Origin of the sequence: Vibrio sp. HDW18, assembly GCF_011306175.1 — a bacterium.
GTDB lineage: Bacteria > Pseudomonadota > Gammaproteobacteria > Enterobacterales > Vibrionaceae > Vibrio > Vibrio chanodichtyis.
This window is the reverse complement of record NZ_CP049913.1, coordinates 115,343-576,715: the sequence shown is the minus strand read 5'-3', so window position 1 is coordinate 576,715 and position 461,373 is coordinate 115,343. Positions and strand designations below refer to the sequence as shown.

The window sequence follows — 461,373 nt, the reverse complement described above, 5'->3', positions numbered from 1 at the left end:
TGGCGAAACGGCTGCTGAAAACGCCTTATGTCTCATTGCCGAATATTTTGGCCGGTGAAGCGTTGGTCAAAGAGCTGCTGCAAGAGAATTGCACGGTCGACAATCTTTACCATGAAGTGAGCCGTTTGCTCGACAATGATAATCAAGCCTTGATGAACAAATTTACCGAAATGCATCAATGGATCCGTAAAGATGCCGATCAACAAGCTGCGCAAGCCGTACTGCGTTTGATTGAGCAACAAAATTAATAAGATTGAGAAACCAACATGGCCAAGCAACCAAGCATTGAACTGACTCCATTTCAGATCCCCACCGGCTATACCTTGATTGCTGGGGTAGACGAAGTTGGGCGTGGCCCTTTAGTCGGGGATGTGGTCACTGCTGCGGTGATCCTCGATCCCAATCAGCCGATCATCGGTTTGAATGATTCGAAAAAACTCAGCGAAAAAAAACGTTTAGCGCTATTTCCTGAGATTCAGCAAAAAGCCTTAGCTTGGTCAATTGGTCGCTGTTCGCCGCAAGAGATTGATCAACTCAACATCCTGCAAGCGACGCTGGTTGCAATGCAGCGTGCGGTGGCAGGGTTGGCGCTGCAGCCGGATTTAGTGTTGGTGGATGGTAATAAAGTGCCACAACTGCCGATGGATGCTCAAGCGGTGGTCAAAGGTGATTTGCGTGTAGCACAAATCAGTGCTGCTTCGATTTTAGCCAAAGTGATCCGCGATCAAGAGATGCAAGCGCTGGATGAGCAATATCCGCAATTTGGCTTTGCTCAGCACAAAGGCTACCCGACGGCTGCACATTTAGCCGCGATTGAGCAGCATGGCGTAATTGCCCAACACCGTACAAGCTTTGGTCCGGTAAAACGAGCCCTTAGCCGACAATAAGCAACTGAAAGCCAACGCAGATTAACGTATCCCCTTGCTAATTGAAGCTGCAGCGGTGTTGGCTACGTTGGTTCACCCCAATCACATAGTTTATCTATGCTCATGGGGATTCACACTCTTGCCGCCTACCTGCAACTCCAAGTAGTTTTGGTATAGAATAGGGCGCAATTGCGTTGCCTAAGATTTGGATACTCCTTGCATGTCAGACCCAAAATTCATCCACTTACGTACCCACAGTGATTTTTCGATGGTGGATGGTTTGTCCAAAGTTTCGCCGTTGGTGAAAAAAGTTGCCGCCATGGGCATGCCCGCCATGGCATTGACCGACTTCACCAACCTATGCGGTTTAGTAAAATTTTACAGTACCGCCCATAACTGCGGGGTTAAGCCGATCATCGGCGCGGACTTCATGCTGCAATCGCAAGAGTTTGGTGACGAGCTGACCAAGCTGACCCTGCTCGCCAAAGATAATCTCGGTTATAAAAACCTCACTTTATTGATTTCTAAAGCCTATCTACGAGGCCATGTCCAGCATCAACCGGTGTTGGATAAAGCGTGGTTGGTGGAACACGCCGCAGGGCTGATCGTACTCTCTGGGGGGAAAAGTGGTGAGCTAGGGCGCGCGTTACTCAAAGGCAATCAACAGCAAGTGGCACAGTGCGTAGAGTTTTATCAGACTCACTTTGCCGATCATTTCTACCTCGAACTGATCCGTACCGGGCGTGCCGATGAAGAGAGCTACCTACATTTTGCGTTAGAAGTGGCTGAACAGTATCAGTTGCCGGTGGTTGCAACCAATGAAGTGGTGTTTATCAGCGAAGAGTCGTTTGAAGCGCACGAAATTCGTGTTGCGATCCATGATGGCTACACGCTGGAAGATCCACGTCGTCCGAAAAATTACAGCCCGAAACAGTATTTGCGCAGTGAAGCGGAGATGTGTGAGCTGTTTGCCGATCTTCCTGCCGCGCTGCAAAACAGTGTCGAGATTGCTAAGCGTTGTAACGTAACTGTCCGCTTAGGCGAATATTTCCTGCCCAATTTTCCAACCGATGGCATGGCGATTGAAAATTTCTTAGTGATGAAATCTCGCCAAGGGTTGGAAGAGCGGCTCGAATTTCTGTTCCCGGATCCACAAGTGCGTGCCCAGCGTCGCCCAGAGTATGATGAGCGATTACAAATTGAGCTGGATGTGATCAACCAGATGGGCTTTCCTGGCTACTTTTTGATCGTAATGGAGTTTATCCAGTGGTCAAAAGATAATGATATACCAGTGGGGCCGGGGCGGGGCTCGGGCGCAGGTTCATTGGTGGCGTATGCGCTGAAAATTACCGATCTTGACCCATTGGAATACGATCTGCTGTTCGAACGTTTCTTGAACCCAGAGCGGGTATCGATGCCCGACTTTGACGTCGATTTCTGTATGGATAAGCGTGACCAAGTGATTGATCACGTTGCCGAAATGTATGGTCGTGATGCGGTATCACAAATCATTACTTTCGGTACTATGGCTGCCAAAGCGGTGATCCGTGATGTGGGACGCGTACTCGGTCATCCGTTTGGCTTTGTCGATCGGATTTCCAAATTAGTCCCGCCCGATCCGGGCATGACGCTGGAAAAAGCCTTTATCGCCGAGCCCGCGTTGCAAGAGCTGTATGACGCGGATGAAGAAGTTAAAGAGCTGATCGATAAATGTCGCATTCTGGAAGGCTGTACCCGTAACGCCGGCAAGCACGCAGGCGGAGTGGTGATTTCGCCCACTGCGATCACCGATTTTGCGCCGATTTACTGCGATGCGGAGGGCAACTTCCCAGTCACTCAGTTTGATAAAAACGATGTTGAAACTGCAGGATTAGTCAAATTTGACTTTCTAGGCTTACGCACCCTGACCATTATTGATTGGGCGCTAGGCTTGATTAACCCACGCTTGCAAAAAACCGGTGCGGCACCAATCCGGATTGAAGCGATCCCACTCGACGATGCGCGTTCGTTCCGCAATCTGCAAGATGCTAAAACCACCGCGGTATTTCAGCTTGAATCACGCGGCATGAAAGAGCTGATCAAGCGGCTACAGCCGGACTGTTTTGAAGATATTATCGCTCTAGTGGCGCTGTTTCGTCCGGGGCCGCTGCAATCGGGGATGGTGGATAACTTTATCGACCGTAAACATGGCCGTGAAGCAATCTCGTATCCTGATGAAAAATGGCAACATGAGTCGCTCAAAGAGATCTTAGAGCCAACCTACGGCATTATTTTGTATCAAGAACAAGTGATGCAGATTGCGCAGGTTCTCTCTGGTTACACTTTGGGTGGAGCAGATATGCTGCGCCGTGCGATGGGTAAGAAAAAGCCAGAAGAGATGGCCAAGCAGCGGGCGGTATTCCAAGATGGTGCCGAACAAAACGGTGTCGATGGCGAACTGGCAATGAAGATCTTCGATCTGGTGGAGAAATTCGCCGGATATGGATTTAACAAATCGCACTCGGCCGCTTATGCTTTAGTTTCTTACCAAACCTTATGGTTAAAGACTCACTACCCAGCAGAATTCATGGCGGCGGTAATGACCGCCGATATGGACAACACCGAAAAAGTGGTCGGTTTGGTCGATGAGTGCAAAAACATGGGCTTAACCGTATTGCCCCCCGATATTAACTCTGGTTTGTATCGTTTTAACGTCGATGATAATGGGGCGATTGTGTATGGTATCGGCGCGATTAAAGGGGTGGGTGAAGGTCCGATTGAAGCGATCCTCGCTGCGCGTCAACAACAGGGTTATTTTAAAGATTTATTTGATTTCTGCGCGCGGATTGATCTGAAAAAGGTCAACAAGCGGGTGATTGAAAAATTGATTCTGGCTGGCGCGTTAGATAAATTAGGCCCGCACCGTGCGGCGATGATGGCATCCGTGGATGATGCGGTACGCGCAGCCAGCCAACATCACCAAGCCGAAGCATTTGGACAAGCGGATATGTTTGGCGTGCTGACCGATGCGCCAGAAGAGGTTGAGCAAAAATATACCCAAGCACCCGAATGGCCAGAAAAAGTGCGCTTAGAAGGCGAACGGGAAACGCTTGGTCTGTATCTGACTGGGCATCCGGTGGATGAGTATCTCAAAGAGCTGAGCCAATACACCAGTTGTCGTTTGAACGAAGCGGCACCGACTCGCCGCGATCAGTCATTAACCGTAGCCGGTTTAGTCATAGCCGCGCGGGTGATGACCACCAAACGTGGCACGCGGATCGGTTTACTGACTTTAGATGATCGTTCTGGGCGTATGGAAGTGATGCTGTACTCTGAAGCGTTGGATCGGTATGCAGATTGGTTAGAAAAAGATAAAATTCTGGTTGTTAGTGGACAGGTCAGCTTTGATGACTTCAATGGCGGGCTTAAAATGTCGGCGCGTGAACTGATGGACTTGGGTGGTGCACGTGAAAAATTTGCCCGTGGTTTATCGATTTCGATTTTACAGTCGCAGATTGATCCACTCTTTTTTGAGCGTTTTAGTCAGATACTGGAACCTCACCGCGCCGGAACTGTACCGGTCAATGTATACTACCAGCGCCCAGATGCACGAGCGCGCCTAACCTTAGGCACAGAGTGGCGAGTCACGCCCAGCGATACATTGTTAGACGAATTAAAGCAGCTACTTGGTCAGGATCAGGTAGAACTCGAATTTAACTAAAATTCAGCCGGTGCCCACTAAAGGAGGCCTGGCTGAGTCAGAAAGGATCGATAGATGAGCCTCAATTTTCTTGATTTTGAAAAACCGATAGTCGAACTGGAAACGAAAATTCAGGCGCTGCGTGATGTGTCTCGTCACAGTACGAGCCCATCGGTGGATCTCGACAAAGAACTCGAACAGCTTGAGAAAAAAAGCCTTGAGCTGAAAAAGAAAATTTTCAGTGATTTAGGGGCTTGGCAAGTGGCGCAATTAGCGCGTCATCCACAGCGTCCTTACACGCTGGATTACCTTAACCATATTTTCACTGAATTTGATGAGCTGGCTGGTGATCGTGCTTTCGCTGATGATAAAGCGATTGTCGGTGGCATTGCGCGACTGGATGGTCGTGCGGTGATGGTGATTGGTCACCAGAAAGGTCGTGAAACCCGTGAAAAAGTGCGTCGCAACTTTGGCATGCCAAAACCAGAAGGTTACCGCAAAGCACTGCGTTTAATGCAGATGGCTGAGCGTTTCAATATGCCGATCATTACCTTCATCGACACGGCGGGTGCATACCCAGGGGTGGGCGCGGAAGAGCGCGGTCAATCGGAAGCGATTGCGAGAAACCTCAAGGTGATGTCTGGTCTTAAAGTGCCGGTGATTTGTAACGTGGTTGGTGAAGGTGGCTCTGGTGGCGCATTAGCGATTGGGGTTGGTGACTATGTGAATATGCTGCAATATTCGACCTATTCCGTTATTTCCCCCGAAGGTTGTGCCTCAATCTTATGGCGTGATTCTGATAAAGCCCCGCAAGCTGCCGAAGCGATGGGCTTGATTGCGCCACGCCTGAAAGAGCTGGAATTGATTGATGAAATTATTGCTGAACCACTGGGTGGCGCGCATCGTAACCATGTACAGACGGCACAAAATGTTAAAGCGACTTTGCTGCGTCAGTTAGCCGATCTCGATCAGCTGAATCCGCAAAACTTGCTTGAGCGCCGTTATCAGCGTTTGATGAATTACGGTTACTGTTGATGGCCGAGCCGTTAAGGCATCGCGTCTATAAACACAAGGGTTGGCGAGTGCCAGCCCTTTGGTTTTTCTAGGCTCAAGCGATACACTTGCGCCACGGTTTTGAATTCGGTGTAGCTTATGAGCGATCTCTATCTTCATTTTGTACAGCAAATGGCCCGCTATCCCTTTCGCCAATTGGTGCTGGCATTGAGTGGTGGGGTCGATTCTCGCGTGTTACTGGCACTGTTGGCCCGCGGGCGGGATGAATTTGGCTGGCAAGTGGCCGCCGTGCATGTGCATCATGGTCTGAGCCCACATGCCGATCAATGGGCGAAAAACTGCCAAGTGTGGGCGCGTGAAGTGGCTGTGGAATGCCAAGTTGAATATGTGCAACTGGCGATTAATCGCGGTGATAGCATTGAACAGATGGCGCGTGAAGCGCGTTATCAAGCATTGACTCCGTATATCGATAATGACACGTTGCTGTTGCTTGGTCAGCATGCCGATGATCAACTGGAAACTGTTTTGCTGGCCCTAAAACGTGGCAGTGGTCCGAAAGGGTTAGCGGCGATGGCTGCTTATGCGCCCTTTGGATTGGGACATCTAGCACGTCCATTATTGATGGTGAGCCGTGAGCAGATTGAAGCGTACGCCGTGCAGCACTCATTGAGCTGGGTGACGGATGAAAGTAACTTTGATACTCGCTATGAGCGTAATTTTTTGCGCCATCAGGTAGCGCCGCTGCTGAGTCAGCGCTGGCCAGCGATCCGCCAAGCGGTGCAGCGCAGCGCCGAACTGTGCGCCGAGCAAGAGTCACTACTGCAAGAGCTGCTGCAGGAAAGGTTACACCAAGCGCTGGCGGCAGATGGTTCACTGGCGATTGCCGATTTGCTCAACTGCAGCCCCGCCATGCGCCGTCAACTGCTCCGCGCTTGGTTTGCTGATCAGCAATTGCCGATGCCAAGCCGGCAACATACTGAACGACTGTGGCATGAGGTTGCGTTGGCCCGCCAAGATGCCAATCCTCAATTAAAGCTTGATCATATCGAAGTGCGCCGTTTTCAGCAGCGCTTGTATGTGGTGCAACCTAGGCTTGATGTGACGGCTTGGCGCAGTGCCATCGTCGCCGATCAAGCGCTGAAGTTGCCACATGATTTAGGTTGGCTTACCTTGCAAAAAAATTCTACGGGTTATCTCAAATGGCCAGCAGAGGCGAGTCAACTGTGGGTCAGTTTTGATCCACAGGGCTTGCAAGCTTGTCCGGTGGGGCGAGTGGGTTCGCGTAAACTGAAAAAGCTCTATCAGGAATATGGGGTGCCGAGTTGGTTGCGGCGTCAAATCCCGATCTTGATGTATCAACAGCAAGTAGTTTGTGTCGCGGGCTTATTTGTCGATCGGGCGTGGAGTGGGCAAGAGGGTGAATTGATTTGGTCTAAGTCTTGAATTTGGATCTTTGAATCTATCGCGGTGATCGAAGGGCCATCGCATAAGAGGCGATGCGAAAGTCAGACCATGCAGAGCATTGCAACACAAGCTAACCAGTATGGGCTTTTTATTGATTGTTGAGAATAGCTGACAGATAATGCCGAGCAGTGACAGTCGTTTAAGGGATGAACATGAAAAAAATTGAAGCCATTATTAAGCCATTTAAACTCGATGATGTGCGCGAGGCATTGGCCGAAGTTGGCATTACCGGAATGACCGTGTCTGAAGTCAAAGGATTTGGCCGTCAAAAAGGGCACACTGAGTTGTATCGTGGTGCAGAGTATATGGTGGATTTTCTGCCCAAGGTTAAGCTTGAGATCGTGGTGACGGATGATGTCGCGGATCGCTGCGTAGATACCATTATTGAAACCGCGCAAACCGGTAAAATTGGTGACGGCAAAATTTTCATCACTAGTGTTGAGCGGGTGGTACGTATTCGTACTGGTGAAGAAGATGAGGATGCGATCTAACCTTTCATCACCAGTTGATCAGATTGATAATAAGGAGCTGCGGCTCCTTATTCTATTTTTCAGCTCCTGCCATTTGGAAAATCAGCTAAGTTTTGAACATAAGTTCAGCTTTTAAAATCGGTTGATTGGAAAATAAATGCTGTGGCGATGGACAGTGTATTCTTGAATACCGGCTGTATTTTGAGGGCAAGATTTGAGTAAGCAATGCTACACGCGAGTATCGCTAGGGCTGTCACTGTTAGTGGTAGCAGGTGTGCTGGCTTTTTATCACCTATTCACCATTCCTAACCAGCCAGAATTACTGGTGATCCAGCGCGATCAGATCAGCGAGTCGCTGCACTGTTATCAAGATGTTCAGCAACACAGCCTAGATCAACAAGGGCAGCTCAATCTTTTAGTTTGGAATATCTATAAGCAAAATCGCCCTGATTGGTCAACTGAGCTCAGCGCGCTGAGTGTTGATCGGCAACTGCTTTTGTTACAAGAAGCCAATCTTAGCCCTGCATTCGAACAGTGGATCCGCCAACATGATTGGGCTGGTACCCAAACGCGAGCATTTACCGTGTTTGGCGAAGCGGCTGGAGTGATCAATTTAGCCCAAGTTATGCCGAGCCTTGCGTGTGCTTATACCCAGCAAGAACCTTGGTTACGGCTCCCGAAATCGGCGATTTATGCGCGTTATCCGCTCAGTAACCAGCAGCAGTTAGCGGTGGTGAATTTACATGCGGTGAACTTCAGTTATGGCACGAAGGAATATCAGCAGCAGCTTGGCACGCTGCTGAAGCTGCTTGAAGCTTGGAGTGGGCCAATGATTGTGGCGGGGGATTTTAACAGTTGGAGTGAAGCTCGCATGGCACTATTGGATGCTAAATTAGCGGCGCTTGGGTTACAAGCTGTCGCTTTTACGCCAGATCATCGCAGCCAATTTATTAATGGCTTGGCGTTGGATCATATTTTTTATCGTGGCTTGGTGCTTGAAAACGCACAAGCGCCCAAATCGGGCGCTTCTGATCATAATCCACTGCTGGTCAGCTTTCGTTTAGTTGATCCACCGAGCGACTAGGCACTGATTTTCGTGACATCAACATACAGTTTGAGTTGTTGGCCCGGGCGGAGATATTTTTGGTTGTTTAAGCCATTCCATTTAACAATATCGGCGGTTTTGACTTTGAATTTATTGGCAATGCTGCTCAACGAATCACCAGAGCGCACTTTATAGTTTACGGTGCGCATCACGCCAGTCGGTTTGGTATCCTTCCAAATCACCAATTTTTGTCCGCTACGCAGCGCATCCTTCGGTGCCATACCATTCCACTTGGCGAGCGATTGATAAGAGACATTGTATCGTTTGGCAATCGCCCACAGGCTTTCACCAGTATTGACGGTATGCGTAACTTGATATTGGCCACGTGGAGCGGCTTGAGTTTTTGCCAGCCGATTATTGACACTCAGCGCGTAAGCCTTCTCATCTTTGACTGAGGTTGGCACCAGTAAATGATCACCAATCCGAATTTGTGGGCTGGTAATTTGGTTGGCGGTTTTAATCACTTTGGTGGTGGTGTGGTATTTATTGGCAATGCTGCTGAGTGTGTCGCCCGCTTTTACCTGATAGCGCACCACCTTGATGCCCTTGCCACGGTTCTCTTCGATCGCTTGATGAAAGCGCTCAACGTTTTCAATCGGGATCAGTAATTGATGTGGCCCATTAGGAGCAGTGGCCCATTGATTATAGGCCGGGTTAAAGCTTTGCAGCTCTTTGACGGTCAGCCCGGCATATTGCGCGGCAATCGCCAGATCCAATTGCTCTTTCGGATCCACCAAACTCAACACTGGACGGTTTGCGATGGGTGGAATCGAAAGACCATAGCGCTCTTGATTGGCAATTACATCGGCTAATGCGAGCAGTTTTGGCACATAACTGCTGGTTTCTTTTGGTAAATTAAGTGAGAAAAAATCGATGGATTTTCCCGCTTGTTGATTGGTTTTGATCGCACGCGCCACACGCCCTTCACCACTGTTATAAGCGGCAATCGCATGCTGCCAATCGCCCTTAAAATGTTGATTGAGAACAGTCAAGTAATCGAGCGCTGCATCAGTAGCCGCTGCTACATCTCGTCTTCCGTCATACCAGAAATTTTGGGTCAGTCCATAGCGCTTGCCAGTGGCAGGCACAAACTGCCACAATCCTGCGGCACTGCCATGTGAATAGGCAAATGGGTCAAATGAGCTTTCGACAATCGGCAACAGAGCCAATTCCATCGGTAGACCACGCTGCTCGACTTTTTCGGTGATCAGATACAAAAATGGCTCGGCACGACTGGCAATGGCCTGCAAGTGACGGGGATTTTTAATAAACCATTCGCGGTAAGTATCGACACTCGGATCTTTTGGTATGCCCAGAGTTAACTGCATGGCAATACGTTGCCACACATCAGATTGTTGTTGTGGTGATAGCGTCACTTCTTCAACCACACTTTCCGTCACTTCAACCGAGAGTGAGGGATCGTGTGCTGGACGTACTTTTTTCACCTTGACCGCTGGCGCCGCTGGGTTTACCGCTTGCGCATCGGATGTGGTGGTATCCACTGGTTGGGGGGTTTGACAGCCGACCAGCAGCAATGCCAATACCCAACTGAATTTAACTCGCATGTAACACAGCCCTTATTATTCATGGCTGCTGATGATACTTGCCAGCCGCTAGGGGTGACAAGCGTAAACGTTAAAATTCATTCTTCCATTCACGCAATGCGCTAAAGATTGCGAGCGGATCGGTGCTGGCGGCTCGGTTGGCAACTGCGCGCATGACACTGGGCTGCTCGGTGCGCAAGAATGGGTTGATCAACTTTTCGCGGGCTAAGGTGGTGGGAAGTGTCGGTTGGTTATCGGCGCGTAATTGACTGACTTCCTGATGATAAATACGCAAGTTTTGGTTATCTGGCTCTACGGCGAGAGCAAATGCCAGATTAGAAGCTGTGTATTCATGTGCGCTATACACTTGGGTTTGTTCGGGTAGCGCGAGCAGGCGGTTGAGCGAGGTAAACATCTGTTGCATGGTGCCTTCAAAGACCCGGCCACAGCCAGCGGAAAATAGTACATCACCACAAAATAGGTGCTCCTGACCAAGATAACCAAGCTGGCTAAGATAACCAAGGTGACCTAAGGTATGCCCGGGCAAGCCAATCACCGTAAAGGGGTGATCCAATAGCTCAATTTGATCGCCATCTTGCACTGGATGAGTTAAGCCCGCGATCGACTCCTGCTTTGGACCGATGACAAGCGTATTGGGGAATTGCTGCACCAACTGGCTGATCCCCCCCATATGATCATGATGATGATGGGTAATTAAGATCGCTTTTAGGTGTAATTGATGTTGGCTCAGATAGGCGATGACGGGCGCTGCGTCTCCCGGATCAACCACAATGCAGTCGCGTTGGTTATTTTGCAGCAGCCAGATGTAATTGTCGTTAAATGCGGGTATGCTTTTGATCTGTAACATGAGTTGTCTCCGGTTACCTTGATGAGGCGGTGAGCAATGAAACCAGCACGCAGTGATAAAGCGCTTGAAACTCCACACTCATGGTCGCAACTAAAAAATGGCGATTGGGTCAGCGAGTCGATCCAGACCCGTTTAGATGAATGGTGCCCTAAATTGTTTGGCTACCATATGTTAAAGCTCGGCGGTCTGAGTTGTGAGCTTGCCAGTTGTACCTGCAATATTCAACATCAAGTCCATCTCGATGTGAACAATCCACTGCATACCGTGATCGCCGATTGCTACCAATTGCCTTTTTTAGAAAAGAGTATTGATGTGGCGATTTTGGCCCATCAACTCGATTACAGCCATGATCCGCACGGTTTATTACGTGAGGTTGATCGGGTGTTGATTGACGATGGTTATATGATTATCACCGGTTTTAATCCGATCAGTTGGGTTGGTCTGGCGAGTTTAATGCCTTGGCGTAAAAATAATTTACCGTGGAGTGGGCGGATGTTCACCCCTAATCGGATCAAAGATTGGTTGAGCGTGCTCAACTACCAAGTGGTAGCGTGTGAGCAATATGCTTTGTTGCCGATTCACAAATATCGTCCATTGTCGACTTGGTTAGAAAATGGTCTAGTTGGTGAGTCTAGCGTCGCACTTGGCAGTCTCTATTTTATCGTGGCCCGCAAACGAACCTGCCTGCTCAAACCGCTGCGATCTCAATGGCGCTTGAAGCGTCGCTTGACTCCGCTTGGAGTCAATTACCGAGTCGACAGCAAATCGCAACAATGAGTCGTGACTCACTTTCATTGGTACGTTTTTAATTCAGTCAGTATGCCGCGTTATTTGGCTTCTGGTTGATAGCCGGTATCGTCGTCAGTGGGATTTTCGGCCGCTTGGCGAGCAAGCTCATCACACATTTCATTTTCGCGATGTCCCGCATGGCCTTTGACCCAGCGCCACTCAACTTGATGGCGTGATGTTTCACGATCAAGCGCTTGCCATAGGTCGGCATTTTTAACCGGCTTTTTATCCGCGGTTTTCCAGCCGCGCAGTTTCCAATTGTGGATCCATTGCGTAATGCCTTGGCGAACATATTGACTATCTGTAGTGAGAATCACGCGGCAGGGTTCTCTAAGCGCTTGCAATGCCATGATCGCAGCCAGCATTTCCATCCGATTGTTGGTGGTGAGGCGATAACCGCCTGCCAGTGTTTTTTCGATTTGCTTATAGCGCATAACGACGCCGTAGCCACCAGGCCCCGGATTGCCAAGGCAGGAGCCATCAGTGAAAATTTCCACCTGTTTGTTCATGATTTGATACTATTGGGTCACGCAAAGAATTGGCATAGTCTGACATAGATATCCTCATGAATACCAGCAACAATGCAGAATACCAACGCATCGTAGTCCTCGATACCGAAACCACCGGTATGAACCGCGAAGGCGGCCCCCATTATGAAGGGCATCGCATCATCGAAATTGGTGCAGTTGAAATCATCAACCGTAAATTGACCGGGCGGCATTTTCATGTCTATTTAAAACCGGATCGTGAGATCCAACTGGAAGCGATTGAAATTCACGGTATTACCGATGAATTTTTGCGTGATAAGCCACAGTACAAAGAGGTTCATGCCGAGTTTCTAGCCTTTATCAATGGCGCGGAGCTGGTGGCGCATAACGCACCGTTTGACGTTGGCTTTATGGATTATGAATTTGCCAAACTCGGTCCAACGACGGGCAAAACTAGCGATTTTTGTAAAGTGACCGATACCTTGGCGATGGCCAAGCGAATTTTTCCCGGTAAACGCAATAACTTAGATATTCTGTGTGAACGCTACGGGATCGATAATTCGCACCGAACGTTGCACGGCGCTTTGCTCGATGCGGAGATTTTGGCTGACGTTTATCTATTGATGACCGGTGGGCAAACCTCATTGCAATTTTCATCAGCCACGCAAAATAGTGGCGATCTGAGCGCAGAATCACTAACCCGAGCTCGTGCAGCACAAAAAGCATTAAAGGTTTTGTATGCCAGCGCCGATGAATTACAAGCACATCAAGATCGTTTAGATCTGGTGGCCCAAAGTGGCACTTGCCTGTGGCGTAATTAGGAGTGGTTATGTTGAGGATTCTCGCGTTAATAGTGGGATGTTGGATCAGTTTCAGTGGTTTTGCTAACCAGTCGTCGAGTCTGTCGCTGCTTGATAACCGATTTCGCGTCGATCCGAGTATTTCGCAAATCACTTTCGTGATTTACCGCGAAAATAATTCACAACCTGTGGTGTTAGTGCGCCCCGATGGGCGCAAATATTATCAGTGGCGTAATCCAGACTATGTTCGCTGGTATCAAGAGCCATCGATGGACATCATTTCGATTGATGATCCGATGCCAGGACCTTGGCAAGCGATTGGTAAAGTGACACCTAAAAACCACATCAAACTGATCTCAGATCTGCAGTTGACCAGTGATGTCTTACCCAGTCGCGTGTTTCAAGGAGAGGAGCTAAAATTCACGGCTCGCTTAACCTCAAATGGGCAACCGCTATTGTTGCGGGATTTTTTAGATCGAGTACATCTTAAAGTCACCTTTACTAAATATATTGATAATGAAGAGTCATTGGCGAAAGAGGCGCGGCCGATCCCAGTTGTGATTGGCGAATTTGCCGATGATGGCCAGTTGCTGGATGAAAAACCCGGTGATGGCGTATTTACGGTTGGGTTAGCTATGGCGGTGGAGCCGGGTAAATATCGGGTGCGTATTACCTCAGGTAATGGTGTGTTCCTGCGCGCTCAAGAGCAACAAGTATTGGTCTATCCCAATCCTATATTGACTACCTTTATTCAATCACGGGTCAGCGGCACGCCGCATCAAGTGATGCTCACCGGAGAGCAAGGTATGATTGAGCCCGGCTCATTATTAGCGCATATTGTTCATCGTCATCCTTACCAAGACGACTATCTGGTACAGGCTCAAGCGGAGAAAAGTGCCCTGACCACCAAGGTGACGATTCCTTATCAAGGGGAATTGGGTCATTATGCTTGGCATGGCAAAGTTTGGGCCACTGAGCTGGCTGCGCAGCGTGAACTCTATTTTCCGATCGCCGATCAGACTTACAGTGTGGTGGATGAGTTAAATCTTGCTGAAGTTCGCCGGATCCAGCAACAGGAAGAGGCGCTGCGTCTACAGCAGGAACAAGAGCTGCGCATGCTGCAAATGCGTGAAGCACAGCGCAGCCGTACCATCATCTACATTATACTCGGAAATCTTGTGGTGTTGATGTTAGCCCTAACCGGTTGGTTTGTACTGCGCAAAATCAAACGCGAGAAAGTACAGCAGCCACCGATGCAATTGAATATGCCCAATAAAAACAGCAAGTGATGCTACCCATCGAGTTATCAGTGGGGCTGATCGGGTATCCCCTTTCTACTTGAAGCTACAGCGGTGTTGGCTAGGTTCGCTCACCCTAATCACAACAGGGAGAGGCTATCTCCCTGTTGTTGTTTCAGCCGCTAAATGTCAACTGATCCATGACGGATTGTCGGCTCGTGGTCAATCTTACCGTTTGATGCTCGACAGCTTGGCTGGTTTGGGTAAACTCATGTCAATTGAATAGCAGGACTGATTGTGCTCGGTTCGGATCAGCCTGAATCACCCAAAATGAAAATCATCATAAGAGAGATGCGTTATGTACCAGGATTTAATTCGTAATGAACTGAATGAAGCTGCTGAGGTTTTACAACAATTTTTAAGCGATGATCATAACATTGCGCAAATTGCCGCCGCGGCGAAACTGATTGCGGATTCGTTTAAGCAAGGTGGTAAAGTGCTGTCTTGTGGTAATGGTGGATCCCATTGTGATGCCATGCATTTTGCGGAAGAGTTGACTGGTCGCTATCGTGAAAATCGCCCTGGTTATCCTGGGATCGCGATTTCAGATCCAAGCCACATCTCTTGTGTGAGTAACGATTTTGGATACGATTTTGTTTTTTCTCGCTATGTTGAAGCGGTTGGTAGCAAAGGCGATGTGCTGTTTGGTCTGTCGACATCAGGCAATTCAGGCAATATTCTCAAAGCGATTGAAGCTGCGCAAGCCAAAGGGATGAAAACCATTGCTCTGACTGGTAAAGATGGTGGCAAGATGGCTGGCGTGGCAGATATTGAGATCCGTGTCCCCCATTTTGGTTATGCTGACCGTATTCAAGAAGTGCATATTAAGATCATTCACATCATCATTCAGTTGATTGAAAAAGAGATGGCATAAGGCTGACCCGTGCCCAGCCATCATCGCTGGGTGCTTGGTTAAAGAAAGGATCAATTCTCATCAGGAGTGGTTTAAACCATGTGTGAATTGCTCGGCATGAGCGCGAATGTACCCACCGATATCTGTTTTAGTTTTAAAGGCTTAGTGCAGCGTGGTGGAAAAACTGGCCCACATCGTGATGGCTGGGGTATCACTTTTTATGAAGGCAAAGGTTGTCGCACCTTTAAAGATCCGCAACCGAGCTGCCAATCCAAAATTGCCGAGTTAGTTTTGCAGTATCCGATCAAAAGTTGTGCGGTGATCAGCCACATTCGTCAGGCCAACCGTGGGGGAGTGAGTCTTGAAAATACTCATCCATTTACCCGTGAGTTATGGGGACAATACTGGACATTTGCCCATAATGGCCAACTGACGGGTTATCAAAGCTTGGTCACTGGACGTCATCGACCGGTCGGTGAAACGGACAGCGAACTGGCGTTTTGTTGGTTGTTGAATCAAATGGAGCAGCGTTATCCCGAAGGTCCACAAGATTGGCCTGAAATGCTGCGCTATGTGGCGCAGTGTTGTGATGAGCTTAAAGCACTTGGTGTCTTTAATATGCTGCTGTCTAACGGCGAATATGTGATGGCGTATTGTACCAACCATTTGTACTGGATCACGCGCCGCGCGCCATTTGGCCGCGCGGCACTGCTTGATGAAGATGTCGAGATTAATTTCCAAGAAGAAACCACGCCGAATGATGTGGTGTCAGTGATCGCCACTCAACCGCTAACTGGTAATGAAACTTGGCAGCCTATGAAGCCGGGACAATTCGCATTTTTCCATTTTGGAGAACGGATTGAAGATAATGCACATTGGTTGATGGATGTGGATGTTGCGCCGGGGCGACCGGGATATCAGACTTCAAAGCAACCACTCGATTAAGCGATAGCACTTCCTATCGGCAACGCCAAGTTGTTTTGAGATGTCATTTGGAAAATAAGGCTATAAAAACAAAGGGTTGAATGATTTCAACCCTTTTCGATTTGAGATTATTCGGCCGCGTAGCCATGCATGCCAAGCATTTCACCATCGAGATAGGCTTTGCCTTGTTGCATGGTTAAGCGTCCTTCGACAAACCATTTCACGACGAGAGGGTAGATGCGGTGCTCTTGATCTTGCACCCGAGCCGTCAGCTCTTCGACACTATCTTGCTCGAAAATCGGCACTTTGGCTTGCAAAATCACTGGGCCACCATCGAGCTGCTCAGTCACAAAATGCACACTGGTTCCATGCTCTTCATCACCGGCATGAATCGCGCGTTGATAAGTATTCAAACCGGGATATTTAGGCAAAAGTGAAGGATGAATATTGATCATTCGGCCTTGGTAGTGGCGAACAAATTCTCCACTTAGGATGCGCATATAACCTGCCAACACCACTAAATCAGGCGCAAACAGGTCGATTTGCGACATCAATGCGTCATCAAAGGCATCGCGGGTTGGATAAGCTTGAGGAGCAATAAAACAGGTGGCAGCGCCAGCCTGTTTGGCGCGTTCTAAACCGTAAGCTGTTGCTTTATTGGAAAACACAGCCGTTACTTTGCCACCTTGAATACTGGTTTCACAAGCATCCATGATCGCCTGTAGATTGGTTCCGTTTCCCGAAATTAAAACAACAATGCTTTTCATGATTAGTTGATCTCTACCTGTGCTTGATCTCCATGCGCGGCTGCGATTTCACCGATCACCCAAGCGTTTTCGCCTTCGGCTTGCAGCAGAGCGACGGCCGCTTGTGCTTGTGCTTTGGGCAGTGCAATGATGAGGCCAACCCCACAGTTGAAAGTGCGGTACATTTCATGGGTGGTGACATTACCTTTTTGTTGTAGCCATTGGAAAATTACTGGCCATTCCCAGCTGTTACCATCGATCACCGCTTTGGTGCCTTCCGGCAGCACGCGAGGAATATTTTCCCAGAAGCCGCCACCAGTAATGTGTGAGATGGCGTGAATGTCATGTTCGGCGATCAGTTTTAGGCCTGATTTGATATAAATCTTAGTAGGTGCAAGTAAGTGCTCACCAATGGTTTTGCCTGCCAACAGCTCATTCTTATCGGCTTTAGAGACTTCTAAAATCTTACGTACTAAGGAGTAACCATTAGAGTGTGGGCCGCTTGAGCCAACCGCGATCAGTGCATCACCGATTTGTACTTTGCTGCCATCGATGATCGCTTCTTTTTCCACCACGCCGACGCAAAAGCCAGCCACATCGTAATCTTCGCCTTCGTACATGCCCGGCATTTCTGCGGTTTCGCCACCAATCAGTGCACAACCCGCTTGTAAACAGCCATCGGCAATCCCAGTAATCACTTCTGCGGCAGTATCGACATCCAGTTTGCCGGTCGCATAATAATCGAGGAAGAACAGGGGCTCTGCGCCTTGTACGATCAAGTCATTGACACACATGGCGACCAGATCGACACCGATGGTGTCATGTTTTTTCATATCCAGTGCGAGACGCAATTTGGTGCCTACGCCGTCTGTACCAGAGACTAAAACAGGATGTTTATATTTGGTTGGTAGCTCACACAGTGCGCCAAAACCGCCTAGGCCACCCATAACTTCAGGGCGACGGGTACGCTTCACTGCACCTTTAATTCGTTCAACGAGTGCATTACCTGCATCAATATCGACACCTGCATCTTTATAGCTGAGAGATGGATTATTACCGTTCACGGGGAAGTTCCTCGGTCTAGTTGGATATGAAAACGGCGCTATTCTACAGGGCTTAAAACAAAAAGGAAAACGTTTGCGTAAGGTTTTTATCCGGTTTTAGCATCGAAAAAAATCCATAAATCAGTGTATAATCCGCAGGTTTAAATTAATGAAGCCGGAGTTGGACATGAAAATTGTTGAAGTTAAGCACCCTCTTGTAAAACACAAACTTGGCCTGATGCGTGAAGGCGACATTAGCACTAAGCGTTTTCGCGAGCTGGCGACCGAGGTTGGCAGCCTGCTGACTTATGAAGCAACGTCTGACTTTGAAACTGAAAAAGTGACGATCGAGGGCTGGAATGGTCCAGTTGAAGTGGATCAAATCAAAGGCAAGAAAGTCACTGTGGTGCCGATTTTGCGTGCGGGTCTTGGCATGATGGATGGTGTTTTAGAGCACATTCCTAGCGCGCGGATCAGCGTAGTTGGGATCTATCGTGATGAAGAGACTCTTGAGCCGGTTCCTTACTTTAATAAACTGGCTTCGAACATTGAAGAGCGTATTGCACTGGTGGTTGACCCTATGCTGGCTACCGGTGGTTCGATGATTGCCACCATTGATCTACTAAAAGAGAAAGGTTGTCAGCAGATCAAAGTGCTGGTGCTGGTCGCGGCACCAGAAGGGATTGCTGCATTAGAAAAAGCTCACCCGGATGTTGAACTGTATACCGCAGCGATTGATGAAAAGCTCAATGATAAGGGTTATATCGTTCCGGGACTCGGTGACGCAGGCGATAAGATTTTTGGCACCAAGTAATCCTATCAACGGGTTGAGTTAACAATGCTCCACTGAATCTTGGATTAGTCTCGAATATAAACCAAGGGAAGCCATGGCTTCCCTTGGTTGTGTTCGTGGTACATGACGAGTTATTTGGACTTTCTTAGGCTCAAAGTACCCCCAGTACGTGGTGTGGGTTTGGTTGGGTTGGAACTGTTACCGCTGGCATGCGTTGTCGTTGCGCGCTCTGGACGGTGCTGCGCTTTTTTCGAGTTTGGCGCATGGCGAAATTGTTGGGCATTGTTACCGTGATAGGTTTTTGGATTGCGGCGTGCTTTCGATTCACGATTTGCATCTCGACTATCAAACAGTTTGGCATCGGTGGCGCGTTTAATTACGTCACCATTTGAGGCGACTTGAGATGCTTCTTCAGTACCACTTGAGCCTTCACACATCGCCAGAATTTCGCTCACTTCCGTTTCGGTTAAATAGCGCCATTTTCCGTTCGGGATCCCATCTAAGGTGATGTTCATGATCCGTACCCGCCGTAGTTTAAACACCTCATAGCCTAATGCTTCACACATACGGCGAATTTGGCGGTTAAGCCCTTGGGTCAGCACGATCCGAAACGAATAAGGCGTTTCTTGGGTGACTTTACACGGCAGGGTAATAGTATCGAGGATGTTGACGCCCGCCGACATCTGCTGGATAAATTCAGCGGTGATCATCTTATCTACGCGCACCACATACTCTTTCTCGTGGTGATTGCCGGCGCGTAGAATTTTATTGACGATATCGCCATCATTGGTTAGGAAAATTAATCCATCAGAAGGCTTATCCAAGCGGCCAATTGGGAAAATACGTTTACGGTGGCCAATGAAATCGACAATATTACCGGCAATATCACGCTCGGTAGTACAAGTGATCCCGGTTGGTTTATTTAGTGCGATATAGATCGGACGCTCTTTGGCTCGTAGCGGTTTGCCATCAATACAGATCTCATCTTGCTCAGTGACTTTACTGCCCACTTGTGGGGGGAAGCCATTTAGCGTCACTCGGCCTTGTTCAATCAGTTTGTCTGCTTCTCGGCGTGAGCAGTAGCCCGTTTCACTAATGAATTTGTTCAGGCGTTTTTCGGTGGGTTGCGACATACAATTTCCTCACGTTTCACAACGGATGGTGGTGCAGCATCTGCTGCACAAAATCCGCGCATTCTAGCAGCTTTAGTCGTGTAGCCAAGACGTTTCTGCTTAAGTTTAGTGTGTTATTGATGGTGGGGGATTTTTCGGTGTTCAGTACCAGCTTGTAGCTAAATGGTGGTCTGTAAGATGATTGTCCAATCCTTTGCTATTATTATGGGCTGAAAATTAAGTCTCAACCCACTAGCTTGCACTGTAGTGCTGAACTTTTGAGCAAACGCGCTGACTTGCACAGAAAGTATCACCATAAGGGTTGCGCTTCTAATCATAACGAGTAATATACCCAACGTTCCGGTGAATAGCGCAGCTTGGTAGCGCATCTGGTTTGGGACCAGAGGGTCGGGGGTTCGAATCCCTCTTCACCGACCATATTTAAGGCCTCAGCATTTATGCTGGGGCCTTTTTGCTTTTTATTTTCCTGTATCCTGCCTGTTACCTCGAATGGTCCGTTCCTTCATCGGCCAACCACCGCTATGCATTAGAGCTATCCCATTAGATCTGTTGAGTTGGTTATTTTGCTAGTGGCAATTTTCATTTAGCGATTGTTGCTTGGCCGATACGCTCATCTGTCTAGTTATCATCACTCGTTGACGAGTAAATTAATGGTATATCACTATACCGAATTGTGGTTCTCGCTGTGGTTGTGGAGCGAATGATGGTATTTGCATCGTGGAATCGCCATTCTTGTGTTGCGACAAAAACGTCATTTTTGCTCTAAATTAACGTTTTTGACGGAGTGCGAATGATGATGATGATCACGTTTTACTGATTTGTTCGAGCGATTTCACGCATTGTTTGGATCGCTAGGTGTGATTTGGCTCACTATTTTGCATGGGGATGAGATTTTAAAGTGTGATCTAGGTTAAGTAAAACTCGTCAAAAATGAAGTTCCGTTTTTGACGATGTTTGTATGTTATTGACAATATTGATTTTTATTTTGATGTCAATTTGTAAAGTTTGAACAAGATCACTGGCGTAAAGGATTAATTTTGCGCTTAGAAAAAAGTGCCGCTAAATATGCCTGAATTTAAGGTAAAGCCATTGGCTGATGTCGTTTTGAGATTGGGTGCAGGCAGAGCACTCATCATCATTCACTAATTTAGGGTAACTATTATGTTGAACAAGAGTCTTATCTCTCTCGCAGTACTCGCCTCATTAAGTGGCTGTGCGCTAACTACCTCTTCACCACAAGATGTGGTCAATGCTCTGGCCAACAATCTCGATGTTCGTTATCAGGTGATTGACAATCATGGCGCGGATAATGGCCTTGCTTGTCAAACTCTGGAAGCGGAGTGGGCCTCTTGTAACCAAGTTAATATGACTTTGGTCAATCGCGGTGAAGCAGTTAACTCAAAAGATTGGGCGATTTATTTCCACAGCATTCGTCTTATCCTCGATGTGGGCAACGATCAGTTCAAAATTACTCGTGTCACCGGCGACCTGCACAAACTGGAGCCGACCGAAAAATTTGCTGGCTTTGCTGCTGGTGAAACAGTGACGTTACCGCTGATTGGCGAATACTGGACACTGTTTGATACCGACTTTATGCCAGGTGCTTTTGTGACCGCACCTGATGCTGAACCAAAAGTGATTGCTTCGCTGAATACTGAAGATGTGGCGAGCTTTGTCTCTGGGCTTGAGGGCGAAAATCTTAAGCGTACGCCAAGTGATAACAACGTGTTTGCTCAAGCGGTATCTCGCTTTGAAAAGAACAGTGATGTAGCGATGCAAGATGTTGCGAGCGCGCTGATCCCAACTCCACTACAAGTAAAAACCCAATCCGGATCAGTATCGATTGCCAAAGGGATTGCGCTGCCAAGCCAAGCGTTTGATGCCGAGCAAACTAAGGCGCTCAATGCACGTGCGGAGCTGCTGGGTGTCAACCTAAAAGGGGTGTTACCGACTCAAATCGCGATCAGCCCGAAAACATTCAAAGGTGATCTGGCCAAGTCTGGTGCTTACCGTTTAGCCATTACCGACAAGCAAATTAAAGTCACCGCCTTTGACCAAGCTGGCGCGTTTTATGCCATGCAATCACTGCTTGGTTTAGTCGATATGGCCAATGCGAGCCAACTGCCTAAAGTTGAAATTGTCGATGCGCCACGCTTTGCTTATCGTGGTGTGATGGTCGACGTGGCACGTAACTTTCACTCTAAACAAGCGATTCTTGCGACCTTAGAGCAGATGGCCGCGTACAAAATGAACAAGCTGCATTTGCACTTGACCGATGATGAAGGCTGGCGTCTTGAAATCCCTGGCTTGCCAGAGTTAACTGATATTGGTGCGCAGCGCTGTTTCGACCTGAGCGAAACCGAATGTGTACTGCCACAGCTAGGTTCTGGTCCAACAAGCGATAACTTTGGTTCTGGCTATTTCACCAAGCAAGATTATGTGGAGATCCTACAGTACGCTAAAGCGCGCCATATTGAAGTGATCCCAGAAATTGATATGCCAGCCCACGCTCGCGCTGCATTAGTCTCGATGGAGGCTCGCTACCAACGTTTGATGCAACAAGGCGATGAAGCGGCAGCCAATGAGTTCCGCCTGCTTGATCCGCAAGATACTTCGAATGTCACCACTGTACAGTTTTACGATCGCATGAGCTTTATCAACCCATGTTTGGATTCGTCAAAACGCTTTGTTGATAAAGTGATCACAGAAGTCGCGGCGATGCACCAAGAAGCGGGTATGCCATTGACTACTTGGCACTTCGGTGGCGATGAAGCGAAAAACATCAAACTCGGTGCTGGTTTCCAAGATGTGAATAGCCAAGAGCCAGTCAGTTGGAAAGGTAACTTGGATCTGAGCAAGCAAGATAAGCCATTTGCCCGCTCACCACAGTGTCAAAACTTGATTGCTAATGGCACGGTAAGCGATTTTGGTCACTTACCAAGCTACTTTGGTGAGCAAGTGTCTAAGTTGGTGGCCGAGAAAGGGATTCCTAACTTCCAAGCTTGGCAAGATGGCTTGAAGTACAGCGAGGGTGAACAAGCGTTCGCAACGGAAACGACCCGCGTTAACTTCTGGGATGTCTTGTACTGGGGCGGCTCTGCCTCTGCGTATGAGTGGGCAGAGAAAGGTTACGATGTGATCATCTCTAACCCAGATTATGTCTACATGGATATGCCTTATGAAGTGGATCCGAAAGAGCGCGGTTACTACTGGGCAACTCGTGCAACTGATACACGTAAGATGTTTGGTTTTGCACCAGAAAACTTACCACAAAACGCAGAGACTTCATTGGATCGTGATGGCAATGGTTTCAGCGGCAAAGGCGAAGTGAAAGGTAAGCCTTTCTACGGCTTGTCAGCTCAGCTTTGGTCAGAGACGGTACGTACCGATGAGCAATATGAGTACATGGTGTTCCCACGTGTTCTTGCTGCCGCTGAGCGTGCATGGCACCGTGCTGAGTGGGAAAACAGCTATAAAGTAGGGGTTGAATACTCACAACAGACCCAACGTGTCAACCATAAAGCACTTAATGCGGATTGGAACCGTTTTGCTAACGTGATCGGTCAACGTGAGCTGGCTAAACTTGAGAAAGCAGGCATTGATTACCGCCTCCCTGTTCCGGGTGCGAAGATCGAGAACGGTCATTTGGCCATGAACGTTCAGTTCCCTGGTGTCGCGCTGCAATACTCATTGGATGGTCAAACTTGGTTGAATTATGACGCACAACAAGCGCCAGCCGTAGCGGGAGAAGTTTGGATCCGCTCGGTATCGGCAACCGGTGAGCGTACCAGCCGAGTGACTTCGCTGAAATAAGCTCAGCGAGATCGACATTTCACTTAATGGATAATCAAAGCCTCCGCATGCGGAGGCTTTGTTTTATCGTCCAATCAAACCCTATTCTCAGCGTTGATTAATTACCTTGGTGGAAGCGGTACTCAAATACTTGGCCGTGTTCATTAAAAGCGTAAACCGTATAGCTGTCTTTCTTATCACCGTATTCCATGCCCGGTGAGCCCATCGGCATACCCGGTACCGCGAGCCCTTTGGCATTTTTCGGTGGGTTAGCCAAAAAGTCTTGAATATCTTGCGCCGGAATATGGCCTTCAAATACATAGCCACCGATTTCCGCAGTGTGGCAAGAAGCCAACTTAGGGGCTAAGCCAAGTTGTTGTTTGATGCCATCCATATCTTCATGGATAACTTCTTTTACGCTAAAGCCATGTTGCTGCATGTGTTTCGTCCACTCGCTACAGCAGCCACAGTAAGCGGATTTATGGTTGATGACCTCGACAGCCAGCGCTTGCCCTGCAATGGTGGTAAGCAGTACAAAGGTCAATAGTGATCGTTTCATGGGTTTCCTCATTGAGAGTGTTGATCGAAAGAGATGCGGCACCAGCGTAGGCGATTGGCATTACTGACCACGGTGATCGAGGAGAGCGCCATTGCTGCACCGGCAATCACCGGGCTCAGCAAAAATCCAAAAGTCGGGTACAGTACACCTGCCGCAATCGGAATGCCAAGCGTGTTATAAATAAAAGCACCAAATAGGTTCTGTTTCATGTTGCGCACCGTCGCTTGTGATAGCTCGATCGCACTGACCACGCTGGTGGGTGCTGAGTTGAGCAGGGTGATTTGTGCACTTTCAATCGCGACATCACTGCCGCTGCCCATCGCCATCCCAATATCCGCTTGAGCGAGTGCTGGCGCATCGTTAATGCCATCACCAATCATTGCAACTTGACGACCCTGCTGCTGCAACGCTTGAATATGCCGCGCTTTTTGGTCGGGCAGCACTTGCGCAATGACTTGAGTGATGCCGAGTTGCTGCGCGATAGCGTTGGCGACCGAGGCATGATCGCCAGTCAACATCACGGTATGGATCCCAAGTTGATTGAGCTTTTGTACCGCAAGGGCTGAGCTCGGTTTAATTGGATCGGCAATCGCCAATACTCCCTGCAATTGCCCCGCATACGCGATGGCAACCGGAGTCCAAGCTTGGGTGGCAAACTGGTGTAAATATAGTTTAGCTACCGATAAATCAATGCGTTGCTCTTGCATCAAGGCTAAAGAGCCGATGAAAACGCTGTGCTGCTGGTAGATGGCGGATAGACCACGTCCACGTCGGTTGGTAAATTCCGTGATCTCAAGCGGATCAATCCCACGCTGCTTGGCATACTCACACATCGCTTTGGCAAGAGGGTGCTCCGATTGCTGCTCAAGTGCATAGAGTAAGCCAAGCAACTGCGCTTCATCCCCTTGCAGCACATGCAGTGCTTGCACGGTTGGTTTGCCTAAGGTGAGCGTGCCGGTTTTATCAAATACTACGCAATTGATGTGACTGGCGGTTTGCAGCACATTGGCATCGCGGATTAAAATCCCCATTTCAGCCGCTTTGCCGATGCCAACGGTAATCGACAGTGGCGTGGCTAAACCTAAAGCGCACGGGCAAGCGATGATCAGTACCGTGGTGGCGACCACCAGCATGTAACTGGCTTTGGGATCGGGACCATACCAGTACCATAGCGCAGCAGACAGCAGTGCGATACACACCACCACGGGAACAAACACCGCGGAAATTTGATCGGCCAAGCGAGCAATCGCGGGTTTGCTGCTTTGTGCCTGGCGCACCATTTGAATAATCCGCGCGAGCATGGTTTGTGAGCCAATTCCGGTGGCGTGAATTACTAAGCTGCCATCTTGATTGAGCGTTCCCGCCGCGACTTGCGCGCCGATTTCTTTGAGCACCGGGATCGGCTCGCCGGTTAGCATCGATTCATCTAGATAAGAGTGGCCAGAGTAGACAACACCATCAACCGGGATTTGCTCTCCCGGTTTGATACGCAGTGCCATACCTAACTGAATATCCGCGACGGTAATTAACTGATCGCCTTGCTCGGTTACTTGTGTAGCGTGCTGAGGTTGTAAATTAAGCAAAGCTTGCAACGAGCGGTTAGTGCGGCTTTTGGCTTTGGTTTCAATGTAATGGCCCAGTGAAATTAAACCAATGATCATGGCCGTCGCTTCAAAGTACACATGCCGTGCTGCTTCAGGAAAAGCATGCGGCCAAATCACCACCAGTATGGAGTAAAACCACGCTGCACCGGTACCTAGTGCGACTAAAGTATCCATAGTGGCTCGGCGGTGAGTGAGCGCTCGCCATGCATTGACAAAGAAGTGACGTCCAGCCGTGACTAATAGAGCGAAACAGAGCATACCTATTACGCCCCAAAGCCACTGATCATGGCTGTTGCGGATCATCATATTACCGCCCAAGATGCCCCACAACATTAAAGGTGCACCCAGCGCCATACCGAGTAAGGAACTCTGTTGATGCTGTTTTTGTAACGCGTCGAGTTGCGCTTGCTGCTTGGCTTGTTGCTGTGTGGGATCATCTAAGATCTCTGCTTGGTAGCCAGCACTTTGAATGGCGTTAAGCAGTGATTGTGGATCGGCGAAACTGGCTTTAATCAAGGCGCTTTGCTCGGCTAGGTTGACTTGTGCATTCTGTACCCCTTAATCGAGAGCAGCGCTTTTTCCACCGATGCGACACAACTGGCGCAGGTCATGCCTTTAATAACAAGAGAGAACGTTTGGCTGGATGCCTCGGTTTGTTGTGTGTTCGAGGCGTTCTCAACGTCAGGCGTGTCAGTTTTCTTCTCATCAATCGAGGTTGCTGGTGCTAGTGTTGATTCTTGTTCTGCTGCTATAGCCAGATAACCCACTTCGGCCACCAGCGCTGTTAGCTGTTCTGCGGTTAAGGTAGTGACCAGATCAAGCTGATCTTTACTGATTTGTAGCTTGGCAATGTCTGGTCGTGCGCCGAGGTGCGTGGTGAGTTTATTGACGCAGCGCGCGCAGTTTAAGCCCTGTAGGCGATAAGTTTGCTCGCTGCCGGCTTGATAACCCAGAGCTTCAATGTGAGTGAGCATTTCACTTAAGCTGGCATCAGTATGCAGCTCAATCGAGGTTGGGCTCAGCGCGGTGATCTCGATAGTGAGATGCTGATCGAGGTGGCGCTGCAGTTTTTGTGCACAGCTCATGCAATGCAGGCCACGCAGTGGTAAAGCAAAGTGGTTCATAATCGCTCCTCCTAGCGGAATGTCATCAAGCATAAACCTTGCCCTTAAGGTAAGGTCAAGCCTTACTTACCACACTTATATTGCTCAGTATGAATTTGCAAAAAATCGTGCGTAGCATCGTGTCAGCTCGGATGTTAGAATACCGCCCAAAATTTCGCAGGCTGAGCACTCAGCAAAAGAATCTCATAAAGGTAATTGAAATGACGGTTAAAACTCGTTTTGCGCCTAGTCCAACTGGGTATCTGCACGTAGGTGGTGCGCGTACAGCACTCTATTCTTGGTTGTATGCAAAAAGCCAAGGCGGTGAATTTGTGCTACGTATTGAAGATACGGACTTAGAGCGTTCAACTCAGGCGGCGGTAGATGCCATCATTGAAGGCATGACATGGTTAGGCTTGGAATGGGATGAAGGCCCATACTACCAAACCAAACGTTTTGACCGTTACAATCAAGTGATCGATCAACTATTGGCGGAAGACAAAGCCTATCAATGCTATGCCTCAAAAGAGCTGCTGGATGAAATTCGCGCCGAGCAAGAAGCCAATAAAGAGATGCCGCGTTACGATGCGAACCATCCCAAAATCAAAGCGGTCAATGCGGCGGCTAAGCAAGGCGATCCTTGTTGTATCCGTTTCCGTAACCCGAAAGAGGGGAGCGTAGTTTTTGATGACCAAATCCGTGGCCGGATCGAAATCCGTAATGACCAACTCGATGATCTGATCATTCGTCGTACTGATGGCACGCCAACCTATAACTTCTGTGTTGTAGTAGATGATGTCGATATGGGGATCAGTCATGTAATTCGTGGTGAAGACCACATCAACAACACGCCGCGCCAAATCAACATTTACAAAGCCATGGGCGCTACCATCCCAACCTTTGCCCATTGTGCAATGATCTTGGGTGATGATGGTGCCAAATTGTCTAAGCGTCATGGCGCGGTTTCTGTCATGCAATATCGTGATGACGGCTACCTGCCTGAAGCGCTGCTGAACTACTTAGTGCGTTTAGGTTGGGGACATGGCGACCAAGAGATTTTCTCGCGCGAGGAAATGATCAAGCTGTTTAGCTTGGGAGCTATTTCAAAATCAGCGTCAGCGTTTAACACTGATAAACTGCTGTGGTTGAATAATCACTACATCAAGACGTCAGAGCCGGAGTATGTGGCGAAACACCTTGAGTGGCATTTTGATCATCAAGGCATTAACAAGACTACTGGGCCAGCATTGGCTGAGGTGGTTAAGTTAATGGGTGAGCGTTGCAATACCCTAGTCGAACTGGCCCAGCAATCGCGTTACTTCTACCAAGATTTTACTGAGTTTGATGCCGATGCAGCGAAGAAACATTTGCGTGGTGTCGCGAAAGAGCCATTGATGCTGGCACTGAGTAAGATTGAAGCGCTAACAGAGTGGAATACCGAAGTGTTGCACCAAGTCATTGCACAAGTGTGTGAAGAGCTTGAGATCGGCATGGGCAAAATCGGTATGCCACTGCGTGTGGCCGTGACGGGCGGCGGTCAATCACCATCGGTAGATGCTGTGATGCACCTAATCGGTCAATCGCGGGTGATTAGTCGCATTAAAATGGCATTAGCCTATATTGAAAATCGCGAAGCAAACGCACAATAGCCATTCATTATCTTTTTAAACCTAAAGCCGCAGCATAAACTGCGGCTTTTTTGCATATCATCATTTCGATTTAGCGTTATACACTAAAGTTAATTTACGGTGCTTTTCTTTTTTAAAAAGATAGCAAAAGCTTGACAAGTTATTAACTTAATCGCCTTTTGCTTTTTGTTTTATCCACTATAGTTATTTTAACAAAAAGGTTGGCTCTCAACAGAATTAAGCTTTTTGAATGGTCGTAGTGCGATGAATCGTGAGCGACGATAAGCATAAAGATAAAAGGGAATACTATGAAAAAGCTAGCGGCAATTATTTCAGCGACGTTATTTCTGGCCTCTTCTGCAGCAGTAGCAGAAGTGTACATTGGAGGTAAAGTCGGTAAATCTTGGTTAGACGATGCCTGTTTGACTGGGCAGCCTTGCGATGATACAGGTAAAGTCTTTGGTGCTCTTTTAGGTTACCAAGCGAATCCATGGTTATCGATTGAAGCGGGCTATGATTATTTAGGTAAATTCACTGCAGCAGGATTGAATGATGATAAGGTTACCGCGATAACATTAGCCCCTAAATTGAGTATTCCTCTTGCTGGCGGATTTGCTTTGTACGGCAAAGTTGGGGGTGCTTTTGTGGATTATGGTAACAAAGACGATTACTCCTACCTTGGTGCTGCTGGTGTCGAATTTAATGCCAACAATAATGTCAGTTTTCGATTTGAATACCAAAATATTACAGACATCAACAATGACCTAGTACGTGCCAGTATGTCTAATGGCACGGTCGGTGTGGTGTATAAATTTGGTGGCAGTGAACAGCCTGCTCCGGTGGTTGAGGCGCGTCCGGCCGAACCAGCTCCTGTGGAAAAAGTTGCGGTGACCAAAACCTTTACTTTCCAACGCCTTGATAGTAGCAGTACCTTTGCTAGCGATAGCGCCGAGTTAAAACCGGATGTGATGCCAAAACTGGATAAAGTGGTTGGTTATCTCAACGAGTACCCACAGGCAAAAGTAGAAGTTGTTGGGCATACTGACTCCACGGCTTCAGAGGCTTATAACCAAAAACTCTCTGAGCGTCGCGCACAATCGGTTGCTAAGGCATTAGAAACCAAAGGTATTGCAGAGTCTCGGATTACCGCAAAAGGTGAAGGTGAGCTAAAACCGATCGCGACTAACAAAACCGCTGAAGGTCGTCAGCAAAACCGTCGGGTTGAGTTGGTGATCCCTGAGTTTGAATATCAAGTGACCGAATAACGTTTCACTTCATCACTGATGTTGAATCAACAAAGGCCCGATTGGGCCTTTGTTTTTCTGGCTAGGCTAGCTTCAGTTTGGCTAACCTTTGTAAGGTAACCTGTTTATTTAAGGTCAATACTGTTTAAGCGGCCCATAAACACTAACAGTTCTAAGCAGTCTTGGTGTGCTGCCAGTAGTGCTTTTTTGGTTTTGGCATAAGCGGCGAGTTTGCCGTGCTTGTTGATGGAACACACGACGCTGCGAAAAACGCATCTATCTTGGTTGTCATACTCACGCCACGCTGCAATATAGCAGGTATCTCTCGCCTTTGGATCTTCAAGAGTGGGTCTGGGCTTATAGATAATTTTGGGCTCTAAGCTATGGGGTAAGCGCGTCATTAAATAAGGATCTTTGAGGATTTGCCGCCAAAACTTGCCCCACATTGCTAAGCCGAGTTGATTACGCAGCACAATGGCTTTTTTCAGCCCTTTTTGTTCACCCAGCCGTATAAAACCGACCGAACGATGTAACACCGTGTCGTCCGGTGTATGAATATGAATTTTATAGGCAGTGTTGGCTCTGGAAATGAAACGATGACCCGTATTGGTCGATAAGTTACTTTTCGGCATGATCAATCAATATCAATAAAACTATTGATAGTAATAATAGAATCTTTTCGCTAGCACGAGAAGAAATGTGCAGCAGGAATGACCAAAGCTTGACATCCAAGCTTGTTTGTTCGGCTGCATTGCAAAGCTTGGTTACTAGGTTTAGCTATCCAGTAAAAAGTCCAGTCAGTTATGATTATCACTGGATGAGCTCGGTCGGATTAATTTGCGTGCGGCGGGTGATTAAGCATGAAGTGCCAGTTCGACACTTCATCAAATCGCTTATCGCTGTTTATGCATCACATCGCCAATTTGAATGCTGTAAGCAAGTTCAGGCTGATCAATAGTCACTTCCGCTTCATGTTCATAGACGCGAGAGACGGTTAAGCTAATCTCACTTTGAGTCACTTTATTACGCGGTAATCCTTGCTGATCAATAAAGGCACCAGTATGCCACAGGCTAAGTTTATCTCCGGTCTTGACCCCGTGGATCCGTCCGAGATCAATAGTGGCAGTGCTACCAAACTTAGCAATAATTTGCGGTAAGGTTATTTTGCAGGAAATTTCAGATTCCAGATCAAGCATGATATTGCGGCTAACACGCAGCATCATTTCACCATAGGTCGATGCCCAGAAGCGCGCACTGCGCGTATCAATTTGGCTGGTTTTAGGAAATGGCCAACGCGCCACCTCACGGTAAGTACGGCTCATCACTTCATTACCGGTTTTGCCATCAAATACACTCAGTTGCATGGCAAACTGGCGATTGATGATGTCATCTTGCAAGGTTTTCTGCTCGATGGTGGCGGTTAAATCATTGATCACTCCACCAATAATGTATTGTGCACCGGCATCTTGAGCGATCATCTTGATCCGATCTGGCGCCTTAGGGTCAATATCGTATTGGGTGGTGCCAACTGAAACAAAACTGCGAGACTCTTGTTCTAAGCGGCGATTGATCACTTGAGCAAAATCATCGCCGACTTGATAAATTTGTCCCATTACCGCTTGTTGGGGTGAGGCGAGATCAATATTGCCGATTAGCATGGTTTTTTTGTATTGCTCAATATGGCAAGCGTTTGCCGATGGGTAAATATCAATTCGAGCACGGACATACATCACGTTTTTGATGGTTTTACGCTCTTCTATCTGGATATAGCGCACTTCATGATTAGAGAATAAATACTCTTTACGTTCTGATTCTAAAAGCGGCATTAAATTGCTGATACTGCCAATATCTGCCCCGGCAAAATTTACCGCCTTATACAGTGCATCTTCTAATGCGTGTAAACGCGCCACCTCTTTGGAAGAGACGATGGCGGCAGAGCCTGTCACCTCATACCATGCAGCATAGGCAGGTTGTAGATAAAGGCTTAGCCAAAGCATTGAAATTATGCATAAAATATTTTTTTTCATCGTAACTTCCCAAGTGGGTATAAATTTTGCTTTTCAAATCCTAACTGATGTAGGCATTGCTGTTCTGAATAATACCGATTGAGAAAAGCAAGGAGCGTTCCAGTTTAATCGAGTGAGAGGCTGAAATGCGCGCCATAGTATATCTGGAGATGAATAAAATGAAAAAATGGCTTTCCTTAGTACCGGTAGTTTTATTAACTTCGTGTGCCTATGCCCCAGTTTATAACGGCAAAGAGCCATACAATGGTTCACAGTTCATGTTGATGGAGAGTCCACGCCATACCTTGGATTTCTTTGTTGAGAGCTTGACCGAAGATTTGATGCTCTCCAATACCAGCATCACTGCTCGTACCCCGATTGCCGTGACTTCATTTGTCGATTTACAAAATATGGATACCACCAACTGGTTGGGTAATTCGGTTTCTGAAGGGTTTATTCATCAATTTCAGCGACGTGGATTTAAAGTGGTTGATTTTAAAACCACCGGTTCGATCCAAGTGACCCAGCAAGGTGATTTTGCCTTTAGCCGCGATTGGAAAGATCTGTCCCAAGAGCAAGAAGTGCAATATGTGCTCACCGGAACCATGCTCCGACAAGAAGGTGGGGTAATGGTTAATGCTCGTGTAGTTGGGATGCAATCGCGAATTGTGGTGGCAACAGCGCAAGGCTTTTTGCCGGCAGATCGGATTGGGCGAGACTTAGATACTCTCAATAGTATTCGCACTCAAGATGGTGTGTTGATCCGCTCTGATCCCACCATTACTCAACCTTATACGGTTATTCTGCGTCCATAGGAGCTGAGCAATGAAATCGAGTCTATTTCTGCTGATCGCAGTGGTGATGATGGTGGGATGCCAACCGTTGCAAACCATGCGTCCTGACGATTGGTTAAGTGCGGTTGGCTATGCCAGCATTAGTGAGCAAAAAGGTCGCAATGATGAAGAGAAACAAGTGCGAGCGATGCGTGCTTCAAAAATCGATGCATACCGTGAACTGGCCGAACAAGTATATGGTATGCGAGTCAGTGGCCGTGCTGAGTTACAAGATCAGCGGCTCGGTACTGAATTGACTGCTGGGGCGGTGGATGGGGTGATCCGTGGGGCGGAAGTGATCCGCAGCTATAAAGTCGGTGACAGCTATGTCACTGAACTGCGTCTCGACATCCGTAAGATGGATAAGATGCGCAATTATGGTGAAGTTCAACAGGTTCCAGAAAAGCGTCAAATGACCTTGTTTTAAACGGTATTCTTGCGTCAATCCCATCAAAAAAGCGGCAATGATTGCCGCTTTTGCTTTATCTGTTCTCTTGACTTACCACGCTGGATTGACCACTTTGTGGCGAGGGATATTAGGCTTTGATATTGGTGCCTAATGTTGAAATCGTGTGGGTTTTACCGGTAGCACTATAAGTCATTCCGATTTTGCCATGGCTTTGCTGCATCATATTATTCAACTTATTAAAGCTCAGCTGCGCGCGAGCCAAAGCATCACCATTAATTTGGTTCGCTTGTTGGCAATCAAGAATAATACGGCGGATTTCACTGACCAAGTCGCTGAGATAAACATCTTCAATCAGGCTCACGACATGTGGATGCTTAGCAATGCGTTGGTCAGTTTGTTGTAATTGATTGATCAAGGTGAGTTTGTGTTTCGCGATCGATTCGATATCAGCAGAAATTCGACGGGTAATCGCAATCTTTTCCGTTTCGAGCACCGCTACTAATTGCTGGGCATTTTTCAGTTGAAACTCGATTAAGTCTTTTAATACCGCCATTACCAGATTGCCTGTGGGTTACATCATCGATCATATCGTGGATCAGAAAAACGTTTATTAAAGCGTAAGGCTAAACTTTTAGGCTTAAAAATGATGCCATTTTTTAAAAAGCCATCAAATGGTTTTAAAAACTGCCGAGCTCTTTTTCAAATTTGATCATGTTATCTGCCAGTTTATCGGGATCCACTACATAGGAACCATTGGCGATCGCTTCTTTGATGGCGGCAACTTTAGCGCTATCAAAACTGGGTCTGGATGCCATCTCATGGTGCATTTCACCAATCGCTTTGCTTTGTAAGCTAAGCGATACCGCATCTTGCCCACTGACCGATGAGCGCAAGGTTGCACCGGATTGTGATGACGAGCTGCTGGCATCTGAAGAGCGCAGATGGGTACGGTTGGTCGTATTTAACGACTGTCCTGCACGAATGTTATCAATACCTGCCATAGATGAGCCTTTTCCATAAACTTTAATATGTACCATTAGTATCGACCACTGCGGTCAGAACTTTAGCGTTTTTTCACTCAATCAGCGCTTCATGATATGGTGCTGGTTGGTTAACGGATGTGATCCATCAAAATACCACGCTAACTTCGCCCACTGCGCTGACTTGTGCATCGATTATACGGTTAGATTTGTCATTTTTCACTTTTATCTGTTCGCCGACCACCCCATCTGCTAGCGCCGTGCCTTTAGTTGTGATCGACATACCAGATTTTCCTGCTCGAATCACAACGCTTTCATTACGACACACAATACAAACATCATTTTGTTCAATCACATCGCCGAGGCGAATATTTTTTTTAATTTTTGCACCAATCACGTTTTCTGGATTGGAAAAACCTTGCCGCCGGAAACGCAGCAGATCTACCATACTGACAGTGACATCGGAGGCGGCAATCATTTGTCCGCGTGTCAGTGGAGTGGCGGCGATGACCAGTGGAATGGTCATAGTTAAACGGACGGGCACATAAATGCGCCAATTATCGCTTTTGCATTCAACCAATACGGTGATATTGGCGGCGGATCCCTTGCTTGAAGAGGCATGGGTCGCGAGTGGTTCAGCACAATCGGTTGCGAATAAGCGATCGTCTAAATTGGCCGCATTAACCACTAATTCACCGTTAGAGGGCATATCAATGGTGTTCAACACGTGATTTTCCGCCGCTTGCCTGATGGCTAACAGTTGTTCAATGGTTGCAGAATTGGCCGCTAGACTAAAGAAAAACAGTATCAAGCCGATACCACTATAAAATATTTTATAGAAAGCTCTACACTGAGTTATGACATGCGAATGGATACCGATCTTTAGCAGCATTTTGTTTCTCTAGATTCTTCATAGCTTGTAGTAGACTATCACTTTTTTTGGGTAAAAGTTTAAGATGGAGATGAGCTCATGACGGGGATTCTGGATTCTGTGAATCAGCGTACACAACTGGTCGGGCAAAACCGATTGGAACTATTAACTTTCCGTCTGAACGGTCGTCAGCGCTACGGTATTAACGTTTTCAAAGTAAAAGAAGTCTTGCAATGCCCTCGATTGACCGTGATGCCTAATTTGCACCGTTTAGTGAAAGGGGTGGCGCATATCCGTGGTCAAACGGTTTCGGTGATTGATCTGAGTTTAGCGATCGGTGGTCGTCCAACGGTCGATGTGGCGAAAAGTTTTGTGGTGATTGCCGAATTTAACCGTACCATCCAAGCCTTCTTGGTTAGCTCGGTTGAGCGTATTATCAATATGCGGTGGGAAGCGATTTTGCCCCCGCCAGATGGTTCAGGTAAAGGTAACTATCTTACCGCGGTCACTAATATCGATAATGAGCTGGTGGAAATTATTGATGTAGAAAAGATCTTGGCGGAAATCGCGCCGGTTAATGAAGTGATGACCCAAGATATTGGCCAAGAAATCGCTGAAGTGGAACAAGAAAAGCCGATTGTACGCCGGATCTTGATTGCTGATGATTCTAGCGTGGCACGTAAGCAAGTTCAGCGCGCGATAGAATCGATCGGCTTTGAAGTGATTTCAACCAAAGATGGTAAAGATGCTTACGAAAAACTGTTGGAAATGAGCAGTAATGGTCCGATCCTCAGTCAAATCTCGTTGGTCATTTCAGATATTGAAATGCCGGAAATGGATGGCTATACCTTAACCGCTGAAATTCGTCGTCATAACGAGCTGAAAGATCTCTATGTCATTTTGCACTCTTCATTGAGTGGGGTGTTCAACCAAGCTATGGTTGAGAGAGTCGGGGCTAATGCATTTATTGCGAAATTTAATCCTGATGAGCTTGGTAATGCAGTGAAAGCTGCGCTAGTTAAATAATAAAAGAGAAATGAATGACCGCCATAACGATTAGCGACCAAGAGTATCGCGACTTTTGCCGATTTTTAGAATCTCAGTGCGGGATCGTGCTGGGTGATAGTAAGCAATATTTGGTACGAAGTCGTCTTAGTCCACTGGTCACCAAATTCAAGTTAGCTTCATTGTCTGATTTGCTGCGCGATGTGGTGAGTGGACGCAACCGCGACCTGCGAGTCGCGGCGGTCGATGCGATGACCACCAACGAGACCTTATGGTTTCGAGATGGCTACCCATTTACGGTATTAGCCGATAAATTGCTGCCGGAAATGGCGGCCAATAAACGACCGATCAAAATCTGGTCGGCAGCCAGTTCATCTGGCCAAGAGCCGTATTCGATGGCGATGACCATTTTGGAAGTGCAGCAAAAACGGCCGGGCTTGCTACCGAGCGTATCGATTACCGCTACCGATATTTCGACCAATATGCTGGATATGTGCCGCGCGGGTATTTATGACAATTTAGCGCTAGGGCGTGGTTTATCACCTGAGCGGCGGCGAGTCTTTTTCGAAGATACCAACGATGGCCGTATGAAGGTCAAAGATAACGTAAAACGATTGGTGAGTTTCCGATCGCAAAATTTAATGGAAAGTTATGCACTGTTGGGTAAATTTGACATTATTTTTTGCCGTAACGTACTGATTTATTTCTCGCCAGAGATGAAGTCAAAAGTACTCAATCAGATGGCGGCGAGCTTAAATCCTGGCGGTTATTTGCTACTGGGCGCTTCGGAGTCTCTGACTGGTTTAACGGATAAATTTGAGATGGTGCGTTGTAACCCCGGAATTATCTACAAACTCAAATAATCAATCGTTAATCGCTCATTTGGCCCAGCATGCGCTGGGCTTTTTTGTACTTAAAGCCAAGCGATGAGTACGATGATCAGCAATGTGACTTGGCATTCACGGCTCGCGACTGAATGGTTCTCGCTGAGTTTGGCCTAGAGTTTGCTTGCTCATCGGAAATTATGTGGTTGGTCGGTAACCACTGATGGGCATTGCTGAGCGGTTTTACGTGAGTGCTTTAAAGTTGGTACGCTAATTGCAAATAATCTGATTCATAACGGTCAGTTCTTATCGAAGAGGCAATATGGCTATTTCTTTTGGCAATGCTCTAGGCATTCACCAGCATACGGTGGGCGTGCGTGAGCGCAATTCGGAGCTAATGGCCACCAATATTGCGCAGGCCAATACGCCGGGCTTTAAAGCTAAGGGAATGGATTTCAAAAAAGCGTTGCAGGCGGCAAGCTCGGGGGCAAGTATCAACCTTAGCCGTACCGATGGTCGGCATATTCCTGCCTCTTCGACAATGAGTGGGGAAATTCTTTACCGTTTACCGACACAACCTGATACCGGTGATGGCAATACGGTCGATGTCGATCTAGAGCGTAATTTATTTATGCAAAACCAAATTCGTCATCAAGCATCATTGGATTTTCTTGGTAATAAATTCAAGAATTTAACCAAATCGATTAAGGGGGAGTAGTGAGATGAGCTTATTTAGCGTGTTTAACGTCACAGGATCTGCGATGAGTGCCGAAGCGGTACGTCTCAATACTACCTCTAGCAACCTGGCCAATGCCGATAGTATTAGCAGTTCTGCCAAACAGACGTATAAAGCTCGCCATGCGGTATTTGGTGCCGAGCTAAGTAAAGCGGGTTTTAAGCGTGATCCTAACGTGCCGGTTAAGGTGCTGGGGATCATCGAGAGTGGTAAACCGCTGGTGGCTGAATTCAATCCTGAGCATCCGTTAGCCAATGATGAAGGGTATATCTACAAGCCTAACGTCAATGTCATGGAGGAGATGGCGAACATGATTTCAGCGTCGCGCTCTTATCAAACTAACGTGCAGGTGGCCGATGCCAGTAAACAAATGCTGCTGCGTACGCTGCAGATGGGTCAATAAGGGTAAGGAGTTAACGTATGGCCGGAATCAATAATGTTGGTCAAAGCGGCTTGTCCTATATTGATCAGCTAAAAGCTCTACAAGAGCAGAAAAAATCTGATGAAACGACTGGGCAGAAAGCCCTCAAGCAAGAAGATTTTCTTTCTCTGCTAACCAAGCAGTTAGCTCAGCAAGATCCGTTTAAACCGGTTGGCAATGATCAAATGATTGCTCAAATGGCTTCGTTTGCCACGGTAGATGGGATTGGCAAGATGAACACTCAGTTTGAGAGTCTCAACTCGTCACTGACCTCTAACCAAGCGTTGCAAGCGTCATCACTGGTTGGGCGTGATGTGCTGGTGCCCGGTGCGGCAGGCATGAAAAGTGCTGAGGGTGGCATGGCGGCAATGGTTAAGCTGCCGCAATCTCTCGATAACTTGTTCATCCGAATTGAGAATGAAGCGGGTCAATTGGTACGCACCTTTGATGTCGGAGCCAAATCAGCTGGTGATAACCGGGTTGAATGGGATGGCAAAGATCAGAGCGGTAATCCATTGCCAAGCGGCAAATATAAAGTTAAAGCGTCGGGTTTGCTGGATGGAGCGAGTAAAGAGTTTGGTGTCTCCACCTATGCGAACGTTAACAGCGTGTTATTAGGTAAAGGCGATGGCAACGTTCTACTCAACCTCGCCGGTTTTGATGGCCCAGTTCGACTGGCTGAAGTCCTCGAAGTAGGCAAAGCGTGATAGCGCTAGCTAGATAGGAGAATTACTTATGTCATATATCTCTCTTAGTGGTTTATCCGCCGCGCAGATGGATCTAAATACCACCAGTAATAACATCGCCAACGCCAACACCTTTGGTTTTAAAGAGTCGCGTGCCGAATTTGGTGATGTCTATTCCACCTCGCTGTTTACCAATGCCAAGACGACCCCTGGACAAGGTGTGCAAGCATCCAAAGTGGCACAACAGTTTCACGAAGGCTCGAGTATTTACACCAATAATCCAATGGATTTGCGTATCTCTGGGACCGGTTTTTTTGCGGTCGCGAAAGATCGTCTAGTGCCACAGCAAAATGAATTGACCCGTAATGGCGCATTTCACCTAGACAAAAACAGTTACATGGTTACCGCCAATGATCAGTTTTTGCTCGGTTATGAAGTGAATCCAGATACTGGTGATGTGCTCTCTTATGAGACGAAACCGATCAATATTCCGCCTCAGTTTGGTAAACCCAAACAGACATCGAATATCGAATTAGGGGCTAACTTACCGGCTAACGGTGATCTTAAAGATCCCACCCTGTTTGACCCCACCGATCCAGAAACCTATAACCGGACCACTTCATCGACGATTTATGATTCAATGGGGCAACCCTATAAGCTGACCACTTATTACTTGAAAGATATGAATCAAGCTAATACGTGGCAAACGTACTACACGGTGACCGATAAAAGCGGTGAAAAACCGATTAATATCGTCGGTGGTGATGCGACAAGCCCTAGTGGCCATGTTGGGCACACCATGCGTTTTAACAATGATGGTACGTTGGCGAGCTTAAATAATGGTCAGCCGATTGTGAGTGAACCTCTAGGCAGTGGTGAAAATCCTGTTGACTTAAATGGTGCCGATCCAACGCAAGCCTTGTCGTTTAAATTGGATACCGCAACGCAATTTGCCGCGCCCTTTGAGTTGACTAAATTTGATCAAGATGGCGCAACGACGGGCTTTCTGACTAAGATTGATTTTGACGAAAATGGTAGCGTACTGGCCACCTACTCAAATGGTGTGAATACCACTTTAGGCCGTGTCGCCTTGGTGCGGGTGGCCAATGAGCAGGGACTGGACAAAAAAGGTGGCACCCAGTGGGATGCGACGCAGTTCTCTGGTGCTAAAATTTGGGGTGAATCTAACAAAGGTTCGTTTGGATCGATCAGTAATGGCTCATTAGAGCAGTCCAACATTGATATGACTCAAGAGCTGGTTGATTTGATTTCTGCCCAGCGTAACTTCCAAGCCAACTCACGCGCATTGGAAGTACATAACGGGCTACAGCAAAATATCCTACAGATCCGCTAATCGTTTCCAACCCCATTTTGCCGCGGCAAAGTGGGGTTGCCTCTTTGCCCTTATCGGGCGGCAATCGCCGCGATTGCACTGCTCCAAACCGCTATCTTACTGATCTATAAATTATAAATAATTGGCATGTTACTTGCTTTTGTATGCTCTAACTTACGATTTGGGAGCAGATTATGGACCGCGCATTGTTTTTAGCCATGAGTGGCGCAAAGCAAAATATGCAGGCGATGCAGTTACGAGCCAACAACCTTGCTAACGTTAGCACCACCGGTTTTCGTGCCGATTTAGCACAAGCTCGCTCAATGCAAGCTTACGGTGATGGGCTCCCAACTCGTGTATTCAGTATGACAGAGCGCCCTGGGCATAACTTTGCCCAAGGCAGTGTGATCACCACTGGGCGTGATTTAGATGTGACCATTCAAGGGCAAGGCTGGATTTCAGTGCTGGATAAAACCGGTAAAGAAGGGCTGACTCGCAACGGTAATTTGCGCATCGATGAAACCGGGTTATTGCTCAATGGCAATGGACATCCGGTATTAGGCGAAACAGGTGCCCCGATCTCATTACCCGTACCGCTCAACAAAGTGCAAATCGGTGGTGATGGTACGATTTCAGTCCGTCCACAAGGTGCGCCAGCAGAAGCAATGGAAGTGGTGGATCGGATCAAACTGGTGCGCATCAATGATCAATCACTGTTTAAAGATATCAATGGCTTGTTTCGTGCTACCGATCCCAATACTCAATTTGAAGCCGATGCCAGCGTGAAAATTCTGACCGGTGCGCTCGAAGGTAGCAATGTCAATGCGATTGGTGAAATGACCAGCCTGATCGATTTGCAGCGTCAGTTTGAAATGCAGGTCAAGATGATGAGCACCGCAGAAGAGATGGATAAATCTTCTGATTCACTGCTTCGTACCAGCTAATTTAAGTTAGGAGCCAAAGTATGCAACCTGCACTGTGGGTCAGTAAGACCGGCTTAGATGCCCAACAAACCAATATTGCCACGATCTCCAATAACCTCGCCAACGCCTCGACCGTAGGCTTTAAAAAAGGGCGTGCGGTATTTGAAGATCTGTTTTACCAAAACATTAACCAGCCAGGCGCACAATCTTCGCAAAACACTCGTTTGCCGAGTGGTTTGATGCTTGGGGCGGGTTCTAAGGTGGTGGCAACCCAAAAGGTGCACACCCATGGTAATGCGCAAACCACATCCAATAGTTTGGACATGATGATTGAGGGCGATGGCTTTTTCCAAATCCTGATGCCCGATGGCAACATTGCTTATAGCCGCAATGGTCAGTTCACACTGGATGATGAAGGCGCGATCGTCACCTCCGGTGCCGGTTATCGTTTACAACCGGAAATCGTCATCCCAGAAGAGGCGATTTCGATCACCATTGGTAACGATGGTGAAGTTTCGGTCCGCGTACGTGGGCAGCAAGATAACCAAGTGCTTGGCCAAATTACCACGGTGGATTTTATTAACCCCGGTGGCTTAGAGCCGATTGGACAAAACCTTTATTTACCAACCGGAGCCAGTGGTGAGCCACAAGAAGGCGTGCCGGGATTAGATGGTTTGGGCGATATTCGTCAATCAATGTTGGAAACCTCCAATGTCAACGTTACCGAAGAGTTGGTCAACATGATTGAAGCGCAGCGAGTGTACGAGATGAACTCAAAAGTGATCTCAGCCGTCGATAAGATGATGAGTTTTGTTAACCAACAACTGTAATAGCTGATTGAAAGGGGCCCGCGATGAAACGTCTACTCGCTGTAAGCTTATTGATTTTGCTTTCTGGCTGCAGCTTAATTCAAGCGCCGATTGAGTCGTCTGAAACCATTCAAGGCACCACTACGGTGGATGCGGTGGAAGGCGATAAATCCGAAAGCAGCTCAGGCTTGACCGATGCACTGCGTAACCGCACCGATCCTGTGGCGGGCGATCCAGCATGGGCACCGATTTATCCCAAAGCGAAACCGGAGCACTATGCAGCCGAAACCGGATCTTTGTTTAATTTAGCCCGATCCAACAGTTTGTACGATGATTCAAAACCGCGCGGGATTGGCGATATTATTACCGTCAATTTGAATGAAAGTACCAAAGCGGCGAAAAGTGCTGATGCAGATCTGAAAAAGAAAAATGATGCCTCAATGGATCCACTTGCCGTCGGCGGCAGAGATTTAACCATTGGTGATTACAATTTTTCTTATGCGCTGAAAAATGATAATAAATTTTCAGGTAGTGCAGCGGCCAATCAAAGTAACAGCATGTCGGGTTCGATTACCGTTGAAGTGATTGAAGTGCTTGCTAACGGTAACCTAGTGATCCGTGGTGAAAAATGGCTCACGTTGAACACTGGCGATGAATATATCCGCTTAAGTGGCACTATTCGTCCGGACGATATTGAATTTGATAATACGATTGCTTCTAACCGAATTTCTAACGCGCGGATCCAATATTCGGGGACCGGAACCAATCAAGATATGCAAGAACCTGGATTCTTGGCACGATTTTTTAATGTGTCTTTATAAGTCGCGCCGCTGGACGAGTTTTTTGACAGCATAATGCACGGTGAGGCCTTTGGGCCTCATTGTTGTTTTTAAGAGTAAGGTTATCCGCCATGAAAAAATATACGATTTTATTGATGTTGCTGCTGGCTACCAGCGTACAAGCGGCACGGATCAAGGATGTCGCACAGGTTGCCGGGGTACGTAACAACCAACTGGTCGGATACGGCTTGGTCACCGGTTTGCCGGGTACGGGAGAGTCAACACCCTTTACTGATCAAAGCTTTAACGCGATGCTGCAAAATTTCGGCATTCAATTGCCACCCGGCACTAAGCCGAAAACCAAAAATGTTGCCGCGGTGATTGTGACGGCCGATTTACCCGCTTTTTCCAAACAAGGGCAAACCATTGATATCACTGTATCCTCGATTGGCTCTGCCAAGAGTTTACGCGGCGGCACCTTGATGCAAACCTTCCTTAAAGGTTTGGATGGGCAAGTATACGCCGTGGCGCAAGGTAATTTAGTGGTCAGTGGTTTTAGTGCCTCAGGTGCAGATGGTTCAAAAATCGTTGGTAATAATCCAACCGTGGGCATGATTTCCAGTGGTGCGATTGTCGAGCGTGAAATCCCTAATCCATTTGGCCGCGGAGATTACATCACCTTTAACCTGTTTGAGTCCGATTTCACAACGGCGCAGCGGTTAGCGGATGCCGTGAATCAATTTTTGGGGCCACAGATGGCTTCAGCGGTGGATGCCGCTTCGATCAAAGTGCGCGCGCCGCGCGATTTGAGCCAACGGGTGGCGTTTCTCTCCGCGATTGAGAACTTGGAATTTAATCCCGCTGAGAGCGCGGCGAAAATTATCGTTAACTCACGCACGGGCACCATAGTGGTTGGGCAAAATGTGCGCCTTAAATCGGCTGCGGTGACTCACGGTGGCATGACAGTGGCGATTAAAGAGAATCTTAATGTGAGTCAGCCCAATGCGTTGGCGGGTGGACAGACGGTAGTGGTGCCGAACACTGAAATCGAAGTCTCGGAGAGACAAGGTAAAATGTTTAAGCTTGAGCCGGGACTGACACTGGATGATTTAGTCCGAGCCGTCAATGAAGTCGGCGCAGCCCCTTCCGATTTAATGGCGATTTTACAAGCGTTAAAACAAGCCGGTGCGATTGAAGGTCAGTTGATCATTATTTAAGGATCCCATCATGATTAATAATTCCACTGATATTGGCTTTATTCACGATATCGCGAGTCTGGATAAATTGCGCCAACAGGCGGTGAATGGCGATCAAGCTGCTGAGCAATCGGCGTTAACGGCGGCGGCTCGCCAGTTTGAATCCATTTTCACTTCGATGATGCTGAAATCAATGCGTGAAGCGAATAGCGATTTTAAATCGGATCTGTTCGGTAGCCAGAATGAAGATTTGTATCAGCAAATGCTTGATGAGCAGATGGCAAGTGAGCTGAGTTCATCTGGCTCACTGGGCTTGGCTGATATGATTGTCGCTCAGCTCTCGGCAGGGCAAAGCGCGAGCGCTCAACGCGGTGAAGATGGCTTTCAGCAAGCCATGCGTCGTGTGGATCACGCCCGGCAAACCGCCAGTGCCACGCGTGATGAACTGCAGGTGGCGCAGGTTGATCGATTGGATAAAACGCAAGCTGTCGAATTAAGCCCAAGCGATACTCGCCAGTTATTTGTGACTAAACTGAAACCTTATGCCGATAAAGCGGCTCGGGTGCTTGGGGTCGATTCTTCGCTACTAATTGCGCAAGCGGCATTAGAAACCGGCTGGGGGCAAAAGATGGTCAAAAATGCCCGCGGTAATAGCAATAATCTGTTTAACATCAAGGCCGATCGTAGTTGGCAAGGTGATAAAGTCGCTACGCAAACCTTGGAATATCACAACCAGATCCCAGTGATGGAGAAAGCGGCTTTTCGCTCTTATTCCAGTTTGGATGCCAGCTTTAATGACTACGTGCGTTTTCTGGAAAGTAACCCACGTTACAGCCAAGCGCTGGCTCATGGCGGCAATAATGAGCGTTTTATTCACGGTATTCATCGTGCAGGCTATGCGACCGATCCTCAATACGCCGATAAAGTACTGCGTGTTAAAGCTCAAATCGATGATATGGATTTGCTATAACTCGCCGCTCGGAACGGTTTCGGCGGTGCTGCTTTATTATCCTTCCCTCCTCAATCACCACCAGTGGTGGTGATTGTTCCCCTGCTTTAAATCATTGCCATGCTGTGCTGATACCCCTCGCTTATTTAGCGTTGATTTTAAACATAAGCCACTATTTTTATTAGATTAAATCTCACATCATCAAGCTGGCATACATATTGCTAACACTGTTTAGATTCAGTGATTTTTACTGATTAATATCGGTTTTCGGGGGCAGTATGGCGTCTGATCTTCTGAATGTGGGTACGCAAAGCGTACTGACCGCTCAGAGACAACTCAATACCACAGGTCATAACATTTCTAATGTTAATACAGAGGGTTACAGCCGTCAGTCTGTACTCCAAGGGACCAATATGCCCCGCCAATATGGCGGTGAGACTTATGGTATGGGCGTACATGTGGAAAATGTTCGCCGCTCATGGGATCAGTTTGCCGTTAAAGAGCTGAACATGGCCTCGACCAACCATGCCTTCAAAAGCGATACCCAGCAAAATTTAGATATGTTGTCGAATTTGTTGTCATCGGTGGCATCGAAAAAAATTCCTGAAAACCTCAATGAATGGTTTGATTCGGTAAAAAGCTTGGCCGATTCCCCGAATGATTTGGGCAGCCGTAAAGTAGTATTGGAAAAAGCGCGGCTGATTTCGCAAAACCTGAATGACTTTCATGAAACGGTTCGTCAGCAAAAAGACATCACCAACAAAGGATTAGAAGTGGGCGTTGAGCGGATCAACCAGCTTGCTCTCGAAATTCGTGATTTACAGCGTTTGATGATGCGTGTCCCCGGTCCACATAACGATCTGATGGATAAGCATGAAAAAATGGTCGCCGAGTTGTCGCAATACACCAAAGTGACCGTGACGCCAAGAAAACAGGGTGAAGGTTTTAATATTCATATCGGCAATGGGCATACCCTAGTTTCTGGTACTGAAGCGAGCCAACTGAAAGTCATTGATGGTTTTCCCGACACTCAACAGCATCGTTTAGCCATGGTGGAAGGGCAGGCGCTCAAACCGATTTCAGCGCATGATATCGGCGGCAAAATGGAAGCCATTTTGGAGATGCGTGATGAGCACATTCCTTATCTGATGGACGAAATCGGTCGATTAGCACTCTCATTTTCCTATGAAGTGAACAGCTTACAAGCTCAAGGCCTGGATTTGCGCGGCAACATTGGTGAGCCTCTATTTAGTGGAGTTAACTCAGAGATCAGTGCCCGAGCTCGGGTGGTGACCAGCAGTGATTCGCGTGCCGATATGGCGGTGTTTATCGAGGATGTTAGCCAACTGAAAGGCGGCGAATACTCAATGCAGTATAACGGTAGCGACTTTGTCGTGACCTTGCCTTCGGGTGAACAAACGGTATTGCCGCTGGTAAAAGACAGCCTATATCTTGATGGCTTACGGGTTGAAGTGCGTAATCCACCACAAATTGGCGAGCGAATTTTAGTGCGTCCAACCCGCGATGGCGCGGCGGCCATTCGCTTAGCGACCGAAGATGCGACAAAAATTGCCGCTCAAAGCTTTGCAGCGTCGACCACTTTTGCCCACGGCAAAGCAAAGTTTACTATTCTGCAGAGCGGTGAGATGCGCGAATTTGAGGTAATTGTTTCACCGACCGGTGATCAGTTTGCGGTGACCGACACCAAAGGCAATCTTTTACTGCAACCACAACCTTATCCACCGACTGAGCCGGTAACGCTGCTGGGTACTACCTTTGAGTTGACCGCAGGCGCTTTGCCCAATGATAAATTCACTGGCAACCTAGTTCCATCGGAAGGTGATAACGGCAACTTGCGCAAAATGTACAATATTCAAACCGCGAAGCGGATGAATGATCACGAATCGACCATTATCGATCTGTACCATAACCTCAATACGGATGTGGGGCTAAAATTGGCCACTATGACCCGTTTAACCGATGTGGCAAATTTAGAAAAAGAGGCGGCACAATCGCGTATCGCTTCTATTTCCGGGGTTAATCTTGATGAAGAAGCGGCCAATATGATGAAGTTTCAGCAAGCCTATATGGCGTCATCGCGCATCATTCAAGCTTCCAATGATACCTTTAACACCATTTTGGCATTGCGATAGGGGGCTAGGTACATGTTGAATCGGATCTCTAGCTTTCACAACTATCAAGCGGTTCAGAACGATATTCGTCGTCAGGAATCGAAAGTTTTCAATAATCAGGCGCAATTGGCCTCGGGCAAAAAGTTGCTATCGGCCAGTGATAGTCCACTGGCGACCCATTACATCCAAAATGTGGGTCAGCAAGAAGAGCAATTACGTCAGTATCTAGATGCTATCGTGCTAGTGCGTAACCGCTTAGAGCATCAAGAGGTGATTATCTCCAATACCGAAGAGTTTTCCGACTCGGCTAAACGCAGCGTGATGGAGATGATCAATGGTTCATTATCACCTGAAGATCGTGTGGCACGCGCGCGAGTGTTACAGGAAATGGCCAATAATTTTCTAAACTTAGCCAATGTACAGGATGAATCGGGTAACTATATTTTTGCCGGAACCAAACCGAAAAATCAGCCCTTTTTCCGTGATAATCAAGGTAACGTCAGTTACACCGGTGATGATTATCAGCGCAAAATGAAGATCTCCAATAGCTTGGAAATTCCGTTTAACAATCCAGGCAGCCACGTATTTATGGAGATCCCCAATCCCTTTGGCAGCTATCAACCCAACTATGCTTTGCAAGAGGGATCTGAGCTGTTGTTAGAGCGTGCGATTAACCGTGATCCTGCTGACAGCTCAGTGTACCAAGTTACTTTCGTCGAGATGGCGCAAGGTCAACACGGTTATCAATTAGAGCGTGATGGCAGCGTGGTGCAAGCGGGTGAATTTGATCCGCAACACGGTATTCAGTTTGAAGATCTCCATATTCAGTTTAAAGGGCAGATCACCAAAGGCGACAGCATTGCGCTGAATCCGCGCAGCACTTTTAGCGTATTTGATACGTTTCGTGATGCAATCCGTTATGCCAAGGGTTCGGTTTCGGATGCCTCCAATACTGCTCAACTGCATCAAGTGGTTGAAGAGTTTCATACTGCGTTTATTCATCTGAATAAAACCAGAACCGATCTTGGCGCTCGACTCAGTACGCTGGATATTCAGGCTGAGCAACATGAAGATTTTAAAATTAGCCTCGCTAAATCGAAAAGCGCATTTGAAGATTTAGATTATGCCCATGCCGTGATTGACTTTAATCAGAATTCACGAGCGTTGGAGGCATCGCAAAAAGCATTTGGTAAAACTAAAGATCTCACCTTGTTTAACTATATCTAACACCGTTTAACGGTCGCTAACCTTCAATGCCTTATGTGCTTTAGCCATATGAGCGAAGTGAGTGAAGTTAAAGCAGTGCAGTAAAAAACAGTGAAGTGAAAAAGTGGCGCGAAAACGGCTTTGTCATCAGCCTGATGAAAAGTTGGTTGGGCCAATCAAAGCGGCAAGTGAGCGGCAAAAAGTGTTGCCAGAAGAATAAGTGGCTGATTTAAGGTGGTTATCTTAACTAGAGCTAATGGTTAACCAATTGAAATTTAAGTATTTTTGTCTAGGGTTTTGATTGGTTAAAAAGTTGGCACACTAATTGAATAAGATATAGCAGTTGTTGTAACCGGTTTTTAAATCCGCCGTTAGGCAGATTTGGCAAGTTATTTACGGTCAGTGCTTCCAAGAGAGACCCAAGCTGACCGCTTCGCAAATGAGCTTGCGAACTCGATAGGAGAGCAAACTATGACCATTAACGTAAATACCAACGTGTCGGCAATGACCGCACAACGTTACCTGACGAAAGCGACTGGCGATCTCAATACCTCCATGGAACGTCTATCATCCGGTAATCGTATTAACAGTGCCAAAGATGACGCGGCAGGCTTGCAGATTTCAAACCGTTTAACGGCGCAATCTCGTGGCTTGGATGTGGCAATGCGTAACGCCAACGATGGTATTTCGATTGCTCAAACCGCAGAAGGTGCGATGAATGAATCGACCAGTATTTTGCAACGTATTCGTGACTTAGCATTGCAGTCAGCCAATGGCACCAACTCGCCTTCTGAGCGTCAAGCGCTCAATGAGGAGTCGACTGCACTGCAGGATGAGTTAAACCGTATCGCTGAAACGACCTCATTCGGTGGTCGTAAATTGCTGAATGGCTCGTTTGGCGAGGCTTCTTTCCAAATCGGCTCTAGCTCAGGTGAAGCGATCATTATGGGACTGAGCAGTGTACGTGCGGATGATTTCCGCATGGGCGGCCAGACCTTTATCGCCGATCAAGCTAAAACCAAAGAGTGGGGTGTGCCGACCGATCTTTTCGATCTCAAGTTTGAGTTTACGAAGAAAGATGGTGAGGTCGTGGCGTTGGATATCATCGCCAAAGAGGGCGATGACATTGAAGAATTGGCGACTTATATCAATGGCCAAACAGATTTGATCAAAGCCTCGGTTGATCAAGATGGCAAATTACAACTTTTTGTGGCCGAGCCCAATATTGAAGGTGATTTGACGATTTCTGGTGGTTTAGCCACTGAACTCGGTCTTAATGGTGGCCCTGGTACTAATGTTACCGTGCAAAATATTGATATTACTACCGTCGGTGGTTCACAAAATGCGGTGGGCATTATCGATGCAGCGCTGAAATATGTCGATTCACAGCGTGCGGATCTCGGTGCCAAGCAGAACCGACTCAGTCACAGTATCAGTAACTTATCCAATATTCAGGAGAATGTGGAAGCTTCGAAAAGTCGGATTAAAGATACCGATTTTGCTAAGGAGACCACGCAACTGACTAAATCTCAAATTCTGCAACAGGCGGGAACCTCGATTCTGGCCCAAGCAAAACAGTTGCCAAACTCTGCCATCTCGTTATTGCAGTAGTTTTGAGGACCTTCATTAATCAGCTCAGACGTGGGTATATAATGAAGGGACTTTGGCAAGGCATGGTTATGCGACGTTAGCTGAGCTCTCTCACTTACTGCTCAATTCACGTAACATAATTATGTCCCCTTAATGGTTAGCCTAGATGTGTTCATTTCTCTTGATCTCCACATTGGCGATGGCGACCAGCAAATAGCCCCCGTTCTCTCAAAGGAAAGGGGCTTTTTCTTTTCGGTTTTTCACGCTTTACCCATCACTGATCTTACTCTGTCCCTTGATTTTCCTTACCTTCGGCCATTTGGTGTAAAACTTGAGCTTTTTTGGATGAGATCTATCCAATTTGAGGCTTACCTCTCAGATTGAATGAATATCAACTGATTTACGCTCAAAATTTATCTTTTTACTAAAGGATTGATTTCACTAGTCGCTAATAGAAGTAACTTTGAGAGAACTGCTTGGTTTACCGAGACGTCGGAAACCGTTTGGGAGTTCCGCTATGCCGGAAAATCAACAGGAGATATTACTATGGCTGTGAATGTAAACACCAATGTGTCAGCGATGACAGCTCAACGCTACTTGAGCAGTGCAACTAACGCACAACAGGCGTCAATGGAACGTCTATCATCAGGATACAAAATTAACAGCGCCAAAGATGATGCTGCAGGGATGCAGATCTCTAACCGTTTGAATGTACAAAGTCGAGGCTTAGATGTTGCGGTACGTAACGCCAACGATGGTATTTCGATGGCGCAAACTGCAGAAGGGGCGATGAATGAGACCACCAATATTCTGCAACGTATGCGTGATCTCTCTTTGCAATCAGCCAATGGTTCGAACTCAAAATCAGAGCGTGTGGCGATTCAAGAAGAAGTGACAGCTTTGAATGATGAGCTGAACCGGATTGCGGAAACCACCTCTTTTGGTGGTAATAAACTGCTCAATGGCTCTTTTGCTACCAAATCTTTCCAAATAGGTGCCGATAGCGGCGAAGCGGTAATGCTCAATATCAAAGATATGCGCAGCGATAACACCTTGATGGGTGGTAAAGCTTATGAAGCAGCCAATGGCAAAGATAAAAGCTGGGGCGTTGAAGAGGGTAAAAATGATCTTGCCATCACTCTGACCGATAAGCGCGAAGGTGAGAAGACCATCACTATCACCGCTAAACAAGGCGATGATATTGAAGAGCTGGCGACGTATATTAACGGTCAAACCGATATGATCAAAGCATCGGTGGATGAAGCGGGCAAATTACAATTATTCACTGATAACAACAAAATTGACGGTGAGGCCACCTTTGGCGGTGCCCTTGCGACGGAATTAGAGATTGGTACTGCGAAAGATATGACCGTCAATACGCTCGATGTGACCACAGTCGGTGGTGCGCAAGAGAGTGTCGCGGTGGTCGATGCGGCGTTGAAATACGTGGATAGCCACCGTGCGGAATTGGGTGCTTTCCAAAACCGTTTCGGACATGCGATCAATAACTTAGACAACATTAACGAAAATGTGAATGCTTCTAAGAGCCGGATCAAAGATACCGATTTTGCCAAAGAGACGACAGCACTGACGAAATCACAAATTCTTTCTCAAGCATCCAGTTCAGTACTGGCTCAAGCGAAGCAAGCACCAAACTCAGCACTAGCACTGTTAGGCTAATTTGAGTGGTGGCAACCTTGATAGCAAAAAACCCAGCATTGGCTGGGTTTTTTATTAGCATAATCTTTGCGATCTATTTTTTGTTCTATCTTTTTACTCTTTACTTCGATCGATGCTAAGCCAATAAGCTGCAGCCAAGAGGGCTAGCAAAGAGGGAGCTACTTAAAACACGATTGATCAAGTGCTATCAACCTCAAGACGCAAGCTCTAAATAATATAAAGTGCAGATAAAACAAAACCTAGCCGAAGCTAGGTTTTGTTTATATGGTGCGGAAGAAGAGACTTGAACTCTTACACCTTGCGGCGCCAGAACCTAAATCTGGTGCGTCTACCAATTTCGCCACTTCCGCAAATTTTTAGTGATAATCCGATTGCTCGTATTATCGAAATAATGGCAGGTCTACCTGGATTCGAACCAGGGAATGGCGGCATCAAAAGCCGCTGCCTTACCGCTTGGCGATAGACCTGCAGAGTTGAATACATTTGGTGCGGAAGGAGGGACTTGAACCCTCACGTCCTAGGGACACTAACACCTGAAGCTAGCGCGTCTACCAATTCCGCCACCACCGCGTTAAATGCATCAAATTTTAAATGGTGGCTACGACGGGATTTGAACCTGTGACCCCATCATTATGAGTGATGTGCTCTAACCAGCTGAGCTACGTAGCCACTCTTAATCTTTTCAGATTGTTATATGGTGCGGAAGAAGAGACTTGAACTCTTACACCTTGCGGCGCCAGAACCTAAATCTGGTGCGTCTACCAATTTCGCCACTTCCGCAAATTTTAGTGATAATCCGATTGCTCGTATTATCGAAATAATGGCAGGTCTACCTGGATTCGAACCAGGGAATGGCGGCATCAAAAGCCGCTGCCTTACCGCTTGGCGATAGACCTGCAGTGATGATTCACATCATCGTAATATGGTGCGGAAGAAGAGACTTGAACTCTTACACCTTGCGGCGCCAGAACCTAAATCTGGTGCGTCTACCAATTTCGCCACTTCCGCAAATTTTTAGTGATAATCCGATTGCTCGTATTATCGAAATAATGGCAGGTCTACCTGGATTCGAACCAGGGAATGGCGGCATCAAAAGCCGCTGCCTTACCGCTTGGCGATAGACCTGCAGAGTTGAATACATTTGGTGCGGAAGGAGGGACTTGAACCCTCACGTCCTAGGGACACTAACACCTGAAGCTAGCGCGTCTACCAATTCCGCCACCACCGCGTTAAATGCATCAAATTTTAAATGGTGGCTACGACGGGATTTGAACCTGTGACCCCATCATTATGAGTGATGTGCTCTAACCAGCTGAGCTACGTAGCCATCTTTTCGAGCGAAAGACTATAATACAATCCCGCTCTGACTTCCAATGGTTTTTACCAACTTGAAAGTTAAATAAAAATGGCAGGTCTACCTGGATTCGAACCAGGGGATGGCGGCATCAAAAGCCGCTGCCTTACCGCTTGGCGATAGACCTGCAGTGATGATTAATATCATCAAATATGGTGCGGAAGAAGAGACTTGAACTCTTACACCTTGCGGCGCCAGAACCTAAATCTGGTGCGTCTACCAATTTCGCCACTTCCGCAAACTTGTTCCAACTTGATGCCTTTGGTGCGGAAGGAGGGACTTGAACCCTCACGTCCTAAGGACACTAACACCTGAAGCTAGCGCGTCTACCAATTCCGCCACCACCGCGTGTTCAAAGCATCAAATTGTCAAAATTTGGTGGCTACGACGGGATTTGAACCTGTGACCCCATCATTATGAGTGATGTGCTCTAACCAGCTGAGCTACGTAGCCTAATTTTCTCTCGCTGAGAAGGTTTTGCCTTATCGCTGAGAACGGAGCGCATTATGCGGATCTGACCTCGGAGCGTCAACAGTTTTTTTGAATAAATTCTTTGAAATTAACCGTTCGAGTTTTTTTTAAACAAAGAGGCGTGTTTATGATCAAAAACCATCAGCAAAACAACCAATTCATTACGCTGGATAGATCACAAAGATCATTTTTTATAGCGTATAAACAGCAAAAGCCAACACTTAGGTTGGCTTTTGCTTGAGCATTGCGTGAAATTTAAACGTTGAAGCGGAAGTGGATTACATCGCCATCTTTGACAATGTACTCTTTACCTTCCAAACGCCATTTCCCAGCCTCTTTGGCACCCGACTCACCGCTAAATTGGATGTAGTCATCATAACCAATCACTTCGGCGCGGATAAAGCCACGTTCAAAATCGGTGTGAATTTTACCTGCCGCTTGCGGTGCTGTTGCGCCAATAGGGATGGTCCATGCGCGTACTTCTTTCACACCCGCGGTGAAGTAGGTTTGCAGATTCAGTAAATCATAACCAGAGCGGATCACGCGGTTTAAGCCCGGCTCTTCAATGCCAAGATCGGCCAAAAACTCATCGCGTTCTTCTTCTTCCAGCTCAGACAGCTCTGCTTCGATAGCCGCGCACACCGCCACCACAGAAGAACCTTCTTGGGTGGCAAACTCGACCACGGCATCTAAGTAAGGGTTATTCTCAAAGCCATCTTCATTGACGTTAGCAATGTACATGGTCGGTTTGAGAGTGAGCAGATTGAGGTAACCGATCGCTTGCAGCTCCTCTTTGCTCAGAGCCACTGAGCGAGCCGATTCGCCCTCGCTGAGAACCGGTTGCAGTTTTTCTAGTACGGTGAGTTCAAATTTGGCTTCTTTGTCGCCACCTTTAGCGCGTTTCGCTTGACGTAAAATCGCACGATCACAGCTATCTAAGTCGGCTAAGGCCAGTTCAAGATTGATCACGGCAATGTCTTCCAGTGGCGATACTTTACCAGCCACATGGATGATATTTTCGTTTTCAAAGCAGCGCACTACGTGACCAATCGCATCGGTTTCGCGGATGTTTGCTAAGAATTTGTTGCCTAAGCCTTCCCCTTTTGATGCGCCCGCAACCAGACCTGCGATGTCAACAAACTCCATGGTTGTTGGCAAAATGCGTTCTGGTTTAACGATTGTGGCTAATGCATCTAGGCGAAGATCTGGCACCGGAACTACGCCGGTGTTTGGTTCGATAGTACAAAACGGAAAGTTGGCTGCTTCGATGCCCGCTTTGGTCAGCGCATTAAAAAGAGTTGATTTACCTACGTTTGGCAAACCGACGATGCCACATTTAAAACCCATGACTGTAACCTTATTCAGCTTTGAAAGTGTGTAAACGATTTTGTGCTTTGGTGATGCCATCCTTCAATAGGATTTCGAGGCAGCGAACCGATTCATCGACTGCCGCTTCAAGGCACTCCTGCTCTTTGGCGGGGGCTTTGCCTAACACATAACCTGCTACTTTATCTTTGTGTCCCGGATGACCAATGCCAAGCCGCAGACGATAGAATTCTTTGTTGTTGCCTAATTTGCTTATGGTGTCTTTGAGACCGTTATGGCCGCCATGTCCACCACCTTGCTTAAATTTAGCCACTCCTGGTGGCAAATCGAGCTCATCGTGGGCAACCATGATCTCTTCTGGTTTAATTTGATAAAAATTGGCCAGTGCCGCAATCGCTTTACCGGAGAGATTCATAAAGGTAGTTGGAATTAATACTCGTAATTCTTGCCCATTAATCAACATTCGCCCGGTCAGGCCAAAAAATTTCGCTTCATGCTTTAGGGGGACGTGATGAGCACGAGTGAGTTGTTCAACAACCCAAGCCCCCGCATTATGACGCGTTTTCGCGTATTCCGGCCCAGGATTGGCTAGTCCGACAAGCAGTTTGATTGGTTGACTCAAGGCTAAGATCTCTTCGGAAACTCAAAAGCGCAGTATGATAGCACACATCTTATTCAAGGTGCGAGTGAGCGTCTGTGGCAATAAAAAAGCGCTTCATCATCGATGAAACGCTTTCAGAGATTCAATCAATCGAATCTAGACTATCAACGACCAGGCTTACCGAGCGTGGCTTAGCTAAACATTGCCGAGATAGACTCTTCGTTGCTGATGCGACGGATCGCTTCAGCCAGCATGCTTGATAGAGTCAATTGCGTAACTTTACCGGTCGCAGCCATCTCTTTCGAGAGGGTGATAGAGTCGGTGACAATCACTTGATCCAACACTGAGTTTTTGATGTTTTTCGCAGCGTTACCAGAGAATACGGCGTGAGTTGCGTAAGCAAATACGCGTTTGGCACCACGCTCTTTCAGCGCTTCAGCGGCTTTACACAGTGTGCCGCCGGTGTCGATCATATCATCGACAATCACACAGTCACGGCCTTCAACATCACCGATCAGGTTCATCACTTCAGAAACGTTGGCACGTGGACGACGTTTATCAACAATCGCGATATCGATATCACCCAACGCTTTGGCAGTTGCACGCGCACGCACGACACCACCTAAATCCGGTGAGACCACCACTGGATCTTCTAGATTACGTGCTTTCATATCTTCTAGCAGCACAGGTGTTCCGAAGATGTTATCAACCGGAACATCGAAGAAACCTTGGATCTGTTCAGCGTGAAGGTCAATGGTCAGCACGCGGTCAACACCAACGTTAGACAGGAAATCCGCCACGACTTTAGCGGTGATAGGCACACGCGCCGAGCGCACTCGACGGTCTTGGCGAGCATAACCAAAGTAAGGAATAACTGCCGTAATACGGCCTGCAGAAGCACGGCGCATTGCGTCAATCATAACCACCAGTTCCATTAGGTTGTCATTGGTTGGGGCACAGGTGGATTGAATGATAAATACATCGCTACCACGAACATTTTCATTGATTTGTACTGCCACTTCACCATCAGAGAAGCGGGAAACAGTAGCATCACCAAGCGAAATGTACAGACGATCTGCAATACGTTGGGCTAGTTCGGGTATAGCGTTACCAGCAAATAGCTTCATATCAGGCACGGTGGAAACCTCAGGGTTGCGTCCAGTTTTTAGTAAGGTCGGATTTTGGCTGATTGGTAATCAGCCAACGTCTTTATCAGCGGTGAAACATTGCGCCCTTGGGCGACAAACGCTAAGACGTGGTCAGATAATTGAGCGAAGACGGCCTGCGCATCTTTCCTGCTCGAAAACTCAGCAAAAACGCAAGATCCCGTCCCAGTCAATCTTGACGGCGCATATTGTAGCAGCCATGAAAGTTGCTGATCAACCTCGGGGTACAGTGATCGGACAATTTTTTCGCAATCGTTTTCGTAAGGGGTGGCAAGAAGGCTTGCCAGATCACGCTTTGGGGTATTTCTCGTCAGCTGTGGATGGCTAAAAATATCTTTGGTCGCGATGCTGACCGGCGGGCGTACCACTAAATACCATTGCTCTGTTGGTGTAGCCGGGGTTAATTGTTCGCCCACGCCTTCGGCAAAAGCGGCAAATCCACGGGTAAAGACTGGCACATCCGCGCCTAAGGTTAAACCGATCTCGGCCAGTTGTTGGTCGCTAAGTCCGGTTTGCCACAGGTAGTTAAGCGCAACTAAAGTGGTCGCCGCGTTGGAAGATCCGCCACCGATCCCACCGCCCATGGGTAACACTTTATGCAGTTTAATCTCTGCGCCGTAAGCGGATTGGCTATAATCTTTGAGCGCGATTGCCGCTTGATAAATCAGATTATCTTGTAACGCGACGTCGGCGAGAGCCGGAGAGAGGGTGATATTCCCACTGCGGTTGGCGGTAATGGTCAGCTCATCACCGTAATCGAGAAACTGAAACAAGGTTTGCAGATCGTGGTAGCCATTAGCACGGCGACCGGTGATATACAGAAACAGATTAAGTTTAGCCGGCGAAGGCCACACAGTGGTACCGTGGATCATGGGTGCAGTGTCCATTGTGAAATTGCGAGTTGAATCGAAGTGTGGTTTTGCTGGAGTTTGAGCCTATCAGGCAGTAGCAACTGCTGATTTTGCCATTCAATCGTCTGATAACGTTGATATTCGACTTGCCATTGTGCCGTGGCGGTAAACTTACTCAACTGGGCAAGGGTGTTATGTGAATTAAGCTGATAAGCGCTGGCTTGGGTTGGCAAACCTAACAGCCAATCTTCAAGTTGTGCCACTGGAATCTCTAATCCGGTTAAACGGAGGATCAGGCTTTGCGCATCCTGATCGCGGTAGGTTTGATCATCATAGGTATCGACTTGTGCGCCTTGCTCATCAACGTGTAAATTCAGCACGGTTTGACCAAGGAAATTGGTTAAACGTAGTGAGAGTCGCTGTGGAGTTTTTTGCCATTGAAAATTGAATGACTGGCGCTGTTCTGGGGTGATATAACCGAGTTTTCCGGTCAGTTGATAGGCTTGAATTTGCTGTAATGCTAATTGGTGGGTCTGCCATTCAACATTGACGGGCTGCGATGGGGAAGTGGCACAACCGGCCAAAACCAGCAGACTGACCCATCCAAGAATCATATGGCGTATGAGAGAATGCATAGGGCGTTTTTTATCCAAAAAGACAATGAAAACGCGCTCACTATAGCACTGTTCTCGCTAACTGCGGAAAACAAATCCGGTCTGCCCTTTCAATCAAAGAGGGCATCAAGTAAAATTCGCTGTCTAAACCTTCACCCTATCTCGGAACACGCTATAGATGTCTTTGCTTGCCATTGGAATCAATCACAATACGGCGTCGGTAGAATTGCGAGAAAAAGTGGCATTCGGGCCAGAAAAACTCTGTTTGGCGCTGCAGCAGCTCGCCAGCTATTCCTACGTAACCGGAGCGGTGATCCTCTCGACCTGTAATCGTACTGAAATTTATTGTGATGTGCGGGCGGCAGGCAAACAGAAAGTGATTGAGTGGTTATCTCACTTTCACCAAATCAGTTTGGATGAGTTTAAACCGAGTCTGTATATCCATGAAGAACAAGCGGCAATTCGCCATTTGATGCGCGTGGCGTGTGGGCTGGATTCATTGGTGCTCGGTGAGCCGCAAATATTAGGCCAAGTGAAGCAAGCCTATGCGCAAGCCAGAGAGGAACATGCGGTGAGCCCGGCCATCGAAAAGCTGTTCCAAAAAACCTTTTCCGTGGCAAAAAGGGTACGTACAGAAACCGAAATTGGTGGCAGTGCGGTATCGGTAGCTTACGCCGCATGTACCTTGGCAAAACACATTTTTGAATCGCTGGCACAGGCTACTGTATTGTTGGTTGGTGCGGGCGAAACCATTGAGTTGGTAGCCAAACACTTGGCGAGTCACCATTGCCAACGGATGATCGTCGCCAACCGTACTCGTGAGCGAGCGATGAGTTTCGCTCAGCAGTTTGACGCTCAAGTCATCGCACTCAATGAGATCCCAGCTTATCTTGCGCAAGCCGATATTGTGATCAGTTCCACCGCAAGCCCATTGCCGATTATTGGTAAAGGTATGGTGGAAAGTGCGCTCAAAGCGCGCCGCTATCAGCCAATGCTATTGGTGGATATCGCCGTACCGCGTGATATTGAACCGCAGGTTGGTCAGCTTAATGATGCTTATCTCTATTCAGTCGATGATCTGCAATCGATTGTCGAGAGCAACATCGAGCAACGCAAGGTGGAAGCCATTGCTGCCGAGGCGATGGTGAGTCAAGAAAGCGCGACCTTTATGAGTTGGATGCGCTCATTACAGGCGGTAGATAGTATCCGAGATTACCGTCAGCAGGCTAATCAAGCGCGTGAAGAGCTGGTGAGTAAAAGCCTACAAGTGCTGGCGGCGGGAGGCGATCCCGAAAAATTGCTTATAGAATTAAGCAACAAACTGACCAACAAACTAATTCACACCCCGACCCGTGCCTTACAACTGGCAGCGGAGCAAGGGGAACCGGCTAAATTGGCCGTGATCAGACAAAGTTTAGGTCTTGACGATCTAAATTAAATCTCAACTTAGAGTTTAAAGAAGCAATTATGAAAGCGTCGATTTTAAGCAAGCTGGAATCCCTTGTTGAACGCTACGAAGAGGTGCAACACCTCCTCGGCGATCCAGCAGTTATTGGTGATCAAAATAAATTCCGTGCTCTTTCCAAAGAGTATTCACAACTGGAAGAGATCACCCAGTGTTTCCAAGCTTACCAACAAGCGAAAGATGACTTGCTGGCGGCCGAAGAGATGGCACAGGAAGATGACGCCGAAATGCGTGAAATGGCGCAAGAGGAAATCAAAGCGGCTAAAGCGGCCATTGAACGCCTCACCGATGAGCTGCAAATTTTGCTGTTGCCGAAAGATCCAAACGATGATCGCAACTGTTTCTTGGAAATCCGCGCTGGGGCAGGTGGTGATGAAGCGGGTATTTTTGCTGGCGATCTGTTCCGCATGTACAGCCGTTTTGCTGAGAAAAAAGGCTGGCGTATCGAAGTGATGTCATCCAGTGAAGCTGAGCACGGTGGTTATAAAGAGATGATTGCCAAGGTCAATGGTGATGGTGCGTACGGTACGCTGAAGTTTGAATCTGGCGGTCATCGTGTGCAACGGGTACCGGCCACCGAAGCGCAAGGGCGTATCCACACTTCGGCTTGTACGGTAGCGATCATGCCAGAAATTCCTGAAGCGGAAATTCCAGAAATCAAAGCCAGCGATCTGAAAATCGATACTTTCCGCTCCTCGGGTGCGGGTGGTCAGCACGTTAACACCACCGATTCGGCGATCCGTATCACTCACTTACCGACCGGTATTGTGGTTGAGTGTCAGGATGAGCGTTCGCAGCATAAGAACAAAGCTAAAGCGATGTCAGTGTTGGCGGCGCGGATTGCCCAAGCGGAAGAGTCTAAACGTGCGGCGCAAATTTCAGATACGCGACGTAACCTGCTCGGCTCTGGTGATCGCAGTGACCGGATCCGCACCTATAACTACCCACAAGGCCGGGTTTCCGATCACCGGATTAACTTGACCGTGTATCGCTTAACCGAAGTGATGGAAGGCGATCTGCAATCACTGATTGAACCGGTGATCCATGAACATCAAGCCGATCAGCTCGCGGCACTGGCGGATCAAAACTAATCCATGTCAGTCACGATTGAAGCGGCATTAAAAGCGGCCAGCGAGCAACTGCAACACAGCGGCAGTGATTCGCCAGCGCTTGATGCCGCGGTGTTACTTTGCCATGTATTGGCTAAGCCGCGCTCTTATTTGCTGACTTGGCCAGATAAACTGTTGGATCAAGCAACGCTGGCCGCTTGGCAAAATCTGCTCGTGCGCCGGATAGCAGGCGAGCCGGTGGCTTATATTCTTGGTGAGCGCGAGTTTTGGTCGCTGCCACTCAAAGTCTCTCCCGCCACGCTGATCCCACGTCCTGATACTGAACGCTTGGTCGAATTAGCGCTGGAGAAAGCGGCGTTAATTGATGGAGAACTGCTTGATTTAGGCACAGGAACTGGCGCGATTGCGCTGGCCTTGGCATCAGAATTGCCAACGCGGCGAGTCACGGGCATCGATTTACGTCCGGAAGCGGCGGAGTTAGCTCAGGAGAACGCGATTCGTTTGGCGCTCGACAATACGCAGTTTTTACAAGGTAGTTGGTTTAGTCCGCTAGTTTATGGTACGAAGTTTGCTTTAATTATTTCCAACCCGCCCTATATTGACCCACACGATCCACATTTAGATCAGGGCGATGTCCGGTTTGAGCCGAAAAGCGCGTTAGTCGCGGCTGAAAATGGTTTGGCGGATATTCGTTATATCAGTGCCCATGCACCTGATTTTTTACTCGATGGTGGCTGGTTGCTGTTTGAGCATGGCTATGATCAAGGGGCGGCAGTGCGCACTATGTTGCATCAGTTAGGTTATCAAAGCATTACCACTGAGCAAGATTATGCGGGTAATGATCGAGTGACACTCGGGCAATTCATCACGGGATGTGCATCATGTACGAAGGATTAAAACATTTTCATCTATTGACGATTGGCGTGAGCGCCATGCTGTTATCGATTCGCTATGTGTTGATGATGATCGACTCAGTGCATCTTGAGCGTAAGTTTTTCAAATTTTTTCCCCATATCAACGACACGTTATTGCTGTTATCGGGGATTGCTCTGGTCATGATCACCGGCTTTATTCCTTTTACCGATGCTGCGCCGTGGATGACTGAGAAATTCACCTGTGTATTGGCTTATATCGCGTTAGGCTTCTTTGCGCTTAAGCTCGGTCGCAACAAACTGCTGCGCAGTTTTGCCTTTTTTGGCGCATTAGGTTGGTTGGCGATGGCTGGTAAAATTGCGATCGCCAAAGCTCCTCTTCTGTTTAGTTAAGGTCAGGGCAGGCTCATGCAGAACTGGAGTGATGAAGATTTTGATGCGCTGGAATTAGTTGAGGGTGCATTGGTACTTAATCAAGCGATTAATCCTGATACCCAAGTTGCATGGGCGCAGGGCGAGTTAACTCGCTTATTAAAGGAAGCGCAATTAGCGCTGAGCGATGAGCATGATCCGCAAGCGCGTTTTACACGCTTTCTACACCTGTTTTACCATCAGTGGGGTTTTAGCGGTGATAGTGAAGCGTATTTTGATTCACGTAATGCTTTTATCGATCAGGTTCTAAAGCGCCGTAAAGGGATTCCTGTCAGTCTTGGCGCATTGCTACTCTATATCGGGCGTAAACTCGGTTTTCCATTGCACAGTATTAACTTCCCGACCCAATTTCTGTTGGCGCTGGATTGGCCGGGAGAAGCGCCGATCTATCTCAATCCATTTAATGGTGAACGGGTCAGTCAACATACTTTGCAAGCTTGGCTGGTTGGCCAGCAAGGTCCGTTAGCCAAGCTCAATCCATCCCATCTACCACGAGTGGATAACCCGAGCATTATTGGCCGCTGGTTGGCGCTGATCAAAAGTGCTTTACTGCGCGAAGAACACTATACTCTGGCGTTAAGATGCACCAATTTGGCGCTTACTTTTGTGCCCGATGACCCTTATGAAATCCGTGATCGTGGTTTTATCTATCAACAGTTAGCTTGTCACCAAATTGCGATGGCGGATTACCAATATTTTATTGAACATTGCCCGCACGATCCGGCGAGTGAACTGTTAAAAAAACAAGTCAATTTGCTCAGTCACGGCAGACCAGTGACGCTGCATTAACCTAATAAGAGAGATTAAGATGGAACACAAAATTGTCCATGTCGGTGATATTCCGGTAGCGAATAATCTGCCATTTACCCTATTTGCGGGCATGAACGTGTTGGAATCGCGTGATTTGGCGATGCAAATTTGTGAATACTACGTGAAAGTGACTGAAAAACTGGGCATTCCTTACGTGTTCAAAGCCTCATTTGATAAAGCCAACCGCAGTTCAGTGCACTCATATCGTGGTCCGGGTCTTGAGCAAGGCATGAAAATTTTCCAAGAGTTGAAGCAAACTTTTGGGGTGAAAATCATTACCGATGTGCATACCGCAGAGCAAGCTCAACCCGTTTCCGAAGTGGTGGATGTGATCCAATTGCCGGCATTTCTGGCGCGTCAGACCGATCTGGTGGAAGCAATGGCTAAAACCGGTGCTGTGATCAATGTTAAAAAACCACAATTTATGAGCCCAGGTCAAGTCGGCAACATCGTTGAGAAGTTTGCCGAATGTGGCAATGACAAGGTGATTTTGTGTGAACGTGGTTCTTGCCATGGTTATGATAATTTAGTCGTGGATATGCTTGGGTTTGGCGTGATGAAACAAGCATCTAACGGAAGCCCGATTATTTTCGATGTCACTCACTCACTGCAAATGCGTGATCCTTCAGGAGCGGCATCCGGTGGTCGTCGTCAGCAAACTGTTGAACTCGCCAAAGCGGGTTTAGCAACGGGCATTGCTGGTCTGTTTATTGAAGCGCATCCGAACCCAGACCAAGCGAGATGTGATGGTCCATCAGCGCTGCCACTGGATAAACTTGAACCGTTCTTAGCGCAAATGAAGGCGCTGGATGATCTGATCAAAAGCTTCGCGAACATCGATATCCGCTAAGCGGAGATTTTTCGCTCTAGCATCGATTTAAGCCCACCGACAGGTGGCCTTTTTCATTGTGGTGTTCGTCGATCGTGTTTTGTCCGATGGTAGTCTGAGCCGATTGCAGGCCGCTATTGGTGGTTTTAAGTGATCTGAGCGACATAAATATGCAATTAAGCTGTCGCATTACTTATGTTATTTTAGACTCAAGCGAGTTTTAATCGTGTGATCCGCCGCGTGTAGGATGTTAGCTCGCGGCGATACGATTGCTCATCTGCACTTTTTAGCCGTGGTTTTTTCCGATCAAAGGTATGACAATGCAATTAAAGCCTATTCTAAAATCTTTACTCGGTGTCGCGATCGCCGCTTCTTTGGCCGGGTGTGTCACTCAGCCAACACATCAGTGGCAAGCCGACCAAACTTACCGATTGACCATTTTACACACCAACGATCATCATGGCCGTTTTTGGCAGAATCAATATGGTGAATATGGCATGGCCGCTCGCAAAACACTGATTGATCAGCTAAGAGCGGAGATTGAAGCGCAGGGTGGTAGTGTGTTGCTGCTCTCGGGGGGCGACATCAACACTGGCGTACCAGAGTCTGATCTGCAAGATGCCGAGCCCGATTTTAAAGGCATGAGTAAAATTGGTTACGATGCAATGGCGCTTGGGAATCATGAGTTTGATAACCCACTCGAAGTGCTGTTTAAGCAGCAACAGTGGGCCAATTTCCCGATGCTGTCAGCCAATATTTATGACCAAGCCACCGGCAAGCGCCTATTTGAACCGTACCATATCTTTGATAAGCAAGGGATCAAGATTGCTGTTATCGGGCTGACCACGGAAGATACGGCAAAAATTGGCAACCCTGAATTTATCACAGGTATCGATTTTCGCGATCCCAAACCAGAAGCCAAGCAAGTGATCGCTGAGCTGAAGAAAAAAGAGAAGCCGGATCTGATCATTGCGGTTACCCACATGGGGCACTACCAAAATGGTGAGCATGGAGTGAATGCGCCGGGTGATGTGGCTTTAGCACGTTATCTGCCTGCAGGTGAGCTCGATATGATTGTTGGTGGTCACTCACAAGAACCGGTGTGTATGGAAGGGCCGAATCTGATCACCAAGAACTTTAAACCGGGCGATCAATGTAAGCCGGATTTCCAAAATGGCACTTACATCGTACAAGCTTACGAATGGGGCAAATTCGTGGGCCGTGCCGATTATGAGTTCCGTAATGGTGAGCTGAATATGGTCAGCTATGATCTGATCCCTGTGAACTTAAAAAATAAAGTTGATGTTAATGGTCAAACACAGCACGTATTTGCCACTACGGAAATTCAGCAAGATGTGGAGCTATTGGAATTTCTGCGCCCTTATCAGGAAAAAGGCCAACAGCAACTGGGGGTAAAAATTGCCGATAGCAATGGTAAGTTGGAGGGTGATCGACATGTTGTGCGCTTTCAGCAAACTAATTTAGGGCGGATGATTGCACTTGCCCATATGCAGCGTGCCAAAGCGGATTTTGGCATTATGAACTCGGGTGGTGTGCGTGATTCGATCCCCGCTGGTGATATCACTTATAAAGATGTGTTGAAAGTGCAGCCGTTTGGCAACATCGTGAGCTACGTGGATATGAATGGTCAGGAAGTGCTGGATTATCTGAACGTGGTGGCGACTAAGCCGGTTGATTCGGGAGCCTATGCTCAGTTTGCTGGAATTGCGCTGACAGTGGCCAACGGTAAAGTCACTGATGTGCAAATCGCGGGTAAACCGCTGCAGTTGGATCAGACTTATCGTTTCACGCTACCCAGTTTTAATGCGGCAGGCGGTGATGGTTATCCAAAAATTTCCGATCATCCCGGGTATGTGAATACTGGATTTGTCGATGCGGAAGTCTTGAAAGATTTCCTTGAAGCCCAGAGTCCGATTGACATCAAACGTTTCGCTCCAGCCGGTGAAATTGTTTATCGTTAATAAGATTTGACTGTATGGGTTGAATTGCGTTTAGTGACAGGCGGTGTAAAACACCGCTTTTTTGTTTTCCATTTCAATATGGAAGCGAGCTTTATCTGCCCAACCAGTAGGGTGAGTCAATGAGGATACGCGATTTATGACGCCTGCGATTAATCTTGCCAAGAAAAATAAAATCTCTCATACCATTCATCAATACCAACATGATCCGAACCACACCAGTTATGGCTTAGAGGCCGCGCAGGCGCTTGGTCAAGATCCTAAACAAGTGTTTAAAACCTTACTGTTTTGCCTTAATGGTGAAGAGAAAAATCTCGCGGTGGCGATCATTCCGGTTGATTTAAAACTGAATTTAAAATTAGCCGCCAAAGCGGCACACGCCAAAAAAGCAGAGATGGCCAAGCCGGATATTGCAGAGAAAACCACTGGTTATGTGGTGGGTGGGATCAGCCCACTTGGTCAAAAAAAATTATTGCCAACGTTTATTCACCAGAGCGCAGCATGCCAAGCGACCATTTGTGTCAGTGCCGGTAAACGCGGCTTAGAAATTGAGTTATCTCCCCAAGATTTGGCACGTTTAACGCGCGGTCAGTTTGCCGAATTGTGCCAAGCGGATATTTAGCCGTGCTAAATAAAAACGGCCTTGATCAAGGCCGTTGCTTTACTATCGCGAGATGAATGATGCTGCGAGATTATAATGTCGTTGGGAGATTAATCTCGCGCTTGTTGTTCCATTTGCGCATTGTCCACGACGTGGTTTTCACCTAAGTCTTTTGGCAGAATGAGGTTGAGCGCAATTGCAACGATGCCGCACAAGCTCACCCCTTGTAGGCTGAAATCACTGACACCAAATGCCATGCCGCCGATACCAAACACTAAGGTTACCGCGACAATCACTAAATTGCGTGATTTGTGCAGATCTACCTGATTTTTGATCAGCGTATTCAAACCTACCGTGGCAATCGAACCAAACAGCAAGATCATAATACCGCCCATCACCGGCACTGGAATGGTTTGCAGTAATGCGCCGAGTTTACCCACCAGAGCGAGGATAATAGCGGTGATGGCTGCCCAAGTCATGATCGCCGGATTAAATGCGCGGGTTAGCATAACGGCACCGGTCACTTCACTGTAGGTGGTGTTTGGTGGCGCGCCAAGCATAGTCGCGGCCATGGTCGCTACTCCATCACCAGCAATTGTGCGGTGTAAGCCTGGTTTTTTTAGATAATCTTTGTTGGTCACGTTAGAAATGGCCAACATATCGCCCACATGCTCAACCGCAGGAGCAATCGCGACTGGGATCATAAATAGAATGGCGTTGATGTTAAATTCAGGAAAGGTAAAGTTTGGCAACGCCAGCCAAGCCGCTTGTTCGACCGCTGTAAAATCAACCACGCCCATCACCAGTGACAACGCATAGCCGCTAATAATGCCAGCCAAGATTGGCACCAGCTTGAAAAAGCCCTTGGCGAACACGCTAAAGACAACCGTGACTAGCAGCGAGAGACACGAGATCCACAATGCTGCTTGTGGGTCGATGAGTTGCAGAGCGCCATCTCCCGTTTTACCAAGCGCCATATTGACCGCTGCCGGCGCCAGCCCTAAACCAATCACCATTATGACAGGGCCAACCACCACTGGTGGTAGCAGTTTATGGATGATGGCAACGCCACGTAATTTGATGACACAACCGAGGAAGATATACACCGCACCAGCTGCCATCAAGCCACCCATGGTTGCTGGGATCCCCCAAGTTTGGATACCGAACATGATTGGGGCAATAAAAGCAAATGAGGAGGCGAGGAAGATAGGAACTGAGCGGCGGGTAATGAATTGAAAAAGCAGTGTTCCGAAACCGGCACCGAATAGTGCGACATTGGGATCTAATCCCGTCAGCAATGGAACCAGAACCAACGCTCCAAATGCAACAAACAGCATTTGCGCGCCTTGGATGGCATTTTTCATCGTATTTTCCCTGATGCAAATAAAAATTCGCGAGAGTTTACCATTTCTGCAATCGATTGCGAGGCAGTGAGATCAAAAAATGCCAGAATTATTGGTTGCTATTGGATAATGACCTAGATCGCGTCGCACCAATTCAAATACGGAACGCTAGTCTGTCTGCCTTGCTGAACGAGGGATAGTTGCTTATCATCGTCATTCAGTAAACAGAATGTAGGTATAGTATGCGCTATTTAGTTGTGTTGATGCTGGGATTGCTGACCTTTCCCGCCCTCGCACTCACTCAAGTCAACTTGTATCAAACCGAAGTAGTGCTGGATCTGCAACAAAGCGATGCTGATGCTGCCGCACGTGTCCGTGCCATGCAAGAGGTGATTGTACGTGCGACCGGTAGTCAAGCGGCTCTGACCAATGAGGCGGTACAAAAAGCACTGCGCCAAAGCAATCAGTACATTACCCAGTTCAGCACTCTGCAGCAGGGCTCACAGCCTGTGATGCGGTTACAATTCAGTGCACCACATATTCGTGCCTTGCTCACCCAAGCGCAGTTGCCTTTTTGGCCCGAAAATCGCAGTAACTTGTTAGTTTGGCTGGTTGAAGAGGCAAACTATGATCGCACGATTGCTTGGGAGCACTCTGATACTCAATGGCTAAACCAGATCAAAGCACGCGCGCGGGCGCGTGGCTTACCTTTGACCGTTCCGGTCGGTGATTTTGATGATGTGACCGGGGTACAAGTGGCGGATTTGTGGGGCGGTTTTGTCAATCCAATCAGTGTCGCCAGTCAGCGCTATCCAACCGATGCAGTATTGGTCATACGTGCCCAAGGTGCGGATTTACGTTGGAGTTTGTTTGATCAATCAGCCAGTTCGATGCTGCAGCAACCGACCGCCCCTTTGACTGGTCAAACATCCGGCGCGCAAGCTGCCAGTGATATGATTGATCAAATCAGTGATTACTACGCGCGTAAAAGTGCTGTCGTAGTGAGCAGTGAATCTTCTCAGTTTGTGCTTGCGCAGTTTAGCCCGCTCAATAGTGGGGCGGATTTCTTTACGGTCGAGAATAAACTTAAGCGGTTAAGTTCGGTCGCGTCATTAGAGATTTTGAATATTCAGGGCGCTCAAGTGACGTTTAAAGTGCATTTGCTGACCAGTGCACAAGAGTTCAGCAATGAAGTGCTCAGAATGGGGCAAGCGGTATTGCTCGATACATCAGCTGCCGATTTCTCCTCTCCATCACCCGCTGAGTATAGCGCTGGTGAGATTGCTGTCGAGGCGCCGAGCAATCAAGCAGATTCGCTGCCCGTGCAGCCTGAGCTGCCATCATCTCAAGCGGTGACGCTGTATTTTACTTGGCAAGGCTAAGTCATTTAGCGATATGTGATGGATAAAATAGCGCCCAATTAAGGCGCTATTTTTATGTGCTAATTTGATCTCATTTTGGCGGATGACGATGGCTAAGCGCCGCGTTTTGGGTTGCCCATAGGTAAAAAGATCATCGTTGGTCAAAAGGGGCGTTTTTTGCGTTTTTAAATGGAGCCCGCCCACGTTGCTTATTGCTGAGTATTTACAGAATTTCCAGCACTTGCTCGGGTGGACGACCAAGACGTGCCTGACCACGACATACCACAATTGGCCGTTCGAGGAGTTTTGGGTGCTGCGCCAATGCGGTAAACAGTGCGTCATCACTTAGTTGGTGATCACCTAACTGGAGCTCGTGATACAAATCGTCTTTGCAGCGCATCATGCCACGGACTTCACTCAAGCCTAGCTGCTGGTAGAGTTGCTTGAGTTCTGGTATTGAAGGCGCCTGCTGTAAATAGTCAATCACTTGTGGGGCGATCCCTTGCTGAGTTAATAGCGCTAAAGTTTCGCGACTTTTCGAGCATTTCGGATTGTGGTAAATCACGACTGACATTCTTTCTCCTTAACGGATTTTATTATTGGAGTGATAAAAAGCGTTCACGCTGCACCATCAACTGATCTATTCGTGCATCATAACGGGCTTGAGCTAAGCTGCCGAGTTCAACCAGTTGACTGGCCTGAGTGTAAAACTGAATGGCTTTGTTCCAGTTGGCTTGCAGTGCCATGATTTCGGCGCGTGCGGCAAGCTCTTCCGCACTATTGCCTAAGCGGTTATTGGCCTCTGACAGGAGTTGCCATCCATTAAGATCATTGGGGTGGTCGTGACTATAGCGCTGCAAGATGCGAATGGCATCGGCAAACTTATCCTGTTTGAGCAGTACATTGGCATAGTTTATGGTCAAAACTGGGTTGTTGGGTGTTTGTTTGAGCGCAGTTTCTAATCGACTTTGCGCTTTGGCCGCTTGTTGAGTATCAAGATACAAATCGCTGATCGCATCGAGGTAAAAAGGGTTGTCAGGCTGCTGGCTGACCAATTGGCTAAGCAGCGGCTCCGCTTGATCGAATTGTTTTAAATCGAGATACACTAAAGCCTTACCATATTGAATGGCTGGCTGCAGGTTTGGGTTGATTTTTTTCTCATTACGAGCAAACCAATCTAAAGCGGCATCGGCATCAATTCCGGCATAACGGGCGATGATCCGCGCACGCGCTAACTGATAGTCGAGATCCGGAGTCCAACGAAGTGGTGGATATTGCCGTGCACGTTCCCGACTATCGGTGATGCGATCTTCGGGTAGTGGGTGAGTGAGCAGCATTGGCGGTGGTTTACTGGCATAACGGTATTCATCGGCGAGACGGCCAAAGAATTGCGGCATTGCATTAGCATCGAATCCCGCTTTGGCTAGGGTCGCAATACCAAATCGATCCGCTTCTTTTTCATTATTGCGCGTGTAGTTAATCTGGCCTTGAATGCTGCCGGCCATGGTGGCATTGATGGCGGCAATGCCAACTTCTGGGGCGGCAATCGCTAATAGTAACGAGCCTGCCAGTGCGGCAATGGTTGCGGGAGAGCGGCGTGCTTGTTCTTCCATACTGCGCGCCAAATGACGTTGTGTTACGTGAGCGATTTCGTGCGCCATTACCGAGGCGAGTTCACTTTCACTCTGGGCATGTAAAAACAGCCCTGAATGCAGCGCGACATATCCGCCAAAGAAGGCAAAGGCGTTGATATTGCGATCGCGGATCATAAAAAATGTAAATGGCGTTTTCACATCATTGGCATTGGCGACCAAACGGTGGCCTAAATTATCGATGTATTGATTAAGTACCGGATCATTAATCACCGGCTGGCTATTACGCAGCATGCGCATATAGGCATCACCATAAATCAGCTCTTGATCTATGGTTAAGGTTGCTCCGGCGACAGTGCCGATATCCGGCAATTCGATGCTTTCTGTTTGAGCCAAGGTAAAGCATGAATGAGCGGCAATGCACAAGCATAATAGGGTGCGGGTCGGGAACAATTTCATGATAGCGGTGCATACTCCGAATGTATTTGCCAGTAAGACATAATGGATGCCAATTGGTTGCGAGATCCGGCGCTAGTGCCGTGAATTTCCTGTTAAAATCTGTTAGCTATCAACGGCAATAGATGTAACCCTGAACGAAAGCCGATACAATGTGTCACCTATATTAAGGATTAAGCGCCAGAATGGAACCGATTCTTGTCGATTTGCGTCAGCAACGTTGCCCGATAGCTTTGTTGCTAGCCAAGCGAGCCACCGCGGCACTCTTGCCCAATCAATCATTAACTATTTTGATTGCCGATCCCGCCTCATTACACGATATTGAACAATATATGGCTCAGTTGCCTGTTCACTGCCAGCGTACCCCACATCGCGAGTATGATTCGCTGATGGTTAGCCAGGAGAGTTGCTCGAATGTTTGAAATGATCAGTCGTTGGTATAAACGACGTTTCTCTGATCCACACGCGGCCAGTTTAGTTGCGATTTTGCTGTTTGGCTTTATTACCATCTATTTTTTCGGACATTTGATTGCCCCTTTGTTGGTGGCGATTGTGCTGGCTTATTTGTTGGAGTGGCCGGTCCATCAACTGCATCGCTTACGTATTCCGCGCACGCTGGCGGTGATTTTGGTGATCACCGTGTTTACTGGCTTGATGATTCTGGCGCTGTTTGGTTTAGCACCGACGATTTGGAAGCAGGTCGGCAACTTAATTAATGATGTACCGAATATGTACAACGGTACTCAGCAGTTCATCACCAGTTTACCCGAACGCTTTCCTGAATTGGCTCATTTGGAAATTATTGAGCCGGTGATCAGTAATGCGAAAAATAAAGTGCTCGGCATGGGTGAGAGTGTGTTGAAAGGCTCACTGGCCTCGTTGATCAGTTTAGCTACGCTAGCAGTTTATTTGATTTTGGTGCCTTTACTGGTGTTTTTCTTGCTCAAAGATAAACAACAAATGTTGCATATGGCGAGCGGTATTTTGCCGCGTAATCGCAAGCTGGCGACCAAAGTATGGGAGGAGATGAACCAACAAATCTCTAACTATATTCGCGGTAAGGTGCTGGAAATCGTGATCGTCGGTACGGTCAGTTATATCACTTTCGCGATATTAGATTTACGCTACGCCGTGCTGCTGGCGGTCGCGGTTGGACTTTCGGTATTAATTCCTTATATCGGTGCGGCGGCGGTAACGGTACCGGTGGCGATTGTGGCTTTGTTTCAATGGGGACTGACGCCACCTTTTTATACTCTGCTGATTGCTTACAGCATCATCCAAGTGTTGGATGGCAACGTATTAGTACCAGTGCTCTTTTCCGAAGCCGTTAATCTGCACCCAGTAGCAATTATTGTGGCGGTGTTAGTGTTTGGTGGATTATGGGGCTTTTGGGGGGTGTTTTTTGCTATTCCATTAGCCACTCTGGTCAAAGCGGTATGGAAAGCGTTACCCAGTGTTGATGATGATCACGAACTTAACTCGTAACGGAAGCACTAAAGCCAAATTATGCGTTGTTAAGCCTCACTTATGTGAGGCTTTTTGCATCCGATGTGATCGCAGCTAGTGGCAAGAAAAAGTTAAAGTTATACTGGTAAGTGACGATATAGCATATACGTTTTATTTTTTGTTGTTACCTAGGTTCGCTACATACGGAGTTGGTATGAAATTTAGCTATAAAATTGTTGCAGCGTCCTCGTTGTTGTTGTTGATTGTGCTCTCTTTGCTCTCTTTTCAACAACAGATTACAGTGCGCAGTCAGGTGGAGTCTTTCGTTAACACCAGTTTAATCGAGCTGGTGAATGGCGTGAAAAACACCATTGAAGCCGATATGAACAGCAAAAAAACCTTAGCACAGACCACCAGCGAAGTGGTCGCTCTCGATGTGGATAACCGTGAATATGTGCGTCAAGTGTTAGAGACCCCAAAACTTAAACAGAGCTATATTACTGTTGGAGTGGGGTATGACAACGATGGGGCGATAGTTGAAAATGATGATGCGTGGGAAGTGGAAACGGATTATGAGCCACGCACGCGGCCATGGTATATCGATGCCAAGCAGCAGCGCAAACTGGTGGTGACCGAGCCGTACGTGGATGCCACAACGCGACAAACCATTATCTCAATCGGGGCGCCATTGTTTGATCAACGCCAGTTCAAAGGGGCGATCTTCTTTGATGTGGAATTAACTGAGCTGGCGAATTTAGTCAATTCGGTGAATCTGTTTGATGCGGGCTATCTGTTTATTGTTACCCCAAATGGTACCACCATTGCTCACCCACAAGCCGATTTTAATGGTCAGTCGCTCAATCGTTATCTACCTGGCGTTAAAATTCAAGCAGGCACTCAGACGATCAAGCATGATGGCAAAACATACCTAGTGAGTTTTACACTGGTGCCGGAAGAGAACTGGTATATCGGTGCCGTAATTGATGAATCGATAGCGTTTTCTGCACTAACTGAACTGCGTAATAGCTCGATCATTTACACGGTAATTGGTGTGCTATTGAGTGTGTTGGGGCTTGGAATGTTGATCAAAATCTTGATGAAGCCGCTTGGTGTGTTAAACACCGCTATTCAGGATGTGGCCTCTGGTCACGCTGATTTAACCCATCGTCTAGATACCGATACCGATCAAGAGTTTGCTCAACTGGCCAGTGGTTTCAATACCTTTACCGAAAACTTGCAGGGGCAGATTCAGCAACTCAAAGCGCTTGGGGTTGAAATTATGCACGGTACCGAACAAACCGTGGCGGGTGCTCAGGAGTCGGCCCATGCGGTAACTCAACAGTTGCAAGAATTAGAGCAGTTAGCCACTGCCATGCATGAGATGGTGGTGACTGCTACTGAAGTGGCCAATAATGCACAAGGTGCTGCCACTGCGGCTAATGAAGCAGATCAAGCTTCGCTAGAGGGCAGTCAAGTGGTAGGCGAGACTACTCGTTCAATTGATACCTTGTCCGCACGGATTGAACAAGCCGTGGAAGAAGTTAAAGGGCTGGAAGTCGCGACGAGCAATATCGAAACCATTTTAAAAGTGATTAACGATATCGCCGATCAAACTAACTTATTGGCGCTCAATGCGGCAATTGAAGCGGCGCGTGCCGGAGAGTCTGGGCGTGGTTTTGCGGTGGTGGCCGATGAAGTTCGTACCCTGGCGCAGCGTACCCAGCAATCGACCACTGAAATTCGACATATGATTGAGCAGTTACAATCAGGTGCCAATGCCGTTTCCGTGGCGATGAATGAAAGTAAATACACTGCTGATGATGCAGTGCAGAAAGCGCAACATGCTAACCAGTCATTGCAAAATATTCGTAGTGCGATTCAGCGTATCAGCGATATGAATATGCAAATCGCCTCGGCGGCAGAAGAGCAAAGTCTGGTAGCGGAAGAGATCGATAGTAATACTGTGAAAATTAAAGATTTATCGACCAAAGTTGCGGATGCGGCGGCGGCTTCAAGTATTGCGATGGAAGTTCAGACCGAAAATGTGCGTGAGCAAGACCGTTTACTGAATAAGTTTATTGTCTAGTTTCGACCACAACGGTGTATTTTGCATAGTATAAGGCCAGTCATTGACTGGCCTTAAATATATCCAAGCTGTGCTAAGTGAATCAGGCACTGAAGATTAGGCTTGATTGAGATAATCGAGTACCACTTGATGGTGATTGGTGGTTTTGAATTTATCAAACACTTGTTCAATCAGGCCTTGCTGGTCGATCAAAAAACTGACGCGATGTAATCCATCAAATAATTTGCCCATGAATTTTTTCTCACCCCACACGCCAAACTGCTCAGCCACGTGATGATCTTGATCAGATAAGAGTGTGAAGTTGAGTTGATCGCGTTCGATAAATTTTGCCAGCCGTGGTACCGGGTCGATACTGATACCGAGTACCACCACGTGATGAGCTTGTAGTTCGGCTTGAATATCACGTAAGCCTTGGGCTTGTACGGTACAGCCAGGTGTCATCGCTCTTGGGTAAAAATACAGCAACACTTTTTTTCCGGCAAAATCAGTCAATGAGACGGGTTGACCATGTTGATCGGGTAAACAAAACATCGGAGCTGGGGTACCAATCGTGAGCATATTCATAGTTATTCCTTTGATTACTGACTGTTTTTTATAAAGTTGAGCGAGCCTTGCACGTTGAGTTTGCGGCACAGGTCCGCAAATTCTTCTTGCAGTTGCATCAGATTGCAGCCTGAGTCGACGCGAGCGCTGAGCGCGATATGGAACTGATCTTGCTGTCTACCCAGCTTGGTTTTGTTGATGGTTTGCGCGCTGAGCGATGCCATACCAATTTGGCGCTGGGCAAAAAATTGCGTGAATTGCTCCGTGAGGCCCAACCGGTCATCCGATTCCACATACACTTCCACAGTATAAGCATGATTTTGCTGATCATGCGGAGAAGTGCGTTTGGTCATTGTGATCAAATCGTGTTGCTGACCAAGCACCGGCAGTGTGGTTTCGACTCGCGTAATCGTGCTTGGCGCTCCAGAGATTAACATCAATAGGGTAAATTCTTTACCAAATAGAGCGATACGACTGTCGATGATATTACAACCGGCTTGGGTAACCAGCCGAACCACTTCATTACAAATACCGGGGCGGTCGGTGCCGACAGCGGTGATCACAAGATGCTGAGTCATATTGTCACTGTTGAGATGATTTTCTCGGCATGTTAACACAGTTAAACCAGAGAAAAAGCGTGATCCAATCGGTTTTTCTGCGTGCTTAAGCGAGAAATTATCGCACTTGGCGGCTCAGATAAACGGGCCACCAAACAGGCCATCACTGTCATAGCGTGGCTTTATTGGGGGCATCTTAGCAATATTGATCGACATGATGATTTAAGCCCATTTCTCCGCTTGTATTTTTTTAGCCCCATGCATTACCATGCAGAGAGGATAAGATTAGGGAGATAGACATGTTTTCAGGAAGTATCGTTGCGTTAATAACGCCATTCACTCCGGGCGGTGAGGTTGATTATCTCAGCCTGAAAAAACTGGTTGATTTTCATGTTGCGGCAGGAACTGATGCAATTGTTTCTGTTGGCACCACGGGTGAATCGGCCACGTTGACCGTTGAAGAGCACGTCAAGGTGGTAGCAAAAACGGTCGAGTTTGCTGAAGGTCGTCTGCCTATCATTGCTGGCACAGGTGCTAACGCGACGCATGAAGCGGTGACCTTCAGCCGCTTGCTGAATAATACGGGGATCGCCGGTTATTTGAGTGTCACGCCCTATTACAATAAGCCGACTCAGCAAGGTTTATTTTTGCACTATAACGCGATTGCCCAAGAAACGGATATTCCTGTAATTTTGTACAATGTGCCCGGACGTACTGCTGTTGACATGCAGCCTGAAACCGTGGCTCGTTTATCTGAAATCAAAAATATAGTGGCACTGAAAGATGCCACCGGTGATTTGACTCGAGTAGCGAAACATCGTGCCATGTGCAAAGAGGGCTTTGTGTTGCTCAGTGGTGATGATGCGACGGGTCTTGAGTTTGTCAAATTGGGTGGCCAAGGTGTCATTTCGGTGACCAATAATATCGCGGCCGCCGATATGGCCAATATGCTGCATTTGGCTTTGGCTGGAAAGTTTGCTGAAGCGGAAGTCATCAACCAACGTTTGATGACGCTGCATAAAAATTTGTTTATCGAATCGAGCCCGATCCCTGTGAAATGGGCCGCGCATAAGATGGGATTGATTGCAAATGGTGATCTGCGTCTTCCTTTGACCGAATTGTCTGAACCTGCTCGCCCAATCATTGCCCAAGCACTGTCTGAAGCCTGTCTTTATTAAAATGCTATCGATTACTATGCCGGGGGAGTGATTACCCCGGTCATTTTTAGGAGTTTCAATGAAGTTTTCTCACCAGCTAGTTGTTGGTTCACTGGCTGTTTTGGTATTAACTGCCTGCTCCAACAGCGCAACCCAGCGTCGCCAAGCCAAAAACGATTTCGACTACCTCGAAACCACGCAATTGAAGCCTTGGGTATTACCGCAAGGTGCCACGCCACAGTTTTATCCCAATTATGACCTTCCTGAAGGGGAATTCCACGGTGGTGTCGGCCATGTGGTGGATATTCGTCCTCCTCAGCAGGTATTAGAATTGATCCCCGGTGCGCGAGCCGAGCGTCAAAATGGCGAAGTAACCTTATGGATGCTGCGTAAAGAGGAAGCGCAAAAAGTGTGGGATACCGCACTGGGTATGATTGCACAACGCGAGATTCCGTTGCGTCAGCAAACCCCGACTCAGCTTGAAACCGATTGGGTTGAATGGGTGGCTGAAGATGAAGATGTGACGATTGGTAGCCGCTATTTAATCTCAATGCGAGAAGCGAACAACCGTTATGGCTTTAACATTTCGCTGATTGATTGGCGTGAAAATGGTCAGGAACAAACGGTAACTACCACCAATAAAGAGCGCTACAACGCCTTTATGACCAATTTGGTGACCACCCGCTATGATGCCGATGTCCGAGCGGAAGCTGCGCGCCGAGCTCAACAGTTGGTCAAACAAATTCCTATCACGATGGGAGCTGATCGCAGTGGTCTACCGGTGATTATCGCACGTACTTCGTATGATGTACTGTGGCCACGATTACCGAATTTATTGCCTAAAATGGGCTTTACCATTGAAGAGCGAAATCAGTCACAAGGTACTGTTAAAGCTAAATATACTCCTCCAGGTGACGCATTTTGGCAACAAATTGGTGTACCGCCGATGGAACTCAAATCGGGCATTTATACGTTGTTAGTGGGTGATTTAGGTAACCGTACTTCGATTAACGTGACCGATGCGAGCGGTAAACCGGTCAATGAAGCGCTACTTAAAGATATGGTGCCGGTGCTGGCCGCGGTGGTCGATCATCAGTAGCCTACCTAATGTGATGACACCAGATTCAGATCGATAATATTAAGGGATGCATTGGCATCCCTTTGTGGTGTTATCCCCTTGCTACTTGAAGCTGCTGCAGTGTTGGCTACGTTCCTTCACCTCAATCACATCGTTTGCTTATGCTCATCGGGATTCATTCACGGCCGTTTACCTGCAATTCCAAGTTGTTTGGGTATAGGTGATGGCGTTTTATGATTTATCTTGTGGCTTTGGTGATTGGTCGGCCTGCTTGGACTTTGCATCCGCCGTTTGAGCAGGGTGGCTAGCAGCGCTATCAACCGCGCGCTTTGCGGCGGCGGGCGGATAGCGCTGCTGATCGATCTCATTCAGGCGATCGAGTTGGCTTTTCTTATCCATCTGCCCCCATTTCATATTGGCGGTATATTTGAGCGCGGCAATATTGCCGATCATCACCGCGATCACAATCAGCGAAATTACCCAAGGGTTAAACAGTATCTCCATGTTATACCTCACAAATATTAGTGATAAAGCGCAGGTAAATCTCTGGCAGCATGGCATGAATGGTGGTTTTACCTTCAATCTCTGCGCTGGTAAGTTGGGCTTGCAATAATGGCTCACTGAATTCGCTTAAGCATTGCTGAGCTGTGGCGTGATGGCTGATATGCCATGGCTCAAAACCCACACCTTGCCCATCTTGGTAGGGGAAGAAAAAGCCAAATTGGCTGAGGTGGCTGGTTAACCATTGCCAAAATTGGCTTTGATGACCAGTTAAATATTCCCATGGTTCAAGTAACAAACGAGTATTGCTCGGCAGGGCATCTTGGTCATACACATCAAAGTCGGTACCCCAATGGTGACGGCTAGCCCCCGGTAGAGCTGACCAGCGCAATATGGCGAGCACTTTGTCCGCTTCACTGATCGCACTCGCATTCAATGGCTGGCTTTGTTGATCTAAGATCGGTCTTTGACCAGTCATTTTTTGATCCCAAATCGACAGTTGTTGTTCAAATGAGCGAAAGCCACTGGCGATACACAGATTAAAGCCAGCTTGCGCCGCCGCTTGCTTGAGCGCCAACAAATCGGCGCTCACTTGTGAATGAACAAGAAAGGCTTTTTGTCCTATCATCACCGAGACTAAATGGCTATCGGTTTGTCCGGTCAATTGCTCTGGTGTCATAGTCAGTCCAAAAGCAGGGTTAAGATTTTTTGGTACATATCGGTCAGTTTTTCTAGATCGGCGACTCGCACACATTCGTTCACTTTGTGAATGGTAGCATTGACAGGACCGAGTTCGACCACTTGAGCGCCCATTTGGGCGATAAAGCGTCCATCAGAGGTCCCCCGGTAGTCAGTAAAGCCGGCGTTTGATGATTCACCTGTTCAACGGCGGACACCACTGCAGCCAGCAGTTCGCCGGTTTCAGTGAGAAAAGGTTGGCCACTGAGCGTCCAGTTAAGATCGTAATCCAAACCATGCTGATCGAGAATGTGCTGGACACGGTGTTGGATATCATGATCGGTCAGCTCGGTACTGAATCGGAAGTTAAACTGCACTGAAAATTCACCCGGGATCACATTGGAAGCCCCAGTACCTGCATGCAAATTGGGGATTTGAAAGCTGGTCGGGGGAAAATAGCGATTTCCCGAATCCCACTCGGTAGCCGCCAATTCTGCCAGTGCGGGTAGCGCATGATGGATCGGGTTATTGGCCAGATGTGGATAAGCAACATGGCCTTGTGTCCCTTTGACTTTCAAATCGCCAGTGATGGAGCCGCGGCGCCCATTTTTGACCACATCACCGACTTGTTCGGTACTGGATGGCTCGCCGACGATACACATATCAATCCATTCATTGCGTGCCTGCAGCGTTTCTACTACTCGCACGGTACCGTTGATGAAAGGGCCTTCCTCATCCGAGGTGATCAAAAAGCCGATAGAGCCTTGGTGATCGGGGTGCTCCGCAATAAAGCGTTCAACCGCAACAATCATACACGCCAGTGAGCCTTTCATATCGGCTGCGCCACGGCCATACAACATGCCATCGATCACCGTTGGCACAAAAGGTGGGGTGTGCCACTGTTCAATTGGACCTGCTGGTACGACATCGGTATGCCCCGCGAAGACAAATAATGGCGCTTGTGTCCCGCGGCGTGCCCAAAAATTGGTGGTATCAGCAAACACCATGCTTTCAATCGTAAATCCAAGCGCGCTTAAACGCTCAATCATCACGGCTTGGCATCCAGCATCGACAGGGGTGATGGATTGGCGGCTGATAAGGTCTGTGGCTAAAGCCAGTACAGGGCTATCGGTCATCCTTGAAATTCCTTGTATTAACCAAAAAGTGCGCGGTACTGCGCATCGCTAAAACCAAGATGATATTGATCTTGATAGTGTAAAATCGGACGTTTGATCATCGCCGGTAACTCGACTAACAGGTTGATGACATTGTCGGCATCTAAGCTGGCTTTTTGTGCATCACTGAGTTGGCGAAAAGTGGTGCCGCGTTTATTGAGCACCTGCTGCCAGCCCAGTCGCTGACAAAACTCAGTGACTAACTGGCGGTCAATCCCTTGTTTACGATAGTCATGGAATTGGTAGGCAATTCCTTGTTGTTCTAGCCAGTTACGTGCTTTTTTTATCGTGTCACAGTTAGTAATCCCATACAGCGTGGTCGTCATGTTGATCCTTAGATGAGTGCTGATTGAAGTGCTGAATCGCTGGCTTAGTCAAGCTTAGCTTGCTGGCCACCTTGATTATTGTTGATTCAATCCTAACAGGAAGGGGCTACAGAGACAAAAGTGTGAGGGGAATATTTCACGCTTGAAAAAATAACGGGCTTAGCAAATCGATTGGCAAGTTATTGATCAAACGCAACACATGGCATGCTAAAACGGAAATAATGAGTACAGCATACTTTAGGAGGTATCAATGGAACTGAGTCCTGTCTTTGCAAGACGCTTATATTTAGCGCTGTTAGTGGAAAGTATTGAGCGCCCTAACGTCCCCAAACTGATAGAAAAAACCGGTTGGCCGCGGCGTACTATTCAAGATGTGATCAAAGCGATGCCTGGGATAGGGATTGAATTGAACTTTGTGCAAGATGGTCGTCGGCATAACGACGGCTATTATCAACTTTCTGACTGGGGCCCTTTTGATAGTCAATGGGTCACTCAACGTAAGCAAGCGATTGCCACTAGTTTAGGATTTTGTGCTTAAGTCAGCATGGTTGGCTTGTTTTCTGTTTTTGCCCATCGATCGCCGCGAGGCCGTGGCGCATCAGTAATCCAATTTAAGCCGCTTGATTAAGCGGCTTAAATTTACCGGACTACAGCTCACCAGCGATCGGTTGGCAGCGGTAGAGGCTACCGAGCATGGTGACTGAGGTTTGAAAATAATTGGAATAATCTATGGTGATGGTGTCACCACCATGGGCAAGGGCTTGGTTTTTCAACTGATTGACCGCCCCTTGGATCAGAACATGATTGGGATAAATCCAAGCGTTAAACCAAAATCCCTCGCTACCCGTTGCATCGCCTAGCCATTGGCATTGACTGGCATCAAACCCCGCATCAGTACGGATCTGAATTTGCTCTGCGCCATCAGACAGTGTATGCATCGGTGAACTGCATCCCAGCAGTAGGCTGCTGGCCACGCCCAGCATAACAACACGTATCATTGAAATACTCCTTGCAAAATAGAAATGCCAAAAAAAATCAACCAACTGAAGGCGAGCAGTGTCCATGCTAAGCGCGCATTGTTAAACCAATGATTCTGTGCAGGAGGTAAAGGCAATTCGCTCATCAAGGATGAGGTTTGTGTGGTATTGATGTGGCTGGTTTTGGCATTCAGTGCTTTTTTACGCGCCTTATCGGCTTGGCGCTGCTTCTCTTTGTGCTGCTTTTTATACAGTGCAATTCCTTTTTCGATCCCCTGCGCAATAAGCTTCGTTTGCTCTTTGGTTTGACCCGGGCGCTGAGTCGCTTTGCTGATTTTCAGCGCTTCTTGTTGGGTTTGTGGTGAGGGAAGCGGGCTGTGGTTTTTCATGATTAACTCAAATTAAAAAGCATGGGCTTAAGACTAGCACGTGCTAGCTCAGTAAAAAATGACGCGTTAGCACAATTAGCAGTGGTCATTTTAATCTATTGCGCTAGAGTGGCAAACTTGTGTTGAATCACTAGAGATTACTGTGCGTTATTCGATAGAACAGTATGATAGTCAAGGTTTTTTAAAAGCCCCATTGTGGTTATGGTTAGGATGGCTGTGGCTAAATCGAGCTTGGGTTATCTTAGTGATGGCCGGGGTTAGTCGTGAGCATGGTTCACGCTTACTAGAGCGGGTTTATTCTGACCACGCATTGTTGTACATCGGGCTGGCGATGAGCTCACCGGTGTTGGGTTTGATGTGGTTAATCACCCTGCGTCATGTGCAGCGGCCACGAATTAATCAAATCATCGCCCAAGGCCGCTTGATCACTTTATTGGTCGTCGTCGGCCAATTTGTGCAAGCCGCTTGGCAGGTTTATTTACAGCAAGGCGCTTTCCATTGGGCTAATGCCCTGACTTTATTGCTGCTACTGTGGTTTGGCATCTATTTGCTACGCAGCCGCCAGGTCGCAGATAGCTTAGCCATTTCGAAATTGGATAAGGTGTGATCGCCGTCAACGCCTTGATGTTACATTGGATTACACTGCGCAATACCAAAAAAAGAAGGACTCATTATGTTTAAGTCACAGACCGCAATTTTGCCTGAAGCTGGCCCATTTGCGTTGTATACCCTGATCAAAGTTCGGCAAAATGTTGCTCAGGTTTTATCGGCGCTACAGGCGTTGCCACAGTTAGTGGCCGAGATCAATCAGCAACAACCGGGCGCTGAATTGGCCATATCGATTGCGTTTAGCCAATCGTTCTGGCAGCACTTTGAGCTCGCGCCACCGCCAGAATTGATCACTTTTCCTGAATTGGGCACAGGCGAAATACATGCGCCAAGTAGCGAGGTTGATGTACTGATCCACTGCCACTCAACCCGTCACGATTTATTGTTCTTCGCGCTACGCAAAGGGATCAGCGAAATCGCTGAGCATATTGAAATCATTGATGAAACCTACGGTTTTCGCTATTTAGATGCGCGAGACATGACGGGCTTTATCGATGGCACCGAAAATCCACAAGCCGAGCAACGTGCACAAGTTGCGTTGGTGGCTGAGGGAGAATTTGCTGGCGGCAGTTATGTGCTAGTACAACGTTTTGTGCATAATTTGCCGGCGTGGAACCGACTTAACTTAGCGGCACAGGAAAAAGTGATTGGTCGAACTAAGGCCGATTCGGTCGAGCTTGAGCAGGTTCCTGCCGCTTCGCATGTCGGCCGTGTCGATATTAAACAGCAAGGCAAAGGGCTCAAAATTGTTCGCCACAGTTTGCCTTATGGCAGCGTCAGTGGTGAGCATGGCTTACTGTTTATGGCTTATTGTCATACGTTGCATAATTTGCACACCATGCTGGAAAGTATGTATGGTGTTACCGATGGCAAAACCGACCAACTACTGCGTTTCACCAAAGCCGTGACCGGTGCGTATTTGTTTGCTCCCTCGTCAGCTATGCTGCAAGCGCTGACCTTAAAGCAGTCGTAAATTAGGCGACATCGCTTAGCGAATTGGTTAAAGCCGAGCCCTGTGCTCGGTTTTTTTTATTAAAGAACCCGCGCCCTTGCCCGATAACTTCATTGGTAAGTGATGAAATCCATTCTAGCTAAGAGGCTGGGGATCGGTGGCGTAATTTACGGTTAGCAAGCCCTTCGTCCACCGGATAAAAATCTTGAGTCATAAAATGCGTTTTTTGTGCATTTTATGTGTTTGATGAGCGACTTATCGCCAAACAGACTTTTTTCTAAAAAAATTGAAAAATTTTACTAAAGGATTCAAAAATCACGCCGTTATAAAAGGTAACTTTAAGAGAACTACTTTGGTTTTCCGAGACGTCGGAAACCGGATCCATCGGAAAATCAATTGGAGAAATCACCATGGCAGTAAATGTAAATACCAACGTCTCAGCAATGACCGCTCAACGTTATTTGAACAGTGCAACGAGCGCACAACAAACATCGATGGAGCGTCTATCTTCAGGCTTTAAAATCAACAGTGCTAAAGATGATGCGGCTGGTCTGCAAATCTCTAACCGTTTGAATGTTCAAAGTCGCGGTCTAGATGTGGCGGTACGTAACGCCAATGATGGTATTTCCATTGCGCAAACAGCAGAAGGTGCGATGAATGAAACCACCAATATTCTGCAACGTATGCGTGATTTGTCACTGCAATCAGCCAATGGTTCAAACTCAAAGTCTGAGCGTGTGGCGATTCAAGAAGAGATCACAGCACTAAACGATGAACTGAATCGTGTCGCTGAAACCACCTCATTTGGTGGTAATAAACTGCTTAATGGTACTTTCTCAACCAAATCGTTCCAAATTGGTGCGGATAATGGCGAAGCTGTGATGCTGACCCTGAAAGACATGCGTAGCGATAATACTTCAATGGGTGGTACTGGCTACGTTGCAACGGCAGAAAAAGACAAAAATTGGAAAGTTGAAGCGGGTGCTAACGATATCACTTTCACACTAAAAGATGTCGATGGTAATGATCAAGCCATCACCATCAATGCTAAAGAGGGTGATGACATTGAAGAAGTGGCAACTTACATCAATGGTCAAACTGACTTAGTAAAAGCATCAGTTAACGAAAATGGTCAATTGCAGATCTTTGCTGGCAACAATAAAGTGAGCGGTGATGTGGCTTTCTCTGGTGGTTTAGCTACTGAGCTGAATATGCAAGCGGGTACTGCTGAAACCGTTGATACCATTGATGTGACCACCGTTGGTGGTGCACAACAGTCAGTGGCAATTATTGACTCGGCACTGAAGTATGTTGATAGCCACCGTGCAGAGCTTGGTGCATTCCAAAACCGTTTCAGTCATGCGATCAGCAACTTGGATAACATTAACGAAAACGTTAATGCATCGAAGAGCCGTATCAAAGACACTGATTTTGCGAAAGAGACCACAGCGCTAACCAAATCACAAATTCTGTCACAAGCGTCAAGCTCAATCTTGGCCCAGGCCAAACAAGCACCAAATGCGGCACTGAGCCTGCTGGGTTAATTCCCCCTCTAAATCACAAAATCCAGCTGCGGCTGGATTTTTTTTGCATTAAATTTCATTAACTCAGATCTGATTTCACAAAAAAGCTGGTTATTTTATTTTTTCTGAAAAAAGCCGAAGATTTTTCTAAAGGATACGAATTTCTCGCCGTTACAAGAGACGAGAGAAATGGGGTAAACCGACGTGAGGTGAGAGACACCGAGGTTTACCAACTTATTCGCCTAAGGAGATCAATATGGCAATTAATGTGAACACCAACGTGTCAGCGATGACCGCGCAGCGCTATTTAAATGGTGCGGTTGATGGTATGCAAAAATCAATGGAGCGTTTGTCGTCTGGCTACCAAATTAACAGTGCCCGCGACGATGCTGCCGGCCTGCAAATTTCTAACCGTTTGACATCGCAAAGTCGTGGCTTGGATATGGCGGTGAAAAACGCCAACGATGGTATTTCTATCGCCCAAACTGCGGAAGGGGCGATGAACGAAACCACCAATATCTTGCAACGGATGCGCGATCTGGCGCTGCAATCATCCAATGGTTCCAACTCTTCTTCGGAACGCACCGCGATTCAGGAAGAGGTGTCGGCGTTGAATGATGAATTAAATCGAATTGCTGAAACCACTTCGTTCGGTGGCAATCGACTGCTGAACGGTTCATTTGGCAGCAAATCATTCCAAATCGGTGCTGATTCCGGTGAGGCGGTGATGCTGAGCATGGGCAATATGCGTTCAGATACCGAAGCGATGGGTGGCAAAAGCTATGTGGCGCAAGAGGGTAAAGCGGCCGATTGGCGAGTTGATGCAGCAACCGATTTAACCTTGAGCTACACCGATAAGCAAGGTGAAGCACGTGAGGTGACCATTAATGCCAAACAAGGTGATGACTTAGAAGAGCTGGCAACTTATATCAATGGCCAATCTGATGATGTAAAAGCGTCAGTCGGTGAAGGTGGTAAGTTACAGCTGTTTGCTTCATCACAAAAAGTGGCGGGTGAAGTGACGATTGGCGGCGGACTTGGCGCAGAAATTGATTTTGCGGCTGGCCGTGATGTCACAGTGGCTAAGATCAACGTTTCCACCGTGGCTGGTTCGCAAGAAGCGGTAGCCGTATTGGATGGTGCGTTGAAGGCGGTGGATAGCCAACGTGCTTCATTAGGGGCATTCCAAAATCGTTTTAGTCATGCAATTAGCAACTTAGAGAACGTTAACGAGAATGTTAACGCCTCGCGTAGCCGGATCCGTGATACCGATTATGCCCGTGAAACCACGGCGATGACCAAATCACAAATCTTGCAACAAGCCAGTATGTCAGTGCTGGCACAAGCTAAACAGTCGCCATCTGCTGCTCTAAGTTTACTTGGGTAAACCCGTTAAAGGGCTCAAGCGAGTCAGTCACGGGCGATGAACCGTGACTGATAAGGTAGAAAGGAGAGTGCTATGGAAATACCATCCTACACATCGACCATTCAGCCTTACGCTTTGCAAAGTGGCACTAAAATTGCTTCAGAAATCGATAATGCAACTCGTGTTTCGTTTTCAGGGGAGAATAACCGTTCGGTTTCGCGTACAGATAAACCATCTGAACATTTTTCTGAGCAGGTCAAGGCAAAACAGCAAGCATCGGTTGAAGCAAGGCAGCAAGCAAAGCAGCGCCAGCGTCTCGATGAGGAGCAACTTGCCAAAGTAGTGGATCAAATGAATGATTTTGTGAAATCCATTAATAAAAGCCTGTCTTTCAGATTGGATCAAGAGTCCGGACGCGAGGTGGTTACCATCTACGAAGCTTCGACGGGTGATATCATTCGTCAAATCCCTGAAGAAGAGATGTTGGAAGTATTGCGTCGCCTCGCCCGTGAGCAAGATCATCGATCTGGCTTATTGATGGCGAAGGTGTAACACGGTTTTGAGGTGATTGAATGAGTTTAGGCCCGATGGGGATGAATACTGGCTTTGACATCAATGGTGTCGTCAGCAAAATTGTGAATGCGGAGCGGGTACCTAAACAGCAACGCATTGATAATGAGCGGGCGAACATTGATACCAGTATTAGTGCCTATGGTCGACTCAGAGAGTCGCTGGATACGATGAAAAATCTGATGACCCAATTTCGTCAGGAGAAAGCTTTTGCGGCACGCAAAGTGGATACCAGTGATGAAAAAGTCATCTCCGCGACCGCCACCACGGAAGCGATTGCTGGAAACTATTCCGTCGATGTGCTGCAGCTTGCTCAAAGCCATAAAATTGCTTCTGAAGTCTTAGACAAAGACGCAAAGTTTGGTCCGGGCAAGCTGCATCTTTCATTGGGGCGCAGGAATTTTACTTTTGATGTGCCGGCCAATGCCAAATTGGTGGATATTGTGCGTGGCATTAATGGTGAAAAATCCAATCCAGGGGTGCGAGCCTCCATCATTAATGATGTGCAAGGGCCGCGGCTGATTGTTGCCTCCCACCTTTCCGGTAAAGATCACCGAGTGCAGATGTCAGCGGAAGCTGAACTTGGTAATCCACTCAAACAACTCGAATACAAATCGCTCGAACAGCGGGTGCTTGATCTTGAACAGGCCCGAGCTCAAGCGCAGCAATTGATCACACCATTGACTCCTGAACAGCAAAAAATCGCAGCTACAGTGGCCGAAAAAATCGGCGCGGCGGCGCGTTTAGTGGATCAAGAAGTGGCGCAAGAAATTCGCTCGGCGGCACAAACTGCCCAAAATAGTGCCGCAAACGATGTGACCAATCCGGCCGAACTGACTGATAGCGCACTGAAAACAGTGGCGAGTGCGGCCAGTGAGGCAAAAAAATATCTTAGACCAGAAGAGCGAATTCCGGGCTGGAGCGAAACCGCTTCAGGAACTTTGCTCGACTCTTATTGGGAGCCCGAAGCGGAGTTGGATGCGAGTGGACAACAAAAAGCCGCCAATATACCCGGTTGGAGTAATACCGCTTCAGGAACCTTGCTGGATTCTTACCTGACACCGCAAGAGGCGCAGCAAAAACTCGATCAAAAATTAGCCAAGCAACAGGCGCAAATGGAAGCGGCACTGAGCAGTGGCAAAATGAGCCCAGAAGAGGCCAAAGCGCAAGCTCGCAGTCAACTGAGTGCCCAAGAGCGTGACTATATTGAACAAGTTGAGCAAGCACAAACCGCACTTGTTGCCGCGCAAGCCGCCTTTGATGGCTATGGTGGCATGCTTGAGGTGCAAGCGGCACAAGACTCGATGGTGGTGCTCGATGGCATCGCGACGTTATCGAGCAATAACAATATTATTGAAAATGCCATTGAAGGGGTGAACCTAACCCTCAAAGGTAAGACCGATCCCAATCAAGCTCCGCCTGCGATTGGGATTGAATACGATCGCGATCGGGTACGCAACGATATTGAACAGTTTGTCGCGGCCTATAACCAGTTTTTTCAAATCAGCAAAGCATTATCTGGTGTCGATCCACAAACGGGACAAGCCGGTCCATTGGCCGGAGATAGTATTGTGCGCAGCGCCGATTCGCGCTTAAAAAACGTATTCTCATCCAGCATTGAGCAGGCCCCTGAACACCTAAAATCGCTGACTGAATTTGGTATTACCACCACTCGGCAAGGTGGGCTAGAAATCAACTATACGATGCTGGATCGGCAACTGAATAATAACTTCAACACGCTGGGGGATTTTTTTGGTGGCAATCAAGGCTTTGCCAAACGCGTTGAAGATGCGATTGCCAGCATGACTGGCGTTACAGGCTCAATCCGCACACGTGAAAGAAGTTTGACCGAACAAACTTACCGATTAGGCGATAACCAGCGCTCGTTGGATCGCCACATGGATAGCTTAGAGAAACGCACCCATGCCAAATTTAGCGCCATGCAAGATGCTACCAGCAAAATGCAGTCACAGTTGGCTGGCATGATGGGGGCATTAGGTGGCTAAACCATGGCAACGCGAGGTACTGATCCCGCGAGGAAGTGATTAAGATGCAAACACAACTGCAACGTTTAAGTGATCTTGATCAACAAATTACCACTCTGCTGGCTGAAGATGAGATTGATGCTGAAGATATTTTGCTACTGGTCGATAACAGAGAACAACTGTTGCACAGCTTGTTAAGCGATTTAGCCGAGCACCCTGAATGGGCGCAATCAGATTTGTGGCGTCAAGCGATTGATAACACCCAACAACTTGTTGAACGGATGCAGTCAAAAACGGTGGCAATCGGCCAAGTGCTGTATCATTATCGGCGCGGCAAGAAATCGGTTCAGCAATACAAAAAGTTTTTATAAGAGGAAGACTATGCGTGGTTCTTTACAGGCGTACAAAAAAGTATCAGTGGATAGCCAACTCAGTGCGGCCTCTCCGCATAAAATTGTCCAGATGTTGATGGCCGGAGCGATTGAGCGCCTGATCCAAGGTAAAGCGGCCATGCAGCAAGGCAACATTCCGGTCAAAGGTGAACGTTTAGGTAAAGCGCTCGATATTATCATCAGTTTGCGCAGTTGTTTGTCGATGGAAGATGGTGGGGATATTGCCAAAAACCTCGATCAACTGTATGACTTTATGGTTAACCAAATTACTCAAGCCAATCATAAAAATGATCCACAGTTATTAGATGATGTGATTGAGATTATCCGCGAAATAAAATCGGCGTGGGATCAAATTCCAGCTGAATTTCATAATTTAACGGCAGCCGATGTGGGCATCTGATTTCTATTACAGAAACTTTTAACACACATCACACCAAGCAAATGCTTGGTTGCCTTATTTGCTGATTTAAATAGAATAGAAGCCACTAACTAGCCAAGTGGCTTTTTTTGTTGCTAAAGTTCACCAATTGTTCATCGTTTGTTCAGTATTTATAACAAAAATCAATCACCTGAAAATGATGACAAAAAGTGTAACCACAACTTTTTATCATAAAGGCAAATAATCTCACCTATGCAGAGTGTAGCGAAACTACTTGTAATTGAGGACGATGCCAAGATCCGGCTAATCCTCAGTGTTATTTTAGAGTTTGTAGGAGAGCAGTGTGAGATCATTGAGTCTACGCAAATTGATCAAGTCAATTGGTCAACTGTGTGGGCCGGATGTATTTTAGGCTCTTTGCGTGAACAAACGCTGTCTGAAGCATTAATTCACTCTTTGAGTAAAGCCAACCATATTCCACTACTGCTGGCCAACAAACAGCCTTATTCATTAGATGAATTTCCCCATTATGTGGGTGAATTAGAGTTTCCGCTCAATTACCCACAGTTAAGTGAAGCGCTGCGTCACTGTAAAGAATTTCTCGGGCGCAAAGGTGTGCAAGTCTTGGCCTGCGCACGTAACAACACACTATTTCGTAGCCTAGTGGGCCAAAGTAGTGGTATTCAAGATGTTCGTCACCTGATTGAACAAGTTTCAAGCACCGAAGCGAATGTGATGATTTTGGGCGACTCTGGCACCGGTAAAGAGGTGGTCGCGCGTAATATTCATTATCACTCAGGACGCCGTAATGGTCCTTTTGTGCCGATCAATTGTGGAGCGATCCCTGCTGATTTGCTAGAAAGTGAGCTATTTGGTCACGAGAAAGGCGCCTTTACGGGGGCGATTACCGCTCGCAAAGGTCGTTTTGAACTGGCCGAAGGTGGCACGCTGTTTTTGGATGAAATCGGCGATATGCCAATGAGCATGCAAGTCAAGTTGCTGCGCGTGTTGCAAGAGCGCTGCTTTGAACGTGTCGGTGGTAATAGCACGATTAAAGCTAATGTGCGAGTGATTGCCGCTACTCACCGCAATTTGGAAGCCATGATCGAAGATCAGAAATTTCGCGAAGATCTCTACTACCGTCTCAACGTGTTCCCAATTGAAATGCCGGCATTGCGCGATCGGATTGATGATATTCCCTTGCTGCTGCAAGAGTTAATGGCGCGTATGGAAGCGGAAGGTGCACAGCCGATCTGCTTTACACCAAGAGCGATTCATTCACTGATGGAACACGATTGGCCGGGTAATGTGCGTGAATTAGCCAACCTAGTTGAGCGAATGATGATCCTGTATCCCAACAGTTTAGTGGATGTTAACCATCTACCGACCAAATATCGTTACAGTGATATTCCGCAATTTCAGCCTGAGTCAAACCGCTTTAGTTCGGTGGAAGAGCAAGAGCGCGATGCGTTATGTGACCTGTTTGCGGAAGATTTCAATTTTGATCCGGCATACGAATTCACGGCAGAGCTTGATCTGCCCCAAGCGCTACCACCGGAAGGGGTTAACCTTAAAGAGCTGCTTGCCGATCTAGAAGTCAACCTGATCAACCAAGCGCTTGAAGTGCAAGGTGGCGTCGTCGCCAGAGCGGCCGATCTGTTGGGGATGCGTCGCACGACTTTGGTGGAAAAAATGCGCAAATATAATATGCAGCGCTAAAAAGCATATTGTTAATCTGTTTTTAATTTTAACATGTTGATTATTAAGCTTAATGGCTTGGCGTGGCTCTTGCTTGTCAAGCCATTATTGTCTTTAGAGGATGGAGAGTGAATGATGAGCCCAATGCTAGAGCAGCACTCCCATTTGGACTCGCTGGAAGATCAAGTTGAGCGCTATAAACAAGTGCTCGATGTGATGCCTGCTGGGGTGATTTTGCTTGATACTCAAGGTATCGTGCGCGAGGCCAACCCTGAAGCGCAGCGTTTGCTGGACATCTCACTGGTGGGCGAAAAATGGTACAGCGTGATCCAAGTTGCGTTTGCGCCGCGCGAAGATGATGGCCATGAAATCTCGTTACGTAATGGACGCAAGGTGCGCTTGGCGATTTCAGCCTCGGCGACTGGCCAGCTTATTTTGATCACTGACCTCACAGAAACCCGCTTATTACAGTCGCGGATCAGTGATTTACAACGCCTATCTTCACTGGGACATATGGTCGCATCATTGGCTCATCAAGTGCGCACGCCATTGTCGAGTGCCTTGTTGTATGCAGCTAATCTTGCTGCGCCAAATCTTGCTCCTGCAACTCGCGAGCGTTTCCAAAGTAAACTGGTCGATAGATTGCACGATCTCGAAAAGCAAGTGAATGATATGCTGCTGTTTGCGAAAGGCGGTGATAATAAAGTGGTTGCGCCTTTTTCGATTGGTGATCTGGCTGCAGAATTTATGCCGATGATCGAAAGCGCCTTGAAAAATAGCCACATCGATTATGGTCAAGAAGTGGAAGGTGAAGACATTACCCTGCTTGGAAATGCCAACGCTTTAGCCTCCGCACTGAGTAATTTAGTGCTGAATGCGCTACAAATGGCAGGTAAAAACGCACAAATTGATGTGTTTTTTCGGCCAGTGCAGGGCGAATTGAAGATTTCAGTACAAGATAATGGCCCAGGAGTGCCTGAAGCATTACAGCGCAAAATTATGGAACCCTTTTTCACCACTCGCTCACAAGGGACAGGCCTTGGCTTAGCGGTCGTGCAAATGGTATGCCGTGCCCATGGTGGGCGATTAGAACTGATCTCTAAAGAGGGAGAAGGAGCGTGTTTTACCATGTGCATCCCTCTTGAGCGTCAACCAATGGATAGCTCAAATTCAGTGACTGGAGAGTGAAGATGGCTCAAAGCAAAGTCTTAATCGTAGAAGATGATGAAGGTCTACGCGAAGCATTGATCGATACCTTAGCTTTAGCCGGATACGAGTGGCTAGAAGCAGATTGTGCAGAAGAGGCGCTGCTTAAACTCAAAGCAAACAGCGTCGATATAGTGGTGTCTGATGTGCAAATGGCTGGTATGGGCGGGCTGGCACTATTACGTAGCATTAAACAGCATTGGCCGAATTTACCCGTGTTGTTAATGACCGCTTACGCCAATATTCAAGATGCGGTTGCAGCGATGAAAGATGGCGCGATTGACTACATGGCCAAACCGTTTGCCCCAGAAGTGCTGCTTAATATGGTCAGCCGCTACGCGCCAGTCAAATCCGATGATAATGGTGATGCGGTGGTGGCTGATCCGCAAAGCCTAAAATTGTTGGCATTAGCGGATAAAGTGGCAAAAACCGATGCGAACGTGATGATTTTAGGGCCGAGTGGTTCGGGTAAAGAGGTAATGTCGCGTTATATTCACAACGCTTCGCCGCGCAGAGAGGGACCATTTGTGGCGATCAACTGCGCAGCCATTCCTGAAAATATGCTTGAAGCAACGCTGTTTGGCTATGAAAAAGGCGCTTTTACCGGTGCGGTGCAAGCTTGTCCAGGCAAGTTTGAGCAGGCGCAAGGCGGAACCATTTTGCTCGATGAGATCAGTGAAATGGATTTGAACCTACAAGCCAAGCTACTGCGCGTACTGCAAGAGCGTGAAGTGGAACGCTTAGGCAGCCGTAAAAGCATTAAGCTTGATGTACGCGTTCTCGCCACCAGTAATCGTGACCTTAAACAGTATGTGCAAGCACAGTGTTTTCGAGAGGATTTATACTATCGCCTTAATGTGTTTCCAATCACTTGGCCGGCCTTGCAGCAACGGAAGGGTGACATTGAACCACTGGCGAACCATTTAGTGGAACGCCACTGTAAAAAGTTAGGATTGCCCGTGCCCAGTATCGCTCCTGCGGCGCTGAATAAACTCCTTAATTACCCGTGGCCAGGTAATGTTCGTGAACTGGATAACGTCGTGCAGCGCGCACTGATTTTAAGTGAGAATGGTCACATTGGTAGTGAGCACATTCTACTCGAAGGGGTGGACTGGCATGATGCGAGCAGTCTGCAACAAGCGGTCGCTGGTGAAGCGATGCCAGCACCTGAGATTAAACTGCTAGCCGAGCCGCAGCGCGATCAAGCTTTGGCCTCGGAAACCCATCAGCCAAGCTCTTTAGCCACGGCAAGCCCTTCCACGGCAAGTACCTCTGCTGCTGGTTCGCTGACTTCCAGTGCCGGTTTAGGCGGTGAGCTGCGCGATCAAGAGTTTGCCATTATCCTTGATACCTTGGCCGAATGTCAGGGGCGCCGTAAGGAGATGGCGGAAAAGCTGGGCATTAGCCCACGCACTTTGCGCTACAAACTGGCGAAGATGCGTGATGCTGGGATTGATATTCCAGGCTAAGGGCATGGCATATAAATTGCTGGTGAGAGTGAGCGATACGATTTTTGAGTCAAACAATTGACATCAGAGGTAGCAATGAGACTTGATGGATTAAACAGTGAAATGCGCGCGATGATGTTTGAGGCGACCAATACTCAACCCAGCGCAACTGGTCAGAAAATTGGCGCAGACTTTGGCGCGATGCTGACTAACGCGATCAACAACGTTAATGGCCTACAGCAAACCTCTAGCGATTTGCAGATGCGCTTTGATCGTGGTGACGAAGGGATTTCACTTTCTGATGTGATGATCGCGCGTAACAAGTCGAGTGTGGCTTTCGAAGCCACCATTCAAGTACGTAACAAATTGGTTGATGCGTATAAAGAACTGATGAACATGCCAGTATAATTTGGGTAGCAGACTGTGGCCGATGATAAACAAACTACCGATATCGCATTGACCACCAGTGGTGATCAAGCTTTATTGGCCAGTTCAGAGCTTGCGCTCGATACACAAAATCCAGACCTTAACGAAAAAAGCAGCAAACTGGACTTTACTGTTGGCGATCTGGATTTATTGCGCCAAGTGGTATTGGTGCTGTCTATTTCGATCTGCGTTGCGCTGATTGTGATGCTGTTCTTCTGGGTGCGTGAGCCAGAAATGCGCCCACTGGGGGCTTACGAGACCGAAGAACTGATCCCGGTGCTTGATTATCTCGACCAGCAGAAACAACAATACAAACTCGATGGCAACACCATTTCGGTGCCAGCGAGTGATTACAACAGCCTTAAGCTGGCGATGCTGCGTGCTGGGTTAAATCAACAGCGTCAAGCGGGTGATGAAATCTTGATGCAGGATATGGGCTTTGGGGTTTCGCAGCGCTTAGAGCAAGAGCGTTTAAAACTGAGCCGTGAGCGGCAATTGGCTAAAGCCATTGAAGAGATGCGTCAAATCAATAAAGCGCGCGTATTACTTGCCCTGCCAAAACAGAGTGTGTTTGTACGCCATAATCAAGAAGCGTCAGCCTCAGTTTTTCTCACCTTGCGCACTGGCACCAACCTCAAACAGCAGGAAGTGGATGCGGTGGTTGATATGGTGGCGAGTGCGGTACCAGGCATGAGACCGAGCCGTGTTACGGTGACCGATCAACATGGTCGTTTGCTCAGTTCAGGTTCGCAAGATCCCGTATCGGCGGCGCGCCGTAAAGAGCAAGAGTTAGAACAGCAGCAAGAAGAGACGCTGCGTGGCAAAATCGACTCCGTCTTGATCCCGATCCTTGGCTTGGGCAATTACACCGCTCAAGTGGATATTAAACTGGATTTCACCGCTGTAGAGCAGACCCGTAAAGTGTTTGACCCCAATACACCAGCGACTCGCAGTGAATACACACTAGAAGATTACAATAATGGCAGCGTGATTGCCGGGGTGCCAGGTGCGTTGAGTAACCAGCCGCCCGCAGATGCTTCAATCCCACAAGATGTAGCACAGATGAAAGATGGTTCGGTGCTTGGTCAAGGTTCGGTGCATAAAGAAGCGACCCGTAACTATGAGTTGGATACTACCATTAGTCATGAGCGTAAACAGTCGGGCGTGGTTAATCGGCAGACCATCGCAGTGGCGGTAAAAAGTCGCTCAAGTATCAATCCGGAAACAGGGGAAGTGACTTATACCCCGTTGAGTGAAGCTGATCTTCATTCCATTCGTCAGATTTTAATCGGTACGGTGGGTTTTAGTGAAAGTCGTGGCGACTTGTTGAATGTCCTGAGCATGCCGTTTGCCGAGCCAGAAATCGAGCAAATCGCCGATATTCCAATTTGGGAACACCCGAACTTCAATGACTGGATCCGTTGGTTAGCCAGCGCATTAGTGATCATCATTGTGGTGCTGGTATTGGTGCGCCCAGCGATGAAGAAACTCATCAACCCGACCGCGGATTCCGATGACGCCATGTATGGCCCAGATGGTATGCCGATTGGGATGGATGGTGAAACCAGTTTAATCGGTAGTGAAATTGAGAATGGTGAACTGTTTGAATTTGGTTCAGGCATTGATTTACCGAATCTTCACAAAGATGAGGACGTACTGAAAGCGGTACGTGCATTGGTGGCAAATGAGCCGGAGCTTGCGGCTCAAGTAGTGAAGAACTGGATGCAAAATGGCTAAAGATAATCCAAATGGTGGTGAAGTTATCGAATCCACGATTGATATCAGTGAAATTCCCGGCGAAGAGAAAGCGGCAATTTTGTTGTTAAGCCTAAACGAAGCGGATGCGGCTGGCATTATTCGTCACCTTGAACCCAAACAGGTACAGCGGGTGGGGAGTGCGATGGCGCGCGCTAAAGATTTAAGCCAAAGCAAAGTTTCAGCGGTGCACCGTGCCTTTTTAGAAGATATTCAGAAATACACCAATATTGGGATGGGCAGTGAAGACTTCCTACGCAATGCGTTGGTAGCGGCACTCGGAGCGGATAAAGCCAATAACTTAGTCGATCAAATCTTACTCGGCACCGGCTCGAAAGGTTTGGATTCACTCAAATGGATGGATCCACGCCAAGTGGCGAGCATTATTGTTAATGAACACCCACAGATCCAAACCATTGTTTTATCCTACCTTGACCCAGATCAATCGGCAGAAATTTTGGCCCAGTTCTCTGAGCGTGACCGACTGGATCTGTTGATGCGGATTGCCAACTTGGAAGAGGTGCAACCTTCGGCACTGGCTGAGTTGAATGAAATCATGGAGAAACAGTTTGCAGGTCAAGCGGGGGCACAAGCGGCCAAAATTGGCGGCTTGAAAGCGGCGGCAGAGATCATGAACTATCTCGATAATAATATCGAAAGTGTGTTAATGGATCAGATGCGTGACCAAGATGAAGATTTGGCAACCCAGATCCAAGACTTGATGTTTGTATTCGAAAACTTGGTTGAAGTCGACGATCAAGGGATTCAAAAATTGCTGCGTGATGTACCGCAGGATGTACTGCAAAAAGCGCTCAAAGGTGCTGATGATGCCTTGCGTGACAAAATCTTTAAGAACATGTCGAAACGTGCCGCTGAGTTGATGAAAGATGATCTTGAAGCGATGCCGCCGATTAAAGTCTCGGATGTCGAAACCGCGCAAAAAGAGATTTTGGCAATTGCACGCCGTATGGCTGATAACGGTGAATTGATTCTGGGCGGTGGTGCCGACGAATTCTTGTAATCAATCCTGGCCTGAGTCGGCCTTGATTGAGCGATAAGTTTTGAATGAGTTTGCATGAGCTTGCACAGGTTGCATAATTGAGGACCACAATGTCTGGTGAAAGAAAGCGTGGGTTTATTCGCCCAGGTATCGACGATAATGCGGTCACCGCGCAAAAATGGGGACTACCGGATTACGGCTCCGCCACTGAACCCGCGGCCAAACCGACCGCTTTTAATTACGATCCCGGCTGGATGCCTGATTTTTCCGCTACAGAGCCGGAAGTCGAGCTGGAATTAACTGCGCAAGAAATCGAGCAAATTCGCTTAGCTGCCCAGCAAGAAGGGTTTGCACAAGGGCAAGCAGAAGGCTATCAACAAGGTTTTGAGCAAGGTAAAACAGAAGGCTGGCAAGCGGGACATGACGAAGGGCAGCCACAAGGCTACCAACTCGGTATGGAAGAAGGGCAAGCGCAGATCCAACAACATGTGCAAACCTTTATCGATCTGGCCAATCAATTTGCTCAGCCACTGGATTTGCTCAATGCGCAAGTGGAAAAGCAGTTGGTGAATATGGTGTTAGCACTGGTCAAAGAAGTAGTGCATGTTGAAGTGCAGACTAATCCGCAAGTGATCTTAGATACACTGAAAGCCTCGGTTGAAGCCTTACCGATCGCAGGCCATGCCATTACCCTTAAACTCAATCCGGAAGATGTTGAGATCATTCGCCAAGCCTATGGTGAGCAGGAGATTGCCACTCGCCACTGGACACTACTGAGTGAGCCCGCGTTAAGTCGTGGCGATGTACAAATTGATGCTGGAGAATCGAGCGTGAGCTATCGGCTGGAAGAGCGGATCCGCAGCGTATTGCAAAGTTTTTGTGGCATCAATCGCCACCACCCGGGAGAGTAAGCGATGTTGGCGTTAGCCGAGCGTCTTGCCCAATACAAGGTGACAGGTCATACCACCCGACCAATGGCTTCTGGCAAGTTGGTGCGCGTTGTGGGGCTGACTCTGGAGGCGACAGGCTGCAAAGCCCCAGTTGGCAGCTTGTGCAAAGTCGAAACCATGAATGGAGAGGTCGAAGCAGAAGTGGTCGGCTTTTCTGGCAACAACCTGTTTTTGATGCCCAGCGAACAAATCATTGGGGTACTGCCGGGAGCCAAAGTTACGCCCATCACCGCCGAATCAGGATTGCCGGTTGGTATGGAACTGCTGGGTCGAGTGATTGATGGCGTCGGTAATCCTCTTGATGGACTCGGTCCTATCTACACCGATCAGCGCGCTTCATTGAATGGCGTGCCGCTTAATCCGCTGGCACGTAAACCGATCAGTGAACCGTTAGATGTGGGGATTAAAGCGGTCAATGGACTCTTAACGGTAGGTAAAGGCCAGCGAATTGGTCTATTTGCCGGTTCAGGGGTCGGTAAATCGGTCACGCTCGGTATGATGACGCGTGGCACGACTGCACAAGTGGTAGTGGTTGGACTGATCGGTGAGCGGGGACGCGAAGTTAAAGAGTTTATCGAAGAGATCCTCGGTGTCGATGGTCGTCAGCGTTCCGTTGTGGTGGCTGCGCCTGCCGATGCTTCACCCTTGATGCGTTTAAAAGGCTGCCAAACAGCGTTAACCATTGCTGAATATTTTCGTGATCAAGGCTTAGATGTTTTGTTGCTGATGGATTCGTTAACCCGCTTTGCCCAAGCACAGCGTGAAATTGCTCTCTCGGTTGGTGAGCCGCCAGCTACCAAAGGTTATCCCCCCTCGGTATTTGCTAAACTTCCTGCTTTGGTGGAGCGGGCGGGTAATGGTGGCCCCCAACAAGGTTCGATCACCGCCTTTTTTACCGTGTTAACCGAAGGTGATGATTTGCAAGATCCGATTGCCGATGCTTCGCGAGCGATTCTGGATGGTCACATCGTATTATCACGAGAAATGGCCGATGCGGGCCATTATCCGGCGATTGATGTGGAAAAATCGGTCAGCCGAGTGATGCCACAGATCACTACCGATGAACATATGTTGATGTCTAAGGCGGTGAGGCAGATCCTTTCGGTATGCCGTAAGAATCAAGATTTAGTCTCGATTGGTGCCTATAAACCCGGCACTGATAAAGCGATTGATGCGGCCTTCACACTCAAACCTAAACTCGATCAATACCTGCAACAGGCAATGAAAGAAACGGTACCCTATGAGATGTGCGTTAATATGCTACGCCATGTATTGAGCAGCTAAAGGGCAGGGTTAAATGGATAACGCATTAGATTTTCTGCTCGAACAGATCCAGGAACAAGAAGATCAAGCGGTGCTGGCACTGAGTAAAGCGCGCAGCGAGCTGGAGAGCTATTACCAGCAACTTCGGCAAATAGAGCAGTATCGCTTGGAATATTGTCAGCAGTTGGTGGCACGTGGTCAATCTGGGCTAACCGCCAGTCAATATGGTCACTTAAATCGCTTTCTCACTCAGCTTGATGAAACGCTGGCCAAACAAAGAAGTGCTGAACAGCACTTTCGGCTACAGGTTGAAAATAGTCAACAACACTGGATGAGCCTGCGTCAAAAGCGCAAATCTTACCAATGGTTGATTGAGAAAAAACAAGTAGAACGTCAGCAATTACAAGCCAAACGCGAGCAAAATCAGATGGATGAATTTTCCACGCTGATATTTAATCGGCGTCGTCTCTCCTTATAGGTCGTCTCTCCTTACTCTTTGCTGGCTCGGCTTACCAAGGTTCGCTGCTATCGTGATTCAGTGTTTTTGGTTTATCTGGCGTGTTTTTTGCTTGTTTTTTTGTAACCACGACCGATAGGTCAATCATGAGCGATGAGTTGATAGCCTGGGATTGCACGGATGGCCAGCTTGGCCAATACCTAAACTCATATCCCACTGTGCGAGTAGCGAATATGAATGTAAACCTCACCCCATCGTCTGAAGCGAATAAAGCCAGCTCTGTAGCGAAAAGCACCGCAACTGGTGTCGAGGCGCAAGATAACCAATCTAGCACAGGTTTTTTTGCCCAGTTACATAGTTTAATTTTTGGTGCTAAAGCGGCAGATCGAGATGACACAGAGCAAACTGCAGCCAGCGCGCAACAACTGGCCAATCGGGTTTCAGCAACCGACCACCCGGCTGTTGATGAACGGGGCGAAGATGCCGAACAAACGGTAGGCGAGCTATCGTCGACGACAGACGACCTCGCTTTGCTCGATAGCGAGGTGTTTGTCGATCCGGCTTTTGATAGCCAAGCCGCGCCCGATAGCGATGAGCGACGTGCATTAACCTCCGATGCGTTAGAACGAAAAGCGGCACAAGCGATCAGCGAGGGGGATCAGTTGCTTGGTCGCTTGCAACAAGCCAATCAAACGTTGAATACTCAGCATGGCAAAGGCTTGCCGACGACTGAGATGGCAGAGATTGAGTCCAATAATAGGATTTCATTGTTTGAAGCAGAAGAAGCAGAAGGGGCGCTAGACTCTTTTGCTTCGTTGCTAGCGCCATCGGCGATAGTGGGAACGGAACAAGCTCAACCCTCAGTTGCGCGTATGGTGGCGGATGGAGCAAACGAATCGGATTCTGGCTTAGTCAGTGCTGAGTTTGCGCCAGCAGTAAATGCGCTGTCCGCTCCCTCTGAGGCCAGTGAGTTAGGTCTGGCTGCAATTCCTTGGCGAGCGGCTGTACTTGAGGATCCTGCTCACAGCAAAGGATTTACTGTGGATCGGCTGGCTCCGCAATCGACAGGACAATCGGCTACCGCCGCCGTTAGTAGTGGTTTATCGCCGCATCTTGCCAATGATGCTATCGACATGTTGAGTGTGGCGACTCCCACGGCCTCTTCGCGGCTAAGTGCTCAGGCAAGCTTGAATCCAGAATCATTAATGGCCGACTCAGCACTGCTCACCAGTTTCGCTGGCCGCGGGGTGACTGAGCCTATGCGCTCAATCACCGCTGAGTCTGGGCAAGAGGGGCTGGCTGAACAAATCGCCGCCGCAGGCTTGACTGGACCAACCGCCACTTTGCCGCGCGCTGAGCCAAACATAGTCGCGAACCCTGCTAGCGCATTGCATTTGCATAAAGATCTGGCCGCAGAACAGATGGCAGAGCGGGTGCAAATGATGCTATCGAAGAATTTGAAAAATATCGATATTCGTCTTGATCCACCAGAAATGGGCCGCTTGCAGATCCGACTCAATATGCAAGGGGATGGTGCGAATGTTCACTTTACGGTAGCCAATTCCCAAGCGCGAGATCTGTTAGAGCAAACCTTGCCAAGGCTGCGCGAAATGCTGGCTCAGCAAGGCGTGCAATTAGGTGAAAGCTCGGTAAAGCAGCAAAGTACAGGACAGCAACAAAATTGGCAGCAAAGCACAGAATTTGCGCAAACCAGCAGCCATGAACCATGGCATAGCGAAGAAAAGCTTGATACCGACATCAAACTTGATTTGAATGTGGCAACAAAGCGTGATGGAATCAGTTATTACGCTTAAACTTATACAAAATTAACCACATACAGAGGTCATTATGGCAGAACAAGATCTGGCAACCACCGCTTCGAAGGGCAAGAGTAAACTGCTGCTGATTATTGCTGGCGTGGTATTGCTGCTCGGTGTTGCTGGCGCGGCGTTTTTTATGCTGGGTTCAGAAGATAAAACCACGGCAGGAGATTCGCAAAGCGGGCAATCGGCTGCCAACCAAATCGCACCAGTCGCTTATGTTAATATTGCGCAACCCTTTGTGTTTAATGTCACCGGTGATAGTCGTGATCGCATGGTGCAGATTAAGGTGCAATTGATGGTGCGTGGTGGTGAAAACGAGAATTTAGCCCGTTACCACTCTCCCCTGATTGAAAGCTCTTTGTTGGCGACCTTTGCTTCGGCAACGGTTGAGCAGTTGCGTACACCTAATGGCCGAATTGAACTGCGTGATAAAGCGACGGAAGACATTAAAGCGGCACTCAATATGGCCGTCGGCAAGCCAGTGATTGAAAAAGTGCTGTTTACCGACTTCGTAATGCAATAGGTGATATGTGACTGATTTATTAAGCCAAGACGAGATTGATGCACTACTGCACGGTGTGGATAGTGTTGATGAGGAAGAAGAGGAGTTACCCCAATCGGGCTCCAGTGCGACCAGCTTCGATTTTTCTTCCCAAGATCGTATCGTTCGTGGGCGAATGCCAACGCTGGAGCTTATCAATGAACGTTTTGCACGCCACTTACGCATCAGTCTGTTTAATATGTTGCGAAAAACGGCCGAGGTATCAATTAACGGCGTACAAATGATGAAATTTGGTGAATACCAAAATACTTTGTACGTTCCAACCAGTTTGAACATGGTGCGTTTTCGTCCATTAAAAGGCACAGCCTTAGTCACCATGGAAGCCCGCTTAGTTTTCATTCTGGTGGAAAACTTCTTTGGTGGTGATGGTCGCTACCATGCGCGTATTGAAGGGCGTGAATTTACCCCAACAGAACGCCGCGTGATCCAGTTACTGCTCAAAATCGTGTTTGCTGACTATAAAGAAGCGTGGTCGCCGGTGATGGGGGTCGAGTTCGAATACCTCGATTCTGAAGTGAACCCGAGTATGGCGAATATTGTCAGCCCGACCGAAGTGATCGTGGTGAGTTCATTCCACGTTGAAGTGGATGGTGGCGGTGGTGATTTCCACATGGTGATGCCTTACTCGATGGTAGAACCGATCCGCGAACTGCTCGATGCGGGTGTGCAGTCGGATAAGATGGAAACTGACGTGCGTTGGAGCACGGCGCTGCGTGAAGAGATCATGGATGTGCCGGTCAATTTTCGCGTCAATTTGCTCGAAATGGATATTGCCCTGCGCGATTTGATGGAACTGCAAGTAGGGGATGTGATCCCGGTTAAAATGCCAGAGCATGCAGTGATGTTTGTCGAAGAGCTGCCGACCTACCGTGTTAAAATGGGCCGTTCCGGTGAAAAAATGGCGGTACAAGTGTCCGAGAAAATCAAACGGCCAGATGTGGTGAAAACCGATCTGGCATTTTTAGGTAAAGATATTATGGCCGAGTTTGAAAACGCAGAACAAGATGGGTTCGAGTAAGTCACTCCCCGTTATTCGTTTGCGTTAACTTGGTAATTTGCAGAATAGTGCTGTCGTTCAGCACATCATGATCAGAACAATAGGTAGTTGAAGATGGGAAAAAGTGAAGATGAAAGACTCGCCGAAGAGTGGGCTGCGGCACTAGGGGAAGATCCGAATGCGCCGGATATTGATATCGATGAAATATTGGCCGCACCATTGGAAGAGCTAAAAAACACTGCGCCTGCATTTTCTGAGGATGAGCGGCGTAAACTGGATACCATCATGGATATTCCAGTTACCATTTCAATGGAAGTTGGCCGTTCTAAAATCAGTATTCGTAATTTATTGCAGCTTAACCAAGGCTCGGTGGTGGAGTTGGATCGGATTGCCGGTGAATCACTGGATGTGATGGTAAATGGTACCCTGATTGCGCATGGTGAAGTGGTCGTGGTCAACGACAAATTTGGGATCCGTTTAACTGACGTGATCAGCCAAACTGAACGTATCAAGAAACTGAGATAACCGATGCGAAAATGGGCAACTCTGCTGGTTATCCCGACCCCAGCTCTGGCGGCACCTAGCAGCCAACTCGATTTAGCGACCACTTTGGGGTCGCTGTTGTTGGTGATTGGGCTGATCTTATTTTTGGCTTGGTTGCTAAAACGGATGCGAGTTCCGGTGTTTGGCCAATCCAATGGTTTAAGTGTGGTTAAACAGTTACCGGTTGGGACCAAAGAGCGGGTAATGATTATTCAAGCCGGGGAGCAACAGTATTTAATTGGCGTGACCAGCCAATCGATCCAATTGCTCGCCCAACTTGAGCAGCCATTGCCGCAAGAGGCTCAGCTCAGCAGTCCATTTTCCAACCAATTGATGCAGTTACTAAAAAAACATGAAACAGACGCAAAAAGTTAATTTCACCACTTGGTTGATCGCTGGCTTATCGACTTGGCTGCTGTCGAGTTTACTCGGGTTTACTGCGCTGGCTTTTGCCGAAGAGCCGCTGGCCACCAGCATACCATCAACTGCTGCTGGCGCTTCATCAGTCACGGTCACCGCACTGGAAAGAGAGCAAGCGAACGCCAGAACCATGGCATTAGGCAGTCGCAGTGGTGGCGGTGGGATCCCCGCTTTTACTATGACCAGCAATCCTGATGGTAGTGAAGATTACTCGATCAACCTGCAAATTTTAGCGCTGATGACCATGCTCGGCTTCTTGCCGGCGATGGTCATTTTAATGACCTCATTTACGCGGATTGTGGTGGTGATGTCGATTCTGCGTCAAGCGATGGGTTTACAACAGACCCCCTCCAATCAAGTGATTATTGGTATTGCGCTGTTTTTAACTTTCTTTATTATGGCCCCGGTGTTTAATCAAATTAATCAACAAGCGGTGCAGCCCTATCTGGATGAGCAGATCTCTGCTCGCCAAGCCTTTGATGTCGCCCAGCAACCACTGAAAGCCTTTATGCTCAAACAGACTCGGGTGAATGATTTGGAAACCTTTGTTGCCATGTCGGGATCACAAGTGAGCGAGCCGGAGCAAGTTTCGATGGCGGTACTCATTCCAGCCTTTATCACCTCAGAGCTGAAAACCGCGTTTCAAATCGGCTTTATGCTGTTTTTACCGTTTTTAATCATCGATTTGGTGGTGGCTTCTGTGTTGATGGCGATGGGTATGATGATGCTGTCGCCGATGATTGTCTCACTACCGTTTAAATTGATGTTATTCGTGTTGGTGGATGGTTGGAATCTGATATTATCGACCTTAGCCAGCAGCTTTGCCTTGTGATGGAAACGACAATATGACCCCTGAGATATTTGTCGAACTGTTTCGCGAAGCACTATGGATGGTGCTGGTTATGGTGTGTGCCATCATCATACCGAGCTTGATGATTGGCCTCGTGGTGGCCATTTTTCAAGCAGCGACTTCGATTAACGAGCAGACGCTGAGCTTTTTACCGCGTCTGATCATCACGCTATTAGCCTTGATGTTCTTTGGGCATTGGATGACCCAAATGCTGATGGATTTTTTCTACAGCATGGTTGAGCGCCTGCCGCAGATTCTGTACTAGGAGCGCTTATGGAGTACCCAGCCAGTGTCGTGCTCGATTTCATTGCCAACTATTTTTGGCCCTATACTCGTATTGCTGCCATGTTGATGGTGATGTCGGTGACTGGTGCGCGCTTTGTTCCTGCCCGTGTGCGCCTCTATCTTGGCTTAGCTTTGACGCTGGCGGTGATGCCCGCCATTCCTGCCGTCCCTGCCGATATCGCGTTGCTGTCGCTGCGCGGTTTTATGATCACCTTTGAACAGGTGGTGATTGGCATGGCGATGGGCATGGTGACTCAATTTTTAGTGCAATCTTTTGTGATGCTTGGTCAAATCTTGGGGATGCAATCGAGCCTTGGTTTTGCCTCGATGGTCGATCCTGCCAACGGTCAAAATACGCCGGTGCTGGGGCAGATGTTTATGCTGCTCACCACCTTATTTTTTCTCGTCACTGATGGTCATTTAAAAATGATCCAATTAGTGGTGTTTAGCTTTAAAAGCTTACCGATTGGCAGTGGCTCATTGACCGCGGTTGATTATCGCGAGTTGGCACTGTGGCTCGGCATCATGTTTAAAGCGGCATTGGCCATGTCACTTTCTGGCATCATTGCCTTGCTCACCGTTAACCTTTCCTTTGGTGTGATGACCCGTGCCGCACCGCAGTTGAACATTTTTTCGCTTGGTTTTTCATTTGCATTGCTGGTCGGCTTATTGCTGTGTTGGTACATCCTCAATGGTTTGTACACCCATTACGAAATTTATTGGCAAGAGGCGGAAGAGCAGATCTGTCGCCTGATCCGCTTGAGCTGCTAGGGGGCTGATATGGCAGAATCGGATGGACAAGAAAGGACAGAAGCAGCCACCCCCCGAAGGTTGCAGCAGGCCAAGGAAAAAGGCCAAGTTGCACGATCAAAAGAGTTGGCTTCCGTCTCAGTATTAGTGATTGGCGCGTTATCACTAATGTGGTTTGGTGAAACGCTGGCTCATGGACTGATGGCTGCGATGCAGCGTCTGTTTGCCTTGAGTCGTGAGGAAATTTTTGATGTAGGCAAACTGTTCGATATCGTCGCTGGTGTTTTTCTCGGTTTATTGTGGCCACTGCTGCTGATTTTGATCACCTTGTTTGTTGCCGCTTTACTTGGTGCGGCAGGGGTCGGCGGGGTTAGCTTTTCCGCAGAAGCTGCGATGCCCAAACTGTCGAAAGTCAATCCGCTCAGTGGGTTGAAGCGAATGTTTGGTTTAAAAAGTTGGGTCGAGCTGATCAAATCAATCCTCAAAGTGCTGCTGGTGGCGGGGATGGCCTTTTATCTGATTGAGTCATCCAGAACCGATCTGTTTCAACTCAGTTTTGATGTTTATCCGCAAAACATTTTTCACGCGCTAGATATTTTACTTAACTTTATTTTGCTGATCAGTTGCTCACTGTTGGTGGTGGTGGCGATTGATATTCCTTTTCAGATTTGGCAGCACAGCGAACAATTGAAAATGACCAAGCAAGAAGTGAAAGATGAGTACAAAGATACTGAAGGTAAACCGGAAGTGAAAGGGCGGATCCGTATGCTGCAACGTGAAGCTGCGCAGCGGCGTATGATGGCAGCCTTGCCACAGGCCGACGTGATCATCACCAACCCAGATCACTTTTCGGTGGCGTTACGCTATAAGCAAAATACTGACAAAGCCCCAGTAGTGATTGCCAAAGGGGTGGATCATATGGCGCTGAAAATTCGTGAAATTGCCCGAGAATACGATATTACCATTGTACCTGCGCCCCCTTTGGCGCGAGCGCTGTATCACACCACAGAGCTAGAGCAGCAGATCCCCGATGGTTTATTCGTGGCAGTGGCGCAAGTATTAGCTTTTGTGTTCCAGTTAAAACAGTACCGCCGTAAAGGGGGACAACGACCCAAACTCAACCCTGATAGCATGCCGATCCCAACCGATATGCGTTATTAAAACCAGCACAGTGTGGAGCAAACTCGGATTAGCTTGGATTATTTTTCGGGAATCGAGAGCAGCACTAACAACGCACCGCCACCACCAAATTCGAGTGGAGCTTGGTGGAATGCTAACACTTCTGGGTGTTGGGCCAACCATAGTGGCACATTTTGCTTTAAGATGTGTTTGCCAATCCCATGTTGCACACAGGCACAATGCACGTTGTTTTTTAAGCAGTAGCTGATCATCGCGCCTAATTCGCGTTTGGCTTCTTGCTGGGTCATGCCGTGCATATCCAAAAACACATCTGGCACGTACACTCCACGGCGCAACCTTTTCACTTCATATTTCGAAACATCACTGCGCGCATAGCGTGTAGGTCCTTCATCACTCAAATGTGGCATAAATTGATCGGAGAAATAGAAATCGTTGTCGCAAGCTTCCCGTTCGCTACGCTGGATTTCTTTTTGCTTGGGATTTCTGTTTGGGGCGTGGAATATGGTATCCTGACGCAACTTTTTTACGCCCTGTACTTCGTCACGAAACAGTGAGAAATCGTCGTCAACATTCTCGTTATCGCGAGCATTGTGGGCTATGTTCTGCTGGTGTTTATTCATTGGTGGGACGTATTTTGGTTACTGTAAATTGATGACGCAGTATTGTAGCGCTTTTTGGAGGCAATTTTGGATAAGATTTTCGTTGAGGAGGCGGTTGCAGAACTGCATACCTTGCAAGACATGATTCGTTGGACGGTGAGTCGTTTTAACGCCGCTAACCTATTTTATGGTCAAGGCACAGATAACGCTTGGGATGAAGCGGTACAACTGATTTTGCCAACGCTCTATCTACCGATTGATGTGCCTCCGCATGTTTTGAATTCTCGCCTAACCAATAGTGAGCGTTTACGTGTGGTTGAGCGGGTGATCCGCCGGATTAATGAACGTACACCTGTCGCCTATCTGACCAATAAAGCTTGGTTCTGTGGGCTGGAGTTTTTCGTTGATCAACGCGTACTGGTGCCGCGCTCGCCGATCGGTGAGTTGATCCAAAACCGCTTTGAACCTTGGTTGAGCGAAGAGCCAACCCGGATTATGGATTTGTGTACCGGTAGTGGTTGTATTGCGATTGCCTGTGCCAACGCATTTCCTGACGCAGAAGTGGATGCGATTGATATTTCACTGGATGCGCTGCAAGTTGCCGAGCAAAACATTCAAGATCATGGTTTAGAGCAGCAAGTTTTCCCGATCCGTTCTGATCTCTTCCGTGACTTACCGGTCGAGCCGTATGATCTGATCGTGACCAATCCTCCTTATGTCGATCAGGAAGATATGGATAGCCTGCCTAACGAATTTCGTCATGAGCCAGAATTGGGTCTTGCAGCAGGTAGCGATGGCTTGAAGCTGGCACGTCGGATCTTGGCCAATGCACCAGCCTATTTAAAAGAGAATGGAATTTTAGTGTGCGAAGTGGGTAACTCTATGGTGCATATGATGGAGCAGTATCCCCATATCCCATTTACTTGGCTAGAGTTTGAAAATGGTGGCCACGGGGTGTTCTTGTTAACTCGTGAACAACTGATTGACTGTGCCGCGGATTTTGCACTGTATAAAGATTAAGCATCAATATTCAGTCTACATATCGATAAGCTCCTCTTAGCGCCGACTGAACTGTCGGCGTTTTTATTGGCTGCCAGTCGTGGCGAGGGGGACTTGAGAGCCAAGTGGGGGTGACAGAACCGGGTGCAATCTGATGATGTTTAACACTTTACATCATTGAGCATAAACGCCACTATGAAGCCACTAACCATCGTTAATCAGTGAAAGTCAATTTTACTGAACATTGAGGAAATCATGGCAGGAAACAGTATCGGACAACATTTCCGAGTCACCACCTTCGGAGAAAGTCACGGTATCGCACTGGGATGTATTGTGGATGGCTGCCCACCAGGGCTCGCTCTCTGCGAAGCGGATTTACAAGTCGATCTCGATCGTCGTCGCCCGGGTACATCACGTTATACCACTCAGCGTCGCGAACCGGATCAAGTCAAAATTCTTTCTGGCGTATTTGCCGGCCATACCACTGGCACATCAATTGGACTGTTGATCGAAAATACTGACCAACGGTCGCAAGATTATTCAGAGATTAAAGATAAGTTTCGCCCCGGACATGCGGATTACACCTACCAGCAAAAATATGGTGCGCGAGATTATCGCGGTGGTGGCCGTTCATCGGCACGAGAAACCGCAATGCGTGTCGCAGCCGGCGCGATTGCCAAAAAATATCTGCAGCAAGAGTTCGGTATTCAAGTGCGGGCTTATTTGTCACAGATGGGTGATATTGCGATAGATAAAGTCGATTGGGACCAGATTGAACACAACGATTTTTTCTGCCCAGATGCTGATAAAGTCGCGGCATTTGATGCACTGATCCGTGATCTGAAAAAACAGGGCGATTCGATTGGTGCCAAAGTTCAAGTGGTGGCGACAGGGGTTCCGGTTGGATTAGGCGAACCCGTATTTGATCGCTTGGATGCGGATATTGCCCATGCACTGATGAGCATTAATGCGGTGAAAGGGGTGGAAATCGGTGATGGTTTTGCTGTGGTGCAGCAAAAAGGTAGCCAACATCGTGATCCGCTGACCCCGCAAGGATTTCGCTCTAACCATGCCGGCGGCATTTTAGGTGGCATTTCCAGTGGGCAAGATATTGTGGCGAGCATCGCACTTAAACCGACCTCCAGTATTACCATTCCGGGCGAGACGATTGATCTGTACGGAGCCGCAACCGAGCTTATTACTAAAGGGCGTCATGATCCTTGTGTGGGGATCCGTGCCGTGCCGATTGCTGAAGCGATGTTAGCGATTGTGTTGATGGATCATCTGCTGCGTCATCGTGGTCAGAATCAAGGGGTGGTGACCACCACTCCAAAAATCTAGCTTTATTTTTAGAGCTTAGCCGCTGATAGCACAACGCCCTCGATGGAGGGCGTTGTTATTTTTGTAATCCGCGACTAGTGAAGCGAGTTTTCCGCTTCCAAATGGAATGAGGGGAGACGCCATTTAAAGCGTACTGCGGCCATGCGTAATGTGTAGCCGACCACCAGAGTGGCGATGGTACTCGGCACATCACTTACTCCCAATTCTAGCAAGGTGAGATAGAGTCCAGAGGCGATTAAGGCAATTGAAGCATACAGCTCTTCATGCAATACCAGCGGTGGTTGGCGGCAAATCAAATCGCGCAATAGCCCGCCAAATACACCGGTGACCACCGCCGAAACGAGGCAGATACCAGGATGTAGCCCCATTTCCATCGCGACTTGAGTACCGATGATCGAAAACACGATTAAGCCTAACGCATCGAGGCGAATGAATAAGCCTTTTAGCTTGATCACCCATCGATAGATCCCTGTGGTGAGTATGCCCGCCACGCAAGTGATCGCCAGATATTCAGGATGTTTAACCCAACCTAATGGGTAGTGACCCAGCAGAATATCGCGCACCGTACCACCACCAATAGCGGTCGCACTCGCGACTAATATCACGCCAAACCAGTCCATTTTACGCCGCCCCGCACTGAGTGCGCCGGTCATGGCTTCTGCCGTAATTCCAATCACATACAAAACACTAAGTAGCATGCGCCTTACCTTATTTCGTGTCAGGGTCTCAGATTAATGCTTACCAACCTGCTGGATAAATTGACTCGTTCACCGCCATTGCAAGCTGTTTTGAGATAGAAAAATTAAGGCAAAATTTTAGAGAATCGCTAAGCAAATAAATAATGATTTTTTATAAGGTTGAAACTGTTTGGATTAGAAAAAATAATGCTAAAAATTAAGGTCTGCTGAGCGTTTTTTTGGCAGTCGAGCGAGGATCTTGCTTAACACTTTACCCGCCAATAAAAAATCGCCAGAATGCACAGCGTCATCCATTGCGACCCTGTGCTATGAATCATAACTATCAAGACTTAATTGAGATTTTCAACCAGACTTTTTTCGAGTCTTACCAGACCCAATTAGAGTTGGGTGGCGATGAGCCGATCTACCTGCCTGCGGATCAGCAGGTGAATTATCACCGGATCATTTTTGCGCGAGGCTTTTACGCTTCGGCACTGCATGAAATTGCCCATTGGTGTGTGGCTGGCCCTGAGCGGCGTTTATTGGAAGATTTTGGCTACTGGTATGAACCTGATGGGCGCAGTGCGCAAGTTCAGGCAGAATTTGAACGAGTAGAAATTCGTCCGCAAGCGTATGAATGGATTTTGGCACAGAGTGCTGGTTTTCCGTTTACCGTGAGTTGTGACAACCTCAATGGTGATTTTGAACCGGATCGTTTGGTATTTATGAGCAAAGTTCACACTCAAGTGCTCAATATTCTTGAACAAGGTTTACCACTACGCGTCAAAATGCTGGCTGAGGCATTGCAAGCTTTTTACCGCACTCCCGTTTTACAGGCTGAGCAGTTTATTATTCGATAACTGCTTGGTTTAAAATGCTATTGTGTAACGGATTAATTAACCCCCGTTATACACCATTAGCCTAATAATGAGACATCATGATTATTGAATTTGAAGAAAAACTGCTGGCTCTGATTGATGCACAAGTTGCTCATGCATCGAATGATGAACTGTTTGCGGGTGGCTATTTGCGTGGACACATATCACTGTCCGCGGCGCAGTGTGAAGAAGAGGGCGTCGAGGATCTGGATGTATTCCAACGGCAAATTGAACAGAGTATTGCCGCCGCTCGCTCGGAGCTTAGCCCGCTCGATCGGGTTATAGTGACTGAGCTTTGGCAGCAGCTTGCTCGCCAAGTATTCGCCAATCAATATCCTCTTCCTACTTGAAGTTGCAGCGGTGTTGGCGAGGTTCGCTCACCCCCAATCACATAGTTTGCTTGGTTCTGACTTAAGGTTGTTCAACTTTTTTGAACAACTAAGTGAAAAAATTGAGATTGCTGGCTATAGGTTTGCAGACTACTCTTTATTCAACACGGATCAGGGGATACCTCAATGAAAATTATCGCTTTTGGTGCAAGCAGCAGTTCTACTTCGATTAACCAAGCGCTGGCTACTTTTGCCGCCGCTCTGGTTGATGGCGCACAAGTACAAGTGTTGAATATCAATGATTACGCTGTACCTATGTTTAGTGAAGATTTGGAAAAGGAACTGGGTCATGCGGCAGGCGCGCAAGCCTTTTTAGATGATTTGGCACAAGCGGATGCCTATGTTATCTCATTTGCTGAGCACAATGGCCATCATCCTGCCGCCTATAAAAACCTGTTTGATTGGGCGACCCGTATTAATCGTGCGATGTTTGCTGACAAGCCGGCGGTTTACTTAGCCACCTCACCAGGTCCTGGTGGTGCAAAATCGGTGCTTGCCGCGGCAACCGCTGCTGCCCCTTTCTTCGGTGGTAATGTGAAAGCTTCCGTTTCTGTGCCTAGCTTTTATGACAATTTCGATGTTGAGCAAGGGGTGGTCACCAATCCTGCGATAGTTGCTGAGCTGAAAGCGGCGGTCGCCAAGCTCTCCGCCTAAAAAATGGCCTATTAACGCTAAAATGAATAAAGCCTCGCAGTGCGAGGCTTGTTTGATCGACTTTTGATTGTTTGACTCTTGGATACACTCTTCCTACTTGAAGCTGCAGCGGGTTGGCGACGTTCGTTCTCCCCAATCACATAGTTTGTCTATGCTCATGGGGAATCACTCACTTGCCGCCTACCTGTAACTCCAAGTTGTTTGGGTATAGCTCGATTAAGCTTTCTGAGTCAGTGCTTTTCCTTTACGCAGTTTACGCACCCACATCCGACATGGGTGTAACTGTTCTAACAGATCAACGCTTAGTGGCAGAGGATCGCCACATATTTGTGAGGCGAGCAGCTCTGCCATCAGCGGTGCGCTACTTAAACCGCGTGAGCCAAGTCCAGCAAAAGCATAAAGCTGCGGATAGAGTGCAATCGGCTGCGCTTCTGGTTGCTGTGCTAACTCTCGGTATTGCTCGGTAATTTTTGCCAGTTCACCGATATTGCCAACCAAAGGCAGATGATCGCGACTCACACAGCGCACGCCTTGGCGTGATTGATTACCGCGAACATCCACTTCCAATGGCCAAGTTTGCTCAGGTAAGCAGTGGATCAGTTTTTGCGCATTTTCCTGCTGTGCTTGCGCATCAAACGTTAGCGTTAGGTTTTGCCGATCATAACTTGCGCCAATGCAGTGCTGACCATTTTGCTGACTGACTGGCGTCATATAGCCATCATAACAGAGCACACTGCTGATTTTGCTGAGCGTATTGGTGGTTGGAATATGGCTCACTTGGCCTTTGACTTTGCCGAGTGGTAAGTCGGCGGTTTGTGCCACACAGTCAAATTGATGACCACTGGCAATCACGACAGATTGATGTTGCATCACTTTATCGCCACTGTGCAGTTGCCATTGCTGTGTTTCAGGCAGCCAAGTTAGAGCATCAATCGGAGTGTGATAATAGACTCTGAGCTTACCGGCTTGTACTAACGTATTGAGTAGCCCTTGGGTGAGTTCAGCCGGACAGAGCCAGCCGCCAAGCGGATAATGTACACTGGCTTGATCCACTGGCACGCCGACTTGTTGATTGGTTTGCTCGGCGGATAAACCATGAACTAATGGTTCTGGGAAATCCCCTTTAAGCATACTGGTGAGTTTTTCGGTGGTTTTTTGATCCCACATTAATTGGGTCACCCCGCACCAAGCATGGTCAAAGCTTATCTGCTCTGCTGCTTGCTCAATAAATTGACGGGCAAACAGGAATGCGGGAGCAAATACGCGTGATACCGGGCTGTGATCGCCACTGAGCAGTGGATAGACTGCGCCTTGTCGGTTACCTGATGCGCCTTGCGCAGGTTTTTCATCGGCACAGTAAAGAGTGACGGCAATACCACGTCTGGCTAGGGTAGTTGCTAAGGTCGCACTGGCGATACCGCCGCCAATGATCGCCACTTCTTGTAGACCTTGCGTGGCGGTAAATCGAAATTCTGGCGCGATATTGGTGTATGGCAATTTCTCGTTCAGACGGCCGGCAAGCATTTCCCGCTTGGTGCCAAAACCTTTGACCTTTTGCATGGCAAAACCCGCTTCGATTAAGCCTCGGCGGACAAATCCGGCTGCCGTAAAGGTGGCGCAGCTACAGCCATTTTTCGCCAGTTTCGCCATACCTTCAAACAGGCTTTGATTCCACATTTCTGGGTTTTTGCTTGGCGCAAAACCGTCGAGGAACCATGCATCAACCAAACCTTGTTCTTGGATTGCCACTTTCGGCAGGCAGTCTTTAATATCGCCAAACCACAGATCGAGCGTGATCAGTCCATCGTCCAACACAATCCGCTGACACTCTGGAATGGCTAATGGGTAGTGCTGATGCAGCTTTTGTGCGAATGGTGCCAGCTCAGGCCATGCTTGATGGGCTTGGATTAAATCGTTTTTACTCAGCGGGTATTTTTCAAAACTAATAAAATGCAGTTGTTTGAGCTTAGCGCTGGGATTGCTGTGCCGAAATGCGACAAAAGCTTGCCAAACCGCCAGAAAATTCAGCCCAGTACCAAAACCAGTTTCCGCAATCACAAAGCGAGTTTGGTCATCATGGTGCCATCTTTGTGGTAGATGATTCTGCTCAAGGAACACATAACGTGTCTCGGCTAACCCATTGACGTTAGAGAAATAGACATCGTCAAATTGATCGGAGACTGGGGTTCCGGCTTCGTTCCAGCCAAGCTGGGCGTGAGAAATGGATGACATAGTGAACAAATTTTATTAAATCAAGCTGAATATGGGCTGAGATTGTACGAATTAATGGGAAAGCTGACCACTTCTGTTATTCTTCTTCGCTATTATCTAGCCAAATTTATACAATAGGAATGTTACATGAAACGAGTCGTCATCACCGGTATGGGTATTATTTCGAGTATCGGTAACAACGTCGAAGAAGTTTTAGCCTCACTAAAAGCTGGTAAGTCAGGCATTACTGCCTCTGAACAGTTTAAAGAGCATGGCTTGCGTTCACAGGTATGGGGTGATTTAAAAATTAACCCACAAGAGCATATTGATCGTAAGCAAATGCGTTTTATGGGTGATGCGGCTGCGTATGCATATCTATCTCTTGAGCAAGCGATTGCGGATGCGGGTCTGACTGCTGAGCAAGTTTCCAATGATCGTACCGGTATTGTTGCTGGCTCTGGTGGCGCATCGTCTGAAAACCAAATGATCGCGGTGGATACGCAGCGTGAAAAAGGCGTTAAGCGTGTTGGACCTTACATGGTGCCTCGTACCATGTCTTCTACCGTTTCTGCATGTTTGGCAACGCCATTTAAAATTCGCGGTGTGAACTATTCCATCAGTTCTGCTTGTGCCACTTCTGCTCACTGTATTGGTCATGCGGTTGAACTGATCCAACTGGGTAAGCAAGACATCGTATTTGCCGGTGGCGGTGAAGAGCTGTACTGGTCACAAACTATGATGTTTGATGCGATGGGCGCGCTGTCGACCAAATACAACGAAACCCCAGAAAAAGCCTCGCGGACTTACGATGCGGATCGCGATGGTTTTGTGATCTCTGGTGGCGGCGGTATGGTGGTCGTGGAAGAATTGGAACACGCGTTGGCACGTGGTGCCACCATCTACGGTGAAATCGTTGGTTATGGCGCGACATCAGATGGCTACGATATGGTGGCTCCATCGGGTGAAGGTGCGGTGCGTTGTATGAAAATGGCAATGCAAGATGTTGATAAAATTGACTATATCAACACTCACGGCACCTCTACCCCAGTGGGTGATGTGAAAGAGCTCGGCGCCATCCAACAAGTGTTTGCTGGTAACAGTCCTGCTATTTCAGCCACCAAAGCGATGACTGGTCACGCACTGGGTGCGGCAGGGGTACATGAAGCAATTTACTCTACCTTGATGTTACACCACAGTTTTATTGCGCCAAGCATCAACATTGACACCTTGGATGAAGCGGCACACGGTCTCGATATTGTGACGGAAATGCGTGAGCAAGCGCTGACCACTGTGATGTCGAATAGCTTTGGTTTTGGTGGCACGAATGCAACCTTGGTGATCAAAAAGTACCAAGGCTAAGTGCCCCAATCCAACCTAGTTTCCAGAACAGATTAGTTTCACTAATCGCAACAGACGCAGACTTTGTTCCATGGAAAGCGGAACAAAATCCTTAGGTTCTGGATGTTTACCCGGTGGCTTAGGCCTCCGGGTATTTTTATTCTCGACAGCCTCCACGCTTTTCTGCACAATGCCCGCAACTTTGATTGCCGTAAATTCCGACGATGAAAATTCTAATTGATGAGAACATGCCTTACGCTGAAGCACTGTTTAGTCAGCTTGGTGACGTGATTTTAAAACCGGGTCGTAGCTTAACGGCCGATGATTTGATTGATGTCGATGCCTTAATGATTCGCTCGGTTACTAAGGTGAATCAGGCGCTGCTAGCCAAAGCCAATCGCTTGAAGTTTGTTGGCAGTGCGACGGCGGGGATGGATCATGTTGACCAAGCGTTACTGGCCGAACGTGGTATTTTCTTTACCGCGGCCCCTGGCTGTAACAAGGTTGGGGTGGCGGAATATGTGTTTAGCGTACTGATGGTGCTGGCACAGCAGCAAGGTTTTTCTATTTTTGATAAAACGGTTGGCATTGTGGGAGCCGGGCAAGTGGGCAGTTATTTAGCGCACTGCTTGTCTGCAATTGGGATCAAGGTCCTGCTCAATGATCCCCCGAAACAAGCACAAGGCGATCCGCGCAGCTTTACTGAGCTGGATGCTCTACTCGAACAAGCGGATGTGATCACTTTACACACGCCAATTACACGCGAAGGTGAATGGCCGACCCTGCATTTGATTAATGAGCCGATCTTACAAAACTTACGCAGTGATCAAATTTTGATTAATGCAGCCCGGGGCCCAGTGGTCGATAACGCAGCGCTTAAAGCGCGTTTGCAGCAAGGTGATGGTTTTACTGCGGTGTTAGATGTGTTTGAATTTGAACCGCAAGTGGATATGGAATTGCTGCCCCTGTTGGCATTTGCTACCCCGCATATTGCCGGCTATGGTCTGGAAGGTAAGGCGCGTGGTACCACCATGATTTTCAACAGCTATTGTACGTTTCTTGGTCGAAAACTGCATGCGGATCCAGCCAGTTTATTGCCTCGCGCTCCTGTGCCTAAGGTCTATCTCGATCGTGCATGGAATGAAGTAACGCTGCATACGCTGACCCAAATTATTTATGATGTGCGCCAAGATGACGCACTGTTTCGCCGCGAGATCCATCAACCCGGAGCGTTTGACTTAATCCGCAAACACTATTGGGATCGACGTGAATACAGCGCGGTGACATTAACCGGAGGTGCTGAGTGTGATTTGGCTCCTTTGGCTAAACTCGGTTTTCAAGTAGAGGTATGTGATGAGCCAACAATTTAATGTTGCCATTTTTGGCGCAACGGGCGCCGTAGGCGAAACCATGTTGCAAGTGTTGCAGGAACGTGAGTTTCCTGTCGCGGAACTTTTCTTGCTGGCCAGTGAGCGCAGTGAAGGTAAAACCTATCGCTTTAACGGTAAGACAGTGCAAGTGCAAAATGTCGAAACCTTTGATTGGTCACAAGTGCATATCGCGCTATTTTCGGCCGGTGGTGATCTATCGGCACATTGGGCTCCGATTGCGGCTGAAGCGGGCGTGGTGGTGATCGATAACACCTCACATTTCCGGTATGACTATGATATTCCTCTTGTGGTACCGGAAGTGAATCCACAAGCGATTGCTGAGTTTCGTAACCGCAATATTATTGCCAACCCGAACTGCTCCACCATTCAGATGTTAGTCGCGCTAAAGCCGATTTACGATGCGGTTGGCATTGAGCGGATTAACGTGACCACTTATCAATCGGTTTCTGGTGCAGGTAAAGCGGGGATTGATGAGCTGGCGGGACAAACGGCCAAGCTACTCAATGGTTATCCTGCAGAAACCAATGCCTTTAGCCAACAGATCGCATTCAACTGTATTCCACAAATCGATCAATTTATGGATAACGGTTACACCAAAGAAGAGATGAAGATGGTATGGGAAACCCAGAAAATCTTCAATGATCCGTCGATCATGGTTAACCCAACTTGTGTACGAGTACCGGTGTTTTACGGCCATGCGGAAGCGGTACATGTCGAGACTGGCTCGCCGATTGATGCAGAGCAAGTACTCGATCTGCTTGAACAAACCGCTGGGATTGAAGTGTTCCGTGGCGCCGATTTCCCAACCCAAGTGCGTGATGCGGGCGGAAGAGATGATGTTTTGGTTGGCCGAGTGCGTAATGATATCAGCCATCATAGCGGAATTAACTTGTGGGTAGTGGCCGATAACGTACGTAAAGGTGCTGCCACCAATGCAGTGCAAATTGCTGAGCTGTTAGTGCGCGATTATTTGTAAACGACCTTGATGAGCACTCATTTATAACAAAACCCACCGGCTGGTGGGTTTTGCTTTATCTGGCTCTCGCTATCTAAACTAGGCTTGGTGTAGCGATTTATTTCGCTGGGCGATGGGCGTTAGGGTTGTCTTTGCAGTTGCCTTGACTACCGCACTTACCGTACAGATACAGGCTGTGGTTGGTCAATTGCACATTGTATTTTGCCGCGATCTCTTTTTGGCGCTGTTCAATCACATCATCCGAAAACTCGATCACCTCACCGCAGTCCAGACACACTAAGTGGTCGTGGTGATGTTGAGATGAGAGTTCAAACACCGACTTACCACCTTCGAAGTGGTGGCGGGTTACAATGCCGGCATCATCAAATTGGTTCAGAACTCGGTACACGGTGGCAAGACCAATCTCTTCGCCAAGATCAATCAACTTTTTGTACAGTTCTTCAGCACTAATATGTTGGCATTCTGGTTGTTGTAAAACTTCTAAAATTTTAAGCCGTGGAAGGGTAATTTTAAGACCCGCATTCTTTAGCGCTTGATTGTTGTCTGACATATACTTTCCTGTTGATGTTCTGCCGTGATAAATCGCTGCTACATGAGGTTAATCGTTGTCAAATCCACGTCAACTGTCGTATCGGTCAATATTTCTCACTGGCTATTTAGCTGCATCTCAATTCGTTGGGGATAACAGAAATTGATGTTGAACTGCATTATAGGTGAGTCGCAGTGAACAATAAACCACGAACTTCAAGCGGTTAATTGGAAGCCTGCACCTTCGTGTCAACACATTGCAACAGAATACGGATTTCACGGTTTGCTGTTTCTCCAGTATGGGGGCAATGGTTATCCACATTATTTCGCAATAGTGAGTGATAACGGTGCTTGCTTTAGCTGCAGTCTAGGCTACTCAAGGTATGAAGAAAATACTCTTGAGACGTTATCTCGCGAATAGTGTGAAGTCGCTACGGAACTGTAGAGCACTTTTAGTGGCTTTGGTGGTGAGAGATTGGATGGTTTAGGTGTAGAGTTTGGATTAATAAAAACATCCCCTGGCAAAAGCAGGGGATGTTAGGTCTATGCTGCCATCCAACTTAGTCTTCCAGTTCAGCCAAGCACATCTCTTGATAAACTTGGTTTACCCATTGGGTGACACGTTGTTCGGTGAGTTCTGGTTGGCGATCTTCATCGATACACAGGCCAATAAAGTGGCTTTCATCGGCGAGAGCTTTAGAGGCTTCGAATTCATAACCTTCGATTGGCCAGTGACCGACGATGGTTGCGCCTTTGGCTTGCACGATATCACGTACACTTCCCATCGCATCGCAGAAATACTCTGCGTAATCTTCTTGGTCGCCACAACCAAAAATTGCAACAAGTTTGGTTGAAAAATCAATGGCTTCTAACTCAGGAAAAAAATCATCCCAGTCACACTGAGCTTCACCGTAATACCAAGTCGGAATGCCTAATAACAGCAAGTCGAAGTTGTTAATATCTTCTTTGCTGCTTTTAGCAATATCTTGTATGTGAACCAGTTTTTTACCGAGTTGTTTTTGAATCATCTTTGCAATCGCTTCGGTGTTGCCGGTGTCGCTGCCAAAGAAGATACCTACACTTGCCATAGAATCATTACCTTTAGATTGTTAAAGAGTCGAGAGGCTTGGTTGAGCTTAACCTAGTCCACCGCCTTCCCAAGTCAATTGAATTATGCCTTTGGCGACAAAGCCTGCGCACCCTAAAAAGAGCACTAACCATACGATACGACGTCCTAATAAGGGAACATTGGCTTGTTTCAACACATCTTTAATCGCCATTCCGATCAGGAAAAACAGCGAAGCAAACAACAGATCGAGTCCAATCGCCTCTAATGTGTTGATATCGTCGTAAAGCATGCACATTCCTTGATGCCAAATTACTTGCGCGCACTATACCACTGTTAGCCGACAAAGTTAATCGGCGTAGTGTTTCTCAATTCACTTCGTCGCGGCGTGCGGTCAATCGATAAATTTGCGGATCGTGCGCAGTACCTCGTTTGGTTTTTCTGCGTGTAACCAGTGACCGGTATTGGAGATCACATGCGCTTTGGCTTGGTTAAACTGCGCTTGTACTATCGGTTGGTGTTGCGCAGTCAGGTAATCAGAATCTGCCCCTTTAATAAATAAAGTTGGAATAGGACAAGGGGCGATCATCTGCCAGCCTAAAATGTCGGCATAGTTCTTTTTTAACGCCGCGACATTGAAGCGCCAAGTCATCACATTGTGTTCTGCTTGCAAAGATTTGCCAAGAAACTGTCGAACGTCCTCTTGCTCAATGTGCTGGGTAAGCAGTGACATCACTTCACTGCGCGAAGTAGGTTTTTGTGCCAACACTGCCTCCAGCGCAGCGAACACCTGATCGTGACGGTGCTGGTGGTAGGCGACCGGTGACATATCCAATACCACCAGTTGTCGAATTTTTTGCCGAGCAAGCTCGGCGAGTTTCATTGCGACTTTACCGCCCATTGAGTGGCCAATCACAGTCACTGCCGTGAGGTCGAGATGCTCAAGCAATTGGTTCACATCGTGTGCCATCAATGGATAATTATGGGCATCACTATGGAACGATTGTCCATGGTTACGCAGATCCAGACTCAGGACTTGATGATCTCGTTTGAGATCACGAGCCAGTAAGCCAAGATTATCCATGCTGCCAAATAGGCCGTGGATCAAAACAACGGTATTACCGCTGCCTTCAAGTTTGTAATTAAGAAGTGCTGACATTTTATCTTATTAGTGATTGGTTTAACGTAGAGTCTCAGTCAAGATCTCGCTATAATCCGCAAAAGTTTAAACATAGAGATTGTGAAAAGCGAATGAAAACAATTGAGGTTGATGAGGATCTATACCGTTACATTGCCAGTCAAACGATGCATATTGGTGAAAGTGCTTCCGATATTTTGCGTCGTCTACTCAATGCTGACCGTGGTGAGTGGGTTGTTACACCGCCGGCAGAACCGAAAGGATTAGTGGTGAGCAAAGATGCTGCGTTAGAGACCAAAATTGATAGCGTAAAAGCGATGCGTTCGCTACTGATTTCCGATGAGTTTGCTAGACTGAAAAATGCGATCGATCGCTTTATGTTAGTTTTGTCGACCCTATACCGCATCGACGCTATTAGCTTTTCTGCCGCGACGATGGTTAAAGGTCGTAAGCGAGTTTATTTCGCGGATAATCAACAGACATTATTGGCGAGTGGCCAAACGACTAAGCCTAAGTCGATTCCTAACACGCCATTTTGGGTGATCACTAACAACAACACCAGCCGTAAGCAACAAATGGTAGAGCAGGTGATGGTGCGGATGGGGTTCCCAAGTGACATTATTGAGAAAGTGACTCATTCGATTTAATTTTTGCTAATCACAGCCAAAAATTCTGATTTAAGCCTCATAATGCGTAGCGCTATGCCGTTATATTATGGGGTTTTATTTTAGACAAAATTTAAACAAAGGATGTCACTATGGCGATGCACCCTCGTGCTGGACAAAAGGCGCGACAAGAGGATCTGCACAATATCCCTGCGCTAGTTGCAAATTATTACTTACTCCAGCCAGAAGCTGGCAATCTGGCGCATAAAGTCGAATTTGGTACCTCGGGGCACCGTGGTACGTCAGATAAAACTACGTTTAATGAACAGCATATTTTAGCGATTGCCCAAGCGGTAGCCGATGTGCGCCGTGCACAAGGGGTGACCGGGCCGATCTTTATTGGTAAAGACACGCATGCGTTGTCAGAGCCTGCGTTTAGTAGTGTCTTGGAGGTGCTGATTGCCAATGGTATCGAAGTCATCGTGCAGCAACATAACGGCTACACCCCGACACCGGGGATTTCCCATGCGATCTTAACTTACAATCGTAAGCATACTGCGCAAGCCGACGGTATTGTGATCACGCCATCGCACAATCCACCACAAGATGGCGGCATTAAATATAACCCACCCCATGGCGGCCCTGCGGAAGGTGAATTAACTCAAGCGATTGAAGATGGTGCCAACGCTTATATCAGCGCCAATCTTAGTGGGGTCAAACGTATGCCGTTGGCTTTGGCATTACAATCGCCACTGTTTAAGCAAGTCGATTTGGTTAAACCATATGTTGATGATCTGGTCAATGTGATTGATATGGCGGCGATTCAACAGGCCAAGCTAAAAATCGGGGTTGATCCTCTTGGTGGCAGTGGTATCGATTATTGGCGTCAAATTGCGCAAGCCTATCAGTTGGATATTACTTTGGTCAGCGAAGCGATCGACCCAAGTTTCCAATTTATGTCACTGGATAAAGATGGGGCAATCCGTATGGACTGCTCTTCGCCTTATGCGATGGCGGGCTTATTGGCGTTGAAAGATGAGTACGATTTAGCGTTTGGTAATGATCCAGACTACGATCGCCACGGTATCGTTACGCCTAAAGGCTTGATGAATCCCAACCATTTCTTAGCGGTGTGCATTGATTATTTGTATCGTCACCGTCAAGGATGGGCAGAGCATGTCGCGGTTGGTAAAACATTAGTTTCCAGTGCCATGATTGATAAAGTGGTGGCCGATCTTGGTCGTGAATTGTGTGAAGTGCCGGTTGGCTTCAAATGGTTTGTTGATGGCTTGTACTCTGGGCGTTTTGGCTTTGGTGGTGAAGAAAGTGCGGGAGCTTCTTTCCTACGTCAAGATGGTACACCTTGGTCGACCGATAAAGATGGCATCTTGTTATGCCTATTAGCGGCAGAAATCACGGCGATTACCGGCAAAAATCCACAGCAATATTACGATGAGCTGGCGGCTAAACATGGTGAATCTCACTACAGCCGTTTGCAAGCGGTGGCCAATGGGCCGCAGAAGAATGTACTGAAAAAACTCTCACCGGAGAAGGTGGCAGCGCAAACATTAGCTGGTGATCCAATCACCGCTCGTTTGACGCATGCACCGGGCAACGGCGCAGCGATTGGCGGTTTGAAAGTGACCTCCGATTATGGCTGGTTTGCTGCCCGCCCTTCCGGTACCGAAGATATTTACAAGATTTATTGTGAGAGCTTTAAAGGGCCAGAGCACTTACAGCAAATCGAATCTGAAGCGCAGCAGATTGTGAACCAAGTGTTTAAAGACGCCGGTTTATAACCGAACTGTGAGGATGAAAATAAGGGGCGCTGACATCGCCCCTTTGTCTTTTATATCGCTTAATAATTTGTATGATACAGCAAGCCTAAACGTGGATGGCCTTGAGATATTCCACTCTGCTGCTCAATGGATTACAAGATGAACAATTTACAGCTAGAAGCTTTGCTAAATGAGACATTGTCACCACAGTTAATCAAAGATTACTGTCCTAACGGTTTGCAAATTGAAGGTAAAACTCAGGTGCAACGGATTGTTACCGGAGTGACGGCCAGCTTGGCTTTAATCGAGGCGGCGATCGAGCACAATGCCGATGCGTTGTTAGTCCACCACGGTTATTTTTGGAAAAGTGAGCCGGAGGCTATCCGCGGTATGAAAGGTCGCCGCATCCGTACCCTGATCCAAAATGAGCTCAACTTATATGCATACCATCTGCCTTTAGATATCCATCCACAACTGGGCAATAATGCACAATTAGCCCAGCGCTTAGGAATTTGTGTTGAAGGTGGTTTGGAAGGGCATCCGCAATCGGTGGCGATGTTTGGTCGCTTAGCTTCACCATTGACTGCACAACAATTTGCACAGCGAATTGAACAAACCCTTAATCGAGCACCGTTGCACATTGCTCCTGAGCAAGCGGATAAGTTGATTGAAACGATCGGTTGGTGTACCGGTGGTGGACAAGATTACATTGAGTTGGCGGCCAGTCGTGGCCTCGATGCGTTTATCTCCGGAGAGATCTCGGAGCGTACCACTTATGCGGCACGTGAACAGTCGATTCACTATTTTTCAGCGGGCCATCATGCGACTGAACGTTACGGAATTAAAGCGTTAGGGGAATGGTTGGCACAACATCACGGACTCGATGTTACCTTTATTGATATTGATAATCCGGTGTAGTGCTCAGCATGCTCACCGCCTTAGGTGGTGATTTAAGGGTGGCCATATCAACTAGAGCGAGATGACCTCGCTCTAGTTGTATATCAGTGGCGTGATGGATCACCGATTAGGATCACGAATGGCGTTCATGCAATGGTAGGAAATCACGTAATTGTTGACCAGTGTACAACTGACGTGGACGACCGATGCGGTTGTCTGGATCGCTGTGCATCTCATTCCAGTGCGCAATCCAACCTATGGTTCGTGACATAGCAAAGATCACGGTAAACATTGAGATAGGAATACCGATCGCTTTAAGAATAATACCAGAGTAAAAATCGACATTCGGGTAGAGTTTTTTGTCGATAAAATAGCTGTCAGACAGGGCAATACGCTCCAATTCCAAGGCGACATCCAGTAGCGGATCTTGAATATTCAACTCTTTGAGCACTTCGTGGCACGCTTCGCGCATGACCGTTGCGCGTGGGTCATAGTTTTTATAGACCCGATGACCAAAGCCCATCAAACGGAAAGGATCATCTTTATCTTTCGCACGTCGGACATACTCCGGAATTTTATCGACTGAGCCGATCTCTTCCAGCATACGTAAACATGCCTCATTCGCGCCACCGTGAGCAGGCCCCCACAGAGAAGCAATCCCTGCAGCGATACAGGCAAATGGGTTCGCTCCCGATGACCCGGCCAAACGTACAGTAGAGGTGGAGGCATTTTGCTCATGGTCGGCGTGCAAAGTAAAAATCTTATCCATGGCACGTGCGACGATGGGGTTAACTTCATACTCCTCACAAGGAGTCGCAAACATCATATGTAAAAAGTTTTCTGCGTAACTCAAGTCATTACGTGGATAGATAAACGGCTGACCGACTGAATATTTGTAACACATTGCGGCCAAGGTTGGCATTTTTGACAGCAGACGATAAGCCGCGATTTCTCGATGGGTATCGTTGTTGTTATCGAGTGAATCGTGATAAAACGCCGCTAACGCACCAACTACACCACACATTACCGCCATTGGGTGTGCATCACGGCGGAAGCCGTGGAAAAAGCTGGCGATCTGTTCGTGTACCATAGTGTGGCGAGTTACGATTTTTTTGAATTCTTCATATTGCTTGCGATTTGGCGCCTCACCGTACAGAAGGATGTAGCACACTTCTAAGTAGTCCGCGTTATTGGCGAGCTGATCGATCGGGTAACCACGATGCAATAAAATACCTTTATTGCCATCGATGTAGGTAATTTGAGACTCACAAGATGCAGTGGCAAGAAAGCCTGGGTCAAAAGTAAAGTAGCCGTTGGCGCCTAAGGTGCGAACGTCGATGACTTGTGGGCCAAGAGAACCATCCATTATCGGCAATTCGATTGGCGCTTTACCTTCAATGTGCAGGGTCGCTTTCTGATCCGCCATAACCATCTCCTTTGTTTGTTATTTAATCCGTCCAGGATCTTTGTGTGTGATTCTTGTACGTCTGATCTCAGGCAAAGTCAATGCTTGTCCTCTGATGTGTGCAGTCACTTTGATTTTTTACCGTGCTAAAGTTAAAAATATGTTCCATGCGGCAGAACTTGTTAAATCAACTGTACTAAAATGTTGCAGTCTGGGTTTGGCGAATAAATTTACTGTTAGGCCTATAAATTCAAGGGAATAGAGATATGTTATGCTGATATTTCAGCCTTGAATGAAATAGTTAAATGGCCGTTACCTTGATAATTTACTGGTTGATGTGTTGTTTAAATGTTAATCAGCGTGTTGTTATACCCAAACAACTTGGAGTTGCAGGTAGGCGGAAAGTGAGTGAGTCCCCATGAGCATAGACAAACTATGTGATTGGGGTGAACGAACGTAGCTAACACCGCTGCAGCTTCAAGTATGAAGGGTATATTTGAGATTGACAGACCAAGCTTGATTATCGACATAACACAGTTTTACGATCGCTCTATCGAATATTAAGCCATTTATAGATGGCTGGGTGGCAAGCTTTTAAAACAGAGCAACGTTTATCGGATCTTGATGATACATTTAGCGTTTTTCGTTGCCACGGTATTATGAATTGTGTCAGTGTTTGCCTTAAAGGTTTGAATCCAACCCAAGCGATGAGAGATATTCAGTTTCAATCCATCCATCGTGCGGCTTAAATTGAAGATTGCAGGCGTTAGCGTCTGCTTTGTGTAGCTCGGCGCAGACCGTAGCAAACGTGAAAACAACTGATTAAGGGAAAAAAATGCACAATAGCGTGATGAAGGCATGGCTCGAGTCTTCACATTTGGCTGGCGCTAATGCAACTTATGTAGAGGATCTCTACGAATTGTATCTCAGTGATCCCGATCTGGTGAGTAATGAGTGGAAACGTGTGTTTGAGGAGTTGCCTGTGCACTCCAGCAATGTGGTGGAACAACCACACTCACGGGTTCGTGACTACTTCCGACGGCTCGCGCAAGAGAGCAAGCATTACAGTGCCCAAGTGAGTGATCCTGAAGTCGATGCAAAACAAGTTAAAGTTTTACAGCTCATCAATGCATACCGCTTTCGCGGCCATGAAGCCGCGCAATTGGATCCGCTCGGTTTATGGCAGCGTCCTGACATCGCAGAACTGAATCCACTATTTCATTCTTTAACCCAAGAAGATTTACAAGCCACTTTTAATGTCGGCTCTTTTGCTATCGGCCAGGAGACCATGCAACTGCAAGAGATCCACCAATCGTTGCAAAACATCTATTGTGGTGCGATGGGGGCAGAGTATATGCATATCACCGATACGGAGCAGAAGCGTTGGATCCAGCAACGTTTGGAGCCAGTGGTTGGTCGTCCAGCATTTACCCAGCAAGAAAAGCAAACTTTCCTTGAAGAGCTCACCGCCGCGGAAGGCCTTGAGCGCTATCTTGGTGCGAAGTTTCCAGGTGCCAAACGTTTCTCTTTAGAAGGGGGGGACGCTTTAGTGCCAATGACCAAAGAGCTGATCCGCCAGGCAGGTGCAAGTGGCATGCGAGAAGTGGTGATTGGCATGGCACACCGTGGTCGTTTGAACATGCTGGTGAACGTGCTGGGTAAAAAACCACAAGATCTGTTTGATGAATTTGCAGGCAAGCATGCCGAAGGATGGGGGACTGGGGATGTCAAATACCATCAGGGTTTCTCGGCAGATTTTGCGACGCCAGGTGGCGATGTTCATTTAGTTTTAGCGTTTAACCCGTCCCACCTAGAAATTGTGAATCCAGTGGTGATGGGTTCGGTACGCGCCCGGCAAGATCGCTTAGGTGACCAAGATGGCAGTAAAGTCTTGCCGATCACCATTCATGGTGACTCGGCGATTGCAGGGCAAGGCGTGGTGGCCGAAACCTTCAATATGTCACAAGCGCGTGGTTTCTATGTCGGCGGTACGGTGCGGATTGTGATCAACAATCAAGTCGGTTTTACCACTTCTAATCCACGCGATACGCGCTCAACGATGTACTGTACCGATATTGCCAAAATGGTTCAGGCTCCCATTTTTCACGTAAATTCAGACGATCCGGAAGCGGTCGCTTTCGTCACTCGCTTAGCCTTGGATTATCGCAATCAATTTAAGCGCGATGTGGTCATCGATCTGGTGTGTTATCGTCGTCATGGTCATAACGAAGCGGATGAGCCGAATGCCACGCAGCCGCTGATGTACCAAAAAATCAAAAAACATCCGACCCCGCGTAAATTGTATGCTGATGTGTTGACTGAGCGTGGTGAGTGCTCGCTCGAAACCGCTACGCAACTGGTCAATGAATACCGTGATGCGTTAGATCGCGGTGAGGTGGTGGTCAAAGAGTGGCGACCCATGGCGATGCATTCGGTGGATTGGTCGCCATACCTTGGCCATGATTGGACAACCCCATGGCAGAACGCATTTGCGATGACACGATTGCAAGATCTCGGTCGCCGAGTGTGCCAATATCCAGACAGCCATGTTCTGCATAGCCGAGTTGAAAAAATCTATCAAGACCGCTTAGCGATGATGGCTGGCGAAAAAATGTTGGATTGGGGAATGGCGGAAACCCTAGCTTACGCGACGTTACTCGACGAAGGAAAACGCATCCGCATTTCTGGGCAAGATTCCGGTCGTGGAACCTTTTTTCATCGTCATGCCGTGCTGCACAACCAAAATGATGCCAGTACTTATATTCCATTGACGCAAATCCATGCTGGCCAAGGTCCGTTTGAAGTGTACGACTCTGTGCTATCCGAAGAAGCAGTATTGGCATTTGAGTATGGTTATGCAACGGCGGAACCCAGTGGTTTAACCGTATGGGAAGCCCAGTTTGGTGACTTTGCCAATGGGGCGCAGGTGGTGATCGATCAGTTCATTTCGTCAGGTGAGCAAAAATGGGGACGTTTATGCGGCCTAACCATGTTGTTACCACATGGCTATGAAGGGCAAGGCCCTGAACACTCTTCAGCACGTTTAGAGCGCTATTTGCAATTATGTGCTGAGCAAAACATGCAGGTGGTGGTGCCATCGACCCCCGCGCAGGTATACCACATGCTGCGCCGCCAAGTTGTGCGCCCAATGCGTCGGCCACTGGTGGTGATGTCGCCTAAGTCTTTGCTGCGTCATCCATTATGTGTGTCGAGTGTACAAGAGCTAACCGATGGCACGTTCCAGCCAGCCATTGCTGAAATCGACCATTTAGAGGCGACGCAAGTCAAGCGGGTAGTATTTTGCTCTGGTAAGGTTTACTACGACTTACTTGAGCAACGCCGAACCAATCAGCAGCAAAATGTCGCGTTAGTGCGTATTGAGCAGCTCTATCCTTTCCCACTGGACGATGTACAAGCGGCGATTGCCGATTACCCGAATGTATTGGATTACGTCTGGTGTCAGGAAGAGCCTCAAAACCAAGGGGCTTGGTACAGTAGCCAACACAATTTCCGCGCAGCAATCCCCGCAGGTGCCGAGCTGAAATACGCCGGTCGTCCTGCTTCAGCATCGACTGCGGTTGGCTATATGTCACTGCATATGAAACAACAAAAAGCGTTGCTTGAAGACGCGCTAAACTTAGCCTAAGAACGAGAAGTATAAGGAAGAGACGATTATGACCATTGAAATTCTGGTTCCAGATTTGCCTGAATCCGTCGCAGATGCCACGGTGGCGACTTGGCATAAACAGCCGGGCGATTTCGTTGCGCGTGACGAAGTGATTGTGGATATTGAAACGGACAAAGTGGTACTGGAAGTCCCGGCTCCTGAGGCTGGAGTGTTGGAGGTAATTCTAGAGCCAGAAGGGGCGACAGTATTATCAAAACAGCTATTGGCCCGCTTAAAGCTGAGTGCGATTGCCGGTGAGCCTACTCAAGATTCGCCAGATGCGACCCAACCGTCACCCGATAAACGCCATAAAGCAACGCTGAGTGAGGAAAGTAGTAATGCGCTCAGTCCAACCGCCCGCCGTTTGTTAGCTGAGCATAATTTACTCGCTGATCAAGTTAAAGGCTCTGGAGTCGGTGGTCGTATTACCCGGGAAGATATTCAGGCCCATTTGGCAGCGACGTCGGCACCCGTTGCGATAGTGGCACCTGCTACCATGGTTGTGGCAGAGTCTAGCACTGGCCGTACCGAGAAGCGCGTCCCAATGACCCGGCTGCGTAAGCGGATTGCCGAGCGTTTGTTAGAAGCGAAAAATAGCACCGCGATGCTCACGACGTTTAACGAAGTCAACATGAAGCCGATCATGGAGATGCGCCAGCAATATCAAGATGTGTTTGAAAAGCGCCATGGGATCCGGCTCGGTTTTATGTCGTTCTTTGTGAAAGCGGTAACTGAAGCGCTCAAGCGCTATCCTGAGGTGAATGCATCTCTGGATGGTGAAGATATTGTCTATCACAACTATTTTGATGTCAGTATTGCCGTATCGACACCGCGTGGCCTTGTTACCCCAGTGCTGAAAGATTGCGATAGCTTGAGCTTGGCGCAAATTGAAAAAGGTATCAAAGGGTTATCTGAAAAAGGCCGCGATGGTAAGTTAACAGTTGAAGAGCTGACGGGCGGTAACTTTACCATCACTAATGGTGGTGTGTTTGGTTCGCTGATGTCGACACCCATTATCAACCCACCGCAGGCTGCGATTTTAGGTATGCACAAAATCCAAGATCGCGTGATGGTGGTGGATGGTAAAATGGAAATCTTACCGATGATGTATCTCGCTCTGTCTTACGATCACCGCTTAATTGATGGTCGTGAATCGGTGGGTTTCTTGGTAACGATTAAAGCACTGCTCGAAGATCCTGCTCGTCTGTTGCTGGACGTTTAAGTGGCGTGAATGTCAGTGGTTGAGTGAGATTTTGGTCAGGCATGTATCATGTCTGACCTGATATCGGCTTAATGTTGACCGCTTGCTCAAATGGCTTAGCCACCGTACAGTTCAGTCACCGTGAACGCTATGGAAGATAATCAATAAATGGAACAACACAATGAATTTGCATGAGTATCAAGCTAAACAGCTGTTTGCAGAATTCGGTTTACCGGTACCGGAAGGCTACGCTTGTGATACGCCACAAGAAGCGTTTGAAGCCGCCGGACGCATTAGCAGCGTTAAGAAAGTCGTAAAATGTCAAGTTCACGCCGGTGGACGTGGTAAAGCGGGTGGCGTGGAATTACATGACAGTAAAGAAGGGGTAAAAGCGTTTGCGCAGAAGTGGTTAGGTCATCATTTAGTCACTTATCAAACCGATGCTCAAGGTCAGCCAGTGTCGAAAATTTTGGTGGAAGAAGCCTCTAACATTGCTAAAGAACTCTATTTAGGGGCGGTGGTGGATCGCTCAACACGTCGCATTGTTTTTATGGCTTCGACCGAAGGTGGCGTGGAGATTGAGAAAGTCGCACAGCACACACCAGAGCTTATTTATAAGATGGCGATCGATCCATTGGTTGGCCCACAAGCTTATCAAGGGCGCGAGTTGGCGTTTAAGCTCGGTCTGCAAGGCGATCAAATCAAACAGTTTGTGAAAATTTTCATCGGTCTGGGTGAGATGTTTATGCACTACGATCTCGCGCTGCTGGAAATTAACCCATTGGTTATTACCCAAGAAGGCAATTTGTTGTGCCTAGATGGCAAGATCAATATCGACTCAAATGCGATGTTTCGCCAGCCTAAACTGCGTCAGATGCATGATGCTTCTCAAGAAGATGTGCGTGAAGCCCATGCCGCGAAATGGGAGCTCAATTATGTCGCTCTGGATGGCAATGTTGGCTGTATGGTGAATGGTGCAGGACTGGCGATGGGCACGATGGATATTGTCAATTTGCACGGTGGTAAACCTGCGAATTTCCTTGATGTGGGTGGTGGTGCGACCAAAGAGCGAGTCGCCGAAGCGTTTAAAATTATTTTGTCTGATACCCATGTCAAAGCGGTACTGGTGAATATTTTTGGTGGCATTGTGCGCTGCGATATGATTGCCGAGGGCATTATTGGTGCGGTTAAACAAGTTGGCGTCAGTGTGCCAGTAGTGGTGCGTCTTGAAGGCACTAACGCAGAGCTTGGTCGTCAGCGATTGGCGGCCTCTGGTTTAGATATTATTGCTGCGGAATCACTGACTGATGCAGCGCAAAAAGTGGTTGCTGCTGCGGAGGGAAAATAATGTCGATTCTTATCAATAAAGACACCAAAGTGATTTGTCAGGGCTTTACCGGAGGGCAAGGCACTTTCCATTCAGAGCAGGCACTGGCTTACGGCACACAAATGGTGGGCGGCGTTTCACCCAGTAAAGGCGGGACGACTCACTTAGGCTTACCGGTATTTAACACGGTGCGCGAAGCGGTTGAACAGACGGGGGCAACCGCCAGCGTCATTTATGTTCCTGCGCCATTTTGTAAAGATGCGATCTTAGAGGCTATCGATGCCGGCATTAGCCTGATTGTCACGATTACCGAAGGTATTCCAACACTGGATATGCTAGAGGTCAAAGTGAAACTAGAGCAGACCGGAGTGCGGATGATCGGCCCTAACTGCCCTGGAGTGATCACTCCTGATGAATGCAAGATTGGTATTATGCCCGGTCATATTCATCATAAGGGGAAAGTGGGCATTGTCTCTCGCTCTGGCACCTTGACCTATGAAGCGGTCAAACAAACCACCGATGAAGGTTTTGGACAATCGAGCTGTGTCGGAATTGGTGGTGATCCGATCCCAGGATCGAATTTCATTGATATTCTGCAGCTGTTTGAAGATGACCCCGAAACGGAAGCGATTGTGATGATTGGAGAAATTGGTGGCACCGCTGAAGAAGAAGCGGCGGCATTTATCAAAACCAACGTTACTAAACCAGTCGTCTCTTACATTGCAGGGGTGACCGCTCCTGCGGGTAAGCGGATGGGACACGCTGGTGCGATCATCTCTGGCGGTAAAGGTACTGCGAAAGAGAAATTTGCTGCGTTGGAATCTGCGGGTGTGAAGACAGTAAAAAGTCTGGCCGACATTGGCAAAGCGCTGCGTGAAGTGACCGGCTGGTGATGCTGCTGGTTATGATGATTGGTTAGTTAGTCTCACCGAGTAACCATTCGCCCCGATCTCAGATCGGGGCGAATGATTTAAGCTGTCAGTTGATTAAGTTACCAGTTAATTAAATTGCTAGCGGATTAAGCGACTCGCTTAAATTGAGTCAAGACGAATAACCCAGCGGCACACACCACCACCGAAGGACCCGCTGGCGTATCAAAATGCCAAGATAGGGCGAGCCCACCCACTACGCTCACCATGCCAAGTAAGATGGCCCAACCCGCCATCGCTTCAGGGCTACGCGATAGGCGACGTGCAGTAGCGGCAGGAATAATCAGCAGCGACCCCATGATCAACGCCCCAACAAACTTCATACCCACGGCAATCACCAAACCGATCAATAGCATTAGGATCAGGCGCATTAAATCGGTATTGATTCCTTCGACAAAGGCGAGTTCTTCATTGACACTGGTTGAGAGTAGAGGGTGCCAAAGTAGGTAAACAATTAGGCTAACGATAGCAACACCGAGCCAGATAAAGGTTAGATCGGATGTGGAGATGGCCAACAAATCACCAAACAGATAGCTCATTAAATCGATACGGACATGATCTAGGAAACTCACCGCAATCATACCGAGCGACAAAGCACTGTGCGCCATAATGCCCAATAATGTATCGGTGGCAATTATAGTCTGTTTTTGCATCGCGACTAAAAGGGTCGCCATGCCCAAACAGCACACTAATAAAGCCAGATACAAATTAATCTCAAGTAAAAAACCTAATGCGAGGCCGAGTAATGAGGCATGAGCAAGGGTATCGCCAAAATAGGCCATTTTGCGCCAGACGACAAATGAGCCGAGTGGGCCTGCAATGATCGCAATCCCAAGTCCAGCAAGCAGAGAAGGTAATAGAAGTTCAATCATGAGTATGGTGACCGTGTGAATGATTGCAGCAAGCGCTGGCTTTACCTTGCACTGGTTGACCAGCAAGATCGTGATGGTGGTGCTCGTGATGGTGTTGGTAAAACGCCAGCGTTTCACGGCTGCGATGACCAAACATTGCCAAATAACTGGGATGTTGGGCGATGTTTTCTGGTGAGCCAGAGCAGCAAATATGATGCTGTAAGCAAATGACTTCATCAGTTTTCGCCATCACTAAGTGTAAATCATGGGAAACCATTAATACCGCACAGCCAAAACGATTACGTAACGTATGGATAAGATCGTATAAATCGATTTGTCCTTGAACATCCACCCCTTGAGCTGGCTCATCTAATACCAATAAATCCGGTTGTTGTAACAGTGCTCTGGCCAGTAATATACGCTGCGTTTCACCACCGGACAGCTTATGCATATCATGCTGTTGTAGATGTTCTCCACCAACTAAACTTAGTGCTGCAGTTAATTGTTGGTGGGTAAAGCGCCCAGCGAGGCGTAAGAAACGCTCGACGCTGAGTGGCAGAGTATCATTGAGTTTCAGTTTTTGTGGTACGTAGCCGATACGAATTCCAGCTTGGCGAATCATTTTGCCTGAGCTGATCTCTTGTAACCCCAAAATGACTTTGACCAGCGTCGACTTACCCGCGCCATTGGGGCCAATGAGGGTCGTGATTTTACCTTTAGTCAGAGTCAGTTGGATCTGATCCAGTACGCGTCGCTGCTCAAAATTGACGCAAATTTGCTGCAATTCAATCAAATTAGCCATTAATAGAACTCATTTGCAAAATGGTTATGTTATAAAGTAACATTATGCCTCAGCAAAAGCCACTAACGGGAGTGCGATGACCATGTTACCGAGATTTATTGTTTTGACGGCGATTGTCTTATTCACGAAATCGGCCAGTGCCATTGAGGTGCTAACCAGCATTAAGCCGATACAGATGATCACTTATGAGTTGATGCTCGGCACTGGCACCCCGGATGTATTGTTGCCTGCGGGGGCATCGCCGCATGATTATGCGCTCCGTCCTTCAGATGTAAAGCGGATTCAGCAAGCCGATCTGGTGATTTGGTTTGGTCAAGACCTTGAACCGTTCATGAGTAAGTTGTTAGTCAATCACCCATCGGTATTGACATTAAGTCAAGTACCTAACTTAGCTTTGCGTGAGTATGGGGCTCAAGATCACCATGATCACGCAGGGCATCAGCATGGCAGTCATGATCCACATTTTTGGCTAGGTATTCAGCCGGTTGCGCAGGTAGCCAGTGCGATAAGCGCGCAATTGATCGCGCTGGATGCGACTAATCAATCAAAGTATCAAGCGAATTTGGAGCGTTTTTTAGCTAGTTTAAGTGAGCGTGAGCAGGCCATTCGTGAGCAGCTAACACCAGTGATGAGTGTACCTTATTATGTGTTCCATGATGCTTATGGATATTTTGAGCAACATTTTACCCTTAATCAGCTCGGGCATTTTACGGTGAATCCAGAGCGTAAACCTGGTGCGAAAACCTTAATCGCAATCAAGCAGACTCTGAATGCCCAGTTAGCCAAATGTGTGTTTGCTGAGCCGCAGTTTGAACCTGCAATTATTGAAACAGTAGTCAGGGGTACCCCAGCAAAAATTGGCGTGTTAGACCCATTGGGCAGTTCGGTGCAATTAAAAGCGGGTAGCTATTTTGTGTTCCTTAATCAATTGGCGGATAGCTATTACCAATGTTTAGCTCAGCCCTGAGCTAATCATGAGAGGAGAAATTATATAAATGCGGCTTAAGCCGCATTTTTTGATCCAAGCATGAAAAATGATACATTGCCCCGCCTTTCACACTGCATCTCGCTTAACGATTAGTTAGAATGCCTGAAAATTTGTACGCCTAATGGTATTCCACTCACGGATACAAATTCTAACTGCTTGCTGACAGGGGATCGCGTGTTTCGCACATTTTTATACAGCTGCTGGCTGAGTCTTATTATTCCGTCACTAGGAGTGGCCAACAATAACCCGATGTCGGTTTTCTACCCTTTATCTATGCAGGAAAAAGGGACTGTGATAGTGGCGAAAAATCTGTATCTCGGCGACGACGGCGGAATATGGATCCATGATGTCCATGGCAAGGTGATGTTTTTTGATGGACAGAATATTTTGCCAGCGCGTGGTTCGGTATTACCCGAAGCCTCAAAGCATATTATTTATGCCAAGCGCGCGTTGTGGACCTTTGAGCAACATCAACTGTTTCGCACCTATCCGGGAGGAGAGAAAGAGCTCATCTTAACCCTGCCCCCAGGTACTCAAATTAATCAGATCGGCGTGTCAAATGGCATGATTTGGTTGAATGATAGCGCGAACTTTTATAGTTATGATATTGATAATGCAAGGCTTGATACTTTTTCTTTGCACCAGCTTTATTCGTTGAACAGCGCCAGCCAAGTAGTGATTAATGATGCGCAGTTTTTCGCCTCAAAATGGGCTTTGGCGACCAATGTCGGTGTTTATTTGTCGATGCCACAAGGCTTTAGCCATATCACGGACTCTGGTAAATCGGCGATCCAAAAGCTCTATTTTTCTGAACGGCGGCGCGAGCTATTGGTTGGTTCTGCGCATGGCGCATCGATCATCGATATTGAGCACTCGCGCTTATTGTCCAAACCAATCGGTGCTGCGGAAGTGTTGTCAATCGCTGAAACTGACACTGAGTATTGGATTGGTACTGAAAATGGTCTGTATCTTTACAGACTAGATAGCGGAAAAGTCACTCAACCTGAAACATATCGCAACGATGATTATGCACTATTGGGTAAGAAAATTTACTCAATGGTTAATGATTTACAAGGTGGTATGTGGATCGCGACTGACAAAGGTATGTTTTATTATTCATTATTGGCTCAGCAGTTGACTCGATATCCTGCGCAAAGCTTATCCCGTGATGGTAGTCGGGTCCAAATCAGTAAAATTAAGTCGTTCAACATGCAGGGAGATTATTTAGCGATAACCCAACAAGGCCTATATCGATTTAATTTTACTGGCGAATTTCGTAAAAACTTGATTTATCCCGGTCAAGTCAATGATTTCGTTATTGCTGGAGATGACGTCTGGATTGCTACTGAGCAAGGGCTGGTGAGCTACAATCTTGCACAGCGCCAGATCAACGCTCCGCCATTGCCGATGTCATTGCTGCACAATTCGGTTAAACTGCTCACCGTCGATGGTGATGGCCGGCTTTGGGGAGCCAGCCATGAGCAGCTTTGGTCTTATTTGCCGAGCGAACAAACCGAGACCAATTATGGGATGGAGTGGATGGTGAAAGGATTATCACCCGCGAAGATCACCGTACTTGCCGCCGTTGAACAAGGCATAGTGATTGGTACCGAACATGGTGCTTACACTTTGTTTGATAAACAGATCCGCTTTGATTTCTCCAGTCATCGCTATGGTGAAATAGTACAAGTTGTTGAAGATAAGACTGGTCATATTTGGCTGGTCGGGGCTTATGGTGTATTTCAGTGGCAGAACCATCAACCGCCCGCAATTGCAGTGGAGTTAGTTGAAGAGAATATTCAGCCGCGCTGTATTGCTCAGTCAGCACAGGGGATGTGGCTCATTTCATCGCAGGGGATCAGTCTCTATCAGCACCAAGGTCAACTCAGTAAACACTTTGCTGCGCCTTATGGCTTGATCAGCAATGAGTTTATATTAGGTGCTTGTGCGGTCGGTGAAGTGTTGGATAGCTCCTCTCTTATCATGGGATCGCAATTTGGTGTGGTGCAAGCTAATACCCAAGCACTGGCGGTCTCTAATTTGCCCAATATTCAGATCATGTTTAGTCAAGTGAGTGTGAACCACCAGCCGAAACTATTGGGTTATCAGCCGGATGGTCTGTTGCAAATTGCCTATGATGATGCGATTAGTTTTCAGTTTGGGGCCTTGTCATCGTTACGTAATCCATTGTTGGAATATAAGCTCAATGATGAGCGAGAATGGCAGCGGTTTGACTGGGCGCAGCTCAATTTTGATCGATTACTGCCCGGCGAATATCGTTTAAAAGTGCGTAGCGCAAATCCAACCCACCAAGATCAAACCCCAGCTATATTCGATTTTGAGGTTCTCCCTCCTTGGTATCTAAGCCCTGCCGCTATTATTGGTTATGTGATGCTATTGGGTGGTGGTTTGTCTTTAATGCTAAGTTGGCGAACTCGAGTGATTGTTGAGGCGAATCGACAGCTAAAAAACCAAGTCGAGCTTAAAACCAGTCAATTGCATCATCAAACTAAAATTGTACAGAGCAGTAATCAGCAATTACGTAAGTTACTGCAAGTACATCACAATTTGTTTGGCAAAGTATTTGAGAGTATTGATCCCGCATTACGCCATCTTTCCTCTTATGCCAAAGTGCGTGGGTGGAATGAGTTCGAGTTGCCGTTTAATAAAGTTAAACAAGAATTAACCCAATTGCATTTCATGCATCGAGGCGAAACCCCAGAGAGTCAACGCCACGATTTAAATTTATTGATGGAATCGGCCTTAAAAAGTTGGCAGGAAGAATACAACAAAGCAGAAATCCAGTTGGTGTACCGTGGTGAAGTCTGTCTTATCGAAATTCGCCAATTTAACCTCGATATACTGTTTAATGTCGTGTTCACCGATGCGATTCGACGGCTTGCTAAACAGCAACAGTTATCTATCCAACTTGAGCAGAGAGATTCACAAGGCGTGCTGATTTTTTCAGATCACGGATCAGCGATTGATAACTTCAGTGCCATTCCCATCTCATTCAACGGTGCGTGTACTTATTCGGTGCAAGAGTTAGTACAGCATAGTGGTGGGGAATTACGGATTTTACGCCTCAACGATTGTAATGTTCTCGAGTTGGCGTGGCCGTTGGCAGCATCGCCTATAACTCGGTCATTTAAGGTGCAAGCGTTATCTATCGCTGATCACATTGTGCTTGATGATGGGGAAAAAAAGTGGCTGCGTAAAGTCAATCAGCTGATCGAGCACAATTATAATGATTCGGATTTTACCACCTCTAGAGCGGCACAATTACTGTTTGTTTCCGAGCGTAGTTTGCAGCGCCGCTTTAAAGCGGCAACCGGTAAAACATTTAAAGAATCGCTCAATCAAATGCGTTTAGAGAAGGCGTGCCAGAGTTTGTTGTGTGGTGCCAGAATTGCTCAAGTTGCCTTTGATTGTGGATTTAATGACCCTTCTTATTTTAGTCAGCGTTTTAAGCACCATTTTGGCTTATCACCGAGCCAATTTATCGAGGATCAAGAGGGTAGATAATGGTAATGCGGTGAGCCTATACCAAAACAACTTGGAGTTGCAGGTAGGCGGCAAGTGAGTGAGTCCCCATGAGCATAGACAAACTATGTGATTGGGGTGAACGAACGTCGCCAACACCGCTGCAGCTTCAAGTAGGAAGGGTATAGTTGATATAGCGTAGTAGGGGAGATTGAGTGCTGAAAAAAATCGTGGTATAGCCGGGGGGACTATACCACGGGTGCCAACGACACCTTCGCTTGCTGCCGGAGTAATATGGCACAGCCATATCACCTCTGGAATTCTTGTTGCTAGGAGGGATATCCTTTCAACCCGCTCACTATAATTCCAGTAACTTATTTTTCTTATAAAATTTACGCCAGCTTGATATAGAAAAACGACAGAAAATAGCATCAAGGTTTAACTTATTGATTATTGAGAATTAATTATTTGGTTTGGTTTGGTTTGGTTTGGTTTGGTTTGGTTTGGTTTGGTTTGGTTTGGTTTGGTTTGGTTTGGGTCGTTTTAGATTTCGCTAGGAATGTGGTTAAGTCTCTTTTTAACGTTTTTGACGGAGTTGTTTTGACGAAAATAACGCTGGTGATTAATTAGGCAAACATTGTTTTCACGCAAAAAAATCATCTATTCACTGTGTTAATCTTTCTGATATTAATGCTAATGTTTCTTATTAATACTTCCTTTTAAAGGTTGCGATCATGAAATTATCACAGATGAAAGCGGGCGAGCGTGGTGTGATTCTCGCATTAGAAGGGCTTTCTGACTCGGTCAGAAAGAAGCTCATGGTGATGGGCGTGCTGCCTAATACGCCAGTGATCCTGATCCGACGTGCTCCGATGGGCGACCCGTTGCAAGTAGAAGTGCGCGGTGTGTCGATTGCTTTGCGTGAAAATATTGCGGCGCAGATCCAAGTGGAGCCAATTCAATGAACTATCAGATACTCACGGTCGGTAACCCGAACAGCGGTAAAACTACACTCTTTAATGGGTTAACCGGGGCTAAACAGCAGGTTGGTAACTGGAGTGGCGTGACGGTTGAGAAAAAAACAGGCAGTTTTTCTCATGCAGGGGATGAGTTTTCATTAACCGATTTACCCGGCATTTACGCTTTAGATAGTGGTAATGATAGCAACAGTATTGATGAGTCGATCGCTTCGCGCGCGGTACTTACCCATCCTGCAGATGTGATTATCAATGTGGTCGATGCTACTTGTCTTGAGCGCAGCCTATATATGACGCTGCAGCTGCGTGAATTGCAGCGTCCAATGATCGTCGTACTCAATAAAATGGATGCGCTGAAACGTGAGCGAGTGCATCTTGATTTAAAACAGTTGGAAGCTTTCTTGGGTTGTCCTGTCGTGGCGCTTTCGGCAAATAGTCAGCCGCAGGTGCGTCGTTTTAAAGAGAAACTGCATAAGCTAGTAGTGCAAGGGATTGCGCTCAAGCCGCTGGAACTCAATTATGGTGATCAATTTGAGCCATTGATTGGTCAATTAGCCGATCAGTTTCATGAGCAGACCGTATCTGCCCGCGCCTTGGCCATTCGAGCGCTTGAAAATGACCTGTTAGTGATCAATCAATTGCCTCCGGCGGCTCGCCACCAAGTGCAGCAACTGCAACATCAATGCTCAGTGGATATTGATTTGCTGGTGGCAAACACTCGTTATACTTATTTGCATGAACTTTGTATTTATGCACGCCGCAGCGAAGGTAAGCTCAGCCATCGATTCACTGAAAAAGCCGATCGAGTGATCCTCAATAAATGGATTGGTATCCCATTCTTTTTTGCCGTGATGTACCTGATGTTTATGTTTGCGATCAATATTGGTAGCGCCTTTATTGACTTTTTCGACATCGGCGTTGGGGCATTATTGGTCGATGGTGGACACTACTTGCTGGATGAACATCTGCCAGTTTGGTTGGTGACCTTGATTGCGGATGGGGTCGGTGGTGGGATCCAGACCGTGGCTACATTTATCCCTGTGATTGCCTGCTTATACTTATTCTTAGCGGTGTTAGAAAGCTCGGGTTATATGTCGCGTGCAGCTTTTGTGCTGGATAAAGTGATGCAGAAAATTGGTCTGCCTGGCAAAGCTTTTGTGCCACTGGTGCTCGGTTTTGGCTGTAACGTGCCATCGATTATGGCCACACGAACGCTGGATCAAGAGCGTGAACGTAAGCTAGCGGCCTCGATGGCACCCTTTATGTCTTGTGGTGCGCGTCTACCGGTTTATGCGTTGTTTGCGGCGGCATTTTTCCCACAAAGTGGCCAAAATGTGGTGTTTGCTCTGTATTTATTAGGGATTGTGGCGGCAGTTTTGACCGGCTTGGTGCTGAAAAAGACTCTATATCCAGGGGCAAGTGAAAGCTTAATCATGGAGATGCCAGATTATGAAATTCCGACCCTACAAAACGTCGTGATCAAAACCTGGCAGAAGCTGAAACGTTTTGTATTGGGTGCAGGCAAAACCATCGTGGTGGTGGTCACTATCTTGAGTTTCTTAAACTCGGTGGGCACCGATGGTTCATTTGGTAATGAAGATACAGATAAATCTGTATTGTCTAAAGTAGCCCATGTAGTGACACCGGTATTTTCTCCGATGGGCATCACACAGGAAAACTGGCCAGCAACCGTTGGCATTATTACCGGTATTTTTGCTAAAGAAGCGGTAGTGGGAACTTTAAATAGCTTGTACACCACAAACGCCGATGATGAAGATGTGGAATATGATCTGCGAGCCAGTTTGCAGGAAGCGCTAATGTCGATCCCTGACAATCTTGCCGCCTTGAGCTTTAGTGATCCGCTTGGAATTGAGGTCGGTGATTTAACCGATAGCGATGCGGTGGCTGAAGAGCAAGAAGTGGATGCCTCTATCTTTGGCAACTTACACACTTATTTTGCGAATGGGCATGTAGCATTTGCTTATCTGATTTTTATCCTACTGTATACCCCTTGTGTAGCGGCGATGGGGGCTTATGTGCGCGAGTTTGGTGCTGCCTATGCACGTTTTATTGCGCTCTGGACGATGGGCCTCGCGTATGGTTCAGCGGTGTTGTACTACCAAATTACCCATATTATCCAGCACCCTTGGTACAGCTTAGCTTGGATTGGTGGGATCATGGTATTTGCAGCTATCACCTATTGGGGATTAAAGCAAAGCGGACGTAAGCAAAAAATGGTTGAGGTACCCGCTGCGTGATTTTGAACGAGCTTAAAGCGGCGATTGAGCAGCAGCACGGCATCACTCGTCAACAATTAGCCCAGCGCTTTGCGCTGAGTGAAGATGGTGTTGAGGCGATGCTCGCGGTCTGGATTAAGAAAGGAGTGTTCTCTCGCCAGCAATACACCAACGCGCAAGATGCGGTGGTGCGGGTGCATTATGTACTGAATCGTCGCTGTGATCTCGCAGTGAGCGTGACCATGTAGTCATAGTCCGTACTTACACGTTAACCAAAAGCCGCGTAATGCGGCTTTTTTATGCTCGAAAGGATTTATGTTCGAAAGGGTTTATGCTCGAAAAGGAGTGACTTAAATCGATTTTATGTTGGCTTAAAGAGTGAATGTGAACTCAGGGTTGTGCGGAGTGTATTTAGCAGATCTTGCTGCTCAGAGGGTGAGCGTAACTGGCCTGAGGTTCTGCCCCACACAGGGCCCGGCCACGCAATATCGCTAGTAAAGCGCGCGATATGGTGAATGTGTAGCTGCGGCACCATATTGCCCAGCGCACCTAAGTTCAGTTTGTCAGGATTGAATAGGTGTTCTAGCGTTTGGCTGACGATTTGTGATTCAAGCAAAAATTGCTGCTGCTCTTGCATTGGTAAATGATGCAATTCGCGCAGATTGGCACGCTGTGGGACTAAAATAATCCAAGGCACCGCAGCATCTTTATGTAATAGGGCGATGCAGAGCGGAAAGTAGCCGATCACATCGGTATCTTTTTGCAGTTGTGAATGCAGTTCAAAGTGCAGCATGTGATGCCTCTTAAGCACAATAAGTGGTGATGTTTTATTAACCCAGTCAGTCATAAAATAAAGGTTGGCGAAGTGCCAACCTTTATTATGCAAGATGATTACATTCTTTCTAGCGTCTCAATTCCCAGTAACGCAAGACCTTGTTTGATGGTTTTTGCGGTCAGTGCAGCGAGTTGCAAGCGGCTCTGTTTCACGCTCTCTTGCTCTGCCACTAAAATTGGGCAAGCTTCGTAGAAGCTAGAGAATAGGCCCGCTAACTCAAACAGATAGCTACACATCAGGTGTGGTTGACCTTCACGAGCGACCGCTTGGACCGCTTCTTCAAACTGCAGCAGTTTGGCAGCTAGGGTCTTCTCTTTTTCTTCAGTAATTTGAATATGACCAGTCAACTGGTTCATCTCAATTCCCGCTTTGGCAAAAATCGAGGCGACGCGAGTATAGGCATATTGCATATAAGGCGCAGTATTGCCCTCAAAGGCCAACATGTTATCCCAATCAAATACATAATCGGTGGTGCGGTGTTTGGACAGATCCGCGTATTTGACCGCAGCCATCGCTACTGTGTTGGCGATGTTGGCTTTTTCTTCGGCAGACAGAGTTGGATTTTTTGACTCAATTAATGTGCTAGCACGCTCTTGAGCTTCATCCAGCAAATCCGCTAAACGCACCGTTCCGCCCGCACGAGTTTTAAATGGGCGACCATCTTTACCGAGCATCATGCCAAAAGCATGGTGTTCTAAGCTCACTTGCTCAGGAATATAACCTGCTTTGCGCACAATGGTCCAAGCCTGCATCAAATGTTGATGTTGGCGTGAGTCAATGAAGTACAGTACGCGATCCGCACCAAGAGTCTCATAGCGGTATTTAGCACACGCAATATCAGTGGTGGTGTAGAGGAAGCCACCATCGCGTTTTTGGATGATCACGCCCATGGCTTCGCCGTCTTTATTCTTGAACTCATCCAAGAACACCACTTGTGCACCATCATCTTCAACCGCTAAGCCTTTGGCTTGCAGGTCGCTGACAATCTGCGCCAGCATGTCATTGTACATGCTCTCACCCATTACATTATCACGGGTCAGCGATACATTAAGACGATCATAGTTACGCTGGTTTTGGATCATGGTGACATCGACCAATTTTTTCCACATCGCGAGGCAGAAGGGATCGCCGCCTTGCAGTTTTACCACATAGCTACGTGCCGTTTCGGCAAACTGCGGATCTTCATCATACAACTGTTTTGATTCACGGTAGAACGCTTCCAGATCGGCCAGTTCCATTGACACTTCGCCAGAGGCTTGTTGTACCCGCTCAAGGTTAGCGATCAGCATGCCAAATTGTGTGCCCCAGTCTCCTATGTGGTTAGCGCGGATCACATTATGGCCCAAGAATTCCAACGTGCGCACCACTGCATCACCAATAATGGTGGAACGCAAATGGCCGACATGCATCTCTTTGGCAACGTTAGGCGCTGAGTAATCGGCAACGATGGTTTGGGGGGCATCTTGGGCGACACCTAGGCGTTCATCGGCGAGTGCCGCTTCGGCTTGAGCGGCCAAAAAGGTTTCGCTCAGGAAAATATTGATAAAACCCGGACCTGCGATTTCAGTTTTGCTGGCGATACCGTCAAGATTCAGAACATCCAACACTTTTTGTGCAAACTCTCGAGGATTGCAGCCTAGTTGTTTCGCGGCACCCATGATGCCATTGGCTTGGTAGTCACCAAATTGGGCTTTAGCCGATTGACGAACGAGTGCTGGAGTGCCAGCGGGTGCGCCTGCGGCTTCAATAGCCTGAGAAACTCTCTGATTGATCAGTGCTTGGATATTCACACGTTTGCCCTTCAATTCAAGGAAATAGAGATGGAATGCCGTCATGTGGAGAGTGAGGCATATCACAATAATATGGTTTAATTGGTCGTTATGATAACAATATTCAGCCTGAGCACCTAGGGTGATGCATAGGAAATTTTCACCTTTTGCTGTCAATCTTGCTAGTATCGCGCGCAAACTGGCATTTTAAGGGGAACCAATGCAACCACAACTTTGTGAGACAGGGCTGGCTCCAGAGCAACTGCTCGAAAAACTGGGCTTATTTATGGCTAAAATTGAGCAATTGCTTGATCTTTTAGGCTTAGATCTGCGTGAACATCAGCTAGACCATATTGCACTGCGAATTAATGATCCAGCATTGGCACAAGCGGCGCATCTGGCCTGGTTAGACTATGGTCAACAAATCTCGTGTGCGCAGATTAACGGTCGGCCGATCATCGTGATTCGCTTTTATCAACCGCTGTCGATTAGCCACTGGCAGATTGAGTGTTTAGAATTGCCTTATCCTGGGTTAGGAAAAACCTATCCAGTGCAAAGTTGGGAGCATGTTGAGTTTGTGATCCCTGCGTCATCTTCAAGCGCGGCAGAGTTTTGTATTGAGCTGCAGCAGCGATATCCCGTGTTGGCAGTAAAATGGGATTTTCTCCGTGAGCTGGGAATTCAAGTTAAATTATCCAGTCCGCAGGGGGAGGGGGAGCGCTTAGCCAATCCTACGCTGGCTTTTCAATGGCAAGGGGTGTGCGTTAAGCTCCACCCCCACGCGTTAGCGACGATTGTCGCTAGTGAAGCTGCCGATCAAGCTAACCCACATCATAAGCTTTAGTGCGCTGTTGGAATTGCTCAACTGAGGTGATGGCTTGACCCAGTTGCCAAGTAGACTGCGCATGATGCGCTTGGCCTTGGCTGTGCATGATCAAGCGGTGCGCTGTGCGGGGTTTCAATTGATTGACCACAAAGCGGATCATATCGGCGCGACTGAGTGTTTTTAGTTCCTGCAACACTTGCTCTCGTTGATCAAAGCTCAGATCTTGATTGCCAATCGCGACCCAGAGCCGTTGGGCTCGCACTCTTAGTGTTGGATCGGGGGCGGCAATTTGGTTCCATAAGCCCCGTTTACTGCTATGCCATTGATATTCGTTTAACTCAAGTAACACCAGGTACAGCGCATTTAAAAACTCATCAATCGCACGGATTAATTCACTCGGCGGGGCGGAAGGTGACTGCACATACATAATTAAGCCCGGATGGCGATTTAACGGCATATTACCGGTACCGACCATATAACCTAATTGCTGTTTGGTGCGAATTTCATCAAAAAATGCGGCTGACATTAAATGATTGGCTAACGAATATAAGGCAATATTACGTGGACTCACCTCGGTTGATTGGTAATAAACCACAATCGCAGAATCATCTTGTTGGCAATCAACTTCGCGCTGAAAGGTTCCATGCTTGCCAAGCATTACCAGCGGGCGCAGTGCGATTTGGTAAGTTTGACCTTGCACACGCAGTGCCTGTTTAAGCATGCTGGCCATTTGATGTGCTTGATCGGCAGGCCAGTCACCATAGACCAACATTTCAATATGCAGTTGTGCCAAAATCGCCTCGACAAAACCGGCCAGCTCTTCGACATGCACCGTTTTAATCGCGGCCAGTAAGTCAGCATACGGCGGATTATTCGGTTGCAGCAGTCCGCTTAGCGCATTAAATAGCTGTGATATCGGTTTGTCATGCGCCGCATTACGCCAGTGACGGGTCAACTGCTGTTTGATGGTATTAAAGCGTTGGGGCTGAAAATCACGCTCAGCAAATTTATTGAGGATCAGCGCCATCAGTTGTGGCAATTTTTGACTAAAACCAGACAGCGTCAAGGTTACCCCACCCTGATGAGCGTACAGGTTATAGCTCATGCCGGCGATTTCGGCTTGATAGGTTTGTTTGGCTAAAGTGTCTAAAAACATCTCAACACATAAGCGGGTCATGGCAATATTGCGACAACTGGCCACCGCATGTGGGCTATCAATCGCGATGTAAATAACCCCTTTCGGAACTCTAAATTCGGTATCTTGTTGGTGCCAAAGTTTAAAGCCCGGCAAATCTTGCAGCACTTGGGGGTACGCAGTGATTTGTTTGATGTCTGCTGGATTAAGCTCATCGCAGATGAACGGGTTTGGTTCGGGCAATTTGAGTGGCAAATCTAAGGGGGTGCGGAAACGACGCAATTGTTCGGTACTGAATGGTGTGACCGAATAAGGGGTGAAGTACCACTGAGCAATCTGATCATAATGGCTTCCTTTGGCAATTAAGGTAGCGCGCAGATTTTCTGGGCTGAGATGGCTTAAAATCTCTTCCAACTGTGCTTGCTCAAAACCCATCATCATATAGTCGCCATAAATGGTATCTTGCGCCGCATAATGCTGCATGTTGATCACTAAATGGCTGGCCATATCCAGTGGTCGCTGAGTTTCTTGGAAGCGAAAGGCTGACTCTAGCACCGCACGTTTTTCTTGATAACGCCAAGCTTGTAGCCCTTGGCTGGCAATTAAATCCAGCGTTTGGAATACGCTTTGGATGATCTCATCCACATGCTCTAATCCTTGTGGGGTGAGCAAGCAACTGATCGCGAACTCGCGGTAGTCACGGCCACTGATCCCACCACCCGCAGAGAGGCTAGTGATCCAACCTTGCTCTTTGAGCGCTTGCAGCAGGCTGCCTTGACTTTCATCTCCGATCAAATGGGCTAAGTAAGAGAGCGGCTTGTTATGATAGTCATTTGCTGTGCTCGGCAGCACAAAGGCTAAGATTAGCTTACGCAGTTCTTTGATTGGTTCAACCTGAATCAAAATGCCGATGTGTTCTCGTTCAACAAAAGGTGGCAATGGCTTAAGCTTGCGCGGTGGGCTTGGAATGTGGGCAAAATAGTTTTCTGCCCACAGTGTCAACTGCTCAATGCTTTGTGGACCAGTTAAAACCAGCGTCATTAATTTGGCCGAATAGTGATTTTGATAGAAATCCAGCAGTTCATCACGAATGGAACTTTGATCACCATCACTAAGGGTTTGCGCGTTGCCGACCGAAAATTGGCTGAACGGATGACGCGGATTTATGGTTTCTTTTTGTACTTGATACAGGCGACGTGATTCATCTTTCAGTTTGAGTTTGTATTCTGAATCGACCGCTTGTCGCTCTTTATCTAACGCTTCAGGATTAAACAGTGGTGCGATAAAAAATTGGCTGAAACGGTCGAGGGCTTTCGTAAAAATATTGGGTGCAATATCAAAGAAAAAACAGGTGTGTTCAGTACCCGTCCAAGCATTATTCGAACCGCCATGTTGAGTAATGAAATGTTGAAATTCACCTACTTTCGGGTATTTTTCGGTACCCAAAAACAGCATGTGTTCGAGATAGTGTGCTAAGCCTTGCCGTTCGATTGGATCATCAAAATGACCAACATTGACCGCCAGAGCCGCGGCACATTTGCTGGCATTTGGACTGTGGATCAGCAGTGTACGTAACCCATTGTTTAAGGTGATATAACGGTACTGATTGGTATCATTAGGGCTGATATGCACAGTATTTCTCCGGATTGATAGCGGCAATGGCAAATCATGTCGATATCTTGAGGATGGTAGCAGTCAGTTTAGTCGGTCGTGGAGCTTTTTTATAGACTGTTAACGAAGTCGAGGTCTTTAGCTTGACTGCTGTTATAATCACAAAAATTGAGCAGCCATAGACTGCATAGCTTAGGTAGTGTACATGAAGATTTATATTATGCGTCATGGTGAGGCGCAGCAGTTTGCGGCCAGTGATGCACAGCGATCATTAACCGAACGTGGGTGTGATGAGTCCGCTGCCGTGGCTGGCGCCAGTGTTAGTCAACAGGGCGTGAGTGGTTTTGATCTGGTGTTGGTGAGCCCTTACCTGCGAGCACGACAAACGTGGCAAGTACTGGCGGAGCATTTTTCGGCAGCAAAAGTGCAAACCTGTGATGAGATCACCCCTTATGGACAGTCAGATCGGGTATTCGATTACTTAGCTGCCTTGATTGATATCGAACAGTTGCAGTCAGTGCTATTGGTTTCGCATTTGCCTCTAGTTGGCTATTTGGTGGCTGAATTGGTCGATGAGATGATCCCCCCCATGTTTCCAACCTCGGGGATGATGTGTATTGATTATGATCCGCTGACCCAGACCGGGCAGGTGTTATGGAATATTTATCCTTAATCTGCGCCAATCACACCCGGTGTGATTGAGTGAAAAAGAGCGTCTTAGTTGGCGCTTTTTAATGTCCTGTTTTTAACGATCTGTTTTCAAACAATTAATGGTGATATTTGGGTTGTCATAAAATTGACGTATATTATGGACTGAAAATTGCATTCAGTAGTACCATTCATACGGTGCGCCAATAATAATCTTCCGTTTAACCTTTCAGTGACAGCCAGACATTTATGAAATTTACTCTGCCATTTGCGGACAAATTACCTGCTATTCCACAGCGCAGCATACCCGCGATCGGTGCTCCGGTTATGGTGCTGGCGGCATTGGCGATGGTTGTGCTGCCTATCCCAGCCTTTCTGCTGGATTTATTCTTTACCTTCAACATTGCTCTCTCACTCATCGTGCTGTTGGTTACGGTCTATACTCGACGTCCACTGGATTTTGCTGCATTTCCGACGGTTTTGCTGATCGCGACACTACTGCGCTTGGCGCTCAACGTCGCCTCGACACGAGTGGTGTTACTGTATGGTCATGAAGGGCCTGGCGCGGCGGGTAATGTGATTGAGGCCTTTGGTAATGTGGTGATCGGTGGTAACTACGCAGTTGGTTTAGTGGTGTTTTTGATCCTGATGATCATCAACTTTATGGTGGTGACCAAAGGTGCAGGACGAATTTCAGAAGTAAGCGCTCGCTTTACCTTAGATGCATTGCCCGGTAAGCAGATGGCGATTGATGCTGACTTAAACGCAGGGTTAATTGATCAGGAGCAAGCGCGCCTGCGACGTTTCGAAGTGACCAAGGAGGCCGATTTTTATGGCTCAATGGATGGTGCGTCAAAATTTGTTAAAGGTGATGCGATTGCCGGTATTTTGATCTTGTTTCTTAATATTATCGGTGGTCTTAGTATTGGCATGATCCAGTATGGTCTTAGTTTCAAAGAAGCGATTGAAATCTACACCTTACTCACGATTGGTGATGGCCTCGTAGCACAAATTCCATCACTGCTGTTGTCAATTGGCGCGGCAATGATGGTTACTCGTCAAAATACTGATGAAGATATGGGCCAACAGCTCATTTTTCAGTTATTTGATAATCCGAAAGCGTTAACTATTACTGCAGGTATTCTGGGAGTGATGGGGATTGTCCCTGGCATGCCACATTTTGCTTTCTTATTGTTAGCACTCTTAGCCGGTGGCGTAGCATATTGGTTACAGCGCAAGCAGAAAACCAAAACAGAAGATAAGCACCTGCCAGCCAAGAGTCATCTCGATGCGCCAACCCAACGTGAACTCTCTTGGGATGATGTGCAGCCCGTTGATGTGATCGGCTTGGAAGTGGGTTATCGGCTGATCCCATTGGTCGATAAAGATCAAGGTGGCGAGTTATTGGAACGTGTTAAAGGGGTACGCAAAAAACTGTCGCAAGATTTTGGTTTTTTGATCCCATCGGTACATATTCGTGACAACTTAGAATTGACGCCCAATAGTTACCGCATCACCTTAATGGGCGTTGCGGTGGGAGAGGCCGAAATCCGCCCCGACCAAGAGCTGGCGATTAACCCCGGTCAGGTGTATGGCATGATCGATGGTGAGGCCACCCGTGACCCTGCGTTTGGTTTGGATGCGGTGTGGATCCGCGAAGAGCAGCGTGAGCACGCGCAAGCGCTGGGTTATACCGTCGTCGATTCATCAACGGTACTTGCCACTCATCTTAGCCAACTGCTGACCAATAACGCGGCGCAGTTAATTGGCTACGAAGAAGTACAAAATCTGCTGGAAATGCTTTCTCGCTCAGCGCCTAAATTGGTGGAAAATTTTGTGCCGGATCAGCTGTCGCTCGGAGTGGTGGTCAAAGTGCTGCAAAATCTGCTGCATGAGGCGATCCCCATTCGTGATATTCGAACGATTATCCAAACACTTTCTGAATACGCCAGTAAGAGTCAAGAACCTGACATTTTGACCGCGGCAGTGCGTATCGCGCTAAAACGGTTGATTGTCCAAGAAATCAATGGGGTAGAGCTTGAATTGCCCGTGATAACCCTAGTTCCAGAGCTGGAACAAATTTTGCATCAGACTATGCAAGCTTCAGGTGGGGAATCGGCGGGCATTGAGCCTGGATTAGCTGAACGACTGCAAATGGCGCTTAGCCATGCAACTCAAGAGCAGGAGTTGAAAGGAGAGCCTGCAGTATTGCTGACCTCTGGTGTGTTGCGTTCAACACTGGCGAAATTTGTGAAAAATACCATTCCAAATCTTCGCGTACTCTCTTATCAAGAGATCCCCGATGAGAAACAAATTCGAATTGTGCAGGCTGTGGGAAATTAATCGTCGGCACATTGTTTAAAGACGGAAATCTGCTTTGAAAATAAAACGATTTTTTGCCAAAGATATGAAAACCGCGCTGCTGCAGATCAAAGAAGAGCTGGGCGTGGATGCGGTGATCATGTCCAATAAAAAAGTCGCAGGTGGCGTCGAAATTGTGGCGGCCGTTGATGGTGATACCGCGCCTGCGCCTGCTCAACTTTACAGCTCGCAGCCTCGACCTGCGTATAACCAAGTTTCACCCTCGATCGCGGCGACAAAAAATCGAGAATTAGCCGATGATCGGGTCAGTCTACAGTCGAGCGCCGATAATGGTCGTTCGATGACGCGCCGTTTTGCCAATATGCTTAAGCAATACAGTCACGGTGCCAGCGATGAGCCAGCGCACCGTGCCGAAAATGAAGATTCACTTTCAGCTTTGCTCAAACGTCAGTCAGACAATCGTGCACCGCAGGCTAGACGTTTAACCGATCGCCAACGTCCAGAGTCGGCGCTCAGTCAATTATTGCAAGATGATACTAGTACTCGCCATAAGCCACGTCTCGATCCGACACGTTATGATCGCAATACAGCTCCGGAGCCGAGCGTAGCCGCCAGTGAACTAGAGTCGATGCGTGAAGAGATGAACTCGATTCGTCGCCTGCTTGAGCATCAAGTTTCCGGATTAATGTGGCAAGAAGTAGAGCGCCGTGAACCGCTACGCGCGATGTTAATCAAGCGCTTAGAGCGGATGGGAGTTTCGCTGGAAATGGCGGATCAACTAGCGTGTTATATTCCAGAAGATACCCCGCCGCCCAAAGCGTGGAAGGCGTTACTGGGTTTGGTCTCTGATCAAATTCCAGTTGTTAAACATGACATTCTCAAACGTGGTGGTGTGGTGGCTCTGCTTGGTCCGACAGGGGTGGGGAAAACCACCACCGTCGCCAAATTAGCGGCACGCGCTGCGATGGAATTTGGCTCAGACAATGTCGCATTGGTCACCACCGATACCTATCGGATTGGTGCTCATGAACAATTGTCGATTTATGGCCGAATTATGGGTTGTCCGGTAAGAGTTGCTAAAGATTCCAACGAGTTAGCCGATATTATTTATCAACTACGTAATCGACAGTTAATTTTGGTCGATACGGCAGGGATGGGACAGCGTGATGTTCGCTTATCCGAGCAGCTTGATACCTTAATGCAAGAAAGCGGAGAAATTATTCATAGCTACCTTGTGTTACCTGCGACAGCACAGCGTAAAGTGCTGCAAGAAACCATAGAGCATTTCAGAAGGATACCACTTTCTGGGTGCATTATGACCAAACTCGATGAGTGCCTCAGTTTAGGGGAATTTGTCAGTGTCGTTGTACAAAATGCGTTGCCCGTTGCGTATATCGCAAATGGACAACGAGTGCCCGAAGATATTGTAATCGCACAACCCAAATACATGGTCGTAAAGGCAAACGAATTGCTAGAGAAGTCGACTGAAGATGAACCTCATTACTGGACCAGTGATGCAGAGAGATTCTAGGTGGCGGACAGGTATGACAAATAAAATGATATATGACCAAGCAAGCGGCCTACGCCGTTTAACACAACCCTCGGTGACGAAAGTGATTGCCGTCACCGGTGGTAAAGGTGGTGTAGGAAAATCGAATGTCACCCTAGGCATGGCTATTTGCATGGCCAAACAAGGTAAAAAAGTGATGGTGCTCGACGCCGACTTAGGCTTAGCCAATATTGACGTCATGCTCGGGATCCGACCTAAACGTAACTTAGGCCATGTTCTTGCCGGTGAATGTGAACTTAAAGATGCGATCGTTGATGGTCCGCATGGTATTCGCATCATCCCTGCGACATCGGGTACTCAATCGATGACTGAATTGTCCCATGCGCAGCATGTTGGATTAATCCGTGCTTTTGGTTCGCTAGAAGATGAGATGGATATCCTGCTGATTGATACTGCGGCTGGCATTTCGGATATGGTGGTGAGCTTTTCGCGTGCCGCACAAGATGTGGTGGTGGTGGTGTGTGATGAACCGACGTCCATCACCGATGCTTATGCACTGATCAAACTGCTCAGTAAAGAGCATCAAGTACAACGGTTTAAAATCGTCGCCAACATGGTGAGAAGCTATCGAGAAGGCCGAGAATTGTTCGCTAAGTTAACCTTAGTCACAGAACGGTTTTTAAATGTGAGCTTAGAACTTGTCGCCTGCATCCCTCTCGACGACAATGTGCGGCAAGCGGTTAAACGGCAAAAGATCGTAGTGGATGCGTATCCTCGTTCGCCTGCGGCGCTGGCGATAAGCTCATTGGCAAGCAAAGCGTTAACTTGGCCGATACCTCGTACCCCAAGTGGACACTTAGAGTTTTTCGTAGAACGCTTACTTAATCGGCCTGACATTATTGTAGGGGAGCCTTTTGGTGAATAAAGCGCTTACATACGATCAATACGGAAATCTAAATAGTCAGCAGCTATTTATTGAGAAGTATTCGGTATTGGTTAAGCGTATCGCCCATCATTTAATTGGTCGTTTACCTCCGAGTGTGCTGATTGAAGACCTGATCCAAGCAGGAATGGTTGGCTTACTTGAGGCACAAAAGAATTATGATGGAAGCAAAGGTGCCAGTTTTGAAACCTATGCTGGAATTCGGATCCGTGGGGCGATGCTCGACGATATCCGACGTGGTGACTGGGTTCCGCGATCGGTACATAAAAACAATCGGGAAATCAGTCAAGCGATAGCGGTGCTCGAAGGAGAGCTTAATCGTGATCCAACCGATGCCGAAGTGGCCAAATTTTTAGAGATGTCGCTAGAGCAGTATCACAGCGCACTGATGGACATTAATTGTTCACGGATTGTTGGGATAGAAGATCTCGGTATTTCGGATGATGCCATTTCACCGTTTGAAGAGGGAGATGAAAATTCTCCATTTCAGGGCGTTGCTGAACAATCTTTCCGCAAAGCACTGGTTGAATCAATAAAATCACTACCAGAGCGTGAAGCGTTAGTGCTTTCGCTCTATTATGATGAAGAACTAAATTTAAAAGAAATTGGTGAGGTACTTGGGGTTAGTGAATCTCGCGTTAGCCAAATACTCAGCCAAGCAATACAGCGACTAAGAACCAAGTTAAGTTCTTGGACTCGGAATGATTAAATATCACTGATTTCAAACTCAGTGGAGGCAATTTTGAATAAAAACATGAAGATCCTTATTGTTGATGACTTTTCAACAATGCGCCGAATCGTTAAAAACCTACTTCGAGATCTAGGATTCAACAATACGCAGGAAGCGGATGATGGCTTAACTGCATTGCCAATGCTCAAGAAAGGTGACTTTGACTTTGTCGTGACTGACTGGAATATGCCAGGAATGCAAGGTATTGATCTACTTAGAAACATTCGTGCTGACGAACAATTAAAGCACCTGCCTGTACTGATGATCACCGCAGAAGCGAAACGCGAGCAAATCATTGAAGCCGCTCAAGCTGGAGTCAATGGTTACATTGTAAAACCATTCACCGCAGCCACGCTGAAAGAGAAGCTAGAGAAAATTTTTGAGCGTTTATAAGGCGTTTACAGTAGCAAACAACGCTCTACCGACAGGCGTACAAGGCTGATTCAGGATGATTGCATTAGAACAGGCTAAACAACTCGTGCAACTTTTAGAACAGGGCCAGCAAGACGAAGCGAATCGCTTGCTGACCTATGTTTATGAGTCTGCAAGCAATCCTATGTTCAACGAGATAGGGATGTTGACACGGGATTTACATGAATCGTTGAAAAATTTTCATATTGATGAACGCTTCAATCAAATCGCGACCGATGAAATTCCGGACGCGCGGGAAAGATTGCACTACGTGATGCAGAAAACGGAAGTGGCAGCCAATAAAACGATGGATGCGGTAGATCGGTGTATGCCGATTGCTGATCAGTTACATGAAAGTTTGTTGCAGATCCGCCCGGAATGGAATCGTTTGATGAAGGGACAAATTGAACTGGTCAGTTTTAAATCCCTGTGCCATCGAATTGATGACATGTTGTCACAAGTTGAAGGTGACAGTAGCCAGTTACGTGGAGAATTGACGGAAATTTTGCTGGCGCAAGATTTTCAGGATTTAACCGGACAGATCATCAAGCGCGTGATCAACTTAGTTAATGAAGTTGAAAGCCGTTTGATTGAGATCTTAATGGTATTTGGCGCCACACAACAAGAAGAGCCAGCCGATAAGCCGACCATAGCATCAACCGCCGTAGAGGGACCAATCATGAATCCTCATGAAAGAATTGATGCTGTCTCATCGCAAGACGAAGTTGACGATTTGTTATCGAGTCTTGGATTTTAGGGGTACCTATGAGCTACGAATTAGACGAAGACATTCTGCAGGACTTTCTGGTGGAAGCCGGCGAAATTTTGGAGTTGCTTTCCGAGCAACTGGTTGAACTGGAAAATAATCCTGAAGATCGCGATCTATTGAATGCCATATTCCGTGGTTTTCATACCGTAAAAGGTGGGGCTGGTTTCTTAGCATTATCCGAGCTGGTGGAGACCTGCCACGGTGCTGAAAACGTGTTTGACATCCTACGTAATGGTCAGCGACACGTTTCTCCAAGTTTGATGGATACCATGCTCAAAGCGTTGGATACGGTCAATGAGCAGTTCCGTGCGGTACAAGATGGTGAATCGCTGCAAAGCGCGGATCCAGCGTTGCTGGATGAACTGCACCGTTTAAGCAAACCAGCAAGCGATGATGAAACCGAATCACATGACGTGGAACTCGCGGCAGAGCCGGTAGTCGAGGCTGTTGCTAAGGTCGTTGTCGAGACTGAAGCAATCATTGAGGCACCCGTGTCGAATAATGACAGCGCGGTTCATCAGGGCTCGATCGACGATATTACCGATGATGAGTTTGAAAAGCTGTTAGATGAGCTACACGGTAAAGGTAAAGCACCGGGAACGGAGCAAAATAACGCTGCAGTGCCGACTTCATCAGCCCCCCATGCTGATATCGGTGGCGATATCACCGATGACGAGTTCGAAAAATTACTGGATCAGTTGCATGGCGTGGGTAAAGGTCCATCGATTGAATCCTTGGCTTCATCACCAGCCAGCGTCTCTAACCATACTGAAAAACCTGCTGCGGCAGCGAAAATCAGCACAAGTGGCGATGATTTAATGAGTGATGATGAGTTTGAGCGACTGCTCGATGAGCTGCATGGTTCCGGTAAAGGACCGTCAGTCGAAGAGCTCGATATGGCGACGCGTTCAGTGGCGGAATCTGCCCACTCATCGACAGCTCAAACCTTGGTTAGTCAAGCTATAGATAAACCTAGTCCAGTTGTCGCGGCTCCTGTGGCTAAACCGATGACCGTGCAAAAACCTGCCGCAAAAGCACCCGTTGCTGCGCTAAAAGAGGCGGATGAGTCTCGTGAAGTTGCAGCAACCGGTGGGGCGAAAAAAGCCCAAGCTGAATCGACCGTTCGGGTTGACACCTCAACCCTCGATACCATTATGAATATGGTGGGTGAGTTAGTATTGGTGCGTAACCGTCTGCTGAGTCTTGGCCTGAACAGCAATGATGAAGAGATGTCAAAAGCGGTGGCCAACCTCGATGTTGTGACGGCTGATTTACAAGGCGCGGTAATGAAAACCCGCATGCAGCCAATCAAAAAAGTGTTTGGGCGTTTCCCTCGCGTGGTACGTGATTTAGCTCGTAGCCTAAATAAAGACATTGATCTTGAGCTGCGTGGCGAAGATACCGATTTAGATAAAAATCTGGTTGAAGCGCTGGCTGATCCGCTCATTCACTTGGTGCGCAACTCGGTCGATCACGGTATTGAAATGCCAGATGAGCGTGCCAAAAATGGCAAAGCGCGTACGGGTAAAGTGATCCTTTCTGCTTCTCAGGAAGGCGATCATATCGAACTGGCTATCGTGGATGATGGCGCGGGAATGGATCCGGATAAACTGCGTGCTATCGCGGTAAAACGAAGCGTGATGGATGAAGATGCAGCAGCGCGTTTAACCGATAAAGAGTGCTTCAATCTGATCTTTATGCCGGGCTTCTCAAGCAAGGAAAAAATCTCCGATATTTCAGGCCGTGGGGTTGGCATGGACGTGGTGAAAACCGCGATCAATACCCTGAATGGCTCGATCGATATTGATTCTAGCATTGGTAAAGGCACCAAAATTACCATCAAAGTGCCATTGACACTCGCCATCTTGCCGACCTTGATGGTTGGTGTCGCCGGCCATCCATTTGCCTTGCCTCTGGCGAGTGTTAATGAAATTTTCCATTTAGATCTGCGCCGGACCAACGTTGTTGATGGTCAACTGACCATCATTGTGCGTGAAAAATCAATTCCGCTGTTCTATTTGCAAAACTGGCTTGCACCGAAACAAGGTAAAGCACAACTGCGTCAAGGTCATGGCCATGTGGTGATTGTCCAAATTGGTAGCCAGCGGATTGGTCTAGTGGTTGATACCTTAATCGGTCAAGAAGAAGTGGTGATCAAACCGCTTGATAAGCTGTTACAGGGGACTCCAGGTATGTCTGGAGCCACCATCACCAGTGATGGCCATATCGCGCTGATTTTGGATGTGCCGGATCTGCTTAAGCAGTATGCGGCGGCCTCTCGGATCTGATTAGCAGTATAACGATAAGGATAAACATGGCGATTAAAGTATTAGTGGTTGATGATTCGAGCTTTTTCCGTCGACGGGTGAGTGAAATCATCAACGCTGAATCGCGTTTAGAAGTCATTGATGTTGCTGTAAATGGCAAAGAAGCGGTCGAAAAGGCCGCTCGACTCAAGCCTGATGTGATCACGATGGATATTGAAATGCCGGTGATGGATGGTATTTCTGCGGTCCGTGAAATTATGGCCAGCAATCCTGTACCGATTTTGATGTTCTCTTCTCTGACCCATGATGGCGCTAAAGCAACATTAGATGCGTTAGATGCCGGAGCGTTAGATTTTTTACCCAAAAAATTTGAAGATATTGCACGCAACCGTGATGAAGCGGTCACGCTACTTCAACAGCGCGTGCTCTCGATCGCCTCGAAAAAAATCTTTTTACGTCGTCCGACGATCACTCGGCCAGCGTCATCTAGTTCGCTGAGCGCTCCGTTAGCACAAGAGCGCGCGGTATCGAGCATGGCGCTAAACAGCCGTAGTGTACCCGCTGCCGCGACCACACGTTTTAAAGCTTCCGGTAAAAAATATCAGCTCACTGCGATTGGCACCTCAACCGGTGGCCCGGTGGCGTTACAGAAAATTTTGACCAAATTACCGGCCAATTATCCACACCCGATTGTGCTGATCCAACATATGCCTGCTACGTTTACCGCAGCGTTTGCTAGCCGTCTTAACTCGTTGTGTAAGATTGAAGTCAAAGAAGCTGAAGACGGTGATATTCTGCGCCCTGGTGTTGCTTATTTGGCTCCTGGTGGCAAGCAAATGATGTTGGATGGACGTTTAGGTAATGCGCGGCTGCGCATTATTGACGGTGGTGACCGCATGAATTACAAACCTTGTGTGGATGTCACCTTTGGCTCTGCCGCTAAAATCTTTGCCGACAAAGTATTATCTATGGTGTTGACTGGCATGGGAGCAGATGGCCGTGAAGGTGCACGCATGTTGAAAGAGGCTGGTGCAACGATTTGGGCACAAGATGAAGAGAGCTGTGTGGTGTATGGTATGCCACAAGCGGTGGCTAAGGCTGGCATCTCATCTGAAGATCTGCCACTGGATAGAATCGCAGAGCGCATGTTGGTAGAAGTCGGGCTCGCATAAGGAATCGCCATGATCGTTTGGAGTGTCGCAAACCAAAAAGGTGGGGTTGGAAAAACCACCACCACGATTACTCTGGCTGGCTTATTAAGCCAGCAGGGTAAGCGTGTTTTGCTGGTGGATACTGACCCGCATGCTTCGCTGACCACCTATTTGGGCTATGACTCAGATGGGGTGTCGGCGAGCTTATTCGACCTGTTTCAGTTAGCGGAATACAATGAAGCGACGGTGCGGCCTTTAATCTTAAAGACCGATATTCAAGGGATTGACCTTATCCCGGCACATATGTCATTGGCCACTCTCGATCGGGTGATGGGCAATCGTAGTGGTATGGGGCTGATCCTAAAGCGTGCTTTGTTGGCGCTGCGCCATGCGTACGATTATGTGCTGATCGATTGTCCACCGATCCTTGGTGTGATGATGGTCAATGCATTGGCCGCCAGTGATCGGATTTTGATCCCAGTACAGACCGAATTTCTGGCCATGAAAGGCTTAGAGCGCATGGTGCGTACGCTGGCGATTATGCAAAAATCGCGCAGCCGTGAATTTAAAGTCACTATCGTTCCCACCATGTACGATAAGCGGACTCGAGCGTCGCTACACACATTAAATCAGTTGAAAAAGGATTATCCAGCTCAAGTCTGGACCTCTGCCGTACCTATTGATACTAAGTTTCGCGATGCCAGTTTACAGCGTCTGCCGGCCTCTCATTTTGCGGAAAGCAGTCGCGGTGTATTCGCCTATAAGCAGCTACTGCTGTTTTTAGAGAGGCTCGCTATCGATGAGTAATACCTTGATCTCAAGCGAACAAGCGCTGAATGATTACTTCAGCGCATTATTGGATGAAGAGACAGCCGATAGTGAGTTAACTCAAATTGTACCACCTGCTGATTTGGTACCGGCTCCTGTCGTCCAGCCTGTGTTCAATCCTCGCTATTTGGACGCCGAGTTGGAAGAACTCGAACTGCCCAACTTAGATGATGTACAGCGCTTGCTAAGCCAGTTGGAAACGAGTAACCCTATTGCAGACTTGGATCTTGAACCGATTTTTGCTGAGAATACCGCCAAAATTGTGCGAGTGGAGCCTAAGCTCGAATCAGCCGCAGTGCAGGAAGAGATCCAAGAATGGGAGATTGAAAATAGTGAGCCAGAGATCACGTTTACTGAAACTTTGGCGCTGGCGGAGAGTGAAGTAGAACCAGCGATCTCTTTGGTGGAAGAAGTGGAAGTGGTGGCTGAGCCGGTGAGCGTGGCCGCCGTAGAACCAGAAACTCAAGCGGGCTCGGCTCAACTCGGAAGCTGGAACAACACCATCCGTACCAGCGATTTTCAAGTGCTCTATTTTGATGTGAATGGTGTCATGTTTGCGGTACCACTAGAGGAATTAGGCGGAATTCATCGTATGGCAAGCCTGAATCACTTAATTGGTCGCCCCGCTTGGTATTTGGGGTTGCAAACCAATCGTGATACCCAGCTTGATGTGGTGGATACTGCGAAGTGGGTCATGGCTGAGAAGCTGCATGATGATAGTTACAAACAAGCTTATCAGTATATTGTGATGTTAGGTGAGAGTGCGTGGGGATTGGCCAGCACTCAGCTGATGGGTACCGAATTACTCAGTAGTGACAAAGTACGCTGGCGTGAACAGGTGGGTAAACGACCTTGGCTAGCGGGTATGGTTAAACAAAAAATGTGCGCTTTAATCCATGTGCAAGCATTGATCGCGATGCTCAATGCTGGGCTCGATGTAAAAGCACTGGAAAATTAATGTACTGGAAAACTAATATATTGAGAGTCGGCAACGACTTAGAGAGGGAAAAGTATGTCTCAGGCGAATGAAGTGAAACTCAGAAAAGACAAGTCGAACGATGAAGTACTTCAATGGGTAACGTTCCAATTGGAAGAAGAAACCTACGGCATTAACGTAATGCAGGTTCGTGAAGTGTTGCGCTATACAGAAATTGCGCCAGTACCAGGAGCGCCTGATTATGTATTAGGTATTATCAACTTACGTGGCAATGTTGTGACCGTGATTGATACCCGCTCACGCTTTGGTTTGATGCAAGGTGAAATCACCGACAACACGCGGATCATTGTGATTGAGTCTGAACGCCAAGTGATTGGTATTTTGGTTGATAGCGTGGCCGAAGTGGTTTACTTGCGTTCATCTGAAATTGATTCAACCCCAAGTGTGGGCACTGATGAAAGCTCCAAATTCATTCAAGGGGTGAGCAACCGTGATGGTAAGTTGTTGATCTTGGTCGATCTGAATAAGTTTCTCAGCGATGAAGAATGGGACGACATGGCTCACCTATAATGGCTGACTTAACGTGGTTAACACCTTCTGCCTTGGCAGGGGGTGTGGTAGCAATCTTGCTTGGCATCATTTTGATTGGATGGCGCTTCAAGTTTGCTTTGCGTCGGCAAAGCGAATTTTTTCGTCAGCAGATCCGCCATCTGGATAAAGAGTTGCAAAAGTCCAACCGACAGTTACTGGAAGTTCGTTCGGCCATGGTCGGTTTAGGCCAAAAAGTCAGTGAGCAACAAGATGTGATCCGCCATTTAAATGATCGGTTACTGGAGCAAGAAAATACCGACGCAGACGCGCGTCTGTATACCCGAGCCAGTAAAATGGTGCAGTTGGGTGCCGATCTCAATGAACTGATCCAAGAGTGTGAACTGCCCAAAGCCGAAGCTGAGCTGATGATGTCGCTGCAAAATAAGCTGGCGGGTAAAGAGGCGATCCCGCCTTTAGCGAGTCATCCGGAAGGTCGTACCCATAAGGTGAGATCTTAAATGCCGTTTGGTGAGTGATTGCAACGAGTGTCGATGGTTGAAGGAAGCGCAAGCTTCCTTTTTTGTTGCTGAGTAGTATGAAATAAAAGCATACCGATAAATGATTAGTCAGCTAACTACAAAGGGTTACTTGTCGACAAGATCTGCGAAGTTTTAATAGTTTCTTACGTAGTTTCGTGATGGACAAGCCGCTTAGCGGCTTTAGTCTGCCTCTTGCTGTGCTAATATAATCGCCCCCTAATACTGTGTGTGGATAAGCATGTTACAAGTTAAAAATCTTACCGCGATCCGTGATGAGCGGACTTTATTTGAAGCACTCAGTTTTGAGATTGGAGCGGGTGAATTAGTCCAAATTGAAGGGCGTAATGGCACCGGTAAAACTACATTATTGCGCATTATTGCCGGCCTTGCGGAGTGCGAGTCTGGTGATATTCTCTGGCAGCAGCGCCGGATCCAAGCCGATCGTGAAAGCTATCATCAAGATTTGTTGTTTTTAGGCCATCAAACGGGCATCAAGCGTGAACTCACTGCATTAGAAAATTTGCGTTTTTACTTAGCGGTACATCAGCAAAGTTGTGAGCAATCAGCTATTTTTGAAGCATTGGCTAAAGTGGGTATGGCGGGGCGAGAAGATGTGCCAGTGGCACAACTTTCCGCAGGCCAACAGCGTCGAGTGGCACTGGCGAGATTGTGGTTAAGCCAAAAAACATTGTGGATTCTCGATGAGCCATTGACTGCGATTGATAAACAGGGCGTTAAAGTCCTCGAAGCGCTATTTTTAGCTCATGCTGAGCAAGGAGGGATTGTGATCCTAACCACCCATCAGGATATGTTTGCCGACAATCCTAAACTGCGTAAAATTCGCCTTGGTGGTGAACGGTTATGATGGCGGCTTTTACTCAGTTTATCCGTCGTGAATTGCTGATTGCCTTGCGCCGTCAAGCCGATGTGTTTAACCCGCTGTGGTTTTTTATCATAGTGATCACACTGTTTCCGTTAAGTGTTGGCCCTGAGCCTGCGTTATTGGCGCGCATTGCACCTGGTATCGTCTGGGTGGCGGCATTATTAGCCGCCTTACTTTCGTTAGAGCGGCTGTTTCGTGATGATTTTCAAGATGGCGCTTTAGAGCAGGCAATGCTGACTCCGCTACCGCTCGCGATAGTGGTACTGGCTAAGGTGGTGGCACACTGGTTATTGACCGGATTACCGCTGATTTTGCTCAGTCCATTACTGGCAATTTTACTCGCGTTTGATAGCGCAACTTGGTTAGCCGTAGTGTTAACGCTGTTACTCGGGACTCCAACCTTAAGTTTTATTGGCGCGATTGGCGTGGCGTTAACCGTAGGCTTGCCCAAAGGTGGTGTGCTATTGAGTCTGCTGGTGCTGCCACTATTTATTCCCGTGCTGATCTTTGCGACGTCAGCCATCGATGCGGCCAACCTCGGTATGGCATATAACGGGCAACTGGCCATTTTAGGCGCGATGTTGGCCGGGTCGATGACACTGACCCCGTTGGCGATCAGTGCGGCACTGCGCGTGAGTGTGCAGTAATTCGCTCGAACTTACGCAGCCTGCGTGAGATTTAAATTCATAATTTATATATATCAAAGAATTGCAATCAAAATTAAAGTGAGATCAACATGTGGAAATGGCTTCATCCCTATGCCAAACCAGACGTCGCTTATCAACTGTGTGGTAAGTTGCTGCCTTGGTTTGCCAGCCTAGGATTTGTGTTGCTCGCGCTAGGGACAGTGCTTGGCTTAGCTTATGCGCCCGCTGATTATCAGCAAGGTGAGAGTTTTCGGATCATCTATATCCATGTACCTGCCGCAATCTGGTCGATGGGGGTATATATGTCGATGGCCATTGCTGCCTTTATCGGCATTGTTTGGCAGATCCGCCTGGCGGATATGGCCGCTTTAGCGATGGCGCCGATCGGTGCGCTATATACCTTTATTGCCCTGATCACTGGGGCGATTTGGGGCAAACCGATGTGGGGCGCTTGGTGGGTATGGGATGCTCGCTTAACCTCGGAACTGGTATTGTTGTTCCTCTATTTAGGTGTGATTGCGCTTTATCATGCATTTGATGATCAAAAGACCGCGGCCAAAGCCGCCGGTATCTTGGCGATCGTTGGGGTGATTAACTTGCCGATTATCCATTTCTCGGTCGAGTGGTGGAATACCTTACATCAAGGAGCCACCATCACTAAATTGGCGAAACCTTCGATTGCACCGCAGATGTTATGGCCATTGCTGGCGTGTATCTTCGGTTTTGGTCTGTTTTTTGCGGCGTTAACCATGATCCGTCTGCGCAATGAAATTGTGAGTCGGGAAAGTCACCGACCTTGGGTTAGTGAGTTGGCCAATCAATCTCTACGAGGCAAGCAGTAATGCATTTTCAATCTTTCAGCGATTTTTTAGCGATGGGTGGGTATGCCAGCTATGTCTGGAGCGCATTTGGTTTGACCTATCTATCAATGGCGGTGTTGTGGGTGGCCAGCGTTAGACGCAAGCAGCAGTTACTGGCTGAAGTGCGCAATAAACTTGAGCGGCAAGCGCGTATCGATGCCGCAAAACAGAGTGAGAACACACTATGAACCCAAGACGTAAAAAGCGGCTCGCTGTGGTGTTAGCCATCTTGTTTGGTTTAAGTACCACCGTGGGATTAATTATTTATGCGCTGAACCAGAATATGGATCTGTTCTATACCCCAACCGAGCTAGTGTATGGCAAAGAAGGGAAAAAGCCCGCAATTGGTCAACGGCTGCGTATTGGCGGCATGGTGGTTGAAGGTTCTGTCAAGCGCGATGCAAGTTCGTTACAAGTGAGTTTTGATCTGCACGATGTAGGGCCAAGTATCACGGTGACCTATGATGGCATTTTACCGGATTTATTCCGCGAAGGTCAGGGCATTGTTGCACAAGGGATCTTAGTTGAGCCGATGCGGATTGAGGCGTTCGAAGTGCTGGCCAAGCATGATGAAAACTACATGCCACCAGAAGTTGCAGAAGCGATGCAAAAAACTCATGCACCGTTACAGTACACGGAACAACAACAAGGAAGCGCTCAATGATTGCGGAAATTGGCCATTTTGCACTTATCCTGGCATTAGCATTAGCGGTTTTACTAAGCGGATTACCGCTACTGGGTGCTTCACGCAATAACACAATACTGATTAACACTGCACGCCCTTTGTCCTGGGGTATGTTCTGTATGTTATTGGTTTCTTTTGTGATTTTGCTATGGGCATTCTATAGCAATGATTTTACCGTGCAGTATGTAGCCAGTAATTCCAATAGCGAATTGCCTTGGTACTACCGGTTAACCGCGGTATGGGGTGCCCATGAAGGCTCGCTATTGCTTTGGGTGTTAATCCAAGCGGGCTGGACGGTGGCGGTGGCCAGTTTTAGCCGTGGTATGCCACAAGAGTCGGTAGCCCGAGTGCTAGCGGTGATGGGGATGATCACGGTTGGATTTTTGCTGTTTATCATTGTTACCTCAAATCCTTTCTTACGCACTTTGCCTTATTTTCCCATTGATGGGCGTGATTTAAACCCATTATTGCAAGATCCTGGTTTAATCATTCACCCTCCGATGCTGTATATGGGCTACGTCGGTTTTTCGGTCGCTTTTTCATTTGCGATTGCCTCGCTAATGACCGGTCGGCTTGATACTGCTTGGGCGCGTTGGTCGCGGCCTTGGACAATTGCCGCCTGGCTGTTTTTAACATTAGGCATCGTATTGGGTTCTTGGTGGGCTTACTACGAACTCGGTTGGGGCGGCTGGTGGTTCTGGGATCCGGTTGAAAACGCATCATTTATGCCTTGGTTGGCCGGTACCGCGTTAATGCATTCGCTCGCGGTTACGGAAAAACGTGGCACATTTAAGGCGTGGACGGTATTACTGGCGATTTCTGCTTTCTCATTGAGTTTGCTCGGCACTTTTTTAGTGCGCTCCGGTATTTTGGTCTCGGTTCATGCGTTTGCCTCCGATCCGGCGCGCGGTATGTTTATTCTTGGCTTTTTGATCGCCGTGATTGGTGGTTCATTACTGCTATTCGCGATCAAGGGGGCCGCGGTGCGAGTGCGGGGTAACTTCGACCTCGTGTCGCGTGAAAATGGCCTACTGGTGAATAACATATTGCTAATGACTGGGTTGGCCGTGGTATTGATTGGTACTCTACTGCCTTTGGTGCATAAACAGCTTGGCCTTGGCTCGGTCTCGATCGGTGCCCCTTTCTTTAACATGCTATTTGCCTGGTTAATGATCCCATTTGCGTTTTTTATGGGCATTGGTCCGCTGATCCGCTGGAAGCGAGATCAATTCTCAAGCTTAGTCAAACCTATGCTGCTCAGTGCATCTGCGGCATTGATGCTGTCAGGGCTGATGATGTGGCTTAATGCAACCTCCTTTAGCTTGATGGCCTATCTTGGCTGGGTGATGGCGTGGTGGATTTTATTGCTGCATGGCTATGAACTGTATACACGAGCTACCCACCGTCATCGTTTTATCCAAGGGATCGGTAAGTTGCCGCGTAGCCATTGGGCGATGCTGTTCGGACATGCTGGATTGGCCGTCTCGATTATCGGTATTGCGATGGTACAAAATTACAGTATTGAGCGTGATGTGCGTTTAGCGCCAGGCGAGAATTTCGTGCTTAACCAGTATGACTTTTATTTCCAAGCGGTGCGCGATAACGATGGCCCGAACTACGACGGCTATATTGCGGAGTTTGAAATCACTCGCCAAGGGGAGTACATCAATACCTTACATGCGGAAAAACGTTTCTACCGTACCGCTAAATCAATGATGACCGAAGCGGCGATCGACCGCGCTATCACGCGTGATCTCTATATTGCACTAGGTGAGCGTTTAGATGACAACCGTTCTTGGGCGGTACGGATTTATTATAAACCGTACGTTCGTTGGGTTTGGGCGGGCGGTTTGTTGATGGCGCTGGCTGGAATATTGGCAATTAGTGACAAACGCTACCGTTTTAGAAAGCACCTATCGTCGGAGGTTTAAGTGAATAAAAAAATTTTATTTATCCCACTCATCGCATTTTTATTACTGGCCGGAGTGTTTGCGACTCAGTTAGTCAGAAATTCCGATGGCGATGATCCGACCAAGTTGGAATCGGTGCTAGTTGGAAAAAGTGTGCCGGAATTTCGGCTTGAAGATTTAGCTGCACCGGGTAAGTTATATGATCAATCGATCTTTACCGGTGAGCCGCTACTGTTAAACGTATGGGCGACCTGGTGCCCGACTTGCTATGCCGAGCATCAATACCTCAACCAACTTGCAGAGCAAGGGGTGAAAATTATTGGTCTTAACTATAAAGATCAACGCGGTAAAGCGACGCAATGGCTGAATCAATTAGGCAATCCTTATCTGATCAGCTTGTTTGATGGCAATGGTATGCTGGGGTTGGATCTGGGGGTGTATGGCGCGCCAGAGACTTTCTTGATTGATGCTCAGGGGGGGATCCGTTATCGCCATGTTGGTGATGTCAATGCGCGTAATTGGCAAACCACCTTAGCTCCTCTTTATGCTCAGTTACTGGCGGAGGCGAAACAATGAAGCAGTGGTGGGTTGCGGCTTGTGTCGCCATGCTGGTATCGCTTTCTGCTCTAGCGACCATCGAAGTGTATGATTTTGATACCCCTGAGCAAGAAAAACAGTTTCAGGATTTAGGTGCTACTCTGCGTTGCCCTAAATGTCAAAACAACACGATTGCCGATTCGAATGCGGAGCTGGCGCAAGATCTGCGGCAAAAAGTCTATGAGATGACTAAAGAGGGTAAATCGAAAGCAGAAATCGTCGATTACATGATCGCGCGTTACGGGAATTTTGTAACTTATAATCCGCCGCTGACCATCGGCACGGCGATCCTTTGGTTAGGACCGATTGCCGTCTTAGTGATCGGTTTTGCGGTGATTGTGCTGCGTAGTCGTCGTAAAAAGCAGGATTCACTCAATGCCAGCGACTGGAGTGCAGAGCAAGAAGCACGTTTACAGGATCTGCTCACTGAAAAGCATGAGGGAGAGAAATAATCATGTGGCTGTTTTGGATTTCTACCCTATTGCTAATCGCGATTGCGGTGGCGTTTATCGTCATCCCGTTGATGCAACCCCGAGTGAATAATGATCAACTGCTGCGTGATCAACTCAATAAAGCTTTTTATAAAGACCGCTTGCAAGAGCTTGAACAAGAAACGGCAGAAGGGATTGTGTTAGATCAGCAAGAGCTGATTGCCGATTTAAAGCAAACCCTGTTAGATGATATCCCGCTGCAGCAAAAGCACCTGCCAGAAAACCAAGTGGCAGTTTGGCGAGTGATTGTGCCTGCAGTTTTGGTGGTGATCGGATTAAGCTCTGCCTTATACGCACAGTTTGGTCATTATCAGCAAGTACAAGCTTGGCAACAGGTTACGGCACAACTGCCACAGTTATCGAAAAAGTTAATGGTTCCTCAAGTTGAGCTCAGCGACCAAGAGATGAATGATCTGACTTTGGCGTTACGCACTCGCTTGCATTCTCAAGCCGATGATGTGACGGGGTGGCTGTTGTTAGGGCGCATAGGCTTGGCCAATCGTGACTTGAACAGCGCTATTGGCGCAATGAAAAAAGCCTTCGCACTGGATAGTGATAATCCAGAAGTGCAATTTGGTTATGCGCAAGCGCTGATGTTGTCTAATGACGCAGTGGATCAGCAAGCGGCCAAATCGATATTGCTGAAGCTGGCTCAACATGGCTATCCGGATTTGCGCGTCTACTCTTTATTGGCGTTCGATGCTTTTGAAAATAGTGATTTTGCAACCGCGATAAAATATTGGAGCTTCATGCAACAAGTGATTGAGCCCGACGATGCACGTTATGAGATGCTGACGCGCAGTATTGACAGTGCGCGACAACGGATGGGACAAGACTTGGCGGCCGAGGGTCAATCGGTGAAAGTCACGATTAAGCTGGGTGCCCAGACTGAGGTTGAACCGACTGCGGTGCTAATGGTATCGATCCATGCTCCAGGTTCGCCAATTCCGGTGGCAGCAGCGCGTTATCCACTTGGCGAATTCCCAAGAACCGTAGTCTTGGATGATAATAACAGTATGCTTGAAGGGGCAAAATTATCCAGCCTCGAATCTTTTGTGGTACATGCCCGCCTTGACCGTGATGGTAATGTGACCACCAAAACGGGTGACTGGTATGCTGAAAGCCAAATAACCCAGCCCGGACAGCCGGTTGAGGTTATACTTGATAAGCAGTATCCATAACATTACCTGCTGAATAATAGTATCAATAAGACCGATGACCACATCGGTCTTAGTACATGGAATAACATATGCTTAGCCGTTTATCTTGGATTGTTTTGGTAACCTCATTATTGGTTGGGTGTAGTAGTGCACCGGATGAGGAGCCGTCGTCCCTTCAGGTGAATGACCCTTTAGAAGGTTTTAACCGACAAATGTGGACGATTAACTACGATTACCTCGATCCGTACATTGTACGCCCGGTATCGCTGTTTTATGTTGGTTATGTGCCTAAACCAGTACGTACTGGGGTTGGCAACTTTCTCTCTAACTTGGATGAGCCAGCGAGTGTCGTCAATAACCTGCTGATGGGTAATGGTTCAAAAGCCGCCGATCACTTTAACCGATTTTGGATTAATACCAGTTTGGGTTTACTGGGCATTATTGATATTGCTTCTGAAGCTGGGATCAGAAAAAGCAATGGCAAAGAGTTCAGCGATGTCGTTGGTCACTACGGGGTTGGCAATGGTCCTTACTTCATGTTGCCAGGTTATGGGCCTTATACGCTACGTCAAGTCGGTGATCTGGTCGATGGGCTTTATTTCCCTCTGGTTTACCTCAATACTTGGGCTGGGATTGGTAAATGGACATTGGAAGGCATGGAGACACGAGCGGCGTTGGTGGCGCAAGAGCCTTTACTGCACAACTCGCCAGATCCTTATAGCTTAACTCGCGATGCTTTTATCCAACGTCGTAATGCTGATGCGGAGATTCAAGTGGATGATTATGATGCGCAACAAGAAGAATACTTGGATGAGTATTTGAGCGAAGGATTATAATCATTGACCGCTTAGCTGTGGCTAAGCGGACATCACTCGACCACTAAAATACTCATTAGCAACGATATATTCAGTATTTCGGATCAATTCTTCGCGCATTTCCGACCAGTGTACCCGTTCATCATTCGCGCAGGGGACTTGGGGCACAACGCCAGCCACCCGAATATTGAACGGAGTCAGCTCTTTAGCCCAGCATTGAGTAAATCCGGACACCATCGAATTAGCACTTTCAATTCCCAACCGATCTTGTGGTGCGTTATAGCACACCACATTCACGATCACCCCTTTCGTATCGTGCTGACGCATTCTGAGTGAGCAAGTATGGCTAAAATTAAACAATGAAGAAGCAATGGTCGCTAATTGCTGAATAAATTGAGCTGCCGGTTTTTCATCGACCAAAGAGGGCAGGGGGGCAGAGGGTAAATTATTAATCAATACATCTGGCACGCGATCGAATTTTTGCTCGGTAATATCAAGTAGATGCTCAATGCTTTCTGGTGAAAAATCGCATAGATGAAAATAAGCAACTTGATCTGAGATTGCACAGCAACACTGATAAGTTTTGACTAAACCAGACAGATTGAGATCGCATAACATCACCCGCGCTCCAAGCCGCACAAAATGGATAGCTAAGGTGCTACCTAGCACTGAACTGGCAGAAGTGATCAAGATTACTGCACTTTTTATATCCATGTGTGCCACCTTTCCGTATTTTTGTGCGCTTTGTTAGCGAGGGTTTCTGTAAAAGAGTGTGGTTATGATAGTTGATGAAATGTGAATGCAATGTGAATGAGCTCGAATGATCTTGGATTATCCAAATCGAAACTCAATAGTTTGCATTCATTCACAAAAATGATTGCAGAATGTGGTTGTTTGCAGTGCGGATAATTTCATATGTGCGCGGATCAGAGGGCAACTCGTAATTGATCTTGACGGTAGGCGGTCGCAAGACGCTGATAAAAATCTTTAGCCAAGAGTGAAATCGGGGTTTTATCCGCCAGATGACGTCGTTCGTGCCCAGAGAGATTCAAATACACCTCTTCCGGTAAGCCTTGAGTATCTTGTGGGCGATAGGTTAATGCTTCTGGAGCCAAATAATGGCTTAGCTTGGCACTTGCCATGCCCCCTTGATGGAACTGTGCTGCTTGGTTGGCTGAAATTTGATACGAACTGTGATCATTCGCCAGCGGTTGAGGAGGCGCGAGTTCAAAACGTTGCCGTAGTAGCTGCTCAGTGGTTGGAGTCTGATCGATCTTATCTACCGGGGTGTTATCGCGGACATCATTCGAAAATAGTGCCAGCAGTAGAGAGAAGTCGGCACGACGTCCTTGCGTAACGGCTTGGCTAATACCTTGGCCGAAATGCAATTCACTGATGATTGCAGCTTTGTCTAACGTGTGGACTTGCATGACACTCTCCCGTTGATGTTCATTTAACGGCACTTGAACGAAAAACTTGAGCGAGAGAGATAAAAAAGCCTGCAAAATTGCAGGCTTATGGCGTTTTATTAAGCGGACGATGCTTATTTGGCGAGGTTTTGAGCAACGAAATCCCAGTTAACCAATGCCCAGAAGCCGTTGATGTACTCAGGGCGCACGTTACGGTAGTCGATATAGTATGCATGTTCCCACAGATCAACGGTCAGTAGCGGTGTCACCCCTTCTTCTGTCAGCGGTGTCGCTGCATTAGAAGTGTTGCTGATCGCTAATGTACCATCGGCTTTTTTCACTAGCCAAGTCCAAGACGAACCAAAATTGTTGATCGCAGAATCAGTGAATTTTGCTTTGAACTCAGCAAAAGATCCGAATGCTGCATTGATGGCTTCAGCAACTGCGCCAGTTGGCTCACCACCGCCGTTTGGTGACAGACAGTGCCAGTAGAAAGTGTGGTTCCAAATCTGAGCGGCATTATTGAAAACACCACCGGTCGAGGTCTTGATGATCTCTTCTAATGATTTATTTTCAAATTGAGTGCCAGGGATCAAGCCATTCAGTTTTACCACATAAGTGTTGTGGTGCTTACCGTGGTGGAAGTCCAGTGTTTCTGCTGAGATGTGTGGCTCTAGTGCGTCTTTCGCATAAGGAAGAGCAGGTAATTCAAATGCCATTGCGGATTCTCCATTGAGTGTAAAGAGAGACTTCTCTTTATGTCATTGCTTCCAGTGTATTATTTTATTCGTCACTATGACTGACTTGCCAATTAGTTTAGCAAGTTTTTACTTTATTAAAACCCCGAGTGCAGAAAAAGATCATCAAGGTCCATCAATCCCAAGCATCACCTTTCCCAGTAAACTAAGTTTAGCGCTTAACCGTGTTAATAATAGGGTTTTTATTCTCCATTATTGCTTTAGAATACGGCCATATTTGATGACATCCATTAATGAGGAAGCGATGGAAACTATTGATAAAATCAAACAGCAAATCGCCGAAAATTCGATTTTGCTTTATATGAAAGGCTCACCTAAATTGCCAAGTTGTGGTTTTTCTTCACAAGCGGCACAAGCACTGATGGCGTGTGGTGAAAAATTTGCTTATGTAGATATTCTGCAAAATCCAGATATTCGTGCGGAATTGCCAGTCTATGCACAGTGGCCTACTTTTCCACAATTGTGGATTGAAGGCGAGTTGATCGGCGGTTGCGACATCGTGCTGGAAATGTTCCAGAAGGGTGAGCTGCAAACACTGGTTAAAGAGGCGGCAGCCCGTGCCGCTAATCAAGAATAACACTGTATAAAATTACAGTTTCACTTGCATTTATAAGGCCACATTGAGTAATGTGGCCTTAATTTTATCTGATCAATGACCACCATGAGTCGACTCTTTATTGCTGAAAAACCAAGCTTAGCGCGAGCAATTGCCGATGCTCTGCCTAAACCACACCAAAAACAGCCGGGCAGTATTCGCTGCGCGAATGGTGATGTTGTGACGTGGTGTATTGGCCATCTGCTTGAGCAAGTTGAACCGGATGCTTATGCTGAACGCTATAAAAAATGGCACATGGCCGATTTGCCGATTATTCCACAGCAGTGGCAATTAAGGCCTAGGAAATCCGCGGCTCAGCAGCTTAGCGTCGTACGCAAACTGCTTAAAGATGCGACGCAAATTATTCATGCAGGCGATCCAGACCGCGAAGGGCAGCTGTTAGTTGATGAAGTGTTGGATTACTGCAAAGTGTCTCAGCATAAAAAAGCCCAGGTACAGCGCTTATTGATCAGTGATTTAAACCTTGCTGCCGTAAAACGTGCTCTACAGGATTTACGCAGTAATCGTGAATTTATTCCGCTTTCGGTTTCTGCCTTAGCCCGCTCACGCGCCGATTGGCTATATGGCATGAATATGTCGCGTGCTTATACTTTGCTTGGGCAAAAAGCGGGCTATCAAGGGGTGCTTTCTGTTGGTCGGGTGCAAACACCGGTGCTGGGTTTAGTGGTGAGGCGTGATCAAGAGATCGAAAATTTTATCGCTCATGATTATTTCACTCTCGATGCGCTCATTCCTTATCAAAATGGTGCGGATCAGTTTGATATCCGTGCTCGTTGGCAACCGAGTGACGCTTGTTTGCCGTGGCAGGATGAGCAAGGTCGAGTGATCAACCGTAAGCTGGTTGAGAATGTCGCCAATCGCATCGCACATCAACCTGCCAGCGTAACCGGATCAGAGCAACAGCAAACCAAGCAAGCGGCTCCACTGCCTTATTCACTTTCGACGCTGCAAATTGATGCAGCCAAGCGTTATCACATGAGTGCGCAGCAAGTGTTGGATATTTGTCAGGCCCTGTATGAGAAACATAAATTAATCACCTATCCACGCTCTGATTGCCGTTATTTGCCTGATGAACATTGGGCCCAAGCTGCAGAGGTCGTGGCGGCGATCGCCAATAATGCCCAAGAGCTGACAACGGCTGTACAGCAGGCTGATTTATCGTTGCGTTCTAAAGCATGGAATGACCGTAAGGTCGATGCTCACCATGCGATTATCCCCACCCCAAAACAGGCCGCGCTGAATCGGTTGTCTAGCTATGAGTTGAAAGTGTATCAGCTGATTGCTCGCCAATATTTAATGCAGTTTTATCCAGCCGCCGTGTACGCAGAGGCAAAGTTAGTGTTTAACATCGCTGGTGGCATTTTTATCGCCAAAGGGCGTCAACTGCTCAGTGCGGGCTGGAAAGCATTAACCGGTTGTCAAGATGAGCAAGTCGAGGGCGTAGATAAAGTGCCACCTCTACCTATCGGGACTGTACTGCAGTGTCGAGAGGCGGAGATCAAACAAAAGCAAACGGAGCCGCCTCGTCATTTTACTGAAGCAACGCTGTTGCAAGCGATGACTGGGATTGCTCGTTTTGTCGCGGATCAAGATTTGAAGAAAATTCTCCGTGAAACCGATGGTTTAGGCACGGAAGCAACCCGTGCTGGTATTCTCGATACCTTATTTAAGCGTGGCTTATTACTGCGTGATAGTAAGTTGATTAAAAGCTCTCCCGCTGGTCGGGGCTTGATTGATGCATTACCCAGCGAAGCCACTTACCCAGATATGACGGCGCATTGGGAGCATCAACTGCAAGCTATCGCAGAGAAAGGCCAAGCTTACCAACCCTTTATGCAGACCTTACAGCAACGCCTTGAACAATTGATCGAGCAAGTTAAAACTGCGCCAATACCTACGGCATTACAATCTTTACCCGCGGTCAGTAAGCCTGCTTTTAAACGCACACGGCGTGCTTCGAAGAATCAACGTCAAGATAGAAAACGTAATTGATTGGATTGGCAACCGCCAGGGATGAAGTAGGGGCATATTCTGTTGCGAAGAAGGGAAGTGTTGCGAAGAAGTGAAGTTGACGCGAGCATCGTCGATGCTAGAAGGATGCTGAAATAACCACATATGTGTCACCTATTTGTATTAGGTGATATTTGATCGTCTTAAAACGAGAAAAACCCTTGATAAATCAAGGGCTTGAATTTGGCGGAGAGATAGGGATTTGAACCCTAGGATAGCTATTAACCATCGCCGGTTTTCAAGACCGGTGCTTTCAACCACTCAGCCATCTCTCCTTTTGTGCGGGCATAATATCGAGCTGATACTCACTTGTAAAGCCCCCAATAAACCGTTTGCTGTAATTATGTACACTTGGCTGCGATTTTTATCACTAAACGTTATTTTGTACATTGATTAAAACGGAAAAGGGGAGTTTCTAAGAAACTCCCCTTTAGGTGTATGGTCGGACTGAGAGGATTTGAACCTCCGACCCCCGACACCCCATGACGGTGCGCTACCAAGCTGCGCTACAGTCCGATGCGCGTAATCTAATAACTTTTGTGTAAGGCGTCAAGCCTAGCTTGGCTTAAAATAATGAATTTAATTGTCTTTTGCGTAAAAACGCTGCAACTCGGTCAAACCTTGCATTAATACCGGTAGGGTTGGTGTTGTCTGTTTCAGGCGCTGATATTCATTATCATAGACTTTAAAATTGCCAAACTTATCAATCACGGTGGTGTTTTGATTGGTGATTAAAGCCAACTCTCGGGCATCACCCGCCAGGATCCATTTGCGCTTACTTTCATTAAATAGATTTTTACCACTACTGTAATCTATCGGATTGGATGAAACCCCAAGCAGATCTTGCATTAGAGTAACCGAGAAGTCGAGATGGCTAGAGCGGTGTGCATAGATACCAGCAATTCTGCCTGGCCAGTGAATCACCATTGGTACTTGCAGTTGATAGCGACTGTAATTGCTGTCCGAACCCCAAGTATTGGTTTTGGTCTCGTTAAATTCGGTACCGTGGTTAGAGGTCAGCACAATCACGGTGCTATCGGCTAAGCCAAGCGTATTGAGCTGCTCAAGTAACTGATTAAACACTTGGTCTGCTTGGGTCACGGAGCGGTTATAGCTGGCGCGTAAGCGCTGTTCGGTGGAACCCTGTGAGGGCGCATCGGTGAGATCGGAAAGTTCTTCAAGCGTGGTCAATTCGAGATAGCTAAACCAAGGTTTTTTCTGAACGGAAGGTAGCCATTCTGCCCACATGTTTACCACTTGTTGATCGAAGGTATGCTGATTATCTACTGCGATTTTGGTCCGCTTTAATGTTCGAAATAGCGTTTCTTGATATAGAGGATCGGCAAAATCATTGCCACTAAATAACCCAAATTGATAATCATTTTTTCTCATGATATCAATAAATAGCGGTGCACTACCTTGCACACGAACACTGCTTGCGTAGGTGCTAGGTAAGCCATAGAACAAGCCAAAGACCCCAAACATATCGTTGCTGGAACTGTAGTGGTTGGCAAAGTTGAGGTTTTGGTTGGCAAACTGATAAGCGGTTGGCATCAGATCTGGGGTTAAGGCATCTGCGCGTAGATTGTTAATGCTCACGATCAGCACGTTGAGGTTATTGGCGCGACGATTAAACTCTAACGGCTCCAATGGATAAGCCAGTACATCGATCTCGCTACTCTGCTCCGCCAGTCGCTTACTGTACTCTTCTTTATCAAGTAAGCCGTGTTTTTCCATAAACGATTTGGCCGTCATCGGATAGGAGAGTGGGAAGTTAGCCCGTTGGCTGGTCACCGGTGCATATAGATAGGCATCGGACCAGACATAAATTAGATGGCTAGCAATAAAACTCACAAAAAACACCCCAGCGATTGGGCGTCCTATGCGCTTGTGCGATAGTTTGCGCTGCTTGCGCCATACCCATTCAGAGAGGCCAAGTTCAAGTAAAAAGATCAGTGGTAAAACCACAAACAGATGTTGTAAATCGGCACTGACACTGCTGGTTTCATCGCTAAATAGCAACTCCCAAACCACAGGATTTAGATGCAGGTTAATGATCTGATACGCTTGAGTGTCAATCAATAGTACCGTCAGGCCAAGTGTTGAGAAGCAAACGGCGAGAAAACGAAATAAGCTGCGTGATGGAATGATAAAGGTAAGAGGAAAAAGCACTAGCAGGTAGAGTGCGAAAACCAGAAAACCAAAATGGCCAATCCACGACAGGGTCAAATAGAGTTGCCCAAGCAGGGTTTCTGGCCAAGGTGATTGGGAAAGGTATCGCGTACCAATTAAGATAGCGGCAATGATATTAAAGAAGGCAAACCAATGCCCCCAACCAACCAAACGAGAAACTCGATCACCGTATGTATTTTCGCTGTCTACCATGTGCTTTTTCTATTAATAGGTTAAATGGGTCATTTAGCTTTGCAAAGACGAGATTAATGCTTGTGCGAATTTTTCTGCAATTATTTTACGCTGCCCAGCGGCTACATTTTGATTGAGTATATTGGTGGCAACATTACCCACCACCATTAAGGTGAGCTCTGGCGATGCATGGTGTTTATCGAGTACCGCAGCAATTTCAGTCAGAATGGTTTCAACGTGTTGGTCACTGTATTTCGATGTAATAGGCATATTGACTCTGATGATGATAGTAAAAGCGGCTTATGATACCCTACTATGCCTGACAACTGAAACCACAACGATGATTATTTCACTATGAGCCTATTCCTTTCTAACGTGATTTTGCACCAACTGCGTAAAAATGATAACGATGAATTAGAGGTCAATTATCGCGCTGAATCTTTGCCTAATGACGCGTCCACCGAAAATTTGGTGGCGGAGTTACATCGTATTTTTAATGCCAAAGCAGGTAAAGGTTTTGGTTGCTTTAAATCAGACAGTGAGTTTCAGCTTTGGTTGCAAGATATGCGTCGTGGCAGCTTACCCTTTTACCCTTTTTCACAGCAAAGCGCGCAGCGTCTGAAAAATGAGCTAGCCAAATACCCTTTCGCTGATGAAGGCATTTTGGTCATGGCGGAATATCAATCTTTGGCCACCGATTATCTGTTTATTGGTTTGCTACCGCTTAATCAAAGTTTGAAAGTCACCGAGGGACTAGAGATTAGCGCGACCGACTATCTGGATATCAATAAAATGGATATTGTGGCGCGGATTGATCTCTCTAGCTATGAGACTGACCAAGAGTCCAAGCGTTACCTGAGCTACATTAAAGGCCGAGTTGGGCGCAAAGTGGCCGATTTTTTCCTCGATTTTCTACAAGCCGATATTGGTTTGGATACTAAGCAGCAAAACCAAGTATTGATGCAAGCGGTAGAAGATTTCTGTACGGATGCCAAGTTCGAAAAAGAGGAAACGATCAGTTATAAGAAGCAGGTATACGAATACTGTAACGATCAAATCAAAGCTGGTGATGAGGTTAAGGTGCAAGAACTTTCTGGTGAGTTGCCAGCCAGTCATGAAGGGATCAATTTTTTCGATTTTACCCGTGAGCAAGGCTATCAATTAGAAGAGAGTTTCCCCGCGGATCGCTCAACCGTGCGTAAACTCACCAAATATGTTGGTGCAGGTGGTGGCTTAAATCTCAGCTTTGATAGTGTGTTACTTGGCGAGCGGGTGTTCTACGATCCAGAAACCGATACTTTGAGCATCAAAGGGACCCCACCCAATCTGCGTGACCAACTGACGCGTCTACGCTAATCGGATATTTTCGGTGGCAAGCATGCCGTGCTAGCCCCGCAATTCGATCGACTGATATCGATAGTCGAATAGGTAAAAAAAGAGCGCTTGCAAAGCGCTCTTTTTTGTCATCCGTAAGGGTGATGCTTGTTTTGCAGCAAGGTCTCGTTACGCCGCCGTGGTCACTGTTTCAGGCGCATCAGTCGGTGACTGGTCCGCAGATGCTGTCGGCTCACATTTATCCACAAACCATCCGCAGTAAGAGGTCACGATCGTAACGATAATGCATACAAAGCTTAGCCACATAAATGGCGCGTAGGAGAGGGTAGCCACTCCCAAAATACTCGCCATATAGATACCATTATCACTCCAAGGCACCATCCCTGAAGTTAACGTGCCGCCGAACTCCGCATTACGAGAGAGGTTTTTGCGTTGGTAGCCAAGCCGATCATAGTTTTTGGCACAAATTTTAGGGGTCAGGATCAGCGAAACATACATTGCAGAACCGAATACGTTACCCATAAACGCAGTGCCAATCGTGCTGGTGGCCAATGAGCCGGCACTGGTTACGCGACGTTCAAACAGTTTCGCGATGGTTTCAAGTACACCTACTTTATCTAACAGACCGCCAAAACCGAGACCGAAGACAATCACCGCTACCGAGCCGAGCATGGATGACATGCCACCACGGTTGAGGATCGCATCAATAAAGCTTACGCCAGATTCGATATGGTAGGGAGCCCATGCGGTATTAAACGCCGCTAGGAAATCGACATCTTGGATCATCACCGCCCAAACAATACCGAGTAGTGAACCAAAACTGATCACTGGGAAAGAAGGCATGCGCATCGCAAGCAAACTTAGCACGATCAGTACGGGTACAAACGAATAAGGGGTGATGTAGAACTGTTGTTCCATCGCGACAATCACGCTCTCAACTTGAGACATATCAACATTGCCAGCGTAGTGGAAACCAAACAGCGTAAACAAAATACCTGTAATGATATAGCTGATCAGCGCAATCGGCAGCATGCCTTTGATGTGTTCCATCACTTCAACATTCGACATCGATGAAGCCAATATCACTGAATCGGAGAGTGGTGACATCTTATCGCCAAAGTAACAGCCAGACAGAACTGCACCTGCGGTAATTGGTGCTGGAATGCCAAGACCTTGACCGATCCCCATCATAGCGATACCTGCAGTACCGGCGGCGCCCCATGAGGTGCCGGTGGCCAGAGCAGTTAACGAGCAAATCACCATGGTCGCCAGTAAAAAAATCGAAGGGTGGATCGCTTGTAGGCCGTAATAAATAATGGTGGGTACAATGCCACCCGCAATCCAAGTACCGACTAGGGCACCGACCGCCAGTAGGATCAGGACTGCACCTAAACCATTGCCAATACCATTTAAGGCGGCGGCCTCTAATTCTTTATATTTATGACCTAAGCGGATGCCTAAGGTCATGACAATAAACCAGCCGATGTACAGCGCAAGCTGGATAGGTAAATCTAACTGCGCAGTAAATGAAAACGCGAGCAACAAAAATAAGCCAAGCGCAATGATCACTTGGGTTAAGCTTGGTAGGCGTTGTGGGGCTTGTAACATAGTAAGAGCCTCTTATCCAATCGTTAGTAAGGAGTCAGGGTGTCCTTATTGAGTCGGCGGGCACTTTACCGTAGTTAAAATAATATATCGACATTAAAGCTTCTTGTTGTGATTTATATCGTCCAGATGGTTAATTTGTGGTGTTTGCTGTTGTTATTTTGCGCCATTAATGAAAGTAAATGTTTTGTAGAGTGGTTTTATTGTGTAACAGTGAGTTATTTTTTTGTGAAAATTGACGTTAATGCTCTAATTTGACCAAAAATGCTTCTTTTAAGGCATCGAGTATCGAAAGTGCGATAAGTAGCAAGGACGGAGAGGAAAAAGTTCACTGATTTACTAAGAAACGCTTGAGATTTAAGACTGAACCACTTATAGATGGAGCCAGTAATTTGACATTCGATCTACACGGAGAGTATAGGAAATGAGAGTAGGTTTAGTAGGTTGGCGTGGCATGGTCGGCTCAGTTTTGATGCAACGCATGGTAGAAGAGCGCGATTTTGATCTGATTGAGCCCGTTTTTTTCAGCACATCGCAAATTGGTATCTCTGCACCAAATTTTGGTAAAGACGCAGGAATGCTACAAGATGCGTTTGATATTGAAAGTCTCAAGCAGCTTGATGCGATCATTACTTGCCAAGGTGGCAGCTATACCGAAAAAGTGTATCCAGCCTTGCGTCAAGCCGGTTGGAAAGGTTATTGGATTGATGCCGCTTCTACGTTGCGTATGGATAAAGAAGCAATCATTACCTTAGATCCGGTTAACCTAAAACAGATTTTGCATGGTATTGACCACGGCACCAAAACCTTTGTTGGTGGTAACTGTACCGTGAGCTTGATGCTAATGGCATTAGGTGGCTTATATGAACGCGGCTTAGTCGAGTGGATGAGTGCGATGACTTATCAAGCCGCTTCCGGTGCCGGTGCGCAAAATATGCGTGAATTAATTTCGCAGATGGGCGTGATTAATGATGCGGTTAGCTCTGAGCTCGCTAATCCGGCTAGCTCGATTTTGGATATTGATCAAAAAGTGGCCGATACTATGCGTTCGAGCGCTTTCCCGACCGATAATTTTGATGCGCCTTTGGCCGGATCGCTGATCCCTTGGATTGATGTTAAACGTGACAATGGCCAGAGCAAAGAAGAGTGGAAAGCGGGAGTTGAAGCCAACAAAATTCTTGGTTTACAACACGCTCCTGTACCGATTGACGGCACTTGCGTGCGCATTGGGGCGATGCGTTGCCATTCTCAGGCATTGACGATCAAACTCAAACAGAATGTTCCACTGGATGAAATTGAAGAGATGATTGCTACGCATAACGATTGGGTGAAAGTCATCGCCAATGAGCGTGATATCACCGCTCATGAGCTGACGCCAGCCAAAGTTACCGGTACGCTCTCTGTGCCGGTTGGTCGTTTACGTAAAATGAGCATGGGCGATGATTTCCTCAATGCTTTCACAGTGGGTGACCAATTACTGTGGGGCGCTGCTGAGCCACTGCGCCGTACGTTACGTATTATTTTGGCTGAAAAGGCGGCTTAACGGCGTGCCATATTTATCGCTGAAGACTAAAAAGCGCCGTTAGGCGCTTTTTTTATGACATTCTTTTTTCACGGAGGATTTGGCGCGAGGTAAGGATGGATCGGTTTATAATGCCAAGCCTGGGAATAAGTTACGTAATCCATTGGCGATAAACTCAACCCCCAGCGCACCTAGGATTAGGCCCATGATCCGGGTAATGACGTTGATCCCAGTCTGGCCAAGTAGTCTGACAATATAAGGAGCGGAGCGAAACAGTAACCAAGAGCAAAAACTAAACGCGACAATAGTCAAAATAATGCCGACCGTATCCAGCATGGTGGGATAGCGAGACCCATATACGATGGTTGAGCTGATCGCGCCTGGGCCAGCCATCAGCGGCATGGCAAGTGGTACCACCGCAATTTGCTCGCGGCTGATGTATTCCGATTTCTCTTGCTTATTTTGTTTATCTTCCCCGAGCTTACCGCTCATCATCGAAAAAGCGATGCTCATCAGCAGTAATCCACCCGCGATTCGGAAAGAATCAAGGGAAATACTAAAAAGATCCAACAGCATCTGGCCGGCGAGTAACGCAATGGTCAGGATAATCGCGACCGCAATATTGGCCGTGGCGGCGGTTTTATTTTTCTCTTCCAACGTCATATGACTGGTGAGAGAAACGAAAACGGGCATGATGCCAACCGGGTTTACCGCAGCAACTAAGCCAAGGAAAAATTGAAGAAAAATGGCAATTTCAAAGCTTTGCATGATGAAGTCTCTTAACCATCAAAGGGACGCTAAAGAAGCGTAGGTAATGTAAGTCAAAGATAGCAAAAGAACGAATGAAAAAAATTGGGTCTCCATCGCTTATTGGGTGAGAAAAACTAATTCATCATCGGCGATATTCCCTTCCTACTTGAAGAAGTCGCGGTGTTGGCTACGTTCATTCACCCCAATCACATAATTTTCCTATGCCCATGGGGACTCACTCAATTACCGCCTACCTGCAACACCAAGTTGTTTGGGTATATACAAGGCAGGCGACTTTAGTGTGCAATTTATGGTGCGAATGACTGTTGCGATACATTATCAGTTACAGATTTTTTGTAAAAAATCACTCGAGATCTGGTGGTTGTAGGCATAATCTCTATACTCTGACTAGCACGTCATCTCCCTCCAGGAGCCGGTGTTGGCGTATAAAAATGAAACTTTTTTACAGGATATGTAGTTTTTTTAGCGTATTCAATTTCAAGTGATATTTTTTGAGCAGATGATGATTTTGGCTTAACTTTATTTAATTCAATGTGTTGTGCTTGGTTTGTACGGGTGGCTACCCCTTGTGAGGTAATTAATTTTTCATAACTGATCTGAGTCAATTTTTTTCACAGTCTGAAATATTATACTCAGACGTGAAAGCAATTTACTAAGTTGGTTGTTCAGCTAACCCTTTGACATTAGCTGAAAACGCGCCATACAGACTTACTAAAGAGTTTTTAACATTTTTTTATTTTAGGAGATTCATTATGCCTGTTACTAATCTGGCTGAACTTGATGCTCTGGTTGCTCGCGTTAAAGCGGCACAAGCAGAATTTGCTACTTTCTCACAAGAACAAGTAGACAAAATTTTCCGCGCAGCATCATTGGCAGCAAACCAAGCGCGTATCCCGCTAGCACAAATGGCGGTAGAAGAATCGGGCATGGGTATTGTTGAAGATAAAGTAATCAAAAACCACTTTGCTTCTGAGTTTATCTACAACAAATACAAAGATGAAAAAACCTGTGGCATCTTAGAAGAAGATGACAACCTTGGTACCATGACCATCGCTGAGCCAGTAGGCATCATCTGTGGTATTGTTCCAACCACTAATCCAACTTCAACCGCAATCTTCAAATCACTGATTTCTCTGAAGACTCGTAACGGTATCATCTTCTCTCCACACCCACGTGCAAAAAATTCAACCAACGCAGCAGCGAAACTGGTTCTGGATGCAGCAATCGCAGCGGGTGCACCGAAAGATATCATCGGCTGGATCGATCAACCATCAGTTGAGTTATCTAACGCGCTAATGAAGCATGATGGCATTGCACTGATCCTTGCGACCGGTGGTCCAGGCATGGTGAAAGCAGCATACTCTTCTGGTAAACCAGCGATCGGTGTAGGTGCGGGTAACGTTCCTGTGGTTATCGATGAAACTGCAGATATCAAACGTGCGGTTGCCTCTATTCTGATGTCAAAAACTTTCGATAACGGTGTAGTGTGTGCTTCTGAGCAAGCGGCTATCGTTGTGAGCGAAGTGTACGAAGAAGTGAAAGAGCGTTTCGCAACACATAAAGCTCATGTATTAAGCAAAGCTGACGCTGACAAAGTGCGTAAAGTTCTGCTGATCGATGGTGCTCTGAACGCGAAAATCGTTGGTCAACCAGCAGCAGCTATCGCTGAAATGGCTGGCGTGAAAGTACCTGCTGATACTAAAGTACTGGTTGGTGAAGGTCTGGGTAAAGTCTCTTATGACGATGAATTCGCTCATGAAAAACTGTCTCCAACTCTAGGTCTATTCCGTGCTGACAACTTCGAAGACGCTGTTGCTCAAGCGGTAACTATGGTTGAAATCGGCGGTATCGGTCACACTTCAGGCCTGTACACAGATCAAGATGTAAACGCAGATCGTATTCGTTACTTCGGTGACAAACTGAAAACTGCCCGTATCCTGATCAACATCCCAACCACTCACGGTGGTATCGGTGACCTGTACAACTTCAACGTTGCACCGTCTCTGACTCTGGGGTGTGGTTCTTGGGGTGGTAACTCAATTTCTGAGAACGTAGGTCCTAAGCACCTAATCAACAAGAAAACTGTTGCGAAGCGAGCTGAAAACATGTTGTGGCACAAACTACCTAAGTCTATCTACTTCCGTCGTGGCAGCCTTCCAATCGCACTAAGCGATCTAGAAGGTAAAAAACGCGCATTCCTAGTAACAGACCGTTTCCTATTCAACAACGGTTATGCTGATGATGTGGTTGCCCTGCTGAAAGCGCAAGGTATGGAAGTGCAAACATTCTTCGAAGTAGAAGCGGATCCAACTCTATCTGTAGTAGAGAAAGGCGCTGCAGCTATGCAAAGCTTCCAACCAGATGTGATCCTAGCTCTAGGTGGTGGTTCACCAATGGATGCTGCGAAGATCATGTGGGTAATGTACGAGCACCCAGAAACGCATTTCGCAGAGCTAGCAATGCGCTTTATGGATATCCGTAAACGTATCTACAAGTTCCCGAAAATGGGTCAAAAAGCAGAATTGGTATGTATCACTACCACTTCAGGTACTGGTTCAGAAGTGACGCCATTTGCGGTTGTTACTGACGACAAAACTGGTGCTAAGTACCCACTGGCAGACTACGAACTGACTCCTCAAATGGCGATCGTAGATGCGAACCTAGTGATGAATATGCCTAAGTCGCTGACCGCTTTCGGTGGTTACGATGCAGTAACTCACGCGCTAGAAGCTTACGTATCTGTTCTTGCGAACGAATACTCAGATGGTCAGGCTCTGCAAGCACTTAAGATGCTGAAAGAATACCTACCTTCTAGCTACGCAAACGGCGCGAAAGATCCAATCGCTCGTGAAAAAGTACACAACGCAGCAACCATTGCAGGTATCGCATTTGCGAACGCGTTCCTAGGTGTATGTCACTCTATGGCGCACAAGATCGGTGCTGAGTTCCACTTACCACACGGTCTAGCTAACGCGCTATTGATTGCTAACGTGGTACGTTACAACGCGAACGACAACCCAACTAAACAAACTGCGTTCTCTCAATACGACCGCCCACAAGCTCGTCGTCGTTATGCAGAAGTGGCTGACCATTTAGGTCTGAGCCAAGCGGGCGACCGTACTGCACAGAAAATTGAGCGTCTGCTAGCTTGGTTGGATGAGCTGAAAGCAAACTTGGATATTCCAATGTCTATCCAAGCCGCTGGTGTAAACGAAGCTGATTTCCTTGCGAAAGTTGATGGATTAGCGGTTGAAGCGTTTGATGACCAATGTACTGGTGCAAACCCACGTTACCCACTGATCACTGAACTGAAAGAAGTTCTGTTGGCTTCTTTCTACGGTAAACCTTTCGTTGAAGGTCAAACTTTCGAAGGTACCACCGTTATCGTAAAGAAAGCGGATCAAGAAGCAGCGAAAGTAGCGCCAAAAGCAAAAAAATAATGTGATTGGTTTTCGCTAGCACGAAGCAAATCAACCCATATCAAACCCTCCTGATGGAGGGTTTTTTTATGGCGATTGATTGGCGTTAATCGACAAACAGCATACTGAGATAAGATGTTCAATTATACCAATCTGGAAAATTAACTGGTTAGCTCTATCCACCTTCTCGAACACATCTGTCTGACTCTGGCCGAGCATTCCAAAAAACTATTCCAAGCCCGACATGCTTTGGAGACAATGTCTTCGTAATCCGTAAAAGACTGGTTGGCTAGATAGATAGTGTTGTCTTAACCAACTCCATACTTGTTCTATTGGATTCAACTCAGGGGAATAGGGCGGGAGTTTGATGACACTGAGGTTCTGAAATTCATTGGCAATATCTTCTGTGTGCCAGCTTGCACCATCCATAATGACCACTGCGTGACGACCTTTTTCGGTCACCGCGGAGATCTGCCTAAGATGCTCAACCATAAGGTCCTTGTTAACCCAAGGAACGACCATCGCCTCGCCAATGCCTCTAGCGGGACAGACAGAACCAAACAGATACGCATATTCAAATTGTTGTTGCTTCACGGCTCAGAGACTTTATTTGTAGTGGTAAAAGTCGTTTGCCACCTACCTGCATCTTCAAGTTGTTTGGGTATATTTCATCGCACATCACTCTAACCCTCACTTGATGGTTTTAGTCAATCTCAAATACCACAGCATGGTGTGCGTAAATTACGGGGCTAAGATGCAAATATAAAAAATGCACATAAAAAAAGGGCTGCGAATGCAGCCCTTGTGGTCGGTGTTGGACAATTAGCTCAGTGGCTTTGTCATTGCGGCGCTTGCTTGACTACGCGCGGCTTGACTACCAGCACCACGTGCGGAATAGCGCTCAGCACGGAGTGGTGCTGGGTTAACCTGCACTTCACGGAGCTCATTTGAGCCGGATGCTTTAGTCATCGGTGACGAAGCGCTTGGCTGTTCAATCACGGCTTTCGCACTACGCGGTTGGTGGCTGGCCTTAGCAACTTTCACAACTTTTAATGGCTCAGTCGGCTGTTCGGTTACTGCTGCAGCTTCAACCACGGTTGGTGCCACCGCAGCAGGTGCCGCATCAATCGTAGCTGAAGATGAAACTTCGACCGCGATTGGTGTAGCCACTACGTCTTGCTCGCGAGTTGACACAACCGTTTCAGCTACTGTTTCAACGACAGGTTCTGCGATCACTACTGGCTGTTGTGCGATAGGGGTAGCGGATACCACCGGTTCGCGGCGTAGGATCACTTTACCCATACTCATTTCAGGGCAAGCAAAACCACCAAGAGTTGGTGCTGTTGCTACGGCTATATTTTGATCGACAATCACCGGATCCATTTGCTCTGCGGGTTGTTCAGTTACAGTTACAACATCATGGCGAGATTGTGGACGTGGCGCTAAATCATAACGCGGCATCACTTTACCCATCGCCATTTCTGGTGATGCAACACCACCTTTGCGCAGACGGAATGGGTTAGGGCGACGATCACGACCACGGCGACGGCGTTGACCACTTGCACGCAAGTGGCGTGGTGAGCGGCGATTGCGACGTTGTTTTTGATCATCTTGATTTGGGTCAGTAACGTCTTCTACTGCTGGCAGAGTATGCGATTCTGCAGCTTCAAGCGACTCACTAGTGCTCATTGCTGACAAAGGATCCAGCTCTTCATTCGCCACTTGATCTTTAACGCGGATCTGTTTTGGCAGTTTGCGACGCTGACGACGCTCTTTAACTACCGCTACTTTTTCTTCTTTTGGCTCTGCAACTTTGACTTCTTGCTGCGCTTCCGCGGCCAGTTGACGACCTTGCTCAAGCAGTTTAGCGCTCTTGCTGTCATCGCGTTTGTTACGGCGATCTTGTCGCTCTGCACGTTCGGTTTCTACGCGCTCATTACGCTCTGACTTTGGTTTGCGATCTTGTGGCTTGCGATTATGGTTGGTCGCCTCTTTCTCATTGCGCTCGCTGTTTTCCTCATTGGTGCGACGACGGTTTCTATCGCGAGGGTTACGACGACGGTCATTGTTACGCTCGTTGCGTTCACGGCGCGGTTTATCTTGCTGATTGTTGGTTGCCGCAGGTGTTGCTGCCGTTTCCACTGCTGGCGCTGCCGAGAACAGGTTCGCTAATGCGGTAAACAAACGGCTGAACAAGCCTGGCTGAGTCGGCGCTGCCGTTTTCGCAGGTTGTGGTTCAGCTTTGGCTTTTGGTGCTGGAGCGGGTATAGCTTCGTCAGGTGCTGCGAAGCCTTTTAGTACCGGCTCTTCAATGCGTTTTGGCTTAAGTTCGACATCTGGTGTCTCTTTGCCTTCAGCTTCTTTCATCGCTTCAAGCTTTTTCGGGATCAAGTAAGACAGGATGTCTTGCTCTTCACCGTCACGCACGCGGATCACGTCAAAGTGCGGGGTTTCCATTTCTGAATTCGGCACGATAGTGATACGGACATCTTGATTTTTCTCAATATGATTCACTGAGCGACGTTTTTCGTTCAACAAATAAGAAGCAATCGAGACCGGCACCACGGCAAGAACCTGCGAGGTATTGTCTTTCAGGGCTTCTTCTTCAATCAAACGCAGTACTGACAGTGCTAATGATTCATTATCACGAATCACACCGGTACCAGTACAACGAGGACAGATGTGGTGGCTAGCTTCGGCCAAAGATGGGCTTAGTCGCTGACGAGACATCTCCAATAAACCAAAGCGAGAAATACGGCCGATTTGTACACGAGCACGATCAACACGAACTGCTTCACGCAGACGGTTTTCAACTTCACGCTGATGGCGAACTGGAGTCATATCAATGAAATCGATTACCACCAGACCACCGAGGTCACGCAGTCGTAATTGACGTGCAATCTCTTCTGCGGCTTCCAAGTTGGTATTGAGCGCGGTCTCTTCAATATCGCCGCCTTTGGTCGCGCGAGCGGAGTTGATATCAATCGAGGTCAATGCTTCGGTTGGATCGATGACAATAGAGCCACCAGAAGGCAGACGAACTTCACGTTGGAACGCCGATTCAATCTGGCTTTCGATTTGGAAATGGCTAAACAGTGGCACTTCGCCTTCGTATTTTTTGACACGATTGACAAAGTCAGGGCGCACCAAGCGAATATGCTCAAGAGCACGTTCGTAGATGCTGGTGCTGTCGATCAGAATTTCACCGATATCACGGCGCAAGTAATCACGGATTGCACGTACAATCACGTTGCTTTCTTGATGGATCAGGAATGGCGCTGGGTTGGAATCAGAAGCCTGTTTAATCGCACTCCAGTGTTTAAGCAGTACGTTTAAGTCCCACTCCAGCTCTTCTGCACTTTTACCAACACCGGCGGTACGAACAATAAGGCCCATACCTTGTGGTAATTCCAGTGAACTGAGTGCCGATTTTAACTCGGTACGCTCATCACCTTCAATGCGACGAGAAATACCGCCCGCACGAGGGTTATTCGGCATCAGTACCAGATAGCTACCCGCCAGCGAAATAAAGGTGGTCAGAGCCGCGCCTTTACTACCGCGCTCCTCTTTTTCGATCTGTACGATCACTTCTTGGCCTTCGTTCAAAACATCTTTGATGTTAGGACGACCTTGGTAGCTATAACCGCTAGGGAAGTATTCACGCGCAATTTCTTTAAGAGGGAGGAAACCGTGTCGTTCAGCACCGTAGTCAACAAATGCAGCTTCAAGACTGGGTTCAATACGGGTAATGCGGCCTTTGTAGATATTGGCTTTTTTCGATTCGTGTCCTGGGCTTTCAATATCCAGATCGAACAGACGTTGGCCATCAACCAACGCGACACGCAACTCTTCTTTTTGAGTTGCGTTAATTAACATTCTCTTCATTTAAAAATCTCATGTTCTTATATAGTTTTGATTCTTGTTTTTGTTGCTGTGTTTCGTTTTCACGGTGCCAGATCCCATGGCTTTTTCGATACAGCCTCCCGGCTGGAGGGGATGCTCTAGGGCACATCAGTATTCACAAGCTAGCAATAGCCTGTAAACCGCAATAAAGGCGGAAAGTACTCAACATGAAAGGCGACGAGTAGAGCAACAAAAAGTCTCAAATTCGGTGTCTTACGCCATGTGCTGCACTCAATTTTTCAACTCACTACTCACTAACTTGCTAGAAATTGAACAGTAAATAACAAAATGCTACCAGTTCAGCTCTTGCAGCTGTGAACTATAGCAGTGACAGCTAAAGTCAGCAATCAGCTTTCCAAGCTAGTGTGAATTATTTGCGGGAGATTAAAAAAGAGTAGGGAATAACCTATTGTTCAATGCTGGAAATAAGCGTGAAAAATGACTTATCACTATCTCTACCAGTAATTTAACGCGTAATATTTGTGCCAATTTATTGAAATGGTGCTGCCATCGCGTGAAGATCTAATGAAAATAGTTTTTTGTTGCTAAGAAAATGTGATTTTAGCGTGATTCCAGATAGAATAACGCCATGAATGAAATTAGAACTCAAGTCCAGCTCATCGATATTGATGAAGATATGGCAGGTCAGCGCATTGATAATTTTTTGCGCAACCAATTAAAAAGCATCCCTAAAAGCGTAGTTTATCGCATTCTGCGTAAGGGTGAGGTGCGCGTGAATAAAAAGCGCGTTAAAGCGGAATACAAACTGGCTGCCGGCGATGTGGTGCGCGTGCCACCTGTCACGCTAGAAGTCAAAGAGAATCAGCCCACAGCACCGAATACCAAACTCAATAAAGTGGCAGAGTTAGAACACTGCATCGTTTATGAAGATGGACATTTGTTGATCCTCAATAAACCTTCGGGGACCGCGGTACACGGTGGCAGCGGTTTGCATTTTGGTGCGATTGAAGCATTACGTGCTTTACGTCCGCAAGCGCGTTTTCTTGAGCTGGTACACCGGATTGACCGTGACACTTCGGGAATTTTGCTAGTGGCCAAAAAGCGTTCTGCACTGCGTCATTTGCAAGCTCAGTTTCGCGAAAAAACGGTGCAGAAATACTACTATGCGCTAGTGATGGGGCGCTGGGATCCGGAGTGTCGGATCGTAAATGCGCCGTTACTAAAAAATGAAGTCAACAGTATCGTGCGTGTCAATCCAAACGGTAAACCTTCGGAAACGCGATTTCGCATTGTTGAGCAGTTTAGTGAAGCAACCTTAGTGCAAGCGAGTCCCGTAACTGGGCGCACGCACCAAATCCGTGTCCATACCCAATATATGGGGCATCCAATTGCGTGGGATGATCGCTATGGCGATCGCCGTTTTGATGCTTACACGGCCAAGTTTGGGATTGAACGGCTGTTCTTGCATGCGGCAAACATTCAGTTTGTCCATCCAGCCAGCGAGAAGAAGCTAGATATTCACGCGCCATTAACGGCAAACCTTGAGCAAGCGCTAAACCAACTGCGCCAAGCTCAATCATCGCAAGAGCTGTAAGGAATAACCGTAACTCATAAATTGATCCGCGGTATTCACGTGGACTCACAGGGCGATTTATCGCGCTGTGAGTCATCTACGGTTTAAATCACATTAACCCCTTCTTGTTCAAGCAGATTAATCAATTTAATCAGCGGCAGACCAATCAGCGAATTGGGGTCATCACCTTCTAATCGCTCAAACAGGGCAATGCCTAGACCTTCACTCTTAAAACTGCCAGCACACTCCAGTGGTCGCTCGACCGCCACATAGTTGCGGATCATTGATTCAGACAAGGTTCGAAAATGGACCGTAAACGTATCGTAAACCACCTGAATTTGCTGGGTTTGGTTATTAAAAAGGGCGACTCCAGTATAAAAGGTGATCGCTTTGCCACTTTGTCGTGACAGTTGCTCCACCGCCTTTTCCATGGTTAAGGGTTTGCCGATGATTTGACCGTCAATCACGCACACCTGATCGGAGCCAATCACTAAACTCGGTTCAGGCAAAAAACAGCTGCGTGCTTTGTGTTCGGCTAAACGCATCACCAATTGGATTGGGCTTTCACCGATTAAAGGTGTTTCATCGCAATCGGGTTTCGCACTCACGAAAGGTAGCTTGAGTTTGGTCAGAATTTGTTGGCGAAATGGTGAGGTGGAAGCTAAAACTAGTTGGTAATTTTGCATGGAGTCTACAAGGCGTTGATATGATTGAACTATAAGGATAGTACATACTCACGTCAATAGCCTTAGTGACTTCTGTAGTGACTTCTTTTGGTGACTTCCTGATTAACGCAATGTTATAACGTAACACAAAAAGAGAGGCATAAAGACACCCTATATGGGGGTAATCTCTACGCTTAATCAATTAGATGGTCTCTCAGATTTTTCTGGTAGATTTTCATCAGCATGCTATGCCACAAAGTGACTATTTGATACAATTCTGAGCATTACGTTATTTAATGCAAAGGTGTGTGTTTATGGACAGAGTTTTAGGCGGTCTTGCAAGTGCTCTCATTTGGTTTTTAGCTATTTTGCTTCCGGTTGGGTGGCTTTACTGGTTGTGGATTGCAATTAAGATAGGCGGCTTTGCGATGTTTGCCTTAGCTTTGTTCCCTTTGACCGCCCCAATTGCCTCTATTTTAGGTGGTTGGAGCTTCTTATTTGGCTTACCAGAGTGGGCATTTAGTATTTTTATATCAAAATAGCTTGTTAACTTTATCTCAACTGATACTACACAAGTCTGCCCACGGAGTAGTTGCATTGTCTTGACAGTAAGCCTCAACCTCTTGAATCTCTTCAGGACGCAACTCAATAGGTTGTCCGTTAGGGTCAATCGTCTTGAATCCTTTAGGGTAGACTTCATCACCTTTCACATAGTGGATAATAACAAACTCAAAGGAGAGCTTAGGTTTGTTCCATAGTAAAGTGTACTTTTCGTGATAGCTCACTTGTCCGTGTGAGCCATTCCTGTCAATACTAAGTAGATTGACAATTTCCATATTAGACACCTCAAGCAATCTTTAAGCTGAACTGAGTGATAAGAGGCATGGTAACGTCAACTGTCTGTCCGTCCACATCAAGCTTGGTGAAACCTGCTGCCAATACTTCAGCATTAGCGATAATCTCCATGATAGAGCTTTGGGTTTCAGGTTTACGGGTCACCTCGAACTTGAAGACTTCACCTGTAGCTGACTCAGCAAAGCTAATCGCTGTGTGTCGTCTTGGAATCAGATAGCCATAGTTATTTGTACCTGTGTCATCGCTCTTACTGGTAAAGGCAAATACCTCAGTTCCCATCATGTCATGGATAGAGCTAAAGCCATTAACACGAGCACTATACTCAAGGGCAGTGAAAGCAGCGTCTGACAGTCCCACAATGTAATCTGCAAGCTCTTTGCCTAAAGGCAATACCTCAGCCTTAGCTGTGAAGATTGATTCTTGTAGAGCTTCTCCACGGGCTTTAAGACCAGTCCCTGAGCTTGTTTCTGGCATGACCTTAACGAGCTTCGCAAAGTCTTCCGATTCCTCGATTAAGCCTAAGATTTCCTTATTCAAAGTATCGTTAGTGGTCTCGGTTACGGTCTCAATCTCTTGTTGAAGTGACAAATCAGTAATATGACCACTTACCTCAGAATCACTAAGCTCAATCGCTGCGGATAGCATTAAGCCCTCTTTACATGGCTTAGAGACCACCAACGAGCCTTGTTTGTGAGTGATGATAGTTGGCTTACCATTCTGTGATTTGTCAGCAAGGTTGAGCTTTACGGAACGATTCGCAAGAGTAGGGACTTGGATTGTCTTAGGGTTATCACCTTTGCGATGGAATCGGAAGTACCGAGCTTCAGTACCGCAAGCAGTCTTAAAGGCTACTGAGTTGAAACAACCGGACAACTTGCGAGCCAATGACTCCAAGTAGCTTTGAGCTGAAGGTTTTTCATTGATTGTGATATTCATAATTGGTGTTCTCCTATGGGTTGGTGGTTAGTGTTTAGAGTGTTTACTGCGTTCACAGTGTTTAGGGTCGATAGCCTCCCTTTTAGGAGGCCATAGCTTTACCATTTGATACTTGGAATAGGGTCTTGGTGAGGACTGTTTGTGTAGACAGGACGACCAGACTTTAAGGCTGCTGCATGTGCTCGACTCTTAGCGGCAAAGGCATCGCGTTCACGTTTTAGCTTTGCTTGATGCTCAGGGTCTCTGAGGAGAGCTATACGTGTACGCTCTGCTGCTTCTTTAGACTCCCTTTCTGCAATCTCTGCCAGTTCACGACGATGATTCACTAATCGGTGGTCACGGTGATTCGCTAAGGGTGTGTCTTTCAGTGCGTTATGGATGAGACCGACAGACCAATTAATGTCAAGTAAAATAGCAACTTGAACATGATTAAAATAATCTGCTGTAAAAGTTTGTCCGTAGACACTAAATGTATTAGTTGTTTCATCATAATTAATAATACTCATCTTATAGGACTCCTTCTTTCTCTAATTGAAACTTAGCTTTTTCATAGGCTAATTCTTTCCGACAAGCTTCCCATCCGGTATATTTAATTCCAGTCATCCCTTTAAGAGTGGCTTGAAGTTTATCCGCTGCACTTTGGGAATGCTCACAGTCAAACTTTCTGAGAATATTAATCATCCGATTGTGTAGAGCTGCTTTCTGAGTAAATGAAAGACGCTTAGGCTTCTCACCTCTGAAATGAATATCGAGAGTGTTCACATTATCTTTAGTTGTCATATTAGGGGTCTCCTTGTTGGTAATGGTTTACTTCGTTAACAATGGTTATAAATAAAGATTATGGTAAGACACATACACCATTAATAATCAATGCACTCTGAATAACCAGAATGACTCACATGATTAAATCTGTAGAGATGTGTCTTTAAGTGATTACAGCTAAGATGATTTGATTACAATTAACTTCGCTATAGCAACGGGATGATAGTTAATATCTCCCTATAGTGTGGGTTAAATAGGAGGGACTTAAAGATATATCTTAAAGATAATGATTCTTTAATAATAATTACTATTAAGAATATTAGACTTAAAGAGTAATCTTAAAGATATCTTATAGTCTTATCTTAAAGATATCTTATAGTCTCCCCCTACTGTCCCCCTATAGTGTGGGTTAATTCAATATTATTGATTTATAGGGACTTTTTGTTCTATTGACGAGGAGCTTTGAGAGTCTGATTGTTGTCTTTATGTTGGTGGTTATGTTGCTCTTATGTAATTAACCCACGCGTATAGATGATAGTGATTCTCATATGTTATGACCATAGTTTAACCATCTCTTTATACATTGTCTCAACGTCTACACCTGCTGAACCATAGAGACCATAGGTTATACTCTGAGTATGCCCTAATATTTCCTTAGCGAAGCTTTCAGGCATCTTCTTGTTTAGGCATAGGGTAGCCATAGTGTGACGGAAATAATGCATTGTGAGCGTCTCAGGGGCTTCTGAGTGGTTATCTCGATAAGCCTTTAATAGTTTACCTATCTTGATGCTGTTTAATTGTCGGTCACTGTTCTTGAGTCTGAATATATTGTCTGAATCATCATTACAGGTATTGACAACTTCATTTAGGAATAACTCTAAGTCGAACCCATAAGCACCATTTACGAGAGGGACTATACGAGCTGAAGATTTATTCTTGAGTACATTGTCATCTTTGTCATTAATATCAATAAACCAACATAGACCATTATCAGATTGCTTTATGTCGCCTTTGCGTAGCTGTAGAATTTCGTTAAGTCTTGCACCTGTAATAGCTGCTAATTGAGGAATCCACTTGATAAACTCCATGGCCTCTGTGGTCTTCTTACTGCGTTTAGCTTCAGTGAAATAACCATGCTTGAAATAACTCAGAACATTGTTAACTTCTGACTCTGTTAATGCCTTTGAGTCTTTATTATCACGGTCTTTCAATAACAGCTTAACGGCTGGACTTTTCGGAATAACATCAAGCAATTCAGCATATTTAAAGACAGCAACAATATTCCTTATTTGACCGTTTACCGTGGATAGCTTCAGACCATCGTTAGATAGAGCTGTACGCACTTCCAATAGGTCTTGTCTTGTTATCTGGTCTATCGGTTTATCTTGAAGAGAGCAAGCCTCAAAGTAGCTTACAAGCTTTCTTACAGTGGCTGCTTTGGTTCCTAATGTTGCTGCTGTCCAACTTCCACTAACTTCTTTCTCGTTAATATAATCCTCGACCATTTGAGAAAAGGTTTTAACGTTGTTTACTCTGTGCTTACTTCGTTCGCTGTTCACGTTAGTTGATTCACTAACTCTACTAACTTCACTGACACTATCAACAATCGACAATAAACCTTCTGTATCGCTCTGTAAGCCCTTCTTCATGATATCTGAATAGGACTGTATGAATCTAACCTGTTCGACTGTCTGAGCTTCTTGGAGAGCTTCTTGTGCAATGATGATATTACCACGGTAAAACCAATCAACTTTGGGACGTCTAACAAGCTCAGTCTGTGCGATTTCCTTTAGAGCTGCTCTCATATGGTCAAAGCTAACAAAGCTACCTGCTTGCTCTAACAGGCGTTCCTTTAGGTAATCAGTATTCATCATTGCCTCTCGTCTATTATTTGTTCTAAGTGATACGGTAACACTCTCATTCTGTAACTGGTCTCGGTGTGAGACTCTTAGATAGAAAGTGTTCTCCTTCTTGATTGTCGTGAAGTAAATCTTTGGGATGTTCCTATAGTGTGGGTTTATTGAGTTACTTGGGTTACTTGAAGGAAAACATACAGATTGGGACAAAGAGGCGTAGTGACTTCTTTTGGTGACTTCTTGAGAGTTTGAGGCTTTGAGATGATTGTTAAAGGTCATAATAATCTCTTTATATTCAGAGAGTTAACCTTGTCCCTATACAAATCAGTTGGTAATTCTGCATTTTACTTTACAATCATCGCGTGTTTGACAGCAGCATAACGTATCCTAATGCGCTGTTCATAATGCTCTCGGTGGAAAAGGAAAAAAAACTAAGTTTTTTGCCTTTTTCTTTGACTAAACCTGTTTTGGAAGATAATATTCGCGCCCTATGCAAAAGGTAAAAATACCGCGAACGGTTGATCCAGCTAAAGCGGCTCAGAAGAGATTAGATTTTGATGGCATCATCCAAATCAGTCTGTTCAAGCGCTTAGAGGAGTCAGTCGCAGGCGTTAAACGCGACGCTGAAGTTTCATTGTCATTTGAGATTGATGAACAGCAACTCGTTGTTATCTCTGGTAAAGCTAACATCGAAGTTGATTTAGAGTGTCAGCGCTGTAACGAGGTTTTCGCACATGAGTGTGAAGTTGACTTTACTTATACCCCTTATTTAGGGCGTAAAAGTGAAGAAGACGCCCCAGACGAGTATGATTTGGTAGATCTAAACGAGTTTGGTGAGGTTAACCTAGTTCAGTTAGTTGAAGACGAGTTCATCTTAAATTTGCCTCAAGTTGCAATGCATGACGAAGCGGATTGTAGCGTTGATTCAGACAATTTGGTGTTTGGTGAACTTCCAGAAGAAGTTTTGGAAGAGAAACCGAATCCATTCGATGTTTTAAAAAGCTTGAAGAAGTAATTCGCTAAGCATTCTTAACATAGGAGTAGGGTCAATGGCCGTACAACAAAACCGTAAAACACGTTCAAGACGTGGTATGCGTCGTTCACACGATGCGCTAACTGCTGCAGCGCTATCTGTAGACGCAACTTCAGGTGAAACTCACCTACGCCACAATGTAACTGCTGAAGGTTACTACCGTGGTAAAAAGGTTATCAACAAGTAAGGTTGACCTTTGCAAAATTTAACCGTTGCACTTGATGCAATGGGCGGGGACTTCGGTCCACGCGTTACAGTGCCTGCCGCCGTGCAGGCACTGTCACATTTCCCAGAGCTAAAAGTGATCTTAGTGGGTGATCAACATCAGATCGCTCAACAATTCTCCCTACTTGGTTATTCTGCCAATGCTCGTTTAAGTATTGTGCACAGTGACCGAGTTATCTCTAACTCTGAAAAACCTTCGTTGGCTTTACGCAATAGTGCTGGTAGTTCCATGGGTATGGCGATTGATCTGGTTGCCGATAATCAGGCGGATGCTTGTGTCAGTGGGGGTAACACCGGTGCCCTGATGGCGCTATCCCGTTTTCGTCTTAAACTGTTACCTGGTATTGATCGTCCGGCGTTGGTTTCTGCTTTACCTACGGTATCGGGCGGTAAAACTTGGATGCTGGATCTCGGTGCCAATGTGTCGAGTGATGCGGATTCTTTGTTCCAATTTGCGGTGATGGGGGCGGCGCTAGCTGAGCAACATTTACGCCACGCACCCAGAGTTGCCATTTTAAATATCGGCGCAGAAGAGATTAAAGGTAATGACCTGGTTAAGCGCTGCGCGGAGATGCTGACCCAAACCCAAGAGATCAATTTCATTGGTTATATTGAGGGCAATCAGCTATTAACCAATAGCGCAGATGTGATAGTGTGCGATGGCTTTGTGGGAAATGTCTGCCTTAAAGCGTGTGAAGGAACAGCGCAACTCTTTATCGATAAGTTAAAAAAATCGCTTTTAGCCTCATCCATAAAGGGTTGGATTGCAAGAAAACTGTTTTCTGAGCTCTTTACTGAATTAAAAACCCTGAACCCCGACCAGTATAACGGCGCAAGTTTGCTAGGATTGCGCGGCATTGTCATTAAGAGTCATGGAAGTGCTGATGTATCCGCTGTTGTCAATGCAATTTGTGAGGCGGTGCATGAGGTGAAACGACAAGTACCCAGCCGTATAAGCGATCGTTTGGAAGCGGTTTTACTCGAGAGGCATTATTAGTCTTCATGTATAGCAAAATTTTAGGTACTGGCAGCTACTTGCCATCTCAGGTGCGTACTAACGCAGATTTAGAGAAAATGGTAGAGACCAGTGATGAGTGGATTGTTGCTCGTACTGGTATCCGCGAGCGTCGCATTGCCGCTGATAATGAAACGGTGGCCGATATGGCTTTCTATGCGGCACAAAACGCCATCGACATGGCCGGTATCGATAAAAATGATATTGATATGATTATCGTTGCCACCACCAGCGCGAGTCACGCTTTCCCCTCCGCTGCTTGTCAAGTGCAAGGTAAGCTGGATATTAAAGGTTGCCCTGCATTTGATTTGGCGGCCGCTTGCTCTGGTTTTATGTATGCGCTCTCGATTGCCGATCAACAGGTTAAATCTGGGGCATGTAAAAATATTTTGGTGATAGGTGCGGATGCACTGTCCAAAACTTGTGATCCGACCGACCGCTCCACAGTTATTTTGTTTGGTGATGGCGCAGGTGCCGTAGTGGTTGGAGCCAGCAATGAGCCCGGTATTCTTTCAACGCATATCCACGCCGATGGTCAATTTGGTGATTTATTGAGCCTTGAAGTACCTGAACGTGGTGGCAGCAGTGATAAATGGCTGCACATGGCGGGTAACGAAGTATTTAAAGTGGCAGTGACACAACTGTCTAAATTGGTGGTCGATACGCTGCAAGCCAATAACATGGATAAATCAGAGCTCGATTGGTTGGTTCCCCATCAGGCTAACTATCGGATTATCTCGGCGACCGCGAAAAAACTGGCTATGTCATTAGATCAAGTGGTGGTTACGTTAGACCGCCACGGCAATACGTCGGCAGCGACAGTGCCAACGGCATTGGATGAAGCGGTACGTGATGGGCGTATTCAGCGCGGGCAAACTCTATTGCTCGAAGCGTTTGGTGGCGGTTTCACTTGGGGCTCGGCGCTGGTGAAATTCTAAATCCACAATCAATGTTGATTTTAAGGAGTCGTAAGGCTCCTTATCCATTATGAGATAAAGGAAAGAGTTATGAGTAAGTTTGCTATCGTATTCCCAGGTCAGGGCTCGCAAGCGGTTGGGATGCTGGCTGATCTTGCACAGCAGTATGAGGTGGTAAAACAGACTTTCGCACAAGCGTCTGAAGTGTTGGGTTACGATCTCTGGGCTCTGGTGCAAGATGGACCGATCGAAGATCTCAACCAAACTTTTCGCACTCAGCCAGCACTGCTCGCAGCTTCAGTGGCGATTTGGCGTGTATGGCAGCAACTGGAATTGCCACAACCGACGGTATTGGCTGGCCACAGCTTAGGTGAATATTCGGCATTAGTCTGTGCGGGAGTGATCGATTTTAAACAAGCGATCAAGCTGGTTGAGCTGCGTGGTCAATTGATGCAACAAGCGGTGCCTGCTGGTACCGGTGCGATGTATGCGATTATTGGCTTAGATGATCAAGCCATTGCCAAAGCTTGTGCTGATGCAGCGCAAGGTGAAGTGGTTTCTCCGGTCAACTTTAACTCACCAGGCCAAGTGGTGATCGCCGGTCAAAAAGACGCGGTAGAGCGTGCCGGTGCTCTGTGTAAAGAAGCTGGTGCTAAGCGTGCGTTGCCGCTGCCAGTTTCTGTGCCATCACATTGTGCGCTGATGAAGCCTGCTGCCGATGAATTGGCAAAAACTTTAGCAGAGCTTGAATTCAATGTGCCACAAATTCCCGTCATCAATAACGTGGATGTGATTGCCGAAACCGATCCGGCTAAGATTAAGTTGGCACTGGTTCGCCAGCTCTACAGCCCAGTACGTTGGACCGAGTGTGTGGAACAAATCAGCGCTCAGGGTGTCGAAAAACTGCTTGAGATGGGGCCAGGTAAGGTGTTGACTGGTCTGACTAAACGTATTGTCAAAACCCTTGAAGGAGCTGCGGTGAACGATGTGGCTTCTTTGGATGCGTTAAAATAATAACAGGAATAAAACATGACTCAATTCATGAGCTTAGACGGCAAGGTCGCCCTAGTAACCGGCGCGAGCCGCGGTATTGGTAAAGCGATTGCTGAATTGTTGGTTGAGCGCGGTGCGCGAGTGATTGGTACTGCGACGAGCGAAAGTGGCGCGCAAGCGATAAGCGACTACTTAGGTGATAATGGCAAAGGCATGGCACTGAACGTGACCAATCTTGAGTCAATCGAAGCGGTAGTGAAAACCATCGCAGATGAGTTTGGTGGCATCGATATTTTGGTTAACAACGCTGGTATCACCCGTGATAACCTGTTAATGCGTATGAAAGAAGAAGAGTGGTCAGACATTATTGATACCAATTTGACTTCGATTTTCCGTCTCTCTAAAGCCGTATTGCGTGGCATGATGAAAAAACGCCAAGGCCGCATTATCAATGTCGGTTCGGTTGTGGGTACTATGGGCAACGCGGGTCAAACAAACTATGCTGCAGCGAAAGCGGGTGTGATTGGTTTTACTAAATCGATGGCACGTGAAGTAGCATCGCGTGGCGTAACAGTGAACACTGTGGCTCCGGGTTTTATCGAAACGGATATGACCAAAGCGCTGAATGATGAGCAACGTGCAGCAACCTTAACCCAAGTTCCGGCTGGGCGTTTGGGCGATCCGCGTGAAATAGCATCAGCGGTGGCTTTCTTAGCCTCACCAGAAGCAGCTTATATCACCGGTGAAACACTGCATGTTAACGGTGGCATGTACATGATCTAAAAGGTTTGCCTCATGATCCGGTATTGAACTGTCGAGTTGTGAGGCGAATTTAGATGAAAAGTGTCGATAACATGCACAATGTTTATGCATGACTTATATCAAATATGGTGTGAATTTCGGTTAAAGTCGGCTAATTTGTGGTTAGACCAGAAACCTCACACTTGCAACTTTCCCTAGTTCGAATAAACTACGGAATCATCGCATTAGGCGAAATCTGTAAAGGAAAAGAAAAAATGAGCAACATCGAAGAACGCGTAAAGAAAATCATCGTTGAACAGCTAGGTGTAGACGAAGCAGAAGTGAAGCATGAATCTTCTTTCGTTGATGATCTGGGTGCAGATTCTCTTGACACTGTTGAGCTAGTAATGGCTCTGGAAGAGGAATTCGATACTGAAATTCCTGATGAAGAAGCAGAGAAGATCACTACTGTTCAAGCTGCGATCGATTACGTGACCAACAACGCTCAGTAATCTCTCCCCAGGCGGCCTACTGGCCGCCTGAATTTTTATTAGTTCTCAACACCCTCTCATTTCAATTTCAATTCCGGAGAATATGATCGTGTCCAAGCGTCGCGTTGTTGTCACTGGCATGGGTATGTTGTCACCGGTAGGCAACACGGTAGAGTCATCTTGGCAAGCTTTGTTAAACGGCCAAAGCGGTATCGTCAACATTGAGCATTTCGACACTACCAATTTTTCTACTCGTTTCGCAGGTTTAGTCAAAGGCTTTGATTGCGAACAGTACATGTCAAAAAAAGATGCCCGCAAAATGGATTTATTTATCCAGTATGGTATTGCGGCGGGTATCCAAGCTCTGCAAGATTCGGGTTTAGTCGTCACGGAACAAAATGCGCTACGCATTGGTGTTGCGATTGGCTCGGGGATCGGTGGTCTTGAACTTATCGAAACGGGTCACCAAGCATTAATTGATAAAGGCCCACGTAAGGTTAGCCCTTTCTTTGTGCCATCGACTATTGTCAACATGATTGCTGGTAATTTGTCGATCATGCGCGGTTTACGAGGCCCTAATATTGCTATTTCAACCGCTTGTACCACTGGCCTACATAATATTGGCCATGCGGCACGCATGATTGCTTACGGCGATGCGGATGCGATGGTCGCAGGTGGCGCTGAAAAAGCCTCTACACCTCTGGGTATGGCTGGTTTCGGTGCAGCAAAAGCACTTTCAACTCGTAATGATGAACCGCAAAAAGCTTCTCGTCCTTGGGACCAAGACCGTGATGGTTTTGTCTTGGGTGATGGTGCAGGTGTGATGGTGCTCGAAGAGTATCAACACGCGAAAGCACGCGGTGCGAAAATTTACGCCGAAGTGGTTGGTTTTGGGATGTCTGGTGATGCTTATCACATGACTTCACCAAGTGAAGACGGCTCTGGTGGCGCATTGGCGATGGAAGCTGCAATGCGTGATGCGGGCGTGACTGGCGAACAAATTGGCTATGTCAATGCGCACGGTACCTCTACGCCGGCAGGTGATGTTGCTGAAGTGAAAGGTATCAAACGTGCTTTGGGTGAAGCGGGCAGCAAACAAGTGCTGATTTCTTCCACCAAATCGATGACGGGTCATTTGCTTGGGGCGGCTGGTTCTGCTGAAGCGATTATCACAGTGATGTCATTAGTTGATCAAATCGTCCCTCCAACCATCAATCTGGATAATCCAGAGCCTGGTCTGGATGTCGATTTGGTACCGCATGTGGCGCGTAAAGTCGAGAATATGGAATACGCGATGTGTAATTCATTTGGCTTTGGTGGCACTAACGGTAGCTTGATTTTCAAGCGCATGTAAAAACTTCACCACTCTTTACTTGAGTTCACACGGCTTGATGCATAGCATTGAGCCGTTTCTTTTTATGGAGTCCGAGCATGTACTGGGTGAATGGAAAGCCAGGCAATGAGCGACCGATTGATGATCGTTCCTTTCAATATGGCGATGGTTGCTTTACCACTCTACTAACTCAGCACGGTCAAGCAGTGCTTTGGCCGCAGCATCAAGCCCGCTTACAAGCTTGCCTTAAAGCGCTGCATATTACCGAGCCCGATTGGTCAGCGGTGTGGCAAGGTGTGCAGGCGATGATACGCAGTGATGCGCAAGCAGGGATAAAAGTTCATATTAGCCGAGGTACTGGGGGACGTGGTTACAGTCCTACTCAAGTCAGCGCATGCAGTGTTACTATTAGCGCGTTTGCTTTTCCTAGCCATTATGAGCAGTGGCGTAACGCGGGTGTGTCATTAGGCATTTGCCAGCAGAGAATGGGGTTAAATCCGCTGCTGGCTGGACATAAACATAATAATCGTTTGGAGCAGATTTTACTCAAACGTGAAATGGATGTGGCGGGTTGGGACGATGGTGTTTGTTTAGACATCGATGACCAAGTGATTGAAACTACTGCCGCCAATTTATTCTGGTGTAAAGATGGCCAGCTTTATACCCCCAGTTTACACCATGCCGGCGTTGCCGGTGTTGCACGTGGTCAGATACTCAAACTTGCCCAGCAGTTATCGATTCCGCTAGTGATTGACCGGTTTGGTATCGAAAGCGTGTTGGCGGCAGATGAAGTGTTCATTACCAATGCGTTACTGGTGATTGCGCCAGTGACACAGATAGGTGAACACTCGCTGGATATAGGTAGTATGACGCGACGTTTTCAGGAGAGTAGTAATTCGTGATTAAAAAGCTAGTATTGATTTTTGTCGTTCTGATCTGCGCTGCCGTAGGCAGTTATGCTTATTTTGTCAAACAAATGGATAACTATCTTGCGCAGCCTTTGCTGATAGAGCAAGCCCAGTTGGTGACCATAGCTCCTGGGACAAGTTTGAATCGAGAGCTGACAGTGCTCACCGAACAAGCGTGGATCAATGCCAGTTTTGTTGCCGATTGGGTGCGTCGTTTTCATCCTGAGTTATCGCAAATTAAAGCCGGGACATATCAATTACAACCCAACATGAGTCTACAGCAAGCTTTGGCTTTGTTGGTGGCCGGTAAAGAGCATCAATTTGCGGTGACCTTTGTTGAGGGTAGCCGTTTTCAAGAATGGCGTGCTATTTTGGCCAGTAACCCTTACATCACTCAGCAATTGACTGGACTTTCGGAGGCGGAAATTGCCAAGGCTTTGGGGTTGCAACATGAAAAATTAGAAGGCCTATTTTTGGCTGAAACTTACCATTTCATTAAAGGTACCAGCGATCTAGACATTCTCAAACGCGCTAATCAAAAGTTAGAGCAGTTTTTGCAGGTGACTTGGGATCATCGCCAAAAGGGCTTACCGATCCAAACCGCTTATGAAGCTTTGATCTTGGCTTCAATTATCGAAAAAGAGACCTCGATTGCTGATGAACGTGAGCGAATTGCCGCCGTGTTTATTAATCGGCTTAATAAGCGCATGCGGCTACAGACCGATCCTACGGTGATCTACGGTATGGGAGAAGCTTATGATGGCAATATTCGCAAGAAAGATTTACGAGAACGCACTCCATATAATACCTATGTGATCAATGGATTACCACCAACTCCGATCGCCATGCCTGGTGAGGCTTCGATTTATGCGGCATTAAATCCGGAACAAAGTGATTACCTTTACTTTGTGGCGAGCGGTGAGGGCGGACACAATTTCTCGAAAACACTCGCTGACCATAATCGTGCGGTACGTAATTATCTTAAAAAACTTAGAAAAAAAACATGAACGCAAAATTTATCGTAATCGAAGGGCTTGAGGGCGCTGGAAAGAGTACCGCGATCCAAATGGTAGTGGAAACCTTACAGCAACATGGTATTCAGTCAATCGCCTGCACTCGTGAGCCGGGCGGGACCGTATTAGCCGAAAAGTTACGCGCCTTGGTCAAAGAAGAGCATCCGGGAGAAGTGTTGCAAGACATCACCGAATTGCTGCTCGTGTACGCTGCGCGGGTACAACTGGTGGAAAATGTGATTAAGCCCGCTTTAGCCCAAGGAACTTGGGTGGTTGGCGATCGGCATGATATGTCTTCACAAGCTTATCAAGGTGGTGGACGGCAGATTGCGGCTGCGACAATGCACAGTTTAAAGCAAACCGCGTTGGGGGATTTTAAACCAGACTTAACCTTATATCTGGATATTGATCCGAAACTGGGTTTGCAGCGAGCTCGTGGCCGTGGTGAGCTGGATCGGATTGAAAAGATGGATATCGGTTTTTTTGAACGTGCTCGTCAGCGTTATCTTGAACTGGCCCACAGCGATGAGACGGTGGTATTGATTAATGCGGCTCAATCGATTGAACAGGTGACGACCGATATTCGTGTTGCTGTTGAAGCCTGGTTAAGTCAGATGAATCATGTCTAGTCTTACGCCTCTTTACCCTTGGCTTAGCCCTGTGTATCAGTTATGGCAAGCGACATTGGCAAGCGGACAGTTGGCGAGTGCGACCCTCATCCAAGCGGCGGAAGGATTAGGTGCAGAAAGCTTGGTTGAGTCTATGGCTCGCAGCGTAATTTGCGCCAGTAGTGACTCGGAGCCGTGTGGCTTTTGCCATAGCTGTGCTTTACTGCAGGCGGGGCATCATCCGGATCTGCATTATGTGCGACCTGAAAAACCGGGTAAGGCGATTTCGGTTGATCAAATTCGGCATATTAATCGGATTGCTCAAGAATCATCGCAGCTCGCGGGTTATCGTTTGATTGTGATCGAGCCGGCCGATGCGATGAACGAATCGGCTGCGAATGCGTTGCTGAAAACATTAGAAGAGCCACCTTTACACTGTTTGTTTATCTTAGTCACGTCCCGGATCCAGCAACTGCTACCAACCATTATCAGCCGTTGTCAACGCTGGGTGATCCCAAGCCCTACGCCTGATGTAGTGCAGGAGTGGTTACAAGCTCAGGCGATTGATGCGCCAAGCTATGCGTTGCATCTTTGTTCGGCTTCACCACTGAAAACTCGAGCGTTTATGCAGCAAGGCGGGATCGCCAACTATCGCGAGCTTGAAGCTCAGTTTATTGCGGCCATTAACGGTGATGTTAATGCCCAATTAAAGTTTATCTCATTGATTAATAATGATTTAAACCAAGGGCTTTATTGGGTTTGGTGCTGGCTAACGGATGCGCAAAAAATTCAGTTTGGGGTGCAGCAAAGCGATGCAACACCACTTAGCACCGAATTAGCCAACCGCCTGACTTATCATCAGCTTTATACCCAGACCGCGGCATTGCAAGCTCTCATCGATCAGCTGCGTCAATTTACTGGGTTGAATAGTGAACTATTGCTCCTGCAATGGTTTTATCAATGGATTAATGAGGAAATATGTTTGTAGATTCACACTGTCATCTCGACAAATTGGATTACCAAGATTTGCACACGGATGTGAATGATGTGATTACCAAAGCTCGCCAAGCCAAAGTTGAGCACTTACTTACGGTAGGCGTTACGCTCGATGCTTTTCCGAATATGTTGGCTATGATTGAGCCCTTTGCTCAAGTGTATGCTTCCTGTGGTGTGCATCCTTTAGATGTAGAGAGTGAGTTTTCGCTCGCCACATTTCTGCAGTATGCGCAACACCAGAAAGTGGTGGCGATTGGCGAAACGGGGTTAGATTATCATTATCAGCCACAAACCGCAGAGTTACAGAAATTACGCTTTCGGCAGCAGATCGATGTTGCGGTTGAGCTGAATAAGCCATTGATCATTCATACACGTGATGCTCAACAAGATACGTTACAACTGCTAAAGGCAGGGCGAGCGGAGCACTGTGGTGGGGTGATCCACTGTTTTACTGAAGATTTGCCGTTTGCTGAAGCGGCGATCGATCTCGGTTTTTATATTTCGATTTCTGGGATTGTGACTTTTCGGCAAGCGACGGCGCTTAAAGAAGTGGTAAAAGCATTGCCTTTAGAACGGCTCTTGATTGAGACCGATTCACCGTATTTATCACCAGTCCCACATCGTGGCAAACAAAATCAGCCAGCGTATGTCGTCGAGGTCGCGGCGCATATCGCTCAGCTTAAAGGGATTTCACTTACCGAAGTCGCTGCAAAAACCAGCGAAAACTTCAGGAATCTTTTTTTTGCGATGAGAACTATTGTTGTGTGAAAAATAAACGGTAAATGATTTTTTATCGGTTAAATATTATAGCAAATTCAAAAAAAGCGAACTTTTAGGCTGATTGATGGAAAATAGAGCAAAAATCATCAAATTGTAAATTTGTTGCAAAAAATAACATGTCAGGCGATTTTATTTATCCTGTGAAATTAATGCTTTTTTATTTTTTGTCATAAAAAACAATGGCATGGGTTGCGTTGGTGGTATTTTAGTGTGAGCGGGTGACTGTGATCCGCCTATTACTTTGAAACTAAATTTCATTCCAAACTAGAAAAATTAACGGCCATCAATATATATTTAGAGCCGGAAAATATAATGCATGAGTGTTACATTTTTCATTCAGTACTGGCATTAAGGCTACGGGGGGCCGTCAGAACTGAACCATTCTAATAACTTTATCAGGAGCATAAATACATGAAAGCTTTCTTTAGTAAACTTTCACAATCAATTATGTTACCCATCGCACTGCTGCCTGCAGCGGGTATTATGTTGGGTATCGGGGGGAGTTTTACCAACCCTACCATGATCGAAGCGTACCAAATCGGTGTGCTGCAAGACGGAACCGTTCTAAATAGTTTCCTACAAGTTATGACTGCGGCGGGTGGTATTGTATTTGCTAACTTGCCAGTCATGTTCGCTTTGGCGATCGCGGTAGGTTTTGCTCGTGCCGAGAAAGGTGCAGCAGCACTGGCGGCGCTGATCTCTTACTTGGTAATGAACGTTGCGATTGCTAAGACTTTGGTTGTGGCAAACATGATCAACTTAGATACCAACACTGTGGTACTGATGGGTAGCGAATATCCAGGGGTACTGGCTGACATGCTGGGTATTTCTAATACACTAAGTATGGGTGTGTTTGGTGGTCTGATCGCTGGTGCGGTAACTGTGGTATTGCACAATAAATACCATGATGCCAAATTACCAGATTACCTAGGTTTCTTCGGTGGTGCTCGTTTCGTACCTATCATCAGCGCATTTGCTGCGTTGTTCTACGGTATTGTTCTGACTTTCATTTGGCCATTCTTTGGTGCTGCATTCGGTGCCATCGGTGCTGCGCTAGGTGAAATGACTGCATCAGGTCACGGTTACATTGCTTCTTTGATCTTCGGTATCATTGAACGTTCTCTGATCCCTGTTGGTCTGCATCACGTTTTCTACTTGCCTCTATGGCAGACTGAGATTGGCGGTACTGCTGAGATCGCTGGTGAGTTGATCAAAGGTACACAGAACATCTTCTTTGCTTCTCTGGCAACCGGTGATTTCTCTCAATTTACTTCAACTAACTTCATGACTGGTAAATTCCCGTTCATGATGTTTGGTCTACCTGCAGCCGCTTATGCAATGTATACCCTAGCAGATGACAACAACAAGAAAGCCGCTGGTGGTCTGTTGTTCTCAGTTGCTCTGACTGCATTCCTGACTGGTATTACTGAGCCAATTGAATTCACTTTCTTGTTCCTAGCTCCAGCACTGTACTATGCGATCCACGTTCCTCTAGCGGGTCTGTCATTCATGCTGATGGATATGCTGAACGTTAAAGTGGGTATGACTTTCAGTGGCGGTTTCATTGACTTCAGCTTGTTTGGTATTTTGCCAGGTGTAACTGGTGCTGAAAACAACTGGTACTTTATCCCTGTAGTGGGTATTGCTTACGCATTCGTTTACTTCTTTGTCTTCCGCTGGTTCATCGTTAAATTTGATGTGAAAACCCCAGGTCGCAAAGGTAGTGCCGTAGCAGTAGTGTCTAAGCAAGATTACCATGCAGCAAAAGATGGCGCGGCTGGCAGCAATCAAAAAGCGCAAGACATGATTGAAGCTCTGGGTGGTGCAGAAAACATCGTTGATGTTGATGCATGTATCACTCGTCTGCGCATCACAGTAAAAGATGGTGCTCAAGTGAAAGATAACGATTTCTGGACTCAACAGCTTGGTGCTCGCGGTCTGGTTAAAGTTGGTGACACTGGCATTCAAGCCATCTATGGCGCTGAAGCTGCAGGTTACAAAGCTCAAATCAACGCTCTGCTTGGTAAGTAATGAGTATTGGTGACAAATTTAGAAGAACCGGAGCCTTTATCATTGACGTCATGGTGGCGAAGATGTTCACTCAGGTGGTGGTAACGGTTCTGATGGCGATGGTGACAGGGCTCTTTAGTGATAAAACTTCAGGGCTATCGTTAAACGATGCGATGGCTCTGCCAGTTCTGTTACTGATGATGCTATTGATGTTATTACTGTTTATCGGTTTATATCTTGGTTTCGGTGCGATTTGCTTTAAGCAGATTGGCAAGTCACTAGGTAAATATCTGCTTCGAGTGGACAGTGGTGATTGGATCAAGCCGAAAGATTTGTCGGTATACTTAGCTCGCGAAAAAGAGAAGATAGTGTTTTTCTGCGCCACATTAGGATTGTATGCCGTTTATTCGGCGATTCAGTTCTACATGTATGGTGTTGAACCACTGCATGATACAAGAGCAAAGAAAAACGCTTGAACAATGATACCCCGAAAGCCCGCAAAAAATGCGGGCTTTTTGTCGTTATCCCTAAACTAGCGTTTTTCGTGGTAGTGATAGGTGATAGCTTATTATCGGTAAATCATCCCCTTAATTATGGGAGGCTTGGTTTGGTGGCTGAACAGTAAAGTTTGCGTAGTATCAAGAGATCTTGAGATCTGGAAAAATATAATGGTTACATTTTTACTGGCTCCTAATCGTTAGGTTGTCAGGGCATGCCGTTGGCTTTGCTAGTAATTTGATCAGGAGGATAAACATGTTTAAGCACGCTTTTGCAAATTTGCAAAAGGGGTTGGTAAGGCTCTGATGTTACCCGTATCAGTATTGCCGATTGCTGGTATCTTGTTAGGGGTTGGGGCGGTGATTGGTTCACTTTCTGATTGGGCGGCTAACCAAAATCCGGTAACCGCATTTGGTCTCTATGGCCTGGTTGAGCGTGCATTACTGCCATTTGGCTTGCATCATATTTGGAACGTACCATTTTTCTATCAAGCGGGTTCTTGTGTCAACGGTGTTGGTGACACGGTCAGTGGGATCATGACTTGTTTCTTGACCGCAGATGAGGCCTCACGTTCTGCAGGTAATGGTTTTGGTCAGTTAGCTGGCGGCTATTTGTTTAAAATGTTTGGTCTACCCGCAGCCGCTTTTGCGATTGCCCATTCGGCTAAACCAGAAAATCGTGCCAAAGTTATGGGAATCATGGCCTCTGCTGCGTTGACGTCATTTTTAACCGGGATTACCGAACCGATTGAATTTTCGTTCTTGTTTGTTGCGCCTATCCTGTATGCGATCCATGCGGTATTAGCGGGTTTAGCTTATGCACTAACCAACGCATTCGATGTGGTGCATGGTCATGCATTCTCGAATGGTTTCATTGATCTGGTTGTGCAATCACCACGCGCAGATAACGTATGGCTACTCGTTGGGTTAGGTATGGGTTATGCGCTACTGTACTACCTAGTTTTCACATCAGTGATCCGGATATTGAACTTAAAAACGCCAGGGCATGAAGATGAAAATGTCGACATCGTGATGTCTAGCAGCAATCAACTGGCGGGTGAGTTGGTGGCCGCATTTGGTGGTAAATCCAATATTAGCAGCTTAGATGCGTGTATTACTCGCTTGCGTGTCACTGTGGTCGATACCGCGTTGGTTGATCAAGACCAATTGAAGCAGCTAGGGGCGGCAGGGGTGGTTATGGTGTCTGGCGGTGTACAAGCGATTTTCGGTACTAAGTCGGATAACTTAAAAACGGAAATGGATGATTGGATCCGTACTCACGGCTAATATCATGCTTACTGTAATGAGAAAGGAGACCTTCGGTCTCCTTTATATTGTGTGATAGTCGGTTCGGTTAGTGAATGTAACCCCAAGCCATCGTGGATCTTGTCTCCCGATTGGTGATGGGAGCAGTTTGGCCAATTTACGATGATTGTTTATCCATCGCTTTTTTGATACAGATGGCAGCCCCACCCCATGTGATGCCGAGACCAAGTATCATCATGATAATTGCACTGAATGTCATTAGTGAGCCTCCTTTTGTGAGCCTGCATTGATAAGTATTCCGGTCATAAATAGGGCGGCGATAATCGCCCAGCCGAGGGTTAAATCGTAACCGCCATAGCCCTCAGTCAAGAGCTCTTGCAGTTTGGTTGCGACAATAATCGCCAAAATAACTGGTGAAATGAAACGCAAACAGAGATCAAACCAAATTCCCACTTTGAAATCAGAAATACTATTAGCATATTTGCGTACATCGGAAATTTTTAGCAACCAGCTCATTAGGAGCAGCTCGACTAAACAGCTGGCCATGATCCCAACGTTGTTGGCAAAATGGTCAACCAGATCCAGCAGCAACAAACCGCCATTGGTGGCAAATGCCATGGACACGAGTACTCCGCTACCAATCACGATATTGGCAGCCTTTTTGCGGCTCCAACCGAGTTTGTCAATAATCGCTGAGGTGACCGCTTCCATAATCGAAATATGCGAACTGAGGCCTGCAACCACTAAGGCGAGGAAGAATAAAGGCCCTAGAATATAAGGGATCGGCAGTAAATTGATCGCGGCGGGTAGGGTAACAAAAGCGAGACCAACGCCAGAGGAAACCACCTCGGTGAGCGGTTTGCCTTGCTCTTGCGCCATATAGCCGAGTACCGAAAAGATCATGATACCGGCTAGGATCGAGAAGCCACAGTTGATCAGCACGGTCATAAACGCGTTATTGGTGATATCGGATTTCTCCGGCAGATAACTTGAGTAGGCTAACATAATCGCGAAACCGATACTCAAAGTGAAAAATATCTGCCCGTAAGCCGCCGCCCACACCTTCACATCCCAAATTTTGCTGAAATCAGGTTGGAACATGTAGTTCACACCATCCAATGCTCCGGGTAGGAAAATCATCCGCGCGATGAGCAGCAGTACCATGATAAATAACACCGGCATCATGATTTTAGACGCACGTTCAATGCCTTTTTTCACACCACCGACAATAGCGGCGTAAGTGATGATCCAAGCGAGCAGCATAGCAAAGGCTATTTGCCACTGAATACCGCCTAATTGGGTTGGTGAATTATCACCCAGTTTGAGATATTCACTGAAGAAGAAGGCATTGGTATCGGTGCCCCAACTTTGGGTAAATGACATCCCAAAATAGGAAATAGCCCAGCCAATTACCGCAACATAATACACGGCAATCAGTGCCGCAATACCGACTTGAAACCAACCTAGCCACTCAAATTTAGTATGAATTTTGGCGAGGGTTTTCGGTGCAGAACCACGATTTTTTTGTCCCATGCTGAACTCGAGGATCATAAACGGGATCCCCGCAGTGATCATCGCGAAAAGATAAGGGATGAAGAATGCGCCTCCACCATTTTCGTAAGCCATATAAGGGAAACGCCAGATGTTTCCAAGGCCAATCGCTGACCCTACGGCAGCTAACACGAATCCTACTCGGGATCCCCATTGTTCTCGTTTCATAAACAACTCCTTGTCATATCCTAGGGGATGAAACTATTCGTCAGCACTTGCTGAATCTGAGAATGGCAAGACCTAAGTCACCGGTACGGTGTTTGTCCGATAAACTTTTGTGCTATCATCCATGATCCCGCAAAAAGTTAGTTATATATATCGATTGCTGAGTGAAAACCTAGAATTTTATTCTTAGTTATGCGCTGTGTGTTTGCGAAAACTGAAATAATCAGCTAGGCAATCGTTTGAGACTACCGTGTTATTGATTGAGTGGCAATACAATCGGTTGGTTGGATTTATGTTAAAACAAGGTTGTATTTGTTTTGTATGTCAACTTATATCGAGCAATATCGGTAACTTAGTGACAAATCTAGTGAATATGACTGAAGTGTCGGCTCATCATCAATACAATTGTCTAAGATTGAACAAAGCGTATTTGTCCAAAAAAACACCACACTCTAGAAGTGTATATCCCGTTTTGTGAGTCTGTTAAAACTTGCTTTACAGGCGGATAGTCAGCCCAATTTGCACAGAAGCTTGATTGAGCCAATCGGACTTAAATTTTATGACACAGTTTTCTGAAGAAGGCAGAGTACAGTTTGCGCTCGAATCATTGTCAACCATCGAGCCTAGCCAGCGAAGTTGTGCATTGAGCGCAATGTGTGTAGCGATTCTATATTCCAACCCACCAAAGGCACTCGCGGAGAAGCCGTATTTATTATCAGCCCAGCTTACGTCGGTATAGGTACCGCCAATGCCTAAGCCAAGGAAAGAGGAGAGCTGTTGTGACATCGGGTAGTAAATGCTACTTTGAAAATGCAGCGAATGCAGATGCGCATCTTGATTAGGCAGGGTTTCAACTTGAGTGGGTTGGGCGGAATAAAATAAGCCGACTCGCCCTTTTTCATAGGGCATTTCAAGCGCTATAGCATAGTGAGTAGAACTATCTAGATTATATTTATTACTATTTTGGTCAATAACTTTACCGCCTAATGAATAGCCAATCGAAGGGGTCAACATCCACTCAGCATTGACCAATGATGAAGAAGTTAAAAGTAACACATTGAAAATAAATAAAAATATTTTACGCATATCTAAACCCTAGCCAAGTTTTTGACGATGCTTTTATTGTGATAGTAATGGCAGAATTGTGCACAAAAAAACCACAATTCTTGAAGATACTTCACACCGATGCTATTACTTTGCTGGATGAGCAAGGAGGTGTTATGGAACAAGATCTGAAATATGCATTAGCAATAGTAGTGATCATTTTTGGCATTTTACTGGGATTTGGAGCAATTACCCTTATCCACTAGCCTAGGTATTTATCGATGAATATCTTGCCGCTAAATTGTGGAGGCGTGGTTTCTGATGCTGGGCCTAAGCTCAACACGCAGCATTTTGCAAAATACATCGGTGGTAAACAGGCTTTGGTTGCTCAAGGTGGTGGCCAGAGAGGAATATTTACCGCTGGTGTATTAGATGCGTTTCTTCTCGCTAATTTTGATCCTTTCCATGAGTTTTATGGCACTTCGGCGGGTGCCATGAATTTGTGCGCCTTTTTATCCGGTCAAGTGGGGTTAAGCAAAGCGTTTATCTTAGAGTTGACCACTCGTGCCGAGTTTTTCCATTTATTGAGCTACATGCGACGTAAGCAATACATCAATATGCAATGGGCATTGGATCGGGTGTGTGAATCTCCTTATGGTCTAAATTTGGAACTTGCTCGTCAAACGTTAGGTCAACGCAAGGCTTATGCCGCCGTGACTGAGATTAATGCTCTAAAAGACGCTTATCTGCCAATGTTGGGCAGCGATTGGCAGCCAGTGTTACTGGCGACTTGCGCGATCCCCGGCTTGTGCCCAGAACCAATTATGTTAGCGGGTAAGAGCTATATTGATGGCGGTGTTTCAGCGTCGATTCCGGTGCAAGAAGCTTGGCGTAAACAAGCTCGTTGTATTACCGTGATCCGCACTGAATTTATCCCCGAGCATGATCATACCGCTGTGCCATCTGTGGTTGCACTCCCGGAGTGGTGGCCCGAGCAGTTGAATTATTTACAACAACGATTACAGCATAAATGGTCAGGATGGCGTCAAGAGTGGCGTGATTTTCTACATCAGCAAAGGTTAAGAGCGAAGCTACAACAGGGCGAAAAACATTTCCCTGTACTCAATGGTGGGCGTTGGCTATTCGGTGCCGATGATATTTATCGGTTCAGCCACTTATTTGGCAGTCAATTTGATGCTGGGTTGGCCGATTTATTGATGGTGCATTATCAGACTTATGCATTGACCTGTGAATTTCTTAATCTGCAGCATAATGACACTTTTATTGTTCAAATTATGCCAAGTGAACCGCTGCACGCCAACTCGTTGCTCAGTTCATCACAAGCCTTGCTCCATGATTATCAACTGGGCCTTAAAGCTGGTGAGCAATTCTTAACCACATATCATCAGGCAAGCGAATTATGTCGCTGATGGTTTGAATTGTCATTTAGATATTCACTCCGTGTAGTTGCCCCACTAAGGCATATCTTCTACGTCGATTATTGTCGGAATATAAAGTCCAATAATTGGATATAAAACACAAACTTCTAGAGATGTGCGTGATACTTGTCACGCCTATTTGACAAATAGCTTCACAATTACTTCGCAAAGTAAAAAAATTAGTTTGTTGTTGAATTTCGGAGCGCCGCATGTACATGGCTCAACCCGGCCATATTGATCATATCAAGCAGATCAATGCTGGCCGCGTATATAAACTGATCGACCAAAAAGGGCCAATCTCTCGTATTGATTTATCAAAGGAGAGTGAGCTTGCGCCAGCCAGTATCACCAAAATTACCCGCGAATTGATTGATGCCCATTTAATTCATGAAACGACAGTTCAAGAAGCCACCAGTCGAGGACGTCCTGCGGTTGGCTTGCAAACCAATAATTTCGGGTGGCAATTTCTTTCGATGCGTCTTGGCCGAGGCTATTTGACCATTGCGTTGCACGAACTGGGTGGTGAAGTACTGATCGATATCAAAATTGATATTCATGAAATTGATCAAGATGATGTACTTTCCCGTTTATTATTTGAAATTGAAGAATTTTTCCAAACTTATGCCACTCAGTTAGATCGGGTAACCAGCATTGCGATTACCCTGCCAGGTTTAGTGAATTCTGAGCAAGGCATTGTGCTACAAATGCCGCATTACAATGTGAAAAACTTAGCTTTAGGACCCGCAATTTATAAAGCGACAGGGCTACCGGTGTTTGTTGCCAATGATACCCGGGCTTGGGCGTTAGCTGAGAAATTGTTTGGTCATGCTCAAGATGTTGATAATTCGATATTAATTTCTATTCATCATGGGTTAGGTGCTGGCATTGTGTTGGATGGGCGAGTGTTGCAAGGCCGACATGGCAATATTGGTGATTTAGGGCATATTCAAATTGACCCTAAAGGTAAACCGTGTCATTGCGGAAATTATGGTTGCTTAGAAACGGTGGCGTCTTCACAAGCGATTCGCGATCAAGTCACAACGCGTATTATGGAAGGGGAAGCGAGTTGCCTGGCTGCCAGTGAAGAAATTTCGATTGAGGATATTTGTGCCGCTGCGGCGGACGGTGACTCACTAGCTGTCGATGTCATTCAACAACTGGGCCGTTATTTAGGCGCTGCGATTGCGATTGTGATCAACCTATTTAACCCAGAAAAAATCTTGATTGGTGGTGTGATTAATCAAGCGAAAGCGATTTTATACCCTTCGATTGAGCAGTGTATTCGTGAGCAGAGTTTGCCCGTTTATCATCAAGATTTGCCATTGGTGGAGTCACGTTTTTATAAACAGGCGACCATGCCTGGTGCGGCATTGATCAAGCAGGCGTTGTACGACGGCCTGTTATTAATGAAAGTGGTAGAAGGTTAACTTAATGATTTTCTTGGTGAGAATATCAGTCTTACTTGGATTTTAAGCGTAAGCTAGCGGTATACTGTTAGCGAACTCTTTATTGAACGGAATTTTGTATGTCAAGCATTTTGAACACGGTCGATCAACGTACGAATCTGGTCGGTGAAAATCGATTGGAGCTGTTACTGTTTAGCCTCAATAGTCGTCAAATCTTTGCGATCAACGTGTTTAAAGTGAAAGAAGTCATCAAAGTTCCACGTTTGACTCGCATGCCTGGATCGCACCCACACATCACCGGAGTTGCCTCATTACGTGGTGAGCCGGTACCGGTGATCGATTTACGTTCAGCGATTGGTTTTCCCCCCTCTCGAGATCCTGCGGCGGAACAAAACCTGATCATTACCGAATATAACCGTAGTGTGCAGGGTTTTCTGGTTGGGCAGGTGCGCAACATTATTAATACCGCGTGGACTGAAATCCAACCACCGCCCAAATCGGCCGGTAAAGCTAATTATTTGACCGCGATAACCCATATTAAAGAGCACAATCAAATCGTCGAGATTATTGATGTTGAGAAAGTGCTGGCTGAAATTGTGCATTACGATGCCTCGATCTCGGCACAAGTGTTGGATCATGCTTTGCTCGATAATATGGTGGGACGTACGGTGTTAATCGTTGACGACTCTTCAACCGCACGCAATCAAGTAAAAGATACCCTTTCACAGCTTGGTTTGAACATCATCGAATGTCGTGACGGTTTGGAAGCGCTGCATCTTTTGCAAACCTGGTGCGACCAAGGTAAGAATATTTATCAAGAGTTACTGTTGATGATCACCGATGCCGAAATGCCAGGCATGGATGGCTATAAGCTTACCAATGAAGTGCGCAATGATCCGCGCATGCAAGATCTTTATATCACACTGAATACTTCGCTCAGTGGCAGCTTTAATGAAGCGATGGTGCAGAAAGTGGGTTGTAACCGTTTTATTTCTAAATTCCAACCTGATTTGCTGGTACAAGTGGTGCAAGAGCGGCTGAGAGAAGTGTTGGCTTAATATTTTGATCTTGTTCTAGACGCAAGGCTCTCATCTGAGCCTTGTGTAAACTGCGATGAATTACCATCATAGTGTTATCACAACCACAGCTGAGCTGTGATCGGTCATAATAAGGCGAGTACAATACCACCTATGGTTGCCGCTGCGGAAAGATATTGCCCTGCGGAGTAGGAGGAATCCTCGACTTTTCTCATGTTATCTGGGTGATCCATACCTAATGCCCCATAGGTGAAAGATTCCACCTTATCTCCTACCGTCTTATCTTTACTGGTGGAAACGGTACTGCCTTGTTCAAGCTCCTGCAATGCCGCCAACAAGGCTCGACCTTCTTCTGATAAAGTCACTCTGTTCGATTCGACTGATAATGGTGTCGTTGTCGAGTCTGGCTTAATTGGGGCCTGAGAAATTAGATTGGGGTGGGATGGCCGTGTTTGTACGGTTCCTGCGCCTACTGGGTTCATTTCTCTCTCCTAACTCATCACTCAGATAATGTATCGGCGGCAATCGAAAAAACTTGTGCGCTTTTTGTTCGTTACCGATAAAAATAGGCAAGCAAATGCTGTGCCTATTCTTAGACTTGTAGTGATAGCGCTGAGTATTATTGGCAGATGAGATCAGTATTGCGATTTTTCAGCGCTTGGATGGCTGCAGCTTGATGAGTAAGATAGCGCACGATCAAGCTTATGTACGGAAGGTCTAAAACTTATGCAATCAATGAGAGCTATTATCAATTATTTCCGTAAGTAAACTCGCAGCATAAAATCCGCTTCACACATAAAAGCTTCGCTGTTACCGACTTGCTGTTTAAATGTCTCACTGGCTCGCCATGCGAAAGGGGTCATTTGCAAAAGATCGGCCGCTTCTGAGCCATTGAGTGTCATTAGGTAGTGCAGCTGGCATTCTTCAACCAGTTCAAACCCATCTAGGGTTTCTGCTTGCTCTGGATGCAAGCGTACTTGGTCATAAATGCCTTGTTTAAATTGGTAGAGATGACGTGCGGCAGGAGTGACGGTGATCACCACGCCACCTTGTTGTACACAGCGCTGTAATTCACTCTCTTTGCAAGGGGCATAGATGCGGATCACAGCAGCAAGGCTTTGATCCGCAAATGGCAGGCGGTGGCTAGAGGCGACTGTAAATTGGCAATCTGGGTAGCGTTTTGCCGCGTAACGGATCGCGACTTTAGAGATATCCAAACCCACCGTCTGCGCCAAATCATCTTGTTGGCGCACTACATTAGCAAAAAAATCGGTGTAGTAGCCTTCGCCACAACCAATATCCAGCAGGGTTTGTTGATGGCCGGTGAGGTATTTTTGGCACAGCTGCGCGACTTTTTCACGCATTGGCGCGTAGTGGCCGGTTTGTAAAAAGCGTCGACGAGCTTGCGTCATCTCTTGGTTATCGCCGGGATCTTTGGAGCGTTTGTGCTGGACGGGCATCAAGTTGACATAGCCCTCTTTCGCGACATCAAACTGATGGCGATTAACACAAGAATAGGCGTTGTGATCTAGCACAAGTGGGTGCTCGCAAAGGGGGCATAAAAAGGTCATGGTGGTCTCAAACAACGAAATTGACGGCTAAGTTTAGCGATAGTGGCATCAAATAAAAAGTGACGTGGCGGTTTTAGCTCGGATCAATCTTTACTGATCGGTTGATCTGAGGCACGTAATCAAATAACGGCCTCAGATAGTCGGTTTACGGGTTAGAAGTTAAAGGCGATCCCGGTTGAGAGGAAAGTGGATTTTTGATCAAAAAAGTTGATCACGTCATTGGTTTCGCGGATGCCAGCCATGGCGTTCAGTGATACGTTTTTCCAGCCAAATGGCGCGCGATAAGCGTACAGTGCAAATGCACTCCAGCGTTGAGCATCGCGTGTTGCGGAAAAAATCGGGTGTTCGGTCTGATAGTCTTCTTGGCCATAGCTGAGAGTCATAAATAATGCTTGCTGGCCGAAAAAATGATTGAGACTGAGTTGGTAATCTAGTGCATTAAAATTAAATGCATCTCCCTCGGCATCGCGTTTGGTATAACTGATCTGCGGGACTAAAGACCAAGCACGACTGATTGGTAGCGATACTTCAGCTGACATTTGTTGGTAGATACTGTTGCGATTGAGTACTCCTCTGTCTATCGCGTTCCATTTCTCTTCGCTAGCACTTTGCTCTTTATCCACTTGGTAATCTAAATAGGCGTAGCGCAGCGTGAGCGGTAGTGCAAAAGGTGCGGTATAGGCGATACGCCCACCTTGGGCGGTGATATCGGTGGTCGATCTCGCCGCTTGTGTTAGATAAGGATCACGCCAGGTTTCATTAACTCCTGGCAGGGTAGGAAAATATGCCAAGGTGATTTGGCCAAGTTGATCAAATTTATGCGTAATTCCGAGTTCAGCTTGCAGTTGCCCTTCAATCACCTGATCGGAGCTTTGACCTGCGAAAAGCTGAGTTTTTCGATTGGTAAAGGTGTATTGCACATTACCTAAAGGCATGAATCGCACTTCAGATGTGGTGTGTCCCGATTGCTGTAAATTGGGGGTGAGCGCATTATCATCATTGGTATTCATCTGTGATTGAGTGCGTGCGTAAAAGCTATTAAGACTCAATGTGAAGTCCCAGCCTGGCTGATTTCTATCGGAAGAGGCTTGGGCGGTTAGTGATAGAGAGAATAAAGGCAGCACACTAAGGTAGGTATAGAGGGGTTTCATTAGATTTCCAAATGATGCGGTACATAATCACTAATTATATCTTGAGCTATGCTAAGCGCTATGTTGAAAACGTAAATTAACGTGTAGGGCTACAACCGAAAAAGGTAACTGCTTGAAAGAAAAGCAGTGCATGCGCTTTGGAAGGTTCAGTTCGTTTACAATAGCGTTAATTGCACTGCTTTTTAGGCGTTAGGCGAGTTTTTATTGTGCTGAAATGTGCGTGATTAATTGATGGCTTTGCCCCGGTTGTAAAGTTTTACCAGCGGTTAATGAGGGGGCGTGTAGGGTTGATTCGACACATAAGAAATGTCGATATCCTTCATCATTCATATCGGACATTGCTTGCGCACCTTGCAACCAAGGATTCCACACCACGGCACTATTGTGGCCTTGGTTTTCGATCATCACCTTGCGATTCAGGTGCAAGTCTTGAATAGTGACTAGTGCTTCAGGTTGGGTATAAACGCGATCTATCGCATCAGAGAGAGTCAGTGGCGCATGGCTAGAACAAATCAGGTTATTTTGCAGGCTATCCATGTAAGTTGGGCCAATACCCGTGGTCTCGGTTTGTTGAATATCACCCACTTGAAGGTAGGAGTGCAGAGCGCCTGAAAACGTCCACGCTTGGTGATCGGTATTGGTAATATGCAGTGTTACTTTGAGGCTTGCTCCGATCTCAACTTGTAGACGCAGCTCAAATTGGTAAGGCCACAGTGTCAAGCTTTCACTAGTCACCGGTAATCCGAGCATTACTATCACACCTTGTTCATTTTCTCTATGTTCGATCAGTTGCCACTCTTGACTGCGGGCAAAACCATGGGCAGGGGCTGCAATCCGGCCAAACCAAGGCCAACAAATTGGGATACCGCCGCGTAGCGCAGTTTTGCCATCAAAAATTGCTTGTGGGCTCATCCACAGCAGATCCGTTTGGCCTTGAGGTTGGAAGGAAATCACCTGTCCACCGTGTAACGAAATCGCCGCACTGGCTTTATCGTGCATAATCCGCACAATTTTTATTTGGTCTAGTTCTGCAATCGTAACGCAATCAGAGAGTACCGCAACGGTATTCAAAGCATGTAAATCCATCTTAATTTCCTTAAATCTGCATTTCAGCCGGATCTGAGATTGATATCGCCTTCCTACTTGAAGCTGCAGCGGTATTCGCTCACTCCAATCACATAGTTTACCTATGCTCATGGGGACTTACTCACTTGCCGCCTAACTGCAACTCAAAGTTGTTGGGGTATAAGATCAAGAGGTTTCAATATTGAATGACCAAATCCCAGATACCAAAAAGGCGACCCGAGAGTCGCCTTTTTGTCTAACGAATTTCTTCGCTAATCACCACATTACTTAGAGATGTGTGCGATCAGGTCAAGAACTTTGTTTGAGTAACCGATTTCGTTGTCGTACCAAGATACAACTTTAACGAAGTTATCAGTTAGCGCGATACCCGCTTTAGCATCGAATACAGAAGTTTGAACTTCACCGATGAAGTCTTGAGATACTACTGCATCTTCAGTGTAGCCTAGAACGCCTTTCAGTTCGCCTTCAGAAGCTGCTTTCATTGCTGCACAGATAGCTTCGTAAGATGCACCGTTCTTAAGGTTAACGGTTAGGTCAACTACAGAAACGTTGGCAGTTGGTACGCGGAAAGCCATACCAGTCAGTTTGCCGTTCAGTTCTGGAAGAACAACGCCTACTGCTTTCGCTGCGCCAGTTGAAGATGGGATGATGTTTTGAGAAGCACCACGACCACCGCGCCAGTCTTTCGCTGAAGGACCGTCAACAGTTTTTTGAGTTGCAGTTGTTGCGTGAACTGTAGTCATAAGGCCTGATACGATACCGAAGTTGTCGTTCAGTACTTTAGCGATAGGAGCTAGACAGTTAGTAGTACAAGAAGCGTTAGAAACGATATCTTGACCAGCGTAAGAAGCGTGGTTAACGCCCATTACGAACATTGGAGTCTTGTCTTTTGAAGGACCAGTCAGAACAACTTTCTTCGCACCAGCGGTGATGTGTTTACGAGCTGTTGCGTCGTCTAGGAATAGACCAGTTGCTTCAGCTACTACGTCAACACCGATTGCATCCCATTTCAGATCTTCTGGGTTACGTTCAGCAGTTACACGTACAGTTTTACCGTTAACGATCAGGTTACCGTCTTTAACTTCAACAGTACCGTTGAAACGGCCGTGAGTTGAGTCATATTTCAGCATGTACGCCATGTAATCTACGTCGATCAGGTCGTTAATACCTACAACTTCGATGTCATTGCGCTCTTGCGCTGCACGAAAAACGAAACGACCGATACGGCCAAAACCGTTAATACCAACTTTGATAGTCATTATAGTTGCTCCACAACTTAATTTCTGATTAAAGATAACTGGTAGTAAAATTACAGAATCCAGTTAAAAGCTGCAACAGATAATCGGGCTTAACTTGTTCAAAGTCAAAAAAAAGCGCGGCTTTTTTTCACAATTGTTTGCAACTGATGAACTTTTAAACTTAGACCTGCGGGTTATGCCTACCAATTGGTGTTGCGTGTGGCGATATCTCCGTTCACACACATAACAAAATTGTACTTAAAAAGTGTAAAAAGTATGTGCTACATTGCTTGTCTTAGGCAAGTTATTTCACCAAAAAATGGTGATCTAAACGATAAATAATAAGGAAATCAACAGCGTGAAATTTACATCAGAAAATCAGTGCAAGCCTGATGAATACTGGCGTGAGCAGTTAACCGAGCAGCAGTACCATATCTGCCGTCAGCAGGGAACAGAAGCGCCATTTTCCGGAATTTTACTGCACAATAAAGAAACCGGTTTTTACCACTGTACTTGTTGTCAGACCGCACTGTTCAGTTCGGAAAATAAGTACGATTCAGGTTGTGGCTGGCCGAGTTTTGATGCACCGCTCAATCCACAAGCGGTTCGTTATTTAGAGGATCTTACTCACGCTATGGTACGCACCGAAATCCGCTGTGCTGCCTGTGATAGCCACCTTGGTCATGTGTTTGAAGATGGCCCGAATACGACGGGGTTACGCTTTTGTGTTAATTCGGTGTCGTTAATTTTCAACAAAAAGTGAATAAAGCGGTGAGTTTAGCACCGCTGATGTTGGTTTTTTCCGACAATTCACAGCTCGGCAATGAGCGATTGTTTGTAGCTGCCATTACGCAGCGCTTTGGTGATGGTGTTAGCGATGCGATCCAGTTCAGCAAATTGCTGTGGATTAAACGGGTAGAGCCGTTTCATTTCTGCCGCTGAGGCAACCGCGACTCCAAACTCTTTGCTCACCATCGCCCACACATAGGCCTGTTTTGGATTATGTAATGCATGATAATTACTGGCTAACGCTTGCAAGATTTCCACATTACGTGGCTTGCCATTACCCAGTTCCAGCGATCGATGCAACAGTTGCACCGTTTTGGCTTTGTCGCGATCGGAATAAAATGTAGCCAGTGCGTATTGCATTTCGGCGGTTTCGAGTGCGGGTTGGCCTTCGAGCTGCAAAAATGCCCGGCGAGCATGGTTATCACCAATTTGACTCCATAAAAAATAGAGTGCTGCGGGCGAATTGGATTGTCTGAGTTTGGCGACAATCCGCTCTTGATCTTGGGTCGCATTGATCAACGCATTAAAGCGATTCTGTTTGAGTTTGGCTTGGTCAATTACTTGGATCTGCGAAGCGAGCTCAAGGCATTGTTGATAGGTGCTGACCAATTGATATTCTTTGATGATCTTATCATCGCTTGGCGATTTCAAAATTTCAAAACGATGCCAAATCAGGTCAGTGCGCGGAATGCGGCATTGTCCATCACCGAGATTAAGCTGTTCACAGCGCAGGTTGGGGTTATCAGTACACAGTTTTTCGGTATTGTTACGATTCTCGAAACAGCCATTGAGCAGAGTTAGGCTAGCGACGAGCAGTAGCGGTTTAGTCAAATTCATGATATCGACCTGTGATCAAATACACTGATTTATTGGGTTATGGTTGACGAAACTAAAGCGTCATCTCACCACGCAGTACCTGTTGCATCCGAGTTTTCACCTCTTGATAAGACAAATTTTGGCTGAGCAGATAGTGCAGTTTGGCCAGTGCCGCTTCTGGTGTCATATCATAACCGCTGATCACCTCGGCATCGGCCAGCGCACAACCGGTGGCATAACCACCCATGTTCACTTTGCCAGCGAGACACTGGGTCAGATTGACCACCAATACCCCACGCTCTGAAGCGGCTTTCAACTGAGCCAGCAGTTGTGGGTTTTGTGGTGCATTACCTACGCCAAAGGTGAGTAGAATCATGGCATTCACCGGTTGGAGCAAAGTATTGCGGATCACCTCATGAGAAATACCTGGGTACATGGTGATCACTCCAATCGGTTGTGGCGTGATGGCGTTGACTTTAAATGCGCCGCTGGGTTTTTCATCCACTTTGACATTGGCACTGAGCTCAATATTGATCCCTGCTTCAAGCAATGGTGGCAGGTTTGGTGAACTAAACGCGCTAAAGCCATCGGCGTGTGATTTACGGCTACGGTTGCCACGCATGAGGCGATTGTTAAAAAATAGCGTGACTTCATTGATCGGGTAGTTGGCAGCAATGTGCAATGCATTCAGTAGGTTAGCTTGACCATCGGAGCGCAGATCTGCGAGGGGGATCTGTGAGCCTGTTACAATTACTGGTTTGCCTAAATTTTCAAACATAAATGACAGAGCTGAGGCGGTGTAAGCCATGGTATCCGTACCGTGCAGGATCACAAAACCATCATAGTCGTCGTAGTTGGCGGCAATATCGTCGGCGATGATTTGCCAATCGGTCGGGGTCATGTCCGAAGAATCGATTAACGGATCATATTCATGGATAGTAAACAGCGGCATTTCGGGGCGGTGAAATTCCGGCATCCCAGCGAGCTGTTTTTCCATAAATCCTGCTACAGGTACGTAGCCGTGGTCGGATTTTTTCATGCCAATGGTGCCGCCAGTATAGGCGATATAAATATGTTTTCTGGCCATTGCGAGAAATCACTTAGTGTAGGGAACAGTGCGGCGATTATAGCGAAAACTCTTGCAATAAAAAGAGGCGCTTCAAGTAAAGCGCCTCGCTAGATCAAGGGATGTGACCGAATAGACTATTCAACTTGGCAGGGCAAGCAGAACGCATACTGCCCTTTAGGATCATTCAGTTGATTAAGTAAGTGGGTTTGTTGTTGCCACTCACCGAGTAAAGGTTGCAGTGATTTAGGCCACAGAGCGGCAATATCCAAACCGACATTAATCCGTACTTGACCAAGCAGGTCTTGTAAAAATTGTTGGATAGGGCTTAATGGCTCTTCCACCCAATACAGGTTGTATTGCTCAAGCTCGGCCAGATCGGCGGCGAGGCGCACCGCATCGTCAAAATCGCCCAATTGATCGATCAAGCCGAGATTTAGCGCATCTTGTGCGGTCCACACTCGGCCTTGAGCAATCTCATCCACGGCTTGGATGCTCAGTCCACGCTTTTCGGCCACCAGCGAAATAAAGCGTTGATAACCATGCTCAATACCCAGTTGAATCGCCTCTTTCGCTCCTTGGGTTAAACCTGTGGTCAAGCCTTGTCCTGCAAATGGCGTCGTACCTACTCCATCGGTATAGATACCAAGCTGGTTAAGCCCTTTTTCAAAGGTGGTGATCACGCTAAAAATGCCAATCGAACCGGTGAGGGTGGTGGGTTGGGCGACAATTTTATCGGCACTCATCGAAATCCAGTACCCGCCGGAGGCGGCAAGGCTTGACATGGAAACCACCACGGGTTTGCCTGCGGCTTGTAGCGCTTCCATCTCATTGCGGATCACTTCGGAGGCAAAAGCACTGCCTCCTGGGCTATCGACGCGTAATACGACCGCTTTGATCTTGTTGTCGTTGCGCGCTTCACGCAGCAATCCGGCTACGGTATCGCCCCCGATGCTGCCACGCGGTTGTGAACCATCCATAATCGCACCACTGGCGACTACCACGGCGATATCGTTGGCGGCATTATTCTGAGTTGGCTTGATGCTCGCTTGGTATTCGTAGTAGCTGATCGCGTTATAGCTGTCTTTGCCATCACTGCCAAAAGTTTGGCTTAACGCTTGGCGCATTTGCTGACGGGTTGCCAATTCATCGACTAAGCCAACTTGTTGTGACAGCGCGGCTAAATCTCCGCCGACCGCTTTCAACTGTGCAACAAACTCATCCATGCTTGGGGTTAGCGCTGCGATCTCAATTTGGCGATTGGTTGCCACGTCATCGAGATAGGCGCTCCATAGCTGAGTTAACCAACGTGAGGCCGATTCACGCGCTTCATCGGACATATCATCGCGGATAAAAGGCTCAATCGCGGATTTGTAGGTGCCGACTCGGAAGACATGCGTGGAGACCTCTAATTTCTCCAGCAAGGTTTTGTAATACATCGAGTACGCACTGTAGCCTTTGAGCAGCACAGCACCATCTGGCGCGAGGTAAATTTTGTCGGCATAGCTGGCGAGGTAATATTGGCTCTGATTGTAAAAATCGCCTACCGCATAGACCGGTTTGCCGGACGATTTAAACTCGTTGATCGCTTTGGCGATGTAGCGCAGTTTGGTCAAATTGGTTTCTGGCATATCGGCCAGTGCCAACACTAATCCTGTGATTTTGGTGTCATTTTTCGCATGGCGTAGGGTTTCAACAATATCAAATAACACGTTTTCTCGTGGTAATTCATCGCCAAACGCGCTGCCGGCAAAAGAATCCATCGCTTTAAATTGTGAATTTTGCTCCACAATCGGCCCGGAGAGATTGAGCACTAAAGCGGAGGATTGATTGAGGCTGGGTAGTGGAGCATCGGCTTGGGTATAAATAAAATAAATGATGCCAATGGTCAGTAGGAAAAAAAGATTAGTCAGTGCCAGCCTGATAAAGGTAAGGGATTTCCAGATCCCTTTTAACAACAAACCAACAAAACGAAATAGTGATTTCATGGTGTCTCCAGACCAATAGAGTGCCCAGCACTCCAAGCTTCAGATGTATAATGCCTATTCGCACAATGCAGCACATCCTACGTTATCTGATCAGGGCAAACAACCGTAACCTTGCTCGTTGTTTCATTAATGTAAAACTCACCATCCATCACCAAAAGTCAATGGTGATGGTTGGCGGCAATCCAGTAACCCACAATTATCGGATCACGAATTACAGGATCACGGTTTTATTACCGTGGACAAAGACATGGTCGTTGAGCACTTTATTAAGTGCTTTGCTCAGCACATTTTTCTCAACATCATGCCCAGCTTGCGCCATATCTTGGGCATTGAATGTGTGGTCAACCGGGATCACATCTTGCTTAATGATTGGTCCTTCATCGAGATCATTGGTAACAAAGTGGGCGGTAGCACCAATGATTTTCACTCCGCGCTGGTAAGCTTGCTGATACGGTTTAGCGCCAATGAATGCAGGTAAAAAACTGTGGTGGATATTGATGATCTTATGGTGAAATTGTTCCACAAAAGCAGGGGTGAGTACGCGCATGTACTTAGCGAGCACCAGATAATCCGGTTGATATTGGTTAATCACCGCTAATAATTGCTGCTCGTGCTGCTCTCGAGACAACCCCTCATGGGACACGCAGTGATAAGGGATCTCAAAGCGCTCGGTTAAACGCTGTAAGCTATCGTAATTGCCGATCACTGCGGCAATCTCAACATCTAAACTGCCATCGTAGTTTTTGATCAGAATATCGCCCAGACAATGCGCTTCTTTGGTCACCAGAATGACCACTCGCTTACGTGTCGAGTCGATCAGAGTACGTTTAGCGCCTTCTGGCAGTGCGTGATCAAGATCAGCCAGCAGCGTTGTATCGTTGAAATAACCTTCCAACTCGGTACGCATGAAAAAATGACTGCTGGGATTGTCGACAAATTCATTGTTATGAATGATATTGAGTTGATGCTTGTAACAAATATTGGTGATCTTAGCGATCAGTCCCGGCGCATCAGGGCAATGCGTCAGCAAGGTTTTTCTTTCCATTAATAACTACTTCCATGCAAAAATAAATATCCCCTAGTTACGACTAGAAGCCACATGATGACTTAGCGCAATGTCCTAACGGGGTAGCGCGAATTTTTGATTGTAAAAAACAATCGGTGGTCGCTGAATGGTGATGCAGCTAGCAATCGCGTACCTATAATTAATCTATTATCAAAATAGATTCAATCGGTTTATCCCCTTCCTACTTGAAGCTGCAGCGGTGTTGGCGACGTTCGTTCACCCCAATCACATAGCTTGTCTATGCTCATGGGGACTTACTCACTTGCCGCCTACCTGCAACTCCAAGCTGTTTGGGTATAGTTAAGCAATCCACAGGTTTATCAGCGATTGCATCGTGATTTTCTTATTATTAAGAGTAGTTGGGTGGTGGTATGGATAAAGAACTTCTTGCACGTAAGTTGTATGTTGAGCGAGTTGAAGCGCTGCTTGGCGCTCAGTCACTGAATGAGAATATGTTAGAAGAAATGTGGCAGCATCGTACCTCTCCTGGGGATGCCGCTAAAGCGCTGACCAATAGCCCAATTTCTGCTGGTGAGCGACCCGCTTGGTTGGCTCGTTATCTCCATCGCAACTAATACGTACTGTGTGGTGCGCGTGAGATTGTCATTCGCACCACTGTCAAAAACCTGCCATAATCGCGCCATTTCCGTTGCACACTGAACTGGCATGATTGAAAAAACCTTCTCTCAGCAAGGCGCATTAGGCCAAGCGATCCCTGGCTTTCAACCGCGACAACCACAAGTCGATATGGCCAAAGCAGTGGCCAGCGCGATTGCTCACCAAACTCAATTAGTGGTGGAAGCGGGTACCGGCACCGGTAAAACCTTCGCCTATCTGGTTCCTGCTTTGTTGAGTGGTAAAAAGGTGATCATCAGTACCGGTTCAAAAAACCTGCAAGAGCAACTTTTTCACCGCGATTTACCCTTGATGGTCAGTGCATTAGGCTTTTTTGGCCAAGTGGCGCTGCTGAAAGGGCGAGCCAACTATCTATGTCTTGACCGTTTAAGTCGGCAAATGATCGAAAGTCATACCCCCGAAGCCGATCCGGCACTACTCACTCAGTTGGTCAAAGTACGCAGTTGGGCATCGAGTACCCAAAGTGGCGATTTAGGTGAATGCGATGATTTGGCCGAAGATAGCCCTGTGATTGCGACGATTACCTCAACCAATGACAATTGTTTAGGTAAAGAGTGTCCGAGTTATCAAGAGTGTTTTGTGTCCAAAGCGCGGCGGCGCGCTATGGAGGCCGATGTAGTGGTGGTTAATCATCACCTCTTTTTGGCCGATCTGGCGATCAAAGAAACTGGGTTTGGTGAGTTAATTCCCGAAGCAGAAGTGTTTATTTTCGACGAAGCCCATCAATTGCCGGATATTGCCAGCCAATATTTTGGTCAATCGGTATCGAGTCGCCAAGTGCAAGAACTGGCGAAAGATATTGAACTGGGTTATCGCAGCGAAGCGAAAGATATGCGTCAACTGCAAAAAGTCGCCGATAAGCTGCGCCAAGCGGCGATGGATTTGCGGATCATGCTCGGTGAATCCGGTTTTCGCGGTAACTGGCGTGAAGTGTTGCAAACCCCCAGTGTGGCCAGAGAAATTGCCCGGCTCAATGAAGCGCTGCAATTTGCGTTGGATGTACTCAAATTGGCGTTAGGACGCAGTCAACTGCTTGATACTGCCTTTGAGCGCGCGACACTGATCTTAGGCCGCATTCGCCGCGTGTGCGATGTGTCGATTACCGGATATTCTTACTGGTATGACACCACGCCCCGCCATTTTAGCTTACATATTACCCCGCTTTCGGTAGCAGATAAGTTTCGTGAGCAGATGGCCTTCAAAGCAGGGGCTTGGATATTTACCTCCGCTACGCTGGCGGTTAACGACGATTTTAGCCATTTTACTCAACGCTTAGGATTAACACCCAGCGCGCACTTTTCACTAGTCAGCCCGTTTGATTATCAAACACAAGCGGTGCTTTGTGTGCCACGTTATCTGCCGGAGCCCAATAGCCCTGGGCTGGCGGATAAACTGGTGCGCATGTTGGCCCCAGTGATTGAACATAACCAAGGGCGCTGTTTCTTTTTGTGTACCTCGCACAGCATGATGCGTGAGTTAGGTGAGCGTTTTCGATCTCGTTTAAGCTTGCCAGTGTTGATGCAGGGGGAAACCAGTAAGCAAAAAACCTTGGCTGAGTTTATGGAGTTGGGTAACGCACTGTTGGTGGCTACGGGTGCGTTCTGGGAAGGGATTGACGTGCGAGGCGATGCGCTCAGTTGTGTTATCATCGACAAACTGCCGTTTACCGCTCCTGATGATCCACTGTTGAAAGCGCGGATTGAAGATTGTCGTTTGCGTGGTGGTGATCCATTTGCGGAGGTGCAACTGCCGGAAGCTGTGATCACCCTTAAGCAGGGAGTTGGACGTTTGATCCGCGATCAACATGATAAAGGAGCGTTGATCATCTGTGATAATCGGCTGGTGACCCGTGATTATGGTGGGGTGTTCCTCGCCAGTTTACCGCCGATCCCTCGCACACGGGATCTGGACATAGTCACCACTTTTCTACAACAATGAGCGGTGGCTAGCCTTAGCGGTGCATCATCCTTTATCATTCAATCATCAATTTGCTGCTAGGCTAATTCATTACTGCTGCCATTGATGAACCACAACATTAGTCATCACTGCAATTATTTAGAGAGATTCATGAGCGTAAAAATTCTCGCCTTAGATACCGCCACCGAGCGATGTTCTGTTGCCTTATTAGTCGGTAATACGGTTTATTCACGCAGCGAAATCGCGCCGCGGGATCACACTAAAAAAGTATTGCCAATGGTGGATGAAGTCCTTAAAGAAGCCGGCATCACACTTGCCGAATTGGATGCTTTGGCGTTTGGTCGTGGTCCAGGTAGCTTTACTGGAGTACGGATCGGCATTGGTATCGCGCAAGGCTTGGCCTTTGGTGCGGATCTGCCGATGATTGGTATTTCAACTTTAGCGGCCATGGCGCAAGCGGCGTATCGCTTACAGGGCATGACTCATGTTGCCAGCGCGATTGATGCGCGGATGGAAGAGGTGTACTGGGGGCGCTATGTGCGTCAAGCCGATGGTAGTTGGCAAGGGGTGGAAGCGGAGTGCGTGATTGCTCCTGCGCAGTTAGCCACCACACTGCTACCAGATGAGCAAGTCGTTAACGATGAGCCGATGTGGGGGCAAGCGGGTACGGGTTGGGCCGCTTACCCAATGCTGGAAAGCTTGCCGCTGCAAATGCAAGCTTGTGATGTGCTCTACCCAGATGCGCAAGACATGGTGTATTTGGCTCAGTTTGAATTAGCGCAAGGCAATACGTTCAGTGTTGAACAAGCGAGCCCAGTTTATTTGCGTGATACGGTGGCATGGAAAAAATTGCCTGGCCGCGAATCATTGTAGCATCGTAGCGAGGTACACTGATTGAGTGTTGCTACACTCAGTCAGTGCGCGATAGGAACAGTATGGTTGCAATTAATGGATCACCTTTGCCGCGTTTGCCTAGTACTAACAAAACGGGCAAGGTCAGCAAAAAGGGTCAGGTTAGTCAAAGTGAGAGTGGTAGCCGCGTAGCTTCGACCAGCAAAGTGGCTAACGCGGTGGCAGAGTCGATCCGCTATGTGGATCCGCTGCAGATTGATCGTGCGCAAGTGCACTATGATTTGCCAGCAGGGCAGGCGAGAAAAGCGCTGGAAGAGTATCTGGATGTGATGAACCAAGCGCGTAAAGAGGAACTTGCCCAGCTACTTGGGGTCGATATTTACATCTAACCATAGGATAAAATCGATGCAAAGAGATGTTGTAAAACCACTGATACTGCTCAGCGTACTATTGCTTAGCGCCTGTGTTAGCTTGTCGCCTGAGCTTGGTGATTCCGATGATAAAAGTATTGTGACCCAATATTCGGTTTGGTTGGATCTCGATCCGGCGATGCACTCTACCGTGCGAATGGGCGGTGTGATCGCGAGTATCAGCAATCAACAAGATCGTACTCGAGTCGAATTGGTGAATCTGCCGATCGACAGTTCAGGACGCCCAGATCTGCAGCAAGATCCACAAGGTCGCTTTGTCGCTTATGTCGCCGGGTTTTTAGACCCGATCACGTTTGCGGAAGGGCGGCTCATGACGGTGTACGGTACCACGGCGGAGCCAGAGCAAGGTAAAGTCGGTGACTACGAGCAGCGTTATCCGGTGATCAGCGTGCAGGGCTATCGCTTGTGGCGGGTTGAAGAGCGAGTACAACTGGATGAGTTTGGCTCTTATATGTTCCCGTGTCGTGGCTTTTATTGTGGGCCGCGTTCGATGCAAGAACGCGAAGGTAAGATCATTCAACAAGTCAAATAAAGCGGGTTGTTCGAACTAAGCGGCCGAATTGGACTTGTTGCCCGAGGTTTGGTCACGTTTGGCCAACGTTTCGGCTGACAAGATGGCCTCTGCTTTCGCCATTTGCTCAACTTATCAGCAAAAAACCAAGTGGATTGGTCATTCGCTTGGTGCTTTTATCGCAAATTGTTATAGTGCCGCCTTTCTTGAGTGGGTGGTCAAATCTGGGCCGCACTCTCTGAACTGGTCAGATCGAGTGCTACGCATCGGTAGCAATCTTTATGCGCTCAGTTTTGTGAGTTGATTCTCGCCACTGCACCAGTACCCAATATACGCTAAGTCATTGATCTGCTACCTATGGGGCGCGGCATAGATGATTGGCTTAGTTAACAAAATTTAAACCAGTGCTTGAGGCTTCCGTGCTCAACCACTGCGGCTATGCTGTAATAGCGAAGCATGTTTATGTGACCGCTGTATGACCAATCATAAAAATAGCGTCAGCCAATAACGAGGAGTATTACTGTGGATAAACCCTGGCTTTCATGTTATCCGAAAGACGTTCCGGAAACCATCAACCCTGATCAGTACCTCTCTCTGGTCGAAATGTTTGAGCAATCAGTACAGAAGTACGCCGATCAGCCTGCATTTATGAATATGGGTGTGGTCATGACGTTTCGTAAACTGGAAGAACGCAGCCGAGCTTTTGCCGCCTATTTGCAAAATGAACTGAAGCTCAAACAGGGTGATCGGGTTGCACTGATGATGCCGAACCTGCTGCAGTATCCGGTGGCACTGTTGGGTATTTTACGTGCAGGTATGATCGCGGTGAACGTCAACCCACTGTATACGCCACGTGAGTTAGAGCATCAATTAAATGATGCCGATGCGCGCGCTATCGTGATCGTCTCCAATTTTGCCAATACCTTAGAGCAGATCGTCGCCAAGACCAAGGTTAAGCATGTCGTGTTAACCAGTTTGGGACAAATGCTGCCACGCGCCAAAGGCACGCTGGTTGATTTTGTGGTTAAGTATGTAAAAGGAATGGTGCCAAAATACGATCTGCCAGGTGCGATTTCTATGCGTAAAGCGCTGTATAAAGGCCGTCGTTTACAGTACGTCAAACCGATGATGTCGGGGGATGATATTGCGTTTCTTCAATATACCGGTGGTACAACCGGAGTGGCGAAAGGTGCGGTACTGACTCATCGCAACATGGTCGCTAACGTGCTGCAAGCCAAAGGTGCCTACGGTCCAGTATTGCAAGAAGGGCGCGAGTTGGTGGTGACCGCACTGCCGCTGTACCATGTGTTTGCTCTCACCGTAAACTGTTTACTGTTTATTGAAATGGGCGGCCGCAACTTACTGATCACCAACCCACGTGATATTCCGGGTTTTGTCAAAGAGCTGCAAAAATACCCATTTACCGCAATTACTGGGGTCAATACTCTGTTTAATGCGCTGGTCAATAATGAAGACTTCCACGAGCTGGATTTCAAACACATGAAGCTGGCTGTGGGTGGTGGCATGGCGGTGCAGCGTGCCGTCGCGGAACGTTGGAAAAAGACTACCGGCGTTCATTTGCTCGAAGGTTATGGCTTAACTGAGTGTTCACCACTGGTCACCGGTAATCCGTACAATTTGAGTGATTATACTGGCGCGATTGGTTTACCGGTGCCTTCCACTGAAGTGCGAATTGTGGATGATGAAGGCAATGTGCTGGCCAACGATCAAGTTGGTGAGCTGCAAGTACGTGGACCACAAGTAATGCAAGGCTACTGGCAACGTCCCGAAGCGACCAAAGAGGTACTCAGTGAGGACGGTTGGTTAGCGACCGGTGATATTGTTAAATTTGATGAGCAAGGCTTGCTCTACTTGGTTGACCGTAAAAAAGACATGATTTTGGTCTCTGGATTTAACGTTTATCCGAATGAAATTGAAGATGTGGTTGCACTGCACGGCAAAGTGTTGGAAGTCGCCGCGATTGGTCAACCAAATGATGTGGCGGGAGAACTGGTCAAAATTTATGTGGTTAAACGCGATCCTAGCCTGAGCAAAGATGAGTTAATTAGTCATTGCCGCCAATATTTGACCGGTTATAAAGTGCCTAAACAGGTCGAATTCCGCGATGAACTGCCAAAAACTAACGTCGGTAAAATTCTGCGTCGGGTGCTGCGTGAAGAAAATGACGCACAATTATCGGCACAAGCACAGCAAAACGCATAAGCTTGATTGATCCGGTGTGTTTCTAATATCAGAATGCCGGCGGTGATTGCCGGCATTCTGCTTTCAAAAGAGGATGCACTTCTTTTGCATAACAACAGCGAGTTATCTGTGAATTATCAAATTATTACCCAACTTAGCGATTTACAACGCGTCTGCCTTGCCGCGCGTGATGCGGATGTGGTGATGCTGGATACCGAATTTGTCCGCACCCGCACTTTCTTCCCGCAATTGGGGCTGATCCAGATGTTTGATGGCGAAAATTTATCGCTGATTGATCCGCTAGCGATCGCTGAGATGACCCCATTGGTTGAGCTATTACAAGACACTTCGGTGTTAAAAGTGCTGCACGCCTGTGGTGAAGATTTGGAAGTGTTTCAAAATGCGTTTGGTTGCACGCCATTCCCGATGGTGGATACCCAAATTATGGCGGCATTTTTAGGCTACGGGCTATCAACCGGATTTGCTGCCTTAGTGCAAGACCAACTGCAGGTCGAGCTAGATAAAAGTGAATCACGCACCGATTGGTTAGCGCGACCATTGAGTGAAAAACAGCTGGCTTACGCGGCGGCGGACGTTTTTTATCTATTACCGATGTACGAGCAATTGCTGGCGCGAGTCACCCAAGCGGGTTGGTGGGATGCTGCATTGCAAGAGAGTGAACAGCAAGTCGCTAAGCGGATAAAAGTCAGCAATCCGGAGCTGGCCTACTTAGACATTAAAGCGGCGTGGCAGCTTAAACCGAAAGAGCTCGCGATCCTTAAACCACTTGCCACTTGGCGTTATCAGGAAGCGGTCAAACGCGATTTGGCGCTTAACTTCGTGATTAAAGAAGCTGACTTATTAACCATCGCACGTTTGGCACTGCGCAGTCCGAAACTGATGGAAGAGCAAGGGGTGGATCCTCATGCTATCCGCCGCCATAGCAGCAAAATCATTGCTATGGTTAAAACTGCGCGTGAGACACCGGCAGAGGCCTATCCGCCAGAAATTGTACCGATTATGGAATACCCGGGCTACAAGCAACTGTTCAAACGTTTGAAAGATGAAGTGAAAAATGTGTCGCACAGCAGTGGATTAGCCAGCGAGTTTTTGGCTTCCAAAAAGCAGCTTAATCAATTGTTGAGCTGGGTATGGAAGCACGATCGCGATCCAGAACGTTTACCCGATTTGATGCAAGGTTGGCGTTTACCGCTGCTTGGTGAAAAACTGAATCAATTGGTGTAATACTTGGTCTAAGGCTGTTTAAGCTCAGTCTATCAGGTGCGCGGGGAGGCTGATTGGCCTTTACCGCGCGCAACATGGTAGCCACTCAGCGCTAAGCCGCTGACTAAACCGGCCAAATGTGCCTCAGTAGCGACTTGCGCGCCAATCAATTCAGCGGTGCTGGCTGAGGCACCAAAGCCTAACTCCCATACCACTTTTGCGATCACGCCGATCACCAACCATCGACTGCTGGTGCGGCCTGCGAACACTTCGTTAAGTGCGTAGTAGGCAAATAAACCATGCAGAGTGCCAGAGAGACCGACATACCAGTGAATGTTAGATAGCAAGATCAGCGTACCGACCGCGAGGCTGATCAGGGTCATTGGAATAAGCAGTTGGCGCACACTCGGTTTAAATAATCCGCAGATCAGCCACAACGCAGCAAGGTTCATTGCCCAGTGTGCAAAGTTGGTGTGGGCGAAATTTCCTGTTAGGATGCGCCACCATTGACCTTGCTCTATGGCGCTTAACTGCCACTGGGTCAGCTCATGCAGTGCAGGCCATTGCAGACTTAAACTCAATAGGCTCATTGCCACTAACAGCAGGTAAAGATTCACAGCATGTCCCGTTATTGTTCCGAGTGTGGTAAAGCGCGTAACGCGTGTTTGTGTTCATCGATTGTCGCCTTAGACAGTGCGGTCGAGCTTATCATTCTTCAACATCCTACGGAACACAAGCGTCCGTTAGGTACGGCGCGTATTCTTAGTTTGTCTCTGGCCAATTGTCGACTGTGGGTGGGTGAGGATTTTCGTGAGCATGACGAGCTCAACCAATTGTTAGCAGATCCCAGCATCGATCACTATGTGCTTTATCCTAATCCGCAAGCGCAAGATTGCACCGAGATAAGCCTTACCTCTGGGCGTAAAAAACGGGTGATTTTGCTCGATGGTACTTGGAAAAAAGCCTACAAAATGTGGCAGATCAATACCCAGTTGCACCAGTTAGCCAGCTTACGTTTACCCACAGAGTGCGTTGGGCATTATCGAATTCGCAAAGCCCCCGATGACACGACATTATCTACCGTCGAAGCGGGTTACCATCTGCTCCAGCAGTGGCAACCTGAATGTGATTTTTCACCGTTACTCAAGGTGTTTACCAACATGATCCAATATCAGATTGATCAGATGCCTGCTGGGGTCTTTGCGCGCAATTATCGTTAGCCACTCGTTTGAACAAGGCCGCACTCAATAATGGGGGTGCGCTGAAAATAATTGCAGATGCAGCCTTTGCGCGTAAGCGTCGGTCATCGCGGCAATATAGTCGCAGATCACGCGCATTCCTTGCTGCTGTGATTCGGCATGCCGCCATTTTTCTCCGGTGGCTTGTGGTAACAAGCGTTCAGGATCGGCACTCAAAGCCTCAAACAAATCCATGATCAGCTGCTGACCTTTGTATTCAAAGCGCTGCACTTGTGGAATTTGGATCACGAATTGGCTGACAAAGTGTTTCAGCACTTCCAGTGCGCTGGCCATGTGTGGCTCAATATAAGCGTTAAATGCTAGCAGCTCATTATGAAATGGTGCCTCAACCGGTTTGACGCTAATACTGGTTAATAGCGCGTTGACAATCCCGCCAATCGCATCTTTGCGTACATAATGTTGGCCGCAAAACAGCATATCACTGAGCTTGGCAATGTGCGCTTCAAACCAAGGGTCACCACATTCCGCTAATCGAGCCGCAGCCGCTTCTTGCCACTGGCTGCGGGTTACCATGCCAAGGACAATCGCATCTTCCAGATCATGCACCCCGTAAGCGATGTCATCGGCCAGCTCCATAATCGAACAATCGAGTGATTTAAAGCGCGTTTTGCGATGTTGACTCGCATCACTTGGTTGCTCGCGCATCTGGCCGAGCCGTTGGCGATCGCTTGCGGTTAATGGGGCAAATACCCAATCCAAACTTGACTTATCACACTCATAAATGCCTTTCGCTGGAGCCCAATCTTTAGCTTTCAATTGACGCTGGTGGGCCACTGCGGCGGGAGTGGTTTTGGCTCGAGTGGCACTCAGTAGCGCAGGATATTTTAGCAGCCCAAGCAGGGTGCGGCGTGAAAGGTTCATGCCGTGATGTTCGGTGTAAGGCTCTAAGCTAGTGACGATGCGAAAGGTTTGGGCATTGCCTTCAAAGCCGCCGTGATCACGCATCATATAATTCAGGGCGATTTCACCCCCATGCCCATACGGCGGGTGACCAATGTCGTGGGCGAGACACAGTGAATCAATCAAGCTGTCAGAGGGAAGTAGCTCAGCAAACTCGGGTTGCTTTAGCTGGATCTGCGCAACAATACCGGTGCCTATTTGCGCGGCCTCCAAGGAATGGGTGAGGCGAGTGCGATGAAAGTCATTGAGGTTAGTGCCGTGTACTTGAGTTTTGGCTTGTAAGCGCCGAAAAGCCGCCGAATGCAGAATGCGCGCTCGATCGCGTTGATAAGGCGTGCGGTGATCATCACGGCGAATTTTGTGCTCATCGTTGTTACGAGCTAACCACTCTGGGCTTAGGGATACTTGCATCGCGTGACTCCTTGCGCGAACTTTCTTTTACTTACAATACCTTAACTTTACGGTTTAACTTAACGTGGCTTAGCTGATTTCGTCCAGGGTTAATTCAAAACTCGGCGCGAAGGTGTGTAAAAAGTAAGCCATTTCAGGGCTATGCCGTTCACGTAACGTCACATCGAGACGCTTTTTGGCTTGGGCATATTCATGGTTGCCGGCGCTGAGTTCTTCAAGGCATTTTAAATAAGCACAAATGGCATCCGCTTGTTTGACGATCGCGCTCTCTTGCGGATCCGCCGCATTAGAGATGAGAAATGGCCGAAACTCTGGCTGCAACTCCTCGGGCAGCATACTTAATAAGCGCTGTTCGGCGGCGGCCTCGATTTTTTTGTATTCTTTAGCAATATCGGGGTTGTAGTACTTAATTGGGGTGGGGAGATCGCCGGTCAGCACTTCGCTGGTATCGTGATACATCGCCAGCAGAGCAATCCGTTCGGGGTTGAGTGATCCGGCAAATTTCTGGTTTTTGATCACCGCCAGTGCATGCGCCACAAACGCGACTTGCAAGCTGTGCTCTGAGATATTTTCACGGGAGATCGAACGCATCAATGGCCAGCGTTGGATCAGTTTCATCCGTGCGAGGTGGGCAAAAAAATGGCTTTCTGGCATAGCGAACACTTCCTTAGTGATGACAAGAGTATGGCAACAAAAATACAGGCTCTGTTCAGTGTACTGATACAGAGCCTGTTTTGCCTAGCTAAAACCGGAAGCAGTTGAGTTATCTGCTTGCGGTGGCAACATCGCTTATTGGCGGTAGTTGGTAATAAAGCGCTCGAAACGGCCAATCGCAATTTCGAGATCTTCAACGTGTGGCAGGGTGACGATCCTGAAGTGATCGGGTCGTGGCCAGTTAAAGCCGGAGCCTTGTACCAACAGTACTTTTTCTTGTATTAAGAAATCGAGCACCATTTTTTGATCATCTTTAATCGGGTACATCTTTAGATCAATTTTCGGGAACAGATACATTGCACCTTTTGGCTTAACGCAAGAGATACCCGGGATTTGGTTGATCAGTTCCCAAGCGCGATCGCGCTGCTCTAGCAAACGGCCACCGGGCAATATCAGCTCATTGATACTCTGATAGCCGCCGAGCGCGGTTTGAATCGCGTGTTGCATTGGCACATTGGCACATAACCGCATCGACGACAGCATATCTAAGCCAGCAATATAGCCTTGCGCGTGCTGTTTGGGGCCGGTCAGAAACATCCAGCCGCCACGGAAACCACATACCCGATACGCTTTTGATAGTCCATTGAAGGTTACGACCATCACATCGTCGGTTAAGGTCGCCACCGAGGTGTGTACCGCGCCGTCATACAGCACTTTGTCATAAATTTCATCGGCAAAAATGATCAGCTTATGTTGGCGAGCAATCTCAATGATCTCCAACAGGAAATCACGGCTATACACTGCACCGGTTGGGTTATTGGGGTTGATCAGTACAATGCCGCGAGTTTTTTTGGTGATTTTGCTGCGAATATCATCCAGATCCGGATACCAATCCGCCTGTTCGTCACAGATATAGTGCACGGCGGTACCGCCAGACAAAGCCACTGCCGCAGTCCATAATGGGTAATCTGGTGCCGGGACCAGCATTTCGTCGCCATTATTGAGCAAAGCTTGCATCGCCATCACGATCAGCTCAGAAGCGCCGTTGCCGATGTAGACATCTTCGACATCCAAACTGCGGATGCCTTTTTTCTGGTAGTGCTGCACTACGGCTTTACGGGCGGAGTAAATGCCTTTTGAATCACAGTAACCTTGTGAAGTGGGTAAGTTGCGGATCACATCGACTAGGATCTCGTCTGGGGCATCGAAACCAAATGGGGCTGGGTTGCCGATATTCAATTTCAGTATTTTCTGCCCCTCTTCTTCCATGCGCTTAGCATGTTTAAGTACTGGTCCTCGAATGTCATAGCAGACATTATCGAGTTTTGACGACATCCCGATATTTTGCATTGTGATTTTCCTGAAAATAATCTGTTCTCTTGTCCAAACTACACTAACTTGCCATTTTTTAGAATAAAAATCTAAGTAGGTCACAATTTAACACGCAACACTAGGTTGACCGGATCACTTGCGCTAGGAAAAGATACCCCATAACCTTGATTTCATAAGGCTCTCTCAATAGAGTAGCCACTGTTTACCGAATCTCCCTCTACGAGGTCGCTTTGTTGCATTTTTATCAGGCCGTTGCTCAATTGATGGAGCAAATCCGAGGCGCGAAGGATCATACTGTTCGTTTCACTCAGCGTTTGGCAGAAAAGCCACCTTTTTCGCTGATTGATTGGCTGGACGCTCAGCCGATTTTCCCTAAATTTTATTGGCAATCGCGTGATACCCGTGAAGAAGTGGTCGCGTTAGGTCAAGTGTATACCTTTACCGATCCCGCTCCGGCTTATGCGATGTTGGGGGAACAGCAGCGCGTGTGGGGAGGCCGTTCATTTGATGGTCATACGGCGAAAAATCCTCATGCGATGGCTGGATTTTTCTTTTTGCCACAAATTGAATTAACCCGCTTGGATTCGCAGTGGTCATTGGCGGTCAATTTGAACCATCAACCACAGCGCACTTTGCATGCGCTGCAAAAACTGCAGCAACAGGTACCGATTTTAGCACCGATCACCGCTCAAGTGCCGACGCTCGAACATACGCCGAACGCCAATCAATGGCAGGTATTGGTTGAAAAAGCGCTGGCAGGTATTGCCGATCAGCAGTTTAAAAAAGTGGTGTTGGCACGCAAAACCACGCTGAATTTAAGCGCGCCAATTAGTGCGGCACAACTGCTGAAAGCCAGCCATGCGCATAATCACCATAGCTTTCATTTTTTACTGGCAGTGGATCCTGAACACGGCTTTATGGGTTCAACCCCTGAGCGGCTTTATCTGCGCCAAGGACGAAGTTTACAGACGGAAGCGTTGGCAGGCACGATTGGTCGTGGCATGGATGCCGAGCAAGATCATCAACTGGCAGACTGGTTGACTCATGATGGGAAAAACCTCAATGAAAATCAGTTGGTGGTGGACGATATTATCGCCAGTTTAACGCCTCATGCTGAGCACATTGCCAGCCAACGTGACGCGCAACTGGTGCAATTGCGTAAAGTGCAGCATTTGAAAAAACACATCGATGTTCAGTTAAAATCGGGCGTTAACGGCGTACAATTGTTGGCTGCCTTGCAACCCACCGCAGCGGTAGCCGGTCTGCCGCGTGCCAGTGCTTTGGCGTTTATTGCCAATCACGAACCCTTTGCCCGAGGCTGGTATGCCGGCTCGATGGGCTATTTTAGTCATGCTCAAGCTGAATTTTGTGTCGCGATCCGCAGTGCACTAGTGACCGAAAATCAGTTGCAACTTTATGCGGGGGCGGGGATTGTACCTGGCTCGGTCGCGCAGCATGAATGGCAAGAATTAGATAAAAAGCTGGCGACTTTGCTGAGTTTGATCAGCGATCATTTACCGGTGGAGATCGCTTAATGGAGCACGATCAAGCGTTATTGAATCGACTTTGGTGTCGAGTGTTATTAGAAGAGTTAAGCCGCTTAGGCGTGACGCAAGTGTGTATTGCTCCCGGCTCACGTTCAACGCCGCTGACATTGGAAGCCAATGCTCACTCGGCTTTTACCTTGCATACTCATTATGATGAGCGCGGTTTAGGCTTTCTGGCGCTTGGTCTCGCCAAAGCCAGCCAGCAACCGGTAGCGGTGATTGTCACGTCCGGCACGGCGGTGGCCAATCTCCTGCCCGCGCTTGCCGAGTCTAAACTGACTGGCGAGCGTTTAGTTGTACTGACCGCGGATCGCCCGCCGGAACTGGTGGATTGTGGCGCCAATCAAGCGATTGTGCAGTCAGGCATTTTCTCTTCGCACGTCACTGCCGCACTCGAGTTGCCGAGCCCGGCGGTGCACCATCCACTGCCTTGGTTACTGACCTCGATTGATCACCTGCTGGCACAGCAAGCGCGATTGGGTGGTAGTGTGCATATCAATTGCCCTTTCCCCGAACCGCTCTATTCCAATGGCGATGAAGCACTTTACCAATCTTATTTACACAGCGTGCAGCGTTGGTCCCAACAAGCGCACCCTTATACGCAGATCCAAGTTCCATCGGCGGCGAGTGTGCCGGCCTCGATCGAGGGCTTTCAAGGCAAAGGCGTGGTGATTGTCGGTTCGCTTACTTTAGATGAAGCGCAAGCTGCGCAGCGTTTTGCTAAAGCGCTGGGCTGGCCGTTGCTGTGTGATCCACAATCGGGGATCAGCAGTGAATGGGCTCATTTTGATTTGTGGCTGCAAAACCCTAATGCGCGTCAGCAGCTTAGCCAGTGTCAATTGGTGGTGCAATTTGGCGCGCGGATCGTCTCGAAACGCCTAAGCCAATGGTTAGCCGCTTGGTGCGCGCAAGGCACTGGCGAGTATCATTACATCTCCCCGCAAATCGCCCGCAATAATCCATACCATGCCATGCAGCAACAGTGGCAGTGTGACATTCCGGTGTGGGTTGATGCGCTGCTCAGTAAACGGTTGGTCGGACAAAATACTCAGCAAGGCTGGGCCAATGGCTTGATTGATTACGCACGCTCCGTGCGCCAGCTAGCCCAGTTACATTTCTCGGCCGCGGGATTAAGTGAGGTGGCGTTGGCGCTGGATTTAACCGAGCGCGCCGTGGATGCAGATCTATTTTTAGGCAATAGCCTGATTGTGCGTTTAGTCGATATGTTAAGTGCGGTCAATCAGCGTCAGGTCTTTTCTAATCGTGGTGCTTCGGGAATTGATGGTTTGGTGGCAACCGCGGCAGGTGTGCAGCGTGCGCGCCAGCAACCTTTGCTGATACTGATTGGTGATACCTCACTCTTGTATGATCTCAATTCGTTAGCTTTGCTGCGCCAGCCGCCACAACCGGCGGTGATTGTGGTGACCAATAACGATGGCGGGGCTATTTTTGATCTACTGCCGGTGCCGAGTGAGCAGCGTGCGGCGCTATATCAAATGCCGCATGGGATGAATTTTGCGCATGCAGCGCAGCAGTTTGGTCTCGCTTACCACGCAGCGCAAACCTTGGAGCATTACCAAACCTTGGTTGAAGAGCATTTGGCACAAGGCTCGGGCACCTTGTTGATCGAGGTTAAAACGCCGCCACAGCAAGCTTCGCTGCACATTAAGCAACTGAGTGCGCAAATTGATGCTCTGTAGTCGGTTACACTTTACCAAACCGAGCGTCTCAACGCCGCTCGTGGTGTTGGTACATGGTTTGCTCGGTAGTGGTGCCGATTGGCAGCCGCTGTTGGCACATTTAGCGAAGGTGAATTGCGCAGTGCTGACACTGGATTTACCCGGGCATGGCGCTAATCCAGCCTTACACTGTGATGATTTTTACCAAGCGACGGCGCTTATCGCACGTACCGTGCAAGCCCAAGTCACCGATGAGGTGCCGGTGATATTGGTCGGCTATTCACTTGGTGGTCGGCTGATCATGCATGGATTGGCGCAAGGGAGTTTTGCATCGCTCAATTTGTGCGGTGCGATCATCGAAGCCGGTCATTTTGGACTCACTGAGCAGATCGAAAAAATGACGCGCTGGCAGCATGATCGAAAGTGGGCACAGCGTTTTACTCAGCAACCGATTGAACATGTGCTGAGCGATTGGTATCAACAAGTGGTATTTAGTTCACTAAATGCTGCGCAAAGACAAACTTTAATTACCCAGCGCAGTGCTAATCTTGGTGCCTCAGTAGCACATATGTTACTGGCGACAAGTTTGGCTAAGCAGCCTGATTTGTTGCCAGCCTTACAAGCACTCAGCTTGCCAATCCACTATGTGTTTGGTGAGCGTGATAGTAAATTTCAGCAACTCGCCGAGAGTAGCGGGTTAAGTTACAGTCAGGTAGCGCAGGCGGGGCATAATGTCCATCATGAACAGCCGCAAGCGTTGGCTGCGATGATACAAGCGATGATCCACTCAAGCTGCAATTGAGTGATAACCACAATGGGAACCTCCATGGCTAAAACGATAGGTATTTCTGAACAAGAACTCTACGCTCCAGTGCTTTGGCAAGATTGCACTGGTGATTATCAAGATATTTATTATCACAAATCACAAGATGGGATTGCCAAAATCACCATCGCTAGACCTCAAGTACGTAATGCGTTTCGTCCCGTGACCGTGAAAGAGATGATCCACGCGCTGAGTGATGCCCGCTATGATGAGCAAGTTGGAGTGATCATTCTCACCGGTTTAGGCGAAGAGGCTTTCTGCTCTGGTGGCGATCAGAAAATCCGTGGCGATTACGGCGGTTACCGTGATGATTCAGGTACTCACCATCTCAACGTGTTGGATTTCCAACGCCAAATCCGCACCTGTCCAAAACCGGTGATAGCTGCCGTTGCGGGTTGGGCGGTAGGTGGCGGCCATGTGCTGCATATGATGTGTGATCTGACCATTGCCGCTGACAACGCTCAATTTGGCCAAACTGGGCCGAAAGTCGGCTCTTTTGATGGTGGCTGGGGCGCATCCTACATGGCACGGATTGTGGGTCAGAAAAAAGCGCGCGAAATCTGGTTCTTATGCCGTTTCTACAATGCACAAGAAGCGTTGGATATGGGGCTGGTCAATACTGTGGTACCTGTGGCTGAGTTGGAAAAAGAAACCGTGCGTTGGTGCCGTGAAGTGCTACAACATAGCCCCATGGCGCTGCGCTGCTTGAAAGCGGCACTCAATGCCGATTGCGATGGTCAAGCCGGTCTGCAAGAGCTGGCTGGTAACGCGACCATGCTGTTTTATATGACCGAAGAGGGGCAAGAGGGACGTAACGCGTTTAACGAAAAACGCCGCCCTGACTTTAACAAATTCCCGCGTAACCCTTAATCACACGGCGGCATAGTGGTATAGCGGTATCGTGCCACACTGGTATGAGATTATTTGCTCTGTGATTAGACGATAAGCCGAGAGGGTGCTCAATGGTCAGTAACCCTCGGCTTATTTTGTCGTTTTGGATAAGGAAGCGCTTCGCATGCGTCATGCAACCCTCTATCGTTACCAACTGCCGATGGATAGCGGCGTCATTCTTCGCAATGAGAAACTGACTCAGCGTGAAGGTCTTATTGTTGAACTGTGTGAAAACGGTCGCACAGCTCGTGGTGAAATCGCACCATTACCGGGCTTTAGCCTTGAAACCTTGGCACAGGCAGAGGCTCAAGCACAAACCCTGCTTGAGTTGTGGGTCGATCGGCAAACTATCGATTGGGATGCGCAGTATCCATCGGTGGCTTGTGGGCTTTCAATGGCGCAATACCAGCTGGATCAAGCGCTGCCGATGCAAGGTAATTATCATGTTGCGCCGCTGTGTAGTGGCGATCCGGATGAACTGCTGCCTGTGCTGAATAATTTGCCGGGTCAGAAAGTCGCTAAAGTTAAAGTTGGCCTGTATGAGCCGATCCGTGACGGTATGTTAGTCAATCTATTCTTGGAATCGATGCCGGATTTAACTCTGCGCTTAGATGCCAATCGAGCTTGGACTCCCGCGAAAGCGCTCAAGTTCGCACAATACATCGCTCCCTCTTTGCGCAGCCGTATCGCGTTTTTGGAAGAGCCGTGTCAGTCTCCCAGTGACAGCATTGCCTTTGCGATGGATACCGGGATTGCGATTGCGTGGGATGAAACCTTGCAACAAGCGGTACGGGATGCGGATTTTGTGTTGGATGATCTACTCGGTGCTAAAACGCTGGTGATCAAGCCAACCTTGATTGGCTCGGTGTATCGAGTTGCCGCTTTGGTGACAAAAGCCAAAGCGCTGGGTTTGCAAGCGGTGATCAGCTCTAGTTTGGAATCTAGTTTAGGGTTGAACCTATTGGCACGTTTGGCGCAGCAATTGCTGCCTGATCAAGTGCCCGGACTAGATACGATTGGACTATTCCGAGCGCAATTAGAAACCCCTTGGCCCGCTAGCCAATTGCCGGTGGTGGCACTACAAGATCAAGCAGTGGTATGGCGCGCGCAATCAACCCAGTAAATCACCTGTGGCAAGCATGGCTTGAGCGCGATCCACAACAGATTGCGCTCGAGCATGCTGAGCATGCGTTGTCATGGCAAATGCTGGATAGTCAGGTTGGGCATTATGCCAATGCGCTGCGTGAGCAAGGCGTGCAACCGAGAGAGGTGGTGACGCTGGTTGGCAAAAATCATCTGCACAGTGTGTTGTGGTTCTTAGCTTGCACGCAAGTTGGCGCATTATGTGCTTTTCTCGCCCCGCAGCCTTTGGCTCGTTTACAGCAAAAATTATCCACCCTCTATGCTGAGCAAAGTGCCAAGCATCTTTGGTTGGCTCCTTCTTGCGCGCTGAGTGCCGAAGAGGTGAAGCCGCTGGCGCCTTATTTACTCAGTTTGCCCGATCCGCAGTGTGGATCCGTGCATGGTGAGCCAGCCTCTCGCCCATTCAGTGCCGCAACCTTGGCGACCTTAATTTTCACCTCTGGCTCGACAGGTGTTGCTAAAGCGGTGGCCCATACTCATCAACAGCATCTTGCTTCCGCACAGGGTTTATTGGCGGATTTTGCCTTTAGCCAAGCGGATAATTGGTTGTTAAGCTTACCTTTGTACCATATCTCAGGTGTGGCAATTATTTATCGCTGGCTAGCGGTAGGGGCTAGGCTCAAGATCGGCACCGGAGATCTGGAGCGCGATATGCTTGGGGTGACTCACGCTTCATTAGTGCCCACGCAATTAAAACGTCTGTTAGACTGGGGACAACCGCTCGATTTGCAGCGGGTGCTACTCGGTGGCAGCCATATTCCGTTAGCGTTAGCGGAGGCTGCAGCTCAGCGTGGTATTGATACTTGGCTCGGTTATGGTATGACCGAGGCAGCCTCGACCGTGACTGCGAAACGTGTTGATGGCGTGGTGGGCAATGGTCAGCGATTGGCTGGGCGTGAGCTGCACATAATCAATGGGCGAATTTTTATCGCAGGGCAGACGCTGGCTGCTGGCTACTATCAGCAAGGAGATCTGCGGCCTCTCACCGATCGACAAGGTTGGTTTGATAGTCAAGATCTTGGACATTGGCAGGAAAATAACCTGGTGATTGATGGCCGCGCGGACAATTTGTTTATCTCCGGTGGCGAGAATATTCACTGTGAAGAGATTGAAGCGGTGTTAACTCAGCACCCACAAGTACAAGTGGCGATTGTAGTGCCAGTTCAAGATGATGAATATGGTGCACGTCCGGTGGCGGTGATCTACACAGAACAAGCTTGGGATCAAGCTCAAGGTGATGATTGCTGCCACGGCAAACTCGAAAAATTCAAATGGCCTATTGGGTACTTTGCGATGCCCGAGGCGCTGCTAGATGGTAGCATTAAAGTTTCACGTGCCGCGGTTAAAGCATGGCTAGCGGTAGATCAGCCTAATCTGACGGTGCTTTAAGTTGGTACTATTGGCTGGCTAAAGGAAGCGTTAATACGATCTTGTTATGGTAGAGAGAGTATCGTTGCTTGCTGAACGGATAAATTTTTATGCTAGGGGCTAGCGTGATGGCGAGAAAATGGTGGCGTACAAGGAAGTAACTAGCGATGCAGATACTATTTTTGATTGGATTGATTGTATTAAATGGCCTGTTTGCCATGTCAGAAATTGCTTTGGTCGCAGCAAAGACCAATCGATTGAAACGGTTAGCGGAAAAACATCCAGCGGCTAAAATTGCCCTTGATCTTAAACACACGCCAACCCGTTTTTTATCAACCATTCAAATTGGTATTACGGCGATTGGTTTATTGAGTGGCATTGTTGGAGAAGCGGTATTATCGGTGCCTTTAGCACAACAGATGGTGCTCTGGGGCATACAGGCCGATCAAGCTAATGTATTTTCTACCACAATCGTGATCATTGGGATGACTTATTTTGCGATTGTAGTTGGAGAGCTGGTTCCCAAACGTTTTGCTCAATCTCAGGCAGAAAATATTGCCGTATTAGTCGCATGGCCGATTTATTGGCTGTCAAAATTAACGCGTCCATTTGTGATATTGCTCTCTTGGTCGACAGAAGTTGTGCTGAAATTGCTCGGACAAAAACATCAACATGACCTTGTCACCGAAGATGATATCCATGCCATTGTACGTGAAGGTTCTGAATCTGGTGTGATAGAGCAAGGTGAGCAGGAGATGATACGTAATATTCTGCAGTTAGATGATCGCTTGGTCAGTTCAATGATGACGCCACGAGGTAAGATTGCCTTCATCGATATTGATCAACCAGTCGAGCAGCTCACTCACAGTCTCCGTTCGATCAAACACAGTACCTTTCCAATATGCCAAGGCAATATCGACCAAATTGTCGGCACGCTGTCAGCTAAAGTCTTATTAAAACAAGCCGATCAATTGAGTGCGCAAGTCGTTTTGAGCTTATGCCAAACGCCGGTATATATTCCTGAATCTATGCGTGGCCTTCGTTTGCTAAGCTATTTCCGCGAGTCTGGTATCGAAATGGCGTTTATTGTCGATGAATATGGTTATATTCAAGGCTTGGTGACTCTGCACGATATTTTGGAAGCGATTGCTGGTGAATTATCCAATGACCCCACTTACCGATGGGCTACGCCGCAAGAAAATGGATGGATATTTGATGGATTGATTCCGATCAGTGAATTAAAAAATCGGCTCGATTTAGTGCACATTGAGGGCGAAGATAAAGGGCTACATACCCTCAATGGCTTACTTACTTGGCATTTGGGACGTTTGCCTGAGCAAGGTGAGATGATTGATTGTCAACAATGGCGCTTTGAAGTGCTTATGGTTGAAGATAACCGAGTGCTGAGTGTTAAAGCTACGTCACTGGATACTTAACGCCAATCACCGCGTAACTCGGCAACCAGTTGTTGCATCTTCGCGGCAGTTGCTTGCTGCGGAGCTACGGGTTCTCCCGCTTCAATTTCTAAGCGCGCGCGGAAGCGACGCGGCACGCCTTGGCAGGCTCGGCCTTTATAACGGCTGAAATAGCTTCCCCATACCCCTTTGATGGCTAACGGGATCACTGGCGCTGGGCTACGTTGCACTATCAGATCTAAACCGCGCATAAAGGGGCGAATTTCGCCATCTGCGCTTAAATGGCCTTCTGGGAAAATGCACACCAACTGGCCAGTAGTGAGCGCCTGTTCGATTTGATTGAAAGCACCTCGCAATGAAGCACGATTATTGGCTGAAATAGGGATCACCCCTGCGCGGTTTAAAAACCGTTTGAGGAGTGGCCAATTCGCGTACTCTTCTTGCATCACAAAGCGGATTAAGCGCGGACAAGCGGCACTCAACAGCAGGGCATCTAAATAACTGACATGGTTACATACCAACAGTGCGCCACCTTGCTCGGGGATCACCTGCATATTTTTATAACGTACGCGATACAGAACATGCGAGGCAATCCACAGCAAAAAGCGCACACTAATAATCGGTAGTTGGCGCAACATGGCCAACGCCACCATGCTATTAGCTACGGCAAGTAAAGCAAACAGTTGTGGAATAGTCAGTGCCAATATCGAAAGGCAGACTACACCGAGCAGCGCACTGCCGACCATAAACAGCGAGTTATAGATATTTAACGCCGCAATAATTTGCGCTCGCTCGGTCGCTTTGGCCCGTTGTTGCAGCATGGCATATAAGGGGACGATAAAGATCCCACCGCACACGCCAATCAATAGCAGATAAGTAAAAATTGGCCATAATCCGGCATAAGCCACAAAATCACTCAAGGTGGTAAAGTGCGGAAGATTGTTTGGGATTGCGCTCGCCATCAGGTAGCCAAACAGGCTCATGCCCAAACTACCGAGCGGCACGATGCCCAATTCAATACGATGTCCAGAAAGCTTATCGCAAGCCAGTGAACCCAGCGCAATCCCAATCGAGAATAAAGCCAGCAGGAAAGAGACCGCCGCTTCATTGCCGTGCAAATAGAGGCGAGTGAAATTCGGGAATTGGGTTAGATAAACTGCTCCGAGTAACCAAAACCAACTGATGGCCATAATGGCTTGAAAAATGGCGCGATCACGCTGAGCTATCTGCAGGGTTTGTTTGGTATGGGTCAGTGGTTGCCAGCGAAAATCGAGATCAGGCGCACTGGCTGGTGCCAGTGGAATGCTGCGGCTGGCCAGATAACCGAGTAGCGCAAACAGCACAATCGCGGCTGCGGCTAAATAGCGGGCTTGCTCCGCAGAGGCGAGAATACCTGCGCCTACCGTACCGAGTAAGATAGCGAGAAAGGTGCCGGTTTCAACCAAAGCATTGCCCGGAACTAACTCTTCGGCGCGTAAATGCTGGGGCAGCAATGCGTATTTGACCGGGCCAAAAAAGGCCGATTGAGTGCCCATTAAAAACAGCAGTAACAATAAGATGAGATAGTTTTGCGTCACCAAGCCAATCGCACCACCGAGCATAATCGCAATTTCCAGCAATTTGACCTGACGAATATAGCGTGATTTTTCTAGCTTATCGGCCAGAACCCCTGCGCTGGCGGAAAATAGAAAAAACGGCAAAATAAATAACCCAGCGGCCAGATTGATAAACAGATCACTGGAGATCGGTAAGGCTTGCGTGCCAGCAAACGCGACCAGCAGTAACAATACATTTTTGAAAATATTGTCGTTAAATGCGCCAAGAAACTGCGTGATGAAATAGGGTAAGAAACGGCGATCAGTTAAGAGCGCGCTGGTTAAATTAGCCATAGTGTGTCAAGCATTACCAGTTAGCGAGATAGTGATTGAGCAGATTATCAATCAACGCACGGCCATCCATCGGTTGATTAGCAAAAAATTTATCATCCACACTCAGCATGGTGATGCCGTGTACTCCGGCCCAAAGCACTCGGCTGGCTTGCAGTACTTCTTGCTCGGAACGCAATGGCGCTAACACTCGCAATAATTCTTCTAACATATTGGTCATATTATCGATGCGTTGTGCTTGCCATTCAGGCAGCGCCTCACCATTCATATTGTGTTCAAAAATCAGTTGCCAACGATAAGGGTTATGCTTGGCAAAATTATGGTAGCAATAAGCCAGTTGATAGAGGGCGTCTTTCGGATAGGGGGTAGATTTGAGCGCTTGTTGTGCTTGCTGTGCCAGTTCATCTAAGGTTTGCGCGACCACATGCAGCAGCAGTAGGTTGTAGTTACCAAACACGTTAACCAATGTGCTTGGTACATAGCCAATCATCGTGGCGACCTTACGCAAGCTCAGTTCATGATAGGAGTGCGTATCGAGAAACTGTTTGACGCTCTCTAGGGTGAGAGCCACCAGCTCTTCTCGGGTGTGATCGTTTCGTCTTGCCATGATGTGGATTCAATAATGAACAATGTTCGATAGTCTAATCATCCCCTTAACTAGCGTCAACGAATCGATTTGCAATATTCTGATACATGTCGATAAATGCAAAACATTTCCATCGTGAGATGAACTGGCTATAGTGACCCAGTAAAGATAGATAAGCTCAAAGCCCCATAACATCGATCCCTAAGGAAGTGTATGAAACGTTTGTTTTCGCTTATTGCGTTAATCATGGTTTCGGTTGCGGTAACCCCGATTGCTGAGGCCAAAAAGTTCGGCGGTGGTAAATCGTTTGGTAACAAGAGTTACAAAACCGCTCCGGCACCGAAACAGCAGCAACAAAGAAACGATACTTTAAAAAAAGATGCCACCAATCCTGCTGGTTCAGCCAAAAAAGGCTTGATGGGCGGTTTGCTCGGCGGCTTGCTGGCTGGTGGTTTACTGGCCGCATTCTTTGGTGGTGCATTTGAAGGTATCCAGTTTATGGATATCCTGATCATGGGGCTAATTGCTTTCGTGATCTTTAAATTGATGCGTGGGTTGTTGGCCTCTAAGCAGGGCAGCATGAATCAGTCTCAACCACAACCGGCTTTTGGCGGTATGCAGCGTACCCCATTTGAGCAATCGAATGTACACAACTTTGAACAGCCTCAAACGGTGTCTGGCGGTTTTGGCAGCGATGCGCAAAGCGAAGTTCCTCACAACTACCCAACTGGTTTTGATCGGGTTGCCTTTGTGAATGGGGCGCGTGAGCATTACCGTATTTTGCAAGGGGCATGGAACCATAACCAGCTTGAGACTATTCGTGAATATGTATCGCCAAGCTTGTTTGAAGATCTTAAAGCGGAGCGCGCAAACTACCCTGGTGAACAACATACTGATGTGATGTATGTGGATGCAGAAATTGTGCGTGCCGATTACGATGCTAACCGCGCCCATTTAAGCCTACAGTTTAGTGGCCGTTATCGCGATGCGGTAGAAGGGATTGAAGAGAATATTGATGATGTATGGCACTTAGAGCGCGATTTAACTGAGCCAAATGCGCCTTGGTTGATCGTTGGTATCCAAGGTTAATCTGCCACCATTAAGCTTGTGTAACGCACCCAGCATCGCTGGGTGTTTTTTTATGAGCAGAGTGAGATGGCTGCACTCACTGCAATAGTGGTGCATTGGGTATATACTCGCAGGTCTGTAAAGTAGCGCAAGGAGATCAACGTGGCACAATTCAAACATCAACAACTTAGCCAAAGCGAGCAAGATCAACTGGATGCAGCGGTTTTTCGTCAACTGTTGCAACACCTTGATCAACATAAAGATGTGCAGAATATCGATTTAATGATTCTGGCCGGTTTTTGCCGTAACTGCCTGTGTAAATGGTACGCGGCAGAGGCGGATAAGCAGGGGTTAGCGTTGAGTATCGATGATGCGCGTGAGCGGGTGTATGGTATGACTTACGATGAATGGAAAACCAATCATCAGCCGCCCGCGACCGCAGAGCAATTAGCGGCTTTTGCGGCTAAAAATGCGCAATAAACTGGGTTAAAAACAAAACGCGCCAACAGATGTGGCGCGTTTTTTGTGCTCAATGATCAAGCGTTAGCGTGATGCTTATTGTCGGTTAAGCACATAGAATCCAGCAAGGTCGCCATCAATTTGTTGGCCATGCATATCCAGATGAGTAAGAGTATTTTCGCCGACCAGATATTGTCTGCCAGTTTGTTCGCCAGATCGTAGGATCACGATACTGCCTGTTTCATCCCATGCAAAAGTGCCTTGTGATACTAAAGGCTGGCCTTCTTTATCGAGATAGTTTTCACTCAGCTTATAGGTGCCATCTTCGTTAAGGGTCAGCTCGGTTTCAATGCCTCCACAATCTGCACAAGGTAAAGTTCCTTGATAGCTACCAGCCCAGTCAAGGCTATTTTGTGCATTATGCGCCGCATCAATCGCTTCGGTTGCAGATTCCGTCATTGACTGCTCCGCAGGTTCAGCCACGTCAACCACCGGTTCGACTTCCACTTTGGCTGGTTGGTTATCACATCCAACCAGAAGGATAGCCAGTGCACTTAGAGCAAAAATACTTTTTTTCATCATAAATCCTTGATTAATAAATGTTGACCATCATCAACTTAGTCGCGATGAACCGACGTCACTATGAACTTACGCTGTTAAGTTTAAGTTAAACGCGGGTCATTTTAGCGACAAGTTGTGTTTGTTCTAACCGAATAAAACTCAAATATTCCCAATAGATAATAAATCTTTATTTTATGCCTACTTACCGTCGTCGCAACCGAGTCGCGGTACTCACTGACAGGTCAAGCTGCTACGCCAAGTGGTTTCAGTATAGTTAAAAAAAACCCTCAATGTTGAGGGTCTTTATAAATCAGCTATTTTTCATCATCAGGTAAGGTAACGTTGAGTTCAAGGACTGAAATATCATCGTCCTTATGCTCAAAAGAGAGTTCGACCATTGAAGGGTCAACCGCGACATATTTGGCAATCACTTGCAAAATATCCGCTTTTAGCTGTGGTAAGTAGCTAGGCGCAGGATCATCTTGGCTACGACGTTCGGCAACAATGATCTGCAAACGCTCTTTGGCAACGCAGGCCGAAGTTTTCTTCTGTGGGCGGAAAAATTCCAGCAATGACATCGGATTAGCCTCCAAATAAGCGTTTGAAAATACCTTTCTTCGCTTCAGTTAGAAAACGAAATTCAACTTGTTCACCGAGTAGGCGTGTCACGGTATCTTGGTACGCTTGACCGGCATCGGATTGCTCATCAAAAATAACTGGCACCCCTTTATTAGAGGCATTCAGTACCGCTTGGCTCTCTGGGATCACCCCGAGTAGTGGTACATGCAGGATCTCTTCAACATCTTGTACGCTGAGCATTTCACCCTGAGTTACCCGAGTTGGATTGTAGCGAGTGAGCAGTAGGTGTTGCTTAATCGCCGCTTGACCTTGTTCGGCCCGCAAAGACTTAGAATCGAGAATGCCGAGGATACGGTCAGAATCGCGTACCGATGAGACTTCTGGATTGGTGGTGACAATCGCTTCGTCAGCATAATAAAGAGCCATCAAAGCGCCTTGCTCAATACCCGCAGGGGAGTCGCAAATGATGAAATCAAACGCCATCTCCTTAAGTTCATTGAGCACACGTTGTACGCCATCTTTGGTCAGCGCATCTTTATCACGGGTCTGCGAAGCGGGCAAAATGAATAAATTTTCATTGCGTTTATCTTTAATTAACGCCTGATTTAGGGTGGCTTCACCGTTGATGACATTGACAAAGTCATACACCACTCGGCGCTCACAGCCCATGATCAAATCGAGATTGCGCAGACCGATATCAAAATCGATCACTGCGGTTTTTTTGCCTCGCAGCGCGAGACCAGAAGCAATTGCAGCACTGGAGGTGGTTTTGCCAACCCCGCCTTTTCCTGACGTGACGACAATAATACGTGACATGTTATGGTTTCCTTTCAATCTTAAATCTTAAATCGTGAGCGTTTCGAGGTGAAGTGACTCGTCAGTCATACTGAGCATCACTCTCTGTTGCCAAAACTGACCCTCAATTTGATCGCTTAGCCAATAATGACCAGCAATCGAAATCAGTTCTGCTTGCAAATCATGACAAATAATTCGTGCTGCGGTTTGCCCACTGGCTCCTGCAATTGCTCGGCCACGTAAGGTTCCGTAAATATGGATTGAGCCATCGGCAATCACTTCTGCTCCCGCACTGACATGGCTTAAAATCACTAAGTCGCTATCTTTGGCGTAGATCTGTTGCCCTGAGCGCACCGGCGTACTGACCACTTTGGTTGGGGTTAGCTCAATCGGAGCTTGAATGGCAGAGTTGGTGGCACTCATCACCGCAAAGCCTGCCGCAGCGGCTAGATTTTGGCTGCGTTTATCTTTACACCCAGTAATACCGACTGGAATTAAGCCTGCGTGAGTGATGCCTTGTTTTAAAGCCGGATAATCCAGATCTGCGGTGACTTTTGCCACATTAATCACCACTGGCGCATTAGCAAAAAAAGCCGGAGCTTGCGCGACCTTTTCTCGCAAAAATTGTACCGTGTGTGCAATTTGGTGGTCTGAAAGGTGTAATACCGACAAAGTAAAGCTACTACCTTTCAGGTCAGGGGTTTTCGACATCGTCAGGTTGACCTCAAGAAACTCTATGCTTTGCAGAGAGAGCATTGGCTGGGAACAGGGCTGTCATGTTATATTCAGTGCTAAAACACGGCAAGTTATCTTGCGGTGAAATAAGTGATTTGGCATCAACTTTGGTCAAAGTTAATTGAATTTAAGATCAAAGGCCCTAATCGGGCGCACATCTAATCAAAAGGTTTGTCATGCTTTGTTCGATTTATAAAAGTGCCAAAAAAGAAGGCGCTTATCTGTATATTCCCAAACGGGACGATTTTTCACAGGTTCCTGACACCTTACGGCAGATGTTTGGTAAACCTATCTTTGTGATGCTGGTGAATTTAGAGCAGCGTCAACTTGCGCAGGTGAGTGTGGAGAACGTCAAGCAGTCACTGCAGACTCAGGGATTCTTCCTACAATTACCGCCTCCTGCGGAAAATATACTTGAGCAATATAAGGAGCGCCAAGCGCACTCAAATACTTGATTAAAGATCGCTCAAGGAGGGCATCTTGAAAAAATTATTATCGATAGTATTGGGCTTGGCTTTGTCAGCACCACTACACGCCAGTGAAGTCAGCACCGAAGTTAGTTTTGAACGTTATATCGAAAGCTTAAAACAGCAAGCTCGGCAACAAGGTATTTCCGAACGCATTATCCAACAAGCGTTTAGTGATGTTGAATATCGACCTCGTGCGGTGGTTGCTGATAAAAATCAACCTGAAAAAAAACTCACCTTGGATGAGTACATTCCACGGGCAGTGCCTGAGTGGAAAGTAAAACAGGCTCAGGCTTTGTATCAAAAGCACTATGCAGAACTGCAGAAGATTGGCCAGCAGTACGGTGTGCAACCGCGTTTTATTGTCGCATTGTGGGGGTTGAGAGTAATTTCGGTGCATTAACCGGTAATTTTAAGGTGATTGATGCTTTATCAACACTGGCTTATGAAGGTCGTCGTGAAGAGTTTTTCCGCAAAGAAACCATGGCAGCATTGCAGATCCTCGAACAAGGTCATATTGATCCCGCCGCGATGAAAGGCTCTTGGGCGGGAGCGATGGGGCAGTGTCAATTTATGCCTAGCTCATTTTTGAATTTTGCCGCCGACGGTAATGGCGATGGCAAAAAAGATATTTGGGGCACCCGCTCGGACGTATTTGCGTCCACCGCCAACTATCTCAGTCAATCCGGTTGGGATGATAAATATACCTGGGGACGTCAAGTAAAAATTCCGCAAGGTTTTGACCGTAACCTAGAAGGTCGTCAGCCTGAAAAAGGCAAAACTTTGCAGCAGTGGAGCAAGCTCGGAGTGACGCGTTATGATGGTAAGCCATTGCCCAAACTGACTGACGATATTCAAGCTTGGTTGATCATGCCGGATGATGAAGCGGGGCGTATTTATCTGGTCTACAACAACTACCATGTGCTGATGAAATGGAACCGTTCACATTACTTCGCGCTTGCGGTGAGCCATTTAGCTGATCGGATTAAGTTTTAAACATGAGCTGGCATTCTTGAAGTTCTTCACTAGAATGCCAGCTATAGTCACTGCTAACGCTCAATTATTCGTGTCGCAATAATTTTTTAATCATCGGTATGGAATTGTTCGCACGCGAGTAAGGTATTCTCAATCAAACTGGCCACTGTCATTGGGCCAACGCCGCCTGGAACTGGAGTAATGAAACTGGCATGGCTGCGTGCAACCTCATATTCCACATCGCCAACTAATTTGCCGTTCGCAAGACGGTTGATACCAACATCGATCACGACCGCACCGGGTTTAATCCACGCACCGGGAATAAAGTTCGCTTTACCGACCGCTACCACTAAAAGATCGGCTTGACGTACGTGACTTTCAAGATCTTGAGTAAAACGATGACAAGTGGTGGTGGTACAGCCGGCTAACAGTAGCTCAAGCGTCATTGGGCGGCCGACAATATTAGAGGCACCAACAATCACCGCATGTTTACCATGCAGTGGAATATGGTAGCGCTCCAGCAGCGTGATAATGCCTTTTGGGGTGCAAGAGCGAAGTTTGGGGATCCGCTGTGCTAAGCGACCCACATTGTACGGGTGGAAGCCATCAACATCTTTTTGAGGATCAATACGTTCCAGTACCTTGGTGGTATCAATGCCTGCTGGTAAAGGAAGTTGCACCAAAATGCCATCGATCTGTGGATCATGATTGAGTTCATCGATCAGCGCCAATAATTCTGTTTCATGAGTGCTGGTCGGGAGATCGTAAGATTTAGAGATAAAGCCGACTTCTTCGCAAGCACGGCGCTTACTGCCGACATAAACTTGTGATGCGGGATCTTCGCCGACCAATACCACTGCGAGGCCAGGAGCGCGCAATCCCGCTTGAATGCGGGCTTTAACGCGGGCTGCAACTTCTGAGCGCACGGTTTGCGAGATCAGCGTTCCATCAATATTTTGAGCAGTCATGACTTTCCTTATAGAGATTGAGGCGAGATTTTTGGTGCGCATTGTGGCAGATATTTTTGATTACATCCAGAAGCAAACGTTTGCCTTGTGGTGTTTTTCAACAACTCAAGACCAGGTGGTAAAATATTGCTCATTTGAAACAGAAAGTTAGATAAAGGCGTTGATCTAGGCGGTTTAACTCGTATAATCCTCACCCTGTAGTGCGCCCTTAGCTCAGTTGGATAGAGCACGTGCCTTCTAAGCATGTGGTCACAGGTTCGAATCCTGTAGGGCGTGCCATTTATTTCGACCCCTAGCAAAGTCAAAGCTTGCTAGGGGTTTTTCTTTTCTCTCTATCTCGCACTTGTCTTATTCTCCTTTACCGATCACTCTTTTCTTCCTAGTTATGAGCAACGTTAAGCCATTTTGGTCCCCTATGTTTTGTCCTGTGAATTTTCTATGACATCTGATGTTAGCGATAGACAGACCTAAATAGTCAATTTAATATATATGGTAATTCACATGTGGGCATATCATATGTTTCCTCATCAGTTTTTTAAGCTACTGGCAGATGAAACACGTGTGCGTTGTTTATTGATGATCGCTCGTGAAGAAAAAGTCTGTGTTGCTGAGTTAACTCACGCTCTTAATGAAACCCAACCGAAAATTTCACGTCATTTGGCGTTGCTGCGTGTAAGTGGTGTGGTGGTGGATACCCGTCAAGGACAGTGGGTCTTTTATCGTTTATCGGATCAATTGCCTGGCTGGATGAAAAAACAGATCCAAGGTTTGGTTGAATCGGATTGTCTTAAACGTGAATATCAGGCAGATATTCTGCGTATATCTGAGATGCAATCTCGCCCAACGTGTTGTATTTCAGAGACCGAGCAAACAACAGGGCAAGTAAATCGGCGAAGAGATACTTAGCGCCGATCTGGTGCGTAAAGTCGGTTTAGCATAAAGGAGCAGAACAATGACACACCCTACATGGGAACTGCCAGTGGCAGATAATCATGCCGCTTTAGTATTAACCCCTTGTCCGGGGACTAAACAACTTGGGCTGGTTGAAAGTATTGAACAACTGAAAGCGCAAGGGGTGGTCGTGGTGGTCACAGCCTTAAGCCATCAAGAGATGCAGGCCAAAGGGGTTGGTGATTTGCCGCAAGTGGTTGAGCAAATGGGTTTGCAATGGTTCCATGCACCCATTGAAGATGATTGTGCGCCGGATGCTGGGTTTCAAGCAGATTGGCAATCTATCTCTCCAGCGTTACATCAAGCGCTCGCTAACGGTGATAAAGTTGCCTTGCACTGTATGGGAGGCTCGGGTCGTACGGGTTTACTTGCCGCGCATTTATTGTTGGAGAAAGGGTGGGATCTGGCCGAGATTATCACTCAAGTGCAGTCATTAAGGCCGGGCGCATTTACCAAAGAGGTGCAACTTGAATACATCAAACAGGTTAATCAATAACTGCCTTTAAGAGCTGCCTTTGGTGGCTCTTTTGCTAAAAGAGTGATTTATGCTATCGCAATGCAATCAAAATGTGCGCCAGTATATGCTGGTGACCTTTAATTATTGGAATTTTACGGTTACCGATGGCGCACTACGGATGTTGGTCGTGCTCTATTTTTACGATTTAGGTTATTCCGCGTTACAAATTGCGTCACTGTTTTTGTTTTACGAATTTTTTGGAGTGGTTACTAACTTGGTGGGGGGATGGCTTGGGGCGCGTCTTGGTTTGAATCGCACCATGAATATCGGTCTTGGTATGCAAATCATGGCGCTTATCATGCTTGCCGCTCCCGCTGGCTGGTTGTCGATTGCATGGGTGATGACGGCGCAAGCACTCTCAGGGATTGCCAAAGATCTGAATAAGATGAGTGCCAAAAGCGCGATTAAAAGCCTAGTACCGGATAATGCACAAGGTGCGCTTTACCAATGGATCGCCATCCTCACTGGTTCGAAAAATGCCCTGAAAGGGGCGGGGTTTTTCATCGGTGGCGCGCTGCTTACCTTGATCGGTTTTCAGTATGCGGTTGCGGCTATGGCTGGTGTGTTACTTTTGGTGTTTATTGGCAGCGTGTTAAGCCTTAAATCGGATCTGGGCAAAGCGAAAAATAAGCCAAAGTTTGCCGAAATTTTTTCTAAGTCGGCTCGTGTGAATATATTATCTGCGGCGCGTCTGTTTTTGTTTGGTGCACGTGATGTATGGTTTGTGATTGCGCTTCCGATCTATCTGGCTACGGTATTTGGTTGGAGCCATAGCGCAGTAGGCGGTTTTTTGGCCTTATGGGTGATAGGCTACGGTGTTGTGCAAGGTATCGCCCCTAAGATCACCGGCAGTCAATCGAACCACGTGCCGGATGGTCAAGCGGCGATCAAGTGGGCTTTCTTGCTGTCATTAGTGACGGCCGGGATTGCGTATAGCGTTCAGCAGCAATGGTACCCAGAAATGGTGATCATCGTCGGCTTATTGAGTTTTGGTGCGGTATTTGCTGTCAATTCATCACTGCACTCTTATTTGATTGTCCGCTACGCCAAAAGTGATGGAGTGTCACTGGATGTTGGTTTCTATTACATGGCGAATGCGATGGGGCGTTTGATTGGCACTATCTTGTCTGGATGGGTGTTTCAAAGATCGGGATTGGCAGCTTGCTTGTGGGTTTCGTTTGCTTTTTTAGCTCTGACGACATTGATTTCGTTTTGGTTGCCAAGGGGCACCGAATCTAAACGGGTACAAAATGAATAGCGATAAATGAAATAATGGTAGGAAGAGAAGTGTGGCACCAAATAATTATGGTGCCACAAAATTCTTATAGCGCAGTAACTTGCGCAGCTTGTAAGCCTTTTTTGCCTTGTTCAACGATGAACGAAACTTTTTGGCCTTCAGCTAAGGTTTTGAAACCAGTAGAAACGATTGAGTTGAAATGTACGAATACATCATCGCCACCGTTGTCTTGAGAAAGAAAACCGAAGCCTTTAGTTTCGTTGAACCACTTTACTGAACCAGTTAATTTAGCAGACATAGATACCTCTATATTGATTTTTAATGAAAAATTTAGCTAACTGAAGTGCTACTCAATGATTTAGAGATGAATATTTTATCGCAGGAACGTAACGAGGTAATCGATGAAGTACTTGAGAGAAATTTTGATCTTAAATTACATAAATAGCTCTCTTCTTAAGAGCTGTGGTGCAGTATACCGATACCATTAAGAATAGCTAGTTTTTTATTTTTTATTTTTATTGGTGGATGAACATCAAGATGTTAATTTGTGCTTGCGGTAAGGGTAGGCTTGATACTATCACACGGTTTTCTAAGCAATCGGCATTGAACACTAGCAACTTGAGGTTCTCTATTCGGCTTTTTTGCCAGCGCTGACCATCTCCATCCACCACCCTAGTAGCGAGAAAATACCTATCTATTTCATTTTATCGGTGTATAGTGAGCCTCGATTTTTATTTTGAACACTTTATAAAATTGTATTTTCTAGTTTTGTTAGCTCTGTGTTGTGGCTGATTTTTAATTGAGCATATATTAAAGGTCGTTCAATAGTTTTGTTGGATGTTATTTTGTTGTTAGCTATTAACGATTGATGAATATTTGATAATCCTAAATGATTAAGTTTTTATAAATGGTTTTGACGGTTATTTTTAATGTGACTAACAATATTATTTATTATTAAGTTGTTTTATAAAGTGTTATTTTTGTTTCTCGATGGCGTTAAGAGATAAATATTGATTGTTTTATTATCATTGCCATAAGTTCTGGGGGCGGATAATTCAATCCTATTAAATGATTTTATAGAGGTATAATTATGAAAAATAAGAGAGCGAGATCGCCTAATAAGAATAAAAAAGCTGCGTATGAAGCTAAGTTTGAATTTATGGTCAAAGAGTACCATGAGGCTCAAGCTGTCTTGGAGTCTATGACACAAGGCAGTGATGAGTATATCCAACAGAAAAAACACTGTGATAGTTTATTTGCTCAGGCCGAACGTTTCTTTAAACAGAATCAATAAAGATTAATAAGTAACGACGCTTTTGATTGTGGTGTGTAAGTATTTTATTAATCTGCGCATCATTATCATTTCACCTAATTCTAATCCCATAGATGATTGTCATCATTTTGGCCTAGATCAACTCGTTATTCCCTTCCTACTTGAAGCTGCAGCGGTGTTGGCTAGGTTTGTTCATCCCAATCACATAGTTTGCCTATGCTCATGGGGACTCACTCACTTGCCGCCTACCTGCAACTCCAAGTTGTTTGGGGATAGTCGCTGGCATTTCGCGATGAATATTGCAGTTGTATCATGCGCTAGCTGTGCGACCTTTCCGCTTTTTCGATACATTCTATTTACAAATTGATTCAGTGGTGTAAGGATTTGCGCACTCAGGAAGAGGCAAACCCAACAAATGGTCACAGTCCTGCTATTATCATATTAATTCAACTGCTTATCCGCATTTTTAGTTAGTGTATTGGTCGATAGTCGATCTGCTGGACTAAAACTGCAGGGAGATTTCCATGAAACGCATCCCCGCATTGGACAGTATTCGAGGATTATTGTTGGTCTTGATCACTTTTAACCATCTGATCTGGTATAGCGGTGGTACTACCATCTTGCAACGTGTTACCCATGAGCCAATTGGAGTCTTTGGGGCTGCGGAAGGGTTTATTTTTATGTCAGGGTTACTGGCTGGCATGGTATATAGCCGTAGTGAGTATTCTAACCGTGAAATGACTAATAAAGTATGGCGACGGGCGTTTACTATTTATAAGTATCATCTGATTGGTCTGTTTATCGCGATGTTGTGGTTTTTATTCGGTCGCGTCTATTTTGCTGAGCAAGTGAGTGTGTTTGGTGGCAGTTTTAGTAACCTGCTTACCTTGCCTTTAATGACTTTACTGATGAGTTTCCTGCTGCTCAATAAGCCTGCATATCTGGAAATTTTGCCGCTGTATATCATGTATATGTGGTTGTTTCCATTTGCACTCTATGCATTTCGGCGTGGTTATCTCAAAGCGGTGTTGATATTTAGTGTCGGTGTATGGGCGAGTAGCGGTTGGATTAATGCCTCACTTTTGACACCGTTATTTCAAGCGCTTTCCCCCACCTACATTCCTGAATTTGGTTATTTTGACCCGTTTGCTTGGCAACTGCTGTTTTTCTTTGGTGCGGCATTGGGCTATCGCCAGCGACAAGATGATTTAGCTTGGTTTACCCCTCGGTTGATGTGGTTGTGTGTTGTTGCGGCACTAGTGATTTTTGCTGCTTATCGCGACTTATTAACACCGTTGGGTATCACTCAGCAGATGGTTTATGCTGCTTCAAGTAAGCCTGAACTCGGTTGGCTGCGCGTATTAAGCCTAAGTGTATGGATTTATTTGATCGCCACCGTGATACGTTTATACCCTAGTGCTTTAGTGTATGAGCCGCTCAGTTATCTTGGTCGCCATTCGTTACAAGTCTTTACTTGGCAAACACTACTGATTTTCCTCTCTGCCCCTTGGCTGCTGACCACCCGTGAATCACTCTGGCATACACCCATCATTCTGGTGCTGTGTACCAGCTTATGGCTTGCTGCGTGGTTACAGAATTGGCGGCAAGATAAAGTGATCCATATTTCCTCTACTGCCGTGGCTGGCTTGGTTCTAGTATTAGTTGCCACTACTCGTTGGGCAAGCTTTCCACCTTTGGAAAAAACCGACACAGTCGCGAGCAGTGACCAAGTGATCAATCCACCGTTGTTGAGTAGCGACATTTCAAGTAATGAACCGCATGATTTACCGCAGGTCAGTGATGAGATGCCCCTCAATTAATCTGCTGTAGTTGTGGTGATTGTTCAGACCACCAGTGCTACGGCAAAGTGACCTTGCGTATTTCACTACTATTTCGATGAACTGTGATGCTAACAATTCATTTGATTCATTGAGGATTGGATAGCGATATTTATCTCAAGTGGTGATTTCGCTCGTGTGACAACCTATCAATCGTCATATTCTCGATTTACAGTCACTGGTTTAAATCAAGAATATGTTAATAGATGAGAGCCTCAAATGAGTAAGTCCCTCTATGTGTTTGACTTGGATGACACCCTGATTGATGGGGATTGTGCCATGATTTGGAATGCCTTTTTAGCCGAGAAAGGGATTGCGACGGATCATAATTTTGTGACAGAAGATCGGCGACGTATGGCGTTGTATGCGCAAGGTAAAATGGATATGGCACAGTACATTACTTTTGCCATGCAGCCGTTAGCCAATGTGCCGATTGCTAGCGTACAAGCTTGGGCACAAGAGTGCGTTGCGCAGTTGATTGTACCGCGGCATTTTGCTCAAGCTCGAACATTGTTGGCACAGCTAAAGCTGCAGGGCAGCACCTGTCTGATCATTTCTGCTTCCGTCTCTTTTTTAGTGCAAGAGGTGGCTGCGCATTTTGGTATTGCGCATGCATTGGGAATTGATTTAGTCGAAAGGCAAGGTTGCTATAGTTCGGAAATTGCCGGGGTAGCCAGTTATCGTGAAGGTAAAGTGCTGCGTTTGCAGCAGTGGCTCTCTGAGCAGAGTGAAACCTATCAACACATTCATTTTTATACCGATTCGATCAATGATCTGCCGTTATGCCTACACGCAGATTTCACTTATCTGGTCAATCCGTGTCCACAATTACGAGCACAAGGTGCACAGCATGGTTGGCCAGTATTAAATTGGGCAGTGTAGAGTCTATGGTTTTGTTGTATCGATTGGTACACCATTTATCGATGTGATGAGCGACCTGCTCGGAAAATCGTTATCTACTGCAGATAAACCCAAGTGGTGAAATTTTTTACTAATATCGGAAAGAACCGAAGGAGCATAGTCGGTTTGTAAGACATTTTTATGGCAAATTGATGCAAGGGTTGTTAAGGTGATTCGCGATCCGTGCCAGGTATAAGTTGTTTTTGTTCAATACTTATACAACAACTATCAGCCGTTCTGAATACCTGACATGGATGTCATGGATGCAATATTAAAACTTGGAGTTTATGCATGTATAAGAACAAAATCACCCAAGCACTGCTGCTCAGTGCTGGCTTGGCGGTGGCCGCCACATCATTGACCTCTGTTGCTGCAAACGTCCCTGCGGGTACTAAACTGGCTCCCGTGCAAGAATTGGTGCGCGGTAACGGTACCGAAGTTGCCTCTCTCGACCCACACAAAACCGAAGGTGTTCCTGAATCCAACGTGATCCGTGATCTGTTAGAAGGTCTGGTCAATCAGGATGCTAATGGTAATGTGGTTCCTGGAGTAGCCGAACGTTGGGAAACGGCCGATAACACCACCTTTACTTTCCATATTCGTCCTGATGCCAAATGGTCTAACGGTGATCCGGTGACGGCGCACGATTTCGTGTACAGCTTTCAACGTGCGGTCGATCCGGCAACAGCTTCGCCCTATTCTTGGTATATGGAATACACCAAGATGAAGAATGCTAAAGAGATCATCGCTGGGGAAAAAGACAAATCCACCTTGGGTGTTACGGCTCTGGATGACAAAACCCTGCGCTTTGAATTGGAAAGCGCGGTACCGTATTTTGTGATGATGATGGGGCACACTACAGTAAAACCGGTTCACCGTGCGACCATCGAAAAACATGGCGAACAATGGACCAAGCCTGAAAATTATGTCGGTAACGGTGCTTATGTGCTGGATAAATGGGTGGTTAACGAGCGTTTAGAGCTTAAACGTAACCCCCAATACTGGGATGATAAACACACCGTCATTAACAAAGTGACTTATCTGCCGATTGAAAACCAAGTAGCAGAAATGAACCGTTTCTTGTCTGGTGAGATTCAGATCACCAACGAACTGCCACTTGAGCATTTCAAGCGTTTGAAAAAAGAGCATCCACAATCGGTACTGGTACAAGGTCAACTTTGTACTTATTACTACGGTTTTAATACCGCTAAAGCACCATTTGATGATGTCCGAGTACGTCAAGCCCTATCATATGCGATTGATCGTGATGTGATTTCAGATGCAATCTTGGGGCAAGGTCAAAAACCCGCCTTCTTCTTGACGCCGGAAATTACCGCAGGGTTTGCTGCTGAAATGCCGGCTTACGGCAAAATGACCCAGAAACAGCGAATTGCGGAAGCCCAAACATTATTGGAAGCGGCAGGCTACAATAAAGCCAATCCACTCAAATTTACTTTGCTCTATAACACATCCGAAAACCACAAGAAAATTGCCACTGCGATCCAATCAATGTGGAAAACTGGCTTAGGGGTCGATATCGCATTGGAAAACCAAGAGTGGAAAACCTTCCTCGATACGCGTCGTCAAGGTAATTTTGATGCAACACGTGCAGGGTGGTGTGGTGACTATAACGAAGCATCGTCGTTCTTAACCTTGATGATGTCAAGTAACTCGTCGAATGATGCGAAGTACTACAGTGCTGAGTATGATGCGACGCTCGAAAAAGCCATGACGTCTACATCTGAGCAGGAGCGTCAAAAACTGTATGCGGATGCGGAGAAGTTGTTGGCGCGTGATATGCCGATTGCACCAATTTATCAATATGTCATCTCACGACTGGTCTCTCCAACCGTTGGCGGTTATCCAACCAATAATGCGGAAGATAAGGTCTATGCCAAAGATCTCTACATTAAAGCTCAATAATCGAACTATAAAACTATAAGTAATCTCGGCGCTGCATGTGAAATTCACATGCAGGGTCTTTTCATTTTTGTCACAGATTGAAAGAGTGAGTTTATGCTTAAATTCATTGCAAAAAGGATATTTGAAGCAATCCCAACCATGTTGGTATTGATCACGCTATCTTTTTTTCTTATGCGCTACGCGCCAGGTAACCCATTTTCTTCAGAACGTCCGCTACCGCCGGAAGTGATGGCCAATATCAATGCGAAATATGGTCTCGACAAACCAGTATCAGAGCAGTATCTGACCTATCTAACCAATATTGTACAGGGTGATTTTGGCCCCTCGTTTAAATACAAAGATTATACGGTGAATGAACTGATCAGCAGTGCATTGCCGGTTTCGGTAAAAATTGGTCTGGCGGCGTTTATTTTCACGGTCATTATGGGGGTAACTGTCGGCACCATTGCGGCGTTGAAGCACAATACCTGGGTTGACTACACCATTATGTCGACCGCAATGATCGGGGTGGTGATGCCCTCTTTTGTGTTGGCTCCGGTCTTAATTTATCTGTTCTCGATTCACTTCAGTCTGTTTCCGGCTGGTGGGTGGCAAGATGGCGGCTTTCGCTATATGGCACTGCCAGTGCTTGGTATGTCATTGTTGTATGTAGCCACCTTTGCGCGTATCACCCGCGGCTCGATGATTGAAACACTCAACAGCAACTTTATTCGTACTGCGCGTGCCAAAGGGCTTAGCTACCGTTATATCGTGATCAAACATGCGCTCAAGCCAGCCATGCTGCCAGTGGTGTCTTATATGGGGCCAGCATTTGTTGGCATTATCACCGGCTCTGTGGTGATTGAGACCATTTTTGGCTTACCTGGCATTGGCAAGTTATTTGTGAACGCTGCGTTTAACCGAGATTATTCTCTGGTTATGGGGATCACGATTCTGATCGGCTTCCTATTTATACTGTTTAACGCGATTGTCGATATTCTGCTCGCTTATATCGATCCGAAAATTCGCTACTAATAGGACTACGATCATGTTAACCAAAAAAGAACACTTAGCAGCGATTGAAAATTTCTCACAAAATCTCGAGATTCAAGGCCGCAGCTTATGGCAAGACGCCAAGATTCGCTTTATGCGCAATAAAGCGGCGATGGTGAGTTTATTGATACTGATGTTGATCACCTTGGCGGTGATTTTCCTGCCGATGTTTTCCGCTTATAGCTACGAAGATACTGATTGGTATGCGATGCATGCGGCACCCTCTGCTGAACATTGGTTTGGTACGGATGCGCTTGGGCGTGACTTGTTTGTGCGTACCTTAGTCGGGGGGCGAATTTCGCTGATGGTTGGCATCATGGGTGCATTGGTGGCGGTCTTGATCGGCACCTTGTATGGTGCGACCTCCGGTTTTATTGGTGGCCGAACTGACCGAGTCATGATGCGGATTTTGGAGATTTTATACGCGATCCCATTTATGTTTTTGGTGATCGTATTAGTCACCTTTTTTGGCCGCAATATCGTGCTGATTTTTGTGGCAATCGGTGCGATTGCATGGCTGGATATGGCTCGGATTGTTCGTGGCCAAACCCTAAGCCTGCGCACTAAAGAGTTTATTGAAGCGGCGCATGTGTGTGGGGTCAGCAAGTGGAATATTATCACTCGCCATATTGTGCCAAACGTACTGGGGATTGTGGCGGTTTATTCAACCTTGTTGATCCCAAGTATGATTTTGACCGAATCTTTTCTCTCTTTCCTTGGCCTTGGTGTGCAAGAGCCGATGACCAGTTGGGGCGCTTTGCTGCAAGAGGGCGCAAATACAATGGAAGTGGCAATTTGGCAACTGTTGTTCCCGGCGACATTTATGGTGTTGACGTTGTTCTGCTTTAACTATGTTGGCGATGGTCTGCGTGACGCGCTAGATCCTAAAGACAGATAAACCAAGCTTAAAATAAAGGAAGTCATAATGAGTTTATTAGATGTCAAAGATCTGCGTGTCGAGTTTGCCACCCAAGATGGTACGGTCACCGCAGTCAATGATCTCAATTTCTCACTCAAGCAGGGAGAAACCTTAGGCATTGTTGGTGAGTCTGGTTCAGGCAAATCACAAACCGTATTTGCGATCATGGGCCTGCTGGCGAAAAACGGCACCATTACTGGTAGTGCTAAGTTTGAAGGCAAAGAGATCCTCAACTTACCCGAGCGTGCACTGAATAAAGTGCGCGCTGAGCAAATCGCGATGATTTTTCAAGATCCGATGACCTCACTCAACCCTTATATGAAGGTGAGCGATCAACTGATGGAAGTGTTGATGCTGCACAAAGGGATGAGTAAGGCGCAGGCATTTGAAGAGTCGGTACGTATGCTGGAAGCGGTAAAAATTCCTGAAGCGCGTCAGCGTATCACTATGTATCCACATGAGTTTTCAGGCGGGATGCGTCAGCGGGTAATGATCGCGATGGCGCTGTTGTGCCGCCCGAAACTGTTGATTGCCGATGAGCCGACCACCGCACTGGATGTGACGGTGCAAGCGCAGATCATGGAGCTATTGAACGAACTTAAGCGTGAATTCAATACCGCGATCATTATGATCACCCACGATTTGGGAGTAGTGGCGGGCTCTTGTGACAAAGTATTGGTGATGTATGCTGGCCGTACCATGGAGTATGGTTCAGTGAACGATATTTTCTACAACCCGAGTCACCCTTATGCAGAAGGTCTGCTCAGGGCGATCCCCCGCTTGGATACCGAAGGCGATGTGTTGCCGACCATCCCGGGTAATCCACCCAACTTATTGCGCTTACCGGTTGGCTGTCCTTATCAAGAGCGCTGTCACCGAGTGATGGATCGCTGTACGCGTCAAGCACCGATCTTGCTGCCATTTGGTGATGATCGTCAACGTGCTTGTTTTTCGGATTGGGAGGCATGGGCCAAATGAACGCAGAAAAAAAATTATTATTAGAGATTAACGATCTCAAAGTTCACTTTAGCATCACCCCTAAATCAGCGTGGCCATGGACCAAACCGTTGACACTGAAAGCGGTAGATGGGGTGAATGTGCGCCTATATGAAGGGGAAACGTTAGGTGTGGTGGGGGAGTCGGGTTGTGGTAAATCGACTTTTGCGCGAGCCATTATCGGCTTAGTGCAAGCGACTCACGGTGAAGTGGTGTGGCTAGGGCAAGATTTAACCCGCATGCAGGAAGTCAAACGTCGCGCCACGCGCAAGCAAATCCAGATGATTTTTCAAGATCCTTTAGCTTCGCTCAACCCACGCATGACGGTAGGCGATATTATCGCGGAGCCGCTGCAAACCTTCTATCCTGAGCTGAGCAAGCTAGAGGTCAAAGATCGCGTCAAAGAGATGATGGCCAAAGTCGGTCTGTTACCGAATGTGATCAACCGCTATCCGCATGAGTTCTCTGGTGGTCAATGTCAGCGGATTGGTATTGCGCGGGCATTGATCCTCAAGCCGAAGATGATTATCTGTGATGAGCCCGTATCCGCATTGGATGTCTCGATTCAAGCTCAGGTGGTTAACTTACTGAAAGATTTGCAAAAAGAACTTGGGTTGAGCTTGGTATTTATTGCTCATGATCTGTCAGTGGTAAAGCACATTTCCGATCGCGTATTAGTGATGTATTTAGGTAATGCAGTCGAGCTTGGTGTCACCAAAGCTCTGTTTACCAACCCTCTGCATCCTTATACTAAAGCGTTGATGTCTGCGGTACCGATTCCCGATCCTAACCTTGAGCGCAATAAAACCATCCAGATGTTGGAAGGGGATTTACCTTCGCCAATCAATCCACCTTCAGGTTGTGTATTTCGTACCCGCTGTCCTCAAGCGACGGTCGAATGTGCACAAACTAAACCTATGATTAAAGGTTCGGATAGACATTCGGTGGCTTGTTTATACGCTGAGGCATAAATTCAGTCTGTGACAGACTAAAGCGCGATCTTAAATTCCGATCGCGCTTTTTTTATGCAAACAAGATAAAAAAAGCCCCTGAAATCTCAGGGGCTTGGCAGATTAAGGGCTGAATCGTACCGATTTATTTCTGCTCTTGACCGGCTTGGATCGCGGTCAGGGCGATGGTGTAGACGATATCGTCAACCAATGCGCCACGCGACAGGTCATTGACTGGCTTGCGCATACCTTGCAGCATCGGACCGATTGATACCAGATCCGCTGAACGTTGTACCGCTTTGTAAGTGGTGTTACCGGTGTTCAGATCTGGGAAGACAAATACGGTTGCTTTACCCGCGACTGGCGAGTTAGGTGCTTTAGAGGCGGCAACATTTTCCATAATTGCAGCGTCATACTGCAAAGGACCATCAATCACCAGATCAGGACGCTTCTCTTTGGCGATGCGGGTCGCTTCACGAACTTTATCCACATCCGCGCCTTGACCTGAAGTTCCGGTCGAGTAAGAGATCATCGCTACGCGAGGATCAATACCGAAAGCGGCAGCAGAATCGGCAGATTGAATCGCAATCTCAGCCAGTTGCTCAGCGTTAGGATCTGGGTTGATCGCACAGTCACCGTACACCAGTACTTGATCTGGCAGTAGCATAAAGAAGATCGATGAAACCAGAGACGCGTTTGGCGCAGTCTTAATGATTTGTAGAGGTGGACGAATGGTGTTGGCGGTAGTGTGTACTGCACCAGAAACCAGACCATCGACTTGGTTACCCTCTAGCATCATAGTGCCGAGTACCACAGTATCTTCCAGTTGCTCACGTGCAACCACTTCGGTCATGCCTTTGCTCTTACGCAGCTCAACCAGACGAGCGATATACTGCTCACGGGCTACCGCAGGATCGATAATCTCGATACCTGCACCCAGCTCAACACCTTGTTGCGCAGCAACACGTTTGATTTCCGCAGGGTTACCTAGCAGCACACATTGGGCAATACCACGCTCAGCACAGATGGCCGCCGCTTTTACGGTACGTGGCTCATCACCTTCAGGCAGAACAATACGTTTGTTGGCGTGGCGCGCAAGTTCGGTTAACTGATAACGGAAGGCTGGTGGGCTTAGGCGACGAGATGCTTGTGCGCCTTCAGTCAGCGAGTCAACCCATGGACCATCAATGTGGCTTGCCACGTGCTCGCTGATAAATTCGATACGCTCTTTGTCATCCGCTGGTACTTCAAGGCTGAAGCTTTGCAGATTGAGCGAAGTTTGCCATGTGTTACCTTGCGCTTTGAAAATAGGCAGGCCAGTTTCAAAAGCTGGTTTACACAGTTTAACAATCTCATTTGGAATATCGTAACCGCCGGTCAGCAAGACGGCGCCAATTTCCACACCATTCATGGCCGCTAATGCTGCGGCAACAATCACATCTGGGCGATCGGCTGAAGTCACTAGCAATGAGCCAGGTTTGAAATGCTCAATCATGTGTGGGATAGAGCGGGCACAGAAAGTGATGCTTTTGATACGACGAGTATTGATGTCGCCTTGGTTGATCACTTCGCCTTTGAGGTGTTTGGCCATATCAATTGCGCGAGTTGCGATCAAATCGATACTCCATGGCACACAACCCAGTACGCGGATTGGGCTGGTGTTGAAGATTTGCATCACTTCAAGGTTGGCTTGCTTAGCGCTGTCCGCATCATCAAAGATTTCGGATAAGTCAGGGCGAGTACGGCCTGCTTCATCAACCGGAGCATTGAGTTTATTGATGATAACGCCAGAAATGCTCTTGTTTTTGGTACCACCAAAGTTAGAACACGCAACTTCAATGCGCTCTTTCAACTGGGTTGGATTGTTTGTGCCTGGGGTGGCAACGAACACAATTTCAGCACCAAGAGTGTTGGCAATTTCTGCGTTCACTTGGTTTGCAAAAGGGTGTTTGCGAGTCGGAACCAGACCTTCGATCAGAGTGACTTCTGCACCTTTATTGATCTGGTTATAACGCTCAACCACGGTTTCCAGCAGCACGTCCATCTTTTCGCTACCGATCAGCGCTTCTGCAGCAGACATACTCATCGGTTCACCGATCTGGATGTCACTGTTATGGCTCATGATCGTCGAAGTGAGATCCGGTTGATCACCGCCAGTGCGTGGCTGTGCAATCGGTTTATAGAAAGAAACGCTAACCCCTTTACGCTCCATGGCGCGCAGGAGACCCATGCTCACGCTAGTCAGACCGACGCCAGCGCTAATTGGGACAAGCATAATAGTACGGGACATTGGCAAAGTACCTCACACTATTGATATACCTTTGCAACTTACTGTTGCCGCCTAGCGGTCACGCTAAGTTGTTTAGGTATAGCAATCTAAGCTGTTTAGATTGAAAGAGACCAAGCTCAAACGCAGGTTACGCTGAGCCCCTAAATGACACTGGCTAACGTAAGTTAGCCAGTGTAAGTCGAATTAGATGTTAGTCAGACGTGCAGTATCTTCTGCAATCACTAACTCTTCGTTAGTGGCGATAACCATCGCTGGGATACGGCTGTCAGCAGTCGTGATCACACCTTCGCCACCGAAACGGGCTTTGAGGTTAGCGGCGCTGTCTACGGTAATGCCGAAGATCGCGAGACGGTTTAGTACCATTTCACGGATAGGCGCAGAGTTTTCACCGATACCACCAGTGAAGGTGATCGCATCCAGACGACCATCTAGGCAAGCGGTGTAGCTTGCAACGTATTTGGCTAGACGGTGACAGAACACATCCATCGCACGGGTTGCTTCTTCTTTTTGACCGTAGTTGTCTTCAACGAAACGGCAGTCAGAAGTCACTTCAGTTAGACCTTGCAGACCCGATTCTTTGGTCAGCATAGTGTTGATTTGTTCAACAGAGTAACCCAGTGCATCGTGTAGGTGGAAAATGATCGCAGGATCGATATCGCCACAACGAGTACCCATCACCAGACCTTCCAGAGGAGTCAGACCCATAGAAGTGTCAACTGATTGACCGTTTTTGATCGCACAAACTGAAGCACCGTTGCCTAAGTGGCAGTTGATGATGTTCAGCTCATTAGCTGGTTTACCTAGACGCTCAGCTGCTTCACGTGCGATGAACAGGTGAGAAGTACCGTGCATGCCGTAACGGCGGATAGCGTGCTCTTGGTATAGTTTGTATGGCAGAGCGTACAGGTATGCTTCTTCAGGCATAGTTTGGTGGAACGCGGTATCGAATACTGCAACGTTTTGTAGTGCAGGGAACGCTTTTTGTGCCGCTTTGATACCAATGATGTGTGCTGGGTTATGCAGTGGAGCCAGAGTTGCACAATCTTCGATGCCTTTCAGTACTGCATCATCAATCAGTGCAGATTGAGTGAACTGCTCACCACCGTGTACCACACGGTGACCAACGGCTTTCAGTTGAGCCGCCAGTTCTGGCTTAGAAGCAAGAATAGTTTCAACGATGAAAGACAGTGCTTCATCGTGTGCTGCGCCTTCGCCCAGTTGAGCTTCGTGCTTGCCATCCAATTTCCACTTGATACGAGCTTCAGGAAGGTGTAAACATTCAGCAAGACCTGAAAGATGTTGCTCACCACTTTGCGCGTCAACAACCGCGAACTTAAGTGAAGAACTACCGCAGTTTAAAACTAAAACCAGCTTAGACATGAGTGACTACCTGTAATAATCGGTTAGGATAAAATCAGTACCAAGATTAGACGACGCATCAGTGAACACGCGCTAATCTAGGTCAATAAAACGTCAATTTCCATATCGTGGCGACGTGACAAAGTCAGTATAAAGCGTCGATGCAATCCGTGCAGAAATCGTCCCAATATTGCCTAAATGGTAATTAACGGCAACAATGAGATTGAGAGTTCGCAAAGCATAGCGATAATAAACCAAGATAACAAAAAAAATTTGAATCAATATTAGCTTTTGTCAAGTTTTTGCGTCTTTTGTTGAATCATTCAACTAAATTTTAGTAGTTTGAGCCAAGAGCAGCGAGGAAGTCGAGATGAGTAATAATAGAGTCGGCATAGTGCATAGCCTAAAAGATGGCCAAAAGTACATGGATAGTTGGCCGATGCGCAAAGAGTTAAATCCTTTGTTTCCTGAACTGCGTGTGATTAAAGCGACTCGTTTTGCGATTAAAGTGATGCCTGCGGTGGCGGCGATTAGCATACTGACTCAAATGGTGTTTACCAATGCGCAAGCGATGCCGCAAGCGATTGTGGTTGCTTTGTTTGCGATAAGCTTGCCACTACAGGGAATTTGGTGGTTGGGTCATCGCGCCAATACTTTGTTACCCCCTGCGTTGGCGAGTTGGTATCGCGAACTGTATATGAAGATTGTGGAAACCGGTTTTGCATTGGAACCGATCAAAAGTAAACCACGTTATAAAGAGCTGGCACAGGTATTAAATCGTGCATTTCGCCAATTGGATGATACCGCGTTAACTCGTTGGTTTTAAGGCGGCTGTGTAGGCTGTTTGTCCCATCAGTGTGACCAACGAATATCGAATAGCATATCGAATCGTTGGTCACAGAAACTTGCAGTGTGCCAAGGCAATCTATCCCATTAGGTCAAGATAAGTTAGCGCTGAGTGTGGCGACTGCGAGACGTTCTTTCTTTATGAGCAGAGGCCGCTTTCGCCTGAGATTTCAAAATTGAGTCTACCGTTAATTGCATTGGTTCTTTAGGCTGTAGGCCATGAGGGAAAGTTCGTGCGCGTGGCGGGAGATTAAACTCTTCACTGGAAGCGCGAGGCATGCGTTTAAAGCGATAGAGATAAAAATTTTCTAGTTTTTCTCGTGCCCACTCGGTCTTGTTTAAATATTTGACACTGCTGGCAATCGAAGGCTTGGTATGAAAGCAGTTAAAGCGCATTGCTGTATCTAAAATATCCCAGCCATAAAAATCCACCAGCTCTTGCAGTAAGGTTTCTAACTTAAGGCCGTGTAATGGGTTGTTTTTTTGTAGTTCGATTCTTTCTTGATCGGTCATCATTATCGGCTCCTAAGGATAAACGGTAGATAGGGTCGGTAAATCAAGATTTGGCACATGCACTTGTTGAACCCTATAGAGGGGGCGCATTCTAGCAGAGTTGCTCTTACTTCCCTATGGTTATCTGTTATCGGGATCATCTTTTACCGGGTCATCTTAATCATAGAGTCTATCTAGACTGATGGGATTGAATTGACCTACCATCCTCTGTCGCTCCACGTCGTTTGGGAAGAGAGATAGTTAACTTCACTTCCATTTTCGACATTGACTAAATTCTGAGCTTTTTCTGTTGTCTAACTGTTAAATCCCACTTCCCTTTGCCTAAAGTTACGGGTAATAATGTTGTCAGCGACGCCTTAAGTGTCCAATAAGGATAATTAAAACAACAACATTCACAACATCATAAAAACTAAGCTTTATATCAAGGAGTTAAGATGAAAGCAGGTAAAATTATTGCTACAGCTGTTCTAGCCGGAGCTGCACTACTGTCTTCCCAAAGTATCATGGCCAAAACAGCCAAAGTTGCGGTATCACAAATTGTGGAACATCCCGCATTGGATGCAACTCGCCAAGGGCTACTCGATGGATTGAAAGCCAAAGGCTATGAAGAGGGCAAAAATCTAGAGTTTGATTACAAAACCGCGCAAGGCAACCCTGCCATTGCGGTACAAATTGCCCGTCAATTGGTCGGTGAAAAACCGGATGTATTAGTCGGGATTGCCACTCCAACCGCGCAAGCTCTGGCTTCCGCAACCAAAACGATTCCGATTGTCTTTACTGCGGTAACCGATCCTGTCGGGGCTAAGTTGGTTTCGCAACTGACGCAACCGGGTAAAAATGTGACCGGCTTGTCGGATCTTTCCCCCGTTGAACAGCACATTGAATTGATTAAAGAGATCCTGCCCAATGTGCAATCGATCGGCGTGGTGTATAACCCCGGCGAAGCCAATGCGGTGAGTCTTATCGAATTACTGAAACTTTCGACCGCTAAGCACGGTTTACAGTTGGTGGAAGCGACCGCGCTGAAAACCGCCGATGTGCAATCCGCCACTCAAGCGATTGCCGCAAAATCCGATGTAATTTATGCGCTGATTGACAACACGGTGGCCAGTGCGATTGAGGGCATGATCGTGGCTGCGAATCAAGCCAACACCCCGGTGTTTGGCGCGGCAACCTCTTATGTAGAGCGTGGTGCGATTGCCAGTTTAGGATTTGACTACTACCAGATTGGCGTGCAAACCGCCGACTATGTGGTTGCGATTCTGGCCGGCAAAGCGCCTGGAACGCTTGATGTACAAGTTGCCAAAGGCTCCGATCTGGTGATCAACCAAACCGCGGCAGCCCAGCTTGGGATCACCATTCCTGAAGCTGTACTGACTCGTGCGACCAGCATCAAATAACTAAGCGATGTTTCAACCACTGGGTGTTGCGGCTTGCCCTGCACTGAGTGGTCAGCGTTTATTCAACACGTTGGCGCTTTCCAATTTCAATAAGCAGAAAGGAGTGGTTATGTCTGCTTTTGCCTTTTTTGGCGCGCTGGAGCTCGGCTTATTATATGGCTTAGTGGCTCTGGGTGTTTATCTTACTTTTCGGGTGCTCGACTTTCCTGATTTGAGTGTCGATGGCAGTTTTCCTATGGGTGCGGCGGTGGCTGCAACCGCGATTATTTCAGGGGTGAATCCTTGGCTAGCTACAGCGTTAGCGATTGTGGCTGGCGCAGCAACCGGATGGGTCACCGCATTTTTGACCGTGCGTTGCGGCATTTTGCATCTATTGGCCTCGATTCTGACCATGATCGCGGCATTTTCAATCAATATCCGCATTATGGGGCGTCCCAATCTTGCTTTGCTTGGCGAAGAGACGATTTTGACGCCATTTGAGGCATTGGGAGATGCGGTACTGATCCGTCCATTGGTGGTCGGGGTATTGGTGCTCGTTTCAGCGTTGCTGGTAGTTAGGCTACTCAATAGTGATTTTGGTTTGGGTTTGCGTGCCACCGGCGTTAACGCGCGTATGGTCGCTGCCCAAGGGGCAAACACAGCTTTTTACACCTATTTCTGTTTGGCGATTTCTAACGGTTTTGTCGGTTTTGCTGGGGCTTTATTTGCGCAAACCAACAGTTTTGCCGATGTCACTTCTGGAGTGGGGACCATAGTGGTGGGGCTGGCCGCGGTGATTTTAGGCCAAACCTTGATCCCTGGCCGCAAAATATGGGTAGCCGTCGTGGCGGTGATCGTTGGCTCGGTGCTGTACCGTTTAGCGGTGGCGTTTGCGCTTAGCTCTGGCATGTTTGGTTTGCAGGCGTCAGATCTTAACTTAGTGACTGCCGTATTAGTAGCATTAGCGCTGATCATGCCGAAAGTGAAGCGAAATTGGCAGGCGAAAAAACGCAATACCACGCTGCATTCGTCCTCTGATCAGCCGACTAACGCATCCGGAGAAAAGCTATGATTCGTTTACAAGATATTCAAGTTACCTTTAATCCGGGGACGATTTTGGAGAATCGCGCGTTACGCGGTGTCGGCTTAGCAGTACCAGAGCGGCAATTTTTAACAGTGATCGGCTCCAATGGCGCGGGGAAATCGACTTTGCTTGGCGCTGTCACTGGTGAAACACCGATCATCGCTGGGCGAGTGGTGATTGATGAGATGGACGTGACGAAACAGAGTGTGGCGCAGCGTGCTAATCTCTGTGCACGGGTATTTCAAGATCCATTAGCCGGAACTTGTGCGGCGCTGACCATCGAAGAAAATATGGCGCTCGCTTATATGCGTGGGAAAAAGCGTGGCTGGAGTTTGGCGCTATCGAGTCAGCGGCGTAAATTATTCCAAGAGCGGATCAGCATTCTTGGTCTAGGGTTAGAAGATCGTTTAGCCGATAATATTGGTTTACTCTCTGGTGGGCAGCGCCAAGCGGTGAGTTTGGTGATGGCCACCTTAGCCGACAGTAAACTACTGCTGCTTGACGAACACACCGCGGCGCTCGATCCACGTATGGCGGCTTTTATTATTGATCTCACCAAAAAAATCGTCAGCGAATTCAATTTGACGGTGATGATGGTGACTCACTCGATGAAAGATGCGCTAGCCTGTGGCGATCGCACCGTGATGTTACACCAAGGCCAAATTGTGTTAGATGTCAGCGGTCAGCAACGCGCCAAGATGGGCGTTACTGAACTGCTTGAAATGTTTAGCAAAGTCCGTGGCGAAGAGCTGGCCGACGACAGCCTATTGCTCGGTTGAGGATGACTGGAGTTGATCCCGATAACGCTGTAACTGATCAATGATCCGCTCAACTTGAGTCAAGGCGCGTAACTCACCAAATAGCTCATTGGCCTGAGGGTAAGCGTGGCGTAGGTAAGCAAACCACTGTTTGATTCGGTTAGGATAGTATTTGCCTTTGTCACCACGCACTTCAAATTGCGTGTAGCGCAGCAACAAATCCACCACTTCATTCCAAGGCATGGCGGCGTGATTGTGTTTGACCACATTGCCTAAATTCGGCACGTTGAGCGCGCCGCGGCACACCATGAGTGAATCGACACCGGTGGTTTGGATACAAGCTTGGCCATCTGCGTAATTCCACACTTCACCATTAGCAATTAAAGGAATGGTGCAGTGTTGACGAATTTGATCAATGTAATGCCATTTGATTTCATTGGCCTTGTAACCATCGGCTTTGGTGCGTGCATGCACGGTCAGTTCATCGGCTTTGGCTTGCGCGATGGCATCGACAATTTCAAAGCAATCTTCCGGATCTTGCCAGCCCAAGCGAATTTTTGCCGAAACCGGAATGTGCCCAGGTACCGCGTCACGGCACGCTTTGACCACTTGATAAATTAGCTCTGGATGCTGCAATAACGCGGCACCGCCTTTGCTTTGGTTGACCATTTTGGCTGGACAACCAAAATTGAGATCAATCCCATCGGCCCCGAGCTCGGCAGCGCGAATGGCATTTTCTGCCATCCAGTGTGGATCTTGCCCTAGCAGTTGCACTTTAACCGGTACTCCCGCTGGCGTTTTCGAACCATATTGCAGCTCAGGGCAGAGACGATAAAACACATGATCTGGCAGCCGTAAATTGACTACGCGCACAAATTCGGTAACACAGAAGTCGTAGTCATTAATTTGGGTCAGCATGTCACGCATTAAATGGTCTAACACGCCTTCCATTGGGCCTAAAATAACTCGCATAGTGATCAATACCGGCTTGCGCTGAACAAAGGGAGCGAGATTGTAGTAGTAGCATTGACAAATGTCACTCATCGATTCGAATTGCCATCCCACGCCTTGCTAGCTGCCACTTCGCAGGCTTTGAGTTATAATGCGCGGCAACTTTCCTTGTATTAAGCATTTTTCATGAATTATTCCCTGATCGATCTTAGCGCGCTGGAGTGTCCTCAATCGGCACTCTTTGTTGAAGGCGTGGTGCTGGCGGCGAATTTTGCCACTCGTCCGCTCGATCCAGAGCAATGGCTATCAGAGCTGTTTGTTGAGCAGCATCAGGCGTTATTATCGCCGGTGACCGAGCAGATTCATCTGCAATACCAGCAGCTTAAAGCCAACGAGTATGATTTATTGGCGCTATTGGCTAAGCATGCACCATCCCGTGAGCAAGGTTTAGCCGATTTTGCTCAAGGCTTTATGCAACTATGGCCCGCGGTGGAAGAGATGTGGCAGCAAGGCGCGTTTGCAGATGGCTCGATCCGCATGCTGCAAGCACTGCTGACCAGCTTAATGCTGGCGATGGATGAAGAGCAGACCCAAGCACAAATGCGGGCGGCCGGCTACGAGCAAGTGCCAAGTTTGGCCGATTTGATCGAGCAACTGAATTTGATGGTGCATGAAGTAGCCCTCGCGGCTGATGAAGCCATGCTTGGTGCGAAAGCGCAAAGTGTCAATCCGTTTAAAGGCATTGGCCGCAATGACGCTTGCCCTTGTGCCAGCGGTAAAAAATTCAAACAGTGTTGTGGGCAATCGTTTCTTACCCATGATTGACATGTAAGTGACAGCAAAAGCTTACTCTTTTGCTGTGTTATTATTCTGATGGCAATATCGCTTGGAGTAGAGTCAGCATGAACAAATGGTTAGCCTTATTATTTTGTAGTTTTTCGGCGCTTGCCGCCCCTAAAGAAAATTTAAGTGAGCGTTTAGCGATCAGTGACGGCTTTAGCGCGACCTTTAATCAGCAAGTCTTAAGCCCAGAGGGCAAAGTGATCTTAACCGGAAATGGCAAGGTCGATATTGCTCGTCCAAGCCTATTTCGTTGGGAAACCGAAACGCCGGATGAAAACTTACTGGTCTCTGACGGCACAACCTTATGGCATTTCGATCCTTTCGTGGAGCAGGTCACCTTGTATCGCGCCGAAGAAGCTTTAGAGCAGACGCCTTTTGTGCTACTGACTCGTAGCAAAGCCAGCGATTGGGATGCGTACCATGTGGAAGAAAAGGGCGATGTATTTACCCTGACGCCTACCGCGCTGGATTCAAACCAAGGTCGCTTCCAAATCACCATCAGTGATAAAGGGGTTGTGCAAGGCTTTAAAGTGATCGAGCAAGATGGTCAGCAGAGCGAATTTACCTTTAGTAAGGTGAAGCAGCAAAAGCCTAACGCCAGCTTATTTAACTACAAAGTGCCTAAAGGCGTGGAAGTTGACGATCAGCGTGACTAAGCAAGTAACAAGGAACTAAGTCGAGTGAGTAATTACAGTTTAGATTTTTCCGGCGATGAAGATTTTCGTCCGTTAGCTGCCCGTATGCGTCCACAAACCGTGGAGCAGTATATTGGTCAGCAACACATCTTGGGACCGGGAAAACCGCTGCGCCGTGCATTAGAGGCGGGGCATATTCACTCGATGATTCTTTGGGGACCTCCGGGCACAGGAAAAACCACTTTAGCCGAAGTGGCAGCCAACTACGCCAATGCCGAAGTGGAACGCGTATCGGCGGTGACGTCCGGAGTCAAAGAGATCCGTGCCGCGATCGAAAAAGCCCGAGAAAATAAACTCAGTGGGCGGCGCACCATTTTGTTTGTCGACGAAGTGCATCGCTTTAATAAATCGCAGCAAGATGCGTTTTTACCGCACATCGAAGATGGTACGGTGACTTTTATTGGTGCAACCACCGAAAATCCTTCGTTTGAGTTGAATAACGCGCTGCTGTCCCGTGCGCGGGTGTATAAACTCACTTCGCTCAACCAGTCAGAAATTCTGCAAGCGGTACAGCAGGCGATTGCCGATCGTGAACGTGGCCTTGGCCAACTCTCAGCGGTGTTTGTCGATAATGTGCTGGATCGCTTAGCGGAATTGGTCAATGGTGATGCGCGGATGGCGCTCAACTATCTTGAGCTGCTGTATGACATGGCACATGAAGATGAGCAAGGTCGTAAACAGATTGATCTGGCGTTGCTGGCGGAAGTGGCGGGTGAAAAAGTCTCGCGCTTTGATAACAAAGGCGATATTTGGTACGACCTGATTTCCGCTGTGCACAAATCGATTCGTGGCTCAAATCCCGATGCGGCGCTGTATTGGGCGGCTCGGATGATTTCCGCAGGCTGTGACCCTTTGTATATCGCGCGCCGTCTGCTCGCGATTGCCTCTGAAGATGTTGGTAATGCCGACCCACGGGGCATGCAAGTGGCACTCGCAGCGTGGGATTGCTTTACTCGCGTAGGTCCAGCAGAAGGCGAGCGCGCGATTGCTCAAGCGATTGTCTATTTGGCGTGCGCACCGAAAAGCAATGCGGTGTACACTGCGTGGAAACAAGCGCTGTCGGATGCGCATAATCTGCCTGAGTTTGAAGTACCGCCGCATCTGCGTAATGCCCCAACGCGATTGATGAAAGATCTCGGTTATGGCGAGGAATACCGTTACGCCCATGATGAGCCGGGTGCTTATGCCGCAGGTGAGTGCTATTTGCCACCCGAAATCAGTACAACTCGCTACTATCAACCGACGCAACGTGGGCTAGAAACTAAGATTGCTGAAAAGTTAGCGTATCTGGCGGATTTGGACGCAAAAAGCCCACAAAAGCGCTATGAAAAGTAGTGCCTTTTGGTTATCTTTGGCAGGGTAAATTTCAATACGCGTGGCTTTGGCTAAAAAGGAAGCACACGCGCTTTCTCGCAACTCTTAAAGCATAGGATTAGCAATGCTGGATTCTAAATTACTTCGTACTGAGCTGGACGAAACAGCTGCAAAATTGGCCCGTCGCGGTTTTAAACTCGACGTGGAGACGATCCGTACTCTTGAAGAACAACGTAAGTCCATTCAAGTAGAAGTTGAGAATTTACAATCCACGCGTAACTCGATCTCCAAGCAAATTGGTCAACTGATGGCGTCTGGCGATAAAGCGGGCGCAGACGCCGTTAAGCAACAAATCGGCACTTTGGGTGATGATCTGGATGCAAAAAAAGGGGAACTGGATGCGGTGATGGCGCAGTTAGATGCGATCACTCAAATCGTACCTAACCTTCCAGATGATGCGGTACCTAACGGTAAAGATGACAGCGAAAACGTGGAAGTTTCTCGTTGGGGCACGCCAAAAACTTATGATTTTAAAGTCAAAGATCATGTGGATTTGGGTGAAATGGGTGACGGTCTGGATTTTGCGAGCGCAACCAAGATCACCGGCGCACGTTTTGTGGTAATGAAAGGCCAATTTGCTCGTCTGCACCGTGCGATCGCGCAATTTATGTTGGATCTGCACACCGATCAACACGGCTACACTGAGCTGTATGTGCCTTATTTAGTCAACGCAGAAACCTTGTTCGGTACCGGTCAATTACCGAAATTCGGCCAAGATCTGTTCCACACTGAGCCTCTGACCGAGAAAGCCAGTGATGAAGATCCACGCCGTCTATCGCTGATCCCAACCGCAGAAGTGCCAGTGACTAACTTGGTGCGTGATACGATTTTGGATGAAGCGCAACTGCCTTTGAAAATGACCGCGCATACCCCATGTTTCCGCTCTGAAGCAGGCTCTTACGGACGTGATACGCGGGGTTTGATCCGTATGCACCAGTTTGACAAAGTGGAACTGGTACAAATCACTCGCCCTGAAGATTCTATGGCGGCATTGGAAGAGCTGACTGGCCATGCAGAAAAAGTGCTGCAACTGCTGGAGCTGCCTTACCGTAAAGTGATCCTATGTACCGGTGACATGGGCTTTGGCTCGTGCAAAACCTACGATTTGGAAGTTTGGGTTCCAGCGCAAGAAACCTACCGTGAAATCTCTTCTTGTTCCAATATGTGGGATTTCCAAGCGCGTCGCATGCAAGCGCGTTTCCGTCGCAAAGGCGAGAAGAAGCCTGAGCTGGTGCACACGCTGAACGGCTCTGGTCTGGCAGTAGGTCGTACCATGGTCGCGATTTTGGAAAACTACCAACAAGCCGATGGTCGCATTGCGATTCCTGCGGTACTGCAAAAGTACATGGGCGGTTTAACCCATATCGGTTAATCCCGTTTTCCTCTAAAGGGAAATCAGCGCTCAAAGAAATAAGAACGAAAAAAGCCGACGTGATGATGTCGGCTTTTTTATACTTGTCGTTTGTTGCGCAGCATATTGTCTATTGCTTAAAGCAGTTTGGTTGGCTTAACGCGGCTGCCATTGCATCCACCAGCTTTTGCAGATGTTCAGGTTGACTAATATAGGGTGGCATCAGATAAATCAACCGACCAAAGGGGCGGATCCAAACGCCATGCTCGACAAAGAGAGCCTGAATCACTTCCATATTGACCGGAAAATGTGTCTCCACCACACCAATCGCGCCTAGCCAACGAGTCTGTTTCACCAGTGGAAAATTATTGAATTTAGGTAGATGTTCGGCAAAAAATGCTTCAATATTCGCGACTTGCTGTTGCCAATCGCCTTGCTCAATCAGCGATAAACTCGCGCTTGCCACCGCGCAAGCCAGAGGATTGCCCATAAAAGTTGGACCATGCATAAAGCAGCCTGCTTCCCCCGCACAAACGGTATCGGCCACTTGTTGGGTAGTGAGGGTAGCGGATAGCGTCATGTATCCGCCAGTCAGCGCTTTGCCCACACAGAGAATATCCGGTTGAATTCCCGCATGTTCACAAGCAAAGAGTTTGCCTGTGCGGCCAAAGCCGGTCGCAATCTCATCCAAAATCAGCAGTACACCAAATTCGTCACACAAAGCTCTAACTTGGCGTAAAAACTCGGGGTGATAGATACGCATACCACCAGCCCCTTGCACGATAGGTTCAATGATTACGGCCGCAATCTGGTGGTGATGTTCAGTAAGTTTGGCACGAAAATCGGCAATATCACGCTCATCCCACGCATCAAAAAATCCGCCCTCTGGTGAGTTAGCGAAAATATGCTCGGGTAGAAACCCTTTGTACAGGTTGTGCATCGAGTTAGCTGGATCGGTCACTGACATTGCTGCAAAAGTATCGCCGTGGTAGCCGTGGCGTAGGGTGAGAAACTTTGCTCTCGGCTGACCTTTACTGTGCCAATACTGTAGCGCCATTTTTAGGCTCACTTCCACCGCTACCGAACCTGAATCGGCGAGAAACACTTGCTGCAAATTTTGCGGCGCGATCTTGAGCAGCTTTTGGCAAAGCTCAATCGCTGGTTGATGAGTTAACCCACCAAACATGATGTGCGACATCTGCTCGATTTGCTGATGCGCCGCTTGATTGAGCTTTGGGTGATTGTAACCGTGGATCGCTGCCCACCAAGAGGACATGCCGTCGACTAAGCTGCGCCCATCCTCAAGCGTGATCATTACGCCATCGGCTCGGCTTACTGGATAACAGGTCAGAGGTGTCAGGGTCGAAGTGTAGGGATGCCAGATGTGGCAACGGTCGAAGGCTAAATCCATCATCATTCCAAAATTAATAAAAGATTAATTAATAATCATATGTAAACGTTGTGATTTTCTTGTTGTTGACAGTCTAACGCCTGTCAGTAGACTAGCCAAGCATAAAACCAATAACTCCAATAAGGATTACACGTGGAAGTTCGTCACAACTGGACGGTTGCTGAGGTTAACGCGTTACTGGATCAACCTTTTATGGATCTGCTGTTTGAAGCGCAGCAGGTGCATCGTCTTCATCATCCGCACAACCATGTGCAGGTCAGCACGCTGCTGTCGATCAAAACTGGCGCCTGCCCAGAAGATTGCAAATATTGCCCACAAAGTGCTCACTATCGTACGGATGTAGATAAAGAGCGTTTGATGGAAGTCGAGCGTGTGTTGGATGCGGCGCAAAAAGCTAAAAATTCAGGCTCGACCCGTTTTTGTATGGGCGCGGCGTGGAAGAATCCGAAAGAGCGTGATATGCCGCAGCTTAAAGAGATGATCCGCGGCGTCAAGGATATGGGGCTAGAAACCTGCATGACGCTGGGTATGTTGACGCCAGATCAAGCGCAGCAATTGGCGCAAGCGGGGCTGGACTACTACAACCATAACCTCGATACCTCACCTGAATTCTATGGCAACATCATCACCACACGAACCTACCAAGATCGCTTGGATACTTTGTCACATGTGCGTGATGCTGGGATGAAGATCTGCTCGGGTGGGATTATCGGCATGGGGGAAAGCGTCAATGACCGCGCTGGATTATTGGTTGAGCTGGCGAATTTACCGACACAGCCTGAAAGTGTGCCGATCAATATGCTGGTTAAAGTGAAGGGCACGCCACTAGAGCAAGTGGATGATGTCGAGCCGTTTGATTTTATACGTTTGATTGCGCTGGCGCGGATCATGATGCCGAAATCTGCGGTCCGCCTGTCAGCGGGGCGTGAGCAGATGAATGAGCAGATGCAAGCGTTGTGTTTTATGGCGGGCGCCAATTCGATTTTCTATGGTTGCAAGCTACTGACCACCCCCAATCCAGCCGAAGACAGCGATATGTTGCTGTTTAAAAAGCTAGGAATTAACCGTGAACAAGTTGCGCAAAAGCCTGATCAAATCACCGAAAATGAACTGCTGGATCGAGTGGTTGAACGCGTAGCTGCACGCCCAACCGCCAATGATTTATTCTATGATGCCGCACTTTAAATCCCGCATTATACAAGCGCTCACCGAACGTGAGCAGGGTGGGCTGACTCGCCAACTGCAACAGCTAGACCGAAGTAGCGCGGGTGAGTTGGCTCTGTTTGATCGTCGCTACTCAAATTTTTCCAGTAACGATTATCTTGGTTTGGCCAATGATGCTGAACTGATCCAAGCTTGGCAAACCGGTTTGAGCCGTTTTGGTGCCGGCAGTGGCGCATCACCGATGGTCACGGGTTTTAGTACCACGCATGCAGAGTTGGAGCGCGAGCTGTGTGATTGGCTGGGCTATCCGCGCGCGATTTTATTCAGCTCAGGATTTAGTGCGAATCAAGCTGTGCTGTTTACGTTGCTCGAAAAAGGCGATGTGCTGCTGCAAGATAAACTCAATCATGCTTCATTGATCGAAGCGGGCCGATTAAGCCCTGCCACGCTGCAACGCTTTAAGCACAATAATATTGATCATCTCAATCAATTACTGCGTCAAGCAACCAATACCTTAGTGGTCACTGAAGGGGTGTTTAGCATGGATGGCGACTGCGCACCTTTGGCACAAATCGCAGCGCTAGTGAAACCGCGCGCTTGGTTGATGGTCGATGACGCGCATGGGATTGGTGTGCTTGGTAAGCATGGTGCGGGAAGTTGCCAAGCCGCCGGCATTCAACCGAATATTTTGGTGGTCACCTTTGGCAAAGCGTTTGGCTTGGCTGGCGCTGCAGTGTTGTGTGATGCGCAAGTGGGCGATTATCTGACCCAATTTGCGCGCCATCACGTCTATTCCACCGCAATGCCTCCCGCGCAGGCGTACGCCTTAACTCAAGCGGCACGTATGATCCAAAGCCAAGCTTGGCGCAGAGAAAAGCTGGCTGAGCTGATGGCGTACTTTGATGAACAGTGTCGAGATCTTCCTGGTTTTATCGCCACTCAAACCCCGATCAAACCTTGGTTATTAGGCCGTAGTGAGCATGCGATGAGGGTCGCTGATCAGCTTAAACAGCAGGGCGTTTGGGTCAGTGCGATCCGTCCGCCAACGGTTGCTAAGGGTAGCGCGCGGTTACGCATTACCTTGACCGCCGCCCACACTAAGCGACAAGTACAACATCTGGCAGAGCAATTAGCGGCTGTGATGGAGTTTAGAGCATGACTATTGTGGCAGAATCATGTGTTGCAGCTCAATTGAGCGCGGTATTGAAAGACAAAACAGCGATTGCCCACGCGTTTGGTAAAGCAGCGGCGCATTATGATCAACACGCTGCCTTTCAACGCCAAGTGGGGTGGCGTTTACTGGACAAAATGCCGACTCGGTTAGATGGGCTACAAGTGCTCGATCTCGGTTGTGGGACCGGTTATTTTTCTGCTCTATTGCGTGAGCGTGGTGCTGATGTAATGTGTGCCGATCTCTCGTCTGTCATGCTTGAGCAAGCGCATCAACGCTGTGGTGATCGCGGCATGGATTATCAGTTGGCTGATGCTGAGCAGTTGCCTTTTATCTCCGCTCGCTTTGATATGGTGTTTTCCAGCTTAGCCTTGCAGTGGTGTGACGATTTATCCTTACCGCTACAAGAAATTCGCCGCGTACTGAAACCGGGTGGCCAAGCATTCATTTCTACCTTGCTTGAAGGATCGCTATTTGAATTAGAACAGGCTTGGCACAGCGTTGATCAGCATCGTCATATCAATTCATTCATTACCTGCAATCAGGTAAAGCTTGCGTTAGCGCAAGCTGAATGTATGCAACATCGCTTAGACTGGGTAACCATGAGGGTTTGGTATGAGACGGCCTTTGCACTGATGCGCGATCTAAAAGGGATCGGTGCGACCCATGTCAGTGAACGTTCAACAGGGCTGATTAGCCGTCGAACGTTGGCAAAAGTGGAGTCAGCTTATCAAGCTTTCCGTAATCAACACGGTCTTGTGCCAGCCACGTATCAGGTTTGTTTAGGGGTTATTCACCGATGAAAAATGCAATTTTTATCGCAGGGACGGATACCGACGTAGGGAAAACAGTCGCATCAAAAGCGATTTTACAGGCGCTAGCAGCACACAATATCACCACGATTGGTTATAAACCTGTCGCGGCGGGAAGCGAGAAAACAGAGTTTGGTTATCGAAACTGTGATGCACTGCATCTGATGCAAGTCGCCACCGTGGCGATGCCTTATGAGGATGTCAATCCTTACCCGCTGGCCTTACCGACCTCTCCCCATATTGCCGCTAAACATGAAAATGTGACGATTGATTATGCGATATTGAGTCATAAACTGGCTCAACATCAACAACAGGCGCAATTGGTCGTGGTCGAAGGTGCAGGTGGTTGGCGTGTACCAACATCCGATGCAGATTGTTTATCGAGTTGGGTTAAACAACAGCAATTGCCGGTTATTTTGGTGGTTGGGATTAAGCTTGGCTGCCTAAGTCATGCCATTTTGACTGCTGAAGCGATCCGAGCTGATGGTTTACCACTGATTGGCTGGGTTGCCAACCGAGTTAATCCTGGCACCGAACATTATGCTGAAATTATCGAACACCTTGAAGCTCGGATCGGAGCACCAAAACTCGGTGAAATTCCCTATATTCCCAAGGCGAAACGCCAAGAGTTGGGCAAATATATCCAGTTGGAACCGCTGTTAGCTTCCGTCACCGTCGCGTGATTGAAAGTTGAAAGGCGGCTCTACACGAGCCGCCTTTTTCGTATCGGTCGGTAAACTTATCAGCCATACCCTTCCGACTTGAAGCTGCAGCGGTGTTGGCGACGTTCGTTCACCCCAATCACATAGTTTGTCTATGCTCATGGGGATTCACTCACTTGCCGCCTACCTGCAACTTCAAGTTGTTTGGGTATATTGCGGCGCTGATTATCTAGTTGGCAGAAGATTTGCCATCGAAGCCCAGTAACGATTGCTGTGTATCGATAATGCGCTGTTGCAGATTTTGTGGATTAGGTGCTAACCCAAGTTGGATCCGTGCTTGTTGTTCATCAATACCTAAATGGCAGCAAAGTAAATCAATCGCCATTTGGTAGCTATTTGCTTCAACCATAAGTTTTCCTTTGCTGATGGTGAAATGGTGGTGACGTTGGCATTGTATTTTTGTCGCCCTTGATGGCTTGGCGAACTCTGGCTCAAGATGACTCCTGTCTATACTCAAGTATTTTGAGTATAGCTCAGCGTTGAGTCACTGTAGGTAAGACATTAAATGTTGCAATTTATTGCTTAACCTTGTTTTTTAAATCGAAGAACATAGGTTTATAAATAATAATAAATGATGTGTGATAAATTGGCGCATCATCCTAGTTGAGCCGTGTTGTTCGGAGAGTAAGTCATGAAACGTATTTTGTTATTCTTAGCCACCAACCTTGCTGTAATTATGGTGCTAAGTGTTGTTTTGAATATTGTGTATGCAGTAACCGGCATGCAACCAGGCAGTTTGTCTGGGCTACTGGTTATGGCCGCCGTTTTTGGTTTCGGCGGGGCTTTTATCTCGTTGCTGATGTCGAAAAGCATTGCTCTGCGCTCAGTCAATGGCGTGGTGATTGAAAACCCTCGTAACGAAATTGAGCACTGGTTATTACATACTGTGCGTCGTCAAGCAGAGCAAGCGGGTATTGGTATGCCAACCGTAGCGATTTATGACTCTCCAGATATCAACGCATTTGCGACCGGAGCGAAACGTGATGATTCACTGGTTGCCGTTTCGACAGGTTTGCTGCACAACATGACGCGTGATGAAGCGGAAGCGGTTTTAGCCCACGAAGTGAGCCATATCGCTAATGGTGATATGGTGACCATGACCTTAATGCAAGGTGTGGTGAATACCTTCGTGATCTTCTTATCGCGCTTTATTGCCAATATTGTCGCCTCTCGGGATTCAGAAGAGGGTCAGGGCAGTAACACCATGATTTATTTTGCGGTATCTATGGTTCTTGAGTTGGTATTTGGCTTATTAGCCAGCTTTATTACCATGTGGTATAGCCGTCGCCGTGAGTTTTATGCCGATGCAGGTGCTGCGCAATTGGTGGGTAAGCACAAAATGATTGCCGCATTAGAGCGCCTAAAAATGGGCCAAGAGTCGCAACTTGAAGGTTCGATGATGGCATTCGGCATCAACGGTAAGCGTTCTTTATCTGAACTGATGATGACTCACCCACCACTCGAAAAACGGATTGCCGCACTGCGTAATTTGTAAGTAAAAACTGTACTCTCTTCTTAATTTATAAAATAAAGGTCTGGCAATCATGTCAGACCTTTTTCACTTTATCAGTCGCCAGCAGCGTGATGAATCATCAAGCCATTTTGTTGGGCAGAGATAGGTTTGCCCACTTTTTAATCCAGCTTGTGCATAAAAACGATTGGTGTAGATTACTTGATATAGGAGTCTAGAACTTTTAACACAATGTCCATATCTACTTGACGTTGTTGCTTATCTTCTCCAAGTACAACGTGTTCAAGTAGGTGGCCTTTAATCACTTCGCGCATCAGGCCATTAACTGCCCCTCGAATGGCCGCAATCTGCTGCAGCACATCTTGGCATTCGTGCTCCCTTTCCAGCATTTTTTTTAGCCCATTCACTTGTCCCTGTATTTTATTTACCCGGGTTTTGAGTTTCTTTTGATCTCTGGTCGTATGTGACATGGTTTATCTTCTTTGAGTGACTAAATGAGTGGCGCTAGCGGTAATGTAGCATTTGATTATACTGGGGGGTAGTATTAATTACTGGGGGGAGTATAGTCGTTTCAAATTTGAAATGATCACAGGGAACAATAATGGATTTTGTCGAACTACTGCAGCAAGGTAATGGATGGTTCTTTATTCCTAGCGCTATTTTACTCGGTGCGCTACATGGTCTTGAGCCAGGACATTCAAAAACGATGATGGCGGCTTTTATTGTGGCGGTTAAAGGGACTGTTAAGCAGGCTGTGATGTTGGGGTTAGCCGCCACACTATCGCATACTGCTGTAGTGTGGCTAATTGCGGTTGGAGGTATGTATATCAGTCGTAAATTTACGCCTGAAGCTGTGGAGCCATGGATGCAGCTTATCTCTGGGGTAATTATTGTTTTGACTGGTTTATGGATGTTTTGGAGAACATGGCGTCATCAACGAGCTTGGCATAAGGATCAGCACCATGATCATCAATGGACCAATCAAATTGTCGATACTGAGCATGGTCATACACATGACTTCGATGTGCACTTTGATAGTGATTCTTGCTCTGGATGTGATCATAAAGAGTATCAAGATGCTCATGAGCAAGCCCATGCTCTGGATATTCAAAAGCATTTTGAAAATAGAGAGGTAACGAATGGGCAAATACTTGTTTTTGGTTTAACCGGAGGGCTGATTCCATGCCCCGCAGCTATCACTATCCTACTTATTTGTTTACAGCTTAAAGCGATGATATTGGGTGCGACTTTAGTTATTTCGTTTAGTATCGGCCTAGCACTGACCCTTGTTGCGGTAGGTGTTGTTGCTTCAGTCGGGGTACAAAAGGCGACATCTAGATGGCGTGGATTGAATGATGTTGCACGCCGAGCGCCCTATCTATCCGGCATCTTGATTAGTGCAGTGGGTTTATACATGGGAGTATATGGTTACCTTTCACTGATGAGTTAACGTTGTTAGCTATGTTCGCTCACCCCAATCACATAGTTTGCCTATGCTGATGGGTACTCACTCACTTGCCGCCTACCTGCAACTCCAAGTTGTTTGGGTATAATTTCGATTAGCAATAAAGCATGCGGGTAGTGTAGTTAGTTGCCTGCTCAAGCGATTTATTTTATAGCCTTAAGTCATTAACGGCATATCGAGCGAATATTGTACAAGGCTATAAAGTCAACTATGGTTGTAATGCAGGATTAACTTCTTATCGTTGTATAACGCTAGGGATTAGCATTATGGACGTACAACATGTTGCGTGTTTTTATCAGCATATCGATAAAACACAATTACACAAATTACCCGAAATCTACCATCACAATGTGGTATTTGAAGATCCCGCCCATCGTATTCAAGGGGTTCAAGCTCTCACTGATTATTTTGCAACGTTATATCAAAATGTTGAACGTTGTCGTTTTGTGATTGACGAGCAGTACAGCGTAGACGCGGGGGCCTTTTTAATATGGACAATGTACCTACGGCATCCCAAATTAGCCAAAGGACAACCAGTTCGTGTTAATGGTGTGAGTTATTTGCGCTTTGCGGATGACAAAGTGATCTATCACCGTGATTATTTTGATATGGGACAAATGCTTTATGAGCGGTTGCCTATATTAGGGTCACTTATCCGTACTATCAGACGGAGACTAGGCCAATGAAATCGGTTTTGATCACCGGGGCGACTTCCGGGATTGGTAAACAACTGGCACTAGATTATGCCAAAGACGGCTGGACAGTCATCGCCTGTGGGCGCAACGAACAGATTCTACAAACCCTGCATTTAGATTTTCCCAACATTTATCCGCTGGTTTTTGATGTGACCGATGAGCTGGCCACCAAAATTGCATTAGCAAAATTACCTAGTCAGCCCGAACTTTGGATTTTAAATGCCGGTGATTGCGAATATATCAATCAGGGCAAGATGGATAGCGCGCTGATGAGGCGGGTATTTAACGTTAATGTGCTTGGCGTTGCTACGGTTATTGAGGCGATCCAACCTTATTTAGCGCGTGGTCATCGGGTTGCGATTGTGGGCTCGATTGCAAGTGAGTTGGCGTTGCCCCGCGCACAAGCCTACGGTGCATCTAAAGCGGCAGTGGCTTATCTTGCACGCACACTGCAACTCGATTGGTATCCGCTCGGTATTCAAGTGACGACTATTTTTCCTGGCTTTGTCGCGACCCCCTTAACTCAACGCAATACGTTTGTAATGCCAATGATGATCTCTGTTGAGCGAGCGGCCCAAGAGATCCGTTCTGGATTGGATCGAGAGTTGGCACAGATCTATTTTCCGCGGCGCTTTACTTGGCTAATCCGCCTACTGGGTAGCTTACCTTATGCTTGGCAATGCCAATTAGTTCGGCGCATATTGGCTGATTAATGGAGAGTTTGGATGAAGATTGCAATCATTGGTTCTGGTATTTCAGGTTTAACTTGTGGTTACTATTTGCATCGTTATCACGATATCACAATGTTTGAAGCCAATGATTATATTGGGGGGCACACCGCAACCGTCGATATTGAGCTGGAGGGCAAGTCATATGCGGTGGATACCGGATTTATTGTGTATAACCAGAGAACGTATCCCAACTTTATCAAAATGATGGATGAAGTTGGGGTGCATGGTAAACCAACCCAGATGAGTTTTAGTGTACGTAACGATGCCAATGGCTTGGAGTACAATGGACATACTTTGGCGACACTGTTTGCCCAAAAACGTAATTGGTTCAACCTGCGGTTTTACCGCTTTATCGCAGAAATATTGCGCTTTAATCGCTTAACTAAAGCCTGTGTAGCGCATCGACAGCTGAATGAACAAACCCTTGGTGAGTTTTTGGCTGAGCATAAGTTTGATGATTATTTTTGTGAAAACTACATTTTACCCATGGGTGCAGCGATTTGGTCTTCCTCTTTGGCTGATATGCGCGCTTTCCCACTGCTGTTTTTCGCCCGTTTTTTCCTGAACCATGGATTACTGGATGTGACTCAGCGTCCTCCGTGGTATGTGATCCCTGGTGGTTCGCGTAATTATATTCAGCCATTAACACAAGGGTTTATCGACCGGATCCATCTTAATAGTGCGGTTAAGCAGGTGAGACGCTTAGCAACCGGGGTTGAGATTCAGGTGAATGATGACGTCGAGTTTTTTGATGAAGTTATTTTTGCTTGCCACAGCGATCAGGCACTGGCGATGTTAAGCGAGCCAAGCATGAGTGAACAGCAGTTACTTTCCGCTCTAACTTATCAGGTGAATGAGGTTGTTTTACACACCGATAGTGCGCTATTGCCAAAATGTAAGGCCGCGTGGAACTATTGGTTAAAAGGTGAGGCTGATCAACAGACACGTTTACCTGCGCTGACTTATAACATGAATATTTTGCAGCATATTCAAGCGCCACAAACGTTGTGCGTGACGCTTAATTGCAGTGAGGATATTGACCCCAATAAGGTATTAGCTCGCTTTAGCTACCATCATCCGGTGTTTTCTCACAGTGCCATTAAAGCGCAGCAGAAAAAGGCACATATTAGCGGAGTAAACCATACTTGGTACTGTGGTGCTTATTGGCACAATGGATTCCATGAGGATGGTGTACGCAGTGCATTGGATGTGGTGACTCAACTGCAAGCTTATGCACAGCGAGCTGAGCCGGGGCGTAGGGAGTCGCCGAATGTCGATATCTGATCGTAAAACCGAATGGCAAAGTTGCTTAATGATTGGTCAAGTGCGTCATCGTCGCTTTACTCCAGTGCAACATGATCTCAACTATTCTCTCTTTATGCCCTGTATTGATTTAGATGAATGGCCACAACTGGCTAGTACCGTATGGGGAATGGGTGAGCGTTGGTGGCATTGGGCACGCTTGCGGCGTGAGGACTATCTTGGTCAAGGTTCACTTAAACAAGCGGTTCTCGATAAAATTGAGCAGTTGACGGGGGAGCGGATTGAAGGGCGAGTGGTGGCTCTAATACATATGCGTTATCTCGGGATCTATTTTAGTCCGGTCAATTTTTATTATGTGCAGGATACCGATTTGCGTTGGTGTTATTTGCTGGCGGAAGTGAGCAATACGCCATGGAATGAACGGCACTATTATGCCATTTCAGCACTGGATCAAGATCAGGCAGCTAGCCATTCGGTGATTGAAAGGCAGCATCCAAAGGCATTTCATGTTTCGCCCTTTAATCCGATTGATCAGCGGTATTGTTGGAAAATCCGACCATTAACACATTCTGTGCTGATCCATCTTGAGTGTCATCGCACCAATAAAGAGTTTGATGCCACTTTAGCCATGCAAGCACAACCATTGGTAACCACTAATCTATTATTTCAGTTGTTCAAAACTCCCATCATGGCGGTAAAGGTAATGGTGGGGATCTATTGGCACGCCTTTAAATTATGGCGTAAGGGTGTGCCAGTTTATCCACATCCAAAATCAGAGCACAACAATAATTAAGGAGTCTCTTGATGGTAAATAGCTCATCGATGGCAATCTCAGCTTCTTTCAGCCGCTGGCAAAAAGGTGCCCGTAGCGTTATTTATCGCGCATTATCATCGCTTGAAGGCAACTTAACGCTCGTCGAACATATTGCGGGTCAAACCCAACCCCGTTGTGAGCAATTTGGCCGAGATGGATTAAATACCATTCATGCCGTTATTGAAGTAAAGCATCCTGATTTTTATCAGCGAGTGTTAAAAGGTGGCAGTATTGCTGCCGCAGAAGCTTATATGGATGGCTGGTGGGATAGTCCTAATCTGAGTGCCTTGATGCAATTAATGGCAATCAATTTTGCGGCGTTAGATAAACTGGAAAGCCAGAGTAATCGTGTTACTCAATGGCTCAATAGGTTAGCGCATTGGCTAAAACGCAACACGCTTGAGCAAGCTCAAGAGAATATTCATCAACATTACGATTTGGGCAATTCGTTATACCAACTGTTTCTAGATCAGACGATGCTTTACTCTAGCGCATTATTTACACACAAACATTTTTCATTAGAGCAAGCTCAACAAGCAAAAATGCAGCGCTTGTGTGATCAGTTACAGCTTAAATCGAGTGATCATGTGTTGGAAATTGGTACGGGTTGGGGCGCGATGGCGATTTATATGGCCCAAAACTACGGTTGTAAGGTCACCACGACCACCATCTCCGAACAGCAGTTTGCATATACTCAGCAAAAAATTAGTGCATTAGGTTTGTATAACCACATCACCTTACTGAAACAAGATTATCGTTTGCTGGTTGGACAATATGACAAGCTGGTTTCTATCGAGATGATCGAGGCGGTGGGTAAAGCCTTCCTACCCACATTTTTGAGCCAATGCTATGCCCTATTGAAACCGCATGGAAAAATGGCACTACAGGCGATTACCATTGCGGATCAACGCTATGTGAGTTACAGCAATAATGTTGATTTTATTCAAAAATATATCTTCCCTGGCGGGTTTTTACCTTCTATCTCTGTGCTGACAGATTTAGCGACCAAGCACACCGGATTTATTGTGCGTGATCTATTCGATATTGGGCTCGATTATGCCTTAACGCTACAACATTGGCGTGAACGTTTTGAACAGCAGTTACCCAAAGTGCGTGAGCTCGGTTATGACGAACGCTTTATTCGCATGTGGCATTACTATTTTTGCTACTGTGAAGGGGGCTTCTTAGCGCGCAGCATTAGCACGATTCATCTCACTTTTGAGCGAGATTAAGTCTATGTCTCTGCTATTAAGTTCCATCTGGTTTGACTTGATATGGGCGATGGCCGTATTCGGTCAGCAAAGGTGGTTATGGTTTACCACTGGACTGGTCGTTATGGCTTATGGATGGGCGATGATCCAGCGCCATCCCTTATTAATCAACATGGTTTGGGTCGCCTTACTCGGCATTGTGATTGATTATGGCAATCTAAGCTTGGGATTATTTATCTTTTCTGATCAACAGGTACCACTCTGGTTGGTTGCGCTATGGTTCGCATTTTCATGGTATGCGGCTTATTTAATCCCACCACTCAATCGTTATCCAAAGCCGATATTGTGTGTCGTAGGTGGTGGCTTAGGTAGTTTAAGTTATTGGGTTGGCTATCGAGCTGGTGCGGTCAGTTGGCTATCTTCACACTGGCTTGTATTGGGAGTGGTATTTTTGCAATGGCTCGCAATAACTTGGTTGTTAATCAAGGTCATGAAGTATGAAAAAACCACCAATAGTTAAATTAGTTATGCTGACTTGTGGTATCAGTTATATCAGCATGCTTAAAGCAGCCGTCCCGGTGGAGTTGGTTGCGAGTCGATGGCACGACTGGCCGATTGTTGGGCAAGCGACACTTTCTTGGATTTTGTTTGATATTTACACTGCACAACTGAGAACGCCGACCGGTCAATACCAAGAATCTCAAGATATTTCACCACATCCGATGGCATTAGAAATTACTTATTTGCGCGCCATCAGTCGTCAGGAATTGATTGAAGCCACTCAAAATCAGTGGCGTAAGCTCGGCATTGCTTCGACGATTAGCCAAGCTGGGTTGGCCAATTTACAGCAAATTTTTCCGAATATTTTAAGCGGAGATCGTTTGGTCTATGTTTCTGATGGAAAAGATGGAGAGTTCTTTTTTTATCGCCAGCAAGAGGATGAGCGTTCGATCGGTAAGATCAGTGATGAAGCATTTAATGATGCTTTTCTCTCGATCTGGTTATCACCACAAACTGAATATTTAATGCTACGCAATCAATTAATAGGAGTTAATCGACAATGAAACTCTGGAAAAGTGGTTTACTGCTCACTTTAGGTTGGCTGTGGGGCTGCTCGGCAGATATTCATGAATATCGCGCTGCCACGCCTAAGTTTGATCTGTTTAATTATTTTTTAGGTACGACTCATGCGTGGGGAATGGTACAAGATTATACCAATAAGCAAACCCGACGTTTTACCGTAACGATTGAAGGCCGAGTGGAAAATGATCAACTGATCCTGGTGGAGGACTTTGTCTTTGATGATGGCGAAATGGATCAGCGGATCTGGACGATTAGTCGGACTGGAGCTGATCAGTATCAAGGCCATGCCGATGATATCGTCGGGGCTGCTCGTGGGGAAGAAGTTGGTAATGCGCTGCGCTGGCAATATGATTTTATGCTGAAACGTAACAGTAGCGAAGTATTGGTCCACTTTGATGATTGGTTATATCGCCAAGATGAAAAGCGGCTATTCAATTTAACCAAAATTCGCAAATTTGGCTTTGAGGTTGGGCGAATAACGCTATTTTTTGAAAAGCAGGAGTAAAATCAGTCACACTGAGATTTAAAAACAAGGGGAGCCTCGCGGCTCCCCTTGATCATTTGTCTTCTCTGGTATTCAGATCACAGCTGATCAGTCATTTCAATCGCATAGCCAATGTAACTGGCCGGAGTCATGGCTTGCAGACGCGCTTTTTCTTCAGCAGGGAGTGCTAAACCATCGATAAATTGACGCATGGCTTCGCCATCGACTCGCTTGCCACGAGTCAGCTCTTTCAGCTTCTCATAAGGCTTTTCAATGCCATAGCGGCGCATCACGGTTTGAATTGGCTCGGCCAGAACTTCCCAGTTGTGAGCCAGTTCGGCGAGCAGCGCGGCGCGGTTCACTTCCAGTTTGCTGATGCCTTTTAGGGTTGAGGTATAAGCAATGATGGCATAACCGACACCAACGCCTAGGTTGCGTAGCACGGTAGAGTCAGTCAGGTCACGCTGCCAACGAGAGATTGGCAGTTTTTGCGCTAAATGGGTAAATACCGCATTGGCGAGTCCCAAGTTACCTTCTGAGTTTTCAAAATCAATCGGGTTGACTTTGTGTGGCATGGTTGAAGAGCCAATTTCACCTGCAATGGTTCTTTGTTTGAAGTGGCCTAAGGCAATGTAACCCCAAATATCACGATCAAAGTCGATTAAGATGGTATTAAAACGGCCCACCGCTTCAAACAGCTCGGCAATATAATCGTGTGGCTCAATTTGCGTGGTGTACGGGTTCCAATCTACCCCGAGTGATTGGGTGATAAACTGTTCGCTGAATTGGTGCCAATCTACCGCTGGGTAAGCAGAAAGGTGTGCGTTGTAGTTACCCACTGCGCCATTGATCTTAGCCAGAATTTCTACATTCGCGATCTGCTTGTATTGGCGCTCCATGCGGTAGGCTACGTTGGCCATCTCTTTACCCATGGTCGATGGAGAGGCTGGCTGACCGTGAGTACGAGAAAGCAGCGGAATATCGCGGTACTCTTCGGCTAGTTTGCGAATCGCATCAATCACGTTGCGAATTTCCGGTAGGATCACGGTATCACGCGCTTCTTTGAGCATTAACGCGTGCGATGTATTGTTAATATCTTCTGAAGTACAAGCAAAATGGATGAACTCATTGACCGCATGCAGCTCAGGCATTGCCGCCACTTTCTCTTTCAGGAAGTATTCCACCGCTTTCACATCGTGGTTGGTGGTGCGTTCAATCTCTTTGATACGCAGTGCATCCGTCTCACTGAAATTGGCGGCAATCGCATCAAGGAATTGGTTAGCTTCGGCACTGAATGCAGGCACTTCTGTGATTTCGGCAGTGGCAGCAAGTTTTTGTAACCAGCGGATTTCTACGATAGTGCGGTACTTGAGGAGACCAAATTCACTGAAGATACTGCGTAACGCAATCGTTTTACTTCCGTAGCGGCCATCGACCGGTGAAACAGCAGTCAATGCTGACAGTTCCATGTTCTTCTCCTGAATAGTGAGTTAAAGGTGTGAGTAATTCGAGTTGGGGGTCATCACTTAGATTCGCGCTAACAAAATCTGCGCCTGTTCGATCATTTTTTTGCGACCAAAAATCAGGTGACGACGACGTCCACCAACCTGACGCCACAATACTGCGCAGCGGATCCCTGATAACAGTAGCGCGCGTACTTTGTGTTGGTTAGTGGTGAGCTGTAACACCGATGGGGTGCCGGTGACTTGAATGCGCGGTCCGATCGGACTTATCACATCGAGATAAATACTGGCAAGGTTACTGATCATCTGATCATTAAATAGGTCAAAATGCTCAAGCTGACGCTCGATCATTTGAATGCGATCGCCCAGTTGGTTCATCGTATCGCGACGGCCACTTAACTTACGTTCAAGTGCCATCAGGCTGATCAAATAACGCGTAATTTCGCTACCTGCGGGTGTGCTATCAATACCTTTGACGAGACACGCCAAGCCGAGTTTGAGTTGATGTTCATGGCCGAACACGGCCAGAGTATTACTTGGGTTAGTGCAGGTAATAGCTTTTAGCGAAGTTGCAAACGCATCAGGATCACAATGGCCATTTTTGGCGATCTGTTGAACCAATGTCACTGCTTGGCACAGGCCAGCAAAAGCGAGGGTACGATCGTAAATTGCATTAGCCACGTAAATCTCCTAAAAATTGACTATCAAATGCGCTGTTCAATAATACCGCCACCAAGGCAGACATCATCTTGATAAAATACCGCCGATTGTCCCGGAGTGACCGCCACTTGTGGTTGGTCAAACATCACTTTTATCTGATCATCACTGAGTGGGATAATGGTGCAAGCAATGTCGGTTTGGCGATAACGCGTTTTGATGCTGCAACGCAGCGGCTCTGTGATCGGCATGCGGTTAACCCAATGCAGTTGCGAAGCAATCAAACCCTGCGATTGCAGCAGTGGATGATCGGCACCTTGTACCGCAATCAACACATTGCGCTTGAGATCTTTCTCTGCCACATACCATGGCTGCTCACTACACTCTTTCATTCCACCAATATGCAGACCTTTACGCTGTCCGAGCGTGTGATACATCAAGCCTTGGTGTTCGCCAATCACTTTACCTTCCGGAGTCTCAATTTTACCTGGTTGAGCCGGTAAATAGCGAGCTAAGAAGTCGGTAAACTTGCGCTCACCGATAAAACAGATACCAGTCGAATCTTTCTTTTTCGCGGTGATCAGCCCCTGCTCTTCGGCAATGCGGCGTACTTCCGGCTTTTCCAGATCGCCGACAGGGAACAGGCTGCGCGCTACCTGCTCATGACTGAGTGTATAAAGGAAGTAACTTTGATCTTTATTGCTGTCTAAGCCGCGCAGCATTTGTGGTTTTTCACCCGCTGACGGGAAGGTGCGTCGCACATAGTGGCCCATCGCGATGTAATCGGCATCAAGCACTTCATCAGCAAATTCTAAGAAGGCTTTAAATTTGATCTCTTTATTGCACAGAATATCTGGGTTAGGAGTACGGCCGGCTTTATATTCGGCCAAGAAGTACTCAAACACGTTATCCCAATATTCGGCGGCAAAGTTAATGGTATGCAGTGGAATGTTGAGCTTATCACACACCGCCTGAGCATCGGCTAAATCTTCTGCTGCAGTGCAATATTCTTCGTTATCGTCTTCTTCCCAGTTTTTCATAAACAGGCCTTCCACTTGGTAACCCTGCTGTTTGAGAAGATAGGCTGAAACAGAGGAATCAACCCCTCCAGACATACCGACAATCACTTTTTTTTGGCTGTTTGCGTGCTCTACAGACATCACTTATCTACCACTCAATTAACTTGGAGCAAGATTCTAACAGAAAGAATTTTTCGAGGACAGATCCGCGACCGCAATCACACTTCACTGGCATTGGTTACAATCCTACTAACTCATTGAATCTCTTGTGCTACCAGTGCTATTGAAAAGTTTTCAAATAAAACCACACAGAGCAAACGTTTGCTATTTTTTCCTCAGTTGCTGCACTACAAGCGGCACGGTAGAATCGGCGCTCTTTTTCTCCTTGACCTCAAGTAACCTTTATGAAATTTCCTGGCCAACGCAAATCTAAGCATTATTTTCCAGTTCATGCGCGTGACCCTTTGGTCATTCAAGCGCAAGAAAATAAGAAGATGGCGCGCACGCATATTATCGGTATTGATCAAACTCTGGTGGATATTGAGGCTAAGGTTGATTCAGCTCTGATCGAACGTTATGGCTTGAGTAAAGGGCATTCATTAGTGATTGATGATCAGACGGCAGAAGCACTGTATAACGAATTAAAACATCATGGTTTAATCACTAATGAGTATGCGGGTGGTACCATCGGCAATACGTTACATAACTACTCTGTATTGGCTGACGATCGTTCGACGTTACTTGGAGTAATGAGCCAAGATATTAAAATTGGCAGTTATGGCTATCGTTATTTGTGCAACACTTCTAGTCGTGTGGATCTTAACTATTTACAAGGTGTTGATGGTGCGATCGGTCGCTGTTTTGCGTTGATCACCGAAGAGGGTGAACGCACTTTCGCGATCAGCGAAGGGCAAATGAACCAATTACACCCAGAAAGTATTCCGGAAAAAATATTTGCCAGTGCCTCCGCTTTAGTGATTACCGCTTATTTAGTGCGCTGTAAATCTGGCGATCCGATGCCAGAGGCGACCATGCGTGCCATTGAGTATGCAAAAAAACATGATGTGCCAGTGGTATTAACTTTAGGTACAAAATTTGTAATTCAAGATGATCCACAATTTTGGCAAGAATTTTTACGTGAACATGTCACTGTAGTGGCGATGAACGAGGACGAGGCTTTAGCACTAACTGGTGAAAGTGATCCGCTAGCCGCTTCAGATAAGGCCTTGGATTGGGTCGATTTAGTGCTGTGTACGGCTGGGCCTGTGGGTTTATTTATGGCCGGATACACGGAAGATTCCGCGAAACGTCAAACCTCGTTACCATTATTACCGGGTTCAGTGGCAGAATTTAACCGCTATGAATTTAGTCGCCCAGTGCGTAAAGAGAGTTGTATAAATCCTATTCGGGTTTATTCGCACATTTCGCCGTATATGGGTGGACCAGAGAAGATAAAAAATACTAATGGTGCTGGAGATGCTGCATTATCAGCGTTATTACACGATATGGCGGCCAATAAATATCATAAAGAAAATGTGCCTAACTCGAGCAAGCATCAACATGAATTTTTGACTTATTCTTCTTTTTCTCAGGTGTGTAAATATTCTAACCGTGCGAGTTATGAAGTATTGGTACAACATTCTCCTCGTTTATCGCGGGGGCTTCCTGAGCGTGAAGATAGCCTCGAAGAGGCGTATTGGGAACGATAATAAAAAAGGCTCCATTTCGGAGCCTTTTTTATAACTAAATGCTTTGGAATAGTTAATTTGCAATTAAATAGCAAAAATGTCCAAAGATTTACCCGCATCGAGTGCTTTTTGAATCGCTAAAGGTGTGCGACCTTGGCCTGTCCAAGTTTTCTCTTCACCATTAGTGTCGATATACTTGTATTTAGCAGGACGAGGTGCGCGTTTGCCTTTGCTGCTTTTGGCTTTCATTTTGGTTTCGCCAGACAGCGCAGAAATAAGCGCTTCTAGGTCAATTCCATCTTTTGCCATTTGTTCTGCAATCGCTGCTAATTTCGCATCTTGCTCGGCACGAGCTGCCATTTCGTCTGCTTCTGCCTCTTTACGCTCTCCAACCACAAGCGTTAATTTATCTAACGCTTCTTCTAGTTGTTCAAGAGTTAGCTCGCGTGCATAAGCACGTAGGCTACGAATATTTAATAAAGTCTTAGTGATTTCCGACATTACCATTTCCTGTTCACAAATTGGATACGAGTTAATACTAAACCTAGCTTATTATTCTGACAAGTTATTCTCTGTAAATAATAATTCAAAATAGTAAGAAAGTAAAAATATAAAATTTATTGAGTAAAAGAAGGTAAAGAACCGTCGTCGCTTGTGATTTGTTGATCATCAATTATGCATATAAACATGGTTGCTTGATACTTATCACACCAGTAAATAATATATATGCGATATATCCAGCCTCCGGTTTTTTTATGAAACGAGTCTCTAATAAGTGATTGATTTGCGAGCCGTAACACGAAATTTTCCACGCGAAAGCTAGTTGCATTGCGATTTTTGTTCAGTAAAATAACCACTACCTAATGCGAAAAGCATCTTTGAATGAGCCAAATGAATGGGTCTGACAAGATGGGGGTTTCGCCGTAGAGGCGCGATTACGAAGAGTATCCACAATTGGGGTGATGCCAATCAATGGTGGAGAAAGGCGTTGTCGCCGAAGTCAACTTGCCGATCACAGCAGTTGGCTGGGGTTGCATCAAATAGGTGTAACACTGCCATAGTCTATATTTTTGTTAAACTATGGAGCGCTACTGTAGGGTTGGGTGAAGTGTTCGCTTCCCTTTCGCTTAGTTCAACATAAATTAAGTGGACATGAAGTCGCTTAATTTGTCTGCAGTAGATCTCTAACCATTTTTTACTGGTTTAGGAAGATCATGAATTTAATCGATTTTGCTTCTTCGCCACTCTCTGTTTTACCACCACTGGTAGCATTGAGTCTGGCTATTATTACTCGTCGCGTACTCCTGTCACTCGGAGTGGGTATTTTCTTAGGTGCTTTACTGTTAGCGGATTATGAGCTCGGCCAATCGGCACAATATATTGCGACTCGAGTCGGTAGTGTATTTATCGAAGATGGTGCGATTAATGCGTGGAATATGAGCATTGTTGGCTTTTTACTGCTGCTGGGCATGATGACCGCTTTATTGACCCTGTCGGGCGGGACGCATGCTTTTGCTCAGTGGGCTCAAGTTCGAGTAAAAAGTAAACGCGGCTCTCAATTATTGGCGGCATTTTTAGGCGTATTCATTTTTGTGGATGACTACTTTAATAGCCTCGCGGTGGGGTCAATTTCTCGCCCAGTGACGGACCGTTTCTACGTTTCTCGCGCCAAATTAGCTTATATCCTAGACTCTACTGCCGCGCCGATGTGTGTTGTGATGCCCGCCTCAAGTTGGGGCGCTTACATTATGACCATTATTGGCGGTGTTTTGGTGGCTCATGGGATCGAAGAGTATTCCGCATTAGGTGCCTATCTACGTTTAGTACCGATGAACTTCTATGCGATCTTTGCGTTGCTGATGGTATTTGTTGTGGTGTGGTTCAAAATCGACGTTGGCCAGATGCGCAAACATGAAATTGCAGCCTCTCAAGGACGGGGATTTGATGAAGATCCGAGTACCGATGCGCCATCGGCTCATCAACTTAATGAAGAGCTCGATATTGAACAAAGCCCGCGTGGCAGTGTATTAGATCTGGTATTGCCGATTGTGTTTTTAGTGGTGGCGACGATCAGTGCCATGATTTGGACTGGCGCGAGCGCGTTAACTGAAAGTGGCAAACCATTTGATATTTTTGGTGCTTTTGAAAATACCGATGTAGGTACCTCACTGGTTTATGGTGGCCTAGTCGGTTTGGCGATGGCGTTTATTACTGTGCTACGTCAAAAGCTGCCAGTTAAGCAAGTGGCCAATACCTTGTGGATCGGCGCAAAATCGATGTTTGGTGCGATTTTGATCCTCATCTTTGCATGGACGATTGGTTCAGTGATTGGTGATATGAAAACCGGTACTTATCTCTCTTCATTGGTGCAAGGCAACATTCAACCCTACTGGTTACCGGTGATTCTGTTTGTTCTGTCTGGTGCGATGGCATTCTCGACCGGAACATCATGGGGCACATTTGGTATTATGCTGCCGATTGCGGGTGATATGGCTGGTGCAACCGATGTGGCCTTGATGCTGCCGATGTTGGGTGCGGTATTAGCCGGATCGGTATTTGGTGATCACTGCTCGCCGATTTCAGATACGACCATTTTGTCATCGACTGGTGCGCGCTGCCACCATATCGATCACGTTGCTACTCAGTTGCCTTACGCATTAGCGGTGGCTTTAGTTTCTGCGATTGGTTATGTGGTACTCGGTATCTTTGCTTCGTTGTGGCTAGCGTTAGCGGCGGCATCGGTCAGCTTTGTGTTGATCTGCTTAGTTCTTACTGTACTCTCGAAAACCAAATTGAGTAAGCAAGTGTCGGTATAATCGACTGAATCCGCTTGCGCTACGAGGAGGTCTGTGGACCTCCTTTTTTGTACATAAAAAACGTACTATTAAAAAATAACCAGAAAAGTAACAATTTGTGGTTGAAAAATCGACTCAGCTTAGTTAGTGTGAATGCAGTTCTCAAACAGATAGAAAATCACTAAGTATGCGTAATTTCGTAATGAACATTCATCATCACCATCATCCCTAAGCTGTCTTTCGGGGAGATGTACGCATACTCGGGGGACTGGAATCTCCCGGAGTTGAAATCAGAGCTACAGCAAGATTCTAACCCTCGGGAGACTAAACTCCCGAGGGTTTTTGTTTTACGCTTTGAAAAAAACAAATAAATTCAACAAATTGCCAAGGAAGCATGTTATGCAAACACAACGACTGAGAATTGCGTTACAGAAAAAAGGACGCTTGAGCCAAGAGTGTCAGGAACTGCTGAAAAAATGCGGTGTGAAATTCAACATCATGGGTGAGCGCTTAGTGGTTCATTCACTGAATATGCCGATTGATCTGTTACTCGTTCGTGATGATGACATTCCTGGATTAATCATGGATGGGGTAGTGGATTTAGGGTTTGTGGGTGAAAACGTATTAGAAGAAACGCGTTTAGATCGCCTCGCGCTTAATCAACCGCATCAATTTATCACCTTACGGCGCATGGATTTTGGTGGCTGTCGTCTTTCGATTGCGATTGAAAAAGATGCCGACTACCGCACTCCGCACGATCTGAATGGTAAACGGATTGCGACTACTTATCCTCAACTACTTAAAGCGTATATGAATCGCCAAGGGATTGAGTTTAGCACCTGTATGTTAACCGGCTCGGTAGAAGTGGCACCACGTGCGGGCTTAGCGGATGCGATTGCCGACCTAGTGTCTACCGGTGCAACCTTAGAAGCCAATGGTCTCAAAGAAGTGGAAGTGATCTTTGAATCCAAAGCGACCCTGATCCAGCGTCCTGGTACTTTTGCTGCCGATAAAGCGGCGCTGATCGATAAACTGCTCACGCGGATGCACGGAGTGCAGCAAGCGAAAGAATCCAAATACATTATGTTGCACGCACCAGTAGAAAAACTCTCTCAGATCAAAACATTATTACCTGGTGCTGAAGACCCCACTGTACTGCCGCTCTCTGCGGATCGATCTAAGGTGGCGGTACATATGGTGAGCTCAGAAAACCTATTTTGGGAAACCATGGAGCAGCTCAAAGCGCTCGGTGCGAGTTCAATTCTGGTGTTACCAATTGAAAAAATGATGGAGTAAAGCGATGAGAACCGTAGTTTGGCACTCGTTGAGTGAAGCTCAGCAACAATCGATTTTACAACGTCCCGCGATAACGGAAGGGGCAAACATCACCGCGGCGGTAGCGCAGGTGGTTGCGAAAGTGCGTAGCGAGGGTGATGCTGCACTGTTTGAACTCACTGAAAAATTTGATCGGGTGAAACCGGCTTCGCTGCGTGTTTCGCGTGAAGAGATGGATGCTGCCGCCGCGCGTTTGTCGGAAACGATGAAGCAGGCGTTAGAGCTGGCATACCACAACATCAGCAAATTTCACCAGGCGCAAAAAATGCCGCCAATCAAAGTGGAAACTATGCCAGGCGTGGTGTGTGAGCAAGTGACTCGCCCGATCAATCAAGTGGGTCTGTATATTCCCGGTGGCAGCGCACCGCTACCATCAACCGTGCTGATGCTCGGGGTGCCCGCGCAAATTGCCGGTTGTCGTAAAGTGGTGCTTTGCTCGCCACCGCCGATCGCCGATGAAATACTCTATGTTGCTAAGCTGTGCAACATCGATGAGGTGTACAACTTAGGAGGTGGTCAAGCTATCGCCGCGATGGCTTACGGCACTCAAACGGTGCCCAAAGTCGACAAAATTTTTGGCCCCGGTAACGCCTATGTCACGGAGGCAAAGCGCCAAGTGAGTAACGATTTTCGTGGCGCAGCGATTGATATGCCAGCCGGACCGTCAGAAGTGTTGGTGATTGCTGATGAAACAGCAGATGCTGATTTTATCGCCGCTGATCTGCTCAGTCAGGCGGAACACGGGCCAGATTCGCAAGTGGTGCTGGTTACACCATCACCCGTGTTGGCCGATCAAGTGATTGATGCTCTACAGCAACAATTGAAAACGCTGACTCGTGCCAGTATTGCCGAGCAAGCTTTGGCTTCCAGTTTGATCATTATTGCCGAATCACTCACTCAAGCAGTTGCGATCTCCAATTACTACGGCCCTGAACATTTAATTGTGCAGACGCGCAATCCACGTGAGTTGGTGCCATTGCTTGATAATGCGGGTTCGATTTTCCTCGGTGATTGGTCTCCGGAATCGGTAGGGGATTACGCTTCAGGCACTAACCATGTCCTGCCTACCTACGGTTACACTCGTACTTATTCCAGCCTTGGCCTAGCCGATTTCAGTAAGCGCATGACAGTGCAAGAGCTGAGTGCTGATGGTTTGCTGTTGCTGGCTCCAACCGTAGTGACGATGGCGCAAGCGGAAGGGTTAGACGCACACCAACGTGCGGTGACAATTCGCGTGGAAAAATTACACAAGGTCAATAAATGATGGAAAAACTGGCTCGTAAACAAGTACAAGGCTTAACGCCATACCTCTCTGCGCGGCGGATTGGCGGCAGTGGAGATGTGTGGCTTAATGCTAACGAATCGCCGTTTAACAATGAATATAAAACCGATTTTGCCCGCCTGAATCGCTACAGCGATTGCCAACCGAAAGCGATGCTTGAGGCTTACGCAAACTATGCCGGGGTGCGTCCAGAGCAAGTGCTGACATCGCGTGGTGCCGATGAAGGGATTGAACTTTTGATCCGAACCTTTTGTGAGCCGAATCAAGATGCCATTTTATTCTGTCCTCCGACTTACGGTATGTATGCCATCAGTGCTGAAACTTTTGGCGTTGAGCGCAAACGCGTACCGCTGACCGCTGACTGGCAGCTCGATCTGCCAAGCATTGCGGCTAATTTAGATCGGGTTAAGCTGGTGTTTGTGTGTAGTCCAAATAACCCAACCGGCAATTTGGTGCAACGTTCAGACATTATTGAATTACTTGAAATGACCAAAGATCGGGCGATTGTGGTGATGGATGAAGCCTATATCGATTTTTGTCCTGAAGCGTCGACGGTTGATTTGCTCGCCCAATATCCGAACTTAGCGATTCTACGCACCCTTTCCAAGGCCTTCGCGTTGGCAGGGTTGCGCTGCGGATTTACCCTAGCGAGTCCTGAGCTGATTAATGTACTGCTCAAAGTGATTGCGCCTTATCCAGTACCGGTGCCAGTGGCCGAAATTGCGGTGCAAGCCTTATCTGAACTGGGGCTGGCGCGTGCCAAATATCAAGTACTGGAACTTGGCGCTAACCGCGCTTATTTGCAAGTTGGCTTGTCGATGATACCGGGCGTTCAGGTATTTGAAGGCTGGGGTAACTATCTATTGGTCAAATTTGTGGATGGTGACGCGCTGTTCAAAGCCGCATGGCAACACGGGATTATTTTGCGTAACTCACCGATTGAAAATTGTGTGCGCATTAGTGTTGGCAACCGCGAAGAGTGTGAGAAAACCGTCGCGTTTATCCGCAACTACTACCAGTAATTGGGTTTTCAGTAATTTGGTTTACAGCAGCGCGTAGCGCGGGCTGCTGATGAAAGGGACATTTATTGTGAGCAAACAAAAAATTCTGTTTATCGACCGCGACGGCACCTTAATTGTTGAGCCGCCAGTAGATTTCCAAGTTGACCGCTTGGATAAACTCAAACTTGAGCCTTATGTGATCCCAAGTTTGCTTAAGCTGCAAGAGGCGGGTTATCGCTTGGTGATGGTGACCAATCAAGATGGTTTAGGCACTGCAAGTTACCCACAAGCGGATTTCGATGCGCCACATAATATGATGATGGATATTTTTGCATCGCAAGGCGTTAAGTTTGATGAGGTGCTGATTTGCCCACATTTTGATCGCGATAACTGCTCGTGCCGTAAACCGAAGCTAGGCTTGGTCAAAGAGTATCTGCAAGGTGGCAAAATTGATTTCAAATCGTCAGCCGTGATTGGCGATCGCAGCACCGATCTGCAACTGGCGGAAAATATGGCGCTGCGTGGTATTCAATACCACCCACAAACCATGGGTTGGCTGGATATTGTTAACGATCTCACCACCAAGCCGCGTGTTGCCCAAGTGGTGCGTAAAACCAAAGAGACCGATATTCACGTTGCGGTCAATCTTGACCAGAACGGTGCCAATCAAATTGAAACCGGCTTGGGATTTTTTGATCATATGTTGGATCAAATCGCGACCCACGGCGGTTTCCAATTGCAACTGAAAGTGGTGGGTGATCTGCATATTGATGATCACCACACGGTGGAAGATAGCGCCTTGGCACTGGGGCAAGCGCTGCGTGAAGCGCTGGGTGACAAACGTGGCATTGGGCGCTTTGGTTTCACTCTACCGATGGATGAATGTTTGGCACAGTGCGCGCTCGATCTCTCGGGGCGTCCATATCTGAAATTTGCTGCGAGCTTTAGCCGCCCACAAGTAGGCGATCTGTCGACCGAGATGGTCTATCACTTCTTCCGCTCCTTGACCGATACCTTAGCCTGTACGCTACACCTTTCGTCCAGTGGCGAAAATGATCACCACATCATCGAAAGTCTGTTTAAAGCGTTTGGCCGTACGCTGCGTCAAGCGATCACCGTGCAAGGTAACGAGTTACCAAGCAGTAAAGGAGTGCTGTGATGACTCAGAAGGTGGTGATTATTGATACTGGCTGCGCCAATATTTCTTCGGTCAAGTTTGCCATTGAGCGCTTAGGTTATCCGGTGACGATTTCGCGTGATCCTCAGGTGGTGTTAGGTGCGGATAAACTTCTGTTACCTGGGGTTGGCACGGCGAGTGAAGCGATGAAAAACCTCGCTGAACGCGATTTGATTGAACTGGTGAAACGGGTTGAAAAGCCACTGCTTGGCATCTGCCTTGGTATGCAATTACTCGGCAAATTATCCGCAGAGAAAGGCCAGCAAGCTGATCAAATGGTCGCGTGCTTAGGCTTGGTCGACGGTGAAGTCCGTTTGCTGCAAACTGGCGATCTGCCGTTGCCACACATGGGCTGGAACACGGTGCAAGTAAAAGAGGGGCATCCGCTGTTTAACGGTGTGGAACCTGATGCATACTTCTACTTCGTGCACAGTTTTGCTATGCCCGTTGGCGATTACACCATTGCCCAGTGCGAATATGGTCAGCCGTTTAGCGCAGCGATTCAAGCAGGGAACTATTACGGGGTGCAATTTCACCCTGAGCGCTCTTCAAAAGCGGGCGCACGCTTGATTCAAAACTTTCTTGAGCTTTAGGGACAAGCGCTGGTCAAAGCTGGCGCAATACAAGGAACCACAATGATTATTCCCGCATTAGATTTGATTGAAGGTCAGGTTGTGCGTCTGTATCAAGGTGATTACGGACAAGTGACCGAATATAAAGTAGACCCAGCGGAGCAGTTTAATTTGTACCACCAAGCTGGGGCAGGTTGGTTGCACTTGGTGGACTTAACTGGCGCGAAAAATACCGCGGCACGCCAACTGGATTTGATTGCTCGTCTGCTCGCGAGCACACCCGCCAATATTCAAATTGGTGGTGGAGTACGCAGTGAACAAGACGTGGTGGATCTGCTTGAAGCAGGTGCGCAGCGCGTGGTGGTGGGCTCAACCGCAGTTAAACAGCCGCAATTGGTCAAAAGCTGGATGGAAAAATACGGCGCTGAGAAAATTGTTTTAGCGTTGGACATCAACATTGATGAACAAGGTACGCGCAAAGTCGCGATTTCCGGCTGGCAGGAAGATTCCGGCGTGACGATTGAAGCTTTGATTGATGACTACTTAACGGTTGGCTTAAAGCACGTACTGTGTACCGATATTTCCCGCGATGGCACGCTAGCTGGCTCGAATGTTGAGCTGTATCGCGATCTCTGTCGTCAATACCCACAAGTGCAGTTTCAATCGTCCGGTGGCATTGGTTCACTGGCCGATATTGAGGCACTGAAAGGTACAGGTGTAGCGGGTGTGATTGTCGGCCGCGCGCTATTGGATGGAAAATTTACCGCGCAGGAGGCATTCGCATGTTGGCAAAACGGATAATTCCTTGCCTGGATGTACGTGATGGACAGGTAGTGAAAGGCGTTCAGTTTCGTAACCACGAAATCATTGGAGACATTGTGCCACTGGCTAAACGTTACGCCGAAGAAGGCGCGGATGAGCTGGTGTTTTACGATATTACCGCTTCCAGTGATGGCCGCGTTGTCGATAAAAGCTGGGTCGCGCGAGTCGCGGAGGTGATCGACATCCCTTTCTGTGTCGCGGGCGGGATCAAGTCGGCGCAAGATGCTGCGCGAATCTTGGAGTTCGGTGCAGATAAAGTGTCAATTAACTCGCCTGCACTGGCGAATCCACAACTCATCACCGATCTTGCAGATCGCTTTGGCGTGCAATGTATCGTGGTTGGTATCGACTCTTATTTTGATAAAGAAACAGGTCAATATCAGGTTTATCAGTTTACCGGTGATGAAAGCCGCACTCGTGCCACCCAGTGGCAAACTTGCGACTGGGTGCAAGAGGTGCAACAGCGTGGTGCGGGGGAAATTGTCCTTAATATGATGAACCAAGATGGTGTGCGTAATGGCTATGATCTGCAGCAACTTAATTTAGTCCGCTCAGTATGCCGCGTGCCGTTAATCGCTTCTGGTGGTGCAGGGGCGATGGAACATTTCGCGCAAGCCTTTACCCAAGCCAATGTCGATGGCGCTTTAGCCGCTTCGGTGTTTCACAAGCAGATCATCAATATCGGTGAACTCAAGCAGTATCTACAACAACAAGGAATTGAGGTGAGACGATGACTCCAGCAAGCCCATTTGCCACGCTAAGCGAGCGTATTGACTGGCAGAAAGTCGATGGACTGGTGCCTGCGATTGTGCAGGATTTTCAGTCCAGCCAAGTGTTAATGCTGGGGTATATGAACCCTGAAGCGTTACAAAAAACCCTTGAAACAGAGCAAGTAACTTTTTTCTCGCGCAGTAAACAGCGTTTGTGGACCAAAGGTGAGACCTCTGGCCATGTGTTGCAACTGAAAAATATCGCGCTGGACTGCGACCAAGATACGTTACTGGTCAAAGTGAACCCAATAGGGCCAACCTGCCACACCGGCAGCGTGACTTGTTGGGATAGCGATGCGCAGGAGGAGTCACAAATGGTTTGGCTTCATCAGCTTGAAGCGTTACTGGCTGAGCGTAAAAATGCCGATCCTAGTTCCTCTTACACCGCCTCGTTATATGCGAGTGGCACTAAACGTATCGCGCAAAAAGTGGGTGAAGAAGGGGTTGAAGTTGCGTTGGCAGCCACCGCTGGTGATCAAGAGGAGCTGATTGGTGAATCTGCCGATTTGATCTATCACTTGCTGGTATTGCTGCAAGATCAAGGCTTAGCCATCAATGATGTGATCAATAAGCTTAAACAACGGCATAAGTAATTGGTAGAAGAGTCTATCCAACTCAACAATAACGCCCCATTAATGGGGCGTTATTCCCTTCCGACTTGAAGCTGCTGAGGTGTTGGTTGCAACGTTAAGCCGTTTGGCTATCGCGTAGAAGTTAGAGTGTTAAAGCGTCACTTCACGCCATTCACCAGGCTGTAAATCACCTAAATTCCAATCGCCCATCGAGTAACGAATCAAACGTAGGGTTGGAAAACCGATGTGCGCGGTCATGCGGCGAACTTGGCGATTACGTCCTTCGTTCAAGGTAATGGCTAACCAAGTGGTGGGGATCGCCGCGCGAAAACGTACCGGAGGATTACGCGGCCACAGTGTGGGTTCGGGGATCATTTCTACTTTGGCCGGCAAAGTCGGACCATCTTTTAAGCTCACACCGTGGCGTAAGGCCTCAAGGTCGCTCTCTTGTGGCGCGCCTTCGACTTGTACCCAATAGGTTTTGGGCGCTTTAGAGCGTGGCTGAGTTAAGCGAGCTTGTAAGATGCCATCATTGGTCAAAATGAGCAGACCTTCACTATCGCGATCCAACCGTCCTGCGGCGTAGACCTCTTTAATCGGAATATAATCCGCTAACGTGGTTCTGCCATCACCATCGGTGAATTGGCTTAAGGTATCATACGGTTTATTAAATAAAATAACCTTGCGCGCCGCCGACGTCATTGGATGCGAAGTGGAACGCGTCGTGACGGGCGGCTGGCTGGGCGTGCGCTTGCGATGAGAGCCACTGTGAGAGCGAGCCGTTTTTTGGGTTGCAGAACGCTTAAAATGCGCTTTAGTTTTGGCGGTAGCGGGCGCGGCATCACGGGAGGTGTGCGAGGGCATGTTAAGCACCTTGTAAAAATGTCGATAAAATGTATTGAAAGTTTTTCGCAGGGCACAAGTTCAGCTATCATTTGCGCGCCTGAGAAAGGTTTAGCGCACAAGATAATAGACTATTGGCCGTAATTTGTTTAATTATAAATAACCTCACTCAAGGACGAGCTCGCAAGCGGCGCAACGCGATTTAAGCAGCAGATTTGTAAGAGTGACAAGAGAGTACTTAGGAAAAGATCGTACTTAGGCGGGGGATGTTGCCCACTTAAGTGCCGACAGTTACACAGGGTCATGGCATCCCATGACGCTGTTAGAACAGATAGGGAAAGTTCATGCCAACTAATAAGCCTACCATTATTTACACCGTTACTGATGAAGCTCCAGCGCTAGCGACTTATTCATTACTACCAATTATTCAATCATTTACCGCATCATCAGGCATTAATGTTGCTACGAGAGATATTTCGTTAGCCGGCCGTATTCTGGCTAATTTTCCTGAATATTTGACAGAGACTCAGCGAGTTGGTGATGCATTAACTGAACTTGGTCAGCTCGCGCAGATGCCCGAAGCTAACATCATTAAGCTGCCTAATATTTCTGCCTCGCTGCCACAGCTCAAAGCCGCGATTAAAGAGCTGCAAGAGAAAGGCTACGCGCTACCCAATTATCCAGAAGAGCCCAGCAACTCTGCACAAGCAACGATTAAAGCAACCTATGACAAGATCAAGGGTAGTGCGGTAAACCCAGTGCTGCGTGAGGGGAATTCTGATCGCCGTGCGCCAGCATCGGTGAAAAACTACGCCAAGAAGAACCCACACTCGATGGGGGCTTGGCGTCAGGATTCGAAATCCCATGTGGCGAGCATGAGCGAGCAAGACTTCTTTGCCAGCGAGAAATCTCTGACTGTGAGCGGTGCAACTAAAGTCGCGATTGAATTGGTGGGTAAAGACGGCGCGGTGAAAGTGCTGAAAAAGCCATTTGCACTGCAAGACAAAGAGATCATTGATACCAGTGTGATGAGCAAACAAGCGCTCATTTCGTTCTTTGAAAAAGAGATCGCGGATGCCAAAGCACAAGATGTGCTGTTTTCATTGCATATGAAAGCGACCATGATGAAAGTCTCGGATCCGGTGATCTTCGGCTATGCGGTGAAGGTGTACTACAAAGCGGTTTTTGATCAATATGGCCCGCTGTTTGAGCAGCTGGGGGTTGATGTTAACAACGGGTTAGGTGATGTGTACGCAAAAATTCAATCGTTGCCAGCAGCGCAACGCGCAGAGATTGAAGCGGCGATTCAAGCGGTGTACGCCACACAACCGGCGCTTGCGATGGTCGATTCAGACCGTGGTATCACTAACCTGCATGTACCCAGTGATGTGATTGTGGATGCCTCAATGCCAGCGATGATCCGCACTTCTGGGCAAATGTGGGGTCCCGATGGTAAGCCAAAAGATACTAAAGCGACCATTCCTGATCGTTGCTACGCGGGTGTTTACCAAACCGTGATTGATTTTTGTAAACAACACGGTGCGTTTGACCCAGCCACGATGGGCAGTGTGCCCAATGTTGGTTTGATGGCACAACAAGCGGAAGAGTATGGCTCACACGATAAGACCTTTATTATTGAGGCTGAAGGTGTGGTGCGTGTGATTGACCAAGCGGGTAAAGTGCTGTTGGAACAATCCGTAGCAGCGGGCGATATCTTCCGCATGTGTCAGGTCAAAGATGCGCCAATCCAAGACTGGGTGAAACTGGCGGTAACTCGTGCTCGCGCGTCAAATACTCCCGCAGTTTTCTGGCTTGATCCGGCGCGAGCACATGATGTGCAATTGATCAAAAAAGTGCAGCAATATCTGCCCAATCACGATACCACAGGTTTGCAAATCAAGATCCTCTCGCCCGTTGAAGCAACTCAATACTCACTGCAGCGAATCAAGGCCGGACAAGATACTATTTCGGTGACGGGGAACGTGCTGCGTGATTATCTCACCGATCTGTTTCCGATCCTTGAACTTGGCACGTCGGCAAAAATGTTATCGATAGTGCCACTGATGAATGGTGGTGGATTGTTTGAGACTGGTGCGGGTGGTTCGGCTCCGAAGCATGTTCAGCAAGTCCAAAAAGAGAACTATCTACGTTGGGACTCGCTCGGCGAATTTTTAGCGTTAGCGGCATCGTTGGAGCATTTGAGCGTGGTGACCGGCAATCGTAAAGCACAAGTGCTGGCAGAGACACTCGATAAAGCCACTGGCAAGTTCCTGGATATGGATAAATCACCGGCACGGCGTGTGGGTCAAATCGATAACCGTGGTAGTCATTTTTATCTGGCAACCTATTGGGCACAAGCGCTGGCAGAGCAGCAACAGGATGCAGAATTAGCCGCAGAGTTTGCACCTATCGCCAAGCAATTGTTTGAACAAGAGGCTAAAATCGTGGCCGAGCTGAATGGTGTGCAAGGCAAGCCTGGTGATCTTGGCGGCTATTATGCCCCTGAGTTTAGCCAAGCTGCAGCGTTGATGCGCCCAAGTGCCACTTTCAACGCGATAATTGATCGCAAGTGATGGCGACATGGTACCAAGCTCTCTTTAAACCAAACCCGCCAAGATTGGCGGGTTTGTCTTATGATTAAATGGTTATTGCCGCTTTGCGTATTGCAAACCGTGGTGCTGATTATCGCTATTTGGTCGCTTGGCCTTCAACTGGCATCACGCAACTGGCGTGGTACCCCTTCGGACCTTGTTCCACTTGATAAGAAACTTGTTGACCGGCTTTGAGTGTACGGTATCCGTCCATTTGAATGGTTGAGTAATGAGCGAAAATATCTCCGTCTTCACCTTCTGGGCAAATAAAACCGAAGCCTTTGGCATTATTGAACCATTTTACTGTACCTGTCGCCATGCTATACATCCCTCATGCATTATCTAACTGATGTTGAAAAGAAAACCCATGTTGTCATGTGACGTTGGTGAGTTCTCAAAGTGAATAGCGATTCAGCCGATGCTGAAACTTAGTCACTAATTGACCAATTTAGACGATGATAGAGCGCAGTCAATAGCATAAACGTATAAAAAGCACACAGTTTGATATGGGAGCTCAATTTTTTAAGGGTAAGTTATATAAATTTGTCATTTACCACGGATGCCAAGCATGTTTATCCAATTGATATCGGTGATGGGAAATTAAGCAGTCGCCCTTGTGCAGATCACCATTCGCTATGTTTTATTTGCAGCGTTACCATTGCTAGATTAGTCTCTAAAGAAGAGCTGAAATTCACTGCAGAGGGTTAAGATCATGTTCAGTGTTAAACTGACTTAGCTTAGCGCACTTCAGTGTGAAATTGTCGGTGAGCAGTCCTAATATATTGAATGATCATGAGTAAAAATTTTGAATGGGTCTCTCCAGACTTTGATTTACTGGAGCAAGAAAAAACGGCCATCAAGCCGCCATCTATGTATCACGTAGTATTAAACAACGATGACTACACGCCGATGGACTTTGTAATTGAAATACTTGAGCGGTTTTTCGGCATGGATATCGATCGGGCGACGCAAATCATGCTGCAAGTGCATTACCAGGGGAAAGCCATCTGTGGCACATTTACTGCGGAAGTGGCAGAGACCAAAGTGGCTCAACTTACTCTATATGCAAGAGAAAATGAGCACCCGCTCTTATGCACGATGGAGCAAGCTTAAGCTTGTGTTTTGTGATTGTGGGTTAAGGAGGCTGTATGCTTAACAAAGAATTAGAGTCGAGTCTGAACAGCGCGTTTGCTCGGGCTCGCAATAAAAGACATGAATTTATGACCGTTGAGCACCTCCTACTGGCATTGTTGGAAAATGATGCTGCGCGAGAGGCCCTGCTAGCGTGTCAGGCTGATATTGACATCTTACGCCGCGAGTTGGATACCTTTATTGATCAAACCACACCGTTGATCCCTAAAAATGATGAGACTCGTGAAACACAACCGACCTTAAGTTTCCAACGTGTATTACAACGGGCGGTATTTCATGTCCAATCTTCCGGGCGCAGTGAAGTGACCGGCGCTAATGTCTTGGTCGCAATTTTTAGTGAACAAGAGTCACATGCAGCGTATTTACTGAAAAAAAATGACATTAGCCGCTTGGATATTGTCAATTTTATCTCTCATGGTATAAGCAAAGCCTCGAACCATAACGAAGATTCTTCTGGGGATTCGGTTGGCAGTGACAGTTCAGAAGAACTCAGTGCGCATGAACGTTTGGAGAGCTTTGCGACCAATCTTAATCTATTAGCTAAACAAGGTCAGATTGATCCGCTGATTGGGCGAGATCAAGAGCTGGAACGTACCATTCAAGTCCTATGCCGTCGCCGTAAAAATAACCCATTATTGGTTGGTGAAGCTGGGGTGGGAAAAACCGCGATAGCCGAAGGTCTGGCATGGCGCATTGTTGAAGGTAATGTACCGGAAGTGATCCAACACAGCGTGATTTACTCGCTCGATATTGGCTCGCTGCTCGCAGGAACTAAATATCGTGGCGATTTTGAGAAACGCTTTAAATCGATCCTTAAACAGCTTGAAAAAGAGCAAGATGCGATCCTGTTTATCGATGAAATTCATACTATTATTGGCGCGGGGGCGGCGTCTGGTGGTCAAGTGGATGCCGCCAATCTAATCAAGCCTCTGCTCAGTAGCGGTAAGTTGCGTTGTATCGGCTCAACTACCTATCAAGAGTACAATAATATTTTTGACAAAGAGCGTGCTCTTTCGCGCCGCTTCCAAAAAATCGATGTGATCGAGCCTTCACTGGATGACACGACTAAAATTTTGATGGGCTTGAAAAGCAAATATGAAGCTCACCATGATGTTCGTTACACCAACAAAGCGTTACGTGCTGCGGTTGAGCTTTCCGCTAAATACATTAATGAACGCCATCTGCCGGATAAAGCGATTGACGTAATTGATGAAGCGGGAGCTCGTGCGCGTTTAATGCCGGCCAGTCGGCGTAAGAAGACGATCGGTGTGACTGATATTGAGACTATGGTCGCGAAAATGGCGCGGATCCCGGAAAAATCGGTTTCCTCTTCTGATAAAGATATCCTCAAACATCTTGATCAAAGAATGAAGATGTTGGTGTTTGGCCAAGATACTGCGATTGATGTATTGACCGAGGCGATTAAATTGACTCGCGCCGGTTTAGGTGCAGAACATAAGCCGGTCGGTTCATTCCTATTTGCCGGTCCTACAGGGGTGGGCAAAACCGAAGTCACATTGCAGCTTTCTAAAGTGCTCGGAATTGAGTTGCTGCGGTTTGATATGTCGGAGTATGGTGAACGCCATTCGGTGAGTCGTTTGATTGGTGCGCCTCCTGGCTATGTTGGTTATGACCAAGGTGGTTTGCTGACCGATGCGGTGATTAAGCATCCTCATTCGGTCGTGTTACTCGATGAAATCGAAAAAGCTCACCCCGATATTTTTAATTTGTTATTGCAAGTTATGGATAACGGCACGCTGACCGATAACAATGGCCGTAAGGCGGATTTCCGTAATGTAATTTTAGTGATGACCACGAACGCTGGGGTGGCGGAAACGGTCAAAAAATCAATTGGTTTGATCCAGCAAGATAATAGCCATGATGCGATGGCGGAAATCAAAAAGGTTTTCACCCCTGAGTTTCGTAATCGACTGGATCACATCATCTGGTTTAATCGTCTTGATGAGCGAGTGATCCATCAAGTGGTCGATAAGTTTATCGTGGAGCTGCAAGCCCAGTTAGATGGACGGGGTGTTTCTCTAGAAGTTGCAGAAGATGCGCGTCACTGGTTAGCCAACAAAGGCTATGATCGTGAGATGGGTGCACGTCCTATGGCGCGAGTGATCCAAGAGCAACTGAAAAAACCATTGGCCAATGAGTTATTGTTTGGCTGCTTAGTTGATGGTGGTACCGTTAAAGTCACCTTGAGTAGTGAGCGGTTATCGTTCGAATATTTCGCCACTCGTAAAGAAGTTGTTCACTAACCCAATCAACGAGCTCACGCAATAGCATACGCAATCAATAGTAAAAAGGCACCGTAAGGTGCCTTTTTAATCATGCAATCGGGTTAATAACGCGATCGCAGTGCTGAATATGCTTGGTATTTAGTTGAGCAAGATAAAAATTGTCCCGGTTAGGGTCATTAAAATGTTGGCGATGGCGTAGGTTCCTGCATAACCGAGTGCCGGAATGGTTGATTTGGCATATTCATTGACAATATCCATGGCTGGTGCACAAGTGCGAGCTCCAATAATAGCACCAAACAGTAAAGCTCGGTTCATCTTTAGCAGGTAAGCCCCGACTAAATAAGCAAACACTACTGGTACGACGCTGACTAAGAATGCCAGACCAATCACTTGTACCCCGACCTCAGAAAGGTGTTGGAACATTTTGCTGCCCGCACTGAGGCCAATTCCGACCATAAAAATCGCTAAACCTAAGTCTTTGACCATATTGAGTGCCCCTTGTGGTACATAACCAAAGGTCGGGTGGTTGGCGCGCAAAAAGCCCAAGGTGATACCAGACAGCAACAGTCCTACCGCATTACCTAGGCTGAAAGAGACTTGGCCGAAGGTCATCGTGATCAATCCGAACAGAATGCCCAGAATAAAAAAGCTACAAAAAGCAATGAGATCCGCCATTTGGCTATGGACGGAAATAAAGCCGATCTTATCGGCGAGTCCTCGGACTTTACTTTTTTCGCCACTGACCTGCAGCACATCACCTTTGGCGAGCACAATATCAAGATCCATCGGCATTTCAATTTGTGCCCGTACCACTCGGTTGAGGAAACAGCCATATTCAGAAAGGTTCAGATCGGAGAGCCGCTTACCGGCGATACTGTCACTTTTTACCACGATCTCCTCTTCCGAGATACGCAGGTCGAGTAGGTTACGGTCAAAGACCTCTTTACCGTTACGAAAGCTAGGATCGAGTCGTGCGTGGCTATCAGGGAAACCTACCAGTGCAATTTCATCGCCTTCTTGCAAAATTGCATCACCATCGGGGTGGGCTAAAATGCCGTGACGACGAATGCGCTCAATATAACAACCGGTTTGACGATAGATGCCTAATTCACGCAAGTTACGTCCATCAATCCAATCGATCAGCTCTGGCCCGACTCGATAAGCGCGAATAATCGGTAGATAGACTTTACGTTGGCTGCCAAGACCGCGCTCTTGAGCAATTTGCTGAGCAGAATCAGAGAGGTTTTGTTTTTGTAATTTAGGCAGCAGCTTAGCAAACATGATCATACTGATCAGACCAATTAAATACGCCATCGCATAGCCGACCGAGACATTATCCAGCACCAACGAGAGATCCATCTGTCGTGGCACGGAGGCCAACCCTGAATTTAAAGCATCTTGTGCACCAACTAGCACAGGGGTTGACGTTAGCGCACCGGCCATCATACCCGCCGCTAGCCCGTAGCCAAGGTTGAGATAATAGCCACCAAAATAGGCAATCGATGTGGCGGTGATCAACACCACCAAACTTAGGATTAGGTAGTGCTTACCATCACGAAAGAAAATGCCAAAGAAATTGGGGCCGGCTTCAATACCGACACAGTAGATAAAGAGCATAAAACCGATGGTTAATGCCTCAGGCGTAAAGGCAAAACCAAGGTGGCCCATGATCAAGGAGGTGATCAATACGCCGATGGAATTGCCCAATTGAAAACTTCCAAAACGGATTTTTCCGAACGAGAGACCAATCGCCAAGACCACAAAAATCAGCAAAATAGGATTTTGCTCTAGCAATAAAACGACATCGATGTTCACGATTTAACTCAATTTACGTGTGGCAAGAGAGGAAAGAATAAAATTGGGGGAATTGTAGCTGAATAATATAAAAAGATAAGTGAATTTTTGCATTTATGGGTCGGAATCACTATCTAATCGCTAAAAATAAGACAGAGATTTTGTGTGCTCCGGTTAATAAAAAGCCTGCAAATGAGCAGGCTTATCAGCAACTAGATTAGCTTAATCAAACAGGCCGAGATTTTCTTTCGCGTAAGCTTCAAAATCGGTGCAACCACCAATGTGTTGCTCATCAATGAAGATTTGTGGAACGGTTTCTACTGGTTTACCAATGGTTTTTTCCAAATCTGCTTTGGTAATACCTTCGGCGTGAATATCAACATAACGGTAGTTAAAATCATCACGCTTTGCTTTGAGCGTTTCAGCATGTTCTTTAGCGCGAACACAGTAAGGACAACCAGGACGACCAAAAATGACCACAAACATAACTTTCTCCCTCATTTTATTTGCGCGTACTATGCCCGATCCGATGTGGGAAATAAAGTGTGTTTTTTCTCTTTATTCAATAGGTAAAAACGATGAAATGGCCAGTCATTGGCCTTGCTATTGGATTTTTTGCTCGCAATTATAATGGAATAGATTGAAACGACTATATTTAGGTGTGAGATGGTGCAATAAGCCTTGGTTTTTTGTGGTTAATTTTGGCAAGTTGTACTGGGTCAAACAAATTTAGCCACTTTGCGGGCAAGCTAGTGGTTGATGATGTATCAGAGAGCTTGGAGGCTGCATGTTTCAATTTATGACCGCGACACGGATCATTTTCGGTGAAGGGTCGTTAGACAACGCTCTGTCGATCATTAGTCAGTATGGCTACAGTGTGCTACTCATTTCAGGCAAAACCCCTCAACGTTATACACCGGTTGTGGCCTATTTACAGCAGCAAAAACTGCGTTATCAGCATGTACAGGTAACGGGTGAACCGAATATCACTATGGTGGAAGAGACGGCGCTGCTAGGTCGCCGTTTTAATCCAGATATGGTAGTTGCGATTGGCGGTGGTAGTGTGCTGGATATGGGGAAAGCGGTTGCTGCGGTAATTCCTAACCAAGGCAATGTGTATGATTATGTGGAGGTGGTGGGACGCAGTGTTCCGCTCAAAGCTAAGCCGCTGCCTTTTATTGCGATACCTACCACTGCCAGCTCTGGCTCTGAGGTGACGCGCAATGCAGTACTCCGATCGGCGCAGGATCGGGTTAAAGTCAGTTTACGCAGTCCGGAGATGTTAGCCGATGTGGCGATTATCGATCCCACGTTGACTTATGGGGCTGATCGGCTGATTTCAGGGCGCGGAGCATTGGATGCCTTTACCCATGTGATGGAAGCTTATGTATGTGGTCAGTCTAATCCGTTGACCGATATGATTTGTGAAGAAGGGCTGCGTCGCTTAAGTCGCTCGATAATTCCAGCATGTCTGCGGGATGATAAAAAGGCGCGCAGTGATTTATCTTTTGCTGCCATGTTAGGTGGCATGGCTTCTACCAATGCCAAATTAGGCGCAGCGCATGGGCTAGCCGCAGCGTTAGGGGGGAAATTAGAGGCTCCCCATAGCGTGATCACTGCACGGTTAGCACCGATTGTGATGCGTGAAAATATTCAAGTTGCCCGAGAGGCTGGGCGCAGTGATATTTTGCAACGCTATCAAACCATTTCGCGTATTTTAACCGGGCGTAAAAATGCCGGAGTCGAAGATAGTATTTTGTGGGTTAATATGATGCTAGAAAAATTGAGCATCCCCAATTTGACCGATTTTGGCGTATGCACCACCTCATTTGAACGGGTGGCGACGGATGCGCTCAAATCGACCTCCATTAAAGGCAATCCAATGCCACTTACCGTGCAACGCTTGACGCATATTCTGCAGCAAGTGTGTGCTTGTTATCCGCAGGATTTGCCAGTGACTCAGGCGGTCGGCACTGCAAAAATATCCCATTTGTTGCAGCAAGAATAACCGTTTGAGTGGGTGGAATTGATGGGTAAGTGAATGATTCGGGAGTCCAATACTTGATACGACAACGGAGCCATTGGGCTCCGTTGTAATACCTCTCGCCATTAATGACTTGGGTTAAAGTAAGGTGGCAATTTATCGTAGCGCGAGTCTTTTAACACTTCTTTGACCCGCTTAAGATTTTCTCGAAAACCGGAACCTCGGCGTAGGGTGAAACCGGTGGCTAATACATCAATTACGGTCATTTGAACCACGCGGCTTGCCATTGGCATGTACACGTCTGTGTCTTCCGGAACATCCAAGCAAATCGATAATGAACTGGCTTGGTCGAGTGGTGAATCTTTCGCGGTAATAGCAATCACCGTTGCACCATTTTCACGCGCCAGATTAGCAATTTCAACTTGGCTTTTGGTGCGCCCGGTATGTGAAATCAGCACAATCACATCGTTATCGGTGCAGTTAATACAACTCATGCGTTGCATCACGATATCTTCAAAACAGCTAATTGGGATATTAAAGCGGATGAATTTATTTTGAGCATCGCGTGCGACAGCGGAGGAAGCCCCCAAACCAAAAAAAGAGATACGTTTGGCTTGAGTTAACAGGTCAACCGCACGATTAATTTGGAGCGGATCGAGACTATTTTTGGCGACATCGAGACATGCCATGGTCGACTCGAAAATCTTGTGTGTATAAGCGTCTGGGCCATCATCTTCTTCTACATTACGGTTCACATAGGGTGTACCGTTGGCTAGGCTCTGGGCTAAATGCAATTTAAAGTCCGGAAAACCTTTGGTATCTAAGCGGCGGCAAAAACGGTTGACGGTGGGTTCACTGACGTCTGCCATTTTCGCTAACGTAGCGATGCTGGAATGAATCGCCGTTTGTGGTGATGCCATAATCACTTCAGCAACCTTACGCTCCGACTTGCTGAAATTTTCCAGATTTTTTTGAATTTTTTCTAATGTATTCATAGTGTTCACGCAGGCTAGAGCACAACTCGTCGGTTAGGGTGTGGCTGGAAACAACCGGTGATAAATCAATGGTTTCCATATGGTTAACCCACCAACGCCAATTGCCAGAGTATAAACCCAAGCGCCACAGAACCAGAAATGAAACTCTCATTAAGACAGTAAGAATATGACCCGCCTCAATTAAATTTTATAAAAACTACACATTTGATGGCCAGCTTCCGTCATATTGGCCATTTCTTGGCGCTGATTGCCCCAAGAGTGACCACAATCTGAAAGTTTATTTCGGTTTTTAGTCACTCTTGGTCAGGATGTTAGTGGTTGACAATGCGTGCCGCCAGCTCGGTAAGTTGTTGCATTAACTTCGGTGCTTGTTGGGCAATTTCGCGCTGTTCCTCTAATACACTATGTAAAATTTCTTGAGTAGTCAGCGGGTTGGCGAGTACCACTCGAAATACGATTGTCGCCAGTTTATCCCATTGATGTGGATTTAACTGAGTTCTGGATACGAATGACTTGCCGGTTTCGCGTTGTTTTTTCTGAATAAATTTAGTGAGTTCATTAATTAATTCATTCAGTTGTGCCCGTTGTGCCCCTTGTGATTGGGTAAGCGCACTCCGTACCTGTGCTGGAACATAGCGGTAAGTTAATAGGCACAATTCTGGTTGAGACACCAACTCAAAATCGGCTTGTGCCTCAATTAAATCAGCAAAATAGCGCGCTTTTTGTATGCTTTGATCGATTAAGAGCTCAAACCCCGGGCGGCTAATAATGTGCATGCTAGCGTAGACCAGCATGGCCATTCCCGAGCGAGAGCCCTCTAAGGTATGGCTACCCAAGTCTTTCGAACCTTGCCGCAAAATGTACTGCGCATGGTGCTCAATTGAACGCATGGCATGCTGATCTTTAAATAACACCATGCCTGCGCCCATCGGAATATAGAGCTGTTTATGCGCATCAATAGTAACCGAATCGGCCAGTTCAATCCCATCTAACAGAGCTCGGTAGCGATGGGACATTAACGTTGCTCCACCCCAAGCCGCATCAATATGGAAATGGATCTGCTCTTGTTGGCAAATTTGGGCAATCGCTCGCAGTGGATCAATACTGCCAGTTTCCGTGCTGCCAGCAACACCGACCACCGCAAAGACTTTTATGTTACGTGTGCGCAGTTCGGCAAGTTTGTGCTGTAAATCGAGTGGACAGATCCGGTTATTAGCATCGGTTTTCACCGCTACCAGCCCTTCTTGACCAATCCCAAGTACATCGGCGGCTTTCTTCAATGAATAGTGGCCACGCTCGGAAACCAAAATGGCTAAACCTTGATAGCCATAGTGCTGCATCGCTTTAAATAGGCCGGCTTTTTCAACCCCAGGGAAATCGCCATTGGCTTTGAGTGCATTATTACGCGCTACCCAAAGCGCGGTAATATTGGCAATGGTTCCACCTGAACAAAATGCACCGAGCGAGTGCTGGGCACTGTGCATCCATTGCTGATAAAAATGGTCGCTTTGCCCGTAAATCAAACGATGGATCATGCCTAACACTTGCCGCTCTAAGGGCGTAAAAGCTTTAGACGTTTCAATTTTGACCAGATTTTGGTTGAGTGCGATCATGATTTTTGACAGCGGCATCAAGAAATAGGGCAGTGCCGAGGTCATATGACCGATAAAACTTGGTGAAGCGGTGTGCACGGAGTGCGATACCAAGCGATCGAGTAAATGTTGGGTATGATCGGAAACAAATTGCGGCTGCTCAGGAATGCATGGGTTAGAAAAATCTTTCTCAATCTCTTTGAGCGGTTTTTCTTCAGCGACAATGTGTCTGCGCAAGAAATCGTTTAAGTTGCGCGATAGCTCTTCATCAATTTGGGTTAATGTCGAATCTGGACCTTCAGGCACGGTGAAGATCTTGAGCAGGGAATCGAAGTTGACTTGCGCAGTTTTTTGTTCTGATACCATACAGCGTCGTGGATATTTGAGTTGATGAGCATTAGGCGCGACAATTTAATTCAAAATGGCGACAATGTCCCGTCTTAATTCGGAACGCCTTGATTGCATGGATGTTGGGTGACCGCAAAAAAGTGTCAACCATATACCAATCTAATCCAATCCAATCTTACGCTTTAGTTGGCAAGAGAGACAAAAAATAAGATCAAAATCGGCACTAACAGACTCAGAATAAATCCACTCACAATCGCTACCGGGACACATTTTACCCCGCCAGTGGTCTGAATCACCGGTAAGGTAAAATCCATCGCTGTGGCACCCGCATAGCCAATCGCGGTGCATGGTGTACGGCGGATCAGCATTGGGATCAACACCAGAGCGACCAATTCACGCAATAGTTCAATCATAAACGATGCGCCACCTAAAACAGGGCCGAATGCGTCGCCGACCAGAATGCCAGCTAACGAATACCAACCAAAACCGGAAGCCATTGCTAGTGCTTGATAGAGTGGCATATCGAGCAGCCAGGCGGCGAGTACGCCACCTAACCAACTGGTGGCGACGATGACCACAGCGATGATCATGCCATGTTTATTGAGCAGGATCTGTTTTAATGACAAGCCACTATTGCGCAGTTGAATACCAATAAAAAACAGCAGCAGAAATAAAATCCAACTGCTAGCTGATTCTACCCACGCTAGATTTTGATTAAGTAAAATACCGATTACTAGTCCTGCGCCAACCACCAAAATCAGTTTGGCTGACTCTAACATCATGCTTGAAAGCGATAGTTTAGTGTGGTTGGTGTCGGTACGCAGTGGCAAATAGCGATCAATCACAGGTAGCGCCAGTAAATTACATGCGCCTAGTATCACGAAAAAGACCGCACTATATTTAACGATAGTTTGTAGATTGGCTTGCAGGTTATCCAACCCTGCCAAACTTAAGCCCATTAAAAATAGGATCACATATACCAGATGTGAAGTCGCGCGGCTCAACCAATGCAGGTGTAATGGGTTATGGAGGGTAACCAGATAACCGACCAGTAGTGGTGTAAAAATAAACATCATCCCTGACAGCATAATTTCCTCACTGTGTTTCAGATACCGCTGGCACTGATCACATCACTTAACTTATGTTTAAATTCCATCTCACTCAGATTGCTGAGTTGGTAAAGCACTTCTGCGCCTTCCGCGTTGATTTCAACCTCGTGTTCATCCAGCGCTTCGTCTTGTTTTCTAAAGAGCAGCAGATGATGTGCGATACGTGCCAGATCGAGATAACTCACTTCAGGTCGGGCGCTGATTAATTCACTATTGCATGACACTTCTAAAAAGTCGCTATCAAATCCCCAATGTTGCAAGACTAACTGACTGATCGGTGAACATTGTGATTGAAAAATCTGCAGTGCAATGTTCGGGTCGAGATAATGACCATTTTGCAGATACAGATGGTACTCATTGACTAGACAGAATAGACCAATATCCGCCAATAAACCGACCAATAGCGCCTTTTCTAACTCAAGATAGTGATATTTTTTTGGATCAATTGATTTGAATGTTTGTGCCACCAATAACATGGTCGCCCCCAGTTCACGCGATGCCATGGCACTTTTGACCAAGATAGAGTGGCACTCTTTACTCAGATTGACCAAATGCTTGAGCTGCTCGATGGCTTGCGCGGTGACAATATCACGTACCCGTAAAATGCCCAGCCGAGAAACGGCAGTCACAATCTCATGGCAGGTAATGTTACGTCGATTAAAGACCACTGAGTTGGCGATTCGAATGACCGTAGCCGACAGGCCCGGATCTTCAATCAAACAATCGGCTACATCGGAGATCGAGGTTGACTCAACCAAACACAGCCGTTGTATTTTTAGTACCACATCTGAAATCGGGGGAAGGGTGATTTTCCCAGTACTAATCGAAAGCTCGACCAATTGTGTAAATTCAGTTTCCAAGCTATGGATGAGTTGATGTTTTGTTTCTGGTAGCCAGTAAAAAGATAGGTGACTCATAAAATACACGATCAAGCAAAGTGAGCTGCATTTTTACTATCGCTAAACCAAATAAGCAAACAGTTCCAAGTTTTTTACGCCTCGAATAACTTTGGTTTGAATTAGGGCTAAATAGTATTGATTGCCTGAATGCTTTCGGTTTAATTGACGGCGTCAACAAAAAATTGACACTGTGATACTGATCTCATAATGTGCTCAGATCAAATTGCATCAGTGTGAGATAAGTCCGGACTTATTTTGCTTCGTTAACTATCATTGTCTGCATAAAAAAAAGCGAGCTAATACTAAAGATCGAATAGACTTGCTAAGAAATTCATATTTTCGCTTTATTGCTGCTATCTGGTGATCTTCCTTAATCGGGGAATATGATTAAAGGATCAATGGATATGAATGAGCAACAGTTTTTAAATTACATAACTAAGTTTGGTGCATATCAAAGACGTTCGATGTTTGGTGGTATTGGATTATTTCAGCACGATGCGATGTACGTGTTGGTCAGTGAAGAACGTATTTTTATCCGTGGTTGCGAGGAGTTAGACCCAGAACTGATTGATTTAGGTTGTGAAAAATATCGCCATGTCAAAAAACAGACTACGGCGACGGTGAATTATTATGATATTACCGATCTCTATGAGCAAAATTACCCAGAGTTAGATTCGATCATCGAGCGCTCTATTCAATTTTCGGTGGTCCAGCGTGAGTTTCAACGTTCAGTCGCTAGCCGCCGGCTACGTGATTTACCCAATATGCAACTCACCTTAGAACGTATGGTAAAAAAAGCCGGTATCGATGATGTTGAAACCTTTATCAAGTTAGGTGCACCAGCGGTGTTTAATAAAGTGCGCCAGGCTTATGGCAGTGATGTTGATGTGAAGTTGTTGTGGAAGTTTGCCGGTGCGATTGAGAGTATTCATTGGAAATTGCTGCAAGAGCCACGTAAGCGTCAGTTGTTGGAAAGTTGCCAGCTACGGTAAGGCATGCGACACCATTAACGAGATAAAAAATAAGCCGGATGATTCCGGCTTATTTTTATGTTTACCATTCAGTCACTGTTTAAAAATTAAAGCGAGCAGTAAACATCACCTGATCGTTATAAAAATCGTTAAAGCGCGCTTCGGCTCCGAGTGCAAACAGTTCGGTGGCATGGAAGCGAGCATACACTGAGCCTAACCAGTCGTCATTATTATCAATCGAGACATAACCTGCTTTGCCACCCACTTCGAGTTGTGGACCTAACCATTGGCGAATACCGATATTCAGTTCCATTCCGGTATCAGCGCTAGAGCGTTTACGATCATCAACTAAGCGAAATAACATTTCACCAGTCAAATCAGCCCAGTTGTTGACTGGAGCGTGGAAGCCCAGTCCTGCAGCAAGGTCGAAATCACTTTCAAACTCTGAGTCGATCCGAGCAATTGCGTGCGCATTGGGATGAATAGAGCGGCTCATCGCAGCACCAAAAGTCATAGGGCTAGCGCCGATACGTGCTTCTAGGTAGTCATAACTAAAGTTACTCATTACTGCGCGGTTATCACGCTCACCTTGAGCTACCGCTGAACCTGCGCCAAGAAGTAGTGCAGTTACCAGGATTGTTTTACGCATAATTAAGATAAACCTATCTCTTCAGATTAATTCCAAGGCCGCAGCTGACAAAAATAGGCAGCGGCTGAAGCCATACATCGGCTCCGGGTTCATGGTTTGACATCATAAAGCATTGATGTATCAAGCTACTATCAAAAAATGTCAGAGTTTTGTCGTTTAGATGAAATTTAAGCAAATTAGGTGCCAAATTCGTATTGACGCTACTCACCAAAGCTCATCCGTTTTGCTGCAATCGCATTGAGGATTTTTTCAGCGTCCAAAATCTGGATCCAAGGCATTAGATCACTTTCGTTGGCAATCACATAGTGCGTGAGCTGCTCTTTGACCACTTGTCGCAATTGTTCACCTTGCCACGGTTTAGCAATATAGAAGTGTAGGCTGGCATGATTAACCGCTTGTACCGTGTCTTCCAGTCCTGCTTGGCCAGTGAGTAACATTTTGCGCGTTTTAGCGGTATCCACATCTTGATTTAATTCAATCAAAAATTGGATCCCAGTCTGCTCTGGCATAATGTGATCGCACAGAATTAACGCCAACGCGACCTGTTCATCTCGATAATCTTCAATCACCGATTTGGCTTCTGCCACCGATTGTGCTGCTTCAATAATAAAGTGCTGTTCGAAACAGTCGAGATCTTGCACCACGCTGTCGAGCACTTCTCGTTCATCATCTACACATAAAATCAGATATTTGTTCATGACTTGCTCCTGGCCAACTTCGGTGCGACTAAAGGAAGCCACACGGTCATGCTGGTGTATTGGTTGGGCTCAGATTTGACCTCAATCCAACCTTGATGTTGTTGAATGATCTGTTGGCATACCGACAGACCAATACCAAGCCCAAAGTTACCTTCGCGCTTGGTGGTATAGTTGAGGGCAAAAATCTGCTCGGTGAGTTGTGCTGGAATGCCACATCCGTTGTCAGTAATGTGGATCACGGCGTATTGTTGATCTTGATAATACTGTTGCTCGGTTTCAATCCGTAATCGACCATGTTCAGGAAATGCATCAATCGCATTGGAAATTAGATTGGTCCACACTTGTTGTAACGCGATGGGTAAGCAATACATCAGTGGCAGTGCGGCGTATTCTTTTTCTACCGTGTGTCGTTTCAAGCGATTTTCGAAGATGACCAATGTATCTTCTATTCCTTCATGAATATCGGTTAAGCGATAGGTTTCATCGTCCGGCCTTGCATAGCCTTTTAGGCTTTTGACCATATCGGCAATACGCTGTGCACAGACTTGAATGGAGCGCAAGGTACTCCCCGTGAGATGGTAGCTTTCTAATTGTTCGAGCTGTTTTTGTGCCGTTTCAGGATCGCTTTTGGCGAGTTGGATGAAGTTTTGATTGTCATCGAGAGCCAGTTTGACCATTTTTTTGGCCAATAGTCGATGATGAATGATGGTTTCTAACTGTTTGGCTTTGCTGCGTTCTTGTGAGGTGGATATGGGGCGCGCTTGCATTGCTTGGCGCAATAAATTGGCCCCTAATTCGATTTGGGTACGTTGTTCTTCATTGAGCAGATGGCCAATATGGTTTGAGAGGGTTTCGGTGCCACGTAATATGGCCGCCACCGGATTGTTCAGTTCATGAGCCACCCCCGCGACTAATTGACCGAGCATGGCCATCTTTTCGCGTTCCATTAATTGCTGATGGGCCGATTCGAGTGAGTCGAGGGTTTTTTGCAGCTCGAGTTTGGTGGTAATGCTACGTTGTAAGCGGCGATTAAAATGCCGCAACAGTAGGTTGGTAAACAGGGGCAATAAGCTGGTGTCGTTATGCATCACTTTGGCAAACACCTCGCGGTCGAGCTTGATCACGGCGGTTTGGGTTAAGGTGATGGCGGTAGAGAATGATGGTTCACCAGTCACAAATGACATGCCACCGACAATATTGCCTTTGGTGTGGCGTACCACTTCACGCTGCTGGCCAAGGTCATCTTTCTTATACAGCGCCACTTCACCTTCGGTGATAAACCACAGAAAGCGATTTGGCTCGCCTTCTTTTGTCAGCAGATGTTGGGCCGAATAGCGGCGACATGCTTGGGTATCATCTTGCTCGGCAAAAATTTGATGCAGCGCACCAATCACCTTTTCGGCTAATTCATTATCGGATAGGCGGTGGTAATCTGAGATGAATCCTTCACGATAACTGCGCATTTTATTATCGATATGCGCGCGCAATAAACGCTGCTGATCAAGTACTGTACTGTAAGAGAGAACATTGTCTTTGTCGTGTTCAAGCACAAAAGAGGTGAGCTCTTGTATCACGGTTTTGTAGAGTGCTTGCTCTGGCAGCGGTTGAGTTAGGCAGTAATCTAAACGTCCTTCATTGACCGCATTGAGAATGGCTTGAATATCCTCGTCACCACTGATCAGAACCTTGCGGGCGAATTTGGTATGGGTAATTTTATCGAGTCGGATCAAAAACTCAGCCCCATTGAGCTCTGGATGATGACTAGCGATCACTAATGCGACGATTTGTTCACTTTGTTCTATAAACTCGAGTTGTTGTTCAGCCTCTTCGACAGACCCGCTGCTGTAGATATTGAATTTTCCAGTAAAGCTCGCCAATTCTTGACGCCAATTTGCAACGCTCAGTGGATGGTTGTCTAAAATGAGTAGGGCATACCGATTCACAACGTATTCTCTGACCACGGGTTAGATGGTTACTGTAGCAGGGATCGCGTAAGGGAAATGGGAGCGGAGTTGAAGAATTTTTGTTCGACAGTGTTGCAATTCAATACTCTGATTTATTTCATACTTTTCTAGGAGTTTGCCCTAATACTGACAATTATTTGTATCTTGTCAGTGTTTGGTCACCTAAACTACACAGATTCAATCGCAAGGAAATAGACGACGATGAAATCAATAAAAATAATCGGTGCCGTAGGTGGGGCTGTTGCGCTAGGGTTATGTTGGCCGCTGGCGGTGGGGCAAATTGGCGAATCAGCGATTAAAGAGGGCCTTAACCGTTTTGAAAGTTCATCGATCAGCACGGAATTGGTAAGTTATCAGCGTGGTTATCTCTCATCACACATGCAAACCCGTTATCAAATTAGTGATCCTATCTTGGCTGCGCAGCTACAAGCCGAAGGGATCCCCAGCGAAATTTTGGTCGATAGCCAACTGCAACATGGTCTGTTCGGGATTGCGGCCATCTCAACCTTGCCACAATATCCACTGTTTCCAGTGCAAATGCGTTCAACTACGCATTTAAATGGCAATACTGACTACACCGTCAATTTGGAACAATGGAATTATATGTTCCAAGGCGAAGTGCCGGTCAGTGTGATGATTGAGCCGACGCAACTGGCCGGCTCAGTGACGAAATTAGGGGAAATCACCTTTCAGCTCAGCATGCCGAACATGGTGTTCGATTTTGAAAATCAAGCCCAAATGGTGTTGAGCCAATTGACGCTAGAGGGACAAGGTAAAGAGAGTGATGGCTTGTGGCTCGGTGCGCAGAATTTCAAACTGGGTAAACTGAGCGTCAATCAAGCAGGCCAAACCGAACTGGATCTGGATGGTTTTGCCTACCATTTTACTTCTGCGTTGGATAAAACGCTGACTCGTTTTACGACCGCCCATCAAATGCAGATTGCTAAACTGCAATATAGTGAAGGGGAATGGCAGGATATTGGGCTAGATTTTACGCTGGGTGATCTCGATACCGAGGCGACTAAGGCGCTATCTCAACTGTATCAAAATGCTCCAGAAATGAGTGAGCAAGACATCGCACAAATTCTGCCTCAAGTCGATGCCTTGTTTCAGCAAGGTTTTTTTATCGCGATTGATAAATTTACCGCCAAAATTGCGGGTGGTCATGTCACCTCTGATTGGCGACTCGCGGTGCCAGAAGGCACACAAAATCTGTTGCAAGATCCATTAGCGGTGATCCCAGCCTTAACCGGGCAAAGCAAAACGTTCGTCTCTCATCAGCTGGCCGAAAGTTTTCCTTTCATTCAGCAGGCGGTGGATCAATTGGTCATGATGGAGATGATGACTCAAAATGAGCAAGGTTATACGTTGCAAGCCGAAATTAAAGACGGTAACGTGGTGTTCCCAAGCGGAAAAACCATGCCATTAATGATGTTGCTCATGCCGCTGTTGATGTCGCAAGGCTAGCTTGTTGCTGACGATTGTTGGCTGATGAAAAGAGGCCGTAAGGTCTCTTTTCGCGCTTTTTATCTGCGGGAAAAAGTGGTATTAATCACAACACTTTTCGTTAGCAGGAGCAAACAACACATGGAGCACAATACCGATACGGTTTACAACTTTAGCGCTGGCCCAGCTGCCTTGCCTAAGGCGGTCATGCTGCAAGCGCAAGCAGAGTTGGTAAACTGGAATCACCTCGGTACTTCGGTGATGGAGATCAGCCATCGCAGTAAGCCATTTATTCAAGTTGCCGAACAGGCAGAGCGTGATTTGCGCGATCTTCTCAACATTCCAGACAATTACAAAGTGCTGTTTTGCCAAGGTGGGGCACGGGCGCAATTTGCTGCAGTACCGCTCAACTTATTAGGATCGGCGCAGACTGCAACCTATATTGATGCGGGTTATTGGGCCGCTAGTGCGGTTAAAGAAGCGAGAAAATACTGCTCGGTAGATGTTTTCGATGCCAAAATCGAAAAAGAGGGCAAAGTTGCGGTGTTACCGGCCAGCGAATGGCGCATTGCTGAGCACGCTGCTTATGTGCATTTTTGTCCTAACGAAACGATTGATGGGATTGAGATTAACGATTTACCGGTAACCGATAAACCGATTGTCGCCGATATGTCATCGACCATTTTGTCTCGTGAAATCGATGTGTCGCAGTACGGCGTCATTTATGCGGGAGCGCAAAAAAATATCGGCCCGGCTGGGATCTGTATTGCGATTGTGCGTGATGATTTGTTAGATCTGGCCAGTGATTTACTACCGGGCGTGCTTAATTACAAGATTTTGGCTGAGCAAGACTCAATGTTCAATACTCCGCCAACGTTTGCTTGGTACCTTTCTGGGTTAGTATTTCAGTGGTTGAAAGCGCAAGGTGGCGTGCGAGCGATTGAGCAAGTCAACCGCGCGAAGGCTGCACTGCTGTACGACTATATCGATAGTTCGGATTTTTATCGTAATAATATTCACCCCGCCAACCGTTCATTGATGAACGTGCCTTTCCAACTGGCGAAACCGGAATTGGACAACACTTTCTTGGAATTGGCGCAAGCACGTGGGCTGGTTTCGTTGAAAGGCCACCGAGTGGTGGGAGGCATGCGAGCTTCGATCTACAACGCGATGCCATTGCAAGGTGTACAAGCCTTGGTTGATTTTATGCGTGAGTTTGCTGAGCAATATGCTTAATTTCGCATTGACGCGATCACTAAGCTAATCGATCACTCTAGCGGATGACTTGCAAAAATGATGGGTCCCTAAAGGCTGATTAATCAAAGCCTTTAGGGATTTTTTATAAGCTTACAGGGTTTGAGTTAATTGATGGTAGCGGCCTTGCTTGGCAAGCAGATCATGGTGATGACCATATTCGACTAACTGGCCGTGCTCAATGAGCGCAATCGCATCCATCTGCTCAAGATTAACCAGCCGATGGGTGATCAATAGCACGGTTTTTTCGGCGAAATGCGCTTGCAGCAGTTGCATGATTTGCTGCTCAGTCTGTTTGTCTAAGCCTTCGGTTGGCTCATCGAGTAATAAAATCGGCGCATTATGCAATAGAGCGCGAGCAATGCCGATCCGCCGTCTCTCCCCCCCGACAGCTGACGACCGCCGTCTCCCAGCCAAGTATTGAGCGCGGTATCTTCTAGCAGTTGATCCAATCCTACCTGTTGCAGAAGTTGGCTTAACTGCTCATCGCTTGCGCTGGGTTTGGCTAAGATCAGATTATCCCGCAGTGTACCGTTGAGAATATCCACTCGCTGACTGACCACGCTGATTGCCGCGCGCAAGTCGCTTTCTGACCATTGGCGAATATCGCTACCCCCGATGGTAATTTGCCCGCAGTCTACATCCCAATAACGGCAAATTAACTGAATTAACGTCGATTTACCTGAGCCAGTTTGACCGACGATCGCCACTTTTTGCCCTGTGTTCAGGGTTAAACTTAGGTTATCGATCGTATTAGGCTGCTGAGCTTGGTAAGCAAAACTCACGCTTTGCAAAGCGATATCGTACTGCCCATTGTGCGCGGCTGAGTGTGGCGCAAATTCAACTTCCGGCTTAGCGAGAATAATTTCATTCAGCCGACGAGCCGAAGTCAGGGTTTGGCCTAAATGCTGGAATGCCATTGCCATTGGCATCAGTAATTCTACGCTGGCTAGTGTGGCAAACGCGACCAGTGCGATCAGTGGATCGGGCGCGCGTCCACCCACCCCATCGGCGGCTAGCCACAGCATGAGTACTAATGTCCAGCCATTCGCCAGTAGCAGTAGTGATTGAGCTAATCCTGAAATTTTTGCATTCATCGCTTGATTGAGTAGCAGTTTATCTTGAATGCGTAAGATCGCTTGGCGATAGTGAGCTTCTGCACCAAAAATAGTTAATTCACTATACCCTTGTAACCAATCGAGCGTACGGATACGCAGTTCGGCTTTATGCTGAGTGAGCTGCTGGCCGTTGCGATTACCTAAGTGGTAGAACAGCGTTGGCCATAGCACGATGATCACTAACAGCAGCGCGCCTAGTGTGATGCCGAGTTCACGATCAAACCAAGCAATAAGGCTGGTGAGCGCACCAATCCCTAATACCGCGACGGTGACTGGGCTGATTAAACGTAGATAAACGTGATCCATGGCATCAACATCGGCCACGATGCGGTTAAGCATATCTGCATCACGTACTGCGCTTAAGCGTCCAGGGATCAGTGGGGTAAGTTTGGTAAAGAAATACACTCGCAAATCGGTCAGCAGTTTGAAGGTCGCGTTGTGGCTAACCACACGTTCTCCCCAACGGCCTGCAGTACGCCCCATGGCAAAGCCGCGCACAAAGGCACCGGGTAACATGTAGTTAAAGGTTTCTCTGGCAATGCTTAATCCTGCGACGGCGGCTGCCGATAAAAACCAGCCGGACAGGGTTAACAAGCCAATTGAAGCGAGTAGGGTGAGCAGTGCGAGTAGGATACCAAGGGTTAAGCTGAAAGCATGTTTTTTATACAATTTTAGGTAAGGTAGCAATTCACGCATCGAGATCCCCTTGAGCCGCGATTTGTTGTGCTTGGTTGGCCGCGAGCAGAGTGGCAAATAAGCCCGTTTGTTGGCTTAATTGATCAAAATGGCCGGTTTGCACCAGTAGGCCATGTTCCATCACTAAAATTTGCTCGACCGTGTGCAGTGGCTGTAACTGATGAGTCACCAATAAAGCGGTGTGCTGTTGAATACTGTGCTTCAGTCCACGCATCACATATTGCTCGCTACGAGCATCTAAGCTAGCGGTTGGCTCATCGAGTAGCCAGAAGCGGCCATTTTGTAACATGGCACGCGCTAAAGCCAAGCGCTGAGCTTGGCCTACCGATAGACCTTGTGAGCGATCACTGATGGAATAGTCTAAACCATGCTGTGCCACAAAGTCGGTCGCATAAGCGGATTGCAGCGCTTGATTCAGTTGTTGTTCAGTGATCTCCTGCTTACCGAGAGTGACATTGTCACGAATGCTGCCGTGCAGTAGTAGCGGATTTTGGCCGACCCAACTGATGGTTTGTCGCCACTGCGCATGATCTAATTCACGCAGTTCAATACCGTTGATGGTTAAGCTACCTTGGTAGGGCATAAAGCCCAAAATGGTATTGATTAAACTGGTTTTGCCTGCGCCACTTGGCCCTACCAAGGCGCTGGTTTCGCCCGCTTGTAGGGTAAAAGAGAGTGGTCCGGCTAAACGTTGACCTTGCGGGCTAAGTACGATCAGTTGATCGGCGACGATTTCAATGGCTTGCTCGGCCGCGAGCGTTTGCTGGCCACTGTGCAGCGCGGCAACCTCTGTGTGGAGAAAATCGACAATCGATTCTGCCGCTCCGACCGCTTGCTGCTTGGCGTGGTAATAAGCGCCGAGATCACGCAGTGGCTGATAAAACTCCGGTGCTAAAATCAGCACAAACAGTCCAGCAAACAGGGTTACGCTGGCACCGTAGTAGCCAAAATTCAGCTCTCCAATATAACTAAAGCCGAAATAGACCGCAGTTAGCGCAATCGAGATTGAGGTAAAAAACTCCAGTACCGCCGAGGAGAGAAACGCAATACGCAATACATCCATGGTGCGGTGACGAAACACTTCCGATGCCGCTCGCATTTGCTCGGTTTCTGCGCCAGTGCGATCAAACAGGCGGATCGTGGTGAGCGCTTGCAGGCGATCGTAAAAATGGCCTGATAAGCGTTGTAGTGCTTTAAAGTTTTTACGGCTCGCCTCTGCCGCTTTGATGCCGACTAAGGCCATAAACAGCGGCACTAACGGTGCCGTGATCAGAAAAATTAATCCAGCCGCCCAATTGACCGGGAGTACGACCACCAAGATCACGAACGGTACCAGTACGGCCAGCGCCATTTGTGGTAGGTAACGTGCAAAGAAGTCGTGCAACTGCTCGACTTGCTCTAATAGCAAAGTTGCCCACGCGCCCGCTGGCTTGCCTTTAATGTAAGCCGGCCCCAGCTCCCGCAGCTTATCGAGAATTAATTGACGGATATAACGACGGATCTCTTCACCGCAGCGAAAGCCGGCGATTTCACGTCCCCAAGCGCAGAGGGCACGCAGTGCAATCAGCAGTGTTAAGCCGAAAAAGTGTGGGATCAGCAACTGTTTATCGATTTGTTCAATGATCAGTTGATGCAAGATCGAGGCAAGCAGCGCCGCTTGTGCCACGAGAAGTAGGCTTGATAACACGCCCAATCCTACGGCGATGACAAGCCAGCGTTTAGCACGTTGACTTTGCTGTTTGAGCCACAGATTTAAACTGCGCTGTTTTTGGTTATCCATTGGCAAGACTTTATGAGCATAATAATTGTAATGGGCGCCAGTATACAAAGAAAAGCCCGCCGGTAATACCTAGCGGGCTTGGGGAAAATAAAAACCAGCTTAACGTGAACGGTTGGTTATTTGGCTTGGCTGTCTAGATAACGCTCGGCATCCAAGGCAGCCATACAACCGGTACCAGCCGAAGTGATTGCTTGGCGATAGTTATGATCCATTACATCACCGGCGGCAAACACACCTTCAATACTGGTTTGGGTGGCATTACCATTTAGACCGGATTGCACCACAATGTAACCGTTATTCATTGCAAGTTGATCGGCAAAAATCTGCGAGTTGGGTTGATGGCCGATGGCAATAAACACCCCCATGACAGCCAAATTTTCAGTGACATCAGATTGAGTATCTTTCAGACGCACCCCTGTGACTCCCATCTCATCACCGAGCACTTCCTCTAGGGTGCGATGGGTGTGCAGCACAATATTGCCGTTGGCGACTTTTTCCATCAGACGATCAATCAAGATTTTCTCGCTGCGGAAACTATCACGGCGGTGGATCAAATGGACTTCGGCGGCGATGTTAGATAGGTAAAGCGCCTCTTCAACCGCAGTATTACCACCGCCCACCACCGCTACTTTTTGATTGCGGTAAAAGAAACCATCACAGGTAGCGCAAGCTGAAACCCCGCGGCCTTTGAACGCTTCTTCCGAGTCCAAACCAAGATATTTCGCCGATGCGCCAGTTGAGATGATCAGCGCATCACAACTGTAGGTTTGGCTATCGCCAGTTAAACGAAATGGGCGGGTAGAGAGATCGACCGATTGAATATGATCAAATACGATCTCTGTTTCAAAACGCTGTGCATGCTCTTGCATTCGCTCCATCAGACCGGATCCAGTTAAACCCTCGGCATCACCGGGCCAGTTTTCGACTTCGGTCGTAGTGGTCAATTGACCACCTTGTTGCATACCGGTGATCAGCACCGGTTTTAAGTTAGCGCGCGCTGCGTAAACCGCGGCAGTATACCCAGCAGGGCCAGAGCCCAAAATTAGCAGTTTGCTGTGTTTCACGTTACTCATGGAGCTCTCCAATAAGGACGAAAGGGCATTGGCTCATTGCTTGTTCTAGTAATAAAACATAAGCGAATGATAAGAATCGCTTTTGATTGTAGGGAATGTGGTGAGTGAAGAAAAGTGGTTTACCGAGCAAATTGGTTAGCGTCGCTGACAACTATGGATTTGATGGAGGATTTTCGCTTGCTGTGACTTCACTTTGTTCAATAATGATAGGCTCTTTAGGGCCAAGAAACTTCGGTTGGGTATTGAGCACAAAGAGATCAAACACCGCGTAAGCGCGCGCAAACACTTCACGTAAACGCACTTTGAAGCCGGAATGGCTGCTCGGACCTGGTACTGCTAGGCAAGACGCTTGGATATTTTGAAAGTGAGCAATAAACAGGGCTCGTTCACAATGAAAACGCTGGGTAATGATCAAAAAATTGTCGGTATCAAAAATCGCTTTAGCGCGAACGATCGAATCCAAGGTACGAAAACCGGCATAATCGAGAGAAATATGCTCATTGGGGATCCCAGCCCGCAGTAAGTCGCGTTTCATAGTCCAAGGTTCGTTGTATGAACGATGCGCATTGTCGCCACTGAGCAAGAAATTGCTGACTTTTCCTTGTTGGTAAAGCTCGATCGCGGCATCAATGCGGTGGACGTAGTACTCGTTGAGTGTTCTACCTATGTATTTACTGGTACCCAATACCACCGCGACTTGAAAAGACGGTGCGCTTTGTGTGTCGTTAATGATGTTACTTTGCGTCTGCCAAGTTACCCAACGATCAATCGCCAATAAGCTAACCAACACCAAGGTCAACACCAATAGCAGGGTATTGCTTATTTTACGCCAAGGTAAATGCTGCAATGGTATCGCGATAGCCGCGCTGATTCGGCGTAGAGTTAGATTTGACGGTTTTTTTGTGCCCATAGGCCTATCACAATAAAACAGCTTACGATAACGGTCAGCATGATACCTGAATCCAACTGCGCGAAGAGTTGCGCAAGGTAAGGGGTTGCTTTGATGATGATTAAACCGTATCCAAACGCGTTAATAAAGATAAATGCTAGGGTTCGTACCAGAAAATGTTGATTGCGCAATGTTTGACGCAAAAATGCATTCATCTCACCGCCAAGCATGACTAACCCACAAGCGATCAGTGCTGTGGCAATTTCATTCAAGTAAGGCAGCAGAATTTGGCCGGCGGGTGATAAAAAATTAAAAAGTTGCATGGTTTCCACTTATTGGATGGTTGTTACAGCCCCTGTCACTCGGGGCTGTTCGGTTTCGCTTAAAAAGCTGTGCGTTTATAACGGCGATAAGCCGGTTGCCAGAAGTGCTGCTCAATGGATGCTTCCAGCGCTTCGTCGGTAATTTCTGGTGCCATACCTTGCTCTATGGCTTTTTTGGCTACCGCGAAAGCAATTTTTTTCGATACGGAATGGATCGATTCCAACGGCGGTAATAATGGCCCATGGCCATAGATCGCCATCGGCGAGCTGCTGGCTAACGCCCGACTTGATTCCATCAGCATTTCATCGGTAACTCGGCGTGCATTGGCCGATAACACCCCAAGGCCGATGCCTGGAAAAATATAGCTATTGTTGCATTGTACAATGGGGTAGGTTTTACCGTCGTGTAATACGGGATCAAATGGGCTACCCGTGGCGACTAAAGCCTCACCATTGGTCCAGCGAATGATATCGCTTGGCAGCGCTTCGACTCGACTGGTTGGGTTCGACAGTGGAAAGATAATCGGTCGTGGGCAGTGCTGATGCATCTCTTTGATGATCTCTTCACTAAATAGCCCCGGTGCGCCAGAAACGCCGATCAATACGGTCGGTTTGGCATTGCGGATCACATCATGCAGTGAGTAGCCACTTTGTTCGGTACTCCAATGTCGGGTGCTGGTTTTTTTCTGGACCAAACGCTGTTGGAAATCGAGCAGATTGGGCATACCTTCTTCGAGTAGTCCCCAGCGGTCGACCATATACACTTGTGAACGTGCTTGTTGATCGCTGATGCCTTCCGAGACCATTTGCGCAATGATCGCTTCAGCAATTCCACAACCGGCAGAGCCCGCACCTAAGAAGGTGATCCGCTGCTGCGAGAGCTGACTTCCGGCGGCTTGACAAGCCGCTAATAAAGAGCCGACCGTTACCGCCGCGGTACCTTGAATATCATCGTTAAAACAGCACACACGATTTTTATAACGCTCAAGCAGTGGCATGGCATTTTTCTGGGCGAAATCTTCAAATTGAATTAAAGAATCAGGCCAGCGACGCTGTACTGCTTGGATAAACTCATCAACAAACTGGTCGTAGTCTGGTCCTGTGATTCGCGGATGACGCCAGCCCATGTACATTGGATCCGCCAGACGCTGTGGATTATTGGTTCCGGCATCTAACACCACTGGCAAAGTATAAGCGGGACTAATTCCACCACAGGCGGTGTATAACGACAGCTTACCAATTGGAATCCCCATCCCGCCTATGCCTTGGTCACCAAGGCCAAGGATGCGTTCACCATCGGTAACCACAATCACTTTGACATTATGGTTGGCAGCATTATTGAGTAGATCATCGATGCGATCACGATTCGCATAAGAGATAAATAGCCCACGACCACGGCGATAAATATTAGAAAAATTTTCACACGCTGCGCCGACAGTAGGGGTATAGATGATCGGCATCATTTCTGAAATATGGTTTTGTACCAGGCGATAGAATAGGGTTTCGTTGGTGTCTTGAATATTGCGCAAGTAAATATGTTTATCCATATCGCTTTCAAAGCCTCGATACTGCTGATAAGCGCGCACCACTTGTTCTTGGATGGTTTCGGTGGCTTCGGGCAGTAAGCCCTCGAGGTTAAATGAAGCACGTTCTTCTGCGCTAAAAGCGCTGCCTTTGTTAAGCAACGGAGTACTGAGCAGAGCAGGACCTGCATAGGGGATATAGAGTGGACGTTTATCGTTATTCATAGTCGACCTGTTGATAGGGTAGCAGAGACCGCAAAAGAATACCGATTTGCGAGCTGAATTGTAAGTGGACAATCGGATGGCTGTTTTTGATTATTATGCTTCTGTGCACGAGTACATAATTTGCCATATTTATGGTTCAATTATTCATCAATCGCTTAGCGATAATATGATGAACATGGATTATTGCTTTCTGGGGAAAATATTTCATTTGAGTATGGAAATATTAATCAACTAAGCACACATCATATACAATGTGTATCTCGAGTGTTATCAATTTGGTTTTTATATAGCCTTTTATTTTGTTTTCAAGGCATAAAAGACCTTTTTTATATATCGTATTGCTATATAAAAAAGATTAGTTGATAGTGTGTAGGTCGCCAATTGTGTCGGAGAACCGAATGGAAAGGGCAAGGATCTGCGCAGTGTTTGACTATACCGCCTTCTTAGGGGAGTCATGCAGCCAAAAATGGACTTTTGCTGAAGCAATTAGCTTATTCGCCTCGGTGTTTGGCCGCGATTGGTCAAAAACGATAGGCGAAGATCATGGCCTTGAGCCGCAAAGTCCTCAAGATCGGTTATGGCAGATTGCGTTAAAGCAGCTCTCTACCCGACGCAGTGATGAATCAAATGTGATCACTTTAGTCAAATTAGCCAAACAGCAAGGGATTGAAGAGCTGACGTTAGTGATGCCTTATGCTCTCGATGAGCAGCAGTTAACTATGATTCAATCCAAAAGTGCGGCCTGTATTGAAGCCACCAATCAAGATGAATTGTTAATTAAATGGTAAATGAAATTAACCATTTAATCGTGAGAGGGTAAACAAGATAACTCAAATTGGCATCAAGCAAGCAAAGGGGCATTAATGCCCCTTTGTGCATTATGTTATTTAGTGTTCGATCAAACCGTACTCTTTATCCAAAATGTCGATGATCTCTTGTTTCGGTTGAGTGCTTAGTGTAATTGGTTTTCCGGTGATTTTTTCTGCGATCCCAAGATAGGTGCGTGAAATATCCATTAGCGCTTGTAGAGGCAGTGCATTATCACGCGCTAAAGCTTCACGTTCCGGCATCCGCTCTTTATTTAGCAAAATGTCTGGATCAGGGAAATAGTTGAGCAAGAACTGGCGGAACCCTTCTTTGGAGTTTTCGACAATTTTACCTTGTTGATATTGCTCAGCATCCCAAATTCGCGATGAGTCAGGAGTCCCTACTTCATCCATATAGATCAGTTTTTGCTGCCCTTGAGCATCGGTCACGTAACCAAATTCAAATTTGGTATCGACAAAAATTTGCCCAACAGCGCTTAGCGCTTCACGGATCACCGAGAAACCTTGTTTGAGCAGGATTTCATAATGATCAATATCTTGTGGTTGGTTGAAGTTAAATGCTGCGTAGTTTTCTGCAATGTCTTGGCGCGAAATATTGACATCATCAGCTTCAGGTACGCCGGGAATACCACGCAAAATACCTTTGGTTGATGGGGTCAATAGCAGCTCTGGTAATGGACGGTCTTTTGCGAGACCTTCAGGTAGCGTGATCCCGCAAAACTCGCGTTCGCCTTTGCTATAAGCACGCCACATCGATCCGGTAATATATTGGCGGCAAATGGCTTCAATTTTGATTGGGCGTGCTTTTTGCACAATCCATACCAATGGATGCGGAATATCTAAAATATGGCTATCTGCCAATCCGTGCTGTTGAAACAGTTTGAACCAGTGATTCGAAATGGCATTTAATGCCGCTCCTTTGCCCGGCACACCCTGTACACCCCCTTCGGCGTGCCAAATACAATCGAATGCCGAAATACGATCACTGATCACCATAATGGCTAAGGGAGCGTCTGCGGTCACCGGATAACCTTTTTCTTTGATTAGGCGGCGGCTATCTTGCTCGGTCAACCAATACACAGAACGGACTTTGCCGCTGTGAACCGGTTGATGAGTACGAATTGGGAGGTCGTCATTGACGGCAAGGACTTGATCTGCAAGGCTCATTGAGACATTCCTATCTGGATTCAAACATCATTTTTGTGATTGACCGTGGTGGAAAATCACCTGTTGAGCGCATAATACCAGAACTAATTTCTGTCGCCAGATAAAAAGCAAACGTTTGCCTAAATTGTTATGGCCAATTCCCTACTACGCTCAATGCAGAGCGAGTGGGGTTTGCTTGATGAAAAACAGCGCACAGTCATGCTGTTGGGCAAATTGTTGCAGCTGCTGCTGAGTCTCTTGGTCTATCGCGCTGGAGGCCACAATCGCACTGGCGGTACGGCAAGCAATGGCTTGTGCGACAATCTCAGCTTCAGAGTGAGATTTTGATGCTTTAAGGTGGATCACTTTGCCACAGTCAATGTGATGAGTACTCAATGACCGGCTGCTGGGTCGTTGGCATTGCGCCGTATACAGGATCCACTGTGCTCGCTCAGATAAACGAGCGAGTTGGCGCATAAAGTGAGCGATATTATTTGACTCATGAGTCGTGGGTAAGCGATGCCGAGTGCGCGATACATGTCTGCTAAAAGGTTTGAAGTCAGAGTGCCACATAATGCTGTTTCTTTATCCATGCTGTATATAATTACAGTATTATTGGTTGGCTGATTTTGCAACTTATTTTTGGGTAAAAAAAATACAGTTGTCGATTGTGGATGCTATGTGTGATTTTATCTAATTGATTTTATTTGATTATTAATTTTGTGTTCGTTCAAGCAAGATATTCGGCATGGTTGAGTTTTGTGAGCGGCAGCACGTGAGTTAAATCGGTGAGAGTCGGCAATAAAACAGAAAAAGCACACTAAGGTGCTTTTTCACATTCAAACCAGATAGGGATTAGCGTATAGCTTGCTGTGTGTTTCGAAATGCCATTTCAGCTAAGTTAAATTGCCGAACATCCAAACGAGCCAACTCATTACAACTGGCACAGGAATAATGGGCCTTGCCATCGAGGTATTGATGTTTTATCAGTGGTTTTGCCTGTTTGCACCAATCACAGGTGCCTATTACGCTATACATGGTCTTTTCTCCCAGCAAAATCAGGCGTAAATTTTGCGCAAATTATCGCATGAGTGGGTAAAAAAAGTGAGTGATTTGTGATGGGAAGCGACCGATCGCACAGCGCAAGATCTGACTGAACCGTGGTGAGCATCACTCAGTTTGTTTGATTTGTGGATGATGTAGCGAATCGATAACCATTTTTACGGCGCCATTAAGCCGTTTCATCTCTTGTTCACTGCCCCCTAGATCGGGATGGTAAATTTTTGATAACTGCTTATAGCGCAGTTTGACCGATTTAATATCAAGTGACTGAGTCGGTTCAAAGCCCATCTGTGCCAATGCCATTACCATCTTTTGCTGATCAGCATTGTAGGATTGCTGTTGCAGCCGTTGACAAGTTTGAAGCAACTGATCCAATTGTTGTTTTTGGCGTTTTATCGTCAATTGCTGTGCTTGGAGTTGAGTATGTAATTCACGGTCAGGCGCTGCAAGTCGACGGTGTCGTGGTGGCAAATGGCGGTGTAGCACAATGATCAATGCCATCATTAACAGTGACAATATGCTGAGCGTGAACGGCCACCAATTGGTTTGAGTATCTTGCTGGTTGGTGGGCTCGTGTGTTGTCGCTGGTGAGCGGAGGTCTTGATCTATTAATTGGTCGAACTGCGCTATGCTATTGAGCTGTTTTTCACGCTGCTGATTAAATTTTTGTTCGAGTAAATCCGCATAACCTTGCTCGGCTTGAGGATCTTGCTTGGCATGCACTCGATACCAAATCTCGGCTAAGTCGAATGTTGAGATAGGGGTTGTCTGCTGTTGGTACCATGCGGCTAAGGTAGTGGTAGCGCGAATATTGCCGCTAAGGGCTAATTGAGTGAGCCAGTATTGAGTTTGCAGTGCATCGGGTTCAACCCCTTGCCCAGTCATATAACTATTGGCCACTTGTGCCATTGCCGCAGGATGCTGTTGCTCGGCGGCTTGTAAAAACCAATAAAATGCCTCATGTTGATTTTGTGTTACCGAGCTGCCCGTTTGGTAAGCTAGGGCGAGTTGGTATTGCGCCTGTGGGTTTTGCGTGTTGGCAAGCGAGAGCAGTTCGCTCAGCTCGTTGGCGGCCAGTGGGCATGACAAGAGCAAACACAACCATAGACGGCGTAAACTCATGGTCTTTTTTTCCTTAACAAGATAAAAAGTTTAGCCAACAATCCGCTAGCGTTGTATGGCGCGCCGAGGCATTTTTGCCGTGCTTAACCCAGCATTATCTCAACTGCTTCGGCGCTTGTGCTCCGTGGATCGGCCGATTGACTGATACGCGGCGCCCTTTTTTAAGGCCAGTCTCGTAGTCTGCGGTGAGATTTTTCATCGCTTCTCTTAATTGTTGTTTGAAGGTTTCACGGTCAATATTTTCGAATTCTTTATCAATGTAGCTATTGATTTTGTTCATTGAATCATCATCTGGAGTGATGATCGGTAATTTTTCTAACGCACCTTCAATCCAACCGGAAACAAAAGAGTTGACGCGCCGAGTGACCTCGAGGGAAGAAGTGCCGCTGCCGGCAAAGCTGTTGCGAAATTGACCCGTGTGCTCATTCATTTCACGATAAATAATATCAAATGCGAAGGCCGCAAAGATGGCGCGATCCGCTTCGCCAATAAACTCAACCCGTTTTAACCCCTTGTGATTAAGCAATACCGCTTCTACGCCAAAACGAGTATTAATTCCGCGGATCACCCGCAAAATACCTGAGGAAATGGAGGCGGGCAGCAAATGGCTTGATTGGGTTTTACCCATTTTGATGAACTCAATATCGTCTTTATCAAGACCGTACTTGAGCATCAAATTATGTGCCATTTTGATTGCATTCGCGGCTTCATTGACGTTGGCAGAATTGCCTAACTCAAGGCATTTAGCGATTTTTTTAAGGGCTTTTTGTTTATCCATTGATCAGTAAAGCAGATTCGGTACAGCGAAAGAAAAGTCCAACATTCTAGCCTTTTTGGCCGCCAAGGAAAAGGGAAGAGGCCATCTGTTGCAAGATGGCTCTGATTAGCAATGTATTATAAGTGAAGAGTAAAGTTAAAGCCCGAGCTGGGCGAGTAAATCTTCAGCGCTCGCTTCAGTTACAGAAGGCGCGGTAACCGATGATAGTTTTTGCTGTTGCTGAGCGGCTTGTAAAATATCGTCTGGACTTTCATCCTCTTGCACATCAAATTCTTCGAGTTGAATAAACTCAGTTTTATCCATCGCCAATTCTAGGTAGAAAATATTGTTATTGGCGGTAGAAAAGGTGACTCGGCGTGCTTGTGGGCGGTCTAAATTGGTATCAACCGACAGCACAACCTGTTTGTTAAGTGACAACATTTTCGGTTGGTTTTGGGTGATGTTGGTTTGCAGTTGTTTGCGCACTTTATTGGTAAAGTCGCCCACCAACTGATTCATCAGCTCACCTAACACATCTCCAACCTCATCTGAGGTGTGTAAAATGGCCAATTCTTCTTCTGGCATGCCCATATTGCGCATGTAATTGGTGTAAATCTCAAGTGCAGCTTTGGCGGAAAAGTTGATCACCACTAATCCAGTGAATCCACCATCGAATAGGACAAAACAGCCAAAATCCGGTTTTAGCGAGGTTTTATTAATTTTTTGTACCATCGCAGAATACTGAACCGGTGAATGCGTTGCGGAAGTGAGAACCGTAGAAACCGATTGGCACAGCATAAGTAAAATATCTTCGGTGGTGACTATGTGATTTTTTTTCATCGTTTTTTTTCCATACAGTTCTAGAGAGATAAATAACAGAATAGGTAAGCAATACATAAAGTTGAAAAAATTCTGTTGCAGCGCATTCTGGCACTCAGATTCTGATTTGATCACCCTTTTAAATGTTGTAAAGTGACTCAACTCAAAGATTATTCTTTAAAATCTAACAATAACCCAAAGCTGATAGGATCAGCGTAGTAGGGGGCAGGAAGCAAATGTTACCAAGACTTCATCACCAATCCGACGTTGACCCGGTGGTTTTAACCTTTTTAGATCAGTTAAAGCTCGCGGGATTTAACGGCGACATTGAAACCCAATACTCTAGCCGTCTTGCGGTAGCGACTGATAATAGTGTTTATCAGCAATTGCCTCAAGCAGTGGTGTATCCGCAATCGACGGCAGATGTGGTACTGATCGGTAAGCTCAATGCAAAACCTGAATTTGAGCGTGTGACGTTTTCCCCTCGCGGTGGTGGTACTGGCACCAATGGTCAATCATTGACCAAAGGGGTGGTGGTGGATTTATCGCGTCATATGAATCGCATTTTGGAAATCAATCCGCAGCAAGGCTGGGTACGCGTGCAAGCGGGGGTGATCAAAGATCAGCTCAATGATGCGGTACGTGATCACGGATTGTTCTTTTCCCCAGATTTATCAACCAGCAACCGCGCGACCTTAGGTGGCATGATCAATACCGATGCTTCTGGGCAAGGTTCATTGCAATATGGCAAAACCTCGGATCATGTCCTGTCTTTGCAAGCGGTATTGGCTGATGGTTCACTGCTCGAAACGGATCTTGCACAAGGTCTTCCAGAGCCGCACAGTTTTGCTGCGCAAGCTTTGCAAGTGACAGAGCAAGTCTGCCGTAGTAAGCGAGCACAAATTGTAGCTAAGTTTCCGCGCTTAAACCGTTTTTTAACCGGTTACGATTTAAACAATGCATTTGATGAGGCGCAAGATCGCTTTGATATTACCCGCGTATTGTGTGGTGCAGAAGGCTCACTGGCGTTTATTACTGAAGCCACACTCAATTTAACCCCTATTCCGCAAGCGCGCACCTTAGTCAATGTCAAATATGACAGTTTTGATTCTGCGCTGCGCAATGCCCCTTTGATGGTACAAGCCAAAGCGCTGTCGGTGGAAACGCTCGACTCCAAAGTGCTCAATTTGGCCAAGCAAGATATTGTTTGGCATAGCGTCAAAGAGCTGCTGAGTGATGTGCCGGGTAAAGAGATGCAAGGCATTAATATCGTAGAATATGCTGGGCAAGATCATACCGAAATCGATCAACAAGTCGCTCAGTTGACCACACAACTTGAGCAGATGATGGCGGATCAGCAAGCTGGGATCATCGGCTATCAAGTGTGCCGTGATTTGGCCAGCATCAACCGAATTTATACCATGCGCAAAAAAGCCGTCGGTTTACTCGGGGCGGCTAAAGGGCGAGCAAAACCGGTAGCTTTCACTGAAGATACTTGTGTACCGCCGGAACATTTAGCGGATTTTATTGCTGAATTTCGCGCGCTGCTCGATTCGAAGCAGCTGGCTTATGGCATGTTTGGGCATGTGGATGCTGGGGTGCTGCATGTGCGGCCAGCGCTTGATTTGTGTGATCCCAAGCAAGAGCTATTGATGGCTGAAATCTCCGATCAAGTGGTTGAACTGGTCGCCAAATATGGCGGTTTGATGTGGGGAGAGCACGGCAAAGGTTATCGCTCGGAATACGGTCCAGAATTTTTTGGTGAAGAGCTATTTACCGAACTGCGGCGAGTGAAAGCGGCGTTTGATCCGCATAATAAGATGAATCCGGGCAAAATTTGCACCCCGCTGGATACACCATTTGAGCTGGTGAAAGTCTCTGATACCAAACGCGGTTTTTACGATCGGCAAATTGATGTCAAAGTGCGTGACAGCTTTAAAGCTGCAGTCGAGTGTAACGGTAACGGTTTATGTTTTAACTATGAAACCAGCTCACCGATGTGCCCCTCCATGAAAGTCACGGCTGATCGTCGCCATTCACCGAAAGGGCGTGCGGGCTTAGTGCGTGAATGGCTGCGGCAATTGAGCGAGCAGGGCGTGGATATTCTCGATCTTGAGCAAGCGACGCTGGAATCATCGCCAACCATTAAGTCGCTGCTTGATCGAGTCCGTCACGCGCTGACCAAAGATAAGCAGTATGATTTTTCTCATGAAGTATACGAGGCGATGAATGGTTGTTTGGCCTGTAAAGCTTGCGCTAGTCAGTGTCCGATCAAGGTTGATGTCCCGAGTTTTCGCGCGCGCTTTTTGAATCTTTACCACACGCGTTACCCACGTCCGGTGAAAGATTATTTGGTGGCCAACATCGAATCCTTACTGCCAGTGATGGCCAAAGCGCCCCAACTGGTGAATGGAATTTTAGCTCGCTCGACCGTGCAGAAATTAACCGCAAAAACGGTAGGCTATGTGGATACGCCGTATTTGTCGGTACCCACTCTGGCACAGCGGTTGCGTCGTCATCCGGTGGTGTTGTTTGATATGCAGCGGTTGGCGGCACTCTCTCAAGCTGAACGCGATCAACACGTGTTGATTGTGCAAGATCCGTTTACTAGCTATTACGATGCCGAGGTGGTGGAAGATTTTGTGGCTCTGCTGCTCAAATTGGGTAAAAAACCGGTATTGCTGCCGTTTAAACCCAATGGTAAAGCACAGCACATCAAAGGTTTTTTACGCCAGTTCCGTGCCACGGCAAGTAATACGGCGAGCTTTTTAGCACAAGTGGCAGCACTGAATATTCCGTTAGTTGGGGTCGATCCGGCGTTAGTGCTCTGTTATCGCGATGAATATGTAGAAACTTTGGCGCAACATCGTGGTGATTTTGCCGTGTTCACCGTACATGAATGGCTCACCCCTCGTTTAGCTGAGTTTGCCCTGCAAGCGAGTGACGCGCAGCCTTGGTATCTGCTGGCACACTGTACAGAAAAAACCAAACTGCCTAAGGCTGAGCAAGAATGGGTGGCGATTTTTCGTCACTTTAATGCAGCGCTACAGGTGGTTTCGGTCGGTTGTTGTGGCATGGCCGGTACTTTCGGTCATGAGGCAGATAAGCTGACAATGTCGCGTGATATTTATCAGTTGAGCTGGCAACCAGCATTATCGGCATTACCCAAAGAGCGTTGTTTGGTCACCGGCTATTCTTGTCGCAGCCAGGTGAAACGCTTTGAGCAAGTCAAACCTAAGCATCCGTTGCAAGCGTTGCTGCAGTTACTGTAAGCCATTAGCCCAGTTGAGCTGGGTTTTTTATCAGAGCGAGGAAGCAAGATGAGAAACTTGGAGTTAAAAGTGCCACCGGTTGCGGTATTTTTAGTGGCGTTAAGCTTAATCCATCTCAGTGCACGTTGGTTTAGTTCACTGACTCTCGCATTGCCGTTCCCTAATGTGATCATGGCATTGTGCTTGTGTATGGCGGGATTTCTAGGTCTGGCGGGGATCATGGAATTTCGGCGCTATAAAACCACCGTCAATCCATTAACGCCCGATCTCGCGGTCACGGTGGTGGATAGTGGTGTATTTGCCTTAAGCCGTAACCCGATGTATCTCGCGTTGTTACTGCTGTTATTTGGCTTGGCTTATTGGCAGCAGAATGCGCTTAGTTTAGTGATCAGTGCAGGTTTTGTGATGTATATGAATCACTACCAAATTGAGCCAGAGGAGCGGATTTTACACGCTAAATTTGGTGAGGTTTATCTCAATTACACTCAGCGTGTGCGACGTTGGCTGTGATCAGCGATACAGAGAATTGAGAAAATATAACCCGCACTTGGCGGGTTATTGAAGAGGTGGCGCTTAAGCAGCTTGTTCAAGTTGGCGCAGAAAGGCTTGTTTGCGCTCATTGAAACGATTGACCAGATCATCGATGTCAGTCTGGTTGTACGGTTTTAATCCGCTGGCGACCATACGTTTTAGCCCTTTGCCGACCACTTGGCCTTGATCTTTGAAGACGAAGTTGAGGGTGACTAAGCCGCGTTTACCATCAACATCAAATGTTGCCCCAGCAAATTCAACCTCCGGGTGGGTGAGGTCGAGGCGGTTAAATTCCACTTCCATTGATTCATAAATCACTAATGGGCGCTGACAGTTGATCATCATTTGCTGCGCTTCCATCAGTGGGACCATGATATGTGGGAAGTTCATCCCGGAAAACTGCACATAGCTGGTGACTACGTGTTCAATAAAGTCTGAGTTATGGTTAACCTCACCTTCACACGACATATGCAGGTACTCTTTGCCGTTAACATCAACCACCGCACTTTCACGCTGACACTTATTTTCAATATGCAGTGCAACGCCATCGCTGACCATACCTGAGAAATCAAAGCGCATTTTGTGGCTAATGCCTTGTTTTTGCAGCAATACTGCAAATAGCAAGTCACCCGGAACGCAGAAGCGCTTGTTGTCTTCATCATGGATCGGGTTGAAATCGCCTGCCACCAGTTTGGCAAAGTGGCTTGCTTGTTGGCGAGTAAATTGAAACTGCTGTTGTTGGCTTGAATGGTATGCGCTCAGAAACATGGTTATCGCTATTTAAATGAAACAGCGGTCATTATAGGACACAATCGACAAATGATTGGTCTATCCAGTGTAAAAAATGTGGCTGAATTTGTGTGTCGATACCATAACTCAATGCATTGAATCTGCGGTAACTTATATCCGATAGCGGTAGGTGATATGCAGCGCAATATCTGCGCTATTATCCATGCTAAATACGTTTTCGGTGAACGCTAACTCAATGGCGCTACTTGGCAGCAGATAGCGATAACCGAGCACGTATTCTGTGGCTGGTTTTTCAAGTGCAGCAGGGCTTTCGACGCTACCTTGATAAAAATGAAACGACGTAAATAGATGGTGCTTGGGATGCAGTTGGTATTCATAGCCGATCGCACTGCTTAGCGAACCCGATTTGAGCGGTAAAATACCCGTTGCACTATCATGATGAACCATGCCGAGCATGGCATAGATTCGATGTTGGTCATGTTGGTAGGTGTAATTGAGTTGTAATGCTTGCTCAAAGCGGCTAAAGCGCAGTAGCCCACCTTGATGGTAATATAAGCTAGCACCGATAGAGAGCCCGTGATGCACAGAACTATATAGCTGATATTGAGTGTAGAGTGTAATCGCACGACTGAGGGTGCTGCCGGCAAAGCCATCCCATTGGATATTATGCTCGGGGATCGCAATATGAAAACGGTGCTTTGCTACACTATCACGCCCATTTTGATCTAGGCCAAACAGGTTGTGAAAGCCCATCGTCAGCGAATCTAACTGATTATCCCACGCTTGGCTGTCTCGGTAGTTCAATTCGCTTTGCCAGCGCGGTGCAAATTGCCATTTTAGGCCAATCGCAAATTGGTTTTGATAGAAATCCCCTTGATAACTTGGACTGTCGCTCCAGATGCTGGCCGCGGAAAAGCCGCCATACAGTTGCAGGCTATCTAATGGCAGCGAGTAGCCGTCCCGCAGTTGTGGGGTGAGTGAATGGCTGGCAAGAGGAGCCTGAGCATAGAGATTGAATGGGCCATAATGATATGGGTTGGCCATAACATTAAAGGTACAGAGAGCACCAATAAGCGTAAGCAGTGAGAAAATTCGCATCGCCTTACTCATAGTTTGATTGCACTTGAGTTAAGTTTAGCTGAATTTTTTACGAACGGTGTCAACCTGTTAGGCTTAATTTAGCTTTGTATAAACCGCCAAAAGAGTAACGCCAGCTTGAACGCTGGCGTTAATCCGTTTAGTCACGCTTCCACAGCATATGACAAAACTTCTGATCTGGATCTCGGCTAACTAACATGCGGGCAAACACATCATCCAGCACATCATTTTCTTCGTTCACCAGGCCAATGCGTACTTCGGCGTAGATTTCTTTATCGACTTCGAAACCCACGTGCGCATCCCAATCATCACCGACATCGACCAATTCTGCCGCGCCGCGATCATCAAACTGTGCGGTGAATAGGATCACATCGACCGGCTCTAGGTTATCGGGTGCCATCTCTAAGAAGATGTCGTAGGCTGTATCAATCGTGTCGTCGATAGAAATTAACTCTGCCATAAAATTACGCTCGGTTCATGAATTTGCGTTCCGCAGTATTGATCACAATACGCTCGCCAGTGGAAATATACTCTGGCACTTGCACCACTAAACCAGTAGGCATACGTGCAGGTTTAGTCCGTGAAGAGGCTGAAGCACCTTTAATCGATGGATCGGTTTCTTCAATCGCCATTTCAACTGAAGATGGCAGTTCAATCGCCACCGCTTCACCGTCAACCAAAACCACGCTCATACCTTGAATATCTTCCGTGATGAACAGCAGTTCATCTTCGATTTCATCTTTCTTGAAGTTGTATGGTGTGTAGTCTTCATTGTTCATGAACACGTACTCATCGCCATCAATATAAGAGAAAGAGATTGGACGTTTGTTCATTTCTACTGTGTCGAGCACATCATCAGATTTGTAACGCTCATCCACTCGTGCACCGGTGTTGAGGTCAGTACAACGCAGTTTGTAGATTTTTGAACCGCCGCGGCCACCTGGAGTGGTCACTTCGATGTCTTTGATCAGTAGGGTTTTGCCGTTAGAAACGATCGCAAAGCCTTTTTTGAGTTCACTTGCCTTTGGCATGAAATATATCCTTCGTGTAAAAAGTGTCAGCATTATAACTAAAGGAAGGGGAGAAAAGGAATATCTATCCCTTGTTGACGGGGTGCGGTGTCGTAAGTGGCGTTTTACTAAGCAATCCAGCGGCTAACTATTGATTGATGGTCGCGCATCATGGAACATAAGGCCTTCGCACCTTTAATCAGTATGTGAGTCGGATGACGCTGCCAGTAATTGACCCTCAACAGCCTTTTCAGCCGGAATATCAAAGCGCGATTGCCGATTTGGTACGCTTTTGGCGTGCAGGGGCAGGGCCAGCCTTGCACAGTCTTTATCTTTACGGCAGCGTGGCGCGTAAAACGGCGCAGCCCAATCACTCGAATTTGGATGTGGTGGTGGTGACTCATGGGGTTTTTACACAAAACCGTGCCACGCTAATCAATACCATTCGTTGGCGTTTTCAAAAAAGTTATCCGTGGATCACCGATGTCTCGATCAAACTGGCCAGCGTTGAGGAGATCGCGACCTTAGATGCGATTTTTTCCTGGGGATTTATGCTGCGTCACTGCTGTGTATGTGTATACGGTGATGATTTGGCGGAATGTTTTGGCCACTATGAGCCGAGCTGGGAGATTGCCAAGCACTGGAATATGGATGTCGGTGTCAAGTTAGCCGATTATCGGCACAGCATTGCTCAAGCGACCAATCCACAGTCGCAGATCAAGGCTCAGCAACTCATGGCGAAAAAACTGCTGCGGGCCGGTTATTCATTGATTATGCATCGTGATCGGCAGTGGTTGGAGGATCCGCTGGCATGTGGTACACATTTCCTGCGTTATTACCCAGACAAGCAGCTGGAAATTGAACGCTTAGGTTTATTGTTGAAGCCACGGGTGATCCCTAAACGGTCGGTGATCGGTCTTATCGACAGTTTTGGGCCATGGTTAGTATCGCAATATCAAAAAACCGAATTTCGGATCGGTTAGTCAGCGTTCGGTTAGTCAGCGTTCGGTTGGTTAATCCATCCTGCTATCGGCTAAGCGGTTCGCTAACGTGTCGGCCTAAAATAGCCCAAGCTGCGCAGCAATCAGTCGATCAAACTGTTTACCAATAAACGGTAAAATAGCATCGGCAACCGGTTTAAGCTGCTTATCAATATAATGCTGATAATCAATCGCGCTTTGTAAATAGGCTTTGGGCTCTGGACCGTTGATCGTCATTACGTAAGCAATGTTGCCACGCTGCTGGTATTGCAGTGGCCTGCCCAGTTTGGCGTTGATCTGATCTGCCATTCTGGCCGCACGTACTTGCGGCGGGACATTTTTTTGATATTCGTGCAAGTGACGGCGCAAGCGTTTTTGATACACCAATTGTTCATCGAGTTGCCCGGCTAGGGTCTGTTCCACCATGCTGCGAATATAGGCGGTTGGATCCTGTCCTTGGAAAATTAACCAATAAAGCTGACGTTGGAAGTGTTGTGCAAGTGGTGTCCAGTCGGTGCGCGCACTCTCCAAGCCTTTAAAAATGATCTGCGCTTGATCGCCATCGCCTTTTAAACCCGCATAACGTTTTTTAGAGCCAGTTTCTGCGCCGCGGATGGTTGGCATTAAAAAGCGGCGATAGTGGGTTTCGTATTCCAATTCCAGCGTCGAGCTTAAAGCGTATTCATGTTTGAGATGCTCTGTCCACCATTGGTTGATCTCATTAACCAGCGCATGACCAATCGCATCGGCTTGCGATTGAGAATATTGACCGTTAAGCGCCACGAAAGTGGAGTCAGTATCGCCATAAATGACTTGGTAGCCGCGCTCTTCAATTAACTGTTTGGTTTGGATCATGATTTGATGGCCGCGCATGGTGATGCTTGAGGCCAGTCGAGTATCAAAAAAGCGGCAGCCGGATGAGCCGAGCACGCCATAAAATGAGTTCATGATGATTTTGATCGCTTGTGAGAACGCTTGTTCCTGATTGCGTTTGGCCACATCACGTGCCGCCCACAGTTTTTCGATCATTTGTGGTAAAAAGTGTCGGCTGCGATGAAATTGACCACCGCGAAAACCGGGTACGGCTTGATCAGCCTGCTGGCCTACACCGAGTTTTAAGCCTTCAATCAGCCCGAGAGGATCGATCAAAAACGAGCGAATGATAGAAGGGTAGAGGCTTTTAAAATCGAGCACCAGCACCGAATCGTATAAGCCTGGCCGGGAGTCCATCACGTACCCCCCAGGGCTCGCCACCCAGTTTTCCGGCTGCAAGTTTGGGGCGACATAACCGGCGCGATGCAGTTGTGGTAAATAAAGGTTGGTAAACGCCGCCACTGAGCCGCCAACTCGGTCTAATTCGACCCCGGTTAAGCGTGAACGCTGGATCGCAAAATCGAGCAGATGAGTGAGCGCAAAAATTTTATTTACGAGCACACAATCTTGCAGGTTGTAGCGTGCTAACGAGGGTTTATCGTGGATAAACATCCGGTTAATTTCATCCATGCGATCGTGCGCGTCATCAATCGCTTTGCTTTCGCCAAGCAGTTCCAGTGCGACTGACTGCAATGACCATGAACGAAAATGATATGTTGCAGTTTTTAAGGTATCGATGCCGTCGAGCACCACCCGTCCCGGAATATGGATAAACCCTTGTTGCGATTGACGGCTAGAGCGGAAAAAACTGGCTTGCTGGGCACGCCCGATGGTGAGTTTGAGCTGGTGGTATTCGGCGCGCTGATGCAGTACGCGAAAATCGAAATCGACCACATTCCAGCCAATGATCACATCGGGATCAAATTGGGCAAACCATGCGATCAGCGCCGTGAGTAGCTGATATTCATTTTCGACCCACTGGATCTCGTTATCACTTGGCTGGGCTTGGCCAATCATGATCACCCGGCTGTCCATCGGACTTGCCAAGCCAATCGAATAAAGTTGCCCTTTGGTTGAGCATTCAATATCGAGCGACACCACGCTTAAGTTTGGTAAATAATCACTTGGACGGCATTTGGCTTGCTGAACTTGATGATAAAAACCTAAGTTTTGACTTAACCCGGTAAATTCGATGCTGCCTTGAATAAAGCGTTCCATCAAATAGCGATCGGCCAAACGGATATCTGCTTCTAGCGGAATAATGTCGGCTTGTGTCAGATGTTGGGCTAAGGTTTGGCTATCACGGATGGTGTAGCAATAGCAGCCAGCCAAGCTTTGATCGGCAAAACTGCGCAAGGCTAGTGGCGCTAAACGGATCGGCACATTAAGCGTAGCCGCCATCTGCTCCACTGTGGATAAGTAGGCTTGCTCGATGAAAAACACTGGGCGTTCGCCGCGAATGATCAACTGGGTTGGGCCAGAAGCCGTGGCCAGCCACAGCTCAATCTGAGTTTGTCCCGCCACATCTTTAGCGTGGCGTGTTAACACAAACCCTTGTTCAATCTTCAATCCGATCCACCTTTACTCATTTGGTTAGGCTGCTATACCCTTGCTACTTGAAGGTGCAGCGGTGTTGGCTACGTTCCTTCACCCCAATCACATAGTTTGCCTATGCTCATGGGGACTCATTCACTTGCCGCCTACCCGCAACTCCAAGTTGTGTGGGTATAGAGGTGTATTATACGGCTTTTGCAGCGATAAATTATATGCTTAGTGGCCTTGATGATCGGAAAGGGGCGGGTCTAATCGATTAAGTTTAGCCAAAAGAAACGTAATCAAAATGTCATCAACAATGGTGTGTTGCCAATTAGGGAGAATATATTCACTCGATTGCTCAATTTGATGCGTATTATTTTTGTTAACTGATTGATTTTTATGTGCAGGAAGTGCGATTCGACACTTTGCACAATAAGTACTTGCTAAAGTGTCGGTTTCACATCATATTCACCAAACAAAAGTCACCCGCGTGGGTTTGGGTTAGCTTGGCTATCACCCACGATTTCAGTGGGTAGAGCCAATCAATAAGTGTGGAGATACAAGTTTGATTAGTGTTTTCCTTGTAGATGATCACGAGCTGGTTCGCACAGGGATACGACGTATTATTGAAGACGTTCGTGGAATGAAAGTAGCAGGGGAAGCTGACAGCGGTGAAGATGCGGTCAAATGGTGCCGTACCAATCATGCTGATGTGGTATTAATGGATATGAATATGCCCGGTATTGGTGGTTTGGAAGCCACTAAAAAACTGTTGCGTGTCAATCCAGATATAAAAATTATTGTCTTGACGGTACATACCGAAAATCCATTCCCAACTAAAGTGATGCAAGCGGGGGCCGCAGGTTATCTCACCAAGGGCGCAGCCCCGGATGAAATGGTCAACGCGATCCGTATTGTGCACAGTGGTCAGCGTTATATTTCACCAAACATTGCGCAGCAAATGGCGCTCAGTCAATTTTCTCCTGCGTCTGAAAACCCGTTTGCCGATCTCTCTGAGCGCGAATTACAAATTATGTTGATGATCACTAAAGGTCAGAAGGTCACCGATATTTCTGAGCAGCTCAGTTTGAGCCCGAAAACGGTCAATAGTTATCGCTATCGCTTATTTGCCAAACTGAATATTAACGGTGATGTGGAGTTGACCCACTTAGCGATCCGCCACGGGATCTTAGATACTGAGAAATTATAGAGTCGGTCGTGTTTGACAGTACCCATTTTTTAAAGACCGTTACTCATCAGCCCGGCGTGTACCGTATGTACAACACTGAGGCTGAAGTGATTTATGTCGGTAAAGCCAAAGATCTCCAAAAACGCCTCACTAGCTATTTTCGAAAAAATCTCGACAATGAAAAAACCAAGGCATTGGTCAGCCATATTGCCAAGATTGATGTCACGGTGACTCATACCGAAACGGAAGCACTGATCCTTGAGCATAACTACATCAAGCAGTATTTACCGAAATACAACGTACTGCTGCGCGATGATAAGTCATATCCCTACATTTTTTTAAGTGCTCATCAACACCCACGTCTTGCTGCTCATCGTGGTGTGAAAAAACGCCGTGGAGAATATTTTGGGCCTTACCCGGATTCAGGGGCGGTGCGCGAAACATTACATTTGCTCCAAAAAATTTTCCCAGTGCGTCAGTGTGAAGATACGGTATATAGCAATCGTACTCGCCCTTGTTTAATGTACCAGATTGGGCGCTGTGCAGGCCCTTGTGTTGCAGGCTTGATCAGTGAGCAAGCCTATCAGGACATCGTCAATTATCTGCGTCTTTTTTTACAAGGTAAAGATAAGCAAGTGCTGTCGATACTGGTGGAAAAAATGGAGCTGGCGAGCCGTGAACTGCGTTTTGAGGATGCAGCGAAAGCGCGTGACCAAATCCAAGCCATTCGCCGTGTTCAAGAACAGCAATTTGTCTCGGATGAGAGTTTAGAAGATTTGGATGTGCTTGGTTTTGCACAACAAAATGGTATCGCATGTATCCATATTTTGATGATCCGTCAAGGTAAGGTACTTGGCAGTCGCAGTCATTTCCCGAAAATTCCGGCCGCCACTTCGCAGCAGGAAGTGTTTGAGAGTTTTCTGAGCCAGTATTACTTAAGTCAGCATGAAGCTCGCACGATTCCGACCCGGATCATCATCAATCAAGATCTCGCGCAAGATACAGACGCAATACAAACTGCGATCAGTGAGTTAGCTGGACGTAAAGTGACGTTGCATACCAACCCAAGCGGAACTCGTGGCCGCTATTTAAAACTGGCCAATACCAATGCACAGACTGCGATTACCAGCAAACTTAATCATAAGTTGACCATCAACCAACGGTTTAAAGCTCTACAAGAAGAGTTAGGCATGGAGGCTATCTCACGCATGGAGTGTTTTGATATCTCACATACGATGGGGGAAAGTACCATCGCCTCTTGCGTGGTGTTTAATCCAGAAGGGCCGGTTAAATCAGAATATCGGCGTTACAACATCACTGGCATTACTGGGGGGGATGATTATGCCGCGATGGCGCAAGTGTTGGAACGTCGTTACAGCAAACAGCTTGATAGCACGAAGATCCCAGACATTATTTTTATTGATGGTGGCAAGGGGCAGCTCAACCGGGCTTATGAGATCATTTCTTCCTGCTGGCAAGACTGGCCTAAGTATCCAAAAATTATCGGTATTGCCAAAGGGGTAACGCGGAAACCTGGTTTGGAAACCCTGATCACGATTGATGGCGATGAGTTCCATTTACCCAGTGATGCGCCAGCGTTGCATTTGATCCAACACATTCGTGATGAAAGCCATAACCATGCGATTAGCGGACATCGAGCGCAGCGTGGCAAAACGCGTCGTACCAGTACTCTGGAAGGGATTGAAGGTGTTGGGCCAAAACGGCGACAAGCACTACTGAAATATTTAGGTGGTATGCAGGAGCTCAAGCGAGCTTCTGTTGAAGAAATCGCCAAAGTGCCGGGGATTAGTCGCGCATTGGCAGAAATCATTTATCAAACATTGAAACAATAAGAAAAATATCGCAACATTAACCCGCCTTCGAAAAGAGCCTATAAATTATGCGTTTTAATATTCCTAATCTTCTCTCTCTGCTCAGATTATTTTTGATCCCAGTTTTTGTCGTGATCTTCTACTTGCCTTTTGAATGGGCGCCATTTGCTGCCGCGATGGTATTTTGGGTGGCTGGATTTACCGATTGGTTAGATGGGATGTTAGCGCGAAAATTAGGTCAAACCTCGCGTTTTGGGGCATTTATCGATCCCGTCGCGGATAAAGTGCTGGTGGCTGCTGCACTGATTTTGATCACCGAACATTACCATAACATTTGGATCACCATTCCTGCGGTTACTATGATTGCCCGTGAAATTATTATTTCGGCTTTGCGTGAATGGATGGCAGAAATCGGCAAACGCGCGAGCGTTGCGGTATCTTGGGTTGGTAAGTTTAAGACGTTAACTCAGATGTTTGCCTTGTGGGTGCTGATTTGGCGCTATGACGATTGGATGATTTGGCTTGGCTATATCGCCATTTATGTCGCGACCGCACTAACCTATTGGTCGATGGTGCAGTATTTGGCGGCAGCCAAAGATGATCTGCTTAATGAAGAGCATCACTAAAAAACGGGCGTAAGCCCGTTTTTTTATCGCATTAGTTAATGCCTCTCATGCTCGATAGATCGCGTGATAGATTGAGCGGCTAACCGATTTATCTTCATAAAAAACGGACTTTTTTTGCTATTAAAGTGAGCAGGTTTGATGTTTTTGCACGTTAAATAGTCAAACGATTCGAAAGGCAAAAAAATTGTATTGACTCAATAACGTGAATGCGTAGAATGCATCCCCGTAGTCAGGCAGTTATCGAAAGCGATGCGGTTTGAATTACAGCGGCGCGTTGGCAGAGTGGCCATGCAGCGGATTGCAAATCCGTGAACCTCGGTTCGACTCCGGGACGCGCCTCCATTGCGACACTAGCTCAGTTGGTAGAGCGCAACCTTGCCAAGGTTGAGGTCACGAGTTCGAACCTCGTGTGTCGCTCCAAGTTTAATGATATGGCGTTAAGCGGTATCAAAGATGGTGTCTTCCATCGCAAAGATTTTGCGTGCCCTGGTGGTGAAATCGGTAGACACAAGGGATTTAAAATCCCTCGACTTTCGAGTCGTGCCGGTTCAAGTCCGGCCCGGGGCACCATCTCCATTTCGCGACACTAGCTCAGTTGGTAGAGCGCAACCTTGCCAAGGTTGAGGTCACGAGTTCGAACCTCGTGTGTCGCTCCAAATAAAAAACCCAGCCTTAGGCTGGGTTTTTTATTGTCATTTCGCAACCATCGCATGGTCTATTTTGAGTTGGTACAATAGCCTATAAAAAATCGGCAGCGAGAAAAGCTCTATGCTGCCGATTTAAGTTTAGTGGTTTAGCAACCTATTTGTGACTTAATCATCTCCCTTTGTCACTTAATCATCTTTGCGGCAATTGAAGATGTCGTTACCAATGAAACCACATTCAACGCTAATCCATTGGCCGTTAAATGCTGTTAACGATTCATCACTGGCCGTGTAGCCCCACAATTGGTTGTTGGTCACTTGGCCGGCTAACTCAACATCATGATCTTGCTGTTCAACATCCACTTCTTTAGCGAGCCATTGACCATCGGCTAATTGGATGCCTTCAATTTTAATCCACCGTTGGTTAATCGTTGCTAAGCTTAAACCTGCCTCAAACTCGGTTCGTGCATCGATAACAAACGAAAAGCCATTGATTTGCAGTTGGCTAGATCCAGTATTATCGGTTATTAGCTCAGCCATACCCTCAAGTTCAAACGACTGAGTGAGATTTGGTATATTTGAGTTACTGGAATCTTCAAATTCGATTTCTTTGGCCCACAGACCATCGGATTGTGCTTTAACCTCGACTTCAACCGATCTGCCGAGCTGCAGATCGCTCGCTTGACCATCATCAAATTCCGTGCGGGCGTTGACATAAAGGCGAGTGTGACTATTCAGCTCAAAGCGAGTTTTTTCATCATTGATCCAAGTTACTGTGCCGGCTATTTCTAGATCATCAAAGAGTGAGCTATCATTTGTGCCATCCACCTCTACTTGATAGGCTGTAAATAACCGACCATCTTGACTCAGTTGACCTTCGACCTCTACCCAAGCTCCCTCAATCAGGTTGCCTTCTAATTGAGCATTCTGGTAGTTGATGGTGAGTGTGTCAATTTGAAATTGATTATTGTCCAGTGCGGAAACTCGGCCTTCAATCTCAGCTTGATCAGCAAAATCAATCATATTAATTGATTCAACCTGCCAAGTGCCACTATCCGTCGGATAGCCATTTACCGCAACCCACTGACCTATTTGATATTGGCTAGCGGATTTAACGTTTAGAAGTATCCCATTGACGGTAATATTGTTTTTAACACGATCAATGGCGCTAATGGCTCCGACCAGAGCTGGATCGAAAGTGATGGCTTGTGCTTGTTGATCTTTACTGATCAGTTCTAGGCGCATCCCAACTTGAATGGCCTCTGAACGGATGGGCTGCTGTTGATAGCGAATATCAGCATTCGCAATATTGATCCGCTGACCATTAATGGTGATCTGCTGATGATTGGCAGATACGTTACTTACCGTTCCGATGATTTTGGTTGCTAGCGTGGTGGGATGATGGTTTGATGAGTCACTCCCGCCACAGGCGGTTAATAATAATGTGCCAATGGCTACTAAGTATTTGTTCATTTTGCTACCATTTTGTTTAGTTGAGTCAATGGCGCGCATCTTAGCTGGAGCAACGTCAAGTAAACGTGAAGAAATGAAAAAGTTATGAAAGTATTAATTGTTGATGATAGTCATGATGTTATAGAAACAATTGCCGATTACTTAACCCTAGAGGGGTTTATCGTTGATTGTGCTTATCACGGTGAAAGTGCCTTGCAGCTTATCGAACGTAATCATTATGACATTATTGTTATGGATATCATGATGCCCAAATTAGATGGGATTAATACGGTTAAACAATTGCGGCAAGAGCGGTTGTGTACGACACCCATTTTATTTTTAACCGCGCGAGACAGTCTGCAAGATAAAATCGATGCCTTTACCTCTGGCGGTGATGATTTTTTAAATAAACCTTTCGCGATGGAAGAGCTATGTTTACGGCTACGCTCACTGCATAATCGTGGTCCACGTTTAGATGTTGGCAATTTGTGTTTTGGTGAAATTAGCTTAAATATGGCGACACAAACGGTGTATCGTGTTGGATTGCCGATCAAACTGAGTAAAATTCAACGTACTATTTTGAGTTTGCTACTCAAAAATGCTCCTGCGATTGTCAGTAAAGAGCAGGTGATCAATGCCGTATGGGGGGATGACACTCCGTACAGTGATGCACTTCGTAGCCATATTTATGGTTTGCGCAGTGCATTAGATAAAGGTTTTACTGATTCAAAACTCGAGACGATACATGGCCAAGGCTACCGATTGCTCCCCTAAGCGCTTACCCAGCTTATACAATAAAATCCGGCTGACATTTTTGCTGCTCACCAGTCTTATGTTCGCGATTTTCTGGAGTTTAATTTACATCGCTGAAGAGCAGATTGAGATCATCAGCTTAGAGCATAAATTAGCTACGGAAACTCGTGAATATCAGCGCAACTATCAACGATTTGGTGATAAAGCCCCGTTACCTGATGTTCATGAGCTGGCCACATATTGGAGCAAAGAATCACTACCAGATTGGTTACAAGCTTATCAGCAAAGTGGTTTTTATGAGCATCAATTAGGCGAAGAAGATAAGCATTTCTTGATTTCTGCTCATCCATCAGGGCAGGGCTTACTGTATGTGGTTTATCAAGATGATGCGGATGATTTTTTGGATAATTATGAAGATCGATTGCATCTGTTGGTTTTGTCGCTTGGGGTTGGGCTATTGCTGTTTATCATCGCTTATGGTTTGTATTTTGTGCGGCTATTGTCAGCACCTTTTTTGGACATTGAACGTAAAATTAGTGGACTATCACCGGAGCAGCCGGCATTTGTCCCCTCGACACCTTACCGAGAGACTCGCCATATAGAACAAACCCTATTGGAAAATAAAGCTCATATTGCTGCTTATTTTACAAGGGAGCAGGAGTTTAGTCGGTTTGCTTCCCATGAACTGCGCACCCCGATCATGGTGATCCAAGGTTCGACGGAATTATTAAAAAAAATACCGCGCGCAACGACTGAAACGCAGCAACGGATTGTTAACAAAGCCATTACGCGGATTGATTATGCCGGGCAGCAAATGAAAACCCTCACCGAAGCCTTTTTGTTATTAGGCAAAGCACAGATTGAAACACAACATTATGATCACATTGACTTGGCCGCTCGATTGGAGCAACTGGTCGATGAAATGGCGCGCAATTTTGTTAACCAGCAACTGAGTTATCAACTGGTGGTAAAACAAAACGCAATGATTTGGGCGCCAGTGAGTTTTGTGGATATTGTGATTGGTAATTTGATCAAAAACGCCTTTAACTATAGTGCGGGTGATATTGAAATTAGATTGGAAAATAGTCAGTTAACTATCATAAACCCACTTGATAGCTCTAGTGTGGTGTCTTCAGGTTATGGATGTGGCTTAATCATTGTTGAGCGTATTTGTGAGCGGATGGCGTGGTTATTTACGCGGCAAACCCAAGCTGAGCAGTATTGGGCAACGATTGATTTCATCGACAACCATGCTTGATAAGGAAGAGTCGGCTTTGAATCATCGACAATCTTCACGATTGCTTCACGTCTGGTTTGGCATGCTGTGCACCGTCTATTATGTTGCAAAATTAACCTCAGTTAACTAAGGAGATTCAGATGGGTAAGATTGGCTTAAGTCTTTTAGCGATTGTTTTAGCCTTGAGTGCGAGCGTTAGCCAAGCGGGATTTCAAGCAAACTCTGATCAAACTCAGGGGCAAGGCGGCTTTCAAGGCCCAAGTGCACGACAAATTATTCGTGATGTGGTGAGTGCACTTAATGCCAGCGATGATACCAAAGTTGAATTAATCGGGCATATCATGACGTCAGTTGGCCATGATGATTATATTTTCCGAGACGCAACAGGGGAGATCAAAGTGGAAATTGATGATGAGCTTTGGCGAGGGCAAACGGTCACCCCACAAACTCAAGTGATGATCCGAGGTGATGTGGATAAAGATTGGTCTGAAGTGACGATTGATGCTGACTTGATTGACATTATTCAATAAACCTAGACAAGTAGCCAAACGGATACCTATTGGCTACTTTTTGATTGCTCAGTAACCTCGATACACAGCTAGCTAAGCGCATATATGGGGATATAGTGCTTGTTTACAACTGGGCTAACACTACTTCAGCTTTACTGACTTCAAACGATTTCGGTGCTTCAACATTGAGTAGCGTGACAACACCATCATCAATGATCATCGCATAACGTTGTGAACGGACACCGCCAAAACCAGCGGTCTCCATCTCTAAGCCGAGTGCTTTAGTAAAGCTTGCGTCACCGTCAGCCAGCATCATCAATTCAGAAGCATTATGCGTTTCTCCCCATGCATGCATCACAAAGGCATCATTCACCGCTACACAGGCAATCATATCGACACCTTTAGCTTTAAATTGATCGGCGAGTACCACATAACCAGGTAGATGCTCTTCAGAGCAAGTTGGCGTAAAAGCACCTGGCACGGCAAACAGTACCACTTTTTTGCCAGCAAACAGTTCGGTGACTTGATGATGAATCACCCCCTGTTTGGTAAGTTGGCTTAAGGTTGCCGCAGGTAATTTTTGATGTTGAGCAATCATATCTCTTCCTTTAGTTAGCGTATTGTTAGCCTAATAGAGGCCGAAACTGGCTCGCTTCGGCCCTTTGCCATCATTAGTAAAACAAGGGTATAGATTCAGATTCAAACTTATTGCCGTTGAATAATCCGTCTTACTCCACCTAGTCTTGGTATTATGCACTGGACATATTAAGCGTAGACCAATTCCCTGCCGTACGGCGGGCTTTATCATAGACAATGACCCCAGCTAGGCAGTTGCACGAAATGATGAGCACAGAAGTTGTTTTTCGACCTTAAAGTGACCAGTATCGAGTCGCTATCGATTTAACGTTGCTTAGCGTAGCGATTTAAACATCCAGACATCGCAGCCGTTATGCCCACTCCCAACCAGAGGTTGAGATAAATGTTCAAAGCCAAGTTGTTGATAGAGCCTGATGGCTTGAGTCATGCAAGAAAGCGTATCTAGATAACATGCGGTATAACTTTGCTGTTTGGCAAAATTCAAACAGTGCTCACTGAGTGCTCGTCCGACACCATGTCCACGCGCAGTCGGCAATAGAAATAGCTTTTTCAATTCACAAACATTAGTATCTTGAGCAAAAGCAGCAATCCCACCACCACCGACCACGATTCCATTCAGCAGTGCCACAAAATAAGCGCTGCGTTTTTGTACATGATAGTGTTGGCTCATGGCGAGCACTTCGGCATCCGATGGACCAAAGCCTTCACCAATCGCACCAAACTCCGCACCGACTGTTTGGATAATTTGGCAAATAACACCATCAAATTCTGGGCGAATAGGGATAATTTCCAGCGTCATGAACAGATTCCTTGAGATGATTTTTTACATACTGATGAGGTTTTTTAACAGGTCTGAATAGGTTGTCAATTCTTCTACTTTAGCCAAACAGAAGTAAGTGCATGAATAATGCACCAATAATGCATACAGCACAGATTTCAATTTGGCTTTAATCCTCGCTTTCGGTACTATGTACAGCTATTTGAAAACCCCAACAATCCCTTACGGTGACACTCTATTGATGGTCTTGCCACCATCAAAGACCCACTCGGGCTCCTAAAGGAAACTGCTGATTGGCAGACGAGGAAACGATGCAACATCTACAAGAGATTATTGCTAATGCGACTACTGCGGCGAATGCTGCACAGTCGCTGGTCGCACTCGATGAAGTGCGTGTTCAGTATCTGGGCAAAAAAGGTGAGTTAACCTTACAATTGCAAAGTCTGGGCAAACTACCACCGGAAGAGCGCCGTACGGCAGGCCAAGAAATTAACGTGGCGAAAGAAGCGGTGCAAAAAGCACTAGCTGAGCGCAAAGATGCGCTGCAACGCGCTGAGCTGGAAGCTAAATTAGCGGCTGAAACCATCGACGTGACTCTGCCGGGTCGCCGCATTGAAAATGGCGGTTTGCACCCAGTGACTCGTACCATCGAGCGGATTGAAAGCTTCTTTGGTGAGCTTGGCTTTACGGTTGAGTCTGGCCCTGAAATTGAAGATGACTTCCATAACTTCGATGCACTGAACATTGCCTCTGATCACCCAGCACGTACCGATCACGATACTTTCTTCTTCAATCCGAAATTGATGTTGCGTACCCACACTTCTGGCGTGCAAATTCGCACCATGGAAGAGCGTCAACCACCACTGCGTTTCATCGCACCTGGCCGTGTTTACCGTAACGACTACGATCAAACCCATACCCCAATGTTCCACCAAGTGGAAGGTATGCTGGTTGATGAAAACGTCAACTTCGCACAGTTGAAAGGCATCCTGCATGACTTCCTGTGTAACTTCTTCGAAGAAGATCTGGAAGTGCGTTTCCGTCCTTCTTACTTCCCGTTCACCGAACCTTCAGCGGAAGTGGATGTGAAAGGCAAAAACGGCAAATGGCTAGAAGTGCTAGGCTGCGGTATGGTGCATCCAAATGTACTGCGTAGTGTAGGCATCGACCCTGAGAAATACTCAGGCTTCGCGTTTGGCATGGGCGTTGAGCGTTTAACTATGCTCCGTTACGGCGTGAATGACCTGCGTGCATTCTTTGAAAACGATCTGCGTTTCCTAAAACAGTTCAAGTAATTCAGGGTTCCCAAGAGGTATAGACAATGAAATTCAGCGAATCATGGCTTCGTGAGTGGGTTAACCCAGCAATTACCACTGACGAATTAACCCACCAAATTACAATGGCGGGTCTGGAAGTGGACGACGTACTGGCAGTGGCTGGTGTGTTCGATGGCGTAAAAGTGGGTCACGTGGTGGAGTGTGCTCAGCACCCTGATGCCGACAAACTACGAGTAACCAAAGTCGATGTCGGTGAAGCAGAGCTGCTGGACATCGTGTGTGGTGCGGCCAACTGTCGTCAAGGTCTGAAAGTGGCGGTGGCAACCGTAGGTGCGACGCTACCAGGCGATTTCAAAATTAAGAAAGCCAAACTGCGTGGCCAACCGTCACACGGTATGCTCTGCTCATTCTCTGAGCTAGGTATTGATGTTGAATCGAACGGCATTATGGAACTGGCGGCAAATGCACCGATTGGGATGGATTTTCGCGATTTTCTGTCACTGAATGATGTGACGATCGATGTGGATTTGACCTCTAACCGTGCGGATTGTTTCAGCCTGCGTGGTCTGGCTCGCGAAGTGGGCGTACTCAACCGTGCTGATGTGACTGAACCTGCGGTCAACGCGATGGCGGCGACCATTAATGATGCGATCGCGATTGACGTGCAAGCGCCTGCGGCGTGCCCACGCTACCTTGGTCGTATCGTGAAGAAGGTTAACGTTCAAGCGTCAACCCCATTGTGGATGCAAGAAAAACTGCGTCGCTGTGGCATTCGCTCGATCGACCCTGTGGTTGATATCACCAACTTTGTGATGTTAGAGCAAGGCCAACCGATGCACGCGTTTGATCTGGCCAAGATTGAAGGCGGTATTGTAGTACGTATGGCTGAACAAGATGAAGCGCTGACGTTACTTGACGGCTCACAAGCCAAACTCAACGCCGATACGCTAGTGATCGCCGATCAACAAAAAGCATTGGCGATTGCCGGTGTGTTTGGTGGCGAACATTCTGGTGTGAGCAGCGAAACTCAAGATGTCTTGCTGGAGTGTGCGTTCTTCGCACCCGATCACATCCGTGGTCGTGCTCGTAGCTACGGCTTGCATACCGATTCTTCTATGCGTTTTGAGCGTGGTGTGGATTATGCACTGCAACACACTGCAATGGAGCGCGCGACACAGCTATTGGTTGAGATCTGTGGTGGTGAAGTGGCTCCAGTGGTCGCCGCTGAGTCTGAGGCGGATTTACCTAAACCAAACCAAGTGCCACTGCGTCGTAGCAAACTTGATCAACTGCTAGGTCATGTGATCCCTGATGCGGACGTGGTAGAGATCCTTGAGCGTTTAGGCATGAAGGTTGAAACCGGTTCAGAAGGTTGGCAAGCGACTGCGCCAACTTGGCGTTTTGATATTGCGATCGAGCAAGATCTGGTGGAAGAAGTTGGTCGTATCTATGGTTACAACAACATTCCTAACCAAGCACCTATCGCGGCGTTGAACATGAACCTGCACAACGAAGCGAAATTACCGCTGAAGCGTGTGCGCGATTTGCTGGTTGACCGTGGTTACCATGAAGCGATCACTTATAGCTTTGTGGAGCCTGAGCAGCAAAAACTGGTGGTACCGGGTATTGATGCGTTGATCCTGCCGAACCCAATTTCTGCTGAAATGTCGGCGATGCGTTTGAGCCTGATCCAAGGTCTGCTCAATACTGTGGTGCATAACCAAAAGCGTCAGCAACCTCGTGTTCGTCTGTTTGAATACGGTCTTCGTTTTATTCCTGATGCGGCGGCTGAAAACGGCATGTGCCAAGAGCCAATGCTGGCAGGGGTCATTTCTGGCGCTCGTGGTGAAGAGCACTGGAATATGGAAACCGCGACAGTGGATTTCTTCGATCTGAAGGGCGATCTGGAAGCGGTGCTTGAACTGACCGCGAAAGGCAAAGCCTACAGCTTCGCGGCCACTTCGCATCCTGCATTGCATCCTGGCCAAGCGGCAGCGATTATGGTCGATGGTCAAGCGGTCGGCGTGATTGGTACGGTTCACCCAGAACTTGAACGTAAGTTTGGCCTTAACGGTCGTACTATCGTATTTGAGATTGAGTGGAACGCGATCAACACTCGCGTGATCCCAGAAGCGGCAGCGATTTCTAAGTTCCCAGCCAACCGCCGTGATATCGCGTTGGTGGTCGATGGCAATATTGCTTCTGGCGAAATTGTTGAGGCATGTCGTGTTGCTGGCGGTGAGTTGCTGCAAGAGGCCAAATTGTTTGACGTTTACGTAGGTAAAGGTGTTGCCGAAGGTAATAAGAGCCTCGCTATCGCACTGACTCTACAATCGGTTGAACGCACGCTCGAAGAAGCGGATATTGCTGCGGCGGTTGAAACGATTGTGCAAGCGGTATCGGCTCAGTTTGGTGCGGCGCTGCGCGACTAAAAGTAAGCCACTTGTGCTGAATAAGATAAGACAGGCTCCTAGGAGCCTGTTTTTTATCATGGCAATGTGCAACTTTGCCAACAACCTCCTGATTTTTAGATGAAACTCAGAAAAAATTTTTGGCGTATCGGTAAAAATTATCTACGCTAAATAGGGATGAGGATTGGAAATCTATTTTAGTGATAATGATGTAAATAACTAAAAATGCAGATTTTTTTATACTTATCACTTAAGAGAGAGTAAGTGATTTGTGGAAAGGGTGGTCGGTTGTGGCTTTTTGAATCGCTGAGTGTGTAATAAAAAAGTTGGCGAAAATCAGAAGGTTGGCATACACTTTCACTGTTCGGCAATTAGGTGATTGATTGGCCGAACAAAATTGCTTTGGCGCTGCCAACCAGCAGCAAGGTTTAACTTAGCTTTGAGGGAAGTTTTATGGCGCTCACAAAGGCCGAATTAGCTGAAGCCCTGTTCGAAAAGCTCGGCATGAGCAAGCGGGATGCCAAGGATACGGTTGAAGTGTTTTTTGAAGAAATTCGTAAAGCACTAGAAAGTGGCGAACAGGTAAAACTCTCCGGTTTTGGTAATTTTGACCTACGAGATAAAAATGAACGTCCGGGTCGAAACCCAAAAACGGGTGAAGATATTCCGATTACCGCTCGACGTGTCGTAACGTTCCGCCCAGGGCAAAAATTGAAAGCCCGTGTCGAGAACATCAAGATCGAACAATAAGACCGAGCAAACAAGAGACCACGCTTATGCGTGGTCTTTTTGCTTTAGGTCGATTCTACTTTAAGTCGTTCGTTTGACAGTCTGCGGCGACTTGAATTAAGCCGCTTGAATATGGGTGGTGATGTAAGGTTGCCATGCTTGTTGGTACAAATCACGTGAGATACCACGTATTTTGTTGATTTGGGCTTGTTCCCACTCCGTTACGGGGCGCTGTTGTTGGCGAGCGGTGCGTTCAATATGTTGGATCTGCTCATACAACTGATGTTCTGCACCATTTTTCACCTTAGCAATCGCCGCTAAATGAAATTGCACTTCAGCAATAATCTGGGTTTTTGGTAGTTGAACCAGCACGTTGAGATCGCGATAGCCCGATTCGACAGGGTGTTTAAAGCGGTTTTTGACTCGTACAATTGTGGCCGATCGGCTGAGTGTTTCATAAGCGTTGACTAAGCTGGCAATATCATTCGCGACAATGGTTGCCCGAGCTAAATCGGTGATCCGCTCGACTTGACCATCCAACTCTAGGGTGACTTTTTCTAATGCCCGTTGGCGAGATTTCGCTCCCGCAAAATAGGCTTGGGTATTAGTGAGTAACACCGTGCTTTTGCACAGCGTTTCTAATTCCAGCTGTGCTTGGTGTGCTTGGCTATAAAGTACATCGAAATCCTGATAAGGCTGGGTTACTAGGTTGGTTTGATTAGCAATGCCATATAAGCCACTGAGGCTGTGGCGAAACAGTGTCGAGCTGACTTCATTTTGCTGCGACTCCTCACGGTTATCTGGGCTGGGAGTTGAAGTTAATGGCATGGCTGCCATGGCTGGAGCTCGGCTGAGCAATAAAAGCATGAGTGCCGTGGTACGAAGCAGTAAACTCATTCACTCTCCTTAGCTTGCGCTGTTGGGTCAACAAATGAACCGAAAAGGGGGCCTGATAGAGCAATTAAAGCGGTTATTGGTTTGGGTTATCTTGTTGTTACCTCTGTTATTCAATGGGGTTGATGCATGATTTTTACAACTCACGTCTGATCGGAAGCGAGTAGTTGATCACACTCAGATCACCAATAAATCGTTTTCTAATCAGTATTGATTGAGACTGTACATGACTAATCGAGTTCAAACTCGAAGAGTAAACAAATGTAACCGGTAAGCGGGCCTCAGGGATTTTGAGATTGCGAGGGGAGTGACAGGTTGGTTTGCTGGGGATGAAAACGCGCGCTGTTTGATCAGCGCACGTTGGGTATGGTGTGAAGCTGCGAGTTTAATTAGTAATCGATCTTGATCGCTTTTGCGCATTCAATCGCGCGCTCGATGGCTTGTTGGGTGGTTTTACCCCGACTCAGCGCTACCCCTAAACGGCGACGACCGGCGATGTCTGGTTTGCCAAACAAACGCACTTGAGAGTGGGGCACGCTTAATGCCTCATCCAATCCGCTAAACTGAATATTGTGTGATTGGCCGTTACCCAGAATCGCCGCTGAAGCGGCTGGGCCATACTGTACGATTTGGCCAACTGGCAAGCCAGTAAAAGCTCGCACATGTAAGGCAAATTCAGACAACTCTTGAGAAATCAGCGTTACCATTCCGGTATCATGTGGGCGTGGTGAAACTTCATTGAAGATGACTTTATCACCTTTAATAAACAGCTCGACACCAAATAATCCATAACCACCCAGCGCATTAACGACTTGCTCAGCAATGTATTCTGCCGCTTTAATTGCGTTTTCCGACATTTGCTGTGGTTGCCAAGATTCACGGTAGTCTCCCTCTTCTTGACGATGACCAATCGGGGCGCAGAAATGAACGCCATCGACCGCGCGAACGGTGAGCAGCGCGATTTCATAATCAAAATCGACAAAACCTTCGACAATCACTCGGCCTGCGCCAGTACGGCCACCTTGCTGGGCACACTGCCAAGCAGCTTCAATTTGCTCTGGCGTGCGGATCACGCTTTGTCCTTTGCCTGAAGAGCTCATCACTGGCTTGCAGACGCAAGGGAAGCCAATCGCTTCAACGGCACTGACAAAACTTGGATAGCTATCAGCGAATTGATAAGGGGAAGTGGGCAGCGCGAGCTCTTCTGCGGCTAAACGACGGATACCTTCACGGTTCATAGTGAGTAACGTCGCCTGTGCGCTGGGTACGACATTTAAGCCTTGCGATTCTAATTCGACCAATTTACTGGTGGCAATCGCTTCAATTTCAGGCACGACAAAGTGCGGTTTCTCTAGATCGATCACTTGCTGTAGTGCATCGGCGTCGAGCATATCGAACACATGGCTGCGATGGGCGACCTGCATGGCAGGTGCATCGGCGTAACGATCACAGGCAATGACTTCGAGGCCTAGGCGTTGGCACTCAATGGCAACTTCTTTGCCCAGTTCTCCAGAGCCAAGTAAAAGTACTCGTGTGGCGTTATCCCGAGTAGCAGTCCCAAACATAGACAATCCTTATAATCATTCAGTCACATTAGCAAAAAACAGCGGCCATCATACTGGAACGAAATGCAAAAGAAAACGTTTGCTTCCCGCTGTAGCCCGCCAGATTAACCATTAATCGCGTCAAGTTGATGACAGTTTTATGGCGAAAACGGTAGGAGAGCAGTTTGCAAAAAAAAAGAGGCGGAGCGCCTCTTTAGATGATTAGAGTGATAAGTAGGCGAGAGGAATGTCGGGATTAAGCACTTCCAGGGTGGCTTGGGTATCAGCGAGATGGCTAATTTTACCGTTGCAGCTTTCTACTAGGGCGGCCGCTTGGATCTCTGCAAAAGATTCACCGTTGAGCATCAGTTGTGCTAACGCGACTTGTAGTGGCGGTAAGCTTGGGTTGAACGCTGCATTTTCCGCATAAGCCCCTAAGAATACACGACCATTGCGCATGTGTAGGGCGACTCCACTAAAGTTGTGGGTATAAGGCGAGTGGCTACGGTTCATTGCGCGCACCGCGTGTTGGATCAGCTCATCATCATCGTTACAGCTTTGGCCGTGATTGATGGGAGCCATCAAACCGTCTTGAATGCCTAAGTCGGCAGGACCAAATGATTCAGGCAGATATTGTTGCAAGCTTTTTGCCGCACGGTTCGGTAATTGAATATTGAGCGATGCTGCCGTAGTGAGCTCATTCATAAACTGGCGGCAGTGTCCGCAAGGGCTAAAGTTGATGGTGATGTCCGCCACTCCTGTTTCACCTTGCATCCACGCGTGGCTGATCGCGCATTGTTCGGCATGCACCGTTTGGCCTAATTGGGTGCCAGTAAATTCCATATTCGCGCCCAAATACAGGCGCCCAGAGATGCCGCGCACGATAGCACCGACATAGAATTCAGAGATGGGTGCGTAAGAGTAAGAAGCCGCCAACGGAAGCAGTGCAATGCGCAGATTGGCATCTTCTAGCCCAGAGAGGGTTAACAGTTGTTGATACTGCTCGACAGAGAAAGTGGCATCAAAATCCTCGGCGAATACCAATTCACGTAGATATGGGGCAAAAGAAGCCGGCATTGTTTGTAATGCTTGCTCAATACGGTCTCTCATTTTGATTCCTTTTGGTTGCATGGCTGCTTATTTTAGGCAATATCCGATTTAATAAGGTGATAAAAATCACACCTAATAATGTAATTTTACCAATAATTACATTATTAGAGTGAGGTCACGCGAATGAGGTCGATTCACGAACGTTTTGGGCGGGTATTTGGTTGCTAACCCTAGTTAGCGATCGGTGTTATTAGCCAGTACTATCGCAAGAACAGTTCTGTTTTAACCACAGCGCTATTGCAACCACAGAGCCAAAGCAAACAGGCTTGGGGCTAATAGCGAAGTAATAATGCCGCATACCACCAGTGCCAATGAGCTAAAGGCGGCATCACGCGGATCTTTTTCTGCGCAGCTCGCGGTACCTAACGCGTGTGATACCGTGCCCATGGTCAGCCCCCTCGCAATCGGGTGAGTAATGTTGAGCAGTTGGTAAATTGGGTAAGCGAGGATCGCGCCAAATAGTCCAACTAGAAGCACTAAAATGGCCGCAATAGCCGGCTCGCCCCCTAATTGACGAGTCACTTCCATCGCGATCGGAGTGGTGACCGATTTACCCATTAATGCGGCGATCAGTTGACTATCTGCGCCCATACTAACCGCAATCACACTGGTGGTGATCATCGACATCACACTGCCTACGCCACAGGCAAAGGTGATAATTCGCCAGTTGGTGCGAATTTGTGGTAGCTGCTCATACAGTGGGTATGCCAAAGCCACCACGGCCGGTTGCAGTAAATAACTCAGCCACTGGTTGTCGGCGTAGTAGGTGTCAAACGGCACATCAAGATAAGTCAACAACGGGATCAGTAGGCCAATGCTGATCAGTAACGGATTGGCTAATGGTGTATTGCATTTTTGCGCTACCCAGCGCGCGCTAAAAAAGACCAGTAGGGTGACAATCAACCACATGATTTTTTCCCCTTCTTGAGTAGACGATCGAGCAGCAGACCTAGCGTGACCATCACCAATAATGTGCCACCAATCGCACCGGCTAAAATCGGGGCGATATTGGCGACTAAAGTATCGAAATGCACCATTAAACCAACGCTGATCGGCACGAACAGCAGGATCATATAGCGAATAAATAAGCTGGCACTCGGTTTGACCCATTCTACTGGTACTAAGCCGCTGGCCATCAGAGCAAATAAAATCAGTAAGCCTAAGATACTGCTAGGAATAGCAATGCCGAGCCAAGTTTGTAAATGGACGCCGGCAAGCAGACAGAGGAAAATCAGTCCCATCGAGACCACGTATTGCGCGATTGTTTTCAGCATGGTTCACATCAGCAAGTAAAAAATAAACGTTAAGTTAATAAGCCAGTCGTTCAACGTAATGGTAAACCGATTTTAGAATTGCCATTTTCTTTTGGTCAGCTTGATGTTCAAGAACTAAGTTTTCCAAATTAAGCATATAACTCTCAAGATGGCGTTCAAAATAGTCGCGGCAATGTGCTGCCCAGCGACGTTGTTCGCTATCATTTAACGTTTGTGGATAATGGCGTGCGCGATAGCGAAATAGCAGGGGTTCGATGCGTTTATCGGCCACGCGAATCGCTAAACTAGCGAGATGGTCGGGGTCGGTGGTGCGGATGATATCCATTGCGGCGCGATCGGCGGGTGAGAAGAATCCATCGTACAGTTGGCTATCCACATCTTGTGCTTGGCTAAACTCCCGTGATTGATTAAATACGTTGACCAATTTCTCACGAATTTCAGGATGCTGACGGATCAACTGCAAATGGGCCAGACATTGGGCGCGATCAATACCGATCTGCTCGGCATTCTCTGCGGTTAGGGTTTTGGCCGGCGCGAGGATTGGGCACTTATTAAGATGCACCAGTTTCACCGGCACTGGCTGTTCATCGGCGGCTAAATCTTCATAACGAGTATAAAGACGATCGTGCAAGGTTTCTGCATCCAGATCGAAGAGCGGCTGAGGATCTTTGGCCAAATCGACCACAACTACTGCATTTTGGTTGGTGGGATGCCAAGCAATCGGCACAATCCAACTGGTGTATTGGCGCTCACGCCCCAGCATGCCGGAAACATGCATCAGCGGGGTTTGATTAACAATATCAATCAATTCGGTCAGTTTGCGCTTGTGGCGCATGGTGAAAAAATACTCAAATAGCTTCGGCTGGGCCGCTTTAATTTTTTTAGCCAACTCAATGGTGGCCAGCACATCGGCCATTGCATCGTGCGCATTACTGTGTTCAATGCCATTGGCCACTGAAAGGTGCTCCAGCTTAAAGCTGGTAAAGCCTTGCTCATTTTCTGGCCAGACGATCCCATCTGGGCGCAGCGCGTGACAAGCGCGCATCACATCGAGCAGATCCCAGCGTGAATTGCCGTGTTGCCAGCTCCAGGCATAAGGGTCAATAAAGTTGCGATAGCAAGTATAGCGAGTCACTTCATCATCAAAACGGATGCTGTTATAGCCGAGGCTAATGGTATTTGGGGTGGAGAGCTCCGCGTGGATCCTTGCAATAAACTCCGGTTCAGGCAAACCTTGCTGGTTGGCGGTTTGCGGGGTAATGCCGGTGATCAGCGCCGCTTCTGGGCCTGGTAAATAATCATTCGGCAATTGACAGTAAATTACCAGCGGCTCGCCAATAATGTTGAAATCCATATCGGTTCGAACACCGGCAAACTGACTAGGACGATCTTGCGCGGGATTGACTCCCCAAGTCTCATAATCGAGGAAGAAAAAAGTGGGTTGGTGTTCTTGCTGCATGTGGCTGACCAAATCGCGAAAGGTGCGGTTATTAGACCATCCTGTCTCTGACATAGCAATTGCTGCTCGGGGCTTGCGGCGGATTTGTGGTTTTTTATCATCAAAAAGCCGATGCAGGGCATCGGCTTGAATAGAAGGACAATTTAGGCTTGTTGAGTTTGTGGCTCACTTGATGTGGTTTGCTTGAGCAAACGGCTAGTGACGGTACCTGCCGTCATCGAGCCAGAGACGTTAAGTGCGGTACGCGCCATATCAATCAGCGGTTCGATAGAGATCAGCAGTGCGGCAATCGTTACCGGTAAGCCCATGGCTGGCAACACAATCAGAGCTGCGAAGGTTGCACCGCCACCGACCCCAGCGATACCAAATGAGCTAATGGTGATCATCGCGATCAGTGATAGCATAAAATGAATATCAAGTGGGTTGATGCCTACGGTTGGGGCGACCATCACCGCCAACATGGCAGGATAAATCCCAGCACAGCCGTTTTGACCAATTGTGGCACCAAATGACGCAGAAAGGTTCGCAATCGCGGGTGGCACGTTCAGTTTGGTGATTTGCGCTTCCACATTAAGTGGAATGGTCGCGGCTGAACTGCGTGAGGTGAACGCGAAGGTCAGCACTGGCCAGATATTTTTAAAGTAAACCGTTGGGTTGACGCCAACCAGTCCGACCAGTAGGCCATGCACCACAAACATCAGTGCAATCGCCACATAGGAGGCGACGATAAAGCCGAGCAGACTGAGAATATCTGCCGCACTGGATGTCGCCACTACTTTAGCCATTAGCGCGGCAATCCCGTAAGGGGTCAGCGCCATGATCATTTTTACTAGACGCATCACAATCGATTGTGCCGCTTCCACAAAAGTGCGAATAGGGGTGGCGAGCTCTTGTTTATCGGCAATCACTTTACGTGCCGCAATACCGGTCAGCACCCCAAAGATTACCACCGCGATAATAGACGTCGAACGCGCGCCGGTTAAATCAGCAAACGGGTTGGTGGGTATAAAGCTGACCAGCAGTTGTGGAATGGTGAGATCCGCCACACTGGATACGCGGCTTTCTAAAACGGCAATCCGCGCGGTTTCACGACTGCCGGTAATCAGCCCTTCAGCGGTTAGGCCGAAAGCTTGGGTAATCACAATACCGATCAAGGCTGAAATCGCTGTGGTGATCAGCAAAATACCAATAGTTAAACCAGAAATTTTGCCAAGTGAACCATTTTTATCTAGGCGTACCACCGCCGAAATCATCGAAACCAGCACTAGTGGCATGATGACCATTTTCAGCAAACCGACATAACCATCGCCGACAATACCAATCCAAGAGAGAGTCTCTTGAATAGCCAAATGGCCTTCACCTAGAATGACTTGTAGTGCCAAACCAAAGGCACTACCAAGCATTAAACCGAATAAAACTTGACGAGAAAGAGTGGCTGATTTTTTTTGCAGCCCAAACAGAAACAGCAATAAACCTGCGAAAATCACCAGCGCAGCGAGAGTAATCACCGACATTATATAATCCTTATTGGCAGGGATGGCACGCTTGAGCAAGCTCAACGCCCCATCCTAAATGAGAATACTTTTCAGCAATATAGCGATCACTATCACAAAAATAAACGCAGAAAAAATCATGTGTTATAACTAATCGTTATCAAACATCGAGATCTGATTAATCTCAAATCAGTCTGCGTGCACTTTGTGTGATTGGTGGTGCTTTTGTGAGCGGCTGACTCATGAGTCTCAATAAAACTAGCCCCAAAATGCATTATCCGAGAGCAACCTGCGCAGCCAATCGACATCGTTGATGGCTAATTGATTTGCCCCTTAACGGGAGGTGCTGGTTAGTTAAAGCATGTGAAGGTTTTGGCTTTGCGGTGTAGAGCGAGTAGACTGTGCCAACTCTTTCTCATGCCTCAAAAAGACGTAAGGACACCCACATGCTAGATCGCTCATTCAGCGCCGAAATCCAACAACGGATCGATCAAAAAACCAAACCGCTTGGTGCGTTAGGTCAACTTGAACGCGTTGCTCATCAACTGGCTTTAATTCAAAGTCAAAATAAGCCGCATGTGGTCACCCAGCTTGAAATTTGCCAACCGACCGTGTTGGTGTTTGCCGCCGATCACGGTATTGCGGCGCAAGGGGTCAGCATTGCGCCGAGCGCGGTGACCGAGCAAATGGTGAGTAATTTCCTTGCCGGTGGCGCAGCGATCAACTGTTTTTGTCGAACCGAGCAAGCCGCGCTACGGGTGGTTGATTGTGGCATTTTGCGCGAGCAGCCAGCCCATCCTGCTTTGATTGAACAGCGTCTTGGTGCCGGTACGCACAATTTTGCTGAACAAGCGGCGATGAGTGCGCAGCAAGTGGCAATCGGGTTAGAACTTGGCAGCGCCTTGATTGAGCGTGAAGTGGCTGCGGGTTGTAACGTATTGATGTTTGGTGAAATGGGCATTGGCAATACCAGTAGCGCGGCGGCGATTTTGGCGGCACTTTCTGGGCTACCACTTGAGGTGTGTGTCGGACGTGGAACTGGAATTAGCGATGCCCAGTTTAAGCGCAAATTGCAGTTGGTCGGCGAAGGCGCTAGCCGCTGTTTAGGGATGTCACCCCACGAGGTGTTATGCCAAGTTGGTGGCTTCGAAATTGTACAGATGGTGGGGGCTTTTCTTGGCGCTTATCAAAAGCAAACCCCTGTATTGGTGGATGGTTTTATTGTTACGGTAGCAGCTTATGTAGCGACCTTAATTGAGCCGAATGTGCGTGATTATTTGTTGTTTGCCCACAGTTCGCAAGAAACGGGTCATCGGGCGGTATTGCAATTACTCGGCGCTGAGCCACTGCTTGATTTAGGCTTACGCTTAGGTGAAGGTACCGGCGCCGTGTTGGCGCTGAGCCTAGTGCGTGCGGCGGTTGAGTTTTATAACCATATGGCCAGTTTTGCTGACGCGGGAGTGACGGTGTAATGGCAGCTATCTTTCGTTATCAACTGGAACTTTTTTTGCTGGCAGTGAGTTTTTTTTCACGCTTACCAGTACCCGTAAATTTGCCCTATAGCAGTCAGCGAATGAATCAGGCTGGGCGTTATTTTGCTTTGGTTGGATTGCTGTTAGGTGGGCTGTGCGCAGTGATTTATTCACTGGCGACGCAACTTTTTTCAACCAATATTAGTGTGTTTCTAACCATCGTCTTCAGCCTATTGCTGACAGGAGCATTCCATGAAGATGGCTTAGCCGATATGGCGGACGGTGTTGGCGGCGGGATGACTACAGAACGTCGTTTAGCGATCATGAAAGATAGTCGGATTGGGACTTACGGAGCCAGTGCGCTATTGATGGCATTGCTGGGTAAATATGTACTGCTGACTGAGTTGGCGGATTTGACCACTTTAACCCCGGTTTGGCTGCTGGCTTATACCTTAAGCCGCACGGTAGCGGCTTCACTGATCCACAATACACCGTATGTTTCGGATACTGACAGCAGTAAAAGTAAACCACTGGCTCAGCAGCAGTCGGCTAGTGATGTGGCGATATTAGTATTGAGTGCATTGGTAGTATTGCTGTGGTTCTCTTGGCCAGTGATCTGGAGCATGATTGCATTTAGCTTGGTTTTTCGCCTGTTGTTTCGCCACTGGCTACTTAAACGGTTAGGCGGTTTTACTGGCGATTGTCTCGGTGCGGCACAGCAATTGATGGAAATTAGCATCTATTTAATATTGCTGGCTTTCTTGCAGCATGAGTGGCTGATTTAGGAGGCGATATGAGTGTGCATTTGATTTTAGGTGGTGCGCGCAGTGGCAAATCTGGCTATGCCGAGCAGTTAGCACAGCAAACGGCGCAGACGCACTCGGCCACTTTGCATTATGTGGCCACTGCCACCGCACTGGATGTTGAAATGAGTGCGCGTATTGCACATCATCAAGCTCGGCGTACGGCTGAGTGGGTTGAGCATGAAGTACCGCTCAAGCTTGCGGAGGTTTTGCTGCAATTTACCGCCGACGATGTGGTGCTGGTGGATTGTTTGACCTTATGGCTTAACAATGTGCTGTTTGAGCATCAAGCCACGTTGACTCATACGTTATTAGAACAGCAGATTGAGCTATTACTGGCGGCTTTGGCACACAACCCTGCGAAAATCATATTGGTCAGTAATGAAGTAGGCATGGGTGTAGTGCCGATGGGTGAGCTCACACGCCTGTTTGTCGATCATGCTGGCTGGATGAATCAGAAAATTGCCGCGTTAGCCAATGCGGTGACTTTTGTGGTGGCGGGATTGCCCCTGCGTTTAAAAGATGAGTGATCCGACAATGATTCGAATCTGGTTGCTGCGCCATGGTAAAACGGAAGGCGTTGCTGCGCTGAATGGAGTGACCGATGTCGCAGTGCCCAGTTCAGTGCAGCAACAAATTGCCGCGCAGGTAGTGGCATTACCTTTTGCTCGGGTGATCAGTTCGCCTTTACGCCGCTGTGCTGATTTAGCACAACATATTCAACAGGCTCGTCCAGAGATCCGTCTCGATTTCGATCCCCAACTGCAAGAGCTCAATTTTGGCCTGTTTGATGGTCAGAGTTTTAGCGAATTAGCCAGTGCATGGCCATTATTGGAAGCTTTTTGGCAAGATCCGGCTCAGCATACTTTGCCGCAAGCTGAATCGTTAGCCGACGCTTATCAACGTGTCACCCAAGCATGGCTGCAATGGCTAGCTGAGTTAGACCGCGATACGTTGATTATCTGCCATGCTGGTACTATCCGCTTGATTTTGGCTCAAGTGTTAGGTGTCGATTGGCGCAATCCTCACTGGTACAGTCGGCTCAATATTCCTTATCAATCGGTGACTGAACTGACGGTGTATCGCGGCGAGCCGCCGGTGGTGTGTGTCAATCGGATCGGTAGCCCGCTTAGTCAGCCATTATAAAGCCGGTTGAATATAGAGTGTCACCCTTGATAAATGCTAGAATTTATCACCTTGTCGCAGCCATCTTGCTGATTATCAAAAGGATCGGCTAGCGCTTGTTTTCATCAATCTGTGGTCAATCGTGAGTGATAAGTGGGATCGCCTTGGCATAAATTGCTCGCACGATTTCTTAACATACCGCTGTGCAATAAAGGAGTAGCGCATGACGAAATCCCTCTTTCGCCAATCTTTTCTTCTCGACAGCTTAGATGTTGATCATCCAACCGTGACGCAGTCAGTGACGACGGCACAAGGTGTAACCTTGCAACTGCATCAACCTGGCGTGCTGGAAGTGATCCCTGCCGAGCAGGATCAGCAGACTCAGCACATTGTGATCTGTGCCGCGCTGCATGGTGATGATGCCGCTCCGATCGAGCTGATGGATAAATGGCTTGAAGATATTCAGAGTGGATTTCAAGTGGTGACGGAGCGCTGCCTGTTTATCCTTGCCCATCCACTGGCCATTCAACGTCAAGTGCGCTTTATTGATCAGGATCTTAATCAATTATTTGATGAACAAGCACACGCCGCGAGCTGCGAACTGGCGATTGCCGAAACGTTAAAGGCGCGGCTTAAGTCATTTTTTCAAGGGACAGAGCCTAGCTCGCGTTGGCATTTTGATCTGCAATGTGCCAGTCGCGACTCGAAGCACTATTCATTTGCCATCAGCCCTAAGTCGCGTCATGCAGTACGCAGTCGCCGTTTGCTGCAGTTTATCGAGCACGCTCATATTGATGCGGTCATGTTATCTAATGCACCTTCTAACCGTTTTAGCTGCTATTCAGCCGAGCAATTTGCCGCCCAAGCATTGACTTTAGAGTTAGGGCAGGTGGCGCGTTTAGGTGAGCATTCGTTGCACAGGTTGGTCGCATTTGATTTAGCCGTGCGTGATCTGATAGCACGCCACGTCCCTGAGCATTTGCCACGCAAAACGGTGATGTATCGCGTGAGTCGCACGATTGTGCGTTTGCATGAAAACTTTACTTTTCGGTTTAATGAGAATATCGAGAATTTCACCACGTTTATGCACGGTGAAGTGTTTGGTTATGATGGGGATAAACCCTTGATGGCTAAAAATGAAGGGGAGGCGATTGTGTTCCCTGAACCTCATGTGGCGATCGGTCAAGCGGCGGCATTGATGGTTTGCAAAGTAAATGCGCGTTATGAGGATGACCAACTGGTGTACGACTGACCCATCGTTTGATCTTGATAAATTCCTTGGTATGAACTCCTTTCTATTTAAATGGCTTAACGGTAAGGTTAGGCCATTCTTTTTGCTATGAATGACAAGATGGATTTTCATCGATTACTCCAACAAAAACACCAGCGCTGGCGACGCAGCGGTTATTGGCTATGTGGATTTCTTTTCGTGCTGTGTACGGTTTATCTGCTGGTGGGCGAGCTGTGGCTATCGCCATTTTCTACTTGGTCGCCTTTAGAGCAGCAATTGGTATGGCAGCTGCGCTTACCTCGTTTACTAGCGGCGGCAGTGATCGGCGGCTGTCTGGCTATCGCTGGTGCGACGTTACAAGTCCTACTTGGTAATGTGCTGGCTGAACCGGGCGTGATTGGGGTTTCCGGTGGTGCCAGTGTGGCGATGGTGATCTTGCTGCTGTTTTTCCCAACTTTAAATTCGCCTCTGGCGTTTATGCTCGCTGCGGTGTGCGGGGCGCTACTGTTTACCCTGCTCTTAGTGAGCATGGCGCGCAAACTGCGCCTGACTACCGCGAGATTACTGTTAGTGGGGGTGGCATTAGGGATTTTATCTGGCGCGGTGGTGACTTGGGCGTTCTACTTTAGCGACGATTTAGGTTTGCGCCAATTAATGTACTGGTTAATGGGCAGTGTCGCGGGGGTGAGTTGGCATCAACATTTACTTTCCTTGCTTGCACTTCCGGTGCTGGTGTGGCTTGCGCTCCAAGGTGGCGTGTTGGATAAACTGATGCTTGGTGAAGGGCATGCCAAGCAGCTAGGGGTGGATATTCATCATATCCGCTGGCGGTTAATTCTTGCGATTGCTTTACTGATTGGTGCGTCCGTTGCGCTCGGGGGTGTGATCGGTTTTGTTGGTTTGGTGGTGCCGCATTTACTGCGCTTAACCCTTGGCTCAGAAAATCGTTTACTACTGCCGATGTCGGCATTGTGTGGCGCGTTCTTACTGATCAGTGCCGATTTAGTGGCGCGTTTGGCATTGAGCAGTGGTGAATTGCCGCTCGGTGTGGTCACGACCACTTTAGGCGCACCGATTTTTATCTGGATGCTGGTGAAAAATCATGATTCGTGTTGAAAGTCTGCAGGTTGATGCTCGCTTATTGCCACTTTCACTGCAGATTAACGCTGGTGAAATTTGGCATGTAGTTGGCCCCAATGGCAGTGGTAAAAGTACCTTGCTTGCCGCCTTAGCCGGTATGATCCCTTTTGCGGGTTTCATTCAGATTGATGGGCTGTCCGTCGGCAATGCCAGCTTAGCGGAATTGGCACGCTATCGCGCTTATTTGGCACAAAATGATAAACCCAGCTTTCAATTGCAGGTATTTCAATATCTAGCGCTGTCGATCCCTGCAGGGATGACGATCGACAGTCCTGAAGTTGCTGGTGAAATTGAGCAGATCAGCCGCCTGCTCGATATTGACGATAAACTGCATCGCTCGATTCATCAGCTCTCGGGCGGTGAGTGGCAGCGAGTGCGTTTAGCCGGCAGTTGTTTACAGGTTGCACCGCGTTTAAATCCGGCCGCACGGCTTTTGATCTGGGATGAGCCCGCCGCAGCACTTGATATTGCGCAAGAGAGTTTGTTATATCGCTTAATCGCGCACATGGCTGAGCAGGGCTTAACCGTTGTCATGGCTAATCATGATCTTAATCGGACCTTGCGCCATGCCGATCAGGTATTACTGCTCGGTAATGGCGTGCTCCATCGTGCGGGTCAGGCTAATGAGGTATTGCAGCCAGCAATCCTGCAAGCGGTATTTGGCACCACGATTCGTCGCGCTGAGCTGGCGGGAGAGGCTTATTTATTATTTGATTAATTATTTGATTGAACGCGCCCCACCACCTTGTTAGTGACTAACAAGGTGGCGGGTTGGGTACTCAGAGTTGGGTTAATCAAGCGATTGAACCGCAAATTTACGCACCGAATAAGCGACACGCTCAGCCGGTGTTGGGTAAATCAACGATGAACCTAAGCTTTCGATATGTTGCAGACGAGGCAGTAAACCTGCGCCATTGGCAATTTGAATGGCGAGCCCCGGCCGAGCATTGAGTTCCAGTACCATCGGGCCTTCGGTTTTATCCAGTACCATATCGGTGCCGATATAACCTAAGCCAGTCATTTCCCAAGCGCTGGCGGCTAAGGTGAGTAGCCGTTCCCACTGGGGTACGACTAAGGTGGAGAGCAATTTGCCGGTATCAGGATGATGGGTCACGGGCTTATTAAATTGCACTGCGCGTACCGCTTTACCGGTGGCAATATCAAGACCAACCCCAACCGCACCTTGGTGCAAATTCGCTTTACCATCGGAAACAGAGGTGGAAAGACGCATCATCGCCATGACAGGATAGCCTTTAAATACGATAATTCGCACATCTGGCACCCCTTCGTAGCTAAAGCCTTCAAAACAGTCGTCAAACTGGATTAGATTTTCGACCAGTGCCACATCATTTTTGCCACCCAGCGAGAACAATCCGGCTAACGCGTTACTGATATGGCGTTCGACATCTTGTTGATTGATGGTGGCACCCGAGGGTTTGGTATAAACCCCATCCTGATGCGAAGTCACCACCAAAATGCCTTTGCCGCCACTGCCACGCGCCGGCTTAATCACAAAACCAGGCCAGTTTTTGACCATTTGATGAATGCGCGGAACTTCCGCTTGATTGGTGATCACACCAATCAATTTGGGTACGGTACATCCGGCCCGTTGAGCAATCAGCTTAGTCTGGAGTTTATCATCCACTAATGGGTATTTAGATCGGTCATTATAACGGCCAATATAAGCGTGATTACGCTTATTCATGCCCATAATCCCCTTACGGCGTAACTTAAAAGGGGAGGTATAGTCCGACAGTGAAAATGAAAACCACATTATTTCTCCTCCACCAAGGGTTTGAAGCGGCGGAGTTCAGAAATTCGATAGCCAGTATAAGTACCGAGCAGCAAAATTGCTGCTAACACCACCAATTGCAAGCCAATGAAGTTAAAGGTTAAGTGCTGCACATAAGAGTTGGTCATGGCTAAGTAGATCAAAATTGCGGTAAACAGTGAGCCACCACCTTGTAGCAGGACCTCTTTTGCCCCTTCTTCTTCCCATAGGATCGACATCCGTTCAATGGTCCACGACAGAATAATCATCGGGAAGAACGTGATGGTTAAGCCTTCGGTGAGCCCAAGTTTAAACGCCATCACGGTAAACACCGAAATAATCAAAATTACCGTGATGATCACCGCCGAAATCCGTGCAACCAGCAACAAATTAAGCTTGGAAAGGTAACTGCGAATAATCAGCCCGGTGCCGACAATCAGCAAAAAGCCAACAATACCGGTGGTGAGTTGGGTTTGTACAAAGGCAACCGCGATCAACACTGGCATGAAAGTGCCAGAGGTTTTGAGTCCGACAATCACGCGTAGAAACACCACAATTAATGCGCCGATCGGGATCAACATGATGGTTTTGAACATGGCTTGCTCTTCTAGTGGCAAGCTATGAATCGATAAATTCAGTAGACCATCGGCTTCGACTTTACTGTTGGTGGCTTGTTGTGGTGCTACCGTTTGCGCCAGCATACTGAACATGACTTGGCTGTTTTGACCACCAACCACATCGAGCAGTGAAACGTTTGATTCATCCCAAACTAATAGATTAGGGTGAGTCGGTTGGGTGCCCGTTTCTGGGTTAAACAACATCCACGCACTGCCGTCCCACACCTCATTCATATGCTGAATCGTTTGGCGGCGGCGGCCATCTTCTAATTGGATCACCCCGACCACTTTATTGGGCACTTGAGCGTATGACAGCAGTTTTTGCGCCGCTTCCACTTTGCTCATTTTATTGAGTAGCAGCGAGGCATTTTGGCTTTCGGCATCATTGAGCCCTTTAATTAACTCACGAGCAAAAGTGATGTGATCGGCCGAGCGTTGAGTCGCATTAGCAATCAATGCGATCGCCGCAGATTCTTCAGGCCCATCAAACGTCGGTTTGACGATCTCTTGAGTCGGCGGGATTTGTAGTGCTTTGGCTTGTGGGTCAACCAAAAACTGCGCTTTATAGTAGATGGTTTGTGGGCCGCTGGCTTGGCGAATCGACCACTCGACTCGGCGTCCTGAATCGGTGTTGAGGTAAGAGATGCCATAACCAGGTGATGAAGCGGTTTCATTGATAAGTGTGTAGCCTTCTTGGGTTAGGGGAGCGGCTAACGAGACCTTCGCTTCGTTGCCGTGTGCGGCAAATTCAATTCGCGCTTCAATATCCCATACTTGGCGAGTTTCGCCAGGGACCCAAGGTACGCCATAATCTTGGTGGCGTAAGAGACTGAGCGTGATGCCCACCGTAAACAGTAGCAACACAGAAATATAAAAAGGGATTTTCGAAGTCATTGCTGTGCCTATTTGTTTTCACCATGAATATACTTACGACTGACATCGACAACCGCGATATCACGGATAAACTCGCGACCGAGTAGTACCGGATTCGTCATTTGGGTGCGGTCAGCGAGGGTAAATTGAGCTTTCTCATGGATCGAACCGAGTCTAACCCACAGTTCAACCACCGCACGTCGTTCTGTGCTTTCGTTGGTCGATTGGCGAATTCGCACATAACGTAATACTGGCGCTTCAATCCAGTTACTGTCAGTTTTTGGGGTTTTCTCATCGGCAAGGTGGAAACGTACCCAGTTTTTGCCATTGCGTTCAAACTCTTCAATATCGACCGCGTTCAGAGAGGAGGTTGCTGCACCAGTATCGATTCGCGCATCAAAGCTCTGTTTGATGGTCTCAATTGTTACACTTTCAATTTCGCCAAGTACGACGTCGTGTAGCGGGGTGGTGGATATGGTATTCGGTTGATTTACAGGTTTGGCGACTGGAGTTCGTTTTGGCGCTGGCTGCGGCAATTTAATTTGGCTGACTTGCGTTTTCAGCTCATTGATTTGCAGTTCAAGATTTTCAATATATTGGTTTTGGAGACCCATTTGCGATTCTAACTGGGTGATGGTTTGGGTCAAATTGGTTTCGGAGCTTTGAATCGCGGCGAGAGTGGCTTGATGGTATTGCTCGCCACTAGTAAGGGTACAGCCAGAAAGCAGACTCAATGCGGCAAAGGGTGCAATTCGCTTAAACATATGCGACCTTATTTATTGTCTAATCAATGTACAGATAATACGAACCAAGGATGCATTGAGCATCCTTGGGCGGGTAAGGGTAACGTGATACCCGAATCAACGAGTTAATACTGTGTCAATTATGGTTTTTTAGCAATCAGAATGGCACGGCGAGGTGCTGGGTAGCCTTCAATAGTTTGACTTGGATCTTGTGGGTCGAGGTAATCGGGCAGTGAATTGTGATTCATCCACTCGGTGGTACGCTGTTCTCCTACTGAAGTGACGTTTTCATCGACAATGCGCACATCGATAAAACCGGTTTTTTCTAACCACACTTTTAAAGCGCGTGCTGATGGAAAAAAGAATACATTGCGCATTTGTGCGTAGCGATCAAACGGCACCAAAACGGTTTGCTCATCCCCCTCGACCACTAAGGTTTCGAGGATTAACTCGCCCCCAGAGGTTAACTGGTTTTTCAGTTGCAGTAAGTGATCCAGTGGTGAACGACGATGGTAAAGCACTCCCATGCTAAATACCGTATCAAAGGCATTCAATTCAGGCAGTTGCTCAATGCCGAGTGGCAAAAGGTGTACCCGCTGATCATCGCCAAGTAGTTTACGTACCGCTTCAAACTGGATTAAAAACAGCTCTGAAGGGTCGATGCCAAACACTTGTTCGGCTCCGGCACCGAGCATGCGCCACATGTGATAGCCATTACCGCAGCCGACATCCAACACCAAACGGTGTTTTAAGGGCGAAATATGTGGCAGGAGGCGATCCCATTTCCAATCTGAACGCCATTCAGTATCAATATGGATCCCGTATAAATGATAAGGACCTTTGCGCCACGGATGAAAAGTTTTCAGCACCGCTTCAAGTTTTTTCTGCTCGCCAAGAGTGAGCGGCTGATGGTTATGTGCGCTCACCGCGGTTTGTAAATCAATCACCTCTGGTTGACCCGCTGGGATTTTGTTGAGACTGCGCATCCAGCGATCCAGATCACCATGCGGCTGAGCTTGCCAATCGGTCAATTGCTGAGGCAAGGTGTTGAGCCATGGCTGCAATTTAGGATGTTGCGCGATCTGTTGATAAACGTTGGCGAAATTGAACATGGAGCTTAATACCTACACGATGCTCTCTGCAAAGGTTATGGCTGAAGCTTGGCGCAGAGAGTCGCTCAAGTAACCAAATGATGTAATGTCTGTGCTATGTATATCCTTCCTACTTGAAGCAGCAGCGGTGTTGGCTAGGTTGGCTCACCCCAATTACATAGTTTGTCTATGCGTATCGGGACTCACTCACTTGCCGCCTATCTGCAACTCCAAGTGGTTTGGGTATAATGATGGCACTATTTAATGGCAAACATCGAACCAAAGTTAAAACACTGAAACCAGACTTCAAAGCTGGAGAAACCCAATTTAGCCAAGCGTTGTTTATGCGTCTGGATCGAATCGGGACGCATCACATTTTCAATCGCGCTGCGTTTTTGGCTAATTTCTAACTCGCTGTAACCGTTGGCGCGCTTGAAATCGTGGTGCAAATCAATCAATAGTTCATGCGCTTCTTGATCGGTAAACACAAATTTTTCTGACAAGATCAAAATACCGCCAGGGCGCAATCCGGCATAAATTTTTTCAAGTAGCGCGTAACGATCATCTGCGGCCAGAAACTGTAAGGTAAAGTTCAGTACCACCACCGAGGCATTTTCAATCGTAATATCGCGAATATCCGCCTTAACCACCTGCACCGGAGTATCTGAGCGATAAGCATTGAGGTGGCGTTGACAGCGTTCTACCATCGCCGCCGAGTTATCGACCGCAATAATTTGGCAGCCTTCTTGGTGAATATGGCGACGCATGGAAAGCGTGGCGGCACCGAGCGAACAGCCCAAATCATAAATTTGCGAATGCGGCTTAACAAAGCGTTCAGCCAGCATACCAATCGCAGAAATAATGTTGCTGTAGCCTGGAACCGAGCGTTGGATCATGTCCGGAAAGACTTCGGCGACCCGCTCATCAAAGGTGAAATCGCCAATCTTATCGATTGGAGCAGAAAACAGCGTATCTTTGGGATTCATGCCGACCTCATTGCCGCGTCTAAACCTGTGCCAACGCAGCAGGAACAATAAAAGGCGCGTATTTTATGCAAAATTGCTGCGCCTGTCATTACGCATCTTTACTTAGTCACAAATCGACTGAACTTAGCCAGCGGGGAAACCCACTGGGTCAATCAGTGGTACGAGAGTTTTGAAGAATAATTGATTTTAGCGCTATAATCAGCGGCTGTTTTCCTTGATGAGCCGTGTTGACTGTTTCGTTGGCGGCATTATTGCTTTAAAAAGCAGCAAGGGATAAGAAAAGACAATAAATTGTACGCGGGAAGGTCGATCTTAGATCCCTTTCGGCGTATAAATGGACCTTTGCTGAAATGGTCGTCTGTCAAGCACAGCATGGCTTTTTCGGGTTAGATTTGATGACTAATTGAAATTGGGAAATTCACTATGCGTAGCCATTATTGTGGTCACCTGAACAAGTCCTTGGTAGGACAAACTGTAGAACTGTGCGGTTGGGTTAATCGCCGCCGTGATTTAGGCGGTCTGATCTTCATTGATATGCGAGATCGCGAAGGTATTGTTCAGGTCGTAGTGGATCCCGATATGGCCGATGTGTTTGCCGTCGCTAACCAATTGCGTGGTGAATTTTGTATCAAATTGACGGGTGAAGTGCGCGCCCGTCCTGAAAGCCAAATTAATCAAGATATGGCAACTGGTGAAGTAGAACTATTGGCACGTAGCCTTGAGATCATTAACCGCTCAGAGGTTCTACCGCTCGATTTCAATCAAAAGAACTCTGAAGAGCAGCGCCTTAAGTACCGTTACTTGGATCTGCGTCGCCCTGAGATGAGTGATCGCATCAAACTGCGTGCCAAAGCGTCAAGCTTTGTGCGCCGTTTCCTTGATAACCACAATTTTCTGGATATTGAAACGCCAGTATTGACCAAAGCGACCCCAGAAGGTGCGCGTGACTACTTAGTACCGAGCCGGGTACACAAAGGCAGTTTCTACGCCTTGCCACAATCGCCACAACTGTTTAAACAGTTGCTGATGATGTCGGGCTTCGATCGTTACTACCAAATCGTCAAATGTTTCCGTGATGAAGATTTGCGTGCTGACCGTCAACCTGAATTTACTCAGATTGATATTGAAACCTCATTCATGAGCGCTGAGCAAGTGCGTGCTGTGACCGAGCAGATGATCCGTGAAATGTGGCTTGAACTGCTCAATGTCGATCTCGGCGATTTCCCAATTATGCCGTACAGCGAAGCGATGCGTCGTTTTGGTTCTGACAAGCCGGATCTGCGTAACCCTATGGAGCTGGTGGATGTGGCTGATTTGCTGAAAGAGGTTGAGTTTAAAGTCTTCTCTGCTCCGGCTAACGATCCTAAAGGTCGCGTGGCGGCACTGCGTATCCCGGGTGGTGCAGCGCTGACTCGTAAGCAAATTGATGAGTACACCGCATTTGTGGCTATCTATGGCGCGAAAGGCTTGGCATGGTTGAAAGTCAACGATCTGGCTGCTGGTATGGAAGGGATTCAATCGCCAGTGGCGAAATTCCTCACCGCAGAGATCATCCAAGCCATCATCGAGCGCACTCAAGCGCAAACTGGCGATATTATTCTATTTGGTGCTGATTCTGCCAAAGTGGTGGCGGAAGCGCTCGGCGCACTGCGTTTGAAAGCGGGTAAAGAGTTGGGTATCACCAATGAATCGGCTTGGGCACCACTGTGGGTAGTTGATTTCCCAATGTTTGAAGGTGATGACCCAGGTAATATGGCGGCCATGCACCACCCATTCACTTCACCACTCAACTTAACACCTGAGCAGTTGAAAGCTAATCCAGAAGAGGCGCTGTCCAACGCTTACGATATGGTGTTAAACGGCTATGAAGTCGGTGGTGGCTCGGTGCGTATCCATAATGCAGACATGCAAGCCGCGGTATTTGATATTTTGGGTATTACACCAGAGGAGCAAACCCTCAAGTTTGGCTTCCTACTGGATGCGCTGAAGTTTGGTACTCCACCCCATGCCGGTCTGGCCTTTGGTCTGGATCGCCTAGTGATGCTATTGTGTGGCACCGAAAACATCCGTGATGTTATCGCGTTCCCGAAAACAACGGCTGCCGCTTGTTTGATGACAGATGCACCGAGTGTGGCTAACCCTGCGGCATTGGAAGAGTTAGCGATTGCGGTTAAGCTGGCCAAAGACAACGCGTAAGCAACGCCTTGCGAAGGGTGGCATTAGCCACCCTTTTTTATACTCTTCCTACTTGAAGTTGCAGCGGTGTTGGCTACGTTCGCTCACCCCAATCGCATAGTTTATCTATGCTCATGTGGACTCGCTTACTTGCCGCCTACCTGCAACATCAAGTCGTTTGAGTAGTTGTCACCGATTTAACTTTATGTAAGTCGGTGGCCGATTGACCTGCGCAGCACGATAGCGCAGAGAGTAAGATGTTAAGACAGGATTTTTGCTTTGGCTCAGATGTATTTTTATTACTCGGCAATGAACGCGGGTAAATCAACCACCTTATTGCAGTCGGCGTTTAACTACCAAGAGCGCGGCATGAACCCACTGATTTTTACCGCAGCGATTGATGATCGGTTTGGGATTGGTAAAGTGAGTTCTCGAATTGGGCTGGAAGCCGAAGCCCAGCTTTTCCAAGCCGACACTGATCTTTTCCAAGTGATTGCTCAGTTACACCAAATCGAGCCGCGCCATTGTGTGTTAATGGATGAGTGCCAATTTCTCTCGAAACAGCAAGTTTACCAATTGACTGAAGTAGTGGATAAATTGGATATTCCTGTACTGTGTTATGGCTTGCGCACCGATTTTCTTGGCGAGTTATTTGAGGGCAGTCAATATCTGCTGGCATGGGCAGATAAATTGATCGAGCTGAAAACCATCTGTCATTGTGGTCGTAAAGCCAATATGGTAATCCGAACTGATCAAGATGGCAAAGCGATTAGTGAAGGGGATCAAGTCGCGATTGGTGGCAATGATAAATATCTATCTGCTTGCCGTCTGCACTATAAGCAAGCATTAGGCCGTTGATTTTATAGTCTTAAAACCTTAAAAAGCCAGACAAGAGTCTGGCTTTTTCTATTGCAATATTTTATCGCTAGCTTAATGAAGTGCAGCCCAAGCAAGGGGTAATCGATAGTTAAGCTGCACATGCATCGCTAAACTTCACATCAATAATTAAGCTTCGCGATTTTGGTATTCCGCACTTGGCTCTTCTTCGATGATGGCATCCACAATCACCGCACAAGCCGCATCACCCGTGATATTGAGTGCAGTACGGATCATGTCGAAGATACGGTCAAGAGCGAACAACAGTGGTAGACCTTCAATCGGAATACCAGCGGCTAAGAGTACCGCAACCACCAAGAATGATGGCCCAGGAACGCCGGCTTGACCTACCGCACCTAATGTTGCGGTGACGATGATCGCGATATAAGCACCAATGCCTAAATCAATATTGAACAATTGAGCAAAGAAAATCGCCACTAAGCCGTAGTAAATCGCGTTACCCGACATGTTGATGGTCGCACCCAATGGCAGTACAAAGGACGCGGTGGAGTTACGCACGCCGAGTTCATTTTTCACTGTATCCATAGTGACTGGCAGAGTGGCCATCGATGATGCGGTTGACAGCGCAACCGCTTGTGGTTTTTTCATCGCTTGGAGGAATTTTTTCGCCGACGTTTTGCTAAACAATTGGATCATCAGTGGGTAAGCCACAAAGCCGAAAATAGCAATCGCCGCGACATAAACCACAAACAGTTTGAACACCACCATGAGCGCGCTGAAACCGAAAGTGCCGACCGCATCGGCCATTAGACCAAATACACCAATCGGCGCAATGATCATGACTTTATTGATCATCCATACCATCGCATCCACTACCGTGTTCACTGCGTTGAGTACTGGCTCGCGTTTTTCTTTGGCTTGCTTAGACAGCGCAATCCCTAAAAACAGGCAGAAGACTAAGATTTGCAGGATATTGGCTTCATTGAGTGATTGGAACACGTTGGTTGGGATCATACCAATCACGGTCGCCCAGAAAGTGGGCAGTTCACCTTGGGCGGCGTATTCGGCAGAAAACATGCTTTCCACCCCAGAGACATCAATACCTACGCCAGGTTGGAACAGTTCACCCATCACTAAGGCGAGCGCAACGGCCGCGGCTGAGGTGAAGGCAAAATAACTTAGGGTAACGGCACCCACTTTGCCTGCCGCATGGCTATCACCTAGTCCAGCAGCGCCAGAAATCAGTGCGACAGCAACTAAAGGGATAACCAGCATTTTGATCAGATTAATAAAAATTGCGCCTAAGGGAGCAAACAAGGTTGCCTCGTGACCCATGGCCGCGCCGACCACGGTACCGACGAGCATGGCGATGACAACTTGTACGCCGATGTTGTTTAGTAAATTCTTTGTGTTTAACACTTCCGTAACCTCTGTGCTAATTAATTATAAATTCCTAGTATTGACCACTAGTGTTATATCGCTAAATGGGCAAAAATTTTGCTCTTATTTTTTACACGCAATATTTACATTTGGCAATAAGTGCCGCGAGTGATTTGTCTGTCGTCGAGTAAAAAGCGAGAGATTTAGCGTTTTACAAGCAAGGTAAACGTTTGCTATTGACTTATGAGGTGGTTTTTGATGCGTTTGGTGGATGATTAATTGTTAATGAATGATGCGGCGTGTCAGGGTTACACGCCGCAAAAGATAGTGGTGTAAATCATTAAGCGTTGTCGAGTAGGCTTAGCTTAGCGATAGATAGGTAGCCTGTTTCATCGCTTGGGTAAAGTGTGCTAATTCGACTAATTGTTGGCTTGGGTTATCTAAATGATGAGCAATGATTTTTACCACCGCCGATCCCGATATCGCTCCCGCAGCACCTGCCTCAAGCGCTTGCTTGACTTGTGCTGGCTCCGATATACCAAAGCCCAGTAATGCGGGTGGCGCAGCAAATTGTTGTAAACGCTCCAACATGGTGTGAACCGGCATATTGGCTTTGGTTTCTGCTCCGGTCACGCCGGAGCGCGACAGCAAATAAGTGTAACCTTTACCCAGTTGCGCTACGGCTTGTAGGGTTGCATCACTGGCGGTGGGGGGAGCAATAAAGATCGGCTGGATGCCAAACTTTTCTGCGGCGGCGACGAATGGCTGACTTTCATTGGTGGGTACATCAGCAATCAGCACTGAATCCACCCCAGCTTTTTGGCAACGCTGATAAAAATTTTCGATACCACGGGCGTAGACCAAATTGGCATACATCAATAACCCAATCGGTGTCTCAGGGTTACGATCGCGGATCTGTGCAATCAGCTCAAAGCAGACGTCAGGTGTGGTATTGGCGGCTAATGCGCGTAAGTTGGCCCCTTGGATCGTCGGACCATCTGCCAACGGATCGGAAAATGGCATGCCAAGTTCAAGGGCATCGGCTCCCGAATCGATCAGGGTTTGCATAATCGCCAGTGATTGCGCAGGGTTAGGATCACCAATGGTGACAAAGGGGACAAACGCGCCTTGCTGCGCTGCTGCTAGACGTTGGAATAGGGCTTGGTAACGGTTCATTACAGTGCTCCTCGCTCTTCAAGTAATTTATGTACGGTGAAGATATCTTTATCACCACGTCCCGATAGGTTAACCACTAACAATTGCTCTTTATCTGGCTCGGCATAGGCCATTTTGATGGCATAGGCTAAAGCGTGAGAGGACTCTAGTGCTGGGATAATGCCTTCTCGGCGTGCCAAAACTTGGAAAGCATCGAGCGCTTGATCATCGGTAATACTGTCATATTCGGCGCGGCCTATCGCGTGTAGGTGAGCATGTTGCGGGCCGACTGATGGGAAATCGAGTCCGGCCGAGATCGAGTAAGACTCTTCAATTTGTCCATTGCTATCTTGCATTAAGGGGGCTTTCATACCAAAGAAAATGCCGGTTTTACCATGTTTGAGTGGTGCACCATGCTGATGGGTTTCGATCCCTTTGCCTGCTGGCTCAATACCAATCAAACGTACCGATTTTTCTTCGATGAAATCCGCAAACATGCCAATTGCGTTAGAGCCACCACCGACACAGGCGATCACCGCATCGGGCAAACGACCTTCCCGAGCGAGGATCTGATGTTTGGTCTCTTCACCAATCATGCGCTGAAATTCACGCACGATAGTGGGAAATGGGTGCGGTCCCGCCGCAGTGCCGAGCAGATAATGTGCGGTTTGGTAGCTAGCTGACCAGTCACGCAGTGCTTCGTTGCAGGCATCTTTTAGCGTGGCAGAGCCGGAATGCACCGGGATCACGGTGGCTCCCATCAAACGCATCCGAAACACATTTGGACTTTGGCGCTCCACATCTTTGGCCCCCATGTAAATTCGGCATTTTAAACCGAGTAATGCGCAAGCTAAGGCGGTGGCAACCCCATGTTGGCCAGCGCCTGTTTCGGCGATGATTTCATCTTTACCCATGCGCTTAGCCAACAAAGCTTGACCGAGAACTTGGTTGGTTTTGTGCGCGCCGCCGTGTAGCAAATCTTCGCGCTTTAAATAGAGTTTGGTCTTGGTACCTTGGGTAATATTGCGAGTGAGGGTTAGCGCCGTCGGTCGTCCTGCGTACTCTTGCAGTAGCGCCATAAATTCAGCGCGAAAGTCTTCATCTTGCTGGGCATCAATAAAGGCTTGTTCCAGTTGATCGAGCGCTGGAACCAAAATCTGTGGTACAAACTGTCCACCAAATTCGCCAAAATAGGCATTTAACTTAGCCATGCTTACATTCCTTTTTTATGCATGTTGCCATGCTGATCATCTAATAATTCCGTAACTGTTGAAAAACCTGTTGTAGCTTGTTGGCATCTTTTTGGCCGGGAGCGCTTTCCACTCCAGAATTAAAATCCAGCCCACGGCAGCCAAGTTGTGCTGCTTGAGCGACATTCTCGGCGCTCAAGCCACCGGCGAGCATCAGGTCGCTATGTTTTGGCAGCAAGTGCCAATCAAAACTGTGTCCTGTGCCGCCACTCTGTTCGCCGACTTTGGCATCGAGCAGATGGCGGTCGATCGATTCTGTGAGTAACTCAGGCAAAGCATCACTGACCCCATAGGCTTTCCAAATTTCAATTGAGGAGGGTAGGGCTGCACGTAATTCCCGGATATATTGGGCATCTTCGTCACCGTGCAGTTGTACTGCAAATAAGCTAAGTTGGCTCGCGATAGCGGCGACTTGCGCTGCGGGATGATTTTGAAACACCCCGACATACTGCAGCGGTGCGCCGCTCATGGTCAGGCGCGCTTGTTCTACATCGACAAAGCGTTTGGACTGCTCAACAAAAATCAGTCCACCAAAAACGGCACCGGCTTGGTAGGCTTTCACCGCATCATCAGGATGAGTCAAACCGCACACCTTGTGTTCGCCGAGCACAATTTTACGCACTACCAATTCAAGATTGCTTTGCGCCATCAGCGAGCTACCAATCAAGAAACCATTGGCAAACTGAGCTAAATCACGCACCTGTTGATGAGTGTAAATGCCTGATTCAGAAATAATGATGGTGCCGGCCGGAATCAGCGGAGCCAACTGCTTGGTGCGATTCAGGTCTGTGCTTAAATCTCGCAGATTACGGTTATTAATGCCGATAACTTTCGCGTTTAGAGCGAGTGCGCGCTCCAGTTCTTGTTGGTTACTGACTTCGGTGAGCACTCCCATACCCAGATCGTGGGCTACGCTGGTCAGTTGACGATATTGATCATCATTGAGTACCGACAACATCAGCAAAATCGCATCCGCTTGATAATGGCGCGCCAAATACACCTGATATGGATCAAGCATAAAATCTTTGCACAATATGGGTTGGCTAACTTGGGCACGTACTTGGGGCAAAAATTCAAAACGACCTTGGAAATACTTCTCATCGGTCAGCACCGAAATCGCGTTAGCGTACTCGCCATAAACTGACGCAATTTCATCAAGATCAAAATTAGCTCGGATCAGCCCTTTTGAGGGTGAGGCTTTTTTGCATTCGAGAATGAATACGGTGTTATCACCGCTCAAGGCTTGATAAAAATCGCGATCTGAGCGAGTTAATAATGGATGAAAACTCGCCAGAGGTTGTTTGGCTTTGCGCTCTGCAATCCATTGGTATTTATCGTTGACGATTTTGACCAGCACTTGCGCCATTTGCGCGGTGTGTTGGGAAATATGCTCAGATAATTGCTCGGACATGCTGTTTAACCTCGTTGTGCTAACTGCTGAACTAAAGCGTACGCTTGGCCCGATTTCATCACCGCCAGTGCTTGCTCGGTATTGGCCTTGAGATCGGGTTGGCCACATAAACGCAGTAGCAGCGCGACATTGACGGCTACCGCTGCCATCTGTGCGTCACTGCCATTACCGGTTAGAATTTGGCTGATGATGGCACGATTTTCAGCGGGGCCTCCACCGCGAATCGCATCTAATGGGTAGAGGCTAACGCCAAAATCTTGTGGGGTGAGTGTGTACTCAATCAATTGGCCTTGCTGAAGCTCTATCACTTGGGTTGTACCATGAATCGCCACTTCATCTAATCCTGAACCATGTACCACGGCGGCGCGCTGCAAGCCCATATGTAGCATGGTTTGTGCGATCGGATGCAGCAAATCAGGGCTGTACACACCCATTAATTGAATGTTGGGGCGAGCAGGGTTAATCAGTGGGCCTAAGATATTGAAAATAGTTCGAGTTTTCATGCTTTGGCGCACGGGCATCGCATGGCGCACGCCACTATGGTAGTGAGGAGCAAATAAAAAGGCCACTCCGAGATCGTCCAATGCTTGACGTGACTGTTCGGCACTCATGGTGAGGTTGATGCCAAACGCGCTGAGCAAGTCAGACGATCCGGATTGGCTTGATACACCGCGGTTGCCGTGCTTGACGACTTTCACGCCGCAGGCTGCGGCAACAAACGCCGCGGTGGTTGATATGTTGATGGTGTTTGAGCCATCACCGCCAGTGCCGACAATATCGGCAATATCGTATGTTGGGCGTGGGAACGGATTGGCGTTAGCCAGTAGCGCTTTGGCCGCTCCGGCAATTTCATTCGGTGTCTCACCTTTGATTTTCAGCGCGGTCATCGCGGCGGCCATTAACATTGGATCGATTTCACCGCGAATAATCAGGTCGAAAAGCTGTTGGCTTTCGAGTTGGGTTAGCTCTTGTTGCTGATACAGTTTGTCCATTATGTTATGCATAACATTCTCTCCCTGTGCGGTTATGCGAATTGAGTGTCGAGCTGTGGGGCAGAGCATGCCCAGTCAAGCACGTTAGCCAGTAAAGCGGCACCGTGGGTGGTCATGATCGATTCCGGATGAAATTGTAAGCCACATACTTTGTCGGTTTCATGCACCACTGACATCACTAAACCGTCGACTTGTGCGGTAATCGTCAGCGCACTGGGTACTTGGGTGGCGACTAACGAGTGGTAGCGTGCAATCGCCAGCGGTGAAGGCAAGCCGCGATAAATGGCGTGATTTTGGTGCTCCATCATTGACACTTTGCCGTGCACTATTTCACCGGCACCCGCCACCACACCGCCGTAGGCTTCGACAATCGCTTGATGACCTAAACAGATGCCAATCAGTGGCACGCGACCTTTTAAGCGTTGCAATAGCTCGGGCATGCAACCTGCGTCAGAAGGGGCGCCGGGGCCCGGAGAGAGCACCACAATCGGCTGCTCTAACTGTGCTAATGCTTGCTCAATCACCTCGACTGCGATGTGATTGCGATAAATCGTTACGGTGTGGCCGAGCGAGCGAAATTGATCGACCAAGTTGTAAGTGAAAGAATCAAAATTATCGATAAACAGAATATTAGCCATGAGTGCTCCTTAATTTGCACCGATAGTCTGATGTGCACCGATCGTTTGATTTGAACTGATGGTTTGAATTGAACTAATCGTTTGAGTTGAACGGTTCGCTTGGTGTGCATCGACTATCGCAGAAATCACCGCTTGTGCCTTACTGCGTGTTTCATCGGCTTCCGCTTGTGGATCGGAGTCGTAGACCACTCCAGCACCGGCTTGTACTTGGGCGATGCCATTTTCAACATAAGCCGAGCGGATCACGATACAGGTATCCAGATCGCCCTCGCCAGTTAGGTAACCGACTGCGCCGCCGTAGCTGCCGCGGCGAGTTTGTTCGACATCACGGATCAACTGCATGGCGCGAATTTTTGGTGCGCCAGTCAAGGTGCCCATATTCATACAAGCTTGGTAAGCGTGCAGCGCATCGAGATCGGTACGTAATTGCCCAACCACGCGTGACACCAGATGCATCACATGGCTGTAGCGATCGACTTGCAGTAAGTCGGCGACATGGCGGGTTCCGGCTTGACTGATACGTGCCACATCATTACGCGCCAAATCAACCAACATCATGTGTTCGGCGTTCTCTTTTTTATCGCTGCGCAGTTCCAGCTCCATGCGGCTATCGAGATCAAAATCAAGGCTGCCATCGGCTCGTTTGCCACGACGGCGGGTGCCTGCAATCGGGTAGATTTCCACTTGGTTAGTGTGTCGCTCATATTTCAGTGCACTTTCCGGTGATGCCCCAAACAGCGTAAAATTTTGATCCTGCATATAAAACATATAAGGGCTAGGATTGCTTTGTTTGAGGCGCTGATAAGCGGCCAGTGGTGAAGGGCAAGGTAGCTGAAAGCGGCGTGATGGCACCACTTGGAACACATCGCCAGATACGACGTATTGTTTAAGCGAGCGTACTAGTGCACAAAATGCCTCATCACTGATATTGCTGGTCACGGTGACATCGGTGAGTGGCTGAGCGAGCGGTAATGGCAGAGTTTGATGAGCTTGAGCGCGAATCTCACGCATACGACTTTTGAGCTGGCTATGTAGGCCAGCGCTGGGCTGAAATTGAGTGGCTTGTAGCTGGCAAGTTTGCTGTTGATGATCGATCACCATCAACGTTTCCGCCACATAAAAAACGGCATCAGGGCACTGATTATCCCCGGGTACAGTGCCGAGCGGCTCAAAATTGGCCACCAAATCGTAGGCAAATAAGCCACCGAGAAACAGTGCAAATTTATGTTGTCCGGTGAGATCAAAACTGTGCTGCACTAAACGCAAGGCATCAAACGAAGAGGCTTCGCGCAAGCGCGCATCCTCATCTAACTCATCACAGGGTGCGCTAAAGGTTAAGGTGAGCTTGGCTTGCTCTATTTGGTGTACCACGTTCTCGGTGAGATTGGCGGCAATAATCTTTAGTAACGCTTGCCCATTTGCGCTCAGTGCATGATAGGTCACTTGATGGCCTTGGCACACGATCCGTACCGCTGCATCAATCAGCAGTAAGCTTTTTAGGTTTTGCTTGGAGTCAATTTCCGCGGATTCCAGCAGTAGGCAATCAGTGCGATCAGCGCAAAGTGCGTGAAATAGCGCGGTCGGATCTTGTGTATAAGGCAGTTCACTATACAGCACCTCAAGCGGCGCAGTTTGATGGATATTGATGGCCTTATTCATAAGATCTCCTTAAACATGATTCGACGTGGTGATGCAATGAGTATCAATAAAAAGCCGACTATCGGCTGCCACTCGTGCTGGCGTGAAATTGGCTTTATGCTTTGGGTTAAATTCTTGTAACATAGCCAATCTGAATCAAGCGCCTTGCATTTGCGTACTAGTAAACTAGTGCGAGATTAAAAAGTCAAGCCTAAAAATCAAGCAAATATAAATATGAGAATAGATCTGCACAGTCACACCACCGCTTCTGATGGGCGGTTTACCTATCAGCAATTGATTGATCGCGCGATCAGCTTTGAGATTGATGTGCTAGCGATCACCGACCACGATACCGTGGCGGCTTTGGGTGATGCGCGTGCTTACATTGCTCAGCAGCAATATCCACTACAATTGATTGATGGAATTGAGATTTCGACCGTTTGGCAAAATAAAGATATTCATATTGTCGGTTTAAACATCGATCCTAATGATACGGCATTACAGCAGCTAATTGCCGAGCAACAACAACGGCGTATTGAACGCGGTGAATTGATGGCGCACCGTTTGCAAAAAGCCACGCGCGAGGGGGTGTTAGCCGAGGTGCAGCAGATTGCGGTTGGCGCGCCGTTAACTCGAGCACACTTTGCCAAGTGGCTGGTGGATAATGGTTATGCGACAAATATGCAGCAAGTGTTTAAAAAATTTCTCACCCGAGATAATCCCGGTTATGTGCCGCCGAACTGGTGTTCGATGAGTGAAGCGGTAAGGGCTATTCATGCCGCCGGTGGCCAAGCGGTATTAGCGCATCCCGGACGATATGACTTGACGGCTAAATGGCTTAAGCGCTTAATGAGCGCATTTGTGGAAGCTGGTGGTGATGCCATTGAAGTGGCTCAACCGCAGCAGTCTCCACAGGAAAGACGTATGTTAGGTGACTATGCGCGCGAATACCAATTGCTTGCCTCACAAGGCAGCGATTTTCACTATCCTTCACCTTGGATGGAGTTGGGGCGCAATCTTTGGTTACCGGCTGCGGTTGAACCGGTATGGAAAGATTGGCATTTAGCGGCAGAGCATTCATCTCCCTGTCCGTTATCTGCAAGCCCTTTATCTCTAAGCGATAGAGTCGAGAGACTCAATGAAGAGGAATAACCATGAGTCAGTATTTTTACGTTCATCCTGAAAATCCCCAAGTTCGTTTGATCCAACAAGCGGTGGCGATCATTCGCAATGGTGGATTGGTCGTCTATCCGACCGATTCTGGTTACGCGCTCGGCTGCCAGTTAGAAAATAAACATGGCATGGAGCGTATTTGCCAGATCCGTCGCTTGGATGATAAGCACAACTTTACTTTGTTATGCCGTGATTTGTCGCAGCTATCTCAGTATGCCCGAGTTGACAATACCGCATTTCGGTTACTGAAAAATAACACCCCGGGGCCTTACACCTTTATTTTTAAAGGCAGCAAGGAAGTGCCTCGGCGCTTGATGAATGAAAAGCGTAAAACCATTGGCATTCGGGTGCCTGATAATCAAATCGCATTGGATTTGCTCGAAGCATTAGGTGAGCCTTTAATGTCGACTTCGCTGATTTTACCTGGCAACGATTTTACGGAATCGGATCCTGATGAAATCCGCGATCAGTTAGAACATGCGGTCGATGTGATCCTCCATGGCGGTTACTTGGGCCAGCAACCCACCACAGTCATTGATTTCAGTGATGATGAAGTGGTGGTGGCGCGGATCGGCTCTGGTGATCCTAGCCCCTTTCAATAGTGGAATGATCCGGTTGCTCTGCACTGACAAAACGGATGCTTTTATCGATAAAATTTGCGATACTACGCGACCGCGATTTTAACATCGCAACCCGTCATTCGACGTCTGAGAAGACGACACATAGGTAGATAAATGAGCGAAAAGTTACAGAAAGTTTTAGCACGTGCTGGTCATGGTTCTCGTCGTGAGCTTGAAGCTCTGATCCGAGCTGGGCGCGTAAGTGTTAATGGCAAGGTAGCTGTACTGGGTGAACGCCTAGAAGATGAGATTGCGGTCGTGCGCATCGATGGACACGTGGTATCGGCTAAAGCACCAGAAGAGGTGATTTGCCGAGTTTTGGCTTACTATAAGCCAGAAGGTGAACTGTGTACCCGTCATGATCCAGAAGGTCGTCGCACCGTATTTGACCGTCTGCCGAAAATTCGTGGCTCACGTTGGATCTCAGTTGGCCGTTTGGATGCGAACACCTCCGGTTTGTTGCTGTTTACCACTGATGGTGAATTAGCGAATCGTTTGATGCACCCAAGTCGTCAGGTTGAGCGTGAATATTTAGTGCGCGTATTTGGTGATGTCAACGAAGAAAATGTGCGTAACCTAGTTCGCGGTGTGCAGCTCGAAGATGGTATGGCGCGTTTTGAAGATGTTATGTATGCCGGTGGTGAAGGCATCAACCATACTTTCTATGTAGTGATTAACGAAGGTCGTAACCGTGAAGTTCGCCGTTTATGGGAATCTCAGGGTACTACGGTAAGTCGCCTCAAGCGTGTGCGTTACGGTGACATCTTCTTGGATAAAAAACTGCCACGTGGTGGTTGGATGGAGCTCGATCTCAAGCAAGTCAATTACCTGCGCGAGTTAGTTGAACTGCGTCCAGAGAAAGAAACGGTGTTGAACTTAGCACCAGATGCAGCCACTCGTAAGCGTGAGCGTACCCGTAGCCAAAAAATTCGTCGTGCCGTGCGTCGTCACGAAGAGCGAATTACTGCGACACCAGGGCGTAGTGGTAAAGCGGCTGCGCGCCGTAAGCCGGGTGGTGAGTCAAGTTCACGTAATAAAGCGGCCAATCAGCAGCAGAATACGCGTAAACCTCGCGGCTAATGATTGCTAGGATGCTTTTGAACCGAAAGCCAGTCAAATTGACTGGCTTTTTGCTGGCGGTTTTCTATGTTTCGCTTGCTCTTATTGAGTTAATTCAACCAAGTTTGCCGGACGATAGTAAACCGATTTTAGGACTTTGCCTTGACGAACGGTTTTTGACGCAGAGATAAAGTCTTGCGCGCATTTGGCAATAATATACTCACCTTGCTGCACCGCCATTAGCTTAATACCTTGCTCGGCATAGAACTGCTCAGTGTCTAAATATTCTTGTTGATTACGGCATACTTTGCTCATGTTTGAACTATGTACTTCATCCCAGCAAGCTAAAAACGCAATATTTAAATTGTCCGCAACATGCAACAACAGATCGATCAAATAACTGATGGCGAGATTGTCTTCAATTTTGGCTTGCCCTAAATGCACTAAGCGTCCCATCAGTACGTACACGGTATCGACAATTGCATCCGCTTGTTCGGTTTTATTATCCGCTTGAGCAAGCTCGGTCAACTCTTCAATGGCTAACGACGTGTGCAAGATATCGGCTTGTGAGTTTAAAGTGTGTGGCGCGGCAACCGGCAGATCAAAGGTTTGGCGAAATTGATGAATGTCACGGTACAGGTGGTCGAAGATCTCTTGCGTCAGCTTAGTTAATTGCATGCTTGCGTTCCAGATGGTATTTAACAGGGCTGCAAGTGTAACAAAGCTGGTGTCGTCGGGCTATGGCAGTGGTGAGATTGCTGGGGGATGGATGACAAAAAGGCGCGAAAATGCGCCTTGTATGGTTCGATTATTGTTCGATAGTTACGCGGGTTGAAGTGTACACCAAGACCGAGTAATCCAGTCAATCATTGATTAAAGGTAGAGTTTTGCCAGTTGAGCTGGCTCTAATTCTTTACCTTCGAGGCTAGCATTCCAGTTCGGGCCAACTAACACACCATCTTCATCGAGGGTGATTAACCAATCTTCCACAAACACATCAATCGGGATTTCAACGACTTCAAAGTCAGCCCATTCTTCCACGTTGTGAATTTGTGCATCAGCTTTGGATGACCAAAAAGGCATCACTTCACTTTCTGCAAATTCTGTTGATTCACAAGAGAGCCAGCCTTCTTCGTTACGTAATCCCCAAACCAATTGGTTTACTTGGGTTTCTTCAATAAACAGCGCTAAATTCGCGTCGATATCTGCCGTTAATTTGCTCATTTTGTTCTCTCGCAGTAGATAATGTGGTAAGGGTAGCACTTTCATTGCACAATGCCCATGCTGATCGCAGTGCTGGTCATAAAAAGGCGACATCTTGTATCGCCGTTTTAAGCGATTAGAAGGTAATTTTGACGTTTAACCCGTAGTACTGTGAGTCGTAGTTTGCGCCGGCATCCATCGCATACCTTGCCGCTTCTGGGTTGTTGGCCCAAGGGTTGCTTTGGAAAGAGACATCCGCCGAACCACCCCAAGCATCGCTCACCCAGCCATGAATATGACCGATCGGATTGAGGAAAAATAGGGTAACATCACCGGCCGCGTTTGAGCCCATGACTTGGCCGCCATTGGCCACAATATTTTGTTCGGCATCAAACATTAGCTCACCAACCACCGCCCCAAAAAATGGGGTGATAAAAATATCTTGCCATGAAGGGACTTCAGCAAATGATTCCACCCCATATTCCCAGAAGAAGGTCGACATGGTGGCTGAGTAGAGAAATGATTCAAATTCATTAAATCCGGCATGACGTGCAGCCGTGTAATAAACCCCACCGAAATAGGGGTGCATAATGTAGTTCAGGAAATGCTCATCGCGATCCCAGGTTGGACCTGAAGTGACGTTGTCTTTCCACTTTTTGCCAAGATTGCTGAGTTTGCGATCGTCAGCATCCCATTTGGTGATCGATTCCGGGAGCAGTGTCATCAACCCTGCGGTCATGACACTTAGGCCTAAAATGGTATAGGTTTGACCTGTGAGATAATCCCAGTCCCGGCTGTCTTGCACCAGTAAATATTTAGGCAGTGGATCATCTAACCTTAGTGTTGAAGCATCATTAACACTCAAAGAAAAAGCAGGGTTGAGTGAATCGGTATAATAATTGCTTGAGTAGCAGTTGCTCTGTTCACAGCCCAATTGGTAGGCAAAATCAGATTGGAAGTTCACATCTTGTTGTGCGTTTACGCAGGCGGAAAATGTCAACAACATCATGGGTGTGATGTTTTTCTTGAGCACAGATGTCTCCAGTTATAGGTGATAGGTCGATCGGGGTCACAATTATCCATAAAATTGATCAACAAGAAAACCGCTAATTAACGGTTGTACGAAATTGCTTGATCGATAACATTTTCTTGTCGATTGGCTTATTCTTGGTCAATAGAAATGCAGTATTTACATCAGGATGGCAAATATGTTGAAAATAATAATGCTCAGCACCGGCGAAGAGGTTTTGCATGGTGACATTGTCGACTCGAATGCTGCTTGGCTAGCGCGTGAGTTTTATCAGCATGGCTTTCCTCTGTATAAACGTTCTACGGTTGGTGATGCGCTATCGGCATTGGTTGAAGAGTTAATGATGCTGAGTTTTAACGCGGATGTGGTGATCGTCAATGGCGGATTAGGCCCAACCAGTGATGACATTACCGCTCAAGCCGCGGCCCAAGCGGCTGAGCAGCCGTTACAGCTCAGTCACGATTGGTTGGGTCAACTTGAGCAGTTTTTTGCCAACCGCGGTCAAAGCATGCCGCAAAGTAATCGTAAACAGGCGATGTTACCGGCCAATGCGGAGCTCATTGCTAACCCGATTGGTACCGCATGTGGTTTTAAAATGTCGCTTAATGATTGTTGGTTCTATTTTACCCCTGGGGTACCGCAAGAGTTTTACCGCATGGTCAGTGAGCAAATTTTGCCTGATCTGCAGCAGCGATTTCCTAGTGTGCCGGTGCAGTGCAGCCGGCTTTATACGTTCGGTTCATCCGAGTCTTCGATCGCAGACAAGCTGGATAAAATCCAGTTACCGGCTGGTTACCATTTAGGTTACCGCTCATATTTGCCATTTATTGAAGTTAAACTATTTGGCCCCAAGTCCGATCCACAACGGCGTTTAAGTTTGCTGAAGATCTTGCATGCTCATTTAGAGCAGCATGTGGTGAGTGTGGATGAGCCAATGTTGGCCAACCTTGGTGATATGATGACGGAAAAAGGCTTATCGCTGGCATTGGCCGAGCAAGCGACTCAAGGCTGGCTGTCACATTGGCTACTCAGTGAGCCACGGATAGAAGCATTAGCCGGACATTCATGGGTGCTGAGTCATCGAGTTGCCAGTGAGCTGGCTCAACAAGAGCCTCTTGCCGCGGCGTTTGCCTTAGCCGGAGCGACGAAAGATAAATGCGGCACACAAATGGCCTTAGTCACCGGAACACTCAAGCAAGGAGAGGTTTCGGTTGCACTTTCCACCCCGAATGGGGAATGGGGGCAAACCGTCAAATTGGTCGGCCATTTGAGCCAAGCAGAGCAAAAAGAGTGGATTGCGACGCTGGCGGCTGACATGTTGCTGCGTTATCTCACTGGCCGGCCAATGTTTATTGAGTACAGTGGTGTTCAGCGGGTGAAAGAAATGTATTTGCCCAATAGTGCACTGCAATAAAAATGGGATGGAATCAAAACGGAGTGGTTGAGTGAGGGATGGGTATAGATGTGTTGTCTCAAAATAGATCCGTTACAGTTGGTGTTGATGAACTACACTCCATTAAGGACCCGACAGTGGCGGCAGGAGGCTGACATGTTTCATCACTCAAAAATCTTGGTATGGTACAAAATTGCCAGCCAAAAAATGGTATTGGGAGAGGTTTATAGCAACGCAACGGAGGATGTGGTTTCGTTGTGGCTACACGCGCCAACTCAATTTGATCATACGAGTAATCAAGGTTATTGGTTATCGCTATTGGATGATGGCGGTCGTGAAATTGGTCATAAATGGGTATCCATGCGCACAGCGGATGCGATGTTGGGTGGTGTGAAGCTAGCCAGAGCTTAAGCTCTGGCTAAATTGCGTTGATAAACGACTTGTTCTAATTCTAGTGGCGTTTTTGCACGGCAAATGCAAGGTAGGATTTCATTGGCTTGAGTATAAGCCATCGCAAAACCAACATACTCGACCTCACCTGCGACTAACTGGCAACGACAGGCACCGCAGTGCCCATCGCGACAATTGTATTCTGGTGCCAACCCTGCCTGTTCCATACTCTCAAGTAAAGTAAGACTCGGATTCGCTTCAATGGTCAGCAGTTTGTTGATTTTAATCGCGGTCATTACAGCTCAAAGCCCTTAAAATCATCGCTGCTGACTTCGTTATCGATCTGACCGACAAGGTAAGAGCTGATCTCGGCCTCTTGCGGTGCAACTTGCACATTATCAGAGGAGAGCCAAGCATTGATCCATGGAATTGGGTTATTGATCGCGCTTGGGTAAGCAGGCTCTAAACCAACAGCTTGCATACGGATATTGGTGATGTACTCCACGTACTGACACAGAATATCTTTATTGAGACCAATCATTGAGCCGTCTTTAAACAGATACTCTGCCCACTCTTTCTCCTGTTCGGCGGCTTCTTTGAACAGATCAAAACTCTGTTGCTTACACTCTTCAGCGATGTGTAGGAAAGTAAAGTCATCCATTCCATTACGTAGCAGATTGATCATGTGCTGAGTACCAGTAAGATGCAGCGCTTCATCACGGGCAATCAATTTGATGATTTTTGCATTACCTTCCATCAACTCACGCTCAGCAAATGCAAACGAGCAGGCAAAGCTGACGTAGAAACGGATCGCTTCTAACGCGTTGACCGACATCAAGCACAGATAGAGTTTTTTCTTGAGCTCGCGCAGTGATACGTCAATGGTTGCACCGTTGACCTGATGCTGACCTTCACCAAAACGGTGGTAGTCATTGGTCAGTTGGATCAAATCATCATAATAGTGAGCGATATCTTGGGCACGCTTGATGATGTGTTCATTTTCAACGATATCGTCAAACACTACCGCCGGATCATTAACGATATTACGGATGATATGAGTATACGAACGTGAGTGAATCGTTTCCGAGAACGACCAAGTTTCAATCCATGTTTCTAACTCTGGCAGTGAGACCAGTGGCAGTAGCGCGACGTTTGGGCTACGGCCTTGAATCGAATCAAGCAGGGTTTGGTATTTCAGGTTCGAGATAAAAATGTGCTTTTCATGGTCGGGCAACTTGCCATAATCGATGCGATCGCTTGAGACATCAACTTCCTCTGGACGCCAGAAGAAAGAGAGCTGTTTTTCAATCAGCTTTTCGAAAATTTCGTATTTTTGTTGATCGTAACGCGCCACGTTAACCGGTTGACCAAGAAACATTGGTTCTTTTAGTTGGTCATTTTTTTTCTGGGTAAAAGTACTGTAAGCCATGGTTGCCTTCATCCGTTTGGCCTCTTGCTTAAGCAAGAGGCATGCAAATCAAAGAGTATTATCTGGTGGTAGAGCGATAAGCTTAGATCTTACACGCGCCGCTTTCACAATCGTCTTCTGATACTTTGACGCTTTCCGTCTGCTCATCTTTCGCACCATCGCGCGTGTTATGGTAGTACAGCGTTTTTACCCCAAACTTGTAGGCGGTCAGCAGATCTTGCAGCAGTTTTTTCATTGGCACTTTGCCTGAATCATACTGGCTTGGATCGTAGTTGGTATTGGCAGAAATCGCTTGGTCAACGAACTTTTGCATAATGCCGACTAAGTGCAGATAGCCATCGTTTGAACCGATATTCCACAGCAGTTCATAGTTGTCTTTTAAGCGGGTAAATTCCGGCACCACTTGCTTAAGAATGCCATCTTTTGATGCTTTGACCGAGACATAACCCCGTGGCGGCTCAATCCCATTGGTTGCATTAGAGATTTGCGATGAAGTTTCTGATGGCATCAGCGCAGTTAAGGTTGAGTTACGCAAACCATGTTGCATGATCTCGTCACGCAGTGTATCCCAGTCATAATGCAGGGGTTCATTACACACCAAATCGATATCTTTTTTGTAGGTATCGATTGGCATCAAACCTTTCGCGTAGTTGGTTTGATCAAACTGCGGGCAGCGACCTTGCTCTTGCGCCAATTTCATGGAAGCGCGCAGTAGATGATATTGCATGGCTTCAAAGGTGCGGTGAGTCAGTGTATTGGCACTGCCATCGGAGTATTTCACGCCATGTTTGGCTAAGTAATAAGCGTAGTTGATCACACCCACACCAAGGGTACGACGGTTCATTGAAGAACGACGCGCAGCCGGTAGTGGATAATCTTGGTAATCGAGCAGGGCATCGAGCGCACGCACCACCAGATCCGATAACTCTTCGAAATCATCCAGTGACTGAATTGCGCCTAAGTTAAACGCAGAAAGGGTACACAGGGCAATTTCACCGCTTTCGTCTTCCACGTTTTCCAGTGGTGAGGTTGGCAGTGCAATTTCCAGACACAAGTTAGATTGACGAACCGGCGCCACGGCCGCATCAAATGGGCTATGTGTATTACAGTGATCAACGTGCTGGATGTAGATACGGCCAGTGGACGCTCGCTCTTGCATCAGCAATGTGAAGATTTCCAGCGCCTTAACGGTTTTCTTCTTAATGCTAGGATCGTTTTCATAGTGTACGTACAGACGTTCAAACTCCGCTTGATCTTGGAAGAAAGCATCGTACAGTCCTGGCACATCCGAAGGGGAGAACAGGGTAATGTTGCCACCTTCAACTAGGCGCTGATACATCAGTTTGTTGAGTTGTACCCCATAGTCCATATGACGAACTCGGTTTTCTTCTACACCTCGGTTATTTTTCAGTACCAGCAGAGATTCGGCCTCTCCGTGCCACAGCGGGTAAAACACTGTCGCAGCACCACCACGCACACCGCCTTGCGAGCAGCATTTCACTGCGGTTTGGAAGTATTTATAGAAGGGGATACAGCCGGTGTGGAATGCTTCACCACCACGAATTTCCGAACCGAGTGCGCGAATGCGTCCCGCGTTGATGCCAATTCCGGCGCGTTGCGATACGTAGCGCACAATCGAGCTGGCGGTGGCATTGATCGAGTCGAGGCTGTCACCACATTCAATTAGCACGCAAGAGCTAAATTGACGAGTTGGAGTCCGTACGCCGGACATAATTGGTGTCGGCAGGGAGATCTTAAAGGTTGACGTCGCATCGTAGAAACGTTTGATGTAGTCAAGGCGTGTCTCTTTTGGATATTTAGCAAACAGGCAAGCCGCCACCAAAATGTACAGGAACTGAGCACTTTCGTAAATTTGGCCGGTAACCCGGTTTTGTACGAAATATTTTCCTTCCAACTGTTTTACCGCGCCGTAAGAGAAATCCAGATCACGGCGATGGTCGATAAACAGATCCATCTGCATCAATTCTTCACGGCTATAGTCTTGCAGTAAATGTCGGTCGTATTTGCCCTTTTCGATCATTTTTGTCACATGATCAAACAGAGCTGGCGGTTCGTATTGGCCATAGGCTTTTTTACGTAGGTGGAAAACCGCAAGGCGCGCCGCAAGATATTGATAATCTGGTGTCTCTTCGGAAATCAGATCGGCCGCCGATTTAATGATCGTCTCATGGATGTCAGACGTGGTAATGCCATCATAGAACTGAATATGAGCGCGCAGTTCTACCTGTGAAACGGAGACATTGTGTAGGCCTTCAGCGGCCCAAGTGATCACGCGGTGGATCTTGTCGAGATCAATACTTTCTTTGCGGCCATCACGCTTGGTGACAGTAAGTTGTTGGTTCATTCTGCTTCATTTTCCTAACAAAACTGATTAAAGCCGTATTTTGGTATAATTCTAGTAAATGGAATCACGGCTTATGTGATCAAGCTCGCTCTACTTATAGAGTTGGAAACACTATATGTAGGGGCTGTTTGGTGTTCGAGTTACAAGATAGTGCTATGGGCAGGCTATTGCAAGTGACAGTTCAAGGACAGATTGTGGATAAGTGGCAAAATTTAAAAAATCAGTTAGTGCTCGCTTACTGATGATCAAAGGGTAGAGTTGATTGTGAAAAATCGGCGTTTGCACATTGCTTTCTTGGTAACCAGTAACGAAAAAAAATCTCTTGATCTTTAAGCAAAAACTGATCTTAAAAATGGATCGTTTAAAATGGAATCAGCCTAATGCAGCTGCGGCTAAAAAAGCGCGCAATCGGGTGGTGTTGCGCCGCTTTTTAGCGTGCCGGGTCGATTAAACAAGAGTCGTATAGACGATGTAATTGACATCGACATTTGAACCTAAGCGATAAGTATTGCTCAGTGGATTGTAGTGTAAACCAATCATTCCTTGTTCTTGCAGAGCCGTTTGGTCGATCATCTTCATCAGCTCGGATGGGCGGATGAATTTGCTGTGGTCATGAGTGCCAGCGGGAACGATTTTTAACAGCTGCTCTGCACCGACGATCGCGAATAAATAGGACTTAATATTGCGATTGAGGGTTGAGAAAAACACATGGCCGCCGGGTTTGACCAGCTTGGCACACGCTTGAATCACCGAAAGTGGATCGGGTACATGTTCTAACATCTCCATGCAGGTGATCACATCATAGGTGTGCGCATGGGTCAGCGCATGCTGCTCGACGGTACTCTGGATATAGCTTAAAACGACGCCCGTTTCCAAAGCATGTAAACGAGCGACTTCTAACGGCTCTTTACCCATATCCAGTCCGGTGACTTGTGCGCCTTCCCGCGCCATACTTTCGGCTAAAATGCCGCCGCCACAGCCGACGTCCAATACGGTTTTGCCAAATAGGCCATTGGCCTTTTCCAACACATAGTTGAGACGGAGTGGGTTAATTTGATGCAATGGTTTAAATTCGCCCTCAAGATCCCACCAACGGGATGCCATATCCTCGAATTTTTTGATTTCATTAAGATCGACATTATGTGCAGCAACGATCGGTGTGGTAGTCATCTGGTATCGCCTGTATTACGCATCCGAGAGTAGGGTAGTTATTATAGCGCGCTGAATAAATCGCACCAGTTGAGATACTGTTCTTGATAATGATCGTTTAAAAAACAACCATCTAACGTTGCTGATCGTAAGGAATGTGTAAATTGTCGGCACTTAAGACGCAACCAAGGTCACAACCTGATAAAAGGTCAGGGAAAGTAATGCCGAAGCGGCGAAACATGTGTTATATTTTTTCACCTTATATGTATCAAGAATATCCAGCTTTCGACTGAGTTGGCGCTCAATCTTATAGTGAGCCCCATTTGAGTAAGAATTTGGGTATACCGATCAAACTATAGAGGGATAATGGCTCTATGAGCGATCTTGCTAAAGAGATCACGCCCGTAAACATCGAAGACGAGCTACGCAGTTCGTATTTGGACTACGCGATGTCTGTCATCGTGGGTCGTGCTCTTCCTGATGTGCGTGATGGCCTTAAACCAGTACACCGTCGCGTACTGTTTGCGATGAATGTATTGGGCAATGACTGGAACAAAGCCTATAAAAAATCTGCCCGTGTGGTAGGTGACGTAATCGGTAAATATCACCCACACGGTGATATTGCAGTTTATGACACTATCGTGCGTATGGCGCAGCCTTTCTCACTCCGTTACATGTTGGTCGATGGTCAAGGTAACTTTGGCTCGATTGACGGCGACTCTGCGGCGGCAATGCGTTATACCGAAGTGCGGATGTCGAAAATTGCACACGAACTGTTGGCCGATCTAGATAAAGAAACGGTTGACTATGTGCCGAACTATGACGGTACAGAACAGATCCCAGCGGTACTGCCGACCAAGATCCCGAACCTGTTGATCAATGGTTCATCTGGCATTGCGGTTGGTATGGCGACCAACATTCCACCTCATAACTTAGGTGAAGTGATCGATGGCTGTTTGGCTTATATCGATAACGAAGCGATCACCATTGATGAGCTGATGAGCTACATTCCTGGTCCAGATTTTCCAACTGCTGCGCTGATCAGTGGCCGTAAAGGCATCATTGATGCTTACAAAACTGGTCGCGGCAAGGTTTATATGCGCTCGAAAGCTGATATCGAAGCGGATAAAAACGGCAAAGAGACCATCATTGTTAGCGAAATTCCTTATCAAGTGAACAAAGCGCGCTTGATTGAAAAAATCGCTGAGCTGGTGAAAGAGAAGAAAGTCGAAGGGATCAGTGCACTGCGCGATGAGTCTGATAAAGACGGGATGCGCATTGTGATTGAGTGTAAGCGTGATGCGGTTGGTGAAGTGGTTCTAAACAACCTCTATGCCAACACTCAGCTGCAAACTACCTTCGGGATCAACATGGTGGCACTCGATAACGGTCAGCCTAAGCTGTTTAACCTCAAAGAGATGCTGAAGTGTTTCGTCGATCACCGTCGTGAAGTGGTGACTCGTCGGACGATTTTCGAACTGCGTAAAGCACGTGAACGTGCCCATATCCTTGAAGGTTTGGCACTGGCGCTGGCTAATATCGATGAGATCATTGAGCTGATCCGTCGTGCGGCAACCCCGGCTGAAGCACGAGAAGGCTTAATCGCTCGTGGTTGGGATCTGGGTAACGTGGCAGCAATGCTTGAGCGTGCCGGCACTGATGCAGCGCGCCCTGAGTGGCTAGAGCCACAATACGGTATTCGTGATGGCCAATACTTCCTGACCGAGCAACAAGCGCAAGCGATTCTGGATTTACGTCTGCATAAGCTGACTGGCTTAGAGCACGAAAAGATCCTCGATGAGTACAAACAACTGCTCGAAGAAATTGCCGAATTGATGCATATCTTAGCTAGCACCGAACGCTTGATGGAAGTGATCCGTGAAGAGCTAGAAGCGATCCGTGCTGGCTTTAGCGATGCGCGCCGTACCGAGATCACTGCAGCAACGCACGATATTGACATGGAAGAGCTGATCGCCCGTGAAGATGTCGTGGTGACGTTGTCACATGACGGCTATGTGAAGTATCAATTACTCAGCGACTACGAAGCACAGCGTCGTGGTGGTAAAGGTAAGAGCGCCACCAAAATGAAAGAAGAGGACTACATTGAGCGTCTTCTGGTGGCCAATACTCACGATAACATTCTGCTATTCTCGACGCGCGGTAAGACTTATCGTATGAAAGTTTACCAACTGCCGTTGGCGAGCCGTACTGCACGTGGTAAGCCAATCGTCAACCTGCTTCCTTTGGAAGAGAATGAACGCATTACCGCGATCTTGCCTGTCAGCGAATTTAGCCAAGATAAATTTATCTTTATGGCAACCGGTGACGGTACAGTGAAGAAAACGTCGCTGGATCAGTTCGCCAACGTGCGTGCTAATGGTTTGATTGCACTCAACCTGCGTGACGAAGACTCGCTGATTGGTGTGGATATCACCGATGGTGAAAGCGAAATTATGCTGTTCTCTAAATTTGGCAAAGTGGTTCGCTTTAAAGAGTCGGAAGAAACAGCGGTAGTGGATGAAAATGGTCAACCCGTCCTCGATGAAAATGGCCAGCCAGAGATCAAGTTCAAAGGGGTAAGACCGATGGGTCGTACCGCGGCGGGTGTTCGAGGCATGAAACTGGCTGAAGGCGATCAAGTGGTATCGCTCATCGTACCGAAGAGCGAGGGTGACGTATTAACCGTAACCGAAAATGGCTACGGCAAGCGTACCAACCTGTCTGAATACCCAACCAAAGGTCGTGGTACTCAGGGTGTGGTTTCGATCAAAGTCTCTGAACGTAATGGTAGCGTTGTCGGTGCTGTGCAGGTGACTGAAGGTGATGAATTTATGATGATCACCAATGCAGGCACACTAGTACGGACTCGCGTGGCGGAAGTTAGCCAAGTCGGTCGTAATACCCAAGGCGTGACTCTGATCCGGACTTCGGAAGGGGAAAGTGTCGTAGGCCTACAGCGTATCGATGAAGTTGAAGAGTCGGAATTACCGGAAGGTGAGGAAGCTCTGCTTGATGGCGAAACACCAGTGGTAACCGATAAGAGTGGTGAAGAAGAGTAATTGGCTTCGCCATTGCTCCTTGTGATTGCAAACATCCAATCGTTATCAAACGTTATCGCTTACAAAGCCGGACTATCGTCCGGCTTTTTTGATCCTCAACCATTTCAAGCACTTGATGTGGCTCAGTTTTTATCCATGGTGATTTTCTTGACCGCTGCTATTTACCGCTAGCTACTCACGGCTTGAAAACGCTGGCGAAATACTCTTGGGGTTATCGCTTTGAGGGCTTTAAATTGGCGGTTAAAGTTGGATAAATTGCCAAAACCGGTTCGCTCAGCAATTAAGGCGATTGGTACAGAGGAGCTTGCCAACAGTTCACACGCTTTGCCGATCCGAAATTGTTTCAGATGCTCAGAAAAACTCATTCCATAGTGCTTTTCAAATAAGCGATAAGCTGAACTTTCACTCAAATGTAAGTGATGGCATAAATCGGTGATTTTGATTGCTTGCGCATGGTGCTGTTCAATATATTGCTTGGCTAATTGGATTTTTTTGTGGGTATCGCTATTGCTAGTAAATGCGGTGATCAGATAAGGAGCGACTGAAAGGCGCTGTGCTTGTTGATCATCGGCCATCACCAGCAGTGCTTCAATGATGCGCAAGGTTTGATAATGATGGGCTTGCTGCTTAATATTGGTCAGCAATTGGATGACTTGTTGCGTACTTTGCGGGCTGAGATGTAGCCCGTAAGCCGAATTTTGTTGCAGCCGCTGCAACGCTTGAGTATGTGGCAACACCAGTTGCAGCTTATCCAGCCACTGTTGTTTAAACCAGATAATGGTGGAATGCAGCGTTTTGGCTTTATTTAATCGCTGGCGACCGGCAATCATATGGGGTAAGCCTGGGCCATAGAGTAGCAGAGTACTTTGCTCGATGCCGCCAATCGCATCACCAGCAAAATAGTTACCGACAAAGCGCTGATCCGGGTTTTGGTAGAGTACCAGCTCATATTCGGTGTGGTAGTGCCATGGGCAGGCAAATTCTTGATTATGATCTTGGCTATGAAATTCACGCAGCACCCAATCTTGGCTGATACCACTCATAACATTTTCAATTAACGGGCGCACGATACATTCCTTGTTTGCTCTAAATGGTTTTGATTGATTGGTAAGTTAGGCTATTTAATGGCCTATATCTGTCAAACTATCAATATTTTTTGCATGAATAGTATTAGAAGTGGCTCGAATAACATCAATCTCTGAGCGTAAGATTGAGTACACTAGCGCGGTAAATGATGACTGATTGCTGTTCTGGAGCCCCCTATGCATCGAGACAAAACTGCCTTACTGTTTATTATGTCCACCTTGGTGACTGGCTTGTGTGGGGCATTCTTTTATCCACTCTCTAGTCTATTTATTGTCGAGGCACTGGATGCTTCACCACTGCAGCTCAGCCTATATATGGTGGTGGCGGTGGTCAGTTCGGTGCTAGTATCGCAGTGGCTTGCTCGTCAATCGGATCGTGATTGGCAGCGTAAGACGATTTTATTAGTCGCGCTGAGTTGCTATTTCATTACCGTGGTCAGTTTTATCTTTATCCGCAGTTATAGTTTGGCGATTGTGATTGTGGTGCTGTTTGCCAGTGTCAGTGGTGCTTCATTTGGTCAACTGTTTGCGCTGGGCCGCGAATATGCGGATCGGCATCTGGCTGACAAAACCACTTTTTTAGGTGCTATGCGGGCTGGGATTGCGATTGCTTGGGTATTTGGCCCACCGGCAGCATTTATGCTCAAAGCCAGTTTCGGTTTTAGTGCCGCGTTTGCGGTTTCGGCACTGATTGTTGCGGTCGGAATCGTCTTGATCGCTCGGTATTTACCGGCGGGTGAGAAAACTTTGCTGCCAGCATCCGGTGAAGAGCCGCGAATCAAGTTAGTTCACTATTCGCTGCATAAACGCGCACTGATCACGTTGTATTGTGTAACCTTAGTGTTCACCTTCGCAGCCAATAATCTGTATATCACCAGCATGCCTCTTTATTTATCACGCGAGTTGATGGTGCCTGAGCACTGGTTAGGCTTATTGTTTGGTGTCGCGGCACTGTGTGAGATCCCGGTGATGCTGATGGCAGGTAAGCTCGCTGAACGCTGGGGAACCAGTAAATTGTTGATGCTGGGTATCTCCAGTGGCATTGTTTTCTATGCCCTGATGTTAACCCATACTGGTTTTATCGCGATGATGGGCGCACAAGTACTGAATGGATTTTTTATCGGTGTCTGTGCGACGTTAGGCATGGTGATCTTGCAGGACATGATGCAAGATCGACTGGGAACCGCTTCCACACTGTTTTCTAGCTTACTGAGTGTCAGTTCATTAGTGGCCAGTTTATCGGTGGGCGTTGTTGGTGAATATTTCAACTATTTCAGTACGTTATACGTATCTTTCTTCGGAGTCGTGATCGCTCTATTCTTGCTGGTTTTGTTTAGCCAATTACAGCACAAGGTCAGTCTCAGTCTGGCGATGCAAAGTAAAGTGTCAGTCAGGTGAGTGGTTTGACCAACTGGCGGCGGCAATCGGTAATTATTTTGTGTAGTATAATAATTGTGTGAGCATACTCCCATATCTTATGGCGTGATGAGAAATAATCATCAAAGAGCGTATCCTTTTTGAGAAATGGGTGTGGCGGTGGAGAGAAACGGTGGACAATTCGGTTGTTGCCCAGTTGAAAAAACAGTTTCACGCGCAATTAAGCGCGTGGCAAGCTCAGGCTGCCCCACAATCTAAGCCAACCTTAGCCGTTTTAACGGAAGAAGAGTTACGTCAATTAGAACAGATGTGGGTCGAGTTGTGTGTTTGGAAGCAATCACAAAACGGATAGCGATGCCATTTTTTTGAGCGGCATGATTGAATCGATGTCGCTTCCATTTGACTGACTTAATTAACCCAATCGTGATGGTTGGGGTTTTTATTACTCAAAAGAATGAGTTATGCGTTAACAATTTCAATTCAAGGTGATCTTTTCTTTGAAAAATCGGCTATCCGCCCCCATAGTTAACTCACGAGTAGAGACCCGTTATGCAATTGTTGAGAAACATGCATTTCGTTACTGAAATTCAAGTGAGTATAAATATGGCGGAAGTCAGAGCCAGAGTTGATTTTAAAGTCGGTGCCCAAAGCAATATTGACGCAGAGATCCTATCGTTTCATGGATTAGCATCGGATAAAGAGCATGTTGCGGTGATCTTTAAATCTGCCGATACAAGCCAGCAGGCTCCATTAGTTCGTCTGCATTCGGAGTGTTTGACCGGTGATGTGTTTCACTCTTCACGCTGTGATTGTGGTGAGCAGTTAGAAGAAACCATCACACGGATGGGCGAGGCGGGTGGCATCATCCTGTATCTGCGCCAAGAAGGGCGTGGCATTGGCTTATACAATAAAATTGATGCTTATCGCTTGCAAAGCCAAGGAATGAATACTTATGAAGCCAATAATCATCTTGGCTTTAGTGATGATTTGCGTGAATTTGGTGAAGCGGCGCAAATGCTCAAAGCATTAGGCGTTAATAAAATCCGTCTGGTGACAAACAATCCGAAAAAGATCCGTGAGTTGCAACAGCATGGCATTGAAATTGTTGAAGTGGTACATACGGCAGCACACATCAAAGCGGGCAACGAAAATTATTTAAAAGCCAAAGTTTCTCATGGTAATCATCAGTTAAAACTGTAATTTTCTGCACTTGGTTTGCATCAAAAACGGTATGATAAGGCCCGAAAAATCTAGGGTCTTTTCTCGTTTAGGCGTAAATTCTACTCACCACTCAAAAAGCTTACTTATAATCAAAATATCTGATCCGATTGCTTAAATTTAGCGTATACCTTTGCCATACTGATTTAATAAATAGTTGATTGAGTATGAAGATGAAAAGCAGAGTGGTGGCGATTGGTTTATTATTTTTTTCTATGCCATGTTGGGCTGTGCAATATTTTGTTGAACTAGGCTGGGTTGACTCAGCTTCTCCGATCTACCAACAGATGATTGATCCGACACTGACGGAACAAGTTTACCGAGATCATGCCGATCAGCGATTATGGTTTGATCTCACGAGCGCGAATCATTTTGAAGATCGGTTGGCGGTGATACATCGCGCAGGATTTAGTCCACTGTTTGATCGCCAGTTAGCTCTAATGCAAGCATATCGCCAGCAACAGCGGTGGTATGAATATGATGTATTAGCTACTGATACGTTATTGCAGTATCTCAGCTATGCTGAGCAGGCGGCAAAAGTGGGCCTTAGTTGGTTTTTTGATGGGCAATTAACCAAACCGCTCGTTGCGCCAAGTGAAGCAGCACTGCTTGCTCTATATAATGCGCTTAGCACTCAAACCTTGAGTGATTTGATTGATCAAACAGTGCCACAAAATCCTGCTTATCAGCAACTGTTACACGCTTATCAATCACTGTTAGCTTTAGAATCACAGCCGATGGCTCTTTATGAGCAAGATAACCTGACACGGCCCGGCGATCTACTGATGGAGCGTGACGTTTTATTGCTGCGTTTATCATTAGTTAATCTTGAGCCAATATCTCTGCATGATGGGACGGATTTTTATGATGCAAACTTAGTCGCGTTGGTCAAACAATTTCAAAATATGCATGGCTTAACCCCTGATGGCATTATCGGGCCACAAACCATTAAATGGTTGAATACGTCAGTCACCGAGCGTCTTGCGATATTAGCGCTCAATGCTGAGCGGATCCGGCTTTGGTCAACCCAACAAGAGTCGTTGATTTTGGTTAATATCCCAGCTTTTGCGATGCAATATTGGGATGAGGGTGAGCAAGTGTTTGCTGCGAAAGTGGTGGTTGGACGGGTGACTCGCCCAACACCAGTGATGAATACCAAGCTAGACTCGCTGATTATTAATCCAATTTGGAATGTACCACATAAGATTATGATGGAAGACATCCTACCTCTGGTTAAACGTGACCATGAATACTTAGCGAAGCATCGGATAGAAATTATCCGCGGTTGGGATGATCCTGAAGTCATGGATCCTCGCTTGATCGATTGGGCTAATGTTAATCCTGAGACATTTCCATATCGTTTGCGTCAATTAGCGGGTAGCAATAATTCGCTTGGTGCATACAAATTCAATACACCCAATAGTCAAGCCATTTATCTGCACGATACGCCGAATAAAAACTTGTTTAATCGTGCTTCACGTGCATTTAGCTCCGGCTGCATCCGAGTTGAAAATGCGCAAAAATTTGCGCAGTCATTGTTAACACAACAGGGTATAGCACTCACTTCGTTGCCAAGCGGGACTCGAACGATCGCGCTTAAAAAGCGCATTCCTGTTCAGATTATTTATCAAACCGCTTGGTATGAAGATGGTACCTTACATTATCGAGATGATATTTATGGGTATGATGAGGCGTCTACGGTCGGTCATGGGTGATGGATATCTAAATTTGACTAAAAATTGACAACTGACATTTTCCTATATTGCTCAATGAATAAGCACTTTTATCCGCGTGTTTAGTAATTACTAGCACGTTTTATGCATTTGATCTCGAAAGCAGAGTTCGGTACTTTCCTGTACCAATAAAACTAAGCGAGTAGGTAAAAGTGCAAACAACACGTCGAGATTTTTTAAAATTGAGTGCTGGAGGGTTGATTTTAGCCGCCTGTACACCAAGTATCGCCTTCGCGAGTTACGCGGCTAAGCCAAGAGAATTAGCCTTAAGCAATTTGCATACTGGTGAAAGCATCGAAACGTGCTATTTCAATGGCAAAGAGTATGTCCGTTCCGAATTGAAGCGATTGAATCACCTATGCCGTGATTTTCGCCGTGGTGAAATCCATGCCATGGATAAAGGTCTATTTGATCAATTAAGCCAAATTCAGTTTTTGCTTGGCACGCAAGCGGAAGTGCACATTGTGTCTGGTTACCGTTCCCCCGCAACCAATAAACAGTTGCGCAGTAAATCAAAAGCGGTTGCGAAAAAGAGCTACCATATGTCAGGGCAGGCGATTGATTTTCGTTTAGATGGTGTGTCATTGAAAAAAATTCGTGACGCAGCCCGCAGCTTGCAAGCTGGTGGAGTAGGGTACTACCCGAAAAGTCGATTTATTCATATTGATACTGGCCCCGTTCGGCATTGGGTTGGCGCATAACTTGTCAAAGTTTGCGGTTAGTGACATAGTGCCCGCCAGTTAAGTATCAGACGGGATAGGTTTATGTCTTTACAATATCAAGTTGTGCCAGTCACGGCGTTTGCTCAAAATTGTTCTATCGTGTGGTGCGATGAAAGTATGGAAGGCGTGGTGATCGATCCCGGTGGTGATGTAAAACAACTGGCGATGTTGATTAATCAGCTTGGCGTGAAAATTACTCAACTGGTGTTGACTCATGGCCATCTCGATCACGTTGGTGGTAGTGAACCGCTCGCACAGCTTTTGGGTGATACGCGCATTGTCGGCCCACATCAAGCGGATAACTTCTGGCTCCAAGGGCTTGAAGGACAAAGTAAAATGTTTGGTTTTCCGTTAACCGATGCGTTTGAGCCAGATCAATGGCTGAATGACGGTGATGTAGTGGTATTTGGTCAGCAACGCTTGCAAGTTATACATACCCCAGGCCATACCCCTGGCCATGTGGTACTTTTTAGTGAATCGGCACGGTTGGCGTTTGTGGGGGATGTGCTATTTAACGGCAGTATTGGGCGTACCGATTTTCCTCAAGGTGATTTCAATACTTTGATCGCTTCAATCAAAAACAAACTATGGCCGCTAGGAAATGATGTGACCTTTGTACCAGGCCATGGTCCACAATCAACATTTGGGCGTGAACGGGCCAGTAATCCGTTTGTGGCCGATGAAATGCCGCTTTACTGATCTTCTCCATGTCCCCAACTCTAACAAGCGCATTACCTCCTTGTGTTATTTGAATAAAATAGAATAACAAGTCCGACAATCATGTCGGACTTTGAGCGAGGCGTTTATCGCTGTTTATCGCTAGAGTGTTAAGCGCTGTGACGTGCCTTGGTTGACACCACGTTATCGATGGTTGGGGGCAGTTTAGCGACTTGCTGGATTAGGAGTGGATTACCGAGCACATAGCTCAATTCCACTTTGGTTAGCAAGGCCAGCAAACCTTCCTGGCTTTGAGCTTCTTGAACTTTAATCCGAGCTACCGCATCTAAAGGTTCAATGTGACTACCCGGTTGACGTGAGGGGAGTTTATCCATCATGGCAATGTGTAAAGCAATCAAATGGGGATCGGCCAATACCACTGGTACACTCCATGGTTGCTGCAGATTATCGATATACTGCTCACGGCGGGTTTGAGCCGCAACAACAATATCTGGTGGAGTGATCTCTTCTGGTGTGGCTAAGATGCGCCGACGTTTAAACCAAGCGCCAATGCTGTGTGACGCCGTGATCCCAGAGAGAGGAACGGCAAACCACAGCCCAATCAGAGCCGGTGACATCCAAGCCAATAGGGTCCATGAATCGAGCATGGCTGCATAACCGAGACATACACCAATTAGCGTATGCCAGCGATGACGGTAGAGTAAGGCTCTAATTGGCAAGCTGCCATCATCACGCCGCTGAGGTGCCCAGCCACTGTCCCGTCCAACCAGAATCGAAATCACCGCACCGCAGTGGATAAGCATCATGATCGGTGCAACTAAAGCCGAGAGTATGATTTCAGTTAGCGCGCTCAGTATGACTTTGCAGCGCCCGCCTAAGGTATGGCATGTCTGGTTATCGATCAGCAGCAGCAGCAAACCAAAAATTTTGGGGCTAAATAGAATACCCATTGTGATATAGAACAGTTGCAAGGCTCGTGCAGAATCCATCACCGGCCAAGTTGGAAATAGAGAAAACTGCTCAGTAAAATATTCAGGGCGAATATAGTGTGCTTGCAGTGCTAGTAACAAGCCAGAGAGGATCAGTAGTAACCAAAACGGTGAAGAAAGATAGGACATGATCCCAGTGGTAAGGTGTAAGCGGCTGATCCAATGTAGACCTTTTGAACCGATAATTCGGCTATGTTGCAGGTTACCCTGACACCAACGGCGATCGCGGACTGCTAAATCGATGATGGAGGGTGGGCACTCTTCAAATGAGCCGGTGAGATCCGCGGCAATTGTGACACTCCAGCCGGCGCGACGGATTAATGCGGCTTCGACAAAGTCATGGCTGAGAATATGGCCTCCAAACGGAGGACGGCCAGACAAATGAGGCAGGCCGGCGGCACTCATAAAGGCTTCGGTACGAATAATCGCATTGTGTCCCCAGAAGTTCCCTTCTTTTTGTACCCACCAAGCTAAGCCCGTCCCGACAATTGGACCATAGATCCGTGCGGCAAATTGCTGTAGGCGTGCCATCAGTGTCGTGCCATTAATTAATGCAGGAATGGTTTGGATTAAACCTGCATCAGGGTCATGCTGCATCCGCTGTGCTAAGGAAATGATAGTGCTGGGTTGCATGACGCTGTCTGCATCCAAAACCAGTAGATGATCATAAGCGGATCCCCAACGTCGGCAGAAATCCGCAATGTTACCCGCTTTACGGGCAATGTTTTTACGTCGACGTCGATAATAAACATGAGCTTTATCGGCGCTTTGCTGACGCAGTAACCAGAACGCTTGTTCTTCGGCTAAAGCGACTTCTGGGTCGGTGGTATCGCTGAGAATAAACCAATCAAATGCGTGGCCGTGTTCAGTATTGGCTAAGGTTAAAGCCATGGTTTCTACTGCGGCAAACACTCGGTCTGGGGCTTCGTTATAAGTTGGCATTAAAATGGCGGTACGAGTGGTCAGCTCTGACTCAGTGACAGACGGATTTTTGTGACGGATTAGCACTAAAAAGCCAGCGATAGAGCTGGAGAAAGCCAGGGCAATCCAACAAAAGTTAATCGCAAATAATACTAATACTGAGTATTCAATCGGCGTTAGGCCTCCGAGCAGAAAGACACTGCGCATTTCGATGATGGCAAAAGCCGAAAGCAATAAAGCAAAGCCGACCACAAACACGCGGCGTAGTGAATTGGATGTTACACCATCCCCTTGAATTGCAGAGCGGGGAAAGCCACTACTGAGCCGCTTTAAGCTCTGCTCAGGCATCTCTCCGTGTTGCTCTGGAGGCATGGCTGTGCCTCCCATTAACTGAAAGGCATTGGGTTCAAGCATAGGGTTTGTCATAAAAAATCCCGCATACTGACTACAGAGTCCAACGATATAACCAAGTTTCCACTGGTCGTGTTTCTGGTACGGTTAATTCAGCACGCAGTTCGGCCAGCACGACTTCTCCAGGATCAAATTCGAACGACAGACGATACCCACTATTGGTTGGGTTATCGCGTAGTACAACATTACTGATCACACCAGCATTGCTACGCACTTTTGGCTCTGGCATCTGGGCTGGTTTGGTCCCTTGCACTTGGTAATCAATCACAAATAGGCGCTTGGGCGTCGGTTTTGCAATATCAGCTCGGCCACTTGCCGTACGGCTGACAATGATTGCCTGTGAGTTCTCTTCTGGTTGCTCACCCCAGTTGAGATGATACGAGAAGCGGTACTCACTGCCCGCGGCGAGTGGTTGCGCTGGTTTCCAGAATGCGACAATGTTGTCGTGAATTTCTGATTGGGTGGGGATCTCGGTTAAGACTACCGCGCCAGGTCCCCAGTTACCGACCGGTTCAACCCACAAGCTTGGCCGTTTTTCATAATGCGCTTCGAGATCTTGGTAGTTGGCGTAATTGCGCTCACGCTGCATTAAACCAAACCCTTGTGGAGAGTTATCCATAAAGGCACTGATTTGTAGAGTGTTCGGATTAGCCAGTGGCCGCCACAAGCGTTCACCACGACCGTTGATCATCAGTAGACCATCAGAATCATGCACCGCAGGACGGAAATCATCGGTTTGCTGGCGACCATTTGGTGAATGCATATACATGCTGGTGGCCGGAGCTAAGCCGACTTTACTCATCTCAACCCGAGGGAAGAGCACCGCTTCGACATCCATGCGAGTATTTTGCCCTGGACGAATGGAAAAACGATAAGCTCCGGCGACGCTTGGGCTATCGAGTAGGGCATGTACTACAATCAAATTGGTATTGTAGTTGGGCTTCTCGACCCAAAAGGCACGAAAAATAGGGAACTCTTCACCCGTTGGATCGGCGGTTTTGATGGCTAAACCTCGTGCAGAAAGACCATAGGCATTACCTTTACCCAATGCGCGGAAATAACTTGCACCTTGGAACACAAACAGCTCATCTAAATAAGCGCTATTGAGCGGGTAATGTACCCGTAATCCGCTATAACCAATATCTTCACTTGGCAGTTTTTGCTGCAGGATTTCTCCTGCGCTGAACATGTTTGGGTCATAACTTAAATGGGTGGCCTGACTATTTTCAATCAGAGCAATTTCAATCAAATCTTGAAAGAAGAAGCCGCGATGAAATAACTGCATTTGGTAAGGCAAACCATCGGTTTTCCATACTGCGCTATCCGGTTTAAAACGGATATCACGATATTGATCATAGTTGATATTCGCTAAACCTTCGGGGAGCGGGTCTTTTAAGGCGATATAGGGCTTTTTCGCTAATTGACGAGCGATTCTAACCACAGTGTCATTATCAAAGGCTCCCGTTTTAGCAAAACGAGCAACAGCTTTAATATCGCCAGTTTTGAGCGGCCTTGCTGGCTCGGAATTTACCGTTGATGTGGTGGGCGTATTGTTAATATCTGCCGCAAAACTATTATCAGACATCAACACAGAAACCCCGAATAACAGGGAGATAAGTACAACCATTTTTGGCACGTGACGTTGCACGGCATCTGAGACACGAATCATATCAAAATGAACCGATAATAAAGTGAAAGAGGAAGTGTGCTTAAGAGTTAAGTGTAATCTTGCTTACTGGGCAGTATCGCAGAAAATTACAGGTCCCATTCAGCGCGAAAGATAGCAGAAGCATAAAAAAATGCATAACCTATGTTGTTGTAATTTGGCTTGATTAGATATTTTATATTCATAAGCATATATCCTTTAGCTATATGTGTTGGTACGAAAAACTCAGATTTTAAGTAGTTATAAATATTGTTTAGCAGTAAATAAATTTTTGTCAAAATTCTTATAACAGAAATGGTTAAGTTAGGGCTGTGACGGGGTGTCAGAAAAAATGACAAACTGGATGCGTTTTAAGCATGGAGGGGGTACTATTCTCTTCCCCTCGTTCCAATATATTGTTTTTCAGGATGAAACTAACACTAAAACACAAATTAATTGGTGCAAGTCTATCCGCTGTGGTGGTAATGGCGACCGCATTGACTTGGTTTTCTGCCAGTCAATTGCAACAGCAAACCAGCAATGCGGTATATACTCGCGCGGATGCCATATCTTCGACGGCAGCCAAAGGTATTTCCGATTGGATTGCGATTCGTAAATCGATTAGCTCAGCGTTTAACGCACATATTGAAGCTCCAGATATGGTGCCTTATTTGCAACAGGCGCGTGATGCTGGTGGTTTTGATGATATTTTTTACGGTTCTACGCAAGGCGCAATGTACCGTTCACACCCAGAGCGTAATCGTGCGGATTACGATCCGCGCACCCGTCCTTGGTATAAAGATGCAGCAAGTGCCGGTAGACAGATCATTACCACCGCCTACAGTGATGCGATCACCGGTGCTCTGCTTGTCACGATAGCCGAGCCGGTGCGTTTACAAGGCAGTTTAAGTGGTGTGGTAGGCGCTGATGTGCTGATCGATCAATTGATCGCCGATGTGATCAGTATGGATGCGGGTAAAAATGCGCAAACGATGCTGATTGATGGTCAAAATGGTGTGTTATTAGCGCACCCTGATAAATCTTTGCTACTCAAACCGGTCACTCAGTTATCTTCAGCATTAGATCTGCGCAATATTGAGCGTGCAGCTCGCCAAGCTGAATTGGTTACGGTTAATCTTAACGGGTCAGATAAGTTCTTTTTCTTTGCGCCAGTGCCAAACACGCCTTGGTATTTTGCGATTCAGATGGATAGCAACACCGAATACGCCGCACATGCTGAATTACTGACTGGCTTGATCACTACAGCCTTATTGATCACTGTGATTGTGGTAGCGATTGTCTCATGGCTGGTTAGCTTCTTATTTAGTGATTTAAATCGTGTGTCGAAAGCGCTTGAAGCGATTGCTTCTGGTGATGCCGATCTCACTCAACGCTTAGAACCACGCAGTGATGATGAAGTTGGCCAACTCGCTAATAATTTCAATATCTTCGTGAGCAATATGCACACTATGGTGCTCAAGTTGAGCCAAGTTTCAATGGCTCTCTCACAACAATCTCAAGCCACGGCACAACAAGCGGAAGAGCGTAGCCGACGTATTGCTCAGCAGCAAGATGAAATCAACATGGTGGCTACCGCCATCAACGAGATGGCCGCGGCAACTCAAGAGATTGCTGGTAATGCTGAGCATACCGCGCAAAATGCGGGTGAGGCGGTGACGGCTTGTGCTCATGGTAGTGGTCAAGTTGGCCAAACTCAGCGCTCGATTCAGTCGTTAGCCGAAGAAGTACAAGTGGCGACTGGCGTTATTCAAGAATTGGAAGCACATGGGCACCAAATTAGCACTATTCTTTCAACCATTCAGAACATTGCCGAGCAGACTAACTTGTTAGCACTGAATGCGGCGATTGAAGCGGCGCGTGCGGGTGAACAAGGCCGCGGCTTTGCGGTTGTTGCGGATGAAGTGCGAGTACTGAGTCAGCGCACTCATGCTTCGACGAAAGAGATCCAACAGATGATTGAAACGCTGCAAGCCACCACAGGCAAAGCGGTTGGTATTATGGATGACAGTCGCCGTTTAGCCGATACGAGCGTGGACGATGCGAATGAGGCCTCGGTGAGCTTAGAGCAGATCCACACGGTGGTTGAGTCGATCAATGATATGGCGACTCAAATTGCGTCAGCGGCGGAAGAGCAAGCTTCGGTGACCTCTGAAATCACTCGTAATACTGTGGGTATTCGTGATGTATCGAATGATCTGGCTCAGCAAGCGCATCGTGCAGCCGAGCAGGCAGCCGAATTGTCTGATCTATCCCATGAGTTGGAGCAAGAGATCCGTCGCTTCCGACTGTAATTGTCTGCGATTTGATATGGAATTGTGGTGAAAAATAAAAAAACCGGCAGTGATATGCCGGTTTTTTTACGAGCGAATTTTACGCACCTTTTTTTACGCAGTTGGCATCACCGATTAAAATACGGCGGCAATCCCTTGGCAAAGTGGCAGCATGTTCGATTTGGTCATACCTGCGACACTGATCCGTCCTGAGCCTACGATGTAAATCGCAAATTCTGCTTTAAGGCGTGCCACTTGTGCTTGGCTAAGGCCTGAAAAAGAGAACATGCCGTTTTGGCGCTCAATAAAGCTAAAATCCGCATCAACCCCAACTTGTTGCAACGTTTTCACAAACAGGGTGCGCATCTCTTGAATGCGTTCACGCATTTCTGTGACTTCCGCTTCCCATTCAGCACGCAGGGCTGGGTTGTTGAGAATATAAGTCACAACAGCAGCACCGTGAGCCGGTGGGTTAGAGTAGATGGAACGAATGATAGCTTTCACTTGAGAAAATGCTGTTTCTGCAATGGTTGCTGATGCAGCTACTAAGGTGAAAGCACCGACGCGTTCGTTGTACAGGCCAAAGTTTTTCGAGAAAGAGCTGGCAACGAGGATCTCATCATTGTATTTAGCAAAAGTGCGTAGGCCGATCGCATCATCTTCCACTCCGGTGGCGAATCCTTGATAGGCAAAATCAAATAGCGGCAGTAGGCCTTTATCTGCGACTAATTTTGCCAACACTTCCCACTCGTGTGCCGTGGGATCAATCCCCGTTGGGTTATGGCAGCAGCCGTGCAGCAATACCACATCACCTTTGTTGGCTTGCTCTAAATCGGCCAACATCGCGGCAAAGCTTTTGTCTTTTGCTTCGGCATCATAATAAGCATATTGGGTGGTTTCCAAACCCGCGGCATTGAATACGCTATGGTGGTTAGCCCACGTTGGATTGCTGATCCATACTTTTACATCGCCCAATTGGCGCTTAATAAACTCTCCGGCCACCCGCAGTGCACCAGTACCACCGGGTGCTTGCGCAGTTTTAGCCAGTTTTTGGGTGACGATGCTTGAATCTGCACCGAACAGCAGTTTTTGTACGGCCAAACCATACTCTGCCGTTCCTTCAATAGTTAGATAAGATTTGGTTTTTTCTGACGCTAGTAATGCCGCTTCTGCTTTCTTAACCGTAGCCAGTACCGGGGTTTCACCTGCTTCATTTTTATAGATACCGACACCGAGGTTAATTTTGTCGGTACGAGGATCTTTTTTGAATTCTTCAGTTAAACCAAGAATAGGGTCAGCCGGAGCGGCAATGACTTTTTCGAACATAATTTACATCCATGTCAAGTTGAGGTGGAAAGGGTGATGGAACTCATCAAATTTATTGTATTTATACCTTCCTCACATAGTGGTGACAACCGCACGGTAAAGAAAATAAGCAAATAATTTTGCTGGGCAGAGCAATGTCCGCGCTGTGGGAGAAATTCGATTCGGATAAGATCAAAAAAACCGTCTCGCAGGAGACGGTTTAACCATGTTATCAATTTATGTGTGCGCTGGGTTTAGAAGCTTGCGCTACGTGGAGTACGTGGGAATGGGATCACATCACGTACGTTACCCATACCCGTTACGTAAGAGACCAAACGCTCAAAGCCGAGACCAAAACCTGCATGTGGTACGGTGCCGTAACGGCGCAGGTCGCGATACCAGTCCATATGCTCAGGATCGATACCAAACTCACGCATACGTGCATCGAGGATCTCCAAACGCTCTTCACGTTGTGAACCACCAATGATTTCACCGATACCAGGGGCCAATACATCCATCGCAGCTACTGTTTTGCCATCTTCATTCATACGCATGTAGAAGGCTTTGATGTCTTTCGGATAGTTTTTGACGATAACCGGCGCTTTGAAGTGCTCTTCAGCCAGGAAACGCTCGTGCTCAGAAGCGAGGTCGATACCCCATTCCACTGGGAATTCGAAGGTTTTGCCGCAGTTTTTCAGAATTTCAATCGCATCGGTATAATCGACTTGGGCGAAATCTGAGTCAACAAATTGCTCAAGGCGTGCAATCACTTCATTGTTGATGCGGTCGTTAAAGAACTCGAGATCGTCACGACGCTCTGCCAGTACGGCTTTAAACACGTACTTGAGCATATCTTCAGCCAGTCTAGCAACCGTATTTAAGTCAGCAAACGCGACTTCCGGTTCAACCATCCAGAACTCCGCCAAGTGACGGCTGGTGTTTGAGTTTTCGGCACGGAAGGTTGGGCCAAACGTGTATACCTTGCTGATCGCACAAGCGTAAGCTTCTGCGTTGAGCTGGCCTGATACGGTCAGGAAGGTTTCTTTACCAAAGAAATCTTGGTTGTAATCCACTTTGCCGGCATCAGTGCGTGGCAGGTTTTCCATATCCAGCGTTGATACGCGGAACATTTCACCGGCACCTTCTGCATCAGAAGCCGTGATCAGTGGCGCAGAAACCCAGAAGTAGCCTTGCTCGTGGTAGAAACGGTGAATCGCTTGTGCCAAGCAGTTACGCACACGCGCGACGGCACCGATCACGTTAGTGCGCGGACGCAGGTGCGCCACTTCACGCAGATATTCAATCGAGTGGCGAGTTTTCGCCATTGGATAAGTGTCGGCATCTTCCACCCAACCCACCACTGTAACGTTGGTGGCCGCCAGTTCAAAAGCTTGACCTGATGCAGGTGATGCGACGATGGTACCGCTTACTTCAACTGAACAGCCTGTGGTGAGCTTGAGAACTTCGTTGTCGTAATTATTCAGATTATTCGGAACCACGGCCTGAATCGGGTTGAAACAAGAGCCGTCATAGATGGCAAGAAACGAAATTCCAGCTTTGGAATCACGACGTGTGCGAACCCAGCCGCGAACAGTGACTTCACTGTCTACTGCGAGCTTGCCGCTTAGTACGTCATTTACAGGCGCGTAAGTCATGTTTATTACAGTCTCCGTTGAGATAAAGAACCACCCATTCGCTGTTGAGGCAATCATTGCGCAACAGACTAAATATTGGGTGGTCGAGAGTTTTACAGATTCAACCGAACATATTACCTGTCAATTTGCTAGCTTCAACCTTTAATGTGGTTTGAACGCACAATTGTTGCCAATCTTATCGTCTTTGCTCGTCAGTCAGCTCTGGCCAACAGCACTATGACCGCTAATCTACTCGCGTGCCAAGGCATCGATCGGATTGAGTTGAGCGGCGTTGCGTGCGGGCATATAGCCAAATACCACGCCGATCAAGGTCGAGCATAAGAATGCAGAGACAATCGAGGTATTCGAGTAGATCATGCTAAAATTGCTGCCTAAACTGGCGAACAGTGTTCCGAGCAGATAAGCCAGCCCAATCCCGATGACCCCACCACACAAACAGACCAACACCACTTCAATCAAAAATTGGCGTAAAATGTCATTTTGTCTGGCACCGACCGCCATGCGGATGCCAATTTCTCGTGTGCGCTCGGTGACCGAGACCAACATGATATTCATTACCCCAATGCCGCCGACAACCAACGAAATCAGTGCGATAGCTGAAATTAATAGCGTCATAGTGGCGGTGGTTTTTTGGATGTTTTGCTGAATGGTATCGGTATTGACGGTAAAGAAATCTTGCGTTCCGTGGCGCATTTTCAACAGTGAGATAATCGCTTGCTCAGCGGCATTACTGGCGGTGTCGTCATTGACGCGTATCGAAATGCGATCCAAATAATTTTTGCCGACCATGCGTGCGCTGACCGTGGTGTAGGGGAGCCAAATATTGAGCGAGTCACTATTACCAAATGCGCTCTCCTTGGCTTGGGTGACACCAATAATTCGAATTGGTAAGTTGCCAGCAAAAATCACTTGCCCGATCGGGTTTTGATTGGTAAACAGCACGTTACGCGTGTTGTGATCAATCACCGCTTCCTGAGCTAAGCTATCAACACTGGTTTGATCCCAATATTGCCCCTCGGTCAATTGATAGCCGCGAACTCGGAAAAAATCTGCTCCCACGCCTTGAACGGAAGCGGTCACGGCTTGATTGGTGTATTTGATGGTGACTGAATTGGCTAGCGTAGGGGTCACGCTATCCACAAAGGATAAATTGGCGATCGCTTGCGCGTCAGCGGCGGTTAAAGTGCGCACCCGTGCCGAGCGCCGGTCGCCAAAACCACTGCCGGGCATCACATCAATGGTGTTGGTTCCCATTGAGGCGATGCTATCGAGAATCGATTTTTGTGAACCGTTGCCCAGTGCGACCACTGAAACGACCGAGGCAATACCAATAATAATCCCCAGCATGGTGAGAAAGGTGCGTAAGCGATGATTAGACATGGCCAGCAGCGCCATTTTTAGCGCTTCGGTTAAATCCCCCAATAACTTGCGACCTGCGCCAACCGTACTGGATCGCGAGCGGGTTTCGATCGTTTCTGGTTTATTGGCTAATTGAGATGAGTGATGAGTGGTATCGCTCAGGATCTGACCATCTTTGATTTCAATGATCCGATCCGCATATTGAGCAATCTCCATATCATGGGTCACGATAATGATGGTATGGCCTAATTGATGCAGCTCTTGCAGTAACGCCATCATTTCTGAGCTACTTTTGCTGTCTAATGCGCCGGTGGGTTCATCGGCCAAGATCACATCGCCACCATTAATCAAAGCGCGTGCCACCGATACACGCTGTTGCTGACCACCGCTTAACTGATTCGGTTTATGCTCCAAACGATCGGCTAAACCTAAGCGGCTGAGTAGGGTAGTGGCACGCTGCTGACGGGATGATTTATCCAGTCCGGCATAAATCGCCGGAATTTCTACATTGCCCAGTGCAGTCAAATCTCCCAATAAGTGATAGCGTTGGAAGATAAACCCAAAATATTCACGGCGTAGTTGAGCCAACTGATCGGAATTGAGCTGTGCGGTATTGTGGCCATTAACCCAGTATTCCCCGTTGCTCGGTTGATCGAGACAGCCAAGAATATTCATTAAGGTGGATTTACCTGAGCCAGAGGCACCGACAATCGCCACCATCTCACCGCGTTGAATGGTTAAATTGACATTATTGAGCACGCAGAGCGTCTCTTCTCCGGTGGTGAAGAGGCGGTTAACACCGCGCAAATCGAGTAAGGCTTGTGACATTAGAAACGCATCCCCGCAGGTCCCATTCGAGGGCTCGCTGACCCTGAGTTTTGGCGTGGAATACCAAGAATAATTTGATCGCCTTCTTGTAACCCCGAGGTGATTTCAGCACTGACTTTGTTGTTAATCCCCACAGTCACATCACGCATCACTTGCTTACCATCGTTTAACACTGGAACTTGATAGCGAGCGGCTCTACCTGGTTGGCGGATTAATACTTGAGCCGGAACGAGTAGAACATTTTCGGCTTTATTTAATACGACGGAGACCTGAGCGGTCATGCCAATCCGTAAGGTACGATCTGGATTGTCGACTTCAAATAAGCCGTGGTAATAAATCGCTTGATCATTACTGACCGCAAGATCTTTATCATTACCATCCATCAAGGTTGGGCCTGGTTCAATCGCGCGCAACGTGCTGTGATAACGTTGATTGGCGTTACCCAGAATGGTGAAATAGACCGGAAGTCCTGGTTGGACATGAATAATATCCGCCTCAGAAATTTGCGCTTTGATGGTCATTTTTTCGAGTTGAGCCAGCTCAATAATGGTCGGCGTGGTTTGATTGGCGTTGACAGTTTGCCCTTCTTCCACCGCAGTATAAACTACGGTGCCGTCTAATGGTGCTTGAATGGTGGTGTAGCCTAAATCGAGCTTGGCACTATCAACGGCGATCTTGGCTTGCTCTAATTCTGCGTTGAGTTGTTCTAATTCCGCGAGGTAAACGGCCAGCGTCGTTTCTGCCGCCTCATAATCTGCTTTGGAGCTGGCATTGGCCGATAACATACCTTTTTGGCGCATAAATTCGGATTGCGCTTGCTTGATCAGCGCTTGTTTGGCACGAATTTGCGCATTTAGGCTATTGAGTGAAGCATTGGCTTTTTTGAGATTGTTTTGCTGAGTGAGGCTATCGATTTGTGCCACGATATCACCTTGCTTGATCTCATCGCCGAGTGCTACGGCCAGAGTTTCAATCTGGCCTGAGACTTGTGCTCCGATGGCGACCAGTTTAGATGCTTGTACCATACCTGTTGCGAGTACACTGTATTCAATATTGCCGCGCTGTACCGCTTGAGTCGCAAAACTTGGTGGCGTTTCACGCGGATAAACAAAGTAGCTTACGCTCACGATGACACTCGCGAGTACGATGAATCCGATCAGTTTTGGGTTGAGTTTATGTTGAGACATGATGCCGCACACCGCCAATAATAAGCGTTAAAAAAGATGCGGTTATTTATCAATATCTACTGCGGTTAAACAAGATGGGTGCGCGTAAAACTAGGTAAAGATACGTAAAGCGAAACGAGCCGAAATAAAAAACCCAATGCAAGTGCATCGGGTTTTGGTCATGATAAGAGTTAACGTGTTGTCTGATGAGGATTAGCAGATCACTTTGATCGCCAAACCACCTTGCGAGGTTTCACGGTATTTGGCGTTCATGTCTTTGCCAGTTTCAAGCATGGTTTCAATCACTTTATCCAGCGACACGCGCGGCGCAGAAGAGCGACGCAGCGCCATGCGAGTTGCGTTGATGGCTTTGACTGCCGCAATCCCGTTACGCTCGATACAGGGAACTTGTACTTGTCCTGCGACTGGATCACAAGTCAAACCCAGGTTATGTTCCATGGCAATTTCCGCAGCCATACACACTTGTTCAGGGCTGGCACCTAATAGTTCGGCAAGACCCGCCGCCGCCATCGAGCAAGCGACGCCGACTTCACCTTGGCAGCCGACTTCCGCACCAGAGATTGAAGCATTACGCTTGTACAAACCACCAACGGCACCGGAAGCTGCAAAGTAACGGATGTAATCTTTCTCGGTCACGGTTTGGATAAATTTGTCGTAGTAAGCCAGCACCGCAGGAATAATGCCACAGGCACCGTTGGTTGGTGCGGTAACCACTCGGCCACCCGCGGCGTTTTCTTCGTTAACTGCAAACGCATACATGTTCACCCAGTCCACAACCGCCATTGGATCGTTGGTGGTTTTTTCTGAGGTCAGCAGTTGTTGGCGTAGTGCGGCGGCACGGCGAGGTACCCGCAAAGGCCCAGGTAAAATACCTTCGGTATTCATCCCGCGCTCCATACACTCACGCATGGTGCGCCAGATGTTAGCAAAATAGGTGCGCACTTCTTCGTCGGAATGCATGGCTTTTTCATTGGCCATCACCAGCGTGCTGATCGAAAGACCATGTTGTTGACACTGGTTAAGTAGTTCTTCGGCTGAGCGGAACGCATAGGGTACTTGGATCAGAGATTCACTCTCTTTACCAAAGTGTTCTTCATCAACAATAAAACCACCACCAATCGAGTAGTAAGTTTTGCTGAAGATGTTTTCATCGTTAATCCAAGCGTGGATCTGCATCCCATTTTCATGCAATGGCAGATTGGTGCGGTGGAAATTCATCCCACCTTCACGAGGAAACGAGACGGTATGACAGTGCATACCAACAGGAAGACGTTCAGTTTCTGTAACCCGAGCGATAAAGCTTGGGATCGCATCGATATCCACTTTTTCTGGCGTGTTGCCTGCCAGACCCATGATGATAGCGATATCGGTATGGTGACCTTTCCCTGTCAGTGATAGCGATCCATAAACGTCCACGGTGATTTTAGTCACGTCGCGCAATTTTCCCATTGAGCGAAGTTCGTCAATAAACTCTTTACCCGCTTTCATTGGCCCAACTGTGTGTGAACTGGAAGGGCCAACACCGATTTTATAGATATCAAATACACTAATCATTTGATTGCCTCAAAACGAAGCCCCCCGAGATCAGGGAGGCTTTTGGTATAGTTATTTTTGTGTTTTAAGCTCAGCCGTAGCGGTTGAGATTAAAGAGCGCCGTAGACTACCGAACTAATCGCAGCCAAGCCACAAATAACGGTAAAAATCTGCACGGGTGCGGAAGTCTTGAACTTCGCCATCGCCGGCACTTTGTGCATTGCAAACACAGGCAGTAAGAACAGGATTGCTGCAATCATTGGCGCACCCATGGTTTCGATCATGCCTAAGATGCTTGGGTTAATTATAGCCACCATCCAAGTAGTGATCACGATGAAACCCAGTGACAGTTTTTCAATCTTGTTGATTGGCATATTGCTGCGTGATTTTACCAAACCGACCAAACCTTCATGTGCACCAAGGAAGTGACCAAAGTAGCTTGAAGTGATCGCCGCAAATGCCACGATTGGGCCTAAGTAAGAGATGATGGGTGAGGCGTGAGCGTTAGCAAGGTAAGACAACACCGAAATGTTTTGCTCTTTGGCCATTGCTAGTTGCTCTGGAGAGAGTGACAGTACGACTGAGAATACAAATAACATCACAAAACCCATCAGCATCATGGCGGCACCGCCAGTGATCATGTCGGTTTTTTTCACTGCATTATCACCAAACTGTTGGCGCTGCTCTTTAGAGAACTGAGAAATGATAGGGCTGTGGTTGAAGGAGAACACGATGATTGGGATCGCAAGCCATACGATAGCCGGCATTGCTGACCAGTCAGGCGCGACTTCGATCATCGACATATTCCAATCTGGGATCAGATAGAAAGAGAGTGCTAACAGAATGAATACCAGTGGATAAACCATGGCAGAAGTGGCTTTCAGCATCAACTCTTTACCAAATACCACCCCAGCCGTCATCGCCACAATCAGTGAGCCTGATAACAACCAACGCGGGATCGATGCCATACCGATTTGGTTAACCAGAAATGAATCAACGGTATTGGTGATACCTACACCGTAAATCAATACGATAGGGTAGATAGCAAAAAAGTAAGCGAAAGTGATCAGGTTCGCGCCCGCTTTACCAAAGTGCTCTTCGACCGTGTCAGTAATGTCAGCCTCTGGATTTTTGGCGGAGAGTACAAAACGAGCTAAAGACTTATGCGCAAACCACGTCATTGGCGCAGCAATTAATGCAAGGATAACTAATGGCCAGAAACCACCCGCACCGGCTTTGATCGGTAGAAATAGCACACCGGCACCAACCGCAGTACCAAATAGGGACAGTGCCCAGGTGAAATCTTTGTAGGTCCACTTACTAGCAGAACGTGCTGTAGAAGTAGCCACTGTTGCAGTATTCATATGTTTTTACTCATTTGGGGAACAGGAAATAAGTTGGAGCGCATTTTGCACATTTTTCACATCAGAAAATCAGATCTAAATCATGAATAATTACAGTTATTAAAACTTAATGCAAAAATCTATTTTTGATCACGAAATTGGCGTGCCACATGTGAAATATGTTAATCCGATGGATTAGTTTTATTTATCTTGCCAGCGGGGATTCTCATTGGGCGGTTTGGCAATCGATTGCTCATGGCTTGGGTTAGATTTTCTAATCTTATTCTAGGCGTGATGATCGTGTTTAAAGCGACGACCTCGATTCACTGATGATGATGAAAAATTTGTTTTTGCAGGGATTGGATGATTTGCGCGGTCATACCCCATATAAAATGCTGTTTATAGGGGAGAGCAAACACCCGATGACGGTGATTTTTTAGTGCAAACCGATCGCTATACAGATTTTGCGGATCCAGTAAAAAATCAAGCGGCACTTCAAACACTTCATCGACTTCGTTGTGATCCCGCTTGACTGAGTAGTCAGCGTCAATCCATGCCAATATCGGCGTGACCGCAAAGCGGCTCACGGTCACTAAGCTGGGTAGCTGACCCAAGATATGGATTTTGTGTGACGGAAGGCCAATTTCTTCATAGGCTTCGCGCTGTGCGGTGTGTTGTAACGAGAGGTCGCTCGGTTCATATTTGCCGCCTGGGAAACTGATCTGCCCAGGATGATGTTTTAAATGTGCCGCGCGTTTGGTCAAAATCACTTGCAAGCCGTGTGGCCGCTCGACCACAGCAATTAATACCGCCGCTTGACGCAGTGAATCGGGCATCAAATGCGCGACTCTTAATAAGCTCTGTGGATGATAAGGCACAGGCAAATGCATCTGAAATTGTTGGATAAATTGATGGCGGCTGATGATATGCACTCTAGACCTCTGCTCGTCTTTTAGGATTATAATACGCTTGATTAACCCGCTAACGTTGGCAAAATTCGGCTCAGTTTATCCAGCGTTTCTTGGTATTCCGCTTCCGCTTGACTATCGGCCACTAAACCTCCGCCCGCCCAAGCATACAACTGCTGCTGATAAGCGACTAAGGTGCGGATAGTGATACTGGTATCCATGCTGCCGTGCCGACTTAGATAGCCAATCGAACCACAATAAGCGCTGCGGCGCTGCGGCTCTAACTCTTCAATGATTTGCATCGCTCGCACTTTGGGTGCCCCCGTAATCGATCCCCCCGGAAAGCAAGCACGCAGCAAATCGGCGGCTTGATAAGGGGTATCTAGCGTGGCACGAATCGTACTGACCAAATGGTGCACCGCCGGGAAGCTTTCGATAGCAAATAGCTTTGGTACTTGCACGCTGCCCGGTGTCGCCACTCTGCCAATATCATTGCGCAATAGATCGACAATCATCAGATTTTCAGCTTGATCTTTTTCGGCGTTGGCTAACTCGTGCATGAATGCCGCATCTTGGCGTGGATCATCACTGCGAGGACGAGTGCCTTTGATCGGTTTGGTTTCAATCACCCGATCGACCAGTTGCAAAAAACGTTCAGGCGAAACACTTAAAATTGCCCCTTGAGGAAGGCGTAAAAAGGCGGAGTAGGGCGCTTGATTGCCCGCTTCCAACTTCAAGTACGCTTGCCATTCACTGCCGGTGTAACTGGCTTGAAAACGTTGCGCAAGGTTGATTTGATAGCAGTCACCAGAGCGTAAATAGTGCTGAACTTGGTCAAATTTTGCTTGGTAGGCGGCGTAACTCATATTGGCTTGCCATGGCGAGGTGAGGGCAAAATCGCTGGTGATGGTGTGATGGTTGTCGCGCTGCTGATTTAGCCAAGCCCAAGCTGATTCCACCTGTTCACCAACTAATTGTGCGGTCTGTTGCTGATGATCGACCACCAGCGCCCAAGAGTAGATGCCTACCGCCATATCGGGCATGGCAATATCTTGCTTCGCTAAGCTCGGAAGAGTTTCGACTCGTCGCCCCAGATCATATGCGAAATACCCCAGCGCACCACCAACAAACGGCAGTGGGGTAGAATGGTTCAAGTTGGGGAGATATTGCTGCTGAGTGTGCGCCAACACCGTGAAGGGATCATCGGTCGATGATGTCACGCCATCTGGTGCGATGATTTCGGTGAATTCACCTAAGGTCGTCAGCGTTGCCAGCGGATTGGCAACCAAAATATCAAACCGACTATCACCGTGAGTGGTAGAGGCAGAACGCAGCAGCATTGCCCAAGGTTGCTGTTCAATCGCTGTAAAAAATTGTTTAGCAATATCAGCTTGATAAGTTAAATGTTTGTATTCAATTGGCGGTATTTGTTGGCTATTCATTTGCGTAATTTGTGACAGAGCTGTCGTTGATTGCGTGGCATCGCGGAAAAAGCAAGAGTATCATAAAAATCTCATACAAAGCTGCTACTTAGCGAGTCAGCGTCATTTTCGAATTGGAAGCGAAGACTTGCCTAAGCGGCAGTACATGGAAGAACGTAATAACGAGGCAAGCAATGACGGTAATACGCAAGCAAGATGTGATCAGCAGTGTTGCTGATGCGCTGCAGTACATCTCCTACTATCACCCATTAGACTTTGTACAAGCCCTAGAAAAAGCCTACCAACGTGAACAAAGCCAAGCGGCAAAAGATTCTATTGCTCAAATTTTAATTAACTCGCGCATGTCTGCAGAAGGGCATCGACCGATTTGCCAAGATACCGGGATCGTCACTTGCTTTGTGAATATTGGTATGCAGGTGCAGTGGGATTCGACCGATATGACGGTGCAGCAAATGATTGATGAAGGGGTGCACCAAGCCTACACCAATCCAGATAATCCACTGCGCGCTTCGGTATTGATGGATCCCGCTGGTAAACGAATTAACACCAAAGACAATACTCCAGCGGTAGTGCACATTACTATGGTGCCCGGTGATAAAGTCGAGATCCAAATTGCCGCTAAAGGGGGCGGTAGTGAAAATAAAACCAAGATGGTGATGCTCAATCCATCCGATGATATTGCCGAATGGGTGGAAAAAACCGTGCCCTTGATGGGCGCGGGCTGGTGTCCTCCGGGTATGCTTGGGATTGGGATTGGTGGTACCGCTGAGAAAGCCGCGGTATTGGCTAAGCAAGCATTAATGGAAGATATCGATATTGATGAGCTGATTGAACGTGGTCCACAAAATGCCGAAGAAGCACTGCGTTTAGATATTTTCAACCGTGTCAACCGACTTGGCATTGGCGCGCAAGGTTTAGGTGGCTTAACCACAGTCGTGGATGTGAAAATTAAATCGGCGCCGACTCACGCCGCTTCAAAACCCGTCTGTATGATCCCCAACTGTGCGGCTACCCGTCATGTGCATTTCACTTTAGATGGCAATGGTCCTGCGAAGCTCACTCCGCCAAAATTGGAAGATTGGCCACAAATCACTTGGCAGGCGGGGGCCAATACGCGCCGAGTCAACCTTGACACCATTACCCGTGAAGAGATCCAAACATGGAAAACCGGTGAAACCGTATTGCTGTCAGGTAAGATTTTAACTGGGCGTGATGCGGCGCATAAGCGCATTCAAACCATGTTGCAACAAGGGGAAAAATTGCCGGAAGGGGTCGATCTGAAAGGTAAGTTTATCTACTACGTTGGCCCTGTCGATGCGGTACGTGATGAAGTGGTTGGCCCTGCTGGCCCGACCACCTCAACCCGGATGGATAAATTCACCGATATGATGCTCGAAGAAGTCGGCGTGATGGGCATGATTGGTAAAGCGGAACGTGGCCCAGCGACCGTTGAATCGATTAAAAAGCACAAAGCGGTGTATTTGATGGCGGTCGGTGGTGCGGCTTATTTAGTCGCGAAAGCGATTAAGCAAGCGCGTGTGGTCGCATTTGAAGATCTCGGCATGGAAGCGATCTACGAATTTGAGGTTGAAGATATGCCCGTGACTGTCGCTGTCGATTCGCGTGGTGCTAATGCACATCAAATTGGCCCTGATACTTGGCGAGTCAAAATCGCGCAAGCGGCCCACTAACGGAAGATTGACATCTAAACCGTTGGCAAACAATCACTCAGGTGCAACATTGGTTGCACCTTTTTACTATGATTTTCTTCTTGGTATTTTCTGCTTGGCATTCTGTTGCTAATTGAAACGACGGCGGTGTTGTCGACCTACAATACCAACGGGTTTCGGTATACAATCAACTTATTCTTGATCCCTAAGGAGTTATAAATGCCTCGTTTTATCCAGATCCTACAAATCATTATTGCGCTGGTAATTGTCTTTTTTGTTGGTACTGATCTTATTTTTAACGGCATCAGCATTTTCAATGACAAATACGTCACCATTACTTGTGGCTTATTTGTGTTGCTCGAAATTGCCCTATTTGCGATCTATAAACTGATTGAACAAGACTAATCTTGATGGTTCGTCTCTGTCCAACTTTAGTCGCGCCGAATCCGTGTAGAGACGATCAGAAAGAGCAATCTTAGCCCGCCACTTATCTTTGAGCCAGCTTGATCAGTACGGCATTGATTGAGCTGGTTCAAGCCTCATTTGGAGTTAGCCATGCAGCGAGTTCGTCAAGAGGTGAGCGATTTTATTCATCGTGGCCTCGATTCTCATGTTCGTCTGGCCGTGACAGGGCTTTCCCGTGCAGGTAAAACCGCGTTTATTACATCGTTAGTCAATCAATTGCTGCATACGGCAACCCATCACAATTTGCCTTTGTTATCAGCCACTCGCGAACGACGAGTGATTGGCGCGAAGCGTGTGCCGCAAAGCAACATGATGGTCCCGCGTTTTGCGTATGATGAAGCGATGGCACAACTGCAAGCGAATCCGGCACAGTGGCCAGAGCCTACGCGAGATGTGAGTGAAATTCGCTTAGCGATTAAGTACCAGCCGAAAAAGCGCAGCAAAAAACTCTTCACCCGCACCAGCACGCTGTATCTGGATATTATTGATTATCCTGGGGAGTGGTTACTCGATTTACCGCTACTGGATATGGATTATGCCACTTGGTCGGCGCAGCAATTCAATGCGCTGCACGGTTTACGTAAGCAGCTCGCCGCGCCTTGGTGTCAAGCGGTTGAGCAGCTCGATGTTAGCCAAGAAGCCAATGAGCAAACCTTGGCAGATATTGCCGCGTTGTACACCGATTACCTACATCAATGTAAAGCCAATGGCCTGCATTGGGTACAACCAGGGCGATTCGTGCTCCCCGGCGAGCTAGCGGGCGCGCCTGTGCTACAGTTTTTTCCGTGTCTTAATGCTCCACAGCCGGCGAGCAAACAGAGTTACTATGCGCTATTGCAAGCGCGTTATCAGCAGTATCAGCATAAAGTGGTGAAAGCTTTTTATAAGCACTATTTTGCAACGTTTGATCGACAAATTGTACTAGTGGACTGTCTTTCACCTCTCAATGCAGGGCATGAGTCATTTTTAGATATGCGCCGCGCACTTGAGCAAATCATGCAAAGTTTTCGTTATGGACGTAGTGGAGTCTTGCGCCGCTTATTCGCGCCGAAAATTGATAAAATACTGTTTGCTGCCACTAAAGCTGACCATGTCACACCTGAGCAGCATGTCAATTTAGTCGCATTACTGCAGCAGATGATCCATCCGGCATGGCAAAACACCGCTTATGAAAATATTGAGATGAACTGCATCAGTATGGCGGCGGTACGTACCACTGAGGCGGGTTACATCATGCAAGGCGATCGCAAAATGGCGGCGATCCAAGGCGTAAGCCTTGAGGGACAACCGCTCACATTATTTCCCGGTGAGGTGCCGAGCAAACTGCCTGCACCGGAGTACTGGCAGCGGCCAGCCTTTGATTTCAGCGCCTTTCGGCCACTCACCATCGCCAGTGATGAACCATGTCCACACATCCGGATCGATAAAGCGCTGGATATTTTGATTGGAGATAAACTGCGATGAGCGATCTCAAAACCAAACAGATTTTTAGTGAGCCGTTGCAAGGCCGTGTCGAAATCCCGACTTTTACCACTCAACAACCATTCGATGCTCAGCAACAATTCGATGCCCAACAAAAATTTGTGCCTATGCCGGTTGCAGAACCGGGCGAAGAGTTCGCTGCACAAATCGAAACGATTATTCGCCCACGCAAAGGCCGCAAATGGCTGGCGGGTGGCCTATTGGGGGCATTCAGTGGATTGGTGGCATGGCAGGCCGTCGACACATTATTGCTCGCCATAAATAGTGGCGATTGGCTCAGTTTAGGTTGGACTAGTCTGGTGAGCGTGTTAGCGGCATGTGGTATTGGCGCGATCGGCAAAGAGCTGTGGAAGCTGCGCCGTTTAGCGCAACATTTCAGTGTCCAGCAGCAAGCAGAAGCTTTGATTAAGCAAGATGGGGTGGGGCAAGGGCAAGCATTCTGCCAACAGCTTGCCAAACAGGGGGTTGTAAATCAGTCCGGTTATCTGGCTTGGCAAAACTCGCTCCACAGTAGCCACAGTGATGCAGAGATCATCGATTTATATGATGCTTTGGTGGTGGCAGAACAAGATCAACAAGCCAGTCAAATTGTTACTCGTTATGCTACGGAAGCGGCAGCATTAGTGGCGATTAGCCCGTTGGCGATCGCGGATATGCTGTTAGTGGCTTGGCGTAATTTTTCAATGATTGATCAATTAGCACACATCTATGGGGTGGAGCTGGGTTATTGGTCGCGGATCAAACTGTTTAAAGCGGTGTTGCTCAACATGGCCTTAGCCGGAGCGAGTGAGCTGGCGGTTGAAGCCAGTATTGAGCTGTTTTCAATGGATGTGGCGAAACGGGTTTCTGTGCGCGCTGGACAAGGGGTTGGGGTGGGTATTTTGACCGCACGTTTGGGGATTAAAGCCGTGGGTTTACTGCGTCCACTGCCTTGGCATGCAGAACGACAGCTTAAATTGAGCGCGGTGCGCAAACAAGTGATCAGTAAAGTCGCCGCATTGATCACTAAATAGACCGCGCGTGTTTAATCTACACTCAGTTGGCAGGGATTGCTTGACGCCTCAGCAGCCTTAGGCGACACTACTGTCAACTTTTCGTGACACTTCAAACAGGATCCTAGCACCGTGCGCCTTGAAGTCCTATGTGAAGACCGCCTTGGTCTAACCCGCGAGTTATTAGATATTTTGGCCTCTAAGAGTATCGATCTCCGCGGAATTGAAATTGATGTGATCGGGATTATTTACCTCAATTGTCCTGACCTTGATTTTGAAAGCTTTAGCGAACTAATGGCTGAAATTCGCCGTATTCCGGGAGTGAAAGATGTCCGGAAAATTCAGTTTATGCCGATTGAACGGCACAATACGGAGTTGATCTCACTGCTCAACAACCTGCCCGATGCTGTGTTGGCGATCAATCTTAAAGGGGCGGTGGATATGGCTAACCATGCTGCTGCCGAACTCTTTAATCGTGAAGAGGCCAGTATGCTTGGTCAGCACATATCGGCATTGACCCCCGCGTTTAACTTTGTGCGCTGGTTTGAAGGCAGTAAGGCTCGCCTGCGTGAAGAAGTGGTGATCGAGGGGCTCGACTATATTATGGAGATCATGCCGGTCTACATTTGTGGCGATTCCAAACAATCCACTTTAGCCAGTGCGATGATGATATTACGCTCTGCCACGGCTGGCTTGCCTACTACGAGCACTCTTTCGCTGCAAAATCACTTAGGCTTTGAGCATTTTGTCGGTGTTTCCAATCGACATAAAAGTTTGATCAGTCAAGCCAAGAAATTGGCGATGCTCGATGAGCCGTTGCTGATTGAGGGCGAAACCGGCACTGGCAAAGAGATGCTGGCGAAAGCGTGCCATAACCGCTCGGCTCGTGCTAATGCGCCGTTTTTGGTATTGAGCTGTGCTTCAATGCCCGATGATGTCGCTGAAACCGAACTGTTTGGTCATGCGCCGGGATCGTTTAATCATCAGCAAGGCCATAAAGGCATCTTTGAACAAGCCAATGGTGGCACAGTATTTCTCGATGAAATCGGTGAAATGAGTCCACATTTACAAATTAAGCTCCTGCGCTTTTTGCAAGATGGGACCTTCCGCCGAGTTGGTGAAGAGCACGAAATGCATGTCGATGTACGAGTGATCGCTGCCACACGTTATCATTTAGCGGATTTAGCCGAATCTGGCCATTTCCGCGCCGATTTGTTTTATCGGCTCAATGTCTTGACGCTACGAATACCCGCGCTGCGTGAACGACCAAGTGATGTACAGTCGCTGCTGGAGCTCTTTATCACTAAGCATTGTGCGAAACTTGGCATGCTGAAGCCGACATTGAGCACCGATCTGTTGGATAAACTGAGCCAATATCCGTGGCCGGGCAATATGCGCCAATTGGATAATATGGTGCTGCGTGCCTTAACTGAAATTGAGGGGGAAGTGCTCGGCATTGAGCCGTTCCACTTGCCGCAAATCGATACGGTAAGCGCCGCGTCCAGCCTTAACCTTGATGGCTCGCTCGATGACATCATGAAGGAATACGAATCGCAGGTGTTGGATCGTCTGTTCCAAGCTTTCCCTTCTAGCCGTAAATTGGCCAAACGACTCAATGTGTCGCACACTTCGATTGCCAATAAATTGAGAGATTATGGGATCAGGAAGCGCTGATGAACCACACCAGTACTCGCGATCAAACTGACGCTAGCGGTTATCCGCTAGACGCGGATTTTTACCAAACCGATGGCGAAATCGTTGTGCGCTGCGCGCAGATTGCCGATGCGAGACGAGTATGCGACTATTTTGTGGCTAATCGCCTGCACTTAATGAAGTGGGAGCCACAGCGTGACCCTGAATTTTTTACGGTTGCCGGTTGGTTACAGCGTCTGCTGAAACTGCATGAATTGCATAAAATGAAACTGGCTTACTATCTGCTGATTTTTGATGCCAAGCGTGATGTGATGCTAGGCACTATCTCATTTAATAACCTGATCCGCTTTCCATTCCACGCCTGCCATGTGGGTTACTCATTAGCGTATGATGCGCAAGGTAAAGGCATTATGACGCGCGCATTAAGCATGGCTTGCCAAGCGATGTTTGAACAACATAATTTACACCGCATAATGGCCGCGTATATGCCACACAATCAGCGCAGTGAACAGGTGTTACAACGAGTGGGTTTTATGCCAGAAGGGCACGCTAAAGATTACTTACTGATTAACGGCCAGTGGCAAGATCATAATCTGATGTCACTGATCAACCCTAATTGGCAAGCATAATCGGCTTATCTTTCTCACCAATTATTGACCAGTAAGCCAGCGTGGCTTGCTGAATATTTAAGGAAATTCAATGTCTTATTTGCCTTTGGAACAGTACCAAAGAAAATGGATTTTTACTCATGCCTCGATGCCGCTGCCTGCGGAAGATCTTGCGCAGCTCAAGCCGATGGAGCCACTGCGTGCCGCGCAGTTTTGGAAAGAAAACATCAGTGAGATGAGTCCTGATGCAGAGCGTTTTAGTTCACAAGATTGGCCGCGTAAAGCGGAGTGTTGGAGTGGTGAAACCAGTTGGATGGCAGAGTGGGAAAGTGATGAGCCACAGTTACCACAGGCGCTCGCAGAACATCTCGCTTGGCAAGATGATGTCACGGTGTATTTCTGCTACGAAAAATACAACATAGTCGAGACCAAATGGTCGGTATTTAAACGCCATTGGAAAAACTTTTTATTTTATGATGATGGTCCACTGTTGCTTGGTCGTCGCCGTAAAGAAGTTCTGTGGTTTAGCAGTGAAGGGAAAGCGAAATTCGGACTGCGCCCATAAAAAATCCGGCTTAGGCCGGATTTTTCGTTGTAAAAACGTATCGGTAATCTGTGTACCATCAGCTCGTGTTAGTGCTGATTGAGGTTGGCTGCCGCCTTTGCGTTAGTCGCTGCCGAAAGCGTCGAGCCCATCGATGCGGTGATGATCATAAAAATCGCCAACCACTGACTCCATTGCAAGCTTTCACCTAAAATGGCTAGCCCTGCGATCGCGGCAATCGCCGGCTCTAAGCTCATTAACACACTGAAGTGCTGAGTTGACAGGCGACTGAGTGCGATCATTTCTAAACTGTAGGGCACTGCGCTCGACATTACGGCAACTAACAGTGCCATCGGTAGAATTGACCAGTTAAAAATCGATGCCGTGGCGAGCTGGGTGGCAATCGGCAGATAGATCACTGCCGCTACGAGCATGCCAATCGCAACTGTTACTCCACCGGAAGCGACGCTACCAGCACGTTGCCCAAACCAAATATAGCCTGCCCAGCAAGTTCCTGCGGTCAATGCCAGCAGTACGCCAATCGGATCTAATGCGTCAACCCCATTCATATCAGGCAGTAAACAGACAATCCCGAGAATGGCACAGGCGACCCAAATCAGATCTTTTTTACGTTTTGAAGAGAGCAGGGCAAGCAGTAATGGCCCCGAAAACTCTAAAGCGACCCCAATCCCGAGTGGAATACGCTCAATCGCGAAATAAAAGCTCAGTTGCATCCCACCTAAACTGGCACCGTAAATCAGCATTGATCGCCACTGTGGTAAGCTTAAGCGTGCGCGCCAAGGGCGGAAAATCAGCAGTAAAATTAAAGCGGATAAACTAATCCGTAGCGCCACTGTGCCCCCAGGGCCGACCAGTGGAAATAACTGTTTGGCAATCGAGGCGCCAGATTGAATGGTGATCATGGCGGCAAACAAGCTCAGCATCGCGATCAACAGTGGGGATTTTATCGTTGGCATAAATAGTGAAAAACTCAGCAGAAAGTGCGCGCTGATTATGCCGTAAAAAAAGGATAGGAGATAGCCACTCGCAAGCGTTGCATGCCGATTGCTGCTCACGAGCTGAAATGGCCGCTTTTTAATACAGAGTGATTTTGTTAACTGAAGCTCACTTTTAGGTATTGCTCAGCTTAGAAACTTTAATCATTGATCTAACACCAAACATTTCTTTTTCACCTATCAATAATGACCTTTGCCGCTGTGAACGCGTGCCTTCTATTCGTCAATATCCAATCAAATCTCAGGAAGAGTGAACATGATACGCCCTTATCTTAAATATATTATTCCGTTGCTGATCCCATTACTGGTGCTGATGCTGCCAACCACGGCGTTTCCGTTTGATGGATTAACGGTAATTCAACAGCGGGTCATCGCGATTTTCTTATTAGCGGCACTGTTGTGGGTATTTGAGCCGATCCCGATTTACTCTACTTCGGTGGTGATCATTGTGCTCGAAGTGCTGATGTTATCGGATAAAGGCTTGATTCTGTTTCGGCTTGATGAAGGTATGCCCGAATTTGGTGTGTTACTTACATCGACGGAAATTATGGCGACGTTCGCTAATCCAATCATCATGCTGTTTTTAGGTGGTTTTTTCTTGGCAATGGCGGCAACCAAATACCGTTTGGATGTCAACTTAGCTCGCGTATTGCTCAAGCCGTTTGGCCATAATCCTAAATATGTGATGTTAGGGTTAATGTTGATCACGGCGGTGTTTTCGATGTTTATGTCCAATACCGCTACGACGGCAATGATGCTGTCGATTTTAACGCCAGTGATTGCGCTATTTGGTCCCAAAGATCCCGGCCGAGTCGCTTTTGCACTGTGTATTCCGGTCGCGGCTAATATCGGTGGGATTGGTACTCCGATCGGCACTCCACCCAATGCCATCGCCTTAAAATACTTGGTTGGAGATAACTTAATTACCTTTGCGGAATGGATGGCATTTGGTATTCCTTTTGTGGTGATTTTAATGGCGATAGCTTGGTTTTTGCTGGATGCGTTGTACCGAGCTGAGCAGAAAACCATTGAGTTGACCATCAAAGGCAAGTTTTTGAAAACTCCGAAAGCCATTATTGTCTACATCACGTTTACGGCGACGATTATTTTGTGGATGCTGGGCTCACTGCATGGCATGAATTCTTACTCGGTGGCATTAATTCCAGTCGCGGTCTTTTCGGTCACTGGGATCATCGGTAAAGAAGATTTGAAAATGATCTCTTGGGATGTGCTGTGGTTGGTTTCTGGTGGTATCGCATTAGGGTTAGCACTCGATAAAACCGGACTGGCTGAGTTGGTCGTACAAAGTATTCCATTTGATCACTATTCGCCTTACATCGTGATTTTGGCCGCATCGCTACTCTGTTTATTAATGGCTAATTTTATGTCCCATACTGCTACCGCGAACTTATTGATGCCAATTATGGCGGCATTAGGCGCCTCAATGACCTCACTCACGCCGTTAGGTGGGGAAGTGACCTTGATTTTGGTGGTCACCTTTGCGGCATCGCTGGGAATGTCATTGCCGATCAGTACCCCACCTAATGCCCTGGCCCATGCCACTGGTAATGTGCAAAGTCAGCAAATGGCAAAAGTGGGGGTTATTTTAGGTGTGATCGGGGTGTTGATGAGTTTTGTGATGGTGTGGATCCTGAATATGGTCGGCCATTAAGGAAAGCGAATGGCCAATCTTAGCGCGGTTATTACCCGTTATTTTAATCATCCAGAGCGTTGCATTCGCTTGCCTGCGGGCTCCATTTTGCTGGCTCAGAATGGCTATAACGATCGACTGTACTATTTACGCAGCGGTCATGTGGCAGGCTACTTTGCGGAAAAAGGTGAACGGCGCACCAAGGTATTTTCTGCCACTAGCGGTGCATTTATTGGGGTGCATAGTTTCTTCTCTGGTTCATGGACGGCCTCTTCGACGGTGATTGCCGATAGTGAAGTTGAGCTGGCATGGATTGATCGCGATACCCCAGTGCAAGAAATCGACAAATACGGTTCGCTGAGCAGTCAGTTTATGCCAGTGATTGTGGCTGAATTATCTCAGCGTCAGCGGCGAGCCACTCAAGAGGCGTTAGCCAAAGAGCGGGCGCTAGAACGATTGCATTCCGCAGAGCAGATGACCACATTAGGACAACTTGCCGCGGGTATTGCCCATGAGCTAAATAACGCGATCGGCGTGGTCAGCAGTAAAACCGAACGTTTAGAAACGTTATTTATGGAGCTGTTGCAACAAGTGCACCCAGAAGCCAGCCAATTTTTTGATTTTGGCTTGTTGTATGGGCAAAAAGTCTCATCGAGCGAAGCGCGCGAACGTGGTGCACAGTTAGAGCAGCAATATCAATTACCTAAAACGACTGCACGTGAATTAGCTAGGGCGGTTCCCGCCAATCAACTCTCTGCACATTGGCTGAAAAATCCGCATTTGGCGATTCGTTATTGGCAGATGGGGCGAGATTTGCATGATTTAAGATTGGCAGCTAAACATTCAGTAGGGATTGTCCAATCGATTAAGCAGCTCGGACGTACCGATATTCGTTTAGATGAAGACGTAGATTTAAACAGCACAATTAATCGTGCCTTGGCTTTGCTGCAAAGTGATTTACGGCGCGTTTCAGTACGTATACGGCCGGGAAGATTACCGCTCATCAAAGGTTCGCCGACGGAATGGGTGCAAGTGTGGATCAATTTAATCAAAAATGCGTGTGATGCGATGGCCCAAACGTGTGATCCCAACATTGATATTCAAACTCATTGTAGTCGCCATAAGTTGTACATCACCGTGACCAACAATGGTCCGGAAATTGATGAGGCGACCCGCCGAAAAATATTTGAGCCGAGTTTTACCACCAAGAAAGAGGGCTTATCTTTTGGATTAGGGCTTGGGTTGGCGATTGTGAAACGCATCGTCTCCAGCTATGGCGGTACGGTGGCGGTGAAAAGCGATCATGAGCAAACCATTTTTAGGATCAAATTACCAATTGAGGGATACCATGGATAAGCTGAATATTATTTGCGTCGATGATCAACGCGAAGTACTGAGTGCGGTGTTACAAGATTTAGAGCCGTTGAGCCGTTGGTTGAATATTGAAGATTGTGAATCGGCCGCAGAAGCTTTGGCGTTAATCGATGATCTTGATGCGCAAGGTGAAAAAATTGCTGTGGTGATTTCCGATCACGTTATGCCGGGCAAAAGTGGGGTAGAACTATTGAGTGAAATTAGCGCCGATCCGCGCTTTGCACACACGAAAAAAGTGCTACTGACTGGGCAAGCGACACACAGTGATACGATTAATGCGATTAATACGGCGGGTATCCACCACTATTTTGAAAAGCCGTGGCATGCACAAACGTTAGCGGCGAGTGTACGTAGTTTAGTGACTCATTATGTGTTTGATCAGCGATTAGATTATACCGAGTGGCAACCTGAGCTTGATTCAGCCGTGGTACTGTCGCGATTGCATGGCTAAGTTTAATGCTCAACGAAAGGGATAGCGTTGGGCATTTTACGATGTAAAACACAATAACTACATGGTTGTTATCTAAAATGTGACAAAATCGTACTGGAAAAGATATTTTCCTTGTTAAAATCTGTTAACATCATGATCGTCATGTAATGATAGTTAAGTTATATACAGGGTAGCGAGTCTTGAAAATACCGATGATTGTTAACGGTATTGTTTTCAGCAAATGGTAGGGACAATTTTGATTCGGTAAGCCAATAGGCTGTTAGTCAAATTCAGTCACCTTCCTACACCTTGACGTGATTCACTATCAATGACTTTTCTTTGTAGTGGCATTCTCAGTGATTAAATGGATTTAATTTAAGTGGCATCTGACTCGATTCCTCGGCGCATATTAAATAAGCGTCGACGCGCAAAACCCAAATCACGATTCTGGCTATTTACGCTGCTGATCCTCAGTACTGCCGGTGGCGCAGCGTTATACCATGAAATGGAAACCTCAAGCATACAGTCCCGTGAAATCAGTCGCTACGCGGCTAGTATGACTTATCAATTGGAACCAGGCGTAAGCGATAAAATTACTTTTCCCAGCTATGGACCATTTGATCAACGCTTAGGCTATGTGGCGTTACCCACCATTCAACAGCGCTTACTCGCCCGTGGGTTTGAGGTTAAGCAGCAAGTTCGTTTTTCTGATGAATTGGTACGTTATGCTCAATATGGCTTATTTGTGCCTTATACCGAAAAAGTGCAGGCAGGTTTAACCCTGAGCGATTGTCGATCAGAAACGGTTTATCAATTTCGTTATCCAGGTCATCACTATGCCGAGTTTAGTGCGATCCCTGATTTAGTCGTGCAGTCCTTGCTGTTTATTGAAAACCGCGATTTGCTGAGTGAGAAAAATCCATTGGTTAACCCCGCGGTTGATTGGCCACGCTTTTTTAAAGCGGCCTTGACCCAAGTTGGTAAAGTCTTGGATTTAGATGCACAAGCGGCAGGGGGTAGTACACTTGCGACCCAAGTTGAGAAATATCGTCACTCACAAGACGGTTTGACCTACAGCCCACAAGAAAAAATTCGTCAGATGGTATCGGCGAGTGTCCGCGCTTATCGGTTAGGCCCCGATACCCTAGAAGCGCGTCAATTAGTGGTTTGGGCTTATTTGAACTCGGTTCCCTTATCGGCAGCCCCAGGCTATGGAGAGGTGCATGGTTTAGGGGATGGTTTATGGGTTTGGTTTGCTGCCGATCCGCAACGTGTCAACCAATTACTCGATCCACAAATTAACCACTCAAATGAACTGGCTGAGCAAGGCTTGGCACTACGTCAAGTAGTGGCACTGATGATTGCTCACCGTCGACCCTCTTACTACCTTGCCATGCAGGGGCGTGACGATTTGCAAGAGTTAACTAACCGTCACTTACGACTGTTTTATCGTGAACAGATGATTTCCCAGCCATTACTGGATGCTGCCTTAGCCGCTAAGCTAGAATTTCGCGATTTTGCACGTCAGCCAGTGGTGACTCGAGTCAATACCAACAAGGGGTTGTTAGCGGCACGAACTCATCTAAGCCGTCAGTTTGGTGTCAGTCTGTATGATCTAGACCGCATGGATCTGCGTGCTTCGACCACACTCAATTTTGAATTACAAAATTCAGTCACCCACTACTTGCAACAATTGGCCAATCCTGGGTTTGCCAATGAAGTGGGCATCATTGGTTATCGGCTCCTAGCGGCAGAAAAAACCGCCGATGTACGTTACAGTTTTACCCTGTTTGAGCGTACCGATGACGGGTTTAAAGTTCGTGTGCAAACCGACAATACCAATCAACCGTTTGATCTGAACGAAGGCAGTAAGTTAGAGCTTGGCTCTACCGCTAAACTGCGTGTCTTGACCACTTATCTGGAGATAATGGCCAAATTACACAGCAAATATCGTGATTTATCGGTCAGTGAGCTACGCCGTCAGTTAGTCGATGCTCAGGACACATTAAGTGTATGGTCTTTACAGTGGTTATTAACCAGCCAAAAACGAGATCTTTCGACTATGCTGGAAGCGGCGCTGGATCGAAAATATTCCGCCAGTCCTCATGAACGATTTTTTACCGGTGGCGGTACTCACACCTTCAATAATTTTCGTAAAGAAGATAATGATCGAATTCCAACCTTGCGTGATGCCTTGCGCGAGTCGATCAACTTACCTTTTGTACGTCTGATGAAAGATATCGAGCGTTATACGCTCTACAGTGAAGGCTATCGTGCTCAGTTATTGAAGGATGATAGTGATCCACGACGTAAAGAGTATCTGCGTCAATTTGCCGATAAAGAGGGGCGGATCTATTTACAGCGCTTCTGGCGTAAATATAAAGATAAGACCGTCGATGAGCGAATGGTGACCCTGTTGGAGGGGCTAAAACCCAGTGCAGATCGCTTAGCTGCGGTACACCGTTACTTGCTGATGGAAGCTTCACTCAGTGAATTTATCCTGTTTATGGATAAGACATTACCGACCGCAGCACGTAGTAAACTGACCGATAAACAGTTGGAAAAACTGTATAACAAATATGGGCGAGATAAATATTCACTGCCAGATCAAGGCTATATTGCCCGGGTACACCCGTTAGAGCTTTGGTTGCTTGGCTATTTGAATGAAAATTCGCAAGCAACGTTTAATGATGTAGTGGCGGCAAGCAGCGATAAACGGCAAGAAGTGTATAGCTGGTTATTTAAAACTCGCCATCGTAATGCACGCGATAGTCGAGTGCGTACTATGCTCGAAGTTGAAGCCTTCTTAGATATTCACCAAAGTTGGCAACGTTTAGGTTATCCGTTTGATCACTTGGTGCCGTCGCTTGCGACCGCGCTTGGCAGCTCAGGCGATAGGCCTGCAGCGTTATCAGAGCTGATGGGGATTATTTTAAACGATGGTGTACGAGTGCCTACTCAGCGGATTAACCATCTACATTTTGCGCAGGATACTCCGTTTGAAACCGAATTTTCACCAGTGGAAACTCAAGGGGTGCGTGTGTTGCCGGTCGAAGTCGCCAGAACGTTACGTGGCGCACTGTCACAAGTGGTGGATACCGGAACGGCTCGGCGTATTTCAGGGGTGTTTAAATTGCCCGATGGAACCCCGGTAGTGATGGGTGGCAAAACCGGCACTGGCGATAACCGAATTCAAACTGTGGATCGGGCTGGCAATGTGGTGCAGTCACAAGCACGCAACCGTACCGCAACCTTTGTGTTTTATCTTGGCGATCGCCATTTTGGTACTTTAACCGCTTATGTTGCTGGCAGTAACTCAGAGAAATTTACTTTTACTTCAGCCCTGCCAGTTCAAGTATTGAAAGGAATGGCACCGATTTTATCGCCTTATCTAGCTCCCAGTGAGCAAGCTTGTCGACCTTTAACACTCTGATCTTATTACTCGAGTACAAATTAAGGCAGGAGTGATCCTGCCTTAATTTTTTCTGCTGTCCGCTCAACTTCTACTTTCAATTAGACTCAATATACCCTTCCTACTGGAAGCTGCAGTGGTGTTGGCTAGGTTCATTCACCCCAATCACATAGTTTGTCTATGCTCATGGGGACTCACTTACTTGCCACCTACCTGCAACTCCAAGTTGTTTGAGTATAAATGATCAATTGAAGTGACTTAGTGACAACATTGAAATTGATCCAAGAGTGAATGAGCTAGGATGATCGTTAGTAAAGCTTACGCGTAGCGCAAGAAATCGTTGCTGTGTGATAAGCGGTTAGCGCGTTACATTTTCTTTAGCGATTATTGAAAGGAAATGCCGATGTCACCTCATCTCTCTTACTGGTTTAAACAAGCCCTTGAAATCGAACAGCCGCTCGATACTCAATCACTTACGCAAGATATCAGCGCAGATGTTGCTATTGTCGGCGGTGGCTATACCGGGCTATGGACGGCGATTATGCTGAAGCAACAGCAGCCGAATTTACAGATTGTTTTAATTGATAAAGGGTTGTGTGGAAGTGGGGCTTCGGGATCCAATGGCGGCTGTTTGCTGACGTGGTCAACCAAGTATCCCACTCTCAAGCGCTTGTTTGGTGAGCAACAAGCCAAATGGTTGGTGGCTGAGTCAGAAAATGCGGTCTATGAAATAGAACAATTTTGCCTCGACCATCAACTTAAAGCGCAATTAAAGCGTCATGGCACTTATTACACGGCGACCAATTCAGCACAACAAGGGCAAATGGCGCCAATTGTTGAGCAACTAACCCAGCTCGGTTGTAACAGTTGGCAACCTTGTACTAAGTCGGAATTATCGGCAGTCTCTGGCTCTCAGCAACATCTGGAAGGGTATTATTCACCGGCTGCTGGCAGTGTACAGCCTGCATTACTGGTTAGAGAACTACGCAAAGTGGCGCTGCAGTTGGGGGTGCACATTTATGAAAACACGCCAATGCAGCAGTTAGATTTTGGCACGCCTGCGGTTATTCACACTCCCAACGGCAAAATCTCAGCGCAGAAAGTGGTACTGGGGCTCAATGCTTGGATGGTGGAACATTTTACGCAATTTAAACGCAGTGTGGTGGTGGTTTCTTCCGATATGTTGATAACGGATCCTATCCCGCAACAGTTAGCCAGCAATGGGCTAAGATCGGGAGCCACGGTGATTGATTCACGTATC

At 47.3% G+C, this 461,373-nt stretch carries 415 protein-coding genes, 22 tRNA genes, 10 pseudogenes, 1 riboswitch and 1 other annotated feature (2 of these 449 only partly in view); of the genes and pseudogenes, 269 read left to right on the top strand and 178 right to left on the bottom strand.

Going from position 1 to position 461,373, the window contains the following annotated elements; translation table 11 throughout:
• The 7 genes from lpxB to G7083_RS02710 form a co-directional block, all read left to right on the top strand.
• Positions 1–248: the end of a lipid-A-disaccharide synthase gene (lpxB, locus tag G7083_RS02740; protein ID WP_166013471.1), read on the top strand. The gene continues 898 nt to the left of window position 1, outside the view; only the last 248 of its 1,146 coding nucleotides appear in the window; the start codon falls outside the window, past its left edge; its stop codon occupies positions 246–248.
• Between the two features lie 18 nt (positions 249–266).
• Positions 267–887: a ribonuclease HII gene (rnhB, locus tag G7083_RS02735; protein WP_166013470.1), complete on the top strand. Its 621-nt coding sequence runs from the start codon at positions 267–269 to the stop codon at positions 885–887.
• Between the two features lie 199 nt (positions 888–1,086).
• Positions 1,087–4,566 carry a DNA polymerase III subunit alpha gene (dnaE, locus tag G7083_RS02730; protein ID WP_166013469.1) on the top strand — a complete coding sequence of 1,160 codons (3,480 nt, stop codon included), beginning with the start codon at positions 1,087–1,089 and terminating at the stop codon, positions 4,564–4,566.
• A gap of 54 nt (positions 4,567–4,620) precedes the next feature.
• A complete protein-coding gene (accA, locus tag G7083_RS02725) occupies positions 4,621–5,580 on the top strand; it encodes an acetyl-CoA carboxylase carboxyl transferase subunit alpha (RefSeq protein WP_166013468.1) in 960 nt (319 codons plus the stop codon).
• Between the two features lie 117 nt (positions 5,581–5,697).
• Positions 5,698–7,002, top strand: a complete 1,305-nt coding sequence (gene tilS, locus G7083_RS02720; RefSeq protein ID WP_166013467.1) for a tRNA lysidine(34) synthetase TilS — start codon at positions 5,698–5,700, stop codon at positions 7,000–7,002.
• 173 nt (positions 7,003–7,175) lie between these two features.
• Entirely contained in the window at positions 7,176–7,514 is a 339-nt protein-coding gene (gene glnB, locus G7083_RS02715; RefSeq protein WP_000717796.1) for a nitrogen regulatory protein P-II, read from the top strand.
• Positions 7,515–7,707: 193 nt separating this feature from the next.
• On the top strand, positions 7,708–8,577 hold the full coding sequence (locus G7083_RS02710) for an endonuclease/exonuclease/phosphatase family protein (protein WP_166013466.1): 870 nt from the start codon (positions 7,708–7,710) through the stop codon (positions 8,575–8,577).
• Here G7083_RS02710 and G7083_RS02705 read toward each other — a convergent pair.
• Entirely contained in the window at positions 8,574–10,163 is a 1,590-nt protein-coding gene (locus tag G7083_RS02705; protein ID WP_166013465.1) for a LysM peptidoglycan-binding domain-containing protein, read from the bottom strand. The two genes, G7083_RS02710 and G7083_RS02705, sit on opposite strands and share 4 nt — an antisense overlap.
• Positions 10,164–10,233: 70 nt before the next feature.
• A complete protein-coding gene (gene gloB / locus G7083_RS02700) occupies positions 10,234–11,010 on the bottom strand; it encodes a hydroxyacylglutathione hydrolase (RefSeq protein WP_166013464.1) in 777 nt (258 codons plus the stop codon).
• Between the two features lie 36 nt (positions 11,011–11,046).
• On the opposite strand from gloB, the gene G7083_RS02695 reads away from it, so the two are divergent.
• On the top strand, positions 11,047–11,787 hold the full coding sequence (locus G7083_RS02695; protein WP_166013463.1) for a class I SAM-dependent methyltransferase: 741 nt from the start codon (positions 11,047–11,049) through the stop codon (positions 11,785–11,787).
• Between the two features lie 50 nt (positions 11,788–11,837).
• Here G7083_RS02695 and rnhA read toward each other — a convergent pair whose 3' ends face one another.
• A complete protein-coding gene (gene rnhA / locus G7083_RS02690) occupies positions 11,838–12,308 on the bottom strand; it encodes a ribonuclease HI (protein ID WP_166013462.1) in 471 nt (156 codons plus the stop codon).
• 56 nt (positions 12,309–12,364) lie between these two features.
• On the opposite strand from rnhA, the gene dnaQ reads away from it, so the two are divergent.
• The 4 genes from dnaQ to G7083_RS02670 all read left to right on the top strand — a co-directional run bounded on the left by dnaQ (position 12,365) and on the right by G7083_RS02670 (position 16,183).
• Positions 12,365–13,108 (top strand): DNA polymerase III subunit epsilon, encoded by a 744-nt coding sequence (gene dnaQ / locus G7083_RS02685; RefSeq protein ID WP_166013461.1) that lies wholly within the window; start codon positions 12,365–12,367, stop codon positions 13,106–13,108.
• Between the two features lie 8 nt (positions 13,109–13,116).
• Positions 13,117–14,376 (top strand): TIGR03503 family protein, encoded by a 1,260-nt coding sequence (locus G7083_RS02680; RefSeq protein ID WP_166013460.1) that lies wholly within the window; start codon positions 13,117–13,119, stop codon positions 14,374–14,376.
• Between the two features lie 307 nt (positions 14,377–14,683).
• Entirely contained in the window at positions 14,684–15,259 is a 576-nt protein-coding gene (gene lpcA, locus G7083_RS02675) for a D-sedoheptulose 7-phosphate isomerase (RefSeq protein ID WP_166013459.1), read from the top strand.
• A gap of 78 nt (positions 15,260–15,337) precedes the next feature.
• Positions 15,338–16,183, top strand: a complete 846-nt coding sequence (locus tag G7083_RS02670; RefSeq protein ID WP_166013458.1) for a class II glutamine amidotransferase — start codon at positions 15,338–15,340, stop codon at positions 16,181–16,183.
• 107 nt (positions 16,184–16,290) lie between these two features.
• Here G7083_RS02670 and purN read toward each other — a convergent pair whose 3' ends face one another.
• Positions 16,291–16,929 carry a phosphoribosylglycinamide formyltransferase gene (gene purN, locus G7083_RS02665; protein WP_166013457.1) on the bottom strand — a complete coding sequence of 213 codons (639 nt, stop codon included), beginning with the start codon at positions 16,927–16,929 and terminating at the stop codon, positions 16,291–16,293.
• Between the two features lie 2 nt (positions 16,930–16,931).
• The gene (purM, locus tag G7083_RS02660) at positions 16,932–17,972 is read right to left on the bottom strand and encodes a phosphoribosylformylglycinamidine cyclo-ligase (RefSeq protein ID WP_166013456.1); all 1,041 of its coding nucleotides are present in this window, start codon (positions 17,970–17,972) and stop codon (positions 16,932–16,934) included.
• A gap of 166 nt (positions 17,973–18,138) precedes the next feature.
• Here purM and upp point away from each other — a divergent pair, with 166 nt between their 5' ends.
• The gene (gene upp / locus G7083_RS02655; RefSeq protein ID WP_166013455.1) at positions 18,139–18,765 is read left to right on the top strand and encodes a uracil phosphoribosyltransferase; all 627 of its coding nucleotides are present in this window, start codon (positions 18,139–18,141) and stop codon (positions 18,763–18,765) included.
• Between the two features lie 110 nt (positions 18,766–18,875).
• Here upp and rluF read toward each other — a convergent pair whose 3' ends face one another.
• On the bottom strand, positions 18,876–19,877 hold the full coding sequence (rluF, locus tag G7083_RS02650; protein ID WP_166013454.1) for a 23S rRNA pseudouridine(2604) synthase RluF: 1,002 nt from the start codon (positions 19,875–19,877) through the stop codon (positions 18,876–18,878).
• A gap of 340 nt (positions 19,878–20,217) precedes the next feature.
• Here rluF and G7083_RS02645 point away from each other — a divergent pair.
• Both G7083_RS02645 and G7083_RS02640 read left to right on the top strand, forming a co-directional pair.
• Positions 20,218–20,294 (top strand) — tRNA-Pro (locus G7083_RS02645).
• Positions 20,295–21,038: 744 nt separating this feature from the next.
• The gene (locus G7083_RS02640; protein WP_166013453.1) at positions 21,039–23,690 is read left to right on the top strand and encodes a beta-N-acetylhexosaminidase; all 2,652 of its coding nucleotides are present in this window, start codon (positions 21,039–21,041) and stop codon (positions 23,688–23,690) included.
• 97 nt (positions 23,691–23,787) lie between these two features.
• On the opposite strand, the gene G7083_RS02635 is transcribed toward G7083_RS02640, so the two are convergent.
• Both G7083_RS02635 and G7083_RS02630 read right to left on the bottom strand, forming a co-directional pair.
• Positions 23,788–24,228: a DUF411 domain-containing protein gene (locus G7083_RS02635; RefSeq protein WP_166013452.1), complete on the bottom strand. Its 441-nt coding sequence runs from the start codon at positions 24,226–24,228 to the stop codon at positions 23,788–23,790.
• 8 nt (positions 24,229–24,236) lie between these two features.
• Positions 24,237–26,956, bottom strand: a pseudogene (locus tag G7083_RS02630) (heavy metal translocating P-type ATPase).
• Positions 26,957–27,156: 200 nt separating this feature from the next.
• Here G7083_RS02630 and gltX point away from each other — a divergent pair.
• On the top strand, positions 27,157–28,584 hold the full coding sequence (gene gltX, locus G7083_RS02625; protein ID WP_166013451.1) for a glutamate--tRNA ligase: 1,428 nt from the start codon (positions 27,157–27,159) through the stop codon (positions 28,582–28,584).
• A 287-nt stretch (positions 28,585–28,871) separates the two neighbouring features.
• Positions 28,872–29,828 carry an OmpA family protein gene (locus G7083_RS02620; RefSeq protein WP_166013450.1) on the top strand — a complete coding sequence of 319 codons (957 nt, stop codon included), beginning with the start codon at positions 28,872–28,874 and terminating at the stop codon, positions 29,826–29,828.
• 104 nt (positions 29,829–29,932) lie between these two features.
• Here the strand turns inward: G7083_RS02620 and G7083_RS02615 are convergent, their stop codons facing one another.
• Together G7083_RS02615 and G7083_RS02610 are read right to left on the bottom strand one after the other, a co-directional pair.
• Complete coding sequence (locus G7083_RS02615; protein ID WP_166013449.1) at positions 29,933–30,439, bottom strand: Fe3+-citrate ABC transporter substrate-binding protein; 507 nt, start codon at positions 30,437–30,439, stop codon at positions 29,933–29,935.
• A 261-nt stretch (positions 30,440–30,700) separates the two neighbouring features.
• Positions 30,701–31,834, bottom strand: a complete 1,134-nt coding sequence (locus tag G7083_RS02610; RefSeq protein WP_166013448.1) for a flagellar assembly protein FlgT — start codon at positions 31,832–31,834, stop codon at positions 30,701–30,703.
• 158 nt (positions 31,835–31,992) lie between these two features.
• Between G7083_RS02610 and G7083_RS02605 the strand changes: the two genes are divergently transcribed.
• Together G7083_RS02605 and flgP are read left to right on the top strand one after the other, a co-directional pair.
• Complete coding sequence (locus G7083_RS02605; RefSeq protein ID WP_166013447.1) at positions 31,993–32,628, top strand: FlgO family outer membrane protein; 636 nt, start codon at positions 31,993–31,995, stop codon at positions 32,626–32,628.
• A 10-nt stretch (positions 32,629–32,638) separates the two neighbouring features.
• Complete coding sequence (gene flgP / locus G7083_RS02600; protein WP_166013446.1) at positions 32,639–33,073, top strand: flagellar assembly lipoprotein FlgP; 435 nt, start codon at positions 32,639–32,641, stop codon at positions 33,071–33,073.
• Positions 33,074–33,182: 109 nt separating this feature from the next.
• Here flgP and flgN read toward each other — a convergent pair whose 3' ends face one another.
• The 3 genes from flgN to flgA form a co-directional block, all read right to left on the bottom strand.
• Positions 33,183–33,608, bottom strand: a complete 426-nt coding sequence (gene flgN, locus G7083_RS02595; RefSeq protein ID WP_166013445.1) for a flagellar export chaperone FlgN — start codon at positions 33,606–33,608, stop codon at positions 33,183–33,185.
• Between the two features lie 124 nt (positions 33,609–33,732).
• Positions 33,733–34,056 carry a flagellar biosynthesis anti-sigma factor FlgM gene (flgM, locus tag G7083_RS02590; RefSeq protein ID WP_166013444.1) on the bottom strand — a complete coding sequence of 108 codons (324 nt, stop codon included), beginning with the start codon at positions 34,054–34,056 and terminating at the stop codon, positions 33,733–33,735.
• A gap of 127 nt (positions 34,057–34,183) precedes the next feature.
• A complete protein-coding gene (flgA, locus tag G7083_RS02585) occupies positions 34,184–34,927 on the bottom strand; it encodes a flagellar basal body P-ring formation chaperone FlgA (protein WP_166013443.1) in 744 nt (247 codons plus the stop codon).
• 78 nt (positions 34,928–35,005) lie between these two features.
• Here flgA and G7083_RS02580 point away from each other — a divergent pair, with 78 nt between their 5' ends.
• The 15 genes from G7083_RS02580 (at position 35,006) to G7083_RS02510 (ending at position 51,175) form a co-directional block, all read left to right on the top strand.
• Positions 35,006–35,932 carry a chemotaxis protein CheV gene (locus G7083_RS02580; protein ID WP_166013442.1) on the top strand — a complete coding sequence of 309 codons (927 nt, stop codon included), beginning with the start codon at positions 35,006–35,008 and terminating at the stop codon, positions 35,930–35,932.
• Positions 35,933–35,946: 14 nt separating this feature from the next.
• Positions 35,947–36,774: a protein-glutamate O-methyltransferase gene (locus G7083_RS02575; protein WP_166013441.1), complete on the top strand. Its 828-nt coding sequence runs from the start codon at positions 35,947–35,949 to the stop codon at positions 36,772–36,774.
• Between the two features lie 283 nt (positions 36,775–37,057).
• A complete protein-coding gene (gene flgB, locus G7083_RS02570) occupies positions 37,058–37,453 on the top strand; it encodes a flagellar basal body rod protein FlgB (protein WP_166013440.1) in 396 nt (131 codons plus the stop codon).
• 4 nt (positions 37,454–37,457) lie between these two features.
• A complete protein-coding gene (gene flgC, locus G7083_RS02565; RefSeq protein ID WP_166013439.1) occupies positions 37,458–37,874 on the top strand; it encodes a flagellar basal body rod protein FlgC in 417 nt (138 codons plus the stop codon).
• Positions 37,875–37,891: 17 nt separating this feature from the next.
• Entirely contained in the window at positions 37,892–38,599 is a 708-nt protein-coding gene (flgD, locus tag G7083_RS02560; protein ID WP_166013438.1) for a flagellar hook assembly protein FlgD, read from the top strand.
• A gap of 28 nt (positions 38,600–38,627) precedes the next feature.
• Positions 38,628–39,932, top strand: coding sequence for a flagellar hook protein FlgE (gene flgE / locus G7083_RS02555; RefSeq protein WP_166013437.1), 1,305 nt, complete (start codon positions 38,628–38,630; stop codon positions 39,930–39,932).
• A 173-nt stretch (positions 39,933–40,105) separates the two neighbouring features.
• Positions 40,106–40,855 carry a flagellar basal-body rod protein FlgF gene (gene flgF / locus G7083_RS02550; RefSeq protein ID WP_166013436.1) on the top strand — a complete coding sequence of 250 codons (750 nt, stop codon included), beginning with the start codon at positions 40,106–40,108 and terminating at the stop codon, positions 40,853–40,855.
• Between the two features lie 20 nt (positions 40,856–40,875).
• On the top strand, positions 40,876–41,664 hold the full coding sequence (gene flgG, locus G7083_RS02545) for a flagellar basal-body rod protein FlgG (protein ID WP_166013435.1): 789 nt from the start codon (positions 40,876–40,878) through the stop codon (positions 41,662–41,664).
• A 23-nt stretch (positions 41,665–41,687) separates the two neighbouring features.
• A complete protein-coding gene (gene flgH / locus G7083_RS02540) occupies positions 41,688–42,464 on the top strand; it encodes a flagellar basal body L-ring protein FlgH (protein WP_166013434.1) in 777 nt (258 codons plus the stop codon).
• A gap of 89 nt (positions 42,465–42,553) precedes the next feature.
• The gene (locus G7083_RS02535; RefSeq protein ID WP_166013433.1) at positions 42,554–43,639 is read left to right on the top strand and encodes a flagellar basal body P-ring protein FlgI; all 1,086 of its coding nucleotides are present in this window, start codon (positions 42,554–42,556) and stop codon (positions 43,637–43,639) included.
• 10 nt (positions 43,640–43,649) lie between these two features.
• Positions 43,650–44,588, top strand: coding sequence for a flagellar assembly peptidoglycan hydrolase FlgJ (flgJ, locus tag G7083_RS02530; protein ID WP_166013432.1), 939 nt, complete (start codon positions 43,650–43,652; stop codon positions 44,586–44,588).
• Positions 44,589–44,845: 257 nt separating this feature from the next.
• On the top strand, positions 44,846–46,720 hold the full coding sequence (flgK, locus tag G7083_RS02525) for a flagellar hook-associated protein FlgK (RefSeq protein ID WP_166013431.1): 1,875 nt from the start codon (positions 44,846–44,848) through the stop codon (positions 46,718–46,720).
• 12 nt (positions 46,721–46,732) lie between these two features.
• The gene (flgL, locus tag G7083_RS02520) at positions 46,733–47,926 is read left to right on the top strand and encodes a flagellar hook-associated protein FlgL (protein WP_166013430.1); all 1,194 of its coding nucleotides are present in this window, start codon (positions 46,733–46,735) and stop codon (positions 47,924–47,926) included.
• Between the two features lie 450 nt (positions 47,927–48,376).
• Positions 48,377–49,516, top strand: a complete 1,140-nt coding sequence (locus G7083_RS02515) for a flagellin (protein WP_166013429.1) — start codon at positions 48,377–48,379, stop codon at positions 49,514–49,516.
• A gap of 525 nt (positions 49,517–50,041) precedes the next feature.
• Entirely contained in the window at positions 50,042–51,175 is a 1,134-nt protein-coding gene (locus G7083_RS02510) for a flagellin (RefSeq protein WP_166013428.1), read from the top strand.
• A gap of 265 nt (positions 51,176–51,440) precedes the next feature.
• Here the strand turns inward: G7083_RS02510 and G7083_RS02505 are convergent.
• The 19 genes from G7083_RS02505 to lolB all read right to left on the bottom strand — a co-directional run bounded on the left by G7083_RS02505 (position 51,441) and on the right by lolB (position 57,579).
• Positions 51,441–51,525 (bottom strand) — tRNA-Leu (locus G7083_RS02505).
• 42 nt (positions 51,526–51,567) lie between these two features.
• Positions 51,568–51,642 (bottom strand) — tRNA-Gln (locus tag G7083_RS02500).
• 17 nt (positions 51,643–51,659) lie between these two features.
• A tRNA-Leu gene (locus G7083_RS02495) sits at positions 51,660–51,745 on the bottom strand.
• A 22-nt stretch (positions 51,746–51,767) separates the two neighbouring features.
• A tRNA-Met gene (locus G7083_RS02490) sits at positions 51,768–51,844 on the bottom strand.
• Between the two features lie 26 nt (positions 51,845–51,870).
• Positions 51,871–51,955: transfer RNA gene (locus tag G7083_RS02485), tRNA-Leu, on the bottom strand.
• A gap of 41 nt (positions 51,956–51,996) precedes the next feature.
• Positions 51,997–52,071, bottom strand: a tRNA-Gln gene (locus tag G7083_RS02480).
• Positions 52,072–52,098: 27 nt separating this feature from the next.
• A tRNA-Leu gene (locus G7083_RS02475) sits at positions 52,099–52,183 on the bottom strand.
• A 42-nt stretch (positions 52,184–52,225) separates the two neighbouring features.
• Positions 52,226–52,300 (bottom strand) — tRNA-Gln (locus G7083_RS02470).
• A gap of 17 nt (positions 52,301–52,317) precedes the next feature.
• Positions 52,318–52,403, bottom strand: a tRNA-Leu gene (locus tag G7083_RS02465).
• Between the two features lie 22 nt (positions 52,404–52,425).
• A tRNA-Met gene (locus tag G7083_RS02460) sits at positions 52,426–52,502 on the bottom strand.
• A gap of 79 nt (positions 52,503–52,581) precedes the next feature.
• Positions 52,582–52,656: transfer RNA gene (locus G7083_RS02455), tRNA-Gln, on the bottom strand.
• Between the two features lie 26 nt (positions 52,657–52,682).
• Positions 52,683–52,767, bottom strand: a tRNA-Leu gene (locus G7083_RS02450).
• Positions 52,768–52,791: 24 nt separating this feature from the next.
• Positions 52,792–52,877 (bottom strand) — tRNA-Leu (locus tag G7083_RS02445).
• Positions 52,878–52,905: 28 nt separating this feature from the next.
• Positions 52,906–52,982 (bottom strand) — tRNA-Met (locus G7083_RS02440).
• Between the two features lie 273 nt (positions 52,983–53,255).
• Positions 53,256–54,347, bottom strand: a complete 1,092-nt coding sequence (gene ychF, locus G7083_RS02435; RefSeq protein WP_166013427.1) for a redox-regulated ATPase YchF — start codon at positions 54,345–54,347, stop codon at positions 53,256–53,258.
• A 10-nt stretch (positions 54,348–54,357) separates the two neighbouring features.
• Positions 54,358–54,948, bottom strand: coding sequence for an aminoacyl-tRNA hydrolase (pth, locus tag G7083_RS02430; RefSeq protein WP_166013426.1), 591 nt, complete (start codon positions 54,946–54,948; stop codon positions 54,358–54,360).
• A gap of 170 nt (positions 54,949–55,118) precedes the next feature.
• Positions 55,119–56,063 (bottom strand): ribose-phosphate pyrophosphokinase, encoded by a 945-nt coding sequence (locus tag G7083_RS02425; RefSeq protein WP_166013425.1) that lies wholly within the window; start codon positions 56,061–56,063, stop codon positions 55,119–55,121.
• 29 nt (positions 56,064–56,092) lie between these two features.
• Complete coding sequence (gene ispE, locus G7083_RS02420) at positions 56,093–56,965, bottom strand: 4-(cytidine 5'-diphospho)-2-C-methyl-D-erythritol kinase (RefSeq protein ID WP_166014973.1); 873 nt, start codon at positions 56,963–56,965, stop codon at positions 56,093–56,095.
• Entirely contained in the window at positions 56,962–57,579 is a 618-nt protein-coding gene (gene lolB / locus G7083_RS02415; protein ID WP_166013424.1) for a lipoprotein insertase outer membrane protein LolB, read from the bottom strand. Before lolB ends, ispE begins: the two co-directional genes overlap by 4 nt.
• Before the next feature lie 157 nt (positions 57,580–57,736).
• Here lolB and hemA point away from each other — a divergent pair, with 157 nt between their 5' ends.
• The 8 genes from hemA (at position 57,737) to ybaK (ending at position 65,637) form a co-directional block, all read left to right on the top strand.
• Entirely contained in the window at positions 57,737–58,996 is a 1,260-nt protein-coding gene (gene hemA / locus G7083_RS02410) for a glutamyl-tRNA reductase (RefSeq protein WP_166013423.1), read from the top strand.
• 29 nt (positions 58,997–59,025) lie between these two features.
• Positions 59,026–60,114 carry a peptide chain release factor 1 gene (prfA, locus tag G7083_RS02405; protein ID WP_166013422.1) on the top strand — a complete coding sequence of 363 codons (1,089 nt, stop codon included), beginning with the start codon at positions 59,026–59,028 and terminating at the stop codon, positions 60,112–60,114.
• 3 nt (positions 60,115–60,117) lie between these two features.
• A complete protein-coding gene (gene prmC / locus G7083_RS02400; RefSeq protein WP_166013421.1) occupies positions 60,118–60,990 on the top strand; it encodes a peptide chain release factor N(5)-glutamine methyltransferase in 873 nt (290 codons plus the stop codon).
• Positions 60,975–61,358, top strand: coding sequence for a SirB2 family protein (locus G7083_RS02395; RefSeq protein ID WP_166013420.1), 384 nt, complete (start codon positions 60,975–60,977; stop codon positions 61,356–61,358). The genes prmC and G7083_RS02395 overlap by 16 nt, the downstream gene beginning before the upstream one ends.
• A 15-nt stretch (positions 61,359–61,373) precedes the next feature.
• Complete coding sequence (locus G7083_RS02390) at positions 61,374–62,186, top strand: SirB1 family protein (RefSeq protein WP_166013419.1); 813 nt, start codon at positions 61,374–61,376, stop codon at positions 62,184–62,186.
• A 19-nt stretch (positions 62,187–62,205) separates the two neighbouring features.
• Positions 62,206–63,057, top strand: a complete 852-nt coding sequence (gene kdsA, locus G7083_RS02385) for a 3-deoxy-8-phosphooctulonate synthase (protein ID WP_166013418.1) — start codon at positions 62,206–62,208, stop codon at positions 63,055–63,057.
• Between the two features lie 299 nt (positions 63,058–63,356).
• Positions 63,357–65,018, top strand: a complete 1,662-nt coding sequence (gene ushA, locus G7083_RS02380) for a bifunctional UDP-sugar hydrolase/5'-nucleotidase UshA (RefSeq protein ID WP_166013417.1) — start codon at positions 63,357–63,359, stop codon at positions 65,016–65,018.
• 136 nt (positions 65,019–65,154) lie between these two features.
• Positions 65,155–65,637, top strand: coding sequence for a Cys-tRNA(Pro) deacylase (gene ybaK / locus G7083_RS02375; protein WP_166013416.1), 483 nt, complete (start codon positions 65,155–65,157; stop codon positions 65,635–65,637).
• Between the two features lie 89 nt (positions 65,638–65,726).
• Here the strand turns inward: ybaK and G7083_RS02370 are convergent, their stop codons facing one another.
• Positions 65,727–66,980 carry a uracil-xanthine permease family protein gene (locus G7083_RS02370; RefSeq protein ID WP_166013415.1) on the bottom strand — a complete coding sequence of 418 codons (1,254 nt, stop codon included), beginning with the start codon at positions 66,978–66,980 and terminating at the stop codon, positions 65,727–65,729.
• A 221-nt stretch (positions 66,981–67,201) separates the two neighbouring features.
• Between G7083_RS02370 and G7083_RS02365 the strand changes: the two genes are divergently transcribed.
• Positions 67,202–68,341 (top strand): DUF2066 domain-containing protein, encoded by a 1,140-nt coding sequence (locus G7083_RS02365; RefSeq protein ID WP_166013414.1) that lies wholly within the window; start codon positions 67,202–67,204, stop codon positions 68,339–68,341.
• A gap of 202 nt (positions 68,342–68,543) precedes the next feature.
• On the opposite strand, the gene arsC is transcribed toward G7083_RS02365, so the two are convergent.
• Together arsC and G7083_RS02355 are read right to left on the bottom strand one after the other, a co-directional pair.
• Positions 68,544–68,894 carry an arsenate reductase (glutaredoxin) gene (gene arsC / locus G7083_RS02360; RefSeq protein WP_166013413.1) on the bottom strand — a complete coding sequence of 117 codons (351 nt, stop codon included), beginning with the start codon at positions 68,892–68,894 and terminating at the stop codon, positions 68,544–68,546.
• Positions 68,895–68,916: 22 nt separating this feature from the next.
• Positions 68,917–70,371: a M48 family metallopeptidase gene (locus G7083_RS02355; protein ID WP_166013412.1), complete on the bottom strand. Its 1,455-nt coding sequence runs from the start codon at positions 70,369–70,371 to the stop codon at positions 68,917–68,919.
• Between the two features lie 182 nt (positions 70,372–70,553).
• Between G7083_RS02355 and G7083_RS02350 the strand changes: the two genes are divergently transcribed.
• The 3 genes from G7083_RS02350 to G7083_RS02340 all read left to right on the top strand — a co-directional run bounded on the left by G7083_RS02350 (position 70,554) and on the right by G7083_RS02340 (position 73,900).
• Positions 70,554–70,790 carry a sulfurtransferase TusA family protein gene (locus G7083_RS02350; RefSeq protein ID WP_166013411.1) on the top strand — a complete coding sequence of 79 codons (237 nt, stop codon included), beginning with the start codon at positions 70,554–70,556 and terminating at the stop codon, positions 70,788–70,790.
• A complete protein-coding gene (locus G7083_RS02345; RefSeq protein ID WP_166013410.1) occupies positions 70,783–71,853 on the top strand; it encodes an AI-2E family transporter in 1,071 nt (356 codons plus the stop codon). The genes G7083_RS02350 and G7083_RS02345 overlap by 8 nt, the downstream gene beginning before the upstream one ends.
• 175 nt (positions 71,854–72,028) lie before the next feature.
• Entirely contained in the window at positions 72,029–73,900 is a 1,872-nt protein-coding gene (locus G7083_RS02340; RefSeq protein WP_166013409.1) for a methyl-accepting chemotaxis protein, read from the top strand.
• Positions 73,901–73,996: 96 nt separating this feature from the next.
• Here the strand turns inward: G7083_RS02340 and bcp are convergent, their stop codons facing one another.
• Positions 73,997–74,464 carry a thioredoxin-dependent thiol peroxidase gene (gene bcp, locus G7083_RS02335; protein ID WP_166013408.1) on the bottom strand — a complete coding sequence of 156 codons (468 nt, stop codon included), beginning with the start codon at positions 74,462–74,464 and terminating at the stop codon, positions 73,997–73,999.
• Positions 74,465–74,478: 14 nt separating this feature from the next.
• Positions 74,479–75,021 (bottom strand): glycine cleavage system protein R, encoded by a 543-nt coding sequence (locus G7083_RS02330; protein ID WP_166013407.1) that lies wholly within the window; start codon positions 75,019–75,021, stop codon positions 74,479–74,481.
• A gap of 278 nt (positions 75,022–75,299) precedes the next feature.
• Here G7083_RS02330 and dapA point away from each other — a divergent pair, with 278 nt between their 5' ends.
• Complete coding sequence (dapA, locus tag G7083_RS02325) at positions 75,300–76,178, top strand: 4-hydroxy-tetrahydrodipicolinate synthase (RefSeq protein WP_166013406.1); 879 nt, start codon at positions 75,300–75,302, stop codon at positions 76,176–76,178.
• A gap of 58 nt (positions 76,179–76,236) precedes the next feature.
• Entirely contained in the window at positions 76,237–77,256 is a 1,020-nt protein-coding gene (gene bamC / locus G7083_RS02320) for an outer membrane protein assembly factor BamC (RefSeq protein ID WP_166013405.1), read from the top strand.
• A 321-nt stretch (positions 77,257–77,577) separates the two neighbouring features.
• Here bamC and G7083_RS15055 read toward each other — a convergent pair.
• The 4 genes and pseudogenes from G7083_RS15055 to G7083_RS02300 all read right to left on the bottom strand — a co-directional run.
• Positions 77,578–77,739: pseudogene (locus G7083_RS15055) on the bottom strand (DUF2897 family protein); the annotation flags it as partial.
• A gap of 1 nt (position 77,740) precedes the next feature.
• The gene (locus G7083_RS02310; protein ID WP_166013403.1) at positions 77,741–78,415 is read right to left on the bottom strand and encodes a M15 family metallopeptidase; all 675 of its coding nucleotides are present in this window, start codon (positions 78,413–78,415) and stop codon (positions 77,741–77,743) included.
• A 2-nt stretch (positions 78,416–78,417) separates the two neighbouring features.
• Positions 78,418–79,550 (bottom strand): annotated as a pseudogene (gene dapE, locus G7083_RS02305) (succinyl-diaminopimelate desuccinylase).
• A 17-nt stretch (positions 79,551–79,567) separates the two neighbouring features.
• The gene (locus G7083_RS02300) at positions 79,568–79,915 is read right to left on the bottom strand and encodes an ArsC family reductase (RefSeq protein WP_166013402.1); all 348 of its coding nucleotides are present in this window, start codon (positions 79,913–79,915) and stop codon (positions 79,568–79,570) included.
• Positions 79,916–80,165: 250 nt separating this feature from the next.
• Here G7083_RS02300 and G7083_RS02295 point away from each other — a divergent pair, with 250 nt between their 5' ends.
• Positions 80,166–80,453: a helix-turn-helix domain-containing protein gene (locus G7083_RS02295; protein ID WP_166013401.1), complete on the top strand. Its 288-nt coding sequence runs from the start codon at positions 80,166–80,168 to the stop codon at positions 80,451–80,453.
• 109 nt (positions 80,454–80,562) lie between these two features.
• Here the strand turns inward: G7083_RS02295 and G7083_RS02290 are convergent, their stop codons facing one another.
• Together G7083_RS02290 and G7083_RS02285 are read right to left on the bottom strand one after the other, a co-directional pair.
• Complete coding sequence (locus G7083_RS02290; protein ID WP_166013400.1) at positions 80,563–80,913, bottom strand: DUF4156 domain-containing protein; 351 nt, start codon at positions 80,911–80,913, stop codon at positions 80,563–80,565.
• Positions 80,910–81,281 (bottom strand): DUF2956 domain-containing protein, encoded by a 372-nt coding sequence (locus G7083_RS02285; protein ID WP_166013399.1) that lies wholly within the window; start codon positions 81,279–81,281, stop codon positions 80,910–80,912. Before G7083_RS02285 ends, G7083_RS02290 begins: the two co-directional genes overlap by 4 nt.
• A 142-nt stretch (positions 81,282–81,423) precedes the next feature.
• Here G7083_RS02285 and G7083_RS02280 point away from each other — a divergent pair, with 142 nt between their 5' ends.
• The 26 genes from G7083_RS02280 (at position 81,424) to flhB (ending at position 106,651) form a co-directional block, all read left to right on the top strand.
• A complete protein-coding gene (locus G7083_RS02280) occupies positions 81,424–81,888 on the top strand; it encodes a DUF2919 domain-containing protein (RefSeq protein WP_166013398.1) in 465 nt (154 codons plus the stop codon).
• Positions 81,889–81,954: 66 nt separating this feature from the next.
• A complete protein-coding gene (locus G7083_RS02275; protein WP_166013397.1) occupies positions 81,955–82,863 on the top strand; it encodes a Dyp-type peroxidase in 909 nt (302 codons plus the stop codon).
• A gap of 389 nt (positions 82,864–83,252) precedes the next feature.
• A complete protein-coding gene (locus G7083_RS02270; protein WP_166013396.1) occupies positions 83,253–84,386 on the top strand; it encodes a flagellin in 1,134 nt (377 codons plus the stop codon).
• Between the two features lie 235 nt (positions 84,387–84,621).
• On the top strand, positions 84,622–85,752 hold the full coding sequence (locus G7083_RS02265; protein WP_166013395.1) for a flagellin: 1,131 nt from the start codon (positions 84,622–84,624) through the stop codon (positions 85,750–85,752).
• Between the two features lie 72 nt (positions 85,753–85,824).
• Entirely contained in the window at positions 85,825–86,283 is a 459-nt protein-coding gene (gene flaG / locus G7083_RS02260) for a flagellar protein FlaG (protein ID WP_166013394.1), read from the top strand.
• 20 nt (positions 86,284–86,303) lie between these two features.
• Positions 86,304–88,307 (top strand): flagellar filament capping protein FliD, encoded by a 2,004-nt coding sequence (fliD, locus tag G7083_RS02255; RefSeq protein ID WP_166013393.1) that lies wholly within the window; start codon positions 86,304–86,306, stop codon positions 88,305–88,307.
• Positions 88,308–88,351: 44 nt separating this feature from the next.
• Positions 88,352–88,657 (top strand): flagellar protein FliT, encoded by a 306-nt coding sequence (locus G7083_RS02250; RefSeq protein WP_166013392.1) that lies wholly within the window; start codon positions 88,352–88,354, stop codon positions 88,655–88,657.
• 10 nt (positions 88,658–88,667) lie between these two features.
• A complete protein-coding gene (gene fliS / locus G7083_RS02245; RefSeq protein WP_166013391.1) occupies positions 88,668–89,078 on the top strand; it encodes a flagellar export chaperone FliS in 411 nt (136 codons plus the stop codon).
• 231 nt (positions 89,079–89,309) lie between these two features.
• Positions 89,310–90,776, top strand: a complete 1,467-nt coding sequence (locus tag G7083_RS02240) for a sigma-54 dependent transcriptional regulator (RefSeq protein WP_166013390.1) — start codon at positions 89,310–89,312, stop codon at positions 90,774–90,776.
• Between the two features lie 111 nt (positions 90,777–90,887).
• Positions 90,888–91,943 (top strand): ATP-binding protein, encoded by a 1,056-nt coding sequence (locus tag G7083_RS02235; RefSeq protein WP_166013389.1) that lies wholly within the window; start codon positions 90,888–90,890, stop codon positions 91,941–91,943.
• Between the two features lie 2 nt (positions 91,944–91,945).
• Positions 91,946–93,430 (top strand): sigma-54 dependent transcriptional regulator, encoded by a 1,485-nt coding sequence (locus tag G7083_RS02230; RefSeq protein WP_166013388.1) that lies wholly within the window; start codon positions 91,946–91,948, stop codon positions 93,428–93,430.
• Between the two features lie 75 nt (positions 93,431–93,505).
• Positions 93,506–93,817 (top strand): flagellar hook-basal body complex protein FliE, encoded by a 312-nt coding sequence (gene fliE, locus G7083_RS02225; RefSeq protein ID WP_166013387.1) that lies wholly within the window; start codon positions 93,506–93,508, stop codon positions 93,815–93,817.
• A gap of 15 nt (positions 93,818–93,832) precedes the next feature.
• Positions 93,833–95,572: a flagellar basal-body MS-ring/collar protein FliF gene (gene fliF, locus G7083_RS02220; protein WP_166013386.1), complete on the top strand. Its 1,740-nt coding sequence runs from the start codon at positions 93,833–93,835 to the stop codon at positions 95,570–95,572.
• Positions 95,565–96,611 (top strand): flagellar motor switch protein FliG, encoded by a 1,047-nt coding sequence (fliG, locus tag G7083_RS02215; protein WP_166013385.1) that lies wholly within the window; start codon positions 95,565–95,567, stop codon positions 96,609–96,611. The genes fliF and fliG overlap by 8 nt, the downstream gene beginning before the upstream one ends.
• A gap of 89 nt (positions 96,612–96,700) precedes the next feature.
• Positions 96,701–97,501 carry a flagellar assembly protein FliH gene (gene fliH / locus G7083_RS02210; protein ID WP_166013384.1) on the top strand — a complete coding sequence of 267 codons (801 nt, stop codon included), beginning with the start codon at positions 96,701–96,703 and terminating at the stop codon, positions 97,499–97,501.
• A 3-nt stretch (positions 97,502–97,504) separates the two neighbouring features.
• On the top strand, positions 97,505–98,824 hold the full coding sequence (fliI, locus tag G7083_RS02205; RefSeq protein ID WP_166013383.1) for a flagellar protein export ATPase FliI: 1,320 nt from the start codon (positions 97,505–97,507) through the stop codon (positions 98,822–98,824).
• A gap of 13 nt (positions 98,825–98,837) precedes the next feature.
• A complete protein-coding gene (fliJ, locus tag G7083_RS02200; protein WP_166013382.1) occupies positions 98,838–99,281 on the top strand; it encodes a flagellar export protein FliJ in 444 nt (147 codons plus the stop codon).
• Between the two features lie 212 nt (positions 99,282–99,493).
• Complete coding sequence (locus G7083_RS02195; RefSeq protein ID WP_166013381.1) at positions 99,494–101,074, top strand: flagellar hook-length control protein FliK; 1,581 nt, start codon at positions 99,494–99,496, stop codon at positions 101,072–101,074.
• A 34-nt stretch (positions 101,075–101,108) separates the two neighbouring features.
• Positions 101,109–101,606 carry a flagellar basal body-associated protein FliL gene (gene fliL / locus G7083_RS02190; protein WP_166013380.1) on the top strand — a complete coding sequence of 166 codons (498 nt, stop codon included), beginning with the start codon at positions 101,109–101,111 and terminating at the stop codon, positions 101,604–101,606.
• A gap of 7 nt (positions 101,607–101,613) precedes the next feature.
• Positions 101,614–102,663 carry a flagellar motor switch protein FliM gene (gene fliM / locus G7083_RS02185; RefSeq protein ID WP_166013379.1) on the top strand — a complete coding sequence of 350 codons (1,050 nt, stop codon included), beginning with the start codon at positions 101,614–101,616 and terminating at the stop codon, positions 102,661–102,663.
• 93 nt (positions 102,664–102,756) lie between these two features.
• Entirely contained in the window at positions 102,757–103,167 is a 411-nt protein-coding gene (fliN, locus tag G7083_RS02180) for a flagellar motor switch protein FliN (protein ID WP_166013378.1), read from the top strand.
• Positions 103,168–103,170: 3 nt separating this feature from the next.
• The gene (gene fliO, locus G7083_RS02175) at positions 103,171–103,560 is read left to right on the top strand and encodes a flagellar biosynthetic protein FliO (protein ID WP_166013377.1); all 390 of its coding nucleotides are present in this window, start codon (positions 103,171–103,173) and stop codon (positions 103,558–103,560) included.
• On the top strand, positions 103,538–104,437 hold the full coding sequence (gene fliP / locus G7083_RS02170) for a flagellar type III secretion system pore protein FliP (protein ID WP_166013376.1): 900 nt from the start codon (positions 103,538–103,540) through the stop codon (positions 104,435–104,437). The genes fliO and fliP overlap by 23 nt, the downstream gene beginning before the upstream one ends.
• Before the next feature lie 13 nt (positions 104,438–104,450).
• The gene (fliQ, locus tag G7083_RS02165; RefSeq protein WP_166013375.1) at positions 104,451–104,720 is read left to right on the top strand and encodes a flagellar biosynthesis protein FliQ; all 270 of its coding nucleotides are present in this window, start codon (positions 104,451–104,453) and stop codon (positions 104,718–104,720) included.
• An 8-nt stretch (positions 104,721–104,728) separates the two neighbouring features.
• Positions 104,729–105,511, top strand: a complete 783-nt coding sequence (fliR, locus tag G7083_RS02160) for a flagellar biosynthetic protein FliR (protein ID WP_166013374.1) — start codon at positions 104,729–104,731, stop codon at positions 105,509–105,511.
• A 9-nt stretch (positions 105,512–105,520) separates the two neighbouring features.
• The gene (gene flhB, locus G7083_RS02155; RefSeq protein WP_166013373.1) at positions 105,521–106,651 is read left to right on the top strand and encodes a flagellar biosynthesis protein FlhB; all 1,131 of its coding nucleotides are present in this window, start codon (positions 105,521–105,523) and stop codon (positions 106,649–106,651) included.
• A gap of 38 nt (positions 106,652–106,689) precedes the next feature.
• Here flhB and smrB read toward each other — a convergent pair whose 3' ends face one another.
• Complete coding sequence (gene smrB, locus G7083_RS02150; protein WP_166013372.1) at positions 106,690–107,250, bottom strand: endonuclease SmrB; 561 nt, start codon at positions 107,248–107,250, stop codon at positions 106,690–106,692.
• Positions 107,251–107,316: 66 nt separating this feature from the next.
• On the opposite strand from smrB, the gene prmB reads away from it, so the two are divergent.
• Positions 107,317–108,249, top strand: a complete 933-nt coding sequence (gene prmB, locus G7083_RS02145; RefSeq protein WP_166013371.1) for a 50S ribosomal protein L3 N(5)-glutamine methyltransferase — start codon at positions 107,317–107,319, stop codon at positions 108,247–108,249.
• A gap of 234 nt (positions 108,250–108,483) precedes the next feature.
• Entirely contained in the window at positions 108,484–109,569 is a 1,086-nt protein-coding gene (aroC, locus tag G7083_RS02140; protein ID WP_166013370.1) for a chorismate synthase, read from the top strand.
• 74 nt (positions 109,570–109,643) lie between these two features.
• Here aroC and G7083_RS02135 read toward each other — a convergent pair whose 3' ends face one another.
• Positions 109,644–110,267: a trimeric intracellular cation channel family protein gene (locus G7083_RS02135; RefSeq protein ID WP_166013369.1), complete on the bottom strand. Its 624-nt coding sequence runs from the start codon at positions 110,265–110,267 to the stop codon at positions 109,644–109,646.
• Positions 110,268–110,575: 308 nt separating this feature from the next.
• On the opposite strand from G7083_RS02135, the gene G7083_RS02130 reads away from it, so the two are divergent.
• From G7083_RS02130 to G7083_RS02120, 3 genes are all read left to right on the top strand, one after another.
• A complete protein-coding gene (locus G7083_RS02130; protein ID WP_166013368.1) occupies positions 110,576–111,106 on the top strand; it encodes an elongation factor P hydroxylase in 531 nt (176 codons plus the stop codon).
• 77 nt (positions 111,107–111,183) lie between these two features.
• On the top strand, positions 111,184–111,474 hold the full coding sequence (locus tag G7083_RS02125) for a YfcL family protein (protein WP_166013367.1): 291 nt from the start codon (positions 111,184–111,186) through the stop codon (positions 111,472–111,474).
• 165 nt (positions 111,475–111,639) lie between these two features.
• The gene (locus tag G7083_RS02120; protein ID WP_166013366.1) at positions 111,640–112,167 is read left to right on the top strand and encodes an NADPH-dependent FMN reductase; all 528 of its coding nucleotides are present in this window, start codon (positions 111,640–111,642) and stop codon (positions 112,165–112,167) included.
• 216 nt (positions 112,168–112,383) lie between these two features.
• Here G7083_RS02120 and mnmC read toward each other — a convergent pair whose 3' ends face one another.
• Positions 112,384–114,399, bottom strand: a complete 2,016-nt coding sequence (mnmC, locus tag G7083_RS02115) for a bifunctional tRNA (5-methylaminomethyl-2-thiouridine)(34)-methyltransferase MnmD/FAD-dependent 5-carboxymethylaminomethyl-2-thiouridine(34) oxidoreductase MnmC (RefSeq protein WP_166013365.1) — start codon at positions 114,397–114,399, stop codon at positions 112,384–112,386.
• Between the two features lie 126 nt (positions 114,400–114,525).
• Here mnmC and fabB point away from each other — a divergent pair, with 126 nt between their 5' ends.
• The 3 genes from fabB to G7083_RS02100 all read left to right on the top strand — a co-directional run bounded on the left by fabB (position 114,526) and on the right by G7083_RS02100 (position 118,083).
• Positions 114,526–115,737, top strand: coding sequence for a beta-ketoacyl-ACP synthase I (gene fabB, locus G7083_RS02110; protein ID WP_166013364.1), 1,212 nt, complete (start codon positions 114,526–114,528; stop codon positions 115,735–115,737).
• 203 nt (positions 115,738–115,940) lie between these two features.
• Complete coding sequence (locus G7083_RS02105; RefSeq protein ID WP_166013363.1) at positions 115,941–117,086, top strand: 4-phosphoerythronate dehydrogenase; 1,146 nt, start codon at positions 115,941–115,943, stop codon at positions 117,084–117,086.
• Positions 117,070–118,083 (top strand): aspartate-semialdehyde dehydrogenase, encoded by a 1,014-nt coding sequence (locus G7083_RS02100; protein ID WP_166013362.1) that lies wholly within the window; start codon positions 117,070–117,072, stop codon positions 118,081–118,083. Before G7083_RS02105 ends, G7083_RS02100 begins: the two co-directional genes overlap by 17 nt.
• Positions 118,084–118,180: 97 nt before the next feature.
• Here the strand turns inward: G7083_RS02100 and fcrX are convergent, their stop codons facing one another.
• The 4 genes from fcrX to G7083_RS02080 form a co-directional block, all read right to left on the bottom strand.
• Positions 118,181–118,633: a ferric iron uptake transcriptional regulator FcrX gene (gene fcrX / locus G7083_RS02095; protein ID WP_166013361.1), complete on the bottom strand. Its 453-nt coding sequence runs from the start codon at positions 118,631–118,633 to the stop codon at positions 118,181–118,183.
• A 538-nt stretch (positions 118,634–119,171) separates the two neighbouring features.
• Positions 119,172–119,699, bottom strand: a complete 528-nt coding sequence (gene fldA, locus G7083_RS02090) for a flavodoxin FldA (RefSeq protein WP_166013360.1) — start codon at positions 119,697–119,699, stop codon at positions 119,172–119,174.
• A gap of 48 nt (positions 119,700–119,747) precedes the next feature.
• The gene (locus G7083_RS02085) at positions 119,748–119,969 is read right to left on the bottom strand and encodes a DUF2788 domain-containing protein (protein WP_166013359.1); all 222 of its coding nucleotides are present in this window, start codon (positions 119,967–119,969) and stop codon (positions 119,748–119,750) included.
• A gap of 102 nt (positions 119,970–120,071) precedes the next feature.
• Positions 120,072–120,836 (bottom strand): alpha/beta fold hydrolase, encoded by a 765-nt coding sequence (locus G7083_RS02080; protein ID WP_166013358.1) that lies wholly within the window; start codon positions 120,834–120,836, stop codon positions 120,072–120,074.
• 92 nt (positions 120,837–120,928) lie between these two features.
• On the opposite strand from G7083_RS02080, the gene seqA reads away from it, so the two are divergent.
• The 3 genes from seqA to G7083_RS02065 all read left to right on the top strand — a co-directional run bounded on the left by seqA (position 120,929) and on the right by G7083_RS02065 (position 124,116).
• Positions 120,929–121,462: a replication initiation negative regulator SeqA gene (gene seqA / locus G7083_RS02075; RefSeq protein ID WP_166013357.1), complete on the top strand. Its 534-nt coding sequence runs from the start codon at positions 120,929–120,931 to the stop codon at positions 121,460–121,462.
• A 110-nt stretch (positions 121,463–121,572) separates the two neighbouring features.
• Positions 121,573–123,219: a phosphoglucomutase (alpha-D-glucose-1,6-bisphosphate-dependent) gene (pgm, locus tag G7083_RS02070; RefSeq protein WP_166013356.1), complete on the top strand. Its 1,647-nt coding sequence runs from the start codon at positions 121,573–121,575 to the stop codon at positions 123,217–123,219.
• A 138-nt stretch (positions 123,220–123,357) separates the two neighbouring features.
• The gene (locus tag G7083_RS02065) at positions 123,358–124,116 is read left to right on the top strand and encodes a Nif3-like dinuclear metal center hexameric protein (RefSeq protein WP_166013355.1); all 759 of its coding nucleotides are present in this window, start codon (positions 123,358–123,360) and stop codon (positions 124,114–124,116) included.
• A gap of 112 nt (positions 124,117–124,228) precedes the next feature.
• Here G7083_RS02065 and G7083_RS02060 read toward each other — a convergent pair whose 3' ends face one another.
• Positions 124,229–125,521 (bottom strand): citrate synthase, encoded by a 1,293-nt coding sequence (locus G7083_RS02060; protein WP_166013354.1) that lies wholly within the window; start codon positions 125,519–125,521, stop codon positions 124,229–124,231.
• 578 nt (positions 125,522–126,099) lie between these two features.
• Here G7083_RS02060 and sdhB point away from each other — a divergent pair.
• From sdhB to sucD, 5 genes and pseudogenes are all read left to right on the top strand, one after another.
• A pseudogene (sdhB, locus tag G7083_RS15050) lies at positions 126,100–126,249 on the top strand (succinate dehydrogenase iron-sulfur subunit); the annotation flags it as partial.
• A gap of 86 nt (positions 126,250–126,335) precedes the next feature.
• Positions 126,336–129,146, top strand: coding sequence for a 2-oxoglutarate dehydrogenase E1 component (gene sucA / locus G7083_RS02050; RefSeq protein ID WP_166013353.1), 2,811 nt, complete (start codon positions 126,336–126,338; stop codon positions 129,144–129,146).
• 28 nt (positions 129,147–129,174) lie between these two features.
• Entirely contained in the window at positions 129,175–130,389 is a 1,215-nt protein-coding gene (gene odhB / locus G7083_RS02045) for a 2-oxoglutarate dehydrogenase complex dihydrolipoyllysine-residue succinyltransferase (RefSeq protein ID WP_166013352.1), read from the top strand.
• Positions 130,390–130,549: 160 nt separating this feature from the next.
• On the top strand, positions 130,550–131,716 hold the full coding sequence (gene sucC, locus G7083_RS02040) for an ADP-forming succinate--CoA ligase subunit beta (RefSeq protein WP_166013351.1): 1,167 nt from the start codon (positions 130,550–130,552) through the stop codon (positions 131,714–131,716).
• Entirely contained in the window at positions 131,716–132,588 is an 873-nt protein-coding gene (gene sucD / locus G7083_RS02035; protein WP_166013350.1) for a succinate--CoA ligase subunit alpha, read from the top strand. Before sucC ends, sucD begins: the two co-directional genes overlap by 1 nt.
• A gap of 125 nt (positions 132,589–132,713) precedes the next feature.
• Here the strand turns inward: sucD and znuB are convergent, their stop codons facing one another.
• Both znuB and znuC read right to left on the bottom strand, forming a co-directional pair.
• Positions 132,714–133,496: a zinc ABC transporter permease subunit ZnuB gene (znuB, locus tag G7083_RS02030; protein ID WP_166013349.1), complete on the bottom strand. Its 783-nt coding sequence runs from the start codon at positions 133,494–133,496 to the stop codon at positions 132,714–132,716.
• Positions 133,489–134,277 carry a zinc ABC transporter ATP-binding protein ZnuC gene (gene znuC / locus G7083_RS02025; RefSeq protein WP_166013348.1) on the bottom strand — a complete coding sequence of 263 codons (789 nt, stop codon included), beginning with the start codon at positions 134,275–134,277 and terminating at the stop codon, positions 133,489–133,491. Before znuC ends, znuB begins: the two co-directional genes overlap by 8 nt.
• Before the next feature lie 82 nt (positions 134,278–134,359).
• On the opposite strand from znuC, the gene znuA reads away from it, so the two are divergent.
• The 5 genes from znuA (at position 134,360) to G7083_RS02000 (ending at position 142,210) form a co-directional block, all read left to right on the top strand.
• Positions 134,360–135,244 (top strand): zinc ABC transporter substrate-binding protein ZnuA, encoded by an 885-nt coding sequence (gene znuA / locus G7083_RS02020; RefSeq protein ID WP_166013347.1) that lies wholly within the window; start codon positions 134,360–134,362, stop codon positions 135,242–135,244.
• Positions 135,245–135,439: 195 nt separating this feature from the next.
• Entirely contained in the window at positions 135,440–138,790 is a 3,351-nt protein-coding gene (locus tag G7083_RS02015) for an AraC family transcriptional regulator (RefSeq protein ID WP_166013346.1), read from the top strand.
• A 692-nt stretch (positions 138,791–139,482) separates the two neighbouring features.
• Positions 139,483–139,713 carry a FeoA family protein gene (locus G7083_RS02010; protein ID WP_166013345.1) on the top strand — a complete coding sequence of 77 codons (231 nt, stop codon included), beginning with the start codon at positions 139,483–139,485 and terminating at the stop codon, positions 139,711–139,713.
• Positions 139,710–141,983 carry a Fe(2+) transporter permease subunit FeoB gene (gene feoB, locus G7083_RS02005; RefSeq protein ID WP_166013344.1) on the top strand — a complete coding sequence of 758 codons (2,274 nt, stop codon included), beginning with the start codon at positions 139,710–139,712 and terminating at the stop codon, positions 141,981–141,983. Before G7083_RS02010 ends, feoB begins: the two co-directional genes overlap by 4 nt.
• Positions 141,980–142,210 carry a FeoC-like transcriptional regulator gene (locus G7083_RS02000; RefSeq protein WP_166013343.1) on the top strand — a complete coding sequence of 77 codons (231 nt, stop codon included), beginning with the start codon at positions 141,980–141,982 and terminating at the stop codon, positions 142,208–142,210. Before feoB ends, G7083_RS02000 begins: the two co-directional genes overlap by 4 nt.
• A 113-nt stretch (positions 142,211–142,323) precedes the next feature.
• Here G7083_RS02000 and G7083_RS01995 read toward each other — a convergent pair whose 3' ends face one another.
• Both G7083_RS01995 and argS read right to left on the bottom strand, forming a co-directional pair.
• Entirely contained in the window at positions 142,324–142,755 is a 432-nt protein-coding gene (locus G7083_RS01995) for an HIT domain-containing protein (protein ID WP_166013342.1), read from the bottom strand.
• Positions 142,756–142,853: 98 nt separating this feature from the next.
• Positions 142,854–144,587, bottom strand: coding sequence for an arginine--tRNA ligase (gene argS / locus G7083_RS01990; protein WP_166013341.1), 1,734 nt, complete (start codon positions 144,585–144,587; stop codon positions 142,854–142,856).
• Between the two features lie 199 nt (positions 144,588–144,786).
• Between argS and G7083_RS01985 the strand changes: the two genes are divergently transcribed.
• On the top strand, positions 144,787–145,410 hold the full coding sequence (locus tag G7083_RS01985; protein WP_166013340.1) for a VOC family protein: 624 nt from the start codon (positions 144,787–144,789) through the stop codon (positions 145,408–145,410).
• Here G7083_RS01985 and G7083_RS01980 read toward each other — a convergent pair.
• Positions 145,388–148,159, bottom strand: a complete 2,772-nt coding sequence (locus G7083_RS01980) for an insulinase family protein (protein ID WP_166013339.1) — start codon at positions 148,157–148,159, stop codon at positions 145,388–145,390. The genes G7083_RS01985 and G7083_RS01980 overlap by 23 nt on opposite strands.
• A 184-nt stretch (positions 148,160–148,343) precedes the next feature.
• Between G7083_RS01980 and sixA the strand changes: the two genes are divergently transcribed.
• The 23 genes from sixA (at position 148,344) to G7083_RS01865 (ending at position 169,793) form a co-directional block, all read left to right on the top strand.
• The gene (sixA, locus tag G7083_RS01975; RefSeq protein WP_166013338.1) at positions 148,344–148,811 is read left to right on the top strand and encodes a phosphohistidine phosphatase SixA; all 468 of its coding nucleotides are present in this window, start codon (positions 148,344–148,346) and stop codon (positions 148,809–148,811) included.
• A gap of 224 nt (positions 148,812–149,035) precedes the next feature.
• Complete coding sequence (gene flhA / locus G7083_RS01970) at positions 149,036–151,129, top strand: flagellar biosynthesis protein FlhA (protein WP_166013337.1); 2,094 nt, start codon at positions 149,036–149,038, stop codon at positions 151,127–151,129.
• A gap of 34 nt (positions 151,130–151,163) precedes the next feature.
• The gene (flhF, locus tag G7083_RS01965) at positions 151,164–152,639 is read left to right on the top strand and encodes a flagellar biosynthesis protein FlhF (RefSeq protein ID WP_166013336.1); all 1,476 of its coding nucleotides are present in this window, start codon (positions 151,164–151,166) and stop codon (positions 152,637–152,639) included.
• 13 nt (positions 152,640–152,652) lie between these two features.
• Entirely contained in the window at positions 152,653–153,543 is an 891-nt protein-coding gene (locus tag G7083_RS01960; RefSeq protein ID WP_166013335.1) for a MinD/ParA family protein, read from the top strand.
• Positions 153,536–154,270, top strand: coding sequence for an RNA polymerase sigma factor FliA (locus G7083_RS01955; RefSeq protein ID WP_166013334.1), 735 nt, complete (start codon positions 153,536–153,538; stop codon positions 154,268–154,270). Before G7083_RS01960 ends, G7083_RS01955 begins: the two co-directional genes overlap by 8 nt.
• Positions 154,271–154,315: 45 nt before the next feature.
• Positions 154,316–154,684 (top strand): chemotaxis response regulator CheY, encoded by a 369-nt coding sequence (cheY, locus tag G7083_RS01950; protein ID WP_166014972.1) that lies wholly within the window; start codon positions 154,316–154,318, stop codon positions 154,682–154,684.
• A 55-nt stretch (positions 154,685–154,739) separates the two neighbouring features.
• Entirely contained in the window at positions 154,740–155,459 is a 720-nt protein-coding gene (locus G7083_RS01945; protein WP_166013333.1) for a protein phosphatase CheZ, read from the top strand.
• Between the two features lie 8 nt (positions 155,460–155,467).
• On the top strand, positions 155,468–157,759 hold the full coding sequence (locus tag G7083_RS01940; RefSeq protein WP_166013332.1) for a chemotaxis protein CheA: 2,292 nt from the start codon (positions 155,468–155,470) through the stop codon (positions 157,757–157,759).
• Between the two features lie 26 nt (positions 157,760–157,785).
• Positions 157,786–158,910, top strand: a complete 1,125-nt coding sequence (locus G7083_RS01935; RefSeq protein ID WP_166013331.1) for a chemotaxis response regulator protein-glutamate methylesterase — start codon at positions 157,786–157,788, stop codon at positions 158,908–158,910.
• 9 nt (positions 158,911–158,919) lie between these two features.
• Complete coding sequence (locus tag G7083_RS01930) at positions 158,920–159,696, top strand: ParA family protein (protein WP_166013330.1); 777 nt, start codon at positions 158,920–158,922, stop codon at positions 159,694–159,696.
• On the top strand, positions 159,689–160,675 hold the full coding sequence (locus G7083_RS01925; RefSeq protein WP_166013329.1) for a chemotaxis protein CheW: 987 nt from the start codon (positions 159,689–159,691) through the stop codon (positions 160,673–160,675). The genes G7083_RS01930 and G7083_RS01925 overlap by 8 nt, the downstream gene beginning before the upstream one ends.
• A gap of 54 nt (positions 160,676–160,729) precedes the next feature.
• On the top strand, positions 160,730–161,224 hold the full coding sequence (locus G7083_RS01920) for a chemotaxis protein CheW (RefSeq protein ID WP_166013328.1): 495 nt from the start codon (positions 160,730–160,732) through the stop codon (positions 161,222–161,224).
• The gene (locus G7083_RS01915) at positions 161,224–161,703 is read left to right on the top strand and encodes a DUF2802 domain-containing protein (RefSeq protein WP_166013327.1); all 480 of its coding nucleotides are present in this window, start codon (positions 161,224–161,226) and stop codon (positions 161,701–161,703) included. The genes G7083_RS01920 and G7083_RS01915 overlap by 1 nt, the downstream gene beginning before the upstream one ends.
• A gap of 259 nt (positions 161,704–161,962) precedes the next feature.
• On the top strand, positions 161,963–162,589 hold the full coding sequence (gene ccmA, locus G7083_RS01910; RefSeq protein ID WP_166013326.1) for a cytochrome c biogenesis heme-transporting ATPase CcmA: 627 nt from the start codon (positions 161,963–161,965) through the stop codon (positions 162,587–162,589).
• Positions 162,586–163,254, top strand: coding sequence for a heme exporter protein CcmB (ccmB, locus tag G7083_RS01905; protein WP_166013325.1), 669 nt, complete (start codon positions 162,586–162,588; stop codon positions 163,252–163,254). The genes ccmA and ccmB overlap by 4 nt, the downstream gene beginning before the upstream one ends.
• An 89-nt stretch (positions 163,255–163,343) precedes the next feature.
• On the top strand, positions 163,344–164,096 hold the full coding sequence (locus tag G7083_RS01900; RefSeq protein ID WP_166013324.1) for a heme ABC transporter permease: 753 nt from the start codon (positions 163,344–163,346) through the stop codon (positions 164,094–164,096).
• Positions 164,096–164,302 carry a heme exporter protein CcmD gene (gene ccmD / locus G7083_RS01895; protein WP_166013323.1) on the top strand — a complete coding sequence of 69 codons (207 nt, stop codon included), beginning with the start codon at positions 164,096–164,098 and terminating at the stop codon, positions 164,300–164,302. The genes G7083_RS01900 and ccmD overlap by 1 nt, the downstream gene beginning before the upstream one ends.
• Positions 164,299–164,778, top strand: a complete 480-nt coding sequence (ccmE, locus tag G7083_RS01890) for a cytochrome c maturation protein CcmE (RefSeq protein WP_166013322.1) — start codon at positions 164,299–164,301, stop codon at positions 164,776–164,778. The genes ccmD and ccmE overlap by 4 nt, the downstream gene beginning before the upstream one ends.
• Positions 164,775–166,730 (top strand): heme lyase CcmF/NrfE family subunit, encoded by a 1,956-nt coding sequence (locus tag G7083_RS01885; protein ID WP_166013321.1) that lies wholly within the window; start codon positions 164,775–164,777, stop codon positions 166,728–166,730. Before ccmE ends, G7083_RS01885 begins: the two co-directional genes overlap by 4 nt.
• Positions 166,731–167,285, top strand: a complete 555-nt coding sequence (locus G7083_RS01880) for a DsbE family thiol:disulfide interchange protein (protein WP_166013320.1) — start codon at positions 166,731–166,733, stop codon at positions 167,283–167,285.
• 29 nt (positions 167,286–167,314) lie between these two features.
• Positions 167,315–167,758 carry a cytochrome c-type biogenesis protein gene (locus G7083_RS01875; protein WP_206212114.1) on the top strand — a complete coding sequence of 148 codons (444 nt, stop codon included), beginning with the start codon at positions 167,315–167,317 and terminating at the stop codon, positions 167,756–167,758.
• A 2-nt stretch (positions 167,759–167,760) separates the two neighbouring features.
• The gene (ccmI, locus tag G7083_RS01870; RefSeq protein WP_166013318.1) at positions 167,761–168,978 is read left to right on the top strand and encodes a c-type cytochrome biogenesis protein CcmI; all 1,218 of its coding nucleotides are present in this window, start codon (positions 167,761–167,763) and stop codon (positions 168,976–168,978) included.
• A 68-nt stretch (positions 168,979–169,046) separates the two neighbouring features.
• Positions 169,047–169,793 (top strand): VacJ family lipoprotein, encoded by a 747-nt coding sequence (locus tag G7083_RS01865; RefSeq protein WP_166013317.1) that lies wholly within the window; start codon positions 169,047–169,049, stop codon positions 169,791–169,793.
• 21 nt (positions 169,794–169,814) lie between these two features.
• On the opposite strand, the gene G7083_RS01860 is transcribed toward G7083_RS01865, so the two are convergent.
• From G7083_RS01860 to sodB, 3 genes are all read right to left on the bottom strand, one after another.
• Positions 169,815–170,441: an SDR family oxidoreductase gene (locus G7083_RS01860; protein WP_346776874.1), complete on the bottom strand. Its 627-nt coding sequence runs from the start codon at positions 170,439–170,441 to the stop codon at positions 169,815–169,817.
• A 257-nt stretch (positions 170,442–170,698) separates the two neighbouring features.
• Positions 170,699–171,202: a VC2046/SO_2500 family protein gene (locus G7083_RS01855; protein WP_166013315.1), complete on the bottom strand. Its 504-nt coding sequence runs from the start codon at positions 171,200–171,202 to the stop codon at positions 170,699–170,701.
• A 113-nt stretch (positions 171,203–171,315) separates the two neighbouring features.
• Positions 171,316–171,900, bottom strand: a complete 585-nt coding sequence (sodB, locus tag G7083_RS01850) for a superoxide dismutase [Fe] (RefSeq protein ID WP_166013314.1) — start codon at positions 171,898–171,900, stop codon at positions 171,316–171,318.
• 283 nt (positions 171,901–172,183) lie between these two features.
• Between sodB and G7083_RS01845 the strand changes: the two genes are divergently transcribed.
• Together G7083_RS01845 and G7083_RS01840 are read left to right on the top strand one after the other, a co-directional pair.
• Positions 172,184–172,516 (top strand): Grx4 family monothiol glutaredoxin, encoded by a 333-nt coding sequence (locus tag G7083_RS01845; RefSeq protein WP_274722260.1) that lies wholly within the window; start codon positions 172,184–172,186, stop codon positions 172,514–172,516.
• An 84-nt stretch (positions 172,517–172,600) separates the two neighbouring features.
• Positions 172,601–174,547, top strand: coding sequence for a DNA topoisomerase III (locus G7083_RS01840; protein ID WP_166013312.1), 1,947 nt, complete (start codon positions 172,601–172,603; stop codon positions 174,545–174,547).
• A gap of 202 nt (positions 174,548–174,749) precedes the next feature.
• Here G7083_RS01840 and G7083_RS01835 read toward each other — a convergent pair.
• The 4 genes from G7083_RS01835 to G7083_RS01820 form a co-directional block, all read right to left on the bottom strand.
• Positions 174,750–174,840: transfer RNA gene (locus G7083_RS01835), tRNA-Ser, on the bottom strand.
• 164 nt (positions 174,841–175,004) lie between these two features.
• Positions 175,005–175,081 (bottom strand) — tRNA-Pro (locus G7083_RS01830).
• A gap of 63 nt (positions 175,082–175,144) precedes the next feature.
• Entirely contained in the window at positions 175,145–176,950 is a 1,806-nt protein-coding gene (locus G7083_RS01825) for a DUF3413 domain-containing protein (RefSeq protein ID WP_166013311.1), read from the bottom strand.
• A 33-nt stretch (positions 176,951–176,983) separates the two neighbouring features.
• The gene (locus tag G7083_RS01820; RefSeq protein ID WP_166013310.1) at positions 176,984–177,199 is read right to left on the bottom strand and encodes a YejL family protein; all 216 of its coding nucleotides are present in this window, start codon (positions 177,197–177,199) and stop codon (positions 176,984–176,986) included.
• 84 nt (positions 177,200–177,283) lie between these two features.
• Here G7083_RS01820 and yejK point away from each other — a divergent pair, with 84 nt between their 5' ends.
• Positions 177,284–178,285 (top strand): nucleoid-associated protein YejK, encoded by a 1,002-nt coding sequence (gene yejK / locus G7083_RS01815; protein ID WP_166013309.1) that lies wholly within the window; start codon positions 177,284–177,286, stop codon positions 178,283–178,285.
• 147 nt (positions 178,286–178,432) lie between these two features.
• Here the strand turns inward: yejK and nhaC are convergent, their stop codons facing one another.
• Positions 178,433–179,872, bottom strand: a complete 1,440-nt coding sequence (gene nhaC / locus G7083_RS01810; RefSeq protein ID WP_166013308.1) for a Na+/H+ antiporter NhaC — start codon at positions 179,870–179,872, stop codon at positions 178,433–178,435.
• 421 nt (positions 179,873–180,293) lie between these two features.
• On the opposite strand from nhaC, the gene asd reads away from it, so the two are divergent.
• Positions 180,294–181,412 carry an aspartate-semialdehyde dehydrogenase gene (asd, locus tag G7083_RS01805; protein ID WP_166013307.1) on the top strand — a complete coding sequence of 373 codons (1,119 nt, stop codon included), beginning with the start codon at positions 180,294–180,296 and terminating at the stop codon, positions 181,410–181,412.
• Between the two features lie 105 nt (positions 181,413–181,517).
• On the opposite strand, the gene G7083_RS01800 is transcribed toward asd, so the two are convergent.
• Together G7083_RS01800 and G7083_RS01795 are read right to left on the bottom strand one after the other, a co-directional pair.
• Complete coding sequence (locus G7083_RS01800) at positions 181,518–182,159, bottom strand: YchE family NAAT transporter (RefSeq protein WP_166013306.1); 642 nt, start codon at positions 182,157–182,159, stop codon at positions 181,518–181,520.
• A 398-nt stretch (positions 182,160–182,557) separates the two neighbouring features.
• The gene (locus G7083_RS01795; protein ID WP_166013305.1) at positions 182,558–182,767 is read right to left on the bottom strand and encodes a hypothetical protein; all 210 of its coding nucleotides are present in this window, start codon (positions 182,765–182,767) and stop codon (positions 182,558–182,560) included.
• 147 nt (positions 182,768–182,914) lie between these two features.
• Between G7083_RS01795 and adhE the strand changes: the two genes are divergently transcribed.
• Complete coding sequence (adhE, locus tag G7083_RS01790) at positions 182,915–185,602, top strand: bifunctional acetaldehyde-CoA/alcohol dehydrogenase (RefSeq protein WP_166013304.1); 2,688 nt, start codon at positions 182,915–182,917, stop codon at positions 185,600–185,602.
• Positions 185,603–185,742: 140 nt separating this feature from the next.
• On the opposite strand, the pseudogene G7083_RS01785 reads toward adhE, so the two are convergent.
• Positions 185,743–186,178, bottom strand: a pseudogene (locus G7083_RS01785) (IS630 family transposase); the annotation flags it as partial.
• A gap of 225 nt (positions 186,179–186,403) precedes the next feature.
• Complete coding sequence (rne, locus tag G7083_RS01780; protein WP_206212103.1) at positions 186,404–189,466, bottom strand: ribonuclease E; 3,063 nt, start codon at positions 189,464–189,466, stop codon at positions 186,404–186,406.
• 607 nt (positions 189,467–190,073) lie between these two features.
• Here rne and rluC point away from each other — a divergent pair.
• Positions 190,074–191,039 carry a 23S rRNA pseudouridine(955/2504/2580) synthase RluC gene (gene rluC / locus G7083_RS01775; RefSeq protein WP_166013302.1) on the top strand — a complete coding sequence of 322 codons (966 nt, stop codon included), beginning with the start codon at positions 190,074–190,076 and terminating at the stop codon, positions 191,037–191,039.
• Positions 191,040–191,122: 83 nt separating this feature from the next.
• On the opposite strand, the gene G7083_RS01770 is transcribed toward rluC, so the two are convergent.
• Complete coding sequence (locus tag G7083_RS01770; protein ID WP_166013301.1) at positions 191,123–191,704, bottom strand: nucleoside triphosphate pyrophosphatase; 582 nt, start codon at positions 191,702–191,704, stop codon at positions 191,123–191,125.
• Between the two features lie 293 nt (positions 191,705–191,997).
• Between G7083_RS01770 and G7083_RS01765 the strand changes: the two genes are divergently transcribed.
• Positions 191,998–192,225: a hypothetical protein gene (locus G7083_RS01765; protein WP_041048776.1), complete on the top strand. Its 228-nt coding sequence runs from the start codon at positions 191,998–192,000 to the stop codon at positions 192,223–192,225.
• Between the two features lie 15 nt (positions 192,226–192,240).
• Here G7083_RS01765 and G7083_RS01760 read toward each other — a convergent pair whose 3' ends face one another.
• The 5 genes from G7083_RS01760 to G7083_RS01740 all read right to left on the bottom strand — a co-directional run bounded on the left by G7083_RS01760 (position 192,241) and on the right by G7083_RS01740 (position 196,371).
• On the bottom strand, positions 192,241–192,519 hold the full coding sequence (locus G7083_RS01760; RefSeq protein ID WP_166013300.1) for a hypothetical protein: 279 nt from the start codon (positions 192,517–192,519) through the stop codon (positions 192,241–192,243).
• A 10-nt stretch (positions 192,520–192,529) separates the two neighbouring features.
• Positions 192,530–193,474 carry a hypothetical protein gene (locus G7083_RS01755; protein WP_166013299.1) on the bottom strand — a complete coding sequence of 315 codons (945 nt, stop codon included), beginning with the start codon at positions 193,472–193,474 and terminating at the stop codon, positions 192,530–192,532.
• 98 nt (positions 193,475–193,572) lie between these two features.
• Positions 193,573–193,980, bottom strand: coding sequence for a hypothetical protein (locus G7083_RS01750; RefSeq protein WP_166013298.1), 408 nt, complete (start codon positions 193,978–193,980; stop codon positions 193,573–193,575).
• 1 nt (position 193,981) lies between these two features.
• A complete protein-coding gene (locus tag G7083_RS01745; protein WP_166013297.1) occupies positions 193,982–194,254 on the bottom strand; it encodes a hypothetical protein in 273 nt (90 codons plus the stop codon).
• A gap of 533 nt (positions 194,255–194,787) precedes the next feature.
• The gene (locus G7083_RS01740) at positions 194,788–196,371 is read right to left on the bottom strand and encodes a site-specific integrase (RefSeq protein WP_166013296.1); all 1,584 of its coding nucleotides are present in this window, start codon (positions 196,369–196,371) and stop codon (positions 194,788–194,790) included.
• A 211-nt stretch (positions 196,372–196,582) separates the two neighbouring features.
• On the opposite strand from G7083_RS01740, the gene yceD reads away from it, so the two are divergent.
• The 16 genes and pseudogenes from yceD to G7083_RS01660 form a co-directional block, all read left to right on the top strand.
• Positions 196,583–197,107 (top strand): 23S rRNA accumulation protein YceD, encoded by a 525-nt coding sequence (gene yceD / locus G7083_RS01735; protein ID WP_166013295.1) that lies wholly within the window; start codon positions 196,583–196,585, stop codon positions 197,105–197,107.
• Positions 197,108–197,141: 34 nt separating this feature from the next.
• Positions 197,142–197,312 carry a 50S ribosomal protein L32 gene (gene rpmF / locus G7083_RS01730; RefSeq protein ID WP_000290732.1) on the top strand — a complete coding sequence of 57 codons (171 nt, stop codon included), beginning with the start codon at positions 197,142–197,144 and terminating at the stop codon, positions 197,310–197,312.
• A 9-nt stretch (positions 197,313–197,321) separates the two neighbouring features.
• Positions 197,322–198,347, top strand: coding sequence for a phosphate acyltransferase PlsX (gene plsX, locus G7083_RS01725; RefSeq protein ID WP_166013294.1), 1,026 nt, complete (start codon positions 197,322–197,324; stop codon positions 198,345–198,347).
• Between the two features lie 5 nt (positions 198,348–198,352).
• Positions 198,353–199,303: a beta-ketoacyl-ACP synthase III gene (locus G7083_RS01720; protein WP_166013293.1), complete on the top strand. Its 951-nt coding sequence runs from the start codon at positions 198,353–198,355 to the stop codon at positions 199,301–199,303.
• A 69-nt stretch (positions 199,304–199,372) separates the two neighbouring features.
• Positions 199,373–200,296: an ACP S-malonyltransferase gene (gene fabD / locus G7083_RS01715; RefSeq protein WP_166013292.1), complete on the top strand. Its 924-nt coding sequence runs from the start codon at positions 199,373–199,375 to the stop codon at positions 200,294–200,296.
• 27 nt (positions 200,297–200,323) lie between these two features.
• Entirely contained in the window at positions 200,324–201,058 is a 735-nt protein-coding gene (gene fabG, locus G7083_RS01710) for a 3-oxoacyl-ACP reductase FabG (protein WP_166014970.1), read from the top strand.
• Between the two features lie 233 nt (positions 201,059–201,291).
• Complete coding sequence (gene acpP, locus G7083_RS01705; RefSeq protein WP_166013291.1) at positions 201,292–201,528, top strand: acyl carrier protein; 237 nt, start codon at positions 201,292–201,294, stop codon at positions 201,526–201,528.
• An 88-nt stretch (positions 201,529–201,616) separates the two neighbouring features.
• Complete coding sequence (gene fabF / locus G7083_RS01700) at positions 201,617–202,861, top strand: beta-ketoacyl-ACP synthase II (protein ID WP_206212102.1); 1,245 nt, start codon at positions 201,617–201,619, stop codon at positions 202,859–202,861.
• A gap of 77 nt (positions 202,862–202,938) precedes the next feature.
• Entirely contained in the window at positions 202,939–203,742 is an 804-nt protein-coding gene (gene pabC, locus G7083_RS01695) for an aminodeoxychorismate lyase (RefSeq protein ID WP_166013289.1), read from the top strand.
• Positions 203,739–204,755, top strand: coding sequence for an endolytic transglycosylase MltG (gene mltG, locus G7083_RS01690; protein WP_166013288.1), 1,017 nt, complete (start codon positions 203,739–203,741; stop codon positions 204,753–204,755). Before pabC ends, mltG begins: the two co-directional genes overlap by 4 nt.
• Entirely contained in the window at positions 204,752–205,390 is a 639-nt protein-coding gene (gene tmk / locus G7083_RS01685) for a dTMP kinase (protein ID WP_166013287.1), read from the top strand. Before mltG ends, tmk begins: the two co-directional genes overlap by 4 nt.
• Positions 205,383–206,357: a DNA polymerase III subunit delta' gene (locus G7083_RS01680; protein WP_166013286.1), complete on the top strand. Its 975-nt coding sequence runs from the start codon at positions 205,383–205,385 to the stop codon at positions 206,355–206,357. The genes tmk and G7083_RS01680 overlap by 8 nt, the downstream gene beginning before the upstream one ends.
• The gene (locus G7083_RS01675; RefSeq protein ID WP_166013285.1) at positions 206,348–207,133 is read left to right on the top strand and encodes a TatD family hydrolase; all 786 of its coding nucleotides are present in this window, start codon (positions 206,348–206,350) and stop codon (positions 207,131–207,133) included. Before G7083_RS01680 ends, G7083_RS01675 begins: the two co-directional genes overlap by 10 nt.
• Before the next feature lie 423 nt (positions 207,134–207,556).
• Positions 207,557–209,176 (top strand): PTS transporter subunit EIIC, encoded by a 1,620-nt coding sequence (locus G7083_RS01670; protein WP_166013284.1) that lies wholly within the window; start codon positions 207,557–207,559, stop codon positions 209,174–209,176.
• Positions 209,176–209,631, top strand: coding sequence for a hypothetical protein (locus G7083_RS01665; protein ID WP_166013283.1), 456 nt, complete (start codon positions 209,176–209,178; stop codon positions 209,629–209,631). The genes G7083_RS01670 and G7083_RS01665 overlap by 1 nt, the downstream gene beginning before the upstream one ends.
• A gap of 396 nt (positions 209,632–210,027) precedes the next feature.
• Positions 210,028–210,939 (top strand): annotated as a pseudogene (locus tag G7083_RS01660) (PTS transporter subunit EIIC); the annotation flags it as partial.
• 136 nt (positions 210,940–211,075) lie between these two features.
• Here the strand turns inward: G7083_RS01660 and G7083_RS01655 are convergent.
• The 3 genes from G7083_RS01655 to G7083_RS01645 form a co-directional block, all read right to left on the bottom strand.
• Entirely contained in the window at positions 211,076–211,177 is a 102-nt protein-coding gene (locus G7083_RS01655) for a MetS family NSS transporter small subunit (RefSeq protein ID WP_166013282.1), read from the bottom strand.
• On the bottom strand, positions 211,177–212,637 hold the full coding sequence (locus G7083_RS01650) for a sodium-dependent transporter (protein WP_166013281.1): 1,461 nt from the start codon (positions 212,635–212,637) through the stop codon (positions 211,177–211,179). The genes G7083_RS01655 and G7083_RS01650 overlap by 1 nt, the downstream gene beginning before the upstream one ends.
• 492 nt (positions 212,638–213,129) lie before the next feature.
• The gene (locus tag G7083_RS01645) at positions 213,130–213,720 is read right to left on the bottom strand and encodes a porin family protein (protein ID WP_166013280.1); all 591 of its coding nucleotides are present in this window, start codon (positions 213,718–213,720) and stop codon (positions 213,130–213,132) included.
• A gap of 134 nt (positions 213,721–213,854) precedes the next feature.
• Between G7083_RS01645 and G7083_RS01640 the strand changes: the two genes are divergently transcribed.
• The 4 genes from G7083_RS01640 to G7083_RS01625 all read left to right on the top strand — a co-directional run bounded on the left by G7083_RS01640 (position 213,855) and on the right by G7083_RS01625 (position 217,581).
• A complete protein-coding gene (locus G7083_RS01640) occupies positions 213,855–213,944 on the top strand; it encodes a YnhF family membrane protein (RefSeq protein WP_166013279.1) in 90 nt (29 codons plus the stop codon).
• Positions 213,945–213,959: 15 nt separating this feature from the next.
• The gene (locus G7083_RS01635) at positions 213,960–215,108 is read left to right on the top strand and encodes a patatin-like phospholipase family protein (protein WP_166013278.1); all 1,149 of its coding nucleotides are present in this window, start codon (positions 213,960–213,962) and stop codon (positions 215,106–215,108) included.
• Between the two features lie 218 nt (positions 215,109–215,326).
• The gene (locus tag G7083_RS01630; protein ID WP_166013277.1) at positions 215,327–216,544 is read left to right on the top strand and encodes an ROK family protein; all 1,218 of its coding nucleotides are present in this window, start codon (positions 215,327–215,329) and stop codon (positions 216,542–216,544) included.
• 98 nt (positions 216,545–216,642) lie between these two features.
• Positions 216,643–217,581, top strand: coding sequence for a chemotaxis protein CheV (locus G7083_RS01625; protein ID WP_166013276.1), 939 nt, complete (start codon positions 216,643–216,645; stop codon positions 217,579–217,581).
• A gap of 104 nt (positions 217,582–217,685) precedes the next feature.
• On the opposite strand, the gene G7083_RS01620 is transcribed toward G7083_RS01625, so the two are convergent.
• The 5 genes from G7083_RS01620 to gap form a co-directional block, all read right to left on the bottom strand.
• Positions 217,686–218,042 (bottom strand): hypothetical protein, encoded by a 357-nt coding sequence (locus G7083_RS01620; protein WP_166013275.1) that lies wholly within the window; start codon positions 218,040–218,042, stop codon positions 217,686–217,688.
• A 270-nt stretch (positions 218,043–218,312) separates the two neighbouring features.
• Positions 218,313–219,131 carry a 23S rRNA (guanine(745)-N(1))-methyltransferase gene (gene rlmA / locus G7083_RS01615; protein WP_166013274.1) on the bottom strand — a complete coding sequence of 273 codons (819 nt, stop codon included), beginning with the start codon at positions 219,129–219,131 and terminating at the stop codon, positions 218,313–218,315.
• Positions 219,132–219,283: 152 nt separating this feature from the next.
• Entirely contained in the window at positions 219,284–220,282 is a 999-nt protein-coding gene (locus G7083_RS01610) for a DUF2860 domain-containing protein (RefSeq protein ID WP_166013273.1), read from the bottom strand.
• Positions 220,283–220,483: 201 nt separating this feature from the next.
• Positions 220,484–221,368: a D-hexose-6-phosphate mutarotase gene (locus G7083_RS01605; protein ID WP_166013272.1), complete on the bottom strand. Its 885-nt coding sequence runs from the start codon at positions 221,366–221,368 to the stop codon at positions 220,484–220,486.
• A gap of 263 nt (positions 221,369–221,631) precedes the next feature.
• On the bottom strand, positions 221,632–222,627 hold the full coding sequence (gene gap / locus G7083_RS01600) for a type I glyceraldehyde-3-phosphate dehydrogenase (RefSeq protein WP_166013271.1): 996 nt from the start codon (positions 222,625–222,627) through the stop codon (positions 221,632–221,634).
• A 337-nt stretch (positions 222,628–222,964) separates the two neighbouring features.
• Here gap and msrB point away from each other — a divergent pair, with 337 nt between their 5' ends.
• Positions 222,965–223,369: a peptide-methionine (R)-S-oxide reductase MsrB gene (gene msrB / locus G7083_RS01595; protein WP_166013270.1), complete on the top strand. Its 405-nt coding sequence runs from the start codon at positions 222,965–222,967 to the stop codon at positions 223,367–223,369.
• Positions 223,370–223,416: 47 nt separating this feature from the next.
• Here msrB and G7083_RS01590 read toward each other — a convergent pair whose 3' ends face one another.
• The 4 genes from G7083_RS01590 to purU form a co-directional block, all read right to left on the bottom strand.
• Complete coding sequence (locus G7083_RS01590; RefSeq protein ID WP_166013269.1) at positions 223,417–224,232, bottom strand: DUF2989 domain-containing protein; 816 nt, start codon at positions 224,230–224,232, stop codon at positions 223,417–223,419.
• 52 nt (positions 224,233–224,284) lie between these two features.
• Entirely contained in the window at positions 224,285–225,298 is a 1,014-nt protein-coding gene (ansA, locus tag G7083_RS01585; RefSeq protein ID WP_166013268.1) for an asparaginase, read from the bottom strand.
• 116 nt (positions 225,299–225,414) lie between these two features.
• Positions 225,415–227,265: a signal peptide peptidase SppA gene (gene sppA / locus G7083_RS01580; RefSeq protein WP_166013267.1), complete on the bottom strand. Its 1,851-nt coding sequence runs from the start codon at positions 227,263–227,265 to the stop codon at positions 225,415–225,417.
• A 211-nt stretch (positions 227,266–227,476) separates the two neighbouring features.
• Positions 227,477–228,310, bottom strand: a complete 834-nt coding sequence (purU, locus tag G7083_RS01575) for a formyltetrahydrofolate deformylase (RefSeq protein ID WP_166013266.1) — start codon at positions 228,308–228,310, stop codon at positions 227,477–227,479.
• A 392-nt stretch (positions 228,311–228,702) separates the two neighbouring features.
• Between purU and G7083_RS01570 the strand changes: the two genes are divergently transcribed.
• From G7083_RS01570 to rnd, 7 genes are all read left to right on the top strand, one after another.
• Positions 228,703–228,906 (top strand): hypothetical protein, encoded by a 204-nt coding sequence (locus tag G7083_RS01570; RefSeq protein ID WP_166013265.1) that lies wholly within the window; start codon positions 228,703–228,705, stop codon positions 228,904–228,906.
• 91 nt (positions 228,907–228,997) lie between these two features.
• Positions 228,998–230,905, top strand: coding sequence for an ATP-dependent DNA helicase (locus tag G7083_RS01565; protein ID WP_166013264.1), 1,908 nt, complete (start codon positions 228,998–229,000; stop codon positions 230,903–230,905).
• 129 nt (positions 230,906–231,034) lie between these two features.
• On the top strand, positions 231,035–231,757 hold the full coding sequence (gene tsaB / locus G7083_RS01560) for a tRNA (adenosine(37)-N6)-threonylcarbamoyltransferase complex dimerization subunit type 1 TsaB (protein ID WP_166013263.1): 723 nt from the start codon (positions 231,035–231,037) through the stop codon (positions 231,755–231,757).
• A gap of 62 nt (positions 231,758–231,819) precedes the next feature.
• The gene (locus tag G7083_RS01555) at positions 231,820–232,125 is read left to right on the top strand and encodes a chromosome partitioning protein ParA (protein WP_166013262.1); all 306 of its coding nucleotides are present in this window, start codon (positions 231,820–231,822) and stop codon (positions 232,123–232,125) included.
• Positions 232,126–232,141: 16 nt separating this feature from the next.
• Positions 232,142–232,699, top strand: a complete 558-nt coding sequence (locus G7083_RS01550) for a Slp family lipoprotein (protein WP_166013261.1) — start codon at positions 232,142–232,144, stop codon at positions 232,697–232,699.
• A 501-nt stretch (positions 232,700–233,200) separates the two neighbouring features.
• Complete coding sequence (gene fadD, locus G7083_RS01545; RefSeq protein WP_166013260.1) at positions 233,201–234,901, top strand: long-chain-fatty-acid--CoA ligase FadD; 1,701 nt, start codon at positions 233,201–233,203, stop codon at positions 234,899–234,901.
• A gap of 108 nt (positions 234,902–235,009) precedes the next feature.
• Positions 235,010–236,125, top strand: a complete 1,116-nt coding sequence (gene rnd / locus G7083_RS01540) for a ribonuclease D (protein WP_166013259.1) — start codon at positions 235,010–235,012, stop codon at positions 236,123–236,125.
• 32 nt (positions 236,126–236,157) lie between these two features.
• Here rnd and rrtA read toward each other — a convergent pair whose 3' ends face one another.
• Positions 236,158–236,721, bottom strand: a complete 564-nt coding sequence (rrtA, locus tag G7083_RS01535) for a rhombosortase (RefSeq protein WP_166013258.1) — start codon at positions 236,719–236,721, stop codon at positions 236,158–236,160.
• 3 nt (positions 236,722–236,724) lie between these two features.
• Here rrtA and G7083_RS01530 point away from each other — a divergent pair, with 3 nt between their 5' ends.
• Complete coding sequence (locus G7083_RS01530; protein ID WP_166013257.1) at positions 236,725–237,324, top strand: tRNA-uridine aminocarboxypropyltransferase; 600 nt, start codon at positions 236,725–236,727, stop codon at positions 237,322–237,324.
• A gap of 24 nt (positions 237,325–237,348) precedes the next feature.
• On the opposite strand, the gene G7083_RS01525 is transcribed toward G7083_RS01530, so the two are convergent.
• From G7083_RS01525 to G7083_RS01515, 3 genes are all read right to left on the bottom strand, one after another.
• Positions 237,349–238,674 carry an anti-phage deoxyguanosine triphosphatase gene (locus G7083_RS01525; RefSeq protein WP_166013256.1) on the bottom strand — a complete coding sequence of 442 codons (1,326 nt, stop codon included), beginning with the start codon at positions 238,672–238,674 and terminating at the stop codon, positions 237,349–237,351.
• 69 nt (positions 238,675–238,743) lie between these two features.
• Entirely contained in the window at positions 238,744–239,328 is a 585-nt protein-coding gene (yfbR, locus tag G7083_RS01520) for a 5'-deoxynucleotidase (RefSeq protein ID WP_166013255.1), read from the bottom strand.
• A 135-nt stretch (positions 239,329–239,463) separates the two neighbouring features.
• Positions 239,464–240,678 carry a pyridoxal phosphate-dependent aminotransferase gene (locus G7083_RS01515; protein WP_166013254.1) on the bottom strand — a complete coding sequence of 405 codons (1,215 nt, stop codon included), beginning with the start codon at positions 240,676–240,678 and terminating at the stop codon, positions 239,464–239,466.
• A 212-nt stretch (positions 240,679–240,890) separates the two neighbouring features.
• Here G7083_RS01515 and G7083_RS01510 point away from each other — a divergent pair, with 212 nt between their 5' ends.
• The 7 genes from G7083_RS01510 to G7083_RS01480 all read left to right on the top strand — a co-directional run bounded on the left by G7083_RS01510 (position 240,891) and on the right by G7083_RS01480 (position 249,547).
• Positions 240,891–242,195, top strand: coding sequence for an isochorismate synthase MenF (locus G7083_RS01510; protein WP_166013253.1), 1,305 nt, complete (start codon positions 240,891–240,893; stop codon positions 242,193–242,195).
• Complete coding sequence (gene menD, locus G7083_RS01505) at positions 242,195–243,907, top strand: 2-succinyl-5-enolpyruvyl-6-hydroxy-3-cyclohexene-1-carboxylic-acid synthase (RefSeq protein WP_166013252.1); 1,713 nt, start codon at positions 242,195–242,197, stop codon at positions 243,905–243,907. Before G7083_RS01510 ends, menD begins: the two co-directional genes overlap by 1 nt.
• The gene (gene menH, locus G7083_RS01500) at positions 243,897–244,688 is read left to right on the top strand and encodes a 2-succinyl-6-hydroxy-2,4-cyclohexadiene-1-carboxylate synthase (RefSeq protein WP_166014969.1); all 792 of its coding nucleotides are present in this window, start codon (positions 243,897–243,899) and stop codon (positions 244,686–244,688) included. Before menD ends, menH begins: the two co-directional genes overlap by 11 nt.
• 24 nt (positions 244,689–244,712) lie before the next feature.
• A complete protein-coding gene (menB, locus tag G7083_RS01495; protein ID WP_166013251.1) occupies positions 244,713–245,579 on the top strand; it encodes a 1,4-dihydroxy-2-naphthoyl-CoA synthase in 867 nt (288 codons plus the stop codon).
• A 145-nt stretch (positions 245,580–245,724) separates the two neighbouring features.
• The gene (gene menC, locus G7083_RS01490; RefSeq protein WP_166013250.1) at positions 245,725–246,723 is read left to right on the top strand and encodes an o-succinylbenzoate synthase; all 999 of its coding nucleotides are present in this window, start codon (positions 245,725–245,727) and stop codon (positions 246,721–246,723) included.
• A complete protein-coding gene (menE, locus tag G7083_RS01485) occupies positions 246,699–248,132 on the top strand; it encodes an o-succinylbenzoate--CoA ligase (RefSeq protein ID WP_166013249.1) in 1,434 nt (477 codons plus the stop codon). The genes menC and menE overlap by 25 nt, the downstream gene beginning before the upstream one ends.
• A gap of 146 nt (positions 248,133–248,278) precedes the next feature.
• Positions 248,279–249,547: a hemolysin family protein gene (locus tag G7083_RS01480; RefSeq protein WP_166013248.1), complete on the top strand. Its 1,269-nt coding sequence runs from the start codon at positions 248,279–248,281 to the stop codon at positions 249,545–249,547.
• Here G7083_RS01480 and G7083_RS01475 read toward each other — a convergent pair.
• Both G7083_RS01475 and G7083_RS01470 read right to left on the bottom strand, forming a co-directional pair.
• Positions 249,544–251,415 (bottom strand): MFS transporter, encoded by a 1,872-nt coding sequence (locus G7083_RS01475; protein ID WP_166013247.1) that lies wholly within the window; start codon positions 251,413–251,415, stop codon positions 249,544–249,546. The two genes, G7083_RS01480 and G7083_RS01475, sit on opposite strands and share 4 nt — an antisense overlap.
• 13 nt (positions 251,416–251,428) lie before the next feature.
• A complete protein-coding gene (locus tag G7083_RS01470) occupies positions 251,429–252,019 on the bottom strand; it encodes a TetR-like C-terminal domain-containing protein (protein WP_166013246.1) in 591 nt (196 codons plus the stop codon).
• Positions 252,020–252,211: 192 nt separating this feature from the next.
• Between G7083_RS01470 and G7083_RS01465 the strand changes: the two genes are divergently transcribed.
• Together G7083_RS01465 and G7083_RS01460 are read left to right on the top strand one after the other, a co-directional pair.
• Positions 252,212–253,087, top strand: coding sequence for a Tim44 domain-containing protein (locus G7083_RS01465; protein ID WP_166013245.1), 876 nt, complete (start codon positions 252,212–252,214; stop codon positions 253,085–253,087).
• Between the two features lie 141 nt (positions 253,088–253,228).
• A complete protein-coding gene (locus G7083_RS01460) occupies positions 253,229–253,546 on the top strand; it encodes a DUF1244 domain-containing protein (protein WP_166013244.1) in 318 nt (105 codons plus the stop codon).
• A 75-nt stretch (positions 253,547–253,621) separates the two neighbouring features.
• Here G7083_RS01460 and G7083_RS01455 read toward each other — a convergent pair whose 3' ends face one another.
• The 4 genes from G7083_RS01455 to minC all read right to left on the bottom strand — a co-directional run bounded on the left by G7083_RS01455 (position 253,622) and on the right by minC (position 256,171).
• Positions 253,622–254,107, bottom strand: a complete 486-nt coding sequence (locus G7083_RS01455; RefSeq protein ID WP_206212101.1) for a copper resistance protein NlpE N-terminal domain-containing protein — start codon at positions 254,105–254,107, stop codon at positions 253,622–253,624.
• Positions 254,108–254,400: 293 nt separating this feature from the next.
• Entirely contained in the window at positions 254,401–254,664 is a 264-nt protein-coding gene (gene minE, locus G7083_RS01450) for a cell division topological specificity factor MinE (RefSeq protein ID WP_166013242.1), read from the bottom strand.
• 4 nt (positions 254,665–254,668) lie between these two features.
• Positions 254,669–255,481, bottom strand: a complete 813-nt coding sequence (gene minD, locus G7083_RS01445; RefSeq protein WP_166013241.1) for a septum site-determining protein MinD — start codon at positions 255,479–255,481, stop codon at positions 254,669–254,671.
• A gap of 27 nt (positions 255,482–255,508) precedes the next feature.
• On the bottom strand, positions 255,509–256,171 hold the full coding sequence (minC, locus tag G7083_RS01440; RefSeq protein WP_166013240.1) for a septum site-determining protein MinC: 663 nt from the start codon (positions 256,169–256,171) through the stop codon (positions 255,509–255,511).
• Positions 256,172–256,371: 200 nt separating this feature from the next.
• Here minC and G7083_RS01435 point away from each other — a divergent pair, with 200 nt between their 5' ends.
• Positions 256,372–256,650, top strand: a complete 279-nt coding sequence (locus G7083_RS01435) for a YcgL domain-containing protein (RefSeq protein ID WP_166013239.1) — start codon at positions 256,372–256,374, stop codon at positions 256,648–256,650.
• Positions 256,651–256,675: 25 nt separating this feature from the next.
• Positions 256,676–257,658 (top strand): annotated as a pseudogene (locus G7083_RS01430) (lytic murein transglycosylase).
• An 86-nt stretch (positions 257,659–257,744) separates the two neighbouring features.
• Here the strand turns inward: G7083_RS01430 and folD are convergent.
• Positions 257,745–258,605 (bottom strand): bifunctional methylenetetrahydrofolate dehydrogenase/methenyltetrahydrofolate cyclohydrolase FolD, encoded by an 861-nt coding sequence (gene folD, locus G7083_RS01425; protein ID WP_166013238.1) that lies wholly within the window; start codon positions 258,603–258,605, stop codon positions 257,745–257,747.
• Between the two features lie 202 nt (positions 258,606–258,807).
• Between folD and G7083_RS01420 the strand changes: the two genes are divergently transcribed.
• From G7083_RS01420 to arsJ, 4 genes are all read left to right on the top strand, one after another.
• Positions 258,808–258,884, top strand: a tRNA-Arg gene (locus tag G7083_RS01420).
• Between the two features lie 237 nt (positions 258,885–259,121).
• Positions 259,122–259,511, top strand: a complete 390-nt coding sequence (locus tag G7083_RS01415) for a metalloregulator ArsR/SmtB family transcription factor (protein WP_166014968.1) — start codon at positions 259,122–259,124, stop codon at positions 259,509–259,511.
• A gap of 46 nt (positions 259,512–259,557) precedes the next feature.
• Positions 259,558–260,052 carry a cyclin-dependent kinase inhibitor 3 family protein gene (locus tag G7083_RS01410; RefSeq protein ID WP_166013237.1) on the top strand — a complete coding sequence of 165 codons (495 nt, stop codon included), beginning with the start codon at positions 259,558–259,560 and terminating at the stop codon, positions 260,050–260,052.
• A gap of 49 nt (positions 260,053–260,101) precedes the next feature.
• A complete protein-coding gene (gene arsJ / locus G7083_RS01405; protein ID WP_166013236.1) occupies positions 260,102–261,331 on the top strand; it encodes an organoarsenical effux MFS transporter ArsJ in 1,230 nt (409 codons plus the stop codon).
• 64 nt (positions 261,332–261,395) lie between these two features.
• Here arsJ and G7083_RS01400 read toward each other — a convergent pair whose 3' ends face one another.
• Positions 261,396–261,608 (bottom strand): cold-shock protein, encoded by a 213-nt coding sequence (locus tag G7083_RS01400; protein ID WP_166013235.1) that lies wholly within the window; start codon positions 261,606–261,608, stop codon positions 261,396–261,398.
• Between the two features lie 792 nt (positions 261,609–262,400).
• Between G7083_RS01400 and G7083_RS01395 the strand changes: the two genes are divergently transcribed.
• The 8 genes from G7083_RS01395 to oppF all read left to right on the top strand — a co-directional run bounded on the left by G7083_RS01395 (position 262,401) and on the right by oppF (position 271,162).
• Positions 262,401–262,604 (top strand): hypothetical protein, encoded by a 204-nt coding sequence (locus G7083_RS01395; protein ID WP_166013234.1) that lies wholly within the window; start codon positions 262,401–262,403, stop codon positions 262,602–262,604.
• A 503-nt stretch (positions 262,605–263,107) separates the two neighbouring features.
• Positions 263,108–264,403 (top strand): OpgC domain-containing protein, encoded by a 1,296-nt coding sequence (gene opgC / locus G7083_RS01390; RefSeq protein WP_166013233.1) that lies wholly within the window; start codon positions 263,108–263,110, stop codon positions 264,401–264,403.
• Between the two features lie 237 nt (positions 264,404–264,640).
• A complete protein-coding gene (locus G7083_RS01385) occupies positions 264,641–265,303 on the top strand; it encodes an HAD-IB family hydrolase (protein ID WP_166013232.1) in 663 nt (220 codons plus the stop codon).
• Between the two features lie 309 nt (positions 265,304–265,612).
• Entirely contained in the window at positions 265,613–267,244 is a 1,632-nt protein-coding gene (locus G7083_RS01380; RefSeq protein WP_166013231.1) for an ABC transporter substrate-binding protein, read from the top strand.
• Positions 267,245–267,337: 93 nt separating this feature from the next.
• Positions 267,338–268,258, top strand: a complete 921-nt coding sequence (oppB, locus tag G7083_RS01375; protein WP_166013230.1) for an oligopeptide ABC transporter permease OppB — start codon at positions 267,338–267,340, stop codon at positions 268,256–268,258.
• A 13-nt stretch (positions 268,259–268,271) separates the two neighbouring features.
• Entirely contained in the window at positions 268,272–269,174 is a 903-nt protein-coding gene (gene oppC / locus G7083_RS01370) for an oligopeptide ABC transporter permease OppC (protein ID WP_166013229.1), read from the top strand.
• A gap of 27 nt (positions 269,175–269,201) precedes the next feature.
• The gene (locus G7083_RS01365) at positions 269,202–270,173 is read left to right on the top strand and encodes an ABC transporter ATP-binding protein (protein WP_166013228.1); all 972 of its coding nucleotides are present in this window, start codon (positions 269,202–269,204) and stop codon (positions 270,171–270,173) included.
• Entirely contained in the window at positions 270,170–271,162 is a 993-nt protein-coding gene (oppF, locus tag G7083_RS01360; RefSeq protein WP_166013227.1) for a murein tripeptide/oligopeptide ABC transporter ATP binding protein OppF, read from the top strand. Before G7083_RS01365 ends, oppF begins: the two co-directional genes overlap by 4 nt.
• Positions 271,163–271,286: 124 nt before the next feature.
• Here oppF and pta read toward each other — a convergent pair whose 3' ends face one another.
• Together pta and G7083_RS01350 are read right to left on the bottom strand one after the other, a co-directional pair.
• Positions 271,287–273,431, bottom strand: coding sequence for a phosphate acetyltransferase (gene pta / locus G7083_RS01355; RefSeq protein WP_166013226.1), 2,145 nt, complete (start codon positions 273,429–273,431; stop codon positions 271,287–271,289).
• Between the two features lie 183 nt (positions 273,432–273,614).
• Positions 273,615–274,811, bottom strand: coding sequence for an acetate kinase (locus G7083_RS01350; protein WP_166013225.1), 1,197 nt, complete (start codon positions 274,809–274,811; stop codon positions 273,615–273,617).
• A 349-nt stretch (positions 274,812–275,160) separates the two neighbouring features.
• Between G7083_RS01350 and yfbV the strand changes: the two genes are divergently transcribed.
• Positions 275,161–275,616 (top strand): terminus macrodomain insulation protein YfbV, encoded by a 456-nt coding sequence (gene yfbV / locus G7083_RS01345; RefSeq protein WP_166013224.1) that lies wholly within the window; start codon positions 275,161–275,163, stop codon positions 275,614–275,616.
• A 122-nt stretch (positions 275,617–275,738) separates the two neighbouring features.
• On the opposite strand, the gene G7083_RS01340 is transcribed toward yfbV, so the two are convergent.
• A complete protein-coding gene (locus G7083_RS01340) occupies positions 275,739–276,149 on the bottom strand; it encodes a VF530 family DNA-binding protein (protein WP_000131944.1) in 411 nt (136 codons plus the stop codon).
• A 434-nt stretch (positions 276,150–276,583) separates the two neighbouring features.
• Here G7083_RS01340 and G7083_RS01335 point away from each other — a divergent pair, with 434 nt between their 5' ends.
• From G7083_RS01335 to G7083_RS01325, 3 genes are all read left to right on the top strand, one after another.
• On the top strand, positions 276,584–277,549 hold the full coding sequence (locus G7083_RS01335; protein WP_166013223.1) for an ABC transporter substrate-binding protein: 966 nt from the start codon (positions 276,584–276,586) through the stop codon (positions 277,547–277,549).
• A 109-nt stretch (positions 277,550–277,658) separates the two neighbouring features.
• A complete protein-coding gene (locus tag G7083_RS01330) occupies positions 277,659–278,600 on the top strand; it encodes an ABC transporter permease (RefSeq protein WP_166014967.1) in 942 nt (313 codons plus the stop codon).
• Positions 278,597–279,391: an ABC transporter ATP-binding protein gene (locus G7083_RS01325; RefSeq protein ID WP_166013222.1), complete on the top strand. Its 795-nt coding sequence runs from the start codon at positions 278,597–278,599 to the stop codon at positions 279,389–279,391. Before G7083_RS01330 ends, G7083_RS01325 begins: the two co-directional genes overlap by 4 nt.
• Here the strand turns inward: G7083_RS01325 and dusC are convergent.
• Positions 279,377–280,342, bottom strand: a complete 966-nt coding sequence (gene dusC, locus G7083_RS01320; protein WP_166014966.1) for a tRNA dihydrouridine(16) synthase DusC — start codon at positions 280,340–280,342, stop codon at positions 279,377–279,379. The two genes, G7083_RS01325 and dusC, sit on opposite strands and share 15 nt — an antisense overlap.
• Positions 280,343–280,507: 165 nt before the next feature.
• On the opposite strand from dusC, the gene G7083_RS01315 reads away from it, so the two are divergent.
• From G7083_RS01315 to serS, 4 genes are all read left to right on the top strand, one after another.
• A complete protein-coding gene (locus G7083_RS01315) occupies positions 280,508–281,146 on the top strand; it encodes a YecA family protein (protein ID WP_166013221.1) in 639 nt (212 codons plus the stop codon).
• 77 nt (positions 281,147–281,223) lie between these two features.
• Complete coding sequence (lolA, locus tag G7083_RS01310) at positions 281,224–281,820, top strand: outer membrane lipoprotein chaperone LolA (protein WP_166013220.1); 597 nt, start codon at positions 281,224–281,226, stop codon at positions 281,818–281,820.
• 24 nt (positions 281,821–281,844) lie between these two features.
• Positions 281,845–283,194 carry a replication-associated recombination protein A gene (locus tag G7083_RS01305; protein WP_166013219.1) on the top strand — a complete coding sequence of 450 codons (1,350 nt, stop codon included), beginning with the start codon at positions 281,845–281,847 and terminating at the stop codon, positions 283,192–283,194.
• Between the two features lie 103 nt (positions 283,195–283,297).
• On the top strand, positions 283,298–284,605 hold the full coding sequence (gene serS / locus G7083_RS01300; RefSeq protein ID WP_166013218.1) for a serine--tRNA ligase: 1,308 nt from the start codon (positions 283,298–283,300) through the stop codon (positions 284,603–284,605).
• Positions 284,606–284,714: 109 nt separating this feature from the next.
• On the opposite strand, the gene bioA is transcribed toward serS, so the two are convergent.
• Positions 284,715–285,995 carry an adenosylmethionine--8-amino-7-oxononanoate transaminase gene (bioA, locus tag G7083_RS01295; RefSeq protein WP_166013217.1) on the bottom strand — a complete coding sequence of 427 codons (1,281 nt, stop codon included), beginning with the start codon at positions 285,993–285,995 and terminating at the stop codon, positions 284,715–284,717.
• A gap of 132 nt (positions 285,996–286,127) precedes the next feature.
• Between bioA and bioB the strand changes: the two genes are divergently transcribed.
• From bioB to bioD, 4 genes are read left to right on the top strand one after another with little or no spacing between them, the layout of a single operon-like run.
• Positions 286,128–287,180 carry a biotin synthase BioB gene (gene bioB / locus G7083_RS01290; protein ID WP_166013216.1) on the top strand — a complete coding sequence of 351 codons (1,053 nt, stop codon included), beginning with the start codon at positions 286,128–286,130 and terminating at the stop codon, positions 287,178–287,180.
• On the top strand, positions 287,164–288,318 hold the full coding sequence (gene bioF / locus G7083_RS01285; RefSeq protein ID WP_166013215.1) for an 8-amino-7-oxononanoate synthase: 1,155 nt from the start codon (positions 287,164–287,166) through the stop codon (positions 288,316–288,318). Before bioB ends, bioF begins: the two co-directional genes overlap by 17 nt.
• Positions 288,315–289,133 (top strand): malonyl-ACP O-methyltransferase BioC, encoded by an 819-nt coding sequence (bioC, locus tag G7083_RS01280; protein ID WP_166013214.1) that lies wholly within the window; start codon positions 288,315–288,317, stop codon positions 289,131–289,133. Before bioF ends, bioC begins: the two co-directional genes overlap by 4 nt.
• The gene (gene bioD, locus G7083_RS01275; RefSeq protein WP_166013213.1) at positions 289,130–289,825 is read left to right on the top strand and encodes a dethiobiotin synthase; all 696 of its coding nucleotides are present in this window, start codon (positions 289,130–289,132) and stop codon (positions 289,823–289,825) included. The genes bioC and bioD overlap by 4 nt, the downstream gene beginning before the upstream one ends.
• Before the next feature lie 208 nt (positions 289,826–290,033).
• Here bioD and G7083_RS01270 read toward each other — a convergent pair whose 3' ends face one another.
• Complete coding sequence (locus tag G7083_RS01270) at positions 290,034–290,213, bottom strand: hypothetical protein (protein WP_166013212.1); 180 nt, start codon at positions 290,211–290,213, stop codon at positions 290,034–290,036.
• Positions 290,214–290,495: 282 nt separating this feature from the next.
• Between G7083_RS01270 and htpX the strand changes: the two genes are divergently transcribed.
• Positions 290,496–291,359 (top strand): protease HtpX, encoded by an 864-nt coding sequence (gene htpX, locus G7083_RS01265; protein WP_166013211.1) that lies wholly within the window; start codon positions 290,496–290,498, stop codon positions 291,357–291,359.
• A 173-nt stretch (positions 291,360–291,532) separates the two neighbouring features.
• Here htpX and rcnR read toward each other — a convergent pair whose 3' ends face one another.
• Complete coding sequence (gene rcnR / locus G7083_RS01260; RefSeq protein ID WP_166013210.1) at positions 291,533–291,805, bottom strand: Ni(II)/Co(II)-binding transcriptional repressor RcnR; 273 nt, start codon at positions 291,803–291,805, stop codon at positions 291,533–291,535.
• Between the two features lie 131 nt (positions 291,806–291,936).
• On the opposite strand from rcnR, the gene G7083_RS01255 reads away from it, so the two are divergent.
• The 9 genes from G7083_RS01255 (at position 291,937) to G7083_RS01215 (ending at position 299,102) form a co-directional block, all read left to right on the top strand.
• Entirely contained in the window at positions 291,937–292,785 is an 849-nt protein-coding gene (locus G7083_RS01255; protein WP_166013209.1) for a nickel/cobalt efflux protein RcnA, read from the top strand.
• 281 nt (positions 292,786–293,066) lie between these two features.
• Positions 293,067–293,486, top strand: a complete 420-nt coding sequence (locus G7083_RS01250; protein ID WP_166013208.1) for a nuclear transport factor 2 family protein — start codon at positions 293,067–293,069, stop codon at positions 293,484–293,486.
• Positions 293,483–294,208 (top strand): SDR family oxidoreductase, encoded by a 726-nt coding sequence (locus G7083_RS01245; protein ID WP_166013207.1) that lies wholly within the window; start codon positions 293,483–293,485, stop codon positions 294,206–294,208. The genes G7083_RS01250 and G7083_RS01245 overlap by 4 nt, the downstream gene beginning before the upstream one ends.
• Positions 294,209–294,220: 12 nt before the next feature.
• Entirely contained in the window at positions 294,221–295,510 is a 1,290-nt protein-coding gene (locus G7083_RS01240) for an NAD(P)/FAD-dependent oxidoreductase (protein ID WP_166013206.1), read from the top strand.
• Positions 295,497–296,282, top strand: coding sequence for a DUF1365 domain-containing protein (locus G7083_RS01235; RefSeq protein WP_166013205.1), 786 nt, complete (start codon positions 295,497–295,499; stop codon positions 296,280–296,282). The genes G7083_RS01240 and G7083_RS01235 overlap by 14 nt, the downstream gene beginning before the upstream one ends.
• Positions 296,283–296,293: 11 nt before the next feature.
• The gene (locus G7083_RS01230) at positions 296,294–297,535 is read left to right on the top strand and encodes a cyclopropane-fatty-acyl-phospholipid synthase family protein (RefSeq protein WP_166013204.1); all 1,242 of its coding nucleotides are present in this window, start codon (positions 296,294–296,296) and stop codon (positions 297,533–297,535) included.
• 4 nt (positions 297,536–297,539) lie between these two features.
• Positions 297,540–298,034, top strand: coding sequence for a DUF2878 domain-containing protein (locus G7083_RS01225; RefSeq protein WP_166013203.1), 495 nt, complete (start codon positions 297,540–297,542; stop codon positions 298,032–298,034).
• 7 nt (positions 298,035–298,041) lie between these two features.
• Positions 298,042–298,578 carry a chalcone isomerase family protein gene (locus G7083_RS01220; RefSeq protein WP_166014965.1) on the top strand — a complete coding sequence of 179 codons (537 nt, stop codon included), beginning with the start codon at positions 298,042–298,044 and terminating at the stop codon, positions 298,576–298,578.
• Entirely contained in the window at positions 298,575–299,102 is a 528-nt protein-coding gene (locus G7083_RS01215) for a DUF3833 domain-containing protein (protein ID WP_166013202.1), read from the top strand. Before G7083_RS01220 ends, G7083_RS01215 begins: the two co-directional genes overlap by 4 nt.
• Positions 299,103–299,179: 77 nt before the next feature.
• On the opposite strand, the gene purB is transcribed toward G7083_RS01215, so the two are convergent.
• Genes purB through mnmA form a run of 3 tightly spaced genes read right to left on the bottom strand, consistent with a single transcriptional unit; the run spans position 299,180 to position 302,361 of the window.
• Positions 299,180–300,550 carry an adenylosuccinate lyase gene (gene purB / locus G7083_RS01210; protein WP_166013201.1) on the bottom strand — a complete coding sequence of 457 codons (1,371 nt, stop codon included), beginning with the start codon at positions 300,548–300,550 and terminating at the stop codon, positions 299,180–299,182.
• 57 nt (positions 300,551–300,607) lie between these two features.
• Positions 300,608–301,225 carry a high frequency lysogenization protein HflD gene (gene hflD / locus G7083_RS01205; protein WP_166013200.1) on the bottom strand — a complete coding sequence of 206 codons (618 nt, stop codon included), beginning with the start codon at positions 301,223–301,225 and terminating at the stop codon, positions 300,608–300,610.
• Between the two features lie 23 nt (positions 301,226–301,248).
• Positions 301,249–302,361 (bottom strand): tRNA 2-thiouridine(34) synthase MnmA, encoded by a 1,113-nt coding sequence (mnmA, locus tag G7083_RS01200; RefSeq protein ID WP_166013199.1) that lies wholly within the window; start codon positions 302,359–302,361, stop codon positions 301,249–301,251.
• A gap of 263 nt (positions 302,362–302,624) precedes the next feature.
• Here mnmA and G7083_RS01195 point away from each other — a divergent pair, with 263 nt between their 5' ends.
• Positions 302,625–303,929 (top strand): inosine/guanosine kinase, encoded by a 1,305-nt coding sequence (locus tag G7083_RS01195; protein ID WP_166013198.1) that lies wholly within the window; start codon positions 302,625–302,627, stop codon positions 303,927–303,929.
• A 63-nt stretch (positions 303,930–303,992) separates the two neighbouring features.
• Here G7083_RS01195 and G7083_RS01190 read toward each other — a convergent pair whose 3' ends face one another.
• Positions 303,993–304,409 (bottom strand): H-NS family nucleoid-associated regulatory protein, encoded by a 417-nt coding sequence (locus tag G7083_RS01190; RefSeq protein ID WP_166013197.1) that lies wholly within the window; start codon positions 304,407–304,409, stop codon positions 303,993–303,995.
• 415 nt (positions 304,410–304,824) lie between these two features.
• Positions 304,825–305,007: riboswitch (Lysine riboswitch) on the top strand.
• Between the two features lie 115 nt (positions 305,008–305,122).
• Between G7083_RS01190 and G7083_RS01185 the strand changes: the two genes are divergently transcribed.
• The 9 genes from G7083_RS01185 (at position 305,123) to hisIE (ending at position 314,255) form a co-directional block, all read left to right on the top strand.
• The gene (locus G7083_RS01185; protein WP_166013196.1) at positions 305,123–306,724 is read left to right on the top strand and encodes a Na+/H+ antiporter NhaC family protein; all 1,602 of its coding nucleotides are present in this window, start codon (positions 305,123–305,125) and stop codon (positions 306,722–306,724) included.
• Positions 306,725–306,913: 189 nt separating this feature from the next.
• Positions 306,914–307,051, top strand: a sequence feature (His leader region).
• A 51-nt stretch (positions 307,052–307,102) separates the two neighbouring features.
• Positions 307,103–307,999 carry an ATP phosphoribosyltransferase gene (gene hisG, locus G7083_RS01180; RefSeq protein WP_166013195.1) on the top strand — a complete coding sequence of 299 codons (897 nt, stop codon included), beginning with the start codon at positions 307,103–307,105 and terminating at the stop codon, positions 307,997–307,999.
• A gap of 4 nt (positions 308,000–308,003) precedes the next feature.
• Positions 308,004–309,302: a histidinol dehydrogenase gene (gene hisD / locus G7083_RS01175; RefSeq protein WP_166013194.1), complete on the top strand. Its 1,299-nt coding sequence runs from the start codon at positions 308,004–308,006 to the stop codon at positions 309,300–309,302.
• Positions 309,302–310,342, top strand: a complete 1,041-nt coding sequence (gene hisC, locus G7083_RS01170; RefSeq protein WP_166014964.1) for a histidinol-phosphate transaminase — start codon at positions 309,302–309,304, stop codon at positions 310,340–310,342. The genes hisD and hisC overlap by 1 nt, the downstream gene beginning before the upstream one ends.
• 64 nt (positions 310,343–310,406) lie before the next feature.
• Positions 310,407–311,480, top strand: a complete 1,074-nt coding sequence (hisB, locus tag G7083_RS01165) for a bifunctional histidinol-phosphatase/imidazoleglycerol-phosphate dehydratase HisB (protein ID WP_166014963.1) — start codon at positions 310,407–310,409, stop codon at positions 311,478–311,480.
• A complete protein-coding gene (hisH, locus tag G7083_RS01160; RefSeq protein WP_206212100.1) occupies positions 311,480–312,091 on the top strand; it encodes an imidazole glycerol phosphate synthase subunit HisH in 612 nt (203 codons plus the stop codon). The genes hisB and hisH overlap by 1 nt, the downstream gene beginning before the upstream one ends.
• Positions 312,092–312,133: 42 nt before the next feature.
• On the top strand, positions 312,134–312,871 hold the full coding sequence (gene hisA / locus G7083_RS01155; protein WP_000586508.1) for a 1-(5-phosphoribosyl)-5-[(5-phosphoribosylamino)methylideneamino]imidazole-4-carboxamide isomerase: 738 nt from the start codon (positions 312,134–312,136) through the stop codon (positions 312,869–312,871).
• Positions 312,853–313,626, top strand: coding sequence for an imidazole glycerol phosphate synthase subunit HisF (gene hisF / locus G7083_RS01150; RefSeq protein ID WP_166013192.1), 774 nt, complete (start codon positions 312,853–312,855; stop codon positions 313,624–313,626). The genes hisA and hisF overlap by 19 nt, the downstream gene beginning before the upstream one ends.
• Entirely contained in the window at positions 313,623–314,255 is a 633-nt protein-coding gene (gene hisIE / locus G7083_RS01145) for a bifunctional phosphoribosyl-AMP cyclohydrolase/phosphoribosyl-ATP diphosphatase HisIE (protein ID WP_166013191.1), read from the top strand. Before hisF ends, hisIE begins: the two co-directional genes overlap by 4 nt.
• A gap of 129 nt (positions 314,256–314,384) precedes the next feature.
• On the opposite strand, the gene rluE is transcribed toward hisIE, so the two are convergent.
• The gene (rluE, locus tag G7083_RS01140) at positions 314,385–315,098 is read right to left on the bottom strand and encodes a 23S rRNA pseudouridine(2457) synthase RluE (protein WP_166013190.1); all 714 of its coding nucleotides are present in this window, start codon (positions 315,096–315,098) and stop codon (positions 314,385–314,387) included.
• A 323-nt stretch (positions 315,099–315,421) separates the two neighbouring features.
• Here rluE and G7083_RS01135 point away from each other — a divergent pair, with 323 nt between their 5' ends.
• Entirely contained in the window at positions 315,422–317,650 is a 2,229-nt protein-coding gene (locus G7083_RS01135; RefSeq protein ID WP_166013189.1) for an NADP-dependent isocitrate dehydrogenase, read from the top strand.
• 115 nt (positions 317,651–317,765) lie between these two features.
• Here the strand turns inward: G7083_RS01135 and cspD are convergent, their stop codons facing one another.
• Positions 317,766–317,987 (bottom strand): cold shock domain-containing protein CspD, encoded by a 222-nt coding sequence (gene cspD, locus G7083_RS01130; protein ID WP_166013188.1) that lies wholly within the window; start codon positions 317,985–317,987, stop codon positions 317,766–317,768.
• A 473-nt stretch (positions 317,988–318,460) separates the two neighbouring features.
• On the opposite strand from cspD, the gene clpS reads away from it, so the two are divergent.
• Both clpS and clpA read left to right on the top strand, forming a co-directional pair.
• Positions 318,461–318,781, top strand: a complete 321-nt coding sequence (gene clpS / locus G7083_RS01125) for an ATP-dependent Clp protease adapter ClpS (protein ID WP_166013187.1) — start codon at positions 318,461–318,463, stop codon at positions 318,779–318,781.
• Positions 318,782–318,816: 35 nt separating this feature from the next.
• Positions 318,817–321,084, top strand: coding sequence for an ATP-dependent Clp protease ATP-binding subunit ClpA (gene clpA, locus G7083_RS01120; RefSeq protein ID WP_166013186.1), 2,268 nt, complete (start codon positions 318,817–318,819; stop codon positions 321,082–321,084).
• Between the two features lie 120 nt (positions 321,085–321,204).
• Here the strand turns inward: clpA and G7083_RS01115 are convergent, their stop codons facing one another.
• Complete coding sequence (locus tag G7083_RS01115; protein WP_166013185.1) at positions 321,205–322,881, bottom strand: aspartate:alanine antiporter; 1,677 nt, start codon at positions 322,879–322,881, stop codon at positions 321,205–321,207.
• A 201-nt stretch (positions 322,882–323,082) separates the two neighbouring features.
• Positions 323,083–323,346, bottom strand: coding sequence for a GrxA family glutaredoxin (locus G7083_RS01110; protein ID WP_000498418.1), 264 nt, complete (start codon positions 323,344–323,346; stop codon positions 323,083–323,085).
• Between the two features lie 301 nt (positions 323,347–323,647).
• On the opposite strand from G7083_RS01110, the pseudogene G7083_RS01105 reads away from it, so the two are divergent.
• Positions 323,648–324,890, top strand: a pseudogene (locus G7083_RS01105) (iron-containing alcohol dehydrogenase).
• 79 nt (positions 324,891–324,969) lie between these two features.
• Here the strand turns inward: G7083_RS01105 and G7083_RS01100 are convergent.
• The 4 genes from G7083_RS01100 to G7083_RS01085 all read right to left on the bottom strand — a co-directional run bounded on the left by G7083_RS01100 (position 324,970) and on the right by G7083_RS01085 (position 329,805).
• A complete protein-coding gene (locus tag G7083_RS01100) occupies positions 324,970–325,839 on the bottom strand; it encodes a MurR/RpiR family transcriptional regulator (protein WP_166013183.1) in 870 nt (289 codons plus the stop codon).
• A gap of 311 nt (positions 325,840–326,150) precedes the next feature.
• Entirely contained in the window at positions 326,151–327,797 is a 1,647-nt protein-coding gene (gene panP / locus G7083_RS01095; protein ID WP_166013182.1) for a pyridoxal-dependent aspartate 1-decarboxylase PanP, read from the bottom strand.
• A gap of 164 nt (positions 327,798–327,961) precedes the next feature.
• Positions 327,962–328,867 carry a lysine exporter LysO family protein gene (locus G7083_RS01090; protein ID WP_166013181.1) on the bottom strand — a complete coding sequence of 302 codons (906 nt, stop codon included), beginning with the start codon at positions 328,865–328,867 and terminating at the stop codon, positions 327,962–327,964.
• A gap of 17 nt (positions 328,868–328,884) precedes the next feature.
• Complete coding sequence (locus tag G7083_RS01085; protein WP_166013180.1) at positions 328,885–329,805, bottom strand: HDOD domain-containing protein; 921 nt, start codon at positions 329,803–329,805, stop codon at positions 328,885–328,887.
• A 386-nt stretch (positions 329,806–330,191) separates the two neighbouring features.
• Between G7083_RS01085 and G7083_RS01080 the strand changes: the two genes are divergently transcribed.
• Complete coding sequence (locus G7083_RS01080; protein ID WP_166013179.1) at positions 330,192–330,779, top strand: TfoX/Sxy family DNA transformation protein; 588 nt, start codon at positions 330,192–330,194, stop codon at positions 330,777–330,779.
• Between the two features lie 79 nt (positions 330,780–330,858).
• On the opposite strand, the gene G7083_RS01075 is transcribed toward G7083_RS01080, so the two are convergent.
• From G7083_RS01075 to G7083_RS01065, 3 genes are all read right to left on the bottom strand, one after another.
• Entirely contained in the window at positions 330,859–331,407 is a 549-nt protein-coding gene (locus G7083_RS01075; RefSeq protein ID WP_166013178.1) for a hypothetical protein, read from the bottom strand.
• A 200-nt stretch (positions 331,408–331,607) separates the two neighbouring features.
• Positions 331,608–332,105 (bottom strand): response regulator, encoded by a 498-nt coding sequence (locus G7083_RS01070; protein WP_166013177.1) that lies wholly within the window; start codon positions 332,103–332,105, stop codon positions 331,608–331,610.
• Positions 332,102–334,048, bottom strand: a complete 1,947-nt coding sequence (locus G7083_RS01065) for an ATP-binding protein (RefSeq protein WP_166013176.1) — start codon at positions 334,046–334,048, stop codon at positions 332,102–332,104. The genes G7083_RS01070 and G7083_RS01065 overlap by 4 nt, the downstream gene beginning before the upstream one ends.
• A 222-nt stretch (positions 334,049–334,270) precedes the next feature.
• Between G7083_RS01065 and G7083_RS01060 the strand changes: the two genes are divergently transcribed.
• Positions 334,271–335,536 carry a DUF945 family protein gene (locus G7083_RS01060; RefSeq protein WP_166013175.1) on the top strand — a complete coding sequence of 422 codons (1,266 nt, stop codon included), beginning with the start codon at positions 334,271–334,273 and terminating at the stop codon, positions 335,534–335,536.
• A gap of 120 nt (positions 335,537–335,656) precedes the next feature.
• Positions 335,657–336,751: a 3-phosphoserine/phosphohydroxythreonine transaminase gene (gene serC, locus G7083_RS01055; protein ID WP_166013174.1), complete on the top strand. Its 1,095-nt coding sequence runs from the start codon at positions 335,657–335,659 to the stop codon at positions 336,749–336,751.
• A gap of 111 nt (positions 336,752–336,862) precedes the next feature.
• Here serC and cydC read toward each other — a convergent pair.
• The 6 genes and pseudogenes from cydC to G7083_RS01025 form a co-directional block, all read right to left on the bottom strand.
• A pseudogene (cydC, locus tag G7083_RS01050) lies at positions 336,863–338,583 on the bottom strand (cysteine/glutathione ABC transporter ATP-binding protein/permease CydC).
• On the bottom strand, positions 338,576–340,363 hold the full coding sequence (gene cydD, locus G7083_RS01045; RefSeq protein WP_166013173.1) for a cysteine/glutathione ABC transporter permease/ATP-binding protein CydD: 1,788 nt from the start codon (positions 340,361–340,363) through the stop codon (positions 338,576–338,578). Before cydD ends, cydC begins: the two are co-directional and overlap by 8 nt.
• A 116-nt stretch (positions 340,364–340,479) precedes the next feature.
• Complete coding sequence (trxB, locus tag G7083_RS01040) at positions 340,480–341,436, bottom strand: thioredoxin-disulfide reductase (protein ID WP_166013172.1); 957 nt, start codon at positions 341,434–341,436, stop codon at positions 340,480–340,482.
• 151 nt (positions 341,437–341,587) lie between these two features.
• On the bottom strand, positions 341,588–342,346 hold the full coding sequence (locus G7083_RS01035) for an ElyC/SanA/YdcF family protein (protein ID WP_166013171.1): 759 nt from the start codon (positions 342,344–342,346) through the stop codon (positions 341,588–341,590).
• Complete coding sequence (locus tag G7083_RS01030) at positions 342,319–342,648, bottom strand: DUF3392 domain-containing protein (protein ID WP_166013170.1); 330 nt, start codon at positions 342,646–342,648, stop codon at positions 342,319–342,321. The genes G7083_RS01035 and G7083_RS01030 overlap by 28 nt, the downstream gene beginning before the upstream one ends.
• Positions 342,649–342,707: 59 nt before the next feature.
• A complete protein-coding gene (locus G7083_RS01025) occupies positions 342,708–344,396 on the bottom strand; it encodes an NAD-dependent malic enzyme (RefSeq protein WP_166013169.1) in 1,689 nt (562 codons plus the stop codon).
• Between the two features lie 422 nt (positions 344,397–344,818).
• On the opposite strand from G7083_RS01025, the gene G7083_RS01020 reads away from it, so the two are divergent.
• Positions 344,819–345,184: a transporter gene (locus G7083_RS01020; RefSeq protein WP_166013168.1), complete on the top strand. Its 366-nt coding sequence runs from the start codon at positions 344,819–344,821 to the stop codon at positions 345,182–345,184.
• 99 nt (positions 345,185–345,283) lie between these two features.
• On the opposite strand, the gene G7083_RS01015 is transcribed toward G7083_RS01020, so the two are convergent.
• From G7083_RS01015 to G7083_RS00990, 6 genes are all read right to left on the bottom strand, one after another.
• A complete protein-coding gene (locus tag G7083_RS01015) occupies positions 345,284–346,390 on the bottom strand; it encodes a phosphoribosylaminoimidazolesuccinocarboxamide synthase (RefSeq protein WP_166013167.1) in 1,107 nt (368 codons plus the stop codon).
• 150 nt (positions 346,391–346,540) lie between these two features.
• Entirely contained in the window at positions 346,541–346,942 is a 402-nt protein-coding gene (locus tag G7083_RS01010) for a helicase (RefSeq protein ID WP_166013166.1), read from the bottom strand.
• A 282-nt stretch (positions 346,943–347,224) separates the two neighbouring features.
• Positions 347,225–347,407 carry a hypothetical protein gene (locus G7083_RS01005; protein ID WP_166013165.1) on the bottom strand — a complete coding sequence of 61 codons (183 nt, stop codon included), beginning with the start codon at positions 347,405–347,407 and terminating at the stop codon, positions 347,225–347,227.
• Between the two features lie 132 nt (positions 347,408–347,539).
• Positions 347,540–348,553: a J domain-containing protein gene (locus tag G7083_RS01000; RefSeq protein ID WP_166013164.1), complete on the bottom strand. Its 1,014-nt coding sequence runs from the start codon at positions 348,551–348,553 to the stop codon at positions 347,540–347,542.
• A gap of 94 nt (positions 348,554–348,647) precedes the next feature.
• Entirely contained in the window at positions 348,648–349,331 is a 684-nt protein-coding gene (locus tag G7083_RS00995) for a DUF2786 domain-containing protein (protein ID WP_166013163.1), read from the bottom strand.
• A 135-nt stretch (positions 349,332–349,466) separates the two neighbouring features.
• Positions 349,467–350,150, bottom strand: a complete 684-nt coding sequence (locus G7083_RS00990; protein WP_166013162.1) for a DUF3334 family protein — start codon at positions 350,148–350,150, stop codon at positions 349,467–349,469.
• A gap of 215 nt (positions 350,151–350,365) precedes the next feature.
• Between G7083_RS00990 and G7083_RS00985 the strand changes: the two genes are divergently transcribed.
• Both G7083_RS00985 and G7083_RS00980 read left to right on the top strand, forming a co-directional pair.
• On the top strand, positions 350,366–353,401 hold the full coding sequence (locus tag G7083_RS00985; RefSeq protein WP_166013161.1) for an FAD-binding and (Fe-S)-binding domain-containing protein: 3,036 nt from the start codon (positions 350,366–350,368) through the stop codon (positions 353,399–353,401).
• 48 nt (positions 353,402–353,449) lie between these two features.
• On the top strand, positions 353,450–353,911 hold the full coding sequence (locus G7083_RS00980) for an isoprenylcysteine carboxylmethyltransferase family protein (protein ID WP_166013160.1): 462 nt from the start codon (positions 353,450–353,452) through the stop codon (positions 353,909–353,911).
• 63 nt (positions 353,912–353,974) lie between these two features.
• Here the strand turns inward: G7083_RS00980 and G7083_RS00975 are convergent, their stop codons facing one another.
• From G7083_RS00975 to yeiP, 4 genes are all read right to left on the bottom strand, one after another.
• On the bottom strand, positions 353,975–354,700 hold the full coding sequence (locus tag G7083_RS00975) for a DUF3581 family protein (RefSeq protein ID WP_166013159.1): 726 nt from the start codon (positions 354,698–354,700) through the stop codon (positions 353,975–353,977).
• 132 nt (positions 354,701–354,832) lie between these two features.
• Positions 354,833–355,780 carry a DUF3187 family protein gene (locus tag G7083_RS00970; protein ID WP_166014962.1) on the bottom strand — a complete coding sequence of 316 codons (948 nt, stop codon included), beginning with the start codon at positions 355,778–355,780 and terminating at the stop codon, positions 354,833–354,835.
• A gap of 139 nt (positions 355,781–355,919) precedes the next feature.
• Positions 355,920–356,240 carry an HI1450 family dsDNA-mimic protein gene (locus G7083_RS00965; protein ID WP_166013158.1) on the bottom strand — a complete coding sequence of 107 codons (321 nt, stop codon included), beginning with the start codon at positions 356,238–356,240 and terminating at the stop codon, positions 355,920–355,922.
• 4 nt (positions 356,241–356,244) lie between these two features.
• Positions 356,245–356,811 carry an elongation factor P-like protein YeiP gene (gene yeiP / locus G7083_RS00960; protein ID WP_166013157.1) on the bottom strand — a complete coding sequence of 189 codons (567 nt, stop codon included), beginning with the start codon at positions 356,809–356,811 and terminating at the stop codon, positions 356,245–356,247.
• A 194-nt stretch (positions 356,812–357,005) separates the two neighbouring features.
• On the opposite strand from yeiP, the gene G7083_RS00955 reads away from it, so the two are divergent.
• Complete coding sequence (locus G7083_RS00955) at positions 357,006–357,773, top strand: nucleotidyltransferase domain-containing protein (RefSeq protein WP_166013156.1); 768 nt, start codon at positions 357,006–357,008, stop codon at positions 357,771–357,773.
• Positions 357,774–357,848: 75 nt separating this feature from the next.
• Here G7083_RS00955 and G7083_RS00950 read toward each other — a convergent pair whose 3' ends face one another.
• Positions 357,849–360,212: a DNA polymerase II gene (locus G7083_RS00950; RefSeq protein ID WP_166013155.1), complete on the bottom strand. Its 2,364-nt coding sequence runs from the start codon at positions 360,210–360,212 to the stop codon at positions 357,849–357,851.
• A gap of 532 nt (positions 360,213–360,744) precedes the next feature.
• On the opposite strand from G7083_RS00950, the gene uvrY reads away from it, so the two are divergent.
• The 7 genes from uvrY to G7083_RS00915 all read left to right on the top strand — a co-directional run bounded on the left by uvrY (position 360,745) and on the right by G7083_RS00915 (position 364,482).
• Entirely contained in the window at positions 360,745–361,389 is a 645-nt protein-coding gene (uvrY, locus tag G7083_RS00945; RefSeq protein WP_166013154.1) for a UvrY/SirA/GacA family response regulator transcription factor, read from the top strand.
• 8 nt (positions 361,390–361,397) lie between these two features.
• A complete protein-coding gene (uvrC, locus tag G7083_RS00940) occupies positions 361,398–363,221 on the top strand; it encodes an excinuclease ABC subunit UvrC (RefSeq protein WP_166013153.1) in 1,824 nt (607 codons plus the stop codon).
• Positions 363,222–363,268: 47 nt separating this feature from the next.
• Entirely contained in the window at positions 363,269–363,826 is a 558-nt protein-coding gene (gene pgsA / locus G7083_RS00935; RefSeq protein WP_166013152.1) for a CDP-diacylglycerol--glycerol-3-phosphate 3-phosphatidyltransferase, read from the top strand.
• Between the two features lie 268 nt (positions 363,827–364,094).
• Positions 364,095–364,168: transfer RNA gene (locus G7083_RS00930), tRNA-Cys, on the top strand.
• A 2-nt stretch (positions 364,169–364,170) separates the two neighbouring features.
• Positions 364,171–364,246 (top strand) — tRNA-Gly (locus G7083_RS00925).
• A 63-nt stretch (positions 364,247–364,309) separates the two neighbouring features.
• Positions 364,310–364,396: transfer RNA gene (locus G7083_RS00920), tRNA-Leu, on the top strand.
• 10 nt (positions 364,397–364,406) lie between these two features.
• A tRNA-Gly gene (locus G7083_RS00915) sits at positions 364,407–364,482 on the top strand.
• 177 nt (positions 364,483–364,659) lie between these two features.
• On the opposite strand, the gene G7083_RS00910 is transcribed toward G7083_RS00915, so the two are convergent.
• Entirely contained in the window at positions 364,660–365,943 is a 1,284-nt protein-coding gene (locus G7083_RS00910) for a DUF5666 domain-containing protein (RefSeq protein WP_166013151.1), read from the bottom strand.
• An 84-nt stretch (positions 365,944–366,027) separates the two neighbouring features.
• Between G7083_RS00910 and G7083_RS00905 the strand changes: the two genes are divergently transcribed.
• From G7083_RS00905 to G7083_RS00895, 3 genes are all read left to right on the top strand, one after another.
• Positions 366,028–366,696, top strand: a complete 669-nt coding sequence (locus G7083_RS00905; protein WP_166013150.1) for a response regulator transcription factor — start codon at positions 366,028–366,030, stop codon at positions 366,694–366,696.
• Positions 366,668–367,933: a HAMP domain-containing sensor histidine kinase gene (locus G7083_RS00900; protein WP_166013149.1), complete on the top strand. Its 1,266-nt coding sequence runs from the start codon at positions 366,668–366,670 to the stop codon at positions 367,931–367,933. Before G7083_RS00905 ends, G7083_RS00900 begins: the two co-directional genes overlap by 29 nt.
• 119 nt (positions 367,934–368,052) lie before the next feature.
• The gene (locus G7083_RS00895) at positions 368,053–368,442 is read left to right on the top strand and encodes a NirD/YgiW/YdeI family stress tolerance protein (RefSeq protein ID WP_166013148.1); all 390 of its coding nucleotides are present in this window, start codon (positions 368,053–368,055) and stop codon (positions 368,440–368,442) included.
• Between the two features lie 103 nt (positions 368,443–368,545).
• Here the strand turns inward: G7083_RS00895 and G7083_RS00890 are convergent, their stop codons facing one another.
• On the bottom strand, positions 368,546–369,019 hold the full coding sequence (locus tag G7083_RS00890; protein ID WP_166013147.1) for a peroxiredoxin: 474 nt from the start codon (positions 369,017–369,019) through the stop codon (positions 368,546–368,548).
• A 312-nt stretch (positions 369,020–369,331) separates the two neighbouring features.
• Positions 369,332–369,817 carry a GNAT family N-acetyltransferase gene (locus G7083_RS00885; protein ID WP_166013146.1) on the bottom strand — a complete coding sequence of 162 codons (486 nt, stop codon included), beginning with the start codon at positions 369,815–369,817 and terminating at the stop codon, positions 369,332–369,334.
• 290 nt (positions 369,818–370,107) lie between these two features.
• On the opposite strand from G7083_RS00885, the gene pheS reads away from it, so the two are divergent.
• The 3 genes from pheS (at position 370,108) to ihfA (ending at position 374,234) form a co-directional block, all read left to right on the top strand.
• The gene (gene pheS / locus G7083_RS00880; protein WP_166013145.1) at positions 370,108–371,091 is read left to right on the top strand and encodes a phenylalanine--tRNA ligase subunit alpha; all 984 of its coding nucleotides are present in this window, start codon (positions 370,108–370,110) and stop codon (positions 371,089–371,091) included.
• A gap of 26 nt (positions 371,092–371,117) precedes the next feature.
• A complete protein-coding gene (pheT, locus tag G7083_RS00875) occupies positions 371,118–373,505 on the top strand; it encodes a phenylalanine--tRNA ligase subunit beta (protein ID WP_166013144.1) in 2,388 nt (795 codons plus the stop codon).
• A 432-nt stretch (positions 373,506–373,937) separates the two neighbouring features.
• Positions 373,938–374,234, top strand: coding sequence for an integration host factor subunit alpha (gene ihfA, locus G7083_RS00870; RefSeq protein ID WP_166013143.1), 297 nt, complete (start codon positions 373,938–373,940; stop codon positions 374,232–374,234).
• 96 nt (positions 374,235–374,330) lie between these two features.
• Here the strand turns inward: ihfA and G7083_RS00865 are convergent, their stop codons facing one another.
• The 7 genes from G7083_RS00865 to G7083_RS00835 form a co-directional block, all read right to left on the bottom strand.
• Complete coding sequence (locus G7083_RS00865; protein WP_166013142.1) at positions 374,331–375,110, bottom strand: phosphoribosylglycinamide formyltransferase; 780 nt, start codon at positions 375,108–375,110, stop codon at positions 374,331–374,333.
• A 386-nt stretch (positions 375,111–375,496) separates the two neighbouring features.
• Positions 375,497–376,672, bottom strand: a complete 1,176-nt coding sequence (gene purT / locus G7083_RS00860) for a phosphoribosylglycinamide formyltransferase 2 (protein WP_166013141.1) — start codon at positions 376,670–376,672, stop codon at positions 375,497–375,499.
• A 201-nt stretch (positions 376,673–376,873) separates the two neighbouring features.
• Positions 376,874–377,761, bottom strand: a complete 888-nt coding sequence (gene cdd, locus G7083_RS00855; protein ID WP_166013140.1) for a cytidine deaminase — start codon at positions 377,759–377,761, stop codon at positions 376,874–376,876.
• A gap of 234 nt (positions 377,762–377,995) precedes the next feature.
• Positions 377,996–378,670: a CidB/LrgB family autolysis modulator gene (locus tag G7083_RS00850; RefSeq protein WP_166013139.1), complete on the bottom strand. Its 675-nt coding sequence runs from the start codon at positions 378,668–378,670 to the stop codon at positions 377,996–377,998.
• Positions 378,661–379,035, bottom strand: coding sequence for a CidA/LrgA family protein (locus tag G7083_RS00845; RefSeq protein WP_166013138.1), 375 nt, complete (start codon positions 379,033–379,035; stop codon positions 378,661–378,663). Before G7083_RS00845 ends, G7083_RS00850 begins: the two co-directional genes overlap by 10 nt.
• A gap of 34 nt (positions 379,036–379,069) precedes the next feature.
• Positions 379,070–380,494 (bottom strand): exodeoxyribonuclease I, encoded by a 1,425-nt coding sequence (gene sbcB, locus G7083_RS00840; RefSeq protein WP_166014961.1) that lies wholly within the window; start codon positions 380,492–380,494, stop codon positions 379,070–379,072.
• A 143-nt stretch (positions 380,495–380,637) separates the two neighbouring features.
• Complete coding sequence (locus G7083_RS00835; RefSeq protein WP_166013137.1) at positions 380,638–382,008, bottom strand: L-cystine transporter; 1,371 nt, start codon at positions 382,006–382,008, stop codon at positions 380,638–380,640.
• A 425-nt stretch (positions 382,009–382,433) separates the two neighbouring features.
• On the opposite strand from G7083_RS00835, the gene cobT reads away from it, so the two are divergent.
• The 7 genes from cobT (at position 382,434) to btuD (ending at position 388,476) form a co-directional block, all read left to right on the top strand.
• A complete protein-coding gene (gene cobT, locus G7083_RS00830) occupies positions 382,434–383,459 on the top strand; it encodes a nicotinate-nucleotide--dimethylbenzimidazole phosphoribosyltransferase (RefSeq protein WP_166013136.1) in 1,026 nt (341 codons plus the stop codon).
• Complete coding sequence (locus G7083_RS00825) at positions 383,459–384,244, top strand: adenosylcobinamide-GDP ribazoletransferase (RefSeq protein ID WP_166013135.1); 786 nt, start codon at positions 383,459–383,461, stop codon at positions 384,242–384,244. The genes cobT and G7083_RS00825 overlap by 1 nt, the downstream gene beginning before the upstream one ends.
• Positions 384,245–384,252: 8 nt before the next feature.
• Positions 384,253–384,792 carry a bifunctional adenosylcobinamide kinase/adenosylcobinamide-phosphate guanylyltransferase gene (gene cobU, locus G7083_RS00820; RefSeq protein ID WP_166013134.1) on the top strand — a complete coding sequence of 180 codons (540 nt, stop codon included), beginning with the start codon at positions 384,253–384,255 and terminating at the stop codon, positions 384,790–384,792.
• Between the two features lie 7 nt (positions 384,793–384,799).
• Complete coding sequence (locus tag G7083_RS00815) at positions 384,800–385,408, top strand: histidine phosphatase family protein (protein ID WP_166013133.1); 609 nt, start codon at positions 384,800–384,802, stop codon at positions 385,406–385,408.
• A 202-nt stretch (positions 385,409–385,610) separates the two neighbouring features.
• Positions 385,611–386,639, top strand: a complete 1,029-nt coding sequence (locus tag G7083_RS00810; RefSeq protein WP_166013132.1) for a succinylglutamate desuccinylase — start codon at positions 385,611–385,613, stop codon at positions 386,637–386,639.
• Positions 386,640–386,738: 99 nt separating this feature from the next.
• Positions 386,739–387,734, top strand: a complete 996-nt coding sequence (gene btuC, locus G7083_RS00805; protein WP_166013131.1) for a vitamin B12 ABC transporter permease BtuC — start codon at positions 386,739–386,741, stop codon at positions 387,732–387,734.
• Complete coding sequence (gene btuD, locus G7083_RS00800) at positions 387,721–388,476, top strand: vitamin B12 ABC transporter ATP-binding protein BtuD (RefSeq protein ID WP_166013130.1); 756 nt, start codon at positions 387,721–387,723, stop codon at positions 388,474–388,476. Before btuC ends, btuD begins: the two co-directional genes overlap by 14 nt.
• A 72-nt stretch (positions 388,477–388,548) precedes the next feature.
• Here btuD and G7083_RS00795 read toward each other — a convergent pair whose 3' ends face one another.
• The 5 genes from G7083_RS00795 to cmoA all read right to left on the bottom strand — a co-directional run bounded on the left by G7083_RS00795 (position 388,549) and on the right by cmoA (position 393,839).
• Positions 388,549–389,532: an alpha-L-glutamate ligase-like protein gene (locus tag G7083_RS00795; protein ID WP_166013129.1), complete on the bottom strand. Its 984-nt coding sequence runs from the start codon at positions 389,530–389,532 to the stop codon at positions 388,549–388,551.
• A complete protein-coding gene (locus G7083_RS00790; RefSeq protein WP_166013128.1) occupies positions 389,532–391,040 on the bottom strand; it encodes an inactive transglutaminase family protein in 1,509 nt (502 codons plus the stop codon). The genes G7083_RS00795 and G7083_RS00790 overlap by 1 nt, the downstream gene beginning before the upstream one ends.
• A gap of 8 nt (positions 391,041–391,048) precedes the next feature.
• Positions 391,049–391,783 carry an ATP-dependent zinc protease gene (locus tag G7083_RS00785; protein ID WP_166013127.1) on the bottom strand — a complete coding sequence of 245 codons (735 nt, stop codon included), beginning with the start codon at positions 391,781–391,783 and terminating at the stop codon, positions 391,049–391,051.
• Positions 391,784–391,902: 119 nt separating this feature from the next.
• The gene (gene cmoB, locus G7083_RS00780) at positions 391,903–392,874 is read right to left on the bottom strand and encodes a tRNA 5-methoxyuridine(34)/uridine 5-oxyacetic acid(34) synthase CmoB (protein ID WP_166013126.1); all 972 of its coding nucleotides are present in this window, start codon (positions 392,872–392,874) and stop codon (positions 391,903–391,905) included.
• Between the two features lie 236 nt (positions 392,875–393,110).
• Entirely contained in the window at positions 393,111–393,839 is a 729-nt protein-coding gene (gene cmoA / locus G7083_RS00775; RefSeq protein WP_166013125.1) for a carboxy-S-adenosyl-L-methionine synthase CmoA, read from the bottom strand.
• 423 nt (positions 393,840–394,262) lie between these two features.
• Here cmoA and aspS point away from each other — a divergent pair, with 423 nt between their 5' ends.
• Positions 394,263–396,035 (top strand): aspartate--tRNA ligase, encoded by a 1,773-nt coding sequence (gene aspS / locus G7083_RS00770; RefSeq protein WP_166013124.1) that lies wholly within the window; start codon positions 394,263–394,265, stop codon positions 396,033–396,035.
• A 258-nt stretch (positions 396,036–396,293) separates the two neighbouring features.
• Complete coding sequence (locus tag G7083_RS00765) at positions 396,294–396,872, top strand: thymidine kinase (RefSeq protein ID WP_166013123.1); 579 nt, start codon at positions 396,294–396,296, stop codon at positions 396,870–396,872.
• Positions 396,873–397,019: 147 nt separating this feature from the next.
• Here the strand turns inward: G7083_RS00765 and G7083_RS00760 are convergent, their stop codons facing one another.
• The 7 genes and pseudogenes from G7083_RS00760 to G7083_RS00730 all read right to left on the bottom strand — a co-directional run.
• Positions 397,020–398,291 (bottom strand): dicarboxylate/amino acid:cation symporter, encoded by a 1,272-nt coding sequence (locus tag G7083_RS00760; RefSeq protein ID WP_277347127.1) that lies wholly within the window; start codon positions 398,289–398,291, stop codon positions 397,020–397,022.
• A 300-nt stretch (positions 398,292–398,591) separates the two neighbouring features.
• The gene (gene trpA / locus G7083_RS00755; protein WP_166013121.1) at positions 398,592–399,407 is read right to left on the bottom strand and encodes a tryptophan synthase subunit alpha; all 816 of its coding nucleotides are present in this window, start codon (positions 399,405–399,407) and stop codon (positions 398,592–398,594) included.
• Positions 399,407–400,597 (bottom strand): tryptophan synthase subunit beta, encoded by a 1,191-nt coding sequence (gene trpB, locus G7083_RS00750; protein ID WP_166013120.1) that lies wholly within the window; start codon positions 400,595–400,597, stop codon positions 399,407–399,409. Before trpB ends, trpA begins: the two co-directional genes overlap by 1 nt.
• A 40-nt stretch (positions 400,598–400,637) precedes the next feature.
• A complete protein-coding gene (gene trpCF / locus G7083_RS00745; RefSeq protein WP_166013119.1) occupies positions 400,638–402,047 on the bottom strand; it encodes a bifunctional indole-3-glycerol-phosphate synthase TrpC/phosphoribosylanthranilate isomerase TrpF in 1,410 nt (469 codons plus the stop codon).
• Between the two features lie 5 nt (positions 402,048–402,052).
• A complete protein-coding gene (gene trpD, locus G7083_RS00740; protein ID WP_166013118.1) occupies positions 402,053–403,051 on the bottom strand; it encodes an anthranilate phosphoribosyltransferase in 999 nt (332 codons plus the stop codon).
• A gap of 20 nt (positions 403,052–403,071) precedes the next feature.
• On the bottom strand, positions 403,072–403,677 hold the full coding sequence (locus G7083_RS00735) for an aminodeoxychorismate/anthranilate synthase component II (protein ID WP_166013117.1): 606 nt from the start codon (positions 403,675–403,677) through the stop codon (positions 403,072–403,074).
• Positions 403,678–403,776: 99 nt separating this feature from the next.
• Positions 403,777–405,336 (bottom strand): annotated as a pseudogene (locus tag G7083_RS00730) (anthranilate synthase component 1); the annotation flags it as partial.
• Between the two features lie 213 nt (positions 405,337–405,549).
• On the opposite strand from G7083_RS00730, the gene G7083_RS00720 reads away from it, so the two are divergent.
• The 3 genes from G7083_RS00720 (at position 405,550) to rluB (ending at position 408,188) form a co-directional block, all read left to right on the top strand.
• Positions 405,550–406,467, top strand: coding sequence for a PHP domain-containing protein (locus G7083_RS00720; protein ID WP_166013115.1), 918 nt, complete (start codon positions 405,550–405,552; stop codon positions 406,465–406,467).
• A gap of 2 nt (positions 406,468–406,469) precedes the next feature.
• The gene (locus tag G7083_RS00715; RefSeq protein ID WP_166013114.1) at positions 406,470–407,090 is read left to right on the top strand and encodes an L-threonylcarbamoyladenylate synthase; all 621 of its coding nucleotides are present in this window, start codon (positions 406,470–406,472) and stop codon (positions 407,088–407,090) included.
• A gap of 132 nt (positions 407,091–407,222) precedes the next feature.
• Positions 407,223–408,188: a 23S rRNA pseudouridine(2605) synthase RluB gene (gene rluB, locus G7083_RS00710; RefSeq protein ID WP_166013113.1), complete on the top strand. Its 966-nt coding sequence runs from the start codon at positions 407,223–407,225 to the stop codon at positions 408,186–408,188.
• Positions 408,189–408,269: 81 nt separating this feature from the next.
• Here rluB and G7083_RS00705 read toward each other — a convergent pair whose 3' ends face one another.
• The 3 genes from G7083_RS00705 to G7083_RS00695 all read right to left on the bottom strand — a co-directional run bounded on the left by G7083_RS00705 (position 408,270) and on the right by G7083_RS00695 (position 410,403).
• Positions 408,270–408,845 (bottom strand): nucleoside triphosphate pyrophosphohydrolase family protein, encoded by a 576-nt coding sequence (locus G7083_RS00705; protein WP_166013112.1) that lies wholly within the window; start codon positions 408,843–408,845, stop codon positions 408,270–408,272.
• A gap of 195 nt (positions 408,846–409,040) precedes the next feature.
• Positions 409,041–409,391 carry a DUF2750 domain-containing protein gene (locus tag G7083_RS00700; RefSeq protein ID WP_166013111.1) on the bottom strand — a complete coding sequence of 117 codons (351 nt, stop codon included), beginning with the start codon at positions 409,389–409,391 and terminating at the stop codon, positions 409,041–409,043.
• A 115-nt stretch (positions 409,392–409,506) separates the two neighbouring features.
• Positions 409,507–410,403, bottom strand: a complete 897-nt coding sequence (locus G7083_RS00695; RefSeq protein ID WP_166013110.1) for a DUF3943 domain-containing protein — start codon at positions 410,401–410,403, stop codon at positions 409,507–409,509.
• Positions 410,404–410,578: 175 nt separating this feature from the next.
• Here G7083_RS00695 and G7083_RS00690 point away from each other — a divergent pair, with 175 nt between their 5' ends.
• Together G7083_RS00690 and G7083_RS00685 are read left to right on the top strand one after the other, a co-directional pair.
• Positions 410,579–411,814, top strand: a complete 1,236-nt coding sequence (locus G7083_RS00690; RefSeq protein WP_166013109.1) for a CinA family nicotinamide mononucleotide deamidase-related protein — start codon at positions 410,579–410,581, stop codon at positions 411,812–411,814.
• A gap of 135 nt (positions 411,815–411,949) precedes the next feature.
• The gene (locus tag G7083_RS00685) at positions 411,950–412,204 is read left to right on the top strand and encodes a 30S ribosomal protein S6 modification protein (RefSeq protein ID WP_166013108.1); all 255 of its coding nucleotides are present in this window, start codon (positions 411,950–411,952) and stop codon (positions 412,202–412,204) included.
• On the opposite strand, the gene yfaE is transcribed toward G7083_RS00685, so the two are convergent.
• From yfaE to ubiG, 4 genes are all read right to left on the bottom strand, one after another.
• Positions 412,201–412,479 (bottom strand): class I ribonucleotide reductase maintenance protein YfaE, encoded by a 279-nt coding sequence (gene yfaE / locus G7083_RS00680; protein WP_166013107.1) that lies wholly within the window; start codon positions 412,477–412,479, stop codon positions 412,201–412,203. The two genes, G7083_RS00685 and yfaE, sit on opposite strands and share 4 nt — an antisense overlap.
• Entirely contained in the window at positions 412,479–413,612 is a 1,134-nt protein-coding gene (gene nrdB / locus G7083_RS00675) for a class Ia ribonucleoside-diphosphate reductase subunit beta (RefSeq protein WP_166013106.1), read from the bottom strand. Before nrdB ends, yfaE begins: the two co-directional genes overlap by 1 nt.
• 82 nt (positions 413,613–413,694) lie before the next feature.
• Positions 413,695–415,977: a class 1a ribonucleoside-diphosphate reductase subunit alpha gene (gene nrdA / locus G7083_RS00670; protein ID WP_166013105.1), complete on the bottom strand. Its 2,283-nt coding sequence runs from the start codon at positions 415,975–415,977 to the stop codon at positions 413,695–413,697.
• A 447-nt stretch (positions 415,978–416,424) separates the two neighbouring features.
• Entirely contained in the window at positions 416,425–417,147 is a 723-nt protein-coding gene (gene ubiG / locus G7083_RS00665) for a bifunctional 2-polyprenyl-6-hydroxyphenol methylase/3-demethylubiquinol 3-O-methyltransferase UbiG (RefSeq protein WP_166013104.1), read from the bottom strand.
• A 353-nt stretch (positions 417,148–417,500) separates the two neighbouring features.
• Between ubiG and gyrA the strand changes: the two genes are divergently transcribed.
• Positions 417,501–420,185, top strand: a complete 2,685-nt coding sequence (gene gyrA / locus G7083_RS00660) for a DNA topoisomerase (ATP-hydrolyzing) subunit A (RefSeq protein WP_166013103.1) — start codon at positions 417,501–417,503, stop codon at positions 420,183–420,185.
• A gap of 167 nt (positions 420,186–420,352) precedes the next feature.
• Here the strand turns inward: gyrA and G7083_RS00655 are convergent, their stop codons facing one another.
• Entirely contained in the window at positions 420,353–421,252 is a 900-nt protein-coding gene (locus G7083_RS00655) for an AraC family transcriptional regulator (RefSeq protein ID WP_166013102.1), read from the bottom strand.
• A gap of 195 nt (positions 421,253–421,447) precedes the next feature.
• Here G7083_RS00655 and G7083_RS00650 point away from each other — a divergent pair, with 195 nt between their 5' ends.
• The 6 genes from G7083_RS00650 (at position 421,448) to G7083_RS00625 (ending at position 427,019) form a co-directional block, all read left to right on the top strand.
• Positions 421,448–422,668 (top strand): sugar efflux transporter, encoded by a 1,221-nt coding sequence (locus G7083_RS00650; protein WP_166013101.1) that lies wholly within the window; start codon positions 421,448–421,450, stop codon positions 422,666–422,668.
• A gap of 151 nt (positions 422,669–422,819) precedes the next feature.
• A complete protein-coding gene (locus G7083_RS00645) occupies positions 422,820–422,999 on the top strand; it encodes a hypothetical protein (protein ID WP_166013100.1) in 180 nt (59 codons plus the stop codon).
• 251 nt (positions 423,000–423,250) lie between these two features.
• Positions 423,251–423,847 carry a GTP cyclohydrolase II gene (gene ribA / locus G7083_RS00640; RefSeq protein ID WP_166013099.1) on the top strand — a complete coding sequence of 199 codons (597 nt, stop codon included), beginning with the start codon at positions 423,251–423,253 and terminating at the stop codon, positions 423,845–423,847.
• A 191-nt stretch (positions 423,848–424,038) separates the two neighbouring features.
• Positions 424,039–425,580, top strand: a complete 1,542-nt coding sequence (locus G7083_RS00635) for a L,D-transpeptidase family protein (protein ID WP_166013098.1) — start codon at positions 424,039–424,041, stop codon at positions 425,578–425,580.
• Between the two features lie 170 nt (positions 425,581–425,750).
• The gene (locus G7083_RS00630; protein ID WP_166013097.1) at positions 425,751–426,299 is read left to right on the top strand and encodes a YcbK family protein; all 549 of its coding nucleotides are present in this window, start codon (positions 425,751–425,753) and stop codon (positions 426,297–426,299) included.
• 63 nt (positions 426,300–426,362) lie between these two features.
• A complete protein-coding gene (locus G7083_RS00625; protein WP_166013096.1) occupies positions 426,363–427,019 on the top strand; it encodes an MBL fold metallo-hydrolase in 657 nt (218 codons plus the stop codon).
• 128 nt (positions 427,020–427,147) lie between these two features.
• On the opposite strand, the gene mdoH is transcribed toward G7083_RS00625, so the two are convergent.
• Complete coding sequence (mdoH, locus tag G7083_RS00620; RefSeq protein ID WP_166013095.1) at positions 427,148–429,334, bottom strand: glucans biosynthesis glucosyltransferase MdoH; 2,187 nt, start codon at positions 429,332–429,334, stop codon at positions 427,148–427,150.
• A 19-nt stretch (positions 429,335–429,353) separates the two neighbouring features.
• Positions 429,354–430,988 (bottom strand): glucan biosynthesis protein G, encoded by a 1,635-nt coding sequence (locus tag G7083_RS00615; RefSeq protein ID WP_166013094.1) that lies wholly within the window; start codon positions 430,986–430,988, stop codon positions 429,354–429,356.
• Between the two features lie 404 nt (positions 430,989–431,392).
• Between G7083_RS00615 and G7083_RS00610 the strand changes: the two genes are divergently transcribed.
• A complete protein-coding gene (locus tag G7083_RS00610; RefSeq protein WP_166013093.1) occupies positions 431,393–433,276 on the top strand; it encodes a methyl-accepting chemotaxis protein in 1,884 nt (627 codons plus the stop codon).
• Between the two features lie 114 nt (positions 433,277–433,390).
• Here G7083_RS00610 and G7083_RS00605 read toward each other — a convergent pair whose 3' ends face one another.
• The 8 genes from G7083_RS00605 to pabB all read right to left on the bottom strand — a co-directional run bounded on the left by G7083_RS00605 (position 433,391) and on the right by pabB (position 444,815).
• On the bottom strand, positions 433,391–434,581 hold the full coding sequence (locus G7083_RS00605) for an amino acid aminotransferase (RefSeq protein ID WP_166013092.1): 1,191 nt from the start codon (positions 434,579–434,581) through the stop codon (positions 433,391–433,393).
• Between the two features lie 233 nt (positions 434,582–434,814).
• Positions 434,815–436,215 (bottom strand): asparagine--tRNA ligase, encoded by a 1,401-nt coding sequence (gene asnS / locus G7083_RS00600; protein ID WP_166013091.1) that lies wholly within the window; start codon positions 436,213–436,215, stop codon positions 434,815–434,817.
• A 228-nt stretch (positions 436,216–436,443) separates the two neighbouring features.
• The gene (locus tag G7083_RS00595; protein WP_166013090.1) at positions 436,444–438,402 is read right to left on the bottom strand and encodes a MacB family efflux pump subunit; all 1,959 of its coding nucleotides are present in this window, start codon (positions 438,400–438,402) and stop codon (positions 436,444–436,446) included.
• Complete coding sequence (locus G7083_RS00590) at positions 438,402–439,589, bottom strand: efflux RND transporter periplasmic adaptor subunit (protein ID WP_166013089.1); 1,188 nt, start codon at positions 439,587–439,589, stop codon at positions 438,402–438,404. Before G7083_RS00590 ends, G7083_RS00595 begins: the two co-directional genes overlap by 1 nt.
• Positions 439,590–439,781: 192 nt before the next feature.
• Positions 439,782–441,143 (bottom strand): L-serine ammonia-lyase, encoded by a 1,362-nt coding sequence (locus G7083_RS00585; protein ID WP_166013088.1) that lies wholly within the window; start codon positions 441,141–441,143, stop codon positions 439,782–439,784.
• An 89-nt stretch (positions 441,144–441,232) separates the two neighbouring features.
• Positions 441,233–442,486: an aromatic amino acid transport family protein gene (locus G7083_RS00580; RefSeq protein ID WP_166013087.1), complete on the bottom strand. Its 1,254-nt coding sequence runs from the start codon at positions 442,484–442,486 to the stop codon at positions 441,233–441,235.
• A 302-nt stretch (positions 442,487–442,788) separates the two neighbouring features.
• Positions 442,789–443,397, bottom strand: a complete 609-nt coding sequence (locus G7083_RS00575) for a CoA pyrophosphatase (RefSeq protein ID WP_166013086.1) — start codon at positions 443,395–443,397, stop codon at positions 442,789–442,791.
• Between the two features lie 41 nt (positions 443,398–443,438).
• A complete protein-coding gene (pabB, locus tag G7083_RS00570) occupies positions 443,439–444,815 on the bottom strand; it encodes an aminodeoxychorismate synthase component 1 (protein WP_166013085.1) in 1,377 nt (458 codons plus the stop codon).
• A gap of 173 nt (positions 444,816–444,988) precedes the next feature.
• On the opposite strand from pabB, the gene G7083_RS00565 reads away from it, so the two are divergent.
• The 7 genes from G7083_RS00565 to G7083_RS00535 all read left to right on the top strand — a co-directional run bounded on the left by G7083_RS00565 (position 444,989) and on the right by G7083_RS00535 (position 452,250).
• Complete coding sequence (locus G7083_RS00565; protein ID WP_166013084.1) at positions 444,989–446,506, top strand: fumarate hydratase; 1,518 nt, start codon at positions 444,989–444,991, stop codon at positions 446,504–446,506.
• 198 nt (positions 446,507–446,704) lie between these two features.
• Entirely contained in the window at positions 446,705–446,890 is a 186-nt protein-coding gene (locus tag G7083_RS00560; protein ID WP_166013083.1) for a hypothetical protein, read from the top strand.
• 150 nt (positions 446,891–447,040) lie between these two features.
• Positions 447,041–448,414: a YcjX family protein gene (locus G7083_RS00555; protein ID WP_166013082.1), complete on the top strand. Its 1,374-nt coding sequence runs from the start codon at positions 447,041–447,043 to the stop codon at positions 448,412–448,414.
• Positions 448,411–449,445, top strand: coding sequence for a TIGR01620 family protein (locus tag G7083_RS00550; protein ID WP_166013081.1), 1,035 nt, complete (start codon positions 448,411–448,413; stop codon positions 449,443–449,445). The genes G7083_RS00555 and G7083_RS00550 overlap by 4 nt, the downstream gene beginning before the upstream one ends.
• 111 nt (positions 449,446–449,556) lie before the next feature.
• Positions 449,557–451,098 (top strand): transcriptional regulator TyrR, encoded by a 1,542-nt coding sequence (gene tyrR / locus G7083_RS00545; RefSeq protein ID WP_166013080.1) that lies wholly within the window; start codon positions 449,557–449,559, stop codon positions 451,096–451,098.
• Positions 451,098–451,706, top strand: coding sequence for a ribosomal protein S5-alanine N-acetyltransferase (rimJ, locus tag G7083_RS00540; protein ID WP_166013079.1), 609 nt, complete (start codon positions 451,098–451,100; stop codon positions 451,704–451,706). Before tyrR ends, rimJ begins: the two co-directional genes overlap by 1 nt.
• A gap of 70 nt (positions 451,707–451,776) precedes the next feature.
• On the top strand, positions 451,777–452,250 hold the full coding sequence (locus tag G7083_RS00535; RefSeq protein ID WP_166013078.1) for a DUF2947 domain-containing protein: 474 nt from the start codon (positions 451,777–451,779) through the stop codon (positions 452,248–452,250).
• A 68-nt stretch (positions 452,251–452,318) separates the two neighbouring features.
• Here the strand turns inward: G7083_RS00535 and G7083_RS00530 are convergent, their stop codons facing one another.
• Complete coding sequence (locus G7083_RS00530) at positions 452,319–453,206, bottom strand: DMT family transporter (RefSeq protein ID WP_166013077.1); 888 nt, start codon at positions 453,204–453,206, stop codon at positions 452,319–452,321.
• A 298-nt stretch (positions 453,207–453,504) separates the two neighbouring features.
• Here G7083_RS00530 and G7083_RS00525 point away from each other — a divergent pair, with 298 nt between their 5' ends.
• The 5 genes from G7083_RS00525 to G7083_RS00505 form a co-directional block, all read left to right on the top strand.
• Positions 453,505–454,917, top strand: a complete 1,413-nt coding sequence (locus G7083_RS00525; protein ID WP_166014960.1) for an SLC13 family permease — start codon at positions 453,505–453,507, stop codon at positions 454,915–454,917.
• Between the two features lie 9 nt (positions 454,918–454,926).
• Positions 454,927–456,252, top strand: a complete 1,326-nt coding sequence (locus tag G7083_RS00520; protein WP_166013076.1) for an ATP-binding protein — start codon at positions 454,927–454,929, stop codon at positions 456,250–456,252.
• The gene (locus tag G7083_RS00515) at positions 456,245–456,721 is read left to right on the top strand and encodes a response regulator (RefSeq protein ID WP_166013075.1); all 477 of its coding nucleotides are present in this window, start codon (positions 456,245–456,247) and stop codon (positions 456,719–456,721) included. Before G7083_RS00520 ends, G7083_RS00515 begins: the two co-directional genes overlap by 8 nt.
• Before the next feature lie 358 nt (positions 456,722–457,079).
• A complete protein-coding gene (locus G7083_RS00510; protein ID WP_166013074.1) occupies positions 457,080–460,133 on the top strand; it encodes a transglycosylase domain-containing protein in 3,054 nt (1,017 codons plus the stop codon).
• Between the two features lie 382 nt (positions 460,134–460,515).
• A protein-coding gene (locus G7083_RS00505; protein ID WP_166013073.1) for an FAD-dependent oxidoreductase crosses the window boundary here: on the top strand, positions 460,516–461,373 show its 5' portion. Its footprint extends 546 nt past the window's final position; the window shows 858 of its 1,404 coding nt (coding positions 1–858); its start codon is at positions 460,516–460,518; its stop codon lies off the right edge, out of view.

Bases quoted from the DNA above. Each gene is read 5' to 3' on its own strand.
- ribA (WP_166013099.1), top strand. From the start codon at position 423,251: ATGGCGGAAGTCAGAGCCAGAGTTGATTTTAAAGTCGGTGCCCAAAGC.
- pta (WP_166013226.1), bottom strand. From the start codon at position 273,431: ATGTCCCGTACTATTATGCTTGTCCCAATTAGCGCTGGCGTCGGTCTG.
- rimJ (WP_166013079.1), top strand. From the start codon at position 451,098: ATGAACCACACCAGTACTCGCGATCAAACTGACGCTAGCGGTTATCCG.
- G7083_RS00955 (WP_166013156.1), top strand. From the start codon at position 357,006: ATGACGCTGCCAGTAATTGACCCTCAACAGCCTTTTCAGCCGGAATAT.
- G7083_RS01015 (WP_166013167.1), bottom strand. From the start codon at position 346,390: ATGAGCCTTGCAGATCAAGTCCTTGCCGTCAATGACGACCTCCCAATT.
- G7083_RS01930 (WP_166013330.1), top strand. From the start codon at position 158,920: ATGATCGTTTGGAGTGTCGCAAACCAAAAAGGTGGGGTTGGAAAAACC.
- G7083_RS00635 (WP_166013098.1), top strand. From the start codon at position 424,039: ATGAAAAGCAGAGTGGTGGCGATTGGTTTATTATTTTTTTCTATGCCA.
- G7083_RS02310 (WP_166013403.1), bottom strand. From the start codon at position 78,415: ATGACACCAGAGCAATTGACCGGACAAACCGATAGCCATTTAGTCTCG.
- pgsA (WP_166013152.1), top strand. From the start codon at position 363,269: ATGCGTTTTAATATTCCTAATCTTCTCTCTCTGCTCAGATTATTTTTG.
- G7083_RS02610 (WP_166013448.1), bottom strand. From the start codon at position 31,834: ATGAAAAAAAATATTTTATGCATAATTTCAATGCTTTGGCTAAGCCTT.
- flgL (WP_166013430.1), top strand. From the start codon at position 46,733: ATGTTGAATCGGATCTCTAGCTTTCACAACTATCAAGCGGTTCAGAAC.
- G7083_RS01605 (WP_166013272.1), bottom strand. From the start codon at position 221,368: ATGGATTTACATGCTTTGAATACCGTTGCGGTACTCTCTGATTGCGTT.
- G7083_RS00595 (WP_166013090.1), bottom strand. From the start codon at position 438,402: ATGTCACAAGCCTTACTCGATTTGCGCGGTGTTAACCGCCTCTTCACC.
- menB (WP_166013251.1), top strand. From the start codon at position 244,713: ATGGCTAAAACGATAGGTATTTCTGAACAAGAACTCTACGCTCCAGTG.
- bioC (WP_166013214.1), top strand. From the start codon at position 288,315: ATGACTATTGTGGCAGAATCATGTGTTGCAGCTCAATTGAGCGCGGTA.
- G7083_RS00720 (WP_166013115.1), top strand. From the start codon at position 405,550: ATGAGAATAGATCTGCACAGTCACACCACCGCTTCTGATGGGCGGTTT.
- G7083_RS01075 (WP_166013178.1), bottom strand. From the start codon at position 331,407: ATGCGTAAAACAATCCTGGTAACTGCACTACTTCTTGGCGCAGGTTCA.
- G7083_RS02300 (WP_166013402.1), bottom strand. From the start codon at position 79,915: ATGACGACCACGCTGTATGGGATTACTAACTGTGACACGATAAAAAAA.
- flgF (WP_166013436.1), top strand. From the start codon at position 40,106: ATGGACCGCGCATTGTTTTTAGCCATGAGTGGCGCAAAGCAAAATATG.
- G7083_RS01395 (WP_166013234.1), top strand. From the start codon at position 262,401: ATGAAAAATAAGAGAGCGAGATCGCCTAATAAGAATAAAAAAGCTGCG.
- G7083_RS01215 (WP_166013202.1), top strand. From the start codon at position 298,575: ATGAAACTCTGGAAAAGTGGTTTACTGCTCACTTTAGGTTGGCTGTGG.
- fliR (WP_166013374.1), top strand. From the start codon at position 104,729: ATGGAGTACCCAGCCAGTGTCGTGCTCGATTTCATTGCCAACTATTTT.
- ychF (WP_166013427.1), bottom strand. From the start codon at position 54,347: ATGGGTTTTAAATGTGGCATCGTCGGTTTGCCAAACGTAGGTAAATCA.
- sucA (WP_166013353.1), top strand. From the start codon at position 126,336: ATGCACAATAGCGTGATGAAGGCATGGCTCGAGTCTTCACATTTGGCT.
- prmC (WP_166013421.1), top strand. From the start codon at position 60,118: ATGTCAGTCACGATTGAAGCGGCATTAAAAGCGGCCAGCGAGCAACTG.
- G7083_RS01655 (WP_166013282.1), bottom strand. From the start codon at position 211,177: ATGACATTCAGTGCAATTATCATGATGATACTTGGTCTCGGCATCACA.
- hisH (WP_206212100.1), top strand. From the start codon at position 311,480: ATGACTCAGAAGGTGGTGATTATTGATACTGGCTGCGCCAATATTTCT.
- G7083_RS02130 (WP_166013368.1), top strand. From the start codon at position 110,576: ATGAATCATAACTATCAAGACTTAATTGAGATTTTCAACCAGACTTTT.
- dnaE (WP_166013469.1), top strand. From the start codon at position 1,087: ATGTCAGACCCAAAATTCATCCACTTACGTACCCACAGTGATTTTTCG.
- pabB (WP_166013085.1), bottom strand. From the start codon at position 444,815: ATGAATAGCCAACAAATACCGCCAATTGAATACAAACATTTAACTTAT.
- rluC (WP_166013302.1), top strand. From the start codon at position 190,074: ATGAATGAAATTAGAACTCAAGTCCAGCTCATCGATATTGATGAAGAT.
- flgD (WP_166013438.1), top strand. From the start codon at position 37,892: ATGGCCGGAATCAATAATGTTGGTCAAAGCGGCTTGTCCTATATTGAT.
- fabB (WP_166013364.1), top strand. From the start codon at position 114,526: ATGAAACGAGTCGTCATCACCGGTATGGGTATTATTTCGAGTATCGGT.
- G7083_RS02355 (WP_166013412.1), bottom strand. From the start codon at position 70,371: ATGAAATTGTTCCCGACCCGCACCCTATTATGCTTGTGCATTGCCGCT.
- G7083_RS00585 (WP_166013088.1), bottom strand. From the start codon at position 441,143: ATGATTAGTGTATTTGATATCTATAAAATCGGTGTTGGCCCTTCCAGT.
- gltX (WP_166013451.1), top strand. From the start codon at position 27,157: ATGACGGTTAAAACTCGTTTTGCGCCTAGTCCAACTGGGTATCTGCAC.
- G7083_RS00865 (WP_166013142.1), bottom strand. From the start codon at position 375,110: ATGAGTTTACTGCTTCGTACCACGGCACTCATGCTTTTATTGCTCAGC.
- G7083_RS02230 (WP_166013388.1), top strand. From the start codon at position 91,946: ATGGCTCAAAGCAAAGTCTTAATCGTAGAAGATGATGAAGGTCTACGC.
- G7083_RS00975 (WP_166013159.1), bottom strand. From the start codon at position 354,700: ATGTTTCTGAGCGCATACCATTCAAGCCAACAACAGCAGTTTCAATTT.
- upp (WP_166013455.1), top strand. From the start codon at position 18,139: ATGAAAATTGTTGAAGTTAAGCACCCTCTTGTAAAACACAAACTTGGC.
- flaG (WP_166013394.1), top strand. From the start codon at position 85,825: ATGGAAATACCATCCTACACATCGACCATTCAGCCTTACGCTTTGCAA.
- G7083_RS01135 (WP_166013189.1), top strand. From the start codon at position 315,422: ATGCCAACTAATAAGCCTACCATTATTTACACCGTTACTGATGAAGCT.
- G7083_RS01380 (WP_166013231.1), top strand. From the start codon at position 265,613: ATGTATAAGAACAAAATCACCCAAGCACTGCTGCTCAGTGCTGGCTTG.
- G7083_RS01675 (WP_166013285.1), top strand. From the start codon at position 206,348: ATGTTTGTAGATTCACACTGTCATCTCGACAAATTGGATTACCAAGAT.
- G7083_RS00735 (WP_166013117.1), bottom strand. From the start codon at position 403,677: ATGGCTAATATTCTGTTTATCGATAATTTTGATTCTTTCACTTACAAC.
- G7083_RS01770 (WP_166013301.1), bottom strand. From the start codon at position 191,704: ATGCAAAATTACCAACTAGTTTTAGCTTCCACCTCACCATTTCGCCAA.
- G7083_RS01235 (WP_166013205.1), top strand. From the start codon at position 295,497: ATGTCGATATCTGATCGTAAAACCGAATGGCAAAGTTGCTTAATGATT.
- G7083_RS01060 (WP_166013175.1), top strand. From the start codon at position 334,271: ATGAAATCAATAAAAATAATCGGTGCCGTAGGTGGGGCTGTTGCGCTA.
- lpcA (WP_166013459.1), top strand. From the start codon at position 14,684: ATGTACCAGGATTTAATTCGTAATGAACTGAATGAAGCTGCTGAGGTT.
- ansA (WP_166013268.1), bottom strand. From the start codon at position 225,298: ATGGCCAGAAAACATATTTATATCGCCTATACTGGCGGCACCATTGGC.
- G7083_RS02580 (WP_166013442.1), top strand. From the start codon at position 35,006: ATGACGGGGATTCTGGATTCTGTGAATCAGCGTACACAACTGGTCGGG.
- G7083_RS02605 (WP_166013447.1), top strand. From the start codon at position 31,993: ATGAAAAAATGGCTTTCCTTAGTACCGGTAGTTTTATTAACTTCGTGT.
- menC (WP_166013250.1), top strand. From the start codon at position 245,725: ATGCGTCATGCAACCCTCTATCGTTACCAACTGCCGATGGATAGCGGC.
- asd (WP_166013307.1), top strand. From the start codon at position 180,294: ATGAGAGTAGGTTTAGTAGGTTGGCGTGGCATGGTCGGCTCAGTTTTG.
- G7083_RS01400 (WP_166013235.1), bottom strand. From the start codon at position 261,608: ATGTCTGCTAAATTAACTGGTTCAGTAAAGTGGTTCAACGAAACTAAA.
- cheY (WP_166014972.1), top strand. From the start codon at position 154,316: ATGAAGATCCTTATTGTTGATGACTTTTCAACAATGCGCCGAATCGTT.
- G7083_RS01765 (WP_041048776.1), top strand. From the start codon at position 191,998: ATGGACAGAGTTTTAGGCGGTCTTGCAAGTGCTCTCATTTGGTTTTTA.
- G7083_RS00700 (WP_166013111.1), bottom strand. From the start codon at position 409,391: ATGAGCAAATTAACGGCAGATATCGACGCGAATTTAGCGCTGTTTATT.
- G7083_RS01590 (WP_166013269.1), bottom strand. From the start codon at position 224,232: ATGAATTTGACTAAACCGCTACTGCTCGTCGCTAGCCTAACTCTGCTC.
- G7083_RS00625 (WP_166013096.1), top strand. From the start codon at position 426,363: ATGTCTTTACAATATCAAGTTGTGCCAGTCACGGCGTTTGCTCAAAAT.
- ispE (WP_166014973.1), bottom strand. From the start codon at position 56,965: ATGATCCACGGTACCACTGTGTGGCCTTCGCCGGCTAAACTTAATCTG.
- G7083_RS01330 (WP_166014967.1), top strand. From the start codon at position 277,659: ATGTCTGCTTTTGCCTTTTTTGGCGCGCTGGAGCTCGGCTTATTATAT.
- pgm (WP_166013356.1), top strand. From the start codon at position 121,573: ATGGCGATGCACCCTCGTGCTGGACAAAAGGCGCGACAAGAGGATCTG.
- aspS (WP_166013124.1), top strand. From the start codon at position 394,263: ATGCGTAGCCATTATTGTGGTCACCTGAACAAGTCCTTGGTAGGACAA.
- pheS (WP_166013145.1), top strand. From the start codon at position 370,108: ATGCAACATCTACAAGAGATTATTGCTAATGCGACTACTGCGGCGAAT.
- ubiG (WP_166013104.1), bottom strand. From the start codon at position 417,147: ATGACTACCACACCGATCGTTGCTGCACATAATGTCGATCTTAATGAA.
- G7083_RS02295 (WP_166013401.1), top strand. From the start codon at position 80,166: ATGGAACTGAGTCCTGTCTTTGCAAGACGCTTATATTTAGCGCTGTTA.
- G7083_RS01855 (WP_166013315.1), bottom strand. From the start codon at position 171,202: ATGCAAGTCCACACGTTAGACAAAGCTGCAATCATCAGTGAATTGCAT.
- flgN (WP_166013445.1), bottom strand. From the start codon at position 33,608: ATGGCGGTATTAAAAGACTTAATCGAGTTTCAACTGAAAAATGCCCAG.
- G7083_RS01325 (WP_166013222.1), top strand. From the start codon at position 278,597: ATGATTCGTTTACAAGATATTCAAGTTACCTTTAATCCGGGGACGATT.
- flgA (WP_166013443.1), bottom strand. From the start codon at position 34,927: ATGCTGCTAAAGATCGGTATCCATTCGCATGTCATAACTCAGTGTAGA.
- gloB (WP_166013464.1), bottom strand. From the start codon at position 11,010: ATGTTACAGATCAAAAGCATACCCGCATTTAACGACAATTACATCTGG.
- G7083_RS00515 (WP_166013075.1), top strand. From the start codon at position 456,245: ATGGATAAGCTGAATATTATTTGCGTCGATGATCAACGCGAAGTACTG.
- flgH (WP_166013434.1), top strand. From the start codon at position 41,688: ATGAAACGTCTACTCGCTGTAAGCTTATTGATTTTGCTTTCTGGCTGC.
- G7083_RS02285 (WP_166013399.1), bottom strand. From the start codon at position 81,281: ATGAAAAACCACAGCCCGCTTCCCTCACCACAAACCCAACAAGAAGCG.
- flgG (WP_166013435.1), top strand. From the start codon at position 40,876: ATGCAACCTGCACTGTGGGTCAGTAAGACCGGCTTAGATGCCCAACAA.
- G7083_RS02620 (WP_166013450.1), top strand. From the start codon at position 28,872: ATGAAAAAGCTAGCGGCAATTATTTCAGCGACGTTATTTCTGGCCTCT.
- sppA (WP_166013267.1), bottom strand. From the start codon at position 227,265: ATGAAATCACTATTTCGTTTTGTTGGTTTGTTGTTAAAAGGGATCTGG.
- fliH (WP_166013384.1), top strand. From the start codon at position 96,701: ATGTCTGGTGAAAGAAAGCGTGGGTTTATTCGCCCAGGTATCGACGAT.
- aroC (WP_166013370.1), top strand. From the start codon at position 108,484: ATGGCAGGAAACAGTATCGGACAACATTTCCGAGTCACCACCTTCGGA.
- purN (WP_166013457.1), bottom strand. From the start codon at position 16,929: ATGAAAAGCATTGTTGTTTTAATTTCGGGAAACGGAACCAATCTACAG.
- trxB (WP_166013172.1), bottom strand. From the start codon at position 341,436: ATGAGTAACGTGAAACACAGCAAACTGCTAATTTTGGGCTCTGGCCCT.
- G7083_RS02510 (WP_166013428.1), top strand. From the start codon at position 50,042: ATGGCTGTGAATGTAAACACCAATGTGTCAGCGATGACAGCTCAACGC.
- G7083_RS01100 (WP_166013183.1), bottom strand. From the start codon at position 325,839: ATGAATACATTAGAAAAAATTCAAAAAAATCTGGAAAATTTCAGCAAG.
- G7083_RS01335 (WP_166013223.1), top strand. From the start codon at position 276,584: ATGAAAGCAGGTAAAATTATTGCTACAGCTGTTCTAGCCGGAGCTGCA.
- znuC (WP_166013348.1), bottom strand. From the start codon at position 134,277: ATGGCTAATTTGATTGAATTGCAGCAAATTTGCGTCAATTTTGAGCAG.
- G7083_RS02680 (WP_166013460.1), top strand. From the start codon at position 13,117: ATGTTGAGGATTCTCGCGTTAATAGTGGGATGTTGGATCAGTTTCAGT.
- G7083_RS01315 (WP_166013221.1), top strand. From the start codon at position 280,508: ATGAATTATTCCCTGATCGATCTTAGCGCGCTGGAGTGTCCTCAATCG.
- G7083_RS00910 (WP_166013151.1), bottom strand. From the start codon at position 365,943: ATGAACAAATACTTAGTAGCCATTGGCACATTATTATTAACCGCCTGT.
- G7083_RS00535 (WP_166013078.1), top strand. From the start codon at position 451,777: ATGTCTTATTTGCCTTTGGAACAGTACCAAAGAAAATGGATTTTTACT.
- G7083_RS02290 (WP_166013400.1), bottom strand. From the start codon at position 80,913: ATGATACGTGTTGTTATGCTGGGCGTGGCCAGCAGCCTACTGCTGGGA.
- G7083_RS01845 (WP_274722260.1), top strand. From the start codon at position 172,184: ATGGAAACTATTGATAAAATCAAACAGCAAATCGCCGAAAATTCGATT.
- G7083_RS01250 (WP_166013208.1), top strand. From the start codon at position 293,067: ATGGACGTACAACATGTTGCGTGTTTTTATCAGCATATCGATAAAACA.
- fabG (WP_166014970.1), top strand. From the start codon at position 200,324: ATGAGCTTAGACGGCAAGGTCGCCCTAGTAACCGGCGCGAGCCGCGGT.
- G7083_RS01635 (WP_166013278.1), top strand. From the start codon at position 213,960: ATGAATATCTTGCCGCTAAATTGTGGAGGCGTGGTTTCTGATGCTGGG.
- cmoA (WP_166013125.1), bottom strand. From the start codon at position 393,839: ATGAATCCCAAAGATACGCTGTTTTCTGCTCCAATCGATAAGATTGGC.
- G7083_RS01620 (WP_166013275.1), bottom strand. From the start codon at position 218,042: ATGAACCCAGTAGGCGCAGGAACCGTACAAACACGGCCATCCCACCCC.
- hisA (WP_000586508.1), top strand. From the start codon at position 312,134: ATGATTATTCCCGCATTAGATTTGATTGAAGGTCAGGTTGTGCGTCTG.
- menD (WP_166013252.1), top strand. From the start codon at position 242,195: ATGGAGCACGATCAAGCGTTATTGAATCGACTTTGGTGTCGAGTGTTA.
- cspD (WP_166013188.1), bottom strand. From the start codon at position 317,987: ATGGCGACAGGTACAGTAAAATGGTTCAATAATGCCAAAGGCTTCGGT.
- glnB (WP_000717796.1), top strand. From the start codon at position 7,176: ATGAAAAAAATTGAAGCCATTATTAAGCCATTTAAACTCGATGATGTG.
- G7083_RS01080 (WP_166013179.1), top strand. From the start codon at position 330,192: ATGAATGAGCAACAGTTTTTAAATTACATAACTAAGTTTGGTGCATAT.
- G7083_RS00520 (WP_166013076.1), top strand. From the start codon at position 454,927: ATGGCCAATCTTAGCGCGGTTATTACCCGTTATTTTAATCATCCAGAG.
- G7083_RS00835 (WP_166013137.1), bottom strand. From the start codon at position 382,008: ATGTCGGTGATTACTCTCGCTGCGCTGGTGATTTTCGCAGGTTTATTG.
- G7083_RS01755 (WP_166013299.1), bottom strand. From the start codon at position 193,474: ATGAATATCACAATCAATGAAAAACCTTCAGCTCAAAGCTACTTGGAG.
- G7083_RS00990 (WP_166013162.1), bottom strand. From the start codon at position 350,150: ATGAAAAAAAATCACATAGTCACCACCGAAGATATTTTACTTATGCTG.
- G7083_RS01720 (WP_166013293.1), top strand. From the start codon at position 198,353: ATGTATAGCAAAATTTTAGGTACTGGCAGCTACTTGCCATCTCAGGTG.
- G7083_RS00980 (WP_166013160.1), top strand. From the start codon at position 353,450: ATGAGAAACTTGGAGTTAAAAGTGCCACCGGTTGCGGTATTTTTAGTG.
- G7083_RS02330 (WP_166013407.1), bottom strand. From the start codon at position 75,021: ATGACTCAGCATCTTGTGATCACCGCTGTCGGCACCGACCGCCCCGGT.
- G7083_RS02515 (WP_166013429.1), top strand. From the start codon at position 48,377: ATGACCATTAACGTAAATACCAACGTGTCGGCAATGACCGCACAACGT.
- flgC (WP_166013439.1), top strand. From the start codon at position 37,458: ATGAGCTTATTTAGCGTGTTTAACGTCACAGGATCTGCGATGAGTGCC.
- G7083_RS02235 (WP_166013389.1), top strand. From the start codon at position 90,888: ATGATGAGCCCAATGCTAGAGCAGCACTCCCATTTGGACTCGCTGGAA.
- G7083_RS01350 (WP_166013225.1), bottom strand. From the start codon at position 274,811: ATGTCTAAGCTGGTTTTAGTTTTAAACTGCGGTAGTTCTTCACTTAAG.
- lolA (WP_166013220.1), top strand. From the start codon at position 281,224: ATGAACAAATGGTTAGCCTTATTATTTTGTAGTTTTTCGGCGCTTGCC.
- htpX (WP_166013211.1), top strand. From the start codon at position 290,496: ATGAAACGTATTTTGTTATTCTTAGCCACCAACCTTGCTGTAATTATG.
- G7083_RS00715 (WP_166013114.1), top strand. From the start codon at position 406,470: ATGAGTCAGTATTTTTACGTTCATCCTGAAAATCCCCAAGTTCGTTTG.
- G7083_RS01230 (WP_166013204.1), top strand. From the start codon at position 296,294: ATGGTAAATAGCTCATCGATGGCAATCTCAGCTTCTTTCAGCCGCTGG.
- G7083_RS02100 (WP_166013362.1), top strand. From the start codon at position 117,070: ATGAGCCAACAATTTAATGTTGCCATTTTTGGCGCAACGGGCGCCGTA.
- G7083_RS00690 (WP_166013109.1), top strand. From the start codon at position 410,579: ATGTTGAAAATAATAATGCTCAGCACCGGCGAAGAGGTTTTGCATGGT.
- cydD (WP_166013173.1), bottom strand. From the start codon at position 340,363: ATGGATAACCAAAAACAGCGCAGTTTAAATCTGTGGCTCAAACAGCAA.
- znuB (WP_166013349.1), bottom strand. From the start codon at position 133,496: ATGATTGAACTTCTATTACCTTCTCTGCTTGCTGGACTTGGGATTGCG.
- minE (WP_166013242.1), bottom strand. From the start codon at position 254,664: ATGTCATTGCTGGAATTTTTCCGCCCACAGAAGAAAACTTCGGCCTGC.
- G7083_RS01945 (WP_166013333.1), top strand. From the start codon at position 154,740: ATGATTGCATTAGAACAGGCTAAACAACTCGTGCAACTTTTAGAACAG.
- G7083_RS01555 (WP_166013262.1), top strand. From the start codon at position 231,820: ATGGTTGCAATTAATGGATCACCTTTGCCGCGTTTGCCTAGTACTAAC.
- G7083_RS00795 (WP_166013129.1), bottom strand. From the start codon at position 389,532: ATGTGGTTTTCATTTTCACTGTCGGACTATACCTCCCCTTTTAAGTTA.
- G7083_RS02125 (WP_166013367.1), top strand. From the start codon at position 111,184: ATGATTATTGAATTTGAAGAAAAACTGCTGGCTCTGATTGATGCACAA.
- G7083_RS02390 (WP_166013419.1), top strand. From the start codon at position 61,374: ATGCAGAACTGGAGTGATGAAGATTTTGATGCGCTGGAATTAGTTGAG.
- G7083_RS01035 (WP_166013171.1), bottom strand. From the start codon at position 342,346: ATGGGCACAAAAAAACCGTCAAATCTAACTCTACGCCGAATCAGCGCG.
- znuA (WP_166013347.1), top strand. From the start codon at position 134,360: ATGTTACCGAGATTTATTGTTTTGACGGCGATTGTCTTATTCACGAAA.
- ccmI (WP_166013318.1), top strand. From the start codon at position 167,761: ATGTGGCTGTTTTGGATTTCTACCCTATTGCTAATCGCGATTGCGGTG.
- G7083_RS01185 (WP_166013196.1), top strand. From the start codon at position 305,123: ATGAATTTAATCGATTTTGCTTCTTCGCCACTCTCTGTTTTACCACCA.
- G7083_RS00560 (WP_166013083.1), top strand. From the start codon at position 446,705: ATGCCTCGTTTTATCCAGATCCTACAAATCATTATTGCGCTGGTAATT.
- G7083_RS02060 (WP_166013354.1), bottom strand. From the start codon at position 125,521: ATGGCGGATCAGAAAGCGACCCTGCACATTGAAGGTAAAGCGCCAATC.
- G7083_RS02370 (WP_166013415.1), bottom strand. From the start codon at position 66,980: ATGAAAAATGCCATCCAAGGCGCGCAAATGCTGTTTGTTGCATTTGGA.
- G7083_RS01825 (WP_166013311.1), bottom strand. From the start codon at position 176,950: ATGGTAGACAGCGAAAATACATACGGTGATCGAGTTTCTCGTTTGGTT.
- menE (WP_166013249.1), top strand. From the start codon at position 246,699: ATGGCGCGCGCAATCAACCCAGTAAATCACCTGTGGCAAGCATGGCTT.
- G7083_RS01740 (WP_166013296.1), bottom strand. From the start codon at position 196,371: ATGACCTTTAACAATCATCTCAAAGCCTCAAACTCTCAAGAAGTCACC.
- G7083_RS02535 (WP_166013433.1), top strand. From the start codon at position 42,554: ATGAAAAAATATACGATTTTATTGATGTTGCTGCTGGCTACCAGCGTA.
- pheT (WP_166013144.1), top strand. From the start codon at position 371,118: ATGAAATTCAGCGAATCATGGCTTCGTGAGTGGGTTAACCCAGCAATT.
- mnmA (WP_166013199.1), bottom strand. From the start codon at position 302,361: ATGTCTGTAGAGCACGCAAACAGCCAAAAAAAAGTGATTGTCGGTATG.
- ccmE (WP_166013322.1), top strand. From the start codon at position 164,299: ATGAACCCAAGACGTAAAAAGCGGCTCGCTGTGGTGTTAGCCATCTTG.
- arsC (WP_166013413.1), bottom strand. From the start codon at position 68,894: ATGTCAGTCGTGATTTACCACAATCCGAAATGCTCGAAAAGTCGCGAA.
- dnaQ (WP_166013461.1), top strand. From the start codon at position 12,365: ATGAATACCAGCAACAATGCAGAATACCAACGCATCGTAGTCCTCGAT.
- rluF (WP_166013454.1), bottom strand. From the start codon at position 19,877: ATGTCGCAACCCACCGAAAAACGCCTGAACAAATTCATTAGTGAAACG.
- G7083_RS00705 (WP_166013112.1), bottom strand. From the start codon at position 408,845: ATGCAATTAACTAAGCTGACGCAAGAGATCTTCGACCACCTGTACCGT.
- G7083_RS00965 (WP_166013158.1), bottom strand. From the start codon at position 356,240: ATGGCAGAGTTAATTTCTATCGACGACACGATTGATACAGCCTACGAC.
- G7083_RS01365 (WP_166013228.1), top strand. From the start codon at position 269,202: ATGAGTTTATTAGATGTCAAAGATCTGCGTGTCGAGTTTGCCACCCAA.
- G7083_RS01875 (WP_206212114.1), top strand. From the start codon at position 167,315: ATGCTGGTATCGCTTTCTGCTCTAGCGACCATCGAAGTGTATGATTTT.
- bioD (WP_166013213.1), top strand. From the start codon at position 289,130: ATGAAAAATGCAATTTTTATCGCAGGGACGGATACCGACGTAGGGAAA.
- G7083_RS00580 (WP_166013087.1), bottom strand. From the start codon at position 442,486: ATGAATACTGCAACAGTGGCTACTTCTACAGCACGTTCTGCTAGTAAG.
- fliD (WP_166013393.1), top strand. From the start codon at position 86,304: ATGAGTTTAGGCCCGATGGGGATGAATACTGGCTTTGACATCAATGGT.
- G7083_RS01240 (WP_166013206.1), top strand. From the start codon at position 294,221: ATGAAGATTGCAATCATTGGTTCTGGTATTTCAGGTTTAACTTGTGGT.
- yeiP (WP_166013157.1), bottom strand. From the start codon at position 356,811: ATGCCAAAGGCAAGTGAACTCAAAAAAGGCTTTGCGATCGTTTCTAAC.
- G7083_RS00970 (WP_166014962.1), bottom strand. From the start codon at position 355,780: ATGCGAATTTTCTCACTGCTTACGCTTATTGGTGCTCTCTGTACCTTT.
- G7083_RS02575 (WP_166013441.1), top strand. From the start codon at position 35,947: ATGACCGCCATAACGATTAGCGACCAAGAGTATCGCGACTTTTGCCGA.
- G7083_RS02695 (WP_166013463.1), top strand. From the start codon at position 11,047: ATGAAACCAGCACGCAGTGATAAAGCGCTTGAAACTCCACACTCATGG.
- yceD (WP_166013295.1), top strand. From the start codon at position 196,583: ATGCAAAAGGTAAAAATACCGCGAACGGTTGATCCAGCTAAAGCGGCT.
- rcnR (WP_166013210.1), bottom strand. From the start codon at position 291,805: ATGTCACATACGACCAGAGATCAAAAGAAACTCAAAACCCGGGTAAAT.
- bcp (WP_166013408.1), bottom strand. From the start codon at position 74,464: ATGAATATGCTCACGATTGGTACCCCAGCTCCGATGTTTTGTTTACCC.
- fldA (WP_166013360.1), bottom strand. From the start codon at position 119,699: ATGGCAAGTGTAGGTATCTTCTTTGGCAGCGACACCGGCAACACCGAA.
- G7083_RS02395 (WP_166013420.1), top strand. From the start codon at position 60,975: ATGTACGAAGGATTAAAACATTTTCATCTATTGACGATTGGCGTGAGC.
- G7083_RS01800 (WP_166013306.1), bottom strand. From the start codon at position 182,159: ATGCAAAGCTTTGAAATTGCCATTTTTCTTCAATTTTTCCTTGGCTTA.
- bamC (WP_166013405.1), top strand. From the start codon at position 76,237: ATGAAGTTTTCTCACCAGCTAGTTGTTGGTTCACTGGCTGTTTTGGTA.
- G7083_RS01865 (WP_166013317.1), top strand. From the start codon at position 169,047: ATGCTTAGCCGTTTATCTTGGATTGTTTTGGTAACCTCATTATTGGTT.
- G7083_RS01625 (WP_166013276.1), top strand. From the start codon at position 216,643: ATGTCAAGCATTTTGAACACGGTCGATCAACGTACGAATCTGGTCGGT.
- G7083_RS00900 (WP_166013149.1), top strand. From the start codon at position 366,668: ATGGCCAAGGCTACCGATTGCTCCCCTAAGCGCTTACCCAGCTTATAC.
- bioF (WP_166013215.1), top strand. From the start codon at position 287,164: ATGATGCCGCACTTTAAATCCCGCATTATACAAGCGCTCACCGAACGT.
- flgM (WP_166013444.1), bottom strand. From the start codon at position 34,056: ATGGCAGGTATTGATAACATTCGTGCAGGACAGTCGTTAAATACGACC.
- cdd (WP_166013140.1), bottom strand. From the start codon at position 377,761: ATGAGAGACCGTATTGAGCAAGCATTACAAACAATGCCGGCTTCTTTT.
- trpA (WP_166013121.1), bottom strand. From the start codon at position 399,407: ATGAACCGTTACCAAGCCCTATTCCAACGTCTAGCAGCAGCGCAGCAA.
- cobU (WP_166013134.1), top strand. From the start codon at position 384,253: ATGAGTGTGCATTTGATTTTAGGTGGTGCGCGCAGTGGCAAATCTGGC.
- kdsA (WP_166013418.1), top strand. From the start codon at position 62,206: ATGGAACACAAAATTGTCCATGTCGGTGATATTCCGGTAGCGAATAAT.
- ybaK (WP_166013416.1), top strand. From the start codon at position 65,155: ATGACGCCTGCGATTAATCTTGCCAAGAAAAATAAAATCTCTCATACC.
- G7083_RS01220 (WP_166014965.1), top strand. From the start codon at position 298,042: ATGCTGACTTGTGGTATCAGTTATATCAGCATGCTTAAAGCAGCCGTC.
- feoB (WP_166013344.1), top strand. From the start codon at position 139,710: ATGAACTATCAGATACTCACGGTCGGTAACCCGAACAGCGGTAAAACT.
- G7083_RS01415 (WP_166014968.1), top strand. From the start codon at position 259,122: ATGTTTCCTCATCAGTTTTTTAAGCTACTGGCAGATGAAACACGTGTG.
- flgP (WP_166013446.1), top strand. From the start codon at position 32,639: ATGAAATCGAGTCTATTTCTGCTGATCGCAGTGGTGATGATGGTGGGA.
- fliL (WP_166013380.1), top strand. From the start codon at position 101,109: ATGGCAGAACAAGATCTGGCAACCACCGCTTCGAAGGGCAAGAGTAAA.
- asnS (WP_166013091.1), bottom strand. From the start codon at position 436,215: ATGACTTACGCGCCTGTAAATGACGTACTAAGCGGCAAGCTCGCAGTA.
- opgC (WP_166013233.1), top strand. From the start codon at position 263,108: ATGAAACGCATCCCCGCATTGGACAGTATTCGAGGATTATTGTTGGTC.
- ushA (WP_166013417.1), top strand. From the start codon at position 63,357: ATGCAATTAAAGCCTATTCTAAAATCTTTACTCGGTGTCGCGATCGCC.
- mnmC (WP_166013365.1), bottom strand. From the start codon at position 114,399: ATGTCATCCATTTCTCACGCCCAGCTTGGCTGGAACGAAGCCGGAACC.
- G7083_RS00995 (WP_166013163.1), bottom strand. From the start codon at position 349,331: ATGGATAAACAAAAAGCCCTTAAAAAAATCGCTAAATGCCTTGAGTTA.
- trpB (WP_166013120.1), bottom strand. From the start codon at position 400,597: ATGGCTAAGTTAAATGCCTATTTTGGCGAATTTGGTGGACAGTTTGTA.
- G7083_RS02195 (WP_166013381.1), top strand. From the start codon at position 99,494: ATGAATGTAAACCTCACCCCATCGTCTGAAGCGAATAAAGCCAGCTCT.
- tilS (WP_166013467.1), top strand. From the start codon at position 5,698: ATGAGCGATCTCTATCTTCATTTTGTACAGCAAATGGCCCGCTATCCC.
- flgK (WP_166013431.1), top strand. From the start codon at position 44,846: ATGGCGTCTGATCTTCTGAATGTGGGTACGCAAAGCGTACTGACCGCT.
- G7083_RS01550 (WP_166013261.1), top strand. From the start codon at position 232,142: ATGCAAAGAGATGTTGTAAAACCACTGATACTGCTCAGCGTACTATTG.
- G7083_RS00590 (WP_166013089.1), bottom strand. From the start codon at position 439,589: ATGTCTCAACATAAACTCAACCCAAAACTGATCGGATTCATCGTACTC.
- G7083_RS01410 (WP_166013237.1), top strand. From the start codon at position 259,558: ATGACACACCCTACATGGGAACTGCCAGTGGCAGATAATCATGCCGCT.
- flhA (WP_166013337.1), top strand. From the start codon at position 149,036: ATGAAATTTACTCTGCCATTTGCGGACAAATTACCTGCTATTCCACAG.
- G7083_RS00790 (WP_166013128.1), bottom strand. From the start codon at position 391,040: ATGACTTCGAAAATCCCTTTTTATATTTCTGTGTTGCTACTGTTTACG.
- btuC (WP_166013131.1), top strand. From the start codon at position 386,739: ATGGATTTTCATCGATTACTCCAACAAAAACACCAGCGCTGGCGACGC.
- nhaC (WP_166013308.1), bottom strand. From the start codon at position 179,872: ATGTTACAAGCCCCACAACGCCTACCAAGCTTAACCCAAGTGATCATT.
- minD (WP_166013241.1), bottom strand. From the start codon at position 255,481: ATGTCACGTATTATTGTCGTCACGTCAGGAAAAGGCGGGGTTGGCAAA.
- G7083_RS02345 (WP_166013410.1), top strand. From the start codon at position 70,783: ATGTTTGAAATGATCAGTCGTTGGTATAAACGACGTTTCTCTGATCCA.
- yfbR (WP_166013255.1), bottom strand. From the start codon at position 239,328: ATGCCAGAAAGCCATTTTTTTGCCCACCTCGCACGGATGAAACTGATC.
- acpP (WP_166013291.1), top strand. From the start codon at position 201,292: ATGAGCAACATCGAAGAACGCGTAAAGAAAATCATCGTTGAACAGCTA.
- G7083_RS01915 (WP_166013327.1), top strand. From the start codon at position 161,224: ATGGCTGACTTAACGTGGTTAACACCTTCTGCCTTGGCAGGGGGTGTG.
- G7083_RS01085 (WP_166013180.1), bottom strand. From the start codon at position 329,805: ATGAGTCACCTATCTTTTTACTGGCTACCAGAAACAAAACATCAACTC.
- G7083_RS00650 (WP_166013101.1), top strand. From the start codon at position 421,448: ATGCATCGAGACAAAACTGCCTTACTGTTTATTATGTCCACCTTGGTG.
- fabD (WP_166013292.1), top strand. From the start codon at position 199,373: ATGAGTAAGTTTGCTATCGTATTCCCAGGTCAGGGCTCGCAAGCGGTT.
- sodB (WP_166013314.1), bottom strand. From the start codon at position 171,900: ATGGCATTTGAATTACCTGCTCTTCCTTATGCGAAAGACGCACTAGAG.
- G7083_RS01195 (WP_166013198.1), top strand. From the start codon at position 302,625: ATGAAATTTCCTGGCCAACGCAAATCTAAGCATTATTTTCCAGTTCAT.
- panP (WP_166013182.1), bottom strand. From the start codon at position 327,797: ATGGTATCAGAACAAAAAACTGCGCAAGTCAACTTCGATTCCCTGCTC.
- clpA (WP_166013186.1), top strand. From the start codon at position 318,817: ATGCTTAACAAAGAATTAGAGTCGAGTCTGAACAGCGCGTTTGCTCGG.
- btuD (WP_166013130.1), top strand. From the start codon at position 387,721: ATGATTCGTGTTGAAAGTCTGCAGGTTGATGCTCGCTTATTGCCACTT.
- G7083_RS01385 (WP_166013232.1), top strand. From the start codon at position 264,641: ATGAGTAAGTCCCTCTATGTGTTTGACTTGGATGACACCCTGATTGAT.
- G7083_RS00610 (WP_166013093.1), top strand. From the start codon at position 431,393: ATGAAACTAACACTAAAACACAAATTAATTGGTGCAAGTCTATCCGCT.
- minC (WP_166013240.1), bottom strand. From the start codon at position 256,171: ATGTCGAAAACCCCTGACCTGAAAGGTAGTAGCTTTACTTTGTCGGTA.
- G7083_RS01885 (WP_166013321.1), top strand. From the start codon at position 164,775: ATGATTGCGGAAATTGGCCATTTTGCACTTATCCTGGCATTAGCATTA.
- fliJ (WP_166013382.1), top strand. From the start codon at position 98,838: ATGGATAACGCATTAGATTTTCTGCTCGAACAGATCCAGGAACAAGAA.
- G7083_RS00890 (WP_166013147.1), bottom strand. From the start codon at position 369,019: ATGATTGCTCAACATCAAAAATTACCTGCGGCAACCTTAAGCCAACTT.
- G7083_RS02640 (WP_166013453.1), top strand. From the start codon at position 21,039: ATGTTGAACAAGAGTCTTATCTCTCTCGCAGTACTCGCCTCATTAAGT.
- G7083_RS02120 (WP_166013366.1), top strand. From the start codon at position 111,640: ATGAAAATTATCGCTTTTGGTGCAAGCAGCAGTTCTACTTCGATTAAC.
- flgB (WP_166013440.1), top strand. From the start codon at position 37,058: ATGGCTATTTCTTTTGGCAATGCTCTAGGCATTCACCAGCATACGGTG.
- lolB (WP_166013424.1), bottom strand. From the start codon at position 57,579: ATGCATTCTCTCATACGCCATATGATTCTTGGATGGGTCAGTCTGCTG.
- ihfA (WP_166013143.1), top strand. From the start codon at position 373,938: ATGGCGCTCACAAAGGCCGAATTAGCTGAAGCCCTGTTCGAAAAGCTC.
- G7083_RS01570 (WP_166013265.1), top strand. From the start codon at position 228,703: ATGGATAAAGAACTTCTTGCACGTAAGTTGTATGTTGAGCGAGTTGAA.
- G7083_RS01650 (WP_166013281.1), bottom strand. From the start codon at position 212,637: ATGAAACGAGAACAATGGGGATCCCGAGTAGGATTCGTGTTAGCTGCC.
- G7083_RS01985 (WP_166013340.1), top strand. From the start codon at position 144,787: ATGCAACCACAACTTTGTGAGACAGGGCTGGCTCCAGAGCAACTGCTC.
- G7083_RS02670 (WP_166013458.1), top strand. From the start codon at position 15,338: ATGTGTGAATTGCTCGGCATGAGCGCGAATGTACCCACCGATATCTGT.
- odhB (WP_166013352.1), top strand. From the start codon at position 129,175: ATGACCATTGAAATTCTGGTTCCAGATTTGCCTGAATCCGTCGCAGAT.
- adhE (WP_166013304.1), top strand. From the start codon at position 182,915: ATGCCTGTTACTAATCTGGCTGAACTTGATGCTCTGGTTGCTCGCGTT.
- gap (WP_166013271.1), bottom strand. From the start codon at position 222,627: ATGACTATCAAAGTTGGTATTAACGGTTTTGGCCGTATCGGTCGTTTC.
- G7083_RS01480 (WP_166013248.1), top strand. From the start codon at position 248,279: ATGCAGATACTATTTTTGATTGGATTGATTGTATTAAATGGCCTGTTT.
- fliE (WP_166013387.1), top strand. From the start codon at position 93,506: ATGAGACTTGATGGATTAAACAGTGAAATGCGCGCGATGATGTTTGAG.
- sixA (WP_166013338.1), top strand. From the start codon at position 148,344: ATGAAGATTTATATTATGCGTCATGGTGAGGCGCAGCAGTTTGCGGCC.
- sucD (WP_166013350.1), top strand. From the start codon at position 131,716: ATGTCGATTCTTATCAATAAAGACACCAAAGTGATTTGTCAGGGCTTT.
- G7083_RS00810 (WP_166013132.1), top strand. From the start codon at position 385,611: ATGACGAAATCCCTCTTTCGCCAATCTTTTCTTCTCGACAGCTTAGAT.
- G7083_RS01530 (WP_166013257.1), top strand. From the start codon at position 236,725: ATGTCCCGTTATTGTTCCGAGTGTGGTAAAGCGCGTAACGCGTGTTTG.
- G7083_RS02135 (WP_166013369.1), bottom strand. From the start codon at position 110,267: ATGCTACTTAGTGTTTTGTATGTGATTGGAATTACGGCAGAAGCCATG.
- oppB (WP_166013230.1), top strand. From the start codon at position 267,338: ATGCTTAAATTCATTGCAAAAAGGATATTTGAAGCAATCCCAACCATG.
- G7083_RS00825 (WP_166013135.1), top strand. From the start codon at position 383,459: ATGGCAGCTATCTTTCGTTATCAACTGGAACTTTTTTTGCTGGCAGTG.
- menH (WP_166014969.1), top strand. From the start codon at position 243,897: ATGCTCTGTAGTCGGTTACACTTTACCAAACCGAGCGTCTCAACGCCG.
- G7083_RS02705 (WP_166013465.1), bottom strand. From the start codon at position 10,163: ATGCGAGTTAAATTCAGTTGGGTATTGGCATTGCTGCTGGTCGGCTGT.
- G7083_RS00530 (WP_166013077.1), bottom strand. From the start codon at position 453,206: ATGCCAACGATAAAATCCCCACTGTTGATCGCGATGCTGAGCTTGTTT.
- oppF (WP_166013227.1), top strand. From the start codon at position 270,170: ATGAACGCAGAAAAAAAATTATTATTAGAGATTAACGATCTCAAAGTT.
- G7083_RS01070 (WP_166013177.1), bottom strand. From the start codon at position 332,105: ATGAACAAATATCTGATTTTATGTGTAGATGATGAACGAGAAGTGCTC.
- G7083_RS01900 (WP_166013324.1), top strand. From the start codon at position 163,344: ATGTGGAAATGGCTTCATCCCTATGCCAAACCAGACGTCGCTTATCAA.
- G7083_RS02350 (WP_166013411.1), top strand. From the start codon at position 70,554: ATGGAACCGATTCTTGTCGATTTGCGTCAGCAACGTTGCCCGATAGCT.
- G7083_RS01255 (WP_166013209.1), top strand. From the start codon at position 291,937: ATGGATTTTGTCGAACTACTGCAGCAAGGTAATGGATGGTTCTTTATT.
- cobT (WP_166013136.1), top strand. From the start codon at position 382,434: ATGCTAGATCGCTCATTCAGCGCCGAAATCCAACAACGGATCGATCAA.
- G7083_RS00555 (WP_166013082.1), top strand. From the start codon at position 447,041: ATGCAGCGAGTTCGTCAAGAGGTGAGCGATTTTATTCATCGTGGCCTC.
- G7083_RS02365 (WP_166013414.1), top strand. From the start codon at position 67,202: ATGCGCTATTTAGTTGTGTTGATGCTGGGATTGCTGACCTTTCCCGCC.
- ccmD (WP_166013323.1), top strand. From the start codon at position 164,096: ATGCATTTTCAATCTTTCAGCGATTTTTTAGCGATGGGTGGGTATGCC.
- serC (WP_166013174.1), top strand. From the start codon at position 335,657: ATGGAGCACAATACCGATACGGTTTACAACTTTAGCGCTGGCCCAGCT.
- G7083_RS02340 (WP_166013409.1), top strand. From the start codon at position 72,029: ATGAAATTTAGCTATAAAATTGTTGCAGCGTCCTCGTTGTTGTTGTTG.
- fcrX (WP_166013361.1), bottom strand. From the start codon at position 118,633: ATGTCAGACAACAATCAAGCGCTAAAGAATGCGGGTCTTAAAATTACC.
- G7083_RS00885 (WP_166013146.1), bottom strand. From the start codon at position 369,817: ATGACGCTGGAAATTATCCCTATTCGCCCAGAATTTGATGGTGTTATT.
- seqA (WP_166013357.1), top strand. From the start codon at position 120,929: ATGAAAACAATTGAGGTTGATGAGGATCTATACCGTTACATTGCCAGT.
- purU (WP_166013266.1), bottom strand. From the start codon at position 228,310: ATGGAAAGAAAAACCTTGCTGACGCATTGCCCTGATGCGCCGGGACTG.
- G7083_RS01665 (WP_166013283.1), top strand. From the start codon at position 209,176: ATGAGTATTGGTGACAAATTTAGAAGAACCGGAGCCTTTATCATTGAC.
- ccmA (WP_166013326.1), top strand. From the start codon at position 161,963: ATGTTACAAGTTAAAAATCTTACCGCGATCCGTGATGAGCGGACTTTA.
- G7083_RS01270 (WP_166013212.1), bottom strand. From the start codon at position 290,213: ATGGTTGAAGCAAATAGCTACCAAATGGCGATTGATTTACTTTGCTGC.
- yfbV (WP_166013224.1), top strand. From the start codon at position 275,161: ATGAGTAATAATAGAGTCGGCATAGTGCATAGCCTAAAAGATGGCCAA.
- G7083_RS02010 (WP_166013345.1), top strand. From the start codon at position 139,483: ATGAAATTATCACAGATGAAAGCGGGCGAGCGTGGTGTGATTCTCGCA.
- G7083_RS01525 (WP_166013256.1), bottom strand. From the start codon at position 238,674: ATGCAAGTATCCCTAAGCCCAGAGTGGTTAGCTCGTAACAACGATGAG.
- nrdA (WP_166013105.1), bottom strand. From the start codon at position 415,977: ATGAACCAACAACTTACTGTCACCAAGCGTGATGGCCGCAAAGAAAGT.
- G7083_RS01925 (WP_166013329.1), top strand. From the start codon at position 159,689: ATGAGTAATACCTTGATCTCAAGCGAACAAGCGCTGAATGATTACTTC.
- ccmB (WP_166013325.1), top strand. From the start codon at position 162,586: ATGATGGCGGCTTTTACTCAGTTTATCCGTCGTGAATTGCTGATTGCC.
- pabC (WP_166013289.1), top strand. From the start codon at position 202,939: ATGTACTGGGTGAATGGAAAGCCAGGCAATGAGCGACCGATTGATGAT.
- dusC (WP_166014966.1), bottom strand. From the start codon at position 280,342: ATGCGAGTTATTTTAGGCCCAATGGAAGGCGTGTTAGACCATTTAATG.
- G7083_RS01340 (WP_000131944.1), bottom strand. From the start codon at position 276,149: ATGACCGATCAAGAAAGAATCGAACTACAAAAAAACAACCCATTACAC.
- G7083_RS01840 (WP_166013312.1), top strand. From the start codon at position 172,601: ATGAGTCGACTCTTTATTGCTGAAAAACCAAGCTTAGCGCGAGCAATT.
- clpS (WP_166013187.1), top strand. From the start codon at position 318,461: ATGAGTAAAAATTTTGAATGGGTCTCTCCAGACTTTGATTTACTGGAG.
- G7083_RS01000 (WP_166013164.1), bottom strand. From the start codon at position 348,553: ATGAGTTTACGCCGTCTATGGTTGTGTTTGCTCTTGTCATGCCCACTG.
- G7083_RS01680 (WP_166013286.1), top strand. From the start codon at position 205,383: ATGTCTAGTCTTACGCCTCTTTACCCTTGGCTTAGCCCTGTGTATCAG.
- hisG (WP_166013195.1), top strand. From the start codon at position 307,103: ATGCAAACACAACGACTGAGAATTGCGTTACAGAAAAAAGGACGCTTG.
- rpmF (WP_000290732.1), top strand. From the start codon at position 197,142: ATGGCCGTACAACAAAACCGTAAAACACGTTCAAGACGTGGTATGCGT.
- G7083_RS01935 (WP_166013331.1), top strand. From the start codon at position 157,786: ATGGCGATTAAAGTATTAGTGGTTGATGATTCGAGCTTTTTCCGTCGA.
- sucC (WP_166013351.1), top strand. From the start codon at position 130,550: ATGAATTTGCATGAGTATCAAGCTAAACAGCTGTTTGCAGAATTCGGT.
- G7083_RS01455 (WP_206212101.1), bottom strand. From the start codon at position 254,107: ATGATGAAAAAAAGTATTTTTGCTCTAAGTGCACTGGCTATCCTTCTG.
- hisIE (WP_166013191.1), top strand. From the start codon at position 313,623: ATGACTCCAGCAAGCCCATTTGCCACGCTAAGCGAGCGTATTGACTGG.
- flgE (WP_166013437.1), top strand. From the start codon at position 38,628: ATGTCATATATCTCTCTTAGTGGTTTATCCGCCGCGCAGATGGATCTA.
- G7083_RS01005 (WP_166013165.1), bottom strand. From the start codon at position 347,407: ATGTATAGCGTAATAGGCACCTGTGATTGGTGCAAACAGGCAAAACCA.
- G7083_RS00815 (WP_166013133.1), top strand. From the start codon at position 384,800: ATGATTCGAATCTGGTTGCTGCGCCATGGTAAAACGGAAGGCGTTGCT.
- G7083_RS01435 (WP_166013239.1), top strand. From the start codon at position 256,372: ATGCTTTGTTCGATTTATAAAAGTGCCAAAAAAGAAGGCGCTTATCTG.
- G7083_RS01565 (WP_166013264.1), top strand. From the start codon at position 228,998: ATGATTGAAAAAACCTTCTCTCAGCAAGGCGCATTAGGCCAAGCGATC.
- gyrA (WP_166013103.1), top strand. From the start codon at position 417,501: ATGAGCGATCTTGCTAAAGAGATCACGCCCGTAAACATCGAAGACGAG.
- G7083_RS01760 (WP_166013300.1), bottom strand. From the start codon at position 192,519: ATGGAAATTGTCAATCTACTTAGTATTGACAGGAATGGCTCACACGGA.
- G7083_RS02105 (WP_166013363.1), top strand. From the start codon at position 115,941: ATGAAAATTCTAATTGATGAGAACATGCCTTACGCTGAAGCACTGTTT.
- purT (WP_166013141.1), bottom strand. From the start codon at position 376,672: ATGTTTGGGACTGCTACTCGGGATAACGCCACACGAGTACTTTTACTT.
- G7083_RS01190 (WP_166013197.1), bottom strand. From the start codon at position 304,409: ATGTCGGAAATCACTAAGACTTTATTAAATATTCGTAGCCTACGTGCT.
- G7083_RS00905 (WP_166013150.1), top strand. From the start codon at position 366,028: ATGAAAGTATTAATTGTTGATGATAGTCATGATGTTATAGAAACAATT.
- G7083_RS00850 (WP_166013139.1), bottom strand. From the start codon at position 378,670: ATGTGGTTGATTGTCACCCTACTGGTCTTTTTTAGCGCGCGCTGGGTA.
- G7083_RS00985 (WP_166013161.1), top strand. From the start codon at position 350,366: ATGTTACCAAGACTTCATCACCAATCCGACGTTGACCCGGTGGTTTTA.
- G7083_RS01465 (WP_166013245.1), top strand. From the start codon at position 252,212: ATGAAACGTTTGTTTTCGCTTATTGCGTTAATCATGGTTTCGGTTGCG.
- G7083_RS01820 (WP_166013310.1), bottom strand. From the start codon at position 177,199: ATGCCTATTACATCGAAATACAGTGACCAACACGTTGAAACCATTCTG.
- G7083_RS00895 (WP_166013148.1), top strand. From the start codon at position 368,053: ATGGGTAAGATTGGCTTAAGTCTTTTAGCGATTGTTTTAGCCTTGAGT.
- bioA (WP_166013217.1), bottom strand. From the start codon at position 285,995: ATGGATTTAGCCTTCGACCGTTGCCACATCTGGCATCCCTACACTTCG.
- G7083_RS01475 (WP_166013247.1), bottom strand. From the start codon at position 251,415: ATGGCTAATTTAACCAGCGCGCTCTTAACTGATCGCCGTTTCTTACCC.
- G7083_RS00845 (WP_166013138.1), bottom strand. From the start codon at position 379,035: ATGCTGAAAACAATCGCGCAATACGTGGTCTCGATGGGACTGATTTTC.
- G7083_RS01030 (WP_166013170.1), bottom strand. From the start codon at position 342,648: ATGCAACTTTTTAATTTTTTATCACCCGCCGGCCAAATTCTGCTGCCT.
- folD (WP_166013238.1), bottom strand. From the start codon at position 258,605: ATGACTGCTCAAAATATTGATGGAACGCTGATCTCGCAAACCGTGCGC.
- rne (WP_206212103.1), bottom strand. From the start codon at position 189,466: ATGAAGAGAATGTTAATTAACGCAACTCAAAAAGAAGAGTTGCGTGTC.
- smrB (WP_166013372.1), bottom strand. From the start codon at position 107,250: ATGAATAAACACCAGCAGAACATAGCCCACAATGCTCGCGATAACGAG.
- G7083_RS01245 (WP_166013207.1), top strand. From the start codon at position 293,483: ATGAAATCGGTTTTGATCACCGGGGCGACTTCCGGGATTGGTAAACAA.
- G7083_RS01645 (WP_166013280.1), bottom strand. From the start codon at position 213,720: ATGCGTAAAATATTTTTATTTATTTTCAATGTGTTACTTTTAACTTCT.
- trpD (WP_166013118.1), bottom strand. From the start codon at position 403,051: ATGCATAACATAATGGACAAACTGTATCAGCAACAAGAGCTAACCCAA.
- G7083_RS00785 (WP_166013127.1), bottom strand. From the start codon at position 391,783: ATGTTTAAGCGAATTGCACCCTTTGCCGCATTGAGTCTGCTTTCTGGC.
- G7083_RS02080 (WP_166013358.1), bottom strand. From the start codon at position 120,836: ATGTCAGCACTTCTTAATTACAAACTTGAAGGCAGCGGTAATACCGTT.
- purB (WP_166013201.1), bottom strand. From the start codon at position 300,550: ATGGAACTGTCAGCATTGACTGCTGTTTCACCGGTCGATGGCCGCTAC.
- hemA (WP_166013423.1), top strand. From the start codon at position 57,737: ATGTCTTTGCTTGCCATTGGAATCAATCACAATACGGCGTCGGTAGAA.
- fliI (WP_166013383.1), top strand. From the start codon at position 97,505: ATGTTGGCGTTAGCCGAGCGTCTTGCCCAATACAAGGTGACAGGTCAT.
- G7083_RS01750 (WP_166013298.1), bottom strand. From the start codon at position 193,980: ATGAGTATTATTAATTATGATGAAACAACTAATACATTTAGTGTCTAC.
- G7083_RS01110 (WP_000498418.1), bottom strand. From the start codon at position 323,346: ATGTTTGTGGTCATTTTTGGTCGTCCTGGTTGTCCTTACTGTGTTCGC.
- arsJ (WP_166013236.1), top strand. From the start codon at position 260,102: ATGCTATCGCAATGCAATCAAAATGTGCGCCAGTATATGCTGGTGACC.
- flhB (WP_166013373.1), top strand. From the start codon at position 105,521: ATGGCAGAATCGGATGGACAAGAAAGGACAGAAGCAGCCACCCCCCGA.
- G7083_RS01670 (WP_166013284.1), top strand. From the start codon at position 207,557: ATGAAAGCTTTCTTTAGTAAACTTTCACAATCAATTATGTTACCCATC.
- fliG (WP_166013385.1), top strand. From the start codon at position 95,565: ATGGCTAAAGATAATCCAAATGGTGGTGAAGTTATCGAATCCACGATT.
- prfA (WP_166013422.1), top strand. From the start codon at position 59,026: ATGAAAGCGTCGATTTTAAGCAAGCTGGAATCCCTTGTTGAACGCTAC.
- G7083_RS02085 (WP_166013359.1), bottom strand. From the start codon at position 119,969: ATGCTTTACGACGATATCAACACATTAGAGGCGATTGGACTCGATCTG.
- fliQ (WP_166013375.1), top strand. From the start codon at position 104,451: ATGACCCCTGAGATATTTGTCGAACTGTTTCGCGAAGCACTATGGATG.
- G7083_RS01225 (WP_166013203.1), top strand. From the start codon at position 297,540: ATGTCTCTGCTATTAAGTTCCATCTGGTTTGACTTGATATGGGCGATG.
- serS (WP_166013218.1), top strand. From the start codon at position 283,298: ATGCTGGATTCTAAATTACTTCGTACTGAGCTGGACGAAACAGCTGCA.
- G7083_RS01630 (WP_166013277.1), top strand. From the start codon at position 215,327: ATGTACATGGCTCAACCCGGCCATATTGATCATATCAAGCAGATCAAT.
- G7083_RS00605 (WP_166013092.1), bottom strand. From the start codon at position 434,581: ATGTTCGAAAAAGTCATTGCCGCTCCGGCTGACCCTATTCTTGGTTTA.
- G7083_RS02065 (WP_166013355.1), top strand. From the start codon at position 123,358: ATGAACAATTTACAGCTAGAAGCTTTGCTAAATGAGACATTGTCACCA.
- rluB (WP_166013113.1), top strand. From the start codon at position 407,223: ATGAGCGAAAAGTTACAGAAAGTTTTAGCACGTGCTGGTCATGGTTCT.
- yejK (WP_166013309.1), top strand. From the start codon at position 177,284: ATGAGCCTATTCCTTTCTAACGTGATTTTGCACCAACTGCGTAAAAAT.
- nrdB (WP_166013106.1), bottom strand. From the start codon at position 413,612: ATGGCTTACAGTACTTTTACCCAGAAAAAAAATGACCAACTAAAAGAA.
- fliN (WP_166013378.1), top strand. From the start codon at position 102,757: ATGGGAAAAAGTGAAGATGAAAGACTCGCCGAAGAGTGGGCTGCGGCA.
- rluE (WP_166013190.1), bottom strand. From the start codon at position 315,098: ATGCCCTCGCACACCTCCCGTGATGCCGCGCCCGCTACCGCCAAAACT.
- G7083_RS02240 (WP_166013390.1), top strand. From the start codon at position 89,310: ATGCAGAGTGTAGCGAAACTACTTGTAATTGAGGACGATGCCAAGATC.
- trpCF (WP_166013119.1), bottom strand. From the start codon at position 402,047: ATGTCCGAGCAATTATCTGAGCATATTTCCCAACACACCGCGCAAATG.
- rnhB (WP_166013470.1), top strand. From the start codon at position 267: ATGGCCAAGCAACCAAGCATTGAACTGACTCCATTTCAGATCCCCACC.
- mdoH (WP_166013095.1), bottom strand. From the start codon at position 429,334: ATGACAAACCCTATGCTTGAACCCAATGCCTTTCAGTTAATGGGAGGC.
- G7083_RS01025 (WP_166013169.1), bottom strand. From the start codon at position 344,396: ATGAATAACGATAAACGTCCACTCTATATCCCCTATGCAGGTCCTGCT.
- rnhA (WP_166013462.1), bottom strand. From the start codon at position 12,308: ATGAACAAACAGGTGGAAATTTTCACTGATGGCTCCTGCCTTGGCAAT.
- G7083_RS01610 (WP_166013273.1), bottom strand. From the start codon at position 220,282: ATGAAACCCCTCTATACCTACCTTAGTGTGCTGCCTTTATTCTCTCTA.
- oppC (WP_166013229.1), top strand. From the start codon at position 268,272: ATGTTAACCAAAAAAGAACACTTAGCAGCGATTGAAAATTTCTCACAA.
- G7083_RS02615 (WP_166013449.1), bottom strand. From the start codon at position 30,439: ATGCCGAAAAGTAACTTATCGACCAATACGGGTCATCGTTTCATTTCC.
- G7083_RS01470 (WP_166013246.1), bottom strand. From the start codon at position 252,019: ATGGCAAGACGAAACGATCACACCCGAGAAGAGCTGGTGGCTCTCACC.
- G7083_RS00565 (WP_166013084.1), top strand. From the start codon at position 444,989: ATGACGGTAATACGCAAGCAAGATGTGATCAGCAGTGTTGCTGATGCG.
- G7083_RS01745 (WP_166013297.1), bottom strand. From the start codon at position 194,254: ATGACAACTAAAGATAATGTGAACACTCTCGATATTCATTTCAGAGGT.
- hisD (WP_166013194.1), top strand. From the start codon at position 308,004: ATGAGAACCGTAGTTTGGCACTCGTTGAGTGAAGCTCAGCAACAATCG.
- accA (WP_166013468.1), top strand. From the start codon at position 4,621: ATGAGCCTCAATTTTCTTGATTTTGAAAAACCGATAGTCGAACTGGAA.
- hisF (WP_166013192.1), top strand. From the start codon at position 312,853: ATGTTGGCAAAACGGATAATTCCTTGCCTGGATGTACGTGATGGACAG.
- G7083_RS00550 (WP_166013081.1), top strand. From the start codon at position 448,411: ATGAGCGATCTCAAAACCAAACAGATTTTTAGTGAGCCGTTGCAAGGC.
- rlmA (WP_166013274.1), bottom strand. From the start codon at position 219,131: ATGACCTTTTTATGCCCCCTTTGCGAGCACCCACTTGTGCTAGATCAC.
- dapA (WP_166013406.1), top strand. From the start codon at position 75,300: ATGTTTTCAGGAAGTATCGTTGCGTTAATAACGCCATTCACTCCGGGC.
- sbcB (WP_166014961.1), bottom strand. From the start codon at position 380,494: ATGCAGCAAGAACACCAACCCACTTTTTTCTTCCTCGATTATGAGACT.
- tsaB (WP_166013263.1), top strand. From the start codon at position 231,035: ATGAGCGTAAAAATTCTCGCCTTAGATACCGCCACCGAGCGATGTTCT.
- G7083_RS01515 (WP_166013254.1), bottom strand. From the start codon at position 240,678: ATGCAAAATATCGGGATGTCGTCAAAACTCGATAATGTCTGCTATGAC.
- G7083_RS01940 (WP_166013332.1), top strand. From the start codon at position 155,468: ATGAGCTACGAATTAGACGAAGACATTCTGCAGGACTTTCTGGTGGAA.
- flgJ (WP_166013432.1), top strand. From the start codon at position 43,650: ATGATTAATAATTCCACTGATATTGGCTTTATTCACGATATCGCGAGT.
- yfaE (WP_166013107.1), bottom strand. From the start codon at position 412,479: ATGACCGCGATTAAAATCAACAAACTGCTGACCATTGAAGCGAATCCG.
- fliO (WP_166013377.1), top strand. From the start codon at position 103,171: ATGCGAAAATGGGCAACTCTGCTGGTTATCCCGACCCCAGCTCTGGCG.
- G7083_RS01960 (WP_166013335.1), top strand. From the start codon at position 152,653: ATGACAAATAAAATGATATATGACCAAGCAAGCGGCCTACGCCGTTTA.
- G7083_RS02270 (WP_166013396.1), top strand. From the start codon at position 83,253: ATGGCAGTAAATGTAAATACCAACGTCTCAGCAATGACCGCTCAACGT.
- G7083_RS02275 (WP_166013397.1), top strand. From the start codon at position 81,955: ATGTTTAAGTCACAGACCGCAATTTTGCCTGAAGCTGGCCCATTTGCG.
- G7083_RS02265 (WP_166013395.1), top strand. From the start codon at position 84,622: ATGGCAATTAATGTGAACACCAACGTGTCAGCGATGACCGCGCAGCGC.
- G7083_RS01640 (WP_166013279.1), top strand. From the start codon at position 213,855: ATGGAACAAGATCTGAAATATGCATTAGCAATAGTAGTGATCATTTTT.
- tmk (WP_166013287.1), top strand. From the start codon at position 204,752: ATGAACGCAAAATTTATCGTAATCGAAGGGCTTGAGGGCGCTGGAAAG.
- G7083_RS01090 (WP_166013181.1), bottom strand. From the start codon at position 328,867: ATGCTGTCAGGGATGATGTTTATTTTTACACCACTACTGGTCGGTTAT.
- G7083_RS02635 (WP_166013452.1), bottom strand. From the start codon at position 24,228: ATGAAACGATCACTATTGACCTTTGTACTGCTTACCACCATTGCAGGG.
- G7083_RS01010 (WP_166013166.1), bottom strand. From the start codon at position 346,942: ATGTGGCACTCTGACTTCAAACCTTTTAGCAGACATGTATCGCGCACT.
- G7083_RS01920 (WP_166013328.1), top strand. From the start codon at position 160,730: ATGTCTCAGGCGAATGAAGTGAAACTCAGAAAAGACAAGTCGAACGAT.
- cmoB (WP_166013126.1), bottom strand. From the start codon at position 392,874: ATGTTCAATTTCGCCAACGTTTATCAACAGATCGCGCAACATCCTAAA.
- G7083_RS02250 (WP_166013392.1), top strand. From the start codon at position 88,352: ATGCAAACACAACTGCAACGTTTAAGTGATCTTGATCAACAAATTACC.
- G7083_RS01995 (WP_166013342.1), bottom strand. From the start codon at position 142,755: ATGCTGCACTTTGAACTGCATTCACAACTGCAAAAAGATACCGATGTG.
- fliS (WP_166013391.1), top strand. From the start codon at position 88,668: ATGCGTGGTTCTTTACAGGCGTACAAAAAAGTATCAGTGGATAGCCAA.
- fliP (WP_166013376.1), top strand. From the start codon at position 103,538: ATGAAACAGACGCAAAAAGTTAATTTCACCACTTGGTTGATCGCTGGC.
- G7083_RS00685 (WP_166013108.1), top strand. From the start codon at position 411,950: ATGTTTCATCACTCAAAAATCTTGGTATGGTACAAAATTGCCAGCCAA.
- G7083_RS00615 (WP_166013094.1), bottom strand. From the start codon at position 430,988: ATGATTCGTGTCTCAGATGCCGTGCAACGTCACGTGCCAAAAATGGTT.
- hisC (WP_166014964.1), top strand. From the start codon at position 309,302: ATGGAAAAACTGGCTCGTAAACAAGTACAAGGCTTAACGCCATACCTC.